The organism is Myxococcus sp. MxC21-1 (assembly GCF_032612255.1).
Classification (GTDB): domain Bacteria; phylum Myxococcota; class Myxococcia; order Myxococcales; family Myxococcaceae; genus Myxococcus; species Myxococcus virescens.
This window is the reverse complement of the sequence record NZ_CP123278.1, coordinates 3370515-3831887: the sequence shown is the minus strand read 5'-3', so window position 1 is coordinate 3831887 and position 461373 is coordinate 3370515. Positions and strand designations below refer to the sequence as shown.

Annotated in this window: 386 protein-coding genes, 8 tRNA genes, 1 other RNA gene and 49 pseudogenes (1 of these 444 cut by a window edge); 169 read left to right on the top strand and 275 right to left on the bottom strand. The window is 68.7% G+C overall.

The window, feature by feature from the left end; genetic code table 11:
- The 11 genes from QEG98_RS17800 to QEG98_RS17750 all read right to left on the bottom strand — a co-directional run.
- Positions 1-3232 carry the 5' portion of a tetratricopeptide repeat protein gene (locus QEG98_RS17800; protein ID WP_316567480.1) on the bottom strand. It extends 377 nt beyond the left edge of the window, so only the first 3232 of its 3609 coding nucleotides appear in the window; its start codon is at positions 3230-3232; its stop codon lies beyond the left edge, outside the window.
- A 214-nt stretch (positions 3233-3446) separates the two neighbouring features.
- The gene (locus tag QEG98_RS17795) at positions 3447-4985 is read right to left on the bottom strand and encodes a tetratricopeptide repeat protein (RefSeq protein WP_316567479.1); all 1539 of its coding nucleotides are present in this window, start codon (positions 4983-4985) and stop codon (positions 3447-3449) included.
- 23 nt (positions 4986-5008) lie between these two features.
- Entirely contained in the window at positions 5009-6337 is a 1329-nt protein-coding gene (locus tag QEG98_RS17790) for an outer membrane beta-barrel domain-containing protein (protein ID WP_316567478.1), read from the bottom strand.
- Positions 6338-6349: 12 nt separating this feature from the next.
- A complete protein-coding gene (locus QEG98_RS17785; protein WP_316567477.1) occupies positions 6350-7171 on the bottom strand; it encodes an outer membrane beta-barrel domain-containing protein in 822 nt (273 codons plus the stop codon).
- A 386-nt stretch (positions 7172-7557) separates the two neighbouring features.
- A complete protein-coding gene (rplC, locus tag QEG98_RS17780; RefSeq protein WP_090491314.1) occupies positions 7558-8232 on the bottom strand; it encodes a 50S ribosomal protein L3 in 675 nt (224 codons plus the stop codon).
- Between the two features lie 146 nt (positions 8233-8378).
- Entirely contained in the window at positions 8379-9149 is a 771-nt protein-coding gene (locus QEG98_RS17775; protein WP_316567476.1) for a hypothetical protein, read from the bottom strand.
- 179 nt (positions 9150-9328) lie between these two features.
- The gene (locus QEG98_RS17770) at positions 9329-9688 is read right to left on the bottom strand and encodes a hypothetical protein (protein WP_316567475.1); all 360 of its coding nucleotides are present in this window, start codon (positions 9686-9688) and stop codon (positions 9329-9331) included.
- Between the two features lie 58 nt (positions 9689-9746).
- A complete protein-coding gene (locus tag QEG98_RS17765; protein ID WP_316567474.1) occupies positions 9747-10190 on the bottom strand; it encodes a HupE/UreJ family protein in 444 nt (147 codons plus the stop codon).
- On the bottom strand, positions 10175-10810 hold the full coding sequence (locus QEG98_RS17760) for a hypothetical protein (protein ID WP_316567473.1): 636 nt from the start codon (positions 10808-10810) through the stop codon (positions 10175-10177). The genes QEG98_RS17765 and QEG98_RS17760 overlap by 16 nt, the downstream gene beginning before the upstream one ends.
- Before the next feature lie 52 nt (positions 10811-10862).
- A complete protein-coding gene (locus QEG98_RS17755; RefSeq protein WP_011553398.1) occupies positions 10863-11429 on the bottom strand; it encodes a hypothetical protein in 567 nt (188 codons plus the stop codon).
- Complete coding sequence (locus QEG98_RS17750) at positions 11426-11584, bottom strand: lmo0937 family membrane protein (RefSeq protein ID WP_020478757.1); 159 nt, start codon at positions 11582-11584, stop codon at positions 11426-11428. Before QEG98_RS17750 ends, QEG98_RS17755 begins: the two co-directional genes overlap by 4 nt.
- Before the next feature lie 303 nt (positions 11585-11887).
- On the opposite strand from QEG98_RS17750, the gene QEG98_RS17745 reads away from it, so the two are divergent.
- The 9 genes and pseudogenes from QEG98_RS17745 to QEG98_RS17705 all read left to right on the top strand — a co-directional run bounded on the left by QEG98_RS17745 (position 11888) and on the right by QEG98_RS17705 (position 21158).
- Positions 11888-12619 (top strand): lytic transglycosylase domain-containing protein, encoded by a 732-nt coding sequence (locus tag QEG98_RS17745; RefSeq protein WP_316567472.1) that lies wholly within the window; start codon positions 11888-11890, stop codon positions 12617-12619.
- Positions 12620-12804: 185 nt separating this feature from the next.
- Entirely contained in the window at positions 12805-13128 is a 324-nt protein-coding gene (locus tag QEG98_RS17740; protein WP_090491309.1) for an STAS domain-containing protein, read from the top strand.
- 95 nt (positions 13129-13223) lie between these two features.
- Positions 13224-14202 (top strand): annotated as a pseudogene (locus QEG98_RS17735) (AAA family ATPase).
- Positions 14199-15167 (top strand): DUF58 domain-containing protein, encoded by a 969-nt coding sequence (locus tag QEG98_RS17730; RefSeq protein WP_316567471.1) that lies wholly within the window; start codon positions 14199-14201, stop codon positions 15165-15167. The pseudogene QEG98_RS17735 and the gene QEG98_RS17730 overlap by 4 nt, the downstream one beginning before the upstream one ends.
- A 109-nt stretch (positions 15168-15276) precedes the next feature.
- Positions 15277-15504 carry a hypothetical protein gene (locus QEG98_RS17725; RefSeq protein ID WP_316567470.1) on the top strand — a complete coding sequence of 76 codons (228 nt, stop codon included), beginning with the start codon at positions 15277-15279 and terminating at the stop codon, positions 15502-15504.
- The gene (locus QEG98_RS17720) at positions 15504-16757 is read left to right on the top strand and encodes a DUF3488 and transglutaminase-like domain-containing protein (RefSeq protein ID WP_316567911.1); all 1254 of its coding nucleotides are present in this window, start codon (positions 15504-15506) and stop codon (positions 16755-16757) included. The genes QEG98_RS17725 and QEG98_RS17720 overlap by 1 nt, the downstream gene beginning before the upstream one ends.
- Positions 16758-16916: 159 nt before the next feature.
- The gene (locus tag QEG98_RS17715) at positions 16917-17213 is read left to right on the top strand and encodes a DUF4129 domain-containing protein (protein ID WP_316567469.1); all 297 of its coding nucleotides are present in this window, start codon (positions 16917-16919) and stop codon (positions 17211-17213) included.
- 430 nt (positions 17214-17643) lie between these two features.
- Entirely contained in the window at positions 17644-18531 is an 888-nt protein-coding gene (locus tag QEG98_RS17710; RefSeq protein WP_316567468.1) for an RNA polymerase factor sigma-32, read from the top strand.
- A gap of 161 nt (positions 18532-18692) precedes the next feature.
- Positions 18693-21158, top strand: a complete 2466-nt coding sequence (locus QEG98_RS17705) for an OPT family oligopeptide transporter (RefSeq protein ID WP_316567467.1) — start codon at positions 18693-18695, stop codon at positions 21156-21158.
- 163 nt (positions 21159-21321) lie between these two features.
- On the opposite strand, the gene QEG98_RS17700 is transcribed toward QEG98_RS17705, so the two are convergent.
- The gene (locus tag QEG98_RS17700; RefSeq protein ID WP_316567466.1) at positions 21322-21657 is read right to left on the bottom strand and encodes a hypothetical protein; all 336 of its coding nucleotides are present in this window, start codon (positions 21655-21657) and stop codon (positions 21322-21324) included.
- A gap of 158 nt (positions 21658-21815) precedes the next feature.
- Between QEG98_RS17700 and QEG98_RS17695 the strand changes: the two genes are divergently transcribed.
- Both QEG98_RS17695 and QEG98_RS17690 read left to right on the top strand, forming a co-directional pair.
- Positions 21816-23582 carry a HEAT repeat domain-containing protein gene (locus QEG98_RS17695; protein ID WP_316567465.1) on the top strand — a complete coding sequence of 589 codons (1767 nt, stop codon included), beginning with the start codon at positions 21816-21818 and terminating at the stop codon, positions 23580-23582.
- A 4-nt stretch (positions 23583-23586) separates the two neighbouring features.
- A complete protein-coding gene (locus QEG98_RS17690; RefSeq protein ID WP_090491303.1) occupies positions 23587-24897 on the top strand; it encodes an HD-GYP domain-containing protein in 1311 nt (436 codons plus the stop codon).
- Positions 24898-25044: 147 nt separating this feature from the next.
- On the opposite strand, the pseudogene QEG98_RS17685 reads toward QEG98_RS17690, so the two are convergent.
- The 9 genes and pseudogenes from QEG98_RS17685 to QEG98_RS17645 all read right to left on the bottom strand — a co-directional run.
- Positions 25045-25917, bottom strand: a pseudogene (locus tag QEG98_RS17685) (RluA family pseudouridine synthase); the annotation flags it as partial.
- A gap of 10 nt (positions 25918-25927) precedes the next feature.
- Positions 25928-26191, bottom strand: a complete 264-nt coding sequence (locus tag QEG98_RS17680; RefSeq protein WP_011553384.1) for a hypothetical protein — start codon at positions 26189-26191, stop codon at positions 25928-25930.
- Between the two features lie 85 nt (positions 26192-26276).
- Positions 26277-26846, bottom strand: coding sequence for a helix-turn-helix domain-containing protein (locus QEG98_RS17675; protein WP_316567464.1), 570 nt, complete (start codon positions 26844-26846; stop codon positions 26277-26279).
- 400 nt (positions 26847-27246) lie between these two features.
- Entirely contained in the window at positions 27247-28080 is an 834-nt protein-coding gene (locus tag QEG98_RS17670; protein ID WP_316567463.1) for a J domain-containing protein, read from the bottom strand.
- Positions 28077-29030 carry a P-loop NTPase gene (locus tag QEG98_RS17665; protein WP_090491300.1) on the bottom strand — a complete coding sequence of 318 codons (954 nt, stop codon included), beginning with the start codon at positions 29028-29030 and terminating at the stop codon, positions 28077-28079. The genes QEG98_RS17670 and QEG98_RS17665 overlap by 4 nt, the downstream gene beginning before the upstream one ends.
- 220 nt (positions 29031-29250) lie before the next feature.
- On the bottom strand, positions 29251-29844 hold the full coding sequence (locus QEG98_RS17660; protein ID WP_140862554.1) for an HNH endonuclease: 594 nt from the start codon (positions 29842-29844) through the stop codon (positions 29251-29253).
- On the bottom strand, positions 29841-31238 hold the full coding sequence (gene selA, locus QEG98_RS17655; RefSeq protein WP_316567462.1) for an L-seryl-tRNA(Sec) selenium transferase: 1398 nt from the start codon (positions 31236-31238) through the stop codon (positions 29841-29843). The genes QEG98_RS17660 and selA overlap by 4 nt, the downstream gene beginning before the upstream one ends.
- Positions 31239-31373: 135 nt before the next feature.
- Positions 31374-31577, bottom strand: a complete 204-nt coding sequence (locus QEG98_RS17650; protein WP_011553379.1) for a cold-shock protein — start codon at positions 31575-31577, stop codon at positions 31374-31376.
- Positions 31578-31807: 230 nt separating this feature from the next.
- A pseudogene (locus tag QEG98_RS17645) lies at positions 31808-34211 on the bottom strand (transglycosylase SLT domain-containing protein).
- 107 nt (positions 34212-34318) lie between these two features.
- Here QEG98_RS17645 and QEG98_RS17640 point away from each other — a divergent pair.
- Positions 34319-36562 carry an ATP-binding protein gene (locus QEG98_RS17640; protein ID WP_316567461.1) on the top strand — a complete coding sequence of 748 codons (2244 nt, stop codon included), beginning with the start codon at positions 34319-34321 and terminating at the stop codon, positions 36560-36562.
- 85 nt (positions 36563-36647) lie between these two features.
- A complete protein-coding gene (locus QEG98_RS17635) occupies positions 36648-37277 on the top strand; it encodes a zf-TFIIB domain-containing protein (RefSeq protein ID WP_316567460.1) in 630 nt (209 codons plus the stop codon).
- Positions 37278-37332: 55 nt separating this feature from the next.
- Here the strand turns inward: QEG98_RS17635 and QEG98_RS17630 are convergent, their stop codons facing one another.
- Positions 37333-39306, bottom strand: coding sequence for an ABC-F family ATP-binding cassette domain-containing protein (locus QEG98_RS17630; RefSeq protein WP_316567459.1), 1974 nt, complete (start codon positions 39304-39306; stop codon positions 37333-37335).
- A 254-nt stretch (positions 39307-39560) separates the two neighbouring features.
- On the opposite strand from QEG98_RS17630, the pseudogene QEG98_RS17625 reads away from it, so the two are divergent.
- A pseudogene (locus QEG98_RS17625) lies at positions 39561-41122 on the top strand (serine/threonine-protein kinase).
- A 55-nt stretch (positions 41123-41177) separates the two neighbouring features.
- On the opposite strand, the gene QEG98_RS17620 reads toward QEG98_RS17625, so the two are convergent.
- Entirely contained in the window at positions 41178-41822 is a 645-nt protein-coding gene (locus QEG98_RS17620; RefSeq protein WP_316567910.1) for an SIR2 family NAD-dependent protein deacylase, read from the bottom strand.
- A gap of 192 nt (positions 41823-42014) precedes the next feature.
- Here QEG98_RS17620 and QEG98_RS17615 point away from each other — a divergent pair, with 192 nt between their 5' ends.
- Positions 42015-42500: a GAF domain-containing protein gene (locus QEG98_RS17615; RefSeq protein WP_316567909.1), complete on the top strand. Its 486-nt coding sequence runs from the start codon at positions 42015-42017 to the stop codon at positions 42498-42500.
- Between the two features lie 21 nt (positions 42501-42521).
- On the opposite strand, the gene QEG98_RS17610 is transcribed toward QEG98_RS17615, so the two are convergent.
- Positions 42522-43433 carry a pseudouridine-5'-phosphate glycosidase gene (locus QEG98_RS17610; protein WP_316567458.1) on the bottom strand — a complete coding sequence of 304 codons (912 nt, stop codon included), beginning with the start codon at positions 43431-43433 and terminating at the stop codon, positions 42522-42524.
- 74 nt (positions 43434-43507) lie between these two features.
- On the opposite strand from QEG98_RS17610, the gene QEG98_RS17605 reads away from it, so the two are divergent.
- Positions 43508-44419, top strand: coding sequence for a DMT family transporter (locus QEG98_RS17605; protein ID WP_316567457.1), 912 nt, complete (start codon positions 43508-43510; stop codon positions 44417-44419).
- Positions 44420-44434: 15 nt separating this feature from the next.
- Here QEG98_RS17605 and QEG98_RS17600 read toward each other — a convergent pair whose 3' ends face one another.
- From QEG98_RS17600 to QEG98_RS17590, 3 genes are read right to left on the bottom strand one after another with little or no spacing between them, the layout of a single operon-like run.
- Positions 44435-46135 (bottom strand): FHA domain-containing protein, encoded by a 1701-nt coding sequence (locus tag QEG98_RS17600; protein ID WP_316567456.1) that lies wholly within the window; start codon positions 46133-46135, stop codon positions 44435-44437.
- Between the two features lie 55 nt (positions 46136-46190).
- Positions 46191-47366 carry a DUF2314 domain-containing protein gene (locus tag QEG98_RS17595; protein ID WP_186817663.1) on the bottom strand — a complete coding sequence of 392 codons (1176 nt, stop codon included), beginning with the start codon at positions 47364-47366 and terminating at the stop codon, positions 46191-46193.
- Complete coding sequence (locus tag QEG98_RS17590) at positions 47363-47977, bottom strand: deoxynucleoside kinase (RefSeq protein WP_011553366.1); 615 nt, start codon at positions 47975-47977, stop codon at positions 47363-47365. Before QEG98_RS17590 ends, QEG98_RS17595 begins: the two co-directional genes overlap by 4 nt.
- 235 nt (positions 47978-48212) lie before the next feature.
- On the opposite strand from QEG98_RS17590, the gene QEG98_RS17585 reads away from it, so the two are divergent.
- From QEG98_RS17585 to QEG98_RS17575, 3 genes and pseudogenes are all read left to right on the top strand, one after another.
- Positions 48213-49007, top strand: coding sequence for a lysophospholipid acyltransferase family protein (locus QEG98_RS17585; protein ID WP_316567455.1), 795 nt, complete (start codon positions 48213-48215; stop codon positions 49005-49007).
- Between the two features lie 14 nt (positions 49008-49021).
- A pseudogene (locus QEG98_RS17580) lies at positions 49022-50400 on the top strand (tetratricopeptide repeat protein).
- A gap of 132 nt (positions 50401-50532) precedes the next feature.
- Positions 50533-51117, top strand: a complete 585-nt coding sequence (locus tag QEG98_RS17575) for a hypothetical protein (RefSeq protein ID WP_316567454.1) — start codon at positions 50533-50535, stop codon at positions 51115-51117.
- 103 nt (positions 51118-51220) lie between these two features.
- Here the strand turns inward: QEG98_RS17575 and rplQ are convergent, their stop codons facing one another.
- From rplQ to QEG98_RS17400, 35 genes are all read right to left on the bottom strand, one after another.
- On the bottom strand, positions 51221-51640 hold the full coding sequence (gene rplQ, locus QEG98_RS17570; protein WP_011553362.1) for a 50S ribosomal protein L17: 420 nt from the start codon (positions 51638-51640) through the stop codon (positions 51221-51223).
- A gap of 183 nt (positions 51641-51823) precedes the next feature.
- Positions 51824-52846 carry a DNA-directed RNA polymerase subunit alpha gene (locus tag QEG98_RS17565; RefSeq protein WP_316567453.1) on the bottom strand — a complete coding sequence of 341 codons (1023 nt, stop codon included), beginning with the start codon at positions 52844-52846 and terminating at the stop codon, positions 51824-51826.
- A 143-nt stretch (positions 52847-52989) separates the two neighbouring features.
- On the bottom strand, positions 52990-53616 hold the full coding sequence (rpsD, locus tag QEG98_RS17560; protein ID WP_090491283.1) for a 30S ribosomal protein S4: 627 nt from the start codon (positions 53614-53616) through the stop codon (positions 52990-52992).
- Between the two features lie 69 nt (positions 53617-53685).
- Positions 53686-54120 (bottom strand): 30S ribosomal protein S11, encoded by a 435-nt coding sequence (rpsK, locus tag QEG98_RS17555; protein WP_316567452.1) that lies wholly within the window; start codon positions 54118-54120, stop codon positions 53686-53688.
- Positions 54121-54181: 61 nt separating this feature from the next.
- Positions 54182-54565 (bottom strand): 30S ribosomal protein S13, encoded by a 384-nt coding sequence (rpsM, locus tag QEG98_RS17550; protein ID WP_011553358.1) that lies wholly within the window; start codon positions 54563-54565, stop codon positions 54182-54184.
- Positions 54566-54619: 54 nt separating this feature from the next.
- A complete protein-coding gene (rpmJ, locus tag QEG98_RS17545; protein WP_043321360.1) occupies positions 54620-54736 on the bottom strand; it encodes a 50S ribosomal protein L36 in 117 nt (38 codons plus the stop codon).
- Positions 54737-54809: 73 nt separating this feature from the next.
- Complete coding sequence (infA, locus tag QEG98_RS17540) at positions 54810-55028, bottom strand: translation initiation factor IF-1 (protein ID WP_002614803.1); 219 nt, start codon at positions 55026-55028, stop codon at positions 54810-54812.
- 357 nt (positions 55029-55385) lie between these two features.
- Positions 55386-56033, bottom strand: coding sequence for an adenylate kinase (locus QEG98_RS17535; protein WP_011553356.1), 648 nt, complete (start codon positions 56031-56033; stop codon positions 55386-55388).
- Positions 56034-56196: 163 nt separating this feature from the next.
- Entirely contained in the window at positions 56197-57543 is a 1347-nt protein-coding gene (gene secY / locus QEG98_RS17530) for a preprotein translocase subunit SecY (RefSeq protein WP_090491527.1), read from the bottom strand.
- A gap of 134 nt (positions 57544-57677) precedes the next feature.
- On the bottom strand, positions 57678-58205 hold the full coding sequence (gene rplO / locus QEG98_RS17525) for a 50S ribosomal protein L15 (protein WP_011553354.1): 528 nt from the start codon (positions 58203-58205) through the stop codon (positions 57678-57680).
- Between the two features lie 20 nt (positions 58206-58225).
- Entirely contained in the window at positions 58226-58495 is a 270-nt protein-coding gene (gene rpmD / locus QEG98_RS17520) for a 50S ribosomal protein L30 (protein WP_011553353.1), read from the bottom strand.
- 3 nt (positions 58496-58498) lie between these two features.
- Complete coding sequence (rpsE, locus tag QEG98_RS17515; protein ID WP_011553352.1) at positions 58499-59020, bottom strand: 30S ribosomal protein S5; 522 nt, start codon at positions 59018-59020, stop codon at positions 58499-58501.
- A gap of 22 nt (positions 59021-59042) precedes the next feature.
- Entirely contained in the window at positions 59043-59399 is a 357-nt protein-coding gene (gene rplR / locus QEG98_RS17510; RefSeq protein WP_026114014.1) for a 50S ribosomal protein L18, read from the bottom strand.
- Between the two features lie 108 nt (positions 59400-59507).
- Positions 59508-60074, bottom strand: coding sequence for a 50S ribosomal protein L6 (gene rplF, locus QEG98_RS17505; protein WP_316567451.1), 567 nt, complete (start codon positions 60072-60074; stop codon positions 59508-59510).
- Between the two features lie 64 nt (positions 60075-60138).
- Entirely contained in the window at positions 60139-60555 is a 417-nt protein-coding gene (gene rpsH / locus QEG98_RS17500) for a 30S ribosomal protein S8 (protein WP_011553349.1), read from the bottom strand.
- Between the two features lie 162 nt (positions 60556-60717).
- Complete coding sequence (locus tag QEG98_RS17495) at positions 60718-60903, bottom strand: type Z 30S ribosomal protein S14 (protein WP_011553348.1); 186 nt, start codon at positions 60901-60903, stop codon at positions 60718-60720.
- A gap of 27 nt (positions 60904-60930) precedes the next feature.
- The gene (gene rplE, locus QEG98_RS17490) at positions 60931-61584 is read right to left on the bottom strand and encodes a 50S ribosomal protein L5 (RefSeq protein ID WP_020478749.1); all 654 of its coding nucleotides are present in this window, start codon (positions 61582-61584) and stop codon (positions 60931-60933) included.
- Between the two features lie 181 nt (positions 61585-61765).
- On the bottom strand, positions 61766-62101 hold the full coding sequence (rplX, locus tag QEG98_RS17485; RefSeq protein WP_011553346.1) for a 50S ribosomal protein L24: 336 nt from the start codon (positions 62099-62101) through the stop codon (positions 61766-61768).
- Between the two features lie 43 nt (positions 62102-62144).
- Positions 62145-62513 carry a 50S ribosomal protein L14 gene (gene rplN, locus QEG98_RS17480; protein ID WP_002633598.1) on the bottom strand — a complete coding sequence of 123 codons (369 nt, stop codon included), beginning with the start codon at positions 62511-62513 and terminating at the stop codon, positions 62145-62147.
- A gap of 67 nt (positions 62514-62580) precedes the next feature.
- Positions 62581-62895 carry a 30S ribosomal protein S17 gene (gene rpsQ, locus QEG98_RS17475; RefSeq protein ID WP_026114015.1) on the bottom strand — a complete coding sequence of 105 codons (315 nt, stop codon included), beginning with the start codon at positions 62893-62895 and terminating at the stop codon, positions 62581-62583.
- Between the two features lie 102 nt (positions 62896-62997).
- Complete coding sequence (rpmC, locus tag QEG98_RS17470) at positions 62998-63204, bottom strand: 50S ribosomal protein L29 (RefSeq protein WP_011553344.1); 207 nt, start codon at positions 63202-63204, stop codon at positions 62998-63000.
- Between the two features lie 45 nt (positions 63205-63249).
- Positions 63250-63669: a 50S ribosomal protein L16 gene (gene rplP / locus QEG98_RS17465; protein WP_002633601.1), complete on the bottom strand. Its 420-nt coding sequence runs from the start codon at positions 63667-63669 to the stop codon at positions 63250-63252.
- A 66-nt stretch (positions 63670-63735) separates the two neighbouring features.
- A complete protein-coding gene (gene rpsC, locus QEG98_RS17460) occupies positions 63736-64398 on the bottom strand; it encodes a 30S ribosomal protein S3 (RefSeq protein ID WP_002633602.1) in 663 nt (220 codons plus the stop codon).
- 41 nt (positions 64399-64439) lie between these two features.
- Positions 64440-64784 (bottom strand): 50S ribosomal protein L22, encoded by a 345-nt coding sequence (gene rplV, locus QEG98_RS17455; RefSeq protein ID WP_013939877.1) that lies wholly within the window; start codon positions 64782-64784, stop codon positions 64440-64442.
- Positions 64785-64819: 35 nt separating this feature from the next.
- Positions 64820-65107: a 30S ribosomal protein S19 gene (gene rpsS, locus QEG98_RS17450; RefSeq protein WP_002633604.1), complete on the bottom strand. Its 288-nt coding sequence runs from the start codon at positions 65105-65107 to the stop codon at positions 64820-64822.
- A 9-nt stretch (positions 65108-65116) separates the two neighbouring features.
- Positions 65117-65962 (bottom strand): 50S ribosomal protein L2, encoded by an 846-nt coding sequence (gene rplB, locus QEG98_RS17445; protein WP_011553343.1) that lies wholly within the window; start codon positions 65960-65962, stop codon positions 65117-65119.
- Between the two features lie 34 nt (positions 65963-65996).
- Positions 65997-66290 carry a 50S ribosomal protein L23 gene (locus QEG98_RS17440; protein WP_002633606.1) on the bottom strand — a complete coding sequence of 98 codons (294 nt, stop codon included), beginning with the start codon at positions 66288-66290 and terminating at the stop codon, positions 65997-65999.
- Positions 66287-66910, bottom strand: a complete 624-nt coding sequence (gene rplD / locus QEG98_RS17435; protein WP_002633607.1) for a 50S ribosomal protein L4 — start codon at positions 66908-66910, stop codon at positions 66287-66289. The genes QEG98_RS17440 and rplD overlap by 4 nt, the downstream gene beginning before the upstream one ends.
- A 53-nt stretch (positions 66911-66963) precedes the next feature.
- On the bottom strand, positions 66964-67272 hold the full coding sequence (rpsJ, locus tag QEG98_RS17430) for a 30S ribosomal protein S10 (RefSeq protein ID WP_002633608.1): 309 nt from the start codon (positions 67270-67272) through the stop codon (positions 66964-66966).
- Positions 67273-67473: 201 nt separating this feature from the next.
- On the bottom strand, positions 67474-68664 hold the full coding sequence (tuf, locus tag QEG98_RS17425; protein ID WP_316567308.1) for an elongation factor Tu: 1191 nt from the start codon (positions 68662-68664) through the stop codon (positions 67474-67476).
- 144 nt (positions 68665-68808) lie between these two features.
- Positions 68809-70884 carry an elongation factor G gene (fusA, locus tag QEG98_RS17420; protein ID WP_316567450.1) on the bottom strand — a complete coding sequence of 692 codons (2076 nt, stop codon included), beginning with the start codon at positions 70882-70884 and terminating at the stop codon, positions 68809-68811.
- A 144-nt stretch (positions 70885-71028) separates the two neighbouring features.
- Complete coding sequence (rpsG, locus tag QEG98_RS17415; RefSeq protein ID WP_011553340.1) at positions 71029-71499, bottom strand: 30S ribosomal protein S7; 471 nt, start codon at positions 71497-71499, stop codon at positions 71029-71031.
- A gap of 150 nt (positions 71500-71649) precedes the next feature.
- Positions 71650-72021 (bottom strand): 30S ribosomal protein S12, encoded by a 372-nt coding sequence (rpsL, locus tag QEG98_RS17410; RefSeq protein WP_002637381.1) that lies wholly within the window; start codon positions 72019-72021, stop codon positions 71650-71652.
- A 221-nt stretch (positions 72022-72242) separates the two neighbouring features.
- Positions 72243-72737, bottom strand: coding sequence for a ribosomal protein S18-alanine N-acetyltransferase (gene rimI, locus QEG98_RS17405; RefSeq protein ID WP_090494991.1), 495 nt, complete (start codon positions 72735-72737; stop codon positions 72243-72245).
- Between the two features lie 533 nt (positions 72738-73270).
- On the bottom strand, positions 73271-73429 hold the full coding sequence (locus QEG98_RS17400; protein WP_316567449.1) for a hypothetical protein: 159 nt from the start codon (positions 73427-73429) through the stop codon (positions 73271-73273).
- Between the two features lie 112 nt (positions 73430-73541).
- On the opposite strand from QEG98_RS17400, the gene QEG98_RS17395 reads away from it, so the two are divergent.
- From QEG98_RS17395 to QEG98_RS17370, 6 genes and pseudogenes are all read left to right on the top strand, one after another.
- Complete coding sequence (locus QEG98_RS17395; protein WP_090494993.1) at positions 73542-74717, top strand: DnaJ C-terminal domain-containing protein; 1176 nt, start codon at positions 73542-73544, stop codon at positions 74715-74717.
- A 91-nt stretch (positions 74718-74808) separates the two neighbouring features.
- Positions 74809-75540, top strand: a complete 732-nt coding sequence (locus QEG98_RS17390) for a HEAT repeat domain-containing protein (protein ID WP_316567448.1) — start codon at positions 74809-74811, stop codon at positions 75538-75540.
- A 101-nt stretch (positions 75541-75641) separates the two neighbouring features.
- Positions 75642-77339 carry a hybrid sensor histidine kinase/response regulator gene (locus QEG98_RS17385; RefSeq protein WP_090494996.1) on the top strand — a complete coding sequence of 566 codons (1698 nt, stop codon included), beginning with the start codon at positions 75642-75644 and terminating at the stop codon, positions 77337-77339.
- A 75-nt stretch (positions 77340-77414) separates the two neighbouring features.
- The gene (gene argS, locus QEG98_RS17380; RefSeq protein ID WP_316567447.1) at positions 77415-79136 is read left to right on the top strand and encodes an arginine--tRNA ligase; all 1722 of its coding nucleotides are present in this window, start codon (positions 77415-77417) and stop codon (positions 79134-79136) included.
- Positions 79137-79148: 12 nt separating this feature from the next.
- Positions 79149-81704 carry a 1-acyl-sn-glycerol-3-phosphate acyltransferase gene (locus QEG98_RS17375; protein ID WP_090495000.1) on the top strand — a complete coding sequence of 852 codons (2556 nt, stop codon included), beginning with the start codon at positions 79149-79151 and terminating at the stop codon, positions 81702-81704.
- Positions 81705-81802: 98 nt separating this feature from the next.
- A pseudogene (locus QEG98_RS17370) lies at positions 81803-82995 on the top strand (CPBP family intramembrane glutamic endopeptidase).
- Positions 82996-83011: 16 nt separating this feature from the next.
- On the opposite strand, the gene QEG98_RS17365 reads toward QEG98_RS17370, so the two are convergent.
- The 3 genes and pseudogenes from QEG98_RS17365 to QEG98_RS17355 all read right to left on the bottom strand — a co-directional run bounded on the left by QEG98_RS17365 (position 83012) and on the right by QEG98_RS17355 (position 85809).
- Positions 83012-83227 carry a DUF5818 domain-containing protein gene (locus QEG98_RS17365; protein WP_011553331.1) on the bottom strand — a complete coding sequence of 72 codons (216 nt, stop codon included), beginning with the start codon at positions 83225-83227 and terminating at the stop codon, positions 83012-83014.
- Positions 83224-85014 (bottom strand): annotated as a pseudogene (locus QEG98_RS17360) (S8 family serine peptidase). The gene QEG98_RS17365 and the pseudogene QEG98_RS17360 overlap by 4 nt, the downstream one beginning before the upstream one ends.
- A 162-nt stretch (positions 85015-85176) precedes the next feature.
- Entirely contained in the window at positions 85177-85809 is a 633-nt protein-coding gene (locus QEG98_RS17355) for an alpha/beta hydrolase (protein ID WP_316567446.1), read from the bottom strand.
- A gap of 162 nt (positions 85810-85971) precedes the next feature.
- Here QEG98_RS17355 and QEG98_RS17350 point away from each other — a divergent pair, with 162 nt between their 5' ends.
- Positions 85972-86922, top strand: a complete 951-nt coding sequence (locus tag QEG98_RS17350; protein ID WP_011553328.1) for a hypothetical protein — start codon at positions 85972-85974, stop codon at positions 86920-86922.
- 87 nt (positions 86923-87009) lie between these two features.
- Here the strand turns inward: QEG98_RS17350 and QEG98_RS17345 are convergent, their stop codons facing one another.
- From QEG98_RS17345 to QEG98_RS17335, 3 genes and pseudogenes are all read right to left on the bottom strand, one after another.
- Positions 87010-88206, bottom strand: coding sequence for a class I SAM-dependent rRNA methyltransferase (locus tag QEG98_RS17345; protein ID WP_316567908.1), 1197 nt, complete (start codon positions 88204-88206; stop codon positions 87010-87012).
- Between the two features lie 201 nt (positions 88207-88407).
- Positions 88408-89040: pseudogene (locus QEG98_RS17340) on the bottom strand (HAD hydrolase family protein); the annotation flags it as partial.
- Positions 89040-90179, bottom strand: coding sequence for a hypothetical protein (locus tag QEG98_RS17335; protein ID WP_316567445.1), 1140 nt, complete (start codon positions 90177-90179; stop codon positions 89040-89042). The gene QEG98_RS17335 and the pseudogene QEG98_RS17340, both read right to left, overlap by 1 nt.
- Before the next feature lie 43 nt (positions 90180-90222).
- Here QEG98_RS17335 and QEG98_RS17330 point away from each other — a divergent pair, with 43 nt between their 5' ends.
- The 5 genes and pseudogenes from QEG98_RS17330 to QEG98_RS17310 all read left to right on the top strand — a co-directional run bounded on the left by QEG98_RS17330 (position 90223) and on the right by QEG98_RS17310 (position 92716).
- Entirely contained in the window at positions 90223-91203 is a 981-nt protein-coding gene (locus tag QEG98_RS17330; protein ID WP_316567444.1) for a magnesium transporter CorA family protein, read from the top strand.
- A gap of 22 nt (positions 91204-91225) precedes the next feature.
- Positions 91226-91786, top strand: a pseudogene (locus QEG98_RS17325) (alpha/beta fold hydrolase); the annotation flags it as partial.
- Complete coding sequence (locus tag QEG98_RS17320) at positions 91780-92022, top strand: alpha/beta fold hydrolase (protein ID WP_316567443.1); 243 nt, start codon at positions 91780-91782, stop codon at positions 92020-92022. The pseudogene QEG98_RS17325 and the gene QEG98_RS17320, both read left to right, overlap by 7 nt.
- 85 nt (positions 92023-92107) lie before the next feature.
- Positions 92108-92350 (top strand): peroxidase, encoded by a 243-nt coding sequence (locus QEG98_RS17315; RefSeq protein WP_216609412.1) that lies wholly within the window; start codon positions 92108-92110, stop codon positions 92348-92350.
- 51 nt (positions 92351-92401) lie between these two features.
- On the top strand, positions 92402-92716 hold the full coding sequence (locus QEG98_RS17310) for a peroxidase (RefSeq protein WP_316567442.1): 315 nt from the start codon (positions 92402-92404) through the stop codon (positions 92714-92716).
- A gap of 17 nt (positions 92717-92733) precedes the next feature.
- Here QEG98_RS17310 and QEG98_RS17305 read toward each other — a convergent pair whose 3' ends face one another.
- From QEG98_RS17305 to QEG98_RS17275, 7 genes are all read right to left on the bottom strand, one after another.
- The gene (locus QEG98_RS17305) at positions 92734-93903 is read right to left on the bottom strand and encodes an ARPP-2 domain-containing protein (protein WP_316567441.1); all 1170 of its coding nucleotides are present in this window, start codon (positions 93901-93903) and stop codon (positions 92734-92736) included.
- Positions 93900-95399, bottom strand: coding sequence for a hypothetical protein (locus QEG98_RS17300; protein WP_316567440.1), 1500 nt, complete (start codon positions 95397-95399; stop codon positions 93900-93902). The genes QEG98_RS17305 and QEG98_RS17300 overlap by 4 nt, the downstream gene beginning before the upstream one ends.
- A gap of 185 nt (positions 95400-95584) precedes the next feature.
- Positions 95585-95962, bottom strand: a complete 378-nt coding sequence (locus tag QEG98_RS17295) for a hypothetical protein (RefSeq protein ID WP_316567439.1) — start codon at positions 95960-95962, stop codon at positions 95585-95587.
- 36 nt (positions 95963-95998) lie between these two features.
- Positions 95999-97003 (bottom strand): dipeptidase, encoded by a 1005-nt coding sequence (locus QEG98_RS17290; protein WP_316567438.1) that lies wholly within the window; start codon positions 97001-97003, stop codon positions 95999-96001.
- 99 nt (positions 97004-97102) lie between these two features.
- Positions 97103-98236, bottom strand: coding sequence for a serine/threonine-protein kinase (locus QEG98_RS17285; RefSeq protein ID WP_316567437.1), 1134 nt, complete (start codon positions 98234-98236; stop codon positions 97103-97105).
- Between the two features lie 214 nt (positions 98237-98450).
- Complete coding sequence (locus QEG98_RS17280) at positions 98451-99056, bottom strand: hypothetical protein (RefSeq protein WP_316567436.1); 606 nt, start codon at positions 99054-99056, stop codon at positions 98451-98453.
- Positions 99057-99300: 244 nt separating this feature from the next.
- Positions 99301-99807 carry a hypothetical protein gene (locus QEG98_RS17275; RefSeq protein WP_316567435.1) on the bottom strand — a complete coding sequence of 169 codons (507 nt, stop codon included), beginning with the start codon at positions 99805-99807 and terminating at the stop codon, positions 99301-99303.
- A 222-nt stretch (positions 99808-100029) separates the two neighbouring features.
- On the opposite strand from QEG98_RS17275, the gene thiS reads away from it, so the two are divergent.
- The 6 genes from thiS to QEG98_RS17245 are packed head-to-tail and all read left to right on the top strand — an operon-like array spanning position 100030 to position 104794.
- Positions 100030-100230: a sulfur carrier protein ThiS gene (gene thiS / locus QEG98_RS17270; protein WP_026114303.1), complete on the top strand. Its 201-nt coding sequence runs from the start codon at positions 100030-100032 to the stop codon at positions 100228-100230.
- Positions 100231-100244: 14 nt separating this feature from the next.
- On the top strand, positions 100245-101030 hold the full coding sequence (locus QEG98_RS17265) for a thiazole synthase (protein ID WP_090495046.1): 786 nt from the start codon (positions 100245-100247) through the stop codon (positions 101028-101030).
- A 16-nt stretch (positions 101031-101046) separates the two neighbouring features.
- Positions 101047-101685 carry a thiamine phosphate synthase gene (locus QEG98_RS17260; protein ID WP_316567434.1) on the top strand — a complete coding sequence of 213 codons (639 nt, stop codon included), beginning with the start codon at positions 101047-101049 and terminating at the stop codon, positions 101683-101685.
- Positions 101682-102704, top strand: coding sequence for a hypothetical protein (locus QEG98_RS17255; RefSeq protein ID WP_316567433.1), 1023 nt, complete (start codon positions 101682-101684; stop codon positions 102702-102704). The genes QEG98_RS17260 and QEG98_RS17255 overlap by 4 nt, the downstream gene beginning before the upstream one ends.
- A 21-nt stretch (positions 102705-102725) precedes the next feature.
- On the top strand, positions 102726-103619 hold the full coding sequence (locus QEG98_RS17250) for a DUF4129 domain-containing protein (protein ID WP_316567432.1): 894 nt from the start codon (positions 102726-102728) through the stop codon (positions 103617-103619).
- Complete coding sequence (locus QEG98_RS17245) at positions 103616-104794, top strand: DUF4350 domain-containing protein (protein ID WP_316567431.1); 1179 nt, start codon at positions 103616-103618, stop codon at positions 104792-104794. The genes QEG98_RS17250 and QEG98_RS17245 overlap by 4 nt, the downstream gene beginning before the upstream one ends.
- 12 nt (positions 104795-104806) lie before the next feature.
- On the opposite strand, the gene exoP is transcribed toward QEG98_RS17245, so the two are convergent.
- The 5 genes and pseudogenes from exoP to exoL form a co-directional block, all read right to left on the bottom strand.
- Positions 104807-106009: a spore coat polysaccharide biosynthesis glycosyltransferase ExoP gene (gene exoP, locus QEG98_RS17240; protein WP_316567430.1), complete on the bottom strand. Its 1203-nt coding sequence runs from the start codon at positions 106007-106009 to the stop codon at positions 104807-104809.
- Positions 105996-107087, bottom strand: coding sequence for a spore coat polysaccharide biosynthesis glycosyltransferase ExoO (gene exoO, locus QEG98_RS17235; protein WP_316567429.1), 1092 nt, complete (start codon positions 107085-107087; stop codon positions 105996-105998). Before exoO ends, exoP begins: the two co-directional genes overlap by 14 nt.
- Positions 107088-107105: 18 nt before the next feature.
- Complete coding sequence (locus QEG98_RS17230) at positions 107106-107624, bottom strand: serine O-acetyltransferase (RefSeq protein WP_090495063.1); 519 nt, start codon at positions 107622-107624, stop codon at positions 107106-107108.
- A gap of 68 nt (positions 107625-107692) precedes the next feature.
- Positions 107693-109212: pseudogene (exoM, locus tag QEG98_RS17225) on the bottom strand (spore coat polysaccharide flippase ExoM).
- Positions 109209-110366 (bottom strand): spore coat polysaccharide deacetylase ExoL, encoded by a 1158-nt coding sequence (gene exoL / locus QEG98_RS17220; RefSeq protein ID WP_316567907.1) that lies wholly within the window; start codon positions 110364-110366, stop codon positions 109209-109211. The pseudogene exoM and the gene exoL overlap by 4 nt, the downstream one beginning before the upstream one ends.
- A 385-nt stretch (positions 110367-110751) precedes the next feature.
- Here exoL and QEG98_RS17215 point away from each other — a divergent pair, with 385 nt between their 5' ends.
- From QEG98_RS17215 to QEG98_RS17180, 8 genes are all read left to right on the top strand, one after another.
- On the top strand, positions 110752-111357 hold the full coding sequence (locus QEG98_RS17215; RefSeq protein ID WP_410478031.1) for an ATP-binding cassette domain-containing protein: 606 nt from the start codon (positions 110752-110754) through the stop codon (positions 111355-111357).
- Positions 111358-111406: 49 nt separating this feature from the next.
- A complete protein-coding gene (locus tag QEG98_RS17210; protein WP_141593936.1) occupies positions 111407-112108 on the top strand; it encodes a heme exporter protein CcmB in 702 nt (233 codons plus the stop codon).
- 3 nt (positions 112109-112111) lie between these two features.
- Positions 112112-112825: a cytochrome c biogenesis protein CcsA gene (ccsA, locus tag QEG98_RS17205; protein ID WP_090495075.1), complete on the top strand. Its 714-nt coding sequence runs from the start codon at positions 112112-112114 to the stop codon at positions 112823-112825.
- A 2-nt stretch (positions 112826-112827) separates the two neighbouring features.
- A complete protein-coding gene (locus QEG98_RS17200; protein ID WP_011553300.1) occupies positions 112828-113016 on the top strand; it encodes a heme exporter protein CcmD in 189 nt (62 codons plus the stop codon).
- 6 nt (positions 113017-113022) lie between these two features.
- Positions 113023-113499 (top strand): cytochrome c maturation protein CcmE, encoded by a 477-nt coding sequence (locus tag QEG98_RS17195; protein ID WP_011553299.1) that lies wholly within the window; start codon positions 113023-113025, stop codon positions 113497-113499.
- A complete protein-coding gene (locus QEG98_RS17190) occupies positions 113496-115517 on the top strand; it encodes a heme lyase CcmF/NrfE family subunit (protein ID WP_316567428.1) in 2022 nt (673 codons plus the stop codon). The genes QEG98_RS17195 and QEG98_RS17190 overlap by 4 nt, the downstream gene beginning before the upstream one ends.
- On the top strand, positions 115517-116068 hold the full coding sequence (locus tag QEG98_RS17185) for a TlpA family protein disulfide reductase (protein ID WP_090495082.1): 552 nt from the start codon (positions 115517-115519) through the stop codon (positions 116066-116068). The genes QEG98_RS17190 and QEG98_RS17185 overlap by 1 nt, the downstream gene beginning before the upstream one ends.
- A 96-nt stretch (positions 116069-116164) precedes the next feature.
- The gene (locus tag QEG98_RS17180) at positions 116165-117268 is read left to right on the top strand and encodes a zinc ribbon domain-containing protein (protein ID WP_316567427.1); all 1104 of its coding nucleotides are present in this window, start codon (positions 116165-116167) and stop codon (positions 117266-117268) included.
- A gap of 6 nt (positions 117269-117274) precedes the next feature.
- Here the strand turns inward: QEG98_RS17180 and QEG98_RS17175 are convergent, their stop codons facing one another.
- Positions 117275-118168, bottom strand: a complete 894-nt coding sequence (locus QEG98_RS17175) for an SMP-30/gluconolactonase/LRE family protein (RefSeq protein WP_316567426.1) — start codon at positions 118166-118168, stop codon at positions 117275-117277.
- A 356-nt stretch (positions 118169-118524) separates the two neighbouring features.
- Between QEG98_RS17175 and QEG98_RS17170 the strand changes: the two genes are divergently transcribed.
- From QEG98_RS17170 to QEG98_RS17155, 4 genes are all read left to right on the top strand, one after another.
- Positions 118525-119064, top strand: a complete 540-nt coding sequence (locus QEG98_RS17170; RefSeq protein ID WP_316567425.1) for a peptidoglycan-binding domain-containing protein — start codon at positions 118525-118527, stop codon at positions 119062-119064.
- Positions 119065-119075: 11 nt separating this feature from the next.
- A complete protein-coding gene (locus QEG98_RS17165; protein WP_316567424.1) occupies positions 119076-120422 on the top strand; it encodes a hypothetical protein in 1347 nt (448 codons plus the stop codon).
- A 751-nt stretch (positions 120423-121173) separates the two neighbouring features.
- Entirely contained in the window at positions 121174-122769 is a 1596-nt protein-coding gene (locus tag QEG98_RS17160; protein ID WP_316567423.1) for a hypothetical protein, read from the top strand.
- 282 nt (positions 122770-123051) lie between these two features.
- Positions 123052-123225, top strand: a complete 174-nt coding sequence (locus QEG98_RS17155; protein WP_316567422.1) for a hypothetical protein — start codon at positions 123052-123054, stop codon at positions 123223-123225.
- Between the two features lie 45 nt (positions 123226-123270).
- Here QEG98_RS17155 and QEG98_RS17150 read toward each other — a convergent pair whose 3' ends face one another.
- Positions 123271-124329: a TPM domain-containing protein gene (locus QEG98_RS17150; protein WP_316567421.1), complete on the bottom strand. Its 1059-nt coding sequence runs from the start codon at positions 124327-124329 to the stop codon at positions 123271-123273.
- Positions 124330-124425: 96 nt separating this feature from the next.
- Positions 124426-125157, bottom strand: coding sequence for a DUF1428 domain-containing protein (locus tag QEG98_RS17145; protein ID WP_316567420.1), 732 nt, complete (start codon positions 125155-125157; stop codon positions 124426-124428).
- Positions 125158-125222: 65 nt separating this feature from the next.
- Between QEG98_RS17145 and QEG98_RS17140 the strand changes: the two genes are divergently transcribed.
- Both QEG98_RS17140 and QEG98_RS17135 read left to right on the top strand, forming a co-directional pair.
- Positions 125223-125663 (top strand): MarR family winged helix-turn-helix transcriptional regulator, encoded by a 441-nt coding sequence (locus QEG98_RS17140; RefSeq protein WP_316567419.1) that lies wholly within the window; start codon positions 125223-125225, stop codon positions 125661-125663.
- Positions 125664-125783: 120 nt separating this feature from the next.
- A pseudogene (locus tag QEG98_RS17135) lies at positions 125784-126541 on the top strand (2OG-Fe(II) oxygenase).
- Positions 126542-126590: 49 nt separating this feature from the next.
- On the opposite strand, the gene QEG98_RS17130 reads toward QEG98_RS17135, so the two are convergent.
- Complete coding sequence (locus QEG98_RS17130; RefSeq protein WP_316567418.1) at positions 126591-127787, bottom strand: acyltransferase; 1197 nt, start codon at positions 127785-127787, stop codon at positions 126591-126593.
- Between the two features lie 167 nt (positions 127788-127954).
- Here QEG98_RS17130 and QEG98_RS17125 point away from each other — a divergent pair, with 167 nt between their 5' ends.
- The 4 genes and pseudogenes from QEG98_RS17125 to QEG98_RS17110 all read left to right on the top strand — a co-directional run bounded on the left by QEG98_RS17125 (position 127955) and on the right by QEG98_RS17110 (position 131359).
- Positions 127955-128689 (top strand): hypothetical protein, encoded by a 735-nt coding sequence (locus QEG98_RS17125; protein WP_316567417.1) that lies wholly within the window; start codon positions 127955-127957, stop codon positions 128687-128689.
- Positions 128690-128844: 155 nt separating this feature from the next.
- Positions 128845-129756 (top strand): macrolide 2'-phosphotransferase, encoded by a 912-nt coding sequence (locus tag QEG98_RS17120; protein ID WP_316567416.1) that lies wholly within the window; start codon positions 128845-128847, stop codon positions 129754-129756.
- 98 nt (positions 129757-129854) lie between these two features.
- Positions 129855-130378, top strand: a pseudogene (locus QEG98_RS17115) (cytochrome c-type biogenesis protein CcmH).
- A gap of 12 nt (positions 130379-130390) precedes the next feature.
- The gene (locus QEG98_RS17110) at positions 130391-131359 is read left to right on the top strand and encodes a tetratricopeptide repeat protein (protein ID WP_316567415.1); all 969 of its coding nucleotides are present in this window, start codon (positions 130391-130393) and stop codon (positions 131357-131359) included.
- Positions 131360-131440: 81 nt separating this feature from the next.
- Here QEG98_RS17110 and QEG98_RS17105 read toward each other — a convergent pair whose 3' ends face one another.
- From QEG98_RS17105 to QEG98_RS17065, 9 genes and pseudogenes are all read right to left on the bottom strand, one after another.
- On the bottom strand, positions 131441-132643 hold the full coding sequence (locus tag QEG98_RS17105) for a GNAT family N-acetyltransferase (RefSeq protein WP_141594461.1): 1203 nt from the start codon (positions 132641-132643) through the stop codon (positions 131441-131443).
- Between the two features lie 51 nt (positions 132644-132694).
- Entirely contained in the window at positions 132695-133864 is a 1170-nt protein-coding gene (locus QEG98_RS17100; RefSeq protein ID WP_316567414.1) for a DegT/DnrJ/EryC1/StrS family aminotransferase, read from the bottom strand.
- Positions 133861-134978: pseudogene (locus tag QEG98_RS17095) on the bottom strand (GNAT family N-acetyltransferase). Before QEG98_RS17095 ends, QEG98_RS17100 begins: the two are co-directional and overlap by 4 nt.
- A gap of 39 nt (positions 134979-135017) precedes the next feature.
- A pseudogene (locus QEG98_RS17090) lies at positions 135018-136096 on the bottom strand (gluconeogenesis factor YvcK family protein).
- A gap of 93 nt (positions 136097-136189) precedes the next feature.
- Entirely contained in the window at positions 136190-137557 is a 1368-nt protein-coding gene (gene exoE, locus QEG98_RS17085; protein WP_316567413.1) for a polyisoprenyl-phosphate hexose-1-phosphate transferase ExoE, read from the bottom strand.
- A 94-nt stretch (positions 137558-137651) separates the two neighbouring features.
- Positions 137652-138388 (bottom strand): annotated as a pseudogene (locus QEG98_RS17080) (CpsD/CapB family tyrosine-protein kinase).
- Positions 138389-138417: 29 nt separating this feature from the next.
- A pseudogene (locus QEG98_RS17075) lies at positions 138418-139844 on the bottom strand (GumC family protein).
- A 14-nt stretch (positions 139845-139858) separates the two neighbouring features.
- On the bottom strand, positions 139859-141004 hold the full coding sequence (locus QEG98_RS17070; RefSeq protein ID WP_316567906.1) for a hypothetical protein: 1146 nt from the start codon (positions 141002-141004) through the stop codon (positions 139859-139861).
- Between the two features lie 65 nt (positions 141005-141069).
- A complete protein-coding gene (locus QEG98_RS17065; RefSeq protein WP_090495137.1) occupies positions 141070-141642 on the bottom strand; it encodes a polysaccharide biosynthesis/export family protein in 573 nt (190 codons plus the stop codon).
- Positions 141643-142015: 373 nt separating this feature from the next.
- Between QEG98_RS17065 and QEG98_RS17060 the strand changes: the two genes are divergently transcribed.
- The 5 genes and pseudogenes from QEG98_RS17060 (at position 142016) to pheA (ending at position 145187) form a co-directional block, all read left to right on the top strand.
- Positions 142016-142213, top strand: coding sequence for a hypothetical protein (locus QEG98_RS17060; protein WP_225888882.1), 198 nt, complete (start codon positions 142016-142018; stop codon positions 142211-142213).
- Positions 142214-142304: 91 nt separating this feature from the next.
- The gene (locus QEG98_RS17055) at positions 142305-142733 is read left to right on the top strand and encodes an EVE domain-containing protein (RefSeq protein WP_140862435.1); all 429 of its coding nucleotides are present in this window, start codon (positions 142305-142307) and stop codon (positions 142731-142733) included.
- A gap of 48 nt (positions 142734-142781) precedes the next feature.
- Positions 142782-143237, top strand: coding sequence for a GNAT family N-acetyltransferase (locus QEG98_RS17050; RefSeq protein ID WP_316567412.1), 456 nt, complete (start codon positions 142782-142784; stop codon positions 143235-143237).
- Positions 143237-144373 (top strand): annotated as a pseudogene (locus QEG98_RS17045) (bifunctional chorismate mutase/prephenate dehydratase). The gene QEG98_RS17050 and the pseudogene QEG98_RS17045 overlap by 1 nt, the downstream one beginning before the upstream one ends.
- Positions 144366-145187 carry a prephenate dehydratase gene (gene pheA / locus QEG98_RS17040; protein ID WP_316567411.1) on the top strand — a complete coding sequence of 274 codons (822 nt, stop codon included), beginning with the start codon at positions 144366-144368 and terminating at the stop codon, positions 145185-145187. The pseudogene QEG98_RS17045 and the gene pheA overlap by 8 nt, the downstream one beginning before the upstream one ends.
- Before the next feature lie 7 nt (positions 145188-145194).
- Here pheA and QEG98_RS17035 read toward each other — a convergent pair whose 3' ends face one another.
- From QEG98_RS17035 to QEG98_RS16990, 10 genes and pseudogenes are all read right to left on the bottom strand, one after another.
- Positions 145195-146313 (bottom strand): 3-deoxy-7-phosphoheptulonate synthase, encoded by a 1119-nt coding sequence (locus QEG98_RS17035; protein WP_171444146.1) that lies wholly within the window; start codon positions 146311-146313, stop codon positions 145195-145197.
- A gap of 130 nt (positions 146314-146443) precedes the next feature.
- Positions 146444-147010 (bottom strand): tetratricopeptide repeat protein, encoded by a 567-nt coding sequence (locus QEG98_RS17030; protein ID WP_316567410.1) that lies wholly within the window; start codon positions 147008-147010, stop codon positions 146444-146446.
- A 136-nt stretch (positions 147011-147146) separates the two neighbouring features.
- Positions 147147-149195 (bottom strand): caspase domain-containing protein, encoded by a 2049-nt coding sequence (locus tag QEG98_RS17025; protein ID WP_316567409.1) that lies wholly within the window; start codon positions 149193-149195, stop codon positions 147147-147149.
- Positions 149168-149395, bottom strand: a complete 228-nt coding sequence (locus QEG98_RS17020) for a hypothetical protein (protein ID WP_316567408.1) — start codon at positions 149393-149395, stop codon at positions 149168-149170. Before QEG98_RS17020 ends, QEG98_RS17025 begins: the two co-directional genes overlap by 28 nt.
- A gap of 115 nt (positions 149396-149510) precedes the next feature.
- Complete coding sequence (locus QEG98_RS17015; RefSeq protein ID WP_316567407.1) at positions 149511-150200, bottom strand: ActD protein; 690 nt, start codon at positions 150198-150200, stop codon at positions 149511-149513.
- Between the two features lie 112 nt (positions 150201-150312).
- Positions 150313-151314, bottom strand: coding sequence for a GNAT family N-acetyltransferase (locus QEG98_RS17010; RefSeq protein WP_316567406.1), 1002 nt, complete (start codon positions 151312-151314; stop codon positions 150313-150315).
- The gene (locus tag QEG98_RS17005; protein ID WP_316567405.1) at positions 151221-151625 is read right to left on the bottom strand and encodes a hypothetical protein; all 405 of its coding nucleotides are present in this window, start codon (positions 151623-151625) and stop codon (positions 151221-151223) included. Before QEG98_RS17005 ends, QEG98_RS17010 begins: the two co-directional genes overlap by 94 nt.
- Before the next feature lie 53 nt (positions 151626-151678).
- Positions 151679-153340 (bottom strand): sigma-54-dependent transcriptional regulator, encoded by a 1662-nt coding sequence (locus QEG98_RS17000; protein ID WP_140862426.1) that lies wholly within the window; start codon positions 153338-153340, stop codon positions 151679-151681.
- Positions 153341-153384: 44 nt separating this feature from the next.
- A pseudogene (locus QEG98_RS16995) lies at positions 153385-154412 on the bottom strand (GGDEF domain-containing protein).
- Between the two features lie 45 nt (positions 154413-154457).
- On the bottom strand, positions 154458-154736 hold the full coding sequence (locus tag QEG98_RS16990) for a glutaredoxin family protein (RefSeq protein ID WP_090495165.1): 279 nt from the start codon (positions 154734-154736) through the stop codon (positions 154458-154460).
- Between the two features lie 21 nt (positions 154737-154757).
- On the opposite strand from QEG98_RS16990, the gene QEG98_RS16985 reads away from it, so the two are divergent.
- Positions 154758-155912, top strand: a complete 1155-nt coding sequence (locus QEG98_RS16985; protein WP_316567404.1) for a DUF4388 domain-containing protein — start codon at positions 154758-154760, stop codon at positions 155910-155912.
- Positions 155913-155952: 40 nt separating this feature from the next.
- On the opposite strand, the gene QEG98_RS16980 is transcribed toward QEG98_RS16985, so the two are convergent.
- From QEG98_RS16980 to QEG98_RS16970, 3 genes and pseudogenes are all read right to left on the bottom strand, one after another.
- A complete protein-coding gene (locus QEG98_RS16980; protein ID WP_316567905.1) occupies positions 155953-156228 on the bottom strand; it encodes a penicillin-binding transpeptidase domain-containing protein in 276 nt (91 codons plus the stop codon).
- Positions 156229-156368: 140 nt separating this feature from the next.
- Positions 156369-156980, bottom strand: a pseudogene (locus QEG98_RS16975) (penicillin-binding transpeptidase domain-containing protein); the annotation flags it as partial.
- Between the two features lie 26 nt (positions 156981-157006).
- Positions 157007-157369: a hypothetical protein gene (locus tag QEG98_RS16970; RefSeq protein WP_316567403.1), complete on the bottom strand. Its 363-nt coding sequence runs from the start codon at positions 157367-157369 to the stop codon at positions 157007-157009.
- A gap of 120 nt (positions 157370-157489) precedes the next feature.
- Here QEG98_RS16970 and QEG98_RS16965 point away from each other — a divergent pair, with 120 nt between their 5' ends.
- On the top strand, positions 157490-158407 hold the full coding sequence (locus QEG98_RS16965; protein ID WP_090495171.1) for an ABC transporter permease: 918 nt from the start codon (positions 157490-157492) through the stop codon (positions 158405-158407).
- Complete coding sequence (locus tag QEG98_RS16960) at positions 158404-159312, top strand: ABC transporter ATP-binding protein (RefSeq protein WP_316567402.1); 909 nt, start codon at positions 158404-158406, stop codon at positions 159310-159312. The genes QEG98_RS16965 and QEG98_RS16960 overlap by 4 nt, the downstream gene beginning before the upstream one ends.
- 28 nt (positions 159313-159340) lie before the next feature.
- Here QEG98_RS16960 and QEG98_RS16955 read toward each other — a convergent pair whose 3' ends face one another.
- Positions 159341-159571 carry a sulfurtransferase TusA family protein gene (locus tag QEG98_RS16955; protein ID WP_090495178.1) on the bottom strand — a complete coding sequence of 77 codons (231 nt, stop codon included), beginning with the start codon at positions 159569-159571 and terminating at the stop codon, positions 159341-159343.
- Between the two features lie 196 nt (positions 159572-159767).
- On the opposite strand from QEG98_RS16955, the gene QEG98_RS16950 reads away from it, so the two are divergent.
- The gene (locus QEG98_RS16950) at positions 159768-161738 is read left to right on the top strand and encodes a DsbA family protein (protein ID WP_316567401.1); all 1971 of its coding nucleotides are present in this window, start codon (positions 159768-159770) and stop codon (positions 161736-161738) included.
- 86 nt (positions 161739-161824) lie between these two features.
- Here the strand turns inward: QEG98_RS16950 and QEG98_RS16945 are convergent, their stop codons facing one another.
- Entirely contained in the window at positions 161825-162211 is a 387-nt protein-coding gene (locus tag QEG98_RS16945) for a RidA family protein (RefSeq protein WP_090495180.1), read from the bottom strand.
- Between the two features lie 79 nt (positions 162212-162290).
- Positions 162291-164513, bottom strand: coding sequence for a bifunctional (p)ppGpp synthetase/guanosine-3',5'-bis(diphosphate) 3'-pyrophosphohydrolase (locus QEG98_RS16940; protein WP_316567400.1), 2223 nt, complete (start codon positions 164511-164513; stop codon positions 162291-162293).
- A gap of 145 nt (positions 164514-164658) precedes the next feature.
- On the opposite strand from QEG98_RS16940, the gene QEG98_RS16935 reads away from it, so the two are divergent.
- From QEG98_RS16935 to QEG98_RS16925, 3 genes are read left to right on the top strand one after another with little or no spacing between them, the layout of a single operon-like run.
- Positions 164659-164970 carry a hypothetical protein gene (locus tag QEG98_RS16935; protein ID WP_316567399.1) on the top strand — a complete coding sequence of 104 codons (312 nt, stop codon included), beginning with the start codon at positions 164659-164661 and terminating at the stop codon, positions 164968-164970.
- Positions 164971-164972: 2 nt separating this feature from the next.
- Positions 164973-165449 (top strand): FHA domain-containing protein, encoded by a 477-nt coding sequence (locus tag QEG98_RS16930; RefSeq protein ID WP_316567398.1) that lies wholly within the window; start codon positions 164973-164975, stop codon positions 165447-165449.
- Complete coding sequence (locus tag QEG98_RS16925) at positions 165446-165790, top strand: FHA domain-containing protein (protein WP_316567397.1); 345 nt, start codon at positions 165446-165448, stop codon at positions 165788-165790. The genes QEG98_RS16930 and QEG98_RS16925 overlap by 4 nt, the downstream gene beginning before the upstream one ends.
- Positions 165791-165893: 103 nt before the next feature.
- On the opposite strand, the pseudogene QEG98_RS16920 reads toward QEG98_RS16925, so the two are convergent.
- Positions 165894-167607, bottom strand: a pseudogene (locus tag QEG98_RS16920) (protein kinase domain-containing protein).
- 120 nt (positions 167608-167727) lie between these two features.
- Between QEG98_RS16920 and QEG98_RS16915 the strand changes: the two are divergent.
- Positions 167728-168494: pseudogene (locus tag QEG98_RS16915) on the top strand (FHA domain-containing protein).
- Between the two features lie 54 nt (positions 168495-168548).
- Here the strand turns inward: QEG98_RS16915 and QEG98_RS16910 are convergent.
- On the bottom strand, positions 168549-168911 hold the full coding sequence (locus QEG98_RS16910) for a TraR/DksA family transcriptional regulator (RefSeq protein ID WP_011553247.1): 363 nt from the start codon (positions 168909-168911) through the stop codon (positions 168549-168551).
- Positions 168912-169037: 126 nt separating this feature from the next.
- Here QEG98_RS16910 and QEG98_RS16905 point away from each other — a divergent pair, with 126 nt between their 5' ends.
- Positions 169038-169919 carry a DNA integrity scanning protein DisA nucleotide-binding domain protein gene (locus tag QEG98_RS16905; protein WP_090495195.1) on the top strand — a complete coding sequence of 294 codons (882 nt, stop codon included), beginning with the start codon at positions 169038-169040 and terminating at the stop codon, positions 169917-169919.
- Between the two features lie 9 nt (positions 169920-169928).
- On the opposite strand, the gene QEG98_RS16900 is transcribed toward QEG98_RS16905, so the two are convergent.
- From QEG98_RS16900 to dnaK (QEG98_RS16875), 6 genes and pseudogenes are all read right to left on the bottom strand, one after another.
- On the bottom strand, positions 169929-170486 hold the full coding sequence (locus tag QEG98_RS16900; RefSeq protein WP_316567396.1) for a hypothetical protein: 558 nt from the start codon (positions 170484-170486) through the stop codon (positions 169929-169931).
- Between the two features lie 15 nt (positions 170487-170501).
- Positions 170502-172780 (bottom strand): annotated as a pseudogene (locus QEG98_RS16895) (VWA domain-containing protein).
- 49 nt (positions 172781-172829) lie between these two features.
- Positions 172830-175361, bottom strand: a complete 2532-nt coding sequence (locus QEG98_RS16890) for an AAA family ATPase (RefSeq protein WP_316567395.1) — start codon at positions 175359-175361, stop codon at positions 172830-172832.
- Positions 175362-175411: 50 nt separating this feature from the next.
- Complete coding sequence (locus tag QEG98_RS16885) at positions 175412-175822, bottom strand: thiol-disulfide oxidoreductase DCC family protein (RefSeq protein ID WP_090495206.1); 411 nt, start codon at positions 175820-175822, stop codon at positions 175412-175414.
- Complete coding sequence (locus QEG98_RS16880) at positions 175822-176574, bottom strand: hypothetical protein (RefSeq protein WP_316567394.1); 753 nt, start codon at positions 176572-176574, stop codon at positions 175822-175824. Before QEG98_RS16880 ends, QEG98_RS16885 begins: the two co-directional genes overlap by 1 nt.
- Positions 176575-176897: 323 nt before the next feature.
- Entirely contained in the window at positions 176898-178808 is a 1911-nt protein-coding gene (gene dnaK / locus QEG98_RS16875) for a molecular chaperone DnaK (RefSeq protein ID WP_090495211.1), read from the bottom strand.
- A gap of 393 nt (positions 178809-179201) precedes the next feature.
- Between dnaK (QEG98_RS16875) and QEG98_RS16870 the strand changes: the two genes are divergently transcribed.
- Complete coding sequence (locus QEG98_RS16870; RefSeq protein WP_316567393.1) at positions 179202-180293, top strand: diacylglycerol/lipid kinase family protein; 1092 nt, start codon at positions 179202-179204, stop codon at positions 180291-180293.
- A gap of 24 nt (positions 180294-180317) precedes the next feature.
- Here QEG98_RS16870 and QEG98_RS16865 read toward each other — a convergent pair whose 3' ends face one another.
- The 5 genes from QEG98_RS16865 to greB form a co-directional block, all read right to left on the bottom strand.
- On the bottom strand, positions 180318-181079 hold the full coding sequence (locus tag QEG98_RS16865; RefSeq protein ID WP_316567392.1) for an SAM-dependent methyltransferase: 762 nt from the start codon (positions 181077-181079) through the stop codon (positions 180318-180320).
- A gap of 47 nt (positions 181080-181126) precedes the next feature.
- The gene (locus QEG98_RS16860) at positions 181127-181432 is read right to left on the bottom strand and encodes a YbeD family protein (protein ID WP_141592227.1); all 306 of its coding nucleotides are present in this window, start codon (positions 181430-181432) and stop codon (positions 181127-181129) included.
- A gap of 15 nt (positions 181433-181447) precedes the next feature.
- A complete protein-coding gene (locus QEG98_RS16855) occupies positions 181448-182767 on the bottom strand; it encodes a PhoH family protein (RefSeq protein WP_316567391.1) in 1320 nt (439 codons plus the stop codon).
- A gap of 225 nt (positions 182768-182992) precedes the next feature.
- Positions 182993-183940 (bottom strand): deacetylase, encoded by a 948-nt coding sequence (locus QEG98_RS16850; RefSeq protein WP_316567390.1) that lies wholly within the window; start codon positions 183938-183940, stop codon positions 182993-182995.
- Between the two features lie 9 nt (positions 183941-183949).
- Positions 183950-184480, bottom strand: a complete 531-nt coding sequence (gene greB / locus QEG98_RS16845) for a transcription elongation factor GreB (protein ID WP_316567389.1) — start codon at positions 184478-184480, stop codon at positions 183950-183952.
- A 192-nt stretch (positions 184481-184672) separates the two neighbouring features.
- On the opposite strand from greB, the gene QEG98_RS16840 reads away from it, so the two are divergent.
- Together QEG98_RS16840 and QEG98_RS16835 are read left to right on the top strand one after the other, a co-directional pair.
- Positions 184673-184745: transfer RNA gene (locus tag QEG98_RS16840), tRNA-Lys, on the top strand.
- 23 nt (positions 184746-184768) lie between these two features.
- Positions 184769-184841: transfer RNA gene (locus QEG98_RS16835), tRNA-Glu, on the top strand.
- A gap of 139 nt (positions 184842-184980) precedes the next feature.
- Here the strand turns inward: QEG98_RS16835 and QEG98_RS16830 are convergent.
- The 7 genes from QEG98_RS16830 to istA all read right to left on the bottom strand — a co-directional run bounded on the left by QEG98_RS16830 (position 184981) and on the right by istA (position 192148).
- Positions 184981-186135: a serine/threonine protein kinase gene (locus tag QEG98_RS16830; protein WP_316567388.1), complete on the bottom strand. Its 1155-nt coding sequence runs from the start codon at positions 186133-186135 to the stop codon at positions 184981-184983.
- Between the two features lie 155 nt (positions 186136-186290).
- Positions 186291-188084 carry a serine/threonine-protein kinase gene (locus tag QEG98_RS16825; protein WP_316567387.1) on the bottom strand — a complete coding sequence of 598 codons (1794 nt, stop codon included), beginning with the start codon at positions 188082-188084 and terminating at the stop codon, positions 186291-186293.
- Positions 188081-188944 carry a DUF2381 family protein gene (locus tag QEG98_RS16820; RefSeq protein WP_316567386.1) on the bottom strand — a complete coding sequence of 288 codons (864 nt, stop codon included), beginning with the start codon at positions 188942-188944 and terminating at the stop codon, positions 188081-188083. Before QEG98_RS16820 ends, QEG98_RS16825 begins: the two co-directional genes overlap by 4 nt.
- 223 nt (positions 188945-189167) lie before the next feature.
- Positions 189168-189470 carry a hypothetical protein gene (locus QEG98_RS16815; protein WP_316567385.1) on the bottom strand — a complete coding sequence of 101 codons (303 nt, stop codon included), beginning with the start codon at positions 189468-189470 and terminating at the stop codon, positions 189168-189170.
- Positions 189467-189709, bottom strand: coding sequence for a hypothetical protein (locus QEG98_RS16810; protein ID WP_410478029.1), 243 nt, complete (start codon positions 189707-189709; stop codon positions 189467-189469). The genes QEG98_RS16815 and QEG98_RS16810 overlap by 4 nt, the downstream gene beginning before the upstream one ends.
- A gap of 52 nt (positions 189710-189761) precedes the next feature.
- Entirely contained in the window at positions 189762-190526 is a 765-nt protein-coding gene (gene istB, locus QEG98_RS16805; RefSeq protein WP_140787629.1) for an IS21-like element helper ATPase IstB, read from the bottom strand.
- On the bottom strand, positions 190523-192148 hold the full coding sequence (istA, locus tag QEG98_RS16800) for an IS21 family transposase (protein WP_316567384.1): 1626 nt from the start codon (positions 192146-192148) through the stop codon (positions 190523-190525). Before istA ends, istB begins: the two co-directional genes overlap by 4 nt.
- 92 nt (positions 192149-192240) lie before the next feature.
- Here istA and QEG98_RS16795 point away from each other — a divergent pair, with 92 nt between their 5' ends.
- Together QEG98_RS16795 and QEG98_RS16790 are read left to right on the top strand one after the other, a co-directional pair.
- Positions 192241-192663 (top strand): hypothetical protein, encoded by a 423-nt coding sequence (locus tag QEG98_RS16795; RefSeq protein WP_316567383.1) that lies wholly within the window; start codon positions 192241-192243, stop codon positions 192661-192663.
- A 33-nt stretch (positions 192664-192696) separates the two neighbouring features.
- Positions 192697-194043 carry a PD-(D/E)XK nuclease family protein gene (locus QEG98_RS16790; protein ID WP_316567382.1) on the top strand — a complete coding sequence of 449 codons (1347 nt, stop codon included), beginning with the start codon at positions 192697-192699 and terminating at the stop codon, positions 194041-194043.
- 97 nt (positions 194044-194140) lie between these two features.
- Here the strand turns inward: QEG98_RS16790 and QEG98_RS16785 are convergent, their stop codons facing one another.
- Both QEG98_RS16785 and QEG98_RS16780 read right to left on the bottom strand, forming a co-directional pair.
- Positions 194141-194566 carry a hypothetical protein gene (locus tag QEG98_RS16785; protein WP_316567381.1) on the bottom strand — a complete coding sequence of 142 codons (426 nt, stop codon included), beginning with the start codon at positions 194564-194566 and terminating at the stop codon, positions 194141-194143.
- A 5-nt stretch (positions 194567-194571) separates the two neighbouring features.
- The gene (locus QEG98_RS16780; RefSeq protein ID WP_316567380.1) at positions 194572-195054 is read right to left on the bottom strand and encodes a hypothetical protein; all 483 of its coding nucleotides are present in this window, start codon (positions 195052-195054) and stop codon (positions 194572-194574) included.
- Between the two features lie 75 nt (positions 195055-195129).
- On the opposite strand from QEG98_RS16780, the gene QEG98_RS16775 reads away from it, so the two are divergent.
- On the top strand, positions 195130-197073 hold the full coding sequence (locus QEG98_RS16775) for a helicase (protein WP_316567379.1): 1944 nt from the start codon (positions 195130-195132) through the stop codon (positions 197071-197073).
- Between the two features lie 501 nt (positions 197074-197574).
- Here the strand turns inward: QEG98_RS16775 and QEG98_RS16770 are convergent.
- The 4 genes from QEG98_RS16770 to QEG98_RS16755 all read right to left on the bottom strand — a co-directional run bounded on the left by QEG98_RS16770 (position 197575) and on the right by QEG98_RS16755 (position 200457).
- Positions 197575-197763 carry a hypothetical protein gene (locus QEG98_RS16770; protein WP_316567378.1) on the bottom strand — a complete coding sequence of 63 codons (189 nt, stop codon included), beginning with the start codon at positions 197761-197763 and terminating at the stop codon, positions 197575-197577.
- Positions 197764-197765: 2 nt separating this feature from the next.
- On the bottom strand, positions 197766-198062 hold the full coding sequence (locus QEG98_RS16765) for a hypothetical protein (protein ID WP_316567377.1): 297 nt from the start codon (positions 198060-198062) through the stop codon (positions 197766-197768).
- 385 nt (positions 198063-198447) lie between these two features.
- Entirely contained in the window at positions 198448-199809 is a 1362-nt protein-coding gene (locus QEG98_RS16760; RefSeq protein ID WP_316563859.1) for an IS701 family transposase, read from the bottom strand.
- 468 nt (positions 199810-200277) lie between these two features.
- A complete protein-coding gene (locus tag QEG98_RS16755; RefSeq protein ID WP_316567376.1) occupies positions 200278-200457 on the bottom strand; it encodes a hypothetical protein in 180 nt (59 codons plus the stop codon).
- Between the two features lie 213 nt (positions 200458-200670).
- On the opposite strand from QEG98_RS16755, the gene hrpA reads away from it, so the two are divergent.
- Positions 200671-204378: an ATP-dependent RNA helicase HrpA gene (hrpA, locus tag QEG98_RS16750; protein WP_316567375.1), complete on the top strand. Its 3708-nt coding sequence runs from the start codon at positions 200671-200673 to the stop codon at positions 204376-204378.
- 668 nt (positions 204379-205046) lie between these two features.
- Positions 205047-205607 (top strand): hypothetical protein, encoded by a 561-nt coding sequence (locus tag QEG98_RS16745; RefSeq protein WP_316567374.1) that lies wholly within the window; start codon positions 205047-205049, stop codon positions 205605-205607.
- 55 nt (positions 205608-205662) lie between these two features.
- On the opposite strand, the gene QEG98_RS16740 is transcribed toward QEG98_RS16745, so the two are convergent.
- The 4 genes from QEG98_RS16740 to hflK form a co-directional block, all read right to left on the bottom strand.
- Entirely contained in the window at positions 205663-206334 is a 672-nt protein-coding gene (locus QEG98_RS16740) for a hypothetical protein (protein WP_316567373.1), read from the bottom strand.
- A complete protein-coding gene (locus tag QEG98_RS16735; protein ID WP_316567372.1) occupies positions 206331-207242 on the bottom strand; it encodes an endonuclease/exonuclease/phosphatase family protein in 912 nt (303 codons plus the stop codon). Before QEG98_RS16735 ends, QEG98_RS16740 begins: the two co-directional genes overlap by 4 nt.
- 305 nt (positions 207243-207547) lie before the next feature.
- A complete protein-coding gene (gene hflC / locus QEG98_RS16730; protein WP_316567371.1) occupies positions 207548-208489 on the bottom strand; it encodes a protease modulator HflC in 942 nt (313 codons plus the stop codon).
- Complete coding sequence (hflK, locus tag QEG98_RS16725; protein ID WP_410478028.1) at positions 208486-209535, bottom strand: FtsH protease activity modulator HflK; 1050 nt, start codon at positions 209533-209535, stop codon at positions 208486-208488. Before hflK ends, hflC begins: the two co-directional genes overlap by 4 nt.
- A 227-nt stretch (positions 209536-209762) precedes the next feature.
- On the opposite strand from hflK, the gene QEG98_RS16720 reads away from it, so the two are divergent.
- On the top strand, positions 209763-210764 hold the full coding sequence (locus QEG98_RS16720; protein ID WP_316567369.1) for an NADP-dependent oxidoreductase: 1002 nt from the start codon (positions 209763-209765) through the stop codon (positions 210762-210764).
- A gap of 63 nt (positions 210765-210827) precedes the next feature.
- Here QEG98_RS16720 and QEG98_RS16715 read toward each other — a convergent pair whose 3' ends face one another.
- A complete protein-coding gene (locus QEG98_RS16715) occupies positions 210828-211772 on the bottom strand; it encodes a DUF808 domain-containing protein (RefSeq protein WP_316567368.1) in 945 nt (314 codons plus the stop codon).
- A 1058-nt stretch (positions 211773-212830) separates the two neighbouring features.
- On the opposite strand from QEG98_RS16715, the gene QEG98_RS16710 reads away from it, so the two are divergent.
- Positions 212831-213256 (top strand): J domain-containing protein, encoded by a 426-nt coding sequence (locus QEG98_RS16710; protein ID WP_316567367.1) that lies wholly within the window; start codon positions 212831-212833, stop codon positions 213254-213256.
- 56 nt (positions 213257-213312) lie between these two features.
- On the opposite strand, the gene QEG98_RS16705 is transcribed toward QEG98_RS16710, so the two are convergent.
- Positions 213313-213894 carry a hypothetical protein gene (locus QEG98_RS16705; RefSeq protein ID WP_316567366.1) on the bottom strand — a complete coding sequence of 194 codons (582 nt, stop codon included), beginning with the start codon at positions 213892-213894 and terminating at the stop codon, positions 213313-213315.
- Positions 213895-214162: 268 nt separating this feature from the next.
- Between QEG98_RS16705 and QEG98_RS16700 the strand changes: the two genes are divergently transcribed.
- Together QEG98_RS16700 and QEG98_RS16695 are read left to right on the top strand one after the other, a co-directional pair.
- A complete protein-coding gene (locus QEG98_RS16700) occupies positions 214163-214894 on the top strand; it encodes a hypothetical protein (protein ID WP_026114162.1) in 732 nt (243 codons plus the stop codon).
- A gap of 439 nt (positions 214895-215333) precedes the next feature.
- Complete coding sequence (locus tag QEG98_RS16695; RefSeq protein ID WP_316567365.1) at positions 215334-215840, top strand: hypothetical protein; 507 nt, start codon at positions 215334-215336, stop codon at positions 215838-215840.
- A gap of 38 nt (positions 215841-215878) precedes the next feature.
- On the opposite strand, the gene QEG98_RS16690 is transcribed toward QEG98_RS16695, so the two are convergent.
- The 3 genes from QEG98_RS16690 to QEG98_RS16680 form a co-directional block, all read right to left on the bottom strand.
- The gene (locus QEG98_RS16690; protein WP_316567364.1) at positions 215879-216451 is read right to left on the bottom strand and encodes a hypothetical protein; all 573 of its coding nucleotides are present in this window, start codon (positions 216449-216451) and stop codon (positions 215879-215881) included.
- A gap of 79 nt (positions 216452-216530) precedes the next feature.
- Positions 216531-217250 carry an OmpA family protein gene (locus QEG98_RS16685; RefSeq protein WP_316567363.1) on the bottom strand — a complete coding sequence of 240 codons (720 nt, stop codon included), beginning with the start codon at positions 217248-217250 and terminating at the stop codon, positions 216531-216533.
- Entirely contained in the window at positions 217247-217840 is a 594-nt protein-coding gene (locus tag QEG98_RS16680) for a hypothetical protein (RefSeq protein WP_316567362.1), read from the bottom strand. The genes QEG98_RS16685 and QEG98_RS16680 overlap by 4 nt, the downstream gene beginning before the upstream one ends.
- 250 nt (positions 217841-218090) lie before the next feature.
- Here QEG98_RS16680 and QEG98_RS16675 point away from each other — a divergent pair, with 250 nt between their 5' ends.
- Positions 218091-219728, top strand: coding sequence for a fumarate hydratase (locus tag QEG98_RS16675; RefSeq protein ID WP_167371214.1), 1638 nt, complete (start codon positions 218091-218093; stop codon positions 219726-219728).
- 24 nt (positions 219729-219752) lie between these two features.
- Here QEG98_RS16675 and QEG98_RS16670 read toward each other — a convergent pair whose 3' ends face one another.
- The 4 genes from QEG98_RS16670 to QEG98_RS16655 form a co-directional block, all read right to left on the bottom strand.
- On the bottom strand, positions 219753-219977 hold the full coding sequence (locus tag QEG98_RS16670) for a hypothetical protein (protein ID WP_090494796.1): 225 nt from the start codon (positions 219975-219977) through the stop codon (positions 219753-219755).
- Positions 219978-220029: 52 nt separating this feature from the next.
- The gene (locus QEG98_RS16665) at positions 220030-222141 is read right to left on the bottom strand and encodes a M13 family metallopeptidase (protein ID WP_316567361.1); all 2112 of its coding nucleotides are present in this window, start codon (positions 222139-222141) and stop codon (positions 220030-220032) included.
- 157 nt (positions 222142-222298) lie between these two features.
- The gene (locus QEG98_RS16660; protein WP_316567360.1) at positions 222299-225610 is read right to left on the bottom strand and encodes a C45 family autoproteolytic acyltransferase/hydolase; all 3312 of its coding nucleotides are present in this window, start codon (positions 225608-225610) and stop codon (positions 222299-222301) included.
- 147 nt (positions 225611-225757) lie between these two features.
- Positions 225758-226756 (bottom strand): hypothetical protein, encoded by a 999-nt coding sequence (locus tag QEG98_RS16655; protein WP_090494805.1) that lies wholly within the window; start codon positions 226754-226756, stop codon positions 225758-225760.
- Positions 226757-226770: 14 nt separating this feature from the next.
- On the opposite strand from QEG98_RS16655, the gene QEG98_RS16650 reads away from it, so the two are divergent.
- On the top strand, positions 226771-226929 hold the full coding sequence (locus QEG98_RS16650; protein ID WP_316568097.1) for a VOC family protein: 159 nt from the start codon (positions 226771-226773) through the stop codon (positions 226927-226929).
- Between the two features lie 103 nt (positions 226930-227032).
- Positions 227033-227803 (top strand): PAQR family membrane homeostasis protein TrhA, encoded by a 771-nt coding sequence (gene trhA / locus QEG98_RS16645; protein ID WP_316567904.1) that lies wholly within the window; start codon positions 227033-227035, stop codon positions 227801-227803.
- Positions 227804-227819: 16 nt separating this feature from the next.
- Here the strand turns inward: trhA and QEG98_RS16640 are convergent, their stop codons facing one another.
- Positions 227820-228230 carry a hypothetical protein gene (locus QEG98_RS16640; RefSeq protein WP_316567359.1) on the bottom strand — a complete coding sequence of 137 codons (411 nt, stop codon included), beginning with the start codon at positions 228228-228230 and terminating at the stop codon, positions 227820-227822.
- A 91-nt stretch (positions 228231-228321) separates the two neighbouring features.
- On the bottom strand, positions 228322-229215 hold the full coding sequence (locus QEG98_RS16635) for a 1,4-dihydroxy-2-naphthoyl-CoA synthase (protein ID WP_090494813.1): 894 nt from the start codon (positions 229213-229215) through the stop codon (positions 228322-228324).
- A gap of 249 nt (positions 229216-229464) precedes the next feature.
- On the opposite strand from QEG98_RS16635, the gene eutB reads away from it, so the two are divergent.
- Positions 229465-231789 carry an ethanolamine ammonia-lyase subunit EutB gene (eutB, locus tag QEG98_RS16630; RefSeq protein ID WP_316567358.1) on the top strand — a complete coding sequence of 775 codons (2325 nt, stop codon included), beginning with the start codon at positions 229465-229467 and terminating at the stop codon, positions 231787-231789.
- 155 nt (positions 231790-231944) lie between these two features.
- Here eutB and QEG98_RS16625 read toward each other — a convergent pair whose 3' ends face one another.
- Positions 231945-232349, bottom strand: coding sequence for a RidA family protein (locus QEG98_RS16625; RefSeq protein WP_316567357.1), 405 nt, complete (start codon positions 232347-232349; stop codon positions 231945-231947).
- 119 nt (positions 232350-232468) lie between these two features.
- Between QEG98_RS16625 and QEG98_RS16620 the strand changes: the two genes are divergently transcribed.
- From QEG98_RS16620 to QEG98_RS16585, 8 genes and pseudogenes are all read left to right on the top strand, one after another.
- Positions 232469-233356 carry a LysR family transcriptional regulator gene (locus tag QEG98_RS16620; protein WP_316567356.1) on the top strand — a complete coding sequence of 296 codons (888 nt, stop codon included), beginning with the start codon at positions 232469-232471 and terminating at the stop codon, positions 233354-233356.
- A gap of 224 nt (positions 233357-233580) precedes the next feature.
- The gene (gene nth / locus QEG98_RS16615) at positions 233581-234213 is read left to right on the top strand and encodes an endonuclease III (RefSeq protein ID WP_141591980.1); all 633 of its coding nucleotides are present in this window, start codon (positions 233581-233583) and stop codon (positions 234211-234213) included.
- A gap of 125 nt (positions 234214-234338) precedes the next feature.
- Positions 234339-235667: a DUF418 domain-containing protein gene (locus QEG98_RS16610; RefSeq protein WP_316567355.1), complete on the top strand. Its 1329-nt coding sequence runs from the start codon at positions 234339-234341 to the stop codon at positions 235665-235667.
- Between the two features lie 68 nt (positions 235668-235735).
- Positions 235736-236323: a hypothetical protein gene (locus QEG98_RS16605; protein ID WP_316567354.1), complete on the top strand. Its 588-nt coding sequence runs from the start codon at positions 235736-235738 to the stop codon at positions 236321-236323.
- Between the two features lie 261 nt (positions 236324-236584).
- A complete protein-coding gene (xdhC, locus tag QEG98_RS16600; protein WP_244172259.1) occupies positions 236585-237364 on the top strand; it encodes a xanthine dehydrogenase accessory protein XdhC in 780 nt (259 codons plus the stop codon).
- Positions 237361-238887: a xanthine dehydrogenase small subunit gene (gene xdhA / locus QEG98_RS16595; protein ID WP_316567353.1), complete on the top strand. Its 1527-nt coding sequence runs from the start codon at positions 237361-237363 to the stop codon at positions 238885-238887. The genes xdhC and xdhA overlap by 4 nt, the downstream gene beginning before the upstream one ends.
- Before the next feature lie 75 nt (positions 238888-238962).
- A pseudogene (locus tag QEG98_RS41940) lies at positions 238963-239902 on the top strand (molybdopterin cofactor-binding domain-containing protein); the annotation flags it as partial.
- Positions 239882-241042: a molybdopterin cofactor-binding domain-containing protein gene (locus QEG98_RS16585; RefSeq protein ID WP_410478073.1), complete on the top strand. Its 1161-nt coding sequence runs from the start codon at positions 239882-239884 to the stop codon at positions 241040-241042. The pseudogene QEG98_RS41940 and the gene QEG98_RS16585, both read left to right, overlap by 21 nt.
- A gap of 18 nt (positions 241043-241060) precedes the next feature.
- Here QEG98_RS16585 and QEG98_RS16580 read toward each other — a convergent pair whose 3' ends face one another.
- Entirely contained in the window at positions 241061-242248 is a 1188-nt protein-coding gene (locus QEG98_RS16580; protein ID WP_316567351.1) for an AraC family transcriptional regulator, read from the bottom strand.
- 329 nt (positions 242249-242577) lie between these two features.
- On the opposite strand from QEG98_RS16580, the gene QEG98_RS16575 reads away from it, so the two are divergent.
- On the top strand, positions 242578-243132 hold the full coding sequence (locus QEG98_RS16575) for a hypothetical protein (protein WP_316567350.1): 555 nt from the start codon (positions 242578-242580) through the stop codon (positions 243130-243132).
- A 4-nt stretch (positions 243133-243136) separates the two neighbouring features.
- Here the strand turns inward: QEG98_RS16575 and QEG98_RS16570 are convergent, their stop codons facing one another.
- A complete protein-coding gene (locus QEG98_RS16570) occupies positions 243137-243943 on the bottom strand; it encodes a hypothetical protein (protein WP_316567349.1) in 807 nt (268 codons plus the stop codon).
- Positions 243944-244196: 253 nt separating this feature from the next.
- Here QEG98_RS16570 and QEG98_RS16565 point away from each other — a divergent pair, with 253 nt between their 5' ends.
- Entirely contained in the window at positions 244197-245480 is a 1284-nt protein-coding gene (locus tag QEG98_RS16565; protein WP_316567348.1) for an endonuclease/exonuclease/phosphatase family protein, read from the top strand.
- A 43-nt stretch (positions 245481-245523) separates the two neighbouring features.
- Here QEG98_RS16565 and QEG98_RS16560 read toward each other — a convergent pair whose 3' ends face one another.
- Positions 245524-247824 (bottom strand): SO2930 family diheme c-type cytochrome, encoded by a 2301-nt coding sequence (locus tag QEG98_RS16560; RefSeq protein ID WP_316567347.1) that lies wholly within the window; start codon positions 247822-247824, stop codon positions 245524-245526.
- 290 nt (positions 247825-248114) lie between these two features.
- Here QEG98_RS16560 and QEG98_RS16555 point away from each other — a divergent pair, with 290 nt between their 5' ends.
- Positions 248115-248522 (top strand): hypothetical protein, encoded by a 408-nt coding sequence (locus QEG98_RS16555; protein ID WP_316567346.1) that lies wholly within the window; start codon positions 248115-248117, stop codon positions 248520-248522.
- Here the strand turns inward: QEG98_RS16555 and QEG98_RS16550 are convergent.
- A complete protein-coding gene (locus QEG98_RS16550; RefSeq protein WP_316567345.1) occupies positions 248510-250711 on the bottom strand; it encodes an ATP-binding protein in 2202 nt (733 codons plus the stop codon). The two genes, QEG98_RS16555 and QEG98_RS16550, sit on opposite strands and share 13 nt — an antisense overlap.
- A 181-nt stretch (positions 250712-250892) precedes the next feature.
- On the opposite strand from QEG98_RS16550, the gene QEG98_RS16545 reads away from it, so the two are divergent.
- The 3 genes from QEG98_RS16545 to QEG98_RS16535 are packed head-to-tail and all read left to right on the top strand — an operon-like array spanning position 250893 to position 252014.
- On the top strand, positions 250893-251318 hold the full coding sequence (locus QEG98_RS16545) for a GAF domain-containing protein (protein WP_316567344.1): 426 nt from the start codon (positions 250893-250895) through the stop codon (positions 251316-251318).
- Positions 251311-251625 (top strand): hypothetical protein, encoded by a 315-nt coding sequence (locus tag QEG98_RS16540; RefSeq protein ID WP_316567343.1) that lies wholly within the window; start codon positions 251311-251313, stop codon positions 251623-251625. Before QEG98_RS16545 ends, QEG98_RS16540 begins: the two co-directional genes overlap by 8 nt.
- Positions 251622-252014, top strand: coding sequence for a VTT domain-containing protein (locus tag QEG98_RS16535; RefSeq protein WP_316567342.1), 393 nt, complete (start codon positions 251622-251624; stop codon positions 252012-252014). The genes QEG98_RS16540 and QEG98_RS16535 overlap by 4 nt, the downstream gene beginning before the upstream one ends.
- Positions 252015-252023: 9 nt before the next feature.
- Here the strand turns inward: QEG98_RS16535 and QEG98_RS16530 are convergent, their stop codons facing one another.
- Together QEG98_RS16530 and rdgC are read right to left on the bottom strand one after the other, a co-directional pair.
- Entirely contained in the window at positions 252024-252713 is a 690-nt protein-coding gene (locus QEG98_RS16530; RefSeq protein WP_316567341.1) for a hypothetical protein, read from the bottom strand.
- Positions 252700-253347 (bottom strand): recombination-associated protein RdgC, encoded by a 648-nt coding sequence (gene rdgC, locus QEG98_RS16525; protein WP_090494988.1) that lies wholly within the window; start codon positions 253345-253347, stop codon positions 252700-252702. The genes QEG98_RS16530 and rdgC overlap by 14 nt, the downstream gene beginning before the upstream one ends.
- 149 nt (positions 253348-253496) lie before the next feature.
- Between rdgC and dacB the strand changes: the two are divergent.
- Together dacB and QEG98_RS16515 are read left to right on the top strand one after the other, a co-directional pair.
- Positions 253497-254979, top strand: a pseudogene (gene dacB / locus QEG98_RS16520) (D-alanyl-D-alanine carboxypeptidase/D-alanyl-D-alanine-endopeptidase).
- A gap of 153 nt (positions 254980-255132) precedes the next feature.
- Positions 255133-257340, top strand: a complete 2208-nt coding sequence (locus tag QEG98_RS16515; RefSeq protein ID WP_316567340.1) for a prolyl oligopeptidase family serine peptidase — start codon at positions 255133-255135, stop codon at positions 257338-257340.
- A gap of 69 nt (positions 257341-257409) precedes the next feature.
- Here the strand turns inward: QEG98_RS16515 and QEG98_RS16510 are convergent, their stop codons facing one another.
- Positions 257410-257772, bottom strand: a complete 363-nt coding sequence (locus QEG98_RS16510; RefSeq protein WP_316567339.1) for a hypothetical protein — start codon at positions 257770-257772, stop codon at positions 257410-257412.
- 365 nt (positions 257773-258137) lie between these two features.
- Between QEG98_RS16510 and QEG98_RS41935 the strand changes: the two genes are divergently transcribed.
- From QEG98_RS41935 to QEG98_RS16500, 3 genes are all read left to right on the top strand, one after another.
- Positions 258138-258302: a PAN domain-containing protein gene (locus tag QEG98_RS41935; protein WP_410478027.1), complete on the top strand. Its 165-nt coding sequence runs from the start codon at positions 258138-258140 to the stop codon at positions 258300-258302.
- Positions 258303-258397: 95 nt separating this feature from the next.
- Positions 258398-259084, top strand: a complete 687-nt coding sequence (locus QEG98_RS16505; RefSeq protein WP_316567903.1) for a hypothetical protein — start codon at positions 258398-258400, stop codon at positions 259082-259084.
- A gap of 125 nt (positions 259085-259209) precedes the next feature.
- On the top strand, positions 259210-259587 hold the full coding sequence (locus QEG98_RS16500; protein WP_316567338.1) for an ArsC/Spx/MgsR family protein: 378 nt from the start codon (positions 259210-259212) through the stop codon (positions 259585-259587).
- A 92-nt stretch (positions 259588-259679) separates the two neighbouring features.
- Here QEG98_RS16500 and QEG98_RS16495 read toward each other — a convergent pair whose 3' ends face one another.
- Complete coding sequence (locus QEG98_RS16495) at positions 259680-260777, bottom strand: winged helix DNA-binding domain-containing protein (protein WP_316567337.1); 1098 nt, start codon at positions 260775-260777, stop codon at positions 259680-259682.
- Between the two features lie 130 nt (positions 260778-260907).
- Between QEG98_RS16495 and QEG98_RS16490 the strand changes: the two genes are divergently transcribed.
- Positions 260908-261999 carry a D-TA family PLP-dependent enzyme gene (locus QEG98_RS16490; RefSeq protein WP_316567336.1) on the top strand — a complete coding sequence of 364 codons (1092 nt, stop codon included), beginning with the start codon at positions 260908-260910 and terminating at the stop codon, positions 261997-261999.
- A 10-nt stretch (positions 262000-262009) separates the two neighbouring features.
- Here QEG98_RS16490 and QEG98_RS16485 read toward each other — a convergent pair whose 3' ends face one another.
- The 3 genes from QEG98_RS16485 to QEG98_RS16475 form a co-directional block, all read right to left on the bottom strand.
- The gene (locus QEG98_RS16485) at positions 262010-262363 is read right to left on the bottom strand and encodes a hypothetical protein (protein ID WP_316567335.1); all 354 of its coding nucleotides are present in this window, start codon (positions 262361-262363) and stop codon (positions 262010-262012) included.
- 238 nt (positions 262364-262601) lie between these two features.
- The gene (locus tag QEG98_RS16480) at positions 262602-262730 is read right to left on the bottom strand and encodes a hypothetical protein (protein ID WP_316567334.1); all 129 of its coding nucleotides are present in this window, start codon (positions 262728-262730) and stop codon (positions 262602-262604) included.
- 20 nt (positions 262731-262750) lie between these two features.
- A complete protein-coding gene (locus QEG98_RS16475) occupies positions 262751-262933 on the bottom strand; it encodes a hypothetical protein (protein WP_316567333.1) in 183 nt (60 codons plus the stop codon).
- A 230-nt stretch (positions 262934-263163) separates the two neighbouring features.
- Between QEG98_RS16475 and QEG98_RS16470 the strand changes: the two genes are divergently transcribed.
- From QEG98_RS16470 to QEG98_RS16460, 3 genes are all read left to right on the top strand, one after another.
- Positions 263164-264477 (top strand): styrene monooxygenase/indole monooxygenase family protein, encoded by a 1314-nt coding sequence (locus tag QEG98_RS16470; protein WP_316567332.1) that lies wholly within the window; start codon positions 263164-263166, stop codon positions 264475-264477.
- Positions 264478-264634: 157 nt separating this feature from the next.
- Positions 264635-265591: a 2-dehydropantoate 2-reductase gene (locus tag QEG98_RS16465; protein WP_316567331.1), complete on the top strand. Its 957-nt coding sequence runs from the start codon at positions 264635-264637 to the stop codon at positions 265589-265591.
- Between the two features lie 89 nt (positions 265592-265680).
- Positions 265681-266400: a hypothetical protein gene (locus QEG98_RS16460; protein WP_316567330.1), complete on the top strand. Its 720-nt coding sequence runs from the start codon at positions 265681-265683 to the stop codon at positions 266398-266400.
- A gap of 12 nt (positions 266401-266412) precedes the next feature.
- Here QEG98_RS16460 and QEG98_RS16455 read toward each other — a convergent pair whose 3' ends face one another.
- On the bottom strand, positions 266413-267417 hold the full coding sequence (locus QEG98_RS16455) for a DUF4105 domain-containing protein (protein ID WP_316567329.1): 1005 nt from the start codon (positions 267415-267417) through the stop codon (positions 266413-266415).
- Between the two features lie 111 nt (positions 267418-267528).
- Between QEG98_RS16455 and QEG98_RS16450 the strand changes: the two genes are divergently transcribed.
- Positions 267529-267744 (top strand): MbtH family protein, encoded by a 216-nt coding sequence (locus QEG98_RS16450; RefSeq protein WP_013939684.1) that lies wholly within the window; start codon positions 267529-267531, stop codon positions 267742-267744.
- A 93-nt stretch (positions 267745-267837) separates the two neighbouring features.
- Here the strand turns inward: QEG98_RS16450 and fruA are convergent, their stop codons facing one another.
- Positions 267838-268527 carry a response regulator transcription factor FruA gene (gene fruA, locus QEG98_RS16445; RefSeq protein ID WP_011553167.1) on the bottom strand — a complete coding sequence of 230 codons (690 nt, stop codon included), beginning with the start codon at positions 268525-268527 and terminating at the stop codon, positions 267838-267840.
- 481 nt (positions 268528-269008) lie between these two features.
- Here fruA and QEG98_RS16440 point away from each other — a divergent pair.
- A pseudogene (locus tag QEG98_RS16440) lies at positions 269009-269200 on the top strand (RDD family protein); the annotation flags it as partial.
- On the opposite strand, the gene QEG98_RS16435 reads toward QEG98_RS16440, so the two are convergent.
- Positions 269200-270561 carry an IS701 family transposase gene (locus QEG98_RS16435; RefSeq protein ID WP_316563859.1) on the bottom strand — a complete coding sequence of 454 codons (1362 nt, stop codon included), beginning with the start codon at positions 270559-270561 and terminating at the stop codon, positions 269200-269202. The pseudogene QEG98_RS16440 and the gene QEG98_RS16435 sit on opposite strands and share 1 nt — an antisense overlap.
- 50 nt (positions 270562-270611) lie before the next feature.
- On the opposite strand from QEG98_RS16435, the pseudogene QEG98_RS16430 reads away from it, so the two are divergent.
- Together QEG98_RS16430 and QEG98_RS16425 are read left to right on the top strand one after the other, a co-directional pair.
- A pseudogene (locus QEG98_RS16430) lies at positions 270612-271235 on the top strand (RDD family protein); the annotation flags it as partial.
- A gap of 1 nt (position 271236) precedes the next feature.
- A complete protein-coding gene (locus tag QEG98_RS16425; protein ID WP_316567328.1) occupies positions 271237-272229 on the top strand; it encodes a stage II sporulation protein M in 993 nt (330 codons plus the stop codon).
- On the opposite strand, the gene QEG98_RS16420 is transcribed toward QEG98_RS16425, so the two are convergent.
- Positions 272163-272672 carry a J domain-containing protein gene (locus tag QEG98_RS16420; protein WP_011553164.1) on the bottom strand — a complete coding sequence of 170 codons (510 nt, stop codon included), beginning with the start codon at positions 272670-272672 and terminating at the stop codon, positions 272163-272165. The genes QEG98_RS16425 and QEG98_RS16420 overlap by 67 nt on opposite strands.
- 102 nt (positions 272673-272774) lie before the next feature.
- Between QEG98_RS16420 and QEG98_RS16415 the strand changes: the two genes are divergently transcribed.
- The 4 genes from QEG98_RS16415 to QEG98_RS16400 all read left to right on the top strand — a co-directional run bounded on the left by QEG98_RS16415 (position 272775) and on the right by QEG98_RS16400 (position 275906).
- A complete protein-coding gene (locus QEG98_RS16415) occupies positions 272775-273143 on the top strand; it encodes a HEAT repeat domain-containing protein (protein ID WP_316567327.1) in 369 nt (122 codons plus the stop codon).
- Positions 273144-273397: 254 nt separating this feature from the next.
- On the top strand, positions 273398-273925 hold the full coding sequence (locus tag QEG98_RS16410) for a DivIVA domain-containing protein (protein ID WP_011553162.1): 528 nt from the start codon (positions 273398-273400) through the stop codon (positions 273923-273925).
- Between the two features lie 433 nt (positions 273926-274358).
- Positions 274359-275246: a peptidase MA family metallohydrolase gene (locus tag QEG98_RS16405; protein ID WP_410478026.1), complete on the top strand. Its 888-nt coding sequence runs from the start codon at positions 274359-274361 to the stop codon at positions 275244-275246.
- Positions 275247-275363: 117 nt separating this feature from the next.
- Positions 275364-275906 carry a hypothetical protein gene (locus QEG98_RS16400; RefSeq protein WP_090494907.1) on the top strand — a complete coding sequence of 181 codons (543 nt, stop codon included), beginning with the start codon at positions 275364-275366 and terminating at the stop codon, positions 275904-275906.
- Between the two features lie 332 nt (positions 275907-276238).
- Here QEG98_RS16400 and polA read toward each other — a convergent pair whose 3' ends face one another.
- The 7 genes from polA to QEG98_RS16365 form a co-directional block, all read right to left on the bottom strand.
- Entirely contained in the window at positions 276239-278965 is a 2727-nt protein-coding gene (gene polA / locus QEG98_RS16395; protein WP_316567326.1) for a DNA polymerase I, read from the bottom strand.
- Between the two features lie 45 nt (positions 278966-279010).
- Complete coding sequence (locus QEG98_RS16390) at positions 279011-281239, bottom strand: FHA domain-containing protein (RefSeq protein ID WP_316567325.1); 2229 nt, start codon at positions 281237-281239, stop codon at positions 279011-279013.
- A gap of 7 nt (positions 281240-281246) precedes the next feature.
- Positions 281247-283034, bottom strand: coding sequence for an ATPase, T2SS/T4P/T4SS family (locus tag QEG98_RS16385; protein WP_090494912.1), 1788 nt, complete (start codon positions 283032-283034; stop codon positions 281247-281249).
- Positions 283035-283197: 163 nt separating this feature from the next.
- Positions 283198-284646, bottom strand: a complete 1449-nt coding sequence (locus tag QEG98_RS16380) for a type II and III secretion system protein family protein (RefSeq protein ID WP_090494915.1) — start codon at positions 284644-284646, stop codon at positions 283198-283200.
- Between the two features lie 35 nt (positions 284647-284681).
- Positions 284682-285221 carry a prepilin peptidase gene (locus QEG98_RS16375; protein WP_020478566.1) on the bottom strand — a complete coding sequence of 180 codons (540 nt, stop codon included), beginning with the start codon at positions 285219-285221 and terminating at the stop codon, positions 284682-284684.
- A 107-nt stretch (positions 285222-285328) separates the two neighbouring features.
- Positions 285329-286195, bottom strand: coding sequence for an FHA domain-containing protein (locus QEG98_RS16370; RefSeq protein WP_316567324.1), 867 nt, complete (start codon positions 286193-286195; stop codon positions 285329-285331).
- Between the two features lie 63 nt (positions 286196-286258).
- The gene (locus tag QEG98_RS16365; RefSeq protein WP_316567323.1) at positions 286259-287341 is read right to left on the bottom strand and encodes a hypothetical protein; all 1083 of its coding nucleotides are present in this window, start codon (positions 287339-287341) and stop codon (positions 286259-286261) included.
- A 521-nt stretch (positions 287342-287862) separates the two neighbouring features.
- Between QEG98_RS16365 and QEG98_RS16360 the strand changes: the two genes are divergently transcribed.
- Positions 287863-288009, top strand: coding sequence for a hypothetical protein (locus QEG98_RS16360; RefSeq protein WP_316567322.1), 147 nt, complete (start codon positions 287863-287865; stop codon positions 288007-288009).
- A 310-nt stretch (positions 288010-288319) separates the two neighbouring features.
- Here the strand turns inward: QEG98_RS16360 and QEG98_RS16355 are convergent, their stop codons facing one another.
- The 5 genes and pseudogenes from QEG98_RS16355 to QEG98_RS16335 form a co-directional block, all read right to left on the bottom strand.
- On the bottom strand, positions 288320-289147 hold the full coding sequence (locus QEG98_RS16355; protein ID WP_316567321.1) for a hypothetical protein: 828 nt from the start codon (positions 289145-289147) through the stop codon (positions 288320-288322).
- A complete protein-coding gene (locus tag QEG98_RS16350; protein ID WP_316567320.1) occupies positions 289105-289797 on the bottom strand; it encodes a hypothetical protein in 693 nt (230 codons plus the stop codon). Before QEG98_RS16350 ends, QEG98_RS16355 begins: the two co-directional genes overlap by 43 nt.
- A 137-nt stretch (positions 289798-289934) precedes the next feature.
- On the bottom strand, positions 289935-292046 hold the full coding sequence (gene glyS, locus QEG98_RS16345; protein WP_316567319.1) for a glycine--tRNA ligase subunit beta: 2112 nt from the start codon (positions 292044-292046) through the stop codon (positions 289935-289937).
- Positions 292036-293028, bottom strand: coding sequence for a glycine--tRNA ligase subunit alpha (gene glyQ / locus QEG98_RS16340; protein WP_316567318.1), 993 nt, complete (start codon positions 293026-293028; stop codon positions 292036-292038). The genes glyS and glyQ overlap by 11 nt, the downstream gene beginning before the upstream one ends.
- A 47-nt stretch (positions 293029-293075) precedes the next feature.
- Positions 293076-295381 (bottom strand): annotated as a pseudogene (locus QEG98_RS16335) (serine/threonine protein kinase).
- A 223-nt stretch (positions 295382-295604) separates the two neighbouring features.
- Here QEG98_RS16335 and QEG98_RS16330 point away from each other — a divergent pair.
- A complete protein-coding gene (locus tag QEG98_RS16330; protein WP_316567317.1) occupies positions 295605-296777 on the top strand; it encodes a PAS domain-containing sensor histidine kinase in 1173 nt (390 codons plus the stop codon).
- Positions 296778-296800: 23 nt separating this feature from the next.
- Here QEG98_RS16330 and QEG98_RS16325 read toward each other — a convergent pair.
- Together QEG98_RS16325 and QEG98_RS16320 are read right to left on the bottom strand one after the other, a co-directional pair.
- Positions 296801-297998 (bottom strand): annotated as a pseudogene (locus QEG98_RS16325) (cyclic nucleotide-binding domain-containing protein).
- A 139-nt stretch (positions 297999-298137) separates the two neighbouring features.
- Positions 298138-298506: an MmcQ/YjbR family DNA-binding protein gene (locus QEG98_RS16320; protein WP_090494989.1), complete on the bottom strand. Its 369-nt coding sequence runs from the start codon at positions 298504-298506 to the stop codon at positions 298138-298140.
- Positions 298507-298911: 405 nt separating this feature from the next.
- Between QEG98_RS16320 and QEG98_RS16315 the strand changes: the two are divergent.
- A pseudogene (locus QEG98_RS16315) lies at positions 298912-300328 on the top strand (sigma 54-interacting transcriptional regulator).
- Here QEG98_RS16315 and QEG98_RS16310 read toward each other — a convergent pair.
- The 5 genes and pseudogenes from QEG98_RS16310 to QEG98_RS16275 all read right to left on the bottom strand — a co-directional run bounded on the left by QEG98_RS16310 (position 300211) and on the right by QEG98_RS16275 (position 309932).
- A complete protein-coding gene (locus QEG98_RS16310; protein WP_410478025.1) occupies positions 300211-301332 on the bottom strand; it encodes a protein kinase domain-containing protein in 1122 nt (373 codons plus the stop codon). The pseudogene QEG98_RS16315 and the gene QEG98_RS16310 overlap by 118 nt on opposite strands.
- Before the next feature lie 382 nt (positions 301333-301714).
- Entirely contained in the window at positions 301715-303259 is a 1545-nt protein-coding gene (locus QEG98_RS16305; protein ID WP_316567316.1) for a hypothetical protein, read from the bottom strand.
- Positions 303260-303420: 161 nt separating this feature from the next.
- Positions 303421-307242, bottom strand: a pseudogene (locus QEG98_RS41930) (protein kinase domain-containing protein).
- Between the two features lie 15 nt (positions 307243-307257).
- A pseudogene (locus QEG98_RS16280) lies at positions 307258-309112 on the bottom strand (OPT family oligopeptide transporter).
- 16 nt (positions 309113-309128) lie between these two features.
- Positions 309129-309932 (bottom strand): MerR family transcriptional regulator, encoded by an 804-nt coding sequence (locus QEG98_RS16275; RefSeq protein WP_316567312.1) that lies wholly within the window; start codon positions 309930-309932, stop codon positions 309129-309131.
- A gap of 54 nt (positions 309933-309986) precedes the next feature.
- Here QEG98_RS16275 and QEG98_RS16270 point away from each other — a divergent pair, with 54 nt between their 5' ends.
- Positions 309987-310475, top strand: coding sequence for a GyrI-like domain-containing protein (locus QEG98_RS16270; RefSeq protein WP_316567311.1), 489 nt, complete (start codon positions 309987-309989; stop codon positions 310473-310475).
- A 125-nt stretch (positions 310476-310600) separates the two neighbouring features.
- On the opposite strand, the pseudogene QEG98_RS16265 reads toward QEG98_RS16270, so the two are convergent.
- From QEG98_RS16265 to QEG98_RS16125, 29 genes and pseudogenes are all read right to left on the bottom strand, one after another.
- Positions 310601-311622: pseudogene (locus QEG98_RS16265) on the bottom strand (carbohydrate kinase family protein).
- A pseudogene (gene recO, locus QEG98_RS16260) lies at positions 311619-312352 on the bottom strand (DNA repair protein RecO). The pseudogenes QEG98_RS16265 and recO overlap by 4 nt, the downstream one beginning before the upstream one ends.
- 9 nt (positions 312353-312361) lie before the next feature.
- Positions 312362-312748 (bottom strand): helix-turn-helix transcriptional regulator, encoded by a 387-nt coding sequence (locus QEG98_RS16255; RefSeq protein ID WP_316567310.1) that lies wholly within the window; start codon positions 312746-312748, stop codon positions 312362-312364.
- A gap of 22 nt (positions 312749-312770) precedes the next feature.
- A complete protein-coding gene (gene tgl, locus QEG98_RS16250) occupies positions 312771-313532 on the bottom strand; it encodes a social motility TPR repeat lipoprotein Tgl (RefSeq protein WP_090494965.1) in 762 nt (253 codons plus the stop codon).
- Between the two features lie 37 nt (positions 313533-313569).
- Entirely contained in the window at positions 313570-314037 is a 468-nt protein-coding gene (locus tag QEG98_RS16245) for a hypothetical protein (protein WP_011553133.1), read from the bottom strand.
- Between the two features lie 32 nt (positions 314038-314069).
- Positions 314070-314757: pseudogene (locus tag QEG98_RS16240) on the bottom strand (hypothetical protein).
- 129 nt (positions 314758-314886) lie between these two features.
- Positions 314887-315621 carry a lytic transglycosylase domain-containing protein gene (locus QEG98_RS16235; RefSeq protein WP_316567309.1) on the bottom strand — a complete coding sequence of 245 codons (735 nt, stop codon included), beginning with the start codon at positions 315619-315621 and terminating at the stop codon, positions 314887-314889.
- Entirely contained in the window at positions 315618-315968 is a 351-nt protein-coding gene (locus QEG98_RS16230; RefSeq protein ID WP_090494969.1) for a phasin family protein, read from the bottom strand. The genes QEG98_RS16235 and QEG98_RS16230 overlap by 4 nt, the downstream gene beginning before the upstream one ends.
- A gap of 172 nt (positions 315969-316140) precedes the next feature.
- Complete coding sequence (locus QEG98_RS16225) at positions 316141-316668, bottom strand: hypothetical protein (RefSeq protein WP_090494973.1); 528 nt, start codon at positions 316666-316668, stop codon at positions 316141-316143.
- A 209-nt stretch (positions 316669-316877) separates the two neighbouring features.
- Entirely contained in the window at positions 316878-321089 is a 4212-nt protein-coding gene (gene rpoC, locus QEG98_RS16220; RefSeq protein ID WP_090494975.1) for a DNA-directed RNA polymerase subunit beta', read from the bottom strand.
- 134 nt (positions 321090-321223) lie between these two features.
- A complete protein-coding gene (rpoB, locus tag QEG98_RS16215) occupies positions 321224-325450 on the bottom strand; it encodes a DNA-directed RNA polymerase subunit beta (RefSeq protein ID WP_090494978.1) in 4227 nt (1408 codons plus the stop codon).
- A gap of 177 nt (positions 325451-325627) precedes the next feature.
- Complete coding sequence (gene rplL, locus QEG98_RS16210; protein ID WP_011553126.1) at positions 325628-325996, bottom strand: 50S ribosomal protein L7/L12; 369 nt, start codon at positions 325994-325996, stop codon at positions 325628-325630.
- Positions 325997-326099: 103 nt separating this feature from the next.
- Positions 326100-326621, bottom strand: a complete 522-nt coding sequence (rplJ, locus tag QEG98_RS16205; RefSeq protein WP_090494980.1) for a 50S ribosomal protein L10 — start codon at positions 326619-326621, stop codon at positions 326100-326102.
- Between the two features lie 397 nt (positions 326622-327018).
- The gene (gene rplA / locus QEG98_RS16200; RefSeq protein ID WP_090494982.1) at positions 327019-327732 is read right to left on the bottom strand and encodes a 50S ribosomal protein L1; all 714 of its coding nucleotides are present in this window, start codon (positions 327730-327732) and stop codon (positions 327019-327021) included.
- A 36-nt stretch (positions 327733-327768) separates the two neighbouring features.
- Complete coding sequence (gene rplK, locus QEG98_RS16195) at positions 327769-328215, bottom strand: 50S ribosomal protein L11 (RefSeq protein ID WP_090494983.1); 447 nt, start codon at positions 328213-328215, stop codon at positions 327769-327771.
- A 146-nt stretch (positions 328216-328361) separates the two neighbouring features.
- On the bottom strand, positions 328362-328904 hold the full coding sequence (gene nusG / locus QEG98_RS16190) for a transcription termination/antitermination protein NusG (protein ID WP_090494984.1): 543 nt from the start codon (positions 328902-328904) through the stop codon (positions 328362-328364).
- Complete coding sequence (gene secE, locus QEG98_RS16185) at positions 328904-329347, bottom strand: preprotein translocase subunit SecE (RefSeq protein ID WP_090494985.1); 444 nt, start codon at positions 329345-329347, stop codon at positions 328904-328906. Before secE ends, nusG begins: the two co-directional genes overlap by 1 nt.
- Positions 329348-329447: 100 nt before the next feature.
- A tRNA-Trp gene (locus QEG98_RS16180) sits at positions 329448-329523 on the bottom strand.
- 23 nt (positions 329524-329546) lie between these two features.
- Positions 329547-329711: a 50S ribosomal protein L33 gene (rpmG, locus tag QEG98_RS16175; RefSeq protein WP_011553120.1), complete on the bottom strand. Its 165-nt coding sequence runs from the start codon at positions 329709-329711 to the stop codon at positions 329547-329549.
- Between the two features lie 99 nt (positions 329712-329810).
- Positions 329811-331001 carry an elongation factor Tu gene (gene tuf, locus QEG98_RS16170; protein WP_316567308.1) on the bottom strand — a complete coding sequence of 397 codons (1191 nt, stop codon included), beginning with the start codon at positions 330999-331001 and terminating at the stop codon, positions 329811-329813.
- Between the two features lie 19 nt (positions 331002-331020).
- Positions 331021-331096: transfer RNA gene (locus QEG98_RS16165), tRNA-Thr, on the bottom strand.
- A 25-nt stretch (positions 331097-331121) separates the two neighbouring features.
- Positions 331122-331197 (bottom strand) — tRNA-Gly (locus tag QEG98_RS16160).
- Positions 331198-331207: 10 nt separating this feature from the next.
- Positions 331208-331291, bottom strand: a tRNA-Tyr gene (locus QEG98_RS16155).
- 56 nt (positions 331292-331347) lie between these two features.
- Positions 331348-331420, bottom strand: a tRNA-Thr gene (locus QEG98_RS16150).
- A 132-nt stretch (positions 331421-331552) separates the two neighbouring features.
- Positions 331553-332398, bottom strand: coding sequence for a 23S rRNA (guanosine(2251)-2'-O)-methyltransferase RlmB (gene rlmB / locus QEG98_RS16145; RefSeq protein ID WP_316567307.1), 846 nt, complete (start codon positions 332396-332398; stop codon positions 331553-331555).
- A 6-nt stretch (positions 332399-332404) separates the two neighbouring features.
- On the bottom strand, positions 332405-332854 hold the full coding sequence (locus QEG98_RS16140) for a hypothetical protein (protein ID WP_228558183.1): 450 nt from the start codon (positions 332852-332854) through the stop codon (positions 332405-332407).
- A gap of 62 nt (positions 332855-332916) precedes the next feature.
- Positions 332917-333916 (bottom strand): annotated as a pseudogene (locus tag QEG98_RS16135) (RimK family alpha-L-glutamate ligase).
- Positions 333917-333997: 81 nt separating this feature from the next.
- Entirely contained in the window at positions 333998-335248 is a 1251-nt protein-coding gene (gene cglB, locus QEG98_RS16130; RefSeq protein WP_316567306.1) for an adventurous gliding motility lipoprotein CglB, read from the bottom strand.
- A 219-nt stretch (positions 335249-335467) separates the two neighbouring features.
- A complete protein-coding gene (locus QEG98_RS16125) occupies positions 335468-335860 on the bottom strand; it encodes a DsrE family protein (RefSeq protein WP_316567305.1) in 393 nt (130 codons plus the stop codon).
- A 386-nt stretch (positions 335861-336246) separates the two neighbouring features.
- Here QEG98_RS16125 and QEG98_RS16120 point away from each other — a divergent pair, with 386 nt between their 5' ends.
- The 4 genes and pseudogenes from QEG98_RS16120 (at position 336247) to hrpB (ending at position 341414) form a co-directional block, all read left to right on the top strand.
- Positions 336247-336603 carry a HEAT repeat domain-containing protein gene (locus QEG98_RS16120; RefSeq protein WP_316567304.1) on the top strand — a complete coding sequence of 119 codons (357 nt, stop codon included), beginning with the start codon at positions 336247-336249 and terminating at the stop codon, positions 336601-336603.
- A 53-nt stretch (positions 336604-336656) separates the two neighbouring features.
- Positions 336657-337361: an HAD family hydrolase gene (locus QEG98_RS16115; RefSeq protein WP_316567303.1), complete on the top strand. Its 705-nt coding sequence runs from the start codon at positions 336657-336659 to the stop codon at positions 337359-337361.
- A 72-nt stretch (positions 337362-337433) separates the two neighbouring features.
- Positions 337434-338837, top strand: a complete 1404-nt coding sequence (locus QEG98_RS16110) for a hypothetical protein (protein ID WP_316567302.1) — start codon at positions 337434-337436, stop codon at positions 338835-338837.
- A gap of 13 nt (positions 338838-338850) precedes the next feature.
- Positions 338851-341414: pseudogene (gene hrpB, locus QEG98_RS16105) on the top strand (ATP-dependent helicase HrpB).
- A gap of 7 nt (positions 341415-341421) precedes the next feature.
- Here the strand turns inward: hrpB and QEG98_RS16100 are convergent.
- On the bottom strand, positions 341422-341898 hold the full coding sequence (locus QEG98_RS16100) for a GNAT family N-acetyltransferase (RefSeq protein ID WP_090492980.1): 477 nt from the start codon (positions 341896-341898) through the stop codon (positions 341422-341424).
- Between the two features lie 148 nt (positions 341899-342046).
- Here QEG98_RS16100 and QEG98_RS16095 point away from each other — a divergent pair, with 148 nt between their 5' ends.
- Together QEG98_RS16095 and QEG98_RS16090 are read left to right on the top strand one after the other, a co-directional pair.
- Positions 342047-343096 (top strand): hypothetical protein, encoded by a 1050-nt coding sequence (locus QEG98_RS16095; protein WP_316567301.1) that lies wholly within the window; start codon positions 342047-342049, stop codon positions 343094-343096.
- A gap of 132 nt (positions 343097-343228) precedes the next feature.
- On the top strand, positions 343229-344017 hold the full coding sequence (locus QEG98_RS16090; RefSeq protein ID WP_316567300.1) for a hypothetical protein: 789 nt from the start codon (positions 343229-343231) through the stop codon (positions 344015-344017).
- Positions 344018-344088: 71 nt separating this feature from the next.
- On the opposite strand, the gene fdxA is transcribed toward QEG98_RS16090, so the two are convergent.
- The 4 genes from fdxA to QEG98_RS16070 all read right to left on the bottom strand — a co-directional run bounded on the left by fdxA (position 344089) and on the right by QEG98_RS16070 (position 347329).
- The gene (gene fdxA / locus QEG98_RS16085) at positions 344089-344424 is read right to left on the bottom strand and encodes a ferredoxin FdxA (protein WP_011553106.1); all 336 of its coding nucleotides are present in this window, start codon (positions 344422-344424) and stop codon (positions 344089-344091) included.
- Positions 344425-344535: 111 nt separating this feature from the next.
- Positions 344536-345624, bottom strand: a complete 1089-nt coding sequence (gene asd, locus QEG98_RS16080; protein WP_316567299.1) for an aspartate-semialdehyde dehydrogenase — start codon at positions 345622-345624, stop codon at positions 344536-344538.
- An 81-nt stretch (positions 345625-345705) separates the two neighbouring features.
- Positions 345706-346059 (bottom strand): rhodanese-like domain-containing protein, encoded by a 354-nt coding sequence (locus QEG98_RS16075; RefSeq protein WP_090492971.1) that lies wholly within the window; start codon positions 346057-346059, stop codon positions 345706-345708.
- 118 nt (positions 346060-346177) lie between these two features.
- Complete coding sequence (locus QEG98_RS16070) at positions 346178-347329, bottom strand: acyl-CoA dehydrogenase family protein (protein WP_316567298.1); 1152 nt, start codon at positions 347327-347329, stop codon at positions 346178-346180.
- Between the two features lie 158 nt (positions 347330-347487).
- On the opposite strand from QEG98_RS16070, the gene QEG98_RS16065 reads away from it, so the two are divergent.
- Positions 347488-347559, top strand: a tRNA-Cys gene (locus QEG98_RS16065).
- A 72-nt stretch (positions 347560-347631) separates the two neighbouring features.
- On the opposite strand, the gene QEG98_RS16060 is transcribed toward QEG98_RS16065, so the two are convergent.
- Positions 347632-349311, bottom strand: a complete 1680-nt coding sequence (locus QEG98_RS16060; protein WP_316567297.1) for a nitrous oxide reductase family maturation protein NosD — start codon at positions 349309-349311, stop codon at positions 347632-347634.
- A gap of 85 nt (positions 349312-349396) precedes the next feature.
- Here QEG98_RS16060 and QEG98_RS16055 point away from each other — a divergent pair, with 85 nt between their 5' ends.
- The 3 genes from QEG98_RS16055 (at position 349397) to QEG98_RS16045 (ending at position 353625) form a co-directional block, all read left to right on the top strand.
- Positions 349397-351313: a SpoIID/LytB domain-containing protein gene (locus QEG98_RS16055; RefSeq protein ID WP_316567296.1), complete on the top strand. Its 1917-nt coding sequence runs from the start codon at positions 349397-349399 to the stop codon at positions 351311-351313.
- 119 nt (positions 351314-351432) lie between these two features.
- Complete coding sequence (locus tag QEG98_RS16050) at positions 351433-352680, top strand: energy transducer TonB (protein ID WP_316567295.1); 1248 nt, start codon at positions 351433-351435, stop codon at positions 352678-352680.
- A gap of 27 nt (positions 352681-352707) precedes the next feature.
- Positions 352708-353625 carry a cation diffusion facilitator family transporter gene (locus QEG98_RS16045; protein ID WP_316567294.1) on the top strand — a complete coding sequence of 306 codons (918 nt, stop codon included), beginning with the start codon at positions 352708-352710 and terminating at the stop codon, positions 353623-353625.
- Positions 353626-353688: 63 nt separating this feature from the next.
- On the opposite strand, the gene gcvP is transcribed toward QEG98_RS16045, so the two are convergent.
- The 3 genes from gcvP to gcvT form a co-directional block, all read right to left on the bottom strand.
- Positions 353689-356604 carry an aminomethyl-transferring glycine dehydrogenase gene (gene gcvP / locus QEG98_RS16040; protein ID WP_316567293.1) on the bottom strand — a complete coding sequence of 972 codons (2916 nt, stop codon included), beginning with the start codon at positions 356602-356604 and terminating at the stop codon, positions 353689-353691.
- Positions 356605-356682: 78 nt separating this feature from the next.
- On the bottom strand, positions 356683-357072 hold the full coding sequence (gcvH, locus tag QEG98_RS16035) for a glycine cleavage system protein GcvH (protein ID WP_090492958.1): 390 nt from the start codon (positions 357070-357072) through the stop codon (positions 356683-356685).
- 30 nt (positions 357073-357102) lie between these two features.
- Positions 357103-358185 carry a glycine cleavage system aminomethyltransferase GcvT gene (gene gcvT / locus QEG98_RS16030; protein ID WP_316567292.1) on the bottom strand — a complete coding sequence of 361 codons (1083 nt, stop codon included), beginning with the start codon at positions 358183-358185 and terminating at the stop codon, positions 357103-357105.
- A gap of 96 nt (positions 358186-358281) precedes the next feature.
- Between gcvT and metF the strand changes: the two genes are divergently transcribed.
- From metF to QEG98_RS16015, 3 genes and pseudogenes are all read left to right on the top strand, one after another.
- Entirely contained in the window at positions 358282-359154 is an 873-nt protein-coding gene (metF, locus tag QEG98_RS16025) for a methylenetetrahydrofolate reductase [NAD(P)H] (protein ID WP_090492954.1), read from the top strand.
- Positions 359151-359573 (top strand): hypothetical protein, encoded by a 423-nt coding sequence (locus QEG98_RS16020; protein ID WP_140862291.1) that lies wholly within the window; start codon positions 359151-359153, stop codon positions 359571-359573. The genes metF and QEG98_RS16020 overlap by 4 nt, the downstream gene beginning before the upstream one ends.
- Before the next feature lie 259 nt (positions 359574-359832).
- A pseudogene (locus tag QEG98_RS16015) lies at positions 359833-360442 on the top strand (DUF2378 family protein).
- On the opposite strand, the gene QEG98_RS16010 reads toward QEG98_RS16015, so the two are convergent.
- A complete protein-coding gene (locus tag QEG98_RS16010; protein ID WP_316567290.1) occupies positions 360439-361962 on the bottom strand; it encodes a sensor histidine kinase in 1524 nt (507 codons plus the stop codon). The pseudogene QEG98_RS16015 and the gene QEG98_RS16010 sit on opposite strands and share 4 nt — an antisense overlap.
- Positions 361963-362405: 443 nt before the next feature.
- A complete protein-coding gene (locus tag QEG98_RS16005) occupies positions 362406-363356 on the bottom strand; it encodes an ADP-ribosylglycohydrolase family protein (RefSeq protein WP_316567289.1) in 951 nt (316 codons plus the stop codon).
- Between the two features lie 183 nt (positions 363357-363539).
- Between QEG98_RS16005 and QEG98_RS16000 the strand changes: the two genes are divergently transcribed.
- Positions 363540-364349, top strand: a complete 810-nt coding sequence (locus tag QEG98_RS16000) for a class I SAM-dependent methyltransferase (protein ID WP_316567288.1) — start codon at positions 363540-363542, stop codon at positions 364347-364349.
- On the opposite strand, the gene folD is transcribed toward QEG98_RS16000, so the two are convergent.
- Entirely contained in the window at positions 364322-365188 is an 867-nt protein-coding gene (gene folD / locus QEG98_RS15995) for a bifunctional methylenetetrahydrofolate dehydrogenase/methenyltetrahydrofolate cyclohydrolase FolD (RefSeq protein WP_316567902.1), read from the bottom strand. The genes QEG98_RS16000 and folD overlap by 28 nt on opposite strands.
- A 53-nt stretch (positions 365189-365241) precedes the next feature.
- Here folD and QEG98_RS15990 point away from each other — a divergent pair, with 53 nt between their 5' ends.
- A complete protein-coding gene (locus QEG98_RS15990) occupies positions 365242-366063 on the top strand; it encodes a TerB family tellurite resistance protein (protein WP_316567287.1) in 822 nt (273 codons plus the stop codon).
- 56 nt (positions 366064-366119) lie between these two features.
- Here QEG98_RS15990 and QEG98_RS15985 read toward each other — a convergent pair whose 3' ends face one another.
- Positions 366120-366293, bottom strand: coding sequence for a hypothetical protein (locus QEG98_RS15985; RefSeq protein ID WP_316567286.1), 174 nt, complete (start codon positions 366291-366293; stop codon positions 366120-366122).
- 39 nt (positions 366294-366332) lie between these two features.
- Here QEG98_RS15985 and QEG98_RS15980 point away from each other — a divergent pair, with 39 nt between their 5' ends.
- Genes QEG98_RS15980 through QEG98_RS15970 form a run of 3 tightly spaced genes read left to right on the top strand, consistent with a single transcriptional unit; the run spans position 366333 to position 368960 of the window.
- Positions 366333-366827: a Smr/MutS family protein gene (locus tag QEG98_RS15980; protein ID WP_316567285.1), complete on the top strand. Its 495-nt coding sequence runs from the start codon at positions 366333-366335 to the stop codon at positions 366825-366827.
- A 37-nt stretch (positions 366828-366864) separates the two neighbouring features.
- Positions 366865-367860 (top strand): adenosine deaminase, encoded by a 996-nt coding sequence (locus QEG98_RS15975; RefSeq protein ID WP_090492933.1) that lies wholly within the window; start codon positions 366865-366867, stop codon positions 367858-367860.
- Between the two features lie 8 nt (positions 367861-367868).
- Positions 367869-368960 (top strand): quinone-dependent dihydroorotate dehydrogenase, encoded by a 1092-nt coding sequence (locus tag QEG98_RS15970; protein WP_316567284.1) that lies wholly within the window; start codon positions 367869-367871, stop codon positions 368958-368960.
- Positions 368961-369059: 99 nt separating this feature from the next.
- Here the strand turns inward: QEG98_RS15970 and QEG98_RS15965 are convergent, their stop codons facing one another.
- The 6 genes and pseudogenes from QEG98_RS15965 to QEG98_RS15940 form a co-directional block, all read right to left on the bottom strand.
- Positions 369060-369734 carry a hypothetical protein gene (locus tag QEG98_RS15965; protein WP_316567283.1) on the bottom strand — a complete coding sequence of 225 codons (675 nt, stop codon included), beginning with the start codon at positions 369732-369734 and terminating at the stop codon, positions 369060-369062.
- A 113-nt stretch (positions 369735-369847) separates the two neighbouring features.
- Entirely contained in the window at positions 369848-371002 is a 1155-nt protein-coding gene (gene exoK / locus QEG98_RS15960; RefSeq protein WP_316567282.1) for a spore coat polysaccharide biosynthesis glycosyltransferase ExoK, read from the bottom strand.
- Positions 370992-372267: pseudogene (gene exoJ, locus QEG98_RS15955) on the bottom strand (spore coat polysaccharide polymerase ExoJ). The gene exoK and the pseudogene exoJ overlap by 11 nt, the downstream one beginning before the upstream one ends.
- Before the next feature lie 150 nt (positions 372268-372417).
- A pseudogene (locus QEG98_RS15950) lies at positions 372418-374132 on the bottom strand (DUF6178 family protein).
- 35 nt (positions 374133-374167) lie between these two features.
- Entirely contained in the window at positions 374168-374788 is a 621-nt protein-coding gene (gene yihA / locus QEG98_RS15945) for a ribosome biogenesis GTP-binding protein YihA/YsxC (protein ID WP_140862279.1), read from the bottom strand.
- 4 nt (positions 374789-374792) lie between these two features.
- Complete coding sequence (locus tag QEG98_RS15940) at positions 374793-375233, bottom strand: cytochrome c family protein (RefSeq protein WP_225888846.1); 441 nt, start codon at positions 375231-375233, stop codon at positions 374793-374795.
- Between the two features lie 163 nt (positions 375234-375396).
- Here QEG98_RS15940 and QEG98_RS15935 point away from each other — a divergent pair, with 163 nt between their 5' ends.
- From QEG98_RS15935 to QEG98_RS15915, 5 genes and pseudogenes are all read left to right on the top strand, one after another.
- A complete protein-coding gene (locus tag QEG98_RS15935; protein ID WP_090492922.1) occupies positions 375397-375864 on the top strand; it encodes a hypothetical protein in 468 nt (155 codons plus the stop codon).
- Positions 375865-375874: 10 nt separating this feature from the next.
- Positions 375875-376351, top strand: a pseudogene (coaE, locus tag QEG98_RS15930) (dephospho-CoA kinase); the annotation flags it as partial.
- Positions 376352-376493: 142 nt separating this feature from the next.
- Positions 376494-377636: an SDR family oxidoreductase gene (locus tag QEG98_RS15925; protein ID WP_316567281.1), complete on the top strand. Its 1143-nt coding sequence runs from the start codon at positions 376494-376496 to the stop codon at positions 377634-377636.
- 39 nt (positions 377637-377675) lie between these two features.
- Positions 377676-378071 (top strand): MaoC family dehydratase, encoded by a 396-nt coding sequence (locus QEG98_RS15920; RefSeq protein ID WP_090492918.1) that lies wholly within the window; start codon positions 377676-377678, stop codon positions 378069-378071.
- Positions 378072-378076: 5 nt separating this feature from the next.
- The gene (locus tag QEG98_RS15915; RefSeq protein WP_011553074.1) at positions 378077-378556 is read left to right on the top strand and encodes a MaoC family dehydratase N-terminal domain-containing protein; all 480 of its coding nucleotides are present in this window, start codon (positions 378077-378079) and stop codon (positions 378554-378556) included.
- A 3-nt stretch (positions 378557-378559) separates the two neighbouring features.
- Here QEG98_RS15915 and QEG98_RS15910 read toward each other — a convergent pair whose 3' ends face one another.
- The 12 genes and pseudogenes from QEG98_RS15910 to trmFO form a co-directional block, all read right to left on the bottom strand.
- The gene (locus QEG98_RS15910; protein ID WP_316567280.1) at positions 378560-379246 is read right to left on the bottom strand and encodes a hypothetical protein; all 687 of its coding nucleotides are present in this window, start codon (positions 379244-379246) and stop codon (positions 378560-378562) included.
- Positions 379247-379443: 197 nt separating this feature from the next.
- Positions 379444-381284, bottom strand: a pseudogene (dnaK, locus tag QEG98_RS15905) (molecular chaperone DnaK).
- Positions 381285-381302: 18 nt separating this feature from the next.
- A pseudogene (locus QEG98_RS41925) lies at positions 381303-382661 on the bottom strand (DnaJ domain-containing protein).
- A 108-nt stretch (positions 382662-382769) separates the two neighbouring features.
- Positions 382770-384014, bottom strand: a complete 1245-nt coding sequence (locus QEG98_RS15890; RefSeq protein ID WP_316567277.1) for an acetylornithine transaminase — start codon at positions 384012-384014, stop codon at positions 382770-382772.
- Between the two features lie 37 nt (positions 384015-384051).
- Entirely contained in the window at positions 384052-385449 is a 1398-nt protein-coding gene (hslU, locus tag QEG98_RS15885) for an ATP-dependent protease ATPase subunit HslU (protein ID WP_090492908.1), read from the bottom strand.
- 12 nt (positions 385450-385461) lie between these two features.
- Positions 385462-385989, bottom strand: a complete 528-nt coding sequence (gene hslV, locus QEG98_RS15880; RefSeq protein WP_011553068.1) for an ATP-dependent protease subunit HslV — start codon at positions 385987-385989, stop codon at positions 385462-385464.
- Positions 385990-386059: 70 nt separating this feature from the next.
- Positions 386060-387880, bottom strand: a complete 1821-nt coding sequence (locus tag QEG98_RS15875) for an SLC13 family permease (protein WP_316567276.1) — start codon at positions 387878-387880, stop codon at positions 386060-386062.
- A 59-nt stretch (positions 387881-387939) separates the two neighbouring features.
- Positions 387940-388221: a hypothetical protein gene (locus tag QEG98_RS15870; protein WP_316567901.1), complete on the bottom strand. Its 282-nt coding sequence runs from the start codon at positions 388219-388221 to the stop codon at positions 387940-387942.
- Between the two features lie 28 nt (positions 388222-388249).
- A complete protein-coding gene (locus QEG98_RS15865; RefSeq protein WP_011553066.1) occupies positions 388250-389152 on the bottom strand; it encodes a tyrosine recombinase XerC in 903 nt (300 codons plus the stop codon).
- 50 nt (positions 389153-389202) lie between these two features.
- Positions 389203-391458, bottom strand: a pseudogene (locus QEG98_RS15860) (kinesin).
- Positions 391459-391517: 59 nt separating this feature from the next.
- A complete protein-coding gene (locus QEG98_RS15855; protein ID WP_316567275.1) occupies positions 391518-393161 on the bottom strand; it encodes a gliding motility protein in 1644 nt (547 codons plus the stop codon).
- Entirely contained in the window at positions 393158-394531 is a 1374-nt protein-coding gene (gene trmFO / locus QEG98_RS15850; RefSeq protein ID WP_316567274.1) for a methylenetetrahydrofolate--tRNA-(uracil(54)-C(5))-methyltransferase (FADH(2)-oxidizing) TrmFO, read from the bottom strand. The genes QEG98_RS15855 and trmFO overlap by 4 nt, the downstream gene beginning before the upstream one ends.
- 271 nt (positions 394532-394802) lie before the next feature.
- On the opposite strand from trmFO, the gene QEG98_RS15845 reads away from it, so the two are divergent.
- Positions 394803-395195, top strand: a complete 393-nt coding sequence (locus QEG98_RS15845) for a TraR/DksA family transcriptional regulator (protein ID WP_090492898.1) — start codon at positions 394803-394805, stop codon at positions 395193-395195.
- Between the two features lie 42 nt (positions 395196-395237).
- Here QEG98_RS15845 and QEG98_RS15840 read toward each other — a convergent pair whose 3' ends face one another.
- The 10 genes and pseudogenes from QEG98_RS15840 to pgeF all read right to left on the bottom strand — a co-directional run bounded on the left by QEG98_RS15840 (position 395238) and on the right by pgeF (position 404041).
- A complete protein-coding gene (locus tag QEG98_RS15840; protein WP_316567273.1) occupies positions 395238-395819 on the bottom strand; it encodes an ExbD/TolR family protein in 582 nt (193 codons plus the stop codon).
- A gap of 3 nt (positions 395820-395822) precedes the next feature.
- The gene (locus QEG98_RS15835) at positions 395823-396344 is read right to left on the bottom strand and encodes an ExbD/TolR family protein (protein WP_011553060.1); all 522 of its coding nucleotides are present in this window, start codon (positions 396342-396344) and stop codon (positions 395823-395825) included.
- A gap of 19 nt (positions 396345-396363) precedes the next feature.
- Positions 396364-397101 (bottom strand): MotA/TolQ/ExbB proton channel family protein, encoded by a 738-nt coding sequence (locus tag QEG98_RS15830; RefSeq protein ID WP_186817955.1) that lies wholly within the window; start codon positions 397099-397101, stop codon positions 396364-396366.
- A gap of 160 nt (positions 397102-397261) precedes the next feature.
- A complete protein-coding gene (topA, locus tag QEG98_RS15825; protein ID WP_316567272.1) occupies positions 397262-399832 on the bottom strand; it encodes a type I DNA topoisomerase in 2571 nt (856 codons plus the stop codon).
- Between the two features lie 11 nt (positions 399833-399843).
- Entirely contained in the window at positions 399844-399987 is a 144-nt protein-coding gene (locus QEG98_RS15820; protein ID WP_225909975.1) for a hypothetical protein, read from the bottom strand.
- Positions 399988-400164: 177 nt separating this feature from the next.
- Positions 400165-400703 (bottom strand): annotated as a pseudogene (locus tag QEG98_RS15815) (DNA-processing protein DprA); the annotation flags it as partial.
- Positions 400700-400963: a hypothetical protein gene (locus tag QEG98_RS15810; RefSeq protein WP_316567271.1), complete on the bottom strand. Its 264-nt coding sequence runs from the start codon at positions 400961-400963 to the stop codon at positions 400700-400702. The pseudogene QEG98_RS15815 and the gene QEG98_RS15810, both read right to left, overlap by 4 nt.
- Positions 400964-401103: 140 nt before the next feature.
- Positions 401104-402309 (bottom strand): LysM peptidoglycan-binding domain-containing protein, encoded by a 1206-nt coding sequence (locus tag QEG98_RS15805; protein ID WP_316567270.1) that lies wholly within the window; start codon positions 402307-402309, stop codon positions 401104-401106.
- Positions 402310-402335: 26 nt separating this feature from the next.
- On the bottom strand, positions 402336-403196 hold the full coding sequence (locus tag QEG98_RS15800; protein ID WP_090492882.1) for a tetratricopeptide repeat protein: 861 nt from the start codon (positions 403194-403196) through the stop codon (positions 402336-402338).
- A gap of 83 nt (positions 403197-403279) precedes the next feature.
- Positions 403280-404041, bottom strand: a complete 762-nt coding sequence (gene pgeF / locus QEG98_RS15795; RefSeq protein WP_316567269.1) for a peptidoglycan editing factor PgeF — start codon at positions 404039-404041, stop codon at positions 403280-403282.
- Between the two features lie 178 nt (positions 404042-404219).
- Between pgeF and QEG98_RS15790 the strand changes: the two genes are divergently transcribed.
- A complete protein-coding gene (locus QEG98_RS15790) occupies positions 404220-406157 on the top strand; it encodes a sensor domain-containing diguanylate cyclase (protein ID WP_090492880.1) in 1938 nt (645 codons plus the stop codon).
- Positions 406158-406161: 4 nt separating this feature from the next.
- Here the strand turns inward: QEG98_RS15790 and QEG98_RS15785 are convergent, their stop codons facing one another.
- The 4 genes and pseudogenes from QEG98_RS15785 to QEG98_RS15770 form a co-directional block, all read right to left on the bottom strand.
- A complete protein-coding gene (locus QEG98_RS15785; protein ID WP_316567268.1) occupies positions 406162-406767 on the bottom strand; it encodes an SGNH/GDSL hydrolase family protein in 606 nt (201 codons plus the stop codon).
- Between the two features lie 9 nt (positions 406768-406776).
- Positions 406777-408257: pseudogene (locus QEG98_RS15780) on the bottom strand (trypsin-like peptidase domain-containing protein).
- A 97-nt stretch (positions 408258-408354) separates the two neighbouring features.
- Positions 408355-409944 carry a glycoside hydrolase family 57 protein gene (locus tag QEG98_RS15775; RefSeq protein WP_090492877.1) on the bottom strand — a complete coding sequence of 530 codons (1590 nt, stop codon included), beginning with the start codon at positions 409942-409944 and terminating at the stop codon, positions 408355-408357.
- A gap of 25 nt (positions 409945-409969) precedes the next feature.
- Complete coding sequence (locus tag QEG98_RS15770) at positions 409970-412198, bottom strand: DUF4912 domain-containing protein (protein ID WP_316567267.1); 2229 nt, start codon at positions 412196-412198, stop codon at positions 409970-409972.
- A gap of 304 nt (positions 412199-412502) precedes the next feature.
- Here QEG98_RS15770 and QEG98_RS41920 point away from each other — a divergent pair.
- Together QEG98_RS41920 and QEG98_RS15750 are read left to right on the top strand one after the other, a co-directional pair.
- Positions 412503-415857 (top strand): annotated as a pseudogene (locus QEG98_RS41920) (glycosyltransferase).
- 99 nt (positions 415858-415956) lie between these two features.
- Positions 415957-420135 (top strand): annotated as a pseudogene (locus tag QEG98_RS15750) (response regulator).
- Between the two features lie 160 nt (positions 420136-420295).
- Here QEG98_RS15750 and QEG98_RS15745 read toward each other — a convergent pair.
- Positions 420296-420517, bottom strand: a complete 222-nt coding sequence (locus QEG98_RS15745) for a hypothetical protein (RefSeq protein WP_316567266.1) — start codon at positions 420515-420517, stop codon at positions 420296-420298.
- A gap of 189 nt (positions 420518-420706) precedes the next feature.
- Here QEG98_RS15745 and QEG98_RS15740 point away from each other — a divergent pair, with 189 nt between their 5' ends.
- From QEG98_RS15740 to QEG98_RS15705, 8 genes and pseudogenes are all read left to right on the top strand, one after another.
- Positions 420707-421645, top strand: a complete 939-nt coding sequence (locus QEG98_RS15740) for an AAA family ATPase (RefSeq protein WP_090492865.1) — start codon at positions 420707-420709, stop codon at positions 421643-421645.
- A gap of 16 nt (positions 421646-421661) precedes the next feature.
- A complete protein-coding gene (locus QEG98_RS15735; protein WP_316567265.1) occupies positions 421662-422105 on the top strand; it encodes a hypothetical protein in 444 nt (147 codons plus the stop codon).
- Positions 422051-423076 (top strand): patatin-like phospholipase family protein, encoded by a 1026-nt coding sequence (locus QEG98_RS15730; RefSeq protein WP_316567264.1) that lies wholly within the window; start codon positions 422051-422053, stop codon positions 423074-423076. Before QEG98_RS15735 ends, QEG98_RS15730 begins: the two co-directional genes overlap by 55 nt.
- A 97-nt stretch (positions 423077-423173) precedes the next feature.
- A complete protein-coding gene (locus QEG98_RS15725; RefSeq protein ID WP_090492862.1) occupies positions 423174-424121 on the top strand; it encodes a branched-chain amino acid transaminase in 948 nt (315 codons plus the stop codon).
- A gap of 107 nt (positions 424122-424228) precedes the next feature.
- Positions 424229-425569 (top strand): AAA family ATPase, encoded by a 1341-nt coding sequence (locus tag QEG98_RS15720; protein ID WP_090492860.1) that lies wholly within the window; start codon positions 424229-424231, stop codon positions 425567-425569.
- A gap of 116 nt (positions 425570-425685) precedes the next feature.
- Positions 425686-426528, top strand: a complete 843-nt coding sequence (locus QEG98_RS15715; RefSeq protein ID WP_163884489.1) for a Fic family protein — start codon at positions 425686-425688, stop codon at positions 426526-426528.
- 153 nt (positions 426529-426681) lie between these two features.
- Positions 426682-427803, top strand: coding sequence for a DHH family phosphoesterase (locus tag QEG98_RS15710; protein WP_090492858.1), 1122 nt, complete (start codon positions 426682-426684; stop codon positions 427801-427803).
- A pseudogene (locus QEG98_RS15705) lies at positions 427800-428944 on the top strand (cysteine desulfurase family protein). Before QEG98_RS15710 ends, QEG98_RS15705 begins: the two are co-directional and overlap by 4 nt.
- Here the strand turns inward: QEG98_RS15705 and QEG98_RS15700 are convergent.
- The 6 genes from QEG98_RS15700 to QEG98_RS15675 all read right to left on the bottom strand — a co-directional run bounded on the left by QEG98_RS15700 (position 428941) and on the right by QEG98_RS15675 (position 433855).
- On the bottom strand, positions 428941-430038 hold the full coding sequence (locus QEG98_RS15700; RefSeq protein ID WP_316567263.1) for a hybrid sensor histidine kinase/response regulator: 1098 nt from the start codon (positions 430036-430038) through the stop codon (positions 428941-428943). The pseudogene QEG98_RS15705 and the gene QEG98_RS15700 sit on opposite strands and share 4 nt — an antisense overlap.
- A complete protein-coding gene (locus QEG98_RS15695) occupies positions 430035-431501 on the bottom strand; it encodes an ATPase domain-containing protein (RefSeq protein WP_316567262.1) in 1467 nt (488 codons plus the stop codon). Before QEG98_RS15695 ends, QEG98_RS15700 begins: the two co-directional genes overlap by 4 nt.
- 193 nt (positions 431502-431694) lie before the next feature.
- Positions 431695-431865 carry a hypothetical protein gene (locus QEG98_RS15690; RefSeq protein ID WP_316567261.1) on the bottom strand — a complete coding sequence of 57 codons (171 nt, stop codon included), beginning with the start codon at positions 431863-431865 and terminating at the stop codon, positions 431695-431697.
- A gap of 105 nt (positions 431866-431970) precedes the next feature.
- Complete coding sequence (locus tag QEG98_RS15685) at positions 431971-432969, bottom strand: serine/threonine-protein kinase (protein WP_316567260.1); 999 nt, start codon at positions 432967-432969, stop codon at positions 431971-431973.
- Positions 432966-433268 (bottom strand): hypothetical protein, encoded by a 303-nt coding sequence (locus QEG98_RS15680; RefSeq protein WP_316567259.1) that lies wholly within the window; start codon positions 433266-433268, stop codon positions 432966-432968. Before QEG98_RS15680 ends, QEG98_RS15685 begins: the two co-directional genes overlap by 4 nt.
- Entirely contained in the window at positions 433268-433855 is a 588-nt protein-coding gene (locus tag QEG98_RS15675; protein ID WP_316567258.1) for a hypothetical protein, read from the bottom strand. The genes QEG98_RS15680 and QEG98_RS15675 overlap by 1 nt, the downstream gene beginning before the upstream one ends.
- Before the next feature lie 249 nt (positions 433856-434104).
- Here QEG98_RS15675 and ssrS point away from each other — a divergent pair.
- The 5 genes from ssrS to QEG98_RS15650 all read left to right on the top strand — a co-directional run bounded on the left by ssrS (position 434105) and on the right by QEG98_RS15650 (position 438244).
- Positions 434105-434300: non-coding RNA, 6S RNA (ssrS, locus tag QEG98_RS15670), on the top strand.
- Positions 434301-434319: 19 nt separating this feature from the next.
- On the top strand, positions 434320-434943 hold the full coding sequence (locus tag QEG98_RS15665) for a 5-formyltetrahydrofolate cyclo-ligase (protein WP_002639727.1): 624 nt from the start codon (positions 434320-434322) through the stop codon (positions 434941-434943).
- Complete coding sequence (locus QEG98_RS15660) at positions 434940-435728, top strand: TIGR00282 family metallophosphoesterase (RefSeq protein ID WP_090492848.1); 789 nt, start codon at positions 434940-434942, stop codon at positions 435726-435728. The genes QEG98_RS15665 and QEG98_RS15660 overlap by 4 nt, the downstream gene beginning before the upstream one ends.
- Positions 435729-435784: 56 nt before the next feature.
- Complete coding sequence (gene tyrS, locus QEG98_RS15655; protein WP_011553032.1) at positions 435785-437047, top strand: tyrosine--tRNA ligase; 1263 nt, start codon at positions 435785-435787, stop codon at positions 437045-437047.
- A 96-nt stretch (positions 437048-437143) separates the two neighbouring features.
- On the top strand, positions 437144-438244 hold the full coding sequence (locus QEG98_RS15650; RefSeq protein WP_316567257.1) for a hypothetical protein: 1101 nt from the start codon (positions 437144-437146) through the stop codon (positions 438242-438244).
- A 38-nt stretch (positions 438245-438282) separates the two neighbouring features.
- On the opposite strand, the gene QEG98_RS15645 is transcribed toward QEG98_RS15650, so the two are convergent.
- The 3 genes from QEG98_RS15645 to QEG98_RS15635 form a co-directional block, all read right to left on the bottom strand.
- Complete coding sequence (locus QEG98_RS15645) at positions 438283-442947, bottom strand: alpha-2-macroglobulin family protein (RefSeq protein WP_316567900.1); 4665 nt, start codon at positions 442945-442947, stop codon at positions 438283-438285.
- 157 nt (positions 442948-443104) lie between these two features.
- Entirely contained in the window at positions 443105-444313 is a 1209-nt protein-coding gene (locus QEG98_RS15640; protein ID WP_316567256.1) for a hypothetical protein, read from the bottom strand.
- A gap of 48 nt (positions 444314-444361) precedes the next feature.
- Complete coding sequence (locus tag QEG98_RS15635; protein ID WP_090492839.1) at positions 444362-445003, bottom strand: SAM-dependent methyltransferase; 642 nt, start codon at positions 445001-445003, stop codon at positions 444362-444364.
- A 75-nt stretch (positions 445004-445078) separates the two neighbouring features.
- On the opposite strand from QEG98_RS15635, the gene QEG98_RS15630 reads away from it, so the two are divergent.
- The 3 genes from QEG98_RS15630 (at position 445079) to dctA (ending at position 447242) form a co-directional block, all read left to right on the top strand.
- Positions 445079-445501 (top strand): hypothetical protein, encoded by a 423-nt coding sequence (locus QEG98_RS15630; RefSeq protein ID WP_316567255.1) that lies wholly within the window; start codon positions 445079-445081, stop codon positions 445499-445501.
- A 60-nt stretch (positions 445502-445561) separates the two neighbouring features.
- On the top strand, positions 445562-445849 hold the full coding sequence (locus QEG98_RS15625) for a hypothetical protein (RefSeq protein WP_090492998.1): 288 nt from the start codon (positions 445562-445564) through the stop codon (positions 445847-445849).
- 103 nt (positions 445850-445952) lie between these two features.
- Positions 445953-447242 (top strand): C4-dicarboxylate transporter DctA, encoded by a 1290-nt coding sequence (gene dctA, locus QEG98_RS15620; protein WP_316567254.1) that lies wholly within the window; start codon positions 445953-445955, stop codon positions 447240-447242.
- Positions 447243-447252: 10 nt separating this feature from the next.
- On the opposite strand, the gene QEG98_RS15615 is transcribed toward dctA, so the two are convergent.
- On the bottom strand, positions 447253-448392 hold the full coding sequence (locus QEG98_RS15615; protein ID WP_316567253.1) for an acyl-CoA dehydrogenase family protein: 1140 nt from the start codon (positions 448390-448392) through the stop codon (positions 447253-447255).
- A 295-nt stretch (positions 448393-448687) separates the two neighbouring features.
- Between QEG98_RS15615 and QEG98_RS15610 the strand changes: the two genes are divergently transcribed.
- The 4 genes and pseudogenes from QEG98_RS15610 (at position 448688) to QEG98_RS15595 (ending at position 454910) form a co-directional block, all read left to right on the top strand.
- Positions 448688-449809, top strand: a complete 1122-nt coding sequence (locus QEG98_RS15610; RefSeq protein ID WP_316567252.1) for an efflux RND transporter periplasmic adaptor subunit — start codon at positions 448688-448690, stop codon at positions 449807-449809.
- Positions 449810-449844: 35 nt separating this feature from the next.
- Positions 449845-452983, top strand: a pseudogene (locus QEG98_RS15605) (efflux RND transporter permease subunit).
- Entirely contained in the window at positions 452983-453582 is a 600-nt protein-coding gene (locus QEG98_RS15600; protein ID WP_316567251.1) for a MarR family transcriptional regulator, read from the top strand. The pseudogene QEG98_RS15605 and the gene QEG98_RS15600 overlap by 1 nt, the downstream one beginning before the upstream one ends.
- Positions 453583-454067: 485 nt before the next feature.
- The gene (locus QEG98_RS15595) at positions 454068-454910 is read left to right on the top strand and encodes a hypothetical protein (protein ID WP_316567250.1); all 843 of its coding nucleotides are present in this window, start codon (positions 454068-454070) and stop codon (positions 454908-454910) included.
- Here QEG98_RS15595 and QEG98_RS15590 read toward each other — a convergent pair.
- From QEG98_RS15590 to QEG98_RS15580, 3 genes are all read right to left on the bottom strand, one after another.
- Positions 454876-456048, bottom strand: coding sequence for a CaiB/BaiF CoA transferase family protein (locus QEG98_RS15590; protein ID WP_090492823.1), 1173 nt, complete (start codon positions 456046-456048; stop codon positions 454876-454878). The two genes, QEG98_RS15595 and QEG98_RS15590, sit on opposite strands and share 35 nt — an antisense overlap.
- Before the next feature lie 127 nt (positions 456049-456175).
- Entirely contained in the window at positions 456176-456499 is a 324-nt protein-coding gene (locus QEG98_RS15585) for an SCP2 sterol-binding domain-containing protein (RefSeq protein ID WP_011553019.1), read from the bottom strand.
- 96 nt (positions 456500-456595) lie between these two features.
- Positions 456596-456973 (bottom strand): response regulator, encoded by a 378-nt coding sequence (locus tag QEG98_RS15580; protein WP_011553018.1) that lies wholly within the window; start codon positions 456971-456973, stop codon positions 456596-456598.
- Between the two features lie 183 nt (positions 456974-457156).
- Here QEG98_RS15580 and QEG98_RS15575 point away from each other — a divergent pair, with 183 nt between their 5' ends.
- Both QEG98_RS15575 and tatA read left to right on the top strand, forming a co-directional pair.
- A complete protein-coding gene (locus QEG98_RS15575; RefSeq protein WP_316567249.1) occupies positions 457157-458182 on the top strand; it encodes a HAMP domain-containing sensor histidine kinase in 1026 nt (341 codons plus the stop codon).
- 76 nt (positions 458183-458258) lie between these two features.
- Positions 458259-458504 (top strand): twin-arginine translocase TatA/TatE family subunit, encoded by a 246-nt coding sequence (tatA, locus tag QEG98_RS15570; protein ID WP_090492817.1) that lies wholly within the window; start codon positions 458259-458261, stop codon positions 458502-458504.
- Positions 458505-458632: 128 nt separating this feature from the next.
- On the opposite strand, the gene QEG98_RS15565 is transcribed toward tatA, so the two are convergent.
- Entirely contained in the window at positions 458633-460495 is a 1863-nt protein-coding gene (locus tag QEG98_RS15565) for a long-chain fatty acid--CoA ligase (protein ID WP_316567248.1), read from the bottom strand.
- Positions 460492-461289: a tetratricopeptide repeat protein gene (locus QEG98_RS15560; RefSeq protein WP_090492812.1), complete on the bottom strand. Its 798-nt coding sequence runs from the start codon at positions 461287-461289 to the stop codon at positions 460492-460494. The genes QEG98_RS15565 and QEG98_RS15560 overlap by 4 nt, the downstream gene beginning before the upstream one ends.
- Between the last annotated feature and the right edge of the window lie 84 nt (positions 461290-461373).

The window sequence follows — 461373 nt, the reverse complement described above, 5'->3', positions numbered from 1 at the left end:
TGTTGCGCGCGAAGTCGGCATAGGCCAGGCCGATGCGCGTGAGCGCCGCGATGCCCCAGTCACCGGAGCCGGTGGACAGGACGGCGAGGTACTCCTTCTCCAGCCGCTGGATCTCCTTCTGCTTCGCCGCCAGGTCCCGTCGGATGGTGCTCACCCGCGAGAAGCGGATGCCCACGTAGCGCTTCCACGCCGGCTCCAGCGACAGGAAGCGCGCATGGCCGTAGGCATTGAGCACCGCCGCGTCCTTGCGAGCGCTCTCCGGCAGCCGGTTCCACGCCCGCACCAGCTCGCCCTGCACGCGCTCCTGCTCGCGTACGTTCTTCAGCTGCTCGTACGCCAGCAGCTCGTGGTAGCGCGCCTGGTACACCTGCGCGGAGCTGGAGCGCGAGTCACGGCCGTACGTCTCCGCGAAGGCGCCGAACGCCCGGGCCGCCTCGCTCCACTTCTTCTCCTTCTCCCACGCGAGCGCCGCCGCGAAGGCCACCTGCGGCACGTCCTTGCGGTCCTTGAAGCGGGAGACATACGTGTTGTAGGCGGCCACGGCCTTCTGCGGTTCACCCGCGCCCTCCCACCAGACGCCCGCATTGAACTGCGCGTCCGCCAGCCAGCCGCCGGCCTCCTCCAGCAGCGCCTTGCGCTCGGCGGCCTTCCGCTCACGCTTGGACTCCGCGTCCTCGGCGCCCGGCGCGACATTCGCCTTGGCGGCCGTCTTGGTCGCCTTGCGCTTGCCGTTGGCATCGTCCGCCTTCATCGCGGCGTCGTAGCTGGCCACGAAGGACTCCGCCATGACGGCTGCCTTCCGGTACTCAGCGACCTTCTCGTAGAGGCCCGCCAGCGAGTAACGCGCCTTCAGCTCGAAGGGGCTGCGCGGGTACTCCTTGAGGAAGCGCTCACCCGCGGCCAGTCCCTTGTCGATTTCGCCCGCCTCCTGCGCGATGACCATCGCGTAGGTGAGCGCACGGTCCGCGTTCTCTGACTTGGGGAAGTCGGACACGAAGCGGAGGAACTCCTCGGCGGCCTTCTTCGGGTTCTTCTCCTTCTTGTAGACGACCTCGTCCACCCACTTGTACTGGCTGCCTTCGACGACGCGGCTGACGCGCACGGCGAAGTCCGTTCCGGGCTTGGCCAGCTTCTTGTTCTCCAGGAACTTCTTCGACAGCGTGTTCAGCTCGAGCCACTCCTCGCGGCTCTCCAGCACGTACATGGTGAGGTCGGCCGCGTCGCGCGAGCGGCGCTCCTCGGGGAACTTCTCGATGATTTCGCCGAAGCGCCGGGCCGCGTCCACGAAGTGGCTGCGGTCATAGAGGATGACGGCGGCCTGGTAGCGCAGGTCGATTTCGTCCTGCGTGTTCGGATACAGCTTCACGTAGACGTCGCACGCGGCGACCAGCCGGTCCTCGAACTTCGTGAGCGCCTCTTCCTCGCGGTCCTTCGCGTCGCGCTTGACGATCTTCTGCTTGGCGACGTCGCCCTTGTCCTTCTTCTCGTCGACCTTCTGGCCGTCACGCAGGTCGCTCCTGGCGAGCTGGCCGCGCTCGATCTTCACCAGCTTGTCGTAGGCGAGGATGGCGTTGTACCCAGCGCTCTTGCGGTACGTCTCGTTGGAGACCTCGCGCGCGGTGTCGCGGTCCGGAATCTTGAAGGCCACCACGGCGTCGTACTCGGCCGCGGCCGCTTCCCACTCCTCCAGGGCCCAGAGGATTTCCGCGTAGAAGAAGCGGAGGTTGAAGGCGGAGTCCGCCACGAAGTCCGGGTTCGCGTTGGAGGCGAACGCGTCCACGTACTGCTTGTAGATGTCACGCGCCAGCCGGTAGGTCTCCACCTGGCGCGTCTTCTGCGCCTCCTGGTGGTACTCGGTGACCATGACGCGCATGGCCTCTTCGGTGACGTTGAAGGCGTTGCGGAGGACGGTCGTCTTGCCCTCGTTGGCCTTCCACCACTCGCCACCGGGGCTGTAGAGGTCCACCATCCGCTTCATTTCCTTGCGGACCAGCTGGCGCTGGCGGAGCCCCTCGTGGGCGCGGACGATGGCCTGCTGGTACTCCGGCGCGCTGGCGCCCATGGGCTCGTCGTCCACGAGCGTGCGGTACGTGAGGATGGCGCTGTCGAAGTGGCCCGCGTCCACCAGGCCCGCGGCCGTCTTGGCCAGCAGGCGGCCCACGCGCTGCGCCGGCGCCTTCGCCTTGAAGTAGGCGATGGCTTCCTTCGGCTGGTCCAGCTGGACGTAGAAGACGGTCAGGTCGTTGAGCGCCTCGGTGCGCAGGTCACCCAGCTCGGGGCTCTTCGCCGCGTAGTCCACCACCTCGTGGAGCTTCTTCAGCCCCAGCTCGTAGTCGCCGGTGTTGTAGTCGCACCAGGACAGCTTGTAGACGGCGTAGCCGTAGATTTTCGGCACGCCCGAGTCCCGCGCCTTCTCATAGTTCTCCTTGGCGGGGATGAGCTTGTTGTTCTCGAAGTAGTGGTTGCCGAGCTGGATGTACGCGTCCGGCACGAACTGCGACTTCGGGAAGTCGCGGATCAACTCCTCGTAGCGGGCCACCGCGTCCTCGCGGCGCCCCAGCTCGTAGTAGTTGTACCCCATGGAGAAGAGGACCTCGTCGCGCTGCGGATAGTCCGGGTACGCGCGGAGGATGTCCTCGTAGATGCCCATCGTTTCGGTGCGGTAGCGCTCGCTGTCCGCGTGATTCTTCTTGGGCGGCTCCACCTTCTCGCCGCGCGCCACGGCCGCGTCGTATTCCTTCTCCGCCGCGAGGAAGCGCGTCATCTCCAGCTGGTAGAGGTACTTGGACTTCTCCCAGTAGAGCTCCGACAGGCGGTAGAGCATCTCCGCCTTCTGCGGATTGCCGTCCCGCAGCTTGGGGATGAGGCGCTTGAAGGCGGCGATGGCCTCGTCGCGCTTCTTGTCCGCCAGCGCGTCCCGCTTGGCGTCCGGGATGCGGGGCAGCTCCGCGAACTTCGCCGACGCGGGCTGAACGCGCGCCGGCCCCTGCCGCACATCCTCCGGCGCAACCCCCGGCGGCGGAGCCTTCTCCTCTGCCTTGCGGTCGACCTGGGCCTTCGCGGACTTCTTCTTCCCGCCCGCCTTGCTGGACGCACCGGAGGTCTTCGACGCGGACGCCGCGGCGGGCTTCTTCCCCCCCTTGCGGGCCTGCGTTTCCGCCGCCTCTCCCACCCCGCCAGTGATGAGCACCGCGCCCACCGCCAGCGCACCGAAACGAAGAACCACCTTCATGCGAGCTCCTGCCGTGAAGCCGACCCGGCATGCGGGCAATCCAGCACCCACTGACGAGGGACGACGGAAAGTAGATGCGCACTTCTGGATTGAGAAGTGGCGGTGGAACGGTGCTTGCGCACTGTCAACAACGACAGAGGGGCCGCTTCCACGCAGTGTCGCGTGGAGCCGGCCCCTCAAGGTACGTGCATGCGTGACGGCGGCGCTCGTGAACCTACGGCTGCTGTTCAGCGGTCTTCGCCGGGCAGCCACGCTTCAGCGTGTATTGGTAATAACCAATCTCGTCGATCCAGAACTCGCCCTGGAACTTCCAGTAGTTCCAGGCCGCGCCCGGCATCTTCGGGCGATACAGCGACTGCCGCGTCAGCAGCGCCTTCTGGTCCACCCCGGCCTGCAGCAAATCCTTCTCGTCCAATGCCGTCTGCACGCGGATGATTTCCGCCTGGTCGGAGAAGGTCCGCAGATTGTCCGCTGCCTCACGGATGCGGCTCTGCGCCAACGTGCCGCCCACCTGAAGCAGCGTCCCGCGCACCTCCTCGAGCGACGCGGTGGACTGGGCCGCCAGCGGCGTGCCACGCCAGCGTCCGTTCGTCAGCGCACGCTTCTCGTTGTCCACGCGCTCCAGCATCCGCATCACCTCGCGAATGCGCTCGTTGTTGCGCAGCCACAGGTATACCGGACGCGGCAACCGGCGGTTCTCCGCCGCCACCAGATTGAAGGACTGCACCAGCGGCACGTCCTCCCCGGTGAAAGGCTCCAGTTGCCGCTCCATGGGCCCGTAGATTTCGTCGAAGGCCGCCAGCGTCGTCTTCACCTCGTCGTAGAGGCACGAGTAGTAATAGACGGTCGCCTTGAGAATCCACGACTCGGGCTGGAAGGCCCCGGCGAACTGCGGCGCATGCAGCGCCTGGAGGCTGCCGAGCGCCCCGCCGAAGTCCTCGTTCTGAAAGCGCGCGAAGCCGTTCTCGAAGAGGGCCTGGTCCCAGTAGCGCGAGTAGCGTGGCACCCGCTCATAAGCGGCGCTGGCGTCGGTGTACTCACCGCGGCGGTAGTGGAGCCGACCCAGGGCGATGAGCGCCAGGTGCTGCGTGGCGCGCAAGTCCAGCTGCCCCTCCTTCGCGGCCAGCACCGCGTTGAAGGCGGCCAGCGCGTCCTTGTCCAACACGGAGGCCTCGCCGGGACGGCCCGGGAAGCGCGGGTCCGCCAGCACCACGCCGAGCAGGTAGCGAGACTTCGCATACACGCGGCTGTCCTGGGGGACCGCCTCCAGCAGCGAGCGCGCTTCCTCGAAGCGGCTCTTGCGCTGGCTCACCGTGCCAACCAGGTAGTTGATGCGCGCGAGCACTTCCTTGGGCAGCGTCACCCAGCGGTCGCGCACCTCGTCGGTATAGGCTTGGTTGAGGATGCTGGGGATGAGGTTGTGCTCATCCAGTTGCTGCTGCATGTCCACTAGTCCCTCCACCGCCTTGAGATACGAGGGGTGCGAGGGTCCGGCATTGACGATGGCCGCATAGGCGATGAAGGCGGCCACGGGCAGGCCCTTCTGGGCCAGGGCCTGTCCGAGGAAGTACTCCGCCTTGCCCTTCACCTCCGCGTCGGAGGCGCTCTCCGCGAGTTCGAAGAAGAGGGGCGCGGCGGTGTCCATGTCACCGGCGTTGAAGGCGGCCAGCGCGCGGTTGTAGCCACCCGAATCAGGCTGGGCGGACACCGCGAGCGGCGCCAGGGCGACGAAGAGACTGAGCAGTCGTTTCATGGCGGTTCGGGCCTTCCTGAGCATCAGAAGAGGACAGAGAAGCCGGCGTAGAAGCTCACGTTGTTGAGGACGTCCGAGGACGGCTCGGCCACCAGGTCCCGGCCCAGGATGATGTCCTCGCGGTAGTTCTTCTTCGTCTTCGGGTCGACGCCGTCGAACTTCTCGTAGCGGCAGCTCCCGCTCAGGTTCAGCGAGGCGAAGGCCTGGTTGGTGGAACGCGCCGCTTCGAGCGCCTCGAAGTCCGCCAGGTTGCAGCCGTCCACCCGGTCCACGCGCGCGGTGTAGATGAGGTCCCGCACCTCCACGCGCAGCGCGTACGACTCGCCGAACTGGAGCCGGAAGCCGCCACCCACCGAGCCCATGAACTTGGTGCCCGTGTCACCGAAGCGCGCGGGCACCTGGAACGACTCGCCCTCCACATCGTTCGTCACGGCGGGGCGGATGAGGTGGCGCGTGGAGCCGATGCCCGCGCCGCCACTGAGCACCACGCTGAACTGCGCGAGCGAGTTGTTGAGGAAGGCGAACTTGCCGTAGAGCGGCGTCACCTCCACGCCCGCGTGGGCGCCCCACACCAGGAGCAGCGACGAGGCCGCCTGCGCCTGCTCACGGACCTTGTCGATGAGCTCCAGGTTGAAGTCGCTCTCGTTCGAGTACCAGTTGTACTGGCCCATCACCTGGAGGGCGAAGTTCTCCTGCAGGTGGTAGGTGTAGTGCGCCGCCGTGCCCGCGTGGCGGGTGTACTTCCCGTTCACCTGCACCGCGGCCGGGTACACCGTCAGCTCGTGACGGCCCTCGTCCGCGAAGCGCTTCTTCTGGACGATGTGCACCGACACGTTGGGGTTGTAGAGCGGCGCTCCGTTCACCAGCCGCTGCTGCTGCGCATCCGTGGTGCGCGGCGCATCGGAGCCCAGGTCGGACGCCAGCACCGGCGCATCATCGGGAACCGGCGGCGCCTCCTGCCCGGCCATGTCTGTCGTCGCGGGAGCGGAGTCCGTCTCCACGGTGGGCGCGGGCTCGGCGGCGGGCACCGGCGCGGTGTCGTCAACACGGGAAGGCTCGCTCACGGGCACCTCGTCGGTGCCCTGCGCCGGGGCCGCGTTGGGGCGGACACCCGCAGGCGGCGCGGACGCTTCCGTGGCTTCGTCGGGCACCAGCGGCTCAGGCCGGGATGCGGGCCCGACAGGGGCCTCCGGGAGCGACTGGGGCTGCGTGGACGGTGGCGGCACGGACGTCTCCGCACCGGGCGCGGGCACTTGCTGAACCTGCGCCAACGCGAAGGCCGGAGCCGGGACGCGTGGCGCGGCCTGCGTGGCCGTGGCAACAAGGAGCGCGAGGGACAGGAACGGTCGCATAGTCAGGTGGACCTAGAAGGAGAAGGTGTAGCCAAGGTCGAACTGCATCAGGTGCGTGAGGCCAGGGCTGCGCGCGGGCTCACCCGTCGCCTGCCCCGCCTCCCACGCATCGCGCTCCAGGTTGACGCGGTAGTTGTCCCGGAAGACCCAGTCGCGCAGCTCCAGGCGCACGCCGTGCGTATCCAGGATGAAGAAGCGGAAGCCCACCGCCGCCGACACCACCGGGGCGACCCTCGACTCATTCACCCAGAAGTTCTGGGTGGCCGACCCGCGATCATCCACCGACGTGCGGTTGTCGCAGATGCCCAGCTCGCGGTTCACCACCTGCGTGCACTGGATCACGGAGTTGCGCTTGAACGATGCGAGGCCCCCGCCCCCCCAGACGTAGGTCTGGAAGTGGACCGGCAGGTCCGACAGCAGGCTGAGCTTTCCGTAGATGGGCGCCCAGCGGACACCTGCCACCCCGTGCAGGTTCATCTGCCAGAGGTCTTCCAGTTCGTCGGTGACGCGCTTGTCCTCGCGGTTGAGGAAGCTCTCGGAGATGGAGCGCGCCAGGCCCGTGTGACGGCTGGCCGCGTAGCCGGCCCGAGCCTCCACCGCGAAGGTGTTGAAGAGGTTGTAGGCCACCCCGGCGTTGAAGACGTAGTGCGCCGTCAGGTGTGTCTGGAGCGGCAGCCCGACCCCGAAGGACAGCTCCAACTTGCCGCCCGGCTCGTACAGCCGGTTGCGGACGACGACGTTGTCCAGGACGTTCTCGTCGTCCTGTGCCGCGGCAACCGGCGCCGCCAGCGAGACGGCCAACGAAGCAAAGGCGCAGAGCGTGCGTGCGATCATAATCCTGCCCGGCCCGTGAGGTGGGCCGCCATGAGCGGGAGTGCAAGGAACTCCCCGAGCCACGGAGTCCGCGTCACCTGACGCTCAGACTCCTCCGTGGGGCCTGGATGTGCGCACGGCTTCCACGACCGACAAGCCGAGGTGGCCTGGAGTCGGAATTCTTTTCACGGTCGTCCCCACCGGACGCCCACCGGTCAACGTTTCCGGGGCATCCCACGGCACGGGACGTGATGAAGCAGGCAGCCGGGTCGTCACGCGGGGCAGACACCTGCCCACCCGCGGAAACCGCACGCACCCTGCCCCGCAAGACAAACGCCCCGCCCGGATGCCCGACGAATCGGGCCCGGAAGCGGGGCGCTTCAAGCGTTCAGACGCTCAGCAGCGAACTACGCGCCGCGCGCGGCCTTGTGCTGCGCGCGCATGGCCGCCTTGATGCTGGGGCGGATGTAGACGACGCCGTTGTTGTGGCCGGCGACGGCACCCTTCACGAGCACCAGGCCCTTCTCCACGTCCACGTCCACCACGGTCAGGTTCTGGGTGGTGACCTGATCCACGCCGTAGTGACCGGGCATCTTCTTGTTCGGGTACACGCGGCCCGGCGTCTTACGCTGACCGATGGCGCCCGGGTGACGCTGGTACTCGTGCGTACCGTGCGTCTTCGTCTGCGAGCCCTTGAAGTTCCAGCGGCGCATGACGCCGGAGAAACCGCGGCCCTTGGTGATGCCGGTCACGTCGACCAGCTCGCCCTTGGCGAACATGTCCGCCTTGACGGCGTCACCCACGTTGAAGGAGGCAGCCTCCTCCGGCGTGACGCGGAATTCCTTCAGGTGGCGGCGGTAAGGCGCGTTGGCCTTCTTGAAGAAGCCGCGCTCGGCCAGGTTGAGAATCTTCTCGCGGATCTCACCAAAGCCCAGAGTCACCGCGGAGTAGCTGTCCTTCTCCGGGGTGCGCTTGCCAACGACCTGGCAGGTGCCCACGTCGATCACCGTGACCGGGACGAGGTTGCCCTCATCGTTGAACACCTGGGTCATGCCGATCTTCTTGCCAATCAGACCCTTCACGTCGTCCTCACTGCCAGCGCGCTGGTGGCGCGGAAAAACCCAATAAGTTCAATGACCTGGACTGCACGCGTCCCCGCGGTCGCCAGGAAGCGGCGCAATGTAGCAGACAGGTCTCCGCCGTCAAGCACTACGGGCGGGTGCCTCTCTCACTGCGCGCGATCCAACCGCGGGTAGAACGGTGCGAGCTGCGCATCGTTGATGCGCTGTGCATACACGTCTTCGCCCAGGAGGAACAGTGCTTGATCCAGATAATCCTCCGCCGCCTGGACCTGTTCCTCCTTGGCGGCGATGGCCTGGTCGAGCTCCGCCATGCGGTGCTCGTGGTCGAGCTTCCGCTCCTCCGCCTCGTCCTCCATCTCCAGCATGCGCTTGTGCGCCAGGATGCCGGCCGCGCCGGGCTGACCGGGCACGGGCGTGAGGGCGGTGGCCAGGCTGGACTCCAGATCCTCCAGTTGCCGACCGAGCCGCATCTGCTGGAGCCGGTTCTTCTTGAGGTTGCCGCGGGCCAGTTCGATCTTGTCGGGCGGCTCGCCGGTCAGCTCCATGTCGCTGATCTTCTCCTCGAGCTTGACCAGACCATCCTCGGCGTAGCGCTGTTCGGCCTTGCGAGACGCGAGCGTCTTGCGCAGCTCCTTCACCTTGCCGTCGATGGCGTCCACCGCCTTCTTCCACTTCTTGACGATGACGGCGTGCTTCGCCCGCTCCTCGCCCTGCTCGGCGAGAAAGTCCGAATACGCCGCGTCCTCGTCGTTCATCTCCTGCTCGAGCGCCGCCAGTTCATCCCGGCGCGCCACCACCGCCTCTTCGGCGCGGTAGACGCGGTCCATGGAACGGGGACAGGTGGGCTTGCCCGGCAACCTGTCCCGAGCCAGATCGCCCAGCTGGAAGATGAGGTCGTTGTAGCTCTCCTTCGCCATGAACGGATTTCTACGCCCAATGCACGGTAACTGTCACCGGCAGAGCGAGAAACCCATGTCATTCCCTCATGAGTCACCTGGGGCGGCGCTGGCCGGCGCGTCGGCGTGGACCACGGGCCCCAGGGCCCCTTCGGCCAGGGACAGCAGCTCCCGGGAGCGGTCCTGCTCCTCGGTGCGATTCAGCTCGCAGACCCACGCGGAGGAGAGATCCGCCTGCTGACGGGCCAGCTCCGCGGTCGTCTCATAGCGGGCGGCCGACGCGCGGGCGAAGGCCCCTCGCGGCGCAGTTCCAGCAACGTATCCGAATCCAGCTCGATGTCCTCGGGAGGAACCGGCAGTGGACCTCGGCCCAGCGCGGCCAGCCGTGCGAGCAATCGCGACGCGTGAGCCCGGCAGAACGCGGCCAACACCATCAGCCGTGCCCGGACCCTCGCATCCGCGATTCGCTCCGCCAGCGCCGTCATCCGCCGGGCGGAGACGACCTCCGCCTCCCACGCGGCGGCCAGCGCCGCGGCCAACCGGGTATGCCTCGCACCCATTGACGTCCCCCTGTTCCCTACCTTCAAGTCGCCAACGTAGGAACGCCGAGCGCGGGATTCAACCGAGGGCGCGTTCAACCATCCAGTACCCACCAGCCGCGAGGATTCCGATGGACAGTCCCCTCACGGCCCTCGTGTGCAAAGCCGGACGGCGCTGGACCATGCGGAGGATGGGCAGCAACACCGCCACCACCACCGCCTGGCCCAATTCCACGCCGACGTTGAAGCCCAGCAGCGCCGTCACCACGGACTCGCCCAGGCCGTAGCCGGCCAGCACGCCCGCGAAGCCGAAGCCGTGGAGCAGCCCGAAGAGGAAGGTGACGAGCACCCGGTGCCGGTGCTCGCGCAGCACCAGGTTCTCCACCGCCACATAGATGATGGACGCGGCGATGGCGGCCTCCACCCACCGGGCCTGGACTCCGTCCAACACCACCCAGCCCAGCGCGGCGGCCCCCAGCGTGAGCGAGTGCGCCACCGTGAAGGACGTCACCAGCAGCAACACCCGCCTCCAGCCGCCCCCACCAGCAGCACGGCCAGCAGGAAGGCCAGGTGGTCCACGCCCTCGAAGATGTGGCGCACGCCCAGGCCCACCCAGCCCGCGAAGCGGCTCAGCAGCGGCGTGCCGCGTCCGCCTTCCGGGACGTCCACTTCCGGCCGCGTGGCATCCGCGAACACGGCGCCTGGAACCTCCCCTTCCCTCACACTGCCCAGGATCACCCGGTACTCCGGCGGCAGCCGCGTCAGCAGCAGGAAGCGCTGGCGCATTCCACCCGGCGGGCACGTGAAGGTGGCGGACAGCTCCACGAAGGCCTGCCTCGGCGCCGCGGCGTGCGCGGTCCGCACGCACGGCAAGGCTCCGGAAGCCAGCGGCATCGCATCCCAGATGCCCGTGGCGATGGCGTCACGCCGCGCGTCCAGTCCACTCCGCGTGAGGAGCGAGCCCCCATCCGCGTCGCCCAGGAGCAAGGCCAGCGTCTCCGGCGTCATCGTCAGAATCTGACGGACCTCAGGCGCTTCGGGCCGGGCGCGGTGCGCTTCAATATAGAGGATGTCGGCGTCGTGCGCGGCGGCGGCGCCCGCGGCCAGGAGCAGGCACGCGAGCATGGCCCGGGGGAGACCCACGTCATGTCCCCTCCAGCCTGCCGTCACCGCCCGCCCGCGTCCACCCCGGGCGCTACTCCGAGACGAAGCGCAGCTCCACCTGCTGGCGGCCGCTCATCGGATCATGCCGCGCGCCGCAGGAGAAGCAGTGGAGTGCCTGGTCCCACTCCCAGATGACCTTCACCTCTTCGCCACAGCAGAGCATGGGCATGACGCGCAGCAGCTCGTCCGGCTCTGGCTCCATGGGGCCCGGCAGGGCCTCCGGCTCCACCGCCACGAACGTCGGCCTGGGGTTGACGGACAGCGTGCGCGCCACGTGCGCCAGCTGCTCGTACCGCACGTGGTTGGCCCAGCCGCGCGCCACGGCCTCCAGGTGCCCCTGCTGGGCGGGCGTGAGAAAGGCGTCCGCTTCCGCACGGTAGCCGCAGTACGGGCAGCCCCAGACGGGAATGCCCTCCACGCACTCGTGGGCGTTCTCGAAGGGGTAGAAGCCCAGGAGCTTGTGCAGGACCGCGCGCGAGTCCATGGGCCCCGGACGCGTCTTGAAGGGCCGCTGACACTCCGGGCACTCGCGGCGCGTGAAGCCCACGGAGTCCCGGGGCAGCTCCACTCCCGTCACCTCGGGCGCCCCGCGCCTCACGCCGAGGCCGCCCGGCGGCCCTGAGACACCACCGCCAGCAGGAGCGCCACCATCGCGAACAGCAGCAGCAGATGGACCCAGTAACCCTCGGTGGAGCCGGTGGTCAGCCCCAGCCCCCACAACACCAACAGGATGATTCCCATCGTCCAGTACACGCCGCACCTCCCCACGCACCACAGCCTGGCGCGGGCAAACCTAGGAACAGGAACCCGGACGGGCAACCCGGTCCTTTTCACAGTCTCCCGTTGGGAACGGCACTTCCCCACCCGGGCATTTTTTCAGCGCCACCGGGGAATCCCGCGCGCCAGCAACGGCAAATTCGTTGGCGCTCTTAAGGAGAAACACGCCACGTGCGACCTCTGGCACGCGGGCTGCTTAGGCGTTGCTCCGTCGGCAGGTCAGTACATCCGTAGGAGTGCACGGGGCGCGAGCGGCACTGCGGCGCCGGGAGGGGTGGGATGAGGGGCTGGACGGTGGCGGTGGCGGCTTGGATGGTGGGGACGGGGGCGGTCGCGTTTCCGGTGCAGGTGCCGGAAGGCGCCCAGGGCGAGGGGCTGGAGGTGACGGAGCTGCGCGCGAAGCTGGCCGAGCGCGACGCCGAGCTGAAGGCGACCCTGGCGAAGCTGCACCTCTACGAGGATGAGGCCCACTACGCCGAGGCCGAGGCCCTGGGCATCACGGAGATGGTGAAGGCCTCTGGCCTCCCCGCCCGGCAGCAGCGCCGGCTGGCGGTGGCTATCGTCCGGGAGGCGGCTCGCAACAACATCGACCCGCTCCTGGTGGTGGCGGTGATCCGCTGCGAGAGCTCCTTCAACAACTACGCGGTGTCCCACGTCGGGGCCATGGGCCTGATGCAGGTGATGCCGGACACCGGCACCTGGCTGGCGGACAAGGCCGGCCTGCGGCTGGGCCGCGCCAGCAACCTCTTCGACTCGGAGACCAACGTGGAGCTGGGGACCGCGTACCTGGCGGACCTCATCCAGCGCTTCGGCACCGTGGAGAAGGCCCTGGTCGCCTACAACGCCGGCCCCGGGCTGGCCCGCCGCATCCTGGCCAAGAAGGAAGCGCGCACGAAGTTCATGGCCGGCTACCCCGCCAAGGTCGTGAAGGAATTCCGCAAGCTGAAGGCCGCTCAGGAGAAGCAGCTCACGCTGCGAGAGGCCCAGAAGACGAATGGCCAGAAGAGCTGAGCGCTGAGCAACAAGCCTTGCGACGGCTGCACGACAGTCGCGAGAAAGTTGCAATGTGGGGGGTAACCAAACCCGCGGACCATGTGCACTGTGCGCCGGGCGGGAGAACCCCACGGGTCCTCCGTGGAAGGACTGGAGCGATGACGCTCCAACCCAGGCTCCGCGCCAACTTGGAGAGCACAGCAATGTCGGGGCTACAGATCCACCGTGAGGAGTCCGCAGGTTCCGTGACGCTGCGGCTGGAAGGCACGCTGGACGGCAAGACGGCGGAAGAGGTCCGGACCTCTCTGAGCGCCCTGAGTGGGTGTGAGGTCGTCCTGGACTTCACCCACCTGCGGGAGTTCAAGGACAGCGCCGTGGGCGTCCTGACGCGAGGCCTGGTGGAGCGCCCCGTCCAGCTGCGCGGCCTGGCCACCCACCACGAGCGGATGTTCCGGTACTTCGGTGTGGGCACAGGGACGTCGCCGCGCCCTGCCTACTACACGCCCGAGGATGTCTTCCTGGCGTAGGCGCTTCGCCGCCTCGGGAGGGAGGGAGCGTCCGCGCCGCAAGCCCGGACGCGAAGCGTGTTGGCAATCGAGGGAGTCGGCTACAGTGGCGGCAGATGAACCAGCCTGCCCGCGCCCTCTCCCCGGTGCCTTCCCCCGCAAACGCGCGCTCGGCGATGGAACGCATCGCCACCCAGCTGGGCCGCGCGGTGCAGGGAAAATCCTCCCAACTCCAGTTCGTGGTGACGTCCCTGGTCGCCGGCGGCCATGTGCTGCTGGAGGACGTCCCGGGCGTGGGCAAGACGACGCTCGCCGAGGCCCTGGCCAAGGCTTGTGGCCTGAGCTTCGCCCGCGTCCAGTTCACCGCGGACCTGATGCCCGCCGACGTGCTGGGCGCCCAGGTCTTCCACGCGCAGACGGCCACCTTCCAGTTCCGCCCCGGTCCCCTCTTCCGGCAGCTGGTGCTGGCGGATGAGCTGAACCGCGCCCCGCCGCGCACCCAGTCCGCGCTGCTGGAGGCCATGGCCCAGGGCGGTCTCCCTGGACGGCGCCACGCACGCGCTGCCCGCGCCCTTCACGGTGGTGGCCACGCAGAACCCGGTGGACTTCTCCGGCACCTACCCGCTGCCGGACTCGCAGCTGGACCGCTTCATGGTGCGCATGTCCCTGGGCCACCCGACGCCAGAGGTGGAGGCCGGGCTGCTCGTCACCCGCGACGGCACGCCGCCCCTGGACGCGGTGGAGACCGTCTCCGAGCCCGAGGAGCTGGCGTCCCTGCGCTCGTTCGCCGCGGCGCTGAGGCTGGACGCATCGGTCGCGGACTACGTGGTGCGGCTGGCCACGGCCACACGCTCGCATGGCGACCTGGAGCGAGGCGCCTCCACTCGCGCGGTGCTCGCGCTGGGCGCGGCCGCACGGGCCCACGCGCTGTGGGACGCCCGGGACTTCGCCACGCCCGGTGACGTCCGCGCGGTGCTGGTGCCCTGTTGGGCCCACCGCATCATGCTGCGCAGCGCCGTGCAGGGCTTGACCGCGCGCGACGAGGCGGCGCACCTGCTGGAGGAGATTGCCCGAAAGGTCCCGGCGCCCCGGTGAAGCCCCGGCTGCCGTCATGGTGGGCCCGGGTTCGCTCGCGGCTCCGCCCGCCGCGCACCCTCAAGGTGACGCGCATCGGACGCACCTATCTGGTGGTGACGTTCGGCGTGGGCCTGGGCGCGCTCAACACCGGCAACAACCTCCTCTACCTGCTGCTGGGCCTGCTGCTGAGCATGGTGGTGGTGTCGGGCGTCCTGTCCGAGCGCTGCCTGCGCTACCTGTCGGTGCGGCGCGTGGGCGCGGACGCGGCCTTCGCCCAGGAGCCCTTCGCCTTCCGGTGGGCCATCTCCCGCGGCCAGGGCCACGCCTTCGCCCTCACGCTGTCGGAGGCGGACTCGCCGCTCACCGGCGCGGGCGGCGTGGGTTACCTGCCCGCGGGCGTGGACCACGTCGTGCGAGCGGACCTCACCGCGCCCCAGCGCGGGCCCGTGCTGCTCACGGGCGTGCGTGTCACCACCACCTGGCCGCTGGGGCTGTTCGCCAAGACGCGCACCTTTCCGCTGGAGAGCACGCTGCTCATCTACCCGCGGCGGACCTACGCCTGTCAGGACCCGGGCGCGCCGGAGCAAGGCCCCGTGGGCGACGCGGGCAACCCCCGCCGCAATGACGGCAACGGAGACCTGAGCGGCCTGCGCGAGCTGGCGCCGGGAGAGGACGCCCGGCGCATCCACTGGATGAAGAGCGCCTCCGCCGGGAAGCTGCTGCGGGTGGAGCGCGAGCACGAGGAGCGGCGCACCTTCGTGCTGACGGTGGCGGACGGGCTCGACGCGGAGGCGCTCGAGCGCCGCTGCGAGGAAGTGGCCGCCTTGGCCCACCGGCTCATCGAGGAAGGTCACGAGGTGGGCCTGGACACGCCGGAGGAGCGCATCCGGCCCGCCGCGGGCACGGCCCAGGAGCGGCGCCTGCTGCGGGCGCTGGCGTGGCTGGGGTACGAGCGCCCGCGCGGTGGCGAGGAGGCGGCATGAGGAAGGGCACGCGGCTGAGGCTGGTGCTGCGAGACCTGGGCTCCGGGTCCGCCTTCGCCTCCATGGCGGTGTCGGGCCAGCTCCCCTCTGGTCGCTGGTCCTCTACGGCGTGGCCCTGGTGGTCGCGCTGGCGGGGCGGCGCCCCTTCGCCAACCGGGTGAAGCTCACCGCGCTGCTGCTGCTGGCCGTGGCGCTGACGCTGGGCACGAACGTGCTCGCGGGCTCGCTCAACCTGGTGGTGGCGGCCTGTGCCTTCGCCGGCCTCATCTCCGCGCAGCGCCTGCTGTCCACGCCGGACGCGGCCACCGATGGCCGGTCCACCTGTCCGGCCTGTTGATGGTGGCGGGCGGCGCGGCGCTCTCCGGCGAGCTCGTCTACGGCCTCTTCCTGATTGTCTTCGGCGTGCTGGCCAGCATCGCCCTGGCGCTGGGCGTGGTGGAGTCCGCGGTCCCCGAAGGCGAGCCGGTGCCGGTGCGCGCGGTGATGGGCCCGCTGGCCATGGGCGTGGGCTTCGCCGTGGTGGGCGCCGTGGCCTTCTTCATCCTCTTCCCCCGCCTCAACTGGAACATGATTGGCCCCGGCGCCTCGCCCGGCCTGGGCGTGGCCACCGCGGGCTTCTCCAACACCGTGCGCCTGGGCGGCGCGGGCACCATCAAGGGCAACCCGCGCATCGTGCTGCGCGCCACCCTGACCCCGGACCCGGAGAAGGAAACGCTCGACGCGTACTGGGTGGGCCGCACCTATGACGTCTTCGACGGCATGGAGTGGTCCAACGCGCGCGCCACCAGCCACGGCTCCGAGTTCATGACGACGCTGCGTCCGGGCCAGGAGAACCTGGTCCACCAGCACGTGGAGCTGATGCCCGCGTACGGCGCGCGCACACTGGTGGCGCTGGAGACGCCCTCGCGACTGGGCAACGCCGTGGCCAACACGCAGGTGGGCTCCCGGCGCACGCAAATCCACGAACTGGGCGGCGGCGAGGTGCGCTTCCGCGACTCCGGCATCTCGTATTCATATGAGGCCTACAGCCTCCCGCCCGGCGCCAGCGGCGACGACGTCCAGGACCTGCCCCCGGAGGAGCAGGATGCCCTGCTGTCGCTACCGGAGGGGCTGGACGTCCGCGTCGGCCAGACGGCCGCACGGGTGCTGAATGGCGAACGCGACCCGCTGGCCGCCGCGCGGAAGCTGTCCGCGTGGCTGCAACGCGAGTACAGCTACACGCTGGAGTTGAGCGGCGACGTGCCGGACCCGGTCGCCGACTTCCTCTTCCAGCGCAAGCAGGGACACTGCGAGCACTTCGCCACCGCGCTCACGTTGATGCTGCGCACCCAGGGCATGCGGGCGCGGCTGGCCACCGGCTTCTTCGGCGGCGAGCGCGTGACGGGGGCTACGTGGTCCGCGCGGGTGATGCGCATGCCTGGACGCACGTGCTGGTGCCGGGGCGCGGCTTCATCACCGTGGACGCGACGCCGCCGGCCCACCGCGCGAGCCAGTCCCCTCGCCTGCTGGAGCAGCTCATCAACTTCTATGAAGTCGTGGAGTCGCAGTGGCGTGACGTCGTCCTGGACTACAACTTCCGCGATCAGCTGACCGTCGTCCGCTCGCTCACTCGCTCGCGCGAGGTCCCGAAGAAGGACGAGCCGCCCAGCCGCACGCCGCCCCCGGGCCTTTGGTGCCGCGCTGCTCGCGGCCGCCGCGGCCTATACCGCCTGGCGGCTGCTGACGCAGTTCCAGTCGCGCGAGCGGCCGTTGGCGGCCACGCGCTTCGCGGACGCGGTGGAGGCGCAGCTCGCCTCCGCGCGAATCACACGCGTCGACGGTGAGACACTGGAAGCACTGGACGCTCGGCTCGCCCGGGAGCGGCACCCGCTGTCCCCCGCCCTGACGCCCGTCACCCGGCGCTACCTGGAAGCCCGCTTTGGCGGTCGCCCGCTCCAGCAGGGAGAGGCGACGCGGCTGCTGACGGACTTGAGACGCGCTGTTCTCACGGAGTCCCAGCGCGTCGCCAGCGAGGGCACTCGCCCGCCCCAAGCGCGCGCTTCCTGACACCCGGACCTCGGTCCTCGCGCCTGGCCGCCGGCCGCCCACCGCGCGTGCCGGCGGCCCGGGTGTGTCAGCGGCCCGGGGCGTCGTTACGCCTTTTCCCGCGGGCGGCCACGTCGTGTGACGGGCATCGCTCCAATGGCCGCGCCCTCACTGGGAGCACGGCCCTGCGCAGCCCCCGGGAGGCTTGAATGCGAACAGTTCTGAAGCTCCTACAGCTAGCGCATCCGGCGATTCATGCCGGTGCGACGTAACGGTTACAGGATTGCGGCGCTGTACGCGCCGCTGGAGCACGCCAACCCCTCGCAGACATTGGGAATGGCCCTTCGGGGCAGGTTGGCATTTCTGTTGCTCAAGATCCCTTCGTCACGTCGTCAGACGAAATCCATCCATCCCGGCCTCACCGCGAGGCCCACCGGCGGAGAAATCATTCATGCAGGCATCCACCGAGCAGTCGTCCAACTCCGGCTCCCTGGCGATGTACCTCTCGGAGATCAACCACTACTCCCTCCTCAAGGTGGAGGAGGAGCAGGAGCTCGCGCGCCGCTTCCTCAAGGGCGACCTGGCGGCCGGGCACCGGATGGTGACCGCCAACCTGCGCTTCGTGGTGAAGGTCGCCTATGAGTACCGCTCGTACGGCATCAAGATGTCGGACCTCATCCAGGAGGGGAACATCGGCCTGATGAAGGCCGTGCAGAAGTTCGATCCGGACAAGGGCATCCGCCTCATCTCCTACGCGGTGTGGTGGATTCGCGCGTACATCCAGAACTACATCCTCAAGAGCTGGTCGCTCGTGAAGCTGGGGACCACCCAGGCGCAGCGGAAGCTGTTCTTCAGTCTGGCCCGCACACGCCGCGAGCTGGAGAAGTTTGGCAGCGGTGACGCCGCGGTGAACGTGGATGACATCGCCCGCCGGCTCCACGTGAAGCCGGGCGAGGTGCGGGAGATGGAGCAGCGCATGGGTGGCCGTGACCTGTCGCTGGACGCGCCCATGGGGGAGGACGGCGGCAACAGCCACGTGGACTTCGTGGTGAGCGCCGCGGCCGCGCAGGACGACGAGTTCGCGGACAAGGAGGAGGCAGGCCTCATCAACGCCCGCGTCCGTACCGCGCTGATGCGCCTGGACCCGCGTGAGCGCTTCATCATCGAGCAACGCGTCATGAACGAGCGCCCCATGACGCTCAAGGAGCTGGGGGAGCACTTCGGCTTCTCGCGCGAGCGCGCCCGCCAGTTGGAGATTCGCGCCAAGGACAAGCTCAAGTCGGAGCTGGCCGCGCTCATGGCCGAGGTGGACCCCGAGGCCATCGCCGCCCAGCAGTGAGCCGGGATTGACCCAGCCTGTTGCCCCAGCATTCCGGGGCTGGCCCGCTCCGAAGCGCCTCTGCCCTACCGGCGGAGGCGCTTGTCATTTGAGGGCGTTGTTTCACGGCCAGCCGGGGGCCTGCTAGAAGGAGTCGGTTTCCCTTCGAAGGAGCCCCCCGCTTGGCCCACGGTTCGCCGCCAATCTCCGAGGATCGCGTCCCGGTCGCGCAGACACTCGCGAAAGTCGCCCATACCCCGTACGTCCCCCCCGACAAGTCTCCGGCGGAGATGACGATTCGAGCCCTGGTGCTCGGCTCGGTGCTGGGCATCGTGTTCGCCGCCTCGTCCGTGTACCTGGCCATCAAGGTGGGCCTCACGGTCTCCGCGTCCATTCCCGTCGCGGTGCTCTCCATCGCCATCTTCCGGGCCCTGGGCAACTCCAGCATCCTGGAGAACACCATCGTCCAGACGACGGGCTCGGCCGGTGAGTCGCTCGCCTTCGGTGTGGCCGCCGCGCTCCCCGCCCTGCTGCTGCTGGGCTACGACATCAGCCTCACCCACGCCTTCCTCACGGCGGCGCTGGGCGGCGTGCTCGGCGTGCTGATGATGATTCCGCTGCGCCAGGGCCTCATCGTCCAGGAGCACGGCAGGCTGCCCTACCCGGAGGGCACCGCCAGCGCGGACGTGCTCATCGTCGGCGAGCAGGGCGGCACCAACGCCCGCACCGTCATCACCGGATTCATCGTGGGCGGTGTCTACAAGCTCGCCTACTCCGGCATGAAGCTGTTCCGCGAGGTGCTGAGCACGCCGCTGCAGGGGCTCAAGAGCGCGACCGTCTCCACCGAGGTGAGCCCGGAGCTGCTGGGCGTGGGCTACATCATCGGCCCCCGCGTGGCGGCCATCACCTTCGCCGGTGGTGTGCTGAGCTACCTCATCCTCATCCCGGCCATCTCGTTCTTCGGCAGCGGGCTGGAGACGCCGCTGCTGATGCACAACGGCCAGCTCATCCGGGACATGTCGCCGGACCAGATTCGCAATGCGTACGTGCTCTACATCGGCGCGGGCGCCGTGGCGACGGGCGGTCTCATCAGCCTCATCCGCTCGCTGCCCACCATCGTCGGGGCCTTCAAGCGCAGCCTGGAGTCGCTGAAGGCGTCGCGGGGTCAGGGCGCCATGCCGCAGCTGCTGCGCACGGAGCAGGACCTGCCCATCACCGTGGTGCTGGGTGGCAGCGCGCTGCTGGTGCTGGCCATCTGGCTGGCGCCGCCGCTGGAGGTGAACTTCATCTCCGCCATCCTCATCGTCATCTTCGGCTTCTTCTTCGTCACGGTGAGCGCGCGCATCACCGGTGAGATTGGCAGTTCGTCCAACCCCATCTCCGGCATGGTGGTGGCCACGCTGCTCATCACCTGCCTCGTGTACCTGCTCATGGGCTGGACGTCGTCCGAGGACCGCTTCATGGCCCTCACCACGGCGGCCATCGTCGGCATCGCCGCGTCCAACGGCGGCACCACCGCGCAGGACCTCAAGACGGCTTTCCTGGTGGGCGGTACGCCCCGGCGCCAGCAGTTGGCGCTGTTCGTCGGTGTGCTCACCAGCGCGATGTTCATCGGCCTGGTGCTGGTGACGCTCAACCGCGGCGCCACCGTCACCATCCCCGAGCCCCACCCGGGCGTGAAGGTGACGGAGTTCTCCAATGAGACGCGCGTCCAGCACACCTTCTCCTGGGCCGTCTCCGCTGACGCGATGGCGGCCCGCGGCCTGGACGAGGCGGCGCTGCGCAAGGCCGTCTGGGCGCAGGGCTACGAGCTGAACACGCAGAGCGGCGCGATGGAGCTGCGCAGCTGGCGCGACGTGTCCTCGCAGGACCTGGGCGCGGTGACGCTCAACGTCTCCAGCGGCGCCCCCATCAAGGTAGCGGACCTGGGCGCCGTCACGGACGGCCCGGAGCGCACCTACAAGGAAGGCTTCGTGCGCGGCGCGGACACGCCGGTGCCCGCGGGCAAGTACCTGCTCGATGAGTCCGACACCATCCAGTACGTGGTGGACCCGGGCATCGGCGGCCGTGTCAGCGTCTATGAAGGCCAGCAGCTGACGCGCTACGCGGCGCCCAAGGCGCAGCTGTTCTCGCTCATCATCGACGGCATCCTCACCCAGAAGCTGCCGTGGGACCTGGTGCTCCTGGGCGTGTTCATCGCGCTGATGCTGGAGCTGTGCGGCGTGTCCTCCCTGCCCTTCGCGGTGGGCGTGTACCTGCCCATCAGCAGCAGCGCGCCGCTCTTCGTGGGTGGCATGGTGCGCTACTTCGTGGACCGCATCCGCGGCGGCGAGTCCGACTTCTCGCCGGGCACCCTGCTCTCCTCCGGCTTCATCGCCGGTGGCTCCATCGCGGGCGTGCTCATCGCCTTCCTGGAAATCGCCACCGACGGAGCAGGCACCCGCGCGCTGAACCTGCCGGCCCTGCTGGGCAACCAGGGCGGCCTGGGCGGCTTCCTCAACATGGTGGGCGAGAGCGAACACGCCCACCCGCTGTGGTCCAACCTCTGGGGCCTGCTCTTCTTCGCCGGCCTGACGCTGTTCCTGCTGCGCTCCGCCCTCAAGGGCCAGAGCGCCGCCATGTCCCCGCCGCCGCAGAAGGAGGCGTAGGCCACGTGCCCGGGCCTCCTCCTGGAGGTCGGGTGAAACACTGCTGAGACACCTGGGGCGGCGAGGAGCAATCCTCGCCGCCCCGCTCATTTCCAGGGCGGGTGCGGCGTGCCTCCTGAAATCCCGTCCAGGAGGCGGCGGGCACCCACCCGGGCCGTCTCGCTCAGAGCGGCGAGTGGGAGGACGGCACGGGCTCGGGCCGCACGGGGCCAGCGGCCTCCGCGGCCTCCGCGCACACGTACTCCGTGCGCAACGGCGCGACGATGCCGAAGGTCGCCGCGTAGAGGATGGGGCTCCACCACGGCCAATACACGTCCACGCGGGAGAAGCCGTGCTGGCACTCCGGCGCCACCACGTTCGAGGTCGTCAGCCCGGCGACCAGGCTCACGCCGGTCTGCTCTTCGGGCGCTCCTCCGCGCGGCGCTCCGGAACGGAGGCTCATCCGGAAACACCCCGTCAACGAAACCAGCAGCAGCGAGCACGTCAGCAATCGCGCCATGGACGTCACCCCGTTCCGGCGGATGACGCATTTGGCAACACAACCAGGAATCCCCGTCATTCTCATGCCCCGTCACGGGGACGACACCCAAGCCATGAGACTTCCACGGGCCGACTCCTGGGTGGCCGTCCAAAATCGGGTTAGGCTCGGGTGACAGCATGGCCCACCCCCCTAAAGCCATCCAGGAATCCAACGCGGAGCCCCAGCTTTCGCCTGAAGCACGCGAAAAGGTTGAGTTGGCGAAGACGTTCGCCTTCCACCTGCTCAAGGGCATCAAGCAGATCGGGATGTATCGCCACAACGAGTCGCGCTTCCCGGAGTTCCTCGGGAAGGCGCTCGAGTCGATTGCCACCTACACCGACAAGTTCGGGCCCCTGTCGATGAAGGTGGAGCAGCAGAACTTCCTGCTCCTCGGTGAGTCGCTGTTCTCCGAGGACACCCCGCTGCCCTACAAGTTCTTCCGCGACGGCATCCGGCAGCTCATCTTCCGCCCGGGTCTCACGGTGGAGGAGCTGACCACCTTCACGCTCATCGCCCTGTCCGAGCCGGAGCGCGGCGCGGAGGACGTGCTGGCGCAGCTGTGGCGCGCGAGCATGGAGCACGTGGAGTACGTGGTGGTGGAAGGCTTCTCCATGGAGAACGCCAGCGAGGAGGAAGTGCAGGTCGAGGTGGACAAGGTGGTGGGCTACCTCTACTCGCGCTTGCAGACGAACTCGGATGACTACCTGCGCTTCGCGCGGGTGTCCGCGGAGGACCTGGACGCCAAGCTGGACGGCGTGGAGCAGATTCGCGGGCTCGTGGTGGGTGGACGGCATGCCTCGGACGAGCTGAAGGCCAAGCTGCAGCGCGAAGTCTCCGAGGAGGAGAACGCCCGGCTGTTCCCCAAGCTGGTGAGCGCCGTGTTCCAGGTGGTGGAAGGCGGCGTGGATGACGCGTCCCTGCTCGAGGAAATCTTCGTGCAGTTGCTGGACATGCTCCTCCTCCAGGACGACTTCGGCACCATCAACCAGATCGTCCTCAAGCTGCGCGCGCTGTCCCAGCGCGAAGGCAGCGAGGACCTGGCGAAGATGTTGGAGAACTTCCTCCACAAGATGGGCGAGGAGCAGCGGCTGATGCGGGTGGGCGAGTCGCTCAAGTCGACGCGACCGAAGAACCCCGCGGACGTGTCGCGCTACCTCCAGGTGTTGGGCCGGGACTCCATCATCCCCCTGCTGTCGGTGCTGGAGAGCATCGAGGTCGCCGACAACCGCACCCTGCTCTGTGACGCCCTCGCGGGTTTCGCGCGCGAGCTGCCCGACCCCTTCGTCGCGCGGCTGATGTCAGAGCGGCCGCAGACAGTGCGCGACATGGTCTACATCCTGGAGAAGAGCAACCACCCGGACCGCGTGAAGATGTTTGGTCAGGTGCTCAAGAGCCCCAACCTGGTGGTGAAGTTGGAGGTGCTCAACATCATCGGCCGCGGCCGCACGGGCGAGGCCCGGCGCATCATCGCGGACGCACTCACGGACTCCATCTCCCAGGTGCGCATGCTGGCGGCGAAGCTGCTGCCGGAGTTCGACCGCGACAAGGGCTACGCGGACCTGATGCGCCTGGTGCGGGAGCCCGGCTTCGACAAGAAGACGCCCGACGAGCGCGCCGCGGTGTACGCGGCCATCGGCTCCACGGGCACCCCGGGCGCCCTGTCGATGATGCAGCAGATGCTCGCGACGAAGCCCTCGCTGCTCAACAAGAAGCGCGTGCTGGAGGACAAGCTGCTGGCCATCCACGGCCTGGGCGGCGCGTGCTCCATCCAGGGCTACAAGCTGTTGCAGGCGGTGGTGGAGGACAAGAACCAGCCATTGGAGGTCCTCACCTCGGCTCGCAAGGCGATGTACCAGACGAAGAAGGCGCTCTTCGGAGACTCGGCGCTGTCGGAGGAGGCATAGGCGTATGGCCGACAACCTGAAAATCACCCAGGCGCAGGACGAGAACACCAACGAGTACGGCCGCGAGCACAACGAGAAGCTCCAGGTCCTGGCGCGCTCGCTGGTGGCCGGCCTGTACATGCTGGTGCGCTCGGTGAAGATGTATGACCCGGAGAACGCGGTCTTCCAGAAGCCGCTGCACCAGCTCCAGGACATCATCAATCAAATCATCGGCAAGGAAGGCCGCCTGGAGCTCACGGGCGTCAAGGAGTCGTTCTACCTGAACGGCATGCTGGTGAAGGTGGACCTCAACTCCATCGAGAACCAGCGATACCTGCTGACGGAGCTGCGCTCGAAGGACGTGGGCGGCTTCACGCTCACCAAGCCCGTCACCGTTCCGGAGCTGAAGAACTTCATCTGGATCTTCAGCAAGGAGCAGACGACCGCGTCCGAAGAGGACGGCCTGTCCAACCGCAAGCTGCTCAACATGCGGGTGGCCAAGTTCTCCAAGCTGAAGGAGAAGCTGAACAAGGACCTGGACAACCCGGGCGACCAGAAGGTGGACCGCAAGAAGTACGCGATGACCATCTACGCGCGCGCCGTGTTCTTCCTCACGAAGTACCTGGAGTCCGTGCGCGCCGGAAAGCCCATCAACGCCTCCAAGGCGCTGCGCCTGGTGCAGGACTTCGTCGACATCTCCTACGAGCAGCGGACGCACTTCCTGGGCATGACGACCATGCGGCGCGAGGACGACTACCTCGTGTACCACCAGGTCAACGTGTGCCTCATGAGCGTCGTCTTCGGCGCGGAGCTGGGACTGACGAAGCCGCAGCTGCGCGACCTGGGCTACATCGCCCTCTTCCACGACGCCGGCATGGCCACGCTGTCGGAGGAGCTGTCGACGAAGCGAGGCGCGCTGACGCCCGAGGAGAAGCAGACGGTGCAGCGCGCGCCGCTCATCTCCGTGCGCAACATCCTGATGGAGAAGGGCTTCAGCCGCTCCACGCTGCTGCGCGTGGTGACGACGTTCGAGCACAAGACGGACTTCGGCACCGCCGTGCGCGACTCCCGCGGCAACATCCAGATGATCATCCCGAAGACGAACCTCGGGGTGTACGCGAAGATCATCGCCATCTGCGACGCGTACGACGCCCTCACCTCCAAGCGCCCGTACCGGGATGCCTACGGCCCGGAGGTGGCGCTGATGCTGATGTGGTCGGAGATGCGGAACAAGTTCGACCCGGAGCTGCTGTCCGTCTTCATGCGGGTGATGGCCATCCAGCCCGTGAAGGTGCTGTCCAAGCGCCAGCAGTCGCTCAGCGTGTCCGGCCTGTAGTCCGCTTCGAGCCGCCCGCCGCCTTCCGGGGCGCGGGCTGCTTTCGGGTGGCGGGCGGGCCTCCGGCGGCGCGGGGACGGTGGCCCGGAGCAGCGTCAGGGCCGCCTCCAAGTCCGCGGGAATGGGCGCCTCCAGCTTCAGCACCTTGCCCGTGCGAGGGTGCGCGAAGGACAGGCGCCACGCATGGAGCGCCCGGCGCCCCAGCCGCTCCTGGGCCTCCGCCGCGGCGCCCTTCGCCTTGCGTCCGGCGCCGTAGAGCGCGTCGCAGAGCAGGGGGTGGCCGGCTTCGGAGAGGTGCACGCGAATCTGGTGCGTGCGGCCGGTGAGCAGGTCCACCTCCACCAGCGCGGCGCCTTCAAAGGCCTCGAGGACGCGGTACTCGGTGATGGCGTTCTTGCCCTCCTTCACCTTGCCCGTGAAGCGCTGCCGGTGGACGGGGTGACGGCCGTAGAGCGTCTCGATGCGCCCTTCCGTCGGCGGGACGCCGTGGACCAGCGCCAGGTACGTCTTCTCCACCGCGCGCGTCTTGAAGGCCTTCTGGAGCGCCACCAGCGCCTGCTCGTTCTTCGCCACGACGAGGCAGCCGGTGGTGTCCTTGTCGAGCCGGTGGACGATGCCGGGCCGCAGCTCGCCGCCAACACCGGCCAGGTCCTTCACCCGGTGCAGCAGCGCGTTGACCAGGGTGCCGGAGGCGTGGCCCGCGCCGGGGTGGACGACCATGCCCGCCGCCTTGTCGACGACGACCAGGTCGCGGTCCTCGTGCAACAGCGCGAGCGGCAGCTCCTCCGCCAATGGGACGGCGGGAACGGGCGCCGGAATGTGGAGGACGAGCAGCTCACCGCCGCGCAGACGCCGGGCCGGTTTGGCCGGCTGGCCGTCCGCGAGCACATGCCCGGCCTCGATGAGGCCGTGGATGCGAGAGCGCGTGAGGTCCGGGAACGCGCGCGCGAGGTATTGGTCGACGCGCTCGCCGCGAGCTTCGGGCGGAGCGCGGTGCTCTCGCGTGTCAGGCGCTACCACGGGGAGGGGGTTACCAGATCTTCGACTTCACATGCGCCTTCGAGCGCAGGACGATGTCGTTGATCGCCCGCTCGAAGAAGTTCATCTTCGTGAAGATCTCCTGGCTGACGCGGCTCTTGTAGAGCTCGCGGCCCTCTTCCAGTTCCTCCTTGAGGACCTCGAAGAGGTTGTCCTGTTCGATTCCCTTGATGATCTTCTGCTCGTTGTAGAGCGAGATATCCGAGGCAATCGCACGGGCGAGCCGCATCGCCTTGACCTTTTCCTCGTCCGTCATCGTGCTACCTACTTAGGCAGCGGCTGGAGGCGAGTCAACTTTCCTCGCAACGCCGGTGACATCCGAGCACTTCCGGGCGCCTCCCCTACTTCCGGCCTGACTTCTCAGAAGACAGGGCCAGGTAGCTCTTGGACACGCGGAGTGGATCCAACCCCAGCTCGCGGGCGAGGCTCATCAGGATACCTCGCAGGTAGACCGAGGGCGGGAGCAGGTTGTAGCGATCCGCCTCGACGTTCTCCAGGTGCATGCGCGTGATGCGGGTGCGGTCGGCCACCTGCTGGAGGGTCACCCCCCGGGCCTCGCGGACCTGGCGGAGCAGTTCGCCGTTGAACTCGGCATCGGACGGGATGTCCGGGATGCGAGGCCGGGGCTCACGGGCCCGCGACGCGGCCTGGGACGCCTGCGCCAGCGCCGCCTCCGCCGTGGCGATGGCGGAGTCCTGGGCGATCTGCGGCGCGTCTCCCAGGGGCCGCCCGGGACGCGCTCCAGCCCGGCCGGGCTCGGGCTGAGCCTCCGTGGCGGGCGACGGACGGACAGGGACGAGGGCGGTCGACTCGGCGTCGGGTGCCTGGGAGGCCGGCGGTACCGGGCTGGCACTCGCTGGAACCGGCGGGTGGGGCTCAGCGCTGGCTTCCGACGCTGGGGCGCCAGTCACGGCGGTAGCAGGCGCCGAAGGGGCAGCGCCGCCGCGGCGCTGACCGGAGCGCCTTGCGTGGGAACCGGCGCGGCGGCTGGGCCGCTGGCCGGAGTGGCCGAGGCAGCCACCACGGCACTGCTTTCCGCCACCGGGGCGCTGACGGGAGCGGCCGAGGCGGGCGCCGGCACGGCAGCCGTCGCAGGCACCGGCGCATCGCTGACCGGAGCCAGCGCACTGACAGCGCCTGCCGGACCAGGTGTCGGCACGGCGGCCGTCGCAGACACCGGCGCATCACTGACCGGAGCCAGCGCACCCGGACCAAGCGTCGGCACGGCGGCCGAAGCAGTCACCGAGGCGTCGCTGCCCGAAGAAGGGACGCTGACCTGGGGAGCCGTCGCCGGGGCCGGTGCGCTGCCCGCTACCGCGGCCCCCGCTGGGGAAACCGAAGCAGTTGCGCTGGCCGCCACGACGCCAGGGCCCCCGCAGCAGCCTCATGCGCCGCGGACGGCTCACCCACCGGAGCCGCAGCCACCGCACCGGAGGCCTCGCGCTGCGACTCAGCGCTCGCGGCCCCCGTGCCCGTTCCACTCCCCGAAACCTGGGGCTGAATCGACGCAACGGGGACATCCACCGCGCTCCCCAGCCGCTGCGTGTCCTGCAACGAGCTGGACACGTACGCGAACGAGAACCCACGGAAAAACGACGCCCGGAAGTCCGCATGTCCCGAGGACGCCGGCACCGGCTCCACCCGAGGCTCCGTCGCATGGGCCCCGGCCTCCCCTTCCCCGCCCTGCCCCGTCATCGCGGTCTCCGAGTCCTCCACCGGCACGTCTCGCACTGCTCCTGTCCTCCCGTTCGTCCCCGTTTCGGGGACCTGCGTCGAAAGGTGGCCAGTTTGATCTTCCGCGCCGGATGCGGCAACCCCAACGAGCCCCGCGCGCGCTTCCACCGGCGAGGCGGCGTGTGCCACCTCGCCCCCGGTCGACACCGCGTCCATCAACCGGCGGGCCGGGAGCCCCAGGTCCTTGTCGTACTCGGCACGCAGCTCTTCGTCGGAAAGAATCTCCAGCGCCTCGGCGAGCCGAGTGCGGAGCTCATCCACCTGGCCCTCGTCCACGAGCGCATAGACGGCGATGGAGTCCGGCGAATACAGCTCCGTCAGCCGTTCATACGCCGCCCGAATCTCCTCCTTCGGCGCGGTGACGGGGACTTCGAGAATCTCGTAATAGGTCTGCTGCTCGAAGGGCTTCATGGTGTGGAACGCTGAGGGGAGCCGTCGAGTGTGAGGATACGCGTTGCGATGCCCTGAATGGCAGTGGCCGCCGCGGAATCCGGTCGCTCGATGAGGACGGGCTTGCGCTTGCGCACCGCGCGCCACGCCTCGTCGTCGTAGCGAATGGCTCCCAGGACATCCATTTCGATGCCAAAGAACTTCTTCCATGCGGCGGCCACCGAGGTGCCCACCGACAGGTCCGCATCCGTGCGCGCCTGGTTCACGATCAGCCGGATGCGGAACGCGGAGAGCTCGCGCTCCAAGCGGTCCGCGATGGCCGGGTCCTTGCGCCGGGCCTGCGCCAGCACGTCATGCAGCGTGCGCAGCGCCCCCTCACGGGTGGTGAGCGCGTCCTCCACCAGGTCCTCGATGCCGTACTGCGACTCCACCTGCTGGAGCTTGCGGAAGAAGGCCGCCTTCGCGAAGCGGTAGGCGTTCTCCACCGACGTGGGCTCGGGCAGCATCACCAGCACGCCGTGGTCGGCGAGGATGAAGAAGTCGATGGTGTTGAAGCTCGTCCCCGCGCCCAGGTCCAGGATGAGGTAGTCCGCCGACGTGCCCATCAACGTCCGCAGCAGCTTCTGCTTCTGCGCGTACTTGAGGTTGGCCGCGTCCAGCGCATCCTGCGCGCCGGCGATCAGCGACAGCCGGGGCACGCCCGTCGGAACGATGACCTCTTCCAGCTGCGCCTTGTTCCGGCGAAGGAAGTCGGACAGCGTCGCGTTGGGCTGTCCGACCCCCAGACACGTGTGGAGGTTGGCGCCGCCCAGGTCCACGTCCACGAGCAGCACGTTGGCCCCGGATTGGGCCAGGGCCACACCCAGGTTGGCGGACACCATGGACTTGCCAATGCCGCCCTTCCCGCCTCCCACGGCGATGATGCGCCGCGGACGAGGACGGCGTGACAGACCAGGAGGGCCGGAGACCATGGAGCCTGGCTCCGCGGGGCCCAGGACACGGGATTCGGTCCAGGGCGCTGGCGAGGGTTGGGGCATGCCCCCCCATCAAATCCCGAACCCGGGGTCGCGTCGACTCCCCGGCCTTCTGCATCCGTTCAGTGGAACATCCCGGCCCGCACATGCGCCGGAAACCCGTCACTCCCGGTGTTTCCAGCCCCTGCGGCGAGCCCGGATGCCCACCAGGCAGGCGCTACTCGTCGAGCAGTTCGACGTTCCAGTACGACGCATCCGCCAGATGCAGGAACGGCAGCCACTCCCGGTACGTCACCTTGCGGGTGGCGCCGCGGAACAGCGGCGTCCAGCGCGGGCGCACGGGCTTCTTGAGCAGCTTCATGTGGGCCTGCTCCGGCGTGCGCCCACCCTTCCTCAGGTTGCAGGGCACGCAGGAGCACACCACGTTCTCCCACGTCGTCTTGCCGCCCTGCGTGCGCGGCATGACGTGGTCCAGGTTCAGCTCGCTGCGCGGCAGGTTCTTGCCGCAGTACTGACAGGTGTCGTTGTCGCGCGCGTAGATGTTGAGCCGGGAGAAGCGCACCCGGCCTCGGGGCAGATGGTCATACGCGCTGAGCACCAGGACACGGGGAACGCGGATGGTGCGCTCGATGGTGGTGATGCAGTCCTGTGTCGCGCTCAGCTCTGCCCAATCCGCGAACTCGTAGAGCCGGTACTGCGAGTCGATGGCCTTGGCCACACCCAGGTACAGGAGCGAGAACGCCCGCTTCACCGAGGTGACATGCACCGGCTGGTAGTACCGGTTGAGGACAAGCACGGCGCTGTTGATCATGGCGGGTTCCCTGGAATGGCGGCCGCGACGGCATCCGCGACGGCCTGGAGCTCCTCCTCCTCGAGACACCGGACGTCGAGGAGCACCTCGCCATCCGCGATCCTCCCAATAACCGGCGACATTCCTCCGCGCAGGCGCTCCAGGAATTCTTCCGGCGTCCCTAGGGTGAGGATGCACGCGGAGGACGGCAACCTGGCCAGCGGCATGGCACCCCCACCCACCTGCCCCTCCACGCTGGCCACCCGCACACGCACACCCCGCCCCGCCAGCAGGCCCTGCAGCCGTACCGCCCGGGTGCGCAGGTCTTCCGGCGACTGGGCAAGCAGGCGATGCACCGGAACCTCGTCCGCCCGGCCATCCCGGTACAGCGCCAGGGTGGCTTCGAGCGCGGCGACCGTCAGCTTGTCCACCCGCAGGGCCCGCATGAGCGGGTGGGCCTTGATGCGTGCCAGCAGCACGGACCGGCCCACCACGACTCCCGCCTGGGGTCCTCCCAACAGCTTGTCTCCCGAAAAGGCGACCACGTCCGCGCCCGCCGCCACGGCCTGGGCCACCGTGAGCTCCCGGCTCAGGCCCTCGCCCTTCAGCGGCACCAGCGCGCCCGCGCCCAGGTCCTGGAACACCGGCACGCCGCGCGCGCGGCCCAACGCCGAGAGCTCCGCGACCTCCACCTCTTCCGTGAAGCCCACCAGCGCGAAGTTGGAGCGGTGCACCTTCACCAGCAGCGCCGACTCCGGGCCCAGCGCCGCCGAGTAATCCGACAGCCGCGTCCGGTTGGTGGTGCCCACCTCCACCAGCTTCGCGCCCGACTGCCGCATCACCTCCGGGACACGGAAGCCGCCGCCAATCTCCACCAGTTCACCGCGCGACACCACGCACTCGCGGCCGGACGCCAACGCCGCCAGCACCAGCAGCACCGCGCCCGCGCAGTTGTTGACGACGACCGCGTCCTCCGCGCCCGTCAGCGAGCGCAGCAGGCCCACCAACGGCGCGTAGCGACTGCCCCGCTCTCCCTCATCCAGGTCGTACTCGAGGTTGGAGTACCCCCGGGCCACCTCCGCCACGCGCGCCACGGCCGAGGCCGCCAGGGGTGCGCGTCCCAGGTTGGTGTGCAGCACCACCCCGGTGGCGTTGAGCACGGGCCGGAGCCCCGGCGTGGCCAGCGTGTCCAGGGCGTGCTGGACATCCGCATCCTCGAAGCCCGGCCCGCCCGACGCCACCAACCGGCCCCGGGCCCGGTCCACCGCCAGCCGGAGCGCGGCCACGGCACGGGCCCTGGGGACTCCGCTCAACAGGGGGTCCAGCGACGGGCGCCGCAGGAGCTGCTCGACGGAGGGGAGCGCGCGCAAGAGCGCATTCTTCCCACCGTCTCCACTGTTCGACGGGGCGCCCATGCCCCGAGTCTAGGGGAGCCGCCGGGCAAGTTCCAGGCGCGCCCTGGAACATCGAGGTGACAAAAAGGAAAAGGCCCAGCCTCCCTCGGGGAGACTGAGCCTTCGGACTAAGCGCTATGAGCGCTCAGTAGGTACTCAGACCGGGCGAACGTTCTGAGCCTGCAGGCCCTTGGGGCCACGGGCCACGTCGAACTCGACCTTCTGGCCTTCCTGCAGCGTGCGGAAGCCCTGGGTCTGAATCGCAGTGTGGTGGCAGAAGAGGTCCTCGCCGCCGCCGTCCTGCATGATGAACCCAAAGCCCTTCGCATCGTTGAACCACTTCACGGTACCAGTCGCCATTACGCTTCTCTTCGTCTTTCTCTACCAGCTTCATGAATTGAGCTGGTTGCCACGCCGTGTGAGGGTGCGGCCTTGGCCATGTGTCACGTTTCCGGCCAGTTGCATAGGGGGTCCCCCACACGCAGGCACCCTTTTTCCGGGCGTGGACATAACCCGCGGCATCCGCGCCCCATTCCGCACGAATTCTCCACCGACACCACCCAGCAGGCGCCCGGATGGCGGCAGCGCACCTACTTCGCGGCGCTCTTGAGCACCGGCAGCTTGGGCGCCCGTCCGTACAGCAATTGGTACGTGTTGAAGGAGCGCAGCACGCGCTTGATGTAGCCGCGCGTCTCGGAGATGGGGATTTCCTCCACCCATGCGTCCAGCGCCAGGTCCGGCCTGTCGGACCTCCAACGATTCACCGCGCCAGGACCGGCGTTGTAGCTGCCCACCGCATAGGGCGTGTGCCCGTTGAAGCGCTTGAGCAAGCCGCCCAGGTAGTGGGCCCCCATGCGGATGTTGAGGTCGGGCTGGAGCAACTGGTCCACGCTGAAGCGCTTGAGCTTCAGGTCGCGCGCCACGCCCTTCGCGGTGGACGGCATCAACTGGGTGAGGCCCATCGCTCCCGCCCACGAGAGCGCCTTGGGGTCCAGCGCACTCTCCTCCCGCATCAACGCCTGGAGCAGGTCCGGCTCCACGCCCGCGTCCGCGGTGTGCTTCTCGATGCTGTCGCGGAAGGCGTTGGGATAGGCCACCTCCCACACCACGCGCGTCTCCGGCGTGATGCGCCCGCTCAAGTCCTTCCGCAGCGCCAGCCGCGCCACCGCATGAGCGGAGCGCTCGTCCCCGGCCTCGTGCAGCACCAGCACCAGCAGGCGCACGGACTCCGCGGGCAGATTGGTCCGGTTGACGGCCAGCATCTCGGACGACACGGCTTCCTTGAAGCCCAGGCGGTACAGCTCCACGCCCGCGCGGAAGTGCGGGTCCTCGCCCATGGGGCCGGCGAACAGCGGCCAGGGGCTGGCGGCCTCGGGCACGGTGAAGATTTCGGCGGACACCTTCTCCAGTCGCGGCGGGTCCACCTTCGCCAGCTGCGAGCGCGCCATCAGCCCGTAGTAGGTGGCCGGGTGGTCCACGGAGAGCTTCTCGAACAGCTCCGCCGCGCCCTGGATGTTGCCCTTCTCTTGCATCGTCCGCGCCCGCCAGTAGCGCGCGCGCTCCACGTCGTAGCTCTCATCCGCCTTGGCGAACTGCGCCTCGATGCGGTCCAGGAACGACAAGCCGGAGTCCTCCACGCCCGTGGTGCGGGCAATCCAGAACGCCTTGAAGAGCGCCTCGCCCAGGAAGTCCCCCTGCGGGTACAGCCGGGCCAACGTGTCCAGGCGGGCCATGGCCTCCTTCGGACGGCCCGTCTTCAGGTAGAGGTCGGCCGCGTAGAAGAGGCCGTCATCCGCGAACGAGTGGTCCGGGAACTCGCGCGCCAGCCGCTCGTAGGTCTCCGTGCCTCGCGCCTGGTCGACGATGGAGCGCGACGAGCCGAGCACGTACAGCACGCGCGCCAGCAGGTCGCGGTCCTGGCACTTCTCCGCCACGGGCGTCAGCACCTGGATGGCGCGCGTGTGCTGGCGCTCCTTGCGCATGCCCTTGCCGAAGGCGAAGTGCGCGCGGCAGGCCAGCGGGTCCGGAAGCGCCAGCTTCGGCAGCAGCGGCTCCAACTGCTCCAGGCCGGCCTTGTTCCGGTGAAGCTCCACCAGCGCCTCGCCACGCCCCACCCGCGCATCGACGGGCGGCGTCTGCCCCTTGAGGCGCTTCTCGGCCTGCTTCGACAAGGCGGACAGCGGGTGCGCGGCCCACAGGCGCCACAGCGCGGCGCGCTCGGCGGCCTTGTCCTTCTTCTCCGCGGCGATGTCGGCGATGGCCATCAGCGCCTCGGCGCCCACGTTGCGGCCCCAACTGGGCGCCGCGCGCGACGTGAGCGGCTCCAGCGCGGCCATGGCGCCCGCCGCGTCCTTCTTCTTGCGCAGCACCCGCGACAGGGCCAGCCGCGCGTCCACGTACAGCTTGGACTCGGGTGGCACCTGCTCCAGCAGCACCGCGGCCTCATCGAAGCGGCGCAGGCTCTCCAGCGCCACGCCGCCATGCGTCAGGCAGCGGTCCTTCAGCGCGGGATAGTCCGGGGCCAGCGCGGCGAATTCCTTGGCGGCGGACGCGTCATCTCCGGCGCGCACGGCGGCCAGGGCGCGCAGGTAGCGCACCGGCGGGCTGTCACCCTCGTCCTTCAGCAGCTCGCGGGCGCGCGTGTACTGTCCACGGTCGAACGCGTCACGGGCCTCCTTCTTCTTGCCCTCGCCAAAGTAGGGCGCCGGTCCTCCAGCGCGTAGCGGCGGCCCCGGTGCACCACCGGTGTGGGCGGCGCGGCATTGGGGAAGGCGGGGTTGAGCACCTCCACGTAGCCCACTGGAAGCGGCGCCTTCTCCGAGTCGGGAGGGGCGACAACTGCGCCTCTGGAGGCGCGTTGCTGGGGTGCTGGGCCGGCGCTTCGGACGCCTCGGGCTCGGCCGGGGTGGACGAAACCGCCTGCGGGGCGGGTGCCTGCGCGGTCATCAGGAGCGCGGAGGCGGCGACGGCGAGCTTGGAAAGGAAGGGCTTCATACGCGGGGGCTGGGTCCCAGGGAGATGCGCGCGGGCTCGCCCCAGGACAACCGGCAGGTCATGGAAAATTTCCGGAGGCTGACACAGGTTAGACTGTCCGCCTCCTCATGGACATCCGGACACAGAGCGCGCTGCTGGCATCCATCATCGGGCTCGCCCTGGGCGTGTCCATGTTGCTGCGGCCCGGCAGGCCCAGGGTACTGACGCTGTACTCCGTCTTCGCGCTGACGGTGGCCGGCTACTACCTTTCGCTCTTCTTTCACAGCGTCTTCCCGGCCGGCGACTACCCGTGGACATCCCGCATCTTCGTGGGCGCCACCATCCTGGTGGGTTCCCTGGTGCCGGGCGCGGCCGTGGCCTTCTTCCTGGAGTTCCTGGGGGTCAGCAAGGGGACGAACCTGGTGGGCCGCCGGCTCGCCCTGCTGTCCGCCGTCCTGGGGCTGACCGTGGCGGTCACCCCCCTGGCCGACAAGCTCTGGGCCCGGGTGGGCATGGGCGTGTGGGTGCTGGGCACGCTGCTGACCTACGGTTCATTGCTGCTCCACCGGGTCCGCACCACCGAGTCACGCATCGAGAAGTTCCGGCTGGCGTACCTGGCCAGTGGCGCGGGCGCGGCCATCCTCTTCTCCGCGCTGGATTTCCTGGTCAGCTTCGGCATCCCCTTCCCCACGCTGGGGTCGGTCTTCTCCACGCTGTACCTGTTCTTCCTGGCCCACACGCTGCTGCGCCTGCGGCTGATGGACCTGCACGAACTGCTGGGCAAGATCGCCTCGCAGACGGTGCTGGCCAGCATCCTGGCCGCCGTCTTCACGGTGCTGACGGCGTGGGGCAAGGAGAACACCGGCCTCTTCCTCTTCAATACGGTGGTGGCCGCCTTCGTCATCCTCATCCTCCTGGAGCCGCTGAAGGTGAAGGTGGAGGAGATGGTGGTGCGCATCTTCTTCCGCGAGCGCTTCGCCCTCCTGGACTCGCTGGGCGCGCTGCGCGCGCGCATGGCGAATGTCATTGAAATCTCCGAGCTGGCCCGGCTGGTGCTGGACACGCTCCACGAGACGGGCCGCGTCACGCACGCCTCCGTGTACCTGCTGGCGGAGGACCGGCCCGGGTACCGGCTGCTGGACTCACGCGGGCCGCTGCCGGTGGCCTTCCTGGACACGGCGGTGGCGCGCGGCCTGCTCTTCGCGGCGGCCAGCGGACAGAAGGCGGTGCTGCGGGAGAACGTGGAGCGCCGCATGGCCACCATGCGGCTGCAGGCGGTGGAGGGCAAGCGCTACCGGGACGAGCTCAAGCGGCTCAACGACACGCGCACGGCGCTGGTGCAGGTGAAGGCCGGCATCGCCGTGCCGCTGATGGGCAATGACCGCGTCATCGGGTTCCTCAACCTGTGGGACGAACGGGTGCCGGAGGCCTTCGCGTCCGACGAAATCGCCATCATCCTGGAGGTGGCGGAGCGGCTGGCGACGGTGCTGGAGAACTCCAAGCTCTATGAGAAGATTCGCGAGCGGGACCGCCTGGCCGCGCTGGGCGAGATGGCGGCGGGTCTCGCGCATGAGATTCGCAATCCGCTGGGCGCCATCAAGGGCGCGGCGCAGTGCCTGGACCCGGCGCACTACCAGGGCGAAGACGCGGAGTTCCTCGAAGTCATCGTCGAGGAGGTCAACCGGCTCAACGGCGTGGTGACGGCGTTCCTCGACTACGCGCGCCCGCTGAAGCAGAGCTTCGGCACCACCGACCTCAACGAAGTGGTCACGCGCACCATGCGGCTCATCCAGAACGATGTGCCGTCCAACCTCCACCTGGCCGTGGAACTGGACTTGATGCTGCCGCGCGTGGACGGCGACGCGGAGCAGCTCAAGCAGGTGCTCATCAATCTGGTGCAGAACGCGGTGCAGGCGCTCGAGACGCGCGAGGGCCGCATCAGCGTGCGCACGGAGAAGCCGGAGCGCTTCGGTGAGCTGCGCAGCGCCGGCACCGAGTTCGTGGAGGTGCAGGTGTCCGACAACGGGCCCGGCATTCCTTCGGACCAGCACCCGCACATCTTCGTGCCGTTCTACACGACGAAGCAGAAAGGCACGGGCCTGGGGCTGGCCATCTGCCAACGCATCGTGAAGAACCACGGCGGCAGCATCTCCGTGCAGAGCAAGATGGGCGAGGGCACCACGTTCGTCATCCGCCTCCCCGCCCTCCCCTCCGAACAGCCACCCGCGGAGGCCATCTCCGTGGACGGCCTGCCTGCCGGGAAGCGGCCGTCGCAGTCATTGCCCGTGTCCGATGAACTGCGCGACGCGGGCAAGCCATCGCATGGGGACGGCCGCGCCAAGCGGGAGCGCCGCAAGCGGCTCCGCGCGTAGCGACACCGGGTGGTGCACCGGGGGAACGCACCGTCCGGACATTGCTGCTTTCACCCCTGGGGGCGAGCGCCTATAGCTCATCCCCATGAGCGCATGCCCCTTCTGCCAGAACTCGATGCAGCTCACGCCCAGCGGTGAGCTTCCCCTGGAGACCTGTGGCGCCTGTGGCGCGGTGTGGTTCGAGGGCGAAGCGCTCACGAAAGTCATGGGAGGCTCCGTGTCGGATGCGCTCCTGCGACGCGCGAAGAACCGCCCAGGATGCTGCAAGGGCTGTCAGGGCGAGCTCCAGTCCGTCCCGGAGTGCACACACTGCGGAACCCGAGCCCCCACCTGTCCGCGCTGTGGCCGCGCGCCCCTGCCCGTGGTGGAGGTGTTCGGGGTCCCCATGGAGGTGTGCTCGGGCTGCGCGGGCGTGGCCCTGGACGAGGGCGAGCTCCAGCAACTGCAAGACGCCGTGGAGACGTACCGCGACGAGCCGCTGGATGCCCGCGCCACGGTGCGGCTCGAAGGGCCCCCTGCTGTACCGCGTGCCGGCGCAAGCTCCGGCTGGAGCACGGCTTCGTCGCGGAGGAGCGCCTCTACTGCGGGAGCTGCGCGCCCAGTGGCGCCACCCCCTACAGGGAAACGTTCAGCAGCCATGACATCCCGATGTTCGTCCCCACCCGGCGTGGAGGCCAAACCTTCAACCTGGCCGGGTACGCCTCCGAGGGCTTGATGTGGCTGCTCCACCGGATGCTCACCCGATGAGCCGGGCGAGCGCCGCGCGGCCCTCATCCCAGTGACGCGGACGCCTCGGCCAGCTTCTCCTGCGCGGCCTCCCAGCGGGCATAGAGGTCTTCCAGTTCCTCCTTGCTCGCGCGGTGCGTGTCCATCAGCGGCTTGGCGCGCGCGAAGTCGTTGTAGAGGGCCGGGTCCGCGAGCTGCGCCTCGCGCTCCTTCTGTCCGGCCTCCACCTCGGCGATGCGCGCCTCCAGCTTCGCGATCTCCTTCTTGAGGGGCCCTTCCACCACGCTGCGGCGCTGGCGCGCCTCCGCCTCCAGGCGCTTGCGGTCCTTCTCCGTCATCGGCCCGGAGGACACCTTCTCGCCCCGCGCCTGGCCCGCAGCCATGGCCGAGGCCTCCGCCGCCGCCTGCTGGAGCTTCTGCTGGTGGTACAGGTAGTCGTCCAGGTTGCCTGGGTGCGGCGTGAGCTTCCCGTCCGCGACCTCCCACACGTGCGACGCCAGGCCGTTGATGAAGCTCCGGCTGTGGCTGACGAACAGCAACGTGCCGCCGTAGCCCTTCAGGGCTTCAATCAGCATCTCGGCCGAGTCCAGGTCCAGGTGGTTGGTGGGCTCGTCCATCAGCAGGAAGTTGGACGGCACCAGCAACAGCTTGGCCAGCGCCACCCGCGCGCGCTCACCACCACTCAGCACGCCAATGGGCTTCTCCACATCGTCGCCGCTGAAGAGGAACGCGCCCAGCACGCCGCGCACGTAGCTCTCCGGCTTGTCCGCGGCCAGCGGGCGCACCTCTTCGATGATGGTGTTCTGCCGGTTCAGCTTGTCCGCGTGGTGCTGCGCGTAATAGCCCACCACCACGTTGTGCCCCAGCGTCACCGTCCCGGTGTCCGGCGCCAGCTCGCCAGCGACCATCTTCAGGAGTGTCGTCTTGCCCGCGCCATTCGCGCCCACCACGGCGATGCGCTGCCCACGCTCCACGCGCCCGGTGAGGCCGTCATAGATGGTCTGTGCGCCGTACCGTTTGGTGATGCCCTCCAGCGTCACCACGTCGCGCCCGCTCCGCTCGACCTCGGGGAAGCGGAACTTCATCGACGTCCGCTCCTCCAGTACCTGCACCTTCTCCAGCTTCTCCAACATCTTCGCGCGGCTCTGGGCCTGTCGCGCCTTGGTGGCCTTGGCGCCGAAGCGGTCGATGAAGCCCTGCAACTCCGCGCGGCGCGACTCCACCTTCTCGGCGCGGGCCCTCAACAGCTCCTTCTCCTCGGCGCGCAGGCGCTTGTACTCGTCGTAGTTCCCCGCGTACTCGCGCACGCCCTCCACTTCCAGGGACACCACCCGGTTGATCTGCCGGTTGAGGAAGTCCTTGTCGTGGGAGATGAGCACCAGCGCCTTGTTGGAGCGGCGCATGAAGTCGTCGAACCACGTGAGCGTGGGCACGTCCAGGTGGTTGGTGGGCTCGTCCAACAGGAGCAGGTCGGGGTCCTGGAGCAGCAGACCCGCCAGGGCCGCGCGCATCCGCCAGCCGCCGGACAGCGCGGAGGTGGGCTTGGCCAGGTCCGTGTCGCGGAAGCCCAGGCCCTTGAGGATGCGCTCGGCGTGGTGGCGGCCGTAGCGGTTCTCGAAGTCGTCCAGCTCCGCGTGAAGGTCCGCCAGGGACTGGGACAGCTCCAGCTGGTCCTCCTCGTCCGTGGCGGCGGCGAGCGCCGCCTCCGTCTCCTTGAGGCGCGCCTCCATGGCATCGCGGCCGGGCACGGTGCTCATCACCGCCTCCACCACGGTGCCATCCGGCAGCCCGGCGATCTCCTGCGGCAGGTAGCCCGCTCGGGCCTTGCGGCTGTACTGCACCGTCCCCGAGTCGGGCTGGGCCACGCCCGCCAGGATCTTCATCAGCGAGCTCTTGCCCGTCCCGTTGGCCCCTACGAGGCCCACTCGGTCCCTGGGACCCAGTGTGAAACTGTCCTGATCGAAGAGGACCTTCTTTCCGTAGGAGAGACAGAGGTCCTGGGCGATGACGAGGCTCATGGCGCCGGGGATGTAACAGCCCGCGAGCCCCTCGGGAATGTCGGATGTGCCCGCCCGTTCGCTCTGGGGCCCTACAGGGGCTTTCCGGGTTGGGCCAGGGCCTGTCTATACTCTGGCCCCACATGGCTGCCCCCTGTCCCCATTGCGGAAGCACCGACGGCGTCGACCACCTCTGTTCAGGCCAGAGCCTCCAGCTCCTCGGCCAGGTGCTCGACGGCCGTTATAAAATCGAAAGCGTCCTGGGCCAGGGCGGCATGGGCATGGTGTTTCGTGCCACCCAGACGTCCGTGCAGCGCCCGGTGGCGGTGAAGACGCTCAACCCGTCGCTGGCCGCCGCCCCCCAGTTCTTCGAGCGCTTTCGCCGGGAGGCGGAGCTCGCCAGCCGACTGCGGCACCCCAACGTCATCACCATCTTCGACTTCGGCCGGTCGCCGGACGGCACCTGCTACTACGTGATGGAGCTCCTGGAAGGCGAAAGCCTGAAGGAGACGGTGAAGCGCCAGGGCCCCATGTCCCTGCGACGGGCCTTGAGCCTCGTGGAGCAGGCGTCACAGGGCCTGGCGCACGCGCACGCGGAGGGTTGTGTCCACCGCGACCTGAAGCCGCACAACATCATGGTGCAGCAGCTCAGCGGCCAGGACTTCGTCAAGGTGCTGGACTTCGGGCTGGTGAAGGCCATGGAGTCCGAGGAGGAGGAGCAGCTCACCTCGACCGGACAGGTGCTGGGCACGCCCCAGTACATGCCGCCCGAGCAGGCCGGCGGCGAGTCCGTGGACCAGCGCTCCGACCTCTACTCCATGGCCGGCGTGCTCTACTTCTGCCTCACCGGCAGCTCGCCCTTCGGCGCGAACACGGTGCGCAAGGCGCTGACGGCGTCGCTCACCCAGGCGGTGCCCGCCGTCAACACCAAGCGCCAGGGCGCCCCCGTGCCGGCCGCGCTGGATGCCTTCTTCAAGAAGGCGCTCGCCCCGGAGAAGGAGGACCGGTACCAGAACGCGCAGGAGTTCATCGACGCGATGCTGGACACCGTGGCGGACCTCACCTCCGAGGAGCTTGACGCCATGCCGAGCGGCGGCGTCCCCAGCGCCAGCGAGCGCGGCAGCAACAGCCGCAGCCGTTCCAGCCGTCAGGGGAGCCAGAGCGGCATCCGCTCCTCGCGGGTGGGCGCCGCGCCGACCCTGGGCCGGGGCTCCACGCCGTCCAACGTCGTCGTCGCCAGGCCCCAGGGCGGCGCGAGCGGCTCGTCGTCCTCTCCCAGCCGCGTCCGCTCGCAGGCGTCCCGGTCCGCGCCGCCTCCTCCTCCCCCGCCTCCCGAGCCGGAGGGCATGTCCACCGGCAAGAAGGTGGCCCTGGTCGCCGTGCCGCTGGTCCTGCTGGGCATTGGCGCGGCCGTGGTCCTGGGCAACCCGGGCGGCAGCGCCCCCGCGACGCCGGTGGTGGTGAACGTCCCCCGCGACGCCCCACCGGCCACGGCGCAGACCGCAACCGGCACGACGGGAACGCCCGAGGAGTCGTCCGTCCTCACGGTGAGCCTCGATTCGACGCCGTCCGGCGCATCCATCTACGAAGGCGAGGAGATGGTGGGCACCACGCCCACGAAGCTCCAGCTCCGCCGCGACAAGGTGCACTCCTTCAGCTTCCGCTTGCCGGGGCACCAGGACAAGGAGCTCACGCTCAACCTGCGCCGGGTGGCCGGGGATACGCAGACGGCGAACGTGGTGCTGGAGCCCGTGCGAGCCGCGGCTCCCGGGCGTTCGCCGCGCCCCCGCCGAAGCCGGCGAGCCCGTCCGGGCCTGACATCTCCGTCTTCGAATAGTCCCTACGGGGGCACGCGAAAGCGCCGCGGTGCCCCTGTCCTTCCGCTCCCCGCGTCAGGCGAGCTTCGCGAGGGTCGGGAGGACTTCTCCGCTCTTGCCCACGATGCGGTGCTCGAAGCGGTTGGAGTTCTCCGCCGGGTCCAGGTTGACGAGCCACGTCTTCCCGCCCGCCTTGCGCACCTGGTCCACGATTCCAGCGGCCGGGTACACGGCGCCAGAGGTCCCCGCCGCCAGAAAGACGAAGCGTCCCCCCGAGGTGGCGACCCGCAGCGAGAAGTCCTCGATGCGCTGGATGTCCGCCGGGTCCAGGTATTCGCCGAACCAGACGATGTGGGGCCGCAGCTGCTTCCCACACGCGTCGCACGCGGGCACCGCCCCCGCGGGGTACACGGTGGCGTCCTCGAACGGGGGCCGCTCGCAGCGGCTACAGCGCGTCTTGAAGAGGTTGCCGTGCATCTCCACCACCCGCTGACTTCCGGCGCGTGTGTGCAGGCCGTCGACGTTCTGGGTGGCGAGCAGGAAGCGGTCCCCCAGGTGGCGTTCCCAGGCGACGAGCGCCTCGTGGCCCGGGTTGGGGTGGACGGCGGCGGCGGCTTTGCGGCGCTCCGAGTAGAAGCGCCACACCAGCGCCGGGTCCTTCCGGAAGCCCTCGGGCGACGCCACGGCCTCCACGGGTTGGTCCTCCCAGAGTCCGCTCATCCCGCGGAAGGTGGGGACTCCGCTTTCAGCGGAGACTCCCGCGCCCGTGAGAACGAGCAGCCAGGTATTCGAATCGAGGATGAGCGAATCCATGTCGGCTCCTGTGCGGCGGAAAGCGAATCAAGCTATGGATGGGACGCTGACCCTACCGGGGCCTGATGCTCGCGGGAGGTCGCCTTGCGAGGTCCCATCATGGCGGAAGTCACCCTGGATCTGCGCGGCATGCCCAAGGCCGAAGCCTACGCCGAGCTGAAGCAGCACGTGCGCGCGGTGCTCGAGGGCATCGACGACGACATCACCGGCATGGCCACCATGAGCTGCCTGCTGCACCACGCCTTCGGGCACCTGTGGACGGGATTCTACCGCGTCGTCACGCCGGGCCGGCTGCTACGGGTGGGCCCTTACCAAGGCACGCTCGGGTGCCTGGAAATCCCGTTCGGCAAGGGCGTGTGCGGTGCCTCCGCGGCGAAGGGCGAGTCGGTGGTGGTGGCGGACGTCCACGCCTTCCCGGGCCACATCACCTGTGACGGGCGCTCGGCATCGGAGATCGTCGTCCCGGTGTTCGGCCGCAACCGGGAGCTGCTGGCCGTGCTCGACATCGACTCCGAGCACAAGAACACCTTCGACGAAGTGGACCGCCGCGAGCTGGAAGAGCTGGTGCGCTGGTTCCAGCGGTAGCGGCGGCCCGCGTCCGGGGACTCAGCTCGCGCGTGCGTACGCCACGGCGAGCTGACCGGCGAAGCGCGCGTTGTTGATGAGCAGCGCCAGGTTGGCCTTGAGCGTCTTGCCCCCGGTGCGCTTCGCCATTTCCGACAGGAGGAAGGGCGTCACGGCCTTGCCGCGGATGCCCTGCCGGTCCGCGTCGGCGAGCGTCGCGGCGATGTGCAACTCCACCTCGTTGCGAGGCAGGGACGTCTCCTCGGGCGGAGGCACGGTGTAGAGAACCCCACCCTGCTTCAGCGACTCGAAGCGGGCGCGGGCGATGCGGGCAGCCGTGTCCACGTCATCCGCGCGGTGCTCCAGGGGGATGCCAGAACCCCGGCTGTAGAACGACGGCAGCTCATCCGTCCCCACGCCGATGACGGGCACGCCGGCCGTCTCGAGCAGCTCCATCGTCTTGGGCAGGTCCAACACGGACTTGGCGCCCGCGCACACCACGGCAACAGGGAAGCGCGCCAGCGCGGCGATGTCCTGGGAGATGTCGAAGTGCTCCGACGCGCCGCGGTGCACACCCCCAATGCCACCGGTGGAGAAGACACGAATGCCCGCGGCGGCGGCCATCTCACACGTGGCGCTCACGGTGGTGCCACCCGTGGCGCGTGTGGCCATGGCGACGGCCAGGTCCCGGGACGCCACCTTGAGCAGGCGCTCCTTGCCCTCCGCCAGCCGGCGCATCTCCGGCTCCTCCAGCCCGACGCACAACTGCCCGTCGATGATGGCGGTGGCGGCGGGAACGGCGCCAGCGCGGCGGATGGCCTCCTCGCACGCTCGGGCCGCGGCCAGGTTGTCCGGATACGGAAGGCCCTGGGCCACGACGCTCGTCTCCAGGGCCACCAGCGGTTGGCCGGCCTTGAGCGCGCGGCGCACCTCTTCCGAAAAGCGTAGGTCCATGCCCAGCGTTTAGCATGCCCGGCTTCAAACGTCGGCTTGCGCGCGCGGCCCCTCGGGCCTATTCCCCTGCCGCCGTGTCCACGTCCACCACCGCCGTTGTGCCCGCCTCCTCACGCGGCATCTCCGCGTCCGATCTGGCCATCGTCGGCGTCGTGATTGCCTGGGGCACCAATTACACGGTGGTGAAGGAGGCGATGGAGACGCTCCCTCCCCTGGCCTTCATGTCGCTGCGCTTCACCATCGCGGCGTTGGCCATGGGCGCGCTGCTCCTCGGCGTCGAAGGCTGGAAGCCGCTTCCCCGCCCGGTGTTCCTCAAGCTGCTGGGGCTCGGGCTGGTGGGCAACACCGTGTACCAGGTGTGCTTCATCCTCGGCCTGGCGAACACCTCGGTGGCGAACAGCGGGATGCTGACAGCGGTGACGCCGGTGCTGGTGGCCACGCTTGGTGCCCTGCTCGGCGTGGATCGGCTCACCCGCCCGCTCATCGCGGCACTGGCGCTGGGCGTGGTGGGGATGCTGCTGGTGCTGGGGGGACGCGGCGCGTCCGAACATGGCGCGTCCTTGCTTGGCGACGGGCTCATCGTCGGCGCGAGCCTCTGCTGGGCCATCTACACGGTGGGCATCCGCACCGTGGGTCCGGAGGTGTCCGCGCTGCGCATCACCGCCATCAGCATGCTCACGGGCGCACCGGGCGTGGTGCTCGCGGGAGTGCCCGAGCTGCTGCGACTGGAGACCGAGAACATCCGCGCCGGCGCCTGGGCGGGCGTCGTGTACTCGGCGCTGGTGCCGCTGGTGCTCGCGTACTTCATCTGGGGCCGCACCGTGCAGAAGGTGGGCAGCAGCCGCGCGGGGCTCTACAACACGGGCATCCCCGTGGTGGCCGCCCTCACGGCGTGGGCCGTGCGTGGAGAGCGGCCCACCTGGATGCAGGTGCTCGGCGCGGGGCTCGTCCTCTCTGGCGTGCTGCTCAGCCGGCGGAAGTCGTAGGCGCCGGGGCCTGACTCACTCCCGGCGCCCCCGCTCCACCGCGAGCCCGTACTCCTCAATCTTCTTGTCCAGCGTGGGCCGGCTGATGCCGAGCAGCGCAGCGGCGCGGACCTTCTTTCCCGACGCCTCGCGCAGGGCCTCGGCGATGGCATCCCGCTCCAGCCGGGCCACGCGTCCCTGCAACGTCTTCGCGCCCTCGTCGCTGCCCTCCTGGAACTCCGGGGGCAGTTGCAGCGCGCCCACTCGGCTCGCCGCGTACAGCAGGCCCAGGCGCTCCCCCACCAGCTCCAGCTCCCGCAGGTTCTGCGGCCACCCGTACTCCGCCAGCAGCCGCCGGGCCTCGGGACTGAGCGTCGGTGGCTCCTTCCGAATCCGGCGGGCCGCGCGCGCCGCGAACTGCTCCAGCAGCGGCAGCACGTCCGCGCGCCGCTCGCGGATGGGCGGGGCGTCCAGTTCGAAGCCCGACAGCGCCCGAGCCAACGAGGCCTCCACGTCGCCGCGCGCCGCCAGCAACGACACCGACGCGGGCGCGGTGGCCAGCACCCGCACGTCCACGGGCTCCTCGCCGCCTTGCCGCGCGGGCGCTGAACGGCGCGCCAGGGCCCTCGCCAGCCGCTCCGAAGCAGGCCGCGCGAGCGACTCCACGTGGAGCAACACCAGCGAGCCCCCATCCGCGCGCAGCAGCGCGGATACGACAGGCGGCTGCCCGGGTGCGCTCGCCCTGCCGAACAGCGCCTCCTCCACGGCATCGGCCGGCTCCCGGCAGTCCACCACGATGAAAGGCCCCAGGGCCCGGGGCGACCGCGCATGGACGAAGCGCGCCAGCAGCGCCTTGCCCACGCCCGGCTCGCCATGAATCACCACCGGCGCGGCGCTGGCGGCCACCCGGCGCGCCAGCTCCAGCAAGGCCCGCAGCGGCCGGGACGTCCCGGAGAGCGCGGCCACGGGCGGCTCCGCATCCACGCGGGAGCGCACGGTGGTGTAGGCCTCGCCGCCCAACCGTCCCAGCGCCGCGAGCAACTGGCCCTCGCCCTCACTGAACTTCGGCTCCGCCCGCGTCACGTACAGCACGCCGAAGGGCATGCCGCCTGAGGCGACCAGGGGCGCGCAGAGGACGTCATCTGTCTGGACCAGCTCCTTGCGCTCCAGCGCGGCCTGCGCCAGCGCGCGCGGCATCGTCAGCGCCTCCGCGCCCGCCACCGCCGCGGTGAGCAAGCCATCACTGCTGCCCAGCAGCGCGGCCGCACGGTCGGCGTTGAGTGCGTGCGCGACCTCATCCGCCAGGCGCCGCAGCACCAGGGCGCCACTCGTCGCTCCCAGCAGGGCAATGCCCGCCGAGTACATCGCCGCCGCCGCGCCCACGTGAGGCAGCACTTCCTCGATGGGCACCTGCCCCATCTTCTCCGGCCCGTCGGCCACCAGGGTCACCGGGGGCGGCTCGAAGAGGGCCGTCGTCACGCCCACGCGAACCTGGTCACCGGGCTTGAGCACCACCTCATCCACGAGGCGCTCGCCGTTGACGAACGTCCCGTTGCGCGAGCGCAAGTCGCGGATGCGCGCCTGCCCGTCGAGAACGGAAATCAGCGCGTGCTTGCGGGAGACCTGATGGTCATCCAGCGGGATTTCACACGATGGACTGCGGCCAATCGTCGCCTCCGCGAGTACGTCGTGACGACGCCCCGCGGAAGGACCGGTGAGCAGCAGGAGGGCGGGCATGGGGCGCGGAGCCTAGCGCCCCGCGATGGCTGGGCAAGGCCCCCGGCGCCGCTTGCTACATCGGCCGTTCGGCGTTCAGGAGTTCACGGAGTTCCCGCTCATCCAACGCCCGGCCTTCCCGGCTGATGGCCAGCGCGTTGACCTGGGTCTCCGCGACCTCCACGTGGGCACCCTTGCGCCACTCGGTTGTATGCACCGCGCCATCAACGAGCTTGCCCACCACGGAGCCCTCGTCCCGCCCCATGACCTCCAGCCACAGGTTCTCCGTGACGGTGTTCCCTTCGGGGTGGGTGTCGAAAGGAGCACGCACCAGGAAGGTGAGCGGCTCCATCAGGCCCTTTCGCTGGAAGCGCGCCAGGAAGGACGGGAGCACCAGCTGGGCCTCCCGCCGCATGGCCTGGGTCTGCTCCTCCGGCTCCTTCTCGAAGCGCTCACGGTAGGGCGCCAGGAGCTGGGACGTGTTGTGCCGGCCCAGCGGGGACACCACGGTGAGGAAGAGCCCCTCATGGCCCTCGAAGGTGTCCAGGGGGACGCCCAGCAGGTTGGCGCGGGCCTCTTCCGAGGGCACGAGCGTGAAGACCTGCCCCTCGCTGGTGCCCACCTGGGTGCGCAGCGCCGGCCCCTGCCCAAAAGCCAGGTCGGTGCACAGCTCGTGAAGGAAGCTCTCCGCGGCCAGCAGGTCCTTCTCGGCCAGATGGAAGATTTCCAGGTCCCGGGCCCCGAACTTCTCCATCCCGTGCGAGTGCACCCACAGGGGCGTGTCCCCCTCCGTCGCCTCCACGGCATGGAGGTGGACGTGGTCGCGGATGTCGAAGTCCAGCTCCGTGATTTCCGCCACGTCGTCGGGCTCGTGGAGCTTGAAGGCGGTGAGGTCCACCAGCACGCCCTGCACGTGCTCCAGCAGCGTGCGCACGGCCCACAGGGCCTCGAAGACAGGCAGCGTGGGCTGCGCGCCGCCCGGCTCCACGGACAGATGGTAGTAGGCCTTGGCGCGCCCCAGCCGCTCGAAGGCCTCCGGGCTGCCGCTGAACACCTCCTTGCGGAAGCGCGGCAGTCCCTCGGAGCCCCGCGTCAGGCGCACCAGCACCTCGGAGCCGTCCGCCCGCAGGGTGAACCCCTCGCCGTCCGCGTCCGGGGTGAACTCCACCTCATCGTTCGCGAAGGACGCGCGCAGTGCATCGAGGGGAGCCGGGCCCTCCTGCTCCGTCGCCAGCAGGTAGACCTCCATCACAGGTGCTTCTCGATCTGCCGAAAGAGGTCCACGCGGTCCACCAGGTTGGTCAAATAGTCGAGCTTGTCCGTGGGAAGCACGAGCACCGGCGACAGGCGGTAGCCCTCGAACCACTCCTCATAGAGGGCATTGAGGCGCTGCAGGTAGCGGGTGGGGATGTCCCGCTCCATGGCCCGGCCACGGATGCGGATGCGTTCACGAATCGTCTGCACTGGGCAGCGGAGGTAGATCATCAGGTCGGGGGGCCGCAACGACTCCGAAATCGTCTCGTACAGCTCGCAGTATGTCTTCCAGTCCCGCTTGTCGATGAGCCGCTGCCGGTGGAGGTTCTTGGCGAAAATCTCCGCGTCCTCATAAAGGGTGCGGTCCTGAAGCACCGTCCCGGAGGTGCGCTCCAGCTCCCGGTGCAGGCGGAACTTGTGCGTCAAGAAGAAGAGCTGTGAGCGGAACGCCCACGTCTTCATGTCCTTGTAGAAGTCCGCCAGATAGGGGTTCTGGTCGTTGGGTTCGAAGGAGGGCGTCAACCCGTACTTCCGGCAGAGGAAGGACGTCAGCTCCGTCTTTCCGGCGCCGATGTTGCCCGCGATGGCGATGAACTTTTTCCTGGCCACACCACCCCTGCTTGTAACCCCGCCGAGCGACGCGCACCAGAAACAACGTGTAGGTAGGACGTGGTAGAAGAAGTGCATGCCCCCCCGTCGTCCCGTTCAACGCGTGACAGGTGCCGCCGTCCTCCCTCGTGGGAGTCGCCGCCTGAGCGTCTGGCCAGGGAGCTTCGGCGGGCAAGCCCGCGGGCCCGGGCACCTTCTGGCCCTGAACATCGGCCCCCAGGAGGCGGGCTGAGGGATGCGCAAGCTCTTTTGCATTTTCGTGGCGGGCGTCTGGACGCTCTTCTGTTTCCCCATTGCCATCTTGGCGATGCTGCTCACGCTCAACCCATCGCGCTCCATCTGGGTGGCGCGCGAGCTCTGGTCGCCCGTGCTGCTGTGGGCAGGGGGCGCGAAGCTGGAAGTCATCGGCCAGGAGAACGTGGACCCGAATCGGCCCACCATCTACGTGGCCAACCACCAGTCCACCATCGACATCCCGGCGCACTTCCTGGCCGTCCCCGTCCCTTTCCGCTACGTCGCCAAGACGCAGCTCAAGTGGGTGCCCCTCATCGGCTGGTACCTGGCGCTCGCGGGCCACGTCTTCATCAACCGGTCCAACCGCTCCAAGGCCATTACCTCGCTCAACGCGGCAGCGGCCAAGATTCGCGGCGGAACCAGCATCTTCCTGTATCCGGAAGGCACCCGCTCGACGGACGGCCGCGTCCTGCCCTTCAAGAAGGGCCCCTTCGCCCTGGCGCTGAAGGCCCGCGTCCCCGTCTGCCCCGTCACCATCGAGGGCTCCGGTGACCTGATGCCCAAGTCCACCTGGAACATCACCCCCGGTCCCATCCGCGTGAAGATTGGCAAGCCCATCGACACGACCACGTTCGCCGAGAACGACCGCGAAGGGCTGGCCCGAGCCGTCCGCGCCGTCATCATCGCGGACAGCCTGTCCCTCGGGGGCAAGGGCGGCGACGTGGATGACGCCGTGGCCGCCGCGGGTGCCGAGGGCGTCAGCGACGCGCGCGCCCGAGCCCTCTCCTCCATCTGAGACGCCTCTCCGAGATGACCATTCGCCACCTCCGTTCCCGTCCCTGGATTCGCGCCGCAGTACTCGGCGTGGGCCTCCTGACTGGTTGCAGCACCACCTCCTCCAACTCCGCCAAGGCGCGCCCCACCGATCCACTCTCCCAGGCGCGGGCCTACCTGGACGAGCATCAGCCCACGAAGGCCCTGGGGCTGCTGACAGACCTGCACCGGCAGACGCCGGACAACCTGGACGTGGCGCGCTCACTCACCGAGGCCTACGTGAAGGCGGGGCAGACGGACGCGTGGATCGCGGAGCTCCAGAAGCGAATCGCGGCGGGTGAGCGCGCGGTCGACCAGTACATGCTGGGCCTCGCCCTCTTCTCACGCGCTCGCGACGCGGGGCGCCCAGCGTCGCCGCCTTCGAGCGCGCCGCGACCCTGGCACCGGACACCGCGGAGTTCCACTACCGGCTGGGGCTCGCGCAGTTGGAGTCCGAACAGTACACGGAGGCGCTCGGGCCCCTGCGGCGCGCCACGGCGTTGGAGCCAGCCCGCACCGCCTGGCGCCTGCCGTTGGCCAAGGCGCTGCACCGCACGGGAGACGCGCCCGGGGCCGTGGAAGCCCTGGGCACGGTGGTGCGGGGCCAGCCCACGCCGGCCGAGGTCTCCACCGCGCGGGCATTGATGGAGCAAATCGCGGATCCGTTCTCCGGCTTCCCCAAGGCCGCTGAGGCCAAGCTGGAAGAAGGCATGCGCTACCTGAAGGACCTGGATGCGCCCCAGCACGCCATCCTCGCCTTCGAGGAGATCCTGCTCGACTACCCGGACGTCGCGGTGGTGCACGCCCTGCTGGGCCTGGCCTACCAACGCCTGGATGACGCGGGACGCGCGGTGGATGAGTTCAAGCAGGCCATCGAACGCGCCCCCCGCGACGGCAAGAACCACTTCTATCTGGGCGAGCTCTACCTGGCGCGCCAGCGCCCCGACGCGGCCCGTGTCTCCTTCGAGAAGGCCGTGGCGCTCCATCCGCTGCTGGAGACCGCGTGGTTCCACCTGGGTGACATCCACCTGGAACGCAGGGACCTCACGGCCGCCCGCGAGTCCTTCACCGTGGCCACCGCCCTGGCACCGGAAGCCGTGGCGATGCGAGGCAAGCTGGCGCTCGTGTACCAACTGGAGGGTGACTTCGCCGCCGCCGAGCGCGAGCTGCGCCGCGTGGTCGAAAAGGACCCGGAGAACATGGAGTTCAGCCTGCGGCTGGGGCTGCTCTACACCGAGCAGGCGATGAAGGCCTCGCGCCCCGAGGCGCGGAAGACCGCGGCCAGCGAGGCCGAGCGTTGGCTGATGAAGGTGCTGGAGACCCAACCTGAAAACGCGGTGGCGTCACGCGCGCTTCAGCAACTCAAGGCACAGTAGCCATCCACGGGCCTAGCCCTCTACACTCGTTGTCCGATGAGCGACGGTCGCAAGCCCCCCCAGCCTGGAACGCAGCCTCCTCGGGCTGCGTCTCCGTCTGGCTCTCAGCCGCGCACGCCGACGAACCCCGGCATGCCACGCGCACCCAGCCAGTCCAACCTGCGGGTGATGTCCGCCGCGCGCACCGAGCCGCTCCTGAAGGAGAAGCCAGACGGCCCGCTGGGGAAGCGCCTGGCGGGAGATGCGTCGAACCACCTCCTCAATGGCCTCTCCATCCTCAAGGAGCTGGTCGCGGATTTCCGACGGAGCGACCGCTTCTTCAAATACAAGGCGTCCATCATCGCCGGCTGGCTGGTCATGACGGTGGCGAGCCTCGCCATTGCGTGCCCGGGCAGCACGGTGCGCAAGGGGGACATGGACGCGCGCCTGGTGCTCAGTGACAGATTGGACAGGCCTTCGGTCACCATCTGGAACGAGAGCAAGGAGCCCTGGTACGACGTCACCCTCACCGTCAACGGGCAGTACCAGGCGGCGGTGCTGACGGTGGCCCCGGGTGAGTTCATCACCATCACTCCCAAGCAGCTGATGGGCTCCAGCGGCGCCGCGCCCGCGGACCTCCGCTTCCAGTCCATCCAGATGCGCAGCCGGGATGACAGCGCGGACCTCACAGAGGACCTCAACGCCGCCTGGGAGCGCATTCACAAGCCGCAGCGGTAGTCCGCCGTGGAAACACGAAGGGCGCCCTTCCTCTCGGAAGCGCGCCCTCGCGTTGCTCCCAGCCCCTTCTCACGAAGGGGCCAAGTATGCAGTCCGTACTGGACTACTCCGCCTTCGTCTCTTCCGCAGGCGCAGCCGCCTCGGTGTCGACGGGAGCGGCCTTCTCCGGCCGATCCACGAGCTCCAGGAGGGCCATCTCCGCGGCGTCGCCCCGGCGGAAGCCGAGCCGAACGATGCGGGTGTAGCCACCGGGACGGCTGGCGTACCGGTCCTTGTACTCGCCGAACACCTTCTGCAGCACGTCGCGGTCCTTGACCGTACGGGCCGCCAGGCGAACGTTGGCGAGGCCGCCACGCTTGCCCAGGGTGATGATCCGCTCCGCGATCTTCCGGGCCTCCTTGGCCTTGGGAAGCGTGGTGCGGATGGCCTGGTGCTCCAGCAGCGAGGTCACCATGTTGTTGAGCATCGCGAGCCGGTGGCTCGTGCTGCGGTGAAGCTTCCTCTGTCCGACCTTATGGCGCATCGTCGTGCTCCGGAGTCCTGGTGAGGACTCCACCACTCCGGCCGTATCAGGTACCGGGTGGGATGGGCGGACCCGGCACGAGGCCCGCCGCTGTCATTCGGACCGGAAGACGTCCCAGCCCCCTCCCCTCGCGCCGCTGACCGCCGTACCGCGGCCACGTGGGGAGGCCCTGCGTGAACCCTACTACGCCTTCGGCTGCGCGGGAGCCGGCGCCTGCTTCGGCGGCCAGTTCTCCAGCTTCATGCCCAGCGACAAGCCCATCTCCGCGAGGATCTCCTTGATCTCCTTCAGAGACTTGCGGCCGAAGTTCTTCGTCTTGAGCATCTCGGCCTCGGTGCGCTGCACGAGGTCGCCAATGGACTTGATGTTCGCCTGCTGCAGGCAGTTCGCCGAGCGGACCGACAGCTCGAGCTCATCCACCGAGCGGAACAGGTTTTCGTTCAGCTTCGCCTCTTCCTTCGGCGCCTCGGCGATGACGGGCTCCTCCGTCTCGTCGAAGTTCACGAAGACGGTGAGCTGCTCCTTGATGATCTTCGCCGCGTACGCCACCGCGTCCTGCGGGGACACGGAGCCGTCCGTCCAGACCTCGAGCGACAGCTTGTCGAAGTCCGTGACCTGACCGACGCGCGCGTTGGTGACCTGGTAGTTCACCTTGCGGATGGGCGAGAACAGCGAGTCGATGGGGATGGTGCCGATGGGCGAACCGGCGACCTTGTTCACGTTGGCCGGCGTGTAACCACGGCCGCGGCGGCAGGTCAGCTCCATGCGGAGCTTGCCACCCTCGGAGATGGTGCAGATGTGGTGGCCCGGGTTGAGGATCTCGGTGTCCGGGTCGGTGATGATGTCACCGGCCTTGACCTCCTTGGGGCCCTCTGCCTCGATGCGGAGCGTCTTCGTCTCGTTCGTGTGCATCCGAAGGAGGACTTCCTTCAGGTTCAGCACGACGTCCGTGACGTCCTCGGACACCTCGGGGATGGTCGTGAACTCGTGGTCCACGCCTTCAATCTTGACGGTGGTGATGGCGGCGCCCTGCAGCGACGACAGCAGCACCCGCCGGAGCGAGTTGCCCAGCGTCGTACCGAAACCGCGCTCGAGCGGCTCCGCGACGAACTTGCCGTAGGTGGGGGTCGCGCTGTCCTGATCCACCTCCATGCGACGGGGCTTGATCAGGTCACGCCAGTTCTTCGCAACGAACGTATCAGCCATGGTGTACCGCTCCTCGGTTCGTGCCGCACCACCGACTTACCCACCGGCCTGGCAGGAGGATGCGCACGCGGGGACTGCGACTGCTTGAAAGCAAGACGCCCCGGCCTCGTCGGCCAGGGCGTCCACTGCGACATCCAGCGTGCTTACTTCGAGTAGAGCTCGACGATGAGCTGCTCGGAGATGGGCATCGTCAGGTCCTCACGGTTCGGAACCGTGGTGACCGTGCCCTTGAACGCCTTCTTGTCCAGGGAGATCCACTGCGGAACGCCACGGCGGTCCACCGTCTCCAGCGCCTCGGAGATGCGGAGCACCTTGCGGCTCTTCTCCACCACCTCCACCGCGGTGCCCGGCTTCACGGCGAACGAGGGGATGTTCACCTTGCGGCCGTTCACCTGGAAGTGACCGTGACGCACCAGTTGGCGCGCCTCGTTGCGCGTGTCCGCGAAGCCCATGCGGAACACCACGTTGTCCAGACGGAGCTCCAACTGCTGCAGGAGGTTCTCACCCGTCTTGCCCTTGGCGGCGGACGCGCGGTGGTAGTAGCCGCGGAACTGGTTCTCCAGCAGGCCGTACATGCGCTTGACCTTCTGCTTCTCGCGCAACTGCACGCCGTAGCCGGAGAACTTCACGCGGCCCTGGCCGTGCTGACCCGGGGGATAGGGGCGGCGCTCAATGGCGCACTTGTCCGTGTAGCAACGGTCGCCCTTGAGGTACATCTTCAGGTTTTCGCGCCGGCAGATGCGGCAGGCGCTGGCAGTGTAACGAGCCATTGAGAGGTCCTTAGAGGTGATCTGGAGCCGCCCCCACACCAAGGTGCAAGGGCAGCCCTGACGAAGGGGTTAGACGCGGCGACGCTTGGGCTGACGGCATCCGTTGTGCGGGATGGGCGTCACGTCGCGGATGAGGTTGATCTTCAGACCGGCGGCGGCCAGCGCGCGCAGCGCCGACTCGCGGCCCGCGCCCGGGCCCTTCACGAACACGGACACGTTCTTCAGGCCGTGCTCCATCGCCTTCGCCGCGGCGTCGCCAGCGGCCACCTGCGCCGCGAACGGGGTGGACTTGCGGCTTCCCTTGAAGCCACGCGCCCCGGCGGACGACCAGGAGATCACATTCCCGGACACGTCCGTGATCGTGATGATGGTGTTGTTGAACGTGGACTGGATGTGGACCACGCCGTTGAGGATGCTCTTCTTGCCCTTGCGCTTCGACTTCTTCGCGGCAGGGGCCTCGCCCTCGGTGGGCGCCGCAGCCGAAGTATTGATCTCGTCAGCCATGTGGATTGCTGCTCCTGAGAGGAGGTGATCGACGCCGGCACCTTACGGGCCGGCGCTGCGTTTACCGGGCCGGAGCTGCCGGCTTCGCCCGGACGATGCCCCGCTTCGGACCCTTGCGGGTACGCGCGTTGGTGTGGGTCCGCTGGCCACGAACCGGCAGGCCCTTGCGGTGACGAAGGCCCCGGTAGCAACCCAGGTCCATCAGCCGCTTGATGTTCATGGTGACCTCGCGCCGGAGGTCGCCCTCCACCTTGTAGCTGGCCTCGATGATCTCGCGGATCTTACGGGCCTGCTCCTCGGTGAGGTCCTTGGTCCGGGTCGTGGGATCGATGCCCGCCGCGGCAATGATGTCTTGCGCGGACTTGTTGCCGATCCCGTAGATGTACTGGAGCGAGATCACCGCGCGCTTGTTGGGCGGCAGATCGATGCCGGCGATACGAGCCATCTTCGGTCTTCCTTCTTAGGTGGAGTTGGTCTGAAGCCAACGGCCGCTTGGCCGTTAGCCCTGGCGCTGCTTGTGCCGGGGGTTGGAGGCGCAAATGATGCGCACGATTCCCTTACGGCGAACAACCTTGCACTTGTCGCAGATCTTCTTGACGGACGCCCGAACCTTCATTGGAGCGAACTTCCTTCCTCAGCTAAAGAAAAGCCCAACGGGCGGCCCGCCATTCCCAGGCGGGTGCACCCTACTACTTCGCCCGGTACGTGATCCGCCCGCGCGTCAGGTCGTACGGAGACAGTTCGACCTTTACCTTGTCACCCGGGAGGATGCGGATGAAGTGCATCCTCATCTTGCCCGAGATGTGCGCGAGCACCTTGTGGCCGTTGTCCAGCACCACGCGGAACATCGCGTTCGGGAGGGGCTCCATCACGGTCCCCTCGACTTCGATGGAATCATCCTTCGGCAAGCGTCAGACTCTCTTCCCCGGACCACGAACCTCTTGGAAGCGCGGCGGGATAGCACTTTGGTCCGCAAGTGGCAAGCGTCGCGCGACTGCAAAACTTGGTTTCCTACTAACCCCACATAACAGCGGGCTACTTCACCCGCAGTTATGGCAAAATCAACTCAATCTGTGAGACCCACGTCAAGGTCCACACCTGGAGCGGGTGCTCCCCCGGCGGGGTGAACATGCGCCCGTCCCTGACGGGAGTCCAGATCCCTCCAGGCCGGAGCTCCCTATGTCCTGCGGAAACAAGCTCCGTCGCTGAAGCGACGAACCGGCGAGGAGGTACCAGCCAGGCCGGCACCCCACCCGCCAGATGGATCAGGCCTTGCCCGCAGCGGCCTTGATCTCCTCATAAATGCCCTCGGGCGTGCCCACGCCGTCCACGCTCTTGAGCAGGCCCTTCTTCTCATAGAAGGCCTTCAGTGGCGCCGTCTCCGAGTCGTACTTCTGAAGGCGCTTCTCGATGACCTCGGGCATATCATCCGGGCGCTGGACAAGCCCGGTATTGCACTTGTCACAGTACCCCGCCCGCTTCGGTGGGCTCTGGTAGACGTGGTAGACGCTGCCATCCACCGGGCAGACCCGCCGGCCGGAGCCGCGCTCCACCAGCTTCGCGTGCGGCACCTCGAGCGAGATGACGGCGCTCAGCTGCTTGCCCAGGCGACCCAGCATCTTGTCCAGCGCGTCCGCCTGGCCCGGCGTGCGCGGAAAGCCGTCCAGGACGAAGCCCTTGGCCACGTCCGCCTCCTTGAGGCGCTCCTCGACGATGCCAATCACGACGTCGTCCGGGACGTACTGCCCGGCGGCCATGAGCGGGCCAGCCACCCTGCCCAGCTCCGTGCCCTCCGCGACTGCTTTGCGGAGGATGTCCCCGGTGGAGATCTGGGGGATCTGGAAGTCGGCGAACAGGCGCTTCGCCTGCGTCCCCTTCCCCGCGTTCGGCGGCCCCAACAGGATCAGGTTCATGTGTCCTCTCAGCTCCGAAGGAAGGCACGGAAGTCGTAGGACTCAAACCCCCGAGCGCGCTCCGTGTGCACCAGCGAATATCCTTGAACAACACCTAGCCTGGGAACGACGAGGCGCCCCTCCCCGCGACGGGGAGAGGCGCCCGGAACGCCCGCGCGGAGGCTCAGGCCGCCACGCGCACCCGGCCCCGGATGCGCGGGCCGCGAGGGCCGGCGAAGCCCTCGTAGTTACGACTGATGAGGTGGCCCTCGATCTGCTGCACCGTATCCAACGCCACGCCCACGACGATCAGCAGTGCCGTGCCGCCGAAGGTGAACCGCACCCCCAGCAATCCACTGATGACCGACGGAATCACGCAGACGACCGACAGGTAGATGGCACCACCGAACGTGAGCCGGTTGAGCACGCGCTCGATGAACTCCGCCGTCTGTCGGCCCGGACGGATGCCCGGGATGTAGCCACCCTGCTTCTTGATGTTGTCCGCCACGTCGTCCGGCCGGAACGTCAGCGCCGTATAGAAGTAGGCGAAGAAGATGACCATCACGACGAACAGCCCGTTGTAGATCCACAGGTTGCCTTCGATGGCGCGCTGGAATCCCTGCAGGAACGGGAACCAGGTTCCCAGCGTGGCCGGGAAGGACAGCACCGCGCCCGCGAAGATGGGAGGAATCACGCCCGAGGTATTCACCTTCATCGGGAAGTACGTCGCCTGGCCGGCGAACATCCGCCGTCCCGCCATCCGCTTGGCGTACTGGATGGGGATGCGCCGCATGCCACGCTCCACGTAGACGACCGCGGCGATGATGATGAGCATGAAGACGACCAGCGCGAGCACCTCGGCCATCGAAATGACGTCCTGACGAGTCAGGTCCAGCAGCTGCTTCGCGCCCGGGAGCAGGCCCGCCACGATACCGGCGAAGATGATGAGCGAGATGCCGTTGCCGATGCCGCGCTCGGTGATGCGCTCACCCAGCCACATGATGAAGGCCGTGCCGGCCGTGAGGCTGACGACCGTCATGAAGGTGAACCAGGCGCTGTCGTCGGGGACGACCACCTGGTTGAAACCGCTCTGGCCACCGTCGGAGCGGCCCAGCGACGCCAGCCACCGCGAGATGCCGATGCCCTGCACGACGGAGAGCGCGATCGTGCCGTAGCGGGTGTACTGGTTGATCTTCTGCCGACCGCCGGCGCCTTCCTTCTGCAGCCGCTCCAGGCTGGGTACGACCACGGCGAGCAGCTGCATGATGATGGAGGCGCTGACGTACGGCATGATGCCCAATCCGAAGATGGACATCTGCTCCAGCGCGCCGCCGGAGAAGAGGTTGAACAGCGAGACGAGGCCGCCCGATTGCTTCTGGGCGTCCATGAACGCGTTCATCGCCGAACGGTCCACGCCTGGCGTGTTGATGAAGATGCCGATGCGATAGACGGCGAGCAGCGCGAGCGTATACGCGAGCCGACTGCGCAGCTCAGCGATACGGAAGACGTTGGCGAAGGCGTTCAGAGCCACGGGGTAGCCATCCTCTTCGAGAGGGTTCTGCCAGGACGACAAAACGCCCCTGTTCCACGAGTGGGAAAGGGGCGCAGAAGCCTACACAAGCGAAACTGCGCGCACCACCAGCAAGTGATGCGCGCCAGGCACGCTCAGGCCTTGGGCTGCCGAGGAGCCTTGACGCCCTTGCCAGCGTGCGCCTTGGCCGCGGACTCCGGCTTGTGGGCCACCAGCGGAATCTCTTCCACCGCGCCGCCCGCCTTCTGAATGGCCGCCTTCGCCGCCTCAGACGCCTTGTGCACGACCACGGTGACCTTCTTGGTCAGCTCGCCGCGGGCCAGCAGCTTCACGCCGTGGTAGCGGCCCTTGACCAGGCCGACCTTGCGCAACGTCTCCACGTCCGCCGTGGCGCCGGCATCGAAGTGCTGTTCGAGGTCCGACAGGTTGACGACCGCGTAGACCGTCCGGTTCGGCGGCGTGAAGCCAAACTTCGGCAGGCGCCGCTGCAGGGGGCTCTGGCCACCCTCGAAGCCTTCGAACCGCATGTTGCCGGTGCGGGCCTTCTGGCCCTTGCCACCGCGGCCGGCCGTCTTGCCAAGACCACTACCCTGGCCGCGGCCTACGCGCTTCTTGCGGTGCCACGAGCGCGCCGGACGCTGCAGTTTGTTCAGAGTGCTCATCGTCTCGATCCTCTCGTGACTCAGGCCTTGTTCTGCTTGGCCTGATACGCGATCGCCCGCTCCCGCAGGGCAATCTTGGCGGGCTTGCGGCGCTTGGGCGCCGGCGCGTCGCCGGAAACGGTTTCCAGGGTGACCAGGTGCTTCACCTTGAACGCCATCCCGCGAACCGCAGGCGTGTCCTTGAGGAGCCGCTCGTCACCGAACTTCTTCAGGCCCAGCCCACGGATGGTGTCCAGCATGTCGCTGGACGCACCCGCAAAGCTCTTCACCAGCTTCACCTTGAGCGCCATGGGCTAGCCCCTCTGCTCCCCGGCGAGCTTCGCCGGCTCGACGTCCTTGCCACGGAGACGCGAAACCTGCTCCGCGCTGCGCAGCAGCTTCAGGCCAGCGACAGTGGCCTTCAGCACGTTGTGCGGGTTCCGCGACCCCTGGCTCTTGGTCAGGATGTTCCGGATGCCCGCCGCCTCCAGCACCGCGCGAACCGCGCCGCCGGCGATGACGCCCGTACCCTGGGTGGCCGGCTTCAGCAGCACCCAGCCAGCGCCGAAGTGCCCGAGCACCTCGTGCGGAATGGTGTGACCCACGAGCGGGACGCGGAACAGGTTCTTCTTCGCGTTCTCACCACCCTTGCGGATGGCCTCGGGGACTTCGTTGGCCTTACCCAGGCCGACGCCCACGTGTCCGGCGCCGTCCCCCACCACCACCAGGGCGGCGAACGAGAAACGGCGGCCGCCCTTCACGACCTTGGCCACGCGGTTGATATTCACCACGCGGTCGGTGAGGTCCAGATCGTTCGGATTGATCGGAGTTGCCACTTGGGGGATTCCTTTCGAATTCTTAGAACTTCAGCCCGGCCTCGCGCGCGGCGTCGGCCACGGCGGCGATGCGCCCGTGATAAGGGAAGCCGTTGCGGTCGAACACCACCGCTTCGACGTTGGCGGCCTTGCACTTCTGCGCAATCAGAGCACCAACACGCTTCGCATCCGCCTTCTTGTCGCCCTCGTCCTGACCCTTCAGGTCCTTGGACAGCGACGAGGCAAACGCCAGCGTCTTGCCCGTGGTGTCGTCCACCACCTGCGCGTAGATGTGCTTGAGGCTCTTGTACACGGTGAGCCGCGGCCGCTCTGTCGTACCCGACAGCTTCTTGCGGATGCGGTTCTTCCTCTTGAGACGGGCTTCAATCTTCGTAGGCATGGCTGCTTCCTTTTCCGTCCGGAGGCGATGCGGCCTTCCGCCTCCGGATGATGCCACCAGGTCCCGAGGACCCGGTGGAGTTTGGAACACTTAGGAAAGACAGGACGACTAGGTCGTACCGGTCTTGCCCTCCTTGCGGCGGATGCGCTCCTCGGCGTACTTGATGCCCTTGCCCTTGTAGGGCTCGGGGGGACGCAGCGAGCGGATGTTCACCGCCGTCGCGCCCAGCGCTTCCTTGTCCGAAGAACGGAGCGTCAGGCCCACGGTGGGCAAGCTGTCCTCGTTGCGCGGCGCCTTGTCGACTTCAGCGGTCACGCCCTCGGGCAGGTTGAACACCACCGGGTGCGAGAACCCCAGCGCGAAGTGAATGGACTTGCCCTTCACCTCGGCGCGGAAACCAACGCCGCGAATGTCCAGCTTCTTCTCGAAGCCCGTGCTCACACCCTTCGCGGCGTTCGCGAGGATGGTCCGGGTCAGGCCGTGCAGGCTGCGCGCCTCGCGCGAGTCATCCTCGCGCTGCACGGTCATCTGGCCGTCCTTGATCTCGACCTTGACCTTGCCAGGCAGCTTCACCGACAGCTTGCCCTTGGGGCCCTCGAAGTTCACCTGCTCGCCGACGATGACGGCCTTCGTCTTGTCGCCGAGCTTAATCGCCAGTTTTCCAATCCGACTCATGGTTGCCTCGGTCCTGTGTGCCTGGGGCGCGCTCCCTCACGGGGCGCCGCACCCTGGCGGCTGGCTAGTAGACGGTGCAGAGCAGCTCGCCGCCGACCTTCTGCTTGCGGGCCTCGGAATCCACCATGATGCCGCGGGAGGTGGACAGGATGGAGATACCCAGGCCACCCAGCACCTGCGGAATCTCACGCGCGGCGGCATAGCGACGCAGGCCCGGCTTCGACACGCGACGGATACCGGTGATGGCAGGCGCACGGTCCGGACCGTACTTCAGCTGCACGGAGATCTCCGGGAACACCGTGCGCTTGTTCTGCACGGTCTGCTCGTGCACCACGAACTCGCCGATGTAGCCCTCATCCTTGAGGACCTTGATGATCTCGAGCTTGAGCTTCGAGTGGGGGATGACGACCTTGTCGTGACGCGCGCGCGAAGCGTTGCGCAGGCGGGTCAGCATGTCGCCGACGGGATCATTGACCGGCATGGAGTACCTTCCCAAGCGAGGCCCCGTACCGGGCGCCCCGCGTTCGCAGCCACCGCGCCTGCCGGGCCCATCCCGGGGGTTCGCGCTGACCGCCACTACGAACTTCCTACTTCAATGTGCCTGGCCGGCCGATGAGGCCCGCCAGGCACCCTGCCCTTCCGGCTACCAGGACGACTTGGTAACGCCGGTGACCTCGCCGCGGAGGGCGCGGTTGCGGAGGCAGATACGGCACATCTTGAACTTGCGCAGGAACGCGCGCGGCCGGCCACACAGCGGGCAGCGGTTGTACTGGCGCACCGAGAACTTCGGCTTGCGCTTTGCCTGGGCGATCTTGGAGAGCTTGGCCATGTTTCGTCGGGTCCTTGACTCGAGGGCTTACTGACGGAACGGCATGCCGAAGTGACGCATCAGCGCCAGCCCCTGCTCGTCGTTGGCAGCAGTGGTGACGAAGCTGATGTTGAGCCCCTTCACCTTCTCGATCTGGTCGTAGTTGATCTCAGGGAAGATGATCTGCTCGCGCACGCCGAGCGTGTAGTTGCCCTTCCCGTCGAACGCCTTGGGGGACACGCCCTTGAAGTCACGCACGCGCGGCAGCGCCACGGTGATGAGGCGGTCCATGAACTCGTACATGCGGTCGCCGCGCAGCGTGACGGCGGCACCGATGGCCTGCCCCTGGCGCAGCTTGAAGTTCGCGATGGACTTGCGAGCGCGCGTGACGATCGGCTTCTGACCGGTGATCGCCGCGAGCTGCTCCACCGCCGACTCCAGGATCTTGTTGTTGGCGAGCGCCTCGCCCAGACCCATGTTGACGACGATCTTCTCCAGCCGGGGAACCTGCATCGGGTTCTTCAGGCTCAGCTCCTTCAGGAGGGACGGAACACCTTCCTTGAAGAAACGCACCTTCAGACGGGCCGGCTTGGACTCCAGGCCTTCCTCGATATTGGCGGCGAAGCCAACCTTCTTGGCCTCTTCCTTCTTGCCCCGCTTCGCCTTCTTTTCCTTCTGCTCGGCCTTCTTCTCGTCAGCCATCGTCCTGTCCTCTGCTTCGGGGCGCCGTCGTGGACCCAGCACGCCCGATCAGTCCTTCGTATGGAACCTGGAAACACCGCGAGGGCCCCTGTTGCTCCACGGGCCCTCCATGCCTGCACGCCCGCCCTTCGCCACCACCAGGGTGGGCAAAGGGCGCGCATACATGCACCAACGCGGACACCTAGTCAATCAGGGCGTCGCAGTTCTTGCAGAACCGCTTCTTCTTGCCCTCTTCACCTTCAGTACGGATGCCCACTCGGGTCGGCTTGTCGCACTTGGCGCAAACCACCTGCACGTTCGCCAGCGCGATCGTGCCCGGCTTCTCGACGATGCCGCCTTCCGGGCTCTGGGGCGTCTTCTTCATGTGACGCTTGACCAGGCGCAGGCCCTCGACCGTCACGCGCTCAGCCTCGCGATCGATCTTCAGTACCTTGCCGCGCTTGGTCGCCGGGTTCTTCTCGGAGGCTTCGGCCCCGGCCATGACCTGGATCGTGTCTCCAACCTTCAGCTTCTGCATGGCTTCCTCTCTCTGGCTGCTCGCCGTCCGGCCTGCCGTCCTCTCAGAGGACTTCGGGCGCCAGCGAGATGATCTTCATGAACTTGCGGGCGCGGAGCTCACGGGCCACCGGCCCGAAGATACGCGTACCAATGGGCTCCATGTCCTTGTTGATGAGGACCGCGGAGTTGCCGTCGAACTTGATGTAGCTGCCGTCCGGACGACCCACCTCGCGCTTGGTGCGAACGATGACGGCCTTGGCCACGTCACCCTTCTTCACCTTCGAGTTGGGAAGCGCCTCGCGCACCGAGACGACAATCACGTCGCCGATGGACGCATACTTGCGCTTCGAACCACCGAGCACCTTGATGCAGAACACCTTCTTCGCGCCCGAGTTGTCCGCCACGTCGAGCACGCTCGTCATCTGAATCATCTGGGAATCTCCTGTCGCCGGTGACCATCCCGCGCCGCCTCACGACCGCGCGGAAGGGACATGCGTGCTAGACGTTCTTGCTCTTCTCCAGCACCTCGACCACGCGCCAACGCTTGTCCTTCGAAGCGGGCTTGGTCTCGGCGATCCGGACCCGATCACCCTCGTTGATGGTGATCTTCTTGGGGTAGTCGTGATCCTCCACGTGCGCCTTGTACTTCTCGCGCAGGCTCATGATCTTCCCGTACTTCGGGTGCGGAGCCCGACGCTGGACGGTGACGACCACCGTCTTCTGCATCTTGTTGGAGGTGACAATCCCCACGCGCGTCTTGGGACGGCCACGGGTGGAAGTCTCAGAAGCCTGCGTCTCGGTCGCTTCAGCCATCTTCTCTCTCACTGTCTCTCATGCACCCGGGCATTGGCGCCCGGATGGCCGCACGCGCTCCTCTATCAGCTGAGCGCGCTTGGAGTCGTGGGTGTTCAGCCCTTAAGCCTTCGTCTTCTGGGTCAGCACGGTCAGAACCCGCGCCAGGTCCCGTCGGTGCTGGGTGCGCTCGGCCGGGTTGTCCAGCGAACCGGTCCGCCGCTTCAGCTGGTCCTGGAACAGCGTCTCGCGCAGCTCCGCCGCGCGCTGCTTCAGGTCGTCCGCCGACAGTTCCTTCAATTCCTTCGCAGTCGCCATTTCACTCTCCATGCGAGCGGAAGCTGTCCAGGGGACCAGCTCCCGCCGCTCGGTGCCTTAGAGGCTCAGGTCCGCCCGCTTCACGATCTTCGTGAGCACCGGCAGCTTCGCCTGCGCCAGCTTCAGCGCCCCGGTGGCCACTTCCGGCGTCATACCCTCCATCTCGTAGAGGATGCGGCCGGGCTTCACCACCGCGACGTAGTACTCCACGCCACCCTTACCGGTACCCATACGGGTCTCAGCGGGCTTCTTGGTGATGGGCTTGTCCGGGAAGATACGGATCCAGATCTTGCCGCCACGCTTCACGTGACGCGTCATCGCGATACGAGCCGCCTCGATCTGCCGGGAGGTGATCCACCCCGGCTGGAGGCTCATCAGGCCGTACTCACCGTAGGTCATGTCGCTACCCCGGTGGGCACTGCCAGGCATGCGGCCCTTGTGCATCTTGCGGTACTTCGTACGAGCAGGCTGAAGCATCGTCGCTGTCCTTCGCCGCCCTGCCCCGGGCGCCCCTTCTGGGAGCGCCCGGCGCGGGTGGACTGATTACCGGTTGGAGGGCATGGGGGCCTGGCCACCCTTGCCCGGGAGGACCTCGCCCTTGCAGACCCAGACCTTGCAGCCGATCTTGCCGTAGGTCGTCTTCGCCTCGGCGAAACCGTAGTCAATGTCCGCGCGCAGGGTGTGCAGGGGCACGCGACCCTCGCGGTACCACTCGTAGCGCGCCATCTCCGCGCCACCGAGGCGGCCCGAGCAGGCCACGCGGATGCCCTTGGCACCGAACTTCATCGCCGTCTGCAGGGCCTTCTTCATGGCCCTGCGGAACGCGATGCGGCGCTCGAGCTGCGTGGCGATGTTCTCCGCCACCAGCTGCGCGTCGGTCTCAGCCTTGCGGACCTCGACGATGTTGAGGAAGACCTCGTTCTTCGTGAACTGCTGGAGGTCCTTCTTCACCGTCTCAATGCCCGCGCCGCGCTTGCCGATGACGATGCCCGGCCGCGCAGTGTGGACGTTGACCTTGACCTTGTTGGCCGCGCGCTCGATCTCCACCTTCGACACGCCCGCGTGGTTCAGCGACTTCTTCACGAACTCGCGGATGCGGATGTCCTCGTGGAGCCACTGCGCGTAGTTCTTGTGCTCGAACCACTTGGAGTCCCAGGTCTTGATGACACCAAGCCGGAACCCGATCGGATGAACTTTCTGTCCCAACGTGATTCTCCTTGAAGCGTCCGGGCAGGGCCCGACGGGTCCTACTTCTTCGCCTCGGCGAGCACCACGTGGACGTGGGCCGTCTTCTTCTTGATGGGGGTGGCCCGGCCCATGGCGCGCGGCATGAACCGGCGCTGGGTGGGACCCTGGTCCACGGAGATGGTCTTCACGTAGAGCGTGTCCACGTCGACCTGGCCCTTGGACTTGTCAGTCGCGTTGGCCACGGCGCTCTTGATGAGCTTCTCCACCGGCTTGGCCGCGGCGCGCTTGGTGAACTTCAGGATGTTGAGGGCCGCCTCAACAGGCTTGCCCCGGACGAGCTCCGCAACGGTGGAAATCTTGCGGGGGCTCATGCGCAGGAAACGCAGATGTGCAGTCGACTCCATGGTCTTCTCCTCAGGCTCTCAGGCAATGCGCCAGGCTACTTGCCCGGGGCCTTGGCGACCTTCTTCTCCGCCGAGTGGCCGCCGAACGTACGCGTCGGGGCGAACTCGCCGAGCTTGTGGCCAACCATGTTCTCCGTGACGAACACCGGGATGAACTTCTTCCCGTTGTGCACCGCGAAGGTGTGACCCACGAACTCCGGAAGAATCGTGGAGCGGCGGGACCACGTCTTTACGACGGCCTTCTTGTTCGTCTTGATCATGTCCTCGATCTTCTTCACGAGGAAGTCGTCGACGAACGGACCCTTCTTGATCGAACGAGCCATGGAATCCTCTTACTGGCTGCGCGCGCCCTGGCGGCGGCCGGACACGATGAACTTGTCAGTGCGCTTGTTAGTGCGCGTGGTGAGACCCTTGGTCTTCTTGCCCCAGGGGGACACAGGGTGCGGGTTACCCTGACCGGACTTGCCTTCACCACCGCCGTGCGGGTGGTCGACCGGGTTCATCGCCAGACCGCGGACGGTGGGACGAATGCCCAGCCAGCGGCTCTTACCCGCCTTGCCGATACGGATGATTTCGTGCTCGATGTTGCCGACCTGGCCCACGGTGGCGCGGCACTCGATGAGGACCTTGCGGACGGTGCCGGAGGGCATACGCACCTGCGCGTAACGGTCCTCCTTCGCCATCAGCTGTCCGGACGTGCCGGCGGAGCGGATGACCTGGGCGCCACGGCCCGGCTTCAGCTCCACGTTGTGGATGACCGTACCCACCGGGATGTTCTGCAGCGGCAGGCTGTTGCCAGGCCGGATGTCCGCGCCTTCGCCGGCGAACACCGTGTCACCCACGCTCAGACCCACCGGAGCGAGGATGTAGCGCTTCTCGCCGTCCGCGTAGTGCAGCAGGGCGATGTTGGCGGTGCGGTTGGGGTCGTACTCGACGGCCACGACCTTCGCGGGGACGCCATCCTTGTCCCGGCGCTTGAAGTCGATGACGCGGTAGCGGCGCTTGTGGCCGCCACCCTGGTGCCGGCGGGTGATGTGCCCGTGGACGTTGCGACCACCGGAGCGCTTGAGCGGCTCGGTGAGGCTCTTCTCGGGCGAGTCCTTGGTGATGTCCGCGAAGTCGGACACCGTCATCAGACGGCGGGCGGCGCTAGTCGGCTTGTACTTCTTGATGCCCATGGTGTGTTCCTCAGGCTGGCTCGACGCCGTGGCGTCAGGCCGCCCCTCCCTCGAAGAGTTCGATCGAGTCGCCCTGCTTCAGCGTCACAACCGCCTTCTTGAAGTTGGGCCGCTTGCCGATGCTACGACCCACCCGCTTGATCTTGCCGCGGACGATGTTGGTGTTCACGCCCTCGACGGTGACCTTGAAGAGCGTCTCCACCGCGCGGGCGACGTCGTGCTTCGTCGCCTTGCGGTCGACGATGAACGAGTACTGGCGGAACTTCTCGCGGGCCTTGTCCAGCTTCTCGGTGATGAGCGGGCCCTTGATGACGTCGTTCAGATTCATGACAGCGCCCCCTCGAGGGTCTTCGCGGCCGCGGACGTGAGGACGAGGTGCGAGTGCCGGAGAACGGCCTCGAGGTTCAGGCCCTCGGGCGGCAGCACGTCGAACTTCGCCAGGTTGCGCACGCTGCGGTGCAGGTTGGTGTTACCCTTGTCGTCAATCACCAGGGCGTTCTGGAGCTTCAGACGCTTGGTGAGGACCTCGAAGGCCTGCTTGCTCTTCGGAGCATCCAGGGAGAAGCCGTCCAGGATGATGAGCGTCTTCTCCTGGGCCCGCAGTGACAGCGCGGACTTCAGGGCGCCGCGGCGCACCTTGCGGGGCGGGCGGTAGAAGTAGTCGCGCGCCTTGGGAGCCATCGCCTTACCGCCGCCCACCCAGTGGGAAGCGCGGATGGAGCCCTGACGAGCGCGGCCGGTGCCCTTCTGCTTCCAGGGCTTCTTGCCGCCGCCGCTGACCAGCGAGGTGTTCTTCACCCCGACCGTGCCGCGGCGCCGGTTGATCTGCTGCATCTTCGCCACCTCGTAAAACAGGTGGGCGTTCGGCTCGGTGCCGAAGACATCGTCGGAGAGCTCAATCTCCGACACCTTCTTCAAATCCAGGTCGACAACGTCAAACTTCGCCATGGCACTTTCCTCGCGGGGGTCGGAGTGAAACCACTCAAACGCCCACCCGCTTCCTAGGACTTGATCTCGACGTCAACGCCAGCCGACAGATCCAGCTTCATCAGCGCATCCAGCGTCTGCTGCGTGGGCTCGAGGATATCGAGCAGGCGCTTGTGCGTGCGGATCTCGAACTGCTCACGGCTCTTCTTGTCCACGTGCGGAGACCGCAGCACCGTGAACTTGTTGATGCGCGTGGGAAGGGGGATCGGACCGGCCACCTTCGCGCCTGTGCGCTTGGCCGTCTCGACGATCTCACCCGCGCTCTGGTCCAGGAGCTTCGAGTCGTACGCCTTCAGCCGGATGCGGATCTTCTGTGTCGCCATTCGCAAGAACCTCTTTGAACGGACTCTGCCTCTGCCGCGGGAGGGCGTTACGACCGACGTCCCCTGGATTTCACAGAGCCGTTTCTTCAGAACGAAGGGGCGCGGTGTGTACCATCCCGCCCCAGGGTGTGCAACATGATTCCCAACGGCTCCCTGAAATTTCCCGGAATTGGGAACGCAGGGAGCCACTGGGGGTTTGCGCTACTCGATGATTTCCGCCACGACGCCGGCACCCACCGTGCGGCCACCCTCGCGAACAGCGAAGCGCAGCTCCTTCTCCATGGCCACGGGGGTGATGAGCTCCACCTCGATGGCGATGTTGTCGCCCGGCATCACCATTTCGACGTTCTCCGGCAGCTTCACCGAGCCCGTCACGTCCGTGGTGCGGAAGTAGAACTGCGGGCGGTAGCCCTTGAAGAACGGGGTGTGACGACCACCCTCTTCCTTCGACAGCACGTAGATTTGCGCCTTGAACTTGGTGTGCGGGGTGATGCTGCCCGGCTTGGCCAGCACCTGGCCGCGCTCCATGTCCTCGCGCTTCAGGCCGCGCACCAGCGCGCCGATGTTGTCGCCCGCCATGCCCATGTCCAGCAGCTTGCGGAACATCTCCACGCCCGTGACGACCGTCTTCTGCGTCGGGCGCAGACCGACGACTTCCACTTCCTCGCCGACCTTGATGATACCGCGCTCGACGCGGCCCGTGGCCACCGTGCCGCGGCCGGAGATGGAGAACACGTCCTCCACCGGCATCAGGAAGGGCTTGTCCGTCGCGCGCTGCGGCGTCGGGATGTAGCTGTCCACCGCCTCCATCAGCTTCAGGATGGCCGGCTCGCCGATGTCGCTGGTGTCACCCTCCAGCGCCTTGAGCGCCGAGCCCGGGACGATGGGGATGTCGTCGCCAGGGAACTCGTACTTCTTCAGCAGGTCGCGGACTTCCATCTCCACGAGCTCGCGCAGCTCGGGGTCGTCCAGCATGTCCACCTTGTTCAGGAAGACCACGATGTACGGAACGCCGACCTGGCGCGCCAGCAGGATGTGCTCACGCGTCTGCGGCATCGGGCCGTCCGCCGCCGACACCACCAGGATGGCGCCGTCCATCTGCGCCGCGCCCGTGATCATGTTCTTCACGTAGTCGGCGTGACCCGGACAGTCGACGTGGGCGTAGTGCCGGTTCGCCGTCTGGTACTCCACGTGCGAGGTGGAAATCGTGATACCGCGCTCACGCTCCTCCGGCGCCTTGTCAATCAGGTCGTACGCCAGGAACGTGGCGCCGCCCGTCTTCGCCAGCACCTTGGTGATGGCGGCCGTCAGCGACGTCTTGCCGTGGTCCACGTGTCCGATCGTGCCGATGTTCACGTGGGGCTTGTTACGCTCGAACTTTTCCTTGGCCATGGCCTCTCCTCACGGGGTTGCCGGTCCAAAGCCCGGCACGTCTCGACTCGCGGAAAACAACTGCGAAGGTGCTGCGTCCTGCTCCAAACCTGCCACCACGTCAACTGAAATCGCCCGACCGGCCCACGGCCGGGCCGAAGCCACTCAGCGGTTGAGCGCCGTCTTGGGCGCGGGCGCGTAGTGACTGAACTGCATGGTGTAGGTCGCCCTTCCCTGACTGCGGCTGCGCAGGTCGGTCGAGTAGCCGAACATGGCCGCCAGGGGCACCTGCGCCTGGATGGCCTGCACACGACCGGGCCGGGGGGTCATCCCCTGCACCTTCCCGCGCCGCCCGTTCAGGTCGCCGATGACGTCGCCCATGAAGTCATCGGGCGTGACGATTTCGCAGTTCATGATGGGCTCGAGGAGCACGGGCGTGGCCGTGCGCACGGCGTCCTTGAAGGCCAGCGAGCCGGCGATCTTGAACGCCATCTCGCTGGAGTCCACGTCGTGCATGGAGCCGTCGAAGGCCTCCACCTTCACGTCCACCATGGGGTAGCCGGCCACCGGGCCGTTCTGCATGGCCTCGGCGCACCCGGCCTTCACCGCGTCGACGAACTCCTTGGAGACCACGCCGCCGGTGACCTTGTTCTCGAAGGAGAATCCCTTCCCTGGCTCATTGGGGGCCACGCGCAGCCAGATATGGCCGTACTGGCCTCGGCCACCCGTCTGGCGGATGTACTTCCCTTCCATCTCCACCTGCGTGGTGACGGTCTCGCGGTAGGCCACCTGGGGCTTGCCGATGTTCGCGTCGACCTTGAACTCACGCAGGAGGCGGTCGACGATGATTTCCAGGTGGAGTTCGCCCATGCCGGCGATGAGCGTCTGCCCCGTCTCCTCGTTGGTCCTCACGCGGAAGGACGGGTCCTCCATGGCCAGGCGCTGCAGCGACTGGAGGATCTTGTCCTGGTCCGCCGTCGACTTCGGCTCGATGGCGATGTCGATGACCGGCTCGGGGAAATCCATCCGCTCCAGGATGATGGGCTGCTTGTCGTCGCAGAGCGTGTCGCCCGTGCCGGCCAGCTTCAGGCCCACCACGGCGCAGATATCACCGGCATAGCACTCGGTGATTTCGTCCTTCTTGTCCGCGCGCATCTGCACGAGCCGGCTGATGCGCTCGCGCTTGCCCTTCACCGAGTTCCACACCGCAGAGCCCGCCTCCAGCTTGCCGGAGTACACGCGGAGAAAGGTCAGCGTCTGGGACTGGAACGCGGGGTCGTTCATGATCTTGAACGCCAGCGCGCTGAAGGGCGCGTCGTCCCGCGTCTCGCGCACGGCGTCCTCGCCGTTGGGCGTCTTGCCGTGGATGGGCGGCACCTCCAGCGGGCTGGGCAGGTAGTCCACCACCGCGTCCAGCAGCGGCTGCACGCCCTTGTGGCGGAAGGCCGAACCGCAGAACACCGGGAACAGCTTCAAGCCCAGGCACCCCTTGCGGATGGCGCCACGCACCTCGTCCTCGGTCAGCTCCACGCCCTCGAGGAACTTCTCCGTCAGCGCGTCATCCTGCTCGGCCGCGGCCTCCAGCAGCTCGGCGCGGGCAGCGTCCGCCGCCTCCTTGAACTCCTCGGGGATGTCCGTCTCTTCGTAGTGGCTGCCCTGCTCCGAGTCCTGGAACACCAGGGCCTTCATCTTCAGCAGGTCGATGACGCCGCGGTGCTTGTCCTCCGCGCCCAGCGGCAGCTGCATGCGGACCGCACGCGCGCCCAGCTTCTCGCGGATGGTGCCCACGGACATCTCGAAGTCGGCGCCCACCCGGTCCATCTTGTTGACGAAGCAGATGCGGGGGACCTTGTACTTGTCCGCCTGGCGCCACACCGTCTCCGACTGCGGCTCCACGCCGTTCACGGCGTCGAACACCGCGATGGCGCCGTCCAGCACGCGCAGGCTGCGCTCCACCTCGATGGTGAAGTCCACGTGTCCCGGCGTGTCGATGATGTTGACGCGGTAGCGCTGGTCGTGCCGGGCCCAGAAGGCGGAGATGGCGGCGGACGTGATCGTGATGCCGCGCTCACGCTCCTGCACCATCCAGTCGGTGGTGGTGTTGCCTTCGTGCACCTCGCCCATCCGGTGGATGGCGCCGGTGTAGAAGAGAATGCGCTCCGTGGTCGTCGTCTTGCCGGCATCGATGTGCGCCATGATGCCGATGTTGCGGTAGCGATCGAGGGGGTACTCACGGGCCATGACTCAATACCTCTCCAGGGAGGAAGGGCGGGCCCGAGGCCTCGACACCTGCCGGCCGGACGGATTCAGAGAACCTGCTTCATCTAACAAAACCGCCCGGATGCATCCTCTGCACCCGGGCGGTAACCGCGAAGCCTCTAGGGCCTACCAGCGGTAGTGAGCGAAGGCCTTGTTGGCCTCCGCCATCTTGTGCGTGTCTTCACGCTTCTTCACCGCGTTGCCGCGGTTGTTGGCGGCGTCCATGATCTCACCGGCCAGCTTCTCCTGCATGGTCTTCTCACCACGCGCCTTGGAGTAGGTGATGATCCAACGCATGCCGAGCGCCACGCGGCGGTCCTGACGGACCTCGACAGGCACCTGGTAGGTGGCGCCACCGACGCGGCGGCTCTTGACCTCGAGCACCGGCTTGACGTTGTCGAGGGCCTTCTTGAAGGTCTTGAGGGGATCTTCCTTCGCGCGCTCCTCAATGAGGGCGAAGGCACCGTAGCAAACGCCTTCCGCGATGGACTTCTTGCCCTTCCGCATCAGGTCGTTGACGAACTTGGTGACGAGCCGGTCCTGGAACTTCGGATCCGGAAGAATCTTGCGCTTGGCGACTACGCGACGGCGAGGCATCTCTTCTCTCTTCCCTTACGCCCCACTCCCATTGGGAGAAATCCACGGGGCTTCAAGTACTGCAGGAGGAACTTCACAAGGACGCTCCCCAGGGTGCGGGGCGATGCGTCCGAACTCTGCGCTACAGAAGGTGATCCGCGTGACGAGCGATCAGCTCGGACGCTTCGCGCCGTACTTGGAGCGGCTCTGCTTGCGACCCGCGACACCCACGGAGTCCAGCGTTCCACGGACGATGTGGTAGCGGACGCCCGGGAGGTCCTTCACACGGCCACCGCGAATCATCACCACCGAGTGCTCCTGGAGGTTGTGACCCACGCCGGGGATGTAGGACGTGACCTCGATCCCGTTCGTCAGACGAACACGGGCCACCTTGCGGAGGGCCGAGTTCGGCTTCTTCGGGGTCGTGGTGTACACGCGCGTGCAGACGCCACGCTTCTGAGGGGACTCCTTGAGCGCGGGGCTCTTGCCCTTGACGACGAGCTTCTCGCGGCCCTTGCGGACCAGCTGGCTAATGGTCGGCACTGATACCTCTTCTTCGGGTTCGTCGCCGCCAGAGACACCAGGCGGCGCATATCTACCTACAAGACAACGGAAAGGCGCGCGAGTATAGGAAGGGGCCTATCCGTGTCAAGCACGGCCTGTCCCTTGCCTACAACCGGCCAGGGCCCCAGGTCCCATTCCCCGCCTCGGCGCTTCCGCGCACGGCTGGTCTACGACGGGGCGGTCCTCTACTCCGCGTGCGGTTAGAAGTCGAGGACCATCACGACGGCGTCCTCGCCCTCGTCGACGTAGTAGTTCGGCCGGATGCCGACGGGGCGGAAACCGAAGGCCCGGTAGAGCTGGAGCGCGGCCTCGTTGCTCTTGCGCACCTCCAGGGTGGCCAGGGTGCAGCGCTTGGCCCTCCCCCGCGCCAGGACCTCGTCCATGACGGCGCGCGCCACGCCCCGGCGCCGGTGCTTGGGCGCGGTGGCCACGTTCAGCACGTGCACCTCGTCATGGACGATCCAGAAGATGGCCAGGCCCAGCAGCTCCGGCCCGTCCGCCTCCCGCTCCTCCTCCACCAGGAGGATGGTGGACCATTCGTGCTGAAGCTCGCGCTTGAGCAGGTCCTGGGACCAGGGATTCTTGAACGAGGCCTGCTCCAGCAGCATGACCGCGGACAGATCCTCCGCCGTCATCTGCCGGATGATGTAGCCGTGCCGGGCCTCGGGCGCCGGCTCCTCGCGCATCCGCCTCATCGACTTGCCTCCCGGGCAAAGGGGCCACGCGGCGCACCTGCGCCGAGGCCCGCACCTGCGCCAGCTCTTCCGCCGCCAGCGCCCCATACCGCTCCCGAACCAGCTTCTCCCGGATGGAGGCACGCGCCGCCTCGTAGCCTTGCGGGTATTCGTCCGCGTTCTGCTCGAAGTGGCGGCGGACCTCGGTCTCCCCACCTGCGCCCGCAGCCGGATGCGGCTGTCCAGGATGCGCTCGGCCCGAAGCCCCCGCGCCAACACCCGCTCCAGCCCCTGCACGTCCACGTCATGGCGGGACAGGAACCGCTTCAACGCCGCCTCCCCTCCCAGCAGCGCCTGGAATGCGTCCACCCGCGCCTGGACCTCCGCGGGCTCGGCAGGGAAGGCCTGCAGCCGGTCCGCATTCAGGACCTGGACCCGCTGGTTGATGATGAGCTCCAGGGCCCCCCGGAGCGTGTCCTCGTCGAGCGGGAGCTCCAGGGCCTGCACGCCGCCTCGCTGGAGGAGCGCGACCCGGGCCTCGAAGCGCAGCTCGCTCAGGGTGAGCACCGGCCCTCGATGATGGCCACCACCCGGTCCGCGACCCGGCCCTCCACGGTGACCGGCGGGGTGGCCGCAGTCCCCACGGCTGGCGCCAGCGAGAGCCAGCCCGCAAGCCACAGGGTATCCGCGCCGAGCCAGCGAGGCGGTGACATGGGCTCCCTCATCCTCCGGCGACTTTATACATCTCGCACGGTCCGGACAGTCCTTGCTGGCGCGTGCCTACCGGCTGGTTACGTTGAATCGGGTACACCACGGCGGGAACAAATGGCGGACGACTACTACCAGACCCTCGGCGTCGATCGGTCGGCCTCAGCGGAGGACGTCAAGAAGGCGTACCGCAAGCTGGCGCGCAAGTACCACCCGGACGTCAACCCGGGCAACAAGGCCGCCGAGGAGAAGTTCAAGCAGGTGAGCGCGGCGTTCGAGGTGCTTTCAGACACCCGGAAGCGCAAGCTCTACGACGAGTTCGGCCCGGACGCCGAGAAGATTGGCTTCGACGAAAAGAAGGCGGAGGCCTATCGGGCCTACAAAGCCTCGGCCGGGAGCGCCGGTGCCGGGGGCATTCCCTATGGCGCCGAAGGCTTCGACCTGGGTGACCTCTTCGGCGACCTGTTCGGAGGCCGTGGCGGTGGCGCTGCGGGCGGCGCCCCTGGGGGCTTCGACATTGGCGAGATGTTCGGGCGTCGGGCTCGCAACGCCGGGCCTGAGCGTGGAGAGGACCTGACGGTCCGCGTCCAGCTCACCCTGGCCGAAGCCGTCTCCGGCACCGAGCGCCCCCTGGCCTTCAACCGTCCGGGCCGGTGCTCCACGTGCAGTGGCCGGGGGACATCAGGACCGGTGTCCACCTGCAACGTTTGCAACGGCACCGGCCGCTCCCGGCGCTCCGGGAGCCTGTTCGGTGGCGCGGGCGCGTGCCCCAACTGCCATGGCACGGGCAAGGCCGCGCCGCCCTGCCCCCAGTGCGGGGGCTCGGGTGTCAAGGAGGAGCTGGCCCGGCTGACGGTGAAGATTCCCGCGGGCGTGCACACCGGCTCGAAGGTGCGGCTCTCCGGCCAGGGCGCGGCGGGGACGCGAGGCGGCCCCCCAGGTGACCTCTATATCGAGACCGAGGTGGCCGAACATCCCCTCGTGCGTCGCGAAGGCGACGACCTGCACCTCGATCTGCCCGTGACGGTCTCCGAGGCCCTGCTGGGCGCCGACGTGCGCGTCCCCACGTTCCAGGGGGAAGTCACCGTGAAGGTGCTCCCCCACTCCCAATCCGGCCGCCGCATGCGACTGAAGGGGCGCGGCGTTCCCTCGCTCAAGGGCGGAGCGCAGGGCGACCTGTACCTCCACCTCCAGGTGAAGGTTCCCGAGGAAACAACCGCCGAGGCTCGGGCCGCCGCCGAGGCGCTCGCCCGGGCCTACCAGGGCGACGTTCGCCGCGAGCTGACGCTCTAGCCTCTTGCCTCTTGTCCTGGGCGTCGCACCGTCATAGACGGACTGCGCCCCACCTTCTCACGCCGCCGAACCATACGGAGCACACGCGCACATGGGCCTCTTAGACATCTTCACGGGCGGATCGGGCCCCGAGAAAGCCCTCAAGCTCAAGCCCAAGGTCACCCAGAAGTACGGCGACCCCGCGACCCGGCAGAAGGCCATCCAGCAACTGGGGGAGATGAAGGTCCCCGAGGCTGTGTCCGTGCTGCTCAGCCGCTTCACCCTCACCGTGGACCCGCTCACCACGGACGCGGATGAGAAGGAGCACACGTTCGAGCTGGTGAAGAGCTTCGGCAAGGACGTGGCCGTGCCGCCCATCCTGGAGTTCCTGCGCACCAGCGAGCAGGCCGCCTCGTGGGCCCTGCGGCTGCTCGGTGAGCTGACCTCCGAAGAGGAGACCATCACCGCCTGCGTGAACGCGCTCCAGCACCTGTCCGCCCACTACACGCGCAACCCGGAGAAGAAGGTGGTGCTGCTGCACCACGTGGCCAGCAGCCAGGACCCCCGCATCCCCCCCGCGGTGGTGCCCTTCCTGGAGGATATGTCGGACGACGTGAAGATCGCCGCGCTCAAGGCGCTGGGCGTCTTCAAGTACGAGCCGGCGCGCGAGCCCATGCTGAAGCTGCTCACCGCTGACGAGACGGCTCGCCGGGTGCAGACGTCCGTACTCAGCGCGCTGGCGGAAGGTGGCTTCTCCGTGGAGGGCTACCAGGAGAAGGTGCAGCCGCTGCTGGTGGAGCCCTACGCCCTGGGTAACGACCAGCGCATCCAGCGCCGGGCCTGAGCCCCGGCTGTCGGCCAGCCGACACGGCCACTGTCCTCCGGAAGGCCTCGGAAGGCAGAGGCCGTTCACATGCGCGCGGAACTTGAGCAAGGATTCACCCCGTGCGCTCAAAGAAGAAGGGGACGCTGGCGGAAGTCGTACCGCTGCGTCCGGTTGCGAAGGCGGCCAAGAAGACTCCGAAGCGGCCCGCGAAGCCGCTCCCCTCGGTGGATGCGGATGTTGCTCACCGCGCCCTGCTGGAGATGTCTCGGCACCTGACGGACAACGCGGGGCCCACCGAAGCGCTCCGCTCCCACCTGCAGACCATCCACACGCTCCTCAAGCCGAAGGTCTGCTACGTGGCGCGCTACTTCCCATCCCGGGAGCAGCTCCACGTCGAGCACGTGCGAGGCCGCTACGACGACCGCGTCACCGCCGCCGTCCCCGGTGAGGGCGTGGTGGGCCGGGCCTTCTCCCAGAAGGCGCTGCTGCGTGATGGGGACACGGTCGCCGTGCCACTCGAGGGCCCGCAGGGCGTTGGCGGCGTCCTGGTGGTGCTGGGCTCCCGGCGCGAGCCGTCCGACACGCTGCTGCAGTCACTGGCCGCGCAGCTCACCGCCGCCTACGAGGTGGCTCGCCTGCGTGACGACAGCGCCCGCCGCAACAAGGACCTGCAGACGGCCATCGCTGGCCTCAAGAGCCTGGAGCAGAACCGCGAGGAGCTGCTGGGCAACGTCTCCCATGACTTGAAGAACCCACTCACCACCATCAAGTCCTACCTGGCGATGATGGGCCGCGAGAAGCTGGGGCCCCTCACGGATGCCCAGCGCCGCGCGGTGCAGATCTGCGACCGGAACTCGGACCGGATGCTGCGCATGGTGAACGACCTGCTGCTCATGTCCCGGCTCCAGTCCGGGAAGATGCAGCTCAATCAGCGTCCCTTCGGCCTCAAGGCCGTGGCGGAGGAAGTGGTGCGCTCACTGGGGGCGCTCGCGGAGCACTGCAAGGTGCGCGTGGTGATTCCCCCCTGCCCCGAGGTGTTCGTCCGCGGCGACCGCGAGCGCATCGCCGAGGCCATCCACAACCTCGTGGAGAACGGCATCCACCACAGCGAGGCGGACGACACCGTCGAGGTGCGCGTCTCCGCCGAGGACGGCCTGGCGATGCTGACCGTGAAGGACAGCGGTCCGGGCATGTCCAGCGAGGCCCTGGAGCACGTCTTCGACGCCTTCTACCGCGCCACCCCGGGCATGCCCCGGCCGCCCGGTGCGGGGCTCGGGTTGCCCCTGGTGGGGAAGATTGTCGCCCTCCACGGCGGACGCATGGAGAGCGCCAGTGTCCTGGGCGAGGGCAGCACGTTCCAGATGGTGCTCCCGATGTTCGCCGGCGCCGTCAGCGCGCCGGAGATGACCCAGGCGGCGCCCAAGAGCGGCGGCATCCTGCTGGTGGAGGACGACGCCGACTGCCGCGAGGTGCTGCAGCAGGTGCTGGAGCAGGAGGGCTACCGGGTGATGGCCACGTCGGGCGCATCCGAGGCACGGTCCATTCTCTCCCACATCCGGCCAGCCATGGTCCTGCTCGACCTGCGGCTGAGCGAGGAAGATGGGCAGTCGGTGCTCCGCTACATCCGTGGCAACGAGTCGCTGGCGGACATCGTCGTGTACATCATCTCCGGAGCCACCGAGGTGGCGTCACTCACCTCGGGCCAGGGGCTGGAGCGCATCGACGGCTTCTTCGAAAAGCCCCTCAACCTGCCCAAGCTGCTGGACACCGTCTCCGCGGTGGTCCGGCCCAGCCGGCGAGCCCCCGCCGTGCCTTGATTGGGGGATTCGCCGCGGGCGCGAACAAGAGGTGGCCGGAAGCCACCTCGGTTTGTCTAGTATCCCCGCGGTCCCATGAGCACATCCGTCTACTCCCGTTACCGCGCCGCCTTCGCCCAGGCTCTTGCCACTGCCCTGGGCGTACCGGCCGCCGACATCGAAGCCCAGGTCAAGCCCGCCGAGCCGGCGCACGGCGACCTCAGCTTCGCCACCTTCCCTCTCGCCAAGGCCCAGAAGAAGGCCCCGCCCGCCATCGCCGCCAGGCTGGCGCAGTCGCTCAGCGTCCCCGGGCTGGAAATCAAGGCCGTGGGTCCGTACGTCAACGCGCGCTTCCCCACCCTGCCCTTCACGGCGGAGGTCATCGACGCCGCGCGAGGCGCGGGCATCCGCTACGGCGGTGACGAGGACGCGGGCCGCGGCAAGACGGTGGCCATCGACTACTCGTCGCCGAACATCGCCAAGCCCATTGGCTTCCACCACATCCGCACGACGTTCCTCGGCCACTGCATCGCCAACATCTACCGGGCGCTGGGCTGGCGGGTGGAAGGCATCAACTACCTGGGCGACTGGGGCAAACAGTTCGGCCTGGTGGCCGTGGGCTTCCAGGAGTACGGCGACCCGGCCCGCATCGACGACATGGGCCACCTGGTGGAGGTGTACGTCAAGGCCAACAAGCGCGCCGAGGCCGAGCCCGAGTTCGACGAGAAGGCCCGCGCCTTCTTCCGCCGCATGGAGGCCGGTGACGCCGAGGCCCTCAAGCTCTGGAACCAGTTCCGGGACACCAGCATCAAGGGCTTCAAGAAGATCTACGCGCGAATGGGCATCGAGTTCGAGCACATCGAGGGAGAGAGCCGCTACCAGGGGAAAATGGACGCGGTCATCGACCAGATTGCGAAGAAGCCCGGCGTGAAGGAGTCGCAGGGCGCGCTCATCGTCGACCTGCCCTACGCAGAGAACGAGCCGCCCATCCTGCTGAAGAAGAACGACGGCAGCACGCTGTACGCCACGCGTGACCTGGCCGCCGCGCAAGACAGGTATGAGCGCTTCCAGTTCGACAAGTCGCTCTACGTCGTCGCGCAGGACCAGGCGCTGCACTTCCGGCAGGTGTTCCGCACGCTGAAGGAGATGGACCTGCCCTGGGCGGACCGCGCCGTCCACGTCGCGTTCGGCCGCATCCACGGCATGAGCACGCGCAAGGGCCAGGTGGTCCAGCTCAACGACGTGCTGGACGAGGCGCGCGAGCGCGTCTCCGTCAAGGTGCGGGAGAACGTGGAGGCCGGCCGCATCCAGACGGATGACGCGGACGCCCTCTCCGAGCAGATCGCCCTGGGCGCCATTGCCTTCGGCGACCTCAAGCACAAGCGCGCCAGCGACTACACCTTCGACTGGGACGAGGTGCTCAGCTTCGAGGGCCACACCGGCCCCTATCTCCAGTACGCCCACGCGCGCGCCGTCAACGTGCTGCGCAAGGGCGGTGGCGCGCCGGCCCGCTACGACGCGGCCCTGCTGACGCTCCCCGAGGAGCAGGCCCTGCTGCGCGAAATCATGCGCCTGCCCGAGGTGGTCCGTGACGCGGCGGAGCAGTACGAGCCCAGCCTCGTGGCGAGACTGCTGCTCGACGTGGCCTCGGCGCTCAGCCGCTACTACACGCTGGGCAACCAGGAGCGCGACAAGCGCATCAACGTCGAAGGCAATGACGCGCTGCGTTCCGCGCGACTCGCCCTCATCGACGCCGCCCGGGTTACTCTGGCCGCGGGACTGACGCTGCTGGGCATTCCCACGCCCGACAACATGTAGCCGGGAGCATTCTTGGAGACCGCGCTGTCACCGACTGCGAATCAGGGGACGTCCACACTGAAGGACGAATTCGGCCCCATGGGCCGGGCGCTGGGAACGCGCTACCTGGAGAGCGTGCACTTCCCGCCGGAAGCGGAAACAGAGCTCCGGAACCTGCACGCCAAGGGCTTCGTGGTGCACGTCATGCGCACCACCGCCTGGGTGAACTTCCTCTACCTGACGTGGGCCATGGTGCGCCGGGCGCTGCCGCCCGTGCGCGCCGTGGTGAACCTGCGGCCATGGTTCACCAGACCCTGGCGACAGGCGAAACAGAGCGGTGACTTCACGCAGCGCTTCGAGCACGCCCGGCAGACGGGGGGCAGCGGTCTGGTCTTCCTGCGCCGCACCGCCCTGCTCCGTCCGTCCGGGAAGGAGACGCGCGAGGACCCCTTCCCCGCCCTGGTGGCCATGGCCCGCCAGTCCGACAAGCCCGTGTACCTGGTGCCGGAGTTGTTCGTCTGGGAGAAGCGCCCCGCGCGCCTGAAGCCCAACTGGGTGGACGTGGTGTTCGGCAGCCCCGAGGCACCGGGATTCCTGCACTCGATGCTGGCCTTCTTCCGCAACTACAAGCGCGCGCAGTTCCGCGTGGGCGAGCCCATCGACCTGCAGCGCTTCGTCGCGGAGAACCCTCGCGACTCGGACGAACTGCTCGCCCGCAAGGCGCGTAGCAGTCTCCACGTCCACCTCGCGCGCGAAACGCGGGCCGTGTTCGGTCCGCCGGTGAAGCCCGCCTCGCGTGTCATCGAGGAGACGCTGCGCGACAGGTCCCTGCGCAAGGTGGTGGAGGAGTGCGCGGCGGAATCCGGGCGCAAGCCGGAGAGCGTCCTGCGCGAGGCTCGCCGCAACCTGGAGGCCATCGCCGCCAAGCCCAGCCCCACCGCGCTGGCATTCACCTCCCCCGTGCTGGAGTGGGTGTTCAACCGCATCTACGACGGCATGCACGTGGACGAGGCCGGCCTCCACCGCGCGCTCAAGGCCGCGAGCCACGCGCCCATCGTCCTGTGCCCCAGCCACAAGAGCCATGTCGACTACCTGGTGATGAGCTGGGTGCTGTGGAACCGGGGCTACGCGGTGCCCCTGGTGGCCGCGGGCGCCAACCTCTCCTTCTGGCCCCTGGGCACGTTCTTCCGCCGCTGTGGCGCGTTCTTCCTCCGGCGCTCCTTCAAGGGCGACAAGGTCTACGCCGCGTCCTTCAAGGCCTACGTGCGCAAGCTGGTGCACGACGGCATCCACCAGGAGTTCTTCCCGGAAGGCGGCCGTTCGCGCACGGGCAAGCTGCTGTTGCCCAAGCTGGGCATGTTCACCTGGCAGGTGGAGTCCGTGCTGGAGGGCGCGCGCGATGACCTCATCTTCGTGCCGGTGGCCATCGACTACGAGAAGGTCGTCGAGTCCAGCAGCTACTCGAAGGAGCTGGCTGGCGGAGAGAAGAAGCCCGAGGATCTCAAGGCGCTCTTGAGCACGCCCAAGGTGCTGGCGGCGAGGTACGGCCGCATCCACCTGGGCTTCGATGAGCCCATCTCCCTGCGCGCGTTCATGCAGGCGCGTGGCATCAACCCGGACGAACCGGTGTCGGACGAGCAGAAGAAGGGGCTCGTCCGCGCGCTGGGCAACCGGGTGATGTACGGCATCAGCAAGGTGTCCACGGTGACGCCGCACGCGCTGGTCAGCACCGCCCTGCTCTCGCACCGGCGCCGCGGCCTGACGCAGCGGGAGATGGCGGACCGCATCAACATCCTGCGCCGCATCGCCGTGGAGGAGGGCTCGCCGCAGTCGGTGGAGATGCGCAACGCCCCCAGCAACCCGGAGACGATGGGCCCCATCCAGGACGCCATGCGCACGTTCATCTCCGACGAGATGGTGCGCACCCAGGAAGCGCGTGGCGAGGTCATCTACCAGGTGGAGGAGGCACGCCGCCCGGAGCTGTCCTTCTACAAGAACACGCTGATGAACCTGGTGGCCTCCCGGAGCCTCGTGGCCAACGCCATGCTGGCCAGCGGCAGCCCCGCGCCCTACGACACCGTGAAGGAGCGCGCGCTGTTCCTGTCCCGCCTCTTCAAGGTGGAGTTCATCTACCGGGTGGGCACCACGTTCGACTCCATCTTCGCGGAGACGGTGGAGCGGCTGGAGCGCATGGGCCTGGTGCTCGAGGAGAACGAGACGCTCCGCGTGGCCCCCGAGGCCCACGCGCGTCCGGACCTGGAGTTCCTGGCCGACATGCTGCGCGACTACCTGGAGGCCTACCTGCTGGCGGCCCTGACGCTCCAGGACGTGGCCACCGGCGCCGCGGAGGACCGGAAGTCCTTCGTGAAGATGGCCCTGGAAACGGGCCGCGCGGAGTACCACGCCGGCCGCATCACCGCCTCCGAGTCCCTGGCCAAGGTGACGCTGGAGAACGCGGTGGCGTTCCTCCTGGACCAGAAGCTGCTCATCGAGGCCGACAAGAAGCTGACGCTGGGCCCCGCCGCCACCGAGCAGCAGGCCCGCACACAGCTCGTGGACGACATCCGTGGGTACCTGAAGCGCGGCTGAGCGGCCCTCCTTGGCCCCGTCCGCGCCCGCCTCCGCACGGTTCGAGCCAGGCTGAAGGACATCAAGGTTCGAACACGAGAGGAATAGGAGAAAGCCCGTTGGAAGACGCCCCCCCCAGCGATGTTGCGCCCCCTCCACCAGGGCCGCCCTCTGGCACCCGCTTCAGCACGAGCCCCAAATGGCTCGCGGTGGTGAGCGCCGCGTTTGCACTCGGCGCGTTCATCCTCGTGGGCGGCACCGTCCAGCTCGCGAACCCAGCCTTCGGCATCTGGTTCACCGAACTGGTCGTGTTCCTGGGCCTGGGCTGGGTGATGCTGCGCAACGCGGGCTGGCGCCCTGTCCTCTACACGGGGCTGCGGCCAGCCCCGCGAGCGGCCACCGTCTTCGGCTTCCTCCTGGGCGTGGCGAACTTCTTCGCGTTGGTGGTCCCCATCCAGTTCCTGGCCCAGTCGGTGGCGCCGGAGTGGCTGACGCGGATGTTCGACAGCTCGAAGCTGTTCGCGGATCAGACACCGCTGGAGCTGGCCATCATCCTCACGGGTGTGTCGGTGGCCGCGCCCTTCTGCGAGGAGTTCTTCTTCCGCGGCATCTTCCAGCGAGGCCTCACCCCACCGGCACCCGCGCCCACCACCGCGCCCCTGGTCATCTCCGCCGTGGTGTTCAGCGCCTTCCACCTGGACCCGGTGGGCTTCCTGGCTCGCACGGAGCTGGGCCTGCTCTTCGGGTGGCTCTACCTGCGGACCGGCTCGCTGTGGCCCGCCATTGGCGCCCACGCGGCCAACAACCTGGTGTCCTCGGTGCTCTTCCTGTCCGCCAAGGCACTGGGCACGGATGCCTCCGAAGCGACGTCTGAAGCGACAGACCCCCGCCTGGTGCTCGTGCTCGCCGCGGCGGGCTGGGCGGGCGTGAGCGCCCTGCTCACCTACGCGCGGCGGCAGCCTGGCGTCTGGGGTCCCGGCGCACGCGCCAGCGACGAGGAAGCCAAGGAGCCCGGCCCCACGCCGTCCCTGGTGCGACTGATGCTTCCCTGGGTGGTGGGGGCCACGGTGTCACTGGGCCTGCTGGTGGCCGTGGACTCGCGAGGGTTGGCCCTCAACTTCTACGACGCGCAGCACCCGCTGCCGACGCTGGAGTCCCCCAGGCCCCCGCGCTGCATGCGGAGCGAAAGGCGCTGAGCGCGCTCCGCGCCTCGGCGCGGCGAGGGGAGCTGCCCATGGAGGCCTACTACGAGGAGCGGGAGCGGCAGATTCGCGCGCACCGCATCCAAACCGGGCCAGGGCTGAAGCCCTGACCCGCGCCGTGCCGCTTCAGACGAAGCGGTACGTGCTGACGTGGAAGATGGGACCCACCATGGCGCTGGTGAGCGTGTCCCCGTCCACGCGGCCTTCGGCTTCGATGCGCTGACCGTCCTTCTTCAGCTTCCGGTCCCCGCCAGCGAGCTGGTACGTGGTGCCGTCGTCGCCCTCCAGCACCCAGACGCCCGTTTCGATGTCACGGAAGACGACGCGGCCCGTGAGCTTCATGCGTCCTCCTTCTGGAGCATCGCGCGGGCGATGACGAGGCAGATGACGGTGTTGAAGCCCAGCCAGGGCTTGGCGAGGAACGCGAAGGGCAGCCACGCCAACGCCGGCGCTCCGGCCCAGGCCGTGTAGGCCAGGAAGCCCGCGAAGCCGAGCGCCGGCCCCCATGGCCGACCGCAGCCCCCGCCACTTGATGGCCGGCAGCGACAGGAGCAGCGGGATGAGCGCGCTGTAGAACAGCGGGTTCACCGTCCGGCCCCGGCCGAAGATGATGCGCTCCCAGTCCGGCAGGGGCAGCGACGCCACCTGCACCACGTCTCCCGCGGCCCCCTCAGCGCCCCCGAACCAACCGCGCAGGAAGAAGGCGCCCACCGTCGAGAGCAACAACGGGATGAGGAAGGCGGGCCGCACCAGCACGTTGAGGTAGCCCGGCCGCGCACGGCCTCGCAGCGTCAGCAGCACGAACGCCAGCAGCGCCAGCGCCCAGTACAGCGGCGGCCACTGCGCCAAGCCGCCGCCGCGCAGCGACGCGAGCGACGCCTCGGCGTTGAGCAGGCCGTGGCCGTACTGCTCGCTCCACGCCTGGTCCGCAGACTTCTTCGCGCCCGCGTAGAGGGCCTGCTCCACCTCGTCCGGTCCCTTGGCGCCGGCCGCGTAGAGCATCGCCGCCACCGCCGCGACGTGCGGCGTGGCCATGCTGGTGCCCTGGTAGGACGCGTAGACGAAGCGCGAGACGTCGCGCGGGTCGAGGGTGTTCTGGAGGATGCCCCCTGGTCGCCCCGGCGCTTGTCACCGCCCGGCGCGGCGATGTCCAACTCCTTGCCGTAGGAGGAGTACGGCGCCAGCACACCGTCCGGCCCCACGGCCGACACCGCCACTGCGCCCGGGTACGCCGCGGGGAACTCCACCGTCGCACGCCCGCCGTTGCCGGCCGCGGCCACCACGGTGACGCCCTTCTTGCGCGCGTACTCCACCGCGCTGGCCATCACCTGCGAGTACGCCCCGCCGCCCAGGGACAGGTTGATGACGTTCGCCCCCTTGTCCGCCGCGAAGCGGATGGCGTCCGCGATGTCCGCCGTGTTCCCGCCACCGAAGTGGTTGAGCACCTTGACGGGCATCAGCGTCGCCTCGAAGGCCACTCCCGCCACGCCTTCGCCATTGTTGGTGGCCTGGGCGATGGTGCCCGCCACGTGCGTGCCGTGCCCGTGGTCGTCGTTGGCGTGCGCGTCGTCGTTGACGAAGTCGAAGCCCTTCACGAACTTCACGCCCTGGAGGTCCGGCGCCTGCTTGAAGTCGCCGTGGTCCTCGTACGCGATGCCGGTGTCCAGCACCGCCACCACCACGCCCTTGCCCCGGTTGCGCTCCCAGGCCTTGGGCATGTCGATCATCCGCAGGTTCCACTGCTGCGCGAAGTGCGGGTCGTTCGGCGTGAAACTGGCGCGGACCTCCATCATCGGCTCGGCGGCCTCCACGGCCGGGTGCTGGCGGATGCGCTCGAGCACCCCGTCCACGTCATCCACGCCCACCGCCACCGTGAGGGCCTCGTCGGCGCTCTCCACGGAGTTGAGCTCCAGGTCGACGCCCCAGTCGGCCTCCCAGGCGTCGAACTCCGCCTTTGTCGTGCCGTCCTTGAAGTCCACGACGATGGCGCCCGCCACCACGTCCCGCGCATCGAGCGCCCGCAGGTTCGCGGGGGGAGGCGTGTCCTGCTCACGAGAAGCGGACGCACAGGCGGCCGTCAGCGTCAGGGCCAGCGCCGCGCCACCCAGGGTCCATCGCACCTTCCGCATCAGGCCACTCCTTGAGAAACGAAACACGCGTCTGGAAGACCCCTACGAACGAACGTCACAACGATTGGGTCTGCACCGACAGTCTGGATGTCCCCTCTCCCTGCGTGCAAGGGCGGCAAGGAGGAGAAACGTGAAGAAGTACGATGGTTTGCGATACGACGGTCATCCGCCGGAGAGCCGCCGCAGCCAGGCCGCGACAGCTCGGCCGACCTGAGGAAGGTTCCGCTGGAAGGTAGGCCCGGCATCGTCGATGACCTCCAAGTCGCCTCCCGTCCGAGCGACAGCGGCGGAGACGGCGGCCCGCGGCAGCCGGGTGTCCTCCTCCCCCTGTACCACCAGGAGCGGGCACGTCACCCGGGACAGGACTTCCGGCGCCACCAGGGCCGGGGCCACCAGACACAGGCCTCCCACGGCGCGGTGCTTCGCCTGGAGCGCCAGGGCCACCTGCGCGCCCCCGTGGAGTGACGCCACCGCCAGCGCGTTGGCCCCCGCGTTCTCCAGCAGCATCTGCATGGCGGCCTCCGCGTCCGCCAGCAGCTCCAAGTCCCGCCCCCGCTTGCCCTGGCTGGCCCCCACGCCCCGGTGATTGAACCGCAGCGTCGGAAAGCCCGCGTTCGCCGCCGCCCAGACGAGCTCCGCCGCGATGACGTGGTCCATGCCGCCCCCTTCGTCCGGCCGGGGCGGAATCACGAGCAGCGGCGGCGCCCGGCTTCCCCGGTGCGTGGTGCCCTCCATGACCTCCGACCCCACCGGCACCAGCGTCGCGCGTTCGAGGAACTGACCTTTCTGAACCATGCCCCACCATAAACCCCTCTCCCCTCGCGCGGCCGCGCACACGCACCATCCGACAAGAGCCCACACGCGATTTCACGTCGAATCTTCTCCAACCGGAAACTTCCTGCTGGATTCGAGGACAATGGGGAAACACCCCCAGATTCCGCAGGAGCCCCCCACCCCATGAGCACCATCCAGCGCGGACGGAACAGCATCGCGCAGACCTCCCGCAGCACCGCCGACCGCGTTCGTGGAAGTGGCTCGACCGCCACCAACACCGTGCAGCCTCCCGTGACGGGTGGCGCCGCTCAGCGCGGCGTCGTGGTGGATGGCTTCGACAGCCGCTCCGCGCAGACGCGCGCGGTGGGTGGCGTCTTCACCGCGCCCGCGGGCTCCAAGGACAAGGTCTTCGACGGCAAGCTGGTGGGCGCCGGCGGTCAGACGTTCGAACCGAATACGCCGCTCAACCAGGTCCCCGCCTTCGTTCCGGCGAACAACCCGAACGCCACGGCGACGGTCGTCTACGTCAACGGCATCAGCACCAACAAGGACGGCCAGGCGCGCGAGCTGCAGGCCCTCGCGAACAGCACCGGCATGCGCGCCATCGGCGTGCACAACGCCACGTCCGGAATGCTCGCCGACGTCATCCAGGCCGCGAAGGACAAGCTGAACAAGGGCAAGAACCCCGCGGTCGACTCGCTGTCGGACATCGTCTACTCCGAGCTGAAGGCGGGCCGTGACATCCACCTGATGGGCTACAGCCACGGCGGCCTCATCACCTCGCGCGCGCTGAAGGATGTCGGCAACCGGCTGCGCATCGAAGATGGGATGTCCAAGGCGCAGGTGGAGCAGCTGCTCAGCCGCGTCAACGTGGAGACCTTCGGCGCGGCGGCGACCACCTACCCGGACGGCCCCAACTACGTGCACTACGTCAACAACAAGGACGCCGTGCCTGTCATCTTCGGCCAGGGCAGCAAGGGATGGACGCCGGGCGACCTGTTCCGCGACGCTGGCAAGGGCGCACAGGTCCACCACTTCTCCGAGAAGGGCATGTTCAGCGGCGCCCACTCGCTGACGGAGACGTACCTGAACCACCGCGTCCCGTTCGAAGAGGGCCGCGCCGGCAACTTCTGAGTCACCCTCCCCTAACGGGAGACAGCGGAGGCCACGAGGTGATGAACCTCGTGGCCTCTTGCGTTTCAACCCGCGATTCGCGGCGGGCTACACGGACTGCAGCACGTAGAACTTGAGGTACTTCCCCTCCGGGAACTGCAAGCGCACCGGGTGGTCCGGCGGCTGATAGCGCTCCTCGACGAGCGCCAGGTCAACGCCCGCCTTGAACCCCGCCTCGCGCACCGCGCCCATGAAGTCGTCCGGGCTCACGCGCGCCGAGCACGACGCCGTCGCCAGCAGCCCACCCGGCCGGAGGATGGCCAGTGCCTGCCGGTTGAGGGAGGCGTACCCGTCAATGGCCGCCTGCACCGCGCGCTGGCTCTTCGCGAAGGCGGGCGGGTCCAGGATGATGAGGTCGAAGGTGCGGCCCTCGTCCTTGAAGGACTGGATGATCTTGAAGACGTCCGCCGCCAGGAAGTCGTGCTTCTCCGCGGCGATGCCATTGCGCGTGAAGTTCTCCCGAGCCAGCGCGATGGCGTCCGGGTCCTGATCCACGGAGAAGACGCTGTTGGCCCCGCCCAACGCCGCGTTAACGGAGAAGCCGCCGCTGAAGCTGAAGCAGTTGAGCACGTCGCGGCCCTTGCCCAGCCGCCGGATGAGGTAACGGTTCTCCCGCTGATCCAGGAAGAACCCCGTCTTCTGCCCCTTCCAGGCGTCCACCAGGAAGGTGGCTCCGCGCTCGCGGATGGGAATCAGCTCTGGGGCCTCGTGGCCGTAGAGCATCTTCCCGGAGCCGCGTCCCTCGTCCTCGTCGACGTCGTCGCGGCCGACCTCATCACGGCCGATGATGCCCTTGAGCCCGGGCACGCCCGCCTTCAGCGCCTCGATGAGGAGCGGCCGGTACGGCGTGAGGCCCGCGGAGTACAGCTTCATCACCGCCCAGCCCGCGTACAGGTCCACCACCACGCCCGGCAGGCCGTCGCCCTCGCCATGAATCAGGCGGTAGCTGTCCGTGTCGGTAAGGTCGATGAGAGCCGTGCGCTCGGTCAGGGCCTGACGCACCCGCCGGGTGATGAAGCCCGCATCCACGGTGTCACGCGAGTCGCGCGTGAGCACCCGCACGGCGATGGCCGAGTGCGGGTCGTAATACCCGCGCGCCACGAACTTCCCGTTCTCCGTCAGGTCCACCACGCTGCCGGCCGGAATCTTCGGCACGTGCTCCAGCGCCTTGCGGAACACCCACGGGTGCCCCGCGCGCAGGTGGCGCCCCAGTCCACGCGCCAGCTCCAGCTTCACGACATTCACGGTGTCACTCCTCACGGGCCGCGCCGCGGCCCTCCGGGCCAGGATGGCGCGAGCCAGTTCCTCGAAGCCCCGCCCCTCGGGCGCCCGGGTGATGAAAGCAGGTGGCGCCTCGATGCGGTCCAGAACGGCCCGCACGTTGGCCACGCCGACGCCCAGTCCAAAGGCGGCGAACATCGGGGCGTCGTTGAAAGAATCCCCCGCGTATACATAACGGCCGTCACGCGGGTCCAGCCGTTCGCCCCACGCCGTCCGCGCGAAGCGCCGCGTGGCGCTCAGCTTGTCGAAGCGGCCCAGCCAGCAGTTGATGTGAATCGACGAGCGCACGGCCGTCACGCCTCGCGCCACCAGCAGGGACTCGATGCGGTCCGCCCCCGCGTCCCCCAGGCGGGCCTCCTCGTTGTAGTCCACCGCCAGGTCCACTTCCGTGTACGCGCTGTCCATGGACAGCCGCGCACCGGGCACCAGATTGAGCACCCGGGCCACCTCGGACTGGAGCCGCCGCCGGTTCGCCACCCGCTCCGCCGGCGCCTCCGCGTAGACCTTCCGCAGCCGGCCATGCGCGCCCTTCAGGAAGAACAGGCCACCGTTCTCCACGATGACGCCGTCCACGGGGAGCTGCCGTGCCCAGGCCTCTCCCCAGCCCGCCGGGCGGCCACTCACCAGCACCACGCGCAGGCCCGCGGACGCGAGGCGCTCCAGCGCCCGCACCGTGTCCGAGCGCAGCTTGTGGCCCGTGGTCAGCGTGCCATCCACGTCGGTGAAGACGCCCTCCACGCGGGACAGGTCGGCCTCGCGAAGCGGGCGCGGGACTCGCGCCTTCAAGAGCGCCTTCATCACATCACGTCCAGACCAGCGAGCAGTCCCTGGAAGGTGACGATGGTGGACCGCAGCTCATCGGGCGAGAGCTGGCCCACCTGGAGTTTGCGCGCCTTGCGCAAGAAGGCGTCCAGCTCCGTCGCGCGCCCGTAGAGGGACTGGCCGCTGCCGGCCGCCTCGGCCAGGGCCCGGGCCGCGCCCACGGGGTCAGAGCCCACCAGTGACATGGCGCGCTCCAGCCGGACACCGCACGACGCCCACACCTCCCGGTCATGGATGATGAGCAACTGCCGCTGGTTCACCGCGGACAGGCCTTGGACGAAGGTGTCCAGGGCCTCCACCACCGTCACCAACTCCGCGCAGGAGGGGCTCGGGAGGATGGCCAGGCGGCCGACCTCGGCGCGCATCTCCACGATGTGCCGCTTGTCCTGCGCGCGCAGATTCCGGTAGGCGGCCGTGCGCCCGAAGGCGTCCATTTCCGTCTGGAGCTGCTGGGCATTCCACTGCACGTCCTGCGCCTCCGCATCGCGGACCTTCTTCAGGCGCGCGGTGAGGATGCGGCCCAGGTCGGCGGTGATGGCGCGGACCGTTACCGCGGCCTTCACCTCCGCCGCGTAGCCCGGCACCACCTGGGCCCGCGTTGCCTCGCCCAGGAGGCTCGCCGACTCGAACACCAGGTTGCTCATTTGCTCGCGGAACCGGGCGCGGATGCGCTGCACTTCCGCCAGCAGCGTCCACCGGTCGCTCATCACCGACGGGTTGCGCATGGCCTCGCCCAGTTGGGTGATGCCCTGGGCAATCTGGCTCATCGCCTCCTGGAGGATGCCGACGGGGGCCTGCGTGCTCGCGCCGCCCGGGGACGGCACGGGGAACTCTTCCCGGATGACGTTCAGCAGGCCGTTGACGTCTATCACCGTGTCACGGATGACGGGCGCCATCTCTTCCCACAAGGAGAGGTCCGGCGAGGAATCCACGACGGGCGTTTCGTACCGCACCAGGTCGAGGTCGCTCAGCCGGGAGATGGCGTGCGCGGTGGCGACGTACACCTTGCGCAGGCGGCCGGCGAACGCCGGATCCGGATGGGACTGGAGGATTTCTTCGAGCCTCGGGGACAGCGAGGCCTGGGGGGTCTCAGCGGCTTCGGACACGGGTGTCACACTCTAGCGCTCGACTTCCGCGCGGGGGAGTTCTAGCACTCGCATGCGGGCCATGCCGCTGGCTTGGGAGCGCTACGGGATGATTCAGGTCTGTCTTGTGAAGGACGGTCAACTTCTCACCGGTGGTGAAGAGCTGCTGGGCGAGGAAGGCCGGAAGTGGATCGACGTCCTTCATCCGACCGAGGAGGTGTTGGCCCGGCTGGCCGCCCAATTCGGTCTGCACAAGCTGGCCGTGGAGGACTGCCTCCACCTGGACCAGCGACCCAAGCTGGAGGAATACCCCAACCACCTGTTCGTCGTCCTCCAGGGATTCACCGTCACGGGCAAGGACATCTGCGAGGTGACGTTGCACGAGCACCACTACTTCCTGGCGAAGGACTGGCTCATCAGCGTCCACGAGCTCCCCTTCGCGGGCCACGACACGGTGATGCGCCGCGTGAAGGACGACCCGCAGGCGACGCTCATCCGCGGGACCGACTTCGTCTTCTACATGCTGGCGGACACGCTGGTGGACGCACAGTTCCCCATCCTCGACGCGTTCAGCGACGAGCTCGAGGACCTGGAGGTCGCCATCTTCGAGAAGCCCGAGAAGTCCCACCTGCAACGCATCTTCGCCTTGAAGCGGATGCTGGTGACGCTCCGGCGGGTGCTGTCGCCCCAGCGCGACGTGGTGGGCCTGCTGTCCCGGAGAGGCATTCCCCATGTCCACGAGAAGACGACGCTCTACTTCCGCGACGTGTACGACCATCTGGTGCGCCTGTACGAGCAGATTGATACCGGGCGCGACATCATTGGCAACGCGATTGACGGCTACCTGTCCATGGTGGCGAACAAAACGAACGATATCTCCAAGCAGCTCACCATCTTCGCCACCATCTTCCTGCCGCTGTCCTGCATCGTCGGCTTCTTCGGGCAGAACTTCGACCGGCTCTACACGAACGGCGCCTGGTACCTGATGTGGGCGTCGATTCTCGGGCTGCCGGTGGGGATGGTCTTCTGGTTCAAGCACAAAGAGTGGCTCTGACAGTTCCGCGAGGAGAGGAAACATGCTGACCGTCACCGTGGATGGCGTCCCCCTGCACTACCGGGACGAGGGCAAGGGCCCCCCCGTGCTGCTGCTGCATGCGTTTCCGCTGAATGGCAGCACCTTCGACAAACAGGTGAAGGCGCTGTCGGGGCGCTACCGCTTCATCATCCCGGACATCCGAGGCTTCGGTGAGAGCGCGTTGGGCGAAGGCCCCACGGAGATGTCCCGCATCGCGCGTGACGCGCTGTCGCTGCTGGACGCGCTGAATCTGGACACCGTGGTGGTGGGTGGAGTGTCCATGGGGGGCTACGCCGCCATGGCCCTGCTGCGCGAGGACGCGGGGCGCGTCAGCGGGCTGGTGTTGATGGATACGCAGGCCACCGCGGACGACGCGGAGGGCAAGGCGCGCCGGGAGACCTCCGCGGCACAGGCGCTGGAGGTCGGCGTGGAACCCATCATCCAGGCCATGCTTCCCAAGATGGTGGCCGCGGAACCGGACTCACCGGTGGCCCAGGAAGTGGCGGCACTGATGCGCGCGGCCTCCCCGCGAGCGTCGCGGCCGCGCTGCGCGGCATGGCCCTGCGTCCGGACAGCAAGGACATGCTGGCGCGGTACGCGGGCCCGGCACTCGTCATCGTGGGCGAGCACGACGCCCTCACGCCGCTGGCCAAGGCGAAGGAAATCGCCGGACTCATCTCCGGAGCGAAGCTGGAGGTCATTCCGGATGCGGGGCACCTGGCCAACCAGGAACAGCCCGAGCGGGTCAACGCCGTGCTGGATGCCTTCCTGACGTCGCTTCAGGGGCCCAGCGCCTGAGTGCAGACTGGTGGCACGCCGTGGCCCATGCGAGCATGCGGGCTGGACATTCCAGTCCGCTGCCGCCGAGGGTGCCGTGGACCGCATGCATCTGAAGGACGTCGAGGACCGCGAATCCGATGGCCACTACGGCCGGCTGATTCGCATGGCCCGAGAGGTAGGCTCTCCCGTCCCGCAAATCTGGCACCTGTTCGCGTACAAGCCGCGATTGGGCGAGGCCCTGTCCCGCTTCACCCATGAAGTCATGCGGGGCCCTTCCCCGCTGTCGCCCGGACTGAGAGAGCTGATTGCCGCGTACACGTCGCGCGGCAACCAATGCTTGTTTTGAACGGGCTCTCACGCCGCGGTCGCGGCGGAACTGCTGGGCAATCCCGACCTGGTGAAAGCGGTCCTGGAGGACGTGGCGACAGCCCCCATCTCCGAGGCCGAGAAGGCCCTCTTTGCCTTCGTGGACACCCTCAACCACCGTGCGGCGCAGGTGGGACGGGAGGACATCGCACACTTGAAGGACGCCGGGTGGACAGACGAAGCCCTCTTCGACACCGTGACGGTGTGCGCGCTCTTCAACTTCTACAATCGATGGATTGACGGCACCGGCGTGCAGGACATGCCCGCGGAGATGTATCAGCGCAGCGGGAAGCGGATGGCCGCCACAGGCTATGCGCCGCCGCCACCCGCGAAGCCCGAGGAGTAACACCGCCGCGCGAGCGCTCAGCGGCGATGCTTCCGCTGGGCGGCTTCGAGGACGGAGTCCTTGAGGAGATAGCCGAATCCGGCGTTTCGCAGGCGGAGGGACAGGTCGCTGACCGTGGTGCGCAAACGCTCCGCCGTGTCCTCCAGATGCCAGTCGCACTGGGCAAGCTGTGACAGCAGGTAAGCCCGGCGCGTCTGTGCCGCCGACAAGCGATACGTCTTGAGGTACTCCAGGGTGCCGTCCGTACCGACGATGGCCTCGCCGATGTGGTTCTCCTCTGCCGGGTCCAGCGAGGTGTGGAAGCGCTGGAGGAGAAAACCGCCCGCCTTGTAGACACGGGTGGACGACACGCTGGCACCGAAGAGGCTCCCGGCCATGAAACCGTGGAAGTCGGCCCAGTCCTGGCGCATGCGGTGTACCTCGTTGCGCAAGTCCTCCAAGCTGGATACCCGAGCGTCATCCAGGGTGAGCCCCAGTTCGGGCGCGTCCCCCAGGAATCCATACTGGAGCAGCAGGTCGCCATAGAAGTCCTCCACCAATGTCCTGTGGAGCGCGCGGTAGTCATCCGGGTGCGCGACGACGAAGGCCGACAGCAACACGTCCGCCTTGAACAGCAGCAGGCCCACCTGCTGCGGATGGATTTCGAAGGTGCGCAGCGCCCCATCCAGCATGGGCGAAGCCCACCCAGGGACCGAGCTCTCGGAGCGAGGGTCCAGGCCTCGCGAGAGGCCCTCGCGTGAATACTCGGCCCAGGCAGTCTCTGGCCCACCGAACTGCAAGGACAGGAAGCCCTCCATCGCCAAATGCAACGGGAGCATCCGAAGCTGGCGGCGGTCTTCACGGTGCACCATCCGGTGCAGCAGCCGGATGGAGAAGGGGCCCGCCTTCAGGCGCTTCCCGTCCTCGGGTTGCAACTGCGTTCCATAGACGGCTTCCGCCTGGCGGTTTCCCCACGTCATGACCAGGCCGTGAGGAACATACGAGATGTACTTGAGGCCAGGCTCTTTCAGCCCACCCTTCACCGAGACGACCGCGGCCACGTCATCGTACGTCCGCAAGGTCATGCGGAGGTCGCCACGCACCTCGTCCCTCAAGACTGGCACCAGCCGGATGCCGCCCCAGACCTGAGACTGAGCCAACCGCAAGCCCGCGGGCTCCAGCCGTTGAATGAGCCGTGCGTCCGTCATGATTCGCCCTCCTCCGCCGGCGGCGCATCCTGACGGCGCCCCTCGTCATGGCCCTGCGAGCCCCCAGCGTCTCGCTGCAACATCGCGCCCACGCGCGACGCGAGGTAGGCCTCCAGCTCGGAGAGCGACGCCACCCCCTCCGCGAAGCGCGCGAAGCCCAGCACCGTGGGCACGTCCTCCGCGTCCCTGACCCCCACCGTGGGCACGGCCGCACCGAAAGAACGGGGGGCATACCCCTCCGAATCGAACACCGGATTGACGTGGACCAACGCCGTGTGGCGCTCCGGGTCGAGCTTCGAGCGGAATACGCGCGTCAGCTCGGCCACCGCCTTGGGCGGGTCATTGTCGTAGCCGTCGGAGACGATGACCACCAGGTCGGCGCCCCAGGCCAACGCCTCCAACAACGGCGTGGCGATGTCCGTCTGCCCTCGCGCACTGACGAGCAGCGGCTCCTCCACAGGGCACGTCCACCACGCGCGGTACTCCCGGGCGGCAGCGGACAGCAGGTAGTGCGTGGCCAGTGCCACACCGAGCGGACGGCGGCGCTTCTCCAGCGACCCGGACGACGAATAGCTGTTGTCCAGAATCGCGGCCACCCGCTGCAACGGCGACGGGGCCCTGCGCAGGACGCGGGCCGCGGCTTGCGCCAGCGCGGCGTGCAGCTCCGCGTGGCGCTCCCGGCGAACGTCCGGCGACAGGGCCAGGACATACAGCGCCAGCTTCGTCAGGGATGCCCGCCCCAGGTCCACCGGGGGCGGCGTCCCGCGCTCACGCGCCGCGGATTCTTGCAGGCGCAGGCGCTCCGCCGCCGTGAGGCGCGGCTCGATGCGCCGGAGGAACACCTCGCGGGAGATGCCGTGCTTCACCGCCAGGCCCTCCGCCACCGTGTACGGCAGCTCGTACAGGGCCTCGTGGGTGTAGTGCGCGCGGCGAAAGGTCTCCAGCAAGGGCTGGGTGAAGGAGCGCTTCTTCCAGCCTCGGAAGAGGAACGGCCCCAGCTCTCCCTCCAGCTTCAGGTGTCCGTGGGACACGGCAGCGCGCAGCTTGGAACGGTACTTCACGGCGTCGAAGGCCAGGTTGGCGCGACCGTGCACGAAGTCCCGAGCAATCGCACGCGCCCGGCGGTTGTTGATGCGCCGGCCGCGCAGGGACTCCAGGACTCGGAAGGCCCGCTGGGGCGGCAGGGCGCGCAGCGCGGCGGCAATGAGCGCGCCCTCCTCCGCCTTGTCCCGGGCATCCGCTGGGCTGCCACTGGCGAGCAGGTTGAGGATGATCTGCGCTTGATTGAAGTGGTTGATGCCCGCCGCGAGCGTCCGTGCATACAGCCGGCGGTAGTTCCCCAGGATGTACTGGTGCAGGAACTCGATGGAGACGGACTGGCCGCGCGCGTCGCCGTAGAACTCCCGCTGCCCCGTGCAGGAGAAGCAGGCGTTGACGAACATCACCAGGTCTTCGCGGGCGACCTGCTCGACTCGGGCTTCCGCCAGTGCGGCCATCGTGTGCACGTCCTCCCCGGGCACCCGGGCTTGGGAAAGGAAGCGCCGCTCGGGGAAGAGTGAAACGACCGCGGGTCAGGCTCCAAAGGCTTGAATCGGAAGTCGCATCGGAGTCCCGCGAGCGGCGCGCCGAGGCTACCACACGATTCGAGGCGAGGGACCTGACACCCCGGCCAGCGCCAACCTCAGGGCTGGCACGTCACCTGGCTATTTTCCACCGTGCAGGCGGAACAGGTCGCCGTCTCCGTCAACACGCCCTGGCGGCACTCCAACACGGCCTGGCCGTCCGCGCGGCACAGTCCCGTGCCCTCGGCGCTGGAGGCACAGGCGTCTCCCGCGACGTTGTTGGACGTATCACACCGCACGGCCTCCGACGTTTCACTGCAGCCCAGAGGACCCCGGCAGGGCAGCTCACGCCAAGTGCCGCCCCGGCACTCGAGCGCCAGCACCCGCTCCTGACAGACGAAGCCGCCTCCGTCGCAGTCGCCTCCCGCGCTCGGGCCACAACCAGCGAGGAGCAGAGAGCCAACCAACGGGACGAGTGCGAGAAGTGAGCGGTTCATGGGCACCAGCCAATATTTCGAGCGTCCCGCCGCCGGTCAACCACCCAGTGTCTCCTGGAAGAAACGACGGAAGTTTCCACCCATGACGCGTTCCACCCAGGACGGTGGATGGCGGCGCAACAGCGCCTCGGTGAGCAAAGGCAACCCGGTGACATCCTTCATGCCACGGGGAAGCGGCACCATTCCGTCGTAGTCGGAGCCCAACCCCACCCCGCCCTCCCCCATGACGTCCACGGCGTGCTCGATGTGCCGAACCACGTCATCCACGGTGTCACCGCCCAGATAGACGGGGGCGAAGATGATGCCCACCACCCCGCCCCGGTCTGCGATGAAGCGCAGGGATTCGTCGGAGAGGTTGCGCCAGCCGCCGCCCGCCGCGCGAACGCCCGTGTGCGAGCAGAAGAACCGGACCGAGGGGTGGGTGAAGAGATCCTTGAGGGTGGACTCCGAGGCGTGCGCCACATCCACGCTCATGCCCAGCCGGGCCATCTCCTCCATGACATCCCGGCCCAGCGGTGTGAGGCCCCGGTTGCCCATCATCGGAAAGGAAGAGCCGCCCAGGTCGTTGTTGGACAGGTGGGTGAGGCCCATGAAGCGCACCCCACGCTGGTGAAGCTCCGACAGACGCGCCACCTGGCCTTCGATGGCGTGCCCCCCTTCCACGCCCAGCACCGCGGACAGCCGCCCCTGCGCGAGGTTGTCCTCCAGCATGGCGCCGGTCGTGGTGATGCGGGCGGCATCCCCGGAGCGCGCACAGAAGGACGCCATCTGATCAATCTGCCAGAGCGCCCGGGTCCACTCGCTCGCCCGGGCCTCGCGGGGCCACCCACGCCACGCTGCGAACACCGGGAAGCCTCCGATGAAGGGGAAGCCCCGGGTGACGATGGTGAAGCACTGGAGCTTCACCCCCGCCTCCCGCAGGCGGGGGAAGTCCACATGCCCCTCTTCAGAGCGTTCACACAGGTCGCGGTTCCACATGAGGGAATCCGCATGGCCGTCCGCGATGCACCACCGCTGGTGGAACTCTTTCACGTCACCCATGCGCGCAAGTCTGCCCACCCGCGTGCGCGAAACAAGCACCACCCGCGTCCCGGTGCTCACTCAAGGTCCCTGCCCCGCCCCCTGTGCCCCCGCCGTCACTCAAGACCCCGACCCGGATGTCGTGCGCGGCGGGGCCTCTGGACGTACGGAGTCCTCCCAGCGCAGCACATCCGCCATCTGGCGGCGGCAGCGGGCGTCGCGGCGGACCTGGGTGGCCTCCCGCATGGCTTCGGTCGGTCCGTAGGCGTACCCCTGACCGGCCAACACGGCGCGCAGGGCGTCCGCCAGTTCCTGCCCGGACTGGAAGCGCTCTGAGGGATCCCGGCGCAAAAGCCGGCCGAGGATGGCCCGCATGGCCGGGGACAATCCCTGGGTGGCGCGTTCCACATGCGCCGGAGCCAGACACGCCATGCGCGCGGCCATCAAGGGCGCGGGCAGCCAGCTGGGCACCTCCGCCAGCAGCACCTCCGCGTCAGGCAGCGGCCCCGCGGCAAGCGCGGCCCGCTCCACGTCCTCCAGATCCAACAGGTGCAAGCCGGTGAGCACCTCCAGCAGCACCACGCCCAAGGAGAACAGGTCGGCGCGTCCGTCCAGCGGCATTCGCGCCAGCGCTTCCGGTGAGGCGTAGGCCAGGTCGCCCCGGACGACATGGGTCTCCGTGACAATGCGCCCCGGCAGCTTCGCCCAGGCCATGGCGAAGTCAGACAGCTTCACATGGCCCCGCGCGTCCAGACGCAGACTCCGCGGCGACACATCCCGGTGGACGATGCCCAATGGACGGCCCCGGGCGTCTTCCAGCGTATGGGCATGGTGCAGCGCATCCGCCACTTCCGCGCCCACGTAGGCGGCGAACGCTTCCGAGAAGGGCCGGCGCCGCAGGGCCGCGTAGCTGATGAGCGTCTCCAGGGACTTTCCGTCCACGTGCTCCATGACCAGGTGGGGCAATCCTTCATGCACCCGCACCAGGAACACCTGCACGATGGCCGGGTGGCTGAGCCGCATCAGCAGCTTGACCTCTTCGCGCAGGCGCGCGCGACCCTGCGCGTCTCCGACGTCCTGCAAACGTTTGATGAGCACGAGGTCGCCGGGGACGCCCGCATAGTGCCGCCGGGCGAGCAGCAGCTCTCCGGAGCCCCGTGCCCCGAGGTAGCGGATCAACTCATACGCCGTGGCCCCGGTGGTGAAGAGAATGAATGGCTTTGAAGCGGGCGGCTCTGGGGGGTGAGTGGACATCTCGGGTGATGCCTCCTGAGCAGGAAGTCCTCCCCTGGGTTGGGAAGGCGTGAGAAAACCTCACGCATCCCTCCTACCACCCACGTCCGACACACCCTTCCAACCTCCCAGAACGGATTCAGGGAAAAAAGGAAACGGCCCCCGCCGAAGCGGAGGCCGTCTCTGAGCGGTCCGTGAGGAAACGAGCCGCCCGCTGCGCTCGACGCGTTGACTACTACTTCTTCTTCTGCACCGGCTGCGTCACGGTCAGCTCGCGCACCACCATGTCCTTACCGTCCCGGACATACGAGGCGCGGACCTGGGCACCCTCTTCGATGTCATCCAGCTTCAGCGGCTGGTTGTTGTGCAGGATGCGCGTCTGGTCGTTCGTCTTCAGCTCGAGCTGCTTGTTGTTGCTGGTGTCGACCACGGTCAGCTCATCGTTGCCAGTGGAGAGCACGCGGCCGCTGACGCTGCTCGCGGCAGCGGTGGCACCCGCCGCGCCGGAGCCACCCAGGGCCATGTCGTCATTCAGGTCCGTCCGGCGATCAGCCTCGGCCTCGGCCAGGTCCTGGCGCTCGTCCTGGACGTCCTGCTGCGCGCTGGCGATCTCTTCGGCGGCCTCACGCTGCGTCCCAGCGATGTCCTCCTGGGCCTCCATTTGCGTGCTGGCGATGTCCTCCCGCGCGTCCTGACGAATCTCCGCCGTCTCCTGCTGCGCCTCCACCTGAGCCTCGGCGACGTCCTGGCGCTGCGACTCGACGTTGTCGCGCTTGCTGCAGCCAGTGACGACCAATGACATACCCGCAACCGCAGTGACCGCCATCATGAGCTTGCGCATTTGTTCCTGCTCCTTTCACGTGGAATCGGGAGAAGGTTTCCCCCTCACTCACTTGCGGCCGAGAGAGCGTTTCCCCCGGCGTTGGGCAGAAACTGGGTGCTCCCCCCTCCCTTGAACAGGGGTTGTCTGGCGCACACGGATGCCTTAGGGGCACACGGCGGACCACGGAACGCATGGCCGCCTGCCTGCCCTACCAGGGAACAAGGGCAGAAAACGGAGATACCGGGCCCAGCCGCAAGAACGGCTAGAGACCGCCGTCCGCGCACAGCGGCGCGCCTTCTCGCGCCCACCGCGCGATGCGCTCGCGCTCCTGTGCCGTCGGCATGGGTACCGGACTCCCTGGCGGCGGCATGTCCTGGAACACGTACGCGCGCGCCTGGATTCGCGCCGCCATCGCGTGCGCACCTGGGATACCTCCATCCTCGGGCGCGTAGTAGTCCAGGCGGAATGACGTCACGCCGCTGTTGCTCGCATCGGCGCCGTGGCACGAACTCACGCAGCTCGCCGCCAAGATGGGCTGGATGTCCTCGCACCACGTCGGCACGGGCCCCGCGTCACCGCCATCCGGCACTCCCGGCAGTCCCAGCACTTCACAGGTGCGCCCTTCCCCTGGCCTCGCCGCGACACAGACGTACGGCGGCGGGCAATCCCGTGCGTCCTCACACGTCTTGCCCGTGAAATCGATGGCGTCCAGCGTGCACGCCATGGCCACGCAGACGGAGAAGGATGCGCTCGCGAGAAGTCTCTTCATGGGGCGTGTGGCCGGTATCTCAATTCCCTCCGGCCGTGTCACACCACGCCCCCGTCATCCTGGGAGGCACTGCCCGCATCCGGCCCGCCGTCCAGCGAACGAGCCTGCCCCCGAGTATTCCTGTGACGGTAGCGGGCGTACGGGTCAGCGAGCGCGTTGACAGCGCGGAGTCACCCTTGTAGTGCGTGCCCAGGTCCCGTCGTCGCAAGGAGCCGTGAGGCCATGCAGGTCTGGGTCAACGGAGAGACGCACGAGGTGCCGGAAGGCACCACCCTTTCGGCGCTGCTGGAGTCGCTTCAAGTGGGCGGCCCCGGCGTCGCCGTGGAAGTGAACGCGGAGGTGGTGCGCCGCGCCCGCCACCCCGAACACCACCTCCAGGCGGGAGACCGCGTGGAAATCGTCACATTCGTCGGCGGCGGCTAGCCAGGAGTCCGCACATGAGCATCCAGGACAAGCCTTTCACCATCGCCGGAGTGACGTTCAGCTCCCGGCTCATCCTCGGCACGGGGAAGTATCCCAGCCACGACATCATGCAGCGCTGCCACGAGTCCTCCGGCACGGAGATGGTGACTGTGGCCGTGCGCCGCCTGGACCTCAAGGCCACGGGCGAGGCGTCGCTGATGAACTGGATTGACCGCAACCGCCTGCGCCTGCTCCCCAACACGGCGCTCTGCTACACGGCGGATGACGCGGTCCGCACCTGCCGGCTCGCCGAGGAGCTGGGCATGAGCAAGTGGGTGAAGCTCGAGGTGCTCGGCGACGAGAAGACGCTCTACCCGGACGTCGAGGAGACGGTGAAGGCGGCCCGCATCCTGGTGAAGGAGGGCTTCACCGTGCTGCCCTACACCAGCGACGACCCCATCACCGCCCGCAAGCTGGAGGACGCGGGCTGCGCGGCCGTGATGCCGCTGGCGGCGCCCATCGGCAGCGGCCTGGGCATCCGCAATCCGCACAACATCCGCCTCATCCTGGAGACGGTGAAGGTCCCCGTCATCGTGGACGCGGGCGTGGGCACGGCGTCCGACGCGGCCATCGCCATGGAGCTGGGCGTGGAGGCGGTGCTGATGAACACCGCCATCGCCGGCGCGCAGGACCCGGTGCGCATGGCCGTGGCCATGAAGAAGGCGGTGGAGGCCGGCCGCGACGCGTACCTGGCGGGCCGCATCCCGCGAAAGGCCTACGGCTCCGCGTCCAGCCCGATTGACGGGCTCGTCCACCACTGACGGCCGGGGGCGCACGGTGGTGCCTTCCACCCTTCCCCGGCTCGTCGTCATCACCGACTGGCGCCTGCCGTCCGAACGGCTGAGGTGGGCGCTCGCCCGGGCGCTCGACGCCGGGCCCGAGGTGGCCGTCCAGCACCGCCACCCCGAGGCCACCGGGCGCCGCTTCCTCGACGAGGCGCGGGAGCTGGCCGCGTTGTGCCACCCACGTGGCAACCCGCTCTTCATCAATGGGCGTATCGACGTGGCGCTGCTCGTCGGCGCCCATGTCCACCTTCCCGCCCATGGCCCTTCTCCCATGGACGTCCGCCCGCACCTTCCCGCCGGGAGGTGGATCAGCGCCGCCGTGCATGACGTGGCGGAGGCCCATGCGGCCCGAGGCGCGGACCTCGCCTTGGTGAGCCCGGTGTTCGCTCCCGGTTCCAAGCCGGGAGACACACGGCCTCCCCTCGGGCCGGAGGGGTTCAGCGCCCTGGCCGCGGCGTTGCCCTGCCCCGCGCTGGCCCTGGGCGGAATCACCCCCGCGCGCGCGATGACGCTGCCGGACGCGGCGGGCTTCGCGGTCATCTCGTCCGTCCTGGAGGCCGACGACCCGACGGCGGCGGCTCGGAGCCTGCTGGCCGCGTGCGCCGGGCAGGCTATGCTGCGCACCCCGTGAGCTCCACTCCCGCTGCCGCTGCGCTGCGCCCCCTCGCCATGGGGGAGATGATTGACCGTGCCGCCACCTTCTGGCGCTCCCACCTGAAGCCCCTCTTCCTGCTGAGCTTCGGCTTCACGCTGGTGAACTACATCGTGACCAAAGCGACGTTGGTGATTGGTCAGCGATTAGCGCCACTGCTCTACATGGGAGACGCGGAGTCGCGCGCCCAATTGGACCCGGCGGTCATGCTGCCGCAAGCGAGCATCACCATTGCGCTGTGGATGGGCCTGTTCCTGTTCCTCGTCTGGGCGTACTGGCTGGCCACCCTGGCCGCGTCCCGCTACGTCCTGACCGCCCAGTTGGGAGAGCCGGTCCGCCCCGCGGATGCACTGCGCCGGAGCTTCTCGCGGCTGGGCACTCTGACCGGGGTGTACCTGCTGTCGCTCGGCTGGTCCGCGCTGGTGACGATGGCGCTCATGGTGCCCGGGCTCATCCTCGCGGTCATCGGCATCGCCGTCGGAGTGGCCTCCGGTTCCAACACCCTGGCCGTCGTGCTGGGCGTGGTCGGTACGGTGCTCGCGTGCCTGGGACTGCTGGCCGCGGCGCTCTGGTACATGCTGCGCTTCCTGCTGGTGCCCCCGGTGCTGGCCATGGAGGACCTGGGCGCCTGGGAGACGTTCCGGCGCTCCGGTCAGCTCCTGTCGGGCCGCGTGGAGCCGGGCTTCATGGGACGGGTGATGGTGCGGGCAATGATTCTCTTCACCGTGGTGAGTCTCATCCTCATCTCCGTCCAGCTCGTCTCCGGGTTGCCCTCGTGGCTGGTGATGATGCCCTACGGCAGCCCTTTCGACCCGGGGACCATGGCCCGCACGCCGCAGTTGCTGCTCGTCCCGGTGGAGCTGCTGCAAACGGTGGCGCAGTCCTTCTTCACGCCCATCAACTTCGTCTTCTGCGCGCTCTTCTACCTGGACATGCGCGTGCGTCGCGAAGCCCTGGACCTGGAGCATCAGCTCAACACGATGACGCCCGCCATTTGACGACGCCCCCCGGACTCCACCGTGCCGAGCCTGCCCCTCCTCCTGCTGCTGGCCTCCCTGCCCTGCGCCGAGCGCGAGGACATCACCCAGGACCTGCGCGAGACAGCCGAACACCGCCCGGCCGGGTTCGCCGATGAAGTGAGCACGCTGTCAGCACGCCTGGGCGGAATCCCGCTGCCTCCCGCTCAGGTTGGGGACACCTCGCCCGAGCGCGCGGAGCAGATCGCGCGCTTCCTGAAGGAGGCCTGCGACGTCCAGGCGTTGGCGAACAGCCCCAGCGCCGTCCCGCCCCCACCGACAGAACCCGAGCGGCTGGAGGCCATTCTCGACCGGCCCGAGTTCGCCCGCGCGCGCCAACGGCACGGCGATGCGTTGAAACGCATCATGCGGGAGGTGACGGCGTGGCTGGAGGGCCTCTTCGAATCCCGGGAGGCCCAGGGCTTCGCGGTGGCCACGCGCGCGGTGATGCTAGGGCTGGCGCTCGCGCTCATCCTGTGGAGCGTGCTCCGGCTCCGCTCGCGGCGTGGACGCAAGGCGGCGCATGTCTCCGCCTCCTCCGCGGCGAACGCGGAGCCGTTGGTCCTGGACTCTCCGGCCGAACACCTGCGCAGGGCCCGGGCGGCGCTCTCCACGGATGCACGCGAAGCCATCCGGGAAGGGTTGTTGAGCCTGCTGTCCTCACTGGAGGAGCGGCGGCTGGCCCGGCCAGACCGTGTGCGAACGAACCGTGAGCTGGCGGCGGAGCTGCCCGGCCGCGGCGCGTCCGCGACGCTGGTGCGCGAGGTGGAGCGGCTAATGGGCTGGTACGACCGGACCTTCTATTCGCTCGCGCCGGTGGCGCCGGAGGAAGCCGCCCGCTTCGTCACCGAGGTCGAGTCGCTGAATGGAACCCTGGCCACGGAGGGCGCACGGTGACGAACACCCGGGCCGTCGTCTTCTTCGGAGTGCTCATCGCGCTGGCCCTGGCGGTGGGCCTGTCCACGCGCACGGACGCGCCTGACTCACCGGTGCCCACTGTGGAGAACACGGCGCCGCAGGGTGCTCGCGCGCTCTATCTGTACCTCCGCGAGGGGGGCCGCGCCGTGGACACGCTGCTGACGCCGCTCGAAGCCATTCCCCCTGACACGCGCACCCTGGTGCTCGCGGCGCCCGAGGGTCGGCCCGTGACGACGGAAGAAGTCACCGAGCTGGAACGCTTCGTCCAGGCAGGCGGGACGCTCGTGTACCTGTCGCCCCGCGAGTTGGGGAAACATCAAGCGGCGCTCGAGGGATGGCTGCATCTGGAGTCCGGGCTGATGCTACCCGCCAGCAGCCGCGGCCTGGACTCGACGCTGTCCGACGTGGGCGGGACCACCGTGGATGTATGGCTGCCCGTGGGTCCCCTCCACGGACTCTCCCAGCTTCGAGTCTCCCAGGACCGGGGCCTCCGCATGGGCCACGATGACGCCGTGCCCGTCGCCGGCATGGGCGGCGCGGTGGCAGTGTGGCGCAGGGCCCTGGGCAAGGGCGAGGTGTACGTGCTGGCCGGCTCGGACCTGCTGGAGAACCGGCGCCTGGAGCTGCTGGACAACCTGCGCTTCTGGGAAGCGCTGGCTGCCCGCGGGCCCCTGCTGTTCGACGAGTACCACCACCAGCTCGCGCCGCCGCCCCCCTTCTCCCGTGGAATCTGGGTCTTCACGGCGCAGGTGCTGGCGGTGGGTCTGCTCTACGTCGTGTCGCGAGGCACACGCTTCGGAGCGCCGCGCCCGCTGCGCGTGGAGCGCCACCGGTCCGTGCTGGAGTACGTGCGCAGCATGGGCTGGCTGATGCGCCGCGCGAAGGTGGAGAAGGAGTTGCTACCCGAGCTGGACCAGGCCCTGCGCCAGCAGATGCAGGAGCGCCTGGGCATCCCCGTGGGCCTGTCGGACGAGGACGCCGCGCGCCTGATGGAACAGGACGGAGGCGTCTCCGCCACCGAGTACCTGGAGGCGAAGGCCGACCTTACGCGGACTCACGCGCAGCCCACCGTGGCACCGGCGGACTATGCGCGGGTGGCCCGCCGCTACGCCCACCTGGAGCGGGCGCTGGCGGGCCGCGAAGCCCGCGCCTAGGTGGGCGGTACGTCAGAGCGCCTTGCCGTCCGCCATGAGCGCCGCGCCCACGTGGTGGCGAATCTCATCCACGCGCGCGTCCCAGCTTTCGCCGAAGATGCGCTCGGCGCGCTCGCGGTTCGGACCGGGTCTGTCCGCCAGACACTCGTCCACCTTGCGCACGAAGTCCTCGGTGTCCTTGGCAATCTTGCAGAGCCCCACCTTGCGGACCTCCGGCAGGTCCGTGGACACCACGGGCAGGCCGGACGCCAGGTACTCACGCACCTTGAGCGGATTGGCGTTGAGCGTCAGCTCGCTGACCTTGAACGGCATCAGCGCCACGTCGAATGCCTTGCTGTAGCCGGGCAGGTCCGCGTACGGCTTGCGGCCCAGCATGTGGATGTTCGGCTCGGCGCGCAGCGCGGAGTCGTCACAGTCCGGCGTCGTCTTGCCGATGATGACCACCGAGCCTTCCGGGTGGGCGCGGGCCGTGGCGATGATGGCCTCCTGGTCCACCCAGTCCGCCACCAGCCCGAAGAAGCCGATGATGGGCTTGGGCAGACGGGCGATGTCCGCGGGAATCGTCGTGGCCGGGTCGCACGCCTTCACGAAGTGGGTGAAGTCGGTGCCATGCCGCACCAGCACCGTGCGCGGATTGACGCGGGCCTTGTTCTCACGCAGCCGCTCGGCGGAGGTGATGCAGAGGTCGGCGCGCTTGAGCAGCCGCTCCTCCAGCTCCGCGATGTGGCGGCCATTGGTGTCGCTGAAGGCGGCGAACTCGTCCACACAGTGGTAGATGACGAACTCCTCGCCCAGCGTGCCGGACACCGGCGCGGACGCGGGCAGGAAGCTCCAGGAGATGGGCTTCTGGAAGCCCAGCTTCTTCATCGCCCGCAGCACCTGGAGCCGCAGCAACTGCCGGTTGGCGCCGCGCACCAGCTCCGAGCCATAGAAGGGAATGGCCAGCGGCGACAGGACGTGGATGTTGGGCTCCACCTCGCGGACGCCTTCGGTGAAGCGGCCCAGCTTGTCGAAGATGCGCTTCACGTCATGCGCGTTGGCCTTCGGCGCGCGGTTGCCAATGCTGTTCACCCAGAGGATGCGGTTCTCCCGGGAGAGAATCCGCATGATGTGGACCTTCGACAGCGGGTCCCCATCCCAGTCGTTGGAGAACACCACCAGGTCACGTCCGCGCAATGCCCTGCGCGCGAGGTCCAGCTCATCACTGCGCCGCATGTCTCGTCTCCCCCAGGCCTGAACCTTGTTCGTGTGACGACTTCAAACCGTTGTTGGAGGACAGCTCCCCGTACAGCGAGAGCAGCTCCGGCCCTGCATCCACCTGGGGCACATGCATGGGCCCTGCCGCCACCGCCTCGCGAATCACCCGCGCCAGCTCACCGGCATTGCCCGCGGCGAACACGCGGGTGGGCGCGGGCCGGGCGCAGACATCGCTGGCCACGCAGGGCACTCCCAGCGTCAGCGCCTCGCGCACGGAGATGGAGTCCCCGTCATGTGTGGTGGGCCGAACGAAAGCGTCGCTGCGCGCGATGAGCCCCAGCGCAGCGGAGTGCTCGAGCTCCCCCAGCACCTCCAGGTGGCCCGCCACGCGCGCTTCGCGGACGTCGCGGATGAACGCCTCGGATTCCAGGCCCGGACCGAAGAGCGCCAGGCCCACGTCCGGCCACGTCTGCGCCAGCTCGCGCAGGGCCCGGAACATCAGCGCGCGCCCGTAGACGGGCGATGGATGGTGCGCCATGGACAGCAGCACCCGCCGCCGGGAGCGCGCGGCCTCCGCCGCCGATGGAACGGGCCCCGGCCGCACCTGTGAGGCGCAGAAGGCCGGGAGCACGTCGATTTTCTCCGCGGGCACGCCGCAGCCCACCAGCGCGGACTTCACCGCGTCGGACACGGCGACCACCCGCGCGTAGCCCGCAAGCGCCACGCGCGCGAAGTTCCGACGCGCGTCGGACGCGGCGAGGTAGTCCGGCAACAGTCCGGAGTGGAGGGTGATGACCCGGGGAGACTTCGGCCCGGGCAGGGTTCCCACCATCCCCGCCAGCACCCAGGACTTCGGGTTGTTGCCACTGGTGTGGACGTGAATCGTCCACCCGGTGGCAACGTGCCGCGCGAGCCACAGGGCGAACGGAGCGGCGCCGCGAGCCGGGATGACATCCGGAGCCGGCCGGCCCCCCTTCCCGATATCGAGCACCTTCACGTCGACCCCGCAGCCGCGCAGGTAGCCATGAAGCTGTTGAACATGAACCGCGACGCCACCATGCGGCGGCGGGTAATCCCCGACGAGGAGCACGCGCATCGATGTGACTCCCGCGGACTACTGGCGCAGCGTGGAAGACGACGGCACGGACACCAGCGACACACGGGGCGGCAGCTCCCCCATCTCGCGCTGGTACGTCCCGAGCGGATCCGGGTCCTGCCGGATGACCCGCGCGGGCACCCCGGCCACCACCGTGCCGGGGGCCACGTCCTTCACCACCACCGCGTTGGCGCCAATGACGGCGAAGTCACCGATGTGGATGTTGCCCAGGATCTTCGCGCCCGCGCCCATGCGCACGTAGTCACCAATGACGGGAGCGCCCTCGATGCCCGAGCGCCCGCCGATGGTCACCTGCTGCGAGATGAGGCAGTTGCGTCCAATCCGCGAGGCCTTGTGGATGACCACGCCAATGCCGCCGTAGCCCAGCTGTGTCCCCTCGCCGATCTCCGCGTCCTCGGGGATGTATGAACTGTGCAGATAGTAGATGGCCTTGCGCAGCACGGCTGGCAGCAGGGGCACGCCCCGCTTCTTCAGCCCGCGCGCGAGCCGGTAGAACGTCATCGCGTCGACACCCATCACGCCTCCCAATCCCCTTGTTCCAACCCGCACCAAACTAGGTACCGCCCCGCAGGGAGGGAAGTGCGCTACCCCACCCTTCGGGCTCGCAGCCCCGCGATCAGGCTGAGCGGGCGCACCCCCGTGAAGTGCAGCACCACCAGATATCCGATGAAGAACAGTGCCCCGGCCACCGCCAGAGGCAGCACGCGCCACAGGAAGCCCGTGGGCAGGTGCGCCCAGGCCCCGTGGGCCCCAGCCCGCAGGACGAACACCGCCGCCGCCGCCGCGCACGCCGCCAGCGTGGCCTTGCCCAGCGACTGCCAGGGAATCACGTCCGCCACGCCCAGCTTCCGCTCCGGCGTGGACAGCGCTGCGGGCACCCGGGCCAGCAGCATGGCCTTGCCCACCACCTCCGCCACCGCCCACGAGCCGATGCCGCCCATCAGCCCGAAGTGCTTCACCCCCAGCCACACCAGCGGCACCGTCACCGCCGCCTTCACCGCGTAGGACGCGAAGATGGCCCGCGTCTGCCCCCGGGCGCGCAGCGTCCCGTCCATGGGGAGGATGGAGAGCACCACGCCCAGCACGCTGATGCGGAAGACAGGCACCGCGGGCAGGAACTTCTCACCGAACATCGCCCCGATGAACTCCGGCGCCGCCGAGAAGAGGAACGCCGCGAAAGGCAGGAAGAAGTAGGCCAGCTTCCCGGCCGCTTCGCGGAAGGCCTCCACGCCCTCTTCCAGGCGGCCCTCGCGCTCCAGCTCGCCCAGCCGCACCATCAGCACCTCGCTGGTGGGCGTGTACAAGAGGTCCACCACCGGCAGTTGGAAGCAGCCGACGCGATAGAGCGCGTACAGCGCCGGCGCCACCGCGCCCGCCACCGCGTACAAGTGCGCGTTCTGCTGGGGAATGGCGAGCAGCATCGCCGCGCCGAAGGGCGCCGCGTAGGTCAGTTGCTCGCGGAAGCGCTGGCGGTCCACCAGGGCCCGGTGGCGCCGCGCAGCGACACCACCCACGTCGCCAGGTAGCGAAGCGCCGCGAAGGCCGCCACCGCCATCATCATCCCGTAGAGCGAGGCGCCCAGGAGTGGCGGCACCACCATCACCGAGGCCCGCACCGCGTCCGATACCAGGTACACGACCGCGGACGCCTTCGTGCGGCCCTGCGAGGTGAGGGACACCTCCAGCGGGAAGCTCCCCAACAGAAAGGCGGTGTACGCGGCCAGCGGCAGGCGGTACTCGGCCAGCGCGGGGTTGGAGAACCAGCCCGCCACATACCCGAGCAGCGCCCACACCGCTCCCGCGCCCACCAGGCCCATGGCGGACATGAACAGCAGCGTCTGCCCCAGGAAGGGCCGCTTCGCGTCCGCGCGAGGCAGGAAGTAGTAGAGGCTCTGCACCACGCCGAACGGCAGGACGTAGTAGAGCGTCGTGGCGATGAGGAACAGCTGGTAGTACGTCCCGTAGTCGTCCAGGTTCAGCACCCGGGCGAGCACGAGGGGAATGGACAGCGTCAGCCCGGCGGTGAACAGCCGGGCCAACACCAAGGGGCCGGCGCGCCCGAGGAACGAGCCCCCGGACGCGGCCGACGTGGAACCTCCGCTCACGGAGCCTCCTGGAGGGTCGTGGCGCTCTCTGGACCCACCACGAGTTCGTTACTGGTCGCTGGCTTGGGGCTCACCCGCACCGGGGCACTGCTCAACTGGTTTCCCACGGTGGGGGTGCTGATGAAATGGGGGCGCTTCCCCGGCACCGGGCTGCTCATGCCCAGCACCCCGAAGCAGTCATCCAACTGGCAGCCGGTGAGCGCCGACGAGTAGTCGCCGAGCATGCCCAGGCTGAAGTTCTCCCACAGCACCTTGCGCTTGAGGGTGAACGGGTCACCGCCAATGCGGTTGGGCATGTCCTCCGTGGTGACACCGGAACGGAAGCCGTTGGCCGACAGCACGCGGATGACCTCGTCCGAGTACCAGCCGTTGCAGTAGGCGAAGTCGCGCACGGTGATGCCCACCTCGCGCTCGATGGCGCGCTTGGACTCCAGGATTTCGCGCTCCACCACCTCCTGCGGCTCCAGCGTCAGCACCGTATGGCCCAGCGTGTGCGCGCCGAACTCGAAGCCGTCGCGCGCCATGCGGCGCACCTCGTCCCAGTTCATGATGTCGCCCTGCTCCGGCACCAGGTCCGCGCCGCCGCCGAGTTGCTGCTCCAGCGCGTCGATGATCTCCGTCAACACGCGCGTGGGGTGCTCGCCGATGAAGTCGTCCAGCGACGCCGACACCGTCTTCTGCCCGGAGAGGATGGGCCCCAGCAGTTGCAGCGCGGGCGCGGGCAGCGAGTCGTAGAACGGCCGGAAGCGGCGCTCCTGGACCCGGCGAAGCAGGTGGAAGAGCCGGTCGTGGTTGAAGCGCTTGTCGGTGCTGATGAACGCCGTGGGCAGATAGGTGATGGCCGGAACGCCCATCTCCTTGAGCACCGGATAGGCGTACCGGTAGACGTCGCGGTAGCCGTCGTCGAACGTGACGACGCACAAGTCCTTCTTCGCCGCCCGGCGGCCATTCATGACGTCCACCGCGTCACCGATGGAGGCCAGCTCGAAGCCCGCCGCGTGCGCCTCCTCCAGGTGCCGGCGGAAGGTCTCCTGGGAGATGAGCAGCCCGGGAATCGAGCGCTGCAGCTCCCCGGTGAAGTCGCTCACCACGCGGTGGTAGCTCACGATGAGGATGCGCCTCCCGCCAGACTGGGAGCGCCGATACGCGGCCATTGCCCGCCGCATCCCGCTGTAATGGATCATCCCCGCCGCCGCCGCCTTGACCGCTCTACGCAACACCTTGCCCGTCGCCATTCACGCCCTCCGCGCGGATCAGCTGAGTCCGCCTCACATGCCCGCGCACCGATGCAGGGGAGGTGCCAGGAGGGAGGTTGGGCACCCGGGACCGGGCAGTCGAGAGGGCCAGCCGTCCGAACGGGTCGCGTGGTGAGCAGTGGACGTTCCCCTCCGTGGAACCCCGGGGCCCCCCGGCGGGCACCTCCGACCACATGGGGAGGAAAACCTTTCCACCCGACGGGCTCGCCCTTTCTCCGTCCAGGCCACCATCTTGGGTTTCACTGGTGGACGTTCTGGTTTCCGGATACGAACGCCCCCGCCGATGCTTCCCCTCTCCGCCGCCCCCGCGCTTGCCCTGCATGACGTCAGCAAGCGGTATGGCCGCCGGTGGGCCCTGGCGCGTCTCACGTACGCGCTCCCCGCCGGACGCTCGCTGCTGCTCACCGGCCACAATGGTTCCGGGAAGACGACCCTGTTGCGCCTGCTGGCCACCGCCCTGAGCCCCACCGCGGGCCGGGTGGAAGTGCTCGGCCGCGACGCGGTGGTGGAGCGCGACGCGGTGCGCCGTGACGTGGCGCTGCTGTCGCACGCCAGCTTCCTCTACGAGGACCTCACTGCGCACCAGAACCTCACAGTGCTGGCCCGGCTCCTGGGACTGCCCTCGCCCGCGGACGCCGCCAGCGACGAGCTGACCCGGGTGGGGCTCAGCCGCCGCTCCGACAGCCCGGTCCGCAGCTTCAGCGCCGGCATGCGCAAGCGCCGGCGATTGCCCGCCTGTTGCTCAAGGCGCCGTCCATCGCGCTGCTCGACGAGCCCTTCGGCGAGCTGGACCCCGCGGGCATCCGCGACATGGAGGCCATCATCGCGGAGCTCAAGGCCAGCGGCGTCACCGTCATCCTGGCCACCCACCTCATCGAGCAAGGCCTGACGCTGTGTGAAGAACGTCTTCACCTGCAGGAAGGCCGGGCGGTGGCGGCATGAGCACCTCGCGTCCCCGCCCCATCGGCCTCTTGACGGCGACCCTGGCGCTGCTGCGCAAGGACCTGCTCATCGAGTGGCGCACCCGCGCGCGCCTCAACGCCATCATCTTCTTCGCGCTGGCCACGCTGCTGATGTTCTCCTTCGCGCTGGGCCCCGACACGAAGCTGCTGGAGAAGAACGCCGGCGGCTACTTCTGGTTGGCCATCCTCTTCGCCAGCGTGCTCGCCCTGGGCGAGTCGTTCCGCGTCGAGTCGGAGAACGCGTGCATGGACGGCATCCGGCTGGCCCCCGCCGACGCCCGCGCCATCTTCCTGTCCAAGGCCCTGGGCAACACCCTGCTGCTGACGGCCCTGGGCGTCCTGCTGGTGCCCGTCATGGTGGCCCTGTACGGGGTGCGCATCGTCACCAGCATGGCGGACCTGGGGCTCATCCTCCTGCTCGGCAGCCTGGCCTTGAGCGCCCCAGGAACCGTCTACGCCGCGATTTCGAGCAATGCCCGGGCACGGGATGTGCTCCTGCCGTTGCTATTGTTCCCGCTGGTCATCCCAGCCCTCCTCTCTGCGGCCAAGGCGACCACGCTCGTACTTCAGGGAGACCCCATGCGTCAGTTTGACTCATGGGCGGGGCTTTTGGGCGGATTCAATCTGATTTATTGGGGCGTAGGCTTCTTGCTGTTCCCGCGGATCATCGAGGACTGACGGATGGGAAAGTTCATCAAGTGGGGCCTGCCGGCGCTGGCGCTGGTCGTTCTCGCCGCGGGGTGGTGGCTGGGACTGGCGTGGGCACCGCCTGACCGTGAGATGGGTGACGTGCAGCGCATCATGTACGTCCACGTCCCGCTCCAGTGGGTGGCCATGGTGGCCATGGCCATCAACTTCGTGGTGGCCATCAGCTACCTCATGAAGGCGAGCTGGAAGCTGGATGCCGCCGCCGAGGCATCCGCGGAGATTGGCCTGGTGCTGGGCACCGCGGGGATGATTACCGGCGCCATCTGGGGCCGGCCGACCTGGGGCGTCTACTGGTCGTGGGACCCGCGCCTGACCTCGCAGGCCATCATGCTGGTGACGTACACCGGCTACCTGGTGCTGCGGCGCTTCGTGGAGGATCCGGAGAAGCGCGCCACGTGGAGTTCGGTGGTGGCCATCATCGGCGCCATCAACCTGCCCATCGTCTGGTTCTCCGTGCGCTGGTGGCGCAGCCTGCACCAGGTGCAGTCCACGCCGAAGACGGTGGACCCGGAGATGACGCTGGCCCTGCGCGTGTCGGCCTTCGGCATGCTGTTCCTCACCATCTGGTTCCTGGTGCTGCGCTACCGCCAGGCCCTGGCCGAGCGCCAGGCGGAGGTGGCCCTGCCGGATGCGCTGCCGTCGGACCTCGCCGCCGCGGGTGGCGCCAACTCCTCCAGGGTGGCCTGAACATGATGACGCTTTCCACGCAGATGCTGTGGATCCTCGCGGCGGCGCCCGGACAGGTGGGCAGCGGCCGCATCGTTGGCGGCTGGGGCTATGTCTGGGCCTGCTACGGCATTACAGTCGCGATGCTCGTTCTCTACGCTGTGTCCCTGTGGGTTCGTCGGCCCAAAGCCCCCACCGACGCCAAGGAGTGAGTTGCCATGTCCCCCGTCGCTCGCAACCGTCTGATTGCCCTCGGGGCCCTGCTCGTCGCGGGGGCCGGCCTGGGCTTCGTGGCCTTCGGCAACATCGGTGAGAACCTCGTCTACTACTGGAGCCCGTCGGAGATGCTGGGCCAGGGTGACAAGGCGTACTCGGCCACCATCCGCCTGGGTGGCGTGGTGGAGGCAGGCAGCATCCAGTGGAACGCCGAGCACACCACCCTGCAATTCCGCGTGGCGGATGACGTCAAGGAAGGCGCGCCCAGCGTGCTGGTGCGCGCCACGGAGACGCCGCCGCAGATGTTCCGCGACAAGATTGGCGTCGTCGTGGAAGGCACCTACGACAAGTCCGGCGTCTTCAGCTCCAACCGGCTGATGGTGAACCACTCCAACGAGTACCGCGCCCCCAAGGAGGGTGAGGATCCTCGTCAGTGGCAGGAGACGCTCTCCGACGCCACCGCCATGGGTGCGAAGTGAACGGAACCGTTGGCTACGGCCTCGTGCTCGGAGGGCTCGCGTTCGCGACCTTCGGCGCGCTCGTGGGCCTGGTGAGCGGCCTGCGTCGAAGTGACGCAGGCTTCCCGTGGGTGCTGCGCGCGGTGTGGGGCTTCGCCGCCTGCATGGTGGGCTCCAACCTGGTGATGGTCCACGCGCTCGTCACGCACGACTTCAGCGTGCGCTACGTGGCGCAGGTGGGCAGCCGGGCCACGCCGCTGGTCTACACCATCGTCTCGCTGTGGAGCGCCCTGGAGGGGTCCATCCTCTTCTGGGGCCTCATCATGGGCGGCTACATCGCCGCCTTCGCCTACCTCCACCGGCGCGAGCACGCGCGGTACATGCAGTTGGCGCTGGGCACCATGCTGGCGGTGGGCGTCTTCTTCGCCTTCCTCATCGCGGGCCCGGCCAACCCCTGGGGCGCGGTGTCCCCCGTGCCTGCGGACGGCCCCGGCCCCAACCCGCTGCTGCAGAACCACATCCTGATGGTCATCCACCCGCCCATGCTCTACCTGGGCTACGTCGGCATGACGGTGCCCTTCGGCGTCGCGGTGGCGGGCCTGCTGCGCGGCGAGATTGGCGAAGCGTGGATGGCGCCCCTGCGGCGCTGGACGCTGGTGGCGTGGCTCTTCCTGTCCATTGGCATCATCCTGGGCGCCTGGTGGGCCTATGCCGTGCTGGGCTGGGGCGGCTACTGGGCGTGGGATCCGGTGGAGAACGCGTCCTTCCTGCCCTGGCTGACGGCGACGGCGTTCATGCACTCCACCATGGTGCAGGAGCGCAAGCGGATGCTGAAGCTGTGGACGCTCAGCCTCGCGCTCGCGTCCTTCGTGCTCACCATCCTGGGTACGTTCATGACGCGCTCGGGCATCTTCAACTCGGTGCACTCGTTCACCCAGTCCGACATCGGGCCCACCTTCCTGGTGTTCCTGGGCTTCCTGCTGGTGCTGTGCGTGGGCCTGCTGGCGGTGCGCGGCCCGCTGCTGGTGCCGGAAGGCCAGCTGGCCTCGCCGCTGTCTCGCGAGGCGAGCATCCTGGTGAACAACCTGGTGTTCGTCGCCATCACCTTCACGGTGCTGCTGGGCACGCTGTACCCGCTCATCTCCGAGGCGGTCCGCGGCGTGCGCGTGAGCGTGGGCGAGCCGTACTTCAACAAGATGGCGGTGCCAGGCGGCATCGCGGTGCTCTTCCTGATGGGCGTGGGCCCGGTGCTTCCCTGGGGCAAGCCGGATCCGGCCACGCTGCGCCGGCAGTTCATCATCCCCTCCGTGGTGGGGTTGGTGGTGACGGCGGCGTGCTTCGCGGTGGGCCTGCGCGGCGTGTACCCGCTGATGACCTTCGGGCTGGCGGGCTTCGTCACCGTCATCACCGTGCGGGAGTTGGTGGCGCCGGTGCGGGTGCGCATGTCCGAGCGCAAGGAAGGCTTCGTCGCCGCGCTGACCACCAGCGCGCTCAAGGCCCAGCGCCGCTTCGGCGGCTACGTGGTGCACCTGGGCATCGTGCTCATCATCGTCGCGGTGGCCGCGTCCTCCGCGTACGTGAAGCACACCTCCGGCACGCTGAAGAAGGGGCAGGTCATCGAGCTGGGCGGCTACCAGATGAAGTACCTGGGCCTGGTCAGCGGCGAGGAGCCCCACCGCACCTACGTGGCGGCGCGCATTGAAGTGACGTCCCCGGGCGGGAAGGTCTCTGAACTGAAGCCGCGGCTCAACTACTACGAGCGCAGCACGGACCCCATTGGCACCCCCGGGGTCCGGGAGACGCCGGCCGAGGACCTCTACGTGTCGCTGATGGCCTTCTCCGAGCAGGCCGGCACGGCGAGCATCAACATCTGGGTCTTCCCGCTTGTCGGGTGGATCTGGTGGAGCATCCCCCTGCTGGTGCTGGGCACCCTCATCGCGCTGTGGCCGCGCCGGAAGACCGCCGTGGCCATGGCGGGCGCGCCGGCCGTGGGCGCGTCCCCGCTCACGGGTGGTGACGCCGAGCGAGGGGCCGCCTGATGAAGGGCTGGCGCTACACGCTGGGCTTCGTGGTCCTCTGCGCGGGCCTGCTCTTCGTGTTGTTCAAGGGCTTCGGGCGCAATCCGCACGAAGTGCCCTTCATGATGAAGGGCAAGCCGGCCCCCGACTTCGCGCTGCGCGCGCTGGACAGCGGAGAGAAGGTGAGCCTGGCGGACCTGAAGGGCCGGCCGGTGGTCATCAATTTCTGGGCGTCCTGGTGCGGCCCGTGCCGCGTCGAACACCCCGTGCTGGAGTGGGGCGCGCGGCAGTATGGCTCGCAGGCGGTGTTCCTGGGCGTGGTGTTCCAGGACACCGACGACAACGCGCGCGGCTTCCTCCAGCAGTACGGCGCCAGCTTCCCGCAGCTGGTGGATCCGCGCTCGCGGATGGCGCTGGACTACGGCGTGGCGGGCGTGCCGGAGACGTACTTCATCGACCCCAACGGCATCATCCGGGGCAAGCATGTGGGCCCTATCGACCCGCAGACGCTGGCCCTGCGCATCCAGGAGCTGTCCACGCCCTCCGCCCCCACCGAGGCGGCGCGGAAGTAGCCCCTGTCGTCCCAACGAGGTGGCGGTATGCGGTGCCTGGAGTGTGGTGAAGACTCCAATTCCCGGTTGCGGTACTGCGAGAACTGCGGGGCGACCATGCCCGAGCCGCCCAAGGGAACGAGCGCCCGGGCCGCGCTCCGCCCCTCGCGGCCTCAGCGCGACCTGGCGGAGCCCGCCTATGCGGCGGACATTCTCGAGGAGGCGGATGAGCACTCGCGGCCCTATGTCGTGGGTGACGCGCCCGAGCTTCCGCCCGAGGACAAGACGGACCCGGGCCAGTCCGCCCCGACCTACGACGGGCCGAAGTGGCTGGCGCACGTGCCGGCCCACTCGCCCACGGTGCTGGGCGTCATCGTGGTGGGCTGCGCCGTCTTCCTGTCCGCCCTGCTCTCCTCCGCTGGCGTGGGCCTCCTCGGGACGCTGCTGGCGGTGGCGAGTGGCACGGTGCTGGTCGCACGCGAGCTGCGCGCCGCGGAGCAGTCGCCTGGCTTTACCGAGCGAATGCCCGCGGTGATGATGACGCCGGAGGCCGCCGCCGCCGCCACCGCGGTGATGGGGGCGCTGGCGCTGCGCTCACTCAGCCTGGGCGTGCTACCGCTCCTGATGGTGGCGGGCGTGGGGCTGGTGGCCCATGACCAGTACCGCAAGGTCATCGCGGGAGAGGACGGCGTGGGCGTGTACTTCGAGCCCCGGCAGCTCCTGGCGATGCCCCAGTTGGTGGGCCTGGGTGGCGTGGCGGTGTGCCTGCTGGCGCTGTTCGCGCCGTGGGGCACGGCGAAGCTGGACCTGGGCCTGCCGGACAACGCACCGGTGCCCCAGGGCCCGCCCGAGCTGCGCGTCATCGCCACGCAGCGGCCCACCGACGACATGCTCTACAGCTACGGTGGCGGCGTCACCCACCTGCGAGGCTGGGATTTGCCGGCGTCGGTGGTGGTGGAGCTGGCGCTGCTGGCCGTGCTGGCCCTGCTGGCGCTGCGGCCGGAGGTGGAGCGCCCGTCCTGGACGCGCTACCTGCCCGCGGGCGCGGTGGCCCTGTCGCTCGCGTTCGCGGGGCTCAACATGCGCCTGCTCCCCGGGCCCTTCGTCTTCGTCTTCGGCCTGGGCGCGGTGGGCTTCCTCGCGGTGCAGCACCTGCGCGCGGCTCGCGCCGCCGAGCTGCCCCCGCGGCAGTACGAAGAAGCCGTCGAAGAGGAAGGCTGAGCCGGGTCAGCCCGCGAAGGGCACCGGCGCAACGCCGCGGACACCCGGTGTCAGCTCGAAGAGCCCACCGGCAAGCGGCTGGGCCTCGAGTTCCTCCGCGCTGAGCCCATCCCGCCCGGTGGTGACGAACAGCCGGTCCAACGCGTCTCCGGCGAAGGCGACACTGGTCGTCTTCGCCACGGGCAGCCGGTACTCGGCCAGCCACGCGCCGTCCGGAGAGAAGCGGCGCACGCAGCCCCCTCCGTAGAAGGCAATCCACAATCCGCCCTCCGCGTCGGCTGTCATTCCATCGGGGAAGCCGTGGGGCTCGTCGAAGCGGAGGAACTCCCGGCGACCAGAGGCCTCGCCGTCCGGGCTCAGGTCGAAGGCGTAGGTGACGCGCCGGGGCGAGTCGTTCACATAGAGGGTCCGCCCATCGGGGCTGAAGGCGGGGCCGTTCGTCACGGTGTAGCCCTCATCGATTCGAGCGAGGTGTCCCTGCGCGTCGAACCGGTAAAGCCCGCCGGTGGGCGCCTCCTCGTGGTCATCCATGGTGCCCACCCAGAAGCGGCCTTGCGGGTCCACCTTCCCGTCATTGCAGCGGTTGTGGGGGTGCTCAGGCTCCGGGTCCAGCAGCCGCTCCAGGCGCGCGCTCCGGGGCTCGTAGAAGGCCAGGCCCCGCTCCGTCCCCGCGATGAAGCCTCCACTCCGCCGGGGCGCGAGCGAGGCGATACGCAATGGGGTGTCCCAGCTCGCCTGGGCACCGCTCTGGAGGTCCAGCCGGTGCACCTTGCGGCCCGGGATGTCGAGCCAGTAGAGCGCGCCCTCGGTGGCCATCCAGAAGGGGCCCTCGCCGAGCACGGCTCGTGCGGGCCAGATGCACCTGGCTTCGTCGTGCCTGACAACGTCCGTGGTGCGCATGCGTGGCTCCTCCAAGAAAGCGAGACTCAACGTCCGTGGCCAAAATAGACACGCCGCACGCGCTGGGCATGCACGCGGCGGCGGACATGGCCTCGTCACACAGCGATCACTCCGGCTCGCCCGGCTGGCCATGCATGCGTCCTCTGACTGACCCACCAGGTTGAGGTCCGTTAACCCGACGCACAGAACAGGGTTATCCCAGAACTTCCGGTGATAGAGGGCGCTCCGGGTTCCCGTACCTTGGGCAGGCCTTCAACGATGCACAGACACCATCGCGAATCCAGGCACGGGGGGAGCGCGGCATGGTCAGTCCGAGGACGGCACCAATCCGGACAGGAAACACCAGTACCTTCATCTTGAAGCAGCGACGGCTGCACCTGGTCCTGTTGGATCCACAGGAAGTGCCCTACGCGGATACGGAGTATGTACTCACGGTCGGCCGCACCGAGCACTGCGGCAGGACGGCGGCGGATGGCTCGCTGAGCCACGAAGTCCCGGGCCTCGCCGCGGGTGAGTTGCTGGTGAAGCTGTCCAGGCCGCCAGCGCCGCCGCCCCGCCGGAGCGCGCCTCACGCCACCGCCAAGGGCACGCCACCGCCCTACCCACCCGCCGTCACCGATGAGGACTTTCCGGACGCCACGCCTGCCGCCGCGTCCGAGCCGGTGACGCTCCGCTGGGCGCTGCAACTCCAGTCGCTCCCGGGATTCGAGTCCGACGCCCTCCGGGCCGCGCAGGAGCGGTTGCACAACCTGGGCTACGCCATTGAAGGCGAGCGCGGGTCGCCCGGAGCCTCGACGAAGTCCGCCGTGCGAGCGTTCCAGCGCCGCCATGGCCTGCCGGAAACGGGACAGCTCGCGGACATCTCCCGCGAGCTCATCCGCCTGCACGACGCCTGAGGCCTCCTCCCATGGCACGCATCTCACTGACGGCCAGTGTCGCCCTCGCTGCGCCCGGAGGACGCAACCGCAACCGCCTCCGTCCCGCCAGTCATGGCGTCGCGGACTTCCGGCTCCGCAGCCCTGGAGGCCCCCAATCCCGCTGCCACCGCCCCGCGCCCTTCCCCGCGCTGACAGGGGGTGATGACGGCTTCCACTTCGCGCCCGAAGTCGAGCCAGTGGAGTTGACGTGGCGCCTGCTCAACACAGGCGGGCTGGTGCGCGCCGGAAAGCTGGAGCTCTTCACGCGCTACCGCAAGGCGCCGCTGTGGTCGCGCGAGCTGAGCCGCGAGGAGCTCCTCCAAGGCGAGCACCGGTGGGCATGGGATGGCCGTGTGCCCAAGTCGGAGACCTTCCCGGATGGCGTCGTCACGGTGGAGCACTCGCCGTACAAGCTGAAGCTGACGCTCCAAGGCAGTGGACTGGCGCAGGCGCCCGTGGCGTGGACGTTCTTCCACGTCCTGGTGGCGGGCGTTGACCTGGAGTTGGGTGAGCCCCGGGTGCTCTCGCGACCACGCGACCGTGAGCTGACCCAGTCCTTGAAGCGGCTCCCCGCCCCCGGCGAGAAGGCCGAAATCCGGCTGGTCGGGAACGTCTTCAAGACAAAGCCGTCGGAGATGTCCGATGACACGGACCACCAACTGCACCGCAAGCACTGGGGTAACGGACCGGAGCTTCCGCTGTTCGCCCGAGCCTGGCTGAAGGACTCGCGCGGCAACCGGGTCGATGCGCCGAAGGCCCTGGGCCGCGTGCGCTTCCTCTGGGACTGGGAGGACGAGACAGAGGCCATCGAACACCATGCCCCCACGGCCCGGGCCTTCCTCAAACACGCGCTGGACCGTCACTGTTCGACGTCACAACCCAAGGGCGACAACGCGCACCGGGACGTGGGCGGCAAGCGCGGTGCGCCGTCGTTGGCGGTGTTTCCCAGACAGGCCGGCTACGCGCCCCAGGCCGAGCCCCGTGACGGCGCCTTCCCCTTCCGCGTCACGCCCTGCAACAAGCGCGGTTGGGCGGCCTACAGCCGGCCTGGACCACAGGGGCGTTCGCGGGACGCACGGGCGTGGTGTTCCAGCCCTCCAGCATCGCGGGAGACGCCTGGCGAGTCACCGTGCAGCTTGCCTACGACCGCCGCAGGGATGGCGGCGTGGTGCTGGATGTGGACGATGATGGACCGCTGCCCGCCGCCGTGCGCGCCGCCACCGGCATCTTCGAATCCTGGCGCGAGGTCCACATCTCCCGCCTCTTGTGCAAGGACACGGGCGCCTCCGGGTTCTCGCTCTCCACCGTACAGGGCCATTTCAAACAGGCCTTTCTGAGCCTGGAGGACCGCACGGGTGGCGTCTCGGGATGGTGCGCTCGGGAATACAACGCGTGCATCGCCGCGGCCGTGGCGGCGTCCCGGCACTGGGAGCTCCGGGCGGCCATCGACCCTGCGGTGGACCAGTTCGCCGCAGGCGGCCACGCGCTCACCTTCCGCACCCACGCGGAGTTCCTGGCCGAGGTGAAGCGCGTGAAGCACTGCGGCGACGCGGAGCTCGCCCGGTGGCTGGCGCCCACGCGAGAGCGCAGGCTGCCCCTGCTGGAGGCTCACGAGTACCACCGGCAGTGCAAGGACTGGGCAAAGGCGCTGCTCACCCGGGCGCTGGACTCGGCGCTGGGAACGGCTGCGGGCATTGCGCTCTTCCAATTCTCCGGGCTCTACAACCTGGAGACGACGGTCGGCGGCATTCGCGTGAACGGTTTCGCGTCGGAGTTCCCCTCGCGCAAGCGGGACCGCTGCGCCGTCATCCAATGCGCAGCGCCGGGCAACTACCGAAACAGCTTCAACTCGCTGGAACAAACGCTGGCGCATGAAATCGGGCACCAGCTCTTCCTGCCGCATGCCCCCTTCCCCGCGCATCGCGAGATTGGCGGCGCCCAGGCGAACCGCCACGACGTCGACGGGAAGGACTGCCTGATGGGCTACGACTTCACGACGGAGCGGCGCTTCTGTGGGCTCTGTCTCCTGCGCCTGCGGGGATGGAACACCCAGGCTCTGGACCGCGACGGTGCCCGGAACGCGCGGCCATGAGCGCCTCCGTCCTCTCCGGGCCGTGGCTGCTCGTGCTGACCCTGTCGGCGGCGAACCCCGTCCCGACGCCGTCCCAGGTCAAGACGGCACCGTCCCCACCCTCTGGAGGTGCGCCCATGCGCATCCAACTCAGATTGTCCAAGGCGCAGCTCGTCACCTCAGAAGACATGGACGTGCGCATCGCCCTGTCCAACGAGAGCGCCACGCCCCTGGAGTTTCCAGACCCCTTCCGGCACTCGGACCAATCCCTGACGTACACCGTCACGGGCCCCGAGTACCCGAAGGGCCACGCCGTCAATCACTACACAGTCATCGAGCGTGAGGGCACGCAGCCGCTCGGTGGCGTCGTCGCGCCCCAGGTCCGGCTGGGCTCGGGACGCGTGCTCGAGTCCGTCGTGCCGCTCCAGGAATGGGCGCCCATCCGCCAGCCCGGCCGTTACCGGCTGACCGCGAGGCTTCAGGCCGCGGGTATCGACACGGTGTCCGCGCCGGTCGAATTCGACGTCGTGACAGGACGGCCAGACTCCGCGTCGGCGGGTGTGATGATTGGAGGCGGGCCGTACTCTGGGGTTGGCACCGTGTGGCTCCAGCACCTGGAGGAGCAGACCCTGCTGATGCAGGCCGTCTTCGTAGACGAGACGGACGAGGCCGGACGCGGCGTCTCCCGGCGGACCTCGAAGGTGCTGGGAGCGGTGGCGCCAGATGCGTCCGACGCGCTGGCGCCGTGGACGAACGATGCGCCGGGCGGTGAGGCCGTGAGCTGGGTCCTGTGGCGCCAGGGCGCGTCGATTCTCGCCCTGGCTCCTCCCGCGACGCTCACAGCGCCCTTCCGCTTTGACCTGGAGGCCCCGCCAGAGAGGCTCATCCGTCCGCCCCTGGAGACACATGCTGGAGAGCTCTTCGTCCCCATCGTGGAGGCTGGGGGAAGAGGGCTCCGACTCCTGCGATTTCAGTCGAGCATGGATGCCCCCAAAGTCACCCCCGGAAAGGAAGTGGGGCGCGTGAAGCTCCCATCCGTGCCCCTGAGCGCTCGCGCCACGCTGCAGCCCGGGTCCTTGGGAAATGGCATCAGCATCGTGCTCGTGAGCGAGGCCGCGGGGGGGCTGGAAGTCCAGCACGTGCGAGCCACGAGCGCCGGTCGTCTGAGCCGAGTGGCGAGCACGCTCCTCCGAGGACTGAGCGCGCTTCCTGAATCCGAGCCGGGCGTCTGGATTGATGACTCGGGCCACGTCCATGCGGCCCTGGTGGCGGCGTCGCTGAAGAACCCTCGACAGCCCATGCTGGCGGAAGTCCGCTTCCGTTCCGACGGAAGGCTCGTAGCGCCCCCAAGCATGACGCCGCTGCCCGAGCTCCCCACGAGTGCACGCGCCGCGGTGGCGCGACACTGCCATCTCCCCCACTCCGACAGAGCAGGCGAAGTGCGCTGGGCCATTCTCCTGGAAGACGGCAGGTTGATGCACTCGGGGCAACGAGGTCCCCCCTCGTCACCGAAGCAGCCTGTGGCGATCCCACTGGAGTTGATTGAAGTGCTCCAGGGCACGTTCATCCTCACCACGGACCCCATTCGGGGCCCTGAGTTTGAATGGCTTTAGGCCGCGGGGGGGCGATTCCTGCACCTGCCCGGAGAGGCAGCCACGATTGTCTGTCCTGACGTTCCTCACGTGAAACGTCTACTGTGAGCGTTTGCCTCAACGGCGCGCATCCACCGGTGAGTTCCTCCGGTACTTTTGGAACTGAAGCGACGGGGACTGTTCACACGCTCAAAGCATCTGACGCGACGAGCCCCGCCTCGACGTCACGCAACGGCGGCACCCGGGAAGGAGTCACGTGTCGTGAATGCGCCAGAGCCCCCACAGGCTGGGCTGCAGGATGTAATGCTCGACCCGCGAATGCGCTGGCGCATTGTCCGCAGCGCAAGGAGAATCATCTCCACGAGTTCGGCGCTCTATCTGTTGTCGCTCTTGTTCATGGTCATCAGTGGAATCTTCGCACGAAAGAGCATCAGCCAGCTCTTCAGCGAAAGCCCCTGGACTCGCCCGGCGCATTGAGGGCGCCACATCAACACCCGCGCACCTCCGCCCGGCCTTCGCGAGCTACCAGCGCCCACTCGAGCCACCGCCCGACGAACGCCCGCCGCTCGAGGAGCTACTCCCGCTGGATGAGCTCGACGACGTGGACCGCGTGAGCTTCGGCGTCGAGTGACGGGAAGTCGTGGTGTGGTGACAGTGCGAGCAACGCACCGTGACCTTGATTTCTCCGCCAGAGGAGTACGTCGCGCTGCGAGTCGTCCGGCTCGTCTTCTTCGCGGTCACATAACGGCACTTCTTGCACCGGGCTTGACGCGTGAAGAGCGTCCCATAGCGCTCCACCACCGCGTCCTGGCACGGCTCGCACCACCATACGTCGTAATCCACCGAGCCCAACTGCTCCTCACGAACCTGCCCCGGCATCAGGTGGGCATCGTCGGCATCCTCATCGAGCCGCGCTCTCGGGTTGCGACACTTCTGGCACCGGCGCGGTCTGCGACGAAGCAGCGCCCTGCCCGCAACCCCCACCACCCCCACGAACCCCGCCCCTCCCGCCAGGGCGGGAACGTTCAGGTCACCTTCCGGCTCACTCGGTCCTTCAGACACGATGGTGACGGCGGAGTCCTCCGACCATGCGAACTCCTTGAGCCTGGGCTCCCATGCCGCTGCCGCCTCCTGGGCGTTGTGAGGCTGATTGAGCTCCGAGGTTACGATGAGCTGATGCAGCCCGCGTGCGCCTTCCAAAACCGCGTCGTCCGGACGGCCCCGTTTGAAGGCGGGAACCACATCGTTCGCCATGATGGCGTCACTGCGCGCCTGCTCATTCGGGCCATCCACGCCATCACCCAGGATGATCTCCGCCGCGCGGTCGTCGAGCGCGATGAAGAGCAGCGCGCCGTCGTCACGACCGGCCGTGCCCAGCCCCCACCGATTGAAGAGCTCCAGCGCGAAGGCGCGCGGCGGCTGGCGTCCCGTCGTGTCGACCACCACCACCGCGAGCTGGCCTTGGCCATCACGGACCAAGGCATTGCCGAGCTGGTCCACCTCCGCCAGCGTCTGCGGCGTGAGTGTCCTGGTCGTGTCCACGGACCATGCGTTGGCCGCGAGCCGTGGCACTTCCTTCACGGTGACCCCCAGGGCTGGAACGCCAAGGGCCCAACAAGCCAGGAACACCCAGCACATCCAAGTGCGCATGGGTGTCGACGCTAGCCCATTCAGGCTTTACGTGCCCGTCGCCGCCGTCTCAACCAGCATCGGCACGAAGCCGCCGTGGGACCTGCGGCCCTCGTCATAGGGCATGCTGTCCGAGTGCATGCGCGGATCGGCCATGGCCTTCCCCCACCCGGCGTCGCGCGCCTCCTTCGACGGCCACTCAATCCAAGCGAAGACGACCTGCTCATCCGCGGTGGCCTTCACCGCGCCCTTGAAGTCAGTGACCTTCCCGTCGGGGACGTCGTCTCCCCACGCGTCGACGACGCGCGTGGCGCCATACTCCAGCAGCACCGCCGCGAGACGGGACGCGATGGCATGGTAGGCCTCCTTGTTTCCAACCGGCACCGGCACGAGGGAGCCATCGACATAGCCGGGCCTGCCCGCTCCGCCCTCATGGATGCTGGGAACGAAGCCGCCGAAGATCATCCGCTTCCCATCGAAGGGCATGTTCGCGCCCATCTCCTCCATCCTTGGGTCACGCATTGCCTTCGCGTTCGCTTCGTCGCGCACCGCCTTGCTGGGGTACTCAATCCAGGAGAAGACGATGACCTCATCCGGCTCGGCCTTCACCGCGCGCCGCAGGTCGGTGACCTTGCCTTCAGGGACATCGTCCCCCCAGTTCTCAACGAAGCGCGTCGCACCAAACTCCTTGAACAGCGGCGCGGCGCCGCTAGCGGCCTGCCGGTACGCCTCCTTGTTCGCCGAGGGGACTGCGCACACGAATCCATCGATGTAGGCCATGGCAACTCTCCAGGGGGCTCTCGCTTTGACAAGAAGGGTTGACATCAACATAATCACCCTTGTCAATGTCCAGAGCCGTCTCATTCGCCACGACGCTTCACGTCCGTGACCACTGCCTGTGCCTGGTGGTCCAGCAGGCCGCGCGCGCCCTGGCGCGGCGCTTCGATGAAGCCCTGCGCCCCGTGGGCCTCACGCATGGACAGTTCTCACTGCTGATGTCGCTCAATCGCCCCCAGCCGCCGTCCATCGGCCCCGTCGCGGAGCTCCTGGCGATGGACCGGACCACGCTGACAGCCAACCTGAAGCCGCTCGAAAGGCGCGGGCTGGTGAAGACCACCGTCGACCCGGCCGACCGCCGCGGGCGATTGCTGACGCTGACGGACGCAGGGCTCCAACTCCTTCAATCCGCGCTGCCCCACTGGGAGAGGATGAACGAGGAGACGGAGCGATTGCTGGCGCAAACCGATGTCGACGCCCTTCGGGCTGGGCTGCGGGCGCTCTCCTGAGTCCTCTTCCAGCCTCCGGAACGATGATGCGCCCGGAGGCAGCGGCTCCAGACTCGGTCGCCTGCGCCAGGGTGCCCTGGCGCCGGCAGCGTGCGCCGCACATTCTGCTATAGGGGGCCCGTGAGCATCGCGACCCACGAAGAAGGCCCGCTGCGAGGACCGAGCTTCTTTTTCAGCCGCACGGCGCTCCGCGCGCTCGCGCTGGCCCATCGCGCCAGCTACGGCGCGGCGCGGCCTCACCCCCACGCCGTCATCGATGGCTTCCTGGGGAGCCGCTGGCGTCCGAACTGGCGGGGGTATTCCCGGGCGCGACCGAGGCAAGTTGGAAGCGACGCGACCACCCCGAACAGGCGGCTCGACTGGGACAGCTTCAGCGCAAGGCATTCGAAGACGTCCCCGGAGCGCTCCGGCACCTGCTTTCGGAGTTCTCCGGCATGGCGTTCATCGACTTCCTGGAGTCACTCACCGGGGTGCAAGGGCTCATCCCGGATCCGCATTTCCGAGGCGCCGGGCTGCACCTCACGTTGCGTGGGGGGCATCTGGCGCTGCACGCCGACTTCAACCGCGATCGCTTCCGCGCGCTCTCCCGCCGGCTCACCGTCCTCTACTACCTGAACCCCGGCTGGGAACCCGCCTGGGGAGGGGACCTCGAGCTGTGGAGCGCGGACCTCTCCCGGTGCGAGACGCGAATCGCTCCCCTCCTGGATCGCCTGGTCGTGATGGCCCACGGCGACGACCACTGGCACGGACACCCCACCGCGCTGGCGTGTCCCGAGGGACGAGGGCGCGCCGCGGTCGCGGCCTACTTCTACACCGCGGAGGAAGCCCCCAACGCGCCGGAGCCCCACAGCGCCATCTGGGCACCACCGCGCTCGTAGCTGGCACCTCGATTCGCGGTACGGCGCTCGCCCGCGCTGGCGCCAGCCCTCAAGCCGTGGGAGCCACGGCCTTCCCCGCGGCTTCCGGATGCGTGAATCGGTCCTTGAGACGCAGCAAGGGCTTCTCGAAGAAGCGCCACGAAACGAGCGTGAGCGCCAGCAGCACCGCGTACTCGAACAGGATGCCCACCGCGGTAGCGACAAACGTCGAAGGAATGAAGCGGTAGAACAGCGGCCGCGTGTAATGGCCGCCGGCGGGGATGACGAGCGCATGGAACAGGTAGAGCCCGTAGCTCACCTGCCCGACGAAGCGCAGGGGCCGCCATTGCAACACAGCCTGGAGCACCCGCGCGCGCCCGGAGAGCACCCACCCCAGCAGGCTGGCGAAGCCCACCGCCCAAAGCGTGTACAGGCCCGCAACCAGCAGCACGCGGACCTGCGGGCCGCCCGGCCCCGTGAGCGCCGTTGCCATGTGAATGGCGGCGCCCTGGCCGAAGAAGACGAGGGACAACCCGCAGGCCACGAGCAACGCGGGCACCGCGAGCCGCGCGCCCCACCGTGACAGGCCGTCCGCCGTGGCGCGGCCATCCACCACGCCCAGCGCCAACAGTCCACCGAGCGCCAGTCCATCCAGACGGAACAGCGTGAAGGTGTAGACCTGGATGGGCGCCGCGCCCTCCCACAGGGCCGCGAGGCGCGCCACGGGGGACAGCAGCACGCACGCCCACAGGAGCGCGCGGAGCTGCCCGTTCCGGAGGAAGAACACGAGCAGCGGCCACACCAGGTAGAACTGCTCCTCGATGGCCAGGGACCACGTCACGTTGATGGGCGCGGGACCGAAGTCCGTCATCCAAAGGTTCTGGAGGTACAGCGCGTAGGTCACCCAGGAATAGCGCTGGGTATCGAAGGCCAGGGCCGGCAGCAGCCGCCCCATGACGCCAAAGGAGAAGGCCAGCACCAGGAAGTACAGGGGCCAGATGCGCAGCGCCCGCCGCGCGTAGAAGGTACGGAAGTAGCCTCCACGCTCACGCGTCTGCACGAGGATGCGCGTAATCAGGAAGCCAGAGAGGACGAAGAAGAGGTCCACGCCCGCCCAGCCTACCTGGAAGAGTGAGCCCAGCGACGCGCTGCGCAGCCCTGTCAGTGAGTGATAGGCAACCACCATCAGCACCGCCACGCCGCGCAGCCCGTCCAACGCGGGAAGGTACTCCGGCAGGTGCAGCGGCTCCGAGGGTTCGGTCTTCATCTCGGGGCGGACCATAGCTGGAAACGGTGGAGGTGCCCCACCCGAGCCCTTCAGGACCTGTTCACCGAGGCAAATCCTCGCACGTCGCGGCAGGCAAGCACGTCAGGCCATGACCTTGCAGTCGTCGTGGCACTTCCCATATGAAGCGCGCGCTCATGCTCCGATTCGTGGCAATCATTGCCCTGCTGACCACCACCCCCACGCTCGCGAACGAGGAGGCGGAAAGCCCCGCCCCCATCGCCGAGAGCGGCCCAACCCTCAGCCGAGAAGAGGCGCTGGAGCAATATGAGCTCCGGCACATCGGGTTCGATGAGTACATCGCCGTGACGCTGTCGTATTCGCCACTGGCCGTTGGGAGCCCGCCGAGCCGCTGGACCGTCCCGTATGAGGGGAAATACAAGAAGCCACTGGAGGGCGAGGCGTTCTATCAAAAGCTCGGCCGAGACGACCTCGTTGCGGAGTATCAGTCGAGAAGCGCCACGAAGCTCACCCTGAAGATCGTCGGGGGAGTCGCGATGATTGGCGGGCTCGTCTACGGAATCGCCACGCCAGGCGTTCAGTCCGAAGACTGCGAGCTCGGCCCCGACTTCTCGGCCTGCATCGACCGCGGTTTCGCGAACAGCCGCCGGGAGCGAAACATGTTCCTCGTGGGAATGGGCGTGAGCCTGGTGGGAGCAGGGCTGCTGGGGTGGGGTATCTTCTACAACCCCCATCCCATCGCCTCCAGCGAGGCCCGCGAACTGGCGGATGGCCACAACAAACGCCTTCGCCAGGAGTTGGGCCTTTCGGATGTCCCCGCGCCAGCCCCAGGCCCACGAAAGCGGCCATCCGTCATCCAGGCCCGCCTGACACCTGTCTTCGGCCCGAACTCCGGAGGGCTGCTGGTGGACGGGCGCTTCTAATTTCCGGCCGCGATGTCAGGAAGAGTGCCCCGGCCGGGTCGGGGCGCCTCACGCATGGCTCGCCGGAGCCCATCTCCCCGGCGACCATGGTCCCCCCGAAGACGTGGCCCGCGCGGCCGGCGTGATGACCGTGCAGGCCTGAAAGGACGCCCTGGATGCCCTCCGCCCCGACTGATGCCCCCCAGCTTGTCGAGCTCGCCGGCCACCACGGACTGAAGCTCAAACCCGACACCCTGTCGGTCAACGAGGCCGGACTGGACTATCGCGTCGTGATGGCACGCGACGTCGAAGACACTCCGTGGGTCCTCCGCATCCCCCGGCGTGAAGACGTCTCCGCGAAGCTCGCGGACGAGAAGAAGATTCTCGACTTCATTGGTCCCCGGCTCGGCGTGGCAGTGCCCAGGTGGCATGTCGCCCACCGGGACCTCATCGCCTATCCGGCGCTGCCGGGCAGGCCTGGGCTGACGCTGGACCCCGCCTCGGGTGAGCCCGTGTGGCACTTCGACCGCGAGTCCCCCGTCTATGCCCGCCAGTTCGGCCAGCTCCTGGCCCGGATGCATGCCATCGACGTCGAGGATGCCCGGCGAGCGGGCCTCATCGTCGAGACACCCGACCAGGTCCGCGCCAACTGGGCCTCCGACATCGCCCGCATCAAGCAGGCCTTCGACGTGGCGCCCGCCCTCCTCCAGCGTTGGGAGCGCTGGCTGGGGGACGACTCCTACTGGCCCCGCTTCGTCACGCTGACGCATGGGGAGATGTACCCCGCCCATGTCCTGCTGGCGCCGGACGACACCATCACCGGCGTCCTCGATTGGACGACCGCGAAGGTAGGAGACCCGGCGCGCGACTTCGTCTTCCAGAAGATGCTCGGCGTGGACGCCGTGTTCGAGGCCACCGTGGACGCCTATGTGAAGGCGGGCGGGCGAGTCCCAGACCGCCTGGGCGACCACTGTGTGGAACTGCTCGCGGCTTCACCCGCCGGCTACGCCCTCTTCGCGCTGACCACCGGCCTGCCAGAGCACCGGGCGGCCGCCCAGGCGCAGTTGACCCCCGAAGCGGCCATGTAGGCACAGCGGGCCGGGCGGCGGGCCAGCCCCCGCCGCTCAGGTTTCACTGTCCAATCACGGCCTGGGGCGCTAGGTAGGGACGGCTCGATGGAGCTTCGATGACCGCTGCCCTCCTGTCCCTGTCCCTCGCCTTCACGCTCGTCACCGGCCAGTTCGCGCCCCAGCAGGCGGGAAGTGACCCGCTCGCGCCGGAGCTGGAGGCGCGTGCCCAGACGCTGGGCAAGCAGCTCCGGTGCGCCGTGTGCCAGGGACTGTCGGTGGCGGACAGCCCGTCCTCCATGGCGCGCGCCCAGCTCGACATGATTCGCGAGCTCGTCTCCGAGGGGAAGAGCGACGCCGAAATCGTCGAGTACTTCGTCGCCCGCTACGGTGAGTGGGTGCTGCTGTCCCCCGCGCGGAAGGCTTCAACTGGTTCGTGTGGCTGGGCCCGGTGGGGCTCGTCGCCGTGGGCGCCTTCGTCATCTGGCGGCAGCTCCAGCGCGGCGCGGCTACCCCGGAGCAGGCCCCGCCCGCGGCCACGCCTTCGGAAGAAACGGCGGCCCCGGCCGCGCCCGCTGGAACGCCTCCAGTGGATGAAGAAGACCCGTACCTCCAGGCCGTGCGCCGGGAGCTCGAGCGCTAGGAGCGCCAGGCCATGCAGCCGCAGACGACGAATTGGTTGCCCGGAATCATCGTGCTCGCCGTCACCTTCGTGTTGGCGGCGGGCTGGATCCTCTTTCAGCGCCGCAAGGGCTCCCTGGCGTCGGCAGAGCCCCGCGACGGCGTGCTCGATGACCTGACCCAGCGCGCGCAGTCCCTCATCGACCAGCTCCGCGCGCTGGAAGCGGAGAAGCACAACCAGAGCGCCGAGCAGTATGCCGCCGAGAAGTCCCGCCTGGAGCGCGAAGCCGCCGCGGCGCTGCGCGCGAAGGACGAGCACCTCAAGCGCAAGGCCTCCAGCGAGGGCGTCCGCCCCCGCCCCCAGGCTCCGGCCCCCACCGGGTGGGCGTCTCGCAATCCGCAGTTGGTGGGCGCGCTGTGGGGCGCGGGCATCGTGGTGTTCTTTGGTGGGCTGGGCTACCTGCTCGTCTCCGAGCAGCAGACGCGCACCGACGGCATGGAGGCCACCGGCCGCATGCCCCCGGGCGGCGCCGCCGCGCAGCAGCAGGGCGCGGGCATGGACGAGCAGATGCAGGAAGGCCCGGAGATGCAGGAGGCTCGCGCGCGGCTGAACGCCAACGCCGGCGATGTGGACGCGGCGGCGCTGCTGAGCCACGAGCTCATCCGCCGTCAGCAGTTCGACGAGGCCGTGAAGGTCACCGCGAAGGGCCTGGCGGCGGACCCCTTCAACGTCGAGCTGAAGGTCCACCGCGGCGTGCTTCGCGCCACCCAGGGCGACATGGCCGGCGCCGAGGCGGAGCTGACGGAGCTGGTGGACACTTGGCCGGACGCACAGGAGGCGCTCATCTTCCTGGGCAGCCTCGCCCTGCGCCGCGGCGACAAGGCCGCCGCGCTGGCCCACTTCGAGCGCTTCTCCGTGGAGGTGCCGCGCAACATGCAGCCGCCGCAGCTCGGCCCTGCGATTGCCCAGCTTCGCGCGGAGGTCGCTGGCGGCATGCCCTGACGCCCAGCCCCTGCCCTCACCGGCGGCGCCGCCCCAACCACCCGAAGTGGTCGAGGCAGGCGCCGCTGGCGTTTTCGACGCTCAGTGCACCGCGGCCCGCCGTCGGCGGAAGCGCCGCACCTTCTCCACCAGCGTGTCCGGCATCGCCGCCTTGGCGCCGTTGCGCAGCAGGCGCGCCAGGGATTCTGACTGGGAGAACCAGCGCCCCTCCCACGTCCCGGCATGGACCCGCACGGACAGCGTGCGCCGCTGCTTGGATACCCAATCGGACTTGTACGTCTCGGTGCCCCGGAGGAAGTCGTACTCCGTCAGGCCGGCCTCCATCGCGTCGCGGAACGTCTCGCCCACCAGCACCAGGCCCACGCTGCGATTGCGCCACGCCGGGTCATAACCGGACTGGAAGTACACGAAGGTGTCGCGGTGGAGGATGCCGTACACCGACGCCACGGCCTGGCCGCCCACCTTCATCGTGTAGAGGCGCAGCCGGCCCCGCTCCGCCAGGAACTGCGTGGCATCCCGGTGGAACGCCTCCACGCCCGAGCCCTTGATGCCCTGCGAGCCCCCATCCGCGGCCCACCGCGCCGAGTGCAGGCGGAAGAAGTCCGTCAGCGGCGCCGCCAGCTCGCCCGGGGCGTCCGTGCGCTCGATGCGGTAGCCCTCCTGCTTCGCCAGCCACTTGCGCCGCCGCAGGAAGTTGTCGCGGCGTCCGGTGCGCTTGAGGAACGCGTCGAAGGGCTCGCCCGGCGTCAGCGTGTCATACGGGCACACGTAGCGCGGCGCCACGCGGACGTCCTGCCTGGCGAAGGTCTCCCGGAGCACGTCCACGGTGGGCGAGTCCTCGCGCAGGTCCGACAAATCCAACACGTCCCATTCGTCGCGCAGCGCGTGCAGCATCCGAGCGAAGGCGCCGGCCACCTCGCGCTCACGGCCCCGCCGCGCCACGACGTCCAGGTAGTCGCTGCCGACGTGTGTCTCCCCCAGGAAGCTCAGCCGCCGCACCGGGATGCCGGTGACGCCCAGGTACTCGACGCCCAGCGGCATCAGGCCCACCAGCGTGCCCGCCGCGTCGCGCGCGGTCAGCACCAGCGGGCGCCGGCCCGTGGCGATGCGCCGGCACCACGGGTACACCCACTCCCAGGCGTTGAAGGGCCCCGCGTCGCTCGCATCCATCAGCGCGGCCCATTCCTCCCGCATCCCCGCCAGCGTGGAGAGGCTGCCCACGGCGCCTACCTCCAACGGGTGCGCGGCCCACGCTCCCTGCGACAGCTCATCCTCCCGAATCAACGCCCGTCCTCCCGGAGGGGCAGCCGCCCCTCCCTGTTCCCCGAATGAACTTCACCCCGCGCGCTTCTTCGACCGGTGGTCCGACTTCACGGCCTCGCGCACCGCCTGCGCCACGTCCGCCATGACCTCCGGCGTCAGGTCCTGGTGGCACGGAATCTCCACGATGGAGCGACGCAGCTGCGCCACCTCCGGGAAGGCCGATGCATCACAGGCCGGGTGGAAGCGCTTCCAGAAGTCGATGGCGTCGATGCCCTGCACGCGCAGCCGCGCCAGCACCTCCGCCTTGTCCTGCACCACCAGCGGGTAGAACAGCGGGCACGCGCCCGGCGGAAGCTGGTTGAACAGCGGCGCGGAGATGTCGCGCAGCCGGCCCAGCAGGAAGAAGTAGTTGCGGCGCCGCTGCTCGACGATGGATTCCAGGTCCTGGGCCAGGGCAATCCGCTTCGTCAGCGGGCTCATGCCCAGGTCCACGTGCTTGCGGTCGAAGTGCTGCGTCCCCGTGGCCACGCGCTCGATGCTGGCCGCCTTCACGGTGCCATGCCCCAGCGCGCGCACGGCGCTGCGCAGGGCCCGGCCGGCCAGTCCGCCGCGCAGCTCCAGGTTCTGCAGCAGCGCGGACACCGTGTGGCTGAAGGTGGACACGGACGGCGGCGCGGGCGGCTCCGGAAGGCTGTACTGGCGCGGGCCGTTGACGACCAGCGCGCCCCCATTGGGAACCGGAAGCGTCTTGTAGAGGCAGAAAATGCCCACGTCTCCCGTCGTCCCCAGGGGCACGGTTCCGTCGGAGGACAGCAGCGACAGCGCGCAGTCCTCGATGAGGATGAGGCCGTGCTGGTCCGCCAGCTTGCGCATCTCCGCGACGGGGCCCGGGAAGCCCGCGTAGTGCGTCAGGTACAGGGCCCGCGTCTTCGGGCCGATGCGCCGGGCCACGTCGTCCAGGTCCACGTCCCAGCGGCTGCCCACGCGGTAGAAGCGCGGCGTGGCGCCGGCGTCCACCAGGGCCTCCACCTCCACGCCGTGGTGGTAGGCGGGCATCAACACCTCGCCCGAATCCAGCCCCAGCATCTTCACCGTCAGCCAGATGGCATTGCGGGCGAAGTAGAAGTAGCGGACGTTGGGCGAGGAGAACGGCGGCAGCGCGCCGGGCTTCGGCCGAGACAGCAGCATGTGCGGCCACAGCGTGGGCAGTGACGGCACGAACAGCCGGCCAGCGTGCTTCATCGTCTCCATCGCGACACCACCTCTTTCACCGCGGGCCCCCACCGGAACTTGGCCGCACACAGCGCCTGGCCGAAGGGGGAGTCATTGAACACGTAGAGCCAGGTGTGGCGCCGGACCTCATTCGTCCAGTCGCGCTTCCACACCATGTCGGGCCCCAGGAAGTCGAACTCGTGCAGGCCCCGGTCGATGCAGGCCCCGATGACCTCATCCACCAGGAGCTGGCCCGGGCTGCACTCACGCAGGCTTTCGTCGTAACCGGGCTTCAGCAGGAAGTAGCGCCCGCCGTATTCCAGGCCGTACTGGAACGCCACCGGCCGGCCGTCCAGCCGCAGGAAATACAGCGCCAGCCGCTGGCGATAGGCGGAGTCCCGTGCCAGCTCCGTGTAGAAGCCGCGCGTGCGCGCATCCTGCGCCATGGCCGTGCCGCGCGCGCCCTTCCAGCCGCTCTGCTCCAGCAGGAAGCCTTCCTCCAGCGCGCCCTCCAGGCCGAGCCCGCTGTCCACCCGCTCGAAGGTGAGCTGGCCCTTCTCCTCCAGCTTGCGGCGGCGGCGACGGCAGTTGGCCTTGAACTTCGACTGCAATGTCTTCTGCAAGGCATCGCGGGACGCCGGCAGCGGCACATACGGGGAGCGCAGGGACTCCCACTCGCCCACGGGCAGGCCGGACTCGCGCGCCACCGCGTGCAGCCGCCGGCGGCCCCACCGTCGGGGACATCCGTGAGCCGCAGCACATCCCAGCCACCGGCCGAGCGCAGGTAGGACACGAAGGCCGCCGCGGCGACCTCCGGTTCCTTCGCCACCAGGTCGAACCGGCAGGAGTGGGCGTTGGCCGCCGCGGACAGCTGCCGCGCCGGTACACCCAGCAGCGTCGTGCGCTCCTCCCACAGCGGGAGCACCGCGCCAAGGCTCCCATCCGCGTCCCGCAGCGTCAGCACGCGCGGACTCACACCGGGTACGAAGTTGTCCATCCAGATGCGGATGAACTCATGCCGGTAGAACAGCTCGTTGGAGGTGGCCTCCACGAGCGCGTTCCACTCGGACTCCAGGGACATGAAGGCCGCGCGTCCCGTCACTTCGGTGACGCGCGGCGAGGCAGAAAGGTCTCTTGCTTCCATGAGGTGTCGGGTGCCCAAGGTGGTGATGGAGGTTCGCGGCTACAACCCGCTGCGGGCCATCTTCAGCAGGCAGGCGGCGACCTTGCGGCTGTCATGTCGAATCCTGGACCCTGCCTTGAGCAGGTCCGCCTGCACCGGCACCACGCCCGCGCCAATCAAGTCCCGCGGGTTGGCCGACACCACGAACGAGCCGCGACGGGCATAGCGCCGGTTCGCCTCTTCCGTGGGCAGCGTGCCGTTGACGAGCACCGCGTCCAGCACCGGCCCCACGTGGTCCGTGACGGCCTGCACGTGGTCCAGACAGGACATTCCGTCCGTCTCCCCCGGCTGCGTCATCAGGTTGGCCACCATGATTTTCAGCGCGCGCGTCTCCTTGAGCGCCTGGGCCACGCCGTCCACCAGCAGGTTGGGCAGCACGCTCGAGTACAGCGAGCCCGGGCCGATGGCGATGAGGTCCGCCGTGTAGATGGCCTCCAGCAGGCCCTCGGTGGGCGGCGGCGAGCGAGGACTCAGCGTGACGCGGCGCACCCGGCCGTGCGCGCGGCAGATGTTGCGCTCCCCCACGACCTCCGTGTCGTCATGCATCTGCGCCACCAACTGCACGGACGCCAGCGTGGAAGGCAGCACGTGGCCCCGGGCGCCCAGCAGCTCCCCGGACATGCGCACCGCCTCCATGAAGTCCCCCTTCAGCTCCGCGAGCGCGGCGATGAGCAGGTTGCCCACCGCATGGCCCGCCGGCCGCGCGCCCCGCCGAAGCGGAACTGGAAGACGTCCTTGAGCGCGTTCTTTCCACCCGCCAGCGCCACCAGGCAGTTGCGGATGTCGCCCGGAGGCAGCGCGCCGTGTTGGCGCCGCAGACGGCCCGAACTGCCGCCGTCGTCGCTCATGGCCACCACCGCGGTGATGTCGATGCCCGGCTCCCGGGCCTTCGGTGTCGCGCGCCGGGCCAGGCCGCGCAGCACCATGGGCAACCCCGTGCCTCCGCCGATGGCGACGATGCGCGTCGGCCGGTCCACCTGCCCCTGCAGCACCTCGTTGCCCTGGCGCTCCAGCTCCAGCCTGCGACGGGCCTCCGCCCACTCCGCGGGCAGCGGCGCTTCCATGTCCATTCCCACCATGACGCTTACCCCCATCCACGACGCCCCAGCCCGCCTCCCCAGGCGAGCCCCCCTCCCGGCCTCCCACAGCGGAAGCCGGGAAAGCGAAATGCCCTACCGCGCCCCACGACCGAGAAGCACATGCCTCACGGTGTGGAAGATGATTCCCACGTCCAGGAACAGCGAACCGTTCTTCACGTAGTACAGGTCGAACTCCAGCTTGTTCCGCGCATCCTCCACCGACGCGCCGTAGGGGTAGCGAATCTGAGCCCACCCCGTCAGGCCTGGCTTGACGGCCTCCCGCAGGCCGTAGAACGGAATCTGCTGCTTCAACTGCTCGACGAACACTGGCCTCTCGGGGCGGGGCCCCACGAAACTCATGTCTCCCGTCAGGATGTTGAAGACCTGGGGAATCTCGTCGATGCGCGCGCGGCGGATGAAGCGGCCCACCCGCGTGACACGGTCATCGTTCGCCTTCGCCCACACCGCGCCATGCTTCTCCGCGTCCGTGCGCATGCTGCGGAACTTCCACAGGTGATACGTGCTCCCGAACAGCCCGGTCCTTTCCTGCCGGTAGAAGATGGGTCCCTTCGAATCCAGCTTGATGGCCACCGCGACCAGCAACAGGAAGGGCGCGGACAGGATTAGCAGGAGGGATGCCACCGCGATGTCGAAGCCCCGCTTCAGCGTGCGGCGCAGCGGGGACACGGTGAGCTCGTCCGCGAAGGCGAAGTCGCTCGCCCTCAGGAACTGCACCGGAATCCGGCGCAGCACCCGCTCGCAGAAGCCCGTGACCTCATACACCCGCCGGCCCTGGAGCCGGCAGCGCAGCAGGCCGTCCACCCAGTTGGCCCCGCGCATGTCATCCGCGGCCTGCACCACATAGGCCGCGTTCAGCCGGGCCGCCGTCTGCTCCAGCGCCTCGCCCGAGGTGCGAGGGTCCGTCAGGCCCACGATGCGGTAGGTGCCCTCCCCGCCCGCTTCAATCGCGCTGGCCACCGCGCGCGCCTTGGGCCCTTCTCCGACGATGAGCACCGAGTGCGGCGCTCCCACCAGGGCGCGGATGGACACCCGCACCATCAACGTCCCGGCCAGGGCGCCCATGGCTCCGCCCAGCAGCGTGCCGGGCGGAAGCTGCATCGGCACCACCAGCGGGGTGACGAGCATGACGCCGCCCGCCACCATCGCCGTGACCCCCGCGGCCTTGAGGAACCGGTATCCCCGCACCCGGTCCTCCGCGGCCACACGGAGGTCATACAAATCCAACAGATACAGCGTGAACTGGAAGGTGATGACGAACGCCGCGCCCATCCACAGCAGCGTGGGCCACAGCTGCGACAGCGGCGTGTGTGTCCCTTCAGGCGCGAAGAGTGCCGCGCAGGCCGCCGCGCCCATCACGCAGGCCAACGCGATTGCCGAACTCTCGGCGAGGAAGAACGTCAGTTTCTTTGCAGAGAAATAATGGTGAAAAACGCGGAGCACGTGCCCCTCCAACCTACCCGCCCGACCCTCTTCCACCACCGGCCCCGCCCCCCTGTCACCCGGAGGCGGGAACCGGAACCAAAGCCCCCCGCCGCTACCGCTTCTCGTAGTTCTTCAGATACGGCGCCGAGTGGACCTCCGCGCCATTCAGCACGCACCCGACGATGGGCGCGCCGCCCAGGCTCTCCACCGCCTGGTGCACCGCCTTGCCCGACGTCACGTTCGCGCGGATGACCATCAGCACGCCGTCCGCCTGATGGCCCAGGATGGCCGCGTCCGCGAAGGGCAGCGTGGGCGGCATGTCGACGTAGACCTCGTCGAAGCCCTCACGCACCGCCTTGAGGAACTGCTTCATCCGGCCGCTCGCCAGCACCTGCGCGGTGTCCTCGGGCGTGACGCCCGCGGGGATGAGGGCCGGCGCGTGGAGTTGAACCGCCGCACCACGTCCCGCACCTCACAGTCCCCCGCCAGCAGCTCCGCCAGGCCCGTCTTGTTGCGCATGCCCAGCGTGGCCGCCACGCCGCCCCGGCGCAGGTCCGCATCCACCAGCAGGATGCGGCGCTCCGGGTTCGCCCGGGCCGCGGCGAGCGCCAGGTTGACGCTCGTCACCGTCTTGCCTTCCCCGGGCATCGCCGAGGTGAGCGCGACGACCTTCATCGGCCGCAGGTCCCGCATCCGCTCGAGCCTGTAATAAAGGCTCCGGTATTGCTCCGCCGCGGCCGATGCCGGCGCCGTCAGCGTCACCACCCGGCGGTCCACCGCGTTGCCGCCCGTCGGGTTGTCATCCACTCGGGGGAGGAAGTTGCCCGCCCGCTCCATCGTCTGATCCATGTCCGTCCTCCGTCCTTTTCCGGCGCGACTCAGTTCAACGACGTGGGGTTAGACACGCTGTTTCGAGCCCCCGAAGCCGGCATCAGAATCCGCCGCTCCGTCTTGCCCTGCATTTCCGGGACCACCGCGAGCACCGGCAGCGTCAGGCGCTGGCGAACCTCGGTGCCATCGCGCAGGCTGTCGTCGCGCATCTCCAGCACCGCCCCCGTCAGCACGCCCAGGCCCAGGGCCAGGAGGAAGACGATGAGCATGCCCGCCATGCGGTCCGGCCGGGCCGGGGTCGCCGGCACGCCCGCCGGGGAGATGACGTTGAACAGGCTCTTGGCGCTCTTGGCCTCCAGCTCCTGCGCGATCTCCGCCTCCACCTTACGGCTCACCACGCTCTGGTACTTGGTGCGCGCGATTTCGTAGTCGCGGTTCATCACCGCCAGCTCGTGCGCCCAGCGCGGGGTGTTGTTCAGCCGGCCCTGGTACGCCTCGGCCTGCTTCTGGAGGTCCTGAATCTCCTGCTGGATGTTGCCAATCAGCGTGGCCACGCGGGTGCGCTCGGCGCGCTCGGCCCACAGCCGCCCTTCGGCCTCCTTGCGGCGAGCCGTCATACCGTCCAGCTCCGTCTGAAGGCGCTTCACCTCCGGGTGGTCCTCCGTCCAGGTGGTGCGAGCGTTGACCAGGGAACGGGTGAGCCCGTTCTCCGCGGCCTCGAGCCGGCCCGCCTCGCTGTCCACCGCGTTGCGCGCGCGGGCCGGTCGGAGCGGCGGCCCTCGGCGACACGCAGCTCCTCCGACTTCGTCTGGAGCTGGTGCGACACGCGCTCCAGGCCGCGCATGTTCATCTCCATCTGCTCGGGCAGCTCGCCCAGGTGGTCCACCTTGAACTGGGAGATCTTCGCCTCCCAGCTGCTGACCGCCTTGCCCAGCTGAACCATCTCCTCGTTGAAGAGGTCGGTGGCGCGCGCCGCCTGCGCCTGACGAATCTTCAGCGTCTCATCGGAGAAGATGGTCGGCAGGCGGTTGGCCACCTGCGCCGCCACCTGCGGGTCGCGGTTGGCGTAGGTGAGCTCGAAGGCCGTCTCCCCCTCCACGCGCACCGTGAGGTCCTTGCGCATCTGTGCGACGGCGGCCTCCATGCCCTTCTCCGAAACGATGTCCGGATAGAGGTTCATCTCCTCGATGGCCTTCTGAAGCACCGGACGCGCCAGCAGCTCCTGGCGAACGGTGAGCAGCCGCTGCTCGATGATTTCGCTCACCGTGCGCTGCACCATCTCCTCACCCGGCCGCTGCGGCTCCACGCGGACCACCACTGAAGCCTCGTACATGCTCGGCCGGGTCATCACGATGGCTGCGCCCACCACGAAGACCACTGCTGCGATGGCACCGACCAGGGCCTTGCGCCGCCACAGGGCTCCCAGAAGCTGGTCTGCCGTCATCCCTCGCTCCATGTTCCGCTCCTCCTCCATCCCACGCGCTGTAGCTACCAAGGCGTCACCACCAATCGGACGGCGAACACATTGCGCGTCAGGTCCACCGCGCTCGCCGAATCCGCCAGCCCAACCTGAGCGATTCGATCCACCGCACCCTGCGCCGACAGGCGCCGGTCAATGCGGTACTCCACACCACCACTCACCGCGTAGCCCTGCGACACCCGCGGCGCTCCTCTGAACACGGCCCAGTCCAGCGACGGGGCCTGCCCGTTGCGGAAGAAGCTGGCCGCGCCAAAAAGCGAGAACTTCTGGGTGAACCGGCGCGCCACCATCACCGACGCGTAGTCCGCCCACAGCGCGTTGGTGAAGCCGTTCGCGCCCACCAGGTCGTGTCCCATCGACACGCCCACGTCGAACATCTCCCCTTCGCGCTGCAGCTCCACGTTCAATCGCGGAACCCAGCCACCCTGCTGGCCCACCGGCGCCAGGTACCGCACGGGGCCCGCCCGGACGGTGAAGGTGGTAGGCCGCGTCAGCCGATACCGCAACCCCAGCGCCGCGCCGTGCGACTGGCTCAGCGACCCCTCATAGAGGAAGCCCTGGTACCGGTACTCCAAGCCCAGGCTGAGCCGGCGCGTGGCGCGGTACCAGCCTTCGATGGAGGGCGTGTGCGCGTACCCCGCGCGCTGCCCCACGTCGATGATGCGCACCGCCTCGAAGCGGTAGCCCGCGCGCACGTCCAGCCGCTCCGCCACGCGGTTCGTCACGCCCAGCGTCGCCTGCGTGAAGAACGTGGGCAGCGTGGAGCGCGCCAGGCCGTCACGCGGCAGCGAGCTGGGGTCCGTGACGCGGAACACCCGGAGCGCCGTGTCCAGCCGCAGGCGACGCGTCACCTGGTGCCGGGCCTCCAGACCGCCCCGGTGGTCCAGCGTCGTCCTGCCCGACCCATGCCGCATCAGCAGGTCGGCCGCGTAGAAGCTGTCCAGCGTGAGCCGCGCGTCCTTCGCCTCCAGTCCCAACCGCGGCGTCACCTTCGTCATCAGCTGGCCGGCGCCGCCACCGCCCAGTCGCAGGTCGTCGTCGAACCGCTCCTCAGCCGTCAGCCGAAGCCGGGGCTCCCATACCGTCGCGGCCTGCGCGGCAGGCGCACCGAACATGAGGCCCGCGAGTAGCCACTTCTTCCAGTTGCCCTTCACCGTCGCCCTCCGTCCCGCACGCCCACCACCGCCCACGTCCACGACGCCCACTGCGTCACCACCCCTCACGGAACGACGACGGTGTCACCCGGCCGGAGCATGACCTCGTGTCCACCATCCGGAGAGATGAGGTCGCTGTAGCGCACCGGAATCTGTCCGCCCTTGCTGTCGGTGCGGATGACCACGATGCCGTCCGAGTTGGCGAAGTCCGTGAAGCCGCCCGCCAGCGCGATGGCCTGCAGCAGCGACACGCGGCCGCGCAGCGGATAGGCGCCCGGGTGGGCCACTTCGCCGGTGACGAACACGCGGCTGCTGTTCACCTCGCGGACAATCACCGTCACGCGCGGCTCCTGCACATACGGCTGGAAGGCCTCCTTCAGGGATTCGGCCAGCTCCGTGGGCGTCTTGCCCGCGGCGTGGACCTCGCCCACCATGGGCATGGAGATGTAGCCATCCGGACGAACCGGCAGCGTCCGGGACAGCTCCGCGTCACGCCACACCGCGATGTCCAGCACGTCCTCGCGGCCAATCCGGTAGGGCTGCTCCGTGTTGTCCACCGTCACCTTCGGCTGGTGCGCGCAGCCCCCCAGGAGCATCACGCCCAACACCGTCCAGAACCCCGCGCTCGTCTTGCCCATCGTCAGCTCTCCCTCAAAAGCGTGTGTCGCGCTCCCGGCCCTACCGCAGCCGGACGTTGCTTCCGGCGGCGTTGCCTTAGCAGCGCGTGTGCCACGTACTGGAGGGAGGGAAAGCCCTTGGATCGCAGTGGGTTACGAAGTGCCCTCCTGGGAGACCCCATGGGGTTCAGGAAATTTTTCCGGCATCGTACCCGCGTCGCACCCGGTGCTTTCTTCAGGCATTGCTCTGAACAGGGAACGACTTTGCCCTCCGCGGCCCCTCCCGCTTCCCACTTCCCGGGGCTGGAGGCTGGCACGCGTCTTGGATTGAAGTTCGCGCGAGGCAATGAATTCCACAACGCGTGATGTGTTCGCGAGAACAGGGGATGGTCGGATGAGGAAGGCGGCTGGGGCGGTGGCGGCGTCGTTCGCGATGGGCACGGGCGCCATGACCCTGATGGGCGTGGCCTTCGCAACGCAGATGGAGGCCGCGGTGGTCGCGGTGGTGGGCCTTGCGTTGTACGCGAGCAGCGCGCTGCTCACGAACAAGGCGCCGGCGACGGCGGCCACCAGCGTCGCGAAGCAGGCGTAGTCCGGATGTAACGAAAGAGGCCGGGCGCCCGCGCGTGGCGCCGGCCTCTTTCCTTTGGCGCGCGCGGTTTCGGACAATAAGGTGCGCCGCCATGGCCAAGCCACAGTACTGGCTCATCAAGAGCGAGCCCTCCGTCTACGCCTACGCCCAGCTGGAGAAGGACGGGAGGACGGAGTGGACCGGCGTGCGCAACTTCGAGGCGCGCAACAACATCCGGGCGATGAAGCCTGGGGACCTCTGCCTCTACTACCACTCCAATGAGGACAAGGCCGTGGTGGGCGTGGCCCAGGTGCTCACGCCGCCGGGACCAGACTCCACCGTGCCCGATGAGGACTGGGCCGCCACCTTCATGGGGCCTGTCGTCCCCTTCACGCAGCCGGTGGACCTGGCCACCATCAAGGCCACCGCCGCACTGAAGGATTTTCCGCTCGTCACCCGCGGCCGGCTGAGCGTGGCCCCCGTCACCGCCACGCACTTCAAGCAGGTGTTGAAGATGGGGAAGACAGTGCTACCGAAGTAGTACGGTGACGCTGGTGGGGCGCCACCCCCGAAGGCATACTCCGGCGCCGTGAGTGCCACTGACATCCGCAAGATTCCGGCTCAGGAGACGCGCGGCCTCCGCCACGCCATCCTCCGTCCCAACCAGCCTCCGGAGATGGCCGTCTATCCCGGGGATGACGACGCGGACACGCTCCACCTGGGCGTCTATACGGAGGGCCGCCTGGTGGGCGTGGCCTCCCTGTATCGGGAGCCGCCGCCGGACGCGCTGCGCGCCACCACGGCCTGGCGCCTGCGAGGCATGGCGGTGGACGCCACCCTGCGTGGGCACGGCCATGGCGCCGCCCTCCTGCAGGCCTGCATGGAGCATGCGGCGAGGCAGGGCGGTTCCCAGGTGTGGTGCAACGCGCGGATGACGGCCTCCGGATTCTACCGCGCGCAGGGCTTCGCGCAGCGAGGCGAGCCCTTCGACCTGCCCGGCATCGGCCCGCACCACCTCATGTGGCGCAACCTCGGAACCTCCTGATGACCACCCTCCCCGACCTCGACCTCATCCGGACCTCCATCGAGCGCATCGACGAGGAGATCCTCGATGCCCTCCGCCGCCGGATGGCGCTGGCGGACGACGTCGCCCGGGCGAAGCTGGCCGCCGCCGCGCCCTTCCGGGACCAGCGCCGCGAGGACCTGCTCCTGCGCCGCATCCGCACCCGCGCCGCGGAGCACGGCCTGGACCCGCACGAGGTGGAGCGCATCTGGCGGCTCTTCATCGACATGTCCGTGGCCCGGCAGCACGAGCTCGTCACCCGCCTGGACACCACGCCCCTGCGCGTGGCCTACCCTGGCGTGGAGGGCTCCTACAGCCACCGGCCGCGCGCCGCCGCTATGGGGACCGCGCGGGCGGCGTGCTGCTGTCCGGCTTCGACCATGCGCGCGAGGCCGTGGAGGCGCTCCGCCGCGGCGAGCAGGACTGGTGCTGCTGCCCATCGAGAACACCACCGCGGGCAGCATGAACGAGACGTATGACCTGCTCGCCGAGGGCGGCGTGGTCATCACCGCGGAGCTGGTCAGCCGGTGGACCACCGCCTGCTGGGCCTGCCGGGCGCGAAGCTGGAAGGCCTGCGGGAGGTGCTGTCCCATCCGCAGGCGCTGGCGCAGTGCGAGACGTTCCTCCGGGAGAAGGTGCCCTGGGCCCGCGCGGTGCCGGACGTGGACACCGGCGGCGCGGCGCAGAAGGTCCGCGAGCGCAACGACGCGTCGGTGGCGGCCATCGCCAGCGAGACGGCGGCGCAGCGCTTCGGCCTGGAGGTGCTCGCGGGCGATTTGCAGCCGGCCTTCGACTACACGCGCTTCGTGGAGGTGGGCCGCGAGGCCACGCCCCTGGCGCCCGGCGTGCCGTGCAAGACGTCCCTGTTGGTGGTGCTGGAGCACAAGCCCGGCACGCTGGGAGAGATGCTCCAGCGGCTCACCCTGCGCGGCGTGAACCTGAGCAAGCTGGAGTCGCGTCCCATCCCAGGGCAGCCGTGGCAGTACCGCTTCTACCTGGACGTGGAGGGCCACGCCGCCTCCGCGGCGGTGACGGCGGCGCTGGACGACATCCGTCCGCTCACCTCGTCGCTGCGCGTGCTGGGCACGTATGCGCGCGCGGAGGCGCCTCATGCCTGAGTCGCCGCGTCGCATCGCCTTCCAGGGCGAGCCTGGCGCCTACGGAGAAGAGGCCCTGCGCGCGCTGCATGGCGCCGACGTGGAGGCCGTCCCCTGCCTCACCTTCCGCGCCGTCTTCGAAGCCGTGGCCGAAGGCCGCGTGCACGGCGGCGTCGTGCCGGTGGAAAGCTCGCTGGGCGGACCCGTGGCGGAGACGGTGGACCTGCTGCTGGAGCATGACGTACCGGCGTCGGGCGAACTGTCCCTGCGCATCCGCCACTGCCTGCTGGCCCCACCGGGCCTGGCACTGGACGACGTCCAGCAGGCCCTCTCCCACCCGCAGGCCCTGGCGCAGTGCGCGGGCTACCTGCGCCGGCGGGGCATCACACCGCTGCCGGAGGCGAACACCGCCATCGCCGCGCGGAAGGTGGCGGAGGAAAGGCCTCCACACACGGCCGCCATCGCCAGCCGCATGTCCGCGGACCTGTACGGTTTGGCCGTGCTGGAGGAAGGCGTGGAGGACTCGCCGGACAACTTCACGCGCTTCATCGCCCTGGGGCCCGCGCCCGAACGGACGTGGACGCGGCGGAAGACGGCGCTGGCCTTCACCGTGGAGAACGGGCCGGGCGCGCTGTTCCGCGTGATGAGCGCCTTCTCCTCGCGCGGCCTCAACGTGGCGCGGCTGGAGTCCCGTCCGCAGCGCCGCGCCTGGGAGTACGTGTGGTGCCTGGACGTGGACGGCGCGCTGGAGGACCCGCGGGTACGCGAGGCGGTGGCCGCGGCCCAGGCCGCCTGCGTCACCCTGCGGGTGCTCGGAAGCTACGGCGTGGTGTGAGGCTCGCTCAGGCGCTGGTGGCCTGGAGCCCGTCGCCGCTCTGCACGGCCGTCTCGTACGCGGAGCGCACCAGCTGGACGTAGCGCTGCAGCGCGGGGAGCTGCTCCATGCGCAGGGCCTGGGGGCCGTCACACAGGGCGGCCTCCGGGTGCGGGTGGAAGTCCACCAGCACCATGGACGCGCCCGCGATGAGCCCCTGGCCAATGGCGTGGAAGATGTCCGGCAGTCCGTCCGGCGGCGGCGCGGCCTGGCCAATGGCGTGCGACGGGTCCACGCACACCGGAAGGCGCGTCAGCCGGCGCACCACGGGCACGTGGGCGAAGTCCACCATGTTGCGGTGCGGGTCACCCAGGTGCGTCTTCACGCCGCGGAGGCAGAAGATGATTTTCGGGTTGCCCTCGCTCGCCACGTACTCACACGCGTTGAGCGACTCCTCCAGGGTGATGCCCATGCCGCGCTTGAAGAGCACCGGGAAGACACGCTGCTGGCCAATGCTCTTGAGCAGCTCGAAGTTCTGCGCGTTGCGCGTGCCCACCTGGAGCATGACGCCCGTGGCGTTGCCGGAGCGCTCCAGCGCGTCGCGAATCTCGTCGATGTGACGCGGGTGCGTCACCTCCATCGCGATGACCTTGATGCCGTGCTTGCCCGCTGACTCGAACACCCAGGGCAGGCAGGCGGCGCCCAGGCCCTGGAACTCGTAGGGGTTGGTGCGGGGCTTGTAGGCGCCCATGCGCGTGGTGCGGATGCCCAAGCGGGCAAGCGCCGCCATCATCGTGTCCACGTTCTCCGGGTTGTCCACGGCACACAGGCCGGCGAACACATTCACGGAGCGCTCGTCGAAGGTGACGCCGTTGTACTCGAAGCCGGCGGACGTCCGCTGGCCCTTGTGCCGGCCGATGACGCGGTACTTCTGCGACACGCGCACCACCTGCCGCACGCCGGGAATCTGTTCGAAGGGCTCCACGGGCACCTGCGCGGTGGAACCCAGCAGGTAGACCTCCGTAATCGTGTACTCGGAGCCACCGATGACGTGCGTCCGCGGCGTCACTCCCTTGTACTGGGAAGCAACCTGGAGGACGGCGGACACCACGGACTCAGGCGAGTCCGGCTCGAGCATGACGATCATCTTCAGTTCTCCCGGGCGACGTTGTCGTACTTCACGCGAATTGCGTGAAGCGTTGCGGAAAATGGCCGCGGCAGATGTAACACTTCGAGCCGCTTTGCTGCGTCCCATCCAGGCCCCGGCGTGCCGCCTGCTAGGCCGGCACGGGGCGGAGCCGGGTGGCGAGCTGGGCGTAGTGGTCTCTCTGAGCGGGGTCGCCCAGGTGCTCCCACACGTCTGCCAGGGCCCGGGCGCACTCGGCGGAGCCAGGAGACAGCGTCAGCGCCAGTTCGAAGACGTGGCGGGCCTGGCGGTAGCGGGCCTTGTCCGGGCGACGGGAGCCCCGCGTCAGCAGCGCGTTGCCCAGGGCGTAGATTTGAACGGCGGCGGACTCGCGGTAGCCCGGCGTGGGGTTGAGCTGCGTGGCGCGCTGGAGCAGCTGCGCGGCGGCCTCCGGCTCCCCCAGCTCCAGCTGGCAGAGGGCCGCGTCGCGGTGGGCCTCGGCCTCGGTGGGGTCCACTTCGATGGCGCGCTCGAAGCAGCGCAGCGCCTCTTCGAAGCGCTCCAGCGTGGCCAGTGACGCGCCCTTCGCGGTGAGCGCCGGGACGTGCTTGGGGTCCACGGCGAGCACCTTGTCGAAAGCGAGGATGGCCGCCTCGTGGTTGCCCGCCATGGACAGGCTCACGCCGTCATTGAAGGCCGCGAACAGCAACTTGGACATCTCTCCCCCAGCTCAAGGGTGACACCGGCCGCGCTCCTGGGCCGGAGGGTCAGCCTCTCACCGGAGAAGTCCCCATGGAAAGACGTCATTCCTGGGCGCGCTTTCGTCCCGCTGATGGGAGCCATTGGTCCCTACTTCAGATGCGCAGGCCCACCTGTACACCGGGCCACAGGAGCACGCCCCCCGCGTCCAGGTTCGACAGACGGCTCAGGTTCGACACGGGCTCGCCGTTGGAGTCATGCAACACGTTGAGCGTGGGTCCGCCGATGATGGCCAGGTTCCGCGCCACCTGGAACCCCGCCACCAGCCGGAGCTGGTGCAGGTGGCGGTCGCCTTCGAAGGACAGGTTCCAGCCGTAGAGGGTGTTCGTCACCGCGTCCACGTCCAGGAAGAAGCGCTCGGAGATGGGGATGTGCGCGCCGAGCCCCAGGCCCAGCGACCAGTGGCTGGGGCCACGCGCGCCCTCCATGGTACCCATGCCCAACACGAGCGTCGTGTAGAGGTAGCGGCTGCCCACCTTGATGGCGGTGTTGGCGTAGTTGAAGTCATTACCGAAGGCCTCGACGTGGAACTGGCCGTTGCGCGCGATGCTCACCAGGCCCACCGGAACACCGGACTCCAGCTCTCGCGACACGTTCACGAGCCCCAGTTGGAGGCCGCTCATCCGCCCCGCCACGTTGACGATGCCCACCTGCGCGCCCTTCACGTCACCGCCCACATTGACGAGGGACAGCTGCGCGCCCCGGGCCTCCGCCGCCCAGTTCAGGCCCACGGCCACCTGGAGCCCCGTCATCCGGTCCCGCGCATGGTTGAACGCCACCGCGCCCTGCACACCGTCGACGTTCCCCGCCGTCCAGTTGCCGCCCACGGCCAGCTGCGCCCCCACCAGCGACGTGCCGGACACGTTGGCGCCCACCGCGAGCTGCCCGAGCGAGCCGCTGGACCGCGCCACATTGAGCCCGATCGCGGCCTGGATGCCCTCCGCCTTTCCGTGCGCCCAGTTGCCGCCCACGGCCAGTTGCGTGCCCGACATGTCGCCCCGCACCACGTTGGCGCCCAGGGCCAACTGCAACCCGTCCACCTTGTCCGTGGCCACGTTCGCGCCCAGGGCCATCGCCACGCCGTCCAGCCGCGCCATGCGGGACACGCCCATGGACACGGAGAGATGGTTGTCCACGGGCTCGCCGGCGTTCATCAGGTCATTCGTCTGGAGGCCGGGGAACAGGCCCACGTTGAAGAAGCGCGAGCGGTGCCCACTGCCCGCCGCTGCGACTTCCGCCACGCCGGCGCCCGACGAGAGGCTCGCCGGCAGGGGCCCACCGCCGCGCATGGCCGTCAGCTCCCCCTGCACCGCGCGGAAGGCGGAGGCCGCCAGCACGGTCCGGCCGCCCTCCCCCAGCTCGAACTCCGCCTGCGAGGTCTGGTCCAGCACCTTGCGCATCACCGAGTAACGGCCCTTCTGCAGCCCCAGCTCGGTGGTGCGGCCCGCGTACTTCTTCAGCTCCACCACCAGGCGTCCCTGGGAATCACGGACGTAGAGCCGCCCGTCCACCAGGTCCCCCAGGACGAGCACCGCGGCGGTGGAGCGCAGGTCCGTCATCACCAGGTCGCCCGTGCCCGCCAGCTCGATGTCATACGCGGGGTGCTGCGCCCCGGCCCGCGTCTCTTCCGTGCGGGCCAGCGTCTCGTGGAAGGCGAACTGGTAGGCCTCGTGCAGCGTCACCCGGCCGTCCCCTGAGACGTCCGCCGCGCCGCGCAGACCGGACACCAGGTTGTGGGTGAAGAACGAGCCACCGATGCGGTCGGACTCCTGGGACACCTCATCCTCGGAAGACGACGTGAGGATGGCATGGCCTCGCACCGCGGAGGACGCATCCACCATGAAGGCCGGACGCCGCACTCCGCCCTTCTGGCGGGCCAACGTGCCGGACGCACACGAGTCCAGGATGGCGATGCGCACGTCGGCGGGAAGCGACTCCAGCGCCTTGCGCAGCTCGCGGTAGCCGAAGCGGTCCTTCTGGAGGAGCAGCCCCTGCTCGTCGGAGTGGCCCGAATAGTAGACGAGCGCCTCGATGCGCGTGCCCGGCGTGGTCGCCGCCGCCAGCATCGCCTTGAAGCGGACCAGGGCGGCCTCCAGCGCCGCGCGGTCGCCCTCCATCAGCAGCAGCTTGTCCTTCGGCTGCACCCTCCGAGTTCCTCCAGCACGTCGCCGAATGAGCGCGCATCCGTGACGGCGTACCGGAGCCGGGCACGGCCCTCGCCCCCATCGTTGACGCCCACCAGCAGCGCGAAGCGGCGCACCGACGCCTGCGGCGCCGAGGCCGAGGGCGCCGCGGCGGCCAGGGCGGGCACGAGCAGGAGCGAAAACAGGAGGGACCGCGTCATCACCGCACCTTTTCCAACGTGAAGGACGTCTGGCCCAGGGTATCCGGAAGTGGCAGCGGCAGGGTGCGCGCGTCGATGGGCCGCCGGGCAAGCGCGCGCGCCTCCAGGACCGACGCTACCTCCAGGGGGCATCGGACGTCACGAAGAGGAAGCGCTCGAAGTCCGGCGCGTCATCGAGCTCGTAGGCATGGGTCAGCGGCACCGCCTCGCCGGGGCCCAGCTCCGTGCTTCCCGACAGCGTCGAGGGATGATGCAGCGTCACGGCGCCGCGCCCATCCACCGACACCACGACACCATGGCGGCTTCCACCCGACACGTAGCTGAGTTGCAGGACGTCACCGCTGCGCGCCCGGGCCTGTTCACCGAGCAACTCCGGCTCGCCCGCGCCCTGCCGATGGACCCGCAGGCGCGGCCCACCCTTGATGCGCACGGTGTCCAGCATCACGATGAGCGGCACCGGTGAATTGGACGGCTCCGGCTGCTCCTCCGGCGCGGACATGAAGAGCAGCGCCAGCGAGGCGGCCACGGGGACGCTGAGTGACAGCCCATGCCACCCTTGCGAGTTGCCGCGCCGCGCCGTCTCCGTGCGGCCCTGGGACTCGCGCTCGCGCCGGACCACCTCGGCGGCGACTTCGGCGGGCGGATGACGCGCCAGCGTCTGGCGGGAGTCCGCGTCCAGCCGGGCCAGCCTCGCGGCGCCACCGGGCTCACGCTCGAGCCGGGCTCGCGCGGCGGACAGCGCCTCTGGCGGCAGTTCGCGCAGGATGATTCGCTCCAGAAGCCAGTCAGGGGTGCCAGGGGCCATGCGCAGTGCGTCTCCAGCGCGGCGAAAAGCCCTCGGTCCCGTGTCCTGCCGCCTCCGGCCTCGCGCGTCTCCTGGAACACCAGCCCCTCAAGAATCTGTCACCCGCCTCGGCTCACAGGGTGAGGACCATCAACTCCTCGTCGAGGAACGTCTCCCCCACCTTCAGCGCGTTGGGCTCCACGCCATAGGTCCGGAACCCCAGCGAGCGGTACAGCGCGTGCGCGGGCGCGTTCCCCACCGAGACTGCGAGCAGCAGGCACTTGAGGCCGCCCATCTTCCGCGCCTCGTCGATGAGCGCGGTCAGCAGCCGCCGGCCCACGCCTCGCGAGCGGACTTCCGGCGCCACGTACATGCCCCACACCACCGCCTTGTGCGCCAGCCGGGCCCGGGACTCGCGCTTCAGCCCCAACGCGCCCACGAGCTGCCCACCGTCGAAGGCGCCCAGGACACACTGAGACGCCCCCACCAGCCAGCCACGCACGGTCTCCAAGGACAGCGCCGTCTCCTCCTCCACCGAGGCCGCGAAGGACTCCGGGTTGTCCCGCAGCCCCCGCAGCCGCAGCGCCTTGAACGCCTCCGCGTCGTCCGCCACCAGCCTGCGGATGACGAGCTGCGTCGGTCCGGCGCCGTGGCCCTCCGCCTTCAGGAGCGCCGTGTACCCCGAGATGAAGTCCGGGTAGCGCGGCGCCCAGCCCAGCGATTTCAGGCGCGCGTTGGAGATGTCGCGGTCGCCTCTCACCGTCTCGTTGAGCTGCTCCAGGGGAATGCGAGGCGGCATCGGCACGCCCAGGCGCTGGCTGAGCCAGGCCACTGGCTCCTCGGTGGGCGCGGAGCGGTCATCCGCGACGCAGTACAGGGCGCCGGGCTCGCCGCGCGTCAGCACCACGCGAATGGACTCCACCAGGTCATCGACGTAGATGCGGGAGATGCGTCCGCCGCCGCCTTCGGGCAGCCGGAGCGCCCCCGACAGCAGGCGCGTGTGAATGCCGCGCCCGGGCCCGTAGATGCCGGCGATGCGCATCACCATGGCGCCCAGCGGGAGATAGCGCGACTCCGCCTCGACGCGCTCGCGCGAGGACGGCGTGGACAGCTCCACCGGGGTGTCCTCGTCCACGTGGCCCCGCGCGCGGCCATAGACGCCGGTGGAGGACAAGTAGACGAGCCGCGCTGGAACCGGCCGGCCAGCGCCGAGGCGATGCGCGTGTCCAACCCCGCGTCGGGCGGCACCGAGACGACGACGTGAGCCCCCGCCGTGCGCGTCAGCGCATCTTCCAGGTCGGTGACGCGGGCCCCGGCGCGCTCCAGCTCGGCGCGGCGCGCGGCGTCGCGCGTGGCCGCCAACACGTCGCGCCCTGCGCGGGCCTCCGCCACGGCGAGCCGCGTGAGCGTGTACCCAGACCCCAGGAGGACGAGAGGAGGCATCATGTCCCCGCGATAGCGAGACCGCGGGGACAGTGCAAGCGACGGTTACGGCTCGCCTACAGCTCCGCGCTCGCGCGCGGGTCGATGATGCCGCACTCCTTGATTTTGTAGAGGAGCGCCTTGTAGCTGATGCGCAGCTTGGTGGCCGCGCGCCGCTTGTTCCACGCCGTGCGTTGGAGCATGGCGAGAATCGCCTCGCGCTCGGCCAGCATCGCCGCCCGCTTGCCGATGTCCTTCAGGGACAGCTCCCCGGTGGGCGCGGGCGGCGGCGGAGGCTGCGGCACGTCGAAGGGATTGACGTAGCGCGGCGCGGGCACCACCGCGTTCGCGGACTCCATCACCATGGGCGCGTGCGCGGGCGGAGCCAGCGGCGCGACGGACGCCAGCCCGAAGGCGGCGCCGCGCGACGGCATCTCCAGCACCTGCACGGCGGGCGGCGGCGTGCGGAAGCCCTCGTCGTGCGCGCGGCCAAAGGGGCCACCGTCGTCACCCGCGTAGGACGTGGGCAGGGACGGCGCGCTCGCGGGAGCGCGGACCGCGGCCCGCAGCTCGTCGAGCACCAGCGTCGGGTCCTTCAGCACGCACAACCGGCGGACCATGTTCTCCAGCTCGCGCACGTTGCCCGGCCAGTCGTAGTCCGCGAAGGCGTGCAGCACCTCCGTGGGCAGCTCGGACACGCCGCTGAGGTAGCCGCGGCCGTACTTCTTGAGGAAGTGGTCCGTCAGCGGAACCACGTCCTCGCGGCGCTCGCGCAGCGCCGGCAGGCGGATGGCCACCACGTTGAGGCGATAGAAGAGGTCCTCACGGAAGTTGCCCAGCGCGATTTCCTTCTCCAGGTCGCGGTTGGTGGCCACGACGACGCGGCTGTCCACGCGCACGCTCTTCTTGCCACCGACGCGGAAGAACTCCTCGTCCTGGAGCACCTGGAGCAGCTTGGCCTGGAGCCGGATGGCCATTTCGCCAATCTCGTCCAGGAAGATGGTGCCCTGGTCGGCCAGCTCGAACTTGCCGGGCTTCTCCGCGGTGGCGCCGGTGAAGGCGCCGCGCTCGTGGCCGAACAGCTCGCTCTCCAGCAGCTCGCCGGGCAGCGCCGCGCAGTTCACCTTGATGAACGGACGGTTGCGCCGCTGGCTGCGCGCGTGAATCTCCCGCGCGATGACCTCCTTGCCCGTGCCGGACTCCCCCAGCAGCAACACGGGGACGTCCGTGTCGGCGATGCGCTCCACCAGCGCACGCGCGCGGCGCATGGCCGGCGAGGTGGAGATGAGGACGCGCTGTTCCTGCGCCGAATCCACCACCGGAATCACCGTGCGCGAGGACAGGACGGGCGCCACGGCCTGACGCTCCGGCGCCCGCGTCCCCAGCGCCCGGGCCAGCGCGTCCTGGAGCTCGTCGTTGCCGAACGGCTTGGCCAGGTAGTCGCTGGCGCCCATCTTCATCGCCCGAACGGCGTCGTCCGCCCCCGCCAGCGCGCTGAGCACGATGACGGGCGCGCCGCCGCCCATGGACTGGTAACGGCGCAGCACTTCCAGGCCGCTCATCTCCGGCATCACCACGTCCAGCAACACCGCGTCGAAGGAGCCCCCTGAGAGCATCTCCAGCGCCTGGGTGCCACTCGCGGCACAGCGCACCTGATACCCCGCGCTTCCGAGCAGCTCGGACAGAAACGTGCGCACCGCCTCTTCGTCATCCACCACCAGCACCGCGATCCGGTCCATCCCCTCGCCTCCACTCGCCCGCTGCATCGAAGTCCTACCCACCCTCACACCGACAGCCGGGACGTGCTCCCGACCATCCGGCGATACTCACGCGCGCGTCGCATGTCCTGCTGCGCCGCGCTCAACAGCTGCGTGGGCGTGCCCACCGAATCCGGGAAGCTCACCGTTCCCAGCTCCAGTGACGTGCGCACCACCTTCCCCTCCACCTGGAAGCGGGCCGTGTCGAAGCGCGCCGCCACGCGGGATACCACCTCCTGAACCGACTCCGCGGGCGTTCCCGGGAGCATCAGCGCGAATTGACAGTCACCCACCCGTGCCACCGCGTCCGCGTCGCGCACCGTCTGCCCCAACACCACCGCGCTGTACACCAGCAGACGCTCCGCCATGCCGCGTCCAAACTCCTTGCGAAAGGCCGACCAGCCCCCCACTTCCGCCGCCACCACGGAGAATCCGCCGCCGTAGCGCTCCGCCCGCCGCGCCTCCAGGCTGATGAGCTCCAGCAGGAAGGGCCGGTTGTAGAGCCCCGTCACCGGGTCATGAAGCGCCTGGGCCGTGCCGGCCTCCTCCCCGCGGCGGCCCGCAGCACCGCGTCCTTCAGCTTCAGTTGCGCGTGAAGCTTCGTCGCCAGCTCCGAGCCACTGCCCGAACGAGGCACCAGGTCCACGCACTGCCCACGCTCCAGGCAGTACCGCCGGGCCTCGGCGTCCCGCTCATCCACCAGGTAGAGCAGCGGCACCGCGCCATGGCTGAGCTGCCGCAACCGGCGCGCGACCTGGACGGCCGCGAAGTCAGGCGCCTGCGCGGCCAGCAGCACCGCGGCCGGTCGGATGACCTCGAAGAGTGGCACCGCCGCGTCGAAGCGCGTCACGGGCACCACCCGGAAGCCGGCCTCCGCCAGGAGCAGCCGGGTCTGTTCCAGGTCTGCCGCTCGTGGCTCGACGACGAGCACGGTGGGCGGCTGTCCGGCCTTGCCCACTCGCTTCCTTCGCACACCCACCGTTCCACCTTCCCGCGTGAACTTTTCTCCGCCGCTTTTCGAGGCCCACCCCGGATTTACAGCCTCGAACCCCATCCTGACTTCCACATCCCCTCGAATTTACTAGAGAAGGGAAGCTGGCTACCCATTCTGGGCAGCGGATTTAGCAATGGTTGTGCCACCTTTGACCTCATGCAGCCGCGCCTCGAACTCCGCGGCGTCCACGCGGTGCTTGAAGGCAGGCACCCCTTCGATGACGACCACGGGGATGTCGTAACGCCAGGCGGTGAAGGCCTCCGCATCCTCCAGGATGGAGATGATCCGCAGCTCGAAGGGGATGCGAGCGCGCACGGACTCCACGACGGCGGCCGCCTTGTCACAGAGGGAGCAATTGGGTTTCGAGTAGATATCGACGCGCATGCGGGGCAGGATGAACGGTTAATGCGTGGCTTGTCTGGCGACTTCTCGACGATGCCTCTCAAGGACCTCGTCGTCTATCTTGGGAACCGGCGAGCGACGGGGTCCCTGAAGGTGGAGCGTGGGGACGTGCGCAAGCAACTCGAACTGCGCGAAGGCCATGTGGTCAGCGCCAGTTCCAACCAGCCGCGCGAGTTCTTCGGTCAGTTCCTCATCAATATGGGGCACCTGACCGAGGACCAGCTGGAGAAGGCGTTTTCGACCCAGGCGCAGACGCGCATCTTCCTGGGGAAGATCCTGGTGATGACGGGGCTGGTGCCGGAAGCCACCGTGCGCGGCACGCTCAGCCACAAGTTCCGGGAGATGATTCTCGACGCCTTCCATTGGGAGGACGGCGACTTCCTCTTCGAGGCGGCGGACACGGCGCCAGAGGTCGCGGGACTGGAAGTCAGCGTGGACCTGCTGGACGTCCACCGCGAGGGCGAGTTCCGGGAGACGGCCTGGCAGGCCATCCACGCCGTCTTCCCCTCCGGCGCGGTCCGGCTCTCGGTGGACGAGCGCAAGCTGCCCGAGCGAAAGCCCGGGAGCATGGACGAGCGCATCGTCCAGCTCATCAAGGAGGGCCTCACCATCGACGGCATCGCGCTGGCGCTGCACGCCACGGACTTCTTCCTCTACCAGCGGCTGTATGCGCTCTACCGCCTGGACGCGGTGAAGGTGTCCAACGAGCCGCCCGAGTCCGAGATGTCCGTGGTGGAGGAGGAGAACGGAGAGCGGGGCATCATCGGCTCGGAGACGTCGTCGGACGAGGTGCTCCAGGCCGCGCAGCTCTTCCTCGACGCGGGCAACGCGCGGGACGGCGAGGCGCTGGCGCGGCGGGCGCACGAGATGTCGCCCTCCCCTCGCACGGCGGAGTTCGTCAAGGCGGCCCAGGAGAAGCTCCTGGAGCACCTGCGCCGGGAGCTGGCCGACCCGCCCAGGGTCCCCACGCTTCAGGTCGCGCCCGGGCACCTGAAGACGCTCCAGCTCTCCGCGCCGGAGCGCTACCTGCTGTCACGCATCGATGGACGGCGCGACGTGGCCGCCATCGTCCACGTGTCGCCGCTGCAGGAGCTGGATGCGCTGAAGTACTTCGCCGGCTTCGTGGACGCGGCGCTGGTGAAGCTGGCGCCGCGCTGACGGCAGCGTCAGTGCTTGCCAGCGGCGGAGGCCGGGGCCGTCATCTCCACCGGCGCGGGCATCCGCTCCAAGCCCAGGCGGAGCGCCTCGCGGCCCAGCCGGTGCCCCGGATTCGCCACTTCGGGTCATTGACGATGATGGCGGCCACGGCGACACGCGGGTTGTCCTTGGGCGCGAAGCCCACGAACCACGAGTAGTCGCGGAAGGGCTCGCGGTCCGCCAGTGAGCCCGTCTTGCCCACGGCGTCATCCACGCGGAAGCCACGCTCGCGGAACACGGCGCGCGCGGTGCCGCTGGTGACAGTCTCTTCCAGCATCGCCGTGAGGTCCTTCGCGACCTCCGGCGTGAGGACGGCTCGCCTTCCACCGGGAGCAGCGGCGCCGGGCCCTCGGGCTCGAAGAGGATGGGGTCCACCCAGCGGCCCTCGTTGGCGGCCACCGCGGCGACGAGCGCGCCGTGCAGCGGGGACAGGTACACGTCCCCGAAACCCGCGCCCGTGTTGGCCAGGCTGAACGTCTCCTCGGGGATGGCGGCGAGCGACACATCCGTCGGCACGGGGAACTCAATCTCACGGTTGAAACGGAAGCGGGCCGCCATGCGGCGCAACGAGTCCACCGCGAGGTGCTTGTGCGTCAGCTTGGCGAAGATGACGTTGGCGCTCTTGCCCATGGCCAGCGCCAGCGAATAGCAGGAGCTGTCCCGCTCGCTGTCCTGCAGGTGCTTCTCGGAGATGCGCCGCTTGCCGCCGTGGAAGCACTCTTCGGTATCCGGCGTGACGCCGGCCTCCAGCAGCGCGCCGCCGGTGATGACCTTGAAGATGCTGGCCGCGGGGAACACCGCGCGAACCGGCAGCCCTCGCAGCTCCGGCCTCGCCGCCGAGTGCTCCGCCAACGCCAGCACCCGTCCGGTGGACGGCTCCAGCACCACGGCCGCGCCGTAGGGCGTCTCGTAGTTGCGGAGGATCTGCGTCAGCGACGCTTGCAGCACCGGGTCGATGGTGAGCTGCTTCTTCTTGCCGCCCTTCTCCTTCACCACCAGCTTCCCGCCCTCCAGCGTCGCGCGCCCCATGAGGTCCGCGGACTTGGGAAGCGGCTTCACCGTGGCGATGGGCGGCGCCTTCTCGCGCGAGGGCACGGGCACGGGGGCACCATCCCCGGCTCCGCGGCGAGCGCCGCCAGTCCGCCGTCCGGCGACTCGCCCCCGAGCACCGCGGCGGCGGAGACGGCGGCGGATCCTGAAGTCCCCGCATCAGGCTGGGCGCCCTGGGACGCCGTGGCGGCCCCGGACGTCCCCGCGTCCGCCTGGGCGGCCTGCGACGCCGTGCCAGGGGCGGCGACCACCACCCCACCGTCTTCGGAGACACCGGCGGACGCGGGCTGCTCCGGCTCGGTCGCGCCAATGACGAGGACCAGGGGGAGCAGCGCGGCGGCGGACAGGAGACGGCGGTGGAAGCGCATTGCTACGAGGGGCTCCGGGGGGTGAGCGACGGCTGGATCCTACCGGCTGGGGGCGCGCTGTCCACGGATGCCTCCCTGGTCGCTTCCGTCCCCCGGTGAAATCAGAAACTTGGCGGAGGGGTGTGCAACTCCGCTAGGTTCGCCCACACTTTGGACGGATTGAAAGAAACGGTGGTCATCTGGAGCGCCGAGCTCCGCCGGGCCGTGCGCAGTGGCCGGACGGTGGTGCTGCTCGGCCTCTACAGCATGTTCTCCGCGTTGGTGCTGCTGGTGGTCGGCTGGCTCGCGGGCGAAGTCCGCAGCGCCGTCGCCAAGCAGTTGGAAGGCGCGGGCGCGGATGCGAGCGCCTCCGTGCAGCTCAACGAGGAGATGCGCAAGGGCGTGCTGGGATTCCTCACCAGCAACGACTCCGCGATGATCGAGGCCCTGGCGCAGGTGCCGCTGGAGGTGTTGATCGTCTTCAAGATCACCCTCTTCTTCCTGCCCGCGTACATCGCGCTGATGGGCTTCGATCAGATCAGCGGTGAAGTGGGCCCACGCTCCATGCGCTACCTCACGGTGCGCGCGCGGCGCTCGTCGGTGCTGCTGGGCAAGTTCCTGACGCAGGCGACGCTGCTGCTCGGCCTGGTGCTCATCATCGACCTGGCCATCTTCATCTACGCCCGCGTGGCCAACCCGGACTTCAGCTTCCCCGCCGTGGCGCTCAACCTGCTGAAGTTCTGGCTGGCGGCCATCGTCTTCTCGCTGGCCTACGTGGCCCTCACGACGCTGTGCTCCAGCCTGTTCCGCTCGCCAGCGGTGAGCCTGGTCTTCAACTTCATCCTGCTGTTCGTCTTCTGGCTGATGGACACCATCGGCCGGGCCTCCGGTGACACGGGCAACCTGCGCTTCCTGCGCTACCTGTCCCCGTCGTACTACGCCGGCGACCTGCTGCATCCGGGCCTGGCGCAGTTCGGCGCGAGCGGAGCCGCCTACGCGGTCTTCGCGTTCGTCTTCCTGATGGCGGCCTACGGCATCCTGCGCGCGAGGGACCTGTGAGCGACGTGGCCATTGAACTGTTCGGCGTCTCCAAGCGCTTCGGCCCCAAGGTCGCCGTCAACGGCGTCAGCTTCTCCGTGCCCAAGGGCGCGGTGTACGGGCTCATCGGCCCCAACGGCGCCGGCAAGACGACCACCTTCTCCATGATGTGCGGCTACCTCTACCCGTCCGAGGGCTCGCTCAAGGTCATGGATGTGGACCCCACCACCCCGGGCGCCCTCAAGGGCCGCCTGGGCGCGCTGCCGCAGGACGCGGTGCTGCCGCCCGGCTGGGAAGTGGGCGCGCTGCTGACGTACTGGGCGCGGCTGTCCGCCCTGGTCGAGCCGGAGCGTGAGGCGCGCGAGGCCCTGGACAAGGTGGGCCTCATGGAGGCCTGGAACGTCCAGACGCAGGCGCTCAGCCACGGCATGGCCAAGCGCGCCGCCATGGCCCAGGCCCTCATGGGCAGCCCGCCGTTGGTGCTGCTGGACGAGCCCACCGCCGGGTTGGATCCGCGCGTCGCCGCCCAGGTGCGCCAGGTCATCCGCGACATGAAGGGCCGGCAGACGGTGGTGGTCTCCAGCCACAACCTCCAGGAGCTGGAGGAGCTGTGTGACGCGGCCGCCATCCTTGACAAGGGCACGCTCGCCCAGGCGGGGAGCATGAATGAGCTCACCGGCCAGGGCGCCGAGTTCCGCGTCCAGATTGCTCGCGGCAGCGTCATCATCCCGGAGCTCACGGTGATGCCCCACGTCACGGACGCGCGCATGGAGAGCGACACCGTGCTGCGCGTGCGCTTCAGCGGCGGCGTGGCGCCCGAAGAGGTCATCAGCCAGGTGGTGCGTCACCTGCTGCAGCACGACGTGCTCATCCTGGGCGTCAGCCGCGGCCAGCGCCTGGAAGATCGCGTCCTGCAGATGCTCTGAAGCAAGGCGTGGGCTGGCGGCAGGCGGCTCAACCCGCCTTGCGCACCCAGCCCACGTAGAGGCGCTCCCGGCGCTCCATGCGGACCAGTGGATTCCCCGTAGCCTCGCACCATGCGGGAAGGTCCGCCTCCAACCCGCGATCCGTGGAGACGAGCTCCACGAGCGTCCCTGGCGCCAGGGCTCTCATGGCCTTGGCGAGCTCCAGGATGGGCATGGGGCACAAGGCCCCTCGAGTGTCGATGCGCACGGCGGCGTCCATGATCGGGACTCTGACGGAATTTTTCCGAAGTCTCCCGAGTTTTGGGGCCCCTGAGGGGGCGCGGCTCCCTGGAAGGCCAGAGCGGCTTGCTTGCGCGTCTGGAATTCCCTCTGTTAAGACCGCCGCCCTCTGCCCTCGTTGAAAACCCGCTCGGGCCCACAATGCCGGCCCCATGGCGAAGGAGCAAGACCCACTCATGAAGCCCAATGTCATCGTGGCCCTGCTGGTCGGCCTGGTGCTCGGGTTCGTTGGCGGCCGCGTCAGCACCGGCCCGTCCACGAAGTCCGAAGTCGCCAAGGCCGCACCGAACTCTCCCGCCGCCCCGGCGCCGGGTGGACGCCGTCCGGTGGATCCCACCGTGTTCAAGGTGCCCATCGAGAACTCGCCGACCCATGGCAGCGCCGACGCGCTCGTCACCGTGGTGGAGTTCTCCGACTACGAGTGCCCCTTCTGCAGCCGGGCGAACGTCACCATCGAGAAGCTCCAGGAGCAGTACGGCAAGAAGCTCCGCGTGGTGATGAAGCAGAACCCCCTCTCCTTCCACCCGCGCGCCAAGCCCGCGGCCATCGCCGCGATGGCGGCTGGCGAGCAGGGCAAGTACTGGGAGTACCACGCCAAGCTCTTCGCCAATCAGAAGAAGCTGGATGACGCGTCCCTGGAGCAGTACGCCAAGGAGCTGGGCCTGAACCTGGACAAGTGGAAGGCCGAGCTGAACAACCCCAAGTTCCAGGACATCATCACCCGCGACCAGGCCCTGGCCAACCAGCTGGGCGCCAGCGGCACCCCGGCCTTCTTCATCAATGGCCGCTTCCTGTCGGGCGCGCAGCCCATCGCCAACTTCCAGGCCCTCATCGACGAGGAGCTGGTCAAGGCGGAGAACCTGGTGAAGAGCGGCGTGCCCGCCTCGCAGGTGTACGCGAAGATCATCGAGAAGGGCTCCGAGCGCGCCGCGCCCAAGGCGCAGCCGCAGCAGCCCGCCGCCAAGGTCCAAAAGGTGGAGATCCCCTCGGACTCGCCCTCCTTCGGCCCGGCCACCGCCAAGGTGACCATCGTCGAGTGGTCTGACTTCGAGTGCCCCTTCTGCAGCCGCGTGGGCCCCACCCTGGCGAAGATCAAGGAGAACTACGCCAAGGACGTGCGCGTGGTGTTCCGTCACCAGCCGCTGCCCTTCCACCCGAACGCGAAGCTGGCCGCCGAGGCCTCGCACGCCGCGCACGAGCAGGGCAAGTTCTGGGAGTACCACGACAAGCTCTTCGCCAATCAGAAGGCCATGGATCGCGCCTCGCTGGAGAAGTACGCGCAGGAGCTGGGCCTGAACCTCGCCAAGTTCAAGGCCGCCCTGGATTCGGGCAAGTTCAAGGCGAAGGTCGAGGCCGACATGGCCGCCGGCAACGCCCTGGGCGCCAACGGCACCCCGACCTTCTTCATCAACGGCCGTGAGTTCGTCGGCGCGCAGCCCTTCGAGGCCTTCAAGCGCGTCATCGACGAGGAGATTGGCAAGGCGGACAAGCTGCTCGCCGCCGGCACCAAGCCCGAGGAGCTCTACGCCAAGCTGAACGCGGAGAACGTCGCCAATGCCCCGACGGCGCCCGCCGCGGCCCCTGGCGCTCCGGCCGAGCCCCCGGTCCAGAAGGTGGACGTGGGCAACGCCCCGGTGAAGGGCGACAAGAACGCGCCTGTCACCATCGTCGCCTTCTCCGACTTCGAGTGCCCCTTCTGCAGCCGCGTGGTGCCCACGCTGAAGCAGCTGGAGGACCAGTACGGAGGGAAGATCAAGGTCGCCTTCAAGAACCAGCCGCTGCCCTTCCACGCCAACGCCAAGTTGGCCGCCGCCGCCGCGCTGGCCGCGCACGAGCAGGGCAAGTTCTGGGAGTACCACGACAAGCTCTTCGCCAATCAGCGCGCGCTGGACCGCGCCTCGCTGGAGAAGTACGCGCAGGAGCTGGGCCTGAACGTGGACAAGTTCAAGGCCGCGCTGGACCAGGGCAAGTTCAACGCGCAGATCGAGGCCGACATGGCGCAGGCGTCCAGCGTGGGCGCCTCCGGCACCCCGACGTTCTTCATCAACGGCCGCACGCTCGTGGGCGCCCAGCCCGTGGACGCGTTCAAGCGCGTCATCGACGAGGAGCTGAAGAAGACCGGCGGCGTGGTGGCCGACTCGAAGTAGTTCCCGCCGGGGCCCTGGGGCCCTGACGCGACAAAGGCCGTCGGACTCCTCTGAGTCCGGCGGCCTTCGTCTTTCCAGCCCTGGCTTCAGGAGACGGCGATGGCGTCAATCTCCACCTTGGAGCCACGCGGCAGCGCGGACACCTGCACGGTGGCGCGGGCCGGCGGCGCGCCGGTGAAGTAGCGGCCATAGACTTCGTTCACCCGGGCGAAGTCGCCCAGATCGGTGAGGAAGATGGTGCAGCGCACGACGTGGGAGAAGTCCAGCCCGCTGGCGGCGAGCACGGCCTTCAGATTCTCCATCACCCGCTCCGCCTGCACGACGACGTCGCCCTGCACCATCTCCATGGTGGCGGGGTCGAGCGGAATCTGGCCGGAGAGGAAGGTCATCTTCCCGGCGTCCACCTGCACCGCCTGGGAATACGGGCCAATGGCCTTGGGGGCCTGGTCGGAGTGGATTGCCTTGCGAGCCATGCGGCGCACCTCGGGGTGAGAGCGGCCCGAATCGGGCCGCCGGGGTTTCCGGGCGCTCTACCACGAAAGGCGAAGGCGGTTAGATGCGCTCGACCGAGTAGACGCCCTGGAGCCGCTCGATGGTTCGCATCAGGTCGGTGAGCTGCTTGAGGTCGGAGATGATGACCTCGAAAGTGTTCACCGCCCGGTCATCTCCGGTGGCCCGGCAGTTGGCCTGGGAGATGTTGACGCCCTTCTTGGAGAAGGTGTTGGTGATGTCCGCCAGCAGGCCCGGCCGGTCCGCGGTGAGGACGCGCAGGGTGACGGGGCGCTTGAAGTCGCCCCGGACGTCCCACGACACGTCCACGCGCCGCTCGGGGTCCGTGGCCAGTGCCTTTTCACAGCCGACCGTGTGCACCGTGACGCCCCGCCCCCGGGTGATGAAGCCGGCGATGGGATCTCCGGGGACGGGGTTGCAACACCGCCCGAAGCGCACGAGGACATCGTCCACGCCGCCAATCTGCACGCCGCTGCGGTTGCTGCGGCCCACCAGCCGCTTCGCCAGGTCGGTGACCCGGGACAGGCCCGGCAGCACCGAGTTGCCGGTTCCACCAGAGGTTGTCCCAGCGGCGGGGTTGGCGTCCGCGCGCCCCCCGGCCTCCGCGGCGTTGAGCTTCTCCTGGGGGACGAGCCGGTGCGACAGCTGCTGCGGCGTCACCTTGCCGTAGCCAATGGCCACCAGCATGTCGTCTTCCACGCGGAAGCCCAGGTCCACGGCGGCCTTCTTCATCTCGCCGGACTTGAGCAACCGGTTGAAGTTGAGCTGGAAGCGCTTGAGCTCGCGGTCCGCCAGCTCGCGTCCCAGTTGCAGGCTCTTCTCGCGCTGCTGCTGCTTGATGAAGCCGCGGATGCGCTGCTGCGCCCGGCTCGTCTTGACGAAGGTGAGCCAGTCCTTGGACGGATGCTGCTGGGGGCTGGTGAGCACCTCCACCGTGTCCCCGTTCTTCATCTTGTAGCGGAGCGGGACGATCTTCCCGTTCACCTTGGCGCCCACGCACCGGTTCCCCACGTCCGAATGAATGGCGTAGGCGAAGTCCACCGGCGTGGCGCCGCGAGGCAGCGAGCGCACGTCGCCCTTGGGCGTGAAGACGAAGACCTCGTCGGTGAAGAGGTCCACCTTCACCGTCTCCAGGAACTCCTTCGGGTCCTTCAGGTCCTGCTGCCACTCCATCAGCTGCCGCAGCCAGGCGAACTTCTCGTCATCCTTGGAGATGACGGCCTTGCCCTCCTTGTACTTCCAGTGCGCGGCGATGCCTTCCTCGGCGATCTTGTGCATCTCCGAGGTGCGGATCTGCACCTCCACGCGTTCGCTGAGCGGACCGATGATGGTCGTGTGCAGCGACTGGTACATGTTGGGCTTCGGAATCGCGATGAAGTCCTTGAAGCGCCCCGGCACCGGCTTCCACATCTCGTGCACGAGCCCCAGCGCCTCGTAACAGGAGGGCGCGGTGGGCGCGATGATGCGAAAGGCGATGATGTCGTGGATCTGATCGAAGTCGATGCCCTGTGACTTGATCTTCTTGTAGATGCTGTAGACGTGCTTGAAGCGGCCGCTCACCTCGCCCTTCAGCCCGCGCTCGGCCAGCTTGGAGCGGATGAGGTCGCACGTGTCCTCGATGTACTTCTCCCGCTCCTTCTTGCGCTTGTTCAGCTTCGCCTGGAGCGCGAAGAACTCCTGCGGTTTGACGTAGCGGAAGCTCAGGTCCTCCAGCTCCGTCTTGATCCACGAAATGCCCAGCCGGTTGGCCAGCGGCGCGTAGATGTCCAGCGTCTCCTGCGCGATGCGAGCCTGCTTCTCCTCCGACATGTGGTCCAACGTCCGCATGTTGTGCGTGCGGTCCGCCAGCTTCACCAGGATGACGCGGATGTCCTGCGCCATCGCGATGATCATCTTCCGGAAGTTCTCCGCCTGCTTCTCCTCCTGCGACAGGCTGGCGGATGCGGAGAACTTGGACAGCTTGGTGACGCCGTCTACCAGGTGGGCCACTTCCGAACCGAAGAGCTCCGTCAGCTCCTCCTCGGTGGCCAGCGTGTCCTCAATGGTGTCGTGAAGGAGTCCGGTGACGATGGACGCCTCGTCCAGCTTGAGCTCGCCCAGGATGCCGGCGACCTCGAGCGGATGGACGAGGTAGGGCTCGCCTGACTTCCGGAGTTGACCCTGATGGACCTTGGCCGAATAGACGTAGGCCTTCTTGATGATGTCCAGGTCGGGGTCGGGGTGGTACTGGGAAACCCGTTGGAGGATGTCGTTCAGGCGAATCATCGAATGAGGAGCAATCGTAACTTTGCACCAACGGAGGGGCAACGTTGCCCCACACCTGGACGTCACCTCCCTCTGGGACACCCCAGTTGGTGCGTTCGCTTTCGTTGACCCGGTGTTTTACGGCCCCGTAGATTCGCCTCCGCACATGTCACAGCTCCTGCTGTCCTCCCTCGCCGTGGTCTGCCCGAACTGTGACGGGTACAACTCGCCTCGCTCGGCTGCATGTGTGCTCTGCGGCCAGGCGCTGGGCGAGCCCGCTGCCCTGCCCCGCCCCGCCGCCACGAAGCCGCCCCTCACCGTCCCCCGGCCTGGTACGCCGCCCGGCAGCCGGCCGGTCGCGGTGTCCAATTTTCCCGGCGGCAAGGTGGCGGAGCCGGTGATTCCACCCGCTCCCAGCGCCATTCCGCCGGGCCTGCGCCCCTCTGCCCGGACGCCGCCCCCACCGCCGCGGGCCTGACCGTGGAACGGCCGCCGCAGCAGCGCACCCCCACGGCGCCCCCGGGCATCATGGCCCGCACGGGCGGCGCCTCAGGTCCGGCCACCACCCGTCCGCCCCCGCCGGTTCCGGACAGCGCGATGCCCAGCCGGGCCGGCGTGGCGACCACGGCGCCCCGCCCCGCGCCTCCGGCCGCCTCCCGGTTCGGGCTCGCGGTCATCGCGGGCTCCGCCCGGGGCCAGCGCTACAAGCTCCCTGTCACCGGTTGTGTCGTGGGCCGCCAGCGCGGCGCCATCCTGTTCGCGGACGACGCCTTCGTGTCGCCCCTACACGCCACCTTCCTGGTGAAGGATGGCGCGCTGTACGTGCGGGACGAGTCCAGCGCCTCGGGCGTCTTCGTCACGGTGGGGGGCACGGAAGCCCTCACCCCGCGCACCCACTTCAGTGCGGGCCAGCGCCTGTTCCGTTTCACGGGCCGACTGGAGCCCCAGCCCCCGTGACGGGACGGCCCGCCATCTACGGCGCCCCGGTGCCACTGGGGCAGGCCGTCTACGGTGTGGAGGAGATGCTCGTCGGTGGCCGGGCGGGACGCGCGGTGGTGACGGCGGCGCCGCTGCTCACCATCGGCCTGGCCCACTGTGACTTGAGCTTCCCAGGCGACGAGGGCCTCGCGGGCCGCCACTGCGAGCTGTCCCCAACGCCCACCGGTGCCCTGCTGAGGGACTTGTCCGGGGGCCTGGGCACCTATGTGCGCCTCGCGAGCGGCGTCGAGCGTCCACTGCGTCCGGGAGACCGCGTCCGCCTGGGACAGCATGTGCTTCAGGTGGAGACGCTGGGCTGACACGGGGCAGGCTGTGCCGTGGGGCATGCGCCCCGGTGCCCTGAAGCCATGGAGCTTCGTGTCCCGGGGCGGCAAGCCGACACCGCCCCTCGTGACGCACCCCTCAGGGCGACGCGGGCTGCGCCACGGTGCCGCTCAGGCGCTGCTCGATGAGGGCACGCGCCTTGGAGGCGGGCTGCTCGCGCAGGTGACGATTCCACCAGCCCCGGGCCTCTTCCTTGTCCGGGTTCTGCCGGTGCCAGTAGACCTCGCCCAGCTTCAGGGCCAGCTCCGGGTCACCACTGCGGCTGAAGGCCTCGCGGTACTTCGTCGCCGCCAGCCCCACGTCCGCGCGCTGCAGTGCCTTGTCACCCTCTCGCGCCAGCTCCAGCGCGCGCTCGACGTTGCGCGCTCCCGAGACAATGGCCCGGTCGTAGAGCGGCACGTCGAGGCTCGCGCCCACAGCGGAGTTGTTGGCCCCCGCCGGCACCGGCGCATTCGTGGGCAGCGCGTAGGGCAGGTCCTGCGCGCCCCGCTGCCCGCGCCCATGAGGAAGTAGTAGGCGAAGAAGCCCAGCGCGGCGACCACCAGCAGGATGGTCAGCGACTTGAAGAAGAACGCCACCCCGCTGCTGCCGCCGGCCCCGGCTGCGTGTGGACCAGCGAGTCCGTGTGCTCACGCGTGGCGGCCATCGCGTCGGCGTTCGCGGGCAACGGCTCCAGCACACCCGGCAGGGCGCGCACCGTGGCCTCCATGGTCACTTCGTTGCCCCACCCAGGGAGCGTGGCATCCCGGACATCACTCTGCGGACTGGCGGCGGACTTGCGCGGCAACGGCGCCAGTACCGCCGACGAGGCGGCCGAGCGCCGCGGCGCCGACTCCATGCGGCGGCGTTCCTTGTCCACGGCCTGCAGCTCGGCCTTGAAGGCCTCGGCGCTGGCGGGCCGGTCCGCCGGGTTCTTGGACAGCGCCCGGAGGATGAGCCGCTCCATGGCTGGAGAGATGCGCGCATCCGGCCGGCGGCGCGTGGGCGGCGGCGGCTCCTCGGTCAGGTGCTTGGTGGCGAAGCCCACCGCCGAGTCCGACTCGAAGGGCAGCAGGCCCGTCATCAACTGGTAGAGGATGACGCCTACCGCGTACAGGTCCGAGCGGTGGTCGAGCTGTGAGCCCCGCGCCTGCTCGGGCGACATGTATTCGGGGGTGCCGCACACGAAGCCCGCGCGGGTGAGCGCCGGACCGTCGTCCGTGGAGTCGGTGATCTTCGCGATGCCGAAGTCCAACACCTTGACGAAGTCGGGCTCGTTGCGCCGCGGCTCCACCATGATGTTCTCTGGCTTGAGGTCGCGGTGGATGACGCCGGCGCCGTGCGCGTCCGACAGCGCGCTCAGCACCTGACTGACGATGCGCACCACGCGCCCCTCGTTCAGGGGCCACTCGCGGCTGAGAATCTGGTGCAGGTCCTGCCCCGCCACGTACTCCATGGCGATGAACAAGGCCCCGTCCTCGGCCTGGCCGAAGTCGAGCACGCTGATGGAGTTGGGGTGGTTGAGGCGGCTGGCGGCCTTGGCCTCGCGCTGGAAGCGCGCCACGGTGCGCTCGTCCGACAGGAGCGTATGCCGCAGCACCTTCAGCACCACCACCTTGTCCAGGGAGAGCTGCCGGGCGCGGAACACCTTGCCCATGCCGCCCTCGCCAATGAGGGCTTCGACCCGGTACTTGTAGGCAATCGTCTTGCCGACGTACTCGTCCGTATCGGGCGTGCGCACGAGGGTCGCGCCACAGGCGGGACAGAAACGGGAAGATTCTTGGGCGTCAGCGCCGCAGGAGGGGCAGTGCAAGGAAACGATCCCCAAAGGGGTGGGACACCGACTTCATCACGTCGCTCGGGTGGGGGGCAAGCCGCGTGCAACGCAAGTCGAGCAACCGAGCCCCGGCCCTGGTACAACCCCTAGCCCTCCATGGACGCGATGGAATACTGCCCCCGCTGTGACACCGAAAATCCTCGGGACGCCTCCGTCTGCCGCGCTTGCGGCTCGCCGCTGCGCTCCGGAACGATGGTGATGGCCGTCGCCAGCGTCGCTTCGCGCCCGCAGGTCTCCATCCGCGTGGTGCGCGCCGATGGCGGCCCCGAGTCCGTCGTCCGCATGCAGCGAGACACCCTCACCTGCGGCCAGCAGGCGGACATCTCGCTCACGGACGACCCCTTCATCATGCCGCTCCAGGTCCGCTTCTTCTTCTCCGGCGTCCGGCTGGCCGTGGAAGACGTGGGCGGCGCCAACGGCGTCTTCGTCCGTCTGCGCCAGGAGCGAGAGCTGCCCCCGGCGGCGAGCTGCGCCTGGGGCGCCAGCGGTTGGTGCTGGAGCCCATTCCCACCGCGGCCACGGGACCGGGTGGAACCCAGGTCTGGGGTTCACAGGATCCCGGCTACCGGCTGCGGCTGGTGCAACTGCTGGAGGGAGGCCTGCGAGGCGGCGCCTTCCCCCTGCGCGAAGGCGACAATCTCCTGGGCCGCGAGCAAGGTGACCTCACCTTCCCCACGGACGGCTTCGTGTCCGGGCGGCACGCCGTGCTGCAGGTGCGGCAGGACCGGCTGCAGGTCCGGGACGTGGGCTCGTCCAACGGCACCTTCATCCGCCTGTCGGGCCCGACCTTCGTGGACAACGGGGACCACTTCCTCATTGGCCGTCAGCTGCTGCGCGTGGAAATCCAAGCGCCCACGTCCTGAAATGCCAAGGGCCGCACGGGGGTATCCCCCGCGCGGCCCTCACTGCCTCGGTGATCAGCCGTAGGATTTCTCCTTCTTCTCCTGCTCTTCCTTGCAGCGGATGCAAAGCGTCGTCACCGGGCGCGCATCCAGGCGCTTGGGCGAGATGTCCTCTTCACACCGCTCGCAGACGCCGAAGGTGCCGTCCTCGATGCGGACCAGCGCCTTTTCGATCTTCTGCAACAGGAACTTCTCCCGGTCCCGCAGACGGAAGACCATTGACTGCGCATACTCGGAAGACGCCAGGTCGATCTCATCGGGAAGGTCGTCCGTGTCGAAACTGGACTCCTCCACCAGGGTCTTCTTGGCGCTCTCGAGCAGGCTCGCCTTGCTGTCCTCGAGCATCTTCTTGTAACGCTTGAGATCTTTCTGGTTCACAGCCTTCGCTCCAGTTCAGCGAGGTTTTGGGGCCCTGCACCCCAAAAAAAGGGCCCGAAAGCTTCATTCATGAGGTCTTCAGTGTCAAGCTGACGTGGGTATGACCAAGGGTGAAGGGAGGGGCGTTTGACCGAGAACACGAAGTTTGATCGGGAGTTCCTGCGCTCGGCTCTCTCGTTGGCCGGCAAGAACGAAGTCGATCACTTCCTATATATCTGCGACACGCCCATTCCCGCCGAAGAGTTTCGCGGCCGGCCTGCGCGCAAGAAGCTCGTCTACGCCGTCACGATGCCCAAGCTCGCGGAGGAGCACCTCGCCAAGAAGGTCCGCGCGCTCGTCATCCCGGCGTACGACTACTCCCGCACCGAGCGCGTCAAAGTGGCGCTCGTGTCCGCGCTGTCCCAGGGAGCGTTCAAGGAAGGTGATCTGGTCCTGTGCATGACGGGCAAGGTGGGCCGCGCGCCGGACACGCTGATGCAGATGCGCATCGGCGGCTCGCTCGATGACCGCGTCGCCATCGAAGGTGTGAAGCTGGGCGATGAGTTCAACTCCCAGGTGGTGGACGCCCTCATCCAACTGGCGCTGCAGATTGGCCAGGAAGGTTTCGAGGGCCACCCCATTGGCACCATCATCACCATTGGCGCCCACAACACCGTGATGGAGAAGAGCCGGCAGATGACCATCAACCCGTTCCAGGGCCTCTCCGAGGCGGAACGGAACGTGCTCGACCCGAAGATTCGCGAGGCCATCAAGAACTTCTCCGTGCTCGACGGCGCCTTCGTCATCCGCGAGGACGGTGTCGTCCTGGCCGCGGGGCGCTACCTGTCCGCGGCGGATGAGGCCGTGAAGATTCCGCTCGGTCTGGGCGCGCGGCACGCTGCCGCCGCCGGCATGACGTCCACCACGGGCTGCATCGCCCTGGTCGTGAGCCAGACGTCCGGCGCGGTGCGGCTCTTCAAGGGCGGCAACATCGTCCTGGAGCTGCACCAGACAGCGCGCCGGACCTGAAGGCCGCGCTCATTCCTCCTGCGCCTTCTCCTCGCGGTAGATGTCCGCCAGTGCGTGCGCGCGCTCGATTTCATCCCGAGCTGCGTCCACCACCAGCGCCTGGTCGAAACGGGCCACGCGCTCGCGCAGGGACTCGGTGACGAGCCCGCCCATGGTGAGCCGCGCGGACGCGCTCTCCCGCTCGTGGCGCAGCTCCGCCACGCGATCGCCCAGCTCGCTCGCGGCCTCCAGCAACAACCGCCCGTCCGACTCGGCCCGCTCCAGCGAATCACGCGTGCTGGCCAGGAGGTCCTCCGCCTGCGCCTGGTCCTTCTCCAGCACGCGCACCGCCCGAGCGTCACCGCGCTCCTTCGCGGTGGCACGCCGCGAGGTGAGCTCCAGCAACCGGCGCGCGTAGCGCTCCTCCGCGCGCACCAGGTCCGCCTTGAGCGCCAGCAGCGTGGCCGCGGACTTGCGGACCTCGGCGGCCTGTCGCTCCAGGTTTTCGATGAGCTGGTCGAAAGCAGCCAGCGGGTCCGCTGGGCGCGACGGCTCCTTCTTTCGTCTCCTCAGCAGGCCGAAGAACATGGGCGTGGGCGCAGCCTACCCGAAGGGCCGGCACAACAGCCGCACGCGCTGCAATGCCTCCTGCGTGGCCTGCCCACCCGCGGACAACGCGGACAGGTAGCGCGCCGGGGTCAATCCGTACACACCCAGCAGGTGTTGAAGCAGCAGCAAGCTCTCCGCCGCGCGCCGGTCCGCGGGAGCCAGCGACGCCGCCTCCACCAGCGCGCCCAGGATGTCGGCCACACGGTGCGTGACGTCCTTGGCAGTCGGCTCGGCCCCGGGGGCAGCGTGGGCTTCTCCGGGAAGAGCGCATCGAACGAGGCGTCCACCGCCACGGTCCGCGGAGCGGCCCGCCCTGCGGCGACCGCCTCCAGCGCCTCCAGGTGCGGCGTGAGCTGCTCCAGCGCATCACCGGACGCCGGCACGTCACGCGGCAGCAGCGTGCGCCAGGGCGTGTCGAACTCCGTGCGCGCCCACAGAATCTCCTCATCGGAGAGGTGGTGGTAGAAGGCGCGGCCTCCGGCGGCCCGCTGCTCCCGGACGAGGAGGCGGAGGTCCGGGTTCTCCTCGCCCAGGGACACGAAGCTCAACGCGATGTCCAGCGCGTCCATGGGCGCGCGGGTGCGGCGGATGAGCTCCAGGTCCACGCGGTCCTCGCCGTCAGTGACGAGCACCACGGTGGCCCGAGCGAGGTACGGGTCCCTCCCCTGCGCGGCGCGGATGGAGTCGAACGCGGACATCAGCGCGAGCGTGATGTCCGTCTGCCCCTCCGCGGGTGACTCGCGGAAGAGCTTCTCCAACTGCCGGGTGGCCTCCAGCGCGGAGTCCACTCGCGCCAGCTCGGTGGGCACGTCATTGAAGAAGCTGAAGTACAGCGGGTCGAAGTGCTCGCCCCGGCGGGCCTTGACGCGCAGGTTGTTGAGCTCCGCGATGACAATGGCGTCCCGGAAGCGGGCTCGCGCGCCGTGCATGGAGCCCGACGCGTCGCAGACGTAGACCCGCACCGCGGTGCGCTTCACCTTCCGGGGTCGCGGGGGCGGCTCGTCGTCCAGGTACGCGCGCACCAACTGGTGACTGGCGGCCAGGTCGCGCAGCAGCATCCGCGGGTCCGTCAGGACGAAGTTGTTCACCTCGTGGAGGCTGCCCGTCGTCTCGTAGGTCATCGTCTGCGTCGGGTACGGGACACGCCGGGACACCGCCCGTGCGGTGCGCGTATCCGCCAGGACGATTTCCTCCGACAGCGCGTCCTCCACGTCGAAGTAGCGGGCACAGCCCGCCGCCAGCTCGAACGTGGAGAGCTGCTCGGGATCCAGGGAGAAGGCCAGGTCCGTCAGCAGCTCATCGGCCTTCGGAGGGCCCGGAACTTCGTCAGGCGCCGTGGGCGCTTCGCCGAACCAGTGCGACAGGCCATCGAGCTCCGCGCGCTCCATCAGCGACGACAGCTGAGGAGGTGCCGGCAACATCGGTGTCAGCGCCGCCCGGGCCGCGTCCGCCAGCGCCGCGTCCCCTGCCTCCAAGGCCCGCTCGTAGAGCCCCTTCAACGAGCGGTAGGCCACCTGGGGCTCGCGCCGGGCCGTGTGACGCACGTGCCGCAGCAACTCCTCCATGGAGCGCACGGCTGGAACGGCCCGCACCCGCTCGCGGGCCTCGGCCACCTGGCGCCGCAGCGCCATGCCTCGCTCGCGGTCGTGGTCCGCGCCCAGGCGGATGAGCAGCTCGTGCGCCAGGTCCAGGTCCCGGCGCTTCTGCATGACGTCCGTGGGGTTGGCCCGGGCCCGCTCCGCGAAGAACTCCGCCACCGCCAGACGCGCACTGGTGGGCGCAAGACGCGGGGTGCTCCCATCGACGCGCCCGTAGATTTCCAGCGCCGCGTCGTCCTCCTCCGGCTCCGAGGGAGGACGGGCGAAGAGGTCCGCCACCTTCACCACGCGCGCCAGCTGGATGAAGCCCTTCTCCAACACCGCGACCGCGCCGGGAAGCGACTCTCCCTTGCGCCAGGCCCGCTCCACGAGCACCAGGCACTCCTCCACCTCCTCGAGTGCTTGATGGGCCCTGTCGAGCAGCCCCTGCGCCAGTGCCCCCGCCCTGCCCTTCCGCAGGCCCAGTTCCTTGAGGAGCCGTGCGTCCGCCGACGTGTGCACGCCCACCCGGTCCAGGTCCCGGTCCAGCGAGGCCAGCATTGGCAGCGCGACATCCTCGGGCCCGCGAGCACGTCGCCCCAGCAGCGTCCACGCCCGCCAACCGCCGCGAGCGGGCGCGGGCTGGTGGAGCGCATCCAGCCGCTGCCGGAGATCCGCGAGGCGCCGGGCCAACACGCTCAGCGCCCCCTCTCCGCTTCAACCAGTCGCCCGCGGGAGAGCCGGGTCATGGTGTGGACCGCCGCGACAGCACCTGCCGGCTGAAGCGCCCGAAGTCCTCGTCGATGCCGCGCAGCTGCCCCTCCAGCCGTCGAGCCCCCTCGCCCAGGTCACCGGGCATGGTCCCCAGCAACGCGAGGACACCCCGCAGCCGAACCAGCTCGCCTTCCTTCAACGCGAGCATCGGGAAGCGGCTGCGCACCAGCCGGTCCACGGTGCGTTCGGCATCCGCGCGCTCCGTCATGGACTCAGGCGGTGGGAGCGACGTGAGCAGTTGGGTCAGCCAGCTCCGCAGGTATTTGACGCGCGTCTGGACGAACCCGAGCTCTGCCTGGGCCACCGCCGAACGCACGGCCTCCGATAGGAAGCCGGGCGAGGCAGCGCCGTGGTTCGCGGCCAGCTGTCCATCCAATCCCAGCAGCGCGGCCAGCTCTCCATCAGGCGCCTTCGCCGCGAAGTCGCCCCGGTAGAAGACGTAGGCGTCCCCGTTGAGCACCGACGTGGACGCGGGCGGCGGGCTGGGCACATCGCGCGTGAGGAGATGGGCATGCTCGCGCAGCCGGGACTCGATAATCTCCCGGCACTCGGCGAACACCGCGTCGACGGACACCCCCTCGCGCCGGAGGTTCTCCGCCACCGACTGCACCGCGCGACCGTACTGCTCGATGCGTTCGAAGGGCGTGGAGGACAGCACCTCCCGGGCGTAGGCAATGCCCAGTGGGAGCAGCAGCTCCTGCTTGAGGCCCTGTTGCGTGGGGTCCAGGACAGCCAGGGCGTTCTCCAGCTGCGTCAGGCGGCGCGAATCTCCCGCCAGCGCTTCGAGCGGCTCCCGACGTCCCCGGGCCAGGTTGCCCTGGAACGAGAACACAGCGCGCCGGCGCAGCGCGGACACGACCCGGCTCCGGACCTCAGCCTCGGCCGTGAGCAGGCGCTCCGAGGCGGCGGGTGCGCCGTCCGACAGCTGCCCCGCCAGCTCTCCCGTCTGGGAAAGCTCCTCCTCCAGGTTGTCCGCCAGCCCGACCAGGCCCTCCAGCTTGAGCCCGTCCTCGAAGTCCACGCTCTCCGCGGACAGGGCGATCATCTCCTGGGCACCTTCCAGAAAGCGGGCCGTTGCCTCGCACAACGCCCCGTAGCCCGGCCGCAGCTCGGGGACGCCGCGACAGAGCGTCAGCACGTCGCCGAACGACACCAGCAGCGCGATGCCGCCCCGCCCCTCACCGTGCCCCGCCATGCCACGCGCCAGCCGCTGCTCCTGCGCCGCCACCAGGGCCCGCGCCGCCGCCACCAACGGGATCCGGTTCTGCGCATGGCGCGGCCCGGGCACCAGCTTGGTCAACAAGGCCCGCGCCGTGGTGGAGACAACGCCGGGCTGCCAGTTGCGGCTCACGGACTCGACGGAGCTCACCTCTTCGGAGGACCCGAGCGCTTGCGCCTCGCGCTCCACGCCGCCCCCCAGCTCCCGCTGTATCTTGGCCAGCGCTTCGTCGAAGGCGCGCTGCTCCAGGCGGACGATTTCGAGCTGCGCCCGCTCCCGAGGGTCCACCACGGACTTGAGCAGCGCCTCCGTCTCCTCCGCTGGCGGTCCTCCCAGGAGGAAGAACCAGCGCAGCGAATCCAGGTCCTCGACGGTGGCCTCCAACGCCCGCTCGGGGCGCCGGTAGATTTGATCCCGCACCACCGCGGCCTTCAGCGCCCACAGCGCCTTCACCACGGAGCGCTGGGAGAAGTACTTCGTCGGCACGTAGTCCGGCAGCTTCGCCACCTGGGCCGCGAGCGCGCGCTCCAGCGCATCCGCCAGCAACTCCACGCCTTCCATGACGTGGCTGGGCACCACCACCTTCGTCACGGCGTCCTGCAGCAGGTCCACCTGCTGCAACGACAGCTGCGCGCGCAGGTCCGGCCGGGCGAAATGGGAGAAGCGTTGCAGCATGGCCGCCCGGCTCTCCCGGCGCGCGAACGACTTGGGCACGAAGCAGATGAAGCTCAGCCGGTCCGCGAAGGCCAGGAGCAGCTCCGGCGAGCGCGCCAACACCTCTGAGAGATACCGGTTGCTCGTCATGACGACGCACTCGGTGCGCCCCGTCGTCACCCGGCGGCCGTGCTTGAGCTCCCGCTCATGCAGCACGTTGAGGATGGAGCGCAGCAGCATGTCCCGGCCGTCGAAGATCTCGTCCAGGAAGGCGTGCTCGGAGCCCAGCATGCCTTCGTCGGTGAGGTACTCGGTGCGTCCCGTCTCCGTGAGCACCTTGAAGTCCACCGGGCCGATGAGGTCCGTCTGCACGGTGGACTCGGCCAGCTGCTTGGAGAAGAGCGACGGCAAGCCCGTGCGCTCGTCGATGATGCGCCCCAGGACGGCGCTGGCGATGGCGCTCTTGGCCGTTCCGGGGGGGCCCACCACCAGCACGTGCTCGCGCCCCAGGAGCGCCAGCTCCAGTTGCGTGAAGAGCGTCTCTCGCTCCAGGTAGGCATCCCGGAGCTCGGTGAAGAAGTGCCGGAAGGCGCGCGCGGCCTGGAGGTATGTGGACGGTGGAGATTGCACGGACGAACCCGAGGTGGCGGGGAACCGCCATGCTATCCGCCACGCGCGTCCTATTTGAAGTGGACCACGCACGCTCCGTCTGGGCATTGACGTCCCGCGATGCGGAAGCGATGGCGGGCCACGACGCGGTAGAGCGCATCCAGGAGCTGCCGCAGGCCCGGCACGTAGTACACACGGAGCAGCCGTCCCAGCGGCCGTCGGCCCAGCGCCAGGACAATGGCCTCCAGCCCCTCCACCACGGCCCCATCCGGGAGGACCAGCTGCAGGGCCCGCTCACAGCGGTCCGCCGTGACACCCGGGAAGGATGCCAGCACCCCGTCCTCTCGAAACGAGCGCAGGCGCGTCCCCGTCCCGCCCAGCAGCCGCTGGAGCTGCCGGGCCGCCCCACCGCACAGGCGGCAGTGCCCGTCATAGAGAATCACGTCATGCCCGGGAGGTGTCGTCCGCAGCACGGGCGCCATCAGCGAGGCCTCAGCGTGTCATGCAGGTGCGCATGCACCGCGCGCCAGATGTCGTGCTGCCGCTCGATGGGGTCCATCAGCGTCATGCCCACCGACGTCGCGGGCGAGCTGCCCTGGAAGGCCGAGTACTGACGTACCTGCGTGCCCCCCGCGCCGTCCTCGGCGAAGACGAAGCGATTCGTGCCGCGCAGAGGGTGCCCATCCAGCGTGGTGATGTGCAGCGTGTTCGCGCCCGGCTCCAGGCGCACGGTGATGGGCGCCCACACGGGCGGAAATCCCTTCTCCTCCAGGAACAATTTCGCGCCATCCACCAGCGCCGCCGTCGCCGGGCGGACACGGATGCCGGCGGCCTCGAACACCGCCGATGGGTGACGGACGAAGTAGGCGTAGGCCTGGGCGGGCGCCACGTCCGGAATGCTGCTGGTGTAGTCCGTCAAGGACGTGGGCGCGCCGGGGATGGGCGGACTGGGCTTCAGGTGGTCCAGGTGGATGCGCGCATAGCCATCCACGGCGGCACCATCCCCCATCAACCGGCTGGCAGCCGCGGCTTCGGATTGAGCGGCCGTGAGCGCCCCCTGCCGCACCTGCTCCATCAGGTTGCCCGTGGGCCTGGGTGGAAACGCGCCGCCCACGCCGAAGTCGAACTGGTTGTCGGCGCCCGTGCGAGGCCCCGAGCGCGGCCCGGGCACAGACAGCGCCGGTGGACGCCCCAAGGAAGGCCCCCGGTAGGGCTCCGCGGTCGACGACGCCACGGCGGAGGCCGGCCGGCACTGCGCCGTGCGAGTAGGAGGAGGAACGACCGCCGGCGCAGCGGCGCCCTCGGAGGGAGCGGTACCGGGCGGAAGGAAGGACGGTAACGACTGGATGCGGGACATGGAACGCCAGCCCCTGCATCCCTGCCGCCAGTCCTTGCCCCAGTCCCATCAACCCCTTGGCACGGCCCGACGTCCCGCTTCCCGTACGCCCATCCTCCCTTTCGGAACACCCCTCCACCCCGCAAAGCAGAAGGGCCGGCCCCACACTCGCGTGGGAGCACCGGCCCTCTGCGTTACTTCAGCGGCTCACCGCTTCCGAACTAGGACTGGCGGAACTCGGCGTCCACCACGTCGTCCTTCTTGGGGCTGGCCTGCGAGCCCGGCGCCGCGGAAGGACCAGCACCCGGAGCACCCTCGGCGCCCGGCGCGCCGCCCGTGGCGCGGTACATCTCCTCGGCGGCCTTGTAGCTGGCGGCCTGGAGCGCATCGAGCGCCGTCTTGATGGCGTCCTTGTCCTGGCCGTCGCGGACCTTGTTGATCTCCGCCACCGCGTCCTCGAGCGCCTTCGCCGTGTCCGCGGACAGCTTGTCCTTGTTCTCCTTCAGCAGCTTCTCGGCCGCGTAGGACTGGCTCTCCGCCTGGTTCTTCATCTCCACCAGTTCGCGGCGGGTCTTGTCGGCCGCCTCGTTGGAGCGGGCGTCGGCGACCATCTTCTCCACCTCGTCCTTCGCCAGACCGGACGAGTGGGTGATGGTGACCTTCTGCTCCTTGCCCGTGGCCTTGTCCTTGGCGCTGACGTTGAGGATGCCGTTCGCGTCGATGTCGAACGTCACCTCGATCTGCGGCACGCCACGCGGCGCCGGCGGCATGCCCGTCAGGTGGAAGCGGCCGAGGCTGCGGTTGTCGCCCGCCATCTCACGCTCGCCCTGGAGCACGTGGATCTCCACCTGCGTCTGGCCGTCCGCGGCCGTGGAGAAGGTCTCCGACTTGCGCGTAGGGATGGTGGTGTTGCGCTCGATGAGCTTCGTCATCACCCCGCCCAGCGTCTCCACGCCCAGGCTCAGCGGCGTCACGTCCAGCAGGAGGATGTCCTTCACCTCGCCGGAGAGCACGCCGGCCTGCACCGCGGCGCCCACCGCGACGACCTCGTCCGGGTTCACCGAGCGGTTCGGCTCCTTGCCGAACAGGCGCTTCACGGCCTCCTGCACCTTCGGGATGCGCGTGGTGCCGCCGACGAGGACGATCTCGTTGAGGTCCTTCGGCTCCACGCCCGCGTCCTTGAGACACTTGCGGCAGGGCTCCAGCGAGCGCTCGATGAGGTCGTCGATCATCGCCTCGAACTTGGCGCGCGTGAGCTTGACGTTGAGGTGCTTCGGCCCCGTCGCGTCGGCGGTGAGGAACGGCAGGTTGACGTCCGTCTCCATCGCGGCGGACAGCTCGATCTTCGCCTTCTCCGCCGCCTCCTTCAGGCGCTGGAGGACCATCTTGTCCTTGCTGACGTCGAGCCCGGTGTCCTTCTTGAACTCGGTGATCAGCCAGTCCATGATCCGCAGGTCGATGTTGTCACCGCCCAGGTGCGTGTCACCGTTGGTCGCGAGCACGTCGACCACGTTCTCGCCCACCTCGAGGATGGACACGTCGAACGTGCCACCGCCGAAGTCGTAGACGGCGATCTTCTCGTCCTTCTTCTTGTCCAGGCCGTACGCGAGCGCCGCGGCGGTCGGCTCGTTCACGATGCGGCGCACGGTGAGGCCCGCGATTTCACCCGCGTCCTTGGTGGCCTGGCGCTGGGCGTCGTTGAAGTACGCGGGGACGGTGATGACCGCCTCCGTCACCTTCTCACCCAGGTAGTTCTCCGCCGCGCGCTTCAGCTTCAACAGCACCTGCGCGCTGATCTCCGGCGCGCTGTACTGCTTGCCGTCGATGTCCACGCGCGCATCGCCGTTGGGCCCCCGGGCGACCTTGTAGGGGACCAGCGTGGCCTCCTCGGACACCTCGTCGTGCCGCCGGCCCATGAAGCGCTTGCTGGAGTAGATGGTCCGCTCCGGGTTGGTGATGGCCTGGCGCTTCGCCACCTGACCGACCAGACGCTCCCCGTCCTTCGTGAACGCGACCACCGAGGGCGTGATGCGGCTGCCTTCCTCGTTGACGATCACCTTGGGCTCGCGACCCTCCATGATCGCGACCACACTGTTCGTGGTGCCCAGGTCGATCCCGATAATCTTGCCCACGGTTCCTATCCTTTGGAAAAGACTGCGTTTTTTCTGAAAACTTCTGATGTACGCCCAACGTAACCACCCACCCCTCGCTGTCAAACGAGAGGGGCCACCGGGCCGCACACCTGAAGGTGGCACTCCCCGCTGCGTAGCGCAGTGCGCAGGCCCACACGCACCGCGTCACAGCCGCGCCACCCGCACGCCACGGGTGCGTAACGCGCTCTACACCGCCGTCACCCCGAGGTAGCAACCGGGCGGGCTTCTGGGCACCAGGGAACGATTCAACCCCTTGGAATCTCAAGCCCCCTCGCCTGCTAACGCATCGCATCATGGCTTGGCGAGGATTGTGCACTGGGTACGGGTGTCGCCGCCCGGTCCCCCACCGGCGCAACCTTCGGAGCCGCCCTCATGCTGGTCCAGCCCCTCCGCTCTCCCGATCTCCGCCGTGCGCCCACATCGGACGTCACCGCCGAGCCCAAGGTCGCGGTCCTGCTGAACGCCAACGCCCGGAAGGTCGACGCTCGGGTGGTGAAGTCCCTGTCCCACGTGGTGCCGGAGCAGGACCTGTTCCTCTCCCGCTCGCCGCTGGACGCCCGCCGCATCATCCAGACAGTGCTGGAGCGTGGCTACCCCATGTTGTTCACGGGCGGCGGTGACGGCACCTTCATGGGCTTCGTGAACGAGGTCCTCCATCAGGTGGGTCCGCGCGGCCGTTTCGCGGGGAAGGCGGCGCCTCGCTTCGGCATCCTCAAGCTGGGCACCGGCAATGGCCTGGCCGCCTACGTCAACGCCTCCGGCACCCGGAGCGACGGCATCCTCAATGACGTGCTGCGCGCCCGCACGGGCGAGGTTCCGGGCTACCGCCCCATGGACCTGCTGATGGTGGACGGGCAGCGCGCGCCCTTCGCCGGGCTGGGCGTGGATGGCAAGGTGCTCAACGACTACATCTGGGTGAAGGAGCACCTGGGCAAGGGCTTCTTCAAGAGCGTCCTCAGCGGCAGCGGCGGGTACTTCTCCGCGGTGGCCTGCAAGACGGTGCCTCACTATCTCACCCACTCCCACTGGGTGGAGTGTGAGGTCGTCAATGGCGCCTCCGAGGCCTACCGGCTGGGGCCGGATGGCGGCGCGATGGGCGAGCCGCTGGCCCCGGGTGCCACCCTCTTCCGCGGCCGGCTGATGATGGCGGCGGCGGGCACCATGCCCTTCTACGGCTACGGCTTCCGCATGTTCCCCTTCGCCGGCCAGCGCCCGGGCTTCATGCAGCTGCGACTGGGGCAGGTGACGCCCACGCAGGTGCTCACCCACCTGCCCAAGCTATGGAACGGCCGCTGGTTCCCCGAAGGCCTGATGGACTTCCACGCCCGCGAGGTCACCATCCGCTTCGCCAACCCCATGCCCTTCCAAGTGGGTGGCGACGCGGCCGGCTACCGCGAGCAGGTCACCATGTCCGTGGCTCCGGAGTCCGTCGAACTGGTGGACTTCACCGGCGCGATGAACTGAGCGCCCGCCGGGTGCCGCTCCTGGCTACCCGCGGTCGCGGGACGCTGGGGGCTTCTCGCCCTGCTCCTTGCGGCGGCCCACCACGAAGGCGTAGCTGACGCTGGCCTTGCCGTTGCTCTCGCGGTGCAGCGCCAGCTCCTCACGGAGCGCGGCGGGCTGCGAGCCAGGGACGGACGACAGGAACGTCTCGATGTCCCGGTAGTGCGCGTCCAGCTCCGCGTCATGGAGCGATTCGGCGGACTCGGGCTCGTAGCCGGCGCCCTCCACCACCTGCAGCAGCTCGCGCGGCAGCAGCAGCGGCCCGGCGACGCGGCGCTCCCAGAAGTCGATCGCCGCCTTGGGAGCAAAGCGCCCCACCCGCGCGGGGAACGTGAAGCCCAGCCGCCCGCGTTTCGACAGCAGACCGCGCATGTTCGCCAGCGTGGCCTTCAACGGGTAGAGCACGCGGCCCTGGATGAGGATGCCGTTGAACTCCCCGTCGGCCAGGCCCAGCGCGTCCAGCGACACGCGGCGGACTTCAATCTGCTCCGCCAGCCCCTGCGCCCGCACGCGCTCACGCACCGGGTTGAGGAGGGCGTCGTCGGTGTCGGCCGCGACGACGGTACAGCCCATCTCCCGGGCCAACAGCAGCGCGGCGCTTCCATCGGGGCCACAGCCGAGCACCAGCACGCGCGAGCCGGGCTCCAGCTGGGCCACCTTCGCGAAGCGCCGCGTTGCGTCATCCGAGCTGAAGGCGCGCCGGACATCCGCGGGGTGATACAGCGGGAAGGGCTCAGGCGGGCTCATGGCTCCCCATATACCCGCCTCCTCCAGAGACTTCCAGCCACGGCCCCCTACAAGTAGTAGATGACCCGCTCGTCCTTGTGGAGCCCATCGTAGATGGCGCGCCGCTGCTCCTCGGACAGCAGATACACGGACACGCTCAGGGAGACGTACTTGCCCTTGCTGCTGGGTTGCTCGTGGATGGAGTCCGGCGAGAGCTCCGTGCCCAGGAACCGCTTGAACAGCTCACGGACATGCTCCACGAAGCCGGCCCCCTGCGCGCCCATCACCTTGAAGGTGTAGACGGAGGGGTACTCGATGAGGGGCTTCTTCTCCCCTTCGCCGGTGGGAGGGCTTCCTGCGTCTTCCTTCGTCATGTCTCGTACCAGAGGCTACAGCAGGTTGGCGGCGAGCTCGGCCAGGGCGCTGCGCTCACCCTTGGACATGGTGATGTGCGCCGCGATCTTCTCGCTCTTGAAGCGGTTGACCACGTGGACCAGGCCATTGTTCGTCGCGTCCACGTACGGGTTGTCGATCTGGAACGGGTCTCCCGTGAGGATGATCTTCGTGTTGTCGCCCACGCGGGTGATGATGGTCTTCACCTCGTGCGGCGTGAGGTTCTGGGCCTCGTCCACGATGATGAACTGGTTGGGCAGGCTGCGGCCGCGGATGTACGTGAGCGGCTCGATCTCCATCAGCCCCAGGTCCAGCAGTTCGTGGTAGCCGCGGCCGGCCTTCTTGTCCGCGCGGCTGAGGTTCATCAGGAACTCCACGTTGTCGAAGATGGGCTGCATCCAGGGATTCAGCTTCTCCTCGACACTGCCGGGCAGATACCCGATGTCCCGGCCCAACGGGAAGATGGGACGGCTGACCAGCAGCTTCTGGTAGAGCCCCTCCTCCGTCACCTTCTGCAGGCCCGCGGCGATGGCGAGCAGCGTCTTGCCCGTGCCCGCCTTGCCGACGATGGTGACCAGCTTGATGTCGTCGTTGAGCAGCAGGTCCAGGCAGAAGGCCTGCTCCATGTTGCGCGGGCGGACGCCCCACGTCCCGTCCTTGATCTGCCGCACCAGGGGCACCAGGCGGCCCTTGGACCCGTTGAAGCGGCCCATGGCGGTGTGGGACGGGTTCGTCTCGTCCTTGAGGAGCACCACCTGGTTGGCGAACAGGGACTCGGCGTCCGGCAGTTCCACCTCGGCGCCCTGGCGGTACATCTGGTCCACCAGGTCCTTGGGGACCAGCCGCTCGGCGAAGCCGGTGTACAGCTCCGTGATTTCCACCCGCTCGGTGTCGTAGTCCTGGGCGATGAGGCCCAGGGCGTCGGCGCGGATGCGGAGGTTGGTGTCCTTGGTGATGAAGACGGCCTGCGTGTCCGGCTCCGCCTCCATCAGGTCGAGCGCCACCCCGAGGATGCGGTTGTCCATCAGGTTGCTGTCCGCCATGGACGGAGGCAGCGCGCGTTCGGTGAAGCTCACCCGCAACAAGCCACCGTGCGGCAGAGGCACCCCTTCCTTCAGGGAGCCCTCGGCGCGGAACGAATCCAGGTAGCGCGCCACCAGGCGCGCGTTGCGGCCCAGCTCGGAGAGATCGCGCTTGAACTGGTCGATCTCCTCGATGACGTAGATGGGGATGATGACGTTGTTGTCTTTGAAGCCGTAGATGCTGCGGGGATCGTGAAGAAGGACGTTGGTGTCGAGAATGAAGTTCTTACGCATCGTGGGTTGCGCGACCTGAAGGTTCGGCTGCGACCGCGAGGGACCGTGCGACGGTGAGTCTCCTGACCACTATAGGCACCGGCGTCAGGGGAAACAGCCTGCTTGTCGCCAGGACGTGCGGCTGTCCGAAACCCCACGCCCCAGACGCCGGGGATGACGGCGGTCCGCATGGCGCCTTTCGGTGAGTCACCATGGATCAACCCTGTAGCACGAGCGGCCGTCCGTTCAGTGCGCCACGACAGGCGCGAGCGGATCATATCCGAGCAGCTCCGCCACCCGCTCGGGCGGCGGCCCCGGGGGCATCCGCTCCCAGGGAAAGCGCCGCTGGAGCGTCTCCTCATCGAGCGTGAGCTGCCGCCGGGCATCCAGTTGGAGCGCGTCATCCCACGTGTTCGCATCGAAGTGCAGCCCCAGCCGCGAGCTCAGCGGAGACACCATGGGCGTAGGCTTGAAGGCCACGGCCTCTCCGTGCTCGTCGCGCATGCAGTGCAGCTCCACCGCCCACGCATGGAGCCAGCGCGGCAGGTGCCGCCCCGCCTGACGAAGCGCGAGGAAGCGGCCCTGCGCGGCGCCATCCACGAAGAGGAAGCGGCGGTCATAGACGCAGGCGGCGGCGAAGGTGGACGGCGTGAGGGCCAAGGCCTCGGTGCCGATACGGCGGGCCATCAGCAGGAGCACGTCCAGGATGTGGCCGGCGAGCTTGAGCCCGGGGTGGTTCTGCCCGGGCAGCGGCGGCCGGTTCCAGTCGAAGGCGCGCCCCGGGTTCTGGAGCAACAGCGAGTCCAGGTACAGCAGCGGCGTGGCGGCGAGCGCGTCACCGAGCCCCACCTCCGCTCCGGTCGTCCGCCGCAGGTCCAGATCCGCCACGGGGACGTAGAACCGCCTGCTCCACAGGATGATGCGCGGCCGGTACGGGTCCGTGCACACAACGCGAAGCTCCAGCGGCCCCACCCGCTCCTCGACGCGCTGGAACAGCCCATAGGCACGCAGGGCCCGCTCCAGGCCCTGGGGGCTGTAGGTGCCGAAGACGAGGTCGCCGCGGGAGGCTTCGGCGCTGCCCAGCCCCAGGTCTTCGAGGGTCATCCCCGCGCTCTCGGAAACGGCCAGGTCCGGCCCGCTCAGCGCCTGATAGATGCGACGGTAGCGGGGGTTGATGGGCTGAATCCGAGGCATGGCTTCCACCTATTCGTAGCGGATGTCCACCACCGTGAGTTCGATGTCCCCGCGTGGCCGCCGCACCTCGACCGAGTCCCCCACGGCCTTGCGAAGGAGCGCCCGCCCCATGGGGGATTCGACGCTGATACGCCCGCCCGAGGCGTCAATCTCGTCGGAACCGACGATTTGGTAGGTGCTGCGGCCGCCGTCCTCGTCCTCGAGGCTCACCATCGCCCCGAAGAAGACGCGGGAGCGGTCGGTCTGCTCGGCGGGCGTGACGATGGTGGCGGTGTCCAGGCGCTTCTGGAGGAAACGGAGGCGGCGGTCGATTTCGCGCAGGCGCTTCTTCCCGTAGATGTACTCGGCGTTCTCGGAGCGGTCGCCCTGCGCGGCGGCAGCGGAGACCTCGGCCGTCACCTTGGGGCGCTCCTCGTTGAGAAGGTGGACGAGCTCGCGGTGCAGGCGCTCGGCGCCCGCCCGGGTGAGGTAGCGGCGGAACGGGGCCCGCTCGGCGTCGTCCTCGGTCTCCTGTTCATCCGGATGTACGTCCTGGGACATGGTTCCTGTATATCGCCACGGGGTGACACGCGGCGAAGGGCGCTGGCCCTGACGTTCACCGGAAAGCGGTCGGGGCGCTGTCAGAAACAGCTCCATGCGCTCGCCAGTGGAAAGCGTCGCCGAGTGCTGGTAGGAAGCGCCTGCCCCGGGGGCTTCCGGGGTGGTGGCGAAAAATTTAAAAAAGAATAGTGCGAGTCGCTAGCTCAGCTGGTAGAGCACCGGCCTTTTAAGCCGAGGGTCGGGGGTTCGAGCCCCCCGCGACTCATGCAGTTGAAGTGAAGGTGTGCTGTCCCCGTCGTCTAGAGGCCCAGGACGCTGGCCTTTCAAGCCGGTAACACGGGTTCGAATCCCGTCGGGGACATGTAAAAACGCGGGGTTGGACAGTGCGAACTGTCCAACCCCGTTCGTTTTTGGCCGCTCCCTGTTGTTCCTTTGTTGTTCCTTCAGGAACCAACGCAGCCAATCTCCCGACTGCGTCGACCGGCTCAGAAGCACCTCAATCACGCCGTCGTCACATCATCCGGCTTGCGCTTGCCGCGACCACGAGGCGGCGTGAGCACCATCGAATCCAGCGCCTCTTCAGCCTGAGCTGCCCGCGCTCGCACCTCCGCTGCGGCGTCGGCCTTCGTGAAGGTGCCGCCAAGCCAGGCCGTCAGGTCGGCCGCCAGCTCCCCCGCCGACTGGTAACGCTCCCGAGGAGCAACCCGAAGCAGCCGGTTCAGCGCCACCCGTAGCCCCTGGGGAAGCCCCTCGGTCATCGCGTCTACGTCCGCAACCGTCAGCGTCGCCGCGCGCCAAATCGCGTCGGCCACCAACGGCGGCGCCCCTGCGAGCGTGGCCCGCTTGATTGCCCGAGAGACCCGCCGACGCTTCTTCATGGACAACGAGCCCATGACTTCGGGCGTGATGTCGTCCGGACAGAAGAGCAGATTCTTCCCCGTCGCCAGTTCGAGCAGCACGACGCCCAGCGTGAAGAGGTCGGAGCGCGCATCGACGCTCCCCCCTAGGAGCATCTCAGGCGACGAATAGAAGTGATCCCCGTAGGGGCCCCGCGCCGATGAGGCCACTCGGCCCGGCAAGTCGGACAGCGCGAGGCCGAAGTCGGAGAGCTGAACCGTCCCGTCCCAGTTGACGAAGATGTGCTCAACGTCGACGGCCCGATGAACGATGTTGAGTGGCCGTCCCTGCTCGTCCTTCGCGGAGTGCGCGTGCTCAAGAGCCGTGGCGACCTGGGCACCGACGTAGAGCACGAAGAGCGGCGAGAACCATCGCCGACTCTCACCGACGAGCGTCAGCAACTCATTCAGGGAGTGCCCTTCCGAATGCTCCGTGCTGACGTACCAATAGCCCTCGACCTTGTGCAGCCCATGAACCTTGAGGATGGCCGGGTGCTTGAGGAACGTCGCAAGGCGAACCTGTTCGTCGAGCTTCGCGCGCGCACGCATGACCCGAGCGCCTTCCGTTTCCGATGGAGCCGGAACCGCCTTGAGCAGCACCTTCCCGCGCGGCGCCCCGGACGCAGCTCGCAGCCTCGCTACGAACAGGGACATCCCGTGGTGCGTCGGCCCCAAGTCCTCGCGGTACTCGTAGCCGACCCCATCCGCCGAGAAGAGGATTGCCCCCCGTGGGATCTTGAACTCGATTGCCTTCGACATGCCGTTGCCCCTCGTGTGCGAACTCGCCACCAACGCGACGAGGAAAACGCTACCTGCGGCATCCAGTTGAGGGAACGCCCTCACAGGTCATGGGGTCGAAATGGCGTGTTCGGGCCGAAATTGACCTCCTACCTACTACGTTCTCCCAGGGGCGTTCAGGGCCACCGGTCCACGACGTAGCCGCCCCCAAAGTTGTTCGCCTTCACCCTGCCATCCGAGTACCCCTTAGAAGGGTTCTCTACGACGAAGCAAACGGGGCGCTCGTCCTGTCCTGGCAATTTCACTCGGTCGTAGCGGATGACCAATGCAGGCCCCTCCGAGCGGCCCATTCGGTCGGAAAGGAAGTATGCCTTGCCATAGAAGCGCGTTCCTGGGGGAGCGAACGCTCTTTGCCCCGACGGAATGCCCTTTGGAACAACCCCCACCACATCCGCGCCAGCCGTGAACCAAACGTCGTCGTCTGTCGCATGTCGGGAATCCAAGGTGAGGACAAAACTCTGATTCACCTTCCAACGGAGATCCTCCCGCATCACCTCTTCCGCACCAGCCGGACAGGTGAACGCTTCGGGCCGAATCTGCGCCCCAGGGCAACCCGCCGCGAGCGCCGCAACGAGCGTCATCGTCGCGCAGTCGGCAGCAGCGGCGGCTTTCGTCCTCCCGCGTGACTGGCGTCCTTGGGGTGGGACCTCGGGTGACGGCGTCTTCTTCACGGTTGAACCTTCCTTCGGAGCGGCAGTTACTTGCCCCGTCAGCAGCACAGGAGGGGGGCTAGGAGGTGACATAGCAGGGGCGGCCGATGAGAGCGGCGCGGAATGCGGGGAACTGGGAGGGGGTGACGCACTAGCAACCTGCGACTCACGAGACTGCGTCGCTTCTCCGAGGCTGAGCCAGAATCCCCCGGCCACAGCTAGCACGACGAGCGTAGCCAAACCCGCCAGGAGTCCCCTTCCAGCACGCCCAGGACCACGATCAAGCGGTTCTCGCGGGTCCGGAACCTCCACGGGAGGCAGCACCTGTTCCGGCGCATCCTGCTGCCGCTGTTCGGACGGAGGATGCACCGGGGACAGGAACTCCGCGCTCGAATAGGCCAGGAGTTCGCCCAGTTCGCGACGTAGCGCCTCGGTGTCAACGGGACGCTTGGCCGGGTCACGCGACAGGATGCAATCAACGAGGTCGTTCAGAGCGTCTGGAACACGCTCGTTCAACGCACGCGCGGGAGGCGGCTTCATGACGGTGCTGTTGAGCGTAACTCGCGCTTGAACTTCCGTCGGTCGCGGGTCGGTCAGCAACTCATAGAGCATGGCGCCGACCGCGAAAATCTCGTCCGCGACACGGAAGGCGTACTTCGCGCGTTGTTCGGCCTTGTGCTCCCGAAGCCATGCGAACTGCTCCGGCGCGCGAAAGCGATCCGTCCCCGGAGGCAAGCCCCAATCCGTCAGCTCTTCAGCCAACGAGTAGCTTGCACAGCTAAAGTCGATAATGACCGGCTCTCCATCGCTCTTCCGGATCAAAACGTTGGACAGCTTCAAATCCCGATGCAGAACGCCACGGCCGTGCATGTACGAAAGCGCGGCGGAAATCTTATCGAAGACCTGCAAGACCTCTTGAACCGTGGGGTGTTTACGCTCCGCCCATTCGGCAAGGGTCCACCCATCGATGTACTCAAGCGCAAGATAGACATTCCCCGGTTCGGAGTACCCATACCCTCGATGCTTGACGATATTCGGATGATCTAGGAGAAGGAGTGCCGAAAGCTCCCGCAGCGTCCTCGCATGTGTTTGCTTGTCGTCCCCGCTCGAATCACGATGACGCGCCAACTTGAGCGCGCATTTACGACCGTGCTTCTCGACGAGGTAGACGACTGCAAACCCTCCGTTTCCAAGCTCCCTGACAACACTCCAACCATCGATGGTCATGCCAGATGCCGGGAACATCGAAATCACGTTCATGGAGTTCCCCCAGAGGCGACCTTCGGCAGCCTCACATTGGGAATCGTGAGCATGCGTCCATCCCCTACCATCTCCAACGTGAAGACCGGGCTCGCGCTCAACTGATTTACTTCAGCAACCGCGAGAATGCGCCCACTTCCACCTGGAACGATCTCCCCCGCTTCCACTGTCACAAGCCGAGCGCGCAGCGGCAAGCCAGCACGTCCCGTCAACACGGCTTCTCGCGGTTCCCAAATTGACCGCCCAGGATGATTTCGTATTGTCGCATCGACCAACACCCATCCCTGCCCACGATAAGCGATAGCTGAAACTATGGAGAATCCCTGGGACGCGTCGTCATACGGCTTAATCAGTGTCGCCGTTACGCCTTCCTTGTCGACAAACCCCAGCAGCACGAAGTCTTCGGGTCGCGGCGTTCGAGGCACGTCTACCGGGCAAGCCATATCCGTCAACTCGGGACGTTGAACATCAATTCGAGTGTCCACTTCGGCCGGGTCTGTGACCAGAGAGAAGGCAGCTCGCGCAGGAGCCCGGCCATCCGCGAAGAAGACCCCGACTTCGTAGCGCTCGCCTTCAGGGAGGTCCGCCACGGGCTGAACAATGACCGACCGCTCACCGGCATCCAGGACGCGAATCCGCGACTCGTCGAAGGTCAGGGTCTTCCGGTTGATGGGAGCCGGGAACAGGAAAAGCGTCGGCGTGTCATGCGCAACGCGGACGACAGGAAGAGCATCCGCGGGGCTACTTGCAACGACCACTGAGCGCTTGCGATCTGCGCGTTCTACAGGTGCCGCCACGGCTGGCGTCGCAGCCCCCCACGCGAGCACGAGTGCAAGGGCCAATCTGACCGGTTGGATCAAAGGCGCATGACCTCCCAGAGCAGGAAGCTACCATCGCGGATACTCGCGCAGTGGGCCTATTTCCTACAGGCCAGCACGCCCCGTGTGGAGAGCGGTCCCCCCTTCCCCACTCTTGGCTTGTTCGTCCCGCCTAGGTATGAAGTCGGCTGGGCGGCTGCGGTGAGTACGCAGTTCACGGCGTCGCGAGGTCCCAGACCAACCGCGCCGATTCCGTAGCCGCCCGCTATCGCTCTACAAGCTTCGCAACGGCGAACCCGGCCCCAAGCCCGGCAAGCAGCGCCACGATGGCGACCGAAAAGGACACGTCCCCGGCCTGCTGGCGTAACGACTCGTTCTCGGCGCGAAGCCGCGCAATCTCCGAAGCGGTTCGAATGCAGCGGCTTTCCGACAGCCAGCAGCCGCCCTCCACCTCTACGGCTGCCGTGCCTCCATCCGGGAAGAGCGGAGCGCGCTCGACGCTGACGACCTCCGAGCCCGACGCGGGAAGCGCGAGCAGAACAACCAGCACGAGCGCGCCGAGCTTCACTTGTCGCCCCGGGTGTCGAGCTGCTCCAGCACAGCAATCGCTGCGGCCTTCTCCGCGATGTGCCCAGCGGCAATGGCGCCCGCAAGTTCGGCGCGGGTAATGGCGGCGCTCCCGAACAGAATCCGCTTGATGATGGTGAAGCCACCAGCGGCCGTCAGGGCAACTTGCAGCGCCGTCAGCATCAGCGCCAACGAGAACGGAGCCCCCGCAGCCTCAATGGTCACGTGAAAACCGGCCAAAGAGGGTCCCTTCAAAACCGGCCAAAGGAAGAGGACCGAGACAGGAGGACTCCTACCCCGCGGACTCGGAGGTCCGCAACTCCATGGCCCCCTTGGTGCGCCAGCTGCGGGGACCGAATTGGACGACGTGAGCATGGTGGAGCAGACGGTCGAGCATGGCGGCCACGGCGGCGTTGTCCCCCAAGAGCTTCCCCCAGTCCTCCACGGGCCGGTTGGAGGTGATGAGGGTGGAGGCCTTCTCGTAGCGGCGCATGATGAGCTCGAGCAGGTCCTCGGCGGCGGTGGCCGGCAGCTTGCGCATGCCGAGGTCATCGATGATGAGCAGAGGCGCGCCGGTGAGCGCATCGAGCTTCTGGCGTCGGGTGCCTTCGAGGCTTGCTTCGGCGAGCTCCTCGAGCAGGTGGTGCGCCTCGCGGTAGAGGACGCGGTGGCCCTGGGACTGGATGACGGCGCGGCCGAGGGCCTGGGCGATGTGACTCTTGCCGGTGCCTGGAGGGCCGAGGAAGAGCGCGTCCTCGCGTCGCTCCACGAAGCCGCCGGTGGCCAGCTCGAAGACGAGGCGGCGATTCATCTTCTTGTTGAAGTCGAAGTCGAAGCCGTCGAGCGTCTTTCCCGCGTCGCGGAAGGCGCCCTGCTTGAGGCGGCGCTGGATGAAGCTGTCGCTTCTGCGAGTCAACTCGTCGTTGACGAGGGCGGAGAGGAAGTCGAGTGGAGCAAGCTTCTCGGCTTGCGCCTGGAGGATGCGAGCCTCGACGGCCTGGGCCATGCCGGACAGGCGCAGGGTGGTGAGGGCGCGGGTGATTTCGACGAGATTCATGTCTCGGTGTCTCCTGGGTGAGGGGTGGGTTGAGTCAGACGGGCGATGACGTCGCGGTAGTGGGTGAGCTCGCGGATGAGCGGGTCGACCTGGCGCAGGGTGACGGGAGTGGGAGTGCGTCTTTCGAGGTAGCGGCGCACGAAGCGGTAGGTGGGGACGCCCACCTCGAGAGCCACCTCGCAGGCGTCGTCCAGGGCAGCGGCGCCGTGCTTCTTCGCCAGGGACAGCACGCCCAGGATGCGGCGGGTGCCCGTCTCACCTTCTCGGCGGTGCACCTCGGCGCAGAGGGCGGCGACGCTGCGTCCAGCCCTGGCGGCGCGCTTAAGCAGTTGCACGGTGGTGCGCGGCGCGTGGGAAGGCCTGTCCTCCTCGCGTGTGCGGTGGTGGCCGCGAGGGGCCCGGGTGTGCTCCCGGAGCAGTTGCCCCGAGGCGGGCAGCAGCAGGCGGACATGGAGGCTGTCCCACTGCACGTGCAGCTTGCGGCCGATGTGGCCCGGGGGCACCGAGTAGTACGCGCCGTCCACCTCGACGTGCCCGTCCAGGTGCACCACCCGCTCGCCGTAGGCGTAGTACCGGAAGGGCTCCACGGGCAGGGCCAGCAGCCATGGGCGCTCCTCGCAGAACATGGCTGCCACCTGACGCTTGGTGGTGCCGTGGATTCGGGTGTCCGCCCACTTCGCCTCCCACGCGTCGAGGTAGGCCTGGGCGGCCTCCAGCGACTCGAAGCGCAGGCCCTTGAGGGGCGTGCGCTGCGCGTGGCCCACCGCGGACTCCACCTTGCCCTTCCTGTCCGGGTGGCGGACTCGGGCCGGCAGGGCCGTGCACGCGTAGTGGGCCAGCACGTCCCGGAAGAGCGGATTGAGGGCTGGCTCGTACACGTCGGGCGAAAGCACCCCCTCGCGCAGGTTGTCCAGCACCACCGTGCGCGCCACGCCTCCCAGCCGACGGAAGGCCTCCTCGTGCAGCTGCGCCCACGCGCGGCTGGAGGACTTCCAGCACAACAGCCGCACCGACTTGCGGCTGTAGCCCAGCGTCATGACGAACATGCGCGTGCGCCGGTATTTCCCCGTCTCCGGGTGGCGCACCATGGGCCCCTCCCCATAGTCCACCTGGGCTTCCTCGCCCGGCGCCGTGTGGATGACGGCCTTGGCCTCCGGGCCCTGGCTGTCGCGCAACGCCCGGACGAAGCGGCGCACGCTGATGTAGCTGCCCGTGTAGCCCTGCGTGTCGACGAGCTCCTCGTAGATGGCGCGCCCGTTGCGGCCCACCTCCATCCGCTGCCGCACCAGCTCGACGTAGGGCGCGACGATGCTCGCCGATACGTGCCGGACTCCGGCTCGGCTGCGCGGCATGGAGTCGGTGGTCCCCTCATTGGCCGGTTTTGCTCCGGCGGCCTCGGCCGCAGGCGCGCTCGCCGCGCTGGCCTCGGTGGTCCCCTCATTGGCCGGTTTTGACTTGCCCCACCGGCGCGGTGGACGGATGCCCACGCCCGCGGCCTTCAGGTAGCCGCTGGCCGTCTCACGGCGCACCCCCGTCGCGTCCTCGATGCGTCTCAGACTCCAACCCAACCGCCCCAGGGCGATGACCTGCTGCTTCTTCTCGTCGCTCAAGACGTTGCCCATCCCCCGGGCGGACTCCACGTCCTACCCAGGCGTCAACGTCTCGGCCCTCCCCATTGGCCGGCTTTCAGGGGACCTTCATTGGCCGGTTTTGGGTGACCACTGAGGCCGAAGCCGTCGTGCGCTTCCACCAGGGCGAGGACTGGTGGCTGAGCAACGAGGAGGCGGCAGGGGCCGAGCAGCAGGCCGCGCTGCGCATGGAGAACGTGGGGGACAGCCGGAAGGAAGTCATCCTGCGGTGGATTCTGGAGATGCCGCCCGAAAAGCGCCCCTCGGACGTGACACTGCTTCATGTGGGCATCGAAGCCTTCGCGCTCCACCAAGCGCAGGTTGACCACCGTATCTCACGGGAAATCGGCGCAGCCTTGAAGTCGCTGGGCTTCACCCGTGGCCAGCGTCGGATGGGAGACGGGAAGCGCCCGCTCGTCTACTACATCCCGGACGAGCTGAAGAACGCGCCCATGGAGAAGCGCGGCGAGCGGCATGCTGGCTTTGGCACCCCTGCCGGTTACGGGTGAGCCACTCCCGAAATCCGCACCCATTTAGGGAGGGTGACGCCTCCCATCGACCTCCCCAAGCACGGCCCTTCGGTGATTGCCGGGGTCATCCAGCGCCTCAGCGTTTCCCAGCTCAAGCGCCACAAGCAGTGCCCGCGCGCATGGTTCTTTCAGAAGGTCATGCGCATCCCCGAGCCCACGACGGGAGCGCAGCAGGTCGGCACCGAAGGACACGCCCAGCTTGAGCACTTCCTTTCGACGGGCGAAGACGTGCTGGGCACATTCGCCAGGGCAGGCGCCCATCTCCTGCCCACGCCCGGTCCCGACCTGCTCGTCGAACAGCCCCTGAACGGCGAGCCGCCGCTGACGGCAGGTGGCATCCCCTTCACCGGTTCCATCGACCTCGTAGACGCTCGACGGCTCGCCTCTGACGGCGTCCTTCGCATCACCGACCACAAGTTCACCAGCAACGTCGCGACGAATGCCGCGAGCGCCGAGCAGCTCGCCGACGCCGACAGCGAACCGGGTTTGCAGATGGTCGGCTATGGCGCGTGGGCACTCAGCCAGGTTGAGCGCTTCCCGGGGCTGCGCACGCTGGAGCTTGAACACCTCTACTACCAGACCCGGGGCCAGCGCCTTGCCGCGTCCGTCGTCGCAACGGTGCCCGCCGAGCACGTCGCGCACGAGTGGAAGACGAAGGTCGAGCCCCAGGTCGAAGCGATGAAGGAGCACGCGCAAGCCGCCCGAGCTTCCGACGTGCCCGCGAACTACGGCCCCGCCTGCGGCAAGTACGGCGGATGTCCGTTCATGGCGAAGTGCCTCACAGGAGAGAACAAGACGATGTCCCTGCGTGACAAGCTGCTCAACAAGGCTTCCGAGTCCGCCCCCCTTACCGTTGCCGTGGTCGAGCGCGACGCCCCGGAGCTGCCCGCCATTCTGCCCCCGGACGCGCCCACACCTACGCCCGTGCAGACGGCTCCAGAGGTCGCCCAGGCCACTGAGCAGCCCGCGCCGAAGCGTCGCGGTCGCCCTCGCAAGGTTGCCGAGTCCGAGCAGCCCACCGACGCAGCCCCGTCGCCTGCGAGTGCGCTTCGCGTGCTCTTCGTCGACTGCATCCCGACGACCTTCGACGGACCGACGCCCGAGTCGCTTACGAGTTACGTCGACACCATGCATCGCAAGGTGGCCGAAGCGGGCGGCGTCGACGACGTGCGATTCGCGGGTTCCGACTCGGCGCTCGGATTCGGCAAGTGGCGCGGGGCGCTGGCCATGGCGGCGCGCGCCGAGCTGCCCGCCCCCGGCAGCTACGTCGCGCTCGGGGTCGCCCAGTCGGAGCTGATGCAGGTCATCGTCGAGGCGCTCGAACCGGCGTTCGACATGGTCGTTCGCAGCGTCCGATAAACCAGACCCTTTGTCCTTACGGCATGAGGGGGATTGGCATCCGATTGGCATGACACCACCGACGGATCACGCCCCATCATTATGACCACGACACTGACTAAGCCAAAGACTTAACAAATTCCTTCAAGTCACTCCGACGAATAACAGGATCACCAACACCAATTGGACGCCGCGCCGGATTTCCCATCACGTCTTTCTCCATGACCGGAAGTGCCCTGCGCACCGATAAGGTTTTCGTTCTCTCTCTGCCACCAATCAGGGCCCCCCAATTGGAGTTCTCCTGAACTGTCTCATGTTCTACTGGCGGAGCAACAATCAGATAACTGCCAACATGACTAGTGACCACGACATATGCCTTTTGAACAACAAGAGGTATGTCACCGAGTTCCTCGAGCTTTGGTCCCACAGCAAGAACCACCAAATCCTCCCTCTCCGCAATCCTCTCCACTCCCTCTCCACTCACAACCAAAGTTTTATCATCCAGAATTCTGATGACTTTTAGAACCGGAATTTGAGACGTCATTGCATTCATTCCTTTGGAGCGCGGCGCCTATTCCTCACAGGCTGCTTCGGAACCTGAATCAACTGCTCCTGCAGGACAGCAACCAATTTGGCAGCCTCTGTCTGAAAACTCGCCCTCGCCTCAGTTACAATACGAGCATTTATTGCCTGATCGCGCTCGTCCCGTGTATCCCTCAGGAGATCCTCGTAAAATTTCTCGGTACTCAGCACGTATTTCAACGCTCGTCGACAATGCAACAGGCGTTGAAACTCAAAAAAGATATATCCAAACAGCCAGCTTGCAGACAATGCACTAGCCATTCCCCAAAGAACTGGAGTGGTAAAAATCTGGAGAGCAGTCAAACCAGGTATCGCGACCCCCAGAAATGCCGAAGCGCCAAGTGCAACCTTAAATGCACCAAACAGCGAATCCCCGGGGCACGCTTTCAGCGCAGCCTGGGCCTCTTCACGCGCTTTGGTGCCTGCTGATGACGTGGATCCCTGGTCCATTGGTTCGCCGATTCTAGGTTACTAGTCCATCCCAACTTACAGCCTCATAGCTCGGTCGTCCCGTCTTCTTCAAGCATGAGACTTCTTCATCGCATCCACCCGGGCGCGGCGACATTCGCCGAGCATCATAGCACTACTACACCTCTTCTCTTTGCGAGGGTCACTGGCGACCGCGCCACCTTCGCCAAGGGGCAGCCCGTGGGCTGGTCTCCAGACCTCGCACGGGTGCTCAGCCTTCCGCGCCGCAACCTCGCGAGCACCTACGCCGATGCCGACTTCGCCGCGCTGGAAGCCGCGCTGCGCGCCCCTGCCGACACGCGTTGCACTTGCGGAGCGCTCGGGAAACGGTGCCCGTCCGCGTTGCTTCCCATCCAGCGCCTCGCCCTTCTGGAAGCGGCGCGCACGGGTGGCGGGCTCTTCCCCATCGGCGTGGGGCACGGGAAGACGCTGGTCGACCTCCTGCTGCCGCTCGTCGTGCCCGGGTGCAAGGTCGCCGTCCTACTCCTACCGTCGAACCTCCGCGCCCAGCTCATCGAGGTCGACTGGCACTTCTACGGCGGGCACTGGCGTTTACCCAACCTCGCTGGCGGCAGGTGGTTCCGCCCCGGCCTGCCTGTCCTTCACGTCATCACCTACGAGAAGTTTTCGACCCAGGAAGGCACCGACCTCCTGACGCGCATCCGGCCCGACCTCATCATCTGCGACGAAGCGCACAAGCTGAAGGATCGGAAGAGCGCGCGCACCGGCCGGTTCCTTCGCTACCTGGAGCTGAACCCCGAAACGCGTCTCGTGGCCCAGTCGGGCACGCTGGCGACGAGAACGGTCAAGGACTACGCCCACCTCGCAGAGTACGCGCTGCGTGACGGCAGCCCGCTCCCGTTGAAGCAGCACGTCGTCGAAGAGTGGGCCTCGGCGCTGGACCCCGGAACTACCGTCGCCCCTCCGGGCACACTCCTTCAGCTCGTTGACCCGGCGCACCCTCTCGCCCCACTTGAGGGAGAGAACGAAGCCGACCATGAGCGCCGACGCGTGCGTGACGCCTATCGTCGGTGGCGCAACGCAACGCCGGGTGTCGTAGCCACGGACGAAAGCGCCGTCGGCATGTCGCTCGTCATTCGCACGCGCGACCCGGGCAAGGTCCCCGACGAGCTGCTCGCCCACATTCAGACTGCGCTCGGCGGGCAACGCCCCGACGGCGAAGAATTCGTCGACGAGCTGCAACGCGTCGTCTGTGCTCGGCAGCTCGCGAGCGGCTTCTTCCACCGCTGGCGCTACCCCGACGTCCAGGGCGTTCCGCAGGACCCCGAGCTGATCGTTCGGTGGTTCGCGCGGCGGCAGGAGTTCAATCGGGAGCTGCGCGAGCGCCTCAAGCGACCCGCCGAGCATCTCGACTCACCAGGGTTGCTGATGCGCGCCGCGATTCGTGCGCACCAGTCCCCGCCCTACGACGGGGAACTGCCGACCTGGCGCGCGATGTCGTGGCCCTCGTGGGCGGAGATTCACAAGCGCGTCGTCCACGTCACGGAAGCAGTGTGGCTCTCCGACTTCATTTTGCGTGACGCGGCGAAGTGGGCGCTACGCAAGGGGCAGCCGGGAATCGTCTGGGTTGAGTTCCCGGAGCTTGGCCAGCGAATCGCAAAGGCGGCGGGCGTGCCTTTCTACGGCGGCGGCCCGGAAGCGTCGGCGACCATCATCCGTGAGAGTGGGAAGCGGTCCATCGTCGCTTCACTTCGTGCCCACGGGACGGGCAAGAACCTGACGATGTTCTCGCGGATGCTGTTCGTGAATCCACCGGCCGACGGCGCTGCATGGGAACAGGCCATCGGCCGATGCCACCGACAGGGCCAGCTCGCCGACGAAGTAGAGGTGGAGCTGTACCAGCACACCGACGAGCTTGTCGGGGCCTTCCAGAAGGCCCGCGACTTTGCTCGGTTCATCGAACAGACGGAGGGCACACCGCAGAAGCTGTGCTTCGCGAACCATGGCTGCGTAGCACACCAAAGCGCGGCGAAGCGCTAGCGCAAACGTGTCCCCAATTTACCGCCTATGTGCGGCAGTGACTTTGGCTGCACACCCCTTTCACTGGTCGAGGGGGCGGGGTGACAATCATGTACTTAATACAAGAGGCCCCATCAGGCAGATTCACCTTGAACGTGCGACCATCAGACGCCTTGCAGTCAACCCCACCACATTTCTCAACATCCACCACCTTCCAATCCGGAATGGCCTTGGCGGACGTTCCCGCCGCCTTAGAACAAGCATTGTCGGCAGCTTTTGTCCACGCTGGGTCCGCTTGTTCTTGAGCCTTGGCATCTACCGAGAGGAAGAGAATCGAGCACACTGCGCTTACTACGACATGCATTTTCATTGAATCGCTCCTGTGACGACACCGGCAGCACGAAGCATAAACCATGCCACCTCGCCTTCGGCAGTGTCAAGACAGACAACAGGGGCAAAGCCCCCTGTGGAGCACGCCCGTTGACGCGTCAGCCGCAGAAACTGACACGTCAACCGGCCTCGTTACACAAGGACTCCTGATGCATCGGCCGGTGCCATCGTCAGGGGCAGCTCGCCGACGAAGTCGAGGTGGAGCACGACCAGCACACCGACGATCACGTCGGGGCCTTCCAGAAGGCCCGCGACTTCGCCCGCTTCATTGAGCAGACGGAGGGCACGCCGCAGAAGCGATGCTTCGCGAACTTGGGACATTTTCAGTCTGATTTCATTTGACACATGCCGGCCTTGCAGGTCCCGACCTTCCTTCCAAATCCAATCACCTCACATCTGGCGCCGTCAGCCAGCGGCTCAAATGAGGGCTTTTCGTCTTTACCCACGCACATCACTCGACATTGCTGCTTCATGACGAGCACATCCGTCATGGGCGTTTTTCCGACACGTTCGCACGCCTTCTTCTGCTCGTCGCCGTGCTCTGCGAATGCAACGGATGGCAAGATGGCGACCCAGGCAGTCAGCGTGAGGACTTTCCGAAGGTTGAGGTAGTAGCTCATGCAGGTTTCTTTCTTAGGAGGAGTCAAAATCAGGCGATGCCCACGACCACACCATTTGTGACGTTCCGTCAGCAATAGCGTCGAGAGGTCACCAAGAGGCATGCCCTATTTTGGATCGCGCCCCTGAGCGCGTAGAAGGGAGGACTGGTGATGATAGTTTCGAGCGTTTGCGATCGTTGTCGAGCCTATTCAGACGCACTTCTGGCCATTCCATTTCTGGCCGATCTCACATTTGCTCTTGCACTTGCGGTGGCGATGTTCCCACGCCTGATCGTTCCGACATCTATTCTGGCACCTGCCGACGCGCGCGCTCCAAATCTGGTCGTCTCTGCATCTGTTCTGACACACGCGACCACTCCAACACTGTTCAGTCTTGCAGTTAGTACTACCCGGTCACATGCGTGACGGCCCCCGAGGAGGTGCACGGGCGTTGATGTGACGCAGGCACAGAGGGCAGTGGCCGATGCGGCGCAGCAGCAGGTGCTGAAGGCGGCGGCGCACCTCGGGCAGTGTCCAGCGTGTTCTCCTCCGGGGGGGAAAGCGCCCGGCGGAGCGCGAGGAATCCGTGGGCTACCATGCAGAGGGTGGCATGGTGGTGGAAGCCTCGCCACCCTCGCCCCTCGAAGTGGTCAAGCCCCACCTCGCCTTTGAGTTCCTGGTAGTCGCGCTCCACTCTCCAGCGCAGCTTGGACAAGCGCACCAACTCCGTAAGCGACGTGTTCGCGGGCAGCGAGCAGAGCGAGTACTTCGTTGGAGCCTTCTCCTCCTGGGGCCACTCGATGAGCAGCCATACCTCTTCACTCGGCGCAGCTCGCTGGACGTGCCGCTCCGCCGTCCGCACGCGCACTGCGGCGAACCGGGAGGACTGCTCGCCCCGACTGCCCTCGCGCCAAGAGACTGTCTGGAATTCCTCCTTCGGAAGCTGAAGCGCCAACTCCTCGATGGCCCAGGGCTGCACGCCCTCGGCCACGTAGCGCGTGCGCGGGCGCCCGTTCTGCCCCGGCTCCCTCTCGGGCTTGCGCGGCTTGGCGCCGGGCGGCCACACCTTGCGCGTGCCCTGCACGCCCATGAGGTAGTGCAGGCCGCGCTCTCGCACGCCGTCGCGGAACTCCCGTGCATCGCCATACCCGGCATCGGCCAGCACGAGGTGTCGGCGTACGCCCCACGCCAAGGCGTCATCCAATTGGCGCAGCGCTATCTGCCACTTCTTCTGAAACTTCACTCCAGCCGGGACGCCCGCGGCCTTGCAGCGCTTCCTGCTGCGCGTCCACTCCTCAGGCAGGTACAACTGCATGGCGATGCAGCCGCTGCCCTTCTCTCCAGCAACATGCAGGCTGACGGCCACCTGGCAGTTCTCCGTCCGCCCCAGGGTGCCCGAGTACTGGCGCGCCACACCCACCGAATGCACGCCCTTCTTCGGCAAGCCCGTGTCGTCAATGACGAGGGCCTCCAAGCCCGGTAGCTCGCGCTCAAGCTTCCGCGCCAGACGTCGTCGCATTTCGGAGTCCTCCCAAGCCGCGCCGGACACGCACTGCTGAAGCCGCTGGCGCATGGCTTCTGTCTGCTCGGGGGCTGCGACGAGCCGGGCCGCCATGGGCTCGATGCTCTTGCGTTCTCCGTCGAGCAGCAGTCCCGTGAGGTAGCCGCCGAGGGCGCGACGTCTCTCGGTCCGGCCCATTCCCTCCGTCATCGAGTCCAGGAACTCGCTCAGCTCCCGGTCAAGCTTGTGTAACTGGGTGGGCATCATGCTCCGTCAACACGGGGCGTCCGCACCCGATTCATCTGACCGGGTAGTGTTAGGAAGGAGCGCATTCGCTTCAAACCCATATGTCGCACACAGGGCCACGCCATCGGAGCAGAGCCCGGTTTTGAGCACTCGTCACTCCAGTGAAATCTGCCGCTCAGGCAGAGACGGCATTCACTGCATCACGAGTGCCAATGTCCCTCCGTCAGTGTCGAGAGTGAAGATTCATGCGAGAAATGGGCGTTGACGCGTCAGTCTCAGAGTTTGACGCGTCAACCGTCCCCGCGACACATGAACGTCCCAACGTCCAGGGCTGAGCCACCCTCAGAATCCACACGCATTTACGTGGGGCCAGCGCACTTCGCCGCTGACGCAACCCAAGCCGAAGGGCCCACGTAACATGAACAACGCACTGACGAAGATTGCCACCGCGCAGGCTGCTGCCGGTGGGCGCTATCCCCGCTTCGGGCGCTACCAGCCGCCCTGAAGAAGTTCTTCGACGAGCGGCAGGCGGGCACTCACCTCCTGATTCGCTGCGAGGTCTTCCCGAAGCAGCTCCCCGCGAAGGAGGGCCACGCCGGGAAGGTCATCAGCGGCCATCGCTGGTCGCACGTCGAGCTGAACGACGAGCAGCCCGCCCAGGCTGAGCACGCGCACAAGGCGAGCAAGCTTCCCGCGCTCGCCGACGCCCGCGCCTGACACCGAGCGGCGATTGACGGCGCTCTTCCGTCCGCGGACGGCCTACGAGCGCACGGAGGTGCGTATAGGCGTGCAGGGAGGCCCCCTCCAGGAATGCCGGGCGCGCAGGCGCCCACACGATTCGGCAGGGGCGGAGCGTGCGCATCAGTGATAGGCCATGCTGCCATGTCCGGCGACTCACCCGTCCCCACCCCCGGCGGCTTGCCCACCCTGCACTTCCCCCCCGAGCTCCCCATCTCGAGCCGGGTGGAGGACATCACCGCGGCCATCACCGCCCATCAGGTGGTCATTGTCGCGGGGGCCACAGGCTCGGGGAAGACGACGCAGCTGCCGAAAATCCTGCTCGCCATGGGGCGCGGCCGCCCGCGCCAGATTGGCGTCACCCAGCCCCGGCGTATCGCCGCGACGAGCGTGGCGGCGCGCGTGGCACGTGAGCTCGGCACCGAGCTGGGCACGGACGTCGGGTACCAGATTCGCTTCGAGGACCGCTCGTCCCGGCAGACCGCCGTGAAGTTCATGACCGACGGCGTCCTGCTCGCGCAGATTCACAGCGACCCGCTCCTGCGCCGCTACGACACCATCGTGCTCGACGAGGCCCACGAGCGCAGCCTCACCATCGACTTCCTGCTCGGGTGGCTCAAGCGCATCCTTCCCAGACGCCCCGACCTCAAGGTGGTGGTGAGCTCGGCCACCATCGAGACCGAGCGCTTCTCACAATTCTTCGGGGGGGCTCCGGTCATCCAGGTGGAGGGACGTACCTTTCCGGTGGACGTGCTCTACGAGCCACCTCCCGAGGACACCGAGCTCGCAGACTCCGTCGCCGATGCGGTGGCGAACGTGCTCTCGCTCGACCCGGACGGGGACGTCCTCGTGTTCCTCCCCGGGGAGCGGGAGATCCGCGAGGCTCAGAATGCCCTGAACGCGCGTGAGCTCCGCGGCACGGTGGTGCAGCCCCTGTATGCGCGCCTGTCGGCCGCCGAGCAGTCGCGCGTCTTCGCCACCATCCCCGAGCGCCGGGTCATCCTCGCCACCAACGTCGCGGAGACGTCGGTCACCATCCCGGGGATCGTGTACGTCGTGGACACAGGGGTGGCGCGACTGTCGCGCTACGAGCCGCGCTCCGGCACCACGCGCCTGCACATCGAGCCGGTCTCCCAGGCCAGCGCCGACCAGCGCAAAGGGCGCTGCGGCCGCGTGCGCGAGGATCTGCGTGCGCCTCTACGACGAGGTGAGCTTCACCACGCGGCCCGCCTTCACCGACCCGGAAATCAAGCGCACCGGGCTCGCGGGGTCATCCTGCGGATGAAGTCCCTCGGCCTCGGTGACGTCGAGGACTTCCCCTTCCTCGACCCGCCCCAGCCAAGGGCCATCGCCGAGGGCTGGCGGGTGCTCGAGGAGCTCGGGGCCATCGAGGGCAAGGAGCGCACCTTGACGCCGCTCGGGCACCAGCTCGCGCGCTTCCCGGTGGACCCGCGCATCGCGCGGATGATTCTCGCTGGCGCCGAGTACGGGTGCCTGGACGAGGTGCTCATCGTCGCCGCGGCGCTCAACCTGCAGGACCCGCGCGAGCGGCCACGGGAGCTCGCGCAGAAGGCAGACGAACTGCACCGGCGCTTCCGTGACGAGCACTCGGACTTCACGGGGCTCCTCAAGCTGTGGGCGTTCGTGCGCGAGGCCGAGGGCCGGGGGACGTCCCATCTGCGGCGCGTGTGCCGGGACAACTTCCTGTCCTTCCTGCGGGTGCGCGAGTGGCGGGACGTCCAGCGCCAGCTCGAGGAGACCGTCCGCGAGCTGCGCCTGCCGCGCAAGGGCCGGGGCGCCCCAGCGCGCGGGGAAGCCCTGCACCAGGCGCTCCTCACCGGGCTCCTGTCCCGCATCGGCCAGTGGAATCCGGAGCAGCGCCACTTTACGGGCGCGAAGCAGACGCGCTTCATGGTCCACCCCTCGTCGGCGCTCGCGAAGAAGCCCCCTGCCTGGGTGATGGCGTTCGAGCTCGTGGAGACGTCCCAGCTTTTCGCGCGCACCGTGGCGAAGCTCGACCCGGAGTGGCTCGCGGCGGCGGCCCCCCACCTGCTCAAGCGCAGCTACTCCGATCCGCACTGGTCGGAGAAGTCCGCGCGCGCCATCGTGAAGGAGAACGCGACCCTCTTCGGGCTGACCGTCTTCAGGGAGCGCCCCGTGCCCCTGGCCAGCAGGGACCCCGCCGAAGCACGGCTGATGTTCCTCGATCACGCCCTGGTGCGGGGCGAGTACCGCACCCGAGGGGCGTTCCAGGAGAAGAACCGCCAGGTGTTCGAGCGCGTGGCGCGCCTGCGGGACAAGGCCCGGCGCAGCGAGCTGCTCGACGGCGAGGCGATGCTGACCTTCTTCGACAAGCGCGTCCCGGCGGATGTGACGGACGGAGCGGCCTTCGAGGTCTGGCGTCGCAAGGCCGAGGCGGCCGACCCCGACGTGCTCGTCCTCTCGATGGAGGATGCCCTCTCGCACGACCCGGGCCTGTCCCCGGCGCACTACCCGGATGCCATCAAGCTGCACGGCGCGTCCGTGCCGGTGACGTACACCTTCGACCCCTCGGCCGAGGACGACGGCATCACCCTGAGCGTGCCGCTGCTGCTGCTCGCCCAGATAGCCCCGGGTGAGCTCGACTGGACCATCCCCGGGTGGCAGCGGGAGAAGCTCACCGCCCTGCTTGAGCAGCTCCCCCGCGCCCAGCGCAAGCAGCTGGGGCCGTTGCCGGATCTGGTCGACCGTCTCGAGAAGGAACTGGTGCCCTTCCGCGGGCCGATGATTCCAGCGCTCGCGCGTGCGGTGTCCCGCCTGTGCGGCATGGAAGTGACCGAGGAGTCCTTCCGGGCGGATGCCGTGGTGCCGTACCTGCGCATCACGCTCCGGGTGCTCGACGCGCAGGGCAAGGAACTCGCGCGGGGCCGCGACGTCGACGCGCTGCTCAAGCAGCACGGAGGCCATGCACGGGCGGCGCTGCGCAGCGCGGCGCCGGCGTCGGACTGGGAGCGCAAGGGGCTGACCGCCTGGACTTTCGGCGACCTGCCCGCCGTGGTCACCCGGCGGGTCGGCAACCTCGAGGTCCGCAGCTATCCCGCGCTCGTCGACCGGGGCGCCACCGTGGACCTGGTGTTGCTCGAGACATCCGCCGCCGCTGACGCGGCCACGCGCACGGGGGTCCGCCGGCTCCTGATGCTCGCCGCGCGCGGGCACGTGGCCGTCAGCGCCGCGCGCATGCCAACGCCCTTCCCGTCCCTGGACGGCGCGCCGCCCGCACGGGGCCAGGCCGACGCCTTCCGGGCGCTCGTCCTCGCACGTGGCGTTGACGACGCGTTCAAGCTCACACCGGGCGCGCCGCTGCCCCGCACGAAGGCAGCCTTCGAGACGCTGGTCCGTGAGGGCTCACCGCGCATCGAGAGTGCGGCCCGGGACTGGGCGAACGCCGTCGTTGTCACCTCCGCGGAGCTCGCCACGACGCTCGCGGCACTCAAGGCGGCATCAAGGGGACCGAGCGGCGCGGCGGCCGTGCGGGACATCCGCTCGCAGCTCGGGCACCTGTTCCCCGCGAACCTCATCGAGTGGATTCCCTTCGTGCGCCTGCTGCACTACCCGCGCTACCTCCGCGCGGCCCAGGCACGGCTGTCGCGTGCGGTGGCGAACCCCAGCAAGGACGCAGGGAAGGCCGCGCCCTTCACTCCCCTGTGGGAGACCTTCCTCGCCAGGCGCGCTACCGTGCGTGACCAGGAGGCGGCGCAGGAGCTGCGGTGGGCCTTCGAGGAGCTCCGCGTGGCCATCTTCGCTCCGGAGGTGACGACGCCCGTGTCCGTGACGGTGGCGAAGGTCGGAGCGGCCCTCGCGGCGCTGCGCTAGAAGCGGGTGGCTGTGCGTCCGCGACGAGCGCATCGGCGTCCTCAAGGTGCTGCCGCCCGACTGCCACCGCCGGCCGGTCGTACGGCCCGCGCTCCCCGGTGACGCCGGCCAGAACGAGCATGTCCGACGCCTCAGGGGGGCTACACCAGTCGCCCCCGGCGTCGAACTGCTCCAGCACGGCCCTCGTAGGAGCCCGCTTCAGCATCCCGCTGAGCGACAAGGGAGGGCACGACTCGGGAGAGCCCGGCCGTGTCCAGCATGGTTCCAGGTGGGACTCGCCCTGTCGGGGACGTCGCCCTTCGCGGCGACTAATCACAGCACAAAAACCTGACCATCCATGAAGCTGAGAGCGAATCAACCACAAATAAAATACATCACTACCGTCATCGCGGCGCATCACGAAATTGCAACCCGCCACGCGCTCCACCTGGGATGTGTTTGACCCACTCACCCGCGCTCGTTCCTGGCATGACGCTCCGCAAGTCTGATTTGCCCCAGCGGCAACCCCTTAGTCTGACATCTCGATGACGTGCGCCACGCCCAGGGCGCAATCGTCCACACTTGCTGAATTGCCAGTCTTGCTCGTTTGGATTTGAATTCAATTCAAGACCAGTGCTAGTAGGGAATTGGCTTCGGCCGACCCCGCACAAACAACACAGGAGTAGTCCATGACGAGGAACGTGAAGCGTTTCCTGGCTGGCTCGCTGCTGTCTCTCACCCCGTCGATCGCTTTCGCCGGACAGATCGAACTCGACTTCCCCGACTTCCTCACCCAGCGCAGCGAGTACGTCAGCGTCCGTGAGGGCGCGGTGCAGCTCCCCGTGCGGAAGGGCCCCTCGGTGGAGGCCATCGGCCCTGCCGTTGAAGACTTCTTCGTCTCCAACCAGGCCGGCGTCGACCTCCACCTGGGCATCCAGATCCTGACGGGCTCGTTCAATGGCACCTGGAACACCCACCCCGTCCCTCCCAGCACCTATGGTGGGTTTCAGGTCGGCGCCCCCGCCCCCGCCCCAACGGTTGTCCAGCAGTACTACTACACGGTCGACCCGGCGAACCCGGCTGGCTCGAAGACCTGTGTCTGGCGCGTGGAAGTCACGGACAACGCCGGCACCTGCACCGCGCAGGTCTTCTTCGGTACCTACGGCGGCGCCCTCTGCACTGTCGACGAGGCCCAGTCGTCCATCGACCCGGTCACGTGTCAGACGCAGGTCGTCACCAACATGCAGTGAGTTGAATCGCGTTCCACCAGGGTCTCTCCAGGAGGCCCTGGTGGTGCGTGAACCGTCATCGACGGTCGGCACGGCTCCAGCGGAACGTCAGCCCGGCATGGCCGGCGGGCGGGCGGCTCCCACCCCTCAGGCCCAGGGGAAACTCGAGGCCTCCCTCTGCTCGCACTTCGAAGGAGGGGCTCAAGCGAAACCCGATCCCCAGGGAGCCCCCTGGTGAGAGCAGCAGGTTCGCTCCATTGAACCGCCCTTGAAAGGCGGTGAGCGGTCCCGCGAAGGCGCCTGTCAGCGATGCGCCACCGGTCAGAGTCCACGCGCGGCTCAGCCGATAGTCGAGCAGCGTCTGCGCGCCGAGCCGAAGATTGACGGGCTCCGTGTAGTTGTTGGTGACGGGCACGTACCAGATTCCCGCGCTCGGAGCGAAGGACCACGTCCACCGGGACTGCTCGAGGAGCCGGTGCCGCGTTCCCAGCTCCAGGCCCAGCAACGTGAGGTGGCCGCCCCAATCCCAGTTCTCGCCAGCGCCCTTGCGGAAGGTGAGCTCGGGGCTGGGGAGGTACGCCTGTTCCCGCCCACGCTCGAAGGCCAGCGCGTTCAATGAAACGCCGACCTCTGTCGTCCCAACGGGGGTTGTCGCGGCGCGGATGTTCCGCGCACCGCTCAGACAGCCAGAAGCAAGAACGAGCGTCCCGCCCACCCAGAGTGCCCGCGCGCCGAAGCCTCGCATCATGGGGGCCATGCGAACCGCACCCAGACGGGATGGTGGTCGCTTCCCGCGGGACGCCGGTCCACGCCGCGCTCCAGCGGAGCGAGCCCCTGGGCGAAGACGAAGTCGAGCGGGAGGCCGCCAATCACGGAGTCCACCGTGTCTCCCACGCCTTCCGAGGCCCATTGGAAGTCCCGTCCGGAGAACAGCTTCACCATCTGCCTCAGGCTTCCCGGGTCCGAGGTATTGAAGTCACCGGCGATGATCTGCACGGGTCCCGTCCCCTCCATCGCGTCGATGATGGTCTCCGCCTGGTCCAGCCGCCCACCGAGCCCGACGATGGGCGTGGCGTTGTGCACGGAGGCCGTTTGAACCAGGGTCCCACCGATGTCCAACGTCGCGAGGACCGCGATGCGGCGGCGCTGATGGTACGGGTCGTCATGAGGAAGGTGGACTTTCCGGTCCGCGACGATGGGCCACCGGCTCAACAGCGCATTCCCGAAGTCGTCGTCGTCCACCTGCACGGAGGCAGGGTAGTAGACGTAGGCCAACCCCAGCTCACTTGCGATGCGGTCGACGGACGCTGCGTCCATCTCCTGCATCGCGATGACATCCGCCCCCGCGAGCGGAGGCCTCGAGAGCGCGGTGATGGCCTCGGTGACCTTTTCGGCGAAGGACAGGTTGAACGTCACCACGGTGATGGAAGCGGGCGCCTCGGAGGCGACGGTACCCGGCTCCCGATGGTCGCCGCTGTACCGGGGGCCGCCCTCATCGGTGTAGTTCTCCGCGAGCGGGCATCCCGTCAGGAACGTGAGCAGGAGAAGCGCCCACGGCGGCGCGATGCGCAGCCGTTGACGGGAGCCTGGCTGCCAGACGCCGTCTCTGGCGCCTGGCGCCTCCGCCGCGGCGTCGCGTGCGTCGTTGCATTTCAAGGCCCCGTGCATCGCGCCACTGAACGAAGCAGCGCTCCAGAGATTCCTTCCACCGCGGCACCGACACCGCACCGCTCCCTCCAACGGGCGCAGAGCAACAGAGGGAGTGAACGCCTTGATGGAGCAACCGCCTCATGGCCCAAGCCAACCAGGCAACCGGATGCGGTGCTTGCACCGATGCACTCAGTCACCTGCGGAGTGAGGCCAGTCCTCCACCTCACTCGCGGCGGCACGAATCACCGCAAGTACGGCACGGAAGCGGGGCATCAGCGGCCAGGATGCCGTTGACGCCCCGCCCTTCCCGCCTACTTCTTGGAGCTGCTCCGCAGGTACCGGTAGAACTCGGACTCGCCGCCCAGGAACAGCGACGTGGAGCTGTCCACGACATCCGGGTAGGCCTCCAGCGTCCGCATGAACTGGTAGAACTCCGGGTCCCGGCCGAAGGCCTCCGCGTAGATCTTAGTCGCCTCGGCGTCCGCGGCGCCGGTGACGTCCTGGGCCTTGCGGTAGGCCGCCGAGCGGATCTCCTTCAAGTCACGCTCGCGCTGGCCCCGGACCTCCGCCGCGCGGCCCATGCCCTCCGAGCGGGAGCGCTCGGCGATGCGCTTGCGCTCGGAGATCATCCGCTCGAACACCTTCACCTGGACCTCGTCCACGTAGTTGATGCGGCGGATCTGCACGTCGACCAGCTCCACCCCGAACTCCTTGACGATCTCCGCGGCCCGCAGCCGGATCTGGCGAGTGAGCTTGTCCCGGCCCTGGGCGACCTGCTCCAGCGACTCCGCCCGCTCCGTCTCGGCGGTGTACTCGTCGTCCTCGAAGGGACGGTTGGTGGAGCGGACCGCCTCAATCAGCGCGAACGACGCGATGGTGTTGCGCGTCTCACCGTCGATGATGTCGTCGAGCCGGGACTGCGCGTTGCGCTCATCCCGCAGGCGCTGGAAGAAGCGCAGCGGGTCCACGATGCGCCAGCGACCAAAGGTGTCCACCCAGATGTACTTCTTGTCCTTGGTGGGAATCTGGTTCGGGTCACCGCGCCAGTCCAGCCACCGCTTGTCAAAGCGGTTCACCGTGTCGACAAAGGGCATCTTGAAGTGGAGCCCCGGGTCCACGACGGACGCGCCCTTCGGCTCGCCGAACCGGGTGATGACGGCCTGCTCGTGCTCGCTCAGGGTGTAGGTCGCGGAGAAGCCCACCACCACGGCCAGGACGGCCACTACGCCAAGGGGAATGACAAGGCGGCTCATCGGCGGCCCTCCGTCTGGCTCGCGCTCCCGGACACCGCGGGGTCGGTCGCCTGCATGTTCAACAGCGGCGTGAGCCCCTTGACGGACTCGTCCAAGACGACCTTCTGCCCGGCGCTCCGGAGCACCTGGCTCACGGTCTCCAGGTACATGCGGCGGCGGGTGACGTCCGGCGCCTTGCGGTACTCCTCGTAGACGCGAGCGAAGCGGTCCGCCTCACCCTTGGCGCGGTTCACACGTTCAATGGCATAGCCCTCGGCGCTGCGCAGCGCCTCCTCGGCCTCGCCCTTCGCGCGGGGAATGACGCGGTTCAGCTCGGCATAGGCCTCGTTGATGACGCGCTCCTTCTCCTGGATGGCCTGGTTCACCTCGTTGAACGACGGCTTCACCGGGTCGGGCGGGTTCACGTCCTGGAGGACCACCTGCTGGATGTCCACGCCCGTCTCGTAGCGGTCCGCCAGGTCCTGGAGCAGCAGCTTGGCCTGGGTGGCCACCGCCTGGCGGCCCGTGGTGAGGACCTCATTCACCGAGTGGTCTCCCACGACGGCCCGCATCGAGGCCTCGGAGATGTCCCGGAGCATGCTCTCCACGTTCTTCACCTTGAAGAGGTACTTGTACGGGTCCTTGATCTTGTACTGGACGATCCACTCCACCACCGCGACGTTGAGGTCACCGGTGAGCATGAGCGACTCGCGCTTCGTGTCCGATGACTCCGCCGCATAGGCCGAGCCCACGCGCGAGCGGGAGGCCTCCGTGCGGAAACCGAACTCCGCCTTGAGCTGACGCTGCACCGGGACCTTCACGATGCGGTCCACCCAGAAGGGCATCCGGAAATGCGGGCCCGGCTCCACCGTTCCCACGAAGCGCCCCAGCCGGAGGATGACGCCCACTTCGTCCGGTTCCACCTGGGCGTAGCTGGTCATCAGCCCCACCAGCAGGAACAGGCCGAGCACCGCGAACAGGATGCGGCGCCCGATTCCAGGCCCCAGCTGCCGCCGAAGCTCACGTAGGACGTCTGACGGCTCCCGCCCTCGTGGGTCGGAATTCATGACGCGAGGATTCCATGACATCCATCCGTCTTCCCCCGTACAGGCTGCTCATGCAAGGGGCGCCACGAGAATTCCAGCCAGCCAGGCACCATGCGCAGCGCTCACGCGCCTGACCGGTATGGGCACGTCACTCCGGTCACTTCGATTGACGCTCCACGGCACGGTCATTAGGGAAGCCGCACTTACCAGGGAGGAATCCGTTGAGGGACCTGATCAACCGACGAATCGTGCTCGCATCCCGACCCGAAGGCCGGCCCACACGGGAGAACTTCCGCATCGAGGACGTCTCCGTACCGGAGCCCGGCGAAGGTGAGCTCCTGCTGAAGGTCCAGTACCTGTCGCTGGACCCATACATGCGAGGCCGGATGAGCACCGCGAAGTCGTACGCCCGCCCACTGGACCTGGGCGAGGTCATCGTCGGCGGCACCGTCGCCCGCGTCGTCCGCTCCCGACACCCGGGCTACTCGGAAGGCGACATCGTCCTCTCCTACTCAGGCTGGCAGACCTATTCGCTGTCCAAGGGTGAAGTTCTGCGCAAGCTCGACCCGGCCGCCGCCCCTGTCTCCACCGCGCTGGGCGTGCTCGGTATGCCGGGATTCACCGCCTACTCGGGCCTCTTCACGATTGGACGGCCTCAACCCGGTGAGACGGTGGTCGTCGCCGCGGCCAGCGGTCCTGTCGGCGCGACGGTGGGGCAGTTGGCCAGAATCAAGGGGGCGCGCGCGGTGGGCATCGCGGGCGGACCGGAGAAGTGCGCGTACGTGCGTGACGAGCTTGGCTTCGACGCCGTCGTGGACCACCGCGCTCCGGACTTCGCCGAGCGTTTGAAGGAAGCCTGCCCCAAGGGCGTGGACGTGTACTTCGAGAACGTGGGCGGCGCGGTCTGGGACGCCGTCTTCCCGCTCCTCAATCCGTTCGCGCGAGTCCCCGTCTGCGGCCTCATCGCCTGGTACAACAGCACGGGTCCCTTCGAGGGCCCGAACCGGCTGCCCCTCGTCATGCGCGACGTGCTCTCCAAGAGCCTGACGCTGCGAGGCTTCATTCAGACGGAGTTCGTCAGCCAGCTCCCGGATTTCTACCGGGACATGAGCGCATGGGTGCGCGAGGGACGCGTGCGCTACCGCGAGGACATCGTCAACGGGCTCGACCATGCGCCCGAGGCCTTCGTCGGGCTGCTGGAAGGCCGCAACTTCGGCAAGCTCGTGGTGAAGGTGGACCCAACGGCATGACGGCCGACGCGTGAAGCGCCGCCTGCGTGCCCGGAACACTCGGGCACGCAGGGGTAGACTGGCTCAGCTCGGCTTGGCCCGTACGGACTGGAAGGCCCGCGTAGCGGCCGTCACCAGCAGAAGGATGAGGCCACCCGCGATGACGCCGACCACCGCGTCCATCAGCGACGGCACGAGCGCGCCCAGCAGTCCGCCAACGCCTGGCACCGCTGCAGCCGCGGCGGCCGCGTGCGCGATGAAGTGATGCAGGGGCGCGATGCCGTGCGTGAGGATGCCGCCGCCCACCATGAACATGGCGGCCGTGCCCACGATGCCGAGCCCCTTCATCAGGTACGGCGCGGTGGCCAGGATGCCCTGGCCCAGGCTCCGCTTGAGCCCGCCCTCTGCCTTCATCAGGTAGAGCCCCGCGTCGTCGAGCTTCACGATGCCCGCGACCAGGCCGTACACGCCCACCGTCATGAGGAGGGCGATGCCCGTCAGCACGGCGACCTGCATTCCGAAGGTCGCGGCGGTGAGCGTTCCGAGCGAGATGACGACGATTTCGGCGGACAAGATGAAGTCGGTGCGGATGGCGCCCTTGATCTTGTCCTTCTCCATGGCGACCAGGTCCACCGACGGGTCCGCCACTGCATTGATGCGCTCCTGCTTCTGCGCCGCCTGCTCCTCCTTGCCGTGCAGGAACTTGTGGGCCACCTTCTCGAAGCCCTCGAAGCACAAGAAGGCGCCACCCAGCATCAGCAGCGGGGTAATGGCCCAGGGCGCCAGCGCGCTGATGGCCAGCGCCGCGGGCACCAGAATCGCCTTGTTGACCATCGAGCCCTTGGCGACGGCCCAGACGACGGGCAGTTCGCGGTCGGCGCTGACGCCGGAGACCTGCTGGGCATTGAGGGCGAGGTCATCCCCCAGCACGCCAGCGGTCTTTCGGGTCGCGACCTTCGTCATCGCCGCGATGTCGTCCAGCAGGCTGGCAATGTCATCAATCAGGGTGAGGAGGCTGCTTCCGGCCACGTGGTTCGTCCTGGTGTAGAGGGCACGGGCGCGTCTCGAAGACGTCCCAAACCCTGGATATAGCCTGGATTAGGCGCGTCCACGCGGCTTCGAAAGCCACTCCCCCGGCTTTTCCCCCACCCCGCCGCCATCCTCTTTTCCCTGGGTTCACCGGACAGGGCTGTCAGCAAGCGCGCTGGACCTGGCCGGCCGGATGGGGCATGCGTGAGGCCCACCCGCAACCCGAGCCCCACCCGGCCCGGCCATCCCGCGAGAGAAGTCCATGCGAGCCTGCCCGTGCTGCAGGGAGGTGCTGACCGCCGGCATCCTGGGCCTGGGCGTCCGCCGCCTCGCGGGAAGCTGCGAGGTTTGCGGCGACACGGTCTGCCGGTGTGCCTGAGCACACAGGTCCTGGAGGCCGGTGACTTCCGGCAACGCCCGGTGGCGCCCGGCCACGAGAACCGGAAGGCCCGGGGCCGCATCTGCCGCGCCTGCTGGTGGGAACACCTGACGGAGCGAGGCATCAAGCCTCCGTTCCCCGCCCCGCCTGGACAACGCGAGCGGGCCGCCCACGCCGCGAGGTCATCCTGCCAGCACCCGGACGTCACGCAGGCCATGGGCTTCTGCCCCGGCTGCGGCGACGAAGTGGAATGGAAGGCCGAGCACGGCAACCCCGTCTGCGTGGCGTGCGAGGCACCCTCACACCCGCTCTTCAATCACTGCTGGGCATGTGGCGAGTCCTTCGACGAGGCCAACGCGCCCGAGCCCGTGGCCCAGGGCTACCGGCTCGAGTTCGACTGCGACGCGGATGACTGCACCGGGAAGCTGGCGTGGCTGATGCCCTACTGCCCGTGGTGCGGAGAAACGAAGCACTGGGAGCCCGCGAGCGGTGGCGACCTGGAGTGCACGGAGTGCGAGCACCGCCTGGACCGCGCGTGGGCCCACTGCGTGCGGTGTGGCGAAGAGGCCCCCCTGCCAGACGACTGTCTCCGGTGCGGCCAGGACCTGGACGACGCCCCTCCGCAGCGCGCTGCGAGTCGTGCCGCAACATCGTGTGTGGGGACTGCTTCGACACACGCGTGGTTCCATCCTCCTCCGGCGAGCCCCAGGAGCGGCTCCTCTGCACCACCTGCGGCGTGGGCTTCGACCGGCCCGCGCCTCCCGCCGAGCCCCCCGAGGAGGAGGAGGAAGAAGCGGAGGCCGAGGACACCGCCAAGGAAGCCGATGACGCGGACCACACGCCCGACGAGGAGCCTGAGCCTGAACCGGAGCCTCGCACCGAAGCGCCTCGCGCGCCTGAACCGGAGCCGGTGGCATCTGCCTGGGAGGTGCTGGGAATCACGCCCGGCACCCCGCTCGCGGATGCACGGCGAGCCTACCTGTCACTGGTGGCCCAGTATCATCCGGACAAGGTCGCGCAGCTCGGCCCCAAGCTGCAGGCCCTGGCGCAGGAAGAAACGCGCAGGCTCATCGAAGCTTGGGAGTACGTTCGCAGGAAGACTTGACGCAATCCCGGAGCGAGGCCGGACCTCACCCGGTCCGGACCTCGTACCGTCCAGGTTCAGGCGTGAGAGGACGGCTGCACGTCCGCGCCCTCCCGAATCTTGTCGGAGCGCTCCCGCAGCTCTCGCCACGAGTCCTCGAAGTCCTTCTTCAGCTTCGACCAGTTCTCACCATGGCTGCTCATCAATCGGCGCAGCGCGGACTCCGTGTCCTGGAGTGAGCGACGGATGAACTGGAGTTCCTGCCGCGTGAGCCGTGAGTCCTCGGCCCGGGACTGCGCGGCGGACGCCTCCCAACCATCCACCTGCGCGCCAAGCGCTCGAAGCTCCGCCTCACGCTTGCGCTCGTAGCCGGCACGGACGAGCGCCATCTTGGCTTCCATCTCGATGACGGCCTGGTTGGTGTCGTCGTAGGACTTCCGGAGTTCGGCCTTGCCCTGGTCGAAGTTCTGCGTCTGTCGCTTGCTCAGCTCCTCCAGCTTGATGCGGAACTGGTCGAAGACGCGGCGAATGCCGGACATGTCCTTGAGCTCATCGCTCGCCTGGCGGACGTCTGCCTGCGCCTCCGTTTCGGCAATCCGGGCGTCGAGCCTCCGCTTCTCCGCGTCCATCTGCTTCACATAGGCCTCTTGCTCCGTCATGACGCGTGTCTCCTTCCGCGCGACCTTCCGGGCGCGGCGCTGTGCTGACGTCATGAATGAGGGCTCACCCCCATGGACGCACACACTGCGACGGACGAGGCCCGGGCGTCCGGCTCACCGGGCCAACTGCGGACGGAGCGTACTCCCGGCGGCTCGCTGCCCTCTTGAACTCCCCGACAGGCCTGAATCCCCCATTGCATGTCAGGGCGAGACGCCATGCTGCGTCGAGGGCGACAACCCACTCTTCAGAAAAATCGGAAGTACCGTCATGCCGAAGCTGAACCAGATCATCGCCGTCGAGAAGGGCGTCAAGAACCGCTCGCAGCAAGAGCTGACCCAAGCTCATCACGACCTCCAGAAGCCGCAGTTGCTCAGCGGCATCTCCCGCACGTATCAGCCCCGCGACGAGGAGGGTGAGCGCTTCCCCCCCGAATCCACCCGCGTGCAGGTACGAACGCAAGACGTCCTCAAGAAGACGCAAGAGATTCTCACCCGGCTCTTCGACGTCACCGCCACCAAGGACCTCACCAACTGTCACGCGAAGGCGGACGTGCGCGTGGATGGCCGGGTCCTGCTCAAGGGTGTTCCCGCCACGTATCTGCTCTTCCTGGAGAAGCAGTTGGTGGACCTTCACACCTTCGTGAAGAAGCTGCCCACGCTGGACCCGTCGGAGTCGTGGGTTCCCGACCCGGCGCAGGGCCTGTGGGCCACCGAGCCCGTGCAGACGGCGAAGACGAAGAAGGTCCCCCGCAACCACGTGAAGTCCGAGGCCACCGAGAAGCACCCGGCCCAGGTGGAGGTCTATTACGAGGACATCGTCGTCGGTTACTGGAAGACGGTGAAGTTCTCGGGGGCGCTCCCCGCCACGCGCATGAATGACCTGCTGGAGCGCGTGGAGAAATTGCAGCAGGCCGTCAAGTTCGCCCGCGAAGAGGCGAACGCCGTCGAGGTGGAGGAAATGAAGGCAGGCGAGGCCCTCCTCGGCTACCTGTTCGGCTAGAATCACAGCCGCAGACCTTTTGGAGTCCAGACTCAAACTCAGCAGCAACCTTACGCCGAGCGTTCTCCGGCCGTCCCTCAGTGCAGGTTCGAGCCCTGCCCCCGCCATTCAACACCACCTGCGGCGGGGTAGCCCAATCACGGTAGAGGCAGGCGGCATCACGAGCGCGCGAAGCACCCCAAACTCAAATTCTCACTCCAGACTCAGCATTCGCTGTCGCAGGCCCGATCAACCGTTCCCGCCCCCTCCCTCGTGATGCTGGTGCAATTCCAGCCCGCCGCTCCATTTTCCCTTACGCGGCGGTCGTTCAATCGCAGGACCCGAGGTCTCAACCGCAGGCAGGAACTTAAACGTGCGGGTCTCATCCATGGCAGCACCCCGAGCCCGGGCAGGAGGACACCCTGCTCGGGCTCACTCTTTTCCAGCGGCGCGGCGGGACTTGAGCGCCATCACCGACGAGACGCAGGCGGACATCATCGCGCGGGGCAAGTCTCCCGACGTGGAGGCGCTCGTCGGCATCAACTACGGCGTGGCCACGCGCGACGACAAATGCGCCCTGGAGTTCGAGCGGCTGCCGAAGTCCCGGCCGTTCACGGTGGACAGCTATCGCGTGGCCCGGCGAGAGGAGACGTTCAGCCCCGACGTGGCGGCGAATGTGCCGCCGCCCGGCGAGGCCGAGGTGCCGCTCAGCCAGAAGCCCAAGCCGGTGCGCTTCGAGACGGTCCTCACGGTGGCCCCGGAGCGCACCACACGCGAGTTCCCCACGGGGACGCTCTACGTGCCCACGGCCCAGCGCGCCGGCACGCTCGCCGTGTACCTGCTGGAGCCCCACTCGGACGACGGCTTCTGCCGCTGGCAGTTCCTCGACGGCGCCATCACCCCGGGTGAGCTGTACCCGGTGCACCGCGTGGTGGGCTCCGCCACCGCGCCAAAGAAGGCGGAGTAACCCCGCCGCCGGACCTGGCGGGGTCTCGCGGCGGGCGCTCAGTGGCGCCGGCCGTGGGGACGCCGGTCGTCACGGACTTCCCGCCGGGTCTGGTTCAGCTCCCGCTCCGCCACCTGGATGAGCTCCAGGATGAGCGTGCGCTTGTAGCTCAGGGCTCCGGGCTGCCGCAGGCCCTCAATTTCGTCGAGCTCGCGGGCGATGGCCTTCCGGGTCCGCAGCGCGGCGTGCTCGGCGCGCAGGTCGTTCCGGGCGTCGGCCGCGGAGGCACGGCCCCACATGGTCGCCCGGGGGCCGCCCCACTGGGCCACGCGCGCATCCCGCCGGCTCCGCCGCGCCTGCGCCCAGTCCTTGGACAGCTCCCGCTCGCTCTCCGCCAGTTCGGCACGGAGGAGCTTGCGCAGACTGAACTCCACGTTCGCCATCTGCCGTTCGCTCCGGCTGCGCCACGCGGCGTCGAAGCGGGCCAGCAGGTTGCGCAGGTCCTCCAGGTCGCGGCGGTCATCGCGCAGCTCGCTCCGCTCCACGCGCGTGGGACGGGGGCCGTAACCCTGGGCCTGCGCACTGCCAGTGAGGAGAAGGGCTGCGACCAGCGCGGATGCGATGCGGTTCATGGGGTGCGTCCTCGTGAGCTCAGGGCCCGCCGTCGTGTTCATGAGGACAGACGCATGCACCGCGGCTCTATTCAGCCCCCTACTCCTTGCGCAGCAGCACGAACTCCACGCGGCGGTTCAGCTCGCGCCCGCGAGGCAGCAGGTTCGGCGCCTTGGGCCGGGTGTCCCCCAGGCCCACGGTTTCGATGCGCGACGCGTCCAGTCCCGCGTCGACCAGGGCCTTGGCCACGGCTGCGGCGCGGGCTTCGGACAGCGCCTTGCGGGCGGCCGCCGCGGGGCGTTCGCGGTTGTCGGTGTGCCCTTCAATGCGAAGCCGGAGCTTCTCGTCCCGCACGAACATGTCCATCAGCAGGGCCAGTCCCGCGGTCGTTCCCTTGCGTGGCGCGGCCTGCTTCTCCGCGAAGCGCGGCATGCGCGGCAGCTCCACGACCTCCTTCTTCAGGCGGACCTTCTGGGACTTCGACACCGGTGCCTTCACCAGGGCGAAGGACACCGTGGGCACCGCCTCCCGGGAGAGCGTCACCTTTCGCGTCTGCGCCAGGTAGCCCTGGGACAGGACGTCCAGCCGGTACTCTCCGGGCGGCAGCATGACCTCCACCGGATTGCGCGCCTTGCGGTCCACCATCACCCGCTGCGGCGCCCCGGTGGCGGACTTCACGTACACGGTGGCCGCGGCGGGCCGCTTCCCCGCGAGCACCTTCAGCAGCAGCTTCGCGGGCGCCACCGGCCCTTGCTCGGGCGCCTCCACCGTCTTCACGGGCGCGGCGACGGGCGGCGTCGGCGAGATGGGGGTCGTCACGGGGGCGGGGTCGGCTTCGCGGGAGCCTGCGCCACCGCGGCCACGGGCGCCCCCGCATCCGGCACGTCGGGAATGGCCACGTCCGCCATGGCGGCCGTCATCTCCGCCTTCACGTCATGGGACAGCTTCAGCTTCAGCCGGGGGTCCGGCGCGGTGGGGTTGATGGCGGGCAGCACCCGCACCCGCGCCCGCAGTCCGCGCTGCACCTGCACCGTCACCGACGCCGTCAGCTTCCAGAGGAAGCCGCTCTCCTCGCTGAAGAGGTTCCAGGACTCGTTGGCGTAGGTGACGTGCGAGACGAGCGTGTAGGAGCCCTCCTCCACCGTGAGCACCGCGAGCCGGTGCAGCCCGGGGCCGTTGAGCTTGTCCAGGCCGGGGATGGCCAGGGGCTGGCCGTTGACGAGGAAGTCCGCCTCCACCAGCTTGTAGCCGCGCGACGTGCCCGCTCCGGGCAGGCCCTCGAAGGAGATGACGATCTCCGGCGGCGGCGTCTTCACCATCTCCTGGAGCTGACGGTCCAGGTCCTCGCGCGCCCGCTGCTCCACGGCGGACGGCTCCGCCGCGCGCGCGGAGGTGGCGAGCAGTGCCATGAAAACCAGAAGGGGAACTTGAACGGAGATGGCGGCCACGGGGGCTCACAGCATCGCACAACCTGGCGGCTCCGCGAGTTGTCCGCCACCCAAGCTGACGACCAGCCGGCCCTCGCCCACCTTCCCTCCTCTGTCCATGTATCAGGCTGTATCTGGAGTGAAGGGACTTGTAGCTCCCATGCTGGGAGGTTTTCTCACGCCACGAGTTCCAACTACCCACGAGGGCCGCATCAGCGCTACGCCTACGGGTATGACCGACTTCCAGTTCCAGGACATGCTGCCGCTGGGCAAGGACGAGACACCATACCGGCTGCTCTCCAAGGACCACGTCTCCACCTTCGAAGCCGGCGGACGCACCTTCCTCCAGGTCGCGCCCGAGGCGCTCACCCTGCTCACCCGCGAGGCCATGCGCGACATCGCGCACCTGCTGCGCCCCGGGCACCTGAAGCAGCTCTCCCACATCCTTGAGGACCCCGAGGCGTCGTCCAACGACCGCTTCGTGGCGCTGGAGCTGCTGAAGAACGCCAACATCGCGGCCGGCGGCGTGCTGCCCTCCTGCCAGGACACGGGCACCGCCATCGTCATGGGCAAGAAGGGCCAGTACGTCATCACCGGCGGCAATGACGAGGAGGCCATCTCCCGCGGCGTGTTCGAGACGTACCAGACGTCGAACCTGCGCTACTCGCAGATGGCGCCGCTGGACATGTACAAGGAGGTCAACACCGGCAACAACCTGCCCGCGCAGATCGAGCTCTACGCGACGGACGGTGACGCCTACAAGTTCCTCTTCATGGCGAAGGGCGGCGGCTCCGCCAACAAGAGCTACCTGTTCCAGGAGACGAAGGCGCTGCTCAACCCGCAGAGCCTCCTGAACTTCGTGGACGCGAAGATCCGCTCGCTGGGCACCGCGGCCTGTCCGCCGTACCACCTGGCCATCGTCATTGGCGGCACCTCCGCCGAATACGCGCTGAAGACGGCCAAGTACGCCTCCGCGCGCTACCTGGATTCGCTCCCCACCGAGGGCAACAAGCTCGGCCGCGGCTTCCGCGACGTGGCTCTGGAGCAGGAGATCCTCAAGCTCACGCAGCGCACCGGCATTGGCGCGCAGTTCGGCGGCAAGTACTTCTGCCACGACGTGCGCGTCATCCGCCTGCCCCGCCACGGCGCGTCCTGCCCGGTGGCCATCGCGGTGTCGTGCTCGGCGGACCGGCAGATCCTGGGGAAGATCACCCGGGACGGCATCTTCCTGGAGCAGTTGGAGGCCGACCCGGCGAAGTACCTGCCGGAGACGACGGACGGGGAGCTGGGCGGCGAGGTGGTGAAGATCGACCTCAACCGCCCCATGAGCGAGATTCGCGCAGAGCTGTCGCGCTACCCCATCAAGACGCGCCTGTCGCTCAGCGGCCCCCTGGTGGTGGCGCGCGACATCGCCCACGCGAAGATCAAGGAGGTGCTGGACGCCGGCAACGGCATGCCCCAGTACCTCAAGGACTACATGGTCTACTACGCGGGCCCGGCGAAGACGCCGGAAGGCTATGCCTCGGGCTCCTTCGGCCCGACGACGGCCGGCCGCATGGACGCGTATGTGGACCAGTTCCAGGCCGCGGGCGGCAGCTTCGTGATGCTGGCCAAGGGCAACCGCTCCCCCGCCGTCACCGAGGCCTGCAAGAAGCACGGTGGCTTCTATCTGGGCTCCATCGGCGGCCCGGCGGCGCGGCTGGCCAAGGACTGCATCACCAAGGTGGAGGTGCTCGAGTACGCCGAGCTGGGCATGGAAGCCGTCTGGAAGATTGAAGTGGTGGACTTCCCGGCCTTCATCGTCGTGGACGACAAGGGCAACGACTTCTTCGCCAACATCAACAAGCCGTCGGCGGCGAAGAAGGCCTGAACGGGAGCCACCCGCCCTTGACGTTCAGGGCCGAGGCGGCTCCCCGTCCTTGGGAGCCGCCGTGGCGGAGGCGCGGCGCTTCGGGATGATGGAGCGCCGCGGCCCCTTGAGGGCCACGCCCAACAGCATGGTGGCAGGGAGCAGCATTCCCAGCCCCTGACTGAAGTTGTCAGGGGGCTTCACGATGGCCCCCAACACCAACACGGAGAACAGCAGGCCACAGACGAGCCGGACGGCGAGAGCGTTCACGCCTCCAGCCTAGACAGCCCGTGGCCGCTGTCCACCGGACCGTACCGCGGGGCTACCAGATCTTGACGCGCTGCTCGGGCGGCAGCCAGGTGGCGTCCCCCTCCTTCACGCCGAAGGCCTCGTAGAACTCCGGCATGTTCCGCACCACGCCGTTGACGCGGTACCGCGGCGGCGAGTGGGTGTCGGTCAGCAGCATCTGCCGCATGGCATCGTCCCGGTACACGCCCCGCCAGATCTGCCCCCAGCCCAGGAAGAAGCGCTGGTCGCCGGAGAAGCCGTCGATGACGGGCGGCGTCTTGCCCTGGGTGGACAGCTTGTAGGCCTGGTACGCCACGGTGAGGCCGCTCAGGTCGCCGATGTTCTCCCCCAGCGTGAGCTTGCCGTTGACGTTCATGGCCTCCAGCGGGCTGAAGCCGTTGTACTGATTCACCAGCATGTTGGTGCGCTGCTCGAAGCCCGACTTGTCCTCGGGCGTCCACCAGTCACGCAGGTTGCCGTCGCCGTCGGAGCGGCTGCCCTGGTCGTCGAAGCCGTGGCTGAACTCGTGGCCGATGACGCCGCCGATGGCACCGTAGTTCGTCGCGTCGTCCGCCTCCGGATTGAAGAACGGCGGCTGGAGGATGGCGGCCGGGAAGACAATCTCGTTCATCGTGGAGCTGTAGTAGGCATTCACCGTCTGCGGCGTCATGCCCCACTCCTCGCGGTCGATGGGCTTGCCCAGCTTGCCCACCGCGCGCTGGTGATCGAACAGCTCGCCCCGACGGACGTTGCCCACCAAATCACCGACGACGATGTCCAACGACGAGTAATCCCGCCACTTGTCCGGGTAGCCAATCTTCACGCCGAACTTCTCCAGCTTGGCCTGGGCCTGCGCCTTGGTGGCGGGGCTCATCCAGTCCAGTCCGTCGATGCCCTTGCGGAAGGCCTCGCGCAGGTTGGCCACCAGCTCCTGCATGCGCTTCTTGGAGTCGGGGCTGAAGTGGCGCTCCACGTAGAGCTGGCCCACGGCCTCGCCGACGACCTCGTTCACCTGGGCCACGCCGCGCTTCCAACGCGGCCGGTTCTCCTCCAGGCCCTGGAGCGTCTTGCCGCGGAACTCGAAGTGCGCCTGCTCGAAGGCGCTGCTGAGCAGCGGCGCGCGGGTGTCCAGCACCTTCAGCGCCAGGTACTGCTTGATGACCGGCAGCGGCGTGGACTTCAGCAACCCGCCCAGGGCCTCCAGGTAGTCCGGCTGACGGACGATGACGGAGGGCGTGGCCTCCGCACCGGACGCCTTGAGGAAGCGGCCCCAGGAGAAGCCCGGCGTCAGCGCGTCCAGCTCCGCGACCGTCTTGGGGTTGTACGTCTTCTCCCGGTCGCGGTTGCGTGCCCGGTCCCACTGCTTCGCGGCCAGCGCCGTCTCGAACGCCATCACGTCCTGGGCGGCCTTCTTCGCGTTCTTCTCACCGGCCAGCGTGAGCAGCTTCTCGATGTAGGCCACGTACGCGGCGCGGACCTCGACGAAGCGCGGCTCCTGCTTGGTGTAGTAGTCCCGGTCCGGCAGGCCCAGGCCCAGCTGCGTGGCGTAGACGATGTAACGCGTGGCCTGCTTCTGGTCCTGGCCCACGAAGATGCCGAACGGCACCGGCACGCCTTCGCGCAGCAGCGACGCGAACAGCTCCGGCAGCGCGTCCGCGCGCTTCACGGCCTTCACGCGCGCCAGCTCGTCACTCACCGGCTTCAGGCCCAGCGACTCGATGTGCTGGGTGTCCATGAAGCTGTTGTAGAGGTCCCCCACCTTCTGCGCGGTGGAGCCGGGGTGGCGCTCCTTCGCCGCGGCGGACTCCTCGATGATGGCGCGCATGGCCAGCTCGGCCTTGTCCGCCAGCTCGATGAAGGTACCGTAGCGCGCGCGGTCCGCCGGAATGGACGTCGTCTTCAGCCAGTTGCCGTTGACGAAGGCGTAGAAGTCGTCCTGCGGCCGGACATCGCGGTCCAGGTGCTTCAGCTCCACGCCCAGCGAACGGACGGCTTCCGCGGAAGCGGCCTGGGCGGCGGGCACGGCCGGAGGAGGCGCATCATCGGAGGGGGCCGGCTGCTGCGTGGTGGCACAACCGGTGAGGAGCAGGGTGCCCAAGGCGCTGCGGGCCCAGGCACGGCGGGAGAAGGTCTTCAGGGGGCTCAATGCGGCTCCGTGAGGAAGTGAGGGGCGGCGAATGCTGCCAGACGCGGAGGGTCGTCGTCCCTCCGGGCAGGCAGGAAAAACACCCGGGCCCGTCCCCTATTCCATGGAGCGGGCCCCACCCGCACCTTTCGCGCGGTGGGGCCCCTCGCAGCGTGCGCTAACGCTGCGGCTGGCCCAGCACCGGCGCCGGTACAGGCGTGGGCGCTGGCGCGGCGGGCGGGGCGACGGGCGTCACCGCGACGTCCTGGGCCAGTGCGTCCACGTCGTGGAAGCCCTTGGCGCTCACCTCGGCGCCCCGGTACAGGGCCCAGCCCGGCAGGCCGCGCTGGTAGGCGCGCGTCATGTGCCAGAGCTGAAGTCCACTGTTGGACACGAACAGGTACATCGACCGCTTCGGGTTCCACGGGTTCGGCAGCGCGACGGCCAGGCCATCATCCGGGCGGCCGTACGTCTTGCCCTGCCAGCGGAAGTAGCGCCGCCCCAGCTCCACGGGGAGCTTCTTCTCGGCCGCCAGCCGCGCCAGCAGCGCGTTGTCCTCCGCGCCGCCGAAGAGGACCAGGTCCCGGTCCGCCAGCTCCGCGTCCGTCACCTCGGCGTCCGGCTTGATGGGCATCAGGTACTCCACGAACGCGTCCGCCAGCACCTCCCGGTAGCCCAGCGCCAGCGTGCGCATGGACTCCGTCTGGCGCGCTGTGCCGTGCACCAGGAGCAGCTTCTCCCAGGCGTCGAGCTGGTTCGACAGCGTCTGGTGGTGCTCGCGCGGCACCGGGATGTCATTGCCGGCGTTGAACACCACGCGGACGGGCGGCTCCGCCGTGCGGAAGGTGAACGTCTCGTTGAGGCCCTTCACCTCCACGCGCTCCAGCGTGGCGCCCTTCGCGGTGCGCACCTCCACCATCGCAACGAAGTGCCAGGGGCGCGAGCCGGGCTGCTCCACCTTCAGCGTCACCTCGTAGCCGTCCTTCACCTGCGCGGCGCTGGCTCGGATGCGCGGCTGCGGCAGTCCGGTCTGCTCCACCCACTGCGACACGAAGAGGCCCACGTCCCTGCCGGTGGCCTCCAGCACCGCGCGCTTGAAGTCCGCGGTGGTGACGTTCTTGTTGGCGTAGCGGCCATGCAGGGCGTTCATCGCCTTGGAGAAGTGGGCGTTGCCCAGCAGCAACCGGAGCTGGTGCAGCAGGAAGGTGCCCTTGATGCGCGGCAGCATGTAGGTGCCGTAGCGGCCGTAGTCCGTCTTCGCGGAGGCCGGCACCACGTCCGCCTCGCGCGAGGTGGTGAAGAGGTAGCGCGCGTTGAGGTCTGCCAGTGCGTTGCGCTGGTACTCGAAGGCCTTGTCGGACGTGTCTCCGTCCGCCGGCAGGTCCTTGAGCAGCTTCCAATACGCGGCGGTGCCGCTGACCAGCCAGTTCTCTCCGTCCGTCGCGGGAAACACGGTGTTGGCCCACAGCAAGGGCCTGCCGAAGACGAACGCGTCCTTCACCTTCGACACGTCGCGCTTGAGGGCGGCCGGCTCCGCGGGAGGCGTCCACCCCTTGCGCGCGGCCCCCAGCTTCTCCGCGACGAAGACGGGGCTGAAGGCCGTGTAGCCCAGCGACAGGTGCGGCGTGGCGCCGGGCAGGTCGGGAATCCACCGGCCGCCCACCATCTTCTCGCGCAGCGTCGTCTTGCCGTAGTGGGCCAGGAACATCAGCTTCTGGGCCATCTCCGACGTGGTGACCTTGCCATCACACGCGTGGGGCCGGTTGATGGGGCTGGAGGCCATCATCCGGATGGCGGTGTCCAGGTCGAAGCCCTTCTTGCCGTACTTCGCGTAGTACTCCCAGAAGGCGATGTCGCGGTTCCAGGTGTTGAAGGACAGGTCCACCGGAGCGTTGTCCGGGTTGGGCACGTACTCCTTGCGCACCTCCAAATCCCGGTTGTTGTTGTTGGCCCAGATGAAGTCCTTGAGATTGCCCGGCGTGTCCCCGGCCTGCCCCTTGCCGCCGGTGCGCCACAGGCGAGTCTTCTTCGTCCCCAGCAGCAGGCACGCGCCCTCGTCCGTCTTCGTGTCCGCCAACGTCCAGTCGTTGGTATAGAGGCCGTTGTTGCCGTCCTTCATGATGCGGGCGACGTCGTCGATGGACGACGCGTACTGCGCGGCCTTGCGGATGCGGTTGCTCTGGGGCGTGCCATTCATGTCGAACGGCGACTGACCCACCGTCGTCTCGCCAATGACGATGCCGGCGGCATTGACGTACCAGTCCGAGCCGCTGTGGATGCCACCCGGGAAGGTCTGCATCACGAAGCGGTGGCCCTTGGTGGGCTTCACGTCCAGCACCACGTCCCAGTGCACGCCCGTGTAGCCGCCCCACATGAAAATCTGTCCCATGATGGCGCGGCCATCCGGGGTGGCGGACTTGGTGGCCACGAAGGAGGAGCAGTGGTCCCCCTTCCCCGCCCGCTCCGCGTCCTCCTCCGCCTTGAGGAAGGTGCGGCCGGTGAGCGGCGTGCCCGTGGCCCGATTCGCCTCGGCGAGCTGCCCCGCGTCCACGGCGGAGTTGAGCGTGACGATGTCCAGCAGGTCCAGCTCGCGGTCCTTGAACTTCGCGCCCGCCTTGTTGGCGCCGTCCGCGATGCCCTTCATCTCCTCCAGGAACTCCGCGTCGTACTTGCGCAGGAAGAGCGCGTCCGCGAGCAGCCGCTGGTGGTTCCACCCCTTGGAGGCGTCCGTCTTGTCCTTCTCGATGCCGAGCTTCTCCATGTAGCGGACGATTTCCTGAGGCACCAACTGGCCGAACTGGTGGCCCCGCTCGTAGGGCTCGCCCTCGATGTGGACGTAGATCCACCCGCCCTCGTCATAGCGGAAGCCCTTGCCGGCCCAGCGCACCGACTCCAGCGGAATGTAGGCGGTGATGTCGTCCACCTTCTCGATGCGGACGTCGTCGAACCAGGCGGTGCCCGTGGCCTTGCCGTTGCGGCCCAGGTGGAGCTGCACCCGGTCCGAGGACTGGGTGGCGAAGAAGAGCACCGACGCGCGGCCTCCCGCTTCCGCTGCGGGCGCGGGTGAGCAGTTGGTGAAGGGGAAGCTCTTCATCGACAGGCAGGCGCCGTGCGCCGTGGGGTAGCGCGCCTGCGGGTCCGTCTGGACGCCTCGCGTGCGCACCCAGGCGCTGAGCCGATAGAGCTGGCCCACATGGAGCTTCATCGCCTCGGACTCCACCGTTGTCTCGGCGCCGCCCACCGGGTTCTCGATGGCCAGGCCCCGAGCGCCCTCCACCTTCGCCGCGGCGCTGCCGGATGCCTTCCCCTGCCCTCGAGACTTCCAGAAGGCGGGGAGCGAGCCGGAGCCGCCCGCAATCTCGAAGTTCCCGTTGGGCACGGCGACGGGCGTGGAGGCGGGCGCGGCGGCCCAGGAGGGTGCCGCGTGAAGCGTGCTCGCGGACAGCAGCAGCGCGCCAAGCAGCTTGGACGTCATGCGAAAGGAGGACATGAGGCTCCCAGCCCGGAAGGGACACCGGGCGACGGGTAGAGGTGGCCGGGGCGCATGACACCCCCGCCCTCCCCGAGCGTCAATCGCGATACTCCACGACACGGCGATGACGCACGGCGGCTACCGCGCTGTCCGCCCGTCCGTCCCTCAGCGAAGGACCCAGGCGCTCGTGCGGAGCAGCAGCCGGGCCGCGCGCCGCACGGCGTCCACGCGGCGCGCCGCGGTCGCTGGCGGGGTGACGGGCGCATCCCAATCGAAGGTGCGGAGCCGGTTCAGGAAGCCCTGTTGGACGCAGCCCTCCAGGCTGAAGACGTGGAGGTCATGCGTCCAGCGCACCGCCAGACGCAGGTCACGCGAGAACTCCGTCCAATCCAGGGGCTTCGCGGCGAAGGCGCCGGGGAGCTCCACGCCCCCGCCGGTGATGCCCACCGCCAGGGACTGACTTCCGGGCCCGTAGCTCCAGAGCACGGAGGGCCCATGGGGCCGCAGGAAGCTGGTGTAGAGCATGAGGACCTCACGGTCCGCCGGCAGGTCGAGCACCCCCGCCAGCCGCTGCACCAGCGTGGAGCGCGACTCCCGCTCGTCCACGATGATGGGGAACTGGTAGGCATCCACCCGGTAGCCGTCCGCGCGGATGCGCTCCATCAGCCGCGCGTACCCTGCCCTCGCGTCCCGGACGCGGCGCCCCTGCACGAGCCTGGGCAGGATTTCGCCCAACTGCCGCCACCCGCCTTCCATCCATCGCCGTAGCTCGCGGATGTCCGGCTCGATGTCCAGCCCCACGCCCTCCCACGCCAGGTGGTGCTCGGCCGTCCAGGCCTGGAAGGCCTCGTAGCGCGCCGTGGCCTGCGCCACGTTGCCCGCATGAAACCAGTAGCCCTCGTCGGTGGGCAGCAGCAGCCACGCCGTGACGGGAATCCCCATCCGGTTCAGCCGCTGGACCACCTGGGCCCGCTCCGGCCCCAGGTCGAGCAGGCCCAGGCTCACCCCGGCCTCCAGCGCCGCCAGGTCCTCCACGACGCCAGGAGTGGCGAATAGCTCACGCAGTGGCTCCGCCTCCAACTCGCAAAAGAAGGTCAGCATGTGAGGTTTCATGTCAGCCTCGCGCCTCCCCGCGCACCGCTCGACGTCCGTGCGCCATATCACCGTGAAGGAGCCACATGGAGTTCCACAAGGGCCGGCTGTTCGATCACGTCCATCTGCGCGTCCAGGACCTCGATGCCAGCAAGCGATTCTATCGCGCGGTGCTGGACGTGTTGGGCGTGCCCCTGGCCTTCCAGGCGCGGGACCCATCGAGGCCGTGTTCCATGGCCCGGTGACGCGCTCGGCGGAGTCCGTGGTGATGAAGCCGGCGTTCTGACGCGGGGCGTCTGCCTGGCTGCGAACCGGCGGTGGTGTCTTCCGGTTCGCACCCGCGGCCGTATTCCGCTGGACGCTCGGGCGCTCCGGGCGTCAGAAGCTGGACGGGATGTCCCGCGCGCTGACGCGAGGGTGACCTGCGATGATTACGAGCAGGTCATGGCGTCTCCAGATGGCACCGACACCCTGCTCCTCATCGAGAGCGTCAAGCCCCGGCTCCGAGGTGTCTCCCACGCCGTGGCCTTCGTGGCGGCGCTGCTCGGGTGCATCCAACTGGCGCTGATGCCAGTGCGCGGCCCCCAGTACCTGGCCGACCTCGTGTTCGGTGGCAGCCTGGTGCTGATGTTCGGCGTGAGCGCCACCTACCACCGCTTCACCTGGGGCATGGACGCGTACCGGCGCATCCAGCGCTTCGACCACGCGGCCATCTACATCCTCATCGCGGGCTCATTCACGCCCATGGCCACGCTGGACACCACGGGTGACACCAGCCTGTACCTGCTCTGGTTGATGTGGATCGCCGCGCTGACCGGCGCGGGCCTCACGCTCCTGGGCGTGCACACCTCGCGAGGGCTGCGCTCCGCGCTCTACGTCGCCCTGGGCGCCGTGGCCACGCCGGTGATGCTGCGGCTCCCCGAGGTGATTGGCTCCGGGCGCGTCGCGTGGCTCGTGCTGGGCGGGGTGCTCTACGCCGTGGGCGCGGTCGTCTATGCGCGCCGCTGGCCCGACCCGATTCCCACCGTCTTCGGCTACCACGAAATCTTCCACCTGCTCGTCGTGGCCGCGGCGGGCGTGCACTACGCCGTCATCCTGGACATCGTGGGCGGCGCCTGATGCCGGCGTGTCGGCGCTATCGCCGGTGGCAGCGGTCGTAGGGCCATTCCCGCTCGCGCTCGCAGCGGACGAAACAGGCGTAGCAGTCTCCCGCCCACCGCCCCCGCCCCGCGTCCTTGCACCGGGCATGGGTGTCCACGCAGCGCCGCTTCCATCCCGCCTTCGCACCGTCGTCCCGGCTCGCCTCGCGCTCCTTCGCCACGGCCTGGATTTCCGCCAGGTACACGACGGCTTCCGAGGCCGAGAGACCGCACAACTCAGGTTGCGCCGGATGACGCTGGAGGCAACACGAGATGGTGTCGAGACACGTCGTGGCGGGCGTGGAGGCTTCGCGGCGGTTGACAGCGCCCGTGGCGCCGCAGGAGCAGCCCAGCGCCAGGCTCGCGAGCACGATGAGGAGGGACGCGGAGAGGTTCGTCTTCGGCATGGAAGAGGCCTAGAACACGAGGCCCCTTCCACCGACCATCACCCTGGATGGGTATTCCCAGGGCGTCCGCGCCGCCTCGGCGTCCGCGGCTTCAGTACGACCAGGGGAAGCGCTTGAAGTCGCGCTTGCGCTTCTGGACGAAGGCGTCGCGGCCTTCCTGCGCCTCGTCGGTGCCGTAGGCCAGGCGCGTGGCCTCGCCCGCGAAGAGCTGCTGGCCCACCAGTCCGTCGTCGGGCAGGTTGAACGCGTACTTCAACATCTTGATGGCCGTGGGGCTCTTCGTGTTGATCTCCGCAGCCCACTCCAGCGCGAACTCCTCCAGCTGCGCATGGGGCACCACGGCGTTGACCATGCCCATCTGGAAGGCCTCCTCCGCCGAGTAGTTGGCGCCCACGAAGAAGATCTCCCGCGCCCGCTTCTGACCAATCTGCCGCGCCAGCAGCGCCGAACCGTAGCCGGCGTCGAACGACGCCACGTCCGCGTCCGTCTGCTTGAACACCGCGTGCTCCTTGCTGGCGATGGTCATGTCACAGACGACGTGAAGGCTGTGCCCGCCACCCACGGCCCAGCCCGGCACCACGGCGATGACGGCCTTGGGCAGGAAGCGAATCTGCCGCTGGACCTCCAGGATGTGGAGGCGGCCCAGGCGCGCGGGGTCGGACTCACCCTCCTCGCCCTCGTACTGGTAGCCGTCCTTGCCGCGGATGCGCTGGTCACCACCGGAGCAGAAGGCCCAGCCGCCATCCTTGGGCGACGGCCCGTTGCCCGTGATGAGCACGCACCCCACGTCCGTCATGAAGCGCGTGGCCTCCAGCGCGCGGGACAGCTCATCCACGGTGCGGGGCCGGAAGGCGTTGCGGACCTCCGGGCGGTTGAACGCGATGCGGACCGTGCCCTGGTCCACCGCGCGGTGGAAGGTGATGTCTTTGAACTTGAAGCCCTCGACGGCCTTCCAGCGCGCCGGATTGAAGATGTCCGAGACCATGGTGTTCTCACTCGGGGGAGAGAAGTGGATGCGCGCGGACCCTAGGCGCAGCGGCAGCGCCCGTCCAGGGATGCGCGCGCAGCCCGCATGGGCGCCATCTGTCCGAACCTCGCGGAAGTGCTCAGACCCTGGCCTGAGCGCTCCGTCGGGTGCCCTACAGCGACACGCGGCAGCACCCGGGCCCTGCTTGTGCGCGGCGGGAAGAGGGGTGTTCCCTTCCGCCATGCACGTCCTGAGCGAGGGAGAACCATGCACCTGGACCCGAGGTTCCTGCTGCACCGACGCGCAGTGCTGACCGCGATGGCGGGAGGCGCAGCCGCCTCCCTTCTGGGCTGCCGGAGAAAACCGACGTCCACCCCCACGCCGGAAGGCGTCTACATCCCAGACGTGAAGTCGGGCGAGGACGTCTTCGGCTACGTCCAGCGGCTCCGGGGCGGCTTCGACGACACGCTCTACAAGCAGGTGCTGGGCGCGGCCAACACCTTCAAGGAGGGCGACGCGCTCGTGGGCGTCGCCGCCGCGGATGAGAACTCGCGTGCGAATGCGCGCAGGCTCTTGGGGCACACGCGGCTGGCGGACGTGCGGCGACACCCTTTGCACCAGGATGCGTTGTACGCACTGAGCCTGGAGGCCGAGGACTCGCAGGCGGCGGCGCTGACGGCGGACTGGACGTTGGGACGGCTGAGGAAGTTCCTGCTGGAGTCCGACGAGGCGGCCATTCATGCCATCGGCCCCGGGCTGGGCAGTGATGCCATTGGCTGCGTCGTCAAGCTGATGAGTGACGCGGAGCTTATCGCGCTGGGAAGCAAGGTGTTCAACCCGCTACCAGGCAGCAAGGTGGGCGCGCGGGGCTACATGGGGGCGCGCATCCAGCCCAACTCGCCCACCGACAACGTGGACGACATCCGCTGGCAGGTGTTCGACGGCTTCTCATACGCGGTGGGTGACGTGGTGCTGGGATGCAACCCGGTGTCCTCCACGCCGGAGTCCGTGGCCGCCATCGAGTCCGCCCTGCTCGAGGTGCTGGTGACCTTCGGACTGACGGACGTACTGCCCCACTGCGTGCTGTCCCATATCGACGTGCAGGCGGAGGTGGAGCGGCGGCAGCCCGGCACCACGGGCGTCTGGTTCCAGAGCATCGCTGGCAGCGACAGCGCCAACGCGACCTTCGACATCTCCGTGGAGAAGATGCTCGCCTACGCGGACGGGCGCACCGGGCCTTTCGGGCTCTACTTCGAGACGGGCCAGGGCGCGGACTTCACCAACGGCCATGGCCACGGCTACGACATGGTCCTCCACGAGTCGCGCAAGTACGGCTTCGCGAGGGCCCTGTCCCAACGTGTGTCCCGGGCGCGGCAGGGCGCGGCGCCATGGGTGCACCTCAACGACGTCGCGGGCTTCATCGGGCCGGAGGTGTTCCGCACCCGTGAGCAGCTGGTGCGCTGCTGCCTGGAAGACATCGCGATGGGCAAGCTGCACGGGCTCACCATTGGCCTGGACATCTGCTCCACGCTGCACATGGACGTGTCACTGGACGACCTGGACTGGTGCATCGAGCGCATCATGCCGGCGAATCCGGCGTACCTCATGGCGCTGCCCACGAAGAACGACCCGATGCTGGGCTACCTCACCACCGGGTTCCAGGACCACGTCCGCATCCGCGAGCAGTTCGGCTACAAGGTGGATGACCGGATGTGGGCCTTCTTCCAGCGCCTGGGCGTCATCGACGCGGAGGGCAAGCCCACTCGCCACTTCGGTGACCCGGTCTGGGTCTATCTCCAGTACCTGCGCGCGAAGGGCGACAGCCGGCCGGAGGCGGACATCCGGGCGGACGCGGAGCAGCAACTGTCGGCGATTCGTGCGCGCGGCGTGTCCATGGCGCGTGGGCACGGCACGCACCCGTGGGACCTGGAGCCCGCGCTGGACGCGGAGTTGCGCCGGGTCTACGCGGACTCGAAGAAGAGCCTGTGGACGGAGCTGACGCCCGCCTTCATCACCGCCGTTCCAGAGGGCGTGCGGCTGGTGTCGAAGTCGCAAGACCGGACGGAGTACATCCTCCACCCGGAGACGGGCGAGCAGCTCGACGCCGCGTCCCTGGAGGCGGTGCGCGCGATGAGGGCACGCCATGCGGGACGGTATGACGTGCAGTTGATGGTGTCCGACGGGCTCAACGCGCTGGCCATCATGGACGAGGGACAGCTCGCGCCCTATCTGGAGACACTGCGCGCGGCGCTGATTGCCGCGGGGTACCAGCCTGCTCCAGAGCATCTGGTGCTCACGTCCGGTCGCGTGCGCGCGGGGTACCGCGTGGGCGAAGCGCTGTACGCGGGCCTGGAGGACGCGGCCCGGCACCGGGGCCTCATCCACGTCATTGGCGAACGGCCCGGCACCGGCCACCACACCTTCTCCGCGTACATCACCGCGCCTCCCGGAGCCGTCTGGTCCCAGCCCGGCAAGGTGGACCACAACATCACCCGCGTGGTGTCCGGGGTCGCGCTCACGGCGTATGCGCCCTCACTGGCGGCGCCGGAGACAGTGCGGCTGCTTCAGCAACTGGCGCCCCGGGGCGGGTGACCTCCGGAGGCGACGACGCCCCGGGCAATGGCCACCCTCATCGGCCGCGAGCCATTGACCGTCGCGTCGTGCCCCGCCAGTCGTGGATGCAGTCCCGCCATCGAGCGCCCGCCGCGTCATCGACCGTGGGACGCCCGATGCGGGGACTGCGTGGGTCAGTCCACGACCGCCGTGGCTTCAATCTCGACGAGGACGCCCGGCTCGAAGAGCACGGCGACGCCAATCAGCGAGGCTGGCGCCGGCACGATGTTCAACTCCTTGGAGACCTGCTCGATGCCGGCCAGGAAGTCCGGCATCCGCTCGTGCTTCCAGTCGACCACGTAGATCGTCAGCCGAACGACGTCGTTGAACGTCGCCCCGGCCGCCGCGAGAGCGATGGCGACGTTGCGGTAGGCCTGCGCGACCTGCCCAGCCAGGTCTCCTCGTGCGACGAGCCGCCCCTCCGCGTCGTACGCGACCTGCCCTGCGATGTGCACCTGCCTGCTGCCGGTGGCGACCGCCACCTGTCGGTACACGTCAGGCTTCATCATTCCTTCGGGGTTCATCAGGGTGACAGGCACGGGTGCTCTCCCATGGGTGAGGTTGAGGAACGGAGCGATTGCCGGACGCGTATACCGAGCCCACTGACGAACGGCGTTCCCCACTCCAGCGACGGGAGGGCTACAATCGAGAGGTCGCCATGAAACGCGCCCATCTGGATGAGATCTTCGCCTTCATGGCCGTCGTGGACGCGGGCAGTTTCGTCAGCGGTGGCCGGGCCATCGGGCTGACGCGCTCGGCGGCTGGCAAGGCCCTGGCCCGGCTGGAATCCCGCCTGGGGGTGCGTCTGCTCAATCGCACGACACGCCACCTGAGTCTCACCGACGATGGCCGTGTCTTCCATGAGCATTGCCAACAAGTCCTGGCGGCTTTGGATGAAGCAGAAGCCAGCGTCGGAGATCACACGGGCACGCCCCGGGGCGTCTTGCGACTCACCGTGCCCGACGCATTCGGCAGACTGCATGTCCTGCCCGTGCTGAAGAAGTATCTGCAGACCTGGCCCGACGTGCAGGTGGAGGTGAGCTTCACCGATCGCGTCGCGGACATCATCGAGGAGGGATACGACCTGGCCGTGCGCATCAATGTCACCAGCACCGATACACGACTGGTGTCCCGGCTCGTGGCGCAACATCGGGTGTTCGTCTGCGCCGCCCCCTCGTACCTGGCCGCGCGCGGCGAACCCCAGACATTGGAGGAGCTCGCGACGCATGATTGCCTGCTCTTCAGTAGCCGCGCGCGACGACAGCGTTGGCGACTGCGCCCGAAGGGTGGCTCCTATGTGACGGTGGAGGGTCGAAGCCGCCTACGGCTCGACAGCGGAGAGGCCATCCGGGACGCGGCTGTCGCGGGACTGGGCATCGCTTTTCTTCCCAGCTTTCTGGTCGACGAAGACATGGCGCGTGGACGTCTCAAGGCGCTGCTGCCGTCATGCGAGACGGAGGTCGTCCGGATCATGGCGTTCTACCCGAGCAAACGTCACCTGCCAGCCAAGGTGCGGCGCTTCATCGACCTGTTGGTCGAGCAATAGCGCGCGACGTCGCATCCCGCGGTGTCTCAGGTATCCGTGGGGCGGAGGACCTCCAAGCGCCCGGGGCGCGAGAAGTGCCGAGCGTGCTGAGATTTGCGAATGCGGCAGGAGACCGAATTGCCTGCCGCCAATTCGCGAGCCTTGCCCGGCTCTGCTGGGCAGCGCCCAAACGCTCGTGGCGCATGTCAGACGCTCCGAGTAGGGTGGTGGTCACTCACGCCACCATGAATCCCGCCGAGAAAGCCGCCCTCTTCCTCGAGCGCCTCCGGGAAGCCCATCCGGATGCGCGCTACGAACTCAACTGGTCCACGCCTTTCGAGCTGCTCGTCGCCACCATCCTGGCCGCGCAGTGCACCGACGAGCGCGTCAACCGCGTCACCGCCACTGTCTTCCCCAAGTACCCGGGTCCACAGGCCTTCGCCGACGCGGACACCGCCGCGCTGGAGGAGGACCTCAAACCCACCGGCTTCTTCAAGCAGAAGACGAAGTCCGTGCAGGCCATGAGCCGCGCGCTCCTCGACAAGTTCGGCGGAGAGGTCCCCCGCACCATCGACGAACTGGTGACGCTCCCGGGCGTGGCGCGGAAGACGGCCAACGTCGTCCTCAACACCGCCTTCAATCTCCCCTCCGGCATCATCGTCGACACCCACGTGGCGCGCGTCAGCCAGCGCCTGGGCCTGACGAAGAAAGACAAACCCGAGGCGATTGAAGAAGACCTGATGAAGCTGGTGCCCCAGGAGCAGTGGACCTTCTTCGGCCCCGCCACCGTCCTCCATGGGCGTTACACCTGCACCGCAAAGAAGCCGAAATGCGACGACTGCATCGTGAAGGATGTGTGCCCGCGTATCGGTGTGTAACCGAATCCCTGCCCGCCTGTGGGATATGAATGTCTTTTCGCGTACGCTTCTGGGACGCGAAAAGACGCGCATCAATAACAGAGGAATTCGCAATCGAGGTGGCGGTATGACGTTGTTCAGCCATCATGCCCACCGCCCCTTCCTCCGCTGCCTCCGCACCGCACACCGAAGCCCGTCCGGTCGAGGCAGGTGAGCGCCTGGAGTTGATCGACGCGCTGCGTGGCTTCGCGCTCTTTGGCATTCTCGTCTCCAACGTGCAGATGTGGTTCAGCGGCAGGGTGTTCCTGTCCCGGGAACAATTCGAGGCGTCCATCGCCAATGCCTCGCTCGTGGACACCATCACCCGGTATGCCTTCGAGGTGCTGGTCTCCGGGAAGTTCATCACCCTCTTCGCCTTCCTCTTCGGCCTGGGTTTCGCGGTGCAGCTCGGCCGGGCCGAGGCGCGAGGTGGCGGCTTCGTCCCGCTCTACGCGAGGCGGCTGACAGTCTTGCTGGTGGTGGGTGTCCTGCACCTGTTCCTGCTCTGGTACGGCGACATCCTTTCCTCCTATGCGCTGATGGGCTTCTGCCTGCTGCTCCTGCGGCGGCGTTCGGAGCGGACGCTGCTCATCATCGCGGCGGTGCTCGTCCTGGTGTGGCCACTGCTCATGAACCTCCTCTGGCGGCTGCCGCAGCTCCTGGCGGCCTCACCCGAGGCCGGTGCCGCGGTCATGGCCGCGGCCCGCGAGAAGACCTCCGCCATCCACGCGCGGATGCTGACGGCCATCACTGGGGGAAGCTGGTGGGACGTAACGAAGACCAGCGCCGGGTTCTACCGCGATGAGTTCTTCACGATGATGCTGGCCGGGCTGCTGACCTGTCTGGGCCGCTTCGCGCTCGGGCTGTGGGCGGGACGGCGCCGCATCTTCCAGGACGTCCCCTCGCACCTGGGTTTCTTTCGCCGCCTGCTCGGCTGGGGGCTGGTGGCCGCGGTGGTGGGCTCCGTGCCCGGCGTGGTGGTGACGGTGCTCATGCAGAAGAAGGTGCTCACGCCGGAGACGATGCCCGTGTGGCTGCCCCTGGTGCTGGCGCCGCTGCGCAACCTGGCACAGGTGGGGCTCGCGGGCGTGTATCTGGCGGGCATCACCCTGCTCTTCCAGCGCGCCACCTGGCAGCGAGCGCTGGGACTGCTCGCGCCCGCGGGACGCATGGCGCTGACGAACTACCTGTCGCAGACGGTCATCAGCCTGCTCATCTTCTATGGCTATGGCCTGGGACAGGTGGGCAAGCAGGGCCCCTTCGCGTGTGTCGTCATCTGCGTGGGCGTCTTCTGCGTCCAGGTGCTGTGGAGCCACCTGTGGCTGTCACGCTTCCGCTTCGGCCCGGTGGAGTGGGCGTGGCGCTCTTTGACGTACGGGAAGGCTCAGCCCATGCGGCGCGCCGCGTCCGACGCGCCCGCCCCCCTGACGGCGTGACGGGCTGGACCTGGCGACGTCAAACGGATGACCATGGCGCTACCCCCCAAACGGCCACCCTCGCTGACATGGGGGAAACCGTCACCGGACTCATCCACAAGGAGACGGACCTGGACGCCATCTCGGTTCCGCTCGACCCGGATGTGTTCTACCGGCTGTCCTGCACCCGGGCATGTATGCTGACGACGCGCACTTCCGGCGCCCCCCTCTACATGATGAATATCGAGGACGGCTTGTGGCACGTCCATACGCCGGCTTCGGGGCTCGTCACGTTCATCGTCAGCTCGAGGTCCATTCCCTACGACTTCACGTTCAAGTTGGACCAGGCAAGCACCGATGACCACGGCGACGACGCCGAACACGCCACACCGCAGGTCGTTCCCGTGAACGCGGCCGGCGTCTTCGAGTTGGGCTCGGACGTGGACGTCCTTTCCTTCGAGTTGGAGGCGGGCCGGACCTACGTCGTGCGCGGCAGCAGAACGACCATCCGGCTCCTTGATCCCCTTGGCGCGCAGGTCGCCCTGGCGTACGAGAGGGAAACGGGGAACCAGACCTTCACAGCCCCATCGTCCGGGACGCATGTCGCGGAGCTCAAGTCTGAGAATCCCTACCTGCAGCGTGAGACGGCCTGGAGTTTCTCCCTGCGCGAGCAGTGAGCACGTTCCCCGTCGCCGCACAACAGCGGGCGAAAGCCACAACGTGCGCTACCGCACCGGACTCAAGGGCCGCCTGGTCGCTGAATTCAAGGAAATGCGGGCCCGCCCCCTGCACTACTGCCAGGTACGCTACGCGTTTTGAGCCGGACTCCGTTTCATGGACGTGACGTGAGCGGCCCGGCCTGTGGCAGACTCTGCCGGACAATGTGGGATTGGATCCGCCAGCTGGCGGAGTGGTCGCGGGACGATGTTCCGTTCACCGTGGCGACCGTGACGGTGTGTCAGGGAAGTACCCCCGCCAAGCCTGGCGCGAAGCTGCTCGTCCGCGCGGACGGGACGTTCCACGGCACCGTGGGCGGTGGCCACCTGGAGCAGCTCGTCCTCGCGGACGCCCGCGCCTGCCTGGAGAAAGGGGAACCCCGTGCGCACCGGTATCCGCTGGGCTCGAAGCTCGGCCAATGCTGTGGCGGCGTGGTGGACGTCTTCATGGAGCCGGTGAACCACGGCCCGCGCCTGTACCTCTTCGGCGCCGGCCACGTGGGTCAGGCCCTGTGCCGCACGTTGGACGGCACCCCCTTCCAGGTCCACCTCGTCGACGAGCGCCCCGAGTGGGTCCACGGCGAGCGCATCCCCGCCTCGGTCATCCGCCACGAGGAGCCGTGGGACGTCTTCGCCTCGCGCGCCGTCTGGGACGCGCGCCGCACGTACATCGCGGTGATGACGCACCGGCATGACCTGGACCAGGACATCATCGCCTTCGCCTTGGAGAAGCCCGCGCGCTACGTGGGCCTCATTGGAAGCAACACCAAGTGGGCCCGCTTCCGTCAGCGCCTGGAGGCCCGGGGCGCGACGGCGGCGCAGCTGGCCCGCGTGCGCTGCCCCATCGGGCTGGAGATTGGCGGCAAGTCGCCCCAGGAAGTCGCGGTGAGCATCGCCGCCGGACTCCTTCAGCTCCATCACCAGGGCGCAGACACCGAAACTACCGCCGAGGCCCCGCCCTCGGAGCCGCCCCGCCTGCGCGGGGGCTCGTCAGGAGAATGAGCACTATGTTCGAGTTCCAGCTCAATGGCGCGACGGTCCGCGTCGATGGCGTCTCCCCCAACACCACGCTGCTCGACTTCCTGCGTGCCCGCGGTCTCACCGGCACCAAGCAGGGCTGCGCCGAGGGCGACTGCGGCGCGTGCACCGTGGCCCTGGTGGACCGGGACGCCCAGGGCAACCGGTGCCTGCGCGCCTTCAACGCCTGCATCGCCCTGGTGCCCATGGTGGCCGGCCGTGAGCTGGTGACGGTGGAAGGCGTGGGCAGCTGCGAGAAGCCCCACCCGGTGCAGCAGGCCATGGTGAAGCACTACGGTTCGCAGTGTGGCTTCTGCACGCCGGGCTTCATCGTCTCCATGGCGGAGGCGTACTCCCGCAAGGACGTCTGTACCCCGTCAGCCGTGGCGGACCAGCTCTGTGGCAACCTCTGTCGCTGCACCGGCTACCGCCCCATTCGCGACGCGATGATGGAGGCGCTGGCCCGGCGCGACGAAGGACCGGCGCCCGCCACGGCGATCCCCTCCGCGCCGCTCGGAGGTCCCGCCGAGCCCCTGTCCCCGCTGCGCTACGAGGCCGGTGGACAGACCTTCCTGCGTCCCACGTCGTGGGAGGCGTTGCTCGACCTGCGCGCGAAGCACCCGGAGGCCCACCTGGTGGCGGGCGCCACTGAATTGGGCGTGGACATCACCAAGAAGTCCCGCCGCTACCCCTTCCTCATCTCCACCGAGGGCGTGGAGTCCCTGCGCGCGGTCCGCCGTGGGGAGGATGGCTGGTACGTGGGCGGCGCGGCCTCACTGGTGGCGCTGGAAGAGGCCCTGGGTGACGAGCTGCCCGAGGTGACGAAGATGCTCAACGTCTTCGCCTCCCGGCAGATTCGCCAGCGCGCCACGCTGGCGGGCAACCTGGTGACCGCGTCGCCCATTGGCGACATGGCGCCGGTGTTGCTCGCCCTGGATGCCTCGCTCGTCCTGGGCTCGGTGCGGGGCGAGCGCACGGTGGCGTTGTCCGACTTCTTCCTCGCCTACCGGAAGACGGCGCTCCAACCGGACGAGGTCGTCCGCCACATCCTCATCCCCCACGCCGCCGTGCCCGAGGGCGGCCGGCGGCTCTCCGACTCCTTCAAGGTGTCCAAGCGGCGCGAGCTGGACATCAGCATCGTCGCCGCGGGCTTCCGCGTGGAGCTGGACGCGGGCGGCGTGGTGAAGCTGGCGCGCCTGGGCTACGGCGGCGTCGCGGCCACGCCGGTGCGTGCGCGCCGCGCGGAGGCGGTGCTCACCGGGCAGCCCTGGACGGCCGAGACGTTGGCGCACGTGCTGCCCGTGCTCGCGGAAGAAATCACGCCCATCAGCGACCTGCGCGGCAGCGCGGAGTACCGGCGAGGACTGGTGGCGGGCCTGCTGGAGAAGTTCTTCTCCGGCTCGCACAGCCCGGCCCTGGACGCCGCGCCGGGCTTCGACGCGGGTGAGGTCCAGGCCCCGCGGACGCGGGACGCGCGCTGCGGCACGAGAGCGCGCTGGGTCACGTGACGGGCAGCGCGCGGTACGTGGACGACATGGCGCAGAAGCGGCCCATGCTGGAGGTCTGGCCGGTGTGCTCGCCCCATGCGCACGCCCGCATCCTCAAGAGATCCCACCGCGGCGCGCAAGGTGCCCGGCGTGGTGAAGGTGCTCATGGCCGAGGACATCCCCGGCATGAACGACACCGGCCCCATCCGCCACGACGAGCCGCTGCTGGCGGACCGCGAGGTGCTCTTCCACGGGCAGATTGTCGCGCTGGTCGTGGGCGAGTCCGTGGAGGCCTGCCGCGCGGGCGCCCGCGCCGTGGAGGTGGAGTACGAGCCCCTGCCCGCCATCCTCACGGTGGAGGACGCCATGGCGCGGAGCAGCTACCACACCGAGCCGCACGTCATCCGCCGGGGCGACGTGGACGCCGCGCTGGACAGCAGCCCCCACCACCTGTCGGGCACGCTGACCATTGGCGGGCAGGAGCATTTCTACCTGGAGACGCAGGCCGCCTTCGCCGAGCGCGGTGACGACGGCGACATCACCGTCGTGTCCTCCACCCAGCACCCGTCCGAGGTGCAGGCCATCATCTCCCACGTGCTGCACCTGCCGCGTAGCCGCGTGGTGGTGCAGTCCCCGCATGGGCGGCGGCTTCGGCGGCAAGGAGACGCAGGGCAACGCGCCCGCCGCGTTCGTCGCGCTGGCCGCGTGGCACACGGGGCGCTCGGTGCGGTGGATGCTGGACCGCGACGTGGACATGGCGGTGACGGGCAAGCGCCACCCGTTCCATGCCGCCTACGAGGTGGGCTTCGACGACCAGGGACGGCTGCTGGCCCTGCGCGTCCAGCTGGTATCCAACGGTGGCTGGTCCCTGGACCTGTCCGAGTCCATCCTGGACCGCGCGCTGTTCCACCTGGACAACGCGTACTACGTGCCGGCGCTGGCGTACTCCGGGCAGGTGGCGAAAACCCACCTCGTCTCCAACACCGCCTTCCGCGGCTTCGGGGGTCCGCAGGGCATGCTGGTGACGGAGGAGGTCCTGGCCCGCGTGGCCCGGGCCGTGGGGCTACCGGCGGACGAGGTCCGCGAGCGCAACCTCTACCGCGGCACCGGGGAGACGAACACCACGCACTACGGCCAGGAGCTGGAGGACGAGCGAATCCTCCGCGTCTGGGAGGAGCTCAAGAAGTCGTCTGAGTTCGAGCGCCGGCAACGCGACGTGGCGGCGTTCAACGCCCAGTCCCCCTTCATCAAGCGGGGCCTGGCCATCACCCCGATGAAGTTCGGCATCTCCTTCACCGCCACCTTCCTCAATCAGGCCGGCGCGTTGGTGCACGTGTACCGGGACGGCTCGGTCATGGTGTCCCACGGCGGCACGGAGATGGGCCAGGGCCTGCACACCAAGGTGCTGGGCGTGGTCATGCGCGAGCTGGGCGTCACGGCGGACGCCGTGCGGATGGCGAAGACGGCGACGGACAAGGTGCCCAACACCTCCGCCACCGCGGCCTCCAGCGGCTCCGACCTGAACGGCGCCGCCATGCGGGTGGCCTGCGTCACCCTGCGGGAGCGGCTGGCCCCGGTGGCCATGCGCCTGCTGTCAGACCGGCACGGGCGAAGCGTGACGCCGGACGCCCTGCTGTTCAGCGACGGCAAGGTGGGCCTGCGCGGTGAGCCCGAGCTCTCCCTGCCCTTCGCGGACGTAGTGGAGGCGGCGTACCTGTCCCGGGTGAGCCTGTCCTCGACGGGCTACTACCAGACGCCGGGCATCGGCTACGACAAGGCCAAGGGCCGCGGACGCCCCTTCCTCTACTTCGCCTACGGCGCGGCGGTGTGCGAGGTGGAGGTGGACGGCCACACGGGCGTCAAGCGCGTGCTGCGCGTGGACCTGCTGGAGGACGTGGGCGATTCGCTCAACCCCGCCGTGGACCGTGGGCAGATTGAAGGCGGCTTCGTCCAGGGCCTGGGCTGGCTCACCGGCGAGGAGCTTCGCTGGGACGCGAATGGCCGGCTGCTCACGCACTCCGCCAGCACCTACGCGGTGCCGGCCTTCAGCGACGCGCCCATCGACTTCCGGGTGCGGCTGCTGGAGCGGGCGCACCAGCACAACACCATCCACGGCAGCAAGGCCGTGGGCGAGCCCCCTGATGCTGGCCATGTCCGCGCGCGAGGCCCTGCGTGAGGCGGTGGCCGCGTTCGGTCAGGCCGGTGGCGAGGTGGAGCTGGCCTCCCCGCCACGCACGAAGCGCTGTTCCTCGCCATCCAGAAGCGGCGGGCGCGCGCGGCGGCGGAGGGCGGGCGCGAGGCGGCCTGAGACGCCGCCCGGATGGATGGACAGCGGTCCAGGCTCAGCGTGGAGCCTGGAGCCGCTCCTCCGGAAGCCCTCCGGGCTCACGCCCCACCAGCGCTTGAAGGCGCGGTGGAAGGCCACCGGGTCCGCGTAGCCGAGGAGGAAGGACACCTCGGCGATGGACATGCGGCGCTGGAGGTAGGACTCGGACAGCTCGCGGCGCAGGGCTTCGACGATGGCCGCGTAGCTCTGCCCCTCGCCCGCGAGCCGCCGCTGGAGCGTCCGCGGCGGCTGCCGCAGGGCCCGGGCAACGGCCACGAAGGAGAAGTCCCCGCCGGCCAGCTCGCGCCGGACCTGCTGCCGGACCCGCTCGGTGGTCGTGGACACGTCCGGCAGCCGCTCCAACGCGCGCTGGGCCTGCCGTTGGAACATGGCGTTGAGCAGCGCGTTCGCGTGGATGAAGGGCCGCTGGGCGTCCTCGTGGGAGAACTCGATGGCGTTGAAGGGCGCACCGAACTCCAAGGGACACCCGAAGAGCGCCTCGTGCTCACGGAGGTCCGCGGGCGCGGTGTGGGTGAAGCGCACGACGAGCGGCCGGACGTCCACGCCCGTGAAGGCCCTCACGCCGGTGGCGAACTGCACCAGCGCCGCGTCCACCAGGTGCCGGTGCGCGGGCCGGGATACGCCCACGGGCGTGAAGCGCATGCGCACGCCGCACGCTGTCTCCTCCATCAGGAAGCGCTCTCCGTCTCCCCAGACGCGCTGGTAGCGGCAGCCCCGCTCCATGGCTTCCCGCAGCGTCGCGCAGGTGAGGACGACGAAGGTGGCCGGGTCATCCAGGTCCACCACGTCCACGCGGGCGATGTGCAGCCCCAGGTTGGCGTCCCCGGACAGCTCCGCCGCCCGCTCCAGGAGGCCGTCCAACGCGGCGTAGGGGATTCGCAGCTCCGGGTCGTCCAGGTCCTCCATCCGGAAGCCCGCCTCCCGGCAGAGCGCCTCCACCGGCAGGCCCAGCGTCTCCGCGAGCCGGAGCGCCTGCCGCGCCATGCGCGCGGACAAGGATGGCTCGGGGGATGAGGACGGAGGCGGCTGCGCCACGAACGGGACGCTAACGGCGCGTTGGCGCGGCCAGCAAGCCGTTCTGTCGCCATCCGTCAGTGCGCGGGCGGCGGGGGCCTGCACGCTTGGATCATGGACGACACCCCTTCGCTGCTCCCGCGGCTGCACCTCTTCGAGTTCACGGACCAGACCTGGGTCCCCGACGCGCTGAGGGACTTGACGACCGACTACCTCCACACCATCAGCACGCGCCTGGGCATCTTCGACGCGGCGGCGGAAATCCTGGCGCGCGGGCTGAACGCGGCGCAGGGCCCGGACCTGGTGGACCGGCCTCCGGCGGCCGAGGCCCCCTGCCCCGCCTGCGCCAGTTGCTCGCGGAGAAGCACGGCATCGACGCGCGCGTGGTCCTCACCGACAAGTTCCCCAACGCCCAGGCCGCCGAGCGGGCGCGGGCAGAGGGCGCGCAGTACCTGGAACGCTCGGTGGACGCGCTCCAGGTTCCAGCGGACCTGCGGGGCATGCGGACCCTCTTCAACGCCCTGCACCACTTCCGGCCGGACGAGGCCCGCGCGGTGCTCGAGGACGCCCAGGCCCGCGGCGTTCCCTTCGCCGCGTTCGAGACGGTGCGCCGCACGCCCCCGGCCATCCTGTCCATGTTGCTGGTACCCCTGCTGGTGCTGCTCTTCACGCCCATGGTGAAGCCGCTGACGCCGCTGCGGCTGCTGCTCACCTACGTGGTGCCGGTGGCGCCGCTCATCATCTTCTGGGACGGGCTGGTGTCCGCGCTGAGGACGCATCAGCCCGACGAGCTCCGGCGCATGACGGAGGCCCTGGCGCGCGAGGGCTACACCTGGGAGGTGGGCGAGGCGAAGGCCCCGGGCAAGGCCGCCATCACGTACGTGCTCGGGCGGCCCACGCGCTGAAGCGTCAAGGGACGTGCAGCAGCATCAACAGTACGAAGAGGCCGTTGAGGCCCACGCCCACGGACATGTAGTTGCCGCTCGCCCGGGACATGCCGGCCGCGACGTTGACGTGGCCGAAGTACCCCAGGGCCAGCCGCGTGCCCACCTCCGCGCCGACGTTGAAGCCCGGGTCGCGGGATGCGCGTGTCGCCGTGCCCAGCATCAACCGGCCGTAGGGCACCACCCAGGCATTGACGAAGTGCTGATAGCCGACGAAGCCGTTGAACTCGGAGATGCCCCGGCTCGTGTAGGCCAGGTTCGAGCCGATGTTGAGTCGCCGTTCCAGGAAGACCATGGGCTGGATGTTGAGGGCGAGGTCCGCCGTCGGCCGCCAGGCTCCCACCCGGTACTGCATGGCGAAGTCGAAGGCCGGTTTGTCCAGCGCCGGTGCCTCCCTCCGGAGCCTGGCCGCTGCCCGAGCGTGGGCCTCGCCACCGCGCGCGTCGTAGAGGTCCGCGAGCGCCAGGGCGCCCTCCTCACTGTCCGTTTCGTACACCGTGACGAACGGCGCCTCGGCGCCCGCGAGGTTGCCGTCCGCCATGCGCAGGCGCCCCAGGGCCAGGCACCCCTGCGTCGAGCCACCGTCACACGCCTTGGAGAAGGCCGTCTCCGCCTGGGTCCGGTCTCCGTCCTGGAGGAGCTGCTCTCCCCATTCGTTGCAGGCCCAAAGGCTTCCCTTCTCACAGGAGGTGCTTCGGGGCACCGCCTGGCGGGTCGTGGCACACGCCACCAGGAGAGGAGCCATCACCGCCAGGAACACCCATCGCCGCATGTCCGGTATTCAACCATAAGTGCGACCGGGCTTCCTCGGTCTCCAGGCCCGGGACGGCACGCCCGAAAGCCTGGCCGCCCTCCACCCGAACGGAGCAGCCCGGCCAGCCCTCCATCCCCTGGGAGCCCCCTGGTCATGGGGAGGGCGAGCACAGACCTTGAGAGCATCGAGGAGGACCTGTGGCGCCAGTTGCCTTTCACGAAGACACCTTCCGCCCTCAACCCGCGCAGCCGCTCCCGCGGAAGGAGCCCCGATGAAGGTTCCGGAGATGCTGGAGCACCTGCCCGGGGTCGGCCCCCTGATTGGCCGGATTGCGCACGGGCCCGAGGGCGCCCTTCCACGCCGGGAGACCACCGTGACGCTTCCGGACTTCGCCGCGGTGTCCCTGCCCAATACGGAGCGAGCGCTGGGCGACGGCCGCACGCTGGTGGTCCGCAACCCCGCGGTGCGCTCGCCGCGCGGGCCAGGGCTCACGGTGATGACGTACAACATCCTGCTCGGTGGGCAGCGCCGCCGGGCGCTGCTGGACTACTTCGACAACCTGGAGGCCCGCGGACGGCTGCCGGACGTGCTGGGCCTGCAGGAGGCCAACATCCCCATCGCCGTGCTCCTGGCGGAGCGCTATGGCTTCCATCTGGCGTACCAGGGGCATGACGGCGGCCCCGGTGCGCGGCTCGTGAACGGAAAGGCCTTCCTCACCCGGCACCCGCTGGTGGACGCGGCGCACTTCACGTACGCCACGCCCGACGCGGAGCGGGACGCGGCCATCATGCGGCGGGGCGGAGACCCCTGCGAGCTTCCCGAGGACCGGGGCGCGCTGTACGTGCGCCTGGAGGTGGAGGGTCACCCGGTGGTGCTCTACAACGTGCACCACACCCTGGGCGACTCCGGCATCAACGCCCGCAACCTCCGCCAGCTCAACGCGTTGCTGCAGCACCGTGAGGTCATGCACGCGGTGGTGCTGGGGGACTTCAACGCCAACACCGCCATCAAGACAGGCGGCTCCTGGCTGATGGCCCACCTCAGGACGTACGACGACACCGACACGGTGGAGGAATATGAGGTGCGCTACGGCGAGCCCCACGCCAGCGTGGGGGACGAAGGGGTGGGCAACATCGCCGACCCGCGGTTGCGACACGAGCTCCACGTGCTGGAGCAGAGCCTGCCGGAGACCATCGCCCATGCCACCACCGCACAGGTACGCCTGCCGGATGGCTCGCTCATGACGCCGAAGCAGGCGTGCGCCGACCTGCGCTCCGGCCGGGTGCAACGCGGCAGCGAGCAATGGCTGCGGCTCCAGGACATCGCGGACAGCGCCACCCTCACCTCGCTGCCGGATGAGAATGGCGTGGTGCCCGCGACGGGCAAGCGCTTCGACAACCTCTACGCCAGCCCTGGACTGGTCCCCCGCCTCTTCGAGGTGGACCGCAGCACCGAGTCCTCCGACCACCAACCCGTGGTGGCGCACTACGACGTGCGGACGCCAGGGTTGAAGGACGGCAAGCCCGCTCCCGGCACCGTCCAGCAGCCCACCTGAGGCGCCAGCCTCACCGATGCTGGCGCCCCCGTCCCGCGAGGCCTCAGGGCCCCGCGGGACACGCGGGCAGGGACGTAATCCACGCGTCCACGAGCCCCGTGCCCTCGGCGTCCTTCACCGCGCTGGCCAGCGGCGGCATGCGTGCCGTCGACAACGAGTGCATGCGCCGCGACAGGACCGACTTCGACGGGTCTCCCGGCGCGACCAGCATCGCTCCGGCCACGCCCAGCTCACCGTGCTCTGGCGCCACACCACAAATCTTCGTTGCGGCGAGCGGCGTGGAGTAGCGCAGATCCAACTCACCGCGGCCCAGGCCATTGGGCCGGTGACAGACGGCGCAGTTGGCGTGCAGGTAGGCCCGTGCGCGCGTCTCCACGGGCTCCGGTCCGGCGTAGGCAGGCATCCGGGGCAGTTGCTCCACCGGGGCCGGTAATTTCAGCACGCCAATGTGCTCCAGGGTCCGGAGCTGCGACGCGATGCGCCCGCCCGGGTATGTGTAATCCCCGTTGAGCTGCGCGACCTCCAGGCCCAGCACGAAGCCCGCGGCGGCGGTGTGACACTGCATGCATTCACCCCGGCTGGGGTACGTCCACGTCTGTGCCCCCACCGTCTTCACCTTGCCCGTCTCCAGCAACGTCGCGTCGGTACCCGCCTCATTCCACTCGTACGTGTAGCCCGCCCAGATGCCGTCCGGATGGCGCATGAAGAGGCGCGTCTCCACGCGCTTCCCGCCCAGGAGGAACGTCTTCACCGTCACGGTGCCGGGTGGCGCGTCCAGCACGCCCTCCGGCCCCACCGTCATCACCGCCCCGTCTGGCACACCGATGAACCGCTCCTTCCCCGCGCCGTCCGACCACAGCGGGGCATTCACGCCGTACGGGATGAGGCCCGCCGAGGGGAGGTTCGGGTTCGTCGGGTCCGCGCAGCCCGTGGCGGACAGCAGTGTGGGGAATGCCTCGCCACCGGGTGCGGGGGGCAGAGACGCGTGGATGCGGTGCAGTCCTCCGCCCGCGAAGTCCACCACCAGCAGCTCGCCGTCGTTGAGCTCGGCGAACGAGGAGATGCTGAGCGCCGTGGTGACGAGCAATTGGGGCGCCGCGGCTGCACCGGGAAGGGCGTCACCCGGCAGCGTCCAGATGCGGCCCGAGCCGAAGTCGCCAAAGAGGTACTTGCCCGCGAGCGCCGGTACGGCGGTGCCGCGATACACGTAGCCTCCGGTGACGGAGACGCCTTCTGCGCGGCCGTAGACGGCCACGGGCGGCGTCAACCCGGTGGTGCTGCAGCCGCTACCGCGCGCGCACTCGGTTCCCTCCAGGATGCTCCAGCCGTAGTTGCCTCCCAGCTCGACGCGGTTGATTTCCTCGAGGAGCTTTTCGCCCACGTCGCCCAGCCAGAGCGCGCCGGTGCTCCGGTCGAAGCTCCAGCGCCACGGGTTGCGGAAGCCGGTGGCGTAGATTTCCTTCCGCCCGCCGGCGGTCGCGTAGGGGTTGGTGGGCGGAATGGCATAGGGCCGCGCGCTATCCACGTCGAGCCGCAGCATCTTCCCCAGCAGGAGCTCCGGATTCTGGGCCGTCTGCTTCGGGTCCACGCGTCCGCCACCGTCACCGAAGGCGAAGTAGAGGAAGCCATCCGGTCCGAACGCGAGGTGGCCGCCGTTGTGGAAGGAGAAGGGCTGGTCCTGTTCGAGCACGACCTCCGCGCTCGCCGGGTCCAGGGTGGCCCCACCATCCGGACTGCGGTAGCGGACGATGAACGAGCGTAGACCGCCCATGGCGCTGTTTCCGACATAGGAGAGGAACACCTGGCCATTGGTGGCGAACGCCGGGTGGAAGGCCATCCCGAGCAAGCCCGTCTCGTCATGCTCCACGTTCACCTGCCCGGAGATGTCGACGAACACGGAGCTGACGGGCGGCGTGGCGTCCTTGTCGAACACGCGCACCCTCCCCCCTCGCTCCACCACGTAGATGCGGCGGTTGTCCCCCGGCGCCTGGAGGGCGAACAAGGGCTGGGTGAAGCTCAGCTCCGGGAACGCGCGCGAGATGGCGGCCCCCGCGGGGTCCGGGGGCCGGGGAGGCGCTACGCACGTAGGGTTCGCGGGACGCACGTCAAGCCCGAAGGGCACCTGGGCACCCGTGCCCCCACCATCTGGCGCCATCGGTGCGCTCCCGTCTCCGTCCGTACCCGGTCCCCCACCCGGTGAGGGGTCGGTGATTTCAACTTCGTCCCCTGGGCGACGGGAACCGTCACCCGAAGCGCCAGGACATGCGAGCGAAATGCCGAGCAAGCTCATAGCGAGCGCCACCACGCCCAGCAGCATCAGGACAGACGTTCGTCGTTGTTTCATGGCGATGCTGTGGTGGTTCGCGACGGGGCGGAACGCCAGGGACGGGACCTCACATCCAAGGCGGACTCTGCTGGATGCCGGACCGCGTGGGTGGCAGTCGTCGTGAAGTGGGCCCGGGCATCGTTCGAGGGACGTCTGCCCTCGGACACGGCGCGTCACCTGACAGTCCCGCCGACAAAGGCAGACGGCGGAACGACCCCTTCCCTTGTCGCGCTGTCCTGGGGCGGACGGCCGGGCGGGGGCCGGCCTCACCGCGCAGAAGCCCCTAGATTGCTCGGCAAGGAGGCCTCATGAAGACAGGCAGTGGGACGACATCCCGATTCTTTCGTCCGTTCACGGGCGCTGCGCTCACCGCCGTGCTCGGCCTCGTGGGAGTGCCAGCGGCAACTGCCGCCCAGGTCGTCGTGCCCCAGGTGTCCTGCTACCAGCGCGCGACCGACGGCGGACTCGACGACGCACTGGCCACGCAACTCTGCCGCGGCGCTCGGTCATCCACGCCCGCCGACTGCTTCGTGCGCGCCCAGGACGAAGGCTCACTCACGCAAAGCCAGGCCGTCCAACTGTGTCAGTTCGCCGCGCCCGACGAGGACCCCGCGGGTTGTTACATCCAGGCCCGGGAGCAGACCTTCACGGCCCCAGCGCGCGTATTGCAGCTCTGCCAGCCCGCGGTCCAGACCTGTCCCGGCTACGTGGAGTGAGCCGGCACGGCTCGTTTCCCCGGCAGCAGCAACTCACGCAGACGCGTGAAGTCCACCGGCTTCACCAGGTGCTCGTCGAAGCCCGCTTCCAGCGCGCGGCGCCGGTCCTCTTCCAGGCCGTAGCCCGTCACGGCGATGAGCATCAGCTCGCGGCCCTCGTCCGTCGAGCGGAGCGCCCGGGCCACCTCGTAGCCGTCGAGCCCAGGCAGTCCGATGTCCAGCAGCACGACCTCGGGACGCAGCTCGCGCGCCCGCGCCAGCCCCGAGGGACCGTCCTCCGCTTCGCTGACGGTGTGCCCGTCCAGTTCGAGCAACTCGCGGACGAGTTGCCGGCTGTCGGCGTGGTCATCCACCAGCAACACGTGGCGTCCGGGGGCCGGCGCCATGGGAGCGTCTTGAAGCCGAGGCGCCTGTTCGACCTGGCCGCGCGGCAGCCGCACCGTGAAGGTGCTGCCCTTCTTCAGCCCCTCACTCTGCGCGCACACGGAGCCGCCATGCAGCTCCACCAACCGCTTCACCAGCGTGAGGCCAATGCCCAGGCCTCCCTGCGCGCGGTCCAGGGTGCGCTCCGCCTGGAAGAAGAGCTCGAACACGCGCTCCTGGAGCTCCGGTGACAGGCCATCTCCGGTGTCGGACACCTCCAGCACCACGTGGCCGGGCTCCTCCCGCGTCACCACGCGGATGCGACCGCCGGGCGGCGTGTACTTGAGCGCGTTGGACACGAGGTTCGTCACGACCTGCTCCAAGCGGCTCGCGTCCCCCTCCAGCCAGGCCCGCGGGGCCTCTACCTCCACCTGGTGCGCCTGCGTCCGTCCGGAAGACTCCAGCGCCGCGACGGCGCGCCGCACGCACTCCGACAAGTCCATGGTCTGCTTCTGGAGCTGGATGCGGCCACTGCTCACCCGCTCCACATCGAGCAGGTCATCCACCAGCCGCGCCAGGTGGAAGGCCTGCCGCTCCACCAGGGCGCGCGCCCGCTCGCGACTGGCGGCATCCTCCGTCACCGACAGCACCTTCACGCCGCTGGTGATGGCGGACAGCGGGTTGCGCAGCTCATGGCCCAGCATGGCCAGGAACTGGTCCTTGGCGAGGTTGGCCGCCTCGGCCTCCGTCATCTTCGTCCGCAGCGCGTCCTCGCGCTCCATCACCATGGCCGCGGTGAGCGCGAGCGTCGCCCGCAGGTCCTCCAGTTCCGTGATACCCGTGGGCCCTACATTGGTGAACGCATCCGCCGAGTCCGGGCGCTCCCGGGCCGCGCGGGCCAGGGCGCGGAGCGGACGCGTCATGCGGCGGCTCACCCAGGCGGCCCAGGCGGTGGCGATGACACAACACCCCAGCCCCGCGATGAACAGCGCGGCCAGGGACTGGTTCACCGACGCGGTGAACACCTCGCGAGGCCCCGCGAACGACACCGTCCAAGGCACCACCTGCAAACGCGCGAAGGCCGCGAACGACTTCATCCCATCCACTGTCTGCGACGCGAAGAAACCCTCGCGGCTCGCGCGGATGTTCGCGATGTATTCGGGCCGGGCCTTCGTTCCGACGAACCGGGCGCGGCCCCGGCTGCGCGAGAGGATGACGCCCTCCTCGTCCACCAGCGTGCCCACCCAATTCCCCGGGACACGCTGTTCATCCCAGAGCTTGTCGAAGTGCTGCATGGCATACGTCGCCACCAGCACGCCCGTGAGCACGCCCTGGCGTCGCACCGGCATCGCCACCACCACGGTGGGCAGCCCCTGGAAGCGCTGGTAGGGAAAGTCGGAGATGACCACGCGCCCCGTCTTCACGACCTCGCGCACGTAGGGCCGCTCATCCACGAGCGCCGTCAGGTCGGCTCCGAAGGGCTGGTCCGTGGTGAACATCGGCCGGCCCTCCACATCCAGCAGGGAGAGCGAGCCCCACTGTTCCTGGGACGCCACCACGGCCTGGCAGGTGGAATGGAAGGTCTTCAGGTCGCCTTGCACCAGCGGGGCCGAATGCGACAGCACCTCCAGCGCCCGGATGGACTGGCCCAGCTCCCGCTCCACGACGAGCGCCAGCGCGCGGGCCGTCTCGCGCATGCCCTGGGCCCGGGCTTCGCGCTGCGACGCCGCGAAGCGGTTCACCACCCCCGCCGCGAAGAGCACGAGCGGCACCAGCAGGCCGAGCGCGAGCAACCCGAGATAGAAGCGGAGCGAGCGCGGCTTCATCGACCTGCGTCCTTCCAGCGGAGCGTCGCGCCTCATCCTGCACGGGCGGGAGGACGCGTTGCCCTCCAGTACACAGGAGTGACGTGGGCTGAACAGTCTCGCGGAGGATGCGTTCGAACGTCGACTCGGGGCCCGGGCGCGTTGACTGCGGGCGAAGCCGGGGCGCACAGTTTTGCGCGCCATGAACGAAAAGAGCGCGTCCTACCAGTCGTGGCTGGAGTCGTTCGCCAGCGAGCACGGAGCCACCGCGGGCACCGTCCACCTTCAGCGGGGAGACGACCTCTTCCTCGTGGCGGCCCTCAACATCCCGCCGCCGTTGATGGCGGCCGTCCAGCACGTGCCACACGGCAAGGGGATGGCGGGGCTCGCCCAGGTGCGCAAGCAACCCGTGCAGACGTGCAACCTGAAGGAGGACACGTCCAACGACATCAAGCCGGGCGCGAAGGCAGTGGACGCACGCGCGGCGGTGGCGATTCCGGTGCTCGATGCGACAGGCCGTGTGCGCGCGGTGGTGGGCATCGCATTCACCGAGGAAGGCTCGCTGGCCGCTGAGCGCGAGACGTCCCTGATGGCCGCCGCGTCCCGGCTCCCCATCGCGGATGGCTGAGCCCACGCCGGGCCTGACGGCGGCGGGCGAAGGCCGGCTGTCCGGTCGCGCCGTCATGGGCTGGGTGGCCTTCAGCGGGCTGCTGCTGGCCTCCATCCTGGTGCCCTTCGCCTGGTTCGGGGACAGCCTGGAGGCGGCGTCCGGACACTTCCTGGCCACGCGGCCACCCTCCTGGCAGGTGGCGCTGCTGCTCGGGGGACTGCTGGCCGGTGATGCCGTGCTGCCGGTGCCCTCCAGCCTGGTGGGCACCGCCGCAGGGGCCTGCTGGGCTTCTGGGTCGGCGCGGCCACGTCCTGGCTTGGGATGATGGCGGGCTGTGTGGTGGGCTATGGCCTGGGCGCGCGGGCCGGAACGGCGGCGCTGCGGCGCATGGCGGGTGACGCCGAGCTGGGCCGGCTGACCCGCGCCGCCGAACGGATGGGGCCCTGGTTCCTGCTCGCCTTCCGCGCGGTGCCGGTGCTGGCGGAGACGTCCGTGCTCTTCGCGGGAACCAGCCGCATGCGCCCCCGGACGTTCCTCACCGTGAGCGCCCTGGCCAACCTGGGCGTGTCGGTGACCTATGCCGCGCTGGGCGCCAGCGCAGCGCGGCTGGAGTCGTTCCTGCTGCTCTTCGCGGGCATGGTGCTGCTGCCCGGCCTGGCGCTGGCCTGGATGCGGCGAAGGACACCACCGCATCCGGACCCGGCGACGCGCTAGGCGGTCCGCTCAGCTCCGCGCCGTGCGAGCGTCACGGCCCCGGGCGCGAGCCGCCTTGGCGAGCGCGTCCGCGCCCTGCTCGTCGCCGCGCATCCACTCCTTCATCGCGGGGACGACCGTCTTGCTCCAACTCTTGCTGGCGCGCACCGACAGGTAGTCCTGCACCAGCGCGTCCACCATGGCGGCCAGCTGCTCCATCAGCAAGAGCCGCTCGGAAAGCTGGTCATCCTCCTCCTCGCTCATCAGCGCCGGCAGCTTGCCCGCGCGGATGTCGAGGAACTCGGAGTCCACCGTGGCCTCGAACTCCCTCTCGCCCTGGGTGAAGCGCAGGCGGGCCTGGGCCACTAGCAGCCCGCGGTCCAGTGAGTGCTTCACCTGCTCTGAGTACGGCGCCAGGGTGCCCTTGGCGCTCATCTCCGTCACCTCACCGGACACGCCGCGCAGCACCACGCGGCCCATGAAGAGGACGCTGACGCCTTCACCCTCCACCTCGACGAGCGGCCCGCCGGCCTCGGTGCGCCACAGGAGCCACGTGAGGAACTCGCGGCCCAGGTAGGCGCGGCCACGCAGCAACTGGTCTTGCGCTTTGCCCTTTTCGACTTCGGCCTCGTCCTTCGTCTCCTCGGTGGCGCCGCCGTCCACGCCGACATCACCGCGCATGAAGGCCGCTTCGGCCCGCGCCGCGTCACGCCTCGCCATGTGCCACCTCCCCCGCCGTCGCCGGCAGGTCCATGCCAATCAGCTCCGTGGTGGGCCCCAGCAGGGACTCATCGATGCCCGCCGTCTGCGCCATGGCCGACGGCGTCATGCCGAAGAACTTCACGTTCAGCCCGCCCTCCAGCGCGACGGTGATTTCGTCCACCACCTTGCGCGACGCGGACCAGATCTGCACCTGCTGCGTCTTCAGGTTCCAGCTCACGTCCACCGTCGACGTGCGGGGCGTGGCGCGGTTGCGCAGCATCTGGCGGATTTCACCGCGGCTCTGCGTCTTCTCGCCGCGGCTGGGCGGGCGGCCATTCTCCTTCTCGAAGGCGGCGGCCCACTTCGCCAGCTCCGCCTTGAGCGCCGCGGCCGGCACCTTGATGGTGTCGATGCGGAAGGCGAACAGCGCGTACTCGCCATAGTAGAGACGGCCGGCGGAGAACTCGCTGGATTCCTCGTTCTCCAGCTCCACGAAGCCGACGGCGCGCTCTTCTTCGGAGCGGCGGTCGATGGGCTCGAACGCGTGCGCCTTGAGGCCGCGCGTCAGCCAGCGTTTGACATCCGAAGGCGCTTCCTTCGCCGGTTCGACCCGGAAGCGCGACAGCGTGACAGCACCACGAAGGACAGGCATGGGGCGCGGCAGGATGGGGTGCGCGCGCCGTGCCGTCAAGGCACTCGGTGTGGCTGACGGCGCCTTCCTCGTGGCCGCGCTCCCTTTCCAGGCGGCCTGTCCCCGGCCGAATGACAGGTCCGCCCCACGGCGGTAGCGTGGCGGGCGACATGCGCCGCGTCCTGTCCGTCTCGCTGCTGCTCGTGGCCCCCTGGTGCTCTCCGGCTGCTTCCGCGAGACGCGACCCGAGGGCGACACCCTTCCCTCCCTGGCCCGCGCGCTCTTCGACACCCTGGAGGCCGAAGGCGCCCTGGCCAGCGCCTACGTGGTGGACGCACAGACGGGCGAGCCACTCTTCACCCACCGCGAGCACGTCCGGCTCCTGCCCGCCTCCACGCTCAAGGTCGTCTCCACCGCGTCGGTCCTCTCCGCGCTGGGCGCGGACTTCCGCTTCCAGACGCCGGTGGCCCTGGAGGGCACGCTGGATGGCGGCCTCTTCCTGGGCGACATCGTGGTGGACCCCACGGGGGACCCGTCCCTGGGCTCGTGGCGCTTCCCCGAGACGGCGCTGGCGTGTGAGCAGGTGGCGGACGCCCTCCAGGCGCGCGGCATCCGCCAGTGGCGCGGGCAGGTGCGCGTGCGCGGCGCGAAGGAGGCGGAGTTCCCCTTCGGCCCCGGCTGGGCCTGGGATGACGCCGCCTATGCCTACAGCGCGGCGCCAACGGCCTTCGTCTTCCGGGAGAACGTGGTGGACGTGGCGCTGTCCCGGGCCGCGGGCGCCGACTGCGCGCAGCCCCCACCCTCCAGGTGACCCCCGCCTTCGCGACGCTGACGGCCGTGGTGGGCGTGGACACGAACGCGGAGCGCCCCTCCCTGGCCTGCGTGCGCCAGCGTGGCGGGCCCGGCGTGCGCTGCCTGTGGCGCTCCACCGCGGACACCTGCCCCCGCTCCGCCGCGGTGAGGCTGTCGGTGGACGAACCCGAGCAGCTCTTCTCCGCCTGCGTGGAGGCGGCCCTGCTCGCGCGCGGCATCCCCCGGCTGCCCGTGACGCTGGAGGCGCCCACGCCACGGCAACCCGCCGTGCCCGCGCCCCTGGTCACCCTGGTCAGCCCGCCGCTGTCCGAGCTGGTGAAGGTGACGAACAAGGAATCCCTCAACCTGTACGCGGAGCGCCTGGGCCTGCGCTTCGCGCGCGAGCTCACGGGCACGGAGAGCTATGGCGCCCTGCGCACCGCGCTGACGGAGGAGCTGACCCGCCGAGGCATCCCCTCGCGAGACTTGCGCCCGGTGGATGGCAGTGGCCTGTCCCGGTACAACCTGGCCACCGCGCGGGGACTGGTGCGCGTCATCTTCACCAGCCTGCGTGAAGCCTACGGCACCGCGCTGCTGGACAGCCTGCCCGTGGCCGGCCAGGACGGCACGCTCGCCGCCCGCCCCGTCACCGCCGATACCGCGGGCCACATCCGCGCGAAGACGGGCACGCTGTCCGGTCAGCGGTGCTTCGTGGGGGTGGTGGACCGGCCGGGCGACGCGCGGCACCCACGCGTCGTCTTCGCGCTGATGCTGGGGAACATGGACGACGGCACCGCCCTGCCCGCCAATGAGGCGTTCGACCGGTTCGCCGCGGGGCTGGTCACACTGCCGCTGCGCTGACGGCCAGGACGCACCGTCTCATTCCCAACGGTTGCACGGCGGAGGTGCGGGCGAACACCCGGCGCACGGCGGCATTCCCAACGCAACGAAGCCGTTTCCCGTCCCAAGGGACGTGGCAGGCTGCGTGCGCGTTTTCCAACCCCGAGGTGAACCGTGAAGCTGAAGACCGCATTGACGGCGGCGGTGCTGACCCTGCCGCTGGCTGCGCCAGCCGCTCCCGCCCCCGCGCCGGCCGCGACGGCGCCCCGCAAGGCCGCCACCAAGGCGCCCGCGTCGCCGAAGAAGGAGACGGTGGACACCTACCACGGCACGGCGGTGAAGGACCCATACCAGTGGCTGGAGGACTCGTCCGACGCGCAGGTGAAGCAGTGGAACGACGCGCAGAACGCGTACACCCGCGCCCTCCTGGACAAGCTGCCCGGACGCGAGGCCATCCGCCAGCGCGTCTCCGAGCTGCTGAGCTGGAAGTCCCCTGGCTACGGCGGGCTGCACGAGGCCGGCGGCACGTTGTTCGCCATGAAGGCCCAGCCGCCCAAGCAGCAGGCCTTCCTGGTCGTGCTCGGCTCGGTGGATGACACGTCCAAGGAGCGCGTGCTGGTGGACCCCATGGTGGTGGACCCCTCGGGCCACACCACCATCGACTGGTACGTCCCCACGCTGGACGGCAAGAAGGTCGCCGTGTCGATGTCGAAGAACGGCACCGAGAGCGGCGACGTCACCGTCTATGACGTGGCCACCGGCAAGCCGCTGCCGAATGAGACCGTGCCCCGCGTGAATGGCGGCACCGCGGGTGGCAGCCTGACGTGGACGGCGGACGGCAAGGGCTACTTCTACACGCGCTACCCGCGCGGCGATGAGCGTCCCGAGGTGGACCGCGACTTCTTCCAGCAGGTCTACTTCCACCAGCTCGGCACGCCCACGGAGAAGGACACGTATGTGCTGGGCAAGGACTTCCCGCGCATCGCGATGACGGAGCTGGACACGTCTCACGACGGCCAGCACATCTCCGCCGTCGTGGCCAACGGCGACGGCGGCGAGTACATGCTGTACCTGCGCGACGCCGCCGGGAAGTGGGCGCAGGTGTCGAAGTTCGAGGACAAGGTCATCCGCGCGCGCTTCGGCCACGACGGCGCCCTGTACCTGCTCAGCCGCAAGGATGCGCCGCGCGGCAAGGTGCTGCGGCTGCCGCTGGCCACGCCCACGCTGGACAAGGCCACGGTGGTGGTGCCGGAGGGCGAGGCCAGCATCCAGGGCTTCTTCCCCACGAAGTCGCGGCTCTACGTGAGCGAGCAGCTCGGCGGGCCTTCGCAGCTGCGCATGGTGGACCTGAAGGGCAAGGCGCTGGGGATGGTGCCCACCCTGCCCGTGTCCTCCGTGGGCGGGCTCGTGAGCCAGGGCGATGACGACGTGCTCTTCATCAACACCAGCTTCACCCAGCCGATGGCCTGGTACCGGTACTCGGCGAAGGACAACACGGTGAAGAAGACGGCGCTGGCCCGCACGTCGCCGCTGGACCTGAGCGACGTGGAGGTGGTGCGCGCGTTCGCCACGTCCAAGGACGGCACCAAGGTTCCCGTCAGCATCCTCAAGAAGAAGGGCACCAGGCTCAACGGCAACAACCCGGCGCTGCTGACGGGCTACGGCGGCTTCAACATCTCCATCAGCCCGAGCTACAACACGCTGGCCGGTTTCTGGCTGGAACAGGGCGGCGTGTTCGCGGTGGCCAACCTGCGCGGCGGCTCGGAGTTCGGTGAGAAGTGGCACGCCGAGGGCTCGCTCACGAACAAGCAGAACGTCTTCGACGACTTCTACGCCGTCGCGAAGCTGCTGGTGGACCAGAAGTACACGCAGCCGAAGAAGCTGGCCATCCAGGGTGGCAGCAACGGCGGCCTCCTGATGGGCGCGGCCGTCACCCAGCACCCGGAGATGTACGGCGCCGTCGTGGCGCGCGTGGGCATCTACGACATGCTCCGGGTGGAGCTGACGCCCAACGGGCAGTTCAACATCACCGAGTACGGCACCGTGAAGAACCCGGAGCAGTTCAAGGCGCTGCACGCGTACTCGCCGCTCCACAACGTGAAGGACGGCACGGCCTACCCCTCCGTGCTCTTCACGTCCGGCGCGAACGATCCGCGCGTGGACCCGTTCCACTCGCGGAAGATGGTGGCCCGGATGCAGGAGGCCACCAAGGCGAAGAACCCCATCCTGCTGCGCGCCAACGCGGAGACGGGCCACGGCGCCGGCACGCCGCTGAACGCGCGCATCGAGGAGGAAGTGGACGTGTACTCGTTCGTGTTCAACGCCCTGGGCATGAAGTACCAGCCCCCGGCGAAGAAGGTCGCGGCGCCCAAGCCGCAGTAGCCGCGTGAGGCCTGCATCCACCGCCGCCCGGACACTGGCGCGGCGGTGGATGTGGTGCTGCGCGGCGAATCAGCAGGTCCAGGTACAGGCCGTGCCGCCCCACACCTCGTTGCAGCGCCCTTCCGTCTGGGGAATCGAGTCGCAGAAGCTCTGCGCCGTCCCCGGAAGCGCCTGGCAGCAGCCCGTGCACGTCCAGATGCAGGAGCTGCCCTGGTTGACTTCGTTACAGCGCCCCGGCGTCTGGGGAATCGAGTCACAGAAAGCCTGGGTCGTCCCCGTTAGCGCCGTGCAGCACCCCGTATTGAGCGCCGCCTCTTCGCTCACGCTGTCGGACGCCGCGCCTTCTTCGTCCACCACGCCACAGCCCGTGAGCCCTGCGACGGCCAGCAACACGGCACCGTGAAGCGCGAACCGCTTCAGTGAACCACGCATGCGAAACCACCTTTCCTGAGCAAGCTGCATGGGCAGCCTAGCCCGAGGAAAAGCGGAAAAGCACGGTGCACTGCAGAGATGGCGCACCACGCCCCAGCGGTAGCGCCCCCGCCACTCCTTGGACTCGGCGCCCGGTCGCGACATGAGTCCTGGGCCATTCATGGCAGGGGAGACAGGATTTGAACCCGTGGAGTTACCTGGAAGCCCACGCCCCTGCGGCCTGCCGCCTGGATGGGCCGCTTGGGCCGGCATCGCCCTCATCTCGACGGACAAGACGTCTCCGGTCTCGGTCCTTCGCTGAATGGCCGCGCCGCGCTCTCTCCGCGAGCTCATCCGCACGCGGGTCTATCAGGTGAGCCAAAGGCATGTGTTCACGCGAGCCACGTGAAGCCTGCGTGCCAGGCGAGCGCTTCCTCAAGGCCTCAACGCAGAACGCCCCTGCGTGTGCGGCCGCGTGTCAGCAGGACGCGCGCTGCCATGCCTGGCCCCACCAGCGGTCTGGAGTACAGGGCCCGGCGTCCCGCTGCTAGCTCAAGAGCGCCGTGCCTTCCGTCGCAGGCGCGACGTACACAAACTCCGGCGGCGTGCGGCCAATCGACGCCGCACCACCCCTGGAGAGCCGAGAATGAATTCGAATCAGTCCAAAGCGGCGCGCCCCCACCTGGAGTTCCTCAGCGTGCGGGCCTTGCTGTCGTCGCTGGTCCTCTTCGGAGGAAGCGCGAATGCCGCCGAGGTCATTCAGCAGTTTCGCCAGCCCGAGTCGCGCGATGCGACGGGAAAACTCCTCGTCGAGGAGTCGGTCGTCAGCATCATCAACTGCAATGGCCCGGGTGAGAACGGCGGCCAGTTCTACATCTACCAATATGTCAAACGTCCGGGGGTTCGGGCCATCCGGCCCCCTGACTGGAGCCAGCCAATCGGCGGACGTGATTTCGCCGCCTTTGAAGAGGCGGTCGGGGCGGCCTGTGCACCCGCTTCTGCCCCGGGAGGCCCGACGCCGGGGGCCCCCACCCCTGCCGGCTGCTGGAAATTCTCCGGCACCTGGTCGGACAACATCTTCGGGACCATGCAATTGGTCCAGGTTGGCGAGAGCGCCAGTGGCACCTATACCGGAACGACATCGCCCGGCGCCATCAACGGCAAGGTCACGGGCCAGGCCTTCGATGGAACCTGGGTCAGTCGTGAGGGCACGTCCGGCACCGTCCATCTCGAGCTGAGAGGGGATGGGAGCACCTACGAGGGCGAGGCGAGCACCACCGGCTGGGGGAACAAGGTCAGCGGCAAGTGCGTGGGCCCGCCGCCCGCGGGGTGATGCGGGGCGCGTGGGCACCTCCACGGGCAGGCGAAGCGGGGGCGCTCCTCGCTTCTGCCTGCCGCAGCACCGACAGCCCAGCAAGAGTGCGGACGGGCGGCGCCGGAGCATGCGAGACTGACCGGATGGAGCTCTGGATCAACCCTGCCTGTTCAAAGTGCCGCGCCGCGATGGCCGCGCTGGATGCGTCCGGTACAGCCTACGTCGTCCGCCACTACCTGGAGTCGCCCCCCACCGCTGCGGAGCTGGAGGCCGTACTCGGGAGGCTCGGGCTGGAGCCCTGGGAGCTGGTGCGCATGGGTGAGGCCGCGGCGACCGAGGCCGCGCTGGAGATGCTGCCCAGAGACGCGACACACCGTGCCGACTGGATTGCAGCCATGGTCCAGCACCCAGAGCTGATTCAGCGACCCATCGTTACCGCCAGCGACGGGACGACTGTGGTGGGGCGGAGCCCGGAGGCGCTGGAGAGGGTGCTCGCCGCGGAGCGCGGCTCGGGCACCTGAGCGGGGGCTTCAGGCCGCGTGAGCTTCGTCCGTTTCCGGAGGCCGACATCGTGCCCGCCTGGCGAAGACTTCCGCACTTTCGCCGAGCGCTGTCAGTGCCCGCGGACCTCGAACGTGCGGGCTTCGGGCTCCATGAAACGCAGGAGCGCCTCGCCCTCCTTCACCAGGGCGTCACGGTCCTTCTTCTTGATGGGCGCAAAGGGCTCGACGACGAGCGTAGCCGCCGCGCGCTTGCGCTCCACCGTCCACGTCCCGGCGATGAAGCCGTCCACGAGGAAGGTGGCGGGGACTCGCAGATTCTTGGTGATGAGCTTGGAGCGGTACGCGTCATCCACCAGCCGCGCCCGGTCCTCATGGCCGAGCACCAGGCTGTCGAACTCCGGGAGGAAGCGCGCGGGTGCGGCCGTGTCCTCGTCCGGCCGGGGTGCCTTGGGCAGGTCGAACAGCTCCCGCCCCTTCTCGTCCCGGAACGTGCGCAGCGAAGGCCGAAGCGCCTCGAAGGTGGACTTCAGGCCCTTGAGGCCGGACCAGGTCTGGGCATCCGTCACCGATGCGGGACCGAAGGCCGCGAGGTAGCGCTGCACCAGCGTGGGAAGGTCCGCTTCGGCGCGCAGCGGTGCGCCCAGCCAGGACTCCGCGACCGCGAAGTCCGTGGTGCCGGGGTAGCCCCACTCCGTCTCCGTGGGGACCTGGATGAGGGGTAGGAACATCCGCACCGCGAAGCCCATGGCGCGTTCGTCGTTCTGGGGATGCCGGGCCACCAGGTGGTCGCGCAGCGCCTCGAAGGTGCGCGGCGCTTCATCGAAGAAGGCGCGCGCTTCCTTGACGAGCGGCGCGACGTCCAGCCCCTTCGCGCGCTCGCGCAGCACCGACGCCACAGAGGCTTCGAGCAGCGGTGTGAAGCTGGCTCGCAGGTGCCGGTAGTCCTCCGCGCTCGCCAGGTGCAACGTGCCGCGCATCAACGTGGCGCGGACCACCTCCTTGCGCTGGAGCAGCACCTGGAGCGCGTGTCGCTCGAAGCCCGCGACACGCGACCACAGGCCGATGAACGGCGGCTTCGCCTGTTGGGCCTGAAGCGCCAGGAGCTTCTCCACCGCGCCGAGCACGGACGTCTGCTCACGCGCCAGCAACATCTGCCGCGCCAAGGTCGCGCGGTTGAGGGCCCTGAGGGTCAACGGAGTATCTGGCATGTGGCCTCGCTCGCGGGGTGCACCTGGCGGGTCGTGGTGCGAGTCGCGGAGGTGTAGCACTTCACGAACGAAGGGCGAACATGCCCGGTACTCCTGGAGCCCGGCACACCGGAGTGCCACATTGCACGGCATGAATGTGGACTGGCTCGACATGATGACGACACCCGCCGCCCTCGTGGACCTGGACCGTGTGGACGCCAACCTGAAGCGCGTGGCCATGTACACCCGCCAGCACGGCCTGCGGTGGCGGCCCCACACGAAGACGCACAAGACACCGGAGTTCGCCGCGCTCCAGCTCGCCGCCGGAGCCCAGGGCGTCACCGTGGCCACCGTCCGCGAGGCGGAGGTCATGGCCACCGTCTGCGACGACATCCTGCTCGCCTATCCTCCCGTGGGCGACGACAGGCTCGCCCGCCTCATGGCGCTACCACCCCACGTCCGGCTCACCGTGGCCCTGGACTCGGGCGAGGCGCTGGAGATGCTGAGCCGCGCGGCCCGGAGGGCGGGCCGTACGGTGGGCGTGTTGGTGGAGCTGGACCTGGGCATGCGGCGCGTGGGCCTCCAGTCCACCGGGGACGCCATCGCCCTGGCCGGTAACGTGGCGTTCGGCAGTGGCCTGGAGTACCGGGGCATCACCTTCTACGCCGGACACCTGCGCCTTCCCCAGGAGAAGCTGGGCTCTGCGATGCGCGCACAGTCCGAGCGGCTGGCGGCCTTCATCGAGGCCCTGACGGACTCGGGACTGCGGCCCGAAACCGTGAGCGGCGGCTCCACGCCGACGCTGTGGCGTTCGCACGAGGTCGCCGGGCTCACGGAGATTCGCCCGGGCATCAACATCTTCAACGACCGCAACTCCGCGACGGTGGGCGCGTGCGCATGGGACGAATGCGCGTACTCCGTGCTGGCCACGGTGGTGAGCACCACGGTGCCGGGACAGGCCGTCATCGACGCGGGTTCCAAGGCCCTGGCCAAGGAGGAAGGCTTCACGGACGCAGGCGGGTACGGCGCCCTGCTCGACATGCCGGACGTCCTGGTGCGCGGCCTGTCCGAGGAGCACGGCCTGCTGGACCTCTCCCGCACCGACTGGCGGCCCCGTGTGGGCGACCGCGTGCGCGTGGTGCCCAACCACGCCTGCGCCTCCGTCAACCTGCACGACCGGTTGCACCTGCTGCGTCAGGGTACCTGGGCCGGCACGCACGCCATCACCGCACGCGGCTGGTGACACGCGCCACTCAGTCCATGCGCTGGAGTTCCTTCGTCAGCGACTGCTCCATCTCGCGAATGTTGCGATAGACGATGCAGCGATAGGACGCGACGTCGAAGCGGAGTTCCTTCACGTCACGCACCAGCAGCAGCGTGGGCCGGCCTCGGCCCCATGCGTAGCCGACCTCCAGGTACACGTTTGGATTCGCCAGGGACAGGTCGGCAATCACCACCTTCGCCGTCTCGATGCGCTCACGGATGCGCTGGATGATGGGGCCGTCGAACAGCTCCTGGTCCACGCGCTCGCACAACATGCCCGCGGCCTTCACCGGGCCCTGGATGCCGTAGTGATAGGTGTCCTCCAGCTCGGGTGCGAAAGGCATGGCCACGAAGGCGTGAGGCTTTGCCATGGACACGGTACCCGCCGTCGCCAGCGGTGGAGCCTGCGTCACGGCTGACATCCGCCGAACACGGAAGCCACCGTCCGGAAGCGGCTCCACGCCAGGCGTTGCGCTCAAGCCGCGCGCGAAGGCCTTTGCCAGTCTTTGCGCCCGGCTCGCGTTCCGCTCCACCACCGTGAAGCGCGTCAGGGATTGGGGGCCGGAGCCACGTTGGAAGGCTTCAGTTGGGGCCATGAACGGTGCCCGCGACATGCGCGAGGCCCGAGTGGTTCTCCAGGGCCGCCAGCGCGCGCACCGCGAACTGGCGAATCTCGTGGTAGCCGAACTCCCCCAGGCGAACGGTGCCCACGATGAGCGCCCGTGGCGCGGTCAGCGCCCCCGCGTCTCCACGAGGCGCGTCGCGCCCGGCGCGAGCTCGAGCTGCGCCAGGGGAACGCCCGCCAGCTCCAGGCGCCGCGCGGCTTGACCTGTCGCGCCATAGAGACTTTGTGCGTATTTGAACAGCACCGCGTCCGCGGTGAACTCGGTGAGGTCTCCTACCTTCAACGCCACGTCGAGGAACTGGGCCATTGCGCCCCACTGTAAAGCCTTGCGCCTGCTGTTCCCAACCCGACGTCCACGTCTGCCCATCAGTGCATGACGCAATGCGCCTCTCTTTTTCTCGGCTATCAAGTACGTCCTGTCTGAAGATCTCCGTTTGTGTTGTGTTAAGGAACGCCCCTGGCCCTTGGGGGGTCCATCCCGACACAGCCATGACGGCACGGGGCACGGAGGAGAGTCATATGGAGCGCATTGCAATTGTTGGCGCCGGCACCGCGGGACTTCACCTGGGTCTGAAGCTGCTGTCCCACGGTGTGCCCGTGACGATCTACACGGAGCAGGAGCCGAGCAAGCTACGGGTTTCCCGTCTGCTCAACACGGTGGCGCACCATGCCCCCACGCGCATGCGCGAGCGCATCCTGGGCGTGGACCACTGGAGCGGCCCCAACGCTGACATGTTCCATATCGGCATCCATGTGAACGGCGGCCCTCACCCGTTCAGCCTTCGGGGCCGCGTGGATTCCCCCTCCATCTTCGTGGACTACCGGCAGTACCAGCCGCGTCTCGCGGAGGACTTCGTCGCGCGCGGCGGCAAGCTGGAGGTCCTTCCCGTGGACCTCGACGTGCTGGAACGCCTGGCCCAGCAGCACGCGCTGATGGTGGTCGCCACCGGCCGCAATGGCCTGACACGCCTGTTCCCTCGCATGCCCGCGCTGTCGCCGCACACGCAGCCGCCGCGCATGCTCTTCGCCGCGCTGCTCAAGGGCGTGCGCATGCAAGAGCCCATTGGGATGAATGCCAACCTGATTCCGGGCCAGGGCGAGATCTTCGAGTCCCAAGTCGTCACCGAGAACGGCCGGGTCCCCAGCGTGCTCATCGAAGCCCTTCCCGGCAGTGAGCTGTCGCGGCTCAGCACGCAGCGCTACGACGAAGACCCGCGCGCCTTTGAGGCGATGCTGATGGACTTCCTGCGGCGCTTCGCGCCCACCACCTACGAGCGCGTGGATCCAGCGAGCTTCGGCGTGCGAGGTCCCATGGACTACCTCCAGGGTTCCTTCACGCCGACGGTGCGCCAGGGCTGGGCGCCCCTCTCCAACGGCCGCTTCGCGCTGGCAGTGGGCGACACGCACGTGACGAACGACCCCGTCGCGGGCCAGGGGGCCAACGCAGCGTCCGCTTCCGCCTTCGCGTTGGCGGAGCACATCGTCACCGCGCTGGCGGACAACCGTCCCTTCGACGAGGTCTTCTGTCGGGAGGCCGAAGCGGGCTCGTGGGCCGCCACCGCGCCGGCGACGCACTGGACCAACGCCCTGCTCCAGCCGCCGCCTCCGCACGTGATTGACTTGCTGGCCGCTGGCAGCAAGGACGCGCGGGTCGCGGATGCCGTCGCCACCGCCTTCGTGACGCCCGAGCTCATCCTCTCCGCATGTGCCAGCCCGGAGAGCACCGCTGCGTTCATCGCGCGGCACCGCCCCATGGTCCGCGAGGCCGCGCCGCCTCCCAGCCCCTGGCGTGGCACCTGCCTCCCGAGGAGCCCAAGGTCACTGTGTCGCTGACCCGCTGAGGACCCTTGAAGTCTTCGCGACGAGGCGGCGCAGACAGGCCGCCTCGTGCGGCTGTGCTCCAACACAGCGGCCTCGCTCGCGGATGCGCGGAGTGCGAGCGCGTGATTCAACCCTGCTCCGCTGGGGACGTGCGGTTATCTTCCGCGCCATGCGATTCGCCATCTTGGGCTCTGGAGGCGTCGGTGGTTTCTTCGGCGCGAAGCTGGTCCGCGCCGGGCATGACGTGACGTTCCTCGCGCGCGGAGCGCACCTCCGCGCCATGCGGGAACACGGGCTCACCATCCGCGGCGCCGAAGGAGACTTCACCGTCGCGGTCAAGGCCGACGATGACGTCCAGCGCTTCGGCCCCGTGGACGTCGTGGTCCTCGCGGTGAAGAACTACGACGTCGCTTCCGTGCTCCCCGCGGTGAAGACGTTGCTCTCCGCGCGAGGCGCACCGGCGCCAGGCGAAACGCCGCCCTTCGTGCTCACCTTGCAGAACGGCGTGGACATCCCCTCCGAAGTGGCCGCCGCCGTGGGCGAGGCCGCCGTCCTGGGTGGCACCACGTACATCTCCACCGCCATCAGCGAGCCCGGCGTCATCACCCAGACCGGAACGAACCACCGCATCGTGCTCGGAGAAGTGTTCGGTGACACCTCGCGCATCTCGGACCGTGCGCAGTCCCTGCGGGACGCGCTGGCCGGTGCGGGCATCACCGTGGAGGCCGTGGCGGATGCGCGCGGAGCGCTCTGGGACAAGCTGTCCTTCCTCGCCTGCATCTCCGCGTTCTGCACCGCGTCCCGGCTGCCCGTGGGCGCCCTCCGGGACAATCCGGCCTTCCGCGAGGTGTTCCGGCAGGCCTCCGCCGAGGTGCTCAGCGTCGCCGCCGCGGAGGGCATCACCACCACGCGCACGCCGGACGCCCTGGTGCAGTACATGGACGGGCTGCCCGCCCACATGCGCCCATCCATGCTGGGCGACCTGGAGAACGGCAAGCCGCTGGAGGTCGAATACCTCCAGGGCTCGGTGGTGCGCCGGGGCCGCGCGCGGGGCGTCCCCACACCGGTGATGAGCACCCTCTATGTCCTGCTGCTGCCCCACGCCCAGGGGGAACGAAAGGCCTGAGCCCCGGCGCCCGGCTGGAGGCCAGCCAACACCCTCCCCGCCTTCAGGGCCCGCGCAATCGCCGGGCCCGATGGGCATATGAACGTCATATGACCGAGCCGAAGCCCCGCCCTTCCGAGAACGAGCTGCCCCCCGTCTTGGGCCGCGTGGCCTTTCTCGCCGTCGTGTCCGGCCTGACGCCGCTCATCCCCGTCCCCTTCCTGGACGACTACGCGCTCCGGCAGGCCCGCGAGAGCATGGTCCTCACCATCCTCTCCGAACACAGCCTTCCCAGGCCGGCCCGGGCGGTGGAGGTCCTCGCCGGCTCACACGTTGGCCGAACGGCGGGCGGCCGACTGATGAGCTACATGAAGGGACTGGCGCTCTTCCCGGTGCGCAAGCTGTTCCGCAAGATCTTCTTCGTCTTGTGGGTGAAGGACTGCGTGGATGTGGCGTCATCAGCGCTGCATCACGGCTACCTGCTCAACCATGCCCTGGACCGTGGCGACCTGAGACCCGAGGACCTGGAGGGCCCGCTGCCCGGGAAGATTCACGACGCCATCGTCGCCGCCTGCGCGGAGTTGGACCCGCGCCCCGTCAATCAGGCCCTGCGCCGGCTCTTCGTCGGCAGCCGCCTGCTCATGGCCGAGGCCACTCGCGCCTTCTTCAGCTCCGACGCCCTTGGCCCCCGTACGCCCGAGCCGGGCGAGAGCGCCGAGGTGAAGACCTTGACGGAGCGCCTCATCGCCGCACTCTGGGAGGAGCGCGGTTACTTCGCTGCGCTGCAACAGCACTACGACACGCACCTGAAGGCGCGCCACGCCCCGTAAGGGGCTGGCGTGTCACGGCGCGGTGTCAGCGGCGGCCAGCGGCTCGCGGATGCGCCGTGAGAAGTCCGGGCGCCCATCCGCCGCCTGCGCGCGCGCGTTGATGTGGTAGCGCTGGCGCACCTGCTCCAGCGGCGCGTCCCGGTCGATGAGCTCCAGCTCATACGCCAGGGCGTCCGAGAACGCCGGCAGCAAGGTCCGGTGGTCGTAGGGCACCCGGCTCTGGCTCACCTTCTCCAAGTGCCGCACCAGGTTGGTCGTGCAGTTGTTGGTGAGCGTGTCGTAGAACTCCGGCTTCTCGTGCAGCGCGTTCATCCGCGCCACCATGTCGAGGAAGAAGCTGGTGATGCGCTCCTTCGACGCATCCACCGGGTAGAGGTAGACGTCATCCTTGCGGTGGTTGGAGCGCAGCTGCACCAGGTCCCGCTCGTCCCCTACCACGTAGGTGAGCTCGAACTGGCGGAACAGGCCGCCCAGCGCGGAGAAGGTCTCCCCCTTCTCGCGGCGGACCTCCACGGAGAAGACGAGGTAGCGCCCATCCGCGAAGCCGAAGCTCACCATGGTGTGGGCCGCGCCCCAGACGCCGGAGAAGGGCTCCACGATGAACCACGCGCCCGTGAGCTCACGCGTGTCGTACGTGGCCGAGTACCACGACGCATCCCAGTCCGACGTGGTGCGGTAGCGGAAGTCACGCACGTCATGCAACGTCACACGGGAGCCCTCCACCACCGCCCGGGCGGAGCGCGCCAGGTCCGGCGCCCAGTCCGCCTGCGTCGCGGGCCGTACCGTCTGGGTCCACCCCCAGATGGCCACACACCCAACGCCAATGACGGACAGGGCCGCCCCTTGTGAGTGACGCCGCCAGGCGACCACCGCGCCCACCGCGAGCAGCCCGGCCCCCAACGCCCGCAGTCCGTGCGCGCCCTCGGGGCCCGCCCCCGTCAACGCCAGGGCCAGCGCGGCCCAGGTGACGCCCAGCGCGAGGAGCAGCGCGGTGATGACGCGGAAGACACTTTGCATGGCCGGCGAGTATATGCGGGCTTCAGACGCCGACCGCACCCACGCCTTCCGTGTCTTGACCCCTTTTCCTGGATTGTGGCCAGAATACGCCCCGTTCCAGGAGAGACATCAATGGCGGATGAGCGAGAGGACACGACCGTCTACAAGGTCGTGGTGAACCACGAGGAGCAGTACTCCATCTGGCCGGCCGACCGCGAGAACGCGCTCGGCTGGAAGGATGCAGGCAAGCAGGGGCTCAAGGCCGAGTGCCTGGAGTACATCAAGGAGGTCTGGACGGACATGCGTCCGCTGAGCCTCCGCAAGAAGATGGAAGAGCTGAAGTCGTAGTCACGGCACCGTCCGTGCGCACGCCCCTCGCGACCCCAGGCAACGGCGCCAGGGTCCGGGGGGCGTGCTGCATGAGCGGAACGACAGCGACGCCTAGAGGTCCGGCGGCGGCCGGACGCCCAGGTGGCACGCCCTCAGCGCCAGCTGCGTGCGGTTCTCCGCGCCCAGCTTCCGGTAGAGTTGCGTGACGTGGGACTTCACGGTGCGCTCGGCGATTTGCAGGTGCGCGGCAATCTTCAGGTTGTCCGCGCCGCCCGCGACATACGCCAGCACCTCGCGCTCGCGCTGCGTGAGCGCCAGCAGCACGCTCGCGGTGGGTGACGTCACTGGTGGATGTTCGAAGTCGTTCCTCAGGAGCTGCACCGGGAACAGCCGCTCGCCTCGAACCAGGGAGTTGATGGCGGATGCCACCGCCGTCGTGCCCAGCCCTGCGCGGAACAGGTAGCCGGAGGCACCCTCGTCGAAGCACTGCGAGATGATTTCCGGTGTGCTCACCGCGGAGAGCAGCAGCATCCGCACCTCCAGCCGGCGCTTGCGCGCCTCCCGCAGGAGATTGATGCCTTCCGTGACGGAGCAGCCCACGGCCGCCTCGCTGTCACCCTCCACGTCCATGACCGCGACCTGCGGCGGGTCCGTCCCCAGGCTGTCGAGGAACAGGCGCACATCCCTCGTCACCGAGGAGACCTGCACGCCTTCACCACGGAGCCCGTCGGCCAGGCCCTGCCAGGCTGCCCACGGTCCTTCCAGAATCGATACACGAATCGCTGCTTGATTGGTTGCCATGCGAAGGCCCCCCAGCCGTCATGGCGAAAACTGCATGAACAGACAACTGACCACAGCCGGCTCCGGTACGAGCAGGGCCAGTGGGTTGCATGACAGGGAAGAACGAGCGCGTCCGCTGAGCCACTCCGGAGTCGGCCTACCGATGTACGACTCGACTCCTGACTGTTTTCGACTTTCAGCTACTCCTGACGTCCCTGCGGGCCGCACCTCCTTCGGCCCAGGTTCATGGTCCAACGCAGAAACCCTATCACCGGGAAAGCGCAGACGCGAACCAGCCCCAATGGGAGTGTCCAGTGTGCATGAATCAGAGCCCGTTACAGGGGTTTCATCCGTTGGTTCGTCATCGCTGTCCGGAGCCGGACACGCCCGGGCGTCCACAAGTCGATGAAAGCCCCCTCCCGCACGGCGCTGACTGTCAACCGTGACACATGCGTCTGGGCCCTGAAAATCCCGCAAGTCCAAGCAGAAAAGGAGGTGCGACATGGAGGCGTGGGAGGAAGGCAGACGTGTATGCTGCCGACCCCGCATGCGCTCCGCTCCGACTCCCCATCTCGACGTCGCCACCCCCGAACGCGTGGCGCTCACGCTTCCCATCGCGGGCATCGGCTACCGGTGCCTCGCGTGGCTGGTGGACGCGAGCCTGCTGTTCTTCTTCTGGCTGGTGGCCTACTACTACCCGGTCACATGCGTGACGGCCCCCGAGGAGGTGCACGGGCGTTGATGTGACGCAGGCACAGAGGGCAGTGGCCGATGCGGCGCAGCAGCAGGTGCTGAAGGCGGCGGCGCACCTCGGGCAGTGTCCAGCGTGTTCTCCTCCGGGGGGGAAAGCGCCCGGCGGAGCGCGAGGAATCCGTGGGCTACCATGCAGAGGGTGGCATGGTGGTGGAAGCCTCGCCACCCTCGCCCCTCGAAGTGGTCAAGCCCCACCTCGCCTTTGAGTTCCTGGTAGTCGCGCTCCACTCTCCAGCGCAGCTTGGACAAGCGCACCAACTCCGTAAGCGACGTGTTCGCGGGCAGCGAGCAGAGCGAGTACTTCGTTGGAGCCTTCTCCTCCTGGGGCCACTCGATGAGCAGCCATACCTCTTCACTCGGCGCAGCTCGCTGGACGTGCCGCTCCGCCGTCCGCACGCGCACTGCGGCGAACCGGGAGGACTGCTCGCCCCGACTGCCCTCGCGCCAAGAGACTGTCTGGAATTCCTCCTTCGGAAGCTGAAGCGCCAACTCCTCGATGGCCCAGGGCTGCACGCCCTCGGCCACGTAGCGCGTGCGCGGGCGCCCGTTCTGCCCCGGCTCCCTCTCGGGCTTGCGCGGCTTGGCGCCGGGCGGCCACACCTTGCGCGTGCCCTGCACGCCCATGAGGTAGTGCAGGCCGCGCTCTCGCACGCCGTCGCGGAACTCCCGTGCATCGCCATACCCGGCATCGGCCAGCACGAGGTGTCGGCGTACGCCCCACGCCAAGGCGTCATCCAATTGGCGCAGCGCTATCTGCCACTTCTTCTGAAACTTCACTCCAGCCGGGACGCCCGCGGCCTTGCAGCGCTTCCTGCTGCGCGTCCACTCCTCAGGCAGGTACAACTGCATGGCGATGCAGCCGCTGCCCTTCTCTCCAGCAACATGCAGGCTGACGGCCACCTGGCAGTTCTCCGTCCGCCCCAGGGTGCCCGAGTACTGGCGCGCCACACCCACCGAATGCACGCCCTTCTTCGGCAAGCCCGTGTCGTCAATGACGAGGGCCTCCAAGCCCGGTAGCTCGCGCTCAAGCTTCCGCGCCAGACGTCGTCGCATTTCGGAGTCCTCCCAAGCCGCGCCGGACACGCACTGCTGAAGCCGCTGGCGCATGGCTTCTGTCTGCTCGGGGGCTGCGACGAGCCGGGCCGCCATGGGCTCGATGCTCTTGCGTTCTCCGTCGAGCAGCAGTCCCGTGAGGTAGCCGCCGAGGGCGCGACGTCTCTCGGTCCGGCCCATTCCCTCCGTCATCGAGTCCAGGAACTCGCTCAGCTCCCGGTCAAGCTTGTGTAACTGGGTGGGCATCATGCTCCGTCAACACGGGGCGTCCGCACCCGATTCATCTGACCGGGTAGTGCTACTTCGTCTTCACGTTGCTGGTGTCGGACGTGCTCGGCGTCTTCCAGGCGTTGTCGGGCGTGGGGCAGACGCTGCTGGTGGTGGGCGTCTTCGCCACGCAGTGGCTGTACTGGACGGTGAGCGAGGTCTTCTTCCACGGCCAGACGGTGGGCAAGCGCGTGCTGGGCATCCGGGTGGTGCGCACGGACGGCTCGCCCGTGGGTGTCTACGAGAGCGCGGTGCGCAACCTCTGCCGCGCGGTGGACTTCCTGCCCATGCTGTACGCCGCCGCCTGTGTCAGCATGCTGCTCACCCGCCAGCACCGGCGCCTGGGAGACCTGCTGGCCGGCACGCTGCTGGTGCGCGAGGAGCGCATCGACCTGGACAAGTACACCGCCGCGCCGTCCACGTCCGAGCCCTTGCCACAGGGCACGGGTGCGCGGCCCCTGTCTCCGGAGGACGTGGAGCTGGTGCTGTCCTTCCTCTCGCGCGCGCCGGGGCTGGCGCCGGAGGTGCGGCAGCGGCTGGGCGCGCGGCTGGTGGAGCGCGTGGGGCCTGACGACGCGGAAGCACGCGCGGCGGTGCTGGCGTCCGCGGAGAGCACCGAGGCCTTCCTGCGCGCCCGCGTCCAGGGAGCGCGCTGAGATGGCCACGCCCCTGCCCGCCTACGTGGCCCAACGCCGCGCGGACTGGGATGCGCTCCAGGCCCTGCTGGCGAAGCAGCGCTCCGGCACGCTGAAGCTGGGCGAGCTGCGCACGCTGGACACGCTGTACCGCCGCGCGTCCGCCGACCTGGCGCACGCGCAGACCTTCTACGCCGGCACGGATGTCCACCGCTTCCTCAACCAGCTCTGTGGCCAGGCCTACGCGTCCATCTACCAGCCGCCGCGCGAGCGCTGGCCCGCGGTGCGGGACTTCTTCCGCCGCGAGTTCCCCGCCACCTTGCGCCGCGAGCGTGGCTTCGTGGGCGCCAGCGCCGTGCTGTTCATCCTGGGCATCCTGCTGGGCGCCCTGGTGGTGCTGTGGGAGCCCCGGGGCGCCGAGCTGCTGGTGCCCTCCGGCGTGCGCCATTACGTGGCGCAGGGCCGCATGTGGACGGATGACATCCTGTCGGTGGCGCCGCCCAACTCGGTGGCGTCCGGCATCGCCACCAACAATCTCACCGTCACCATCGTCACCTTCGCCCTGGGCCTCACCGGCGGCCTGGGCACGCTGTTCCTGCTGGTGAACAACGGGGTGCATATCGGCGCCATCAGCGCGCTGTGCGCCCGCGAGGGCATGCTGGGGGGATTGCTGGACTTCATCGCCGCGCACGGCCCGGTGGAGCTGTCCATCCTGGTCATCGCCGGCGGGGCGGGACTGATGGTGGGCCAGGCGCTCATCGACCCGGGGGAGCTGCCCCGGGGACAGGCGCTGGCGGTGCGCGGGCGGGAAGCGGTGAAGCTGGTGCTGGGCTGCGCGCCCTTCCTCGCCCTCATCGGCGTGGTGGAGGGCTACGTCTCCCCAGGGGACATGTTCCCCACCTGGTTGAAGGCGGGGCTGGGCCTGGTCCTGGGGGCGCTCTTCTGGGCCTACCTGCTGCGCGCGGGAAGGACGGACGCGGAGGCCACGGGCGCTCCGGCCGACAGCGCCTCCTGACGCTTGCGCTGGCGGTGCCGGAGGATGCGCTCATAGGCCGCGTTCAGCTCGCGCATCTTCTCCGCGGAGCCGCCGCGGTCCGGGTGCTGCTCCATGGCCAGCGCGTGGTAGCGCGCGCGGACCGTGTCGGCCGAGTCCAGGGGCGAGACACCCAGCAGCCGGTAGGGGTCCTGCTCTTCCAGCGCGGACAGCCACCGGTCCAGCCGGTCCTTGACCTCGATGAACTGCTCGTCCTGGGCGCCGGTGTCCTTCACCGGGTGCGTGCGCACCTTCGCGTCCGCCCGGAAGACGTCGGAGTACACGCTGGACACCCAGCGGTGGCACCCGGAACACCGGAAGTAGCGAACCCGGGTCCCCGGTTGCTGGGTCATCCGGATGCCGCAGTGGGTGCACTCCACATCGACGTTTTCCAGTGTCTGCCAGTTCGCTGCCGCCGCGTTCATCGAACCTTGCTCCCGTTTGCAACACGCCTGTAGCGCGGGGAAGGTCCCACGATGGGAGATCGCGTCAAGAAAATCTCTCCGCCCCGGGTTAGAAGGGCCGCCATGCGTCCCCTGCTTCTCGCTGGCCTGCTCCTTGCCACCGCCCCCCGTGCCCAAGCCTCGCCCCCTCCGGGTCCAGCGCCCACGCCCCCGGTGGAGGCCGCCCCGGCGCCCGCGACGGACGACACCGCCCTCCTGCGGGGCCTTCTGTGCGCGGTGCGGCCCGCGCCGGAGGAGATTCGGGCCATCGCCATCGAAGACCTGGGGCTGCTGGGAGATGCCCGCGCCCTGGACGCGCTGGCCACGCTCCTGTGGGACCCCAACCCCCGCATCCAGCAGGCGGCGTTGAGGGCCGTCACGCTGTTCCAGCACGCCCGCGCGGAGGAGATTCTCGCCAATGTGGTGCGCCACCCCGGCTGCCGGACGCGCTGAAAATCCAGGCGCTCAACGGGCTCGTCTTCCAGCGCACGCCCACCGCGCGCCGGGCCGTCCAGGACGCCGCTGTCGACTCGCGGCTCACCGCGGGGGTGCAGAACGCCGCGCGCGCCGTCGTGTCTCAGTGGGACGCGACGCGCCGCTGACGCCCGCCCGCCGGGGAGCCATGCAAGCACCACCCGCCAGCGCCGGCGCCCAGGTCAAGGGCCGATTCCTGGAGATGTGACGCCCCTGCGCTACACTGCGGCGTCATGAAAATCACTCCGCTCGACATCCGGCAGAAGCGGTTCGAAACGGCCCTGCGCGGCTTCTCTCGCCGTGAGGTGGAGGCCTATCTCGAGCTCATCGCCGGTGAATTCGAGGAGGTGGTGAAGGAGAACATCGCGCTCAAGGAGGAAGTGAAGCGCACCCAGTTCAAGGTGGAGCAACACCAGGAACGGGAGCGCACCCTCCAGGAGACCATGGTCACCGCCCAGCGCATCAGCGAGGACCTGAAGGACGCCGCGAAGAAGGAAGCGGAAATCATCATCGCGGACGCCGAGCATCAGGCGGAGAAGATTGTCCACGGCGCACACCAGCGGCTGGTGCAGGTGGTGGAGGACATCAACGAGCTGAAGCGCCAGCGCACCCAATTCGAGTCGCAGGTCCGCTCCGTGTTGGATGCCCACCAGAAGCTGCTGGAAACCTTCAAGAGCCCCACGTTCGCGGACCGCGACTACGCGCGCGTCGAGGACAACGTGGCGTATCTGTCCCAGAAGAAAGCCAACGGCGACTCCTGACGCACCGCGCCGCACGGTGAGGTTGCTGCAACCTGGGACGAGGCTGTTATGTCAGTGGGAACGTGAGGCCGCCGCACATGCGCCACCTGCTTGTCCTGCTCCTGCTGCTCGCCGCCCCCGGGGCCTGGGCCCAGGAACCGGGCGGCCCTCATGGCACCCACGCCCATGACGTCGTGACGGACGCCGCGCTGGTGCCCCTGACGCGTCCGCCCCAGGTCAGCGGGGACGTGACGACGAAGCGCTTCCGCATCCTCCACACCGCCGCCGCCACCGCGGCCGCGCACGAGCTGTCCCGGCAGATTGAAGGTGTCCGAGACAGGTTCGGCACCATCCTGGGCAAGGACTGGCCGGGCGTCACCGAGATTCGCCTGGGCGTGGGCCGCACGGAGTTCGAGGCCCTGGCGCTGCCCGGCGGAAAGCCCCGGGGTGGGCCGTGGCGCTGGCCTACCCCGCCCATCAAATCATCCTGCTGGACGCGCTCAGCCTCCATGAGCCGGAGGGCCAGCAGACGCTCCGGCACGAGCTGGCGCACGTGGCCCTGGGGCAGCTGGCTCCGTCGTGGCCCCGCTGGTTCCAGGAAGGCGTCGCGCAATACGTCACCGGGGAGCGCTACTCCCTGACGCACTACTCCGCCCTCTTCCGGGCCGTCACCCAGGAGCGCGTGTTCCACTTCGAACACCTCGACCGGGCCTGGCCGGACGTGCCGTCGGACGTGGAAATCGCCTACGCGCAGAGCGCCGCCTTCGTCGCGCACCTGTCGGCGAAGTTCGGCCCCCAGGCCATGGCCGCGCTCGTGGACGGCGTGGCGCGCGGCGAGCCCTTCGAGACGGCCTTCGGCAAGGCCTTCCGCACCTCGCTGTTGGTGGAGGAGACCGACTGGCGTGAAGGCCTGGCCGCGCGCTACGGCTGGCTCCCACTCACCACCAGCTCCGCGCTCGTCTGGCTGAGCGCGTCCTTCCTCTGCGTGGCCGCCTATGCCCGTCGCCGCCAGCAGCGCGCCGCGAAGCTGGCGGAGATGGCCGCCCAGGATGCCGCGGAGGACGCCGCGCTGCGGCTGCTGGCCGCCCAGGCCGCGCAGGCCCAGGCGCAGGGCACCGCCGTGAGTGCCGGGGACTCCACCGGCCGGACTGGCCCGCGGGCTCGCAGGGCACGGAAGCCCACCTGGAGGCCCAGGACGGCGAGGCGCCCGCGGACAGCGCCATTGGCGACCTCCCGGGTGAACTGGACGACGAAGACGGCCCCAACGGCCGGCCGCCGAAGCCCACCCTCCACTGAGCGCCGCCCTTCCCGCCCTGCCATGACTACAGGGCGGGGCCTGTAGTTTCTACGGGCGTGCTGCTCCTCTGCCTGCCCATCCCTTCAAGGCAAATGGCTGATTTCACTGGGAGGACTCATCCCAGGGGTGTTGGCCGATGGATTGCTTTGGCTTCCGTACGCGATGCGGAAGGCACTGGACATGAGCGAGCGTGGACGTAAGGCAGCCGTGCTGGCGCGGTTCTTCCGTCAGCAGCCGGATCGAATCTCCGCGCTGTGGCGACGGATGGTGCTGGCGGCGCCCGATTCGGACGCGTCGCGGGGCGCACCCACCCAGTTGGACAACCTGGTGGAGCCCTTCATCCGCGAGCTGGGCCGGACGCTCGCGGGCGAGGAGTCCAGCCCCTGGAGCCGCACGCGCGCGGTGCTGCGCTTGTCGGCGCACCGGGGCGCCCGCTCGCTCTATGACGAATTCGCGGCGCTGCGGCGCTGCCTGGTGGATGCCTCCGAGGTGCTCGGTGGCGGGGATTGGGAGCGCGAGCGCATCAACCGCGCCGTGGACGAAGCCGTGGACTCCGCGGTGGCGCTCCTCCAACGGATGAAGGACCCGCGAGCGGATGGCCCGCGGGTGCCCTTCGGTGGGCTGGTCGTCGAATACTTCGAGCGTCCTTCCCGGACGCGGCGCGTGTCCCCGGACACGGGAGATGGACGTACGGCAATGCACTGAGGGCGTGTAGGGGTTGGCCGGCCCGTTCGACTTGACGTGCCCGGAAACGGGCGCGTCCGAGACCGGCGGGAGGGAGTGTGCCTGGGTGGGGGCCCATGGCGCGCTTTGTGGGAAGGCGTGCTCCCGCTGGGGAGTGGTGAGCGCGCACCGCGAGCCGCTGGCAAGACGCGTGGATGGGGGTCCACGCGACTCGCCGGTCGGACGGGTCGGCGCATTTGTCGCAGGGTGTGCAGCAGCGGCTGTGGGGGCCGCGGGTGGAGCATGCGGGAGGGGCGCCTACGGGGGTGGGCGCTCCTCCCGTATTTTTCGCGCCGCCCCGCCCAGCCCGCGCGTCAGTGCGCGTCCGCCCAGCTGCGCCCCGCGCCCACCTCGACCTTGAGCGGCACCTTCAGGTCGGCCACCGAGGACATGGCTTTTACCGCCAGCGCCTTCACCTGCTCCACTTCCGCGTCGGGCGCCTCGAAGAGGAGTTCGTCGTGGACCTGCAGCAGCATCCGCGTGCGCAGCTTCTGGGCCGTCAACGCCTCGTCCACCGCCAGCATGGCCTTCTTGATGAGGTCCGCGGCGGTGCCTTGAATCGGCATGTTGATGGCGGCGCGCTCGGCGGCCTGGGCCACGCCGCGGTTCTTGGAGTTCAGGTCCGCCATGTAGCGGCGGCGGCCGTAGAGCGTCTCCACGTAGCCCGTCTTGCGCGCCCTATCGACAGTCTCCTCCAGGTAGCGCCGGATGCCGGCGTAGCGCGTGAAGTACCGCTCGATGATGTCGCGGGCCACGTCCTGGGCAATGCCCAGCCGCGCCCCCAGGCCGTGCGGTGACAGGCCGTAGGCGATGCCGAAGTTCACCATCTTCGCGACGCGGCGCTGCTCGCGGTCCACCTGCTCCTTGGCCACGCCGAACACCTCGGCCGCGGTGCGGGTGTGGATGTCCTCGTCATGGAGGAAGGCCTCGATGAGCACGGGGTCATCCGCGATGTGCGCCAGCAGCCGCAGCTCCACCTGGCTGTAGTCCGCGCTCACCAGCTGGTGCCCTTCCGCGGCCACGAAGGCGCGGCGAATCTCCCGGCCCAGGTCGGTGCGGACGGGGATGTTCTGGAGGTTCGGGTCGGTGGAGGACAGGCGCCCGGTGGCGGTGGCCGCCTGGTGGTAGGTGGTGTGAATGCGCCCGTCGGCGGCCACCAGCGTGGGCAGCGTGTCCAGGTAGGTGCTCTTCAGCTTGGACAGGCTGCGGTACTCGATGATGGCGCCCGGCAGCGGGTGCTCCTCGGACAGTTTCTCCAGCACCTCCTGGTCCGCGGACGGCCCCGTCTTGCCCCGCTTGATGATGGGCAGCTTCAGCTCCGTGAAGAGCACCTCCACCAGCTGCGGATTGGAGCCGATGTTGAACTCGCGGCCCGCGTGCCGGTAGACCTCCTTCACCTGCGCCTCGACGGCGGCGTCCACCTTCACGGAGGTGCGCGACAGCTCGGCGGTGTCCAGCAACACGCCCCTGCGCTCCATCTGCGCCAGCAGCGGCAACAGCGGCAGCTCCATGTCGCGAGCCAGCGCCGCCAGCTTCGCCGCCTCCAGCTCCTTCCACAGCTCGGGCGCCAGCCGGCGCGCGGCCTCGGCGCGGATGGCGAAGCCGGTGGCCACCTCCTCCACCGTGTGGTCCGCCAGCGCGCGGTCCTTCTTGCCGCGCTTGCCCTCCGCTGCGGGCGGCAGCGGCGGCAGCTCCGTGTTCAGCCGCTCGCGCGACAGGTCCACCAGCGCGTGCTCGCGGCGGGACGGGTTGAGCAGGTAGCTGAGCAGCTCCACGTCGTCGTGCGCGCCGTGCAGGGTGATGCCGTCGTTGGCCAACACCAGGCTGAGCGCCTTGAGGTCATGCCCGCCCTTCTTCACCGCCGCGTCCTCCAGCACCTCGCGGAAGGCCGCGGTGAAGGCCTCCGGCCGCACCTGGGTGACGCCGAGCTGCGCGTGCCGCAGCGGCACATACGCCGTCTGTCCGTCCGGCAGCGCCACGCCCAGGCCCACCAGCTTCGCGCCGAAAGGTGAGCCCTCGTAGGCGGGAATCAGGGTGACGGCGCCCGCCTCGCGCACGGCGCCAGCCAGTTGGGCGAGCTCCGCGTCCGCGCCCACCAGCCGCGGCGTCACCGCCAGCGGCGCGGGCTTCTCCTTCACCTCCTCGGGTGCCCCGGCGACACCGTCCTGCTGGGGCAACTCCTTGAGGAGGGCGAAGAACTCCAGCTCGGTGAACAGCTCGCGCGAGCGCTGCGCGTCCACCGGTCGGCGGGCCAGGTCCGCCATGCGCACGTCCAGCGGCAGGTCCGTCTTGAAGGTGACGAGCACCTTGGCGCGCAGGAGGCTCTCGCGGTGCGAGGCGATGTTCTCCCGGATCTTCGGCTTCTTCACCTCATCCAGGCGCGAGAGCAGCGTCTCCACGTCACCGAACTGCTGGATGAGCTCGGTGGCCGTCTTCGGACCGATGCCCGGCACCTTGGGGACGTTATCCACCGCGTCGCCGATGAGGGCCAGGTAGTCCCGCATCTGCCCCGGCTCGATGCCCAGCCGCGCCTTCACGTCCGCGGGCAGCGTGTGCACGTCCTTCATCGGGTCGTACAGGCGCACGTCGTCGTCGACAATCTGCACGAAGTCCTTGTCGCCGGTGACGACCTGGACGCAGAACCCCTCCTGCTTCGCCTTCACGGCCAGCGTGCCGATGACGTCGTCGGCTTCCCAGCCGGCCACCTCCAGCACGGGCACGTTGATGGCTTCCACCACGCGGCGGATGAGGGCGAACTGGGGAACCAGGTCCTCCGGGGGGCCCTCGCGGTTCGCCTTGTACGTCGGATCAATCTTCTGGCGCTCGGTGCGGCTCTCCTTGTCGAAGGCGAGTGCCACGTGTGTGGGCTTCAGCTCACGCAGGGCCTTGAGCACCATGCGCGTGAAGCCCAGCACGGCGTTGGTCTGCACCCCCTTGCTCGTCGTGAGCGGAGGGATGGCGTGGTAGGCGCGGAAGATGAAGCCAGACGCGTCGATGAGGACCAGGGTGGGCGCTGAGCGCGAAGGGCTGGTGTCGACCATGCCCCCGTGCCTAGCGCGCCCGCCCGGCCCTGTCCACGACGCGTGCTACTTGCAGCCCAGCTCCGCCTGCTTCGCGACGACCATCTCCTCCACACCGTCGCCCTTGACGGCGTAGTCCAGCGCCACCGCCATGTCGCCGCAGCCAGACGCCGCGCGGAAGGCCTCCAGGGCCCTCGAGGAGCAGAAGGCCGCCGCCTTGTTCAGGTTCGGATTGCCCGCGTAGAAGCTGAACCCCAGCTTCCACACGCGGCAGGCGCGGCGGCGGTCCTCGCGGTCGGCCCAGTGCTTGCCGCGCTGGTACGACTTCTCCGCGATGTCCTGGAGGATGTTGCGCCGGTAGAAGGACGGCTTGGACTCCGCCAGCTCCAGCATCACCGCCTTGTCCGTGGCCAGCGCCTCGCGGAAGGGCTCCGCGGCCTTCTCCGGATCCTCGGCGGCCAGGTAGCTCTGGCCCACCTTGAAGAGCTGATCCACGGTGGACATGATCTTCATCAGCTCGTCCGCCTCGGCGTGGTACTGCGCGGCCTCGTAGTTGGCGCGCAGCTTCTGCATGGTGGCCAGCGCCTCGCTGCCACGGCCACCCCAGTAGTCCAGGAGCGCGGCCTGCATCAGCTTGTTGGGGAAGCGCTTCTTCGCCGCCTCCATGACGAAGGTGCGCGGGTCCACGACCCGCTCGTCACCGGCCAGCACCTCCGCCACCGGGCACTCCCACGGCGCCGCGTTGGCGTCCATCTTCTGCCGCGCGATGAGGAACTTCACGAACATCGGATCCTTCGGCCGCCACTCGTCGCGGCGCAGGCGACCCTCCAGCTTCAGCGTGAAGCCCAGAGGCGGCTGCAGGTCCTCGCGCGGCTTCGACTGGCACCACACCGCCATGTACACCTCGCAGCGAGACACGGCGGCGCTCCACTGCGAGTCACGCAGGTACAGCTTGCAGTCCTCCTGTGCGCGCTTCGTCACCGCCTCGGCGGCCTCGCGCGCCTTGGCGCGGGCGCGGCGGAAGTACTCGCTCTCCTTCTGGATCTTCCGGAACGACTCCAGGGCCTCTTCCGGCTTGAGGCGCTGCAGGAGCCGCTCGCCCTGCGAGTAGTACTCGAAGGACTCCTTCTCCAGCTTGATGCGCCGGATGAGCGTGTTCGCCTCCGGGTGGATGGGGTCCAGGTCCAACGCCTGGGTGCAGACCTCGTGGGCCTTCTCCCAGTTGGGGGCGCCCAGCTCGCTGGAGGCGTAGGAGCGGCACTCGCTCAGCAACTCCTGGATCTTCTGCGCCGGATCCATCTGCGCGGCCCCGCCCGGCCCCTGAACGTCCACCGGCTTGGGGTTCAGGATGGAGGACACCATGCCCACCATCAGCAGCACGCCCACCAGTCCGGCCGCCACCATGATGAGCTTCTTGCGCTTGGCGGCGGGATCCTCGTCCGAGCCCCCACGCGCCGCGCCCGCCGCACCCCGGCGCACGGGCACCGCGGACGGTTCGGGCTCGAAGGTCATCTCCACCACGCCGAACTGGAGCTGATCCCCCGGCTCGAGCGGGACCGGCGTCTGGTCCAACGGCTCGCCGTTGAGCAGCGTCCCGTTGGCGCTGCCCAGGTCCCGCACCGTCACGCCCGAGCTGGTCGCTTCCAGCTCCGCGTGGCGGCGGCTCACGGAGTCGTCATCCAGCATGATGCCGGCGGGCGGCTGCCGCCCCACGAGCACCTTGCCCTTGAGCGGATACGTCTGGCCGGCCCAGGGACCGACCATGCCGCGAAGCACCGGGCCACCCGCCGGCGCCGGACGTGCGCCGCCACCCGGGGCGGGACGTGCCGGACGCGCGGGCCGCTTCGCCAGCGCCGCGCCGGGCTCGCTCTTCGCCGCGCCGGAGCCCTTCTTGATGCTGGGCATGGCCCGGGTGGCGCGTACACCGCCGCCCTCGTCGCCCACCGGCATGGGCTCATCGCCCCCGCCGCGGGCCGGCCGCCGCGCGCCGGGCCCCAGAACCCGCACCGCGGCCGCCTTGAGACGCAGCACGTAGTCCCCGAGGAGGACCTCCGACTGCGGCGTCAGGGCCGTGGGCTCCATGATGCGCTGGCCGTCGACGAACGTGCCGTTGGCGCTGCCCACGTCTTCGATGAAGACGGTGCCGCCTTCGTCGAAGACGCGCGCGTGCGTACGCGACACACCCCCTTCGGTGATGAGGATGTCACTGCCCTGCTGGCGGCCAATCTTCAGCTCGCCCGTGATGGCGAATTCGTTCTCAGTGCCGTCAGGGTGACGGACGACCAGGGTGGCCATGGGCGCGTCAGTCCTCGCGGAAGATGCTCATGTTGACGGGGATGCCCTTACGCTGCAGCTCGTCGTAGAACTTCGGCACGAAGCCGGAGGCGACGTAGCGGCCACGGACCTTGTGGTCCTCCGTGAAGCCATCCTGCTTGAAATAGAAGATGTCCTGGAGGGTCACGATGTCGACCTCCATGCCGGACACCTCGGTGATGTAGCAGATCTTCCGCGTGCCGTCGGAGAAGCGCGTCTGCTGCACGATCATGTGCACCGCGCTGGCGATCTGCTCACGGATGGCCTTCACCGGCAGGTCCATGCCGGACATGAGCACCATCGTCTCCAAGCGGGCGATGGCGTCACGCGGCGTATTCGCATGGAGCGTGGTGAGCGAACCGTCGTGGCCGGTGTTCATGGCCTGGAGCATGTCCAGCGTCTCACCGGAGCGGCACTCACCCACGACGATGCGGTCGGGCCGCATGCGCAGGCAGTTCTTCACCAGCTCGCGGATGGTGATGGCGCCCTTGCCTTCCAGGTTGGGCGGCCGGCTCTCCAGCTGCACCCAGTGGTCCTGCGGCAGCTGCAGCTCGGCGGCGTCCTCCACGGTGATGATGCGCTCACCCTCCGGGATGAAGGAGCTGATGATGTTCAGCGTCGTCGTCTTCCCGGAACCGGTGCCGCCGGAGATGACGATGTTGCGCCGGGCCTTGACGCACATCTCCAGGAACTCGGCCATCTGCGCCGTGACGGTCTTGTACTTGATGAGGTCCGCGATCTTCAGCGAGTCCTTCTTGAACTTGCGGATGGTGATGCAGGGCCCCTTCAGCGCCAGCGGAGGGATGATGGCGTTGACGCGGCTGCCGTCCTTGAGGCGCGCGTCCACCAGCGGGCTGGACTCGTCGATGCGGCGGCCAATGGGCGCCACGATGCGCTCGATGACGCCGAGCACCGCCTGGTTGGAGGAGAACGTCTTCTCCGACAGGGTCAGCTTGCCCTTGCGCTCGATGTAGATCTGGTTGGCGTGGTTCACCATGATCTCGCTGATGTCATCCGACGCGAGGAACGCCTCGAGGGGCCCGAGCCCCAGCGCCTCGTTGATGACGTCAGTGAGCAGCTCCTCGCGGTCCACGTCCTCCGGAAGCTCTCCGTCCGCTTCCATCTGGTCGATGATGTCGCGGATGGCCTTCTCGGTGCGGCGCCACAGCTCGTCGTCGCCGAGCCGGTCCATATCCATGCGGCGCAGATCGAGGTACTCGATGAGCCGGTCATGGATTTCCTTCTGGAGCCGGGTGTAGCGCTCCTGACGCGGATCCACCTTGCGCTTGTTCTTCGCCAGGGCGGACGCCAGCGACGCCGGCATGCCTTTGGGAGCGGGCGCGGGAGGCGGCGCTTCTTCTTCCTCCTCCTCGTAGGGCTCCTCGTCTTCGTAAGCCCCTTCCTCGTCCTCGTAGGGCTCCTCGCCCTGCTCGTCGTAGTACTCCTCTTCGGCCTGACCCGCGCGGGTCATCACCGGGCCCTCGTCCTCGAGCGCCTCCACGTTGAGGATGTAGTCGCCGATGTAGACCTGGTCGGTCGGCTTGAGAACCTGGGGCGCGGCAATCTTCTTGCCGTTCACGAACGTGCCATTCGTGGACTTCATGTCCACGATGATGAACTTCCCGTCCTTGGCAACGATTCGCGAGTGGTACTTGGAGACGTTGCCCTTCGCGAGGATGATGTCATTGCCCGGCAGACGGCCGATGGTGACTTCATTCTTGTGATACTCGCGCTGCTCGGTCCCGCCGCCCTTTTCCGCGAGGGTGATGAGAAACATGGGGACGGATGCTAGCAAGCCCCCCTTCGTCCTCAAAGCGTGAGAACCGGGTTGAATGCTTGCCCGCAAGGCGACGGGCCGGCAACCGCCCCCGGAAGGGAAGAAGCCGGCCCGTGCCGTGGGCCCGGAAGGCCCGTCTGAAACGGCGCCCGGGGCGCCCGCCTCAGTCGAAGATGTTGAAGTTCACCTCGGACCGGGCCTGCTTGTAGCGGCTCTTCACGTCCTCGATGATGGTGCGGACCTTGTCGGAGTCCGGGTTGACGATGCGCGGGGTGACGAAGATGACCAGCTCGCGCTTGGTGGAGTCGAAACCGCGGCTCTTGAAGAGCTCACCGATAATCGGGATGTGACCCAGGCCGGGGAGCTTCGACACGGACTTCTGCTCGTCGTGGCTGAACACGCCGGACAGGACGATGGTCTCACCATGGCGCACGGTGACGTTCGTCTTCACCTTGCGGGTCCGGAAGCCGGGGATGGAGGACGAACCACCGAAGGACACCGCCACGGAGGTGTCGATTTCAGAGGCCTCCGCCTCGATCTCCGTCTGGATGTTGCCGTTGCGGTCCGCGGTGGGGCGCAGGTTCAGGATGACGCCGTACTTCTTGAACTCCACCGTGAACTGGTTGTTCGTGATGAGCGGGATGGGAACCTCGCCACCCGCGAGGAACTCCGCCTTCTCACCGCTGGCGCACACCAGCTTGGGCTGCGCGAGCAGGCGGCCGTAACCGTCGTTGCCCTGGAAGCCGAAGGAGAAGTCCGAGTTCGCGTTGAGGGTGAGCGTGGACACGCCCGAGCCGAAGGTGCCCGGGAAGAGCTCCTGGGAGATGCTGGCGATGGCCGTCGCGGTACCCGTGATGTCCGTCGGGTAGCGGATGCCGTAGCGGTCGCGGCTGTTGCGGCGGATTTCGACGAACTGGACCTCGGAGAGGATCATCCGCTTGATGCCGACGACGAGGAGGTTCTCCACCTTCTCACCGATGGCCTTGGTGATGAGCTCCGCCTTCTGGAGGTCCTGCTGGCTCTCCACGGAGCCCTCCAGGAAGATGGTGGCGCCCACCACGTTGGCCTGGACGTTCTTCAGGCCCGCCTTCTGGAAGGCCGCGTTGAGGTTCTGGGCCACCAGCTTCTTGGCGTTGGGGGCAATCTTCACGAACGACTTCACGTTCGGGTAGAGGCCCACCACCTGCTCGATGCGGTCGGCGTCCTGCGTGGTGTAGGCCTGACCGTCCAGGTAGATGCGATCACCGACCATGCGGACGGAGACGCCTTCAATCTCCCCCAGCAGGCGCTTGATTTCGGAGATGACCTCGTTGGGGTCCTGCTTGCGAACCGCCACCAGGTAGCTGACGCGCTGGCCCGAGGACTTCCAGACGAGCAGCGTCGTCTTGCCTTCAGCCTGACCGGTGATGAGCAGCTGGCCGGAGCCGAGCGTCTTCACCTCGGCGACGCTCGGATCACCGAGCGCCACGCGGCTGAGGCCAGGGATGGTGATCACCTTCTGGGAACCCACGCCGAGGCTGACGGTGGTGCCATCCTGCGCCAGGGCGCTGCCGCCCGCCACCAGTGCGATGAGGGCGCCTAGCGCCGCGGCATGCGTGATGCGTGTGAACATCGTCCGTGTCCCCTCTTCTCTTCCAGAAGTCCGAGCTAACCCAACGTTCCGTGCTGCCACCACAGCGCCCAGACGGTGCCGAGCGCGATGGCCACTCCATAGGGAATGTGGCGCTGGGGCGCCGGCTGCGCGTCCGCGCTGGCCAAACGCACCCACACCGCCCACCGGCGCACGACCGCCGCCAGCGTGTCCCAAACCGCGCCTTGCCAGAGCAGTGTCACCACCGCTTGAAGCGCACCCACCAGTGAGATGAAGGCCGCGGCCGCGAGCACCGCCGGGAAGCCCAGCACGGCTCCGACCCCGCCCATCAACTTCACGTCGCCCCACCCCATCCGCCCGCGAAGCGCCGCTGGCAGCAGCATCAACGCGAGCCCTACCCCCGATACCACACCACTGATGAGCCCATGCTCCAGGTCCCCCACCCCTTCGGTGGCCAGGCGCACGCCCAGGCCCACCGCCATCAGCGGGTAGGTGACCGCGTCGAGGATCTCGCGGCGAAGCACATCCGTCACCACGGAGATCACGAGGGCCACTCCAAGAACCGTCCACAACGCGATTTGAACAGGCGTCATCATCGCCTGTCCTCTTCGCGGCAGGCGTCCGGTATCAAACCAGGGACGCCTGGAGCCCGTCAATTGGCGAACAACCAGAAGCCCCGCGGGACGGGGCCTGGGTCACCTCATTATCGGACCAGGAGACGGATTTTCTCGCTGCAGATGAAATACTCGTCCCCGTCCTCGACCTTGCGGCGCTTGATGCGCTGCTTGTTGAACCAGGTGCCGTTGGACGAGCCCAGGTCTTCGATGATCCAGTCGTCGCCCTCGTGGACGATGACCGCGTGCTCACGGGAGACCTTGCCGGAGTTGATGACGAAGTCGCAGTGCTTGCCGCGGCCGATGACGAAGCGATCCTTGACGATCTGCTCCTGATCTCCGGACTCGGTCACCAGGTACAGCGCGCCGGCCTCCTCCTCCTCGGCGAGGTCGTCGGCGGGCTCTTCCTCGGCCTCATCGGGGGGCGGCTCCTCGTCCATGAGGCCCGGATCCTCGGCCTCGGGCAGCGGCTCCTCATCCTCCTCCACCATGTCGTCGGCGGGAGGGGGCGGCTCGCTGTTCTTGCCCTTGATGAGGCGCTCCAGCTCCGCGGCGGTCTCCAGGACGCGCTCGGCCACCTCGCGGCGCACCGGGTCATTGTCCAGGCCATTGGCGGAGGCACGCTCTTCCGGCGTGGCGCGCACGGGAGGACGGGCGGGCGCGGGCGTGGTCTCTGGCCGGGGCGCGGGCGCCAGCACCGGCGGCGCGGACGGACGCGGCGGCGCGGCGGCAGCGGCCTGCACGGGCTTCACAGGCGCAGCGGCCACGGGTGCCACGGCGGCCTCGGAGCGGGACTTCACCTCGAGGAAGCCGTTCAGGCGCGCGAACATGAAGAGCGCCTGGTTGATCAGGGCATCACGATCCGAGCCCATCTGCTGGGCCATGTCTTCGAACGCCTCCCACAGGTGGTCGGCGATGCCTACCTTGCGGGCAGGACGGGAGTTCTGATCGATCATCGGTCTTGACTCGCGTGAACCAGGAAGCCCCGGACGATAGCAGACCCCTCCACTCCCGCCCAGTTACTCGAAGGGAACCAGTGCCAATGACTGCGCCCGGTTATCGGTGAGCCCCTGAAAGCCGACCTGGAGAATGCCATCCGCCGACGGGTAGGCGATGTAGGCGAACCTCGCGTTGCGGTCCTGGGCGGCCACCACGGGCCCAGGCAGCGTGTAGAAGGCCAGCTCCGTCCCCGCCCTGACGTCCGGCGTGAAGATGTAGTTACGGATGCCGGAAATCACCGACACCGCGTAGCGGTCTCCCCGACGCACCTCGCGGCCCACGGCCGCCACGCGGATGCGCAGCGGCGGCGGCGGCTGGGGGAACTTGGACAGGTTCGGCACCGGCGGCGTCTGAGGGTTGGCGTCGTCGTCGAAGTAGAAGGTGTCCGGGTGGAAGAAGTACTCCGTGGGGACGCTGTAGCTCGAGGCCCCCGTCACATCGCGGGACAGGAAGGTGCCCGCCTCGTCGAAGAGGACGAAGGGCTGGTCTCCACCCGCACGGACGGTGAAGCGCGTCAGGCTGGCGCAGTCCGACGGAATCTCCTGCGAGTCCGCGATGGCGAAGCGCACCCGGGTGGTCCCCGCAACGGGCTCCACCGACGCGATGGGCAGGTCAACGGCGCACACGACATCCGTGCCTTCCAGGACGATGATGTCCCCGGCCCGCGCCGAAGCGGCCGCGGTGGCCTCGGCCTCGAAGAGCCGTGGGGTGGAGGGCTCCCGAGGCAGGCCGCTCAGCCCTGGCAACGCGCCCTGGTAGATGATCCGGTAGAAGCCGTTCGGAACGGAGCCCTCGTAGAGCACCGTCGACTGGAGCGTCTGGTCCTGGGTCACCGTCACCAGGTCCGCCGTCTCGATGACGAGCGGCAACTCGTTGCTGTCCAGCAGCGCCACCGAGGAGCGTGCGCTCGCCCCCGACAGGTCGAACTGGCGCAGGTCGCTCGCGGAGAACAACGAGATGTAGCCGTTCGAGGACGGCATGACGCCCAGGAGCGGCACCCGCGCCTCGTTCTGCGAGCCATCGTCGAGCACGATGCGAAGCGGCGCGTCCGGAATCAGGGCCAGTCCCGTCGGCAAGCCGCCCGCGGGGAAGATGGGCAGCATCGGCGCACCGCTGAGGTCCCGCGCCGTCTGCCCCGGGGGGATGACTCGGTGTCCACCGCGAGCACTCCGGAACACTCGCGCGCAGCGGAGCAAGAGGCCTCGTCACGGATGCCGAAGATGTAGCGCCCCGCGTTGATGGCCTCGACGTTGGGGATGGAGATCCGGGGTGGCTCACCAGGAGCCGCACCGGCACGTTGCCGAAGCCCTCGGACAAATCCACGGTGGGCGCGGAAGGCTGAAGGCAGTCCGCGAGCGGCCCCGAATCGGTGACGAGCAGCGTTCGACCCGACCGGCCCGACGCCTGCCGCGTGGCCACCGCGAACTGGCCCTGGCCCGCCAGCATCGTCATGGACAGGATGGACTCACCGGGCTGGAGACAGAACACCGTCACCGGTTCGGGAATCGGCGCGGGCTCCGCGGCCTGCAGTGCGTCTGGCCCCGGAATCTCCTGCCGCAGCACCCGGGCGCCACCGGTGTCCGCGCCGAAGATGCCGTCGGGGTCCTGGATGGCGTAGTACAGCGTGCTGGGTCCACCGCTGCCCTCGGCGGGCGAGCGCGCCGCGAAGGCCGTGACGATGCTCGGCGCCCGGAGGCGGACGACCTGCCGGAGCTGGTCGCGCGCGGACGCCACCACCGACACCTCCGACGAGCCCGAGCTGCGCGCGTAGATGTACGGCCCCGGGACGTCGTTGCCTTCCGCGTTGTACGCCACGTCGCGCGTGAGCGCGTCCGGCCGGTCCAGCACGGGGATGGACAGCGCCTCCAGCGGGTTGGGCGCGGGGACGAAGGTGCGGGGGTTCGAGTCCAGGTCGAGCACGCGCAGCTCATCCCGGTCCGACGACGTGACGAAGACGAGGTTGTTGGCCAGCGTCACGTCGAAGGTGCCGGACAAGCCAGCGAAGCCCGTCGTCACGTTGGTGGAGGAGCAACTGCCGGACAGGCCGGCGCTCGCGAGGAGCAGAGCAAGGGTACCGCGCTTCACGGGGAGGTCTCCTGGCACAGGCTGGTGCCCTGGCGCGGGTCTCGTCCCTGCCGGGCGCCGAGCCGCGCCACCAACCGGGCGTTCTGCGGCCGGTCGAGGTCGGGAATGTCGATGATGGCCACGCGGCCGTCGCCAAAGGTGCTGGTGAAGATGCGAGCGCTGTTGCCGCGGACGTCCGCGGCCAGGCCAAAGGGCTGGCTGGGCTGGTTCGGGTCGTTGTCGCCCACCTGCACCTGGGCGACGAGCTGTCCCACTTCTTCGTCGAAGATGGCCACGGCTTCGTCGCCGCTGCCCGTCACCGCCACCAGGTTGCCGCGACCCGGGCCACGAGGAATGACTTCCAGCTCGCTGGCACCCGCGGGCACCGGCAGCGCCGACACGATGCGCACGCTGGGGGTCGTCCCCGCGTCGGGCGCCGTGCCCGCCGCGTTCAGGACGTCCAGGATGAGCAACGTATCCGGACCGCGCGCCAACAGGTAGACGCGCTCGTCCACGATGGTGAGCTCGGGCGACGCCGGGTCGGGCACGCGCGTGGCCGACGGGACCACCGCCACGCCGCGCGCCTCACGCACCGAGTACGACAGCTCCAGGTCGGTCTCCAGCACGCGGCCCGCGACGGTCCGGTCCACCAGCCGCAGGATGAAGCGCGCCGGCAGCGCCCCCAACTGCGTGGAGGAAGAGTTGCGCCCCGAGACGTACACATACCGGCTGCCAATGGCCGTCGCGTGCGCGACGCCGGAGAGCCGGTCATTGGTCCCCAGCGCCACGAACTCGCTGGTGTTCAGCGCGTCGCGCGTGGGGTTCGCCGCGGGGAGGTGAAGCACGTAGCCCCCAGGTCCGCTTCGGTGAAGGTCGTCGGCGGCCCGGCCAGCTCCGTGTGCGTCACCCAGACGCGAGCGTCCTCGCCGTTGCCGGCGACGCTGACACCCAGCGGCCCCGGAGCCGAAGGCAATCCGTTGGAGGCGCCTGGGACATCCAGCAGCGACAGCGCGTTGACGCGGCAGTCGCGCTCGCCGCCCTGCACGCAGCTCAGGCTGAGGCCGTCATCGCCCACGTCGATGGCGTGAAGCAGACTGCCCTCCGCCCGCGCCGGGACGAACAGCCGCGGTGGCCGCCCCGGAGGGCTCCATATGGCCATCTCCCCGGCGAAGCTCTGAATCTGCACGTAGGACTGGGCGCCGATGCCCAGCGACGTGACGTCGTTGGGAAGCGACTCCCCGGGGTCGAAGTCCGTGCCGAAGGGCCGCACCCCCACGGCGTCCAGATCCAGCGCGACGACCGAACCCGAGTCGTAGCACTTGTCGAAGTTGGCGCTCGCTACGTAGAGGTATCCGTTGGTGGACGGACCCGCTTCGGGGCGCCAGAAGGCAAGACCGCTCGGGTACACGAGCCGGGTGGACGGAGGGGGCTTGCTCTCGGTGCCGACGTTGCAGGACACGAGGAGCAGCGCGGAGGTAAGAAGGTAGGCGCGCATCGGAGGGGGGCGGAGTCTAGGAAGGGGTCTCCCCCCGGGCAACCGGAAACGCGGCGGGCCATTCCCATGCGCCTTGCGCCCGACGCAGCCGTGCCCCCCGGGGTGCTTCATTCCCCGGAGGGCAGGCAGGCCACGCATCAGGCCGCGGCGGCTGTTTCAGCCTGGATCTTCGAGAAGTCGGCCACCTGGTTGAACAGGGCGCCAATCTCCACGAGCAGGCGGATGCGGTTTTCCCTCAGGGCCTTGTCCTCGGCCATGACCATCACCTTGTCGAAGAAGGTGTCCACGGCGGGCTTCAGGCCCGTGATTTCCCGGAGAGCACCGGAGAAATCATCCGCGCGCACCAACCCCGACACCGTGCTCCGAGCCTGGGTGAAGGCGGTGTGGAGGTTCCGCTCCGGCTCGTCCACCAGCTTCTGGGGGTTGGTCTCCCCTCCCTGCACGTCGCGGCCCTGCTTCTCCACGATGTTGACCACGCGCTTGAAGGCCACGGCCAGGGGCTGGAAGTCCGCCCGGCCCACGATGAGGCTCAGGGCCTCCAGGCGCTTCTGCGCGGCCACCAGGTCGTCGAAGCCGGCGGACAGCACCGCCTCCACGACGTCCGTGCGGTGCTGCTCACCCCACAGCGCCTTGAGGCGGCCGCGGAAGAACTCCAGCACCTGCTCACGCGGCGCGGGCTCGCCGGCCTTGCGCTTGGCGTTGGCAATCTTCGGAGCCAGCAACCGGAGCGACTCGTCCACCGCGGCCGACAGGCTGAAGCGGTAGCCCCGCCCCAGCACCAGCCGGATGATGGCGATGCACGCGCGCCGCAGGGCGAACGGGTCCGCCGCCCCCGTAGGCGCCTTGCCGATGGCGAAGATGCCGCACAGCGAGTCCAGCCGGTCCGCGATGCCGATGAGCGCACCCGGGTCCTGCGTGGGCAGCGCGTCCTCGGCGCCACGCGGCAGGTAGTGCTCCGCGATGGCCAGGGCCACGGCGTCCGGCTCACCGCCCGCGCGGGCGTACTCCCGGCCCATGATGCCCTGGAGCTCGGGGAACTCGCCCACCATGCCGGTGACGAGGTCGGCCTTGGCCAGCGTGGCGGCGCGCTCGATGGTGGCCGCCTCCCCTGCCCGCCCCGCCTGCTGGCCCAGCCACACCGCCAGCGTGCGGAAGCGCTCCACCTTCTCCAGGTAGCTCCCCAGCTGCCCCTGCCACACCACACGGCCCAGCTTCTCCACGCGGTCGATGAGCGGCGTCTTCCGGTCCTCGTCGAAGAAGAAGCGGCCGTCCGCCAGTCGCGCGCGCAGCACGCGCTGGTAGCCGCGCAGGCTGAGCTGCTCGTCGCGCACCGGCGTGTTGGACACAGCGATGAACTTCGGCTGCAGCTTGCCCGCGCTGTCCACCAGCGAGAAGTAGCGCTGGTGGCTCTTCATCTCCTGCACCAGCACCTCTGGGGGCAGGTCCAGGTGGCGCTCCTCGAAGGTGCCCACCACCGGACTGGGCAGCTCGACCAGGTTCGTCACCTGGTCCACCAGCGACTCGTCCTCCAGCAGCTGAGCGCCGGCCTTGCTCGCGGCCGCCCTCACCCTCTCCACCAGCTGCGCGCGGCGCTTCGTGATGTCCGCCACCACGTGCGCCTTCTCCAGCGCCACCTCATACTCCGCCGGGGCCTTCAGCTCGATGGCGGCGGGCGACAGGAAGCGGTGCCCCCGCGTGGTCCGGCCGCTCGTCACGTCACCGAACACCACGGGCAACACGTCGCTCCCCAGCAGCGCCACCAGCCACTGCACCGGGCGCGCGAAGGACGTGTCCACGTCACCCCAGCGCATGGACTTGCGGAAGTTGATGCCGTGCACCGCCACGTGCAACGTGTCCTTCAGGATGTCCGCCGCCGGGCGGCCCTTCTCCTCCACGCGCGCGGACAGGTACTCGCCCTTGGCGGTGGTGGCGCGGCCCAGCTGGTCCACCGCGAGCTTGAGGCTCTCGGCGAACTTCTCCGCCGCCTTGGTGGGCTTGCCCTGCACGTCGAAGGCCGCCTTGGCGCTGGGGCCAAGCACCTCCTTGATGATGTCCTCGCCCGCGTCCGCCACGTCCTTCACCCACACCGCGAGCCGCCGCGGCGTACCGAAGGTCCGCACCTCGCCGTGCTTCAGGCGGGCGTCCGCCATGCGCTCGGTGATGACGCGCTTCAGGTCGTCCAGCGCGGGGCCGATGAAGGACGCCGGAATCTCTTCCGCGCCCACTTCCAGGAGCAGGTCACGCGCCATGGGTCACCTCCGCCTTCTGCTTCTTCTCCACGGGCTTGTTGAGGACGACCGTCTTCCAGTAGTCGCTGGCCGGCTTGCCCTCCAGCACCGGGGGCTGCTCACCCACCGTCCACGGCGACTTGAGCAGCGGGTAGCCCAGCCGCTCACGCATCAGGAGGTAGCCCTCCGCGCACAGCCTGGCGTTGTCGCGCACGCGCTTGATGAAGTTGGCGCGCTCCGTGACGGAGATGGCGCCACGCGCGTCCAGCAGGTTGAACGCGTGCGAGCACTTCAGCGCGAAGTCGTACGCAGGCAGCGGCAACTGGCGCTCGATGAGGCGCTTGCACTCCTTCTCGTAAGCGTCGAAGAGCGCGAAGAGCATCTGCGCGTCCGACTCCTGGAGCGCGTACTTGCTCATCTCCACCTCGTTGGGGTGGAACACCTCGCGGTACTTCACGCCCTTGACCCACTCGATGTCGAAGACGTTCTCCACGTTCTGCAGGAACATGCAGATGCGCTCCAGCCCGTAGGTGAGCTCCGCGGAGACGGGCTTGCAGTCGAAGCCGCCGCACTGCTGGAAGTAGGTGAACTGCGTCACCTCCATTCCGTCGCACCACACTTCCCAGCCCAGGCCCCAGGCGCCGAGCGTGGGCGACTCCCAGTCGTCCTCGACGAACCGGATGTCGTGCTCCAACGGGTCAATGCCAATCTTCCGCAGCGACTCCAGGTACAGCTCCTGGACGTTCTTCGGCGCCGGCTTGAGGATGACCTGGAGCTGGTGGTGCTGGAACAGGCGGTTGGGATTCTCTCCGAACCGGCCGTCCGCGGGACGCCGCGAGGGCTGCACATACGCCACGTTCCAGGGTTCCGGGCCCAGGGCACGCAGGAAGGTATACGGGGCCATCGTGCCCGCGCCGACCTCGACATCGTAGGGCTGCGTGTTGATGCACCCCTGGTCGGCCCAGTGCTTCTGGAGCGTGAAGATAAGGTCCTGAAAATACATAGCGCGCGGACCCTAGTGACGGGGGTCCGGAGCGTCAAGGACGGCGCTCACTCCTTGTACGGTGGGAGATCCGCCAGCCGGATTTGAATCTTCGTCTCCTCGCCCGGCTTGATGGGAGCCGACAGGAGCCGGCTCACCGACTCCACCCCCGTCGGGTCCACCACGCGCAGGCGGTAGACCCCCACGGGGAGCGGGAATTTCTTCAGGGGCGTGGTGCCCAGCTCCGTGGCGCCGTCGAACACGGCCGCCCGCGGCACCGTGTAGAGGGTCATCCACCCCAGGCCCGCCTTCGCGGCCCCTTTCGCAGTGCTGGTATCCAGCACCTCCGCCATTCCCTCCGGGTCCTGCGTCACCGTGGTGACGGGCTCGGCGGCCGGCGGGGCAGCCGCCACGCGAGGCGCTGGCTCACGCGGAGGTGGGCTGGTCTGCGCGGGCGACGCGGCCTTGGCACTGGCAGGTTCGGCCTCGGCCTTCGGGGCGGCCGCCCAGCGTGCCGGCGAAGAGGCGCCTTCCTTCGCCTTCCGCCCGGGCGGGGCCTTCGCCGGAGCCTTGGCTTCCGGCGCGCCTTCCACCGCCTCTTCGTCCGAGCCTTCGCCACCAGCGGCCTGCTCGGCCTCGGCGACAGCCTGGGAAGGCTCGGCCCGACGGAAGCCCGGCGGCGGGCCCGCCTGCTGTGGTGGCCAGGGCTGGTTCGCGGGGTCCTCCGCCGGCGGCGGATTCAACTCCGCGCTCACCCACGCCTTGGCGGCTTCGAAGCCCGGCAGGAGCTGCGCACGCACGGCAGGCAGCGTCGCAGCCCAACCGAGGCCCCCAGCAGAAGGAGCAGGAACAGCCGGCTGGCCCAGCGCGACGGCGGACGGGCGGCGGGCGTCTCCACCGGCGTGTCCGAGGCCCGGGATGTATCGGGGCGCGCCGACCGTCCGGAGGCCCGAGCACCGTCCGCGCCGGGCCGCTGGGGCCGGGAACGGAAGCGCTGCGTCTGGAGGTCGCTCGGCTCGTCGAGGGCTTCGGGCTCGGCCGGGGCCTCCTGCCGGGCAGTGGGCCGCGGCCGAGGTGTACGCGCGGCCGGCGCGCTGTCCTGACCTCCTCGCGGTGTACGCGAAACCGGAGGAGCCACCTCACTGGTCCGGCGCTGAGGGGCGGGCTTGGGCGCGCTCCCGTTGCCGGCGCCTGAGGGGCCACGCGAAGCCACGCCGCCCTCCGCCGGACGGCGTTGGGGCACGGGCTTGGGCGCGCTCGAATGCGGGGCCGAGGGTGAACCAGGCCGGGCGCGCGGGGCCGGCATCTGCGACGTGGGGGCGGAGTCCGCGCTGTCCTCCTGCTGGAGGGCACCCGCCGCCTCGCTGACGCGGGCATCCTCCGCGCGACTGGCCAGCTCCAACAGCGTGCGCGTCTTCTGGCGCTTGTCGGCGAAGAGGTCGCCCATGACGGCGGTCATGCCGTCCTCGTCGAAGATCTCCGAGCCGAGCGCCGCTTCAATGGCGCGCGCCATCTCCCGGCAGTTGGTGAAGCGCTGGGACACGTCCCGGGACAGCGCTCGCGTCACCACGGCTTCCAAGGCTTCGGGGACATCCGGGTTGATTCCGCGCAGCGGAGGCACGTCGGCCTCCACGATCTGCATCATCACCGCCGCTTCGTGCGGCCCGCTGAACAACCGCTGGCCACTCAGCAGTTCGTGCAGCATGACGCCCACGGAGAACAAGTCACTGCGGCCATCCAGGGTGGCCACGCCTCGGACCTGCTCCGGGGACATGTAGCCACTGGTCCCCTTCACCGTCCCCACCTGAGTGCGCCCCAACCGCCCGCGCGCCTTGGCGATGCCGAAGTCGATCACCTTCACGACGCCGTCGTAGGTGAGCATCACGTTCTTCGGAGACACGTCGCGGTGCACCACCACCGCGGGCCGGCCCGACGGGTCCGTGAAGTGGTGCGCGTAGTGCAGGCCCAGGCAGGTATCGCGAATCACCCGCCCGACGAAGCCGAGCGGCAACGGGTAGCCCTGGCGCGTGGAGGCCTTCACCACCTGCTCCAGGTTCTGCCCGGGCAGGAACTCCATGGCGAGGTACAGCTCGCCACCCTCCTCGCCCAGGTCGAACACCTGACCGATGTTCGCGTGCGAGAAGGCTGCGGTGATGCGCGCCTCATCCAGGAACATCTGGACGAATTGCTCGTCCTTCTTGATGTCCGGGAGAATCTGCTTCACCGCGACGAACTTGCGAAATCCCCCAGGCCCCGAGGTGTAGGCCAGGAACAGCTCCGCCATCCCTCCCATGGAGAGGCGCGTGAGGATTTCGTATTTCCCGATGCGCCGCCCCCGATCGGGATCGTCACCGGCGCCACCCTGCATGGACATTCGGCGCGGCATCTTAACGCCCGCATGGGTCCGAGTCGACCTTCGTGACGACCCCTTCCTCGACAAGCTGGAGGGGCTCCGGCACACCGCGTCGGGGACTGGCACCGGCTGGCCGCCTGCCCGTGCGCCGGCCGGAGTGTCCAATGGCCGATGGCCACATCGCGCGATTCCCCGTGACGGAGGGGGGCGTGTTCTCATACCAGCAAGTCAGAGTAGGAGGCTCATGGAAGACACCAACGGCTGCCCCGGACGTACCAGGCGCATCGCATATTCCGGGCAAGGCGAATCCAAGCAAGACACCGCGGACCAGCTCCGGCTGTTGATTGAGAGCGTCACCGACCATGCCATCCTGACGCTCGACCTGGACGGGTACGTAGCAAGCTGGAACCCAGGCGCCGAACGCATCAAGGGCTACCGCGCGGACGAGATTCTGGGGCAGCACTTCAGCCGCTTCTATCCGCCCGAAGCCGTGGCGCGGAACCGGCCGCGGTACGGGCTCGACGTGGCGACGCGTGAGGGCCGCTTCGAGGAGGACGGCTGGCGCGTCCGCAAGGACGGCAGCCGCTTCTGGGCCAACGTCGTCATCACCGCGCTATATGACGAGACCGGGCAGCTGCGTGGCTTCGGCAAGGTGACGCGCGACTTCACCGCCCGCTATCAGGCCCAGGAGCAACGGGAGATGGAGCGCCTCCGGGAGGCCCTTCGCATCCGTGACGACTTCCTGTCCGTGGCGTCCCACGAGCTGCGCACCCCGCTCACCCCGCTGCAACTGAAGCTGACGGCCATGCGCCGCACCGTCGCCAGCGCCCCGGGAGGCATGCTGCCGAGCGAGCGCGTGGAGCGCGACCTCGACGTCGCCGTCCGCCAGGTGCGCAAGCTGGTGGAGCTGGTGGACGACCTGCTTGACGTGTCACGCATCAGCGTGGGCCAGCTGACCCTGGAGCGTGTGCCCGCGGACCTCACGGCGCTGCTTCGAGAGGTCGTCGCTCGCTACCTGCCACAAGCCAGCCAGCTCGGAAGCACCGTGGAACTGGACGCGCCGGCGCCCGTGCAGGGCGAATGGGACACACGCCGGGTGGAGCAGGTGATGACCAACCTCCTCTCCAACGCGCTCAAGTACGGAGGGGGCAAGCCGATTCACGTCAGCCTGCGCGCGGAAGGCGGCCTGGCGCTGCTGAGCGTTCGCGACGAGGGCATCGGCATCGCGCCGGAAGCACTGCCCCACGTCTTCGACCGGTTCATGCGGGCCGTGTCCGGCCGCAACTTCAGTGGGCTGGGGCTCGGCCTCTTCATCGCCCACCAGGTCGTTTCGGCGCACGGGGGCGACATCCAGGTGTCCAGCGTGCCGGACAAAGGGAGCACGTTCAGCGTCCGGCTCCCGCTTGGCCCCACGTAGACACACGCCATGGGACGTCCCTGTCAGGTGCTCAGCGCACGCACCCGGCCCGCGAGGTTCTGGGTGAAGAGGCGGAAGATGCGCAGCGCCGCCGCCTCGTGCGTGTCCACGAAGCGTTCGAAGTCGACACGGCTGATGCGCAGCGCCCGCACGGAGGTCCGCGCACGGACATGGGCGGACACGGGCCCATCCTGCACCAGGGAGATTTCCCCCAGGTACGCCCCGGGCCCCAGCGTATTGAGGTGCCGGGCGTCCCCCTCGGGGCCACTGAAGACGTCCACGGAGCCGTCCATCAAGACGAAGAGCCCCAGGCCGGGCGCGCCCTTCTCCAGCAACACGGCGCCGGGCGCGATGACGACCTGACGCGCCAGCCGGTAGAGGTCCTTCATGTCCTCCAGGGACAGCTCGCCGAAGATGGGGATGGCCTTGAGGAACCGGTACCCGTTCGCCGCGGGCGCCGACGCACCTCCGGAACGGCGAATGAGCATGGCCTCCGCTTCCGCCTCCATCCCCATGCGGCGCAGCAGCCGGGCCTTCTCCGTCACCAGCGCCGGGTCCCCGCGCGCGTCCTCCGAGCTGCTCACCGCGTCCGCGAGCACTGCCAACGCCCGGTGCGTGAAGCCCTCCGCGTCCAGCAACTGGCAGATGCGCAGCACCGCCTCCACGAAGCGCGGGTCCTCCGTGCGCACGCCTCCGAGCGCTTCTACCTCCGCGTGCGCCTGCCCCAGCTCCCGGTAGAGCGTGGCCGCCTCGAAGGGACGGTCCAGGCGCACCAGGCACTGCGCCATGGCTTCGCGGGAGCCCAGCTCCTGGTAGATGGCCAGCGCGCGTTCCAGCGCCCCCTCGCTCGAAGGCGGCGGCGGCGCGCTCGGCATCACCCGCTCGGAGGTAGCTCTCCGCGGCGGCCATGTACTTCCCACTCTGGAAGTAGAGGTCCCCGGCGGTGGCGTCCTCGCCCTGGCCATCCATCAGCCGGGCCGCGCCCAGGAAGTCCCGCGCGCGCCGCAGCACCTCGACGAAGCCACGGCGCTCCTTCGCCGGCCCCTGTTCAGCTTCGTGACGGATGCGCTCGCGCTGTGCATCGCCCAGCTCCTCGTAGAGCTGTGCCGCCCGGTCCGTGTCCTCCAACTCGACCAGAGAGCGCACCGCGCGGAGGGCACCCTCCACGGGCGTGCGCAGCCGCCCGCTCCCCTCGCCCTGGCCACCTGCTGACTCTGTCATGTCGGGTCTCCCGTTCCGGTGAGACCGGCCAGCATGGGCGCTGCCAACGCGTTGCGCCCCTTCCCGGCCTGCCCCCTCTTCTCCCATAGCCTCGCATTGAATGCCGGGCCTGCCAACGCCTGCCGCGAAAACGCGGGCGTCAGTCCGCGTCCCGCGCCCGCTCCGCCAGCTGCCGCTGGGAGGCAGTCCTCCGCCACGCATCCTCCAACAGCTGGCGGACCAGCGCCGGACGCGCCGCGGCAACGCGCACGAGCAGGTACTCGGGGTACCCCGCGTAATGGTCGGTGATGTAGCAACTGTCTGGCTCGGCCTGCATGAGGACGTCCCGCACGCCGGGCTCCACCTTCACCACCAGCGACTCGCCGTCCTCATGGAAGCGGGCGATGAACTTCTTGCGCACGCGGAACGAGGGCGTCCCGAAGGACGTGCCCTCCTCCATCCCCGGCAGGGACAGCGCCAGCGCGCGCACCGCGTCGAACGTCAGCCCCTGCGTACCCCCACCGCGCATCGCACGGCGCCTGCCCCGTGTCGCCATGGCGCATCCCTACCAGAGGCCCAGGCAAACACGGCAGGTCGCGCGCCCTGTTGAGACTCCTTCCCGTGGAATGTCAGACATGATTTCATCCCCGGGCGGATGTGGCGATGTGATGACCCGCAGTGTCATGTCTGTGATTTCATCAGCACGTTCGTCCGCGCCGACACGTGGGGTCCGCGACACACCGAGTCCGCTGTGACACAGCACCTCTCAGCCGAGAAGGCCCAGACAGCCGCGACTAGCGGAAATCCCGGAGCCGCCGCGCCTCCGCGCGGGACCTGCCTCGCTCCCAGAGCGGGCGGCCAACAACCACCCCCAATCGGAATGAGCCCGGGAGAGAACCGTTCGGATGTCGGCTCCCGTGATATCTTGACTTCCATGTCTGCACTGGACCGGGCTCATGCCGCACCCTCCTCGCCGGACGTGAAGGGCGAATCGCAATGGAGGACGGAAGTCGAAGGAAAGGGTGACACGCCGCTGCACGTCACGCTGCCCTACGAGCACGCACGCCGGGGCTACGACGCCTCCACGGTGCGCCGGTTCCGGCTCACGGTGGCGGAAGGTCCGAACATGGGGGCGACGTGGGAGTCCACGGGTGACACCTGCTCGGTGGGCTCGCACCCGCTGAACGACTTCGCCGTGGAGGACTCCACGGTGTCCCGGTTCCACTGCGAGGTGCGCATCGGACCTCGGGGCCCCCAGGTGAAGGACCTGGACAGCCTCAACGGCGTCATCGTCGACGGGGTGCAGGTGGTGGAGGGCGTGCTGCGCAGTGGCAGCCTGCTGCGCCTGGGCCGCGTGGTGCTGCGCTTCGACTTCAGCGCGGAGAACAACCGCCTGCCGCTGTCGGAGAACTCGCGCTTCGGCACGCTGGTGGGCGCCTCCGTGGCCATGCGGGGCTGCTTCGCGATGATGGAGCGCGCGGCGGGCCGCGATGTGACCGTGCTGCTCGAAGGCGAGACGGGCACCGGCAAGAGCCGGCCGCGCTGGCCATCCACCAGGCCAGCCCCGGCGCGACGCGCCCTTCCTCATCGTGGACTGCGGCGCCATCCCCGCGCACCTGTTGGAGAGCGAGCTGTTCGGCCACGAGAAGGGCGCGTTCACCGGCGCCGTCCAGCGGCGCGCGGGCGTCTTCGAGGAAGCCGACGGCGGCACCGTCTTCCTGGACGAGATTGGCGAGCTGCCCGCGGAGCTGCAGCCCAAGCTGCTGCGCGTGCTGGAGAACCGCGAGATCCGCCGCGTGGGCAGCAACACGTATCAGCCGGTGAACGTGCGCCTCCTCGCCGCCACGCACCGGGACCTCCGCGCGGAGGTCAACGCGGGCCGGTTCCGCTCCGACCTCTTCTTCCGGCTCGCGGTGCTGCGCCTGCTGCTTCCACCACTGCGTCAGCGTCCGGAGGACCTGCCCATGTTGGTGGAAGGCATCCTCGACCTGCTCGGCGCGGACCGCGAGCGCACGGGCGCGCTGCGCACGCCGGACTTCCTGGCCAGGTTGCGGCACGCGGCGTGGCCCGGCAACGTGCGCGAGCTGCGCAACTACCTGGAGCGCTGCCTCGTCTTCGAGGAAGCAGTCGAGCTCTCCGAGGAAGAGGCCCACCGCTCCGGCCCACCCGAGGTGGACCCCTCGCAGCCGTACGCCGACCAGCGCCGTCACGTCGTGGATGACTTCGAGCGCCGCTACCTGCGCGCGCTGCTGGAGAAGCACCAGGGCAAGGTGGCCCAGGCTGCCGTCACCGCGGGCATGGACCGCGTCCACCTGTACCGCCTGCTGCGACGCCACGGCATCAAGCCGTGAGCCTCACCGCGGGCGGCTGACGCGCCAGCACCCCAGTCCCGCGGCGGACACGGGTGTCGCCAGGAAGGCCGTTTCCAGGCCCTCGAGCGCACGCGCGGTCGCCACCAGGTCCGTTCCTGGTGGCTCCGCGACCCAGCCCGGCAGGTGCAACAACCCGCCGCCGCTGTCCTCGCGAGGCAGCTCCGCGACGTGAACGGTGATGGCCAGGTCCACCGGGCGCGGCGCCTCGCTCGCCGCCACGAACTCCACCAGGGCCAGCGCGGCGTGCAGCACTCGCGCTCGCGCGGCCTGCTCCGCCCCTGCTTCCGGCGGCAGCGGCGCGAAGGCCAGCAGGCAACCGCTCCCCTCCAGCCGCACGTCCAGCCCCGCGGCGCGCGCGGTCCCCCCACGCGCTCCAGCAACGCATCCAGCCGCTCCAAGGACGAAGGTTCCACCGCGCCGTGGAGCCGGGCTTCCGCGTACAGCGCCACGGCGAGCGTGGGCTGGTCCTCCGTGGGGCTGCCCTTCACCGCGCGCCGGAGCGCGTCGAGCCACGCATCGATGTCCGGGTATCGGTCCTCGCGCCGCTTCCCCATGCTGCGCAGCACCACGGCATCCAGTGCGGCAGGCACCGGGGCGCGCTCACTGGGCCGAGGAGGCGGCGCATTCAGGTGCAGGTCCTCCACCTCGTGCCGGGTGGCGCCCTGGAAGGGCGGCTGCCCGGTGATGAGTTGGAAGAGCAGCACGCCCATCGCGTACAGGTCCGTGCGGGCGTCGGGCGGCTCGCCGCGAATCTGCTCGGGCGCCATGGACAGCGGCGTACCCAGGGAGACGCCCGTCAGCGTGAGCGTGGACGCGCCCGGCGCATCCGGCGTCAGCCCCTTCGCCACGCCGAAGTCCACCAGCTTCACGCGCGGCGCGCCACCGCCCGTGCTCAAGCGCACCACGTTCTGCGCCTTCAAGTCCCGGTGCACGACACCGGCCTGGTGCGCGGTGCGCAGCGCGCCGCCCACCTGCTCCAGCACCTCCAGCGCCTCTCCCGGCGACAGCGGCCCGCGCGAAGCCAGCTCCGCCGCGAGGTCCCTCCTCCAACCACTCCATCGCGATGAAGGGCCGCCCGTCCGCGAGCGTGCCGTAGCAAAGCACGTCGACGATGTGCGGATGGCTCAACCGCCGGAGCGTCTCCGCCTCCCGGCGGATGCGCCGCAGGGCGACGTCCGAGGGCTGCGGGAGCAGGACCTTCAGCGCCGCGAGCGCCCCCGTGCGGACATGTCGGGCACGGTAGAGCGTGGAGACAGGCCCCCGGTAATGGACCTGCTCCACCAACCAGTCCGATACCAGGGCGCCGACGCCCAGCTCCTCGCCATAGAGGGCCTCTTCGTCACCCGATGCCATGCGGCAGAGGGCCTACTTCTTCCGAGGGAAGGGAAGGGGCAGCTCCTCCCCCGTAGGCAGCGGCTTGACCGTCCCCGAGGTACGCCCGCAGGACTGGGTGCGCATCTCCTTCGCCACCGTGTCACACGGGGCATGGAGGTAGGTGGTCACCGACTGCTTCCACAGCACGTTGTCATCGTCGTGGCACGCCTCGTAGTCGCCATCCCTCGGCGTGAGGGGCCCATCCAGGATCTCGCACTTACCGGCCACGGGCGGACTGAGGGACGTGAAGCAGGGCCCCGTCACGCGCGCGGCACAGTTGGAGCCCGACGAGGGCAGCGCGCAGACGCGGTTCGCCGCGTACGCCGCCCCGCTCGACCAGGCCGGGTCGTAGCAGGAGAACATCTTCCGGTAGATGGAGCCGCGCACGATGACGTCGGCGCCCACCACCACGTACCGCTTCTTGTCCCCATCCCCCATTTCCACGACGTCCACCTCCGCCCCCAGCTCGTTCGGCAGGAAGATGTTTCCGTAGAATGCGCCCTCGCGCACGGAATAGACCTGCTGCTCGGACAGGCCATAGGTGGACGCGGAGTCCGGATACGCCTCGACGTTCGCCAGCCATTCCACGGTCGTGCTCGAAGCCGGCGCGGTCATCACGCTGTAGTAGCCCCCGGCCGGGCAGGTGAAGGAGACCACCGGCACGGCGGGCGCCCCCACGCAGCTGCCTGTCGCCTCGCCCAGGTTGCGCGCGTCGAGATGGTCACACCCCGCGATGCCCTCGCACACCCGCAGGACCGTGGGCCCATTCACACTGGAGCCCACGATGGGAGACAGCCCCGCACAGGACAGCGGACCACCCGCCCCCACCACGACGGCCGTGGAAGGCGTGCAGCGGCCAATGCCATCCGGCGTCCAACCGCAGTCACGCTGCTCGCCTGATTCGCCCAGGACACAGTCCCCGAAGCTGGCCAGCGCATTGCCCGTGATGGGGACGTGCGCGGCCGGGCGCGTCTTCGCATCCAGCGTGTAGATGTTGGGTCCCGACGCGTAGAACTGGTGCTCGCCGCGCATGGACAGCTCCACGCGCCGACCCTCCGCGTTGTTGCGCGCCAGCACACAGGCGGAGACGCGCTCCAGGCAGCTCCGGCTCGGCGGGGAATCAGCCCAATCCGGGCAGAGCCCCGCCTGTCCAAGCCATTTCCGGACGCCGGGGCTGGGCTCCCGCGGGTCGTAATAGGCAACCTCCTGTTCGACCGTCAGCGCGCAGCCCACCAGGTACTCCATGAACCGCTGCGCATTGGGGTCATGCAGCCGTCGGCGCGTGTTCGCGTCGCCCAGCGTGGGGTGGAACAGCTGCACGAGCGCCGAGGTCCCCAGCAACTGGTTGGAGTCGGCGTTGGTGGAGATGGCGTTGAGCACCAGCGCCTGCGTCGTGAGCGAGTTGGCGATGCGAATCTCCGACGCCTGCGCCCCTACCGTGGGCGTCTCCTCTTCATGAGGCCCGGTTCCGCAGCCCGACAGGGCGAAAAACACGAGCGAGGAAACCGCCAACAGGCGAGGCGAACCAAGGGCCATGAGACGTCCTCCAAGAACGACGGAAGGAAGGAGAGCTGCCTCCCAGCAAGCATGTGCCGAGCCAGCCTGGGAGGTTGTATGCGGTGCCATGAGAGCAGATCTCCACGCAGCATTCGCGTAGCGCTTCACGTCACACTGCCGCCGGACAGTGACATTTCTCGCTACACGTCGAAAAGGGCAACCCGCAGGGACTCCAGGCGGGCTCGCCACAGGGGAGCGCCCTCCTCCACCGCGCGCTCGGCCCGGACCACCCAGGTGCGCGCCTCGTCGGCACGTCCCGCCTGGAGCGCGCCCCGGGCGGCCTGGAGGAGAATCTCCGCCTTCTCATCCGCTGAAGCCAGGGTGTCCGCGTCGTCCGCCAGGGCCAGCCACGCCTCCCGCGCCGAGCCGCCGCCCCGTGCGTCCTGGACCTGAAGCTCCACCAGCCTCCGCATGACGGCCGTGGGCGGCAGCGATTCAGGCGGACAGTGGGCGTCAATCCACCGGAGCTGCCGCGTCGCCTCCTCCAGGTCGCCCAGCGCGGCGGCCAAGCGCGCGAGCAGCAACGCATCCACCGGGACGGGGTGCTCACGGAAGAAACGCACGCCCAGCTCGTGAACACGCCGGGCCAGCGGCAGCGCCTCCTCCAGACGGCCTTGCATGTAGAGCACCTCGGCGAGGTTGAAGGTGGACCAGCGCTCCACTTGCGCATGGCCCAGCTCCCGTCCCAGCGCCATCGCGCGGCGCAGGTCCTCTTCCATCCGAGCCACATTCCCCAGGCGCAACCACAGCAACACCCGGTTGATGAGCGTAGCGGCCCGGTGCAGTGCGTCCCCGGCCTGCTCGCAGCGCAGCAGCGCCATGTCGAAGCGGGTCGCGGCTTCGTCGGTCCGGTCCAGGAACGTGAGCGCCGAGCCCAGCAGCGCCAGCGACACCACGAGCGTCTCGTGGTCTTTCGCCCGCTCCGCGCCTTCCACCACGCCGGTCAGAACGCGCACGGCGGCGCCCCACTCCCCAGCCGGACGTGGAGCCGGCCCCGGGCCAGCGAGCAGCGCAGGGACAGGCGAGGCTCATCCAACCGCTCGATGCGTTCCAGCGCCTCACGTGTACAGGCCGACGAACCCTCCACGTCCTCCATCCAGTCGCGGGCGGTGGCTTCCTCCAGCAGCAACTCCACCTGCTGGGCCTCGTCACCGCGGGCCACGGCCAGTGCCCGCGCGGCGCCCAGGTCCGCCAACCCCTCCCGGAAGCGCTGAAGCCGGTGACGGACGCGCCCACGCCCCGACAACGCCAGGGCCCGGCGCTCCACATCTCCCTCCGGCAGCAACGCGAGCGCGCGCGTGTAGTGCTGCTCCGCCTCGACGGACAGGTGCGCACGGCGCGCGGACTCCGCGAGCGAGAGGAACGCGGTGAGGGCCTCCGCATGAGCACCACAGGCCGCGGCGTGGTGGGCCCAGCGACGGCGCTCGGCCATCCCGTCCCGGGGCGTGGCACGCAGCGCCGCGGCGTGGAGGACGCGACGTGAGGAAGCCGGCAGCAACGCCTCCAGCGCCTCGCGCAGCAGGGGGTGACGGAAGGCGAAGTGGCCCGGAGCCGTGGGCCGCAACAGCCCCGAGCGCGCCAGCCGCCGGAGTCCGGCCCCCGCGTCGAGCGACGTCACGCGCGCCATCTCCTCGCTCGGCTCCAGCTGTCGCAGGGCGGCATCCACGCGGGACACCTCCACTTCCGTGCCCAGCACCGCGCAAAGCCGGGCCAGGATTCGGTGTGCCGCGGGGAGCCCGGCCAACGCCCGCGCGGCGAGTCGCTCGAAGAGTGGCGTCACGGAGACGTCCAGCAACGCGTCCGGCGCGATGTACCACCCGCCTCCTGGAGACGCCCGCAAGGCCCCCGCGGCCCGCAGCGCGCCCGCGAGCTCCACCAACGACAAGGGGACACCCTGCGCCAGTTGTTCCAACCGCGCCAGCACCGGCTCGGGGACGTGCTCGGCGGGGCGCAGCAGATGCAGCAGCAGGGAACGGCTCGCCTCGGGCGTCAGCGGCGGCAGTGCGATTCGCGCGACGCGGGCGCTGCGCTCGCCCAGGTGCGGTCTCAACCCGAGCAACGCGGGCCTCGCGGCGACGCAGACCCAGAGCGGTGCACGCACCCCCGCCAAGGTGGCGACCTCCAGTGCATCCAGGCTGGTGGGGTCCGCCGGTGCGCGTCGTCGATGAGCAACACGCGAGGGGCCGCCTGCGCCTGCCGCTGGAGTCCCTCGGCGAGGCAGCGCGCGGCTGCGTGTCGCTCATCCGCGAGTGGAAGCGTGGGTGCCTGGACAACACGGGCCGGCTCGGCGGTGGCCCGCAGCGCGTCCAGCAGCGACTCCGAGGACGCGGCGTCCGGAGGAGGCGCGCGGAGCCGCACCACGAGGCACCGCCCCGCGGCCTCCAGCCGGGTGGACAGCGCCTCCAGGACGCGGGACGTGCCGTGCCCCACGTCACCCGTGAGGACGCACAGCCCTGGGACGCCCTCCTCGATGCAGCGTGATGCCTCGGCCTCCAGCGCCGCCAGGACGGCATCGCGGCCCGACAGGGGCGGTGCATCCGCGGAGGACGTGGCCGCGCCCCCATCGTGCAATCGCAGGCGCGCGCCATCAGGCGAGTGCTCCGTGGCGCCCGGCCCCAACCGGCCGCGGCGGAGGCAGTGACGCGCGCTTCTCCCAGGGCGAGGTCTTCCGGCCACCAGTCTCCTGCGGACTCCAAGGCAGGCCCCGCGATCCGCGTGGTCGTGGCGCCCGGAAGAACGTGCAGCCGCGACAGGTGCAGGACGGTGGCGGCCTTGCCCTCCTCCATCAGCTTGCGCGCCACCAGTGCGCCTGCGCGAAGGTTGGCCTCGGCAGACAGGGACTCGGAGAACACGACCAGATAGCCCCGTGCGCTGGCGCGCGCGAGCGTGCCGCCCTGAGGCTCGAAGGTCAGCCGAAGCACATCGACCGGGATGTCCGCGCGGACGCCCAGCAGCGCGCCCCACCGCTCGCCGGCCCCCGGCCCGGACGACGTGGGCACCGCGGCGGGCGCGCCCTCCGGCGGAGTCATGGACAGGGACTGGGTACACGCGGCATCGAAAGCGGCGAGCACATCCGAAGCCCGCGAGAAACGTTCGGAGGGCGCCTTCGCCAGACACCGCGACAGCACCGCGTCGAGCGCCGTCGGCACGGGCGCGCGCTCCGACACCCGGGCGGGGCGAAGGCTGACGTGCCCGTGGCGAATCTCCTCGGCGCCGCCGATGAAAGGCGGCGCGCCAGTGAGCAACTCGTACAGGAGGACGCCCAGCGCGTAGACATCCGCGGCGGCGCCGGCCTCGCGCGCGTCCAGACACTGCTCAGGTGCCATGTAATACGGCGTGCCCAGCCGCTGCCCCACGAGCGTCAACACCTCGGACTCCGGGCGCTCTCCGTCGTCAGGTGCGTCCAGGAACCGCGCGAGCCCGAGGTCCAACAGGCTGAGCGCCCCACCCTCACGCAGGAAGATGTTCTCCGGCTTGAGGTCGCGGTGGGCCACGCCCACGGCATGGACGCGCTCCAAGGCGGCGCAGAGGCCCCTGAGCAATTCGCGCACACGGGGCACGGACGCCGCGCCCGAGCCCGGCAACGCAGCCATCCACGCGGCGAGCGTCTGGCCATGCAGCCGCTCCATGACGAGGAACGGCCGCCCTCGGACAACCCCCGAGTGGTGGAGCGTGGGCGTCGTCGGCGCGCCGATGCGGCGGAGCGCGGCGGCCTCCCGGGCGAAGCGATCGCGGTGAGGCGGCCGTCCCACCTTGAGCGCGACCTCACGGCCATCCTCCTCGCGGTAGGCGGTGAAGACGTGTGAGAAGCCGCCCGAGCCCAGCAACGCCGCGGGGCTCAAACCTGGCACGTCCGGGAGCGGAAAGGGCTCGGCGTCAGGGCCAGGCGACGAAGCGCGCTGGCCATGCACAGGACACACCGCGCCGGTGGCGAGACGGCGGTGGCAGACCGGACAGCGCATGGGGTGAATCGAACGTTACCAGAGCGCCTGGCTCAGGACGATGACAACCCCCATCAACCCTTCGCCCGCGATGAGGCCGGCGGCCAGCGTCACCACCCGCCCCTCCTGCGCCCCTGGATTCGCCCTGCGGGCCAAGGCCGCCGCCACCCCGCCCAGGAAGAACCCCAGCGCGGTGGACGCCGGCAACAGACACGCCAGGCCCATGCCCAGGGGAGACGGCACCCAGTGTCGCACCCGTTCGGGAAGCAGTCGCTCCGTCAGCGTGAGGACAGCGGCGGCGAGCGCGGCCCAACCGAGCGCCGCGCGCGTGCCCGGCTCCAACCCCGAGAGGCCCGAAGCCAGCACCTGGGCGATGCTGGCGGTGACCGTGGCGGCGGGCGCGGGGAAGCGCTCGCCCCCCAGCGCCGAACGGTCCGGCACCAACAGGAAGAACAGCGGCACCACCGCGGCGGCTCCCACCGCGCAACCCACGAGCTGCGCCAGGAACACGCGGCGGGGATGGGCCCCCAGCAGGTGTCCCGTCTTCACGTCACTGAGGAGGTCCGCCGCGGACGACGCCGCGTTGACGGTGATGCCCGCGGTGGCGAGGTTCGCCTCCACGTTGCGCGGCAGCAGCACGCCATAGGTCATCTGCGTCACCTGCCCCAGCGGGCCCACGGGCGTGACATCCGTCTCCCCGTGACGCGGCAGGCGATGAGACACAGCACGAATGACAACGCCACCGCGAGCGCGGCGTGTGGCAGCGGAACGCCAAAGCCCACCTTGGCCACGGCGAGCGTGGCGGGCGTCAACACGACCAGGCCCGCCAGCAGCCAGCGTCCCGGCACCTGAAGCGCGTCCACCGGATGGGGCGCCACGGAGGGACGTTTGAAGAGTCCCTTCAATGCGCGCCCCAGGACGCGGCCCTCCAGCGCGAAGTGCAACAACGACGCGGTGGTGAGCGCCGCCGTCCCGGGCCAGAGACTCCAGGCGAGGAAGTCTCCATCTGGAAGCAGCAGCCCCGAAGCGAACACGCGCGGTGCCACGACGCCGTGGATGAGCAGCGCGCCCAGGAACCAGGACGCCGTGAGCCGCAGTCCCAGCAGCGCGCCCGCGCCCAGCGGAAGCAGACTCGTCTCGAAGCCGAAGCCCAGGCGCTCCAGCGACATCCCGCTCAGCGCTCCGGGGAAAGGAAACACGTAGGGAAGGCGGCCCAGCCCATCCCGCACCAGGGTGACGAGCGCGGCGATACCTCCCCCCAGGCCCAGCATCGACAGCCGCGGACGGGACGACGCGCCCGTGGTGTGAAGCGCACGGATGGTCGCCGCCGCGGCCGTGCCCGTGGCGAACGGAAGCTGCTCATGGTCCACCAGCTTGCGCTTGAGAGGCACCGCGAAGAGCACGCCCAGCGCGGACAGGAGGAAGGTCCACGCGAGCAGCGCCCACCCGGGGGATGACTGCCCGTCGTGAGCAACCACGCGCCCTGAACGGACACCAGGGCGCCGCCCGTCGCATAGCCCGCGGACGACGCCACGGCCTGCGCGGAGCACGTCTCCAGCGGCGAAAGCGGAGCACCCGCGACGCCCGGCGCCACGCGCCGCATCGCTCCGTGTGCCGTGTGCGCGAGCAACGCGGCGGTGATGGCCACGGGAAAGGCCACGGCCATCTTCAGGCCCGCATAGAGGTTGGTCGCGCAGGTGACGGCACCAATGCCACTTCCGAGCAGCACCGCCCGCAGGGTGAGCTGCGGCACCCGGTCCCCCTGGAAGACCTCGCGCAGCCAGAAGGTGTCCAGTGCCTCGGGGGAATCCCCTGGGATTCGCAGCAGCGTCAGCGGTGCCTGCGCCGGTGTCACTTCCTCGGAGGCAGCTTGGGGAACGGGCTGAGACATGGGCCGTTCCATCTTTTCATTCCGGGGCCATCGGGGACGAGCCCCCTTCCCCATTCGCCACCACGGGACGCAGGCGCTGTACGCCCAGCATCAGGAGGTACCGGTCAGCGACACCGGGCAGGTAGCGCTCCAGGTGGAGCCCATCGGGACGGAATCCCAATTCGGCCAGGAAGCGGAACACGCGATGCGCGGCCTGGTCATCACGGACGGCGCACTCCAGCGTCGCGAACAGGGTCGGCGCCATCTCCTGCCGCCGGCTCCCGGGAGGCAGCCGCCTGCGGGGTTTGATGCGAAAGCCCACCTCGCCCAGGAGCTGCCCGTCCACCACGTCGAGCGTGCGAACGTACCCACTCGTCAGCACGGGGATGCCGCGGCGCTCGAGTTCCTTCTTCCACTCCGGCACCGCGGCACGGAACGCCAGGGGCCCGGGCGGCGCAGTGACGGGGAACCACACGAGCACGGACGGCTCGCCCCAGTGCTCCAGATGGACCCGCGGCCCCGGCGACGCGCCGAGCCCCCGGAGGTACTGGTCGGCCAGTTGGAGCGAGAGCAGCCGCGCGGACAGGTCCTGCCGCCACGACATGAGCATCGTCTCTCGCGCGCGTGCGTCCTTTCGGAGGAACTCACGGATGGCGGAGAGGGAGATGCCCGCGGCGCGCAGGCTACTGATGAAGCGTGCTTCACCGACCTGTCCGGGAGAATAGGCGCGGTAGCCATTCGCGCGCCGTGCGGAGGGCAGCAGCAGGCCCTTGCGCTCATAGAAACGCAGCGCGCTCGGTGCCAGGCCACATCGGTCCGCGAACTGGGAAATCGTCAGCATCCGGCGGCTTTCCCTTGAGGTTGAACCTGCTTCAAAGTGGAGGGTTCGGAAACCATGAACGTTTCCATCGTCTCCCGAGGTGAAATCAAGCTGGTGGGCCTCAAGGTGGTCGGCCGGCGCAGCGAGCTGAGCCACCGCGTCCCGCTGGCGTGGCTGGACCTCCTCTCTCGCCTGGATGGACTGTCCGGAGTGGTGGACCGCGACGTGTTCCATGGCTGCGTGCCGGGCAGCGACCACGAGCAACCGGGCGATGACCCCGTCTACCAGTACTGGGTCACCACCGAGGTCCGAGGACTCGACGCGGTCCCAGAAGGCCTGAAGGCCCTGACGATTCCCGCGCGCGACTACGCCATGACGCCGGTGCAGGGCACGGCGGACGCCATCAACGCGGCCTACGGCCGGCTGGCGAATTGGCTTCAATCGGAAGGCAGGCGCTCAGACCCTGCCGCCTACGTGCTGGAGCGATACGACCAGCGTCGACAGCCCGTGACCCCGCCGTACGAGCGCTTCGATTACGAACTGCTCACACCCCTGGCGCCCTGAGCGACATCTCCCAGGCACCGTCAACGAGGAGCGCGGACGCGGACACCGAGCAAGCGCCCGCGTCAAACCATGCGCACGACAACAGACGCTTGTTCGTCGGACGCGACGACACCACCGTCACAGCGCTATGCGCGAGACCTGTCCGGACGCGACGGCATGACCTGAGCCAGGGCTTCCGCCCGGGGAAGCCCTTCCACCGCGCCGAGCTTCTCCACGACACGGGCCCCGACCTCACACGCGAACGTGGCCAGCGCCACCAACTCCTCGCCGGTTGCATCGCGCAGCGCCTCAGCGCCGCCGTACCAGCGCACCAGCCCCTGCAGCAGGCCCGCGACGAAACCATCGCCAGCGCCGGTGGTGTCGACGACGCGTGTCTGCGGCGCCGCGACGTGGATGCGCTCCCCTTCCACAGCAGCAGCGCGCCACGCTCGCCCAGCGTCACCACGGGCAGCGGCACGCCCATCGCGGCCAGTCGCGTCAGCGCTTCGTGGGGCACCTCCGTCCCCGTGACGAAGCCAATCTCCTCCTCGGAGAGCTTCACCACGGTGCACAGCGGCAGCATCCGCGCCAGCAGGCCCTTCAGGAGAGACGTGTCCTCCCACGCGTGCAGCCGCAAGTTGGGGTCACAGCTCACGATGAGCCCCGCGTCTCGCGCCAGCCCCAGCATCCGCACCGCGGCCTCCTGCGCCTCCGGCCACTGGAGCGAGTTGGAGCCACAGTGCACCGCCTTCGCCCCCAACAGGAACGCCGCGTCGACATCCTCCTGTCCCAGCAGGAACTCCGCGGAGCGTGTCCGGAAGAAGGTGAAGCTGCGCTCGCCCTTCCCATCCAGGGAGATGAACACCAGCCCGGTGCGAGCCTCCGCCGTCTGGCGCAGGTGACTCACGTCCACGCCTTCCGCCGCCAATCGCTCGCGAAGGAAGTGCCCGAACTCATCCGCGCCCACCACGCCCAGCATGGCCGGACGCAGCCCCAACCGGGCCAGCCCCACCGCGACATTCGCCGGCGAGCCACCGGGGCACGGATGCCACGCGGGGACGTCGCGCACGCGGTGCCCTGAAGCCGCCGGGAGGAAGTCCACCAACGTCTCGCCAAAGCACACGACATCCAGCGGCGGCATGAGCCCCTCGCTTCCGAACTTCGTCAATCCAGGCCCACCTGGGCCATGAAGTCCACGCTCTTGAGGCGACGACCCAGGTGGTGGGCAATGAAGACGTTGAGCAGGCCGCGAGCACGCGCGCGCAGATCCGGCGGCAGCGGCGTGCGCGCCCTTCCTGGAGCGCGCGCAGGCCTGACAGCAGCGCCACCGGCACCGCCACGGACTCGCGAGCCCGGGCTCCACACGGCTCACACACCGCGCCGCCATGGGCCTGGTCGAAACGAGGCCGCTCGCCCGGAGCGCCGCCACACAGCGAGCACGAATCAAACCGAGGCATCAACCCCGCGTGCGCCAGCGCGGACAGCTCGAAAGCCAAGAGCGATGTGGGCCCGGCCTCCTTCGCGTCCAGTCGCGTCAGGTACGACTCCAGCAGGGCGAACAGCTCCGGCTGCGGCTCATGGTCCCGCGTCAGCTCGCGGCACAGCTCCACCGCGTACAAGGCCCGGGCAATCAGGGACAGGTCCTCGCGCGCCGCATAGAAGCCCGCGACGATGTCCGTGCCGTCCAGCCGCACCGTGCTGCCGCGCGTCTCCACGATGTGCACGCGAAGCCGCATGAACGGCTCCAGCGCGCCGGCGAAGCGCCGCTTGCTCTTGCGTGCGCCCGCGGCGAAGGCCGTCAGCTTCCCATGCTCGCGCGTCAGCAAGGTGACGAGCCGGTCGGACTCGCCATAGTCCACCGAGGACAGCACGAGCGCGTCGTCGTCGTATCGCTCCATGGAGATGCTTCAACGCGCGAGCGGATTGGGAAGCTTTCCGCTCAGCACCAGGAACAGGTACACGCCCAGGAGCAGGGCCGCCAGCAGCACGGACAGCCCCACGTAGGCCCGCTTGCGCCGCTCCTGCTCCAACTGCACGGGAGATGGCGCCGGGATGGACTTGTCCACCTCCTCGTAGCGCAGCACAGCCTCTTCCGGAGACATGCCGATGACCTGCGCGTACGCGCGGATGTAGTTCACCACGAAGATGCGCGAGGGCAGCCGTTCCACCTGACCGGCCTCGAGCGCGGTGATGAGCGTGGGAGGAATCTTGGTCTCCCGCGCGACGTCGTCACGCGAGAGCCCTCGGAGCTCTCGCTGCTGGCTCAGGTATTTGCCGAAATCGACGTGGTCCACGGGTCCCCAGATACCCAACGCGCTAGAGCTTTTCCAGCAGCCTCCGGCAGTCGTCCTTCAGCACCTGTTCACCAGCTTTCGCCTTGGTCTCACAGGTGGCGAAGGCTGCCTTTGCCGCATCGACCTGCCCCAGCTTCGCCTGGCAGACGCCCTCACGCATGTACGCTTCCGCCACATCCGGGCAATTCTCGCGGTAGTGCGTGAACTGGCGGCACGCCTCGGAGGTGCGCCCCGTCTCGTCGTAGATGAGGCCCAGGTTCTTGTAGCCCAAACAGAAGTTGGGGTTGGTCGTCACCGCGGCCTTGATGCTCTCCACCGCGCGGTCCGGCTCGCCCTTCTTGTAGTACGCCCACCCCAGGTTCCCCTGGGCGATGAAGGGCGTCGGGTAGAGCATGTCGTTGAGGACCAGCTCATAGAGCTTGATGGCGTCGTCGTAGCGGCCCTGGTCCAGGTGCACGTTGGCGAGGTTGGTGCGCGCCTCGGAGAAGTCGGGGCGAACCTCCAGCGCCTTGGTGTAGTGCTTGACGGCCTCGTCGGGACGGCGAAACGCCAGGTGCAGCAGGATGCCCATGGCGTTGTTCGCGTCGGGGTAGTCCGGGTCGTTCTTCAGCGACACCTGCAGCTCGCGCAGCGCCTCTTGGAGCTCGCCGGCCTGCTGGGCCTGCAATGCCAGGTCGTAGTGAATCTCGGCGCTCCGCTTCTCCTTCTCCGTGGGCGTGTGGGAGCAACCGGAGGACACCAGCAGCAGCGCGAGCGAACAGGACGCGTTGGAAAGGCGGAACATGGGGAGCGACTCTCGACGAGGGTGAGGGGGCGGTGACTCAGAAGGCGGCCAGGAAGCGGCCCAGGGTGGTCGTGACGTTCTTCTTCTCCTCGGCGCGCGCCACCACGGCGGGCACGAGCGTCGGGTCCTTGAAGAACACCGGCAACGTCTTGAGCTGCTCGTCCTGCTGCTCGGGGGCCATCGCGCGCCAGTTGGCGTCGTCCATCATGAACCCGAGCGACTCCACGAAGGCCAGCGCGTCCCCCTCGTCATCGCGGTACTCATCCGCTGACACGTTGCGCCGGCCGGACAGGTACACCGCGCAGTCCGCGGCCTCCGCCAGGTACAGGTACACGAAGACAGCCGCGGTCCCCTGCCCTCCCCGGAGGCCCACGACAAAGGCCTGCGCCGGGCCGGCCTGCTTGCCCGGAATGGCCACGTGCGGCGCGTTGAGGGAGGTATGCAGCGCCAGGATTTGCTCCCGCGTGGCGGGCAGCCCGCGGTAGCGCTCGTCGAGGTTGAACACGGTTGTCTCCGTTACCCGAAGCCCCACACCCGTCAGCGCGTGGTGAGGGTGAACTCCTGCGTCGCATCCTGCGTGTCCGCCGCCGTCTTCTGGAAGCGGAGGATGGGATTGTCGATCATCACGTTCCCGCCGCCCTCGTTGCCCTCGCCAATAATGACCCGAAACACGTGGGCAGGCGAACTGCTGCGCGCGTCCCCGGCGTTTCCCTTCCGGGCGATGAACGTCACCTTGTTCGCCCCCGGCCGCAGGTTGCGGGTGATGTCCACCACCACCTGGTCCTCGTTGCCTCGCAGCTTGCGCAGCCACGTGGAATTAATGAACACGTCGATGTCGTACCCCGTCATCCCCGGCACCGTCTGCTCCGTCACCAGCCAGTAGCGCTGGGTGAGGCGCCCGGGGGCCGAGGGCGCGCCGCGCCTGCTGCGCCGCGGGAGGCTCCTTCGCGGCGGGGGCGGCCGGCCCCGGGGCGGCGGGCGCCGGTGCCTGGGGTGACGCGGCGGGGGCCGGAGGCGTCACCGCCGTCACACGGGCCGCGTAGCCCGGCGCGTCGATGTGCACGTTCCCGGCCTCGTCGATGCGGACGGTGGCCTTCTCGAACTTCTGGTTGGTGACGCCGTCAATCTTGACGCCGTTGAGGAAGACGGAGCCAGCGTGCGCCCCGAACGGGGCCAGGGCCAGGGCGGCGGCGAGCGCGGCGCTGGGGAACAGGGGGTTCTTCATGCGGGTCACTCCTGAGAATCTCCAACAGTCCCGGGCACTTGGAACGCTTAGCGCACCCGGCGGGACGGAACAAGGCGCGCATACACCCCGTTGGAGCGTCCCAGTCGCCCGGAGATTCACCCCACCCACTCAGGGCATGGGCTCGGGAGGCACCTCGCGCTGCGCCAAGGCCCAGTCTCCGCCCAGCCCGTGGCCCTCACGGAAGCGCCGGAAGTCCCGGCGGACCGCGCGCGGATAGCGCCGGAAGCGCTCCAGTTCGCCCTGCTTGATGGCGTTGCGGATGCGGGTGGGGCCGGCGTTGTAGGCCATCAGGGCCAGGTCCCCACCGAAGCGCTCCTGTAACGAGCGCAGGTAGCGGATGCCCAGCCGCACGCAGAGCGCGGTGTCCGCGGTCACTTCCTCGCGGGACAGGCGCAGTCCTTCCTTCTCCGCCAGGAAGTGCAGCGTGCTCGGTTTGATCTGCATCAACCCACGCGCGCCCTTCACGGAGACGGCATCTTCCGTGAAGTCCGACTCCACGTCGATGATGGCCAGGATCAGCAGCGGATCATACGCGAGCCGCCCGGCCTCCTCGGCGATGGCCTGGATGAGCTGCCGGCGCAGCGTCAGGCCCAGGTCCGGGGCCCGGCGCGCCAGCACCGCGTCGATGAGCGACGCCTCGGGGGAGATGACCTCCGCCGCCACGACGCCCGGGACGACGGGCTGCACCGGCCGCTCCTCCAGCAGCGGCACCAGCCGCGCCGACACGACAAGCGCCGCCCCCGCGAGCAGCGGGAGCCGGGAACAACCCGAGCTGAAGGCGTGGAGACGTTCGAAGAGCCGCGTACCGAAAGACCTCCCGCCCGAAGGGGCGGGAGCTTTCACTTCCGGTGCTCCAGGGCCTGGATGCGCTCGGCCAGCTTGTCCAGCCGGGTTCCAAACGCCGCCAGTTCCTCGCGGCGGGGCAGCTTCATCTTCATCAGGGCCTGGCGAACCCGCTCTTCCACGTTGTGCTCCAGGTCCTTGCGGTGGCCCACCAGCCGCTCACTGAACTCCCGGGCCTGGCGCTTCACCTCGTCCTGGCTCCAACCCGCCACCGCGGCCACGCGCTGCACGGCCCGTGAGGCTTCTTCCTCGGCCGTGTTCACCGCCAGCAGGGCCTGGCTCCAGAGACGCTCGAACGTCTCCGTCACGGAGTGCTTCTCTCGGGGGGCCTCGGGCTTGTTGTCCATGGGGTCTCTCCGGGAGGTGTACAGGCCAGACGTTCAGGCCCGACCCGGTCGGGGAACGGCCGAAATAAGCACACCCCCGACGTGAAGGGAACGACGGCGATGTGCCTCCCCCTTCTCTTTCGTACTCGGAGAAAGGGAGAGGCCACACTGCCTGTCGGGATTCGACGGGACTTCAGGCGCGCGGCGAGGACGCGGGGCTGCTTGCGGGCTTCGCGCCGTTCACCCGACGGACGGGCTTCAGCAGCGAGTCCACCTTGCGGGACAGCTTCGCCAGCTCCTTGTTGAGGTCCTTCAGCTGCGCCTGGCTGGCCACGCCCACGGCCTCGACGACGCGCGTCTGGATACCGTCAAAGCGCTTGCGCAGCTCGGTGCCCGCGGCGTCCACGCGCCGGCTCAGCTCGGTGCTGGCCTCGTTGGCGCGCTTGCTCAGCTCCTGCACGCGGGGGTCCGTCAGCAGCTCACCGGCCTGGAACTTCGCCCACAGCGCCTGGGCCTCCTTGGCGGCCTCCTGCCCACGGGACTCCAAGGTCTTCACGACCTTGCCCGCTTCGCCTTCCAGTTCCTCGATGCGCTTCTGCGCCTGGGAAATCTGGGCCTTCAGAAAGCTCTCCACATTCTGCGCCAGTCCGCTCTTCGCAGCGGCCTCGGAGCTCTGAACTTCGTTCTGCGTCGCCTCGGTCTCGGTCTTCGTCGTGGCCATACCGTCCTCCCCTATCCCGGCTTTCGCCGGGCGGTAACCAGGTGCGTCACTACAGCGTTCAACAGTTAACGCAGCGCGCCATAAGCGTCAAGCCAACGACGAGCCCATAACGCGATTAGCCATAAACAAAGGAAAACCGCCGCCCCAGAGAAAGCTCTGGGAGCGGCGGTTGTCTTTCAGCGAACGCTTTAGGACGGCTGGGGCGCGGCTCAGGCCGCGCCGGTCGTCTGCGTGCCTACCGGGCGGGAAGGCTCGCCCAGGGGGCCGGTGTCGCCGTGAGTGGCGGCCAGGGCGGCCTCCATCTCGTTGACCTCGTCGGTGGGGCTCTCCACCGCGATGTCCAGGTGCTTGTAGTTCGGCAGACCCGTGCCGGCGGGGATGAGCCGGCCCATGATGACGTTCTCCTTGAGGCCGCGCAGGTAGTCCACCTTGCCGTTGATGGCGGCCTCGGTGAGCACCTTGGTGGTCTCCTGGAAGGACGACGCGGAGATGAAGGACTCGGTGGAGAGCGAGGCCTTGGTGATGCCGAGCAGCAGCGGCTCGCCAACGGCGGGACGCTTGCCTTCCGACATGACCTTCTCGTTCTCCTCCTCGAACACCCACTTCTCGACCTGCTCGTCGACCAGGAAGTTGGTGTCGCCCACATCGGTGACGCGCACGCGGCGGAGCATCTGCCGCACGATGGTCTCGATGTGCTTGTCGTTGATCTTCACGCCCTGCAGTCGGTAGACCTCCTGCACTTCGTCCACCAGGTAGCGCGCGAGTTCCTTCTCGCCGAGCACCTTGAGGATGTCGTGCGGGTTGGCCGAGCCGTCCATCATCGCCTCGCCGGCCTTCACGCGGTCGCCGGAGTGGACGCTGATGTTCTTGCCCTTGGAGATCAGGTACTCCTTGGCTAGGTCCGTGCGCTGCTCGCCGTTCACCTCGGGGGTGATGATGAGCTTGCGCTTGCCCTTGGTGTCCTTGCCGAACGACACCACGCCGTCGATCTCCGCGATCGCCGCCGCGTCCTTCGGCTTGCGCGCCTCGAAGAGCTCGGCCACGCGAGGCAGACCGCCCGTGATGTCCTTGGTCTTCGTCGTCTCGCGCGGCACCTTGGCGATGACCTCGCCCGGGTGGATCTCATCGCCGTCGTTGACGGTGATGATGGAGCCCTGCGGCAGGAAGTAGCTCGCCGGGTTGCGGGAGCTGGGCAGGTCCATCATGTTGCCGTTGGCATCGCGGATGGTGACGCGCGGACGCGCCTCCGGGTCCTTGGACTCGATGACCGTCTTACGCGACAGACCGGTCACCTCGTCCAGCGCCTCGGACATCGTCACGCCTTCGATGATGTCCTCGTAGCGCACGACACCGCCGACCTCGGTCAGCAGCGGAATCGCGAACGGGTCCCACTCCGCCATGAGGACGCCCGGCTCGATGCGCTGGCCTTCCTTCACGAGGATGCGGGCACCGTAGATGACCTGGTAACGCTCGCGCTCGCGGCCCGAGTCGTCCACGACGACGATTTCGCCGTTGCGGTTCATGGCCACCAGCGTGCCGTCCGTCTTCTGCACGGTGACGAGGCCCGCGAACTTCACGCTACCCGCGTAGCGGTTCTCCAGGCTGGACTGCTCCGCGCGCCGCGTCGCCGCACCACCGATGTGGAAGGTGCGCATCGTGAGCTGGGTACCCGGCTCACCGATGGACTGCGCCGCGATGACGCCGACCGCCTCACCCACGGACACCTTGCGGCCGCGGGCCAGGTCACGGCCGTAGCACTCCACGCAGATGCCGCGCTTGGCCTGGCAGGTGAGCACCGAGCGGATCTTCACCTTGTCCATGCCGCTGTTCTCGATGCGGCGGACGCGGTCCTCGTCGATCTCCTCGTTCGCGCGCACCAGCACCTCGCCCGTCACGGGGTCGAGGATGTCATCCAGGGCCACGCGGCCCAGGATGCGCTCGCCGAGCGGCTCGATGATCTCGCCGCCCTCCACCAGGGCGCCGATGAACAGGCCGTCCATGGTGCCGCAGTCGTACTCGTTGATGATGGCGTCCTGCGCCACGTCCACGAGACGGCGGGTGAGGTAACCGGAGTTGGCCGTCTTGAGCGCCGTGTCCGCCAGACCCTTACGGGCGCCGTGCGTGGAGATGAAGTACTGCAGCACGGAGAGGCCTTCACGGAAGTTGGCCGTGATGGGCGTCTCGATGATTTCGCCGGAGGGCTTCGCCATCAGACCACGCATACCCGCCAGCTGACGGATCTGCTGGGCGCTACCACGCGCGCCCGAGTCGGCCATGATGTAGATGGGGTTGAAGGACGGCTGCTTGCGCGTCTCGCGCTTGCCGTCGCGGTCCCCGGACGTCTCCTCCTGGGAGATCTGCTGCATCATCTCCTGGGCGACCTTCTCGGTGATCTCCGCCCAGATATCGATGACCTTGTTGTAGCGCTCGCCGTCGGTGATGAGACCCTCGAGGTACTGGTTCTCGATCTCCGACACCACCGCGCGCGCCTCGTCCAGGAACACCTGCTTCTTCGCAGGGATGATCATGTCCTTGAGCGCGATGGAGATACCGGCGCGGGTGGCGTTGTAGTAGCCGAGGCTGCGCACGCGGTCCGCGAGCAGCACCGTCTCCTTCTCACCCGTGAGGCGGTAGCAGAGGTCGATGAGGCCGCCGAGCGACTTCTTGTCGAGCACCTTGTTGATGGCGTCGAAGCCCACCGCGCGGGGGACGACCTCCCAGAGGAGGACGCGGCCGACGGTGGTCTCCTTGCGCTTGCCGTCGATGCGGCAGACGACCTTCGCCTGGAGGTGCACTTCACCGTGGTCGTACGCGGCACGCACCTCGTCCGGCGAGGCGAACACGCGGCCCTCGCCGTTGGCGAACTCGCGGGCGCGGGTCATGTAGTAGATGCCGAGCACCATGTCCTGCGTCGGGACGATGATGGGCTTGCCGTTCGCGGGGCTGAGGATGTTGTTCGTCGACATCATCAGCACGCGGGCCTCCATCTGAGCCTCGATGGAGAGCGGCACGTGCACGGCCATCTGGTCGCCGTCGAAGTCGGCGTTGAAGGCGGCGCACACCAGCGGGTGAAGCTGGATGGCCTTGCCTTCAATCAGCACGGGCTCGAAGGCCTGCATGCCCAGACGGTGCAGCGTGGGCGCGCGGTTGAGGAGCACCGGGTGCTCGCGGATGACGTCCTCGAGGATGTCCCAGACCTCGGGACGCTCCTTCTCCACCATCTTCTTCGCGGACTTGATGGTGGTGACGTAACCCTTCTCTTCGAGCTTGTTGTAGATGAACGGCTTGAAGAGCTCGAGCGCCATGATCTTCGGCAGACCGCACTGGTGCAGGCGCAGCTCGGGGCCCACCACGATGACGGAGCGGCCCGAGTAGTCCACGCGCTTGCCGAGCAGGTTCTGGCGGAACCGGCCCTGCTTGCCCTTGAGCATGTCGGACAGCGACTTCAGCGGGCGCTTGTTGGGGCCCGTGATGGTCTTCCCGCGACGGCCGTTGTCGAACAGCGCGTCCACGGCCTCCTGCAGCATCCGCTTCTCGTTGCGGATGATGATGTCCGGAGCGTTCAGCTCCTGGAGGCGCTTCAGACGGTTGTTGCGGTTGATGACGCGGCGGTACAGGTCGTTCAGGTCGGAGGTCGCGAAGCGGCCACCGTCCAGGGGAACGAGCGGACGCAGGTCCGGCGGAATCACCGGAATCACGTCCAGCATCATCCACTCCGGCTTGTTGCCAGAGACGCGGAACGCCTCGGCCACCTTCAGGCGCTTGGCGTACTTCTTCCGCTTCGCCTCGCTGGTGGTCTCGCGCATGTCCTTGCGCAGCTCTTCGGACAGCTTCTCCACGTCCAGCGACTTGAGCATCTCGCGGACGGCCTCGCCGCCCATGCCCGTGGTGAAGGAGTCCTCACCGTGCTCCTGGTAGAGCCGGTGCATCTTGTCCTCGCTGATGAGCTCGCCCTTCTGCAGCGGCGTCGCCTTCGGATCGAGGACGATGTAGCTCTCGCAGTAGAGGACCTTCTCCAGCTCCTTCAGCGTGATGTCGAGCAGGTTGCCGATGCGGCTCGGCAGCGACTTGAGGAACCAGATGTGGGCCACCGGCGTGGCCAGGGTGATGTGGCCCAGGCGCTCACGGCGCACCTTGGACTGGATGACCTCCACGCCGCACTTCTCGCACACTACGCCGCGGTGCTTCATGCGCTTGTACTTGCCGCAGTTGCACTCGTAGTCCTTCACCGGCCCGAAGATGCGGGCGCAGAAGAGCCCGTCCCGCTCCGGCTTGAACGTGCGGTAGTTGATCGTCTCCGGCTTCTTCACCTCGCCATGGGACCACTGGCGAATCTTGTCGGGCGACGCCAGCGCAATGCGGATGGCGTTGAACGACAGCGGGTCCTTCGGCTTCTCGAAGAAGTTGAAAATGTCCTTCACGTTGCCTCCGAAATCTCGTTGGGCGCCCCCACATCCAAGGGGGGCCGCCAGCTGATTCGGGCCCCCGCCCCGTTCCGGCCGCGCCCGCCCCTATCGGGACGGCGGGCGGCCGGTCAGGCGGGCGCTCCGTGCAATCAGGCCTCGGTTCCCGTCTTGCGCTCCTCGCCGTCACCACCGCCGAGGAAGTCGCCTCCGAAGCTGCGCTGCCGCTCCGGCGGGGCGCTCTCCAGCAGCTCCACGTCGAGCGCGAGCGACTGGAGTTCCTTGAGGAGCACGTTGAACGACTCGGGCAGGCCGCTCTCCAGGACGTTGTCGCCCTTGACGATGGCCTCGTACATGCGCGTGCGGCCCACCACGTCGTCCGACTTGACGGTGAGGAACTCCTGCAGCGTGTACGCCGCGCCGTAGGCCTCCATCGCCCAGACTTCCATCTCGCCCAGACGCTGACCGCCGAACTGCGCCTTGCCGCCCAGCGGCTGCTGCGTGACGAGCGAGTAGGGCCCGATGGAGCGGGCGTGGATCTTCTCGTCCACCAGGTGGTGCAGCTTCAGCATGTACATGACGCCCACGGTGACGTTCTGGTCGAACGGCTCACCGGTGCGCCCGTCGAAGAGCACCATCTGGCCCGAGCGGGGCAGCTGACCCTCGTCCAGCAGGGCGTGGATCTCCGTCTCCTGTGCGCCGTCGAAGACGGGCGTGGCGACGTGGATGCCCCGCTTGGAGCGGAGGCACAGCTGCTTGATCTCCTCGTCGTCGAGCTTGTCGAGGAACTCGCCGAACGCCGGGTCGCTGTAGATGACCTTGAGGCGCTCCTTGATGGCGTCCGAGCTCCAGTTGGCCTCGACGTAGCGCTGCAGCGCTTCGCCGGTGCCCTTGGCGGCCCAGCCCAGGTGCGTCTCGAGGATCTGCCCGATGTTCATGCGCGAGGGCACGCCCAGCGGGTTGAGGACGATGTCCACCGGACGCCCGTCCTCCAGGTACGGCATGTCCTCCTCGGGGAGGATGCGGGACACGACGCCCTTGTTTCCGTGGCGGCCGGCCATCTTGTCGCCCACGGCCAGCTTGCGCTTGATGGCGACGTACACCTTCACCATCTTGATGACGCCCGGCGGCAGCTCGTCGCCCTTCTTGATGCGGGCGATCTTCTCGCCGAAGGCCAGCTTCACGGCCTCCTTCGTCTCCTCCAGGTTGCGGAGGATGTCGCGCAGGCGCGAGTCCAGCGGGTCGCCGACGGAGATCTCACCCCAGTACTTGTAGGGCACCGTGGACAGCAGCTCGTCGTCGAGGATGTCCCCCTTCTTCAGGAGGATCTTCCCCTTGTCGTCCACGAGCTTGCCCTGGACCTCCTTGGTGCGCACCAGGCCGCGGATGCGGCCGAACGCGCTGTCCTGGAGGACCTTGATCTCGTCGTTCTGGTCCTTGAGGAGCTTCGCCTCCTCCATGGACTCGATCTGCTTGGCGCGCTCGTCCTTCTCCACGCCCTTGCGGCTGAACACCTTGGCGTTGATGACGGTGCCCACCACGCCCGGCGGGACGCGCAGCGAGCTGTCACGCACGTCGCCGGCCTTCTCGCCGAAGATGGCGCGCAGCAGCTTCTCTTCGGGAGACAGCTGCGTCTCGCCCTTCGGGGTGATCTTGCCCACCAGCACGTCGCCGGGCTTCACCTCGGCGCCGATGCGGATGATGCCGCTCTCGTCGAGGTCCTTGAGGGCCTCCTCACCCACGTTCGGGATGTCGCGGGTGATCTCCTCCTTGCCCAGCTTGGTGTCGCGCGCGATGCACTCGAACTCCTCGATGTGGATCGACGTGAAGACGTCGTCCTTGAGGATGCGCTCGCTGATGAGGATGGAGTCCTCGAAGTTGTAGCCCTGCCACGGCATGAACGCGACGACCACGTTCTGGCCTAGCGCCAGCTCGCCCGTCTCGGTGGCCGGACCGTCGGCGATGACGTCACCCTTCTTCACCCGGTCGCCCTTGCTGATGATGGGCTTCTGGTTGAGGCAGGTGTTCTGGTTGGAGCGCTGGTACTTGAGCAGGTTGTAGATGTCGACCTCGCTCGTGACATCGCTCAGCGAGGCCGGCACGTCCGCCTTCACCACGATGCGGCCGGCGTCCACGCTCTCCACGATGCCGTCGCGCCGGGCCACGCAGGTGACGCCGGAGTCGCGGGCGACGATGGACTCGATGCCCGTGCCCACCAGCGGCGCCGCGGTGCGCAGCAGCGGAACGGCCTGGCGCTGCATGTTGGAGCCCATGAGCGCGCGGTTGGCGTCGTCGTTCTCCAGGAACGGGATGAGCGACGCGGCCACCGACACCAGCTGCTTCGGGGACACGTCCATCAGGTCCACGTCCTCGGCGCGAGCCTGGACGAACTCACCACCGCGGCGGCTGGACACCAGCGCGTTGGCGAACTTGCCCTTCTTGTCCGTCTCCGCGTTCGCCTGGGCGATCGTGTGCTTCTCCTCCTCGAGGGCGGAGTAGAAGGCCACGTCGGTCGTCACCACGCCCGCCTCGACCTTGCGGTAAGGCGTCTCGACGAAGCCGAACTCATTGACGCGCGCGTAGGTGGACAGCGACGCGATGAGGCCGATGTTCGGACCTTCCGGCGTCTCGATGGGGCAGATACGGCCATAGTGCGTCGGGTGCACGTCGCGCACCTCGAAGCCCGCGCGCTCGCGCGTGAGGCCGCCGGGCCCGAGCGCCGACAGACGCCGCTTGTGCGTGACCTCGGACAGGGGGTTCGTCTGGTCCATGAACTGCGACAGCTGGCTGGACCCGAAGAACTCCTTGATGACCGCGGTGACGGGCTTGGCGTTGATGAGATCGTGCGGCATGAGCGTCTCGATCTCCTGGAGGCTCATGCGCTCCTTGATCGCCCGCTCCATGCGCACCAGGCCGATGCGGTACTGGTTCTCCAGCAGCTCGCCCACCGCGCGGACGCGGCGGTTGCCCAGGTGGTCGATGTCGTCGATGGTCCCCTTGCCGTTCTTCAGATCGATCAGGTAGCGGATCACCTCGAGGATGTCCCGCTTGGTGAGGATCTGCCCGTCGAGCGGCTCCTCGAGGCCGAACTTGAAGTTCAGCTTGAGGCGGCCGACCTTGGAGAGGTCGTAGCGCTCCGGGTTGAAGAACAGGTTGGTGAACAGGTTGATGGCCGTCTCCGGCGTCGGCGGATCGCCAGGACGCAGGCGGCGGTAGATCTCCATGATGGACTGCTCGGGGGTCTCGAGCTTGTCCAGCATCAACGTCTCACGCAGGTACGGACCCACGTTGAGGTTGTCGATGAAGAGGACCTTGAACTCCTTGATGCCGTGCTTGAGGAGCTCGTCGACCTTCTCCTGGGTGACTTCCTCATTGCACTCGAGGAGCACCACGCCGTTGGTCTCTTCGACCACGTCGTAGGCGGACACCTTGGTGAAGAGCTCGTCCGCATCGATCGGGAGCGTCTTCATCTTCGCCGCTTCGAGCTTCTTGATGGCGGCGCGGGTGAACTTGCGGTTCTTCTTGACGATCAGCTCGCCCGTCTTCGCCTTGATGTCGCGGGTCGCGCGCTGACCAGGCAGCAGCTCGAGCTCGACGCTCTTCTCGAACTCCTCCGCGCTGTGGAGGTAGATCGTCTCCGTCGCGTAGTAGTAGTTGAGGATCTCCTCGGTGGAGCCCTTGAACTCCAGCGGGTTCTTCTTCGCGGTGTCCGGGACGGCGCCGAGCGCGCGGATGAGCACCGTGGCCGGCAGCTTGCGGCGGCGGTCGATGCGCACGTACAGCAGGTCCTTGTGGTCGAACTCGAAGTCGATCCACGAACCGCGGTAGGGAATGATGCGGGCGTTGTAGAGCAGCTTGCCAGACGAGTGGCTCTTGCCCTTGTCGTGGTCGAAGAAGGCACCTGGGCTTCGGTGCAGCTGACTGACGACGACGCGCTCGGTACCGTTGATGATGAAGGTGCCGTTCTGGGTCATCAGCGGGATTTCGCCGAAGTAGACTTCCTGCTCCTTCACGTCGCGGATGGACTGGGCGCCGGTCTCCTCGTCCTTGTCCCACACGACCAGGCGCACGACCACCTTGATGGGCGCCGAATACGTCATGCCACGCTGGTGGCACTCATCCACGTCGTACTTCGGGCGCTCCAGGTGATAGCTCACGAACTCCAGCGAGGAGGTCTCGTTGAAGTCGCGGATAGGGAACACCGACTTGAAGACGCCCTGAAGACCGAGGTCCTCGCGCTTGTCGGCGGCAATGTCCGCCTGGAGGAACTTCTCGTAGGACTGCTTCTGGATGTTGATAAGATTGGGAATGTCGATGATCTTCGCGATCTTCGCGAAGGTCTTCCGCACGCGGAAATTGTTCTGGATCTGCGTCGGCATTCTGGCTCCGGGGACGACTGCTCGGGCGGGCAAACTTCAGTAACGCGCGGCGGCGCCGGGAAATTTGCAACGGTCAAATGGGCAAAGCCGGCGCCCCCACTCAGGGAGCGCCGGCCTGCACATCCGGTCAGGAGGCTGCCCGAAATTTCCCGGAAAACCGGACAGTCCCTGTAGAAACTACTTGATGTCGACGGTCGCACCAGCCGCGGTGAGCTGGTCCTTGATCTTCTTGGCGTCGTCCTTGTTGACGCCTTCCTTGACGTTCTTCGGAGCGCCCTCGACCAGGTCCTTGGCCTCCTTCAGGCCCAGGCCGGTGATCGCGCGGATCTCCTTGATGACGTTGATCTTGTTGGCGCCGGCGTTGGCCAGCACCACCGTGAACTCCGTCTTCTCCTCGACAGGAGCGGCGGCGGCGGCCGGGCCCGCGGCAACGGCCACGGCGGCGGCGGAGACGCCCCACTTGCTCTCGAGCTGCTTCACGAGCTCGGCCGCCTCGAGGACGGTCAGGGAGGAGAGCTGGTCAACAATCGCGTTCAGGTCAGCCATTGAAATGTGTCCTTCTGGTTTCGACTAACGGCCAACTCCCCCTTTGGAGAGTTCCGGCCGGAGAGGTTGCGGTAGAAAAACTTCTCGAACAGATGAGGGCTTCTCAGCCCTGCGCCTTGTCCGCGTTGGCCTGGACGACTCGGGCGAGCTGCGAACCCGGAGCCGCGATGGTCCGAACCAGCTTGCTCGCGGGCTGGCTGATGACGCCCAGCAGCTGCGCGCGAAGCTCGGGCAGACCCGGCAGCTTCGCCAGGGCCTTCACGCCGGCGACGTCGACCTTGCGGCCTTCGACGACGGCGGTGCGGATCTTGATCTTGTCCTCGATGTCCTTCGCGAACTCGACCAGGATCTTCGCGGGAGCCACCACGTCGCCGTAGCTGATGCACAGGGCCACGGGGCCCGTGAAGTCATCAGCGATGACCGACACGGACGTGCCCTGCGCGGCACGGCGCGCCAGCGTGTTCTTGATGACCTTGTACTCGACGTTGCCCTCGCGGAACTTCTTGCGGAGCTTGGTCACCGTCTCCACGTCCACCTTGGTGAACTCGGCGACGACGGCGGAGGTCGTCCTCGAGAACTTCTCGTGGAGCTCCTTGATCATCTCTTCCTTCTCGCTCTTCAGCACTTTGACTCACCTCCTTACTGGGCCCGCCTTTTCAGGACGGGCGTGATGCCTGGGCCAAAGTGGCAGAGCGAGAGGAGCCTCCGAGAGGCACCACACCGCACCTCCAGTCTCGGCAGGGCTGACCTTGCGGTCGTTTGAACCAGGGGTCGAAGGTGCCGTCCGGCCGGTTGCCCGGCTGCCAACGGAACATGCATCCTCTTCGCCCAGGTCCCTGCTGTCATGAACCAGGTGTCGGGACGCCGCGCCTCACGACGTGGCGCCCCAATTGCAAAAGCCGGGGGCCTATACCCCCGGCTTCAGCAAAGATCCAGAACTTTCGAACCTGTGACGTCAGACAGGCGACAACCCTGACCCGTAGTCAGGGCTGCGTCCTCCTGTCCGTGCGACCGGACGGCGATTAGCCGTGGCGCATCTTGATCTCCATGGTGTCGAGCTTGATGCCCGGCCCCATGGAGGACGAGATGGCGATACCCTGGAGGTACACGCCCTTCGCGGCGGCCGGCTTCAGCTTCATCACCAGGTCCACCAGCGCGTTGAAGTTCGCCTCGAGCTTCTCGACCTCGAAGGAGGACTTGCCCAGCTTCGCGTGGACGATACCGGCCTTCTCGGCGCGGAAGTCGACCTTACCACCCTTGGCGTCGCGAATGGCCTTCGCGACATCCATGGTCACCGTGCCGACCTTCGGGTTCGGCATCAGGCCACGGGGACCGAGCACCTTACCGAGGCGACCGACGACACCCATCATGTCCGGGGTGGCGATGACGGTGTCGAAATCGAGGAAGCCCTCCTCGATGCGCTTCTGGAGGTCCTCGGCGCCGACCACGTCCGCGCCGGCGTTGGTCGCGTCGGTGGCCTTCTCACCCTTGGCGAACACGGCCACGCGCACGGTGGCGCCGGTGCCGTGCGGGAGCACCACGGCGCCACGGACCATCTGGTCCGCGTGCTTCGGGTCCACGCCCAGATTGATGGAGACGTCGACCGTCTGGTCGTACTTGGTGGAGCGAGCCTCCACCGTCTTCTTCAGGAGCTGAAAGCCCTCGGCGACGGCGTAGCGCTTATCGCGGTCAACCAGAGCGGCGGCCGCACGGAACTTCTTCCCAGTCTTAGCCATGACAGAAATCCTTGTCGTGAGTGGGTGCGCGGCGGCCTAGCCGACGACGTCGATGCCCATGGAGCGTGCGGTGCCAGCAATGGTGCTCATGCAGGCCTCGAGCGACGCGGCGGTGGTGTCCTGGATCTTCTTCTTCGCGATTTCCTCGAGCTGAGCGCGGGTGATCTGCCCGACCTTCTCCTTGCCCGGCTTCTTCGCGCCCGAACCCTTCTTCTTCTCCGTGTGGAGACCCGCGGCCTTCTTGATGAGGACGGCGGCGGGAGGGGTCTTCAGGATGAAGGTGAAGGAGCGGTCCGCATACACGGTGATGACCACCGGGATGATGAGACCTTCCTTGGCTTCCGCCTGGGTCTTCGCGTTGAACTGCTTGCAGAACTCCATGATGTTCACGCCCTGCTGACCGAGCGCGGGGCCGATCGGCGGAGCGGGGTTCGCCTTGCCGGCGGGGATCTGCAGCTTGACCTGACCTGTGATCTTCTTCATCGAACGACAACTGCCTTTCGAGTGGGTGGTGCGAGCGGGCTACCAGACGGGGAAGCCCTCCCACCCATGAGTCCGGCCCCAATACGGGGACCAGAAATGCGAACGCCGCGCACGCCATACAGGGGTGCACGGCGCGGCATCAACTGCTAGCCGGTGGTCTTCTCCACCTGCATGAAGTCCAGCTCCACCGGTGTAGCACGGCCGAAGATGCTGACCAGCACCTTCACCCTGCCCTTCTCCGCATTGACCTCTTCCACGGTACCGTTGAAGTTCGCGAACGGACCGTCGATGACGCGCACCGTGTCGCCGTCGTCGAACTGCACCTTGGGCTTCGGCTTGAGCGTGCCTTCGGAAATCTGCGACGTCAGCCGCGCCACTTCCTGGTCGGAGATGGGCAACGGATTCTGGTGCTGCGCCGTTCCCGGGAAACCGGTGATCTTCGGCGTGTTCTTCACCAGGTGGAGCGTCCGGTCGTTCAGCTCCATCTGCACGAAGATGTAGCCGGGGAAGAACTTGCGGCGAGAGGTCTTCTTCTCGCCCTTCACCATTTCGACGACCTGTTCCATCGGAATCAGGATTTCACCGAACTGGTCCTGAAGGCCCTCCAGACGGACCTTCTCTTCCAGGCTCTTCTTCGCCTGGTTCTCGAAGTTCGAGTAGGTGTGGACCACGTACCATTTCATCGCCATTACAGCTTCCCCCACATGGCCGGCAGCCACTCCACCATCAGGTTGTAGGCGGCGGTATCGATGCAGAAGAGGATGACGGCGGCAACCAGGGACGCCACGACGACGGCCATGGTCGACGCCTTGGTCTCCGACCAGGTGGGCCAGGTGACCTTCATCAACTCCGAAGCCACATCGATGGACAGCGCATGGGTGCGCGGGTGGAAGTACGCCCCCACAGCCAGTCCCACGGCCAGCACGTAGCCCACCAGGGTGGACACCTTCCAGTCCAAGCCCTCGATGAGGACCGGGTCGCTCCAGCTGAATCGCGCCCACAGCAATCCGAGCAGACGCTCCAGGAAGAGGGCCAGGACGATGCCGACGAGAAGATAGAAGATGACCACGAGCCGCTTCGGATCCATCGCCGAGCGGTTAGCCTGCTGGCTGGCCTCTGATGCCGTCGCCATGGTGCCTCACGAGGTACTGCGGATGCGAATTCGCGAAACTGCGAAAACACAGGAACCCCCGGCACCTCCAGGTACCGGGGGCCCCGCGACTACTGAGAGTTGGCAGGCCAGGAGGGATTCGAACCCCCAACACGCGGATTTGGAGACCGCTGCTCTACCGTTGGAGCTACTGGCCTAGAACCTTCCCTGAACTACCGACCTAGACCTTACCTTCCTTGTGGTCCTGATGCTTGCGGCAACGAGGACAGAACTTGCTCAGCTCGAGCTTATCCTGGCTCTTCCGCTTGTTCTTCGTGGTCGTGTAGTTCCGCTCTTTGCACACAGTGCACTCGAGCGAAATGATGGAACGATTGCCCTTCGGCATGACCTACCTCACCAGATACGAGAGGGGAAGGCTACCACAACGCAGCCCTCCCCTCGGAATCGGGACAGTGAGCCCGGCGGCCTCACGGCCGACCCGGCATTACTCGATGATTTCCGCCACGACGCCGGCGCCCACGGTGCGGCCACCCTCGCGAACAGCGAAGCGCAGCTCCTTCTCCATGGCCACGGGGGTGATGAGCTCCACCTCGATGGCGATGTTGTCGCCCGGCATCACCATTTCAACGTTCTCCGGCAGCTTCACCGAGCCCGTCACGTCCGTGGTGCGGAAGTAGAACTGCGGGCGGTAGCCCTTGAAGAACGGGGTGTGACGACCACCCTCTTCCTTCGACAGCACGTAGATCTGCGCCTTGAACTTGGTGTGCGGGGTGATGCTGCCCGGCTTGGCCAGCACCTGGCCGCGCTCCATGTCCTCGCGCTTCAGGCCGCGCACCAGCGCGCCGATGTTGTCGCCCGCCATGCCCATGTCCAGCAGCTTGCGGAACATCTCCACGCCCGTGACGACCGTCTTCTGCGTCGGGCGCAGACCAACGACTTCCACTTCCTCGCCGACCTTGATGATACCGCGCTCGACGCGGCCCGTGGCCACCGTGCCGCGGCCGGAGATGGAGAACACGTCCTCCACCGGCATCAGGAAGGGCTTGTCCGTCGCGCGCTGCGGCGTCGGGATGTAGCTGTCCACCGCCTCCATCAGCTTCAGGATGGCCGGCTCGCCGATGTCGCTGGTGTCACCCTCCAGCGCCTTGAGCGCCGAGCCCGGGACGATGGGGATGTCATCGCCAGGGAACTCGTACTTCTTCAGCAGGTCGCGGACTTCCATCTCCACGAGCTCGCGCAGCTCGGGGTCGTCCAGCATGTCCACCTTGTTCAGGAAGACCACGATGTACGGAACGCCGACCTGGCGCGCCAGCAGGATGTGCTCACGCGTCTGCGGCATCGGGCCGTCCGCCGCCGACACCACCAGGATGGCGCCGTCCATCTGCGCCGCGCCCGTGATCATGTTCTTCACGTAGTCGGCGTGACCCGGACAGTCGACGTGGGCGTAGTGCCGGTTCGCCGTCTGGTACTCCACGTGCGAGGTGGAAATCGTGATACCGCGCTCACGCTCCTCAGGCGCCTTGTCAATCAGGTCGTACGCCAGGAACGTGGCGCCGCCCGTCTTCGCCAGCACCTTGGTGATGGCGGCCGTCAGCGACGTCTTGCCGTGGTCCACGTGTCCGATCGTGCCGATGTTCACGTGGGGCTTGTTACGCTCGAACTTCTCCTTGGCCATGACACTCCTCAAAAATAAATGGAGCCCTGAACCAGGATTGAACTGGTGACCTCATCCTTACCAAGGATGCGCTCTGCCAACTGAGCTATCAGGGCTTGGCGATGCTGTGACTACAACATTTGGAGCGGGAAATGGGATTCGAACCCACGACATTCAGCTTGGAAGGCTGACGCTCTACCAACTGAGCTATTCCCGCAATTGCCGAGTGGAGGGAGATGGATTCGAACCATCGAAGGCGTAGAGCCGGCAGATTTACAGTCTGCTCCCTTTGGCCGCTTGGGTATCCCTCCAGATATTCACTTGTCCTACCACATCCCGGGCCCTCATCCGCGGCCCCGTCCTACCTGGCCGGCGGCGGGATTTGAACCCGCGACCTACTGATTACAAATCAGTTGCTCTACCAGCTGAGCTACACCGGCACTCATCCGGCACTGCGACTGCCGCCCTACCCCGCCCCAGCGGCTCCGTCAACCACCCGTCACCGCCCTGAGAGGGGCGCCCTTCTAGAATTCCCGTTCGCCCAAGTCAAGGAGATTGATCCCAAACTTCAGCTACCGGCCGGAGACGGTGCCCCGCTGGCGGGCGACCTCGTATAGCAGAATGCCGGCCGAAACGGATGCATTCAATGAACCGACCTGTCCCGCCATCGGAATCCGGAGGCGGAAGTCGCAGTGCTTGAGCACCCCGTCCCGGACGCCTGCCCCCTCCGCCCCCACGACGAGCGCCAACGGCCCATCCAGCCGGGCGCTCCACATGGGCTCCTTCGCGTCCACGTCCGCCGCGGCGACCCACAGGCCGGCTTCCTTCAGTTCCTCCAGGGCCCGGGAGATGTTCACCACCCGCGCGATGCGGCTGTGCTCCACGGCCCCGGCAGACGCCTTGGCCACGGTGCCCGTCACCTGCACCGCCCGGTCCTTGGCAATCACCACGCCGTGGGCCCCCAGCGCATCCGCGGAGCGGATGATGGCTCCCAGGTTGTGCGGGTCCTGGATTCCGTCCAGCACGACCACCAGGGGAGGCTGTCCCAGTGCATTCGCGGCTTCCAGGAGGTCCTCCAGCTCCGCGTACTTGAAGCCGCGCAGCTCGACCACCACGCCCTGGTGAACGCCGCCCTCCGCCAGCGTGCCCAGGCGCTCGCGCGTCACCTTCTCCACGCGAATGCCGAACTCGCGAGCACGGCTGAGCAGCTCTCCCGCCGCTCGAGCGCCGAGCTGCCCCTCCACCAGGAACAAGCGCTCCACTTCGTCCGGCCGGGCCCGAAGGGCTGCCAGGACGGGATTCACCCCGTAGACGAACCGGGAGGCTTCGCCGCCTCCGCGCTCGCCCCGGCTGGCGCGCTGGGGGGATTCTTCGCTCCCGCGCTCACCGCGGCCGCCCTTGGAAGAACGCTCACGCATGGACACTCAGAGGACCTCGACAGGAAGGGAGAAGGTCTTCTGCTGACGTGCGCAGATCTTCTCCGTGCAGATGAAGAAGACGAGCTTCGCGTCCACAGAGCCCTTGCCCGCGGCGGCCGTCGTGAAGGGGACCTCGAAGCGAGGGTCCGCGAAGGCTTGCCCCTCAGCCTTCTTCGCCACGGAGTCCGCCAGGGCCAGCTTCTCCTTGGCCGGAGTCAACTGGCTCCCCTTCACCTCAAGCTTCAACGGCGCCTCGTCGGAGACATGGGCACCCGCCTTCGTCTTGATGGCGAGGACGAAGGTCCCCTTCTCTCCCGCCTTGACCTGGGTCGAGGTCCCCTCGGTGGAGACCTCATACAGCGAGGCCGGATCCACATCCGCGGCCAGTACGGGCGCGGAGCAGGTCACTGCCGCCAGCAGGGCGGCGAGGGAGGAAAGGCGTTGGCGACGAAGCATGGGCGTCTCCTGGAAACGATGGGTGCGTATCACGCTTGAGACAGCGGGGGCCGTCTTTCTCTTCACGCGCCGCCTTCGCCGGTCCGAGCGCGGCGTCCCGTGACCTTCCGGTCCACGGGGAGCTGGGCAGGCTCAGATGACACGGGCAGGGCCGATGGAGGCGACAGGTCCGGCATGGACACGGGCGGCTCCCCCGCCACGAGCGCTTCCGCGCGGATGATGATGAGCGAGGCCAGGTCCACGCCCGTCACCGCCTCCATTTCAGGAAGCGCGGGGGAGCTGTTCACCTCGAAGACCTTGGGTTGGCCCTGCACGTCGAGCAGGTCCACCGCCGCCACTTCGAGCCCGATGAGCCGGGTGGCCTTCTCCGCGGTGGCTCGCTGGGCGGGTGACAGCTCGTGCGCCTCCAGCCGGGCCCCCTTGATGAGGGTGTGCGCCGCGCCCCGGGCGCGGGCGGCGACGAACCGCGGCCACCGCCTGCCCACCCACGACGAGCACACGGACGTCGATGCCCGTGCTCTTCACGTACTCCTGCATCACGAGATTGTGCCCCAGCCCCAGGACGGCCTCGAGCGCGGCCTCCAGCGACTGGAGGCTCTCGCACACCATGACGCCGTGCTTCTCCTGCCCTTGCAGCAGTTTGACGAGGACGGGCACGCCGCCCAGCAAGCCCACCATCTCCTTGAGGTGAGCCGCGTCGCGCGCCATCACCGTCGACGGAATGTCGATGCCGTGCGCCGAGAGCAGTTGCAGCGAGCGCATCTTGTTGCGCGACTGCGCGATGGCCTGCGCGTGGTTGACGAGCGAGACCCGCGCCAGGCCGAACTGATTCACCACGGCCAGGCCATAGTTACTGATGGACTGGGCGATGCGGGGGAGGACGACGTCCGTGGGCGCCAGCTTCTTGCGGCCGTAGTAGAGCGTGGCGCTGCGCCCATCGAGGTGCATCTGCACGCGGAGTGGGTTGAGGACCCGCACCCGGTGCCCTCTTGCGCGCGCCACCTCGACAAGTCGCCGAGTGGACGGGATGGAAGCGGAGCGCGAGAGGATCGTGGCTTTCATGAGCGGGGCGGCCGTTCCGGGGAGAGAGGGACCTATAATCCCCGCCCCTCGCCGGGTAAAGCCGCCCCGCGAACCGCTGGACTAGCGCTGACGGATGGCCCGCACTTCAATCTTCACGGGCGACTCCGGGGTGGAGGCCAGGATGCGCTCGCAGATCTGTCCCGTGAAGCGCACACCGTCGTCATTCAGCGTCCAGGTGCTGTCGCTCGATGGAGTCCGCTCGCCTTCCACGTAGACCACGAGCAGCTTGGGGTCGGTCGGGCGCTGGGGACCATCCAGCCGAATCAGGCAGGGCTCCGGGATCTTCACCGCCAGACTGATCTCCTCCAGAGCGCTGGCAAGTTCAGCCTGATTCCCGGCCTGGAAGAAGGAGCGGTTGCACAGCCCCGTGGTCGGGTTGCACGTGTCACCCTCGCCGCACGGGCGTTCCGCGCTACACGTACGTTTGAAGCCGCCCGCGCGCGCCATCGCTTCCAGCACTGCCGGCCCATCCCCCACCGCAGTCTCCGCACCAAAGCCGATCACGATGGTCTGAATGCCCTTTTCATGAAGCTCCCTTACAGCAGTCACGGAGGCATCGGTGTCCAGACATCCACGGTTGAGGTAACCACTCTGGCATTGGTTGCCCTCGATGGTGCACTTGCACAACTCCGGGTTCGCACCGCTGTTAGGGTTCGCCGCGTTGCAGTTTGGCAGGCCGTCCGTCAGGAGGATGACGAAGTTCTCCCGGTCGGGGTCCTGAAGCCCCTCAAGCCCTCCCACGAAGTTCAGACTTCCGCTGGTCGGCGTCCCCCCAAGAGGCCGCCCCTCACCACCATTGGGGATGCCCTGCAGCAGGGTGTTGATTTCATTGGCGTGCGCCAGCAGCGAATCGTCATCCTCCTGCTCGGGCAGTGTCTTGAGCAGGGCTCCAGCAGTGGAGGCACGACACAAGTCCGGAATCGACTCTCCGCCCCGCGTCTCGGGATACGTCGTCAGCGCGAAACGAACGAAACGACCGCTGTTCTCAAGGAACTGCGGAACAACCGACTGCAGCGTGGTCCAACGCGTGGGGCAAACATCGACGTTGCACGGCGCTTCGCCACCGCAGGGAACTATGCTCCCTTTGAACTCCACGTCGCAGGCAGGCGACGGATTCACCGGGTACGTCATGGACCCGGAGGTATCCACCAACAACATGATGTTGGGCTTGCTCTGACGGGCCTTGATGACCTCCTCAACCGTCGTCTGCGCGATGGCCAGCGGCTCCACCGGCTCGAAGTCGTACGTCTGACAGGCCAGGACGACGGCGCCGACGGAGAGTGCACTCAGGAGGGGCAGCTTGGAGCGCATAGGCAATGAATTCCTTCTGCTACTGGGGGACGCGGGACTTCCCGCGCGGCCGGGTTCTCCAAAGGGGGTACGGCGTGGCGACAGGTTACCGCGTCATTCCCGTCGGGCGCTACAGCATCGGCCGACTGATTCCGCGCCGTTTGGATGCCACTGCGACGTTACAGCCAGAGCGATACCTGGGCGGCCAAGAGCGGCGTACGTAGGGCCCAAGCCCACCGACTACAGGGTGAGCACCCGTGCACCCGCGGTCAGTCGCCAAATCGAGGCCATCCCCATTACTTCATCCAGGGTGCCCTCGAGCGACTCCGGTTCGTAGCCGCAGATGCGGACTGTGGTGTCGCAGGCGATCAGCCTGGCGCCCAGCGTGCGCGCTTCCGCCAGCATGTCCGGCGGCGCCAACACCCCGAGTGACTCCGCGCGTGCGAACTCCTCGTGCTCGCGCGCACTCGACGGCTGGCCGTAGGCGCCACCCACGAGCTGGCGCAGCGCATCGAAGGCGAAGACGAAGTACACCTCGTCGCCCATGGCGGCGGCGGTGATTCCCATGGTGGCGGCCTGGAAGGCCGGCTCGTACGTGGCGTGCTGTAGGAAGAAGAAGACCCGTCCGGCCATGTCGCGCCGACCATAACGGCCTTCGCATCCCGTCGCGGCACCAATGACGTATAAATTGGAGACGTCCCTCTTCTGTCCGGGAAGCCCTCATGGCGACCACCCTCCCCCCACGTCCTGGCGCCGTTTCCTCGTGGTCCCTCCGCCATCTCGCCTGGCGCCCCGTGGTGCTCGGAGGCTTCTTGCTCGCGGGATCCGGTGGACTGGCCCGTATGAGTGCTTCCGCCAGTTCGGAGCCAGCCCTCGTTACCAACGCGCCTTCGCCTGGCGCCGACGTCCATGCCCAGGTGGTCGCACTTCTCGATGCGACGACGCGGACTGGCACCCCATCAGATGATGCATGGAAGCGCCTGGGGCCGGGAGCGGCGCCTGTCCTGTCGGCGCTCGTCGTGGACAAGGGCACCCCTACCGCGCGGCGGACGCTCGCCGTGTCCTCCCTGGCGCTGGTGGATCCATCAGGCGGCGCGGCGACCATCCGCGACGTGCTCGAGGACGCCAAGGCCCCGGCCGAGGTACGTGCCAGCGCGGCGGACGCCCTGCGCCGGTGTCTTGGGCTGGACGCCATTCCCACGCTCATCACCCGGTTGAAGGATCCGGAGTCACAGGTCCGGGAAGCCGTGGCCGTGGCGCTCGGACGCCTGGGCGGGCAGCAGGCCCGGCAAGCGCTGGAGGACCGACTCCCCATCGAGGAGCGCGCCCTCGTCCGCGAGGCACTCCAGCGTGGACTCACGCTCGTCGAGCCCTGAGGGGACATGGTCCGCCTGACTCCGGGCTCGCGTCGGCCCGGGGCTTCCATTAGATGGGAGCCATGCGTCCCACCGTCCTCCTCTTCGATATCGATGGAACCCTGGTCACCACTGGCGGCGCGGGGCGCCGCTCCATGGAAGCCGCTTTCGAGAAGCTGCACGGGCGGCGGGACGCGTGCGACTCGTTCCCAATGTCCGGCATGACCGACCGGGCCATCGTCCGCAAGGCGATGCACATCATCGGCGTGGAGGACTCGGCCGCCGCCATCGACGCGGTCATCGACGCCTACGTCGCCCACCTCGCCGAAGAGGTCCACAAGGTGGATGACCAGCGATACCTCGTCTTCCCGGGCATGCGCGAGGCCGTGAAGGAGGCCCGGTCGCGGTCCGGGTTCGCCGTGGGACTGGGCACTGGCAACGTCCGTGAGGGCGCCCGCGTGAAGCTGGAACGCGTGAGCATCTACGACCAGTTCGACTTCGGCGGCTTCGGCTGCGACAACGAGGACCGCACCGAGCTGATTCGCTGCGGCGCCAAGGCCGGCGCCGCGAGGCTGGGCGTCCCCGTGGAGGAATGCCGGGTCGTCGTCATTGGCGATACGCCCAAGGACGTCCATGCGGCCCAGGGCGTCGGCGCCGAGTGCATCGGCGTGGGGACCGGAACCTTCTCCGTGCAGGCCCTCCTCGACGCAGGGGCCACGGTCGCCTTTCCTGACTTCTCGCATCCCCAAGCCCTGGAGATTCTGCTCGGCGGGCGCTGAGTCCCCTGCCCGTCCGCTCGGTGCTCGGCGCCGGGTGTGCTATCTCCCGCCGCCCTTCCGAGGAGCCGCCGCATGTCGTCCACGCTCGAATCGTACGAGCTCATCCGCTTCGCCGAAGCCTTCGAGGCACGCCTCGCCACGGCGGGGGAAATGCTCACCGGCCGGCCCGGCCTCGACGCCGAAAAGGGCTGGCTGACCACCGCGCTGGAGTTGGTACGCACCGCACGCGCGCCCACCGAGGGCGTGCTCGACCGCGTGAAGGATCTCCCCGAACTGGAAGAGGCTCGCGAGGAGTATGCATTCCACCAGCAGGGCCTGTGGGTGGACGTGCTGGAGAAGCTGCTCGCCGGCATCACCTTCACCGCAAGCAGCCGCGCGCCCGTCATCGAGGCCCTCTTCCCCCACCTGAAGTTCCCGCAACTGCGGCGCGCGCCCCGCGAGGCCGTCCTCGAGTACGCGGCGTCCTACGAGCGGCGCACGAAGAGCGCTTATGTGACGCGCATCTTCGCCCGGGATGACTTCGCGCTCGTGCGGCCCGTCATGGAGCAGGTGCTGACCGCCCATACCGCGTGGCGCTCCAGCCATGAGCCGTCGCCCCTGACGCTGGAACAGGAGAGCCTTCTCCGCGAGGAGCTGGTGTCGATGGGCCGGAAGCTCGAGCAGTCTCTTCGACAGGCGCGACTGCTGGCCGAAGCCGCGCTCGTGCCCGCCCCCACCGTCTATGAAGCCGCCGGGCTGAACCTCAAGCCCAAGCGCCGCGCGGGACGGGGGCTGACGCTCTCCGACGACGCGCTGGCTGGCTTCGATGAGCCGACCGACTCCATGGAGCCCACCGAGGCGGAACTCGCCGAGGTCGCGGCACTGGATGCAGGTGGCGACATCGCAAGCCCTGCTTCCGTGGCACCTTCGGCCGCTCGCGGCGACACGGCGGCGGAGGGTGGCGACTCGTCCGCCAGCGCAGCCGGCCCGGAGGTGCTCCAGGACTCGGGCGCAGAGCGCTCGGACAACGGTGGCGACTTGGGCCCGCTCGGCGGCGCCGAACTGAAGGACGAGGGCTTGTCCTCCACGACAGAGACCGGCGTGGCCTCCGCGAGCGCTGCTTCTGAGTCGCACGATGGCGCTGTCGCCCAGCCGGAAGCAGCTGCCGAGGGCGCGGAACTCGCGGACAAGGCCGCCGTGGACAATGCGGGCCGGGCCGACGGGGGCGATGCGTCCCCTCATGCCACGGATGGAGCCGTGACGAACGACAGCCGGCCCGCGAATGCCGACGAGGCCGCCGCGCAAGCCCGCAACGAGGCATCCTCTACCGCGCCACGCGGCGCGCGACGGGGTCGCAAGAAGGCCGATGCAGCGGAGCCTGCCGCGACCGAGGCCACCGAACCTCCGGCCTCGGGTGAGGCACAGGCGCCTCGCATCCGGAAGAAGAAGGCTTCCTCTCAGTCCGCCCCACCGACTCCCGACGCGGACACGCCTTAAAGGACACCGGGCCATGGCGGACGTCGCGCTTCCCATCGATCCCCTGTTGCCGGACATCGTCTCCACGCTGCGTGGCGCGCGGTCGCTCGTCCTGGAAGCGCCTCCTGGCGCGGGAAAGACGACGCGCGTGCCTCGCGCGCTCCTGGAGGCCGGGCTCGGTCAGGGGAAGGAAATCATCGTCCTCCAGCCACGCCGGCTTCCCACGCGGCTCGCCGCACAGCGCGTGTCCGAGGAACTGGGCGAGCGCGTGGGCGAGTCCGTGGGCTACCAGGTCCGCTTCGAGGACGTGCGCAGCGCGAAGACGCGGCTGTCCTTCGTCACCGAAGGCGTCCTCGGCCGCCGGTTGCTCTCCGACCCGAAGCTTCGCGACGTGGGCATCGTCGTGCTCGACGAGTTCCACGAGCGGCACCTGTCCGCGGACATCTCCCTGGCCCTGCTTCGGCGCCTCCAGGAGACGGCGCGCCCCGACCTCAAGGTCGTCGTCATGTCCGCGACGCTGGAGGCGGAGCCCATCCGGGCGTATCTCGGCGGGTGTCCCTCGCTCCGCTCCGAGGGTCGGCGCTTCGACGTGAGCGTGGAGTACCTGCCCGCGCCCGATGACCGACACCTGGACCAACAGGTGCTCTCCGGCATCAAGCGGCTCTTCACCCAAGGCGTGGATGGCGACGTGCTCGTCTTCCTCCCCGGCGCCGGCGAAATCCGCCGCGCACGCGACGCATGCGCCGAGTTCGCCGAACGCCACGGCACCGACGTGCTCCCCTCCACGGCGACCTGTCCCCTGCCGAGCAGGACCGCGCCGTGCGGCGCAGCTCGCGGCGGAAGATCATCCTCTCCACCAACGTCGCGGAGACGTCCGTCACCATCGACGGAGTGGCGGTGGTCATCGACTCCGGGCTCGCGCGCGTCGCCTCCCACTCCCCCTGGTCGGGCCTGCCCACCCTCAAGCTGTCCAAGGTCAGCCGCGCCTCCGCCATCCAGCGCGCCGGCCGCGCGGGCCGTACGCGCGCGGGCCACTGCCTGCGCCTCTACACCCAGCACGACTTCGACGGCCGCCCGGAGCAGGACGCCCCGGAGATTCGCCGCACGGACCTGGCCGAAACCGTCCTCTCCCTGCGCGCATCCGGCATCACCGACCTGGCCGCCTTCCCCTTCTTCGAGCCGCCCCCGGCTGCGTCCCTGGACGCCGCGGAGACGCTGCTCCGCCGACTGGGCGCGGTCGACCCCGCCGGCACCGTCACGGAGGTGGGCGAACGGCTCCTGCGCTTCCCCGTCCACCCCCGTCAGGCGCGCATCATCGTCGAGGGTGAACGCCGGGGCGTGGGCGCCGAAGCCGCCGTGCTCGCCGCCCTCATGGGCGAACGCGACATCCGCCGCGAGGCCCGCGCCAACCTGGGCCAGGGAGGACGTCCGGCCGCCGTCGTCAGCGGGCCGTCCGACCTGCTGGAGCTGTTCGAGCGCTTCCGCGAAGCCGAGCGCGCGAACTTCGCGTCGGGCCGCATGCACTCCCTCTCCCTGGAGGCCGGCGCCGTGCAGTCCGTGGACCGGGTCCAGAAGCAGCTGCGGCGCGCGGTGCGTGGACAAGGCACCCGGCCCCAGCGGCCCGAGGACGTGGAGCAAGCGCTGATGCTCAGCGTGCTCGCCGGCTACCCCGACCGCGTCGCCCGGCGGCGCCGGCCCCGTGCGCCCGAGCTGCTGATGTTCGGAGGAGGGTCGGCCACGCTGTCAGACGTGAGCGTGGTCCAGGACGCCGACCTCATGGTGGCCGCCGACGCCGAAGAACGCCCTGGCAAGGGCGCCGTGGTGCGGCTCGCCAGCGCCGTGGAGCCGGAATGGCTGCTCGACCTCTACCCGGACACGCTGGAGGAGGTGGACACCCTCCAGTGGAACGCCGAGGCCCGGCGTGTGGAGCGGCTCACCCGCCTGTCCTACGGCAACCTCGTCCTGGAGGAGACCCGCACGCCCGCGCCCGCCTCGGAGGCCACCGCGCGCGTGCTCGTGGAAGCCGCGCTGGCCGCGGGGCCCGGCAAGTTCGCGGATCCGGAGGCCCTGGAGCAGTGGCGCACCCGCGTGGCCCTGCTGGCCGGGGCCTTCCCCGAGGCGAAGTTCCCCACCGTCGACGACACCTTCCTGCGCGATGCGCTGGCGTCGCTCTGCTCGGACGCGCGCAGCTTCAAGGACCTGGAAGGGGTGTCCCTGCTGGACGCGCTCTACGCACGTCTCACTTCCGAGCAGCAGCGGTTGCTGGCCACGCATGCGCCGGAACGGGTGACGCTGCCCGGAGGCCGCGGCGTCAAGGTCCACTACGAGCCGGGCAAGCCGCCCTGGGTCGAGTCGCGACTCCAGGACTTCTTCGGCATGGCGCAGGGGCCCAACGTCTGCGCGGGGCGCGTCCCGCTGGTGCTGCACCTGCTGGCGCCGAACATGCGCGCGGTCCAGGTGACGACCGACCTCGCGGGTTTCTGGGAGCGGCACTACCCCGCCATCCGCAAGGAGCTGTGCCGCAAGTACCCCCGGCACTCGTGGCCCGAGGATCCGCGGCATGCCCAGCCGCCTGCCCCCCGGCCACCGCGCCGTTGAGGCCACCTCAGAAGCGCTTGTGCATCTCCAGGTGCTCCATGCCGGCTTCCTCGAAGACGCCGCCGACCGGCAGGTAGCCGTGCTTCTTGTAGAACTCCAGCGCGTAGAGCTGGGCGTGCAGCATGATGCCGTTGACGCCACGCCGACGCGCCTCTTCCTCGAGGGACGTCAGCAACATGGAGCCCACGCGCGCCTTGCGGTGCGCCTGGAGGACGGCCATGCGGCCAATCTGACCCCACGTGCCTTCCTGGTTCGCCGGAGGCTGCGCCAACATCACCAAGCGCCCCGTGCCGATGGCGTGGCCGCCCTGGTTGGCGATGACGTGGTAGGCGTGCGCGTCCTCGGCGTCGCGCTCGATGCCTTCGGGAACCGCCTGTTCCTCGATGAACACCACCTCGCGGATGGCGAGCGCCTGCATGAGCTCCGCCTCACTCTGAATCTGAGTGATGGTGACGGGCGCGGAAGTATCCGTGGGAGAGGCCATGTCGCGGGCAAGGTACACAAAAGCCCGCGAGGTCAACAGGCGGAAAAAGCACCGGGGAACGCCGGGGTTGCGCCCTGTGGCCCGCCCGCCTGCCGCCACGGGCGGGCCACACGGTGGGTCCGTGCGCCGTGGTAGGCTGCAAGGCGCCATGCGCATCAACCGACTGCTCGCACTCGCCCTGGCCCTGTCGGCCATGCCCGCCACCGCCCAGCCAGAGCTGTTCTTCGGCAATGGTCAGGCCCCCGTCTTCCGCGAGGAGGACCTGGACAAGCGCTTCGCCCGGTCGAAGCTGAACCAGGGGCTCAAGCAGGGGACACAGGATGCCGGCTGCGCCCAGGTGCTCGGGGCCATGCTGACGCTGATGGGTGAAACTGGTGTGCTGCTGCACAAGCGTGATGAGAACTTCATGCTGGACCCGGTGCTGGTCAACGCCCTCAACACCCAGCTCGTCAACCAGCGGTTTCCTGGCAACGCCTTCCTCGTCGCCATGGTGCGGCGCGTGCTCATCGACCGGAAACTGCCCCAGGAGTGGCTGGTGACGGCGCAAGCCCTGGCGCCCTACTACCCGGCCATCGACATGGGCCGGCTTCGCTTCCTCGCCAACGGCGTGCAGCCCCTGGACAGCTTCCTGGTCACCCTGCCCGCCCTGCGGGAGCGCTATGCCCAGGAAGTCCAGCGTGCCACCTCCGTGGGCGCGTCCACCGCCGAGGCCCTCTTCCGCGAGAACTACCTGGACCACGAGGTCGCCTTCGGCGCGCTGGAGCTTGTGGACCTCAAGCTTGAGAAGCCGAAGAAGAAGCGCCTGAAGAAGGACGAGGAGCCGGAAGCCCCGTACATGCTGGCCCGGCTCTTGTGGGTGGAGCCCGAGGCGCCGACGACGGAGCGCTTCGAGTTCAACTTCGGCAAGGCGCCCAAGCGCCCGCGCGTGGAGATCTCCGCGAAGCTGCAGGACACGCAGTACGCGGACCTCAACAAGCTGCTCAAGGGCTCCCGCGTCCTCGTGCGAGGCCGTTTCTGGGAGTACAAGAAGGGCCTGACGTCCATCGAGCTGCGTGACGCGCTGATCTTCCCCGAGCGGGACTGGACGAAGACGCCCTCCCTGGCGGACCCGGCCGCCGTGGCCTCGTGCCCCCTGGCCGTCAACGACCTGACCGGAATTGCGCCCATTCAGCCCGGCGCCTTCGGTACGCACCGCTGACGCGCATCCCACGCCTGGACACCCGTCCACCCGGCGGTACCGCTTTCCAGGGGACGAGCTGAGACTCTTCTCGATGCGGGGGGCTGGCACGCCCCCTGCTCCGCTCCCCGCGCCCACCGCACGAGGGATGCCATGAAGGTCGACAGTCGCGAGCCCACCAGCGGCTTCGGACAGACGAAGTCATCCGCCGACGGAGAGCGCTTCAAGAAGGCGCTCGACGAAGCGGACGCACGCAGCACCCCACCCAGGCCCCAACGATTGGAACCGAGCCCCCGAAGCGCCGCGCGCACGGGCCCCACGCCCCCGCTGCTGGCCCGGGCCTCGGGGCCCGTGCTCACCGCCCAGCGCGGCGCGGTCTCCAGCCCCGAGAGCCTGGGACTCAAGCGGCAGGCGATGAATGTCGAAGTCCAGCGGCTGGGCACCGTCCGAAGCGAGTCCCAGGCCCTGGGCCAGGAGCGCACCGAACACCGGCTCCACGACCTCATCGCCCGCGAGCTGTCGAAGGATCTGCGCCCCACCCTTCCAGTCCAGCCCGAAGCACGGCCGGCTCCCGGGCCACCGCCTCCGGATGAGAAGAGGCCTCTTCAGGAGCCGATGGGCTCGGAGAACGCCACGGCGGTGACGGCGAGCGCGGGAGGCGCACACGGTCCGGCCGAGGAAGCGAACCCCGCCGCACGCGCCGAGGCCGCGATGGCGCTCATCGAGCGCATCGAGGTGTTCGTGAAGTCCCAGCGACCCGCGCTCAGCATGAGCCTCCGCGGGCACCTGGACGCCACGGTGGAGGTCGAACGCACGGGCCCGCGCGAAGTGTCGCTGCGCATCCAGGGCCGGCACCGCCCTGTGGCGGCCGAGGACCTGAGCCGGCTGCGCGACGCCCTGGAATCGCGCGGGTTGAAGCTGAGCTCCCTGCGTACGGAGTAGTCCCCCGCAATGGAGAAGGCCCTCTCGCCGTCGGGCGAAAGGGCCTTCAGGGACACGCGACGGTCCGTGGGTTACGAGCCCGGCGCCGGATCCAGCAGGGAGCGCTTGCCGTCCTTCGACTTGAACTCCTCGGCCTCGGGCAGCGCGGACTTCTTCTCCGCGATGTTGGGCCACTTGGTGGACAGGTCGGCGTTCAGCGCCTTGTATTCCTTCCACTGCTCCGGGAGCTCCGTCTCCGGGAAGATGGCCTTGGTGGGGCACACCGGCTCGCAAGCGCCGCAGTCGATACACTCATCCGGGTGGATGACCAGGAAGTTGGCACCCTCGTAAAAGCAGTTGACTGGGCACACCTCGACACAGTCGGTGTACTTGCACTTGATGCAAGGGTCGGCAACGACGTAGGCCATTGAAAAGTCTCCTCTCGGTTGAAACCAGGCGCGTCCGTGGGCGCGCAGAGTAGTGGTTCGAGCTGACGATGGCACCCTGAATCTGTGCCACCCCTTCGCCGGTAGCGGGGCTCAGCCCACCAAGCCCTGGGCCAACAGCAGCTCGGCCACGAGGATGGCGCCTCGCGCGGCTCCCATCTTGGTGTTGTGCGACACCAGCACGTACTTGAAGCCGTTCTCCAGGACGCCATCCTCGCGGATGCGTCCGACGGTGGTGGCCATACCGCCATGCGTGTCCCGGTCCAAACGGGGCTGGGGTCGGAAGGGATCGTCCAGCACCTCAATCCAGCGCGGTGCGGCGGACGGCAGGTTCCGAGCCAGCTCGGCGCCCTTCCACTCCCGCAGGGCCTGGGTCACTTCGGCCACAGTCGCCTTCTTGTCCAATGAGACGAAGACGGACTCGGTGTGGCCCTCCATCACCGCCACGCGGGTGCAGGTGCAGGACACCCGAACGTCATGCGGCGTGAGGCCGTCCCCCGCTGGACGCAGCGCGCCGAGAATCTTCTTCGTCTCCACCTCGACCTTGTGCTCCTCCTTGGGAATATAGGGGATGACGTTGTCGAGGATGTCCATGCCGATGACGCCCGGCGAGCGGCCAGCGCCGGACATGGCCTGGAGGCTGGTCATCAGCACCGCCTTCACCCCGAAGCGCTCCACCAGCGGCGCCAGCGTCACCGCCAGACCGGTGGTGGTGCAGTTGGGGATGGGGACGATGAAGCCCTTCCAGCCACGCCGGCGCTGCTGCTCCCGGATGAGGGGCGCGTGCGCGGCGTTGACGGGGGGAATCAGCAACGGGACGTCTTCTTCGTATCGGAACGCGCTGGCGGCGGAGAAGACCGGGATGTCCTTCGCCAGCCGAGGCTCCAGCTCGCGTGCCACGTCCGCCTCCACGGCGGAGAAGACCAGGTCGTAATCCTTGGCCTCAAGCGCGTCACCGGCCACCACCTTCATGCCGGCGAGCTCGGCGGGCAGCGGCTCCGGGACGAACCAGGCCGTCATGCCACTCGCCGTTTTCAGCGCCTCCCCATACGTCTTGCCCGCCGAGCGAGGCGAAGCCGCGAGCCCCGTCAGCTCGATGGAGGGGTGATTCTTCAGGGCGGCGATGAATTGCTGTCCGGCGAGTCCAGTGGCACCGATGAGGGCCGCGCGAAGCCTGGCCATGGGGGCGTTTCTCCCGTCTCCAGAGGAGGATGTCGCCGCTCCATAACACCGTTTGACGACGCACCGCACCCACCCTGGTGCTCAGTGGGGCATCGCGGCGACGGGCGCCCGGGTGTGCCGCTCCGTGGGGAAGCCACCTGTGACCCATGCGAGCAGTCCGCCGTCGAGACAGACAGCCTCGCGGCCCTTCATCCGGAGCAGCCGGCAGACACGGCGCGTGTCTCTTCCGTCCGGCGAGCAACCACACAAGACGATGAGTTCGTCGTCCGGGAGCATGTGGTGGTCGCGGGCGATTTCCGCGGACGTCATCCGCAAGGCGCCTGGGATGTGCAGGTCATAACGCTCCCAATCGGCAGCGTCGCGACAGTCGAGGACGAGCACTTCGTCGTCCCCCAGACGCATGTAAAGCTCGGCACAGACGATGATGGGCTCCACGGTGACCTCCGCGGGGTCTCTTCGAGTAACCCGGAGCGCCCAGGGCCTCTTCCCACGCCGCTCCCCCGCCTGCCCTCCACGTGACAGGCGAGGCGCCGTGCCGCACCGCGCCCCCGCCCTACAGGCCGAGCTGCTTGGCGATGATTTCGTTCATCACCTCACTGGTGCCGCCGCCGATGGGCCCCAGCCGCGCGTCACGCCAGTGGCGCTGGATGTCGTACTCCATCATGTAGCCCGCGCCGCCATGGAGCTGGAGACACTCATCCGCCACGCGGCAGCACGTCTCGGTGGCCACCTTCTTCGCCATGGACGTCTGCGCCACCGCCCACTCGCCGGCCACGTGCAGGCGCAGCGCGTGGTAGGTGAGCTGACGCGCCGACTCGCGCGCGGTGAAGAGCTCCGCCAGCTTGTGGCGCACCACCTGGAACTGGTGGAGCGACTGGCCGAAGGCACGCCGTGACTTCACGTGCGCCAGCACCGTCTCCAGCATGTCCTCCATGGCGCCCACCGCGCCCAACGCGAGCGACAGGCGCTCCCACTGGAAGTTGCCCATGATCTGCGCGAAGCCCTGCCCTTCCACGCCGAGCAGGTTCTCCGCGGGCACGCGGCAGTCCTCGAAGAACAGCTCCGCGGTGTCCGAAGCGCGCCAGCCGAGCTTGTCCAGCTTGCGCCCCACGGAGAAGCCCGGCGTGCCCTTCTCCACCACCACCATGGACAGGCCCTTGTGACCCGCGGACGGCTCGGTCTTCACCGCCAGCACCACGAAGTCCGCGCGCACGCCGTTGGTGATGTACGTCTTGGAGCCGTTGAGGACGTAGCTGTCGCCCTCGCGCCGGGCGGTGGTGCGCAGCCCCGCCACGTCCGAGCCCGCGTCCGGTTCGGTGATGCCCAGCGCGCCAATCTTCTCGCCCCGGATGGCGGGGGCCAGCCAGCGGTGCTTCTGCGCGTCCGTGCCGAACTGATGGAGGGGTCCCGTGGAGATGGTGAACTGGGCCCCCAGCCCCGCGGACACACCGCCCGAGCCACAGCGCCCCAGCTCCTCCAGCAACACCGCCTCATACAGCTCCCCCGCGGCCGAGCCCCCGTACTCCACCGGATACTTCAGGCCGAGGAAGCCCAGCTCGCCAAAGCGGGTGAAGAGCTCCCGGGGGAACTCCTCCCGGGCCTCCCACTCCTTCACGAAGGGAAGAATCTCCTTCTCCACCACCGCACGTACCGTGCGACGAAACGCGTCATGCTCCTCCAGGTACAGCCCTTGGCCGTGAAGCATCTTTCGAGCACCTCGTCCTGTCGGGTGTCCGTGCATACACACACCCGGGGTGGAACCTTCTGGTAACGGCATGGTAACGGGACGCATGCACTGCAGGCAGCTGTTGCATCCTTGACCGCGCGGTGGCGGGCTGCGTATAAAGCCGACCCCATCCTCTCGGCGCCATAGCCAAGTGGTAAGGCAAAGGTCTGCAAAACCTTCATTCCCCGGTTCGAATCCGGGTGGCGCCTCAAAGACACAAGGCCCGGTGCGGAAGTCACTCCGCATCGGGCCTTGTCCTTTTCAGGGGCGGAGTGGACGGCTCAGCAGCCGAGCTCCACCGCGCCGATGTCCGGCCCCCCACCGCAGAACGGGATGCCGATGTCGGCGCCCGAGTCCTGCGCCATGGGCCCCGGCGCGAACGCCGCCCCGAGGTCCGCCGAGCCGAGGCGTGAGGTGATGTCTCCCGAGGTGGACTGGTAGGCCGTGAGGTCCACGGGCTTGCCGTCCTTCTTGAACTGGGCGCCCGCTGGGAAGAGGTTGTTGCCCATCTTCATCCCCGGGGCCATCGGGCCCATGTTCACCGCGATGGGGGCTTCCGCGAAGATGTTGTTCTGCACCACCGGGGACTGGGTGGGGCCGCCGGTGCCATGGCCGATGATGAGCGCCGTGGCCGCGCGGGTGACGGTGTTGTTCACCACCCGGGTGCCCTTCGAGTTCTCCAGGCGGATGCCCGTGCCCTCCCCGCCCCCGGCCTCGGTCATGTCGTACACACGGTTGCGGCGGATGACGACGCCGGTGGGCATGGCGCCGTCACGGGTGCCGCCCACCGCGATGCCCTTCGCGCCGTCGTAGATTTCGTTGTCCTCCACCAGCACGTTGCTCGCGGAGTAGTGGATGACGACGACATCCCCCCGCGCCGTGGAGGTCGGGAGGAAGTGGTGCATCCGGTTGTTGCGGATGGTCACCCCGTAGCACGTCTTGATGTCCACGGCGTTCTCGCGGTTGCCGTAGAAGTGGTTGTTCTCCACCAGCAGGTTCTCCGCGGGCGGCAGGTTGCTGAAGCCCTCGGGCCCCAGGCACTGCACGGAGTCACCGGAGTTGTCGTGGATGTCGTTGTTGCGCACGGTGACGTCGCGCGACGTGGGCTGCACCACGACGCCGTGCGAGTCCTCGTTGCCGGTGGTCTTCACGAAGTCGTGGATGTGGTTGTTCTCGATGATGGGCCCGGTGGCGTTGTTGAACGTCGTCACCGCGCCGCCGCCCGTGCCGCCGTGCAGGTCCGAGTTGACGAGCATCGAGCCCGTCACGTCACCCTCGAAAGTGACGGCGAAGGGCGTCTGGCCCTCCATATCGATTTCGAAGCCGTCGATGATCCAATGCGGCTGGCGCACCTGCACCAGCCCGTGCTCGCCGGGGCCCAGGACGATGCGCGGGTTGCCCTCGCCCTGGAGCGTGATTTTCGCGTCGGACGTGCCCGGCTTCGCGTTGTCCCCGATGATGACGCGCTCCGCGTAGGTGCCGGGCAGGACTCGGATGAGCTCCCCCGGGCTGGCCAGGCCGATGGCCTTGTTGAGCGTGCGCAGCGGCTGCGCGGCACTGCCGTCCCCGGCGTCGTTGCCCGACGTGCTCACCACCCACTCACGGGTGTAGACGGGCGCCTCTGCGGCGACGGCCATCGCCGTGGCGTTGACGGCCGGTTGGGGCGAAGGGTCCTCGATGTTCACGTGGTCCGTGTGGTCCGGCAACGCGGCCACCGGAGTCCCCGCCACCGCCTGCACGCCGACGGGCGGACGCGTGGCGAAGGTTCGAGTGGGCGTGGGCGACTCCGCCGGCCCAGGCTCGGGCGTGGGCATGGGGCGAGGGGCCAGCCTCTGAACGGGCACAGGCGTCCCGCCACTGTCGGAGCCCGAGCAGGCCGCCAAGCTCAGCAGGAGCATGCTCGTCGCCAGGAACGTCAGCTTCAGGCAGTTGCCGTGTCGGATTTTCATGAGCAGGGGCAACGCCGGAAGCCCTGTGCGCTATTCATCCCCTCGAGTCCCGACACGTACCAGCCAGCCTGCCCGGCGGGCGCACGACGAACGGTCCGTGACAGCGTGGAGGTGCGACAGTACGGTGTCGCCCCCCGTGCGCCACGCCGTCACACAGCTTCTCGCCGCCGTCCTGCTCTCCGCCTGCGTGGCCTCGAAACCCGCGGCTGACAGTCCCCGTGCATCCGCGACCGGGCCGGCCGTCGTGTCATCGTCCGAGGCCACGTCAGGCCCACAGGACAGCGAAGCGGGCGCGACCGGCGCGGACGCATCGGCGCCTGGACCGGAGACCTTGGGCACGCCCGGAGCGTCGTCTGGCGCGACCGGCAGCGCACCTGCTACCGCGCCCGACGGCCACGAGGCACCGTCACCGGGCACGGAGCCGCCGCCGCTAGAGGACCCGCTGGCGCAGGGGATTCCCACGCCGGGAGACCTCAAGCGCCTGGACTTCCGTGGGGGTGAGCCTCGCGTCCCCGTGCGCCTGATGGAGGGCCGGGACGAGGTCACCTTCTCTCCGCGAGGCCGGATGCGCCTGCGCTTCGGAGGGCCCGACGAGAAGATGCTCGACGCCGCAGCGGGCACGCGCTGGACGGTCCGGGTGACGCAGGGGAGCCCGGCGGTGCTGTCCGCGCGCGTGCAACTGGCTGAGTTCCGCATGGCCGACCGCGCAGGGCTCCAGGCGGCGCTGGCGTCATGGCGTGAGAAGGGGCTCGCGGTCCGGGCCCAGGTCCTGGGCTCCGTCTACGGCATCGCTGGCAAGGTCATCGACAACCGGCGCACCCTGCTGCTGGTGGACGAGGTCCTCACGCCCGAGGCCGCCGGCCGCAAGCAGGCAGAGCTGCTGCGCAGCCACGGCGTCCAGACGACGCTCTTTGAAGAGGTGCGCACGCCCTCCAAGGCCATCCTGGAGGTGCGCGACGAGGCGGGCGTCGTCGTGGGCATGGCCCAGGACCGGCTGGACGCGGAGACGCCCGACGGCGCGGGCTTCGACGTGCGCCAGGTCGAATATGGCGTGGGCTACGACTTCCACGGATTCGAGGACCGCACCTTCCGGGGCGCGCTCCAGCTCGTCGTGGACCGTTCGGGCCGACTGGCGGTGGTGAACGTCGTTCCCCTGGAGGACCTGCTCAAGGGCCTGGTCCCCGCGGAAATCTTCGCCCGCGCCCACTCGGAGGCGCTCAAGGCCCAGGCCGTCACCGCGCGCGGCGAGGTGCTGGCGAAGGTGGGCATCAAGCACCTGGCGGACCCCTACCTCCTATGCTCGGAGCAACACTGCGCCGTCTACCGGGGCCGCACCGGTGAGGCCGCCAGCACCACCGCCGCGGTGGAGGCCACCCGGGGCGAGGGCCTCTTCAGCGAGGACGGCCGCCTGGTGGACTCCGTCTACAGCGCCGTCTGCGGCGGCCACACCGAGGACAACGACGTGGTGTGGGGCGGGCCTCCGGACCCCAGCCTGCGTGGCCGCCCGGACGTCATCGGCCCCGTGGGCGCCCATCCCCTGCCCGCCAGCCTGGAGCGCTGGCTGACGACCGCCCACCTCCCGGCGGCCTGCCGGCTGTCCAGCTTCGCGCAGCCCAGCAAGTTCCGGTGGGAGAAGCGCTTCACGGCCGAGCAGGTGGACACCCGCCTGAAGCGCCTGGGCGTGGGGCACGTCCAGGCCCTGGCGCTGACGGACCGGGGCGTCTCCGGCCGCGCGGCCGTGCTGACCGTGTCCGGCGACAAGGGGGCCACCCAGGTGCGCGGCGAGCTCAACATCCGCCGCCTGTTCGGCATGCTCAACAGCAGCATGGCGGTGGTGGAGGCCGAGCGGGACGCCGGGGGCCGGCTCACCGGCTGGCTTTTCCGTGGCGGGGGCTGGGGGCACGGCGTAGGAATGTGCCAGACGGGCGCCATTGGCCGGGCGGAGGCCGGGCAGCGCTACCAGGACATCCTCCGTCACTACTTCAACGGTGCCGAGGTGGCCCCCATCTATTGAGGCTGGGAGGGGTTATCCTTCAAACCCGTGCGCGGCCCGCGAATCGACCTGCCCTTTCACCTGTTCAGCCGCGAACGCGACGGGACTAGTCCGCCCGTTCGGAGGTTTATCATCCCGCCGTGAGCACGGGTTCTCCAACAAACTGGCGCCGCCGGAGGCGGCAGGGGTCGTCCGCGGGGCGTTTCGCCGCGGCGATTGCGCTCGCCCTGCTCCTCCATGCCGTCTACGTGGGAACCCTGCTGCTGACGAGTTCGTTCCAGGGCGACGGGAAGGCACGCAAGCAGGTGACGCGGCCCACCTCCGTGGCCGTGCGTCCGCTCACCGCCGACCAATGGGCGAAGAACCGCGGCAAGGCCTCCCCCCAGACGAAGTCCCAGACGTCGGAGCGTCCCAAGGCCCAGGACAAGAAGCCGGAGGAGAAGAAGCCCGACGAGACACCCAAGGGGCAGGTGGTGGACGTCGCGCCCGGCAACGACGAAGTGGACCCGAACGCGAAGTACCTCGCGGAGAGCAACAACCGCGTGGACAAGGAGACGCGCGCGCGGGAGCAGACGCCCTTCTACCGGAACGCCATGCCCCAGCGGACGGCGCCGCAGAATCAAGAAGGCCAGAATACGGACGCGCAGACGCCGCCGCGCATGGCCGGCAACAACGGCATGGGCAACGACGACCGGCCCGTGTCCCTGGGTGGCCAGAAGCCCGCCTTCGAGATTCCGGACGCCCGAAAGAAGAACGAGGTGGCGATGAAGACGGACCCGACGTCGCCGGGTCCGGGCATGACGGTGAACAACCAGAACGAGAGCGACGAGGTGGTGGGCAACTCCAAGCGCCTCAACATCCAGCCCGGCACCGGCGGAGAGGAAGCTGGCTCCACGGGCCGCGCGGGCGCGCCGGGGCTGGCGTCACTGACGCCGTCGCGCGCCGTCATGGACAAGGTCCTGGGCGCCGCGCCCAACGACCACCTGCAGGACGCCGAGGAAGGCGATGGCACCCTCCTCAACACGCGTGAGTGGAAGTACGCCAGCTTCTTCAACCGCGTGAAGCAGAGCGTGGGCATGCACTGGAACCCCAACGAGCAGCTGCGCCGGAGAGACCCCACCGGTGGCATCTACACGGGGCGGGACCGGTACACGCTGCTGCAAATCACGCTCGACGAGCGCGGCCAGGTGACGGACATCCAGGTGGAGAAGAGCAGCGGGCTCGACTTCCTCGACTTCGAGGCAGTGTCGTCCTTCAAACGCGCGCAGCCCTTCCCCAACCCGCCGCCCGGCCTGCTGTCGGATGACGCCAAGGTGAAGTTCCAGTTCGGCTTCTTCATGGAGATGGGCGGCGGCCCGAAGATGCGGCTGTTCCGCCAGCCCAACTGAGCACGCACTGAAGTACCGTGCGGCCCCGTGGAAGCAACGACGCTCACCGACAGAAACCTCGCGCAGCAGGAGCGGAACCGGAAGGTCCGCAGGGTGCTGCTGGGCATCCTCGTGGCCAACTGGGTGGTGGCCAGCGCCAAGCTGCTCTTCGGAATGCTCAGCCAGTCCGCGGCGGTGACGGCGGACGGGCTGCACTCGTTCATCGACGGCGGCTCCAACGTGCTGGGGCTGGTGGCCATGGGCGTGGCGTCACGCCCGGCGGACGAGGACCACCCCTACGGCCACGGCAAGTTCGAGGCGCTCGCGTCGCTGGGCATTGGCGCGATGATTGGCGTGGGCATGCTGGAGCTGGGGCGCATGGCGCTCGACTCGGTGCTCAACGACAAGCATCCGCAGGTGACGGGCACCATGGCGGCCGTCATGGCCTTCACCCTGGTGGTGAACATGGTGGTGACACGGGTGGAGCGGTACTACGGGCGCAAGTACAAGAGCTCCCTGCTGCTCGCGGACGCGAGCCACACGATGTCCGACGTCTACGTCACCCTCGCGGTGCTGAGCTCCCTGCTGCTGGTGTGGCTGGGCTACCCGCGCGCGGATGGGCTGATTGCGCTGGCCGTGATGGTGTTCGTGGCCTGGGTGGCCTACGGCATCGTCCGGCAGGCGGTGGGCATCCTCTCCGACACGGCGCGCCTGGACCCAGACGAGGTGAAGCGGCACACGCTGGCAGTGCCGGGCGTGCGCTCCTGCCGCGACGTGCGCAGCCGCGGCATGGAGGAGAGCGTCTACGTGGACCTCAAAATCGAGGTGGACCCGCAGCTCACCACCGCGCAGGCCCATGAAGTGGCAGACCGGGTGGAGCGCACGCTGCAAGGCGCCTATCCCCAGGTGGTGGACGTGGTGGTCCACGTGGAGCCGGACCGCGCCGCACTGGCCACGCCCGCGTAAAGACGAAGGCCGCCTCCCCGACAAGGGAGACGGCCCAGGGCATCACCCGATGCGCGGGAGGCGTCAGGCCGTGGCGGCCTTCGGCTCCGGCGACATGTAGTCCTCGATGGGCGGGCACGAGCAGACCAGCTTCCGGTCACCGAGGACGCTGTTGAGCCGGCCCACGGAGGGCCAGAACTTGTTGTCGCGGACCCACGGCGTGGGGAACACGGCCTGCTCGCGCGAGTAGGGACGGTTCCACTCCGGCGCGGCGACGACACGCGCGGTGTGCGGGGCGTGCTTGAGGACATTGTTGTCCTTGGGCATGCGGCCCTCCTCGATGTCCCGAATCTCCTGACGGATGGCGATCATCGCGTCGCAGAAACGGTCCAGCTCCGCCTTGGACTCGCTCTCCGTCGGCTCAATCATGAGCGTGCCCGCCACCGGGAAGGACACGGTGGGCGCGTGGAAGCCGTAGTCCATGAGCCGCTTGGCCACGTCCTCCACCTCCACGCCCGCCGTCTTCTTGAGCGGACGCAGGTCGACGATGCACTCGTGCGCCACCTTGCCGCGCTTGCCCCGGTACAGCACCGGGTAGTGGGCGTTGAGCCGCTCGGCGACGTAGTTGGCGTTGAGGATGGCCAGCTTGGTGGCCTGGGTGAGGCCCTCGCCGCCCATCATCGCGATGTACATCCAGGAGATGAGCAGGATGCTCGCGCTGCCCCACGGCGCCGCGGAGATGGCGCCAATGGCCTCCGAGCCGCCCGTCTGGATGACGGGGTGCCCCGGCAGGAACTTCACCAGGTGGCTGGCCACGCAGATGGGGCCCATGCCCGGGCCGCCGCCGCCGTGCGGGATGCAGAACGTCTTGTGCAGATTGATGTGGCACACGTCCGCGCCCACCAACCCGGGCGAGGTGAGGCCCACCTGCGCGTTGAGGTTGGCGCCGTCCATGTACACCTGGCCGCCGCGCTCGTGGACGATGGCGCAGATTTCGCGAATCTCCTCCTCGAACACGCCGTGGGTGGACGGGTACGTCACCATCAGCGCGGCGAGCGCGTCCTTGTGCGCCTCCGCCTTCGCGCGCAGGTCATCCAGGTCGATGTTGCCGTTCTCATCGCACTTGGTGACGACGACCTTGTAGCCGGCCATCACCGCCGAAGCCGGGTTGGTGCCGTGCGCGGAGGAGGGAATCAAGCACACGTCCCGGTGCCCCTGGCCGCGGCTCTGGTGGTACGCGCGGATGACGAGCAGGCCCGCGTACTCCCCCTGGCTTCCGGCGTTGGGCTGGAGCGAGCAACCCGCGAAGCCCGTCACCTGCGTCAGCATCTGCTCCAGCTGCTCGAAGATGACCTTGTAGCCAGCCGCCTGCGAGGTGGGCGCGAACGGGTGCAGCCGCCCGAACTGGGGCCACGTCACCGGAATCATCTCCGCGGTGGCGTTGAGCTTCATGGTGCAGCTGCCCAGCGGAATCATCGAGTGCGTGAGGGACAGGTCCTTCGCCTCGAGCCGCCGGATGTAGCGCAGCATCTCCGTCTCGGAGTGGTAGCTGTTGAAGACGGGGTGCGTGAGGTACGCGCTCGAGCGGCGCAGCGCCTGCGACACGGCGCTCTCCACGCCGTCCCCCACCAGGTCCGCCAACACCGGCGCGGAGGACTTGCCGGTGCCGGTGGCGAAGGCCGCCAGGATGTCCTCCACGTCCGCGGGCCGCGTCGTCTCGTCCAGGGACACGCCCAGCGTCTTCTCGTCGATGCGGCGGAAGTTCATCCGCGCCGCCTCGGCGGCTCCCAGCACCGCGCGCACATGCGCGGCCGACAGCTCCACGCGCAGCGTGTCGAAGTACTGGTCGTGCTTCAGCTTGAGGCCCAGCTTCGCCAGCCCGCGCGCCAGCAGCACGGTGAGGCCGTGCACGCGCTCGGCGATGGCCTTCAGCCCGGAGGGGCCGTGGTAGACGGCATACATGCTGGCGATGACGGCCAGCAGCACCTGCGCGGTGCAGATGTTGCTCGTCGCCTTCTCGCGGCGGATGTGCTGCTCACGCGTCTGGAGCGCCATGCGCAGCGCGCGGCGTCCCTGCGCGTCCTCAGACACGCCGATGATGCGGCCGGGCATGACGCGGGTGTACGCGTTCTTCGTGGCGAAGTAGCCCGCGTGCGGGCCGCCGTAGCCCATGGGCACGCCGAAGCGTTGGGCGCTGCCCACCGCCACGTCCGCGCCGAACTCACCTGGCGGCGTCAGCAGCGTCAGGCTGAGCAGGTCCGCGGCCACCACGAACAGGCCGCCCGCGGCGTGCACCTGCTCGCCGAAGGCCCGGTAGTCATGCACCGCGCCGTCGGTGGTCGGGTACTGCACCAGCGCGCCCACGAACTTCTTCGAGCTCAAGTCCACCGTGCGGTGGTCGCCCACCACCACCTCCACGCCCAGCGGCTGGGCGCGGGTGCGCACCACGTCCACCGTCTGCGGGTGGCAGCCGTCGGAGACGAAGAAGGCCGCGCCGGACTCCTCGCCCTTCTGGTGCACGGCCAGGGCCAGGGCCATGGCCTCGGCGGCGGCGGTGCCTTCATCCAGCAGCGAGGCGTTGGCCACCTCCAGCCCCGTCAGGTCCATGACCAGCGTCTGGAAGTTGAGCAGCGCCTCCAGCCGGCCCTGCGCAATCTCCGCCTGGTAGGGCGTGTACTGGGTGTACCAGCCCGGGTTCTGGAAGACGTTGCGGAGGATGACGTTCGGCGTGTGCGTGTCGTGGTAGCCCATGCCGATGAAGGACCGGAACACCTGGTTCTTCGCGGCGATGGCCTCCAAGGCCGCCAGCAGTTCGTGCTCGCCGCGCGCGGTCGCGAGCTTCAGCGGCTCCTTGGCGCGGATGGCGGGCGGGACGGCCTGGTCGATGAAGGCATCGAGCGAGTCCACGCCCAGCGCGGACAGCAGCTGCTTCAGCTCGGTGTCATCCGGACCATTGTGACGGCCGGCAAACGGCTCCTGGTACTTCCAGTTCAAGGACATGGCTTTGTGGCTCGCAGGCGAGTCGTGCGTCGAGAAGTCGAGGACCGTCCCTAACAACCAGTCCCCGGCCCTTCACTCTCAGCTGTTCTGGAGCAGGGCGGTGTACGCGGCGGCGTCCAGGAGTCCGTCCACCTGCTTGGGGTCCGAGGGCTCGATTTCCACAATCCAGCCCGCACCGTAGGGGTCGGTGTTCACGGTGGAGGGGTTGTCCGACAGCCCGTCGTTCACCTTCACCACCTTGCCCGTCAGCGGCGAGTACAGCTCCGACACCGCCTTGGTGGACTCGATGACGCCGAACTGCTTGCCCTCCGTCACCGTGGAGCCCACCTTGGGCAGCTCCACGTAGACCACGTCGCCCAGGGACTCCTGCGCGTGCTGCGTGACGCCCACCACCACCGAGGTGCCCTGGACGCGGGCCCACTCGTGCTCACGGGTGTACTTCAGGTCGCCGGGGATGTTGTCGGCCATGTCGTTGCTCCTGGTTGGAACGGGAATGCTTCAGGGCTTCTTGTAGAACGGGGTCTTCACCACCACGGCGGGCACCGCGCGGCCGCGGATGTCCACGTCGAAGGTGGAGCCCTCCGCGGACAGCTCGGTGGGCACGTAGCCGATGCCAATGGCCTTCTTCACGGTGGGGCCCATGGTGCCGCTGGTCACCTCCCCCACCGGCGCGCCGTCCTTGAGGATGGCGTAGCCGTGGCGCGGAATGCCGCCGCCGGTCAGCTCGAAGCCCACCAGCTTGCGCTTCACGCCCGCGGCCTTCTGCGCCGCCAGCGCTTCCTTGCCAATGAAGGCCGCCTTGTCGAGCTTGACGATCCACCCCAGCCCGGCCTCCAGCGCGGTGTGCTGGTCGTCGATGTCGTTGCCGTAGAGCGCGTACTTCATCTCCGTGCGGAGGCTGTCACGGGCGCCCAGGCCACACGGCTTCACGCCGTCCTGCTGGCCTTCGGTGAGCAGCGCGTCCCACAGGGCCACCGCGTCCCCGGCCGCGCTGTACAGCTCGAAGCCGTCCTCGCCGGTGTAGCCGGTGCGGGAGATGAGGCACTTCACCCCGGCGACCTCGCCCTCGGCGAAGCGGTAGGTGCCAATCTTCGACAGGTCCGTCTTCGTCAGGCGCTGGATCAGGCCGGTGGCCTTGGGACCCTGCACGGCAATCTGCGCGTAGTCGTCGCTCCGGTCCACGGGGGCCACACCCTTGGCGTGCGTCTTCATCCACGCGACGTCCTTCTCCCGGTTGCTGGAGTTGACGCAGATGAGGATGCGCTCGGGGCTGAAGCGGTAGGCGACCACATCGTCCACGAAGGTGCCCCGCTCGTCGAGCAAGCCCGCATACAGCGCCTGCCCGTCCGCGATGCGGGCCAGGTCGTTGGAGATGAGCGCGTTGACCGTGTCCAGGGCGCCGGGGCCGGAGAACTCCACCTCCCCCATGTGGGAGACGTCGAACAGGCCGACGCCGGTGCGCACGGCCTCATGCTCGCCGATGACGGAGCTGTACTGGACGGGCATGTCCCAGCCAGCGAAGTCGACCATCCGGGCCCCCAGCTTGCGGTGTGCCGCGTTGAGGGGCGTTTGCCGGGCCATCTTCATTCTCCTGGAGGGGTGTGGAAAACGGCGCGGACTATAGCCGCGAGACTTGCCCGATCAAGGACGACGCGGAGCGTCTACACTGGGGCCGACATGAAGATTCGTAATCGGTTGAATCCTTCCGACCCGTGCTTCTCCTTCGAGTTCTTCCCGCCCCGGACGGACGAGGGCGAGGCGAACCTGCTCAAGGCGCTGGAAGACCTGGCGACCCTGCAGCCGGGTTTCGTCTCCGTGACGGAAGGCGCGGGAGGCAGCACTCGGGCGAAGACGGTGGAGTTGGTGCTGCGCATCAAGCAGGAGGCGGGCATCGAGGCGATGGCGCACCTGACATGCGGGGGGCACTCCCCGGCGGAGCTGCGCACCGTGCTGGAGCGCCTGTCGGCCGCGAAGGTGGACAACATCCTGGTGCTGCGCGGAGACCCACCCAAGGGCCAGACAGTCTTCGAGCCCGCGCCCGGGGGTTTCCGCTACGCATCGGAGATGGTGCGATTCATCCGAGAAGAGGATTTCAACTTCTGCCTCGGGGGAGCGTGCTATCCGGAGGGCCACGTGGAGACGCCCTCCCGTGACGACGACCTGCGTCATCTCAAGGCCAAGGTGGATGCCGGCCTGGACTTCGTGGTGACGCAGCTCTTCTTCGACAACGCGTTCTACTTCGACTTCGTGGAGCGGGCGCGCCGCGCGGGCATCAACGTCCCCATCGTCCCCGGCATCATGCCCATCACCAACTACGAGCAGATCCAACGATTCACGCGCCTGTGCGGAGCCACCGTGCCCATGCGCCTGGCGTTGCAGCTCGAGCGGGTGAAGGACAACCCGGAGGCCATGGCCCAGCTCGGCGTGGCCCATGCGACGGTGCAGTGCATGGAGCTGCTGTCGCGCGGCGTGCCTGGCATCCACTTCTACACGCTCAACAAGTCCCCGGCGACGCGGATGATCGTGAGCGCACTGCGAGCCCGTTCATGAGTGGTCCTGGAATCCAGCTTCCCCCAAGCGACCCGCGTAGCAAGGTCCTCAACATCATCCGTCCGCCCGCCTTCTTCCTGCTGTGCGTGGGCGTGCTGAACGTCATCTACAACATCGCCGGTTTCGTGCTGGCGGCGCTGAAGGTGACCTCGCCCTTCGTCCCCGCGGGCGCGGAGGCGTCCACGCTGGAGCTGTCACCCACGCTGGCGCTGATGCTGCTGGTGGGCATCCTCTGCGGGGTGCTGTCCGCCTGGGGCGCCATCAGCGCGCTCAACCTGAAGGGCTACGGACTGGCCACGGTGGGCGGCATCACCGCGCTCTACATCCTGTCTCCCGGCTGCGTCATTGGCGTCCCGGTGGCCGTGTGGATGCTCTTCACCTTGCGTCGCGACGGGGTTCGCGAAGCCTTCCAGGCCTGAGCGTTCAAAACGCGGCGGTTGGAGCGTCGGCCAACCGCCGTGAATTGATGTTCAGGCCACACCGCCCGCGGCCACGCCTCCTGGCATCTGGAGCCCGGCGCTCCCTCTGACGCAGCGCCCACTCTGTTCACCAATGGTGCTCCCCCTGCCCCGGGGTTGCAGCGGTGCGGGCTTTCACACTTTCTCGGTTTCCCTCACTTTCGTAGCCACACAGGAGGGGCGCGCACGTCGAGTGCCGCCTCGCAGCGCAGGGGTGGCCATGATTGCGTTTGAGGTCGAGCGGGGAACGCCTGAACCTTTGACGGAGCTGGCTCGGCGGCTGAGCCGCGCGGAGGAGAAGGACCGCGCCCGGGGCATGTTCTTCCTGGGAGCGCTGGACGTGGTCCGGAAGGAGGCGGGGAAGCCGCCGCGGCGCGGTGCCGGCGGCCTCGCGCGAGCGCGCCTTCGTGCCCTTCTTCCTGTACCCCATCACCAGCTTCCTGCGGCTGTCCTTCAGCGCCGCGGGGTTGCTGGCGCCGCGGCTGGGCGGCTTCGAGGCGGCCATGCGGACCATTGGCGCCCGGTCCGCGCAGGACTTCCTGAGCACGGTGGTGGGGCGCAGCTTCCTGGCGTTGTCCGGTGGCTGCCCGCGCCGGCTCGTCAGCAACCTGCCGTCCGGCTACAGCACCGCCGTCAGCTACGGCGAGCGGGACGTGGAGTGGATGGGCGAGCGCCAGGGCCGCCTCACCATGTTCCGCGACTTCATGCCGCACAGCTACCACGAGGGCGTGCTGCGCGCGGCGCTGGCCGCCATTGGCGCCCGCGACACGCACATCCGTGGGCGTGCCACGGGTCTGCTGGATGGCGAGTACGAGGTGTCCTGGAGCTAGAGGGCGGCCTCGGCGGCGGGGCAACCCGCCGGGAGGCAGAGGGTGAAGACGCTGCCCTCCCCTTCCCGGCTCTCCACGCGCAGGGTGCCGCCGTGCTGCCGCACCGTGCTGGCCACCACCGACAGTCCCAGGCCCGTGCCCGCGGGCTTCGTCGTGAAGAGCGGCTCGAAGATGCGCTCCTGCATCGCCTCCGGGATGCCCATGCCGTTGTCGGACACGCGGATGATGAAGGCGCTGCCATTGCCGCCTTCCGCGAACACGTCCACCCGGCCCAGACGGCCCGCGGGCATGGCCTCCACCGCGTTCTGCACCAGGTTGATGAGCACCTTGCGCAGCAGCTCCCGGTCCACCCAGGGCGACTCCAGCGAGAGGGGGACACTGTTCTGGATGCGCACGCCTTCGCGGCCCGGCACCACGTCCAGCACCTCCTCCATCAACGCGTGCAGCGAGCAGGGCCGCAGCTCCAGCGGACGCTCGCGGGCGAAGTCGAGCAGCTCGGAGGAGATGCGTGAACACACCGCCAGCTCGCGCTCGATGATTTCCAGGAAGCGCTGGAGCCGCTGGTCCGCCAGCGTCACGTCCAGCTTGCGCAGGTGACGGACGACCACGGCGTTGGCGGTGCGGGCCGCGGCCAGCGGGTTGCGCAGCTCGTGGCTCACCGTCGCCGTCATCCGCCCCACCGCCGCCAGCTTCTCCACCCGCGCGGCCTGCTCACGGTAGGAGCTCATCTCCCGGCGCACGCGTGCCAGCGCATGCTCATGGTCCACGCGCTCGTTCGCGTACGCGCCCTCCAGCAACACCTGCTGCACCGCCACGCGCCGCATCTCCCCCAGCGTCTCGCGGCACGCAATCACCAGCACCCCGTTGACGAACACCATCCAGAAGGAGTGTTCCAGGAAGCGCCACCACGCGGGATTCGACACGCCGAAGATGGACTCCGGCCACCAGATGCCGCGCAGGCAGTGCTCCAGCACCGCCGTGGCGGTGGCGGTCGCCATCACCGCCGGGTCCCGGTAGAAGGCCAGGAAGGCCAGCGAGCCGAACACATAGAAGTGCGTTTCGATGCGGCCGCCCGTCAGGTGGATGAAGAGCGCGGCCCAGAGCATCTGCGCGACCGCCACCACGTGCCGCGTGACGACGTCCCCGGCCCGCAGCCGCACCAGCACCAGCGGAAAGGCGGACAGCAGGCCCCCCAGCACCACCGCCACGTGCAGATGGGGATGCACCACCCGCGACGTCCCCTGCCAGGCGAAGGGCGACAGCACCGCCGCCACCGCGATGGCGACCAGCCACTGCCCCACCATCAGCACGGCGAAGCGAGAGTCCACCCGCCGTCGCACAGCCTCCAGGTGCTCGCCGAGCAGTGCCTCCACCCGCACCTCCAGCGCGTCGACCCCACGTGTGAGCACCATGTTGCCGGAAGTCTCCGTTGACACGGTACCCTCCGTCCGCACGTTCTCCCCGCGTGTATGGCCGAATCGCCCCCGAAGCACAGGCGCGCCCACATCCTGGTCAATCATTGCGTGACTCACCCCGGCCATACCGGCCCCCCCGGATGAGTCGCCATCCTATCCCCTTACACACCCCTGGCAATCCAAACTTGTCGGAATAAGCAGACTGTTCCAACAAAAACATGCAACTTGCCCTCGGGGCTCGTTGATGACGGTGTGAAACACACCGTCACCCGCTCGTTCCATCGACAGGGATTGAACAAGCGTCGAACAACCGAGGCATGTGTCAGGGGGTAGGCATGGTGTCCATCATCCGCTGCCCCGAAGGGGCCAGCAACACGCACACGGGCTGACACTGGGCGGGCGTGGGCGGGCCAGCGTCCGCCCCCTGTGTCTCCGAGGTCGGCACGGCGCTCACACAGACCTGGTCGCTGCCCGGCACGACACTCGCCAAACGCGCGGGCCCGCTCAGGGTCCATGTCTGCATCTGTGGGGACAAAGCCGGGTCAAGCTCACCGCACGGCGCACTTGAGCAACTTCTGCAACATGGGATGTAACAACTCGCCCCCGCGCAACGACTCACGCCAACGCGCCGGGATGCCATTCACGCCGTGGATGAGCCCGGCGATACCTCCCGCCACCGCCGCGGTGGTGTCGGTATCCCGGCCCAGGCGCACCGCGGCCTTCACCACCTGCGCGTAGGTGTCGTGCTCGACCACGCACTGGCGCGCGGAGCGCAGGCAATCCACCACGTAGCCCGTGCCCGTGCCTCGAATCGCCTCCCAGCCCGGCGGCAGGACATGCGTGTCCAGTTCAGTGCGAGCCTCGAAGCCTTCGGGATACAGCTTGCGGAACGTCTCCACCGCGTCCGTCCATGCATCCGAAGCACGCGCGCCCTGGAGGATGCGGCGGGCCCACAAGCAATACAGCGCACAGCACACCTGGGAGCGCATGTGTCCATGCGTGACGCGAGACTGAGTCATCGCGTCCGAGGCGAGCTTCGCGTCATGGCCTGAATGCCAGAGCGCCAATGGCAGCACGCGCATCAACGAGCCATTGCCATTGTCTCGTTCTCCCTTGGGGCCGGCCATCAGCGCGGGCGTCCCTGCGTGGACCAAGGCCAGGGCCGTGCGTGTCTGGATGCCCACGTCGAACACCTGGCCATCCACCGCGAGGTAGCCCCACTCCAGCCAGTTCACCAAACGGCGGCCCAGGTCTTCTGGGTCCAATCGACCCTGGAAGAGCAACGAGTCCAGCAGGCACAGCGCATGCGCGCCATCATCGGACCAGGTCCCCGGCGGAACCCCGTCATGCGCGCGCTGGAAGCCCTCGGGCGGCTGGAAGTCGATGGCCTCGGGCGGTGGAATCCGCTCGGGTGCGTGGAACTCGTAGGGCACGCCCAAGGCATCCCCCACCAGCAATCCGTAGATTCCCCCGGCGATCTGCTCCTCGCGACTCGGCATGGTGTTGCCTCCCCCACGGTGAGGCGAAGCACGCTAGGACAACGCCCGAGCGCGCGTACAGCGGACGCACGCCGCTGAACGCTGGGGGCCCTGGCTGTCGCAACAAAATTGCGCCTTCAGGCCCCGCCATGCAGGCTTCCACGGGAACCGGGCCATGCCGAGCCCCCACGTCCAGGAGCCCCCATGTCCGCCGTCTCGCCCCTTGCCCAACCCGAGGCCTGGAACCTGGTTGCGCCGGAGTACGTGCGCGAGCTGATGCCCACCTTCGAGACGTTCTCCAGGGATGCCCTGCTCCGGGCCGGCGTGGTGCAAGGGACGCGTGTCGTGGACGTCGCCACGGGGCCGGGCACGCTCGCGCTGCTCGCCGCGCGCGACGGCGCCCGCGTCACGGCGGTGGATTTCTCCCCGGAGATGATTGCCGCCCTGCGCGCGCGGACCGCGGAGGCGAAGCTCGACATCGACATCCTGGAGGGTGACGGCATGGCGCTGCCCTTCGAGGCGAACGCGTTCGACGCCGCATTCTCCATGTTCGGCCTGATGTTCTTCCCGGACCGGGCACGTGGCTTCCAGGAGCTTCACCGGGTCCTGAAGCCGGGCGGCCGGGCCGTCGTGTCCAGTTGGACGCCCTTCGAGCGCTCGAAAGAGCTGCGCGCCGTGTACACACGCCTCTGGGAGCAGATGGGCGCGAAGCCATCGCAGCCGGGCGCCATCCCCCTGTCCGACCCCGACACCTGTCAGCGAGAGATGTCCAGCGCGGGCTTCACCCACGTCACGGTGAACGAGGTGGAAGGCTCCATCGACTACCCGTCCACGGCGGCCATGGTGGATGCCACCACCCGCTCCAGCGCGCCCGTCGTGCTGGCACGCAGGGCGCTGGGCGCGCAGTGGGAGCCGCTGCTCTGGTCCATGCACGAGTACGCGCAGGCGGAGCTGGGACCGGGGCCCCAGCGCGTCACCCTCACGGCCTACCTGACGACAGGCACCAGACCGTAGCGGACGGCCGCGTCGAGCGTGTTGCGCATCAGCATGGCGATGGTCATGGGCCCCACGCCACCGGGCACGGGGGTGATGAACGAGGCGCGCTCGGCGGAGGCCGCGAACTCCACGTCGCCCACGAGCTTGCCGTCCGGCTTGCGATTCATCCCCACGTCAATCACCACCGCGCCGGGCTTGATCCACGCGCCCTTCACCAGTTCGGCCACGCCTACCGCCACCACCAGGATGTCCGCGCCCTCCACTTCCCGGCGCAGGTCGCTCTTGCTGTGGCAGATGGTCACCGTGGCGTTCTTCTGGAGCAGCATCAACGCCATGGGCTTGCCCACGATGTTGCTGCGCCCCACCACCACCGCCCGCTTGCCCGCGGGGTCGCAGCCAATCTCCTCCAGCAGCCGCATCACCCCGTAGGGCGTGCACGCCCGGGTGGTGGACCGGCCCAGCAGCAGGTTGCCGGCGTTGAGCGGGTGGAAGCCGTCCACGTCCTTCTCCGGCTTCACGGCGGAGATGATGACGTCCGGGTCGATGTGCCTGGGCAACGGCAGCTGTACCAGGATGCCGTGCACCGCCGGGTCCGCGTTGAGCTGGTGGATGACCTCCAGCAGCGCCGCCTGGGTGATGCCCTCGTCCGGGTGGAGCTCCCAGGAGCGGAAGCCCACCTCCTCCGCGGCCTTCTTCTTCCCATTGACGTAGACCTTGGAGGCGGGGTCCTCCCCCACGCGCACCACGGCCAGCCCCGGCGTCAGGCCATGCTCGAGCTTGAGCCGGTCGACCTCCGCCTTGACCTCCGCTCGCACGCGCGCCGCAACTGCCTTGCCATCAATCAACTGGGCGTTCACCCGTGCCACTCTATGCGAAACTCCCCCGCCGGAAAGGGAGCGGAACGTCGGCCATGGGCGCAGGAACAGTTCTGGGAGCAATGCTGGGGTTGATGGCGGGGCTGCTCGTGGGCAGCCCCTGGGCCATTGTCCTGCTGCTCATCGCGGGCGGCTTCGCGGGGCGCTACTACGACGCCCAGCACGCCCTACCGCCCGAAGACCCGGAGGCGCTGTCCGGCTTCTCCCACGCCCCCTACGCGTCCGCCCATGACGCCACGTCGGAGGCGGCGCTCGTGCCTCGCGAGGAGGAGCCCTACGAGCAGTTCGCCAGTGACTTGTGCGCCGTGTTCGTCGAGGTGGCCCACGCGGATGGCGAGGTCCGCCGCGACGAGGTGCGCGTGGTGCGGCGCTACTTCCAGACGACCCTCGGCTACGGCCCCGAGGCCCTGGAGGTCGTCCGGAGCCACCTCAAGGTCTTCCTGGCCCACCCGCCCGACCTGGACGCGGCCGTCAGCGCCTGCCATGCCCAGCTCCCCTCGGCCGAGCGGCACCGGCTGCTGGACACGCTCTACGAGCTGGCGCTGGCCGACGGAGGAATGCAGCGCTCCGAACGGGAGGTCCTGCGCCGCGTCGCCGAGGGCCTGGGCATCTCCGAGGCGGACGAGCAGGCCATCATCGCCCTGCACCTGGGCGCCGGGGATGAACACTACGCCGCGCTGGGCCTGACGCCGGACGCCACCGACGTCGAGGTGAAGCGAGCCTTCCGGTTGCTCGCCGCGGAGCACCACCCCGACAAATCCGCCCACCTCGGCCGTCAGGCCGCCGAGCAGGCCGCCCGTCGCTTCCAGCAGATCCGCGACGCCTACGAAGAGATTCGGCGCCTGCGCGGGCTGTAGCGCCGGATTACATCCCTCACAGTCGCCCACGACGAGGACGCACTCTCCGCCATGAGTCAGCAGCGCAACGGCCCCAAGAAGAAGGAAGCGGCTTTCAGCAACAACCCCTTCAAGTCCGCCATCCAGGTGTTGAAGGACCAGGAGAAGAAGGAGGCGCAGGAGAAGGCCGCGGCGGAGGTCGCGAAGCGCAAGGCCGCGGCGCCCCCGCCCCGGGCCACGAAGGCGCCCAAGGTCCGCGAGGAGGACGATGCCTCCTCTTCTTCTCCGCCATGGACGGCGTGCAGCAGCTCACCAACCGGGGCGAAGCGCCGGCGCCCAACCCGCGCCTGCCGGCCATCATCGATGAAAACGCGGAGGCGCTCGCGCAGCTCTCCGAGCTGGTCGCCGGCCAGGGCGACTTCGACGTCACCGGCACGGATGAGTACATCGAAGGCGCGAGCCCCGGCATCGACCGGAACCTGCTGCGCGCGCTGCGCCGGGGCGACTTCGCCATCCAGGGACAACTGGACCTGCACGGGAAGACACAGAACGAGGCGCGCGACGCGCTGGAGCGCTTCCTGGGTGACAGCCGCCGCGCGAAGCAGCGCTGCGTGCTCGTCGTGCACGGTCGCGGTTTGAACTCCAAGGACCAGATTCCCGTGCTGAAGGAGCGGCTCAAGGGCTGGCTGTCCGAGAAGCGGATTGGCCGGATGGTGCTGGCGTTCGCCAGCGCACGGCCTCAGGACGGGGGCACCGGCGCGGTGTACGTGCTGCTCCGGCGGTAGTCTTTACGCGCGCCCGGCACTGTGCATACATGCCGCCATGGCACGCGATCTGATCGACCTGCATATCCACGTGGGTGGCGCTGTGGCGCCCCACATCCTCTGGTCCATCGCCCACCAGCAGGGCTTCAAGCTCCCGGTGAAGAACTACTTCGACTTCGTGGAGCTCATCACCTCCCGTCCGGGCAAGGTGGGAAGCCTGGACGACTACCTGAAGATCCTCCACACCTGGACGGAGAAGATCCAGTCGTCCCCCAGCGCGATTGAGCGCTCCGTCTACGAGGTCATCGGCAAGGAGTACCGCGGCAGCCGCGTGACGCAGATGGAGCTGCGCTTCAACCCGATGAAGCGCAACCTGAACTCCGAGCTGGACCTGGACCACATCATCCACGCCGCGCTGCGCGGCATGGACCGCGCGGTGCTGGAGTACGGCGTGAAGATGGGCCTCATCTTCTGCCTGGCCCGCGAGTTCGACCACCGGCTCAACAGCATCATCGTGGACAAGGCCATCAAGTACCGCACGCGCGGCGTGTACGGCATCGACCTGGCCGGCACGGAGACGAACGCCATGGAGCTGAAGCCGGAGGTCGTCACCCAGTACGAAGAGCTCTTCTCGCGGGCGCGCCGCGCCGGCCTCAAGTGCACGGTGCACACCGGCGAGACGCGCGGCACCGGCGCCGAGGGCGTCATGGCCGTGGTGGAGAAGCTCCAGCCGCACCGCATCGGCCACGGCATCCGCGCCGCCTACGACGAGCACGCGATGAAGGTGCTGCGCGAGCGCGACATCGTCCTGGAGCTGTGCCCCACGTCCAACCTGCACACCAAGGCCGTGGAGGGCGTGGAGGAGCTGCGCCACATCATCCGCACCTTCTGGGACCGCAAGGTGAAGTTCACCATCAACACCGACGGCCCCTACCTGCTGGAGACGGACATGCGGCGGGAGATCGACATCATCGAACAGAACGGCATCCTCACGCCCGAGCAGGTGGATCAGACGCTCGCCTGGGCCCGTGAGGCCTCGTTCATCCCCGCGTGAGCCACGCCATGTACGGACTCACCCGCTCGCTCCTCTTCCAGCTCTCCGCGGAGCGCGCGCACCGGCTCGGGATAGCGGGGCTCCACTACCTGGGCCGCTCACGGGACTTGTGCGAGTCCCTGCGCGAGAAGGCCCTGGAGGGCGCCCCGCCCAGCCTGGCCGTCGAGGTGGCCGGCCTGCGCTTCGCCCACCCCGTGGCGCTGGCCGCCGGCCTGGACAAGGACGCGGAGGCGGTGGACGGCCTCTTCGCCTGCGGCTTCTCCGCGGTGGAAATTGGCACCCTCACGCCCAGGCCCCAGCCCGGCAACCCCAGCCCTCGCCTGTTCCGCCTGCCGGAGCACCGCGCGATCATCAATCGCATGGGCTTCAACAACCACGGCGCGACCCAGGCCGCCGCGCGGCTGCGGATGCAGACGTGGCGTCCGGGCCCGCTGGGGGTGAACATCGGCAAGAACAAGGACACGCCGCTGGAGCAGGCGGTGGATGACTACGTGGCCTGCGTGGACGCGCTGGCGCCCCTGGGCGACTACGTGGTGGTCAACGCCTCGTCCCCCAACACGCCGGGCCTGCGCAAGCTCCAGGAGCCCGAGCAGCTAGGACAGCTCCTGGGCGCGGTGCAGGAACGCCTGGCCACCGTGGCCCCGGGCAAGCCGCTGTTCCTCAAGATTGCCCCGGACCTATCCCCCGAGGCCGTGGACGAGGTGGTGGATGTCGCGCGGGCCCAGAAGCTCGCCGGCCTCATCGCCACCAACACCACCGTGGCCCGGCCCTTCGAGCATCCCCTGGCGAAGGAAGCCGGCGGCCTGTCCGGCGCGCCCGTCCGTGAGCCCGCCAACGCCGTCATCCGCCGCGCCTGGCTGCGCAGCGGGGGCGCGCTGCCCATCATCGGCGTGGGGGGCGTCTTCACCGCCCAGGACGTCTACGAAAAGCTGCGCGCGGGGGCGTCGGTGGTGCAGGTGTACACGGGCTTCATCTACGAGGGCCCGGGCATGGTGGGAAACATCCTCCCCACCCTGGCCACCCTGCTCGCCCGCGACGGTTACAAGCAGGTCCGCGACGTCATCGGCGCCGAGCACCGGAAGCCGGGCGCACCCAACTGACGCACCGCATCAATCCGTGGACAAAAAATGAGCGCTCGCCGGCGCCTTGGAGTTTCACCGGCGAGCGCCCCGGGCCCAGTGCTTGACGGGCCTCGAAAGCTATTGCTGCACGGTGAGCGAGCCGCCGACCGTGCTGACATCCACCGCGTGGGTGCCCGAGCCATACGTCTGCTCGCGGCCGCCCAACCTCGCGGGACTGTCGTTGAAACGACCACCGACAGTATTGAATTCCAACCTCACATCCGCCTGGGCCGGCAGCTTCAGCCGGACATCCCCGCCCACTGAGGACACAGAAGTAGCCACGACCTTCCGCGGTGCCAATGCCACGGTGCCGTTCACCGTGCTGACATCCAACCGCTCCTCCGAGCCGCTCACGTCCACACGGCCATTGACTGTCGCCAGCGACTGCCGCCCCTTCACGCCCGCCACCGTCACCGGACCACCCACCGTCGCCAAATCCAAACGCGCCCGCCGTGGCACCTTCGCCGTGAACCTCACCGAGGGCCCGCTCCGACGGCAGGACCGCGTTTCTTGTTCACACGGACCGCAACAAACCCGCGCCCGAATGGCACCCTTTTCTTGGACGACTTCCACGCCCACTTCGTTCCGGGAACTCTCCGCGCCTTCCCAAACAACCGTGATTACCACGTCATTCCCGTCTACCGCATCTACGCGCACCGCGCCATCAACATTGCCGATGTGAACTTCAGGCGTACCGTCCGTGTTGAACGTCCACGTCTGGGTGGACGGCGCGGCGGCGAGGATGAGCAGCAAGGGCAGGACCATGTGCGGGCTCCGGAAGAGGTGGGATGCCCCCTTCCCTACGCCCCGGCCCCGCCCTCATTGCGCACGGTGGAGACGCAGTATCCACACCGCTCTGACATGCCTCAGGCGTCCGCGCCCCGGGCAATCCGCTGGTACAGCGCGTCATGGCGCCGGACCATCTTCTCCAGGGAGAGCTCGCGCGCCACGAAGTCCCGCGCCGCATGCCCCATGCTTCTCGCCTTCTCGGGATTCGCGAGAAGCTGACGGAAGGCCTGGGCCAGTTGAGCGGGCCGCTCCGGGTCCACCACGAGGCCACGTTCGCCATCGCGAACCAGGTCGGTGTTGCCACCCACGCGCGTCACCACCATGGGAAGCCCCGCGGCCATGCCCTCCATCACCGCGTTGGACATGCCCTCCGCGGCGGAGCAGAGGACGCCGAAGGTCGCCCGGGCGTAGATGGCGGGCACGTCCGTGCGGTGCCGCAGGAAGTGCACGGTATCGGACACGCCCAGCTCACCAGCCAGCTTCTCCAAGTCCGGCCGGCGCGGACCATCTCCCACCAGGAAGGCGTGCAGCGTGATGCCGGAATGGCGCAGTTGGGCCAGCGCGAGCAGCAGGTCCTCCTGCCGCTTCACCGGGTGATTCATGTTGGCCACGTGGACCACCACCGGCGCGGCCCCCGTGTCGGGGAGCGGCCCGCGCAGCCCTTCGCGCCTGCGGGACTCGAAGCGCGGCAAGTCCAGGCCGTTGTGGATGACGGACACGCGCGAGGCCGGCAGGCCCTCCTCGGTGATGAGCTGGTGGCGGATGGCCTCCGCGTTGCCAATCACATGGTCCGCCATGCGGCACAGCCGCGACTGCACCGCGCGCCGCGCCCGCCCCTGCCAGTGCGCCAGATCCAACCGGCCCACGATGACCTTCGTGCCCGCCAGCTTCGCCGCAGGCACGGCCACCATCGTGGAGTAGAAGTCATGCACGTGCACCAGCTCCACGCGGTTCGCCTTGAGCCAGCGCGCCATGCGGTACACCTGATACGCCGTGTTCGGCTGCACCACGGAGCCCTTGAGCGGGAAGGCCGCGGGCGCGTGGCCCAGCTTCCACACCGCGCCAATCAGCGGCCCCGAATCATCCAGCACGGACACCTGCAACCGGTAGCTGGCGGGCAGTCCCCGCAACAGCTCCAGCACCTGCACCTCGGTCCCTCCAATGTGGAAAGACCGGGTGAACTGAACCAGACGGAGGGGCTCCTGCCCCATCCGCGCCTCCTCACGTCGCATGTCCGGACCCCTCCCACGTCGCCACCACCGGCCCGCTCGGAGCCGGAACCCGTTGCATGTCCGCCGCCTCGGACGCGCGCGCCACCCGGTGCGCCGCCGCCGCCGGCCGAAGAGCACGTAGCAGTGCGCGGACAGGATGTAGCCGGAGAACAAGTCACACACGAGGTAGCCCACGACTGACGCGGACAAGGCTCGCGCCAGCCACCCCACTTCCTTGTCCCGCGACGCCTCGAAGGCGCCGCCCGCGGCCCCCGTGAACACCATGAAGAACAACAGGCCCACCCAGCCCAGCTCGCCGATGACGTCCAGGAAGATGTTGTGGGCCACGTACGCCCGGCGCGCCTCGGGGGCGCGTACATGGGCCACGCGTAGCGGAAGCCGCCCGCCCCCACGCCCAGCAGCGGCTTGTCCAGGCTGATGCGGCTGGCCACCTGCCACGCGTAGACGCGGCCCATGGCGGACGCGTCCTCGTGGAACTCGGCCACCGTCTCGTTGCGCTGCCAGAAGCTCTGCGGCGCGAAGACGAGCAGGCCCATCACGAAGAGCGAGCCCACGACAATGGCCTGGATGCGGCGCTTCTCGCGGATGGCCCACAGCGCCATGGCCGCGGAGAGACCGATGAAGCCGCCGCGCGAGTGCGAGACGACGATGGCCGCCACCGCCAGGATGGCCGCCGTCAGACACGCCAGACGCCACACCCAGCCGCTGCCCTTGCGGGCCACGAAGGCCACCGCCAGCGGCACCACCAGCGCCAGGTTCATGGCCATGTGGTTCGGGTCCGCGTAGACGCCCACCCAGCGCGCGCGGAAGCCTTCCACCAGGTCCTCGCCCACCAGGTACCAGTTGATGGCGCCAATGGACGTCACCACCGACGCCAGCACCATGGCCCCGCACACCACCGCCAGCCGACGGCCGGTGGTGATGACGTTGACGAAGGTGATGTAGATGGCGGTCAGCTTCAGCAGCTCGACGCCCGTGGTGGTCGTCACCTCCGGATTCACGGACCAGCCGACGGACGCCACCGCCAGCGTGGAGAAGGCGATCAGCGCCAGACCGCGCGAGCCGTCCACGTACAGCGGCTCCGCCCGCCCCAGCCGGCGTATCACCATGAGTCCCGCCGCCAGCCCCGACGTCACCAACGCGAGGCGCAGCGGTGCGAGCGCCGGGATCCACTCACCCGGCGCCGCGTACATGACCGCCGCGAAGGCGGTCAGCGCATAGAAGGCCCACACGTCACGGCGCTGCCCCTGCTCTCCCAGCACCATTCACTCCACCTCCCGGCAGTTGCGTCGCGCACCAATACGCGTGCCTGGGCGAAAGCAGAGGACATGCCAGGGGCCCCATCGGGCAAAGCCCTGAATCTTCTAGAACGGGGCGGCCTCGCCGGACGTGCGGGCCGCCCCGGACTGAAATTCCTACGGGACGGGGCTGCTCTCCATCGGAAGAACCGCCGAGGCCACCGGCTCCAGCCGCCCGTCCTGGAGCCAGGGCGTGCCCAGTTCCTCCAACAGCCGCGACAGGGTCAGCGTCACCAGACGGCGCAGCTCCGCATGCGCCTCCGGCGCCACCGCCGGCTCCAGGCCCTTCTGGGCGCGCTCGGCAGCGGAGGCGCGCAAGCGCGGCGCTCCCGGGGCGCCTTCGAAGAGTCGCTGGCCCAGTTCCACCACCCGCCCCAGCGGCACCGGGCGCGCGTCCGCGCGCTCCTCCAGCACCGCCATGGCCACCACCGCGGCCAGGAGGCGCTCCAGGCCCAGCGTCTCCAGGGGCACGCCGAAGCGAGCCAGGGCCTCGCGCGCCGAGTCGTCGGTGCCGCCCAGCACCCCGCGGAACACCTGCACCTGGGCCTCCGCGCGGGCCAGCAGCGCCTCGGTGGCGGCCAGCTCGCGCCGGGAGCGGAACGGCACCGGCTCCGCGCCTTCCACGCGCAGCGCCCGCCGGGGCCGCTTCTGGCGCAGCGCGGAGATGGCGGCCGCTTCCTCCGGAAGCACCATTAGCACGCCCTCCACCAGGGCGCCCGGCGCCTTGGCCAGCCGGTCCGCGCGGAACTTGAGCTGGAGCGTGAGCGAGAAGCCCGTCTGGAAGATGCGCCGCAGCGGCGTGTCGCGCAGCACGTCCGTGGCGCGCTCCGGGTCCGCCCCCGTCAGGTGCTCGAGCGCCAGGGACAGGTAGTCTCGCACCGTCTCGCTCGCGCGGCGGATGGCGTCCAAATCCCCCGGGTCCGCCAGGTCCGCCACCAGCGCGGCGCTGGCCACCTCGCGCAGCTCATCCTCCGCGTTCACCGCCTCCACCATCGTCAGGCCGCGGAAGGCCGCCTCCAGGTAGTCCACATGGCCCGTGGTGGGCGCCAGCCCTGGACGCGCGGCGGACACGGGCGCGGGCGCCACGTCCACACGGCTGAACAGGGACACCGCCTCCTCCAGCGACGGGAAGCCCATGTCCTGGAGTCGGCCGCGGCGGAACTGGTACGCCGTCTCCTCCAGCTCACTGGGAATCTCCCAGCGCACGGCCTCCAGCAGGCGCACGGCCTCGAAGGGGTTCTCCGCGATGAGGTCGTTGAGGAGCGAGCGGACGGCGGACATCTCCACGCCCTCCACCTTGATTTCGACGAGGTAACGCCCCTCCGGGGTCTCCATCGTCACGCCCGGCGGGTTGACGTCCGGGTTCTCTTCCAGGTCGTGCACCTCGATGAACTCGCGCAGGAGGATTTCGAGCACTTCCAGGTCCAGCGCGTGCAGCTTGCGCAGGAACTCCCCCGTGTCCTCCACCCCGCCCCGCGCGGCGCGCAGCCGGTGAGGACGGCGTGCGAGTCCAGCGCGTCCCGCCGCCAGCCAGCCAGGTCCACGAAGGCGCGGAACTGGCCGGGCGAGGCGAGCTGCACCAGCTCCGTCGAATCCGCGAGCCCCAGCTCCTGGATGGTGGCGTAGAGGTCCTCGGCGGGCATCGAGCGCACCAGCGCGCGGGCCTCCGCGACATCCAGGAGGGCGTCCACCCGCTGACGCGGGGACAGCCTCATCAACCGCTGACGCAGCTCCCGGGGAGCCAGCTGCGTGTCGCTTCCATTTCCCTTGCCGTTTTCGGACACGGCGCGGTCCCTACCACAGCGCCCCCCGGCCCGGGAGCAGAACCCCACCGGGAGCGGCGGCTACCGGATGATGCCGGCGGCCCTCAGACGCGGGTGGACTTGCCGAAGGTGTCGAGCAGCGCGCCCCAGACCTCATCCACGCCCAGCTTCTCCGTGGAGGAGAACGGGAGGATGACCTCCAGCGGCAGGTCCATCAGCTTGGAGAGTTCCACCAGCCGCGGCTTGCGCCTGGCCTTGGTGAGCCGGTCCACCTTGGTGGCCACCACCAGCACCCGGCGGTTGTGCGCCTGGAGATAGTCGAGCGTGGTGAGGTCGTCCGGCGTGGGGCCCACCTCCACGTCCACGATGCTGACCACGGCCTCCAGGCGGTGCCGCTTCTCCAGGTAGGTGGTGATCATCTTCTCCCACTGGGCCTTGTCCGCCTTGCTGGCCTTGGCGAAGCCGTAGCCCGGCAGGTCGGCCAGGCGGATCTGGTGGCGCACGCCGCCGCGCTCCAGGTCCACGTCGAAGAAGTTCAACGTCCGGGTGCGCCCCGGCGTGTTGGACACGCGCACCAGCTTCCTGCGGCCGGTGAGCGCGTTGATCATGGAGGATTTGCCCACGTTGGAGCGGCCGACGAAGGCCACCTCCGCCGTGTGGTCCGTCGGGTAGCCCTTGGGCTCCACGGCGGTGGTGACGAAGCGTGCGTCGAGGACCTTGATCACAACGTCATTTCTTGGCCGACGGATCCGCGGCGCGGCGGGCGCGCTCAGCGGACCAGTGGTCGATGGCCTTGAGCGACTCCTTGAAGTCGAACGGCCGGAGGGAGGGCGAGGAAGCGTCGTGGCAGGAGCGGCACTGCTTCTCAGAGGGGTCCACCAGGCCCACCAGGCGCGCCAGCTCCGAGTCCTTCATCACGTACTCGGGTGAGTAGTACTGCCCACCGCCGTGGCATGTCTCACAGGTGACATTCACCGTCGCCTGGGTGACCTGCTCCGGCGAGTGGCAGGACAGGCAGCGCCCGTCCTTCTTCTGCTGGTCGGTGAGCGAACTCTCCGCCCGGGCGTGCTTCGACTGCATCCAGGCGTCGTAGGCCTCGGGGTGGCAACCCTTGCAGCTGTCCGGGCCTACGAAGTCGGCGCCCCCGGCCGCCCCAGCGGCGGCCAGCACGAGAAGGGAGAGGATCCTGATGCCAGGAACGCGCATGAAGCCGGAGTAGCAGAGCCCCCCGGACGGGGCAAGGCGTCTCGTGGTTGAATGACCGGCAGAAACTTCCGTCGGGCATAGGGGATTGCTAGAGCCTTGCCCGCCCGTTCCAGCAGGGAGGAGCCGTATGCGCATCCTGACCGTCCTCGCCGTCCTCACCTTCGCCGTCCCCGCCGCCGCCAAGCCCTGGCAGGGCATTGAGCCGGGCGTGTCGAAGCGCGACGAAATCATCAAGAAGTTCGGTGAGCCCTCGCGCACCGTCAAGCAGGACGGCAAGGAGATCATCGCCTACCTGGCCAAGGAGGCCATCAAGGGCACCACCCAGGCCCAGTTCAAGGTGGATCCGGACACGCAACTGGTGGAGCGCATCGACGTGTTCCCCGGGCCCATCATCGACAAGGAGACGGTGGAGAACAGCTACGGCCCCTCCTGCCCCTCCGGCGCCGCGCCCGCCACGCCCTGCTACCTGCGCAAGCTGACGGACGACTTCCGCACCTACTTCCTCTACCCCCGCCTGGGCCTGGCCATCTTCTTCAACGAGGACGGCAAGACGGTTCAGTCGTTGACGTTCACCACGCAGAAGGCCGCGAAGTAGGGCCACGCCCGTGCACGTCTTCGGACTGACGGGAGGCATCGCCTCCGGCAAGAGCACCGTGACGCGCATCCTGCGGGAGCTGGGCGCGGAGGTGCTGGACGCGGACGTGATTGCCCGCGAGGTGGTGGAACCGGGCACGCCCGGCCTGGCCGCGGTGGCGGCGCGCTTCCCCGGCGTGGTGGGCTCGGACGGCCGGCTGGACCGGGTGAGGCTGGGCGCACGCATCTTCGGGGACCCCGCAGAGCGCGCCGCGCTCAACGACATCACCCACCCGCTGGTGCGTCAGGCCTTCATGGACAAGCTCCAGGCGCTGGAGGAACGGGGCGTGACGCGCGTCATCTACGACGTGCCCCTGCTCATCGAAAGCGGCATGCACGCCTGGATGGAGGCCGTGGCGGTGGTGTGGGTGCCCCGCGCGCTGCAGAAAGCCCGGCTGATGTCGCGCGACGGGATGGACTCCGACGCCGCCGACGCCCGGCTGGCCGCCCAGCTCCCCCTGGACGACAAGCGCGCCCATGCCACCTGGGTCATTGACAACAGTGGGGACCGGCGGCCACCCGCGCCCAGGTTGAAGCGATGTGGCGCGCCATGCTCGCGCGCGGCTGAGCGCCGGGTATGCTGCGCGCCGCATGAGCGAGACGCGCAAGAAGGCCACGGCCGGAACGTACTTCCTCACCGGCTACCCGGGATTCATCGGCAAGCGGCTGGTGGAACACATCGCCCGCGAGGACCCGAAGGGGCACATCTACGCGCTGGTGCAGCCCAAGTCGTTCAAGGAAGCGCAGCAGCACGCCGCCCGCGTGAAGGGCGCCAAGGTGGAGCTGCTCACCGGTGACGTGGTGGACATGCACCTGGGCTTGTCGGGCGAGGAGTACCAGCGCCTGTGCGAGCGGGTGACGGACATCTTCCACCTGGCGGCGGTGGCCCAGTTGGGCGTGGCCAAGGAGACGGCCTGGCGGGTGAACGTGGACGGCACCCGCAACATGCTGGAGCTGGCTCGGGACTGCGGGAAGCTCACGCGCTTCAACTACTTCTCCACCTGCTACGTGTCCGGCGACCGCCTGGGCGTCATCGCCGAGGACGAGCTGGACCGGGGCCAGGGCTTCCGCAACGCCTACGAGGAGACGAAGTTCCAGGCGGAGCGGCTGGTGCAGCGCGCGGGCGCCACTGTGCCCATCACCGTCTTCCGTCCCTCCAGCGTGGTGGGCGACTCCCGCACGGGGGAGATCGACCGCTTCGAGGGGCCCTACTACCTGGGCATCCTCCTGGTCACCTCGCCGCTGGTGGTGCCGCTGCCCCTGCCGGGCAATGGCGTGGCGCCGCTGAACGTGGTGCCGGTGGACTACGTGGTGGAGGCGGTGTGGCGCCTGTCGAAGGACCCGCGCGCCCAGGGCAACACCTTCCACCTGGTGGACCCCAACCCGATGAGCGCGCGCCGCGTGTACGAGCTCATCGCGGAGAAGTCGAACAAGAAGCTGCCGCGCTTCAACCTCTCCGCGCGGGCGGCGGACGTCATGCTGCGGCTGCCGCTGCTGGAGAAGCTGGCCCGCCCACAGCGCGCCGCCATCAGCTACGTCAACCACCTGGCCATCTACAACTGCCACAACACGCTGGAGCTGCTGGACGGCACCGGCGTGCGGTGCCCTCCCCTGTCGTCCTATCTGGATCAGCTCGTGGCCTACGTGCGGGAGCAGTACCGCAAGCGCCGCGAGGGCTCGGACGAGGACGACCCGTTGGATCAGGGCACGGCACCCGACGCGGAGCGTCCCTGAGCACGCGCGGCGGCCAGCCGTGGTAGATCCACGGTTCCCATGCCACGCACCTACCAGCCAGGCGACACGTTCACGCACGTCCGCGAGTGCGACCGGTACCGGCCGATTTACTACGCGGGCGCCTCGGGGGATTACAACCCCATCCACATCGACCCGGAGGCGGGCTCCGCCGCCGGACTCCATGGCAACATCCTCCAGGGGCTGTGCACCTTGGGATGGGTGGTGGAAGCCATTGCCGGCTTCGTGGAGGACCCCGGCCGGGTCCGCCGCGTGAAGGCGCGCTTCTCGCGCCCGGTGCGGCCCGAGGACACGATTACCTTCCAGGGCCGGGTCACCGCCGTCCAGGACGGGCGGCTCACGGCGGAAGTCTCCGCCACCAACCAGCGCGGCGAGGACGTCCTCAAGGGCGCCGTCGTCGAAGCCTTCATCGGGTAACGACCATGGCCCTCGACAAGCAATTCATCGGCCGTGAGTACGGCCCGTACCACTACACCCTGGGCGAGGAGAAGATGCGCGAGTTCACGCTCGCCGTCGGCGGCGCGAAGCCGGGCGCCGGAACGCCGGGCGAGCCTCCCGCGCACGTCAGCCCGCTCCTCTACGACGCGCAGGCCGCCAAGGCGGGGCCGCACGGGGGCCTCATCGCCTTCCCCAGCTTCGCCGTCGTCTTCGCCATCCGCCCCTTCAGCGCCGCCATCGCGGACCCCGCGCTGAACATCAACATGCAGATGCTGGTGCACGGCGAACAGGACCTGGAGTTCCTGGACGTCATGCGCCCCGGCGACGTGATGACGACCACTGGCCGCATCGCGGACCTCTACGAGCGCGCCCGCATGGGCTTCGTCATCGTCACCAGCGAGTCGCGCAACCAGCACGGCACCCTGGTGGTGAAGGGCACGTGGACGGCCATCATCCGCGGCTAGCCGTCAGCCCGCGGAGATGACGCCTTCATCGATGAGCTGAACGAGGATGCGCGCGGTATCCAGCCGCGTCATCCCCGACAGCGAGAAGAGGTCCTCGTAGCTCACCGAACCGTCAATCTGCGCCAGCACGAAGCCGGCGCGGTGGTCCAGGTTGAGCCAGATGATGTCGTCCGGCTGCAGGCGCACCGCGGGCACCCGGCCCAGGTCGCCCAGCTTGGACTCCAGCCGGGCCATCAGCATCCGCTCACTGCGCGCGCGCAGCGACTCCACGCGGAGGTCCGACGGCGCCAGCTCCTTCGCCTTGAAGAGCAGGTCCACCGCGCCGGAGTGGTCATCCAGCTCCAGCAGGTCCTCGGCCCCGCGCAGGAGCAGGTCCAGCTCGCTCTCCATCACGGGGAGGCCGAACTCCTGGGTGTGGCCCTCGGGGATGCCGTACTCGTCGGTGTCCCCCTTCGCCTGGATGACGGGCTCGTCGAATTCGAGGACCACGTCGCGCGCCAGCAGCTCCAACACGTCCGCCGGCGCGCCCTCCAGCGCCTCCGGAAGGACGACAGGCGCCGAGGGCGACTTGCCACTGGACTCCGAGGGGCCGCCCTGCCCTTCCGCCCATGCGCCCCAGTCGCCTTCCAGTGCCGGTGAGACGGGCAGGTCCGCGTCGGTGGGCGCCAGCCGCCCCAGCGAAGGCTCCAACTCCGGAGGCCGCTCGAACGGCGTCGCCGTGCCCCGCGAAGGCGCGCCCGCGGCGGCCGCCGGTACTCCCGGGCGCGGGTGTTGGTCGGATCCAGCTCCAGCGCGCGCTCGAAGAGCCGCTGCGCTCCCTGGGCGTCGCCACTGAGGCGCAGCCACAGTCCTGCCTCGATGAGCTGGTTCGCGCGCTGGCTGCTCATCTACCGCCCCGTGCCGCCGGGCGCCGGGCCCTTGAGCTGCGCCAGGCATCCCGTGAGCAGTTCACACGCGCGGCCCAGCGCCGCCACGTCTTCGCCCGCGCGGACCGCGCGCGCGTGCTCCAGCACCTGCTCCGCGCGAGGCATCACATCCGGCGCCAGACCGCCCCCACCGGCAGAAGCCGCGCCCGCGTCAGCGCGTCCACCACGTCGCGCGCCAGCGAGTCCAGCTCCACGCGCCGCGTCTTCAGCTCCTCGGACGCCCGCGCGGCGATGAGGTAGCCGCGCTGCTCGTCCATGATGCGCTGGAGCTCCTCCTCCGTGAGGCCGCTGGACGCGGTGACGGTGATGGACTGGCGAAGCCCCGTCTCCCGGTCCTTCGCGTGCACGGAGACGATGCCTTCCGCGTTGATGTCAAAGGTGACGTCAATCTCCACCTGGCCCCGGGGCGCCTCCCGCAGGCCGGTGAGGACGAACTCGCCCAGCAGCTCGTTCTGGTGCGCCAGGTCGTGCTCCCCCTGGAGCACCATGATCTTCACGACGCGCTGGAAGTCCTTCGACGTGGCGAAGACCTCCGTGGCCGACGTGGGCACCGTGGTGTTCTTGGGGATGAGCCGGCGCACGGAGCCCCCGGCGATGGCCACGCCCAGGCTCTGCGGCGTCACGTCCAGCAAGAGCAGCTCGTGCTCCGGCTGCACCAGCGCATGGGCTTGAATCGCGGCGCCCAGCGCCACCACCTCGTCCGGATGGACGCCCTTGCAGGGCTCGCGGCGGAAGTAGCCGCGCACGGCCTCCACGATTTTCGGCATGCGCGACATGCCGCCCACGAGGATGACTTCCTTGAGCTCGGAGGCGCGCACGCCCGCCTCGCCGAGCACCTCGGTGGTCAGCCCCACCACCCGCTCCGCCAGGTCGGACGTCAGGTCATCCAGCTTGTCGCGGCTCAGCGTGGCTTGCAGGTGCAGCGCCGCACCACCGCCGGGCGGCGTGCAGATGAAGGGCAGGTTGAGCCCCGCCTCGCGCACACTGGACAGCTCCACCTTGGCCTTCTCCGCCGCGTCCTTGAGCCGCTGCAACGCCATGCGGTCCTTGCGCAGGTCGATGCCGTGCTCCTTCGCGAAGCCGAAGACGAGCCATTCGATGATGCGGTTGTCCCAGTCCTCGCCGCCCAGATAGGTGTCACCGCCGGTGCCCACCACGTCGAAGACGCCCTGGGAGATATCCAGCACGGACACGTCGAAGGTCCCGCCCCCCAGGTCCAGCACCGCCACGCGCCCGTTCACCGTGCGGCCGAAGCCGTAGGCCAGCGCCGCGGCCGTGGGCTCGTTGATGATTCGCAGCACGTCCAGCCCGGCGATGCGGCCCGCGTCCTTGGTGGCCTGGCGCTGGGCGTCGTTGAAGTAGGCCGGCACCGTGATGACGGCCTTGGAGACGGGCCGGCCGAAGTGCGCCTCCGCGTCCGCCTTCAGCTCCTGGAGAATCATGGCGCTGATTTCGGGGACGGACAGGTCCTTGCCGCCCATGCGGATGCGCAAGTCGTCGTGCTGCCCCGCCACCACCTCGTAGGACAGCGCGCGCAGCGAGTCCTGCACCTCGTGCGAGGAGAACTTCCGGCCGATGAGCCGCTTGGCCGCGTACACCGTCTCCTGCGGATTGGTGATGGCCTGCCGCTTGGCGATGCTTCCCACCAGCCGCTTGCCGTTCTTCGCCATGGCCACGACGGAGGGCGTGAGCCCCTGGCCCGTGCGGTTCTTGATGACGACGGGCTGGCCGTCCTGGACGGTGGCGACGATGCTGTTCGTCGTTCCCAGGTCGATGCCAATGAGGGGTTCGGGCTCAGCCATGGGGAACCGTACTTACTCCTAGAACGTCCAGCGCAGCTTCTTGAGCGCGGCCTTCGCTTCCGCGTTGTCCGGGGCCAGCTTCGCCGCATCCTCGAAGGCTCGCTTCGCGAGTTTCTTCGATCCGCTGTCCAACAGCACCTTTCCCAGCGTCAGGTGGTGCTCGACCTTGTCGGGTTCCAGCTCCACGGCGCGCTGCGCCAGCCCTCGGCTTTCGGCTGCATCCTGCCCCAACAGGTGCCCCAGGCGGGCGCAGCGCCAGGCGGCCTCGGCGTTCTGGTCGTCCAGCGAGCAGGCGAGCCGGTAGGCCGACATGGCCCCATGCGTGTCGCCATGCCGCTCCATCTCCCGCCCTCGAGCGACCTCGATGGTCGCCCGCTGCGAGTCATGCCCCCGGCGCGCCTTGACCAGGAGAAGAGCGACTTCGCGGTTCTTCGGGTCCATCGTCTGGACCTGATGGAAGTCGTGATAGGCCCGCTCCCAGTCGCCACTGGCGATGGCGGCCTTGCCCCGGGCAATCAGCTCGGCCAGCCGGCCCGTGCGGGCCGTAGGGATGCCGGGCCAACCGGGCCTGCCGCTCCGCCCGGCGCGCTTCGGACGCGCCATCATCCGGCGGTGGCGCCAGCGGACGCGACGGCGGCGGAATGGATGAAGGCCCGCTGGACGCCACGGGCGGACGGGGCGCCGGGGGTGGCGATGAAACCTGATGCACCGGCGGCGGCTCTGGCGTCAGCAGCTGCTGCGCAGGCGCGGACGGAGGCGGCGCGGAGGGGGCGGCGGCGCGGCGGCGCGTTCGGCCTGAGCCAGTGCCGGATTCGCGCGCAGGTAGGCCTCGCGCTTGTCCGGCTGCATGAGCACGTTGTGCGCGTCCGTGAGGCGCCGGAAGATGCGCTCCATGCGGGCGCGGAAGCTGCCCAGGTTCTTCCCGAAGTAGCGGTCCGGATGGAAGCGGCGCGAGGCGTTGTAATACGCCTGCTTCACCTCCGACGCGGGAGCCCCGGGCTTCAGCCCCAACACGGCGAAGTGGTCCATCGCGTCGAGCGAGCGCTCCAGCTCGATGATCTCCTTCTTCCGCTCCGGCTCGAGGTCCACCTCCTCGGCCATGGCCGCGTCCACCACGGGCGCGGGCGCGCCCCGAGGCACCACCCGGGCGGGGACGATGGCGCCCTTGGCCCGCAGCGACAGCAGCACGGCGATGGTGCGCGGCTCGCCCAGCTTGGAGCGCGCCAGCACCTGGTCGATGCGCTCCACGCGCCCCACGAGCTGGAGCACCGAGCCCTCTTCCGCGGTGAGCTGGAGACGCGCTGCATCCAGTTGGGGCACCGTGGCGATGTGATCCGTCAGGGCCCCCAGCCCGATGATCGTGTTTGGCGCACTCACAGTGACAGTCCGAGGAAAGACTTCCGGAGTTTCCAGACTAGGGTTCCGGACGCAGGGCGTCAAACGTCCGTGAACCCTTCCCCATGCGGTGGAACGCGGCCACGCCGGTCAGTTGGCGGCGAGCACGCGCTCGAGAATGGACAGGCCTTCATCCAACTCACGCACGGTGACGATGAAGGGCGGCGCGAAGCGCAGCGTGCGGTCGCCGGCGGCATTCACCAGCAGCCCCTCGCCGCGCAGTTGGGCGATGACGGGCGCCACCTCGCGATCCAACTCCACGCCCACCAGCAGCCCCTGGCCGCGCACGGCCTGGATGCGGCCCGCGGGCAGCCGGCCCTGGAGCTCCCGCGCCCGGGCGAGCAGATAGGCGCCCTTCTCCTGGACCTCGTCCAGGAAGCCGGGACGGCGGAGGATGCGCACCACGGCATTGGCGGCGGCCGCGGCCACCGGGTTGCCACCAAAGGTGGAGCCGTGCGTGCCCGGCGTGAGGCTGGCGCCCAGCGCTTCCTTGCAGAGCATGGCGCCAATCGGCAGGCCGTTGCCCAGCGCCTTCGCCACGCTGATGCCGTCCGGGACGATGCCCTCGTGCATGAAGCCGAACGGCTTGCCGGTGCGGCCCATGCCCGTCTGGACTTCGTCCACCAGCAGCAGCAGCCCGTGCTCGTCACACAGCGCGCGCAGACCGGCGAGGAACCCCTGGGGCGCCATCCGCACCCCACCCTCCCCTTGGATGGGCTCCACGAGGATGGCGGCGGTCGCCGGGCCCACGGCCTTGCGCACCGCTTCGAGGTCGCCATAGGGCACGTGGGTGAAGCCGGCGGGCAGCGGCTCGAAGCCCTTCTGGTACTTCGCCTGGCCAGTGGCGGTGACGGTGGCCAGGGTGCGGCCGTGGAAGCTGCTGTCGAAGGAGATGACCTCGAAGCGCTCCGGGGTGCCGCGGTCCTTCATCACCTTGCGCGTCAGCTTGAGCAGCGCCTCGTTCGCCTCCGCGCCCGAGTTGCAGAAGAACGCGCGTGACAGGCCGGACCACTCGGTGAGTTGCGCGGCCAGGTCAATCTGGGGCTGCGAATAGAAGGCGTTGGAGACATGCCACAGTGAATCCAGCTGCGCCTTCGCGGCGGCCACGACGTCCGGGTGGCAATGTCCCAGCGCGCACGTGGCGATGCCACCAATCAGGTCCAGGTACTCGCGGCCATCCGTGTCCCAGACACGAGCCCCCTGGCCCCGAGCCAGGACGAAGGGCGGCTGCTTGTAGTTCTGCAGCAGGTGGCGCTTCGCCTTCTGGACCAGGGCGTCGGTGGAGGAGTCGGACGATGCGGAGGGGGACAGCTCGGATTGCGACAAGGCAGTCATCCTTCGTGCGGTACGGTGCCCCTCCGCATATAGCGCGCTACAGGATGTAGCGCGACAGGTCCTCATCCTGGACGATGGCAGCCAGGCGCTCGCGCACGTAGGCGGCGTCCACCTGGAAATCCCGGGGTCCCATCTCACTGGCGGAGAAGGACACCTCGTCCAGCAGTCGCTCCAGGATGGTGTGCAGCCGCCGGGCGCCGATGTTCGCCGTGCTCTCGTTGGCCTGCTGGGCGATGCGCGCCAGCTCCGTCACCGCGTCGTCGGTGAAGGACAGACGCACCCCTTCGGTGCTGAGCAGGGCCGTGTACTGTCGCAAGAGCGAATTCTTCGGCTCCCGGAGGATTCGGACCAGGTCCTCGCCCGTCAGGGGCTCCAGCTCCACGCGGATGGGGAAGCGGCCCTGCAATTCCGGGATGAGGTCGCTGGGCTTGGAGACGTGGAAGGCGCCAGCGGCGATGAAGAGCATGTGGTCCGTCTTCACCACGCCATACTTGGTGTTGATGGTGGAGCCCTCGACGATGGGGAGGATGTCCCGCTGGACGCCCTCCCGGGACACGTCCGGGCCGCCCCCGCCCTTGCCGCCCTCGCGGCTGGCAATCTTGTCGATTTCGTCGATGAAGATGATGCCGTTCATCTCGGCGCGGAGCACGGCCTCGCGCTGGACGCGGTCGGGGTCCACCAGCTTGGCGGCCTCTTCCTTGCGCAGGAGCTGAAGCGCCTCGGGCACGCGCACGCGACGGCGGCGCGTCTTGTTCATGCCCGGCATGTTCTTGAAGAGGTCCTGGAGGTTGACGCCAATCTCCTCCATGCCCTGGCCGGAGAAGCCCCGCATGAAGGTGGGCGACGACTCCGCGGTCTCCACCTCCACCTCCACGTCATCCAGGGTGCCGGCGCGGAGCTGGGCGCGGAACTTCTCGCGCGCGGTGTCGCTGACACGCTGGACCGGTGGGGGTGGCGGTGGGGCGAAGCCGAACGGCGGCGTCGCGGACGACGACTTCACGCCGCCGCCCTGCATCAGCTCGATCAAGCGGTCCTCGGCCAACTCCTCGGCGCGGGGGCCCACCTTCTCGGTCTCCTCCTCGCGGACCAGCGCGATGGCGGCCTCGACGAGGTCGCGAATCATCGACTCGACGTCACGGCCGACGTAGCCGACCTCGGTGAACTTGGAGGCCTCCACCTTGACGAAGGGCGCCTGGGCGAGCTTCGCCAGGCGGCGGGCAATCTCCGTCTTCCCCACGCCGGTGGGGCCAATCATGATGATGTTCTTCGGGTGGATTTCATCCCGCAGGTCGTCGTTGACCTGCTGGCGGCGCCACCGGTTGCGCAGGGCAATGGCGACGGCGCGCTTGGCGGCGTTCTGCCCGACGATGTAGCGGTCCAGCTCGCTGACGACCTCGCGAGGCGTGAAGGCGGACAACTTGCGCGATTCGGCCACGGGGTGTGTCTCCTAGAGCTCTTCGATGGAGATGTTGGCGTTGGTGTAGATGTCGATTTCACCCGCGATGGTGAGCGACTGGTGCACCACGTCGCGGGCAGACATCTGCGTGTGCGCCATGAGGGCGCGCGCGGCGGCGAACGCGTAGGGGCCACCACTGCCCACCGCGGCGATGCCGTAGTCGGGCTCAATCACGTCACCCGCGCCGGAGAGGATGAACGTCTTCTCCTTGTCGGCGACGATGAGGAGCGCTTCCAGCCGGCGGAGGAAGCGGTCGGTGCGCCAGTCCTTGCCCAGCTCCACGCAGGCGCGGGCCATGTTCTTCTGGTGCTCCTTGAGCTTGGCCTCGAAGCGCTCGAAGAGCGTGAAGGCGTCCGCGGTGCTGCCAGCGAAGCCGGCGAGCACCTGGCCTTCGCCCAGCCGGCGGACCTTCTTCGCCGTGTTCTTCATCACGGTCTTTTCGAGGGAGACCTGGCCGTCGCTGGCGATGGCGACCTTCCCGTCACGCCGCACGCAGAGGATGGTGGTGCCGTGGAACATAGGACCCGGGGTTTAACAAGCCGGGCGCGGCGTTTCCAAGGAACAGTGACTGGCTGTCTGCTCTCAGACTTCAAAAAGGAAGCACCCACGGCACCACCAGCACCGCCAGCGCGACGATGAGCACCTGGAGCGGGATGCCCACCCGGGCATAGTCGGCGAACCGGTAGCCCCCAGGGCTCATGACCAGCGTGTTCACGGGCGACGCGATGGGCGTGGCGAACGCCGCCGACGCGGTAATGGCCACCGCCATCAACAGCGGCTCGGGCCGCAGTTCCATGGACTCCGCGATGCGGAGGGCGACCGGGGCCACGAGGACGGCGGTGGCCGTGTTGGAGATGAACAAACCCAGGGTGGACGTCACGATGGCGAGCACCGCCAAGACGGCGTGGGGGCTGGCGCCGGTGAAGAGCCGCTCCAGGCCCGCCACCGCCAGTTGCGTCACGCCGGTCCGCTCCAGCGCGGTGGCCAGCGGGAACATTCCGGCGATGAGCACGACGCTCTCCCAGTTGACCGTGCGGTAGACGTCCGCGGAGCGCACGCAGCCCGTGAGCACCATGGCCACCGCCGCGAGCAGCACCGCGACCACGTTGGGCAGCAGGCCCAGGGCCATCACCGTCAGCATCGCCAGGGTGATGACGACAGTGAGCGCCGCCCGCCGAGGATCGGCGAGGCGGTCGGTGCGCGGATCAGGTTCAGCGAGCAGCACGAGGTCCTTTCGGGCCTCGGACAGGTTGCGCAGGTGCTTCTTGCGGCCCTTCACGAGCAGGGTATCCCCGCGCCGCAGCGTGAAGTCCTTGAGGGCGGGAGACGAGGCATCCACCACCGCGTCCGTGCCCCGGCGAATCGCGAGCACCGTGGCCCGGAACTGGTCACGAAAGCGCGCCTGCCGGAGCGTCCGGCCCGCCAGCGCCGAGCGGCGGGGAATCACCACCTCCGCGAGCGACTCCTCGGGAGGCAGTGACAGCGACTGCAAGGACGGGAGCCGCTCCAGCCCCCAGTGCTCCACCGTCGCGACGACGGCATCCTCATGGCCCTGGACGACCAGGACCTCGTCCGCTCCGAAAGGACGGTGCGGAACCACCGGATGCGCGGCGCCCATCAATGAGATGCCCACCACGTTCACTGCGTGCGCGGAGCGCAGGTTCGCCTCGCCGAGCGTCCGGCCCACGAGCTTCGAGCCACGGGGAACGCGGAGGGCATGAAGCAACGTTCCCAGGCCGTACTCAGTGGCGAAGTCCTCGGGTGACAGGACGGCCTGCGCCGCGACCTGTCCCTGCGCCGCCGAGGGCAGCAGGTATTTGCCGGCGAAGATGAGGAACAGCATGCCCGCGGCGAGCATCACCACGCCGATGGGGAAGAAGGTGAAGAAGCGGAACGGCTCATGGCCCGCGTCCCGGAGTGCCCCACTCACGATGAGGTTGGGCGGGGTGCTGATGAGCGTCAGCATGCTGCCCAGGTGGGCGGCGAACGCGAAGGGCAGGTAGATGCGGGCAGGCGCGATTCCGCGGCGAAGGGCGAGCGTTCCCACCACTGGCATCAGGATGGCCACGGTTCCCGTGGAGCTCATGAAGGCAGACAGCGCGGCGGTGGCCAGCATCACCACGGCGATGGTGCGCCCCTCCCCTTCCCCCGCGAGGTGCCCCAGCCGCTGTCCCAGCCACCCCGCCAGTCCTGTCTCCGTGATGGCGCCGCCAATCACGAAGAGTCCCACCAGCATGATGACCACCGGGTTGCTGAAACCCGCGAGCGCATCATCCACAGGAACGATGTCGAAGAGGAGGAGCGACAGCAGCGCGAGCAACGCCACAATGTCCAGCCGCACCCGGTCGCTCACGAAGAGCACCAGGGAGACGGCGAGGATGCCAAGGGTGATGAGCGCGGGAGGAGTCACATCGAGCAGCTATGACACCCCACGTGGGGACTCGCTACCCCAACGCCCCAGGCTCGACGTCACGACCGCTGGCGCGCCAATAGCACCGGCAAGCCCCACTGCACGCCCAGATGGACGAGACAGAGCGCCGCGAGGACCGGGGCAAAACAGGACAGGGACAACGCCGAGCGAATGGCGCAGAACTGGGCGTAGAACAGCAATGCAACCACGGGAACGCCCGAAGCCATCCGCTTTCTGCGTGCTGTCGTCACCAACAGGAACACGGTGAACCCGTCTGCCAACAAGCCCAGAGCAAGGAGGAACCAGGCCAGCCCGTTCGCGATGGCGGCCACGGTCTGCATCACGTCGCACCTCCTGGACTCATTGCAGTCACGCCCGCGGATGCGCGGAGTCGTAGACCTGCTGGAGCTGCTCCCACGTCACCTGGGTATACCGCTGCGTGGTGGACAGGCTCGAATGGCCCAGCAACTCCTGGATGCTGCGGATGTCCGCGCCGCCGCCCAGCAGGTGCGTGGCGAAGGAGTGACGCATGGCGTGCGGGCTCACCTTCCGTGTCAGCGCGCACTTCAACACGTACGTGTCCAGGTGCCGCGCGATGCTCCTCGGCGTCAGGCGCCCACCCCGGAAGTTGAGGAACATCGCCTCCGGCGCCTGATCCTTCCGAATCGTGGCCAGCAGCTCTCCCCGCCTCGCGAGGTACGCCTCCAACGCCCGGATGGACTGCGCGTTCACGGGCACGAGCCGCTCCTTGCTCCCCTTGCCCATCACCCGGACGATTCGCCCGCTGCGGTCGATGTCCAGCAGGTCCAACCCGCACAACTCACTGATACGCAGGCCGCCGCCGTAGAGCAGCTCCAGGATCGCCCTGTCCCGAAGCCCGAGCACCGTCTTCACATCAGGCATGTCCAGGATGGCGAAGACCTCCTCCACCGGCAGCACCTTGGGCAGCGTCTTCGGCAGCTTCGGACTCTTCACCAGCTTCGCGGGGCTTGCGGGCAACAGCTTCTGCCGCACCAGGTACTTGTAGAAGGACTTGATGCTCGCCAGCCGCCGCGCCCGGCTTGCCGGAGCGTGGTCCGTGCTCAAGGTGCCCAGGTAGCCACGAATCGCCGCGTGCGTCCCCGACAGGAGCGACAGCTTCATTCGCTCCACCAGGTAGCGCTCGAAGTCCACCAGGTCGATGAGGTAGTTGCGCACCGTGTGCGGGGACGAGCCCTTCTCGTCCTCCAGGTGGGCGCGGAACTTCTCCAGCAGCGGCGACAGGCTCGTCATCAAGGACGAGCCTACGGGCCGGAGAAGTCCTGGCAAGATTCGCGGTGAGCCTACGGTGCCTTGGCCGGAGCCGCGGCAGGCGCCGCCGCCGGAGCCGGCTCCGCCTGGGACGGCAACACCGCCAGGCAAGTGTCCTGAGACAACCAGCCCGCGTGGCAGAACCAGGTCAGCAGCGGAATCCTGACCTGCCAGAGCAGCACGAAAATCACCGCCAGCGTGATGGCCAGCTTCGTCCACCCGGACGCGCCCTCCGCCTCGTCGTCCTCCTGCTGCCGGACGAGCGCCGAGCGCACCATGTCCAAGCGGTCCACCCGGGCGTTCGAGGGCAGCTTCGGACGGCGCGTCACCAGTGAGGACAGCTCCGGCGTCAGCATCAGCCGGTCATTGAGCGCCCAGCCCGAGCCTTCCAACAGCAGCGCCAGGTTGCGCCGGCGCAGCTTCAGCCAGCCCAGAAGCCCCGCCGGGGCCATGACGACAATGGCAATCAGCGTCGCCGCGGAGATGAGGTCCACCAGCGTCAGCGACTTCACCTGCGTCATGATGAACGCGAAAGACGAACCCAGCGCCGCAGCCGCCGGCCGCCCGCCGCCACGATGCCCGCGAGCCCGCCCCTGGAGGTGCTGCGGCGGCGGCGGCGGGAGCCGCGCCCGCCGCCGGAGGAGGCGCCACCGGCGGCGCATTCGTCGCGTGCGTGTAGCCCTGCTCCAGCGTCGAATCGAACGTCTTCTCGCCCGCCGACGCCAGGCCCTCCACCTTGCTCGTGATGAACTCGCCGATGCGCGCGAAGGGCATGGTCATCGACTCCCACAGCGACACGGGCTGACGAACCACCTGCGTCACGATGGCGTCGCTCTCCACGCCGTCCACGTCGTAGAAGACGCCCCGCTTGCCCACCGCGAGCTCCGTGCTCCGGCCGCTCGTCACCGGCACCGCCACTTCATACCCGGGTGTCCCGTCCTTCGGCGCCACCTGGACGTAGAGGATGCAGGTGGTCCCCAGCGAGGTGAGCGCGGAGTGCGCGGCCCGGTTCGTCACCAGCACCGACAGCGTGTACTTGCGCCCGCCCAGGATGAGCGTCCCCTTCTCCACCAGCGCCAACCGCTTGGGCATGTAGAGGTTGGGCATGCTGATGAAGTTGTTCGCGAACAGCAGCAGCCAGCGCTGGTAGAGCACCAACCGCTCCAGTTCGTTGACGGCATCCAGCGTGGGCTTGAGCGCGAGGTCCGCCGCGCTCGCGGCTTCCAGGGCATCCAGGTCCGCGTCCGAAACCGATGGCAGCGTGTCCATCAGCTTGCGCACCGGGTTCGCCTCGAGCTGCGCCTGCCACGCCAGCACACCATCCGCCTTCGCCATCAGCCCCCGCCACGCCGAGTCCGACAGCCGCTGCGAATCCCCCGTCATCGGCGTGGCGACGTCCGTGCGGAACGCCTCCAGCACCTCGTACGCGGGCCCGCGCAGCAGACGGGACCACTCCAGCACACCCGACGCATCCGGCGGCGCGATGGGCAGGTCCCCCGCCGCCTTCCCCAGCGCCGCCACGTCTCCCAGCGCGCCCTCCACCCGCTCCGCGCGCAGGCGCAGGCTCGCCGCCGCTTCGGGCTGCGCGGCCACCAGCCGGCACTGCACGAAGTACGCATCCAGCAGCGGCGCCACATCGCGCACGCGCTTGGCCGTCTCCAGGCTGATGTCGCCCCAGACGAACGCCGCGCCCTGCTTCTCCCGGTGCTCCCGCAGCTTCGCGCGCTCCTCGCGGAAGCGCGCCACCAGCGCCGCGTCCACGCCCGCCTTGCCTGCCCGGTTCGTCAGCGCGGGAAAGCTGGCCATCAGCTCCTGGGCCGGTGCCGCAGGTGCTCGGGCAGGTGCTCGGGCGCGACGATGCCATCGCCGTTCTGCCCGGCCTCGCGCAGGGCCTTCTCGCTCTCGCGAACCTGCGCCAGGGAGATGCGCCCGGCGTCCGTCGCCTTCAGCGTCCGGAGAATCATCTCCGCCGCGCCGCGCAGGGGCCGCGCCTCCTCGCTGAGCGCGTTCAACTCCAGCACGTCACTGGAAGCATCCGCGCCGCGCCGGTCCTTGAGCTGCTTGGCGGCCCAGTCCACCGCCGTGCGCACCTCCGCCACGCGGATGCGGCCGTTGCCGTCCGCGTCCATCAACGTCAGCAGGCGAGGGTCACAGCTCAAGCCCTCCAACGGGCACGCCGTGGCAATCCACTGCGTTTCGGGGATGCGGATCGCCTCCACCAGCACATCGAAGGAGGGAATGTCGACCTGGAGCGAGCCGCCGTAGCGGCGATAGATGAGCGAAGCCATACAGGCGGAGGAAGTAAGCACACCGCCCGGCGAATCGCACGATCCTCAACAATCAAAAGCTACAGCGTCGCGGGGACGCTGTAGATGCCGGCCTTCGGGCCCTGCGTAATCGCGTACACGGCCAGCGAGTCATTCTTGCCCCCGAAGGACACCGGCACCTGGACGCCCTGGTCCAGCGTCTTCCGCGCCTGGGTCTTCACGTCGTACACCGCCACATCGTAGGTGTCCGAGTCCATGCGGGCATACGTGACGAGCACCCGCTGACCATCCTCGGACACCTTGTAGCTGAAGATGCCCTGCAGCCACGTACGGGGGTCCGCCTGCCGGGGCAGGTCCATGGCCATGAAGTCACACGAGCGTCCATTGCGGATGCAGTTGGAGCGGAACACCACCTGCGCGTTGCCCGGCGTGAAGCCATAGCCAAAGACGCCCTGCTGCACCTTCGCCGCCCGCTCCTCCCCCAGGGTGTACAGCATCAGGTCCACCGAGTACGCGGGCTTGAGGATGCGCGAGAGGAACGCCACATAGCGCCCGTCCGAGCCCCAGACGAAGTTGGGCACGCGGCCGCCCACCTGCTTCGTCGTGCCGTCCGGCAGCGCGGCCACCGACATCAGCCCCGCGTTCGCGGTCGAGTCATACTTCTCCAGGAAGCCCACCGCCTGCGAGTCCGGAGAGAAGGCCAGCTTCTCCACCTGCACGCCCAGCTTGCGCCCCGCGCCCCCCGTCGCCGGGCCCAGGTACAAGTCCCCTGGCACGTTCGGCTTGCCGTTCTCCGTGCGCGCCAGCCATTTGCCATCGGGCGAAAAGGCAAACACACCCGAGGCCACCGCCAGCCGCTTCACCTTCAGCTCCGGCAGCTCCGCCAAGTACAAGTCATACAGCCCCCGCACCGACTCGCTGCGCACCTGGAAGGCCACGCGCTGACCATCCGGGGAGACTTCGTAGTCCCCCACCTGGTCCCCCACCTTCACGGGCGGCGCGTCCGGCTTCTCCACGGAGATGGCCGCCATGCCCCCCGCCGCGGACAGCCGGCGCTTGAAGAGCAGCGTCTTGCTGTCCGGCGTGAACTGGGCGGTGCTGACCTCCGCCGCCACGTCCGTGAAGGGCCCTGACGGCAGCGCGCCCAGCTTCAGCTTGCCGCCATCCACGTAGGCCAGCTTCGTCCCATCCGGGCTGGGCAGCATGTAGCTGACCGCCGTGCCCAGCATGACGGGCTCCGCCTTCGCGTCATCCAGTGACGCCACGTTCAGCGCGCCCGACTGCGTCGCCGGGTTGTAGCCGGTGAGGAAGAGGACGTGCTTCGAGCCCGGCGCCACCAACTGTCCGCCGGGGACGTTCGTCACGCCCTCGCCCAGCTTGCGCGGCTCGCCGCCCTCCACGGGCACCACGTACAGCTCGCCCAGCACCATCTGCGGCGGAATGCCGTCCAGCGCGGGCTTCTTCCCGTTGACCAGGTACGTGGCGAAGCGGCCGTCCGGCGTCACCCGCAGGTCCGTCACGCGGCCCGAGGCCAGGAGCGTTCCCTGTCCCGCGCCGGGGGCACCGGGCGGAGGTGGCTTCTCCGCCGCCGCGGCGGCCTTGGCGCGCCGCACGCCCGGGGCCTCCGAGCCACCATTTTCGCCCTGCTTGCAGCCCGTGCCCGCCATCACCAGCGAGGCCATCAGGCCCGCGGTCCACAGCCGCCCCTGCCGCATCCGCATCATGCGCTCCTCTGGTCCACGTGCTCGGGGGCGCCCGCCGCCGGGACACCCGCATGCGGCAGCCATGCCGCCAGGTCCTGCTTCGCTCGCGCCGAATACGCCGCGCGCTTCTCCGCCTTCTTCATCCGCCCGGTCAGCGGCGAAAAGATGCCGAAGCTGATGTTGGAGGGCTGGTGCGGGTAGTCCGGCGGGTGCGCTTCGCCCGTCACGTGCCGCAGCAGCGCGCCCATCGCCGTGGTGGCCGGCGGCGGAACGAACTCCGTCCCCGTCAGCCGTGCGTGCAGCGCCAACGCCACCAGGTATCCACATGCCGCGCTCTCCACGTAGCCCTCCACGCCGGAGATCTGCCCCGCGAAGTAGAGCCGGGGCTCCGTCTTCAGCGACAAGTCCTTCGCCAGCAGCCGGGGCGAGTCGATGAAGGTGTTCCGGTGGATCTGCCCCATCCGGAGGAACTCCGCTTGCTGAAGTCCGGGGATGAAGTTGCTGAAGATGCGCTTCTGTTCACCCCAGGTCAGCCGCGTCTGGAAGCCCACCATGTTCCAGGACGTGCCGCCCACGTCCTCCATGCGCAGCTGCACCACCGCGTAGGGCTCCTGGCCCGTGCGCGGGTCCCTCAGGCCCACCGGCTTCATGGGCCCGTAGGCCAGGGTGTCGTCGCCACGCTCGGCCATCACTTCAATGGGCAGACACCCTTCGAAGTACTTGGGTTCCTCGAAAGCGTGCGGCACCACCTTCTGACCCGCCTTCACCTCGGCGATGAAGCGGTAGTACTCGTCCTTCGTCATCGGCAGGTTGAGGTAGTCGTCCCCGCCGCCCTTGCCGTAGCGGCTCTGGCGGAACGCCACGTTCATGTCGATGGAGTCCGCCGACAGGATGGGCGCGATGGAGTCATAGAAGTAGAGCCGGGTGCCCACGTGGCGCTCCAGCTCCCGCGTCAGCGCATCCGACGTCAGCGGTCCCGTGGCAATCACCACCGGGCCGTCCTCGGGCAGCTGCTCCACCTCGCCGGCCATCAGCTCCACGCCGGGCTGGCGCAGCAGGGACTCCGTAATCGCGGCGGAGAAGCGCTCGCGCTCCACCGCCAGCGCGTCGCCCGCGGGAACCCGGTTCGCGTCCGCCGCGCTCAGCACCAACGAGCCCAGCGCGCGCAGCTCCGCGTGCAGCAGGCCAATGGCGCTCTCCGGGTTGTCCGAGCGCAGCGAGTTGCTGCACACCAGCTCCGCCAGCGTGTCCGACTTGTGCGCGGGAGAACGCTTCTGGGGCTTCATCTCCCGCAGCACCACCGGCACCCCGCGGCGGGAGAGCTGGTAGGCGCACTCCGTCCCCGCCAGGCCGCCGCCAATCACCGTCACCCGCTGCTTCTGATCCGCCATCCGCTTCCTCCAGGCCCGCGCCGCGCGGCGTCCAGCAACTGTTAGCAGGACTGACACGCCCTGGCCCAGCGTCGATTCAACCGTGTGCGACCCCACGCTCTCGCTCCGGATTCGCGCATGGCCGGTCGCCCACCGGCCCACCTCCGCCTCCCGCTGGAAGGCGCGGTTTCCCTACCTGGGTTGCACCCCTACGTTTCTCGCGTTCGCCGCTCGGGGGCGGCCTGCATCCGGGCGAGCGCCACTGAACTCGTAGACTGGGAGGACCGAAGCCATGGCGACCCGCCGAACCCTGGATCTGAACCGGATCCGCGAACTCCTGCAGCGCCGCCGCCGGGAGATCCTCAGCGCCAACGAGGGGGCGCACCGTGAACTCACCGCCCTGAAGAACCAGGAGCGGGACCCCGAATACGAAGAAAACGCCCAGTCCGAGCTGGCCGACTACACCCTCTCCAGCCTGATGGAATCGCAGCGGCGCGAAATCATGCTCATCGACGCGGCGCTGCGCCGCATGGAGATGGGCGTGTTCGGCGAGTGCGTGGACTGCGGCTTCGAGATTCCCATCGAACGCCTGGAGGCCCTGCCCTTCGCCATCCGCTGCGAGGAGGACGCCAGCATCCACGAACTCGAGACGCGCGGCGGCCCCATGGCCAGCCCGTCTCTCTGAGGCGATGCGAGCGCGCGCTCCCGGTGCCGCCCCGGGGGCGTGCTACTCGCCCTCTTTCTGGAGCACCACGAAGCGGTAGTTCTCCAGCTCGTTCTGCCCCGCCGTGTAGAGCACGGTGAGGAGCATGTCGTAGGGAATCTTCTTGTCCGCGATGACGGACAGCTCCCCGCTGAAGGGCGCCGACGGGTTGCGCGCGGCGATGTACTTCAGCTTCTCCACTTCCTTCTTCAGCTGCGCATCCAGCGGCAGCACCAGCCGCCCCTGGAGCGTGTCGGCCGGGAACTGACCGTTCTGCAGCCGCAGGACCTCCCGCTCACCCACCAGCACATTCCTGGGCGTAATCGTGACGGCCACGGTGTCCTTGGGCGTGGCGCGCGTGGAGGACACGGGCGGACGCACGTCCTCGGACGCCGTCACCGCCGCGGACGACGAGGCGAAGGACTTGAGCAGGAACACCAGGAGGATGGTCATCATGTCCATCATCGCGGTGATGTTCAGCTCCTTGATCTCCCCCGCCGCCTCGCGCTCCTTGCGCTTCTTGCGCGCCAGGGCCCGGCGGTAGCTCAGCCGCGCCACGGCTTCCGCGTCGGGCGTGTCCACGGCGGATGTCGTCGGGTCGGCCATGGCTCAGATGGCTCCCAGGGTGACGTCCGGGAACAGCAGCCGGCGCTCGCGGCCCTGCGTCTCACGGATGGCGTCCAGCGTCTGCGTCAGCGTCTCGTAGGGGACGTCCGGGTCCGCGCCCACGATGACCTTCGTCTCCTTGGGGAAGGCGGACTTGATCTCCACCATCTTCGCGTTGAGCGCGGAGAAGTCGTGCGCGCCGTCCGCCTTCACGGGGATGGTGGGCGTACCCGCCTCTCCGAGGATGGCGTTCTCGCTGCTGACGAAGTGCCCCTTCTTGGAGATGAGCACGGACAGCGTCAGCTTCGGCGCATCGTCCGGGTTCTCCTGGGCCATGCCCGTCGTCGGCGCACCATAGGCGGGGGCGTTGACGTTGATGATGCCGAACGTCGCCAGGCCGGTGATGGACAGCAGCATGAAGATGATGAGGTTCATGAGGATGTCGAGGTACGGGACGATGTTCAGCTCGCCCGCCTCTTCTTCCTCACGGACCTTCAGCTTGCGCCGGGAGTAGTGGAACGCCATGGCCGCGTGCCCTTGCGCTCTACGAAGCGCGCGCCTCGAGCTCCGTGGTGGCCGGGTCCACGGAACCGCGGCGCGACAGGAGGTTCTCCAGCTTGAGCGCGTTGAGCTCCAGCCCCTCCACCATGCTCTTCGCGTACGACGTGAGGAACAGGTGGAAGATGATGCAGATGACGGCGATGGAGAGCGCGAAGGCGGTGTTGTTCATCGCCTTGGAGATGCCGTCCGACAGCAGCACCTGCTTCTGCTCCGCCGGCACGTTGCCCAGCGCCTGGAAGGTGCCGATGAGGCCGAAGATGGTGCCCACCAGCCCCACCAACGTGGCGATGTTCGCCAGGGACCACAGCCAGGGGATGCGCTTGGACACGTTCGGGCTGTGCTCGACGATGGCCTCTTCCACCGCCTTGGAGACCTCAATCTCACCGCGGTTGGCGTTCACCAGGCCCGCGCGGACCACCTTGGCCAGCGGCGCGTTGGGCGCCATGGCGCACACCTTCACGGCGCGGTCCAGGTTGCCGCTGCGCACCAGCTTGGCAATCTGCTCCATGAAGGGCGGCGCGTTGAGGTTGTAGCGGAACACCAGGGTGACGATGCGCTCCAGCGCGACCGCCAGCGAGCACGCCAGCCAGAACAGGTTCACGAACATGAACGGTCCGCCATCCTTGAAGAACTTGATGACGGAGTCCGTGACGCCCAGCTTGCCCCCTTCCGTGGCCGCGAAGGTCACGTCCAGCAGCAGCTCGCTTACCGAGGGAATCATTGCGCCCAGAGTCCTTTCGACGCCCGCCCCCCGGGGCGCGCCCATCCGGCGGCGGGCACCCGTTCGACGTTCCCGGGGAGGGAGCAGCCTGGACTTCTAGGGCGGGCCCGCCAAGGCTGTCAAGCCGAGGGCGGGCCATGCCCATGTAACTACTGGGCTTTCAAGCAGCCGAGGAGGCTTCGGGTGACCCACCCGGGCCCCCGGGCTGCTCGGTGATTTCGCGCCGGTAGTCGCACTCCTTGTTGGGGCACGCCACGTACGGGCCGTCCCGCTTGGAGAACTTCTGGAGCAGGTAGGGGGACGCGCAGGTGGGACACGGCTCGGCCAGCGGCCGGTCCCAGGCGGCGAACTTGCAATCCGGGTAGCGGTTGCAACCGAAGAAGATCTTTCCGCGGCCGCTGCGGCGCTCCGTCAGGTAGCCCTCCTTGCACTCCGGGCACGCCACGCCAATGGAGATGGGCTTGGACGTCTTGCAGTCCGGGTAGCCGGAACAGGCCAGGAAGCGCCCGAAGCGGCCCCGCTTGATGACCATGGGCTTGGTGCACTTCTCGCACACCTCGTCGGTGGTCTCCTCCTCCACCATGACGATCTTGCCCTCGGCGTCCCGCTTGAAGTCCTTCGTGTTCTTGCAGTCCGGGTAGTTCGAGCACGCGAGGAAGTGCCCCATCTTCCCGAACTTGATGACGAAGAGGTTGCCGCACTTCTCGCAGGGGATGTCCGTCTTGATCTCCTCCCGCTTGACGTCGCGCATCTCCGCTTCGGCCTTCTCGAGCGTCTCCTTGAAGGGCCCGTAGAAGTCGTGCAGCACGGACTTCCAGTTGGCGCCGCCCTCGGAGATCTGGTCGAGCTTCTCCTCCATCGTCGCCGTGAAGGTGACGTCCAGCTCGTGGGGGAAGTGCTTGACCAGCATCTCGTTGGTCATGTTCCCCAGGTCCGTGGGCCGGAAGCGGCCCTCCAGCTTCTCCACGTACTTCTTGTCCTGGATGGTGGAGAGAATGGCGGCGTAGGTGGACGGGCGGCCGATGCCGCGCTCTTCCAGCTCCTTCACCAGCGTGGCCTCGCTGAAGCGCGGGGGCGGCTGGGTGAAGTGCTGCTCGTGGAGCAGCTTCTGGAGGTTCAGCGCGTCTCCGTCGTTGAGCACCGGCAATTCGCCCACGGCGTCGGCGCCCTCGGCGTTCTCGTCGCCGGCGGCCTTGGCCTTCTCCTTCTCCGCCTCTTCCTCCGGCGTCAGGCCGGCACCGTAGACCGCCAGGTAGCCGGCGAACTTCAGCGTGCTGCCGGAGGCGCGGAAGGTGGCCCGGCCCGCGGCGATGTCCGCGCTGGTCTGGTCATAGACGGCGGGCTTCATCTGACACGCGACGAAGCGGTTCCAGATGAGCTCGTAGAGGCGGTACATGTCCTCCTCGCCCATCGCCTCGAAGAAGGGCTTCACCCGCTCCGGCGGGTACTCCAGCGACGTGGGCCGGATGGCCTCGTGCGCGTCCTGGGCGCTCTTCTTGGTGCGGTACACCATGGGCTCGTCGGGCAGGAAGTCCTTGCCGTACTTGCCGTCGATGAACTCGCGCACCTGCTTCACCGCGTCGTCGGACAGACGGGTGGAGTCCGTACGCATGTACGTGATGAGCGCCGTCTGGCCTTCGTCACCCAGCGGCACGCCTTCGTAGAGGCGCTGCGCCAGCGTCATCGTCTTCTTCGCGGTGAAGGACAGCCGGTTGGCCGCCTCCTGCTGGAGCTTGGAGGTGATGAACGGCGCGGGCGCGTTGCGGCGGCGCTCACGGCGGTCCACCTTGGCCACCGAGAAGCTGGCCGTCTGGAGCTCGGCGACCAGGCCCTCGGTGATGGCGCGGTCCTTCAGCTCCACCTTCTTGCCGTCCACCTTGGACAGCTTGGCCTTGAACGGCGGCGGGCCGGAGGGGCCCTCCAGCAGCGCGTCCAGCGTCCAGTACTCCACGGGAACGAAGGCCTTGATTTCGTCCTCGCGCTCCACGATGAGGCGCACCGCCACGGACTGCACGCGGCCGGCGGACAGGCCACGGCGCACCTTCTTCCAGAGCAGCGGGGAGATTTGATACCCCACCAGCCGGTCGAGGATGCGGCGCGTCTGCTGCGAATCGTAGTTGTCCTGGTTGAGCTGGCGCGGCTGCGCGATGGCTTCCTGGATGGCCTTCTTGGTGATTTCGTTGAAGGTCACCCGGAGCGCGTCGGGATGCGCCAGCTCCTCCTTGATGTGCCACGCAATGGCCTCGCCCTCGCGGTCGGGGTCCGTGGCCAGGAAGACGCGGTCGGCCGACTTCGCCATCTTCTTGAGCTCGTTGAGGACCTTCTCCTTGCCCTTGATGACCGTGTACTCGGGCTGGAAGTCGTGCTCCACGTCGACGCCCATCTTGCTCTTGGGCAAATCCTTCACGTGGCCCACGGAGGCCTTCACCGTGTAGCCGGAGCCCAGGTACTTCTTGATGGTCTTCGCCTTGGCGGGGGACTCCACGACGACCAGGTAGTGCGGGCCCTTGCCACGGGGCGTGACCTCCTCCTCCGCGTCTGCTTCCACGGTGGGGAGTTCGTCCTCGTCGCCCTTCTTGGTGCGGCGGCGGGCCGCCGTCTTCTTGGCGGCGGTCTTCTTCTTGGCCGCAGGCTTCTTCTTGGCGGCCTTCTTGGCGGCGGCCTTCTTGGCGGGCGCCTTCTCCTCGGCCGCCTCAGTCTCTTCCACCTTCTTCTTCGTCCGCGTGGCCATGACTCTCCTACCTAGATTCTCTCGTACAGCCTTCCGGGGTGCTGGATGACCAGTCCCGTCAATTCCAACTCCACCAGCGCGCTGGCGAGCGCCGCCGGTGAGAAGGTGCTGCCGACCAGCACCTCGTCGAAGCTCCGGGGAACCCGGTCCAACATCGCGAAGGCCCCCTTCGCTTCCGCGGAGAGGTCCTCCCATGAGCCCATCGTCCCAGGAGGAACCGCCGCCAGAGGATCGACTTTCAGCACCCTCCACACATCATCCGGGCCCAGGCAAACCGCCGCCTCCCCGTCCCGCAGCAATGCGTTGCAGCCGGCCGCCTCCTCCTGGCGTACGTCACCGGGCATCGCGAACACCGGCCGCCCCTGCGCCCGCCCCGCCTCCGCCGTGTACAGGCTCCCCGAATCCTTCCCCGCCCTCAGCACCAAGACTGCGTCGGATGCCCCGGAGATGAGCCGGTTGCGCCGGGGAAACGTCGTGGTGCTCGCCCGGACGCCGGGAGGCAGCTCGCTGAAGAACACGCCCCCTCGGTCCAGGAAATGAGGAAGCAGGCGGGCTTGCGCCGTGTCGAGTGCATCCAGGGCGGACCCCAGGAAGGCCCACGTCTCTCCCCCTCATCCAGCGCGCCCCAGTGACAGGCCCGGTCCACCCCCGCCGCCGCCCCTGACACCACCCCCACCCCCGACGCCGCCACCTGCCGGGCGAAGCGCCGCGCGAACGGCAGGAAGCCCTGATCCGGATGACGGCTGCCTACCATGGCCAGCCGGCGCCGCGGCAGCCCCGGCACACCCCGGTAGAAGAGCACCGGCGGCGCATCCTCCACCTCCGCCAGCCGCTCTGGATAGGCCGCCTGCCCCTGGAACGCCACCTTCATGCCGGACGCCCGGCAGGCTTCCCACACCCGCCACGCCACCGGCGCCGGTGCTCTACGGAGGCCAGCTTGCGACGAACCTGTGAGGAAACCGGCGCCTGGGACACCCAGTCTCGCACCGGAGTCGCGGCGAGCGGCGCGAGGCTTCCGTCCGCGAACGCGCGCAGGGCGACCAGCGTCCTCGGCCCCAGGCCGGGAACGGCCCAGAGCGCGAGGCATGCCTGCTGCTCCGCCGTGAGGATGTCCGTCTCAGCGTCCGCCATACCCGTCCCCCGCTCGATACCCACCTATATAGAAGGTGGGGCCGCTGGGAGGGGCGCGACACATAAACACCGGACCGCCACCGGTCAAGGACTCAGCCCCTCCATCCGAGGGGCCCATTGCATTTTTCCTGCCGCGCCGCTCAGCGGCTGGCCGAGGGCGACGAGCCCGCGGCCATGTGGGCGCGGTCGCCGGGGACCAGCTCCTCCAGGGAGCGGGTCATGAGGCAGTTGGAGGTCCGCTCCTTGACCTCGGTCACCATGCACGCGCCGATGTTCCGCCAGGGGAAGGACTGCTCCTCCTTGGACGGCTTGCGCACGTCGTGGCCCAGCACGTGGCGGGACGGGTCCCCCTTGCGGAGGATGGTGAAGGTGTTGCCCAGCTCCACGCCGTCCGCACTGCCCTTGTCCACGACGATGCTGTGGTTCTCACCCAGCACCGTGAGGTACGGCACCAGCGCGGTGATGACGGTGCCGTCCACCTGCTTCGCGTTCGGCTTCGGCGCCACGCGCTCGGTGAGACGCTCACCCACGGGGCCCACCAGGTCGCCACGCTCGATGCCGTCCCACGTGTCCATGATCTGCGCGGTGACGATGCCGTCGCCCACGCGCTGCACGCGCAGGGTGCCCACGAAGTCGGTGAGGAAGCCCAGCTGGCGCCCGGTCACCGGGTGCTTCACGGCCTGGGTGGTGTGGTAGACGACGTAGCGGTCCCCCACCTTCACGTCACCCTTCCGCTTGAAGCGCACGTAGACGCTGTCCGGGAAGGAGAGCATCACCGCGTTGGAGGGCGAACCCTCGATGCGGCCGGCCTCGTCCAGTTCGCGCTGGGTGACGAAGCCCTGCGTCGTCACGGGGACGGAGCTGGCCAGGTCGACGCCAATCTTGCCCGTCACGGTGACCTGGTCGTTGGAGGTCATCTCCATGGGGGCCGTCACGTCGCCCTCGTCGACCACCATCTCCGTCACCTGGGTGGGGACCTCCTCGCCCGCGGCGAAGAAGCGCACCTGGTTGCCGGGGTAGATCCAGTGCGGGTTGGCGATCTCCGGGTTGTAGGACCAGACCTTGGGCCAGTACCAGGGGCTGCCCAGGTAACGCTGGGACAAGTCCCACAGCGTGTCACCGGACTCCACGGAGTGGACCTCACCGGGAGCGCTCTCACGGCCCCGGGGCGCGCCGGGCGGAAGGGTGACGGAGGTCGGCGGCGCGGAATCGGGCGCCTCGTCCATCACCTCGGCGCCGCCCATCTCACCGCCCGTGTCCTGCTCTTCCTCGTTCTCCTGCTGGGCGTACGCGGTGGGCGCGACGGCGAGGCTCAACATCAGCGAGGTGAGAATCCGGGAGCGCATCGCGGGACGTCCTTTCGAAAGAAGCATCACTGGGGGATCGCGGCGAGCCGCTGTTCCGCCTGGGTAGCAGCCGCCGTCCCCGGGAACTGGGTGACGACGCGGGTGTAGAGCACCTTGGCATCCGCGGACTGGTTGAGCCGCATCCGGCACTCGGCGAGCCGGAGCATGCCGTCCAGCATGGCGTCCCCGGCGGGATACTTGTCGATGAGCCGCTCGAACGTCTTCGCGGCTCCCTTGAACTCGTTGAGGCCAATCTGGCCCAACCCGCTGAAATAGAGCGCGTTGTCGGCGCGCGGGTGACGCGGGTTCTCATCGGCGAAGCGGCGCAGCTTCTCCACCCCGCCCTCCACGTTGCCGGTGCGCAGCATGTTCACGGCCTTGTCGAACTCCGCGTCGAGCACGTCGGGGTCCTGCTGCGCCCCCGCGTCCTCGTTCGACGCCATCATGGTCGCGGCCGACGCGGCGCTCGCCGACGCGCCGGACCCTTCGTCTGGCGCGGGGCTGATGAACATCTCCATCTGCTCGTCGTCCGGCTCCATCACCGCCACGGCGGTGGGCAGCTTCGGCGCGGGCTCATGGCGCGGCTTGAGCTTCACCACCGCCAACTCCGGCGTGGCGCCCAGCGACTCCTGCGCGGACGCCTCCACCTTCACCGGAATGGGCCGCGCTGACGGGCTCTCACTCGAAGCCCCCGCGCGCGACACGGCGTCGTGCGCCTCCAACCGGGCCACCCGCTCCACCAGCCGTTCCTGGGACGCGCGCAGCGTGCGCAGTTCGGAGCGCAGCGCACTCACCTCCGCCTCCGAGGAAGCGGTGGTGGCGCAAGCGCCCAGCGCACACAGGGGCGCGGCGGCGAGCAGACGGAAGATGACGGAGCGCGCGGGCACGGGCCTTTTTCAGCAGAGGGGTCTCCCCGAGGATAGGAAGGCCCGTCGGAGAGCGTCAAGAAATCGGCCCCCACACGGGGAGGCTAGAAGCGGTGTACCACGTAATTGAGGTGCCGCCCCGTCCGCCCCGCGTCCCGCCGGTGGGAGAAGAAGCGCGTGGGATCACACGCCGTACAGGCCTGTAGTACATCGACGTGGGCCCGCTTGAGCCCCGCCCCCACCAACGTCTGACGCACCGCGAGGGCCAGGTCCAGCCGCGGCTTGCCTTCCACCCACCGCACCACTTCATCCCCGAAGCGCGCGCTGAAGCGCTGCGCCAGCTCCTCCGACACCTCGTAGCAACAGACCTGGATTGACGGCCCCACCGCCGCCAGCAGCCGCTCCGGCCTCGCACCGCGCGCCACCAGCACCTCCACGGCGCGCGCGCTGATGTCCGCGTCCGTCCCCCGCCAGCCGGAGTGCACCGCCGCCACGCTACGGCCATCCGGGTCCACCAGCAGCACCGGCACGCAGTCCGCCGTGCCCACCGCCACCCAGCTTCCGGGTGCCTGCGTCCACAGTCCGTCCGCCTCGCCCTCCGTGGGGCGCAGCCCCTGGGCCCCCTCCCCGCTCCGGGCCTCCACCAGGCGATCACCGTGCACCTGCGACACGCGGCTCAGCGCTTCGAGCGGCGCGCCAGCGGCTTGTGCAAGGCGGCGGTGGTTCTCCTCCACGCGCGCCCGCTCGTCGCCCACGGAGAACCCCAGGTTGAGTGACGCGTAGGGCCCCTCCGAACAACCGCCAGCGCGGGTGGTGAAGCCGTGTGGCACCGGCAACAGCGCGGAGGTGAGAAACTCGGTCGCCATGGAATCTCCAGGAATCCACCTGATTGATGCACCAGGAGGTGATCCAGCGTCAGCGCAATCGTAGGATGATTTCACCGCTTCGTTTGACAGGTAGCGTCAGCCACCTGACAATTCATGGACCGTCCCAACTCCGTGAAACCCGTCCGAAACTCCGCGCTCGAGAGCCGCGAGCACCCGTATGCCCCTGGGTCCCGACACCGTTGGTCGCAAGCTGCTGTGGAGCATCGCCCTGCCCGGGTTGCTCGTGGCGCTGCTGGGCGTCGGCCACTTCTGGCGTGAGGCGCGGGTCGCGGTCCAGGACGCCACCCAGGTGGAGTCGCTGGCGCTGGCGGAGTTCGTCGCATCCACCTTCACCCTCCCGCAGGCGCGCGGGGCTCCAGCCCATGGCGCGGTGACGGAGGTGATGCGCTCCGACACCCGGCTCTTCCGCTCGGTGGAGGACGTCCGGGTGCTGACGCCGGATGGGCGCATCCTCTGGTCCCGCCGCTCGGGTGAAGAAGGCACGACGCACCCGGAGGCCGCGCGGCTGACGGCCCCTGGCCCGGAGCGGGCGCGCTCGGTGGCGCAGATGACGGAGGTCATCCGTCCCCTCGGCGGGCCCGAGTGCGCCGGCTGCCACACCTCCGGCGACGTGCCGGGCGCCAGCATCCTGCAGCTGCGCATGGCGGAGCCGGCGCTGCACCAGCAGCTGTCGTCCGTGTTCGGCGCGGCGCTCGGCTCCATGGGCCTGTTCGTGGTGCTGCTGGCGCTCATCACCGGGCTGGCGCTGCACTTCGTCCTCACCCGCCCGCTGCGCAAGCTGAGCGTGGCCATGCGGCGCGCGGAGGCGGGCGACCTGCTGGTGCGCGCGGAGGCGCGAGGCACCGACGAGCTCGCGCAGCTGGGCGCGGCCTTCAACCAGATGCTGGCGCGGCTCACCTCCATGAAGGCGGAGGAGATCGACACCCACCGCGACCTGGAGCTGGTGAAGGAGAAGCTGGCCCTCAAGGACGAGCTGGAGGACCGCCTCAAGGAGCTGTCGCTGCTCTTCGACGTGGCGCGCTCGCTCAACGCCACGCTGGAGCTGGATGAGCTGCTGGACGCCGTCACCCGGCTGGTGACCGAGCGGCTGCGCATCCCCGAGTTCTCCATCATGTTGATGAACCCGGAGGGCCTGCTGGAAATCAAGCACGCCTGGCCGGAGGGCCGCGGCGCGGAGGGCCTCACCTTCGCGCTGGGCGAAGGCGCCTGCGGGCGCGCGGCGGAGACGCGCAAGTCCGTGTACCTGCCGGACACGTCGGACCGCTCCAGCGTGTTCGCCAAGCCGGACCTGGTGAAGGGCGGGCTGAACAGCGGCGCGCTGCTGGCGGCGCCCATGGTGCACATGGAGACGCTGCTGGGCGTGATGAACTTCCAGCGCCCCGAGGTGGCCAGCTTCTCCGCGGAGGAAATCGAGCTGCTCAACGCGGTGGCGGACGTGGTGGCCACGGCGGTGAAGAACGCCCGGCTGCACGCGGAGACGGTGAAGCTCACCATGACGGACCCGCTCACCGGCGTGCCCAACCGCCGCCACCTCTTCCAGCGCATGGAGCTGGAGCTGGCGCGTTCGAACCGCTTCGGCACCCCGCTGGCGCTGCTCATGGTGGACGTGGACCACTTCAAGCGCATCAACGACCTGGCCGGCCACCGCGTGGGTGACGAGACGCTGCGCCGGGTGTGCGACGTGCTGCGGCTGCGCGTGCGCAAGGTGGACACGCTGGCGCGCTACGGCGGCGAGGAGTTCGTCATCCTCCTGCCCCAGACGAACAAAGCGGAGGCCATGGAGGTCGCGGAGAAGCTGCGCCGCGCCGTGGCGGAATCCGTGGAGCTGGTCCAGCCGGGCCTGCCGGGCAACCACGTCACGGTGTCCATTGGCGCGTCGCACTTCCCCTCCGACGCCTCCGCCCAGGAAGAGCTGGTGGACTGCGCGGACGCGGCGCTCTATTTCAGCAAGCGCACCGGCCGGAACCGCACCACCCAGTACGAGGCCGGCATGGAGCTGCACCCGGGCCGCGAGCGGGGCCCGCACACGCCCACGGCCGAGCCTCCCGCCGTGACTGCCGCCCCCAAGCCTCCGGGTGGCGTGGCCAAGGCGTAGGCGCTCAGCGGCTCACGAGCGTCTGCGCCGTGGGCAGCAGCAGGTCCGCCCACTCCTCATAGCCATCGGCCGACGGATGGAAGCCGTCGTCCGAGAAGAAGTGGGGGCTCCTGGGAATCATGTCCTTGCTCGCCACGAAGAGGTCCACGTGGTGCATGCCATGCACCCGGGCCACCTCCGCGATGGCGGCGTTGAAGGGCTCGATGCGGCCTTCGTACAGCGCCGCGGGCACCAGCCGCGCCACCGGGGCCAGCGCCAGGTCCGCGAGGTTCACCACCACCAGCGGCGCCCCGGTCTGCTTCAACCTTCGCGCGATGCGGTCCAGGTCGTCCTGGAAGTCCTCCACGGGCGTGCCGCGCCAGAGGTCATTCGTCCCGATGCCCAGCGTCACCAGTGTGGGCTGCGCGGCCACGGCGCGCTTCACCTGTCCCGTGAAGACGTCGCGGATGCGCGCGCCGCTCTGCCCCAGGTTGGTGAGGCCCACGGGCAGGCCAGCAGCGCGCAGCCGGGAGGCGAGGCGCTCGGGATAGCCCCTCCTCGCGCCGCCCCCACGCCCACGGCCGTGCTGTCTCCAAGCGCGACGTAGTTGACGCTCATCCGCCGCTCCCACGCTCCGGACTCACGGCACCCGCAGGGCGCGCAGGTTGCGAGCCCCGCCCGGTGCCGTCACGCGCAGCAGCAAGGTGCTCCCGGACGCGGCGCCCTTGATGATGCGGGCCAGGGCGTCCGCGTTCTCCACCTTCTTGCGGTTGGCCTCGATGACGACCATGCCGGGCTCCAACTGCGCGCGGTCCGCGGGCGAGCCGGGCACCACGTCGGTGATGAGCGCGCCGCTGCTGTCCGTGAAGCCGGCCTGCTGCGCGGTGCGCGCATCCAGGTTCTGGAGGCTGACGCCCACGCGCCGGGAGCTCTCCTGCTGGTCCTCCGGCCGCTGCTTCGCCGAGGCCACGCCCTCCAGGTCCGGCCGCGTGCCGAGCGTCACCTTCACGTCCTGCTTCTTGCCGTCGCGGTAGAGCGTCAACGTGGAGGTGCTTCCGGGACGCTTGAGCGCCACGGTGCGCGTCAGCTCGCCGCTGGAGGTGACGGTCCGGCCGTCGATGGCGGTGACGACGTCATCCTGCTTCAGGCCCGCCTTCGCCGCGGGAGAAGACGGCATCACCTGCGTGAGGATGGCGCCTTGATTCACGGAGAGCTTGAGCGCGCTGGCCAGGTCCCGCGTCAAGTCCTGGATGCCCACGCCCAGCCATGCGCGCGTGACGGAGCCTTCCTTCTCCAACTGCGGCAGCAGTGAACCGATGAGATTGCTGGGCACCGCGAAGCCGATGCCGGAGCCACCGCCGACGATGGCGGTGTTGATGCCCACCACTTCGCCCTTCATGTTGAAGAGCGGGCCGCCCGAGTTGCCCGGGTTGATGGCCGCGTCCGTCTGGAGGAACTCGTCGTACTGGCTGGCGCCAATCTCACGCGCCCGCGCGGAGACGATGCCCAGGCTGACGCTGGAGGCCAGACCGAAGGGGTTGCCAATGGCCACCACCCAGTCACCCACGCGCAGCGCATCCGAGTCGCCCAGCTTCACGGTGGGCAGGTTCTCCACCTTCTCCTTGAGCCGCACGAGCGCCACGTCCGTGAGCGGGTCACGCCCCACCACTTCGCCGCTGAAGCTGCGTCCGTCATCCAGGCGGATGGTGATGCTGACGGCATCCTCCACCACGTGGTTGTTGGTGAGGACGACGCCCTTCGGGTCGATGATGAAGCCGGACCCTGCCCCTTGGCGCAGCGGCTCGCGGCGCTGACTGCCGCCCTCGCGGCCTCCACCGAAGAAGCGCTCGAAGAGCGGGTTGTCCTCCATCCCACGCGGAACGCCGCCCCCTCGGGCCTGCACGTCCACGTTGACCACCGCCGACTTCACCGACTCCACCAGCGGCGCCAGCGACGGAAGCGCCTGGGCCTCCCGTGTCGCGGGCTGGAGGACGTTCCCGGCGCCCGGCTGGGTGGCCGCGGGCGGCGACTTTGGCGCCTGCGAGACAGCAGCAGCGGGGGCAACGCGACCAGGAGCGCGGCGACGAGCGCCTTCCGGAACGAGACGGTCGAACGGTTCATATGCAGACCAAGCTAAAGCCGAAAACCTGCCCCGCAAGCCAAACCGTCTGACGTGGCGACAGGAGGACACATCACCCCACCCTGCTCCCCCCTGGCCTCAGGCAGGCAGATAGAGGCGGTAGTCCAGCTCTGGATAGAGGTTGTCCCGCCCCTCCACGAGAGAGAGCCAGCCCTCGTCCAGACTGCCGCCGCGCAGCTGCTCGTGCAGGCGCTGGAAGCGCAGGATGTGCTCGCGCGTGCGGCGCTGGGCGTACTCCACCATGGTGCCCGTCTTCATGATGAAGGCCCAGTCGGAGGACTGGGCGAGCAGCAGCTCCCTGGCCGCCTGATTGAGCGCGCGACGTTGCAGCTCACCGGCATCCGGGAAGTCCCGCGCCAGCGCCACCATCTGCTTCGCGCAGTGGTTGAGGTGGCGGTAGATCCAATCATTGCTGCCGTCGAGCCACATGTTGGCGTAACCGCCCGCGCCCCACGAGGACAGCGGCGGCGTCGCCACCTGATTCTCCGGGTGCTCCCGCAGGTCATCCAACGGCGTCACCAGCCGGAACGTCTTCTGGTCATACGCGACCTTGCGGATGAGGAAGTCGAGGAACTGGGGCCCCTCGAACCACCAGTGGCCGAAGAGCTCGGCGTCATAGGGCGCGACGACCACCGGCGCCCTGCCGCCCAGGCGCGAGGCCAGGTCTTCAATCTGCCGTTGGCGGTTGAAGAGGAAGTTGCCCGCATGCACCGAGGCCCGCTCACGCGCGGCGAGCGGATCATACGGGCGCTTCTCGTTCGTCTTCCCGGTGATGCGGAAGTATTTGAAGCCGGTGTTCTTGCGCTCGCCGGTGGGCTGGATGAACGGGCGGATGTAGTCCAGGTCCAGGTCCCAGCCGATGTCCCGGTAGAACTCGCGGTAGTCCGGGTCGCCCGGGTAGCCGTGCTCGGTGCTCCACACCTGCTGGCTGCTCTCCGGGTCTCGGGCATACGCGGCGACGCCCGCCTCGGTGAAGACGGGTGCGTAGGGGCCATGCAGGGGCCGGGGCACGGCGTCCGTCAGGCCGTGCGTGTCGACGAAGAAGTAACGAATGCGCTCGCTGGCCAGCAGGCGCTCCAGGCCCGGGTAGTAGCCGCACTCGGCGAGCCAGATGCCGGCGGGGTCCCTGCCGAAGTGCTGGCGGTAGTGGTTCGCGGCCACCGTCACCTGGGCGCGGACGGCTTCGGGCACCTGCTGCATCAACGGCAGGAAACCGTGTGTCGCGTTGCAGGTGAGGATGTCCAGGTAGCCCGCGTCCTGGAGCCGCCGGAACGCGGCGACGAGGTCGCGCTTGTAGCGGTCATGGAACGCGCGGCGCAGGGACTCGAAGTGGTCCCGGTAGAAGCGGGCAATGGGGCCGAAGGTGGCGTCGTCTCGCGTCCGATGCACCTCTCGCGCGCCCAGTTCGCAGAGCAGGTCCAGCCGCCGTGCGTAGCGGCTCATCAGCAGCTCGTCGCGCAGCATGGAGACGAGCGTTGGAGACAGCGTCATCGCCAGGCGGAACGGGACGCCGTCCTCCGCCAGTCCGTCGAAGACCTGGAGCAGCGGGAGGTACGTCTCGGAGATGGCCTCGTAGAGCCAGTCCTCCTCGAGGAAGTCCTCATGCTCGGGGTGCCGAACGAAGGGAAGGTGCGCGTGGAGCACCAGCGCGAGGGAGCCCAGACTCATGGTCGTTCAATGTCTCCGTGCGGGTTCAGGAGCGGTCGTCGTCCGAAGGCGGCTTCCGGGGAGGCGGCTCCGCCGCGTCGTGGGTGGCGTGGCCCTCGCGGGCCTCGAAGGAGGAAGGAGACGCCGTGCGGCGCTGCGCCGCGCCTTCCAGACGGGACCGCGGCACTTCGAAGTAGCGGTGGTCCTCCTCCGCGTCGGCCTCTCCCTGCGCCCGGGCGTCGCTGCCCGAAACCGTGGCGCCGGATGAACGTGGCGGAGCCTCGAAGGAGCGCGGGTTCTCCTCGACCGAGGGGGAAAGAGTACCGGCGCCGTGAGCATCCTTCGCGATGGTTCCGGTTTCTGTGCGTGCCGACGTATCGGCAGCGCCCGACGGTTGAGTCGGAGCACCGAGGAAGCGTCGACCCGAGGCGCCTGTCCCCTGCGGAGGGGAATCCAGGTGGCGACGATCCGATGCACCCGACGCCCGTTCCGGGGCATCCAGGTAACGACGATCCGAGGCGCCTGCCCGCTGCGGAGATGACTCCAGATAGCGCAGGTCCGACGCTCCCGGAATGCTGCTTACGTCCAGGTGATGCTGATGCGAAGTCGCCGCACCTTCCGCATAGCGGAGGTCCGACGCTCCCGGAATGCCCTGCACATCCAGATAGCGATAAGGCGAAGCGCCGCTGACCGGCGAGCGAGTCGCACCGCCTTCCGCGTAGCGCAGGTCCGATGCTCCCGGGATGCCCTTCACGTCCAGGTAGCGGTGCGGTGACGTGTCACGGCCTGCCTGGCGTGCCGCGCCGCCTTCCGCGTAGCGCAGGTCCGATGCGCCCGGGACGCCCTTCACATTCAGATACGTACGGGGCCCTTGCCCCCTCCCCGCCTCGTGAGCGTCCCCTTCCGCATAGCGCATATCCGAAGCCCCCGGTGCACGGCCCAGGGTCTCCAGGTAGTGCGACACGGGAGCAGTCACGGGTCCACGCACCTCGCGCGCATTCCGCAGCGCCGCGACCGACAAATAGCGCTGGTCCGAAGCCCCCGCCGCTCGCCCCACCGAGTCCACGTACCGTTGGTCCGAAGCCCCAGGCACGCGTTCCACCGACTCCACGTACCGCTGGTCCGAAGCGCCCGGCGCTCGCGCGGGGCCCTCCAGGTGCGCCTCCGTCATGTCCCTGCCACGACGCTCCCTGTGGACTTCCGGCACATCCAGCACGCCACCACTGCCCGGCAGGTTCACCCGGCGCCACGACACGTACTCGCGCTCCTCTTCCGGCGGCGACGCTTCCACGACCGCCGCGGGCAGCGCCGCCTCGAGCGGAGGAACCCGAAGGAAACGCACCGTCAAATCCGTGGAGACACCCGCGGGAGGCAACGTCACGCGGTTGCTCGAAGCACCGATGCGGCAGCTCCGCCCATCACGACCGACGAAGTGCGCCTCCACGCGATACGTCCGCCCCGACGGCAACCCTTGGATGTAGAAGCCGCGAGCCTCCACCGCGAAGTCCAACTCCCGCTCCATCTGTTCATCACCGAACACACGAAGCACGGTACGCGGCGCCTCCAGCGCATCCTGCGCCCGCAGCAGGGCCCCCAGGCTGAAGTCCCAGGACACGAAGAGCGTGTGCGGGTCCCTGGGCAACAGGAGGACGGCGTCGTCCTGATACCCCTCCGGCAGCTCACCCAATCCCTCGGCATCCACGGGGGGCGGCGGCGAAACCGGCGCGCGCTCCACCAGATGGTGGCTGCGCGCCTCCTCCTCGCCAGCCACGCGCGCCACGAAGAAGCCCTCCTCCACGGGCTCCGCGGGCTTTTGCACGGGCGCGGGCCGTGTGACGGGCCGCGGCACCGGTTCCGGCGCGGGAACGAGCGGCCTCGTGACGGAAGGCATGACGGGCGTCACCGGCTCACGCGGCCGTTCCACTCGGGGCTTGGGCGGGAACGTGACCACCTTCGCGGGCTTGACCGTCGGCTTGCTCCCGGGCTTCTCGGAGGCCCGCTTGGCGGCCACCCGCTTGGGCGCGGATACCCTGCCCTGGTCTTGCGCGCCGTCGGCCTTGGGCTTCGCGGCGGCCGGAGTCCTCGACGTCCGAGGCGCCTTCGCGGCGTCAGGGGTGGGCGCCTTGGCCTTCCTGGCGGCGGGGGCCCGGGCAGGCGATGCAGCGGGTTTCGCGGCCGAGCGCTTGGGAAGCACTCGGATGCCCGCCAACCGGGCGAGCTTCGCCAGGGCGGGGACATAGGCGGCCAGGGCTGCGAGCAGCTCCTCTTTTTTCATACGACTGTAGCCGCTCCCCAGGTGCTTCCGTGCCAACTCCCTGAGGTAGCTGACCGTCACGCTCTTGAGGTCTTCCATAGGCAAAGCCGGCCTTTAGGTCGCTGGTCGTAGAGGGTCAACGTGCCAGCATTACATGTGTTCTTCGCCCGACCCCCTTTCTCGTTTCATCACCCGATGACACTCAGGGGGCGGCTAGGTATCCTGCCCACGCTTGAGCGACCTGCCCAGACTGCTCCTGTGCAGTTTCGACGTCATCCCCGGTCCGTCGGGTTCATCCCGGCGTTTGACCGAATACTTGAAGGCGTTGCCGGACCGCTTCTCCGTGGTGGTGCTGTCGGCGAAGACGCCTGACCACTCCCACATCGAGAAGTACCAGGGCGCCCGGCTGCTGCGCGTCCCGGTAGGCTCGGGGGACCTCGCTTCGCGCATCCAGGCCTTCGAGCGGGCCGTGCGCCGGCAGCTCGAAAGCGAGGACTACGCGCTCGCCCACTTCACGGACCCCTTCGGCGGATACGCATTGTGCGAGCTGAAGGGAGACTACGGGTACCGGCTCATCTACGAGGCCCAGACGTTCCCCTCGCAGGAGCTGCGGTACACCCACCCACAGACGGAGGGGGACCGGCGCTTCCTGTCGAAGATTCGCAGGCAGGAGCTGTTCTGCCTGATGAACGCGGACCTCGTCGTCACCGGCTCGGAGACGACGCGCGCGTACATCCAGTCGCTCGGCGCCAGTGAGGAGCAGGTCCGGGTGCTTCCCGCGCCGGTGGACCTCCAGCCCTTCACGCCCGAGGTGCTGGGCGCCCCGGACGGCGAACCGCTCCGGATGATGTACCTGGGCAGCCAGGTGGGGTGGCAGGGCCTGTCCACGCTGCTGCGCGCGGTGGAGGTGGCGGCCCGGAAGGAAGAGGTGCGCCTCACGGTGGTGGGCGCGCGCCACGCGGACTGGCAGCCGCACCTGGATGACCTGGTGAAGGAGCTGGGACTGGGCGACCGGGTGGAGTTCCAACCCCGGTGCACCACGACGACCTGGCCAAGGTGCTCGCGCTCGCGGACGTGGGCGTGCTGCCCATGGATGATGTGGAGCGCAATCGCGTTCAGGGCGGGCCGCTGGCGAAGGTTTCGGAGTACTGCGCCGCGGGCCGCCCCATCATCGCGGCGGACCTGCCCGTGACGCGGGAGCTCATCCCGGCTGGCGCGGGCGTCTTCTTCCTCCGGGCGACAGCCAGGCCTTGGCCGACCGCATCATCGAGCTGGCGCGCGACGTGAAGCGCCGGATGGAGCTGGGCCAGGTGGCTCGGGCACACGCGGAGGCAGCGCTCGATGCAGGGCTCATCCGCGGCAAGCTCCTGGACCTGTATGACTCGCTGCTGGAGAAGCGGTCGGAGCCCGTCTCCACCACGAGCGAGGACAACCTGCCCGCGCCCACCACGGTGACGGGAACGCCCACGAACCGGCTGGCGGCGCTGCTGCCTCCCGAGCCCGCCCCCACGGCGGCACCAGTCTCCAAGAAGGCGCCGGAGCCTCGAAAGGACAAGGACGCGCCTGCCGCGGGGCGTGCGCGCGAAGACCTGCCGCTGGTCATGGGGCAGGTGCTCGATGAGGGCTCGACACGCGCCTCATCAAGACGGAACTCGAGACGAATCCCATCGAGCCGCCCGTGGTGATGGGCGCGCCGCTGCGAGAGCGCTCCGCAGCGGCCGCCGATGCAGCGACCACCACGGTCCGCGAGAGCGAGGCCTCCGCGTCCAGCGTGCCCGGCAACGACGCGACGCCGGAAGGTTCCGCGCACGACGCGAGCGACGACGACGATTCCGAAAGCGCGCTTCCCATCGTTCAGGCAACGGAGGTCGAAGACGCGGACGAACCCCCGTCGCCGACGCCCATCGTCAAGGCGCCGGCTCCGTCAGCGCAGGCCTCTTCATCGGTGAGCGACGGTACGAGCGAGCACGCGGCGACGACGCCCGTCGTGAAAGCGCCCTCCTTTTCGGGCCGGTTCTCCGCCGTGCAGAGTGGCGACAGCAGCGAAGCCTCGGGGGCAACGCCCATCGTCAAGGCGCCGTCGTCGTCAGGTCGGCTGCCTTCGGTGCTGAGTGACGACGGCAGCGGAGCCTCGGGGGCAACGCCGATCGTCAAGGCGCCATCGTCGTCAAGTCGGCTGCCTTCGGTGCAGGGTGACGACGGCAGCGAAGCCTCGGGGGCAACGCCCATCGTCAAGGCGCCATCGTCGTCAAGTCGGCTGCCTTCGGTGCAGGGTGACGACGGCAGCGAAGCCTCGGGGGCAACGCCCATCGTCAAGGTCCCGCCACCTCCAGGCCGGCCGCCGTTCTCCGTCAGCAGCGACACTGACGAAGCCTCGGCGACAGCGATGTCCGCCAAGGGAAGCGCCGCCTCATCGAGCCGCCTTTCATCCCCGGCGAGCACGGACGCCAACGAGGCCTCGGCGACGACGCCCGTCGTCAGGGTCCCCCCACCCCCGGGCCGGTCTCCTTCGCCGGTGGGTGCGGATTCCTGTGAAACCTCATCAGCGACGCCCATCATCAAGGCGCCCGCCGCGCTGAACCGGACGGACTCGGGCACCAGCGAAGCTGCGGGGACTCAGATGAAGCCCCCGCGCCGACCCCGGTCGTCCGCAGCCCCGTCATCGAAGCGCGCTACGAGCCCCCTCGCACACGCCGGTGGTGCGCTCGCCCTACGACCGCCAGCGGGACGAACCACCCGCGCCGACGCCCATCATCCGCGTGCCCACCGAGCTGCTCCAGGAGCTCCTCCCCACGCGCGCATCCAGCAGCCGGGGAACCGACTCCTCAAGCCGGCCGGAAGAGTACCCCACCCCTACACCCATCGTCCCCGCGCCCTCCTCGCTGTCGAGCCGGAGCATCTCCGCTCGAATGGAGACGCCCGTCGGACGGATGACGGCACTGACGCCACAGCAGCGGTCCACGAACACGGAACGGCCGCCGCCCATCTCCCGCCCGGGTGCCTCCGAAGCAGAGCGCCTGCCTCCCATCCGAGGAGGCGCGTCCGTGAGCACACCGGAGCGCCCGCCGCCGACCCTCCACCCGAGCACCTCGCCGCCGGAATCCGCCCAGCCCCCGCCCTGCCTCCGCGCGCGGCAGCGCCCCGCCCGTTCCCCTTCAGCGTCCGCCCCGGCTCCAGTCCGTGGACGGCCCCCCCGGCTCGAACCCGTCAGCCCGCAGGCGTTCAAGGCCTCGGCCTCGGTCCCCGGCGGCGAGGACGAAGAGCCCGAGGAAATCTCCGAGGACGAAGCCCAGTCCATCGACGAGGGGGACGACGACAGCCACTCCCGCGCGCGGCCCCAACCCGAAGAGCCGGACGAAATCAGCAGCGACGAGGTGGAGGAAGCGGAGATTTCCGCCACCAGTGCAGCGCAGCTCATCGAATCGGACGACGACCTGGAGGAAGCCGACGCCGACGTGGCCCCCGAGCCACACGACGAAGGCCCCGCCCCGGAGCCCGTTCCCTCGACGCTGAACCCGTGGTTCGCCCAGCTCGCGCACGGGTACTGCCCCCCCGACGGAATCCGCTTCGACCGACACACGCCCCCGACGACGTTCCCCGGTCGCGACGAGCCCACGAACCCCGCCCACCCGGCCCCCTCAGTCCGTTCGGAAGTCGTCGTCCGCGGCAAGAGCTCGTGAGGCTGGCAACCGAGCTACTCCTGGAAACTTTCCAAGGGTCACAAGCGCCCGCTAGGATGTTCCGGTTTTCACAGCACTTTTTCCGGGACAAAGGGCTTCATGGAGCGTCGGGTCCTCATCGTCGAAAGCGAGCATGATTTTGCGCTCAGCATGGCCACCGTGCTCAAGGGCGCGGGCTACCAGACAGCCTTGGCTGAGACGGCGGCTGACGCGCAGCGTGAGCTGGAGAAGCGCCGGCCAGACCTGGTCGTCCTCCGCGCGGAGCTGAAGGATCAGTCCGGCTTCGTCCTCTGCGGCAACATCAAGAAGGGCAAGTGGGGTCAGAACCTCAAGGTCCTGCTGCTCTCCTCCGAGAGTGGCGTGGATGGCCTGGCGCAGCATCGTCAGACGCCACAGGCCGCGGACGGCTACCTCGCCATCCCGTTCGAGATGGGCGAGCTGGCCGCCCTGAGCCACGGCATCGTGCCGCCGGGCACGGATGACACCGGCGCGTCGCTGGATGCCGCGCTGAACGGGACGCGCGAAGCACCGCCGCCCATGCCTCCGTCGCTCAAGGCCGCCGCGGGGGCCCGCCAAAGCTGCCCAAGCGCGAGCGCCGCAGCGCGATGACGGAAGAGGACCGCGCGTTCCTCGACCGCACGTTCCAGTCCATCGCGGACCGCAAGGCGGAGCTGCTCGCCGAGTCCCGCCAGCTCAAGCGTCCGCCACCGCGGCGCGAGCTGATGGGCACGCCCGAGGGCAAGATCCAGATCCTCCGCGACGAGCTGAAGACGCGCGAGGCCCAGCTCGCCCGCCTCTCCGAAATCTGGAACGTGCGCGAGCGCGAGTTGCTCTCCGGCGAGGACCGCATCCACGAGAAGGACGTGGAGTTGCAGGGCCTGAAGATGCAGGTGGACGACCTGCTGCGCCGCTTCAACGAGGCCCAGCAGGCGACCATCCAGAAGGAGCGCGAGCACGGCGCCACCGTCGATGACCTGCTCCTCCAGAAGTTCTCCGCGGAGAAGGACCTCATCGAGGTCGTCGCCTCCAAGGAGAAGGACATCAACCTCCTGCGCCGGGAAGTCTCCCGCGCCGAGGAGGAGCTGAGCCGCCGAGCCGGCGAGCTGGAGCACGGCCGCAACGAGTACGACAAGCTGGAGAAGCACCTCGGCGTCGTCACGCTCGAGTTCGAGGTCAAGGAGCAGAAGCTCCAGGACACCATCCTCGCGAATGAAGGCGAAATCGCGCGGCTGACGAAGCGCGGTGACGACTTCGAGGCCGAGCTGAACCGCACCATCAGCGAGCGTGACCAGCGCTTCGCCGAGCTGGACGGTGAAATCCAGGCCCTCCAGGAGCGGCTGCAGCAGACCGAGCAGGAGCGCGACACCACCGTGCGCGGCCTGGAAGCCCGCGCTGCCCGTGCCGAGGAGCACGGCACCCAGGCTGACGCGGAAATCCACCGGCTCAACGCCGAGCGCGATGCGCTGGAGGCGAAGCTCAGCCAGCAGGTCGCGGACCTGGAGGCGGACCTCGCGCGAACCACGGGCGAGCGCGACCAGCTCCGGCTGGACAAGGACGCCCAGGAGGCCGAGCTCACCCAGCGCATCGAGGAGCGTGACGCGAAGCTCGGCACGCTCGAGCGCGAGCTGTCGGAGACCATCGCTCGGAACGAGCACACCGAGGCGGAGCTCAACGCCAACATCCAGCAGCAGCTGGAGCGCATCGGCGAGCTCGAAGGCGAAGTCGAGGCTGTCAAGACGCACCTGGAGGACCGCGAGAATGAGCTGACCGCGGAGCTCCAGGCGCTGGGACAGGCCAAGGACGAGCTGGAGACGGACCTCAACGACCGGCTCCAGTCCCTCTCCCAGGCGAAGGACGCGCTGGAGGCGGACCTCTCCCGTCAGTTGGAGGAGCTGCGCTCCGCCAAGGCCGAGCTCGAAGCGGACCTCACCGGCCAGATTCAAGCGCTCACCTCGCAGCTCGAGGAGACGCAGCGGCAGCTCGATGACTCGCAGCGGACCGGCGAACAGCTCTCCGCGCGCGTGGCCCAGTTGGAGGACACCGTCTCCCAGCGGGAGTCCACCATCGAATCCCTGCAAGGGGACGTTGCCGCGCGCGACCAGCGCATCTCCGAGCTGAGCGGAGACCTGGACGCCACCAGCCAGACGCTGGCCCAGACGCAGCAGACGCTGGCACAGACGGAGCAGCAGCTCGCCGACACGCAGAACACGCTCGCCAGCACCGAAGGCACGCTGGCGGAGACGCGCGGCGAGCTGGACGCCACCAGCCAGACGCTGGCGCAGACGCAGCAGACCCTCTCCGACACGGAAGGCGCGCTCGCGGAGACGCGTGGCGAGCTGGATGCCACCAGCCAGACACTGGCCCAGACACAGCAGACGCTGGCGCAGACGGAGCAGCAGCTCGCCGACACGCAGAACACGCTCGCCAGCACCGAAGGCACGCTGGCGGAGACGCGCGGCGAGCTGGAGGCCACCACCCAGACGCTCCAGCAGACGCATGCGGCGCTGGAGGACACGCGCGGCGCGCTCCAGGAGACCAGCGACACGCTGGCGCACACCACCCGCGAGCGCGACCAGCGCATCGCGGAGCTGGCGGACCTGGGCGCCGCGAAGAACGCGCTGGAGCAGGACCTCACCGGCCAGATTGGCCAGCTCCGCAGCGAGCTGTCCGAGACGCAGGGCAACTACGAGGCCGAGCGGGCCGCGCACGAGAAGCTTGCCGCGGAGACGAGCGCGCACATCGGTGACCTCACCAGTGAGCGTGACGGACTCCGCTCCGAGCTGGAGGCCACCAGTCAGACGCTGGAGCAGACCCACAGCCAGCTCGCCGCCACCCGCGACGCACTGGCGCGCGAGCAGCACGCGCACCAGGAGAGCCGGAAGGCCGCCGCGAGCACCCAGACCGCGCTGGAAGGCCAGCTGGCCGAGGCGCGTGCCCATGGCGAGGACCTGGGCGAGCACCTCACCCTCACCAAGCACGAGCTGGGCACACGCGTCGCCGAGCTGACGCAGCTCACCGCCACGCTGGCGCAGACGGAGAACACCCGGGCCCACCTCGAAGAGCGGCTGCACACGCTCACCGAGGAGTCGCAGCGCCGCGAGGAGCTCCTCCAGAACGACCTGACGCAGAAGGGCACCGAGCTGTCGGACACACTCCGCAAGCTCACCCACGTGACGCAGGAGAAGATGCGTCAGGCGGAGGTGCTCAACCGCGAGGTCGCCACCCGCACCGAGCAGCTCAAGGCCCTGGAGGCCAAGCTCCAGACGCAGGCCACCGAGGCCCGCCGTCAGGCCGAGGGCCTGGGGCAGCAGATTGCCGGTCTCAACGAGCAGCTCGAACAGGGCCGCAAGGTGCTGGCGGGCCGCGAGGACCAGCTGCGCGCCGCGGCCGCCGCCCAGCAGAAGCTCACCGCCGAGCGGGACGGCCTCGCGGGCCAGCTCCAGCAGGCCGAGGCCCGGCTCCAGCAACAGGCCCAGCAGGCGAACCAGGAACGTGCCGACGCCAAGCGCGCGGCGGACGAACTGGCCGCAAAGCTGGCCAAGGCCGAACAGCGCATCGCCCAGTTCGCGCAGGACGCCCAGACGCAGGCCACCGAGGCCGACGCCAGGGCCAAGGACCTGCAGGGCCAGCTGAGCGCGCGAGCGAAGAAGATCCAGGACCTGGAGCTGGCGGTGGAGAACGCGCAGGGCGCCGGTCCCGCGCGGAGAAGGAACTCAACGCCAAGGTGGCCGCCGCCGAGAGCAAGGCCCACGAGGCCTCCACCCGCCGGCCGCCGCGCAGAAGGAGCGCAAGGACCTGGAGGCGCGGCACGCCAAGGAGCAGGAAGACCTCGCCGCCAAGCAGAAGGCGGAGCTGGAGCGTCGCGACGCCATCAAGGCGCAGGAGGTCGCCCGCCTGCAGCAGTCCGTGCAGGAGAAGAGCAAGGCCCTCAAGGTCGCCGAGTTGGAGCTGGCCCGCTACAAGAGCAAGTCCGCCACCACGGCCACCCCGGCCAAGGCCGCCGCCAAGCCCGCGGCGGCCGAGGACGACGAGCTGGCCGTGAGGACGCAGCTCAACCAGGTCATCGCGCCCGCCCCTGCGGCCCAGGCCCCGGCGAAGAAGCCGGCCGCCAAGCCTGCGGCCCAGGCCGCCGCGAAGAAGGCCCCTGCCCCGGCTCCCGCCCCGCCGGCGGCGCTGAGTGAGGAGTCCGAGCCCACCGACCGGACCCTGGTCATCCAGTTGCCCACGGCCAAGGAAGACGACGACTGGACGGCCCTGGTGGACGAGCTGGACAAGTAACGGCGCCGGGATTCCGGCACCCCGCCGGAATCCCGACGGCCTCGGCCTCGGAACCCCGAGTCCACAATGAAACGGCCCTGACATCCATGCCCTAGCCGGGCAGGTGTGTCAGGGCCGTCTCAGTTCCAACGCAGGAAGCGTCGAGCGGTTCCATCCGCGCTCAGAGCGCGGCGCGTGCCTCGCGGACCAGCTCCTTGAAGTGGAGCGTGGAGACGACGTCCCGGAGCGACACCACGCGGCCCCCCGTCAGGGCCTCCTCCTGGGCACGGCGCCAACTGCTGCGGAGTGTACGCAAGGCGACATAGGCCAGCAGCAGCGGGAAGCCGCCCGGAAGCAGGACCACTGCCACCATCATCACCATCCGCAACCACGCCCACACCATGACCGCTCACCTCCCTGAATACCGATTGGAAGCCATGAGATGCACGAGGTGTGCCCACGTTGCGCAGAATATTTCCCTCCGGAGTTACGCGGGTTTGCCAGGCAGCGAGGCGAACGGGCCACGGTGACGACGCCGGAACCCTGGCATTTTTGCCGCAGTCCCCAGGAGGGCGTCGGTTAAGTTCACCGGGTGAGCACCCCTTCGACGGTTGAGAGCCACGCCTTCACCAGCGTGGAGGACGCGGAGAATCGCCTGGAGCAGGTGGGCTATCTATCCTCGCCGGAGATCGCCACGGCGGCCTTCCTGGCGGACCGGATGAACAAGCCCATCCTGGTGGAAGGCCCCGCCGGCGTCGGCAAGACGGAGCTGGCCAAGGCCCTGGCCCAGGCGCTGGGCCGCGAGTTCATCCGGCTCCAGTGCTACGAAGGCCTGGACGAGGCGAAGGCCCTCTACGAGTGGGAGTACGCCAAGCAGCTGCTCTACACCCAGCTCCTCAAGGACAAGATTGGGGACATGGTGCAGGGCACCACCACGCTGGCGCAGGCGGCGGACCGGCTGGCCTCCAGCGACGCGGTGTTCTTCTCCGAACGCTTCCTGCTGCCCCGCCCGGTGCTGAAGGCCCAGCTCTCCGAGCGCCCCGCCCTGCTGCTGGTGGACGAAATCGACAAGGCGGACCCGGAGTTCGAGGCCTTCCTGCTGGAGGTGCTCTCCGACAACGCGGTCACCATCCCCGAGCTGGGCACCTTCCGGGCGAAGCACATCCCCCGCGTGCTGCTCACCTCCAACGCCGCGCGCGAGCTGTCCGACGCGCTCAAGCGCCGCTGCCTCCACCTGCACATCGACTTCCCGGACCGCGAGCGCGAGCTGCGCATCGTCCGCTCGCGACTGCCCCAGGTGCCCCAGGTGCTGGCGGAGCAGGTGGTGGAAGCGGTGGCCGCCATCCGCTCGCTCGACCTGAAGAAGGCGCCCTCCATCAGCGAGACGCTCGACTGGGCCCAGAGCCTGGCGCTGCTGAACGCGGAGCAGCTCACCGCCGACGTGGTGGCCTCCACGCTGAACCTCGTCCTCAAGTACGAAGGCGACATCGAGAAGGCGAAGGCCAACCTCTCGCAGATTGCCCAGGCCTGACGGGCCCTCGAAGCGCGTGCTGCTGAAGGAACGCTTCCAGATCACCCGGCCGCTCGAGGAGATGGAGCTCCGCCTCGTGCGCGCATCGCTGGCCAACGCGGCCCTGGTCGACCCGCGCGAGGAAGCCATTCTCCGCACCGCCCTGTCGCTGGCACGCCTCTACAAGGTGCGGCACGGCGAGCGCGACGTGGGTGTGGGCGCGCTGCTCACCCCGTTTCGCGAGGAGGTGGAGCGCCGCCTGGGCCCCGTCCTCAAAGCCCCCTTCCCGCCCACGCGGGACCGGCTGATGCCGCACGTGAAGGACCTGCGCCAGCACGCCGCGAAGGCGCGCGACATGGTGGCGCAGCGGCTGCGCGGGCGCGTTCCCCCGAGGCACTGGACCGGGAAATCCGGCACAAGGAACTGGTGCTGGTCACCGGTGGCGGCGGCGGAACGGCCTACGTCTACCTGGGAGCGATGAGCCTCCTGGACGAATACGGCCTGGAGCCGCGCCTGCTCGCCGGGACGTCCATGGGCGCCATCCTGGCCATCATGCGCTCGCGCCTGTCGCGCTTCGACGCCACGGACATGATCAACATCGTCCGCGGGCTGTCCTTCCGGAAGCTCTTCCGCTTCATCTCCACGGAGAGCCGCTACGGCCTGCCCGCCGCGCTGCGGCTGTTTCTGCGCGCGGGGCTGGGCCGCTTCTTCAGCGCGGGACCGGAGAACAGTGGCATGCGGCTCAAGGACTTGCCGGTGCCGACGCTCATCGCCGTGGGCGGCATCCGCCGCGGCATGCTTCCCCGGCCGCTGGAGTATTACGAGCGCCTGCTGGGCACCAGTCCGCTGGGCCTGCTCAACCCCGCGGGTGTGGCACGCCGCATCCAGGCCGCCATGGGTGCCATGGCCGAGCTCTTCACCCGCCCCGAAATCACCGCCCGCCTCTACCTGGGTGCGGACGACACCACCGGCGACTTCGACGCGCTCGACGCCGCGGGCTTCTCCTCCGCGCTGCCAGGCGTCATCCACTACGACGTGCTGCGCGAGGACCCCGGCATGCACACGTTGGTGGAAGGACTCATGGGCCAGCACGGCGTCGCGAGGCTCATCGACGGAGGACTGGTGGACAACCTGCCAGCGAAGGCGGCGTGGAAGGCGGTGGCCCGAGGCCGCATCGGCACGCGCAACGCGTTCATCCTCGCGCTCGACGGCTTCGCTCCGAAGCTGACCACGCCCTTCTGGCTGCCCCTCCAGCGGCTCGCCGCGATGACGGTGGCGCCAAACCTTCCCTATACGCACCACGTCAAACGCTTTCCGCGAACACTGTCACCGCTGGACGTCGTACCGTCGGTGGAACTGGCCTCGAAGGCGTTACAATTCGGCAGGGCGGCACTCTCGGAGGACCTCCCGTTCCTTCGTCGGATGCTCGCCCCCCTGCCACCGGTGCTGTGACTGTTTCGGGACGAGAAACACGCTTTGACCTCATAGGTTTCACTGGCTAGAAGGCCCTGGCTGTCCCCCCCTCAACATCCAGGCGAAGGAACATCGAATGAGCTCGACCTCGAGTAGTGGAGTGCGCGCCGAGCAAATCTGGCTCGACGGCCGACTGATGAAATGGGACGAGGGCCACGTGCATCTGATGACGCACGCGCTTCACTATGGCCTGGGTGTCTTCGAGGGCATCCGCGCATACAAGACGCACGACGGACGGCTGGCCGTCTTCCGGCTGCGTGAGCACGTCCGCCGGCTGCTCGACTCGGCGCACATCATCATGCTGAAGATTCCGTACACCGAGGACGAGCTCTTCGACGCGTGCGTGAATCTGCTCCGCGCGCAGAAGGACCTGTTCGCCAACGGAGCGTACCTGCGGCCAGTGGCCTTCATGGGCGACGGCGCCATGGGCCTGGGCGCGGTGAACCCCACCCGCACGGCCGTGACGGCCTGGGACTGGGGCGCGTACCTGGGCGACAAGGGCATCAAGGAAGGCATCCGCGCCAAGGTCAGCTCGTACACTCGCATGCACGTCAACGTGAACATGGTGCGCGGGAAGATTACCGGCCAGTACGTCAACTCCATCCTCGCCAAGCGCGAGGCGGTGCTGGCGGGCTACGACGAGGCCATCCTCCTGGACATCAGCGGCTTCGTGGCCGAGGCCTCCGGAGAGAACATCTTCCAGGTGAACAAGAAGGGCATCATCAAGACGCCCCCGCTGTCCGGCCCCATCCTGGACGGCATCACCCGCGACACGGTGCTGCACATCCTGCGCGACAGCGGCCGCACGGTGGAGGAGGTCACCTTCACCCGCGACGCGCTCTACATCACCAACGAGATCTTCCTCTGCGGCACGGCGGCGGAGATCACCCCCGTGCGCGAGGTGGACAACCGCCAGGTGGGCGACGGCAAGCCCGGCCCCATCACCCGGTACGTGCAGGACATGTACTTCCGCATCGTGCGTGGCCAGGAGCCGCGCTACGCGGACTGGCTCACGTACATCTGAGCCACCCCGCTTCGCCCCCCTCTTCGGCATGGGAGGGGGGCGGGCAGCCAGGGAAGAGGCCACGTCCCGCGCCCGACCGCCCATCGAATGGGCTAGAACGGGGCTTGATGGCTCCTCCCGCTGGCTACGACTACGACGACAATCCGTTCAAGCTCGAGAACCCATCCATCCTCGACATCGCTCCACCGGAGCCGAAGTCGGTGGAGGACACGGGGCTCAAGATGGGCATCCTGTCCGACATCGCCCTGAAGTACCTCTATTACGCGGGCACGGGCACGGGCATGGGCATCGCGGACGAGATGCGGCTGCCGTGGCCAGGCGTCATCGAGCACGTGGTGGACTTCCTCGCCACGGAGAAGCTGGTGGACCTGCGCGGCGGCAAGGGCTTTGGCCGCGCGTCCGTGGAGTTCATCCTGTCGGAGAAGGGCCGCGAGTACGCGCGAGACGCCCTCACCCGCACCACCTACGTGGGCCCCGCGCCGGTGCCAATCGAGCAGTACAACGCGCTCATCACCAGCCAGACGGAGGAGACGCCCGTCGTCAGCCAGGAGGAGCTGGTGATGGCGCTCAGCCACCTCACCGTCCCCGCGGAGCTGATGGACAAGCTGGGCCCGGCGGTGAACTCCGGCCGCTCGCTGTTCCTCTACGGTTCCCCCGGCAACGGCAAGACGAGCCTGGCCGAGGCCGTCTCCAACATGTTCGGCGGCGAGGTGTTCGTCCCCCACTGCCTGGAGATTGGGAATCAAATCATCCAGGTCCACGACCGGCTCATCCATACGCCGGTGTCGCTGGAGGTCGGCCGGGATGCCTCCGGCCGCCGGCAGACCTTCGAAATGGACAACCGGTGGCTCCTGTGCCGCCGGCCCTCCGTCGTCGTGGGCGGCGAGCTGACGCTGGCGATGCTGGACCTCATCTATTCGGAGAGCACCCGCTTCTACGAGGCCCCGTTCCAGGTGAAGGCCAACGGCGGCATGCTCCTCATCGACGACTTCGGCCGCCAGAAGGTCCACCCCACGGACCTGCTCAACCGGTGGATTGTCCCCCTGGAGAAGCGGGTGGACTTCCTCACCCTTCACACTGGCAAGAAGTTCGAAATCCCCTTCGACCAGCTCCTCGTCTTCTCCACCAACCTGGACCCCAAGGAACTGGTGGACGAGGCCTTCCTGCGCCGCATCAAGTACAAGATTGAGGTCGGGAACCCCGACGAAGAGGCTTACCGGGAAATCTTCAGTCGCGTCTGCGAGGCAGCGGGAATCCCGTACGTGGACCAGGCCGTCACGTACCTCATCGAGCACTACTACAAGCCGCGGAGCATGGAGCTTCGCTCGTGCCACCCTCGGGACCTGGTGAGCCTCATCCGGGACGCGGCGCGCTACCGGCAGATACCTCCAGCGCTCTCCAAGGACCTGCTCGACCAGGCGTGCGAGGTGTTCCTCGTCAATCTGTGATGATTTCGTTGTTACAACCGCGCGGAATTTCTAGAATCCACGCGCCGTTGTACCGCTCGGCCGCATGCTTCGAGTACCGCCCGCGGCGGACCCGCAGCGAGAAGGAGCCGCAGTCCGTGAAGGAACGCTACCAGGACATCGACGAGAAGAACGAAACGCTGCGTGGGTACCTCGACATCTACAAGGACAAGCCGGACGCGCGCGAGTTCTTGGACAAGATGGAGATGTCGTGGATCTACCACGACGCCGCGCTAGAGGGAGTCGTCTACACGCATCAGGAACTGATGGCCGCGCTGTTCCCTCATCGAACCAGCGCGGAAGCCTCCATGATTCCGGTGGTCCTCGAAATCCGGAACCACAAGGCCGTCTGTGACTTCATCCGTGAGGAGGCAGCGGGCGCCAAGAAGCAGGCGCAAATCACGCTGACCACCATCAAGCGGATGCACGACCTCTTCCTGGGCAACACGCCGGAGGCCCAGACGGAGCGCGCGCGCATGGAGCGCCGCGAGCGCACGGAGAAGGAGCTGGCCAAGGAGCGCGACAGGTCCGGGCTGCGCAAGGACATGCCGCTGCACCGCACGTACTTCCACGACATCTCCCAGCCGGCGAAGATCCAGCCGGAGTTGGAGAAGCTCGTGGACTACACGGCCAGCGCCGAGTTCCGCGAGTTCCACCCCATCAAGCAGGCGGCCACGGTCCAGCACAAGTTCGTGCAGATCTTCCCCTTCACCGAGCACAGCGGGAAGGTGGGGCGCATGTGCAGCAACCTCATCCTGCTGCGCAACGGCTACATGCCCGCCGTCATCCACTCCATCGACCGGCAGCGCTACTACGAGTCCTTCCGGGGCCCCGTGGCGGGCTTCCGGACGGTGCTGATGGACGCGATGGAGAACTCGCTCGACAACGGCATGAAGTACTTCCGGGACCTGGGGCGCAAGTACAAGGCCCTGAACAGCTAGCCCACGTCCCGCGGCGGCCCGGCGAGGGAGCGCGCAGGCTCACGCTCCTCTCGCGCGTCGTGAAGGATGCGGGGTCCGTCGACACCATTGGTGTGTTGGCAACAGACCCCGGATCCTCGAATCCCCGGACGGGAGGAAGTAAGAAGAATACCCATGCCCGTGACACAGTCCCTCAACAGCCGCCGCGGAACCGGAAGCTCGGGAGGCGAGCTGACGGAGCCCCCGCCACCGCGGCTGGCCCATATGCCAGCCCGTGACAAGCTGGAGCGGCTCCTGCGAGTGGCCCAGGGCCACCACAAGGCGCTCATCCTCACCCACGACAATCCGGACCCGGACTCGCTGGCGGCGGCGGTGGCCCTGGCGCACCTGCTCGAGCGCAAGGCGGGCCTGAAGGCCCACATCGGCTACGGCGGCATCATCGGCCGGGCGGAGAACATCGCCTTCGTGAAGGTGCTGCGCCTGCCCGTCTCACACGTGTCGACCATCGACTTCGACGAGTACGACCTCTTCGGGCTGGTGGACACGCAGCCCAAGGTCGGCAACCACTCCCTGCCCGCGCGGCTGGAAGCGCACCTGGTGGTGGACCACCATCCGCTGCGCCAGGAGAGCCTGGAGGCCCCTTTCGCGGACGTGGGCGGCGACTTCGGAGCCACGTCCACCATGCTGGTGGAGTACCTGCGCGCGGCCCGGTTGGAGCCCTCCACGGAGGTGGCCACCGGCCTGTTCTACGGCATCAAGGCGGACACGCGCGACCTGGGCCGGGAGACGACGCCCACGGACGTGGACAGCTACCTGTGGCTGTTCCCGCGCATGGACAAGATGCTGCTGGCGCAGATTGAGCACCCCGAGCTGCCCGCGCGCTACTTCCAGCTGTACCACACGGCCTACGAGCGGGCGAAGGTGTACGGGACGGCCATCATCACCGACCTGGAGGAGGTCTACTCCCCGGACATGGTGGCGGAGGTGGCCGAGCGGCTGATGTTCCTCGAAGGCATGAAGTGGTCGCTGGCCTTCGGGACGTACCGCAACCAGCTCTTCCTCAGCTTGCGCGTCAAGGACCGGCGGATGAACGCGGGGCGCCTCATCCGCGAAATCTGCGAGGACTACGGCGGCTCGTCCGGCGGCCACGGCAGCATGGCCGGAGCGCGGCTGCCGCTGTCCGGGAAGCTGGCGCAGCGCAAGGCGCTCAAGCGCGAGCTGGTGGCCAAGTTCGTGGAGGCGTTCGGCGTCGCCAACGAGCGGCCGGTGTCGCTGTTGTACGCGCAGGACTCGTGACGTACTGGGACTACAACGCAGCCGCGCCGGTGCGACCGGAGGTGGCGACGCTGCTGTCGCGCGCCTTCGCGTCGAGCGGTTATGGCAATGCATCCAGCGTGCACCAGGAGGGCCGCGCGGCCCGGGCCCGGTTGGACGCGGCACGGGCGAAGGTGGCCCGCGTGCTCGGCTGCGAGCCGAAGGAAGTCAGCTTCACCGGCTCTGGCAGTGAGGCGGACGCGCTGGCGCTCGTGGGCGCCGGCACCTGCGGCCCCAGCCCGAGCGGCGGCGGGTGGTGACTTCCGCGGTGGAGCACCCCGCCCTGCTCGGCGCGGTGGCGCAGTTGGAGCGGGAAGGCGCCCACGTCGTGCGGGTGGCGCCCGGTCCGGACGGGCGCGTGCGCGAAGCCGACATGCTGGAGGCCCTGACGCCGGACGCGGCCTTGTGCTCGTTGATGTGGGCCAACAACGAGACGGGCGTGCTCCAGCCCGCGAGGGAGGTGGCGCTCGCGTGCCGTCAGCGCGGCGTGCTGTTCCACACGGACGCGGTTCAGGCCGCGGGCAAGGTGCCCCTGTCCCTGCGCGAGGTGGACGCGGACCTGCTGTCCCTGTCCGCGCACAAGTTCGGCGGCCCTCCGGGCGTGGGCGTGCTGATGGTTCGCAAGAGCGTGGACGTCCGCGCGCTCACGCCGGGCCACCAGGAAGGCGGCCGTCGCGGAGGGACGCAGAACGTGCCCTACGCGGAGGCGCTGGCGCTCGCGCTCGCGTTGGCCGATGCGGAGCTGACTGAGACAACGGCGCGGCTGACCACGCTCCGCGATGCATTCGAGCGGGAGGTGACGGCGCGACTGCCCGGCGTGCACATCAACGGCGGCGCGGCCCCACGCGTGCCCAACACCAGCAACCTGCGCTTCGACGGCGTGGAGGGTGAGTCGCTGCTCATCGCCCTGGATCTGGAGGGCATCTGCGTGTCCTCCGGCGCCGCCTGCGCGTCCGGCACGCTGACGGCGTCGCATGTCCTGCGGGCCATGGGCCTGTCGCCCGCGCAGGCCCGAGGCAGCCTTCGCTTCAGCATGGGCCCCGGCACGACGGAAGCGGACGTGGCGCGCGTGGTGGACGCGCTCGTGCGGCACGTGCCGCACGTCCGCGCACTGGCCGGCTAGGACACGGAACGCCGGCTCAGGGGCAGCCGAAGGTGGAAGGTCGCCCCCTCCCCCAGCACGGACTTCACCGACAACGAGCCGCCGTGCAGCTTCGCCAGCGACGAGGCGATGTAGAGCCCCAGGCCATGCCCCTGGGCAGGCTCGCCGTCCGCCCGCTGGAAGCGCTCGAAGACGGAGGGAAGCGCCCCCGCGGAGATGCCGATACCCCAATCCCGGACGTGGATGTCCACCAGCCCGGGGTGCAGAGCGAGGCCCAGTTCGACCCGCCGTGTCCCGCCCCCGTACTTCACCGCGTTGGAGAGCAGGTTGTTGAGCACCTGCCGCACCCGCTCCCCGTCGAAGGGAAGGAACACGGGCTCCTCGGCGCCCCGCAGCGCGAAGTCCACCTGCGGTTCCAGGTCGCGCCACTCCTGGATGAGTTCCCGGAGGAAGACGGCGAGGTCGCCCTGCCTGGGCCTCAGCTCCACCTTGCCTTCGGACAGGCGCGAGGCGTCCAGGATGGAGGAGATGAGGTGGTTCATCCGATCCAGTTGCCGCAGTACGGCGTCCACCGAACGGACCTCGTCGTCCTCGCCCCGCTTCTCCACCTTGCGCAGCAGGACCTGGGCGTTGAGGCGGGCCGAGGAGAGCGGCGTCTTCAGCTCATGGGCCACCCAGTTGAGCACCTCCTCACGGGCCAGGAAGCCCCCCCTGCGCGTGTCCGTGGAGGCCTTCGGCTCGGGGAAGGTGGGCACGGCCACGGGAGGCCTCGAGCGAAGCGCACCGGTGATGGCCTCTTCGAAAGCGCTCAGGTCCACGGGCTTGGCGAGAAAGACGTCCGCCTCCTCCCTTCCCGCGGGCCGCGCGGCGCTCAGCAGCACGAAGGGAACCGATGCGAGGCTCGGCTCCGCGCGCATGGCGCGCAGCAGCTCCATCCCCGTGCGGCGGGGCATCATGTGGTCGCTGACCACCAGGTCTGGCGGCTCCGTGCGCGCAAGCATGAGCGCGTCTTCGCCATTGTGGGCCCGGATGGCGCGGTAGCCGAGCGCCTCCACGACCTCGGCGAAGACCTCGAGCAGCGCTTCCTCGTCCTCCGCGATGAGGACGCCACTCATTCCGAGGCCCCGATGCTCGTCCCAATGGGCCGGGCCTGCCCCGTCAGCAGCCCCTCCGCGGAGCGCATCGTCGCCAGCACCTTCATCCCCGAGTCGGCGATCTGGAACTCGCGCAAGTCATTGTCGTACTTGCTGTCGCGCATCGTGAGCACCGACAGGATGCGGTGGATGCGCCCGCGCAGCTCCACGTAGCGCAGGAGGAGCAAGTTCTCCCCGAGGATGGAGACGGGCGCATCGCTGAAGTCGAGCTCCGTGCCGGCCACCTTGGAGACCTCCCGGGTGTACAGAGTCGTCACCCCCGCCCGGCGCAGCTTCTCCGCGAGCGCCCCCAGGAAGAGCGGCCTGCGCTCCCGCTCGGTGATGGTCTGCTCGAGCGTCGTGAGGCCATCGATGACGAGCCGCTTCACGTTCCGCCGCTCAACCTCCTGGAAGATGCGGTCCAGCACCAGGTCCGCCTCCTGCTCCGAAGGTGGGATGTACAGGTAGGTGATGAGCCCGCTTCTCACGAAGCGCGCCACGTCCAGTTGGATGCGCCGCGCCCGAGCGGCGAGCGACTCCGTGGAGTCATGGAACGAGACGAAGAGGGAGTGCTCGTCCCGGCGCGCCCCCTCCACCGCGAAGTGCGCGGCCAGCAGCGTCTTGCCAATGCCCATGCTGCCCGCGAGCAGCGTTGCACTCGTGCGGGGCACGCCGCCCCCCATCAAGACGTCCAGCTCCGGCAACCCGAAGCTGACGCGCTCCTCGGGCGGCTCCACGTCCCTCCCAGTGGACACCAGCGACTCCAGGCGCGGGATGAAGGACACCCCGTCCCCGTCGATGCGCATCAGGTGCTCCCCCGACAGGTGTGGCCGGCCGCGCAGCTTCACGACCTCCACGCGGCGCATGCGACGGGCGCCGTGCTTCACCACCGCCAGGGAGACGATGCCGTCCACCGTGGTGGCTTCGGGCAGCGTCAGCAGCTTCTCCAGTGGGTACTCGGTGGTGAAGAGACCGACGCAATCCGCCGCGGCCAGGCCAATGCCCAGCTCATAGAGGAACTCGCGCAGGCGCGCCTCGTCCTGCCAGAGGTCCCGGATGGAGCGAAGGCCATCGATGAAGAGCAGCTTCGCGCCCCGCTTGCGCACCGTCTGGATGATGAGCTCCCGCGTCTCCTTCGCGCCCTGCTTGAGCGATGAGTAGGCGCTCATCACGAAGAGCTTTTCGTCCAGCAGCTCCTCCTTGAAGAAGCTGAAGCTGCTCAGCTCGCCCACGAGCTTGTCGTGGGGTTCGGACGTGACGGTGACCAGCACGACGGGCAGGCCTCGCGCCGCGGCGAGGAAGGCCATCTGGCTGCACAGCACCGTCTTCCCGCTGCCCGGATCTCCAGCCACGATGATGGATTGTCGCCTGGGGATGCCTCCGCCCAGCAGCGTGTCGAAACTCGGGATGCCCGTCTCGAAGAGCGACCACGTCCGGCGATCCATTCAGGAGCCATCACTTGTATTGGCGGTTGGAAGAAGCGCGCCCAGGAACACTTTCAGCGCGCTCCTTTTTCGAGAACTAACAACCCGGATGCGCGGGGCCAAGCCTCTGCATCGGACTCCAGGGCCCGGTCACGCGCCAGATGCACGCTGTTGGACACGCGCGAGCGAAACCCGCGCTTCACGCCCTGCGTCGCTACCAGGACTGCTCCGGAAGCGACTGCTCGCGCACGTCCTCGTCGGGCTGCCCGTAACCGGGCATCCCATCTTCCCGGGCTTCGTCCGCCTTGGAGGTCCGCGGGCGCGCGCGCTCCTCGGGCTTAGGTGCGGACTGCTCCGGCTTCTGCTGCTTGGGTTCGTTGGCCATCTGGATTCCTCCCCCACGCGACACCGCGCGCGGTGGAAGGAAAGGTCGTCATCGTCCTGGAGGGTGGGCAGGAACGGTGGAGCGGACAACAGGGTGCCCGCTCCCCTACCCCGCGCGCGAGCCCGGCGTCGGCGGCGTCCCGCTGGGCGACGGCGCGGCGGGCACCTCGTCACTGGCGCCGAAGAGTCCGCGCACCACGGCGGCGATGGCCAGCGGCGTGCCCACACGTTCGTCGTAGTGGGGCGTCAGCGCCTGGGCGAACTCCTCCGCTGTCGGGAAACGGTCCTCGGGACGCTCCGCGAAGGCCCGAGCCACCACGGCCTCCAGCGCCTCCGGGATGTCGGGCCGCAGCTCCCGCAGGGGCCGGTATTGCCGGGCGCGGATGGCGTTGAACACGGCATCCGGCGTCGTGCCGGTGAAGGGGCGCTCCAGCGTCAGCAGCTCGTAGAGCACCACCGTGGCGGCCCACAGGTCGGCCTCCGGGTTCACCTCGCCGAGCAGCGATTCAGGGGACAGGTAGTAGGGCTTGCCCAGCACTTCGCCGCCCTGGAGCTTGCCGTCCACCAGCACGCGCGACACGCCGAAGTCGCCCAGCTTGATTTCGCCCACGCGGGAGATGAAGAGGTTGGACGGCGACACGTCGCAGTGGACGATGCCCAGCCGCTCGCCCTGGGGCCCCGTCGCGGAGTGCGCGTACGCGAGCGCCTCCAGCAGCACCTTGCCCAGGTACACCGCGAAGTCGAGCGGCAGTGGAATCCCGCGCACCTTGCAGCGCCGGAGGATCTGCCCCAGGTCGCGGCCGTCCACCAGCTCCATCACGATGAAGTAGACGCCCTCCAGCGCGCCGGCATCCAGCACCGTGACGATGTTGGGGTGGTGCAGCTGCTTGGACAGCTGGGCCTCGCGGGCGAACAGCGACACGGACTCAGGATCCCGCGTCAGCGAGGGCAACAGGCGCTTGAGCGCCACCGTCCAGCCTTCACGCGGGCCGGACAACACCCGGGCCCGGTACACCTCCGCCATCCCGCCCTTGCCCAGCACGGAGAGGACTTCGTAGTTGCCGAAGACCCGCGTGGTCTTCTGCGGGGAAGTCGGCTGGCTCACGGCGTGGTGTTTCCAACCCCCGCCGACGGGCGGGCGGGAACCCGCTTCCGGGTCCGCTGCTGTTGCATGAGCGTTTCGATGTCCTTGATGTCCTCACGCAGCGCCTGCTCCGGCACCGCTTCCGCCGTCCGGCCCGCGGGCATCCAGCCCTGCTCGAAGGCCTTGCGCAGCGACTCGCGCGAGCGGTTGCGGTTGCCTTCGCGCTGATACGCGTAGGCCAGCCACAGGTGGACGTCCGCGCGCCCCAATCCCCTGCCCGCCTCCAGCGTCTTCACCGCGCGGCTCACGTCATTGAGCATCAGCTGGCTGGCCCCCAGGCCCACCACCGCGGCGGCGCTGCGGGGTCCTTCGACAGGGCCAGCTCGAAGTGGCGCTGCGCCACGCCCGCGTTGCCCGCGGCCAGCTGACGCTGCCCCTCCTCCAAGGGTGACACCTCGCCCTGCCGGCCCAGTCCCGCGGCCACCTGCGCCGCGGACGAGTTCGCGCCGTCCGGCGTGGCCGAGGTGGCCACGGCCGTGGTCGCCGAAGCCGCGCGCGCAGGCGCCACCGCTTCCGCGTCCCGGGACAACGGCCGCAGGAGCAGGAGGGAGTCGTTCTTCAACACCGGCGAGCGGCAACCGTCCTTCAGCCGGAACAGGGCCGTCATCACCCCATCGTCCGGGTTGAACACGACCAGCGCGGGCTGATTCACCCGCGGCTCACAGTGGGGCCCCAACTGACAGAGCAACACCTGGCCCACCAGGACGTTGTCCTGGAACTCGCCAGAGAGCACCTCCGTATCGGGTTCGAATCCGCAGGGTCCGCCAGTCGCGACCCCCACCAGCTGGTCTCCCTGCATGCGCAGGGACACCACGCCATAGGAGTCCCCTTGATAGGAGCTCGACACCGTGGGCGGTCCCGCCCACGCGAGGCCGGAGGCAACGGAAAGAACCGTCGCAAGACCCTTGTTCAATAGCGAGGGCGGCATATGTGGGTGGATTCGGGCTCTTTCCATCATAGAGGTCCCGCGCCTGCCTTGTAAACGCGCGAGGATGCCTTGACCCCGCCGCCCCCCGTCCTTATCATTTCCAAAGACTCTGGCGAGAATTCCCAATAGATTCGAGGATTTGGAAGCACTGTAGCTTTGTTCAAGGGCTGTCCCCTGCGGGGCGCGTGATGCTCGGCAGAAATTCGAACCGATACGTCCATTCCGGGGTCCGTTTCGGTCTCCATGTGCAAGCCCTCCCTCCTCACGGGGGATGAGGGAAGCCTGCGGAGGCATGACTTCGGTCCCCACCTGGCTTTTGAGGGTTCAATGGACGCCGGGCACACGGCCATGCTGCGGGGGACTTTTTCTTTGGAGCGGCGTCGGTGAGCGAGACGGTGGTGGAAGAGGCGGCGGCGAGGAAGCAGACCCTACGAGAGGAGCTCACGGCGCGCCGGAAGGCGATGACGCCGGACCTCATCGATACGCGGGGTCTCAAGGTTCAGTCTCGGTTTCTGGCGGCACCGTATTATCAGAAGGCGCGCACGGTGGCGTTGTACGCCCCCATTCGGGGGGAAGTGCCAACCCGGGATATCCTGATTGCGGCGTTGCAGGACGGCAAGATTGTCTGCTACCCGCTCTCACATGTTCACGGGCGGATTCTTTCGTTCCGTGCCATCAAGTCGGAAAGCGAGCTGGAACCGGGGCGTTTGGGGGTGCGTGAGCCCACCAACTCCGCGGACCTCATCGCGGTGGACCAGATTGACCTCTTCGTGGTGCCGGGCCTGGGCTTCACCCGGGAAGGCAAGCGGCTGGGGCGCGGGGGCGGTTACTACGACGCCACCCTCCGCGCGGCCAGTCAGCGCAGTCGTCGGGTGGGCTTGGCCTTCAATGACCAGGTCGTCCCCGTGCTGCCCACGACCGGGGATGACGTCGACATGGACCTGGTCGTAACGGAGTCTGAGTCCCTGCGCGGCCTGTACCGCGACTGGGACTTCCTCGATACGTGAAAGTCCTCTTCATGGGGGACGTGGTGGGCCGCCCCGGTCTCCAGGCGGTCCGCACGCTCCTTCCGAGGGTCCGCGCGCAACACGGCGTGGACGTGGTGGTCGCCAACGCGGAGAACAGCGACCAAGGCTCGGGCATCACTTCAGAGACGGCCCACTACCTGCTCGACAGCGGCGTCCAGCTGCTGACGAGCGGTAATCATTTCTACTCCAAGAAGGCCATCCTCCCCTGGGTGAAGGAGCATCCGGACCTGCTCTTGCGTCCGGCCAACTACCCCAAGGGCACGCCGGGCAAGGGCCACGGCGTGGTGAAGCTGCCGGATGGGCGCGCGCTGGGCGTCATCAACCTGGAGGGGCGCGTCTTCATGCGCACCGAGGCCAGCCCCTTCGAGGTGGTGGAAGGGCTGGTGGAGGAGCTGCGCCAGCAGACGCCCTGCATCCTGGTGGACATGCACTGCGAGGCGTCCAGTGAGAAGAACGCCATGGGCGTCCACCTGGATGGGCGGGTGTCCGTGGTGGTGGGGACGCACACGCACGTGCAGACGGCGGATGAGCGCATCCTCCCCGGTGGCACGGCCTTCATCACGGATGTCGGCATGTGCGGGCCGCTGGACTCCGTCATCGGCATGAAGAAGGAGTCCTCGCTGGCGCGCTTCCTGGGCAAGCCGGCGCCCTATGAGGTGGCGGAGCGGCTCGTCTACCTGCAAGGCGTGGTGGTGGACATCGACGACGCCACCGGGCGGGGCCGGAGCATCCACCGCGTGCGTGAGCACCTGCCAGGCACCTGAAACCCGGTGGAGGAAGTGCGTCCACGGCTGGCGCACTTCGGGTAGCTTGCGGCGCCATGAATCCGGACGCGCTGCGCAAGGCGACCCCCGAGGAGCAGTTCGAAGAAGTGACCCGTGGCACGGTGGACCTCCACGTGCCCGAGGACCTGAAGAAGAAGCTTCAGTACTCGTATGACACGGGCAAGCCGCTGGTCATCAAGGCGGGCTTCGACCCGAGCCGGCCGGACCTGCACCTGGGCCACTCGCTGCTGCTCACGCGCATGCGGCGCTTCCAGGAGTTCGGCCACACGGTGGTGTTCCTCATCGGTGACTTCACCGGGTTGATTGGCGACCCGACGGGCCGCAACGCCACGCGCCCGGCGCTCACGCGCGACGAGGTGAAGGCCAACGCGGAGACCTACAAGAAGCAGGTCTTCAAGGTGCTGGACGAGTCCAAGACGCAGGTGCGCTTCAACTCCAGCTGGCTGGACTCGCTGGGGACCGAAGGGATGATCCGCCTGGCCTCGCGCTACTCCGTGCAGCGCATGCTGGAGCGCGACGACTTCAAGAAGCGCTTCCGCGGCGAGGTCTCCATCTCCATCCACGAGTTCCTCTACCCGCTCCTGCAGGGCTACGACTCGGTGGTGCTCAAGGCGGACGTGGAGCTGGGCGCGACAGACCAGCTCTTCAACCTGCTGGTGGGCCGCCAGTTGATGAAGGAAGAGGGCATGGCGCCCCAGGTCATCATGACGGGCCCCATCCTGGAGGGCCTCAACGCGAAGGCGGTCGACGGGAAGATTGTCGGCGACAAGATGTCCAAGAGCCTGGACAACTACGTGGGCATCGACGAGCCGGCGGACACCATCTTCGGCAAGTTGATGAGCATCACCGACGACCTGATGTGGCGGTACTACGAGCTGCTCTCCGCGAAGACGCGGGCGGAGCTGGCGGAGATGCGCGCCCAGGTGGAGTCCGGCGCGCTGCACCCCAAGGCGGTGAAGGTCGGCTTCGCGCAGGAGATGACGGCGCGCTTCCAGGGCGAGGAGGCCGGGAAGAAGGCCGCCGAGGACTTCGAGAAGCGCTTCGCGAAGAAGGAGCTGTCCACGGACGAGCTGCCCCTGGTGGAGGTGTCCCTGGGCGGCGCGGAGAAGCTGCCGGTGACGAAGCTGCTGCCGGAGTCGAAGCTGGTCGCGTCCGCCACCGAGGCGCGCAAGCTGATGGCGCAGGGCGGCGTGCGCGTCAACGGCGAGAAGGTGCAGGACGTCAAGGCGGAGCTGGGCGCCGGCGAGTACACGGTGCAGGTGGGCAAGCTGAAGGCAGCCCGCGTGAAGCTCGGTTGAATCTCCGGCCGGTGACGGCCGTCGCAGGCGCAGGACATGCCCCCCTGCCCCTCCCCTGAGGGGCACGGCGGGGACTGCTGTAGACTCCCGTGCGCCATGCGTCTTTCCCTGCCCTGTCTCGCCCTGTTGCTGGGTGCCTCGCTGCCCGCCCTCGCGGGCCGCGGCGTCTTCGTGTCCGACGTCACGGTGGACGCCCTCGAGCAGCCCGAGTCCCGCAAGGTCGTCTTCACGGTGGAGGCCGGGAGGCCCTACCCCCTGCTGAAGAAGGGCGGCCCCAACCGCGCCTGGTGCAAGCTGAGCGGCGCGTCCGCCGAAGGCTGGGTGCTGTGTGAAGGCGCGCCGGAGTCCACCGCGCCGGCCGCTCCGAGCGCGGCGGACCTGGTGGCCGCGGACCGGGCCCACTCGGCGCGGCAGGTGACGATGCGGGGCCCCGCGGGCCGCGTGGCCGCGCGTGACGCTGACAACGACGGTGACGAGGAGCTGGCCGGCTCCGCGAGCTGGAAGCCGGCCACCGGCTGCGCGACGACGTGTGACAGCGCGCCCCTGTTCGCGAAGCCGCCGCCCTTGTCCGCCATGGACCGCGAGGTGTTGGACTTGTGCCCCGCGCGCCCCGACGTCAGCGTGAGTGAAGGCGACGTGCGGCGATTCGTCTCGCGCCACTACGACGACCCGCGCCTCCAGCGGGCCCTGTCCGTGGCGGGCCGGCCCGGCGCGCGGCAGGCCAACATCGACTGGCTCACGGGCCTCTGGGTCAGCACCGGGCCTCGCAACGCCTTCACGCACGTCTTCTGCGGCGACGACTGGCAGCGAGGCCCCATTGGCGGCCTGCACTTCCTGCCGCGTTATGCCCAGCTCGAGGCGGAGGGCCGCCTCTGCTACCAGGGCCCGGTGCGCGGCGCCGCGGCCTTGAAGGGTGACGCCTACCTCATCCGCTTCAAGGGCGTGGCGCCCTGGTCCTGCGGAGAGAAGCGCGTCGGCGGCTTCTCACGCGGGCCGGACGCGGTGGGGCTGATGTCCATTGGCACGCGCGCCTTCGCCCGGTGCTGCGCGCGCGGCGGGGCCAAGAAGGAAGGCGGCGTGTACTCGGCGCCGGACCTGGGCGGGACGAACTGGCGCATCTGGTGTGGCACGCGCAATGGCACCTACGGCATCGCCACCCTGCATCCCACGGACGACAAGGCCACCTGCGGGGAATGAGCCCGGGCTGAAGGGCCCACTCCCCGGGGTGGACCGCGCTACTTCGCCGCGCCCACCGTGAGCACCGCCCCGGCCGAGTACGCGGTGAACTCCGGCGCGTACATGGACTGCACCGTGGCGGGGCCCACCTTGAACTGGCCGGCCATGTTGGCGCGCAGCCGGTACTTGAAGGTGTACTCACCCGCGGGCAGCTGCTCGAAGAAGAAGTTGGTGCCGGAGTCGCGCGTCTCCTCGTACCAGACGATGCCCAAGTCCCAGCGGTGACGGGACTGCACGTTCTCCGGCTCCAGGCCCGCGGCGCGCGGATCTCTCAGGTGCACGTACTCCGCCGCGTGCTTCGCGCGCAGGGAGAGCTGCACCTCCACTTCGTCTCCGGGGAGCACCACGGCGCCCTCGGCCAGCGGCACGAGCCTGGCGTCCTTCCCCTGCCGCTCACGCAGGAAGTAGCGCCGCGACACCTGGAAGAAGTCCCCGCGGTCGCTGTCCGGCAGCTTCTCCGTGGAGAAGTGCCACGTCGCGGATGCGAAGGCGAAGCCCGGCGTCGTCTTCTCCACCACCACCGAGCTCATCGTCGCCGGGTTCAACTCCGGCCCGGGCACGACGACCTGGTTCTTCTTGCCCGTGTACTCGTCCGGGGCGAAGGACATGCGCACCACGCGCGGGCCCACCGTCACCTGGGCGTCCTCGCGCACGCCCAGCGCGCCTTCCGCCTGGAGGTACTTCACCAGCGCGTACACCGACTCCGCCGTGGCGCGAGTGGACTTCCAGTGGTTGAGCTTCTTGTTCAGCAGCAGCCACTGGACCAGGCCCTCGCGGCGCGCGTCCTTCGGATTGAGCTCCGTCAGCGTGCGCAGCGCGAAGGCGTGCGTCTCCGTGGTGTCGTTGTACCAGAGCCAGCTGCGGTCCTCCTGCGCCCAGTAGGTGCCCAGCTCGGGACTCGTCTTCGCCGAGTCCATGACGCTCTCCCAGACGCGGTTGGCGTCCGCGCCGCGCCCCGCGCGCTTCAGCGTCAGCGCCAGGTAGCCCTTGAGGTAGGGCGAGTGCTTCTTCCAGTGCTTGTAGCTGAACGCGAGCATCCGCGCCCGCTCCGCCTCGGTGAGGGCCTCACCGGTGTAGCTCGCGTTCGGATACGCGGAGGCCGTGTAGTTGAGGAACGTGAGGAACTCCCAGCCGCGCTCCTCCTTCATCAGCTTCGTCGCGTACTCCTCGCGGAAGTGCCGCGCCAGGTAGCCCCAGGCGCCCCGGGTGATTTCCGGCGGGACTTCCACGCCGAACTCCATCGCGCGGGAGAGGCCATGCACGATGTAGAGCGTCATGTACGGCGACGGAGGCCCCCCCGGCCACCAGGGGAAGCCGCCGCTGGACGTCTGCGCCTTGCGGAGCTTCGCCAGCGCGGACGTGCGTTCGGCGGCGGCGACCTTCGGGTCCAACACCTTCACCAGACCGGCCTCCGGCCCGGCGCCGCCCTTCGCCATCTCCAGCCAGGGCGTCTCCTCCAGCGCCATCTTCCGGTTGGGGTCCACCGCGTCCCACGTCTCCAACTGGGTGGGGCGCTCGCTCAGCTGTTTGGCCATCCGCGCCACCGACGGGTACTGCCCGTACAGGCTGGACAGGATGCCCGTCGACACGAAGCGGTTGAGCGTCTGCTCCGTGCACTCGTAGGGGTAGTCCACCAGGTACGGCAGCGCCTGGAGCGCCGAATAGAACAGCTGCGTGTCCACCGTGACGACCAGCTGCTCGTTCACCCGCGTCGAGTCGCCGCCCGCGCGCAGGTCCTCGAACTGCATCGTCTTGGAGTCCTTGCCCTTCAGCGTCACGAAGCGCGACTGCGCCAGGTGCATCCGGCCCGGCAACACCGGCAGCGGGCGCAGCTCACCATCACTGTGATTCTCCGAGCGCGCCACCACCCGGAAGGCAACGGGCCCCACCCGCGTGGGCGTGGTGAGCGGGAAGCGCAGGCGCGTCCCCTTCCCCGCCTCCACGCGGAAGGACTGCGACGCCTTCTGGACGCCGAAGTCCGACAGCACGCTCTTCTGCAGCTCCAGGTCCTGGATGTCCAACGTGAGCGTGCCCTGCATCGGGCGCGACGCCGCGTTGTTCACCATCACCTCCAACACCGCGCGGTCGCCCTCGCGCAGGAAGCGCGGCACATAGGGGCGCACCATCAGCTCCTTCACGCTCCGGGAGGCGCGCTGCAGCGAGCCGCCCTTCAAGTCGCGCGTGACGGCGTGCACCCAGACGCTCCATGCCGTCACCGAGTCCGGCACGGTGAACTCCAGCGTCGCCGAGCCATCCGCCCCGGTGAGCACCTGGGGCGCCCAGAACGCGGTCTCCGCGAAGTTGGAGCGCAGCGGCTGCGGCGCGTCCGGAGTCGCGCCTCCGCTGCCAAAGCGCTCTTCCTTGTCCGCCTGCATCTTCGCCTCGGCCCGGACAGGCGCCTCGGCGGGCGGCGGGGGCGGCGGCTCGCCCGAAGCCGATGCCGTGGCCATGGCGGCCCTTGGCGCGGCACCCTCCCGCACGCCGCCCATCCCACCGCGAACCATCTGCCGCATCCGCCGCCGACCTGGGCCGCCCACCTCGAAGCCATTCCCGAAGAGCAAGGCGTCAGGCGCAGGCGGTGTCCAGCCCGGCACCTCGCCATATCGCGCGTTCACCACCCACCGGGTGTCCCCCATGCTCGCCGACGACTGCATGTCCACGGAGGCGTGCCGCTGGGGATACAGCGACGCCACGCTGGGCGGCGTCTGCTTCGCGAACAGGTCCAGTGACTGGTCATACATGTACGCGAGCAGCTCGGCAGTGCCCGCCTCCACCTTCGCGCCCTTCGGCCCCTTCACCGTCACGCGCCAGGTCTCCTTCGCGCCCGGGCGCAGCGTGTCGCGGAAGGTGGCGAACTCCAGCTGCAGCTCCTTGTCGTCCCAAGGAACGAAGATGGACTTCGAGAAGAACAGGAACTGGTAGTCACGCACCGTGGACAGCGCCACGGTGAAGCCGCCGCGCAGCTCCGCCGTCACCGGCACCTCCACGACTCCGGAAGACGGGCCCGCGGTGAGCTTGCGCCGGGAGATGAGCCGCTCGCCCTGGTAGATGTCGAGCAGCAGCGGCTGTCCCTTGAACCCCGAGACGGCCATCAACCGCACCACCTCTCCCACCCGCGCCGTCTCCCGCTCGGCCACCAGCATCGCGGGCACCGCGAGGGGCGTCGTCTTCCCGGCCACCACCAGCTCGCGCCCCACGGTGTACGTCTGACCGAAGGCGTCCGTCGTCTCGTAGTGGAGCCGGTACGCGCCCGCCTTGAGCGACGGCAGCTTCAGCACGGCCAGGCCCTCGGCGTCGTGCTGCACCGAGCCGGTCGCCTGCTCAGCCCCATCCGTCCAGCCGCGAATGGTGGACTCCGGCGAATACGCGCCGAACCACCGAGGACGCAGATTGTCTCCAGGCGTGGGCGTGAACACCGCCTCGGGGTCCTTGTACTCCGGCAGGCCGGAGGGCTCGTCCGCGGGCAGCAGGGGCTGCGCGGGCTGATTCAGCGCCACCAGCCGCCACTTGCCCGGCCCCGGCTGCGGCGCGCCATCCAGCGTGGAGCGCGTCAGCCGAACCTCGGCCGCGGCGCCCTCGCGGAGGAACCCCGTGTCCAGGTCCACGCGCGCCTCCACGGCGACGAAGCCCAGCCGGAAGGCCCGGCTGGCCGAGCGCGTCTCACCGCCTTCGTCCGTCGCGTCCGCCTCGATGCGGTAGTTCCATGTCAGCCCCGGGGTGGCCGCGGACCGCTCATCCGCCTCTGGGGTGAAGCCGATGGTGAAGCCTCCGTCCGCGCCCAGCGGCGACGTGCCCGTCGCCACCACCTGCCGCTGCGAGGCACCGGACGGCGGGCCCCACCACCACCAGGGCAGCACCGGCTCGCGGTACGCACGCCACCGCACGGAGCCGGACGTCACCGGCATGCCGAAGTAGTAGCGGGCCTCGCCCTGGAATGTCGCGGGCCGGTTGAGGCGCAGCTGCGCCTTCGCGTCCTTCAGCGTCACCTCGAAGGTGGGCCGCTTGTACTCCTCCACGCGAATCGCCGCGCGGCCCCCCGCGCTCACAATCACGGACCACGCCCCCAGCATCCGGCCGGTGGGAATCGTGAACTCGCCCGCGGCGGAGCCGAAGTCGTTGGTGCGGACCTCCCGGGACTCCACCACCTCGTGGTTCGGATCGAACAGCGTCACCTGGAGCGGGCGGTCCGCCAGCGTCTGGTAGCGCGCCTGCTCGCCCCGGCCGCTGAAGGCCACCGCCTTCCACAGCACCTTCTGCTGGGGCCGGTACACCGCGCGATCGGTGAAGACGAGCGCCGATTGGACGTCCCCGGACTGATGGCGCTTGTAGAACGGCACCTGGCCCGGGTGCAGCAGCGCGTTCCGTCCGACGCCGGCCACCAGGACGTAGCTGCGGTAGCCATCGCCCGGGACCGAGTCGAAGGTGGCCGCGCCGTCCGCGTCCGAGAGGATGCGCGCCGCCTCCTTGAAGCCCTGCTTGTAGTCGACGCGGATGAGCCGCAGGGGAACCTTCGGCACGGGCTCGCCGGTGTCGCCGTCCACCAGCCGCACCTCCAGCTGGTCCCCGTTCGAGGGCCGCGCGACGATGACCCAGGGCGTCACCGTCAGGTACACCGCGACGATGCGGTTGTTCGTCGCGCGGAAGTCCTCGTGGGCGGAGGCCATGATGACGTACGTCCCCCGGGCCGTGAGCGGCGGCGTGACGAAGGTGCGGTGCTCCCGGAAGTCCTCCGTCTTCGGCAGCGGCACGCTCCAGGTGGCCACCGGACGCTGGCCCTTCACCAGGGCCTTCAACGGCGCACTGTCCGGCATGAGGTTGTAGTCATCCACCTGGGCCAACCGCTTCTCCAGGTCCACGGAGTACGCACGAAAGTGCAGCATGGACACGTTGCGGTGGGTGACCTCGACGGAGCGGCGGCCCGGCCCGTCCGACGCCAGCGAGCCCATGCTGAACTCGGGCGCCTCGATGGCGGCCATGAGCACGCGGCAGCGCTGCGCCCCCGTGGACTGGGGGTAGGTGGCCACGCACGCCTTCGCCAGCGAGTGGGCACGCACGGCGTGGTCCGCCACTCGCTCCATCTCCACGAGCTGGGCCTGCCCCATGGTCGACCAGGGCACGTCGCGGAACGCGGGCAGCAAGGCGGCGGTGTTGCCGGATGCGGGTCCGGTCGGCCGTGTCCGTGAAGTGCTGGTGCAGCACCGTGTAGCGCTGCAGCCGGGCCTCCAGCGCCGACTCGCGCCGCCCCGCGGACTGGTGCCACGCCTCCAGGTCCCCGAGCACCGCCGCCACCTTCACCAGCGGATGGACGCCGGGGTCCGTCAGCGCCACCTTGGGCGTCCCCTCCAGGAGCGCGCCCAGGTCCAGGCGGTACACCTCATGGGCCTGCTCGGGCCGCCAGTGCGAGCTGTCCGCCAGCAGCGACACGCGCAGGTACGACACGGCATCCCGCAGCGTGGAGCGCAGCCCCTCCGGGTAGGTGTTGGGCTTCACGTACTCGGACAGCGCCTTCAGGGGCTCACCGCCCAGTTGCTGCCGCTGCTTCCACACCTCCTCGTAGGCCCGCTGGGCCTCGGTCAGAATCTCCTCGTAGGTCCACGCCTTGAGGTCCACCGGCCCGGAGGACGCCACGGACTCGCGCTGGCGCACCTCCCAGCCGTAGACCTGCGCATAGGCGACGAGCGCGTTCGCGTAGAAGAGGTTCAGCGTCGCGCGAGGCAACGTGCCCTTGGGCCAGGGCTGCTCGCGCAGGAAGCGCACCGCCGTCTCGTAGCCATGCAAGTCGGTGCGCAGTTGCACCGTGCGCACCAGCGCGCGCGTCCACTCGGCCTCGTCGCCCTTGGACTTCGCCTGCGCCAGCCGGGCCTCGGCGCCCTGGGCGGCGGCCTCCAGCTTCTGCTCTTCGGCCATCCTCTCGATGGCCTTCCACGAAGGCGGCGCCTTGCCCTGCCCCAGCACGGGCGAGGTCAGCAGCAGCAGGGCGAACAGCCAGAAGCGAACAAAGGGTGCGCGGGTCCAGGGGGTCCGATGCATGTCGGCACTCTAGACACAGCCGGACACCCGAACGTTCCACAATGAACGTCAGTTCGCCTCCGGGGCCTCTGGCGCACGGCGGCGAAGACCCACCAGGTAGACCTCCATGCTGGCGCCGCGGGTAGCCTCCGGCCGGACCACCTTCACCTCTTCGAAGAGGGCGCGGATCTGGTTGCGGAAGTCCTCGAAGTCCCGGCCCATGAAGACCTTGGCCACGAAGGACGACCCGGGCCGGCCCCGCGCCGCGGCCAACTCCAGCGCCTTGCCCGCGAGCCGCAGGCTGCGCGCCTCGTCGGTGGCCTTGATGCCGCTCGTCTTGGGGGCCATGTCGGAGATGACGGCGTCGAAGGGGCCGGCATGAAGCTCGGTCAGCTTCGCGTCGAAGTCGTCCGCGAGCACGTCCAACACCGCCGTCTGCACGAAGGGCTGGCTGAAGGGACGGATGGCGACGATGTCCACGCCGATGACGCGGCCCTTCGGCCCCACGGCGTCCGCCAATATCTGGAGGAATCCTCCCGGCGCCGCCCCCAGGTCGAGCACGACGTGCCCCTTCTTCACCATGGGGAAGCGCTTGATGAGTTCATCGACCTTGAAGGCCGAACGTGCCCGCAGGCCCTCTTGCTTGGCCTTCTGGAAATAGTGGTCTTTAGGACGGTAGGGCTTGCCCATGTCAGAGGGGCTCCCTAGCATCCGCTACTGTCTTCGGGAAGCCGGAGCAGTCGCGGGTGTCACTCCCCGTGCAACGGCCAGTCCGGAGGACGTAGGATGGGCACGACCCGGAGCGTGATGACGGCGCTGTGCATCTCCCTGCTGTCGGCTGGGGGCTCCGCCTACTGCTACACCCGCGCGGACGCCCTTCAGGTGCAGGGCCAGTGGCTGATGGAGCGCGGCACCGCCCAGGCGGAGGACTACGCGGCCCGGTTCGACGGCGCCGCGGCGGACGCCCAGTTGAAGACGTTCGCGGAGCGCCGGGCCATCCTGGAGAAGGCACACCTGTGGCAGCGCGGGATGCTGCTGGGCGTGCTGATCGCCGCGCTGGCCACCGTCTCCGCGTACCTCCTGTTCCTCCTCAAGCGGCTGAACGACCAGTTGCTCGATGCCACGGGCAGCGGGGCACATGAGAGCACCGCCCGGGAGTCCGCTTCCCCGGAGCCCGTCCAGGCGTTGATGCCCAGTCCGCAGCGCTGAGCGCTCGCCGCCGGGCGCGGCCCGCTGGCACAATGGCGTCCCCGTTTCATGGAGGAGGCCATGCCCGGCTGCGCGCACTGTGGACACCCACTGGACATCATCGCGAACCAGGTGGGCCGGCGTGACGAGTGCCCCCACTGCGGCGAGGACATCCGTTCGTGCCGCAACTGCCGTCACTTCGACCTGGGCGTGGCGAAGGAGTGCAAGGAGCCCTTCGCCGAGGTGCCCAAGGACAAGGACGGCGCCAACTTCTGTGAGCTGTTCCAGATTGGCGAAGGCGGCATCCATGAGAAGGAGAGCCGGGACGCCCTGCTGAACGCCGCGGAGGCGCTGTTCCGCAAGAAGTGACGCAGCCCGCCACCCGAAGCCCCCGCTTTGCGCCGGCGCCTGGCGCCAACGAAGCGCCGAACCGGGGCGCTATAGTCCGCGGCCTCCCGAGAGAGGGGTGCGGATGCGGTGGTTGAAGAATCTGTACGTCCAGGTGCTGCTGGCCATCGCGGTGGGCATCATCCTCGGCTGGCTGCGGCCGGACCTGGGCGAGTCCATGAAGCCCCTGGGCGACGGCTTCATCAAGCTGGTGAAGATGATCATCGCACCGGTCATCTTCCTCACCATCGTCGCTGGCATCGCGAAGATGGGCGACCTCAAGCACGTGGGCCGCATCGGCCTCAAGGCGCTCATCTACTTCGAAGTCCTGACGACGCTGGCGCTCGTCGTGGGCATGGTGGTGGTGAACACCCTGAAGCCCGGCGCGGGGATGAACATCGACCCGGCGCAGATCGACACCTCCGGCATCACCCAGTACCACGCGTCCGCGTCGCAGCAGGGCACCATCCCCTTCCTCCTGGACATCATCCCGCATGACTTCCTGTCGGCCTTCACCGAGGGGAAGCTGCTCCAGGTGCTGCTCGTCGCCGTGCTGACGGGCGTGGCGCTCACCCGCCTGGGGCCCATGGGACAGCGCGTGCTCGACCTGTCGGATGACCTGGCGCAGGTCTTCTTCGGCATCGTCGGGATGATCATGAAGCTGGCGCCGCTGGGCGCCTTCGGCGCCATGGCCTTCACCGTGGGCAAGTTCGGTGTCGAATCGCTCAGCTCCCTGGGCCGGCTGCTCATCGCCGTCTACGTCACCTGCGCCCTCTTCGTGTTCCTGGTGCTGGGGCTGGTGGCGCGGCTGTCCGGCTTCTCGCTGTGGAAGCTGCTGCGCTACATGCGCAGCGAGCTGTTGCTCGTGCTGGGGACGTCGTCGTCGGAGTCCGCGCTGCCCCGGCTGCTCAAGCGGCTGGAGACGCTGGGCTGCGACCGGGGCGCCGTCGGGCTGGTGCTGCCCACCGGGTACTCGTTCAACCTGGACGGGACGTGCATCTACCTGACGATGGCGGCCATCTTCATCGCCCAGGCGGTGAACGTGGACCTGTCGCTGGGCGAGGAGCTCACCTTGCTGGGCGTGCTGCTGCTGACGTCGAAGGGCGCGGCGGGCGTGACGGGCTCGGGCTTCATCACGCTGATGGCCACGCTGGCGGCGCTCAACGGCAAGGTGCCCGTGGAAGGCGTGGCCCTGCTGCTGGGCGTGGACCGCTTCATGTCCGAGGCCCGGGCCATCACCAACGTCATCGGCAACACGGTGGCGACGCTGGTGGTGTCCAAGTGGGAGGGCGTGCGTGACGACACCGTCATGCACGCCGAGCTCGACAGCGGGCCCAAGCCCCTGGAAGGGGTGAGCCTGGGCCACGGCACCTGAGTGCGCGGCGCTAGAAGCCGTAGAGCTTCGAGATGATCTCCTTCATCACCTCGGAGGTGCCGCCGCCGATGGTGATGAGGCGCACGTCGCGCCACATGCGGGCGATGGAGGTCTCCTCCACGTAGCCCATGCCGCCGTAGAACTGCTGGCAGTCGTAGGCCACGCGCTGGGCCAGGTCGCCCGCGAACAGCTTCGCCATGGAGACCTCCTTCACCGGGTTCTCCTTCCGGTCGAAGAGGTCCACCGCGTGGTACGTCAGGCGCTTGGCCGCTTCGATGGCCGTCAGGTGCTCCACGAACTTGTGGCGCCACACCTGGAACTTCATCAGCGGCCGGCCGAAGGCCTCGCGCTCGTTGCCGTAGCGGATGGAGTCCTCCACCATCCGCTCCATGCCCGCCACCGTGGTGATGGCGCCCACCAGGCGCTCACCCTGGAAGTTGGTCATGATGTGGTAGAAGCCTTCGTTCTCCTCGCCCAGCACGTAGCGGGCCGGAATCCGGCAGTCCTCGAAGTAGAGGACGGCGGTGTCCGAGGACAGGTTGCCCACCTTGTCCAGCTTCTTGGAGACGCCGAAGCCCTTCACGTCCGTGGGGAACGTCACCAGGGAGATGCCGCCGTAGCCGGCCTCGCCCGTGCGCACCGCCAGGGTGATGAAGTCCGCCCGCGTGCCGTTGGTGATCCACATCTTCGAGCCGTTGATGACGTAGTCATCCCCGTCCCGGCGCGCCGTCGTCTTGATGCTGGCCACGTCCGAACCGCACCCCGGCTCGCTCACGCCCAGCGCGGCGATCTTCTCGCCCTTGAGCGCCGGCTCCAGGAACTCGCGCTTCTGCTCGTCCGTTCCAAGCTCGTTGATGATGGGCGTGGCCATCTGGCTCTGCACCAGCAGCGCCATGTTCACGCCCGCGTTGAGGCTGCGGCTCAGCTCCTCCGCGAACACCGTCACGTACCAGTAGTCCAGCCCGCTACCGCCGTACTTCGGGTCGTGGTTGATGCCCAGGAAGCCCAGGTCCCCCGCCTTGCGGAACAGCTCCTTGGGGAAGATGCCCGCCCGGTCCCACTCGAGGCCGTGTGGGGTCATCTCCTTCTCCACGAAGCTGCGCACCGTGTTGCGGAAGGCCTCGTGTTCCTCGGTGAATGGGTGGGGCATGGGGTGTCCTCGGCGCGAAAGGATTGATTCTTGAATCAATAACAGGGGCCTCTAGGTGCCACAAGCACCGCCTCCCCGGCACACAGCGCCCCTCCTTCAGGCCAGAGGACGGATGCACCGCGTCGTGTCATTTTCTCCTGCCCGCTCGGCGGACGGCCGTTAGACATGCCGGAGGAAAGATAGTCCGCACTACGGAGTATCCTCTTGACAGACAGTTCAGAGGCTGTAGTTTCCGGGCCGCAGACTTTCCATGTAGAAGCCGGCTCGCAAGTGTCTCCCAGGGGACAGGTGCCCCGTGACCGGCAGGAGCAGGACGACCGTGATTCGACGCATGTGGATGGCCGCGGCAGTGGCAGCGGTGGTGACGACGGGCTGTGGCAAGGCCAGCAACAAGCCGGCCCTCCCCGAGCAGACGGGTCCCGCGGCATTGGGCGTGCGCGCCATCACTCCGGCCACGGAGTTGAGCGCTGACGTCACCCGCGTGACGGGGCAGATCCGCTCGAAGAACGAGGCGGTCCTGGGGCCCCAGGCGACCGGCACCATCTCGAGGATGAACGTGCGGGTGGGCGACAAGGTGAAGAAGGGCCAGGTGCTGGCGTCGCTGGACGCCTCCAACGTCGCCATCAGCGTGGAGCAGGCGCGCGCGGTGAAGCAGGCCGCGGACGCGGCGCTGGAGCTGGCCACGTCCTCCCTGGAGCGCACCCGGAAGGTGGCGGAGTCCGGTGGCGTGGCCGCCGCGGGGTTGGATCAGGCCGTGATTGGCCAGAAGCAGGCCGCCGCCCAGGCCGCCCAGGCCGCCGCCGGGCTGCGGCTGGCGGAGGAGATGCTGCGCGACCACTCCATCATCGCCCCCTTCGACGGCGTCATCACGGCCCGCACGAAGAACGTCGGTGACTCGGTGGCGATGACGCCCTCCACGCCCGTGTTCAGCATCGTCGACACGACGGGGCTGGAAGTGCGCGCGCAGGTCCCCGAGTCCGTGGTGGACAAGGTCCGCGTGGGCAGCAAGACGCAGGGCACGGTGAGCCCCAGCGGCGCGCGCTTCGACGTGCAGGTGTCAGTCGTGGGCGCGGTGGTGGACGCCTCCAACCGCACGGTGGAGGTGCTGGCGGACGTGGTCGGTGAGCCGTCCACGGCGCTGCGTCCCGGCGCCCTGGTGGAGCTGGACTTCTCGACCGTGAATCAGGCCGACGACGACAAGGGCCTCTTCCTCCCCACCCAGGCCGTCAGCGCCCGGGGCCAGGAGGGCTTCGTGTGGGTGGTGCAGGACGGCACGGTGCGCAAGCGGGATGTGCGCGTCGAGCGAGTGCTGCCTGGTTACGTCCGCATCCTCCAGGGACTGGGCGCCGACGAGCGCGTGCTCGCCGACTCCTCCCTGGACGTGAAGGAGGGCACGGCCGTCCGCGTAGTGCAGTGACGCCTGCCCTCCCCTCTCAAGTTCGGAGCTCCTGAATGCTCAAGACATTCATCACCCGCCCTGTGTTCACCGCGATGCTGATGCTCGCGGTGGTCGTTTTTGGCATCAATGCCTACCCACGCATCGGCGTGGACCAGTTCCCCGACGTCGAGTTCCCCGTCGTCACCGTCACCACGGTGCTGCCCGGCGCGGACCCGGAGTCGATGGAGAAGAACGTCAGTGACCCGCTGGAGGAGGCGCTCAACACCCTCAACGGCGTGGAGCAGCTGCGCTCCATCAACCTGGAGAGCGTGTCCCAGATCGTCGTCCGCTTCACCCTGGACACCAAGGTGGACGTGGCGTCGCAGGACGTGCGGGACCGCGTCCAGGCCACGCTGAGCAAGCTGCCGACGGAAATCGAGACGCCGGTGGTGGAGAAGTTCGACATCGGCGCGGCGCCCATCATGACGCTGTCGCTGTCCGGCGCGCTCCCCATTGAAGAGATGACGCGCGTCGCCGAGGACGTCGTGAAGCCCGCCCTCCAGCGTCAGCCGGGCGTGGGCAGCATCGACGTGGTCGGTGGCCGCGAGCGCGAAATCCAGATCGTCGTGGATCCGGAGCGGCTGCGTGGCTTCGGGCTGGCCGTCAGCGACGTGAGCCAGGCCGTGCAGGCGCAGAACCTGGACGTCCCGGGTGGCCGCACCATGGACAGCGGCCGTGAGCGCGTGGTGCGCCTGACGTCCGAGGCCAAGAGCGTGGACGAGCTGCGCAACATCATCATCGCCAGCCCCAACGGCGCGCCGGTGCGCGTGCGTGACGTGGCCGACGTGGTGGACGGTCCGGAAGAGGCGCGCTCCAGCGCCAAGAGCGGTGACCGCAGCGCCGTGGCGCTGGTGGTGCGCAAGCAGTCCGGCTCCAACACGGTGCAGGTGGCCGAGTCCATCAAGGAGTCCCTGGGAGAGGTCAACAGCCTGCTGCCCGAGGGCGTGCGCACGGAGCTGGTGACGGACAACTCGCGGTTCATCCGCTCGTCCATCGCCGCGGTGCAGTTCGACCTGGTGCTCGGTGGCTTCCTCGCGGTGCTCATCGTGCTGGTGTTCCTGCGCAACCTGAACTCCACGCTGGTGGCCGCCATCGCGCTGCCGGTGTCCGTCGTCGGTACCTTCGCCGTCATGGCGGCCCTGGGCTTCACGTTCAACGTCATCACGATGCTGGCGCTGACGCTGTCCATCGGTCTGCTCATCGACGACGCCATCGTGGTCATCGAGAACATCGTCCGTCACCTGGAAGAGGGAAAGACGCCCATGCAGGCGGCGCTCGAGGGCGCCAGCCAGATCGCGCTCGCGGTGTTCGCCGTGACGCTCGCCATCGTCGCCGTGTTCATCCCCGTGGCCTTCATGGACGGGACGATGGGCATGTTCTTCTACCAGTTCGGCGTCACGGTGGCCGTGGCGGTGCTCATCTCCTACGCCGTGTCCATGACGCTCACGCCCATGCTGTCGGCGCGCATGCTGAGCCACCATGGCAACCCCACGGGCATCTCCGCGGCGGTGGAGAAGGTGCTGGTCGCCACGGAGACGGGCTACCGGAACATCCTGGCCAGCATCCTGCGGCACCGGGCCATCACCCTGGTCATCGCCGTGGTGGTGCTCTTCGTCACCCTCTTCATGGCCAGCTTCCTGAAGTTCACGTTCATCCCGGAGCAGGACAACGGCAACATCAAGCTGGCGGTGGAGCTGCCCATCGGCTCCACGCTGCAGGATACGCAGGCGGAGCTGGACGCGCTGGACGCGCAGGTCCGCGCCCTGCCCGGCATCGACTCCACCTTCGCCACCGCCGGTGGCGGCGTGCAGGAGGAAGTGCACAAGGGCGAGCTGCTCATCAACCTGGTGCCGCTGAAGGACCGCGCCTTCAACCAGGGCGAACTGAAGACGTACCTGCGCGGCGCCATCACCCCCGCAGCGGCGTCACCGTCACGGTGCAGGACGTCGCGGCCGTGGGCGGCGGCGGCGCCCGCACGCAGCAGATCCAGTTCAACCTCCGCGGTGACAACTGGGAAGAGGTGGTGAAGGCCGCCGAGCAGGTGCAGGGCGCCATGCGCCAGAATCCGGGCCTGGTGGACGTGGACATGACGTTCCGCTCCGGCAAGCCGCAGTACGACGTCAAGGTGGACCGCGAGCGCGCGGCCAGCCTGGGCGTCCCGGCGGCCTCGCTGGGCGCCACGCTGCGTGCCTTCCTGGGCCGCGACAAGTTCGGCGACTACCGCGAGGGGGCGAGACGTACGAAATCAAGGTGGCCCTGCCGCCGCAGACGCTGGCCTCCGCCGACGCGCTGGGCAAGCTGACCGTGCGCAGCATGACGGGCCAGTTGGTGGAGCTGCGCAACTTCGCGACCATCACCCCCGCCGACGGCCCGGTGCAGATCGACCGCGAGTCGCAGAAGCGGCAGATCACCCTGCTGGCGAACCTGGCCTCGGGCTACGCGCTGAGCGATGGCATCAACTTCCTCAACGCGTACGCGGAGAAGGAGCTGCCCAAGACGGTCATCTACGACTTCGAGGGTAACGCGAAGGAGATGGGCAAGGCCGTGGCGGCCTTCGGCTCCGCCCTGCTGCTGGGCATCATCCTCATCTACATGATTCTCGCGGCGCAGTTCGAGAGCATCGTCCACCCCTTCACCATCATGATGTCGCTGCCCTTCGCCCTCATCGGCGCCATTGGCGGTCTGCTCGTCACCGGTCAGGCCATGTCGATGTTCGCCCTCATCGGCGTCATCATGCTCATGGGTCTGGTGGTGAAGAACGGCATCCTCCTGGTGGACTTCACGCTGCAGCTGCGTGAGGAAGGCAAGACGGCGACGGAAGCCCTGCTCCAGGCCGCTCCCGTGCGTCTGCGTCCCATCCTGATGACGACCATCGCGATGATCGCCGGCATGATTCCGGTGGCGGTCGCCAAGGGTGACGGCGCGGAGACGCGCGCGCCCATGGCCATCACCATCATCGGCGGTCTGGTGACGTCCACGTTCCTCACCCTGGGCGTGGTGCCGGTGGTGTACTCACTGATGGACCAGCTCACCGAGAAGTTCAAGCGGCGCAAGGGTCCGGACGCGACCTCCGGTACGCCGCACGCGGTGGGTCCGAAGCACGGCGCTGAATCGCCTTCCGTGGCCGCGGCGGCCCGGGTGGAGACGGCCTGATGCGGCGGCCGGATGACAAACCGGCCGCGCTCGCGAATCGGCGCGGCGCCGCGGGCGCGGAGGGCCAGGACCCTCCCGAGGACGGTGGCTCCGAGGAGAGCCACGGTCTGATGGAGGAAGACGTCGAGGCCTCCACGCCCGAGTCGCGGCGCCTTCACGAGTTGCTGATTGAGTTCAGCCGCTACCGCTCCCTGAAGAACCCGCTGGCGGGCATCTGCGAGGACCTCCAGCTCACGCCCACGCAGATGCATGCGCTGTCGTGGCTGGGCAACGACGGTCCGGTGCAGGTGGGCGTCCTGGCCCTGCGGGTGGGCATCACCCGGAAGACCATCACCGGTGTGGTGGACCGCCTGGAGAGCATGGGTCTGGTGGAGCGGACCCGGGACGTGGAGGACCGGCGCGCCGTCGTCGTGCGCCTCACCGAGCAGGGCAGCAGTGTCTTCGCCCGCATCGACCGGGGCATGGACGCGAGCCTGCGGCGCGTGCTGAGCCTGATGAGTCCCGAGGACCGCGACGCGGTGTTCGGCATCCTGGAGCGGATGCTGGCGCGCCTGACAGCCGAGGCGGAATCGGCCAGCGGCGACTCCCAGGCGAGCTGAGCTTTACCCTCACGCGCGCCGGCCCATGCTTCGGGTCGGCGCGCGTAGGACGTCGCGGGTGTCGCTGGCGCGACCGAGCGCATAAGCTCCCCCGGCAGCCCACCGCATGACGATGACCGCCATCCTCCTCGTGAGCCTCACCATGGGACTGGGCGCCGCCGCCCGGCTGGCGCGCGTGCGGAGGTGACGTGGCCCTCGGTGGCGCCGTCCACCGTCCAGCTGCGGGCCCCCGGGAGTGCGGCGCCTCCGTCCGACGTGTCCTCGCTGCTGGCCTCCCGGTGCAGGCAGTGGGCCGCCACGCCTGACAACCCCTGGGCGCTGGCCCATGGCCGGCGCTGGACGGCCGGGACTTCCGCACCCGCGACGGTCAGCCCGCTGCGGACACCATCATCGCGCGCTACCTGCGCCGGACACCGCCCCCGTCCCACGCCCCCGCCGCCGCCCAGCGGCTCTTCTTCGACAGCCGAACCGCCAACGGCACGCCGGTGGAGCCCCACCCCGCCCTTCAGCTCAAGAGCCTGCTGCACGCGGGCTACCCGGTGCGCCACCGCTTCAACGCGTCCTGGGGCCCCGTCATGGTGCAGGCGCTGGTGGAGCAGTTGCAGCTCGACTTCCGCCCCTCGCTCGTGGCCCATCCCGAGGGTGCCTGGGCGCTGGACGCCCTGTCCCTGGCGATGGAGCCCGGCGCCACGTTCCGCACCAGCGAGGGCACGACGGTCCACATCGACGCGGTGATGCGGGATGCGCTCGCCACGCTCGAAGCCGCCCAGGCCGAGCTGTCCGCGGCGATGCGCGCGGGGCGGACGCAGGTCCCCAAGCGAAAGCAGGGCATCTACGCCCACCCGTGCGGCGGGCTTCACTACTTCCAGGCCGTGGCGGGCTGGGCCCGGCATGCCTCCGTGCGCAAGGCGTGGCGCAAGCGGCTGGACGCGCAGGTGGACGTGCTGCTGTACCGGCTGGACTCGGAAGGCCGGCAGTACGAGGCGGCGCTGGCCGACGCGCCATTCGCGCACCGGCTGCCCCTGCTGGTGCAGATGCTGAAGTTCCAGGGGCACCTGCTGGAGACGCTCGGCCGCTACCGCGACGACACCCGGTGGCGGCCCACGAAGGCCCAGCAGCAGACGGTGGAGCGGGCGCGCACGGCCCTGGAGCACACCGTGCGCCGGCTGGAAGCCGGTGGCGCCTTCGACGGGTGGCCAGCGCTGGCTGAACGGCAGCCGCAGCTCGCGTTGGACTTGTTGGGCGACACCTGCCACGCCGCGCGCGGCGAGGCCCTGTGGCGGACGCCCGCCGTCAGTGCCCCAGCCGCGCAAGCTCCTGCGCGGTAAAGCCCGCCGCTTCCAGAATCTCCCGCGAGTGCTGCCCCAGCGCGGGCGGCGCGCGCAGCGGCGTCTCGCCCATGCGCAGTGGCGTCAGCAGGTGCGTCACCTTGCGGCCCAGCACCGCGTCCTCCGTCTCCACGAAGAGGCCCCGGGCCTGGAGCTGCGGGTCCTTCAGCACGTCGTCGCCTTCCGCCACGGGCTCGATGCAGAGGTCGGAGCCCGCGAAGCGCTCCTGCCAGTACGCCAGCGGGTGCTCGGCGAACAGGCGCGTCAGCTCCGCCTTCACGCGCGCGCCGGGCTCACCTGGGGCGTAGGCGTCCTCGAGCAGCTCCGGACGCCCCAGCCGCTCACACACGCCCGCGAAGAACTTGGGCTCCAGCGCGCCCACCGCGAGCCACCGGTCATCCGCCGTGCGATACAGGCCGTAGCACGCGTAGCCCCCGTTGAGCGCATCCTTGCCCCGCTGAAGGGCGGCGCCTTCCGTCCCCATGAAGAGGCGCGACGCCAGGTGCATGTGCAGGAAGGCCAGCGCGCCGTCCGTCATGGACACGTCCACGAAGCGCCCCTGCCCCGTGCGCTCACGCTCGTGCAGCGCCGCCAGGATTCCCACCAGCGCGAAGAGGCTGCCGCCGCCAATGTCCCCCATCTGCACGCCGGGAAACGCGGGCGCGCCGCCGGCCTCACCGCCGTAGCCCAGCAGGCCGGCGCGGGCCGCGTAGTTCAAGTCATGCCCCGCCTTCAGCCGATCCGGCCCCGTCTGCCCGTAGCCGGAGATGGCGCAGTAGATGAGCCGGGGGTTCTCCGCGCGCAGCACGGACTCGCCCACGCCCAGCTTGTCCATGACGCCAGGCCGGAAGCTCTCCACCAGCACGTCGTAGTGGCGCACCAGCCGCTTCAGCGCCTCGCGGCCCTCGGGCTGCTTCAGGTTCAGCGTCAGGGAGCGCTTGTTCCGATTGAGGCCGTAGAACAGGCCGCTGACGTCATCCCGCAGGGGGGGCATCTGGCGGATGTAGTCCCCACCCTCCGGCTCCTCCACCTTGTCCACGGTGGCGCCCAGGTCTGCCAGCACCAGGGTGGCGTAGGGGCCGGGCAGCAGGCGCGACAAGTCCAGCACGCGCAGGCCTGTGAGCGGGAGCGACGACATGGGCATTCCTCGGAGCGAGCGGCGGGGAGGTGGAAACGACTGCGGCGCGCCCCTGTGAAGGAGACGCGCCGCGTGCGACAGAAGCCAGCGGGCGGCGTCCGCCCGTAAAGCTCCAGTCCGCCGGAAATTAGAGCAGCTTCGCGAGCTTCATCGCGAGGCCCATGTCCATGGGCTTGAACTTCAGCTTGCCCTGCATGGCCGCCATCTGCGCGTTGAGCTTCTTCTCGCGGATCTTCACGAAGTCATCGTTGCTCACGGAGATGGTCATCTTCGCGTTGTCGACCGCACCTTCCGTCACCCAGCCCTCGGACTTGGTGGCGTCCAGCGTCCACTTCCCGCCGCCCTCACCCGACACGTCAAAGACGATGACGGCGTTGATTTCCTTCGCCAGCTCCGGCTTCGCCTTGAGGGTCTCCGGAATCTGGTTCTCGATGATGTCCTTCGCGCTCACGACACACTCCTTGGCCTGATCGTTGATTTGAAAATCAAAGACAGGGGGACCGTAATGGCGCCCCCCTGGCAGGTCAAGACACGGATGCGGCATCTGTCACGCGATGGTGGACGCGGCGGCGGGGTTCAGCGAGCGGCGAACCATGTCCAACAAATCGTTGAGTTCGAACGGCTTGGCCAGATGCCCCACCGCGCCAATGTCGGCGGCCTTGCTGCCCACATTGCGGTCCGCGCTCAGGACGATGAGGGGGATGCGCGCCACCTCGGGCGGCTTCTGCCGCATCCGCTGGGCGAACTCCCAGCCGTCCATCACCGGCATCATCAGGTCCAACAGGATGAGGTTGGGCGGTTCGGGCTCGAGCCGATCCAACGCCTCCTTCCCGTTCCGCGCCCGGCGGATTTCGAAGCCTTCGGCTTCCAGAATCTCTGAAAGGGCCTCCAGGATGTCCGGGTCGTCATCGACGACCAGGACCACCGGGGCCCTCGCATGCTGTGCATTGTGCAAGGTCAGAGCAGTCTCCCGAAGTGCGACGCTGGGATTCTTCAACCATCCTCCCACACGGCCGCGCAAGAAAATGCGCCCACGCCGCCAGACATGGGCCCACGTTGCAAAACCGACAGTTACTGCCCACCCTTTCCGTGACCTGACGGACTGGGGGTGTGGAACGTGGCGAGCGAGGGGGAGCTGAAAGCAGGCGACATGGCGGCACCCGGGCTTCTACTCCTGCCTCGTGGAGGCAGCCCGCGCCTGCTCGGACGCTCGCTGCTGAGGCAGCTCGGCCTGGAGGCGCTCCCCAGCCGCGTGGGCTCCCTGCCGGAGCTCATGGCGGTGGCGGGCTTCCAGCGGCGCCCTGGGAGCGGCAGCCTCTGGGAGCGGGACGGCCAGGTGCTGATGGCGGGCGAGGAGACGCTGGAGGACGGCGCACTGCTGCTGTGGACGTCGCCCCTGGCGTGGGACGAGGCCGGGGTGCGGCGGCGCGTGCGCTACCTGTCCATGGCGTCGCATGACCTGCGCGGCTCACTGGCCAACGTGCGCTCATACGCGGCCCTGCTGCTCAACGGCCGCGTGCCCCTGGAGGCCAAGGTGCAGCGCGGCCTGGAGACCATCCTCCGCAACGCGGACCGCTCGCTCGCCTTCTCCCAGGACTTCTTCGACGCCAGCCGGGCGGACCTGGGCTCCCTGCCCTGCGAGCAGGAGCGCCAATCCCTGCTGCCCCTGCTGGACGCGGCGGTGGAGCGGCAGCGCGCCGCGGCCTCGGCGGCCCAGGTGGCGCTCGTGTTGGGCCTGAATCCGGCGCAGGCGGTGCCCGAGGTCATCGTGGACGGGGCCCGCATCCAACACGCCGTGGAGTCTTTCATTCAGTACCAGTTGGCCCGCGCCCAACCGGGTGAGGTCATCCGCTTGGGCATCCGCGACTTCGCACCCCGGGTGCGCGTGGAGGTCCGCCGGGACGGGGCGCCCCTGACGGATGAGGACGCCGCCGCCGTCTTCCAGCGCGAGGAGCGCGCCTTCCGGGAGAAGCGGCTGGAGGACCCCTTGCGCGTCTACCTGGCCCGGCAGGAGGTGGAGGCCCACGGGGGCAGCGTGGGCGTCGAGTCGGACCGAGGTGGCAGCACCCTCTTCCTCACCCTGGCCCAGGCCCCCGCCGCGGCGCTCGGTTCTCCAGCAACCATGCAGGCTTGAATCGCCCGCCGGTCTTGCTGGCGGTCGGCGGCGCCCATCGGTATGCTCCTTGGCGTCTTCGCGAAGGAGCCGAGTGATGGGTTTGAAGGGAATGGAAATCCTGCTGATCATGGGGGTGCTGCTGCTCCTGTTCGGAGCGTCGCGCCTGCCACAGCTGGGCTCTTCGCTGGGAAGTGCGATCCGCAACTTCAAGCGCGGCTTTGGCGGTGAGGGCGAGGACGCGGCGGCCCCTGGGGACAAGAAGGGCGCCGGGACGCTCTCCAGCAGCACCGGCGTGCAGAACGACGTCACCAAGAGCCAGACGCCCAGCGGCCACGTCTGAGCCGCCGCCGGGTGGCCGTGCCTCCCGGCAGGACGTGAGCAGTGCCCTGAAACGCGCAACGCCCGAGCCGCCCCCTGGAACACGGGGTGGGCCGGGCGTTCGCTTTTGCCCTGTGCGTGGCGTAGGCCTCAGTCGACCACGGTGGTGCCTTCGTACATCCGGTCGAGCTGCGCCTTGTACTTCTGGATGCAGACCTTCCGCTTCACGCTGAGCTTGGGCGTCAGCTCCTCCGTCTCCTGGCTGAAGTCGTTCTCCAGCACGGCGAAGCGCTTGAGCGTGGCGTAGGGCGGCTGCTGCGTGTTGACCTGATCCACCGCGGCCTTCACCGCCGCCTGGACCTCTGGACGACGGGCATTGTCCGCGTAGCTGCCCACGGGGGCGCCCTGCTCCAGGAGGAGCTTGCGCGCGCCCTCCTCCGACACGGTGATGAGCACCACCAGGTACGGCCGCTTGTCGCCGTACACCATCGCCTGACTGATGATGGCGTGCGTCTTGAGGGCGTTCTCGAGATTCTGCGGCGCCACGTTCTTCCCGCCCGCGGTGACGATGAGGTCCTTCTTGCGGTCGGTGATGCGCAGGTAGTTGTCCGCGTCCAGCTCGCCGATGTCACCGGTGTGGAACCAGTTCTCCGCGTCGATGGCCTCCGCTGTGGCCTCGGGGTTCTTGTAGTACCCCTTCATGACGGCCGGGCCGCGGATGAGGATTTCGCCGTCGGAGGCAATCATCACCTCCATGCCCGGCACGGGCGCGCCCACGCTGCCAATCTTGATGTTGTGCTCGCGATTGACGGTGGTGCCGGCGCACGTCTCCGTCAGGCCGTAGCCCTCCAGCACCTTGAGGCCCAGCAGGTCGAAGAAGTAGCCGATCTTCGGAGACAGGGGCGCGCCGCCGGAGATGAACACGCGCATGTTGCCGCCCAGCTTCTCGCTGATGGCCGCGTGCACCTTGGAGAACACCAGCTTCTTCGCCAACGCGAAGCCCAGGGTGGCGTACTCGCGCCCCTGGCTGCGCGCCTCGACGTACTCGTCGAACAGCTTGAAGGCCCAGCGGAAGAGCCGGCCCTTGAGCCCCGGGGCCGCCGAGCCGTTGGCCACCACGTTGTTGTAGACCTTCTCGAAGACGCGCGGCACCGACGGCAGCACCGAGGGACGCGTCTCCACCAGGTTGGCGAGCAGCTTGTCCACCGACTCCGCGACGACGAGCCGGTAACCCATGCTCAGCCAGGCGGCCTTCACCACCTGCGCGAAGACGTGCGCCAGCGGCAGGAACAGCATCACCGAGTCAGAGGGCACCATCATCCCCACCGACTGTGCGGCCTTCGCCTCGAAGGCCCAGTTGCGGTGCGTGAGGATGACGCCCTTGGGGTCGCCCGTCGTGCCGGACGTGTAGATGATGGAGGCGGTGTCCTCCATGGACACGCCCGCCACCCGCGCCTCGAAGTCGTCCGGACGGGCGGCGTGCTCGGTACGGCCCTGGGCGACGACGTCGGCGAGTGACAGCTCGGTGCCACCGGCGACGGGGCCCTCGAAGGCGACGATGCGGCGGAGCGTCGGACACTCCGCCAGCTTCTGGCGCAGGCGCGTGAGCCGGCCCGCCTGCCGGGCGTCCTTCTCGTCGTTGTCCACGAAGACGAGCGTCGTCTCGGAGTGGTTGAGGATGTACCGGCACTCATCCGGCGTGTTGGACGCATAGATGGGGACGGTGATGGCCTGCGCGGCGCTGATGGCCACATCGCAGATGAGCCACTGCAGACTGGTGTTCGCGAAAATCGCCACCCGGTCCCCGGGCTTCACCCCCTGGGCAACCAGGCCCGCGGAGAGCGCTTTCACCTCGTCCAGGAACTGGGCGAAGGTGACGTCCTGCCAGCGGCCGTCCTTCTTGTGGCTTGCGCCCACCGTCGACGCGTTCTTCGCGCGCTGAATGAGCAGTTGGACCAGCGTCGCATCCCCCCCCGCGGTAGCGGGAGCCGCTACCTGATTCTCTGCCCTCATCTGAGCTCCTTCTCGATATCGGCTTCGACTTTCCTGGACCACTCCTGCACGCGCCGCCCTTCCGCGGGGTCGTACGCGATGCTGCCTTGCTTCACCTTTTGAATGGCCTCGCGCGCCTTCGCGGCCTTGCCGTCCTTGAGGAGCGTCTCCGCCAGGAAGTAGTAGGCGCGCAGCATCTGCGGGTGCTTCGCGATGGACTTTTCGTAGAGGCTGGCGGACTTCGCCAGGTCGCGCTTGGGCCAGGGCAGCTCGTAGTAGTAGCGGCCCTTGGCCAGCAACGGCGCGCCCCGGTCGTAGCCCGGGTCAATCTGGATGGCCTTGTCGAGCCGCTCGTTGAACTTGCCCTCGAGCCCCTCACCCAGCGCCTTCATGATGCCCACGGCCTGGGAGTAGGCGCCGATGCCGGTGGCCGCGTAGTAGTGGCCCTCCACCCGGGCGGGGTTGAGCTTCACCGCCTTCTCACCCCAGTCCCACGTCTGGCGGCCCAGCACCTTCTTGAGCTTCTCATTGGCCGCCCCGTCCGCCTGCCACTGAAGGATGCGCGCCTTGCGCCAGACCAGCTCGTAGTCCTCCGGCGCGGCGTCCAGCGCCGTCTTCAAGGCCCCCTCGTAGGCCTTCTCCCCACCGGACTCGCCGCGCTTCGCGTACAGCGCGTCAAGCTCCGACAACAGGGAGGCCTCAGCCCCCCAGGCAGGCAGGCTCAGGAGGAGGCTCAAAGCAAATGAAATCAAGCGCATAAGCGCCGGGCTTAGCACGCACTTTTGCCCGGTAGCAAACCATCGGCGGTCAAACATCCGCCAAACGACAAGAGGCGGGAGCGGCCCGGAATGACCCGGTCCGTCCCGCCCCGATGACGCGCCTTCCCAGGTGGGAAGGGC

What these genes read in the sequence shown, in the direction of transcription:
- QEG98_RS17305 (WP_316567441.1), bottom strand. Translation starts at nt 93,903, where the DNA reads ATGACGGACGCACGGCTCATTCAACGGCTGGAGCCCGCGGGCTTGCGG.
- QEG98_RS16555 (WP_316567346.1), top strand. Translation starts at nt 248,115, where the DNA reads ATGAAGACAGGCAGTGGGACGACATCCCGATTCTTTCGTCCGTTCACG.
- rpsD (WP_090491283.1), bottom strand. Translation starts at nt 53,616, where the DNA reads ATGGCTCGTTACACTGCCAGCGCCTGCCGCATCTGCCGGCGCGAAAAC.
- QEG98_RS15645 (WP_316567900.1), bottom strand. Translation starts at nt 442,947, where the DNA reads ATGGCCTCCGCCCACGAGGACTTCCGCGCGACGAACAACCGCATCGTC.
- QEG98_RS15560 (WP_090492812.1), bottom strand. Translation starts at nt 461,289, where the DNA reads ATGTTTGACCGCCGATGGTTTGCTACCGGGCAAAAGTGCGTGCTAAGC.
- QEG98_RS16005 (WP_316567289.1), bottom strand. Translation starts at nt 363,356, where the DNA reads ATGCCGAGTCGCGAGGAGCAGATCGCCGGGGGAATCTACGGATTGCTG.
- rpsS (WP_002633604.1), bottom strand. Translation starts at nt 65,107, where the DNA reads ATGGCTCGTTCGATCAAGAAGGGTCCGTTCGTCGACGACTTCCTCGTG.
- QEG98_RS16390 (WP_316567325.1), bottom strand. Translation starts at nt 281,239, where the DNA reads ATGGCCACCCTGGTCGTCCGTCACCCTGACGGCACTGAGAACGAATTC.
- QEG98_RS16465 (WP_316567331.1), top strand. Translation starts at nt 264,635, where the DNA reads ATGCGATTCGCCATCTTGGGCTCTGGAGGCGTCGGTGGTTTCTTCGGC.
- eutB (WP_316567358.1), top strand. Translation starts at nt 229,465, where the DNA reads ATGCACCTGGACCCGAGGTTCCTGCTGCACCGACGCGCAGTGCTGACC.
- QEG98_RS16945 (WP_090495180.1), bottom strand. Translation starts at nt 162,211, where the DNA reads ATGGCTCGCAAGGCAATCCACTCCGACCAGGCCCCCAAGGCCATTGGC.
- QEG98_RS17160 (WP_316567423.1), top strand. Translation starts at nt 121,174, where the DNA reads ATGAGCGCCTCCGTCCTCTCCGGGCCGTGGCTGCTCGTGCTGACCCTG.
- QEG98_RS15630 (WP_316567255.1), top strand. Translation starts at nt 445,079, where the DNA reads ATGGGCACGACCCGGAGCGTGATGACGGCGCTGTGCATCTCCCTGCTG.
- QEG98_RS17665 (WP_090491300.1), bottom strand. Translation starts at nt 29,030, where the DNA reads ATGGTCTCCGGCCCTCCTGGTCTGTCACGCCGTCCTCGTCCGCGGCGC.
- QEG98_RS17210 (WP_141593936.1), top strand. Translation starts at nt 111,407, where the DNA reads ATGAGCACCTCGCGTCCCCGCCCCATCGGCCTCTTGACGGCGACCCTG.
- QEG98_RS15695 (WP_316567262.1), bottom strand. Translation starts at nt 431,501, where the DNA reads ATGGATCGCCGGACGTGGTCGCTCTTCGAGACGGGCATCCCGAGTTTC.
- rpmJ (WP_043321360.1), bottom strand. Translation starts at nt 54,736, where the DNA reads ATGAAGGTTCGGGCGTCCGTCAAGAAGATCTGCGACAAGTGCAAGGTT.
- QEG98_RS15640 (WP_316567256.1), bottom strand. Translation starts at nt 444,313, where the DNA reads ATGCATCGGACCCCCTGGACCCGCGCACCCTTTGTTCGCTTCTGGCTG.
- QEG98_RS17440 (WP_002633606.1), bottom strand. Translation starts at nt 66,290, where the DNA reads ATGAATCTGAACGACGTCATCAAGGGCCCGCTCATCACCGAGAAGCTG.
- QEG98_RS16230 (WP_090494969.1), bottom strand. Translation starts at nt 315,968, where the DNA reads ATGGACAACAAGCCCGAGGCCCCCCGAGAGAAGCACTCCGTGACGGAG.
- QEG98_RS16370 (WP_316567324.1), bottom strand. Translation starts at nt 286,195, where the DNA reads ATGATCGATCAGAACTCCCGTCCTGCCCGCAAGGTAGGCATCGCCGAC.
- nusG (WP_090494984.1), bottom strand. Translation starts at nt 328,904, where the DNA reads ATGGCGATGAAATGGTACGTGGTCCACACCTACTCGAACTTCGAGAAC.
- QEG98_RS17280 (WP_316567436.1), bottom strand. Translation starts at nt 99,056, where the DNA reads ATGCGCAAGCTCATGATGGCGGTCACTGCGGTTGCGGGTATGTCATTG.
- QEG98_RS17710 (WP_316567468.1), top strand. Translation starts at nt 17,644, where the DNA reads ATGCAGGCATCCACCGAGCAGTCGTCCAACTCCGGCTCCCTGGCGATG.
- hflK (WP_410478028.1), bottom strand. Translation starts at nt 209,535, where the DNA reads ATGAATTCCGACCCACGAGGGCGGGAGCCGTCAGACGTCCTACGTGAG.
- QEG98_RS17290 (WP_316567438.1), bottom strand. Translation starts at nt 97,003, where the DNA reads ATGGGTGACGTGAAAGAGTTCCACCAGCGGTGGTGCATCGCGGACGGC.
- QEG98_RS16870 (WP_316567393.1), top strand. Translation starts at nt 179,202, where the DNA reads ATGCTGGTCCAGCCCCTCCGCTCTCCCGATCTCCGCCGTGCGCCCACA.
- rpmD (WP_011553353.1), bottom strand. Translation starts at nt 58,495, where the DNA reads ATGGCGCTCAAGGTGAAGCTGGTGAAGAGCTTTGCGGGTGCGTCCAGC.
- QEG98_RS16610 (WP_316567355.1), top strand. Translation starts at nt 234,339, where the DNA reads ATGCCCACCGCCCCTTCCTCCGCTGCCTCCGCACCGCACACCGAAGCC.
- QEG98_RS17230 (WP_090495063.1), bottom strand. Translation starts at nt 107,624, where the DNA reads ATGGGTGTCGACGCGATGACGTTCTACCGGCTCGCGCGCGGGCTGAAG.
- QEG98_RS15680 (WP_316567259.1), bottom strand. Translation starts at nt 433,268, where the DNA reads ATGCTCAATGACGTGAGCCGCGCGGTGAAGACGCTGGAGGCGGGCAGG.
- fdxA (WP_011553106.1), bottom strand. Translation starts at nt 344,424, where the DNA reads ATGGCCTACGTCGTTGCCGACCCTTGCATCAAGTGCAAGTACACCGAC.
- rpsQ (WP_026114015.1), bottom strand. Translation starts at nt 62,895, where the DNA reads ATGGCTGAAGCGACCGAGACGCAGGCTTCTGAGACTTCCACCCGTGGC.
- QEG98_RS16850 (WP_316567390.1), bottom strand. Translation starts at nt 183,940, where the DNA reads ATGCCTCGGATTCAGCCCATCAACCCCCGCTACCGTCGCATCTATCAG.
- QEG98_RS16865 (WP_316567392.1), bottom strand. Translation starts at nt 181,079, where the DNA reads ATGAGCCCGCCTGAGCCCTTCCCGCTGTATCACCCCGCGGATGTCCGG.
- QEG98_RS16980 (WP_316567905.1), bottom strand. Translation starts at nt 156,228, where the DNA reads ATGCTGGAAGAGACTGTCACCAGCGGCACCGCGCGCGCCGTGTTCCGC.
- QEG98_RS17185 (WP_090495082.1), top strand. Translation starts at nt 115,517, where the DNA reads ATGAAGGGCTGGCGCTACACGCTGGGCTTCGTGGTCCTCTGCGCGGGC.
- QEG98_RS15600 (WP_316567251.1), top strand. Translation starts at nt 452,983, where the DNA reads ATGCGGCGGCCGGATGACAAACCGGCCGCGCTCGCGAATCGGCGCGGC.
- hslV (WP_011553068.1), bottom strand. Translation starts at nt 385,989, where the DNA reads ATGTTCCACGGCACCACCATCCTCTGCGTGCGGCGTGACGGGAAGGTC.
- QEG98_RS17785 (WP_316567477.1), bottom strand. Translation starts at nt 7,171, where the DNA reads ATGATCGCACGCACGCTCTGCGCCTTTGCTTCGTTGGCCGTCTCGCTG.
- tgl (WP_090494965.1), bottom strand. Translation starts at nt 313,532, where the DNA reads ATGTTCCGCCTTTCCAACGCGTCCTGTTCGCTCGCGCTGCTGCTGGTG.
- QEG98_RS16705 (WP_316567366.1), bottom strand. Translation starts at nt 213,894, where the DNA reads ATGACGGAGCAAGAGGCCTATGTGAAGCAGATGGACGCGGAGAAGCGG.
- QEG98_RS16435 (WP_316563859.1), bottom strand. Translation starts at nt 270,561, where the DNA reads ATGATGCCCACCCAGTTACACAAGCTTGACCGGGAGCTGAGCGAGTTC.
- QEG98_RS17110 (WP_316567415.1), top strand. Translation starts at nt 130,391, where the DNA reads ATGCAGCCGCAGACGACGAATTGGTTGCCCGGAATCATCGTGCTCGCC.
- QEG98_RS16420 (WP_011553164.1), bottom strand. Translation starts at nt 272,672, where the DNA reads ATGAACGCGGCGGCAGCGAACTGGCAGACACTGGAAAACGTCGATGTG.
- QEG98_RS16535 (WP_316567342.1), top strand. Translation starts at nt 251,622, where the DNA reads ATGATGGCGGGCTGTGTGGTGGGCTATGGCCTGGGCGCGCGGGCCGGA.
- QEG98_RS17200 (WP_011553300.1), top strand. Translation starts at nt 112,828, where the DNA reads ATGATGACGCTTTCCACGCAGATGCTGTGGATCCTCGCGGCGGCGCCC.
- QEG98_RS15745 (WP_316567266.1), bottom strand. Translation starts at nt 420,517, where the DNA reads ATGGTGTGGGCGTGGTTGCGGATGGTGATGATGGTGGCAGTGGTCCTG.
- rimI (WP_090494991.1), bottom strand. Translation starts at nt 72,737, where the DNA reads ATGAGGCGGATGCGCGAGGAGCCGGCGCCCGAGGCCCGGCACGGCTAC.
- QEG98_RS16650 (WP_316568097.1), top strand. Translation starts at nt 226,771, where the DNA reads ATGGAGTTCCACAAGGGCCGGCTGTTCGATCACGTCCATCTGCGCGTC.
- QEG98_RS17330 (WP_316567444.1), top strand. Translation starts at nt 90,223, where the DNA reads ATGCGGGCCATGCCGCTGGCTTGGGAGCGCTACGGGATGATTCAGGTC.
- QEG98_RS16350 (WP_316567320.1), bottom strand. Translation starts at nt 289,797, where the DNA reads ATGCGCGCCTACCTTCTTACCTCCGCGCTGCTCCTCGTGTCCTGCAAC.
- istA (WP_316567384.1), bottom strand. Translation starts at nt 192,148, where the DNA reads ATGGGCAACGTCTTGAGCGACGAGAAGAAGCAGCAGGTCATCGCCCTG.
- rpsK (WP_316567452.1), bottom strand. Translation starts at nt 54,120, where the DNA reads ATGGCTGACGAGATCAATACTTCGGCTGCGGCGCCCACCGAGGGCGAG.
- QEG98_RS16950 (WP_316567401.1), top strand. Translation starts at nt 159,768, where the DNA reads ATGAAGCCCAATGTCATCGTGGCCCTGCTGGTCGGCCTGGTGCTCGGG.
- QEG98_RS16990 (WP_090495165.1), bottom strand. Translation starts at nt 154,736, where the DNA reads ATGCGCGTCGATATCTACTCGAAACCCAATTGCTCCCTCTGTGACAAG.
- QEG98_RS17775 (WP_316567476.1), bottom strand. Translation starts at nt 9,149, where the DNA reads ATGGCGAAGGAGAGCTACAACGACCTCATCTTCCAGCTGGGCGATCTG.
- rpsH (WP_011553349.1), bottom strand. Translation starts at nt 60,555, where the DNA reads ATGCCGGTCAATGATCCCGTCGGCGACATGCTGACCCGCCTGCGCAAC.
- QEG98_RS17670 (WP_316567463.1), bottom strand. Translation starts at nt 28,080, where the DNA reads ATGAAGCCCTTCGAGCAGCAGACCTATTACGAGATTCTCGAAGTCCCC.
- QEG98_RS15935 (WP_090492922.1), top strand. Translation starts at nt 375,397, where the DNA reads ATGCGCATCCTGACCGTCCTCGCCGTCCTCACCTTCGCCGTCCCCGCC.
- QEG98_RS16110 (WP_316567302.1), top strand. Translation starts at nt 337,434, where the DNA reads ATGTCGTCCACGCTCGAATCGTACGAGCTCATCCGCTTCGCCGAAGCC.
- QEG98_RS15710 (WP_090492858.1), top strand. Translation starts at nt 426,682, where the DNA reads ATGCCCGTGACACAGTCCCTCAACAGCCGCCGCGGAACCGGAAGCTCG.
- rpsJ (WP_002633608.1), bottom strand. Translation starts at nt 67,272, where the DNA reads ATGGCGACACAGAAGATCCGCATCCGGCTGAAGGCGTACGACTCGAAG.
- QEG98_RS15720 (WP_090492860.1), top strand. Translation starts at nt 424,229, where the DNA reads ATGGCTCCTCCCGCTGGCTACGACTACGACGACAATCCGTTCAAGCTC.
- QEG98_RS16460 (WP_316567330.1), top strand. Translation starts at nt 265,681, where the DNA reads ATGACCGAGCCGAAGCCCCGCCCTTCCGAGAACGAGCTGCCCCCCGTC.
- QEG98_RS17275 (WP_316567435.1), bottom strand. Translation starts at nt 99,807, where the DNA reads ATGAAGAGACTTCTCGCGAGCGCATCCTTCTCCGTCTGCGTGGCCATG.
- QEG98_RS17120 (WP_316567416.1), top strand. Translation starts at nt 128,845, where the DNA reads ATGCCCTCCGCCCCGACTGATGCCCCCCAGCTTGTCGAGCTCGCCGGC.
- QEG98_RS16545 (WP_316567344.1), top strand. Translation starts at nt 250,893, where the DNA reads ATGAACGAAAAGAGCGCGTCCTACCAGTCGTGGCTGGAGTCGTTCGCC.
- tuf (WP_316567308.1), bottom strand. Translation starts at nt 331,001, where the DNA reads ATGGCCAAGGAGAAGTTCGAGCGTAACAAGCCCCACGTGAACATCGGC.
- greB (WP_316567389.1), bottom strand. Translation starts at nt 184,480, where the DNA reads ATGTCCCAGGACGTACATCCGGATGAACAGGAGACCGAGGACGACGCC.
- QEG98_RS16010 (WP_316567290.1), bottom strand. Translation starts at nt 361,962, where the DNA reads ATGATTGACCAGGATGTGGGCGCGCCTGTGCTTCGGGGGCGATTCGGC.
- rplR (WP_026114014.1), bottom strand. Translation starts at nt 59,399, where the DNA reads ATGCCTACGAAGATTGAAGCCCGTCTCAAGAGGAAGAACCGCATCCGC.
- QEG98_RS17610 (WP_316567458.1), bottom strand. Translation starts at nt 43,433, where the DNA reads ATGGACCTACGCTTTTCGGAAGAGGTGCGCCGCGCGCTCAAGGCCGGC.
- QEG98_RS17055 (WP_140862435.1), top strand. Translation starts at nt 142,305, where the DNA reads ATGGCCAAGCCACAGTACTGGCTCATCAAGAGCGAGCCCTCCGTCTAC.
- QEG98_RS16225 (WP_090494973.1), bottom strand. Translation starts at nt 316,668, where the DNA reads ATGGCCACGACGAAGACCGAGACCGAGGCGACGCAGAACGAAGTTCAG.
- selA (WP_316567462.1), bottom strand. Translation starts at nt 31,238, where the DNA reads ATGGGCGCCCCGTCGAACAGTGGAGACGGTGGGAAGAATGCGCTCTTG.
- metF (WP_090492954.1), top strand. Translation starts at nt 358,282, where the DNA reads ATGAAGATTCGTAATCGGTTGAATCCTTCCGACCCGTGCTTCTCCTTC.
- QEG98_RS17035 (WP_171444146.1), bottom strand. Translation starts at nt 146,313, where the DNA reads ATGATCGTCATGCTCGAGCCGGACTCGCCTGAGTCCGTGGTGTCCGCC.
- QEG98_RS15565 (WP_316567248.1), bottom strand. Translation starts at nt 460,495, where the DNA reads ATGAGGGCAGAGAATCAGGTAGCGGCTCCCGCTACCGCGGGGGGGGAT.
- QEG98_RS16140 (WP_228558183.1), bottom strand. Translation starts at nt 332,854, where the DNA reads ATGCTTCGTCGCCAACGCCTTTCCTCCCTCGCCGCCCTGCTGGCGGCA.
- QEG98_RS17565 (WP_316567453.1), bottom strand. Translation starts at nt 52,846, where the DNA reads ATGGCTGATACGTTCGTTGCGAAGAACTGGCGTGACCTGATCAAGCCC.
- rpmG (WP_011553120.1), bottom strand. Translation starts at nt 329,711, where the DNA reads ATGCCGAAGGGCAATCGTTCCATCATTTCGCTCGAGTGCACTGTGTGC.
- QEG98_RS16635 (WP_090494813.1), bottom strand. Translation starts at nt 229,215, where the DNA reads ATGGTCTCGGACATCTTCAATCCGGCGCGCTGGAAGGCCGTCGAGGGC.
- QEG98_RS15840 (WP_316567273.1), bottom strand. Translation starts at nt 395,819, where the DNA reads ATGGCCGACCCGACGACATCCGCCGTGGACACGCCCGACGCGGAAGCC.
- QEG98_RS16765 (WP_316567377.1), bottom strand. Translation starts at nt 198,062, where the DNA reads ATGAGCTACTACCTCAACCTTCGGAAAGTCCTCACGCTGACTGCCTGG.
- xdhA (WP_316567353.1), top strand. Translation starts at nt 237,361, where the DNA reads ATGAGCACTATGTTCGAGTTCCAGCTCAATGGCGCGACGGTCCGCGTC.
- glyS (WP_316567319.1), bottom strand. Translation starts at nt 292,046, where the DNA reads ATGGCGCGTGACCTGCTCCTGGAAGTGGGCGCGGAAGAGATTCCGGCG.
- QEG98_RS17660 (WP_140862554.1), bottom strand. Translation starts at nt 29,844, where the DNA reads ATGATCAACAGCGCCGTGCTTGTCCTCAACCGGTACTACCAGCCGGTG.
- QEG98_RS16860 (WP_141592227.1), bottom strand. Translation starts at nt 181,432, where the DNA reads ATGACGAAGGAAGACGCAGGAAGCCCTCCCACCGGCGAAGGGGAGAAG.
- QEG98_RS15855 (WP_316567275.1), bottom strand. Translation starts at nt 393,161, where the DNA reads ATGATGCGGATGCGGCAGGGGCGGCTGTGGACCGCGGGCCTGATGGCC.
- QEG98_RS16425 (WP_316567328.1), top strand. Translation starts at nt 271,237, where the DNA reads ATGGCCACGCCCCTGCCCGCCTACGTGGCCCAACGCCGCGCGGACTGG.
- rplF (WP_316567451.1), bottom strand. Translation starts at nt 60,074, where the DNA reads ATGAGTCGGATTGGAAAACTGGCGATTAAGCTCGGCGACAAGACGAAG.
- rplP (WP_002633601.1), bottom strand. Translation starts at nt 63,669, where the DNA reads ATGCTTCAGCCTGCTCGTACGAAGTACCGCAAGATGCACAAGGGCCGC.
- QEG98_RS17700 (WP_316567466.1), bottom strand. Translation starts at nt 21,657, where the DNA reads ATGGCGCGATTGCTGACGTGCTCGCTGCTGCTGGTTTCGTTGACGGGG.
- exoL (WP_316567907.1), bottom strand. Translation starts at nt 110,366, where the DNA reads ATGGCCGCGTATCGGCGCTCCCAGTCTGGCGGGAGGCGCATCCTCATC.
- polA (WP_316567326.1), bottom strand. Translation starts at nt 278,965, where the DNA reads ATGGTCGACACCAGCCCTTCGCGCTCAGCGCCCACCCTGGTCCTCATC.
- rplE (WP_020478749.1), bottom strand. Translation starts at nt 61,584, where the DNA reads ATGGCTGACGAGAAGAAGGCCGAGCAGAAGGAAAAGAAGGCGAAGCGG.
- QEG98_RS16375 (WP_020478566.1), bottom strand. Translation starts at nt 285,221, where the DNA reads ATGATGACGCCTGTTCAAATCGCGTTGTGGACGGTTCTTGGAGTGGCC.
- QEG98_RS17745 (WP_316567472.1), top strand. Translation starts at nt 11,888, where the DNA reads ATGAGGGGCTGGACGGTGGCGGTGGCGGCTTGGATGGTGGGGACGGGG.
- QEG98_RS16505 (WP_316567903.1), top strand. Translation starts at nt 258,398, where the DNA reads ATGAATTCGAATCAGTCCAAAGCGGCGCGCCCCCACCTGGAGTTCCTC.
- QEG98_RS16020 (WP_140862291.1), top strand. Translation starts at nt 359,151, where the DNA reads ATGAGTGGTCCTGGAATCCAGCTTCCCCCAAGCGACCCGCGTAGCAAG.
- QEG98_RS16455 (WP_316567329.1), bottom strand. Translation starts at nt 267,417, where the DNA reads ATGCAAAGTGTCTTCCGCGTCATCACCGCGCTGCTCCTCGCGCTGGGC.
- istB (WP_140787629.1), bottom strand. Translation starts at nt 190,526, where the DNA reads ATGAATCTCGTCGAAATCACCCGCGCCCTCACCACCCTGCGCCTGTCC.
- QEG98_RS17350 (WP_011553328.1), top strand. Translation starts at nt 85,972, where the DNA reads ATGAGCACCATCCAGCGCGGACGGAACAGCATCGCGCAGACCTCCCGC.
- QEG98_RS16275 (WP_316567312.1), bottom strand. Translation starts at nt 309,932, where the DNA reads ATGCTGACGATTTCCCAGTTCGCGGACCGATGTGGCCTGGCACCGAGC.
- ccsA (WP_090495075.1), top strand. Translation starts at nt 112,112, where the DNA reads ATGGGAAAGTTCATCAAGTGGGGCCTGCCGGCGCTGGCGCTGGTCGTT.
- rplX (WP_011553346.1), bottom strand. Translation starts at nt 62,101, where the DNA reads ATGCAGAAGCTGAAGGTTGGAGACACGATCCAGGTCATGGCCGGGGCC.
- QEG98_RS17795 (WP_316567479.1), bottom strand. Translation starts at nt 4,985, where the DNA reads ATGAAACGACTGCTCAGTCTCTTCGTCGCCCTGGCGCCGCTCGCGGTG.
- QEG98_RS17020 (WP_316567408.1), bottom strand. Translation starts at nt 149,395, where the DNA reads ATGACGCGGTCCCTCCTGTTTTCGCTCCTGCTCGTGCCCGCCCTGGCC.
- QEG98_RS16305 (WP_316567316.1), bottom strand. Translation starts at nt 303,259, where the DNA reads ATGGCCCTTGGTTCGCCTCGCCTGTTGGCGGTTTCCTCGCTCGTGTTT.
- rpsG (WP_011553340.1), bottom strand. Translation starts at nt 71,499, where the DNA reads ATGCCTCGCCGTCGCGTAGTCGCCAAGCGCAAGATTCTTCCGGATCCG.
- QEG98_RS16700 (WP_026114162.1), top strand. Translation starts at nt 214,163, where the DNA reads ATGCCGAAGCTGAACCAGATCATCGCCGTCGAGAAGGGCGTCAAGAAC.
- rplV (WP_013939877.1), bottom strand. Translation starts at nt 64,784, where the DNA reads ATGGAGTCGACTGCACATCTGCGTTTCCTGCGCATGAGCCCCCGCAAG.
- rpsM (WP_011553358.1), bottom strand. Translation starts at nt 54,565, where the DNA reads ATGGCTCGTATCGCCGGCATCGATCTGCCGCCCAACAAGCGCGCGGTG.
- QEG98_RS15845 (WP_090492898.1), top strand. Translation starts at nt 394,803, where the DNA reads ATGGCGACCCGCCGAACCCTGGATCTGAACCGGATCCGCGAACTCCTG.
- QEG98_RS17065 (WP_090495137.1), bottom strand. Translation starts at nt 141,642, where the DNA reads ATGGGCAAGACGAGCGCGGGGTTCTGGACGGTGTTGGGCGTGATGCTC.
- QEG98_RS16125 (WP_316567305.1), bottom strand. Translation starts at nt 335,860, where the DNA reads ATGGCCGGACGGGTCTTCTTCTTCCTACAGCACGCCACGTACGAGCCG.
- QEG98_RS15915 (WP_011553074.1), top strand. Translation starts at nt 378,077, where the DNA reads ATGGCCCTCGACAAGCAATTCATCGGCCGTGAGTACGGCCCGTACCAC.
- QEG98_RS17180 (WP_316567427.1), top strand. Translation starts at nt 116,165, where the DNA reads ATGCCCGAGCCGCCCAAGGGAACGAGCGCCCGGGCCGCGCTCCGCCCC.
- QEG98_RS17030 (WP_316567410.1), bottom strand. Translation starts at nt 147,010, where the DNA reads ATGTCCAAGTTGCTGTTCGCGGCCTTCAATGACGGCGTGAGCCTGTCC.
- QEG98_RS16410 (WP_011553162.1), top strand. Translation starts at nt 273,398, where the DNA reads ATGAAAATCACTCCGCTCGACATCCGGCAGAAGCGGTTCGAAACGGCC.
- nth (WP_141591980.1), top strand. Translation starts at nt 233,581, where the DNA reads ATGAATCCCGCCGAGAAAGCCGCCCTCTTCCTCGAGCGCCTCCGGGAA.
- rplB (WP_011553343.1), bottom strand. Translation starts at nt 65,962, where the DNA reads ATGGGCATCAAGAAGTACAAGCCGACTAGCGCCGCCCGCCGTCTGATG.
- QEG98_RS16490 (WP_316567336.1), top strand. Translation starts at nt 260,908, where the DNA reads ATGAATGTGGACTGGCTCGACATGATGACGACACCCGCCGCCCTCGTG.
- QEG98_RS16855 (WP_316567391.1), bottom strand. Translation starts at nt 182,767, where the DNA reads ATGCGTAAGAACTTCATTCTCGACACCAACGTCCTTCTTCACGATCCC.
- QEG98_RS16510 (WP_316567339.1), bottom strand. Translation starts at nt 257,772, where the DNA reads ATGCGTGGTTCACTGAAGCGGTTCGCGCTTCACGGTGCCGTGTTGCTG.
- glyQ (WP_316567318.1), bottom strand. Translation starts at nt 293,028, where the DNA reads ATGTATTTTCAGGACCTTATCTTCACGCTCCAGAAGCACTGGGCCGAC.
- QEG98_RS15775 (WP_090492877.1), bottom strand. Translation starts at nt 409,944, where the DNA reads ATGAGTCTGGGCTCCCTCGCGCTGGTGCTCCACGCGCACCTTCCCTTC.
- rlmB (WP_316567307.1), bottom strand. Translation starts at nt 332,398, where the DNA reads ATGCGTGAGCGTTCTTCCAAGGGCGGCCGCGGTGAGCGCGGGAGCGAA.
- QEG98_RS17000 (WP_140862426.1), bottom strand. Translation starts at nt 153,340, where the DNA reads ATGGACCGGATCGCGGTGCTGGTGGTGGATGACGAAGAGGCGGTGCGC.
- QEG98_RS17100 (WP_316567414.1), bottom strand. Translation starts at nt 133,864, where the DNA reads ATGAAGCACGCTGGCCGGCTGTTCGTGCCGTCACTGCCCACGCTGTGG.
- QEG98_RS17390 (WP_316567448.1), top strand. Translation starts at nt 74,809, where the DNA reads ATGGGCCTCTTAGACATCTTCACGGGCGGATCGGGCCCCGAGAAAGCC.
- QEG98_RS17630 (WP_316567459.1), bottom strand. Translation starts at nt 39,306, where the DNA reads ATGAGCCTCGTCATCGCCCAGGACCTCTGTCTCTCCTACGGAAAGAAG.
- QEG98_RS16585 (WP_410478073.1), top strand. Translation starts at nt 239,882, where the DNA reads ATGCTGGTGACGGAGGAGGTCCTGGCCCGCGTGGCCCGGGCCGTGGGG.
- QEG98_RS16495 (WP_316567337.1), bottom strand. Translation starts at nt 260,777, where the DNA reads ATGCCAGATACTCCGTTGACCCTCAGGGCCCTCAACCGCGCGACCTTG.
- dctA (WP_316567254.1), top strand. Translation starts at nt 445,953, where the DNA reads ATGCGGTGGTTGAAGAATCTGTACGTCCAGGTGCTGCTGGCCATCGCG.
- QEG98_RS15790 (WP_090492880.1), top strand. Translation starts at nt 404,220, where the DNA reads ATGCCCCTGGGTCCCGACACCGTTGGTCGCAAGCTGCTGTGGAGCATC.
- QEG98_RS17585 (WP_316567455.1), top strand. Translation starts at nt 48,213, where the DNA reads ATGCGCAAGCTCTTTTGCATTTTCGTGGCGGGCGTCTGGACGCTCTTC.
- QEG98_RS16785 (WP_316567381.1), bottom strand. Translation starts at nt 194,566, where the DNA reads ATGACGTCTCAAATTCCGGTTCTAAAAGTCATCAGAATTCTGGATGAT.
- QEG98_RS17640 (WP_316567461.1), top strand. Translation starts at nt 34,319, where the DNA reads ATGGACATCCGGACACAGAGCGCGCTGCTGGCATCCATCATCGGGCTC.
- QEG98_RS15835 (WP_011553060.1), bottom strand. Translation starts at nt 396,344, where the DNA reads ATGGCGTTCCACTACTCCCGGCGCAAGCTGAAGGTCCGTGAGGAAGAA.
- thiS (WP_026114303.1), top strand. Translation starts at nt 100,030, where the DNA reads ATGCAGGTCTGGGTCAACGGAGAGACGCACGAGGTGCCGGAAGGCACC.
- QEG98_RS17400 (WP_316567449.1), bottom strand. Translation starts at nt 73,429, where the DNA reads ATGTCACCGCCTCGCTGGCTCGGCGCGGATACCCTGTGGCTTGCGGGC.
- QEG98_RS15700 (WP_316567263.1), bottom strand. Translation starts at nt 430,038, where the DNA reads ATGAGTGGCGTCCTCATCGCGGAGGACGAGGAAGCGCTGCTCGAGGTC.
- QEG98_RS16540 (WP_316567343.1), top strand. Translation starts at nt 251,311, where the DNA reads ATGGCTGAGCCCACGCCGGGCCTGACGGCGGCGGGCGAAGGCCGGCTG.
- QEG98_RS15920 (WP_090492918.1), top strand. Translation starts at nt 377,676, where the DNA reads ATGCCACGCACCTACCAGCCAGGCGACACGTTCACGCACGTCCGCGAG.
- QEG98_RS17365 (WP_011553331.1), bottom strand. Translation starts at nt 83,227, where the DNA reads ATGAAGCTCACGGGCCGCGTCGTCTTCCGTGACATCGAAACGGGCGTC.
- QEG98_RS17690 (WP_090491303.1), top strand. Translation starts at nt 23,587, where the DNA reads ATGGCCGACAACCTGAAAATCACCCAGGCGCAGGACGAGAACACCAAC.
- QEG98_RS17155 (WP_316567422.1), top strand. Translation starts at nt 123,052, where the DNA reads ATGCTCGACCCGCGAATGCGCTGGCGCATTGTCCGCAGCGCAAGGAGA.
- rplN (WP_002633598.1), bottom strand. Translation starts at nt 62,513, where the DNA reads ATGATTCAGATGACGAGCGTGCTCGACGTGGCGGACAACTCGGGCGCG.
- QEG98_RS16940 (WP_316567400.1), bottom strand. Translation starts at nt 164,513, where the DNA reads ATGATTCGCCTGAACGACATCCTCCAACGGGTTTCCCAGTACCACCCC.
- QEG98_RS17355 (WP_316567446.1), bottom strand. Translation starts at nt 85,809, where the DNA reads ATGGTTCAGAAAGGTCAGTTCCTCGAACGCGCGACGCTGGTGCCGGTG.
- QEG98_RS16385 (WP_090494912.1), bottom strand. Translation starts at nt 283,034, where the DNA reads ATGTTTCTCATCACCCTCGCGGAAAAGGGCGGCGGGACCGAGCAGCGC.
- QEG98_RS16775 (WP_316567379.1), top strand. Translation starts at nt 195,130, where the DNA reads ATGAGACTTCTTCATCGCATCCACCCGGGCGCGGCGACATTCGCCGAG.
- rplQ (WP_011553362.1), bottom strand. Translation starts at nt 51,640, where the DNA reads ATGCGCCATAAGGTCGGACAGAGGAAGCTTCACCGCAGCACGAGCCAC.
- QEG98_RS16605 (WP_316567354.1), top strand. Translation starts at nt 235,736, where the DNA reads ATGGGGGAAACCGTCACCGGACTCATCCACAAGGAGACGGACCTGGAC.
- QEG98_RS17770 (WP_316567475.1), bottom strand. Translation starts at nt 9,688, where the DNA reads ATGGGTGCGAGGCATACCCGGTTGGCCGCGGCGCTGGCCGCCGCGTGG.
- rplO (WP_011553354.1), bottom strand. Translation starts at nt 58,205, where the DNA reads ATGAGCACTCTGAACAAACTGCAGCGTCCGGCGCGCTCGTGGCACCGC.
- QEG98_RS41935 (WP_410478027.1), top strand. Translation starts at nt 258,138, where the DNA reads ATGTGTTCACGCGAGCCACGTGAAGCCTGCGTGCCAGGCGAGCGCTTC.
- QEG98_RS17495 (WP_011553348.1), bottom strand. Translation starts at nt 60,903, where the DNA reads ATGGCCAAGCTCTCCAAGATCGCCCAGGCAAAGCGCAAGCCGAAGTTC.
- QEG98_RS15590 (WP_090492823.1), bottom strand. Translation starts at nt 456,048, where the DNA reads ATGTCGTCGCTCCCGCTCACAGGCCTGCGCGTGCTGGACTTGTCGCGC.
- QEG98_RS16485 (WP_316567335.1), bottom strand. Translation starts at nt 262,363, where the DNA reads ATGCCTTTCGCACCCGAGCTGGAGGACACCTATCACTACGGCATCCAG.
- rplL (WP_011553126.1), bottom strand. Translation starts at nt 325,996, where the DNA reads ATGGCTGACCTGAACGCGATTGTTGACCAGCTCTCCTCCCTGACCGTC.
- QEG98_RS16380 (WP_090494915.1), bottom strand. Translation starts at nt 284,646, where the DNA reads ATGTTCACACGCATCACGCATGCCGCGGCGCTAGGCGCCCTCATCGCA.
- QEG98_RS16115 (WP_316567303.1), top strand. Translation starts at nt 336,657, where the DNA reads ATGGGAGCCATGCGTCCCACCGTCCTCCTCTTCGATATCGATGGAACC.
- QEG98_RS16095 (WP_316567301.1), top strand. Translation starts at nt 342,047, where the DNA reads ATGCGCATCAACCGACTGCTCGCACTCGCCCTGGCCCTGTCGGCCATG.
- QEG98_RS16760 (WP_316563859.1), bottom strand. Translation starts at nt 199,809, where the DNA reads ATGATGCCCACCCAGTTACACAAGCTTGACCGGGAGCTGAGCGAGTTC.
- QEG98_RS17680 (WP_011553384.1), bottom strand. Translation starts at nt 26,191, where the DNA reads ATGACGGACGAGGAAAAGGTCAAGGCGATGCGGCTCGCCCGTGCGATT.
- secE (WP_090494985.1), bottom strand. Translation starts at nt 329,347, where the DNA reads ATGGCGACGGCATCAGAGGCCAGCCAGCAGGCTAACCGCTCGGCGATG.
- QEG98_RS17575 (WP_316567454.1), top strand. Translation starts at nt 50,533, where the DNA reads ATGCCACGCGCACCCAGCCAGTCCAACCTGCGGGTGATGTCCGCCGCG.
- QEG98_RS15805 (WP_316567270.1), bottom strand. Translation starts at nt 402,309, where the DNA reads ATGCGCTCCCGGATTCTCACCTCGCTGATGTTGAGCCTCGCCGTCGCG.
- QEG98_RS15770 (WP_316567267.1), bottom strand. Translation starts at nt 412,198, where the DNA reads ATGAAAAAAGAGGAGCTGCTCGCAGCCCTGGCCGCCTATGTCCCCGCC.
- topA (WP_316567272.1), bottom strand. Translation starts at nt 399,832, where the DNA reads ATGGCCACGCGGACGAAGAAGAAGGTGGAAGAGACTGAGGCGGCCGAG.
- QEG98_RS17740 (WP_090491309.1), top strand. Translation starts at nt 12,805, where the DNA reads ATGTCGGGGCTACAGATCCACCGTGAGGAGTCCGCAGGTTCCGTGACG.
- gcvT (WP_316567292.1), bottom strand. Translation starts at nt 358,185, where the DNA reads ATGGCCCGGCAAACGCCCCTCAACGCGGCACACCGCAAGCTGGGGGCC.
- gcvH (WP_090492958.1), bottom strand. Translation starts at nt 357,072, where the DNA reads ATGGCCGACAACATCCCCGGCGACCTGAAGTACACCCGTGAGCACGAG.
- QEG98_RS16830 (WP_316567388.1), bottom strand. Translation starts at nt 186,135, where the DNA reads ATGTCGAAGGCAATCGAGTTCAAGATCCCACGGGGGGCAATCCTCTTC.
- rpoB (WP_090494978.1), bottom strand. Translation starts at nt 325,450, where the DNA reads ATGCCGACGCAGATCCAGAACAATTTCCGCGTGCGGAAGACCTTCGCG.
- QEG98_RS16985 (WP_316567404.1), top strand. Translation starts at nt 154,758, where the DNA reads ATGCGTGGCTTGTCTGGCGACTTCTCGACGATGCCTCTCAAGGACCTC.
- QEG98_RS16885 (WP_090495206.1), bottom strand. Translation starts at nt 175,822, where the DNA reads ATGGCGCCCGTGCTGCGGACGACACCTCCCGGGCATGACGTGATTCTC.
- QEG98_RS15725 (WP_090492862.1), top strand. Translation starts at nt 423,174, where the DNA reads ATGAGCTCGACCTCGAGTAGTGGAGTGCGCGCCGAGCAAATCTGGCTC.
- QEG98_RS16565 (WP_316567348.1), top strand. Translation starts at nt 244,197, where the DNA reads ATGAAGGTTCCGGAGATGCTGGAGCACCTGCCCGGGGTCGGCCCCCTG.
- exoK (WP_316567282.1), bottom strand. Translation starts at nt 371,002, where the DNA reads ATGCGACGTGAGGAGGCGCGGATGGGGCAGGAGCCCCTCCGTCTGGTT.
- QEG98_RS16270 (WP_316567311.1), top strand. Translation starts at nt 309,987, where the DNA reads ATGAACGTTTCCATCGTCTCCCGAGGTGAAATCAAGCTGGTGGGCCTC.
- QEG98_RS16780 (WP_316567380.1), bottom strand. Translation starts at nt 195,054, where the DNA reads ATGGACCAGGGATCCACGTCATCAGCAGGCACCAAAGCGCGTGAAGAG.
- QEG98_RS17130 (WP_316567418.1), bottom strand. Translation starts at nt 127,787, where the DNA reads ATGAAGACCGAACCCTCGGAGCCGCTGCACCTGCCGGAGTACCTTCCC.
- QEG98_RS16470 (WP_316567332.1), top strand. Translation starts at nt 263,164, where the DNA reads ATGGAGCGCATTGCAATTGTTGGCGCCGGCACCGCGGGACTTCACCTG.
- QEG98_RS16530 (WP_316567341.1), bottom strand. Translation starts at nt 252,713, where the DNA reads ATGGCGAGGCGTGACGCGGCGCGGGCCGAAGCGGCCTTCATGCGCGGT.
- QEG98_RS16680 (WP_316567362.1), bottom strand. Translation starts at nt 217,840, where the DNA reads ATGGCACTGCTCGCCACCTCCGCGCGCGCGGCGGAGCCGTCCGCCGTG.
- hrpA (WP_316567375.1), top strand. Translation starts at nt 200,671, where the DNA reads ATGTCCGGCGACTCACCCGTCCCCACCCCCGGCGGCTTGCCCACCCTG.
- fruA (WP_011553167.1), bottom strand. Translation starts at nt 268,527, where the DNA reads ATGGCAACCAATCAAGCAGCGATTCGTGTATCGATTCTGGAAGGACCG.
- QEG98_RS17015 (WP_316567407.1), bottom strand. Translation starts at nt 150,200, where the DNA reads ATGGCCCCTGGCACCCCTGACTGGCTTCTGGAGCGAATCATCCTGCGC.
- asd (WP_316567299.1), bottom strand. Translation starts at nt 345,624, where the DNA reads ATGGCCAGGCTTCGCGCGGCCCTCATCGGTGCCACTGGACTCGCCGGA.
- QEG98_RS17720 (WP_316567911.1), top strand. Translation starts at nt 15,504, where the DNA reads ATGGTGGCGGGCGGCGCGGCGCTCTCCGGCGAGCTCGTCTACGGCCTC.
- QEG98_RS15615 (WP_316567253.1), bottom strand. Translation starts at nt 448,392, where the DNA reads ATGCCCCACCCATTCACCGAGGAACACGAGGCCTTCCGCAACACGGTG.
- QEG98_RS15975 (WP_090492933.1), top strand. Translation starts at nt 366,865, where the DNA reads ATGGCACGCGATCTGATCGACCTGCATATCCACGTGGGTGGCGCTGTG.
- QEG98_RS16740 (WP_316567373.1), bottom strand. Translation starts at nt 206,334, where the DNA reads ATGATGCGAGGCTTCGGCGCGCGGGCACTCTGGGTGGGCGGGACGCTC.
- QEG98_RS16690 (WP_316567364.1), bottom strand. Translation starts at nt 216,451, where the DNA reads ATGAACCGCATCGCATCCGCGCTGGTCGCAGCCCTTCTCCTCACTGGC.
- QEG98_RS17195 (WP_011553299.1), top strand. Translation starts at nt 113,023, where the DNA reads ATGTCCCCCGTCGCTCGCAACCGTCTGATTGCCCTCGGGGCCCTGCTC.
- QEG98_RS17175 (WP_316567426.1), bottom strand. Translation starts at nt 118,168, where the DNA reads ATGCGCACCACGGACGTTGTCAGGCACGACGAAGCCAGGTGCATCTGG.
- QEG98_RS17320 (WP_316567443.1), top strand. Translation starts at nt 91,780, where the DNA reads ATGGCCCTGCGTCCGGACAGCAAGGACATGCTGGCGCGGTACGCGGGC.
- QEG98_RS15635 (WP_090492839.1), bottom strand. Translation starts at nt 445,003, where the DNA reads ATGCTAGGGAGCCCCTCTGACATGGGCAAGCCCTACCGTCCTAAAGAC.
- QEG98_RS17315 (WP_216609412.1), top strand. Translation starts at nt 92,108, where the DNA reads ATGCATCTGAAGGACGTCGAGGACCGCGAATCCGATGGCCACTACGGC.
- QEG98_RS16550 (WP_316567345.1), bottom strand. Translation starts at nt 250,711, where the DNA reads ATGAAGCCGCGCTCGCTCCGCTTCTATCTCGGGTTGCTCGCGCTCGGC.
- QEG98_RS15890 (WP_316567277.1), bottom strand. Translation starts at nt 384,014, where the DNA reads ATGACTGCCTTGTCGCAATCCGAGCTGTCCCCCTCCGCATCGTCCGAC.
- QEG98_RS17215 (WP_410478031.1), top strand. Translation starts at nt 110,752, where the DNA reads ATGCTTCCCCTCTCCGCCGCCCCCGCGCTTGCCCTGCATGACGTCAGC.
- QEG98_RS17650 (WP_011553379.1), bottom strand. Translation starts at nt 31,577, where the DNA reads ATGGCGACTGGTACCGTGAAGTGGTTCAACGATGCGAAGGGCTTTGGG.
- QEG98_RS16560 (WP_316567347.1), bottom strand. Translation starts at nt 247,824, where the DNA reads ATGAAACAACGACGAACGTCTGTCCTGATGCTGCTGGGCGTGGTGGCG.
- QEG98_RS16400 (WP_090494907.1), top strand. Translation starts at nt 275,364, where the DNA reads ATGCGGAAGGCACTGGACATGAGCGAGCGTGGACGTAAGGCAGCCGTG.
- rplA (WP_090494982.1), bottom strand. Translation starts at nt 327,732, where the DNA reads ATGGCTAAGACTGGGAAGAAGTTCCGTGCGGCCGCCGCTCTGGTTGAC.
- QEG98_RS16100 (WP_090492980.1), bottom strand. Translation starts at nt 341,898, where the DNA reads ATGGCCTCTCCCACGGATACTTCCGCGCCCGTCACCATCACTCAGATT.
- rpmC (WP_011553344.1), bottom strand. Translation starts at nt 63,204, where the DNA reads ATGGAGAGTGAAATGGCGACTGCGAAGGAATTGAAGGAACTGTCGGCG.
- QEG98_RS17600 (WP_316567456.1), bottom strand. Translation starts at nt 46,135, where the DNA reads ATGCCCGCCCTCCTGCTGCTCACCGGTCCTTCCGCGGGGCGTCGTCAC.
- QEG98_RS15650 (WP_316567257.1), top strand. Translation starts at nt 437,144, where the DNA reads ATGCGTCTTTCCCTGCCCTGTCTCGCCCTGTTGCTGGGTGCCTCGCTG.
- QEG98_RS17145 (WP_316567420.1), bottom strand. Translation starts at nt 125,157, where the DNA reads ATGGCCTACATCGATGGATTCGTGTGCGCAGTCCCCTCGGCGAACAAG.
- QEG98_RS16660 (WP_316567360.1), bottom strand. Translation starts at nt 225,610, where the DNA reads ATGTCCTCCTTTCGCATGACGTCCAAGCTGCTTGGCGCGCTGCTGCTG.
- QEG98_RS15830 (WP_186817955.1), bottom strand. Translation starts at nt 397,101, where the DNA reads ATGATTCCCTCGGTAAGCGAGCTGCTGCTGGACGTGACCTTCGCGGCC.
- QEG98_RS17615 (WP_316567909.1), top strand. Translation starts at nt 42,015, where the DNA reads ATGGCGGAAGTCACCCTGGATCTGCGCGGCATGCCCAAGGCCGAAGCC.
- QEG98_RS16330 (WP_316567317.1), top strand. Translation starts at nt 295,605, where the DNA reads ATGGAAGACACCAACGGCTGCCCCGGACGTACCAGGCGCATCGCATAT.
- QEG98_RS16955 (WP_090495178.1), bottom strand. Translation starts at nt 159,571, where the DNA reads ATGGACGCCGCCGTGCGCATCGACACTCGAGGGGCCTTGTGCCCCATG.
- QEG98_RS17535 (WP_011553356.1), bottom strand. Translation starts at nt 56,033, where the DNA reads ATGAACCTGATCCTGTTGGGGCCGCCGAACGCGGGGAAGGGGACGCAG.
- QEG98_RS17165 (WP_316567424.1), top strand. Translation starts at nt 119,076, where the DNA reads ATGGCACGCATCTCACTGACGGCCAGTGTCGCCCTCGCTGCGCCCGGA.
- QEG98_RS17285 (WP_316567437.1), bottom strand. Translation starts at nt 98,236, where the DNA reads ATGTCCACTCACCCCCCAGAGCCGCCCGCTTCAAAGCCATTCATTCTC.
- QEG98_RS15925 (WP_316567281.1), top strand. Translation starts at nt 376,494, where the DNA reads ATGAGCGAGACGCGCAAGAAGGCCACGGCCGGAACGTACTTCCTCACC.
- gcvP (WP_316567293.1), bottom strand. Translation starts at nt 356,604, where the DNA reads ATGTCCTTGAACTGGAAGTACCAGGAGCCGTTTGCCGGCCGTCACAAT.
- QEG98_RS17790 (WP_316567478.1), bottom strand. Translation starts at nt 6,337, where the DNA reads ATGCGACCGTTCCTGTCCCTCGCGCTCCTTGTTGCCACGGCCACGCAG.
- QEG98_RS16675 (WP_167371214.1), top strand. Translation starts at nt 218,091, where the DNA reads ATGACCGACTTCCAGTTCCAGGACATGCTGCCGCTGGGCAAGGACGAG.
- QEG98_RS15990 (WP_316567287.1), top strand. Translation starts at nt 365,242, where the DNA reads ATGGGCGCAGGAACAGTTCTGGGAGCAATGCTGGGGTTGATGGCGGGG.
- QEG98_RS16090 (WP_316567300.1), top strand. Translation starts at nt 343,229, where the DNA reads ATGAAGGTCGACAGTCGCGAGCCCACCAGCGGCTTCGGACAGACGAAG.
- QEG98_RS16825 (WP_316567387.1), bottom strand. Translation starts at nt 188,084, where the DNA reads ATGAACGTGATTTCGATGTTCCCGGCATCTGGCATGACCATCGATGGT.
- tuf (WP_316567308.1), bottom strand. Translation starts at nt 68,664, where the DNA reads ATGGCCAAGGAAAAGTTCGAGCGTAACAAGCCCCACGTGAACATCGGC.
- QEG98_RS16070 (WP_316567298.1), bottom strand. Translation starts at nt 347,329, where the DNA reads ATGCTTCACGGCCAAGGGCTGTACCTGGAGGAGCATGACGCGTTTCGT.
- QEG98_RS16365 (WP_316567323.1), bottom strand. Translation starts at nt 287,341, where the DNA reads ATGCTGCCCATCTTCCCCGCGGGCGGCTTGCCGACGGGACTGGCCCTG.
- tatA (WP_090492817.1), top strand. Translation starts at nt 458,259, where the DNA reads ATGGGTTTGAAGGGAATGGAAATCCTGCTGATCATGGGGGTGCTGCTG.
- QEG98_RS16935 (WP_316567399.1), top strand. Translation starts at nt 164,659, where the DNA reads ATGTCACAGCTCCTGCTGTCCTCCCTCGCCGTGGTCTGCCCGAACTGT.
- rdgC (WP_090494988.1), bottom strand. Translation starts at nt 253,347, where the DNA reads ATGCCTGTCCTTCGTGGTGCTGTCACGCTGTCGCGCTTCCGGGTCGAA.
- QEG98_RS16570 (WP_316567349.1), bottom strand. Translation starts at nt 243,943, where the DNA reads ATGCGGCGATGGGTGTTCCTGGCGGTGATGGCTCCTCTCCTGGTGGCG.
- QEG98_RS16640 (WP_316567359.1), bottom strand. Translation starts at nt 228,230, where the DNA reads ATGCCGAAGACGAACCTCTCCGCGTCCCTCCTCATCGTGCTCGCGAGC.
- QEG98_RS15690 (WP_316567261.1), bottom strand. Translation starts at nt 431,865, where the DNA reads ATGGCCAACGAACCCAAGCAGCAGAAGCCGGAGCAGTCCGCACCTAAG.
- QEG98_RS17395 (WP_090494993.1), top strand. Translation starts at nt 73,542, where the DNA reads ATGGCGGACGACTACTACCAGACCCTCGGCGTCGATCGGTCGGCCTCA.
- QEG98_RS17265 (WP_090495046.1), top strand. Translation starts at nt 100,245, where the DNA reads ATGAGCATCCAGGACAAGCCTTTCACCATCGCCGGAGTGACGTTCAGC.
- fusA (WP_316567450.1), bottom strand. Translation starts at nt 70,884, where the DNA reads ATGGCCCGTGAGTACCCCCTCGATCGCTACCGCAACATCGGCATCATG.
- QEG98_RS16450 (WP_013939684.1), top strand. Translation starts at nt 267,529, where the DNA reads ATGGCGGATGAGCGAGAGGACACGACCGTCTACAAGGTCGTGGTGAAC.
- rplK (WP_090494983.1), bottom strand. Translation starts at nt 328,215, where the DNA reads ATGAAGAAGATCACAGGTCAGGTCAAGCTGCAGATCCCCGCCGGCAAG.
- QEG98_RS16770 (WP_316567378.1), bottom strand. Translation starts at nt 197,763, where the DNA reads ATGTCCCAAGTTCGCGAAGCATCGCTTCTGCGGCGTGCCCTCCGTCTG.
- QEG98_RS17300 (WP_316567440.1), bottom strand. Translation starts at nt 95,399, where the DNA reads ATGGCCGCACTGGCGGAAGCCCGAGTCGAGCAGGTCGCCCGCGAAGAC.
- QEG98_RS15980 (WP_316567285.1), top strand. Translation starts at nt 366,333, where the DNA reads ATGGACGGCGTGCAGCAGCTCACCAACCGGGGCGAAGCGCCGGCGCCC.
- exoP (WP_316567430.1), bottom strand. Translation starts at nt 106,009, where the DNA reads ATGCGGCGCAGTGATGAGCTGGACCTCGCGCGCAGGGCATTGCGCGGA.
- QEG98_RS17140 (WP_316567419.1), top strand. Translation starts at nt 125,223, where the DNA reads ATGTCCAGAGCCGTCTCATTCGCCACGACGCTTCACGTCCGTGACCAC.
- argS (WP_316567447.1), top strand. Translation starts at nt 77,415, where the DNA reads ATGAGCACATCCGTCTACTCCCGTTACCGCGCCGCCTTCGCCCAGGCT.
- trmFO (WP_316567274.1), bottom strand. Translation starts at nt 394,531, where the DNA reads ATGGCGGATCAGAAGCAGCGGGTGACGGTGATTGGCGGCGGCCTGGCG.
- QEG98_RS15870 (WP_316567901.1), bottom strand. Translation starts at nt 388,221, where the DNA reads ATGCAGACCGTGGCCGCCATCGCGAACGGGCTGGCCTGGTTCCTCCTT.
- QEG98_RS16500 (WP_316567338.1), top strand. Translation starts at nt 259,210, where the DNA reads ATGGAGCTCTGGATCAACCCTGCCTGTTCAAAGTGCCGCGCCGCGATG.
- QEG98_RS15810 (WP_316567271.1), bottom strand. Translation starts at nt 400,963, where the DNA reads ATGGCGGACGCTGAGACGGACATCCTCACGGCGGAGCAGCAGGCATGC.
- QEG98_RS16000 (WP_316567288.1), top strand. Translation starts at nt 363,540, where the DNA reads ATGTCCGCCGTCTCGCCCCTTGCCCAACCCGAGGCCTGGAACCTGGTT.
- rplD (WP_002633607.1), bottom strand. Translation starts at nt 66,910, where the DNA reads ATGGCGAAGTTTGACGTTGTCGACCTGGATTTGAAGAAGGTGTCGGAG.
- QEG98_RS16415 (WP_316567327.1), top strand. Translation starts at nt 272,775, where the DNA reads ATGCGTCCCCTGCTTCTCGCTGGCCTGCTCCTTGCCACCGCCCCCCGT.
- QEG98_RS15820 (WP_225909975.1), bottom strand. Translation starts at nt 399,987, where the DNA reads ATGTTGGACCGGGTTCCCCGGAGCTTCGACGAGGTGCTGGTCGGCAGC.
- QEG98_RS17620 (WP_316567910.1), bottom strand. Translation starts at nt 41,822, where the DNA reads ATGAGCGGACTCTGGGAGGACCAACCCGTGGAGGCCGTGGCGTCGCCC.
- hflC (WP_316567371.1), bottom strand. Translation starts at nt 208,489, where the DNA reads ATGAGCCGCCTTGTCATTCCCCTTGGCGTAGTGGCCGTCCTGGCCGTG.
- QEG98_RS16970 (WP_316567403.1), bottom strand. Translation starts at nt 157,369, where the DNA reads ATGCGCTTCCACCGCCGTCTCCTGTCCGCCGCCGCGCTGCTCCCCCTG.
- QEG98_RS17060 (WP_225888882.1), top strand. Translation starts at nt 142,016, where the DNA reads ATGAGGAAGGCGGCTGGGGCGGTGGCGGCGTCGTTCGCGATGGGCACG.
- QEG98_RS16900 (WP_316567396.1), bottom strand. Translation starts at nt 170,486, where the DNA reads ATGTTCTTCGGCCTGCTGAGGAGACGAAAGAAGGAGCCGTCGCGCCCA.
- QEG98_RS16320 (WP_090494989.1), bottom strand. Translation starts at nt 298,506, where the DNA reads ATGCGCGGTGGGGGTACGCAGGGGCTGACGTTCGACGCGGTGCGCGCG.
- exoO (WP_316567429.1), bottom strand. Translation starts at nt 107,087, where the DNA reads ATGCGCGTGCTCCTCGTCGGGGATTACCCGCCGCCGCATGGTGGCGTC.
- QEG98_RS17695 (WP_316567465.1), top strand. Translation starts at nt 21,816, where the DNA reads ATGGCCCACCCCCCTAAAGCCATCCAGGAATCCAACGCGGAGCCCCAG.
- QEG98_RS16620 (WP_316567356.1), top strand. Translation starts at nt 232,469, where the DNA reads ATGAAACGCGCCCATCTGGATGAGATCTTCGCCTTCATGGCCGTCGTG.
- QEG98_RS17635 (WP_316567460.1), top strand. Translation starts at nt 36,648, where the DNA reads ATGAGCGCATGCCCCTTCTGCCAGAACTCGATGCAGCTCACGCCCAGC.
- QEG98_RS15970 (WP_316567284.1), top strand. Translation starts at nt 367,869, where the DNA reads ATGTACGGACTCACCCGCTCGCTCCTCTTCCAGCTCTCCGCGGAGCGC.
- pheA (WP_316567411.1), top strand. Translation starts at nt 144,366, where the DNA reads ATGCCTGAGTCGCCGCGTCGCATCGCCTTCCAGGGCGAGCCTGGCGCC.
- cglB (WP_316567306.1), bottom strand. Translation starts at nt 335,248, where the DNA reads ATGCGCTCCAAGCTGCCCCTCCTGAGTGCACTCTCCGTCGGCGCCGTC.
- QEG98_RS17005 (WP_316567405.1), bottom strand. Translation starts at nt 151,625, where the DNA reads ATGATGCCTCCTCTCGTCCTCCTGGGGTCTGGGTACACGCTCACGCGG.
- QEG98_RS16745 (WP_316567374.1), top strand. Translation starts at nt 205,047, where the DNA reads ATGACGAGGAACGTGAAGCGTTTCCTGGCTGGCTCGCTGCTGTCTCTC.
- QEG98_RS15865 (WP_011553066.1), bottom strand. Translation starts at nt 389,152, where the DNA reads ATGACGAGCCTGTCGCCGCTGCTGGAGAAGTTCCGCGCCCACCTGGAG.
- tyrS (WP_011553032.1), top strand. Translation starts at nt 435,785, where the DNA reads ATGAATCCGGACGCGCTGCGCAAGGCGACCCCCGAGGAGCAGTTCGAA.
- QEG98_RS17295 (WP_316567439.1), bottom strand. Translation starts at nt 95,962, where the DNA reads ATGAACCGCTCACTTCTCGCACTCGTCCCGTTGGTTGGCTCTCTGCTC.
- QEG98_RS15625 (WP_090492998.1), top strand. Translation starts at nt 445,562, where the DNA reads ATGCCCGGCTGCGCGCACTGTGGACACCCACTGGACATCATCGCGAAC.
- pgeF (WP_316567269.1), bottom strand. Translation starts at nt 404,041, where the DNA reads ATGGCGACCGAGTTTCTCACCTCCGCGCTGTTGCCGGTGCCACACGGC.